Source organism: Acidovorax soli, assembly GCF_014207955.1.
Classification (GTDB): domain Bacteria; phylum Pseudomonadota; class Gammaproteobacteria; order Burkholderiales; family Burkholderiaceae_C; genus Acidovorax; species Acidovorax soli_A.
The window spans coordinates 57,672-392,171 of the sequence record NZ_JACHLK010000005.1 but is presented as its reverse complement, the minus strand read 5'-3'; the positions used below and the strand labels follow the sequence as shown (position 1 = coordinate 392,171).

At 68.1% G+C, this 334,500-nt stretch carries 304 protein-coding genes and 1 tRNA gene (1 of these 305 cut by a window edge); 136 read left to right on the top strand and 169 right to left on the bottom strand.

What is annotated here, in order from left to right; all coding sequences use genetic code 11:
* The first annotated feature begins 248 nt into the window (after positions 1-248).
* The 3 genes from HNP48_RS15805 to HNP48_RS15795 all read left to right on the top strand — a co-directional run bounded on the left by HNP48_RS15805 (position 249) and on the right by HNP48_RS15795 (position 4,372).
* Complete coding sequence (locus HNP48_RS15805; protein ID WP_184858591.1) at positions 249-749, top strand: sigma-70 family RNA polymerase sigma factor; 501 nt, start codon at positions 249-251, stop codon at positions 747-749.
* Positions 746-1,759, top strand: coding sequence for a FecR domain-containing protein (locus tag HNP48_RS15800; protein ID WP_184858589.1), 1,014 nt, complete (start codon positions 746-748; stop codon positions 1,757-1,759). The genes HNP48_RS15805 and HNP48_RS15800 overlap by 4 nt, the downstream gene beginning before the upstream one ends.
* Before the next feature lie 105 nt (positions 1,760-1,864).
* Positions 1,865-4,372 (top strand): TonB-dependent siderophore receptor, encoded by a 2,508-nt coding sequence (locus tag HNP48_RS15795; RefSeq protein WP_184858587.1) that lies wholly within the window; start codon positions 1,865-1,867, stop codon positions 4,370-4,372.
* Between the two features lie 191 nt (positions 4,373-4,563).
* Here HNP48_RS15795 and HNP48_RS15790 read toward each other — a convergent pair whose 3' ends face one another.
* From HNP48_RS15790 to HNP48_RS15780, 3 genes are all read right to left on the bottom strand, one after another.
* Entirely contained in the window at positions 4,564-5,544 is a 981-nt protein-coding gene (locus HNP48_RS15790) for a tripartite tricarboxylate transporter substrate binding protein (RefSeq protein WP_184858585.1), read from the bottom strand.
* A gap of 80 nt (positions 5,545-5,624) precedes the next feature.
* On the bottom strand, positions 5,625-6,845 hold the full coding sequence (locus HNP48_RS15785) for a CaiB/BaiF CoA-transferase family protein (RefSeq protein ID WP_184858583.1): 1,221 nt from the start codon (positions 6,843-6,845) through the stop codon (positions 5,625-5,627).
* 20 nt (positions 6,846-6,865) lie between these two features.
* Positions 6,866-7,789 (bottom strand): hydroxymethylglutaryl-CoA lyase, encoded by a 924-nt coding sequence (locus tag HNP48_RS15780; RefSeq protein ID WP_184858581.1) that lies wholly within the window; start codon positions 7,787-7,789, stop codon positions 6,866-6,868.
* Between the two features lie 111 nt (positions 7,790-7,900).
* Between HNP48_RS15780 and HNP48_RS15775 the strand changes: the two genes are divergently transcribed.
* Positions 7,901-8,797, top strand: a complete 897-nt coding sequence (locus tag HNP48_RS15775; RefSeq protein ID WP_184858579.1) for a LysR family transcriptional regulator — start codon at positions 7,901-7,903, stop codon at positions 8,795-8,797.
* Here HNP48_RS15775 and HNP48_RS15770 read toward each other — a convergent pair.
* Positions 8,794-9,660, bottom strand: coding sequence for a class I SAM-dependent methyltransferase (locus tag HNP48_RS15770; RefSeq protein ID WP_184858577.1), 867 nt, complete (start codon positions 9,658-9,660; stop codon positions 8,794-8,796). The two genes, HNP48_RS15775 and HNP48_RS15770, sit on opposite strands and share 4 nt — an antisense overlap.
* A gap of 243 nt (positions 9,661-9,903) precedes the next feature.
* Between HNP48_RS15770 and HNP48_RS15765 the strand changes: the two genes are divergently transcribed.
* Together HNP48_RS15765 and HNP48_RS15760 are read left to right on the top strand one after the other, a co-directional pair.
* Complete coding sequence (locus tag HNP48_RS15765) at positions 9,904-10,218, top strand: helix-turn-helix domain-containing protein (RefSeq protein WP_184858575.1); 315 nt, start codon at positions 9,904-9,906, stop codon at positions 10,216-10,218.
* Positions 10,219-10,287: 69 nt separating this feature from the next.
* On the top strand, positions 10,288-10,647 hold the full coding sequence (locus HNP48_RS15760) for an FKBP-type peptidyl-prolyl cis-trans isomerase (protein ID WP_184858573.1): 360 nt from the start codon (positions 10,288-10,290) through the stop codon (positions 10,645-10,647).
* A 64-nt stretch (positions 10,648-10,711) separates the two neighbouring features.
* Here HNP48_RS15760 and HNP48_RS15755 read toward each other — a convergent pair whose 3' ends face one another.
* From HNP48_RS15755 to ppsA, 4 genes are all read right to left on the bottom strand, one after another.
* A complete protein-coding gene (locus HNP48_RS15755) occupies positions 10,712-11,254 on the bottom strand; it encodes a hypothetical protein (RefSeq protein WP_184858571.1) in 543 nt (180 codons plus the stop codon).
* 172 nt (positions 11,255-11,426) lie between these two features.
* On the bottom strand, positions 11,427-13,547 hold the full coding sequence (locus tag HNP48_RS15750; protein WP_184858569.1) for a VC_2705 family sodium/solute symporter: 2,121 nt from the start codon (positions 13,545-13,547) through the stop codon (positions 11,427-11,429).
* Between the two features lie 4 nt (positions 13,548-13,551).
* Entirely contained in the window at positions 13,552-13,908 is a 357-nt protein-coding gene (locus HNP48_RS15745; protein ID WP_184858567.1) for a DUF4212 domain-containing protein, read from the bottom strand.
* 46 nt (positions 13,909-13,954) lie between these two features.
* Positions 13,955-16,348, bottom strand: coding sequence for a phosphoenolpyruvate synthase (ppsA, locus tag HNP48_RS15740; protein ID WP_184858565.1), 2,394 nt, complete (start codon positions 16,346-16,348; stop codon positions 13,955-13,957).
* Between the two features lie 220 nt (positions 16,349-16,568).
* Between ppsA and HNP48_RS15735 the strand changes: the two genes are divergently transcribed.
* Complete coding sequence (locus HNP48_RS15735; RefSeq protein WP_184858563.1) at positions 16,569-17,390, top strand: pyruvate, water dikinase regulatory protein; 822 nt, start codon at positions 16,569-16,571, stop codon at positions 17,388-17,390.
* On the opposite strand, the gene HNP48_RS15730 is transcribed toward HNP48_RS15735, so the two are convergent.
* From HNP48_RS15730 to HNP48_RS15665, 14 genes are all read right to left on the bottom strand, one after another.
* On the bottom strand, positions 17,387-17,953 hold the full coding sequence (locus tag HNP48_RS15730) for a DUF4303 domain-containing protein (RefSeq protein ID WP_184858561.1): 567 nt from the start codon (positions 17,951-17,953) through the stop codon (positions 17,387-17,389). The two genes, HNP48_RS15735 and HNP48_RS15730, sit on opposite strands and share 4 nt — an antisense overlap.
* Before the next feature lie 101 nt (positions 17,954-18,054).
* Positions 18,055-18,444: a hypothetical protein gene (locus tag HNP48_RS15725; protein ID WP_184858559.1), complete on the bottom strand. Its 390-nt coding sequence runs from the start codon at positions 18,442-18,444 to the stop codon at positions 18,055-18,057.
* A gap of 39 nt (positions 18,445-18,483) precedes the next feature.
* Positions 18,484-21,603: an efflux RND transporter permease subunit gene (locus HNP48_RS15720; protein ID WP_184858558.1), complete on the bottom strand. Its 3,120-nt coding sequence runs from the start codon at positions 21,601-21,603 to the stop codon at positions 18,484-18,486.
* Between the two features lie 13 nt (positions 21,604-21,616).
* Complete coding sequence (locus HNP48_RS15715) at positions 21,617-22,738, bottom strand: efflux RND transporter periplasmic adaptor subunit (protein ID WP_184858556.1); 1,122 nt, start codon at positions 22,736-22,738, stop codon at positions 21,617-21,619.
* Positions 22,735-23,277: a hypothetical protein gene (locus HNP48_RS15710; RefSeq protein WP_184858554.1), complete on the bottom strand. Its 543-nt coding sequence runs from the start codon at positions 23,275-23,277 to the stop codon at positions 22,735-22,737. Before HNP48_RS15710 ends, HNP48_RS15715 begins: the two co-directional genes overlap by 4 nt.
* 38 nt (positions 23,278-23,315) lie before the next feature.
* Entirely contained in the window at positions 23,316-24,572 is a 1,257-nt protein-coding gene (locus HNP48_RS15705) for a TolC family protein (protein WP_260420245.1), read from the bottom strand.
* A 141-nt stretch (positions 24,573-24,713) separates the two neighbouring features.
* Positions 24,714-25,094 (bottom strand): hypothetical protein, encoded by a 381-nt coding sequence (locus tag HNP48_RS15700; RefSeq protein ID WP_260420244.1) that lies wholly within the window; start codon positions 25,092-25,094, stop codon positions 24,714-24,716.
* Between the two features lie 112 nt (positions 25,095-25,206).
* Entirely contained in the window at positions 25,207-26,019 is an 813-nt protein-coding gene (locus tag HNP48_RS15695) for a heme ABC transporter ATP-binding protein (protein WP_184858550.1), read from the bottom strand.
* Positions 26,016-27,098 carry an iron ABC transporter permease gene (locus HNP48_RS15690; protein WP_184858548.1) on the bottom strand — a complete coding sequence of 361 codons (1,083 nt, stop codon included), beginning with the start codon at positions 27,096-27,098 and terminating at the stop codon, positions 26,016-26,018. The genes HNP48_RS15695 and HNP48_RS15690 overlap by 4 nt, the downstream gene beginning before the upstream one ends.
* Complete coding sequence (locus HNP48_RS15685; RefSeq protein WP_184858546.1) at positions 27,095-27,964, bottom strand: hemin ABC transporter substrate-binding protein; 870 nt, start codon at positions 27,962-27,964, stop codon at positions 27,095-27,097. Before HNP48_RS15685 ends, HNP48_RS15690 begins: the two co-directional genes overlap by 4 nt.
* Positions 27,954-29,081: a hemin-degrading factor gene (locus HNP48_RS15680; RefSeq protein WP_409362561.1), complete on the bottom strand. Its 1,128-nt coding sequence runs from the start codon at positions 29,079-29,081 to the stop codon at positions 27,954-27,956. The genes HNP48_RS15685 and HNP48_RS15680 overlap by 11 nt, the downstream gene beginning before the upstream one ends.
* A gap of 5 nt (positions 29,082-29,086) precedes the next feature.
* A complete protein-coding gene (locus HNP48_RS15675) occupies positions 29,087-29,434 on the bottom strand; it encodes a hypothetical protein (protein ID WP_184858542.1) in 348 nt (115 codons plus the stop codon).
* 47 nt (positions 29,435-29,481) lie between these two features.
* On the bottom strand, positions 29,482-31,725 hold the full coding sequence (locus HNP48_RS15670; RefSeq protein ID WP_184858540.1) for a TonB-dependent hemoglobin/transferrin/lactoferrin family receptor: 2,244 nt from the start codon (positions 31,723-31,725) through the stop codon (positions 29,482-29,484).
* 163 nt (positions 31,726-31,888) lie between these two features.
* Complete coding sequence (locus HNP48_RS15665; RefSeq protein WP_184858538.1) at positions 31,889-32,911, bottom strand: AraC family transcriptional regulator; 1,023 nt, start codon at positions 32,909-32,911, stop codon at positions 31,889-31,891.
* Between the two features lie 83 nt (positions 32,912-32,994).
* Here HNP48_RS15665 and HNP48_RS15660 point away from each other — a divergent pair, with 83 nt between their 5' ends.
* On the top strand, positions 32,995-35,019 hold the full coding sequence (locus HNP48_RS15660) for a TonB-dependent receptor domain-containing protein (protein ID WP_184858536.1): 2,025 nt from the start codon (positions 32,995-32,997) through the stop codon (positions 35,017-35,019).
* Between the two features lie 58 nt (positions 35,020-35,077).
* Here the strand turns inward: HNP48_RS15660 and ahpF are convergent, their stop codons facing one another.
* Together ahpF and ahpC are read right to left on the bottom strand one after the other, a co-directional pair.
* The gene (gene ahpF, locus HNP48_RS15655; protein WP_184858534.1) at positions 35,078-36,685 is read right to left on the bottom strand and encodes an alkyl hydroperoxide reductase subunit F; all 1,608 of its coding nucleotides are present in this window, start codon (positions 36,683-36,685) and stop codon (positions 35,078-35,080) included.
* Between the two features lie 183 nt (positions 36,686-36,868).
* A complete protein-coding gene (gene ahpC, locus HNP48_RS15650) occupies positions 36,869-37,444 on the bottom strand; it encodes an alkyl hydroperoxide reductase subunit C (protein WP_184858532.1) in 576 nt (191 codons plus the stop codon).
* Positions 37,445-37,801: 357 nt separating this feature from the next.
* Here ahpC and HNP48_RS15645 point away from each other — a divergent pair, with 357 nt between their 5' ends.
* The 14 genes from HNP48_RS15645 (at position 37,802) to HNP48_RS15580 (ending at position 58,289) form a co-directional block, all read left to right on the top strand.
* Complete coding sequence (locus HNP48_RS15645) at positions 37,802-38,596, top strand: FTR1 family protein (protein ID WP_184858530.1); 795 nt, start codon at positions 37,802-37,804, stop codon at positions 38,594-38,596.
* A 195-nt stretch (positions 38,597-38,791) separates the two neighbouring features.
* Complete coding sequence (bfr, locus tag HNP48_RS15640; RefSeq protein WP_184858528.1) at positions 38,792-39,268, top strand: bacterioferritin; 477 nt, start codon at positions 38,792-38,794, stop codon at positions 39,266-39,268.
* A 437-nt stretch (positions 39,269-39,705) separates the two neighbouring features.
* Entirely contained in the window at positions 39,706-40,014 is a 309-nt protein-coding gene (locus HNP48_RS15635; RefSeq protein ID WP_184858526.1) for a DUF3649 domain-containing protein, read from the top strand.
* On the top strand, positions 40,011-41,708 hold the full coding sequence (locus tag HNP48_RS15630) for a PepSY domain-containing protein (protein WP_184858524.1): 1,698 nt from the start codon (positions 40,011-40,013) through the stop codon (positions 41,706-41,708). The genes HNP48_RS15635 and HNP48_RS15630 overlap by 4 nt, the downstream gene beginning before the upstream one ends.
* A 14-nt stretch (positions 41,709-41,722) precedes the next feature.
* Positions 41,723-42,055 carry a DUF3325 domain-containing protein gene (locus HNP48_RS15625; protein WP_184858522.1) on the top strand — a complete coding sequence of 111 codons (333 nt, stop codon included), beginning with the start codon at positions 41,723-41,725 and terminating at the stop codon, positions 42,053-42,055.
* A 76-nt stretch (positions 42,056-42,131) separates the two neighbouring features.
* Positions 42,132-44,297, top strand: coding sequence for a TonB-dependent siderophore receptor (locus HNP48_RS15620; protein ID WP_184858519.1), 2,166 nt, complete (start codon positions 42,132-42,134; stop codon positions 44,295-44,297).
* Positions 44,298-44,332: 35 nt separating this feature from the next.
* Complete coding sequence (locus HNP48_RS15615; protein ID WP_184858517.1) at positions 44,333-46,480, top strand: TonB-dependent siderophore receptor; 2,148 nt, start codon at positions 44,333-44,335, stop codon at positions 46,478-46,480.
* A 217-nt stretch (positions 46,481-46,697) separates the two neighbouring features.
* A complete protein-coding gene (locus HNP48_RS15610) occupies positions 46,698-47,885 on the top strand; it encodes a PepSY domain-containing protein (RefSeq protein ID WP_184858515.1) in 1,188 nt (395 codons plus the stop codon).
* Positions 47,882-48,115, top strand: a complete 234-nt coding sequence (locus HNP48_RS15605) for a hypothetical protein (RefSeq protein WP_184858513.1) — start codon at positions 47,882-47,884, stop codon at positions 48,113-48,115. Before HNP48_RS15610 ends, HNP48_RS15605 begins: the two co-directional genes overlap by 4 nt.
* Positions 48,116-48,148: 33 nt before the next feature.
* On the top strand, positions 48,149-50,359 hold the full coding sequence (locus HNP48_RS15600; protein ID WP_184858511.1) for a TonB-dependent siderophore receptor: 2,211 nt from the start codon (positions 48,149-48,151) through the stop codon (positions 50,357-50,359).
* Between the two features lie 161 nt (positions 50,360-50,520).
* Positions 50,521-52,653: a TonB-dependent siderophore receptor gene (locus HNP48_RS15595; protein ID WP_184858509.1), complete on the top strand. Its 2,133-nt coding sequence runs from the start codon at positions 50,521-50,523 to the stop codon at positions 52,651-52,653.
* A 62-nt stretch (positions 52,654-52,715) separates the two neighbouring features.
* Complete coding sequence (locus HNP48_RS15590; RefSeq protein ID WP_184858507.1) at positions 52,716-53,435, top strand: TonB-dependent receptor; 720 nt, start codon at positions 52,716-52,718, stop codon at positions 53,433-53,435.
* A gap of 218 nt (positions 53,436-53,653) precedes the next feature.
* Complete coding sequence (locus tag HNP48_RS15585; protein ID WP_184858505.1) at positions 53,654-55,825, top strand: TonB-dependent siderophore receptor; 2,172 nt, start codon at positions 53,654-53,656, stop codon at positions 55,823-55,825.
* Positions 55,826-55,994: 169 nt separating this feature from the next.
* Positions 55,995-58,289 (top strand): bifunctional diguanylate cyclase/phosphodiesterase, encoded by a 2,295-nt coding sequence (locus HNP48_RS15580; RefSeq protein WP_184858503.1) that lies wholly within the window; start codon positions 55,995-55,997, stop codon positions 58,287-58,289.
* Positions 58,290-58,296: 7 nt separating this feature from the next.
* Here HNP48_RS15580 and HNP48_RS15575 read toward each other — a convergent pair whose 3' ends face one another.
* From HNP48_RS15575 to HNP48_RS15565, 3 genes are all read right to left on the bottom strand, one after another.
* On the bottom strand, positions 58,297-58,971 hold the full coding sequence (locus HNP48_RS15575; protein WP_184858496.1) for a GNAT family N-acetyltransferase: 675 nt from the start codon (positions 58,969-58,971) through the stop codon (positions 58,297-58,299).
* Entirely contained in the window at positions 58,968-59,492 is a 525-nt protein-coding gene (locus HNP48_RS15570) for a MarR family winged helix-turn-helix transcriptional regulator (protein ID WP_184858494.1), read from the bottom strand. The genes HNP48_RS15575 and HNP48_RS15570 overlap by 4 nt, the downstream gene beginning before the upstream one ends.
* 80 nt (positions 59,493-59,572) lie before the next feature.
* The gene (locus HNP48_RS15565) at positions 59,573-60,313 is read right to left on the bottom strand and encodes a LuxR family transcriptional regulator (RefSeq protein WP_184858492.1); all 741 of its coding nucleotides are present in this window, start codon (positions 60,311-60,313) and stop codon (positions 59,573-59,575) included.
* A gap of 152 nt (positions 60,314-60,465) precedes the next feature.
* Here HNP48_RS15565 and HNP48_RS15560 point away from each other — a divergent pair, with 152 nt between their 5' ends.
* Together HNP48_RS15560 and HNP48_RS15555 are read left to right on the top strand one after the other, a co-directional pair.
* Positions 60,466-61,596, top strand: coding sequence for a sensor histidine kinase (locus tag HNP48_RS15560; protein ID WP_184858490.1), 1,131 nt, complete (start codon positions 60,466-60,468; stop codon positions 61,594-61,596).
* Positions 61,593-62,378 (top strand): LytTR family DNA-binding domain-containing protein, encoded by a 786-nt coding sequence (locus tag HNP48_RS15555; protein ID WP_184858488.1) that lies wholly within the window; start codon positions 61,593-61,595, stop codon positions 62,376-62,378. Before HNP48_RS15560 ends, HNP48_RS15555 begins: the two co-directional genes overlap by 4 nt.
* Here HNP48_RS15555 and HNP48_RS15550 read toward each other — a convergent pair.
* The 6 genes from HNP48_RS15550 to HNP48_RS15525 form a co-directional block, all read right to left on the bottom strand.
* Positions 62,283-63,053 (bottom strand): hypothetical protein, encoded by a 771-nt coding sequence (locus HNP48_RS15550; RefSeq protein WP_184858486.1) that lies wholly within the window; start codon positions 63,051-63,053, stop codon positions 62,283-62,285. The two genes, HNP48_RS15555 and HNP48_RS15550, sit on opposite strands and share 96 nt — an antisense overlap.
* Before the next feature lie 74 nt (positions 63,054-63,127).
* Positions 63,128-64,564, bottom strand: a complete 1,437-nt coding sequence (locus HNP48_RS15545) for an NAD-dependent succinate-semialdehyde dehydrogenase (RefSeq protein WP_184858484.1) — start codon at positions 64,562-64,564, stop codon at positions 63,128-63,130.
* A 154-nt stretch (positions 64,565-64,718) separates the two neighbouring features.
* Entirely contained in the window at positions 64,719-66,203 is a 1,485-nt protein-coding gene (locus tag HNP48_RS15540) for an efflux transporter outer membrane subunit (protein ID WP_184858482.1), read from the bottom strand.
* A gap of 23 nt (positions 66,204-66,226) precedes the next feature.
* The gene (locus tag HNP48_RS15535; protein ID WP_184858480.1) at positions 66,227-69,460 is read right to left on the bottom strand and encodes an efflux RND transporter permease subunit; all 3,234 of its coding nucleotides are present in this window, start codon (positions 69,458-69,460) and stop codon (positions 66,227-66,229) included.
* Between the two features lie 33 nt (positions 69,461-69,493).
* Entirely contained in the window at positions 69,494-70,735 is a 1,242-nt protein-coding gene (locus HNP48_RS15530; protein WP_184858478.1) for an efflux RND transporter periplasmic adaptor subunit, read from the bottom strand.
* Between the two features lie 440 nt (positions 70,736-71,175).
* Complete coding sequence (locus tag HNP48_RS15525) at positions 71,176-72,057, bottom strand: alpha/beta hydrolase (protein ID WP_221480219.1); 882 nt, start codon at positions 72,055-72,057, stop codon at positions 71,176-71,178.
* Positions 72,058-72,228: 171 nt separating this feature from the next.
* Between HNP48_RS15525 and HNP48_RS15520 the strand changes: the two genes are divergently transcribed.
* Positions 72,229-73,146: a LysR family transcriptional regulator gene (locus tag HNP48_RS15520; RefSeq protein ID WP_184858477.1), complete on the top strand. Its 918-nt coding sequence runs from the start codon at positions 72,229-72,231 to the stop codon at positions 73,144-73,146.
* 22 nt (positions 73,147-73,168) lie between these two features.
* Entirely contained in the window at positions 73,169-73,447 is a 279-nt protein-coding gene (locus HNP48_RS15515; RefSeq protein WP_184858474.1) for a VF530 family DNA-binding protein, read from the top strand.
* Here HNP48_RS15515 and HNP48_RS15510 read toward each other — a convergent pair.
* Positions 73,444-74,061: a DJ-1/PfpI family protein gene (locus HNP48_RS15510; protein ID WP_184858472.1), complete on the bottom strand. Its 618-nt coding sequence runs from the start codon at positions 74,059-74,061 to the stop codon at positions 73,444-73,446. The genes HNP48_RS15515 and HNP48_RS15510 overlap by 4 nt on opposite strands.
* Positions 74,062-74,149: 88 nt before the next feature.
* On the opposite strand from HNP48_RS15510, the gene HNP48_RS15505 reads away from it, so the two are divergent.
* A complete protein-coding gene (locus HNP48_RS15505) occupies positions 74,150-75,481 on the top strand; it encodes a PLP-dependent aminotransferase family protein (protein ID WP_184858470.1) in 1,332 nt (443 codons plus the stop codon).
* Between the two features lie 3 nt (positions 75,482-75,484).
* Here HNP48_RS15505 and HNP48_RS15500 read toward each other — a convergent pair whose 3' ends face one another.
* Entirely contained in the window at positions 75,485-76,408 is a 924-nt protein-coding gene (locus HNP48_RS15500) for a carbon-nitrogen hydrolase family protein (protein WP_184858468.1), read from the bottom strand.
* A gap of 83 nt (positions 76,409-76,491) precedes the next feature.
* Between HNP48_RS15500 and HNP48_RS15495 the strand changes: the two genes are divergently transcribed.
* Positions 76,492-77,424, top strand: a complete 933-nt coding sequence (locus HNP48_RS15495) for a LysR family transcriptional regulator (RefSeq protein WP_184858466.1) — start codon at positions 76,492-76,494, stop codon at positions 77,422-77,424.
* 18 nt (positions 77,425-77,442) lie between these two features.
* Here HNP48_RS15495 and HNP48_RS15490 read toward each other — a convergent pair whose 3' ends face one another.
* The 3 genes from HNP48_RS15490 to HNP48_RS15480 form a co-directional block, all read right to left on the bottom strand.
* Positions 77,443-78,402, bottom strand: a complete 960-nt coding sequence (locus HNP48_RS15490) for an alpha-E domain-containing protein (protein WP_184858464.1) — start codon at positions 78,400-78,402, stop codon at positions 77,443-77,445.
* A complete protein-coding gene (locus tag HNP48_RS15485) occupies positions 78,402-79,859 on the bottom strand; it encodes a circularly permuted type 2 ATP-grasp protein (RefSeq protein ID WP_184858462.1) in 1,458 nt (485 codons plus the stop codon). The genes HNP48_RS15490 and HNP48_RS15485 overlap by 1 nt, the downstream gene beginning before the upstream one ends.
* Before the next feature lie 94 nt (positions 79,860-79,953).
* The gene (locus HNP48_RS15480; protein WP_184858460.1) at positions 79,954-82,521 is read right to left on the bottom strand and encodes a DNA internalization-related competence protein ComEC/Rec2; all 2,568 of its coding nucleotides are present in this window, start codon (positions 82,519-82,521) and stop codon (positions 79,954-79,956) included.
* A 145-nt stretch (positions 82,522-82,666) separates the two neighbouring features.
* Here HNP48_RS15480 and HNP48_RS15475 point away from each other — a divergent pair, with 145 nt between their 5' ends.
* Positions 82,667-83,125 (top strand): RidA family protein, encoded by a 459-nt coding sequence (locus HNP48_RS15475; RefSeq protein WP_184858458.1) that lies wholly within the window; start codon positions 82,667-82,669, stop codon positions 83,123-83,125.
* A gap of 30 nt (positions 83,126-83,155) precedes the next feature.
* On the opposite strand, the gene HNP48_RS15470 is transcribed toward HNP48_RS15475, so the two are convergent.
* The 4 genes from HNP48_RS15470 to HNP48_RS15455 form a co-directional block, all read right to left on the bottom strand.
* Complete coding sequence (locus HNP48_RS15470) at positions 83,156-84,904, bottom strand: methyl-accepting chemotaxis protein (protein WP_184858456.1); 1,749 nt, start codon at positions 84,902-84,904, stop codon at positions 83,156-83,158.
* Between the two features lie 233 nt (positions 84,905-85,137).
* Entirely contained in the window at positions 85,138-87,495 is a 2,358-nt protein-coding gene (parC, locus tag HNP48_RS15465; RefSeq protein WP_184858454.1) for a DNA topoisomerase IV subunit A, read from the bottom strand.
* The gene (locus tag HNP48_RS15460; protein ID WP_184858452.1) at positions 87,492-88,337 is read right to left on the bottom strand and encodes a lytic transglycosylase domain-containing protein; all 846 of its coding nucleotides are present in this window, start codon (positions 88,335-88,337) and stop codon (positions 87,492-87,494) included. The genes parC and HNP48_RS15460 overlap by 4 nt, the downstream gene beginning before the upstream one ends.
* The gene (locus HNP48_RS15455; protein WP_184858450.1) at positions 88,309-90,291 is read right to left on the bottom strand and encodes a DNA topoisomerase IV subunit B; all 1,983 of its coding nucleotides are present in this window, start codon (positions 90,289-90,291) and stop codon (positions 88,309-88,311) included. The genes HNP48_RS15460 and HNP48_RS15455 overlap by 29 nt, the downstream gene beginning before the upstream one ends.
* 131 nt (positions 90,292-90,422) lie before the next feature.
* On the opposite strand from HNP48_RS15455, the gene HNP48_RS15450 reads away from it, so the two are divergent.
* The 6 genes from HNP48_RS15450 to HNP48_RS15425 all read left to right on the top strand — a co-directional run bounded on the left by HNP48_RS15450 (position 90,423) and on the right by HNP48_RS15425 (position 95,427).
* Positions 90,423-91,640, top strand: a complete 1,218-nt coding sequence (locus HNP48_RS15450) for an MFS transporter (protein WP_184858448.1) — start codon at positions 90,423-90,425, stop codon at positions 91,638-91,640.
* Positions 91,641-91,665: 25 nt separating this feature from the next.
* On the top strand, positions 91,666-91,833 hold the full coding sequence (locus HNP48_RS15445; protein ID WP_184858446.1) for a hypothetical protein: 168 nt from the start codon (positions 91,666-91,668) through the stop codon (positions 91,831-91,833).
* A gap of 58 nt (positions 91,834-91,891) precedes the next feature.
* Entirely contained in the window at positions 91,892-92,446 is a 555-nt protein-coding gene (locus HNP48_RS15440; protein WP_184858444.1) for a bifunctional 2-polyprenyl-6-hydroxyphenol methylase/3-demethylubiquinol 3-O-methyltransferase UbiG, read from the top strand.
* A gap of 32 nt (positions 92,447-92,478) precedes the next feature.
* The gene (gene dapA / locus HNP48_RS15435) at positions 92,479-93,375 is read left to right on the top strand and encodes a 4-hydroxy-tetrahydrodipicolinate synthase (RefSeq protein WP_184858442.1); all 897 of its coding nucleotides are present in this window, start codon (positions 92,479-92,481) and stop codon (positions 93,373-93,375) included.
* 44 nt (positions 93,376-93,419) lie between these two features.
* The gene (gene bamC / locus HNP48_RS15430; RefSeq protein ID WP_184858440.1) at positions 93,420-94,517 is read left to right on the top strand and encodes an outer membrane protein assembly factor BamC; all 1,098 of its coding nucleotides are present in this window, start codon (positions 93,420-93,422) and stop codon (positions 94,515-94,517) included.
* A gap of 73 nt (positions 94,518-94,590) precedes the next feature.
* On the top strand, positions 94,591-95,427 hold the full coding sequence (locus HNP48_RS15425; protein WP_184858438.1) for an MBL fold metallo-hydrolase: 837 nt from the start codon (positions 94,591-94,593) through the stop codon (positions 95,425-95,427).
* A gap of 100 nt (positions 95,428-95,527) precedes the next feature.
* Here the strand turns inward: HNP48_RS15425 and HNP48_RS15420 are convergent, their stop codons facing one another.
* From HNP48_RS15420 to HNP48_RS15410, 3 genes are all read right to left on the bottom strand, one after another.
* Complete coding sequence (locus tag HNP48_RS15420; protein ID WP_184858436.1) at positions 95,528-95,776, bottom strand: hypothetical protein; 249 nt, start codon at positions 95,774-95,776, stop codon at positions 95,528-95,530.
* Positions 95,777-95,992: 216 nt separating this feature from the next.
* Positions 95,993-96,529 (bottom strand): hypothetical protein, encoded by a 537-nt coding sequence (locus tag HNP48_RS15415; RefSeq protein ID WP_184858434.1) that lies wholly within the window; start codon positions 96,527-96,529, stop codon positions 95,993-95,995.
* Between the two features lie 2 nt (positions 96,530-96,531).
* Positions 96,532-97,671 (bottom strand): cupin domain-containing protein, encoded by a 1,140-nt coding sequence (locus HNP48_RS15410; RefSeq protein WP_184858432.1) that lies wholly within the window; start codon positions 97,669-97,671, stop codon positions 96,532-96,534.
* Between the two features lie 53 nt (positions 97,672-97,724).
* Here HNP48_RS15410 and HNP48_RS15405 point away from each other — a divergent pair, with 53 nt between their 5' ends.
* Complete coding sequence (locus tag HNP48_RS15405; RefSeq protein WP_184858430.1) at positions 97,725-98,249, top strand: peptidylprolyl isomerase; 525 nt, start codon at positions 97,725-97,727, stop codon at positions 98,247-98,249.
* A 220-nt stretch (positions 98,250-98,469) separates the two neighbouring features.
* Here HNP48_RS15405 and HNP48_RS15400 read toward each other — a convergent pair whose 3' ends face one another.
* The 4 genes from HNP48_RS15400 to coaBC all read right to left on the bottom strand — a co-directional run bounded on the left by HNP48_RS15400 (position 98,470) and on the right by coaBC (position 101,395).
* Entirely contained in the window at positions 98,470-98,976 is a 507-nt protein-coding gene (locus HNP48_RS15400; protein WP_184858428.1) for a glycine zipper 2TM domain-containing protein, read from the bottom strand.
* Positions 98,977-99,195: 219 nt separating this feature from the next.
* The gene (gene dut, locus HNP48_RS15395; RefSeq protein WP_184858425.1) at positions 99,196-99,642 is read right to left on the bottom strand and encodes a dUTP diphosphatase; all 447 of its coding nucleotides are present in this window, start codon (positions 99,640-99,642) and stop codon (positions 99,196-99,198) included.
* The gene (locus HNP48_RS15390) at positions 99,639-100,133 is read right to left on the bottom strand and encodes a hypothetical protein (protein ID WP_184858423.1); all 495 of its coding nucleotides are present in this window, start codon (positions 100,131-100,133) and stop codon (positions 99,639-99,641) included. Before HNP48_RS15390 ends, dut begins: the two co-directional genes overlap by 4 nt.
* Before the next feature lie 38 nt (positions 100,134-100,171).
* Positions 100,172-101,395, bottom strand: coding sequence for a bifunctional phosphopantothenoylcysteine decarboxylase/phosphopantothenate--cysteine ligase CoaBC (gene coaBC / locus HNP48_RS15385; protein ID WP_184858421.1), 1,224 nt, complete (start codon positions 101,393-101,395; stop codon positions 100,172-100,174).
* A gap of 113 nt (positions 101,396-101,508) precedes the next feature.
* Between coaBC and HNP48_RS15380 the strand changes: the two genes are divergently transcribed.
* The 6 genes from HNP48_RS15380 (at position 101,509) to HNP48_RS15355 (ending at position 106,729) form a co-directional block, all read left to right on the top strand.
* Positions 101,509-103,179 (top strand): CTP synthase, encoded by a 1,671-nt coding sequence (locus HNP48_RS15380; protein ID WP_184858419.1) that lies wholly within the window; start codon positions 101,509-101,511, stop codon positions 103,177-103,179.
* Between the two features lie 34 nt (positions 103,180-103,213).
* Positions 103,214-104,071, top strand: coding sequence for a 3-deoxy-8-phosphooctulonate synthase (kdsA, locus tag HNP48_RS15375; RefSeq protein ID WP_184858417.1), 858 nt, complete (start codon positions 103,214-103,216; stop codon positions 104,069-104,071).
* 6 nt (positions 104,072-104,077) lie between these two features.
* A complete protein-coding gene (locus tag HNP48_RS15370) occupies positions 104,078-104,368 on the top strand; it encodes a DUF1330 domain-containing protein (protein ID WP_007859228.1) in 291 nt (96 codons plus the stop codon).
* Positions 104,369-104,515: 147 nt separating this feature from the next.
* Positions 104,516-105,802 (top strand): phosphopyruvate hydratase, encoded by a 1,287-nt coding sequence (eno, locus tag HNP48_RS15365; protein WP_184858415.1) that lies wholly within the window; start codon positions 104,516-104,518, stop codon positions 105,800-105,802.
* Positions 105,803-105,903: 101 nt separating this feature from the next.
* On the top strand, positions 105,904-106,182 hold the full coding sequence (locus HNP48_RS15360) for a septum formation initiator family protein (protein ID WP_184858412.1): 279 nt from the start codon (positions 105,904-105,906) through the stop codon (positions 106,180-106,182).
* A gap of 25 nt (positions 106,183-106,207) precedes the next feature.
* Complete coding sequence (locus HNP48_RS15355) at positions 106,208-106,729, top strand: hypothetical protein (protein WP_184858410.1); 522 nt, start codon at positions 106,208-106,210, stop codon at positions 106,727-106,729.
* Here the strand turns inward: HNP48_RS15355 and HNP48_RS15350 are convergent.
* From HNP48_RS15350 to HNP48_RS15340, 3 genes are all read right to left on the bottom strand, one after another.
* A complete protein-coding gene (locus HNP48_RS15350; RefSeq protein ID WP_184858408.1) occupies positions 106,689-107,180 on the bottom strand; it encodes a CZB domain-containing protein in 492 nt (163 codons plus the stop codon). The two genes, HNP48_RS15355 and HNP48_RS15350, sit on opposite strands and share 41 nt — an antisense overlap.
* A 116-nt stretch (positions 107,181-107,296) precedes the next feature.
* Positions 107,297-108,289 (bottom strand): Hsp33 family molecular chaperone HslO, encoded by a 993-nt coding sequence (locus tag HNP48_RS15345; protein WP_184858406.1) that lies wholly within the window; start codon positions 108,287-108,289, stop codon positions 107,297-107,299.
* 37 nt (positions 108,290-108,326) lie between these two features.
* Positions 108,327-108,851 (bottom strand): gamma carbonic anhydrase family protein, encoded by a 525-nt coding sequence (locus tag HNP48_RS15340; protein ID WP_184858404.1) that lies wholly within the window; start codon positions 108,849-108,851, stop codon positions 108,327-108,329.
* A gap of 106 nt (positions 108,852-108,957) precedes the next feature.
* On the opposite strand from HNP48_RS15340, the gene HNP48_RS15335 reads away from it, so the two are divergent.
* The 3 genes from HNP48_RS15335 (at position 108,958) to HNP48_RS15325 (ending at position 112,763) form a co-directional block, all read left to right on the top strand.
* Positions 108,958-109,761 carry a ferritin-like domain-containing protein gene (locus HNP48_RS15335; protein WP_184858402.1) on the top strand — a complete coding sequence of 268 codons (804 nt, stop codon included), beginning with the start codon at positions 108,958-108,960 and terminating at the stop codon, positions 109,759-109,761.
* A 341-nt stretch (positions 109,762-110,102) separates the two neighbouring features.
* The gene (locus HNP48_RS15330) at positions 110,103-111,374 is read left to right on the top strand and encodes an EAL and HDOD domain-containing protein (RefSeq protein WP_184858400.1); all 1,272 of its coding nucleotides are present in this window, start codon (positions 110,103-110,105) and stop codon (positions 111,372-111,374) included.
* A 108-nt stretch (positions 111,375-111,482) separates the two neighbouring features.
* Positions 111,483-112,763, top strand: a complete 1,281-nt coding sequence (locus tag HNP48_RS15325) for an EAL and HDOD domain-containing protein (RefSeq protein WP_184858398.1) — start codon at positions 111,483-111,485, stop codon at positions 112,761-112,763.
* A gap of 65 nt (positions 112,764-112,828) precedes the next feature.
* On the opposite strand, the gene HNP48_RS15320 is transcribed toward HNP48_RS15325, so the two are convergent.
* From HNP48_RS15320 to HNP48_RS15305, 4 genes are all read right to left on the bottom strand, one after another.
* On the bottom strand, positions 112,829-113,836 hold the full coding sequence (locus HNP48_RS15320; RefSeq protein WP_409362560.1) for a Bug family tripartite tricarboxylate transporter substrate binding protein: 1,008 nt from the start codon (positions 113,834-113,836) through the stop codon (positions 112,829-112,831).
* 290 nt (positions 113,837-114,126) lie between these two features.
* A complete protein-coding gene (locus HNP48_RS15315) occupies positions 114,127-115,089 on the bottom strand; it encodes a tripartite tricarboxylate transporter substrate binding protein (protein WP_184858397.1) in 963 nt (320 codons plus the stop codon).
* Between the two features lie 36 nt (positions 115,090-115,125).
* Positions 115,126-116,025, bottom strand: a complete 900-nt coding sequence (gene xerD, locus HNP48_RS15310) for a site-specific tyrosine recombinase XerD (RefSeq protein WP_184858395.1) — start codon at positions 116,023-116,025, stop codon at positions 115,126-115,128.
* Between the two features lie 70 nt (positions 116,026-116,095).
* Positions 116,096-117,058, bottom strand: a complete 963-nt coding sequence (locus tag HNP48_RS15305; protein ID WP_184858392.1) for a tripartite tricarboxylate transporter substrate binding protein BugE — start codon at positions 117,056-117,058, stop codon at positions 116,096-116,098.
* A 123-nt stretch (positions 117,059-117,181) separates the two neighbouring features.
* On the opposite strand from HNP48_RS15305, the gene HNP48_RS15300 reads away from it, so the two are divergent.
* Positions 117,182-118,090, top strand: a complete 909-nt coding sequence (locus tag HNP48_RS15300) for an AEC family transporter (RefSeq protein WP_184858390.1) — start codon at positions 117,182-117,184, stop codon at positions 118,088-118,090.
* Positions 118,087-118,734: a GDSL-type esterase/lipase family protein gene (locus tag HNP48_RS15295; RefSeq protein WP_409362559.1), complete on the top strand. Its 648-nt coding sequence runs from the start codon at positions 118,087-118,089 to the stop codon at positions 118,732-118,734. The genes HNP48_RS15300 and HNP48_RS15295 overlap by 4 nt, the downstream gene beginning before the upstream one ends.
* On the opposite strand, the gene queG is transcribed toward HNP48_RS15295, so the two are convergent.
* Entirely contained in the window at positions 118,686-119,765 is a 1,080-nt protein-coding gene (gene queG, locus HNP48_RS15290; RefSeq protein WP_184858389.1) for a tRNA epoxyqueuosine(34) reductase QueG, read from the bottom strand. The two genes, HNP48_RS15295 and queG, sit on opposite strands and share 49 nt — an antisense overlap.
* 12 nt (positions 119,766-119,777) lie before the next feature.
* Between queG and tsaE the strand changes: the two genes are divergently transcribed.
* From tsaE to HNP48_RS15275, 3 genes are all read left to right on the top strand, one after another.
* On the top strand, positions 119,778-120,317 hold the full coding sequence (gene tsaE / locus HNP48_RS15285) for a tRNA (adenosine(37)-N6)-threonylcarbamoyltransferase complex ATPase subunit type 1 TsaE (RefSeq protein ID WP_184858387.1): 540 nt from the start codon (positions 119,778-119,780) through the stop codon (positions 120,315-120,317).
* Positions 120,318-120,321: 4 nt separating this feature from the next.
* Positions 120,322-121,779, top strand: coding sequence for an N-acetylmuramoyl-L-alanine amidase (locus HNP48_RS15280; protein WP_184858377.1), 1,458 nt, complete (start codon positions 120,322-120,324; stop codon positions 121,777-121,779).
* 99 nt (positions 121,780-121,878) lie between these two features.
* Complete coding sequence (locus tag HNP48_RS15275; protein WP_184858375.1) at positions 121,879-122,211, top strand: cupin domain-containing protein; 333 nt, start codon at positions 121,879-121,881, stop codon at positions 122,209-122,211.
* Positions 122,212-122,343: 132 nt separating this feature from the next.
* Here HNP48_RS15275 and HNP48_RS15270 read toward each other — a convergent pair whose 3' ends face one another.
* The gene (locus tag HNP48_RS15270) at positions 122,344-123,930 is read right to left on the bottom strand and encodes a methyl-accepting chemotaxis protein (protein ID WP_184858373.1); all 1,587 of its coding nucleotides are present in this window, start codon (positions 123,928-123,930) and stop codon (positions 122,344-122,346) included.
* Positions 123,931-124,224: 294 nt separating this feature from the next.
* Between HNP48_RS15270 and HNP48_RS15265 the strand changes: the two genes are divergently transcribed.
* Positions 124,225-124,467 carry a glycine zipper 2TM domain-containing protein gene (locus HNP48_RS15265; RefSeq protein ID WP_007856567.1) on the top strand — a complete coding sequence of 81 codons (243 nt, stop codon included), beginning with the start codon at positions 124,225-124,227 and terminating at the stop codon, positions 124,465-124,467.
* A gap of 75 nt (positions 124,468-124,542) precedes the next feature.
* On the opposite strand, the gene HNP48_RS15260 is transcribed toward HNP48_RS15265, so the two are convergent.
* The gene (locus HNP48_RS15260; RefSeq protein WP_184858371.1) at positions 124,543-125,193 is read right to left on the bottom strand and encodes a DedA family protein; all 651 of its coding nucleotides are present in this window, start codon (positions 125,191-125,193) and stop codon (positions 124,543-124,545) included.
* Between the two features lie 92 nt (positions 125,194-125,285).
* On the opposite strand from HNP48_RS15260, the gene mutL reads away from it, so the two are divergent.
* Entirely contained in the window at positions 125,286-127,295 is a 2,010-nt protein-coding gene (gene mutL, locus HNP48_RS15255; protein ID WP_184858369.1) for a DNA mismatch repair endonuclease MutL, read from the top strand.
* Between the two features lie 70 nt (positions 127,296-127,365).
* On the top strand, positions 127,366-128,055 hold the full coding sequence (locus HNP48_RS15250) for a hypothetical protein (protein ID WP_184858367.1): 690 nt from the start codon (positions 127,366-127,368) through the stop codon (positions 128,053-128,055).
* Between the two features lie 64 nt (positions 128,056-128,119).
* Here HNP48_RS15250 and HNP48_RS15245 read toward each other — a convergent pair whose 3' ends face one another.
* On the bottom strand, positions 128,120-129,289 hold the full coding sequence (locus HNP48_RS15245) for a glycerophosphodiester phosphodiesterase (RefSeq protein ID WP_184858365.1): 1,170 nt from the start codon (positions 129,287-129,289) through the stop codon (positions 128,120-128,122).
* Positions 129,290-129,545: 256 nt separating this feature from the next.
* Between HNP48_RS15245 and gdhA the strand changes: the two genes are divergently transcribed.
* Together gdhA and HNP48_RS15235 are read left to right on the top strand one after the other, a co-directional pair.
* Positions 129,546-130,889, top strand: a complete 1,344-nt coding sequence (gene gdhA / locus HNP48_RS15240) for an NADP-specific glutamate dehydrogenase (RefSeq protein WP_184858363.1) — start codon at positions 129,546-129,548, stop codon at positions 130,887-130,889.
* Between the two features lie 139 nt (positions 130,890-131,028).
* On the top strand, positions 131,029-131,940 hold the full coding sequence (locus HNP48_RS15235) for an alpha/beta hydrolase (protein WP_184858361.1): 912 nt from the start codon (positions 131,029-131,031) through the stop codon (positions 131,938-131,940).
* Here HNP48_RS15235 and HNP48_RS15230 read toward each other — a convergent pair.
* On the bottom strand, positions 131,900-133,264 hold the full coding sequence (locus HNP48_RS15230) for a serine hydrolase (protein WP_184858359.1): 1,365 nt from the start codon (positions 133,262-133,264) through the stop codon (positions 131,900-131,902). The two genes, HNP48_RS15235 and HNP48_RS15230, sit on opposite strands and share 41 nt — an antisense overlap.
* A gap of 153 nt (positions 133,265-133,417) precedes the next feature.
* Between HNP48_RS15230 and HNP48_RS15225 the strand changes: the two genes are divergently transcribed.
* The 6 genes from HNP48_RS15225 to HNP48_RS15200 are packed head-to-tail and all read left to right on the top strand — an operon-like array spanning position 133,418 to position 141,118.
* The gene (locus HNP48_RS15225; RefSeq protein WP_184858357.1) at positions 133,418-134,659 is read left to right on the top strand and encodes a multidrug effflux MFS transporter; all 1,242 of its coding nucleotides are present in this window, start codon (positions 133,418-133,420) and stop codon (positions 134,657-134,659) included.
* Complete coding sequence (gene miaA / locus HNP48_RS15220) at positions 134,646-135,617, top strand: tRNA (adenosine(37)-N6)-dimethylallyltransferase MiaA (protein ID WP_184858355.1); 972 nt, start codon at positions 134,646-134,648, stop codon at positions 135,615-135,617. Before HNP48_RS15225 ends, miaA begins: the two co-directional genes overlap by 14 nt.
* Positions 135,614-136,270 (top strand): ABC transporter ATP-binding protein, encoded by a 657-nt coding sequence (locus tag HNP48_RS15215; protein WP_184858353.1) that lies wholly within the window; start codon positions 135,614-135,616, stop codon positions 136,268-136,270. Before miaA ends, HNP48_RS15215 begins: the two co-directional genes overlap by 4 nt.
* Before the next feature lie 15 nt (positions 136,271-136,285).
* Complete coding sequence (locus tag HNP48_RS15210; RefSeq protein ID WP_184858350.1) at positions 136,286-138,877, top strand: FtsX-like permease family protein; 2,592 nt, start codon at positions 136,286-136,288, stop codon at positions 138,875-138,877.
* A gap of 41 nt (positions 138,878-138,918) precedes the next feature.
* Positions 138,919-140,007, top strand: a complete 1,089-nt coding sequence (locus tag HNP48_RS15205; RefSeq protein WP_184858348.1) for a PLP-dependent cysteine synthase family protein — start codon at positions 138,919-138,921, stop codon at positions 140,005-140,007.
* 10 nt (positions 140,008-140,017) lie between these two features.
* Entirely contained in the window at positions 140,018-141,118 is a 1,101-nt protein-coding gene (locus tag HNP48_RS15200; protein ID WP_184858346.1) for a lipocalin-like domain-containing protein, read from the top strand.
* Positions 141,119-141,823: 705 nt separating this feature from the next.
* Here the strand turns inward: HNP48_RS15200 and HNP48_RS15195 are convergent.
* The 5 genes from HNP48_RS15195 to HNP48_RS15175 all read right to left on the bottom strand — a co-directional run bounded on the left by HNP48_RS15195 (position 141,824) and on the right by HNP48_RS15175 (position 146,542).
* Entirely contained in the window at positions 141,824-142,822 is a 999-nt protein-coding gene (locus HNP48_RS15195; RefSeq protein WP_184858344.1) for a branched-chain amino acid ABC transporter permease, read from the bottom strand.
* A gap of 15 nt (positions 142,823-142,837) precedes the next feature.
* Entirely contained in the window at positions 142,838-143,722 is an 885-nt protein-coding gene (locus HNP48_RS15190; RefSeq protein ID WP_184858342.1) for a branched-chain amino acid ABC transporter permease, read from the bottom strand.
* Between the two features lie 66 nt (positions 143,723-143,788).
* Entirely contained in the window at positions 143,789-144,985 is a 1,197-nt protein-coding gene (locus tag HNP48_RS15185; RefSeq protein WP_184858340.1) for an ABC transporter substrate-binding protein, read from the bottom strand.
* A gap of 73 nt (positions 144,986-145,058) precedes the next feature.
* On the bottom strand, positions 145,059-145,772 hold the full coding sequence (locus HNP48_RS15180; RefSeq protein WP_184858338.1) for an ABC transporter ATP-binding protein: 714 nt from the start codon (positions 145,770-145,772) through the stop codon (positions 145,059-145,061).
* Entirely contained in the window at positions 145,772-146,542 is a 771-nt protein-coding gene (locus HNP48_RS15175; protein ID WP_184858336.1) for an ABC transporter ATP-binding protein, read from the bottom strand. Before HNP48_RS15175 ends, HNP48_RS15180 begins: the two co-directional genes overlap by 1 nt.
* A gap of 396 nt (positions 146,543-146,938) precedes the next feature.
* Here HNP48_RS15175 and HNP48_RS15170 point away from each other — a divergent pair, with 396 nt between their 5' ends.
* Entirely contained in the window at positions 146,939-148,753 is a 1,815-nt protein-coding gene (locus HNP48_RS15170; protein ID WP_184858334.1) for an ABC transporter transmembrane domain-containing protein, read from the top strand.
* A gap of 36 nt (positions 148,754-148,789) precedes the next feature.
* On the opposite strand, the gene HNP48_RS15165 is transcribed toward HNP48_RS15170, so the two are convergent.
* The 22 genes from HNP48_RS15165 to rpsO all read right to left on the bottom strand — a co-directional run bounded on the left by HNP48_RS15165 (position 148,790) and on the right by rpsO (position 169,390).
* Positions 148,790-149,260 (bottom strand): DUF1178 family protein, encoded by a 471-nt coding sequence (locus HNP48_RS15165; RefSeq protein WP_184858331.1) that lies wholly within the window; start codon positions 149,258-149,260, stop codon positions 148,790-148,792.
* Positions 149,261-149,304: 44 nt separating this feature from the next.
* Positions 149,305-149,610, bottom strand: coding sequence for a DUF2818 family protein (locus tag HNP48_RS15160; protein WP_184858329.1), 306 nt, complete (start codon positions 149,608-149,610; stop codon positions 149,305-149,307).
* Positions 149,611-149,635: 25 nt separating this feature from the next.
* Entirely contained in the window at positions 149,636-151,129 is a 1,494-nt protein-coding gene (nuoN, locus tag HNP48_RS15155; RefSeq protein ID WP_184858327.1) for an NADH-quinone oxidoreductase subunit NuoN, read from the bottom strand.
* Positions 151,130-151,153: 24 nt separating this feature from the next.
* Positions 151,154-152,629 (bottom strand): NADH-quinone oxidoreductase subunit M, encoded by a 1,476-nt coding sequence (locus tag HNP48_RS15150; protein WP_184858325.1) that lies wholly within the window; start codon positions 152,627-152,629, stop codon positions 151,154-151,156.
* 13 nt (positions 152,630-152,642) lie between these two features.
* Positions 152,643-154,691, bottom strand: a complete 2,049-nt coding sequence (nuoL, locus tag HNP48_RS15145; RefSeq protein WP_184858323.1) for an NADH-quinone oxidoreductase subunit L — start codon at positions 154,689-154,691, stop codon at positions 152,643-152,645.
* Between the two features lie 31 nt (positions 154,692-154,722).
* On the bottom strand, positions 154,723-155,031 hold the full coding sequence (gene nuoK / locus HNP48_RS15140; RefSeq protein ID WP_005793248.1) for an NADH-quinone oxidoreductase subunit NuoK: 309 nt from the start codon (positions 155,029-155,031) through the stop codon (positions 154,723-154,725).
* Entirely contained in the window at positions 155,028-155,696 is a 669-nt protein-coding gene (locus tag HNP48_RS15135) for an NADH-quinone oxidoreductase subunit J (RefSeq protein ID WP_184858321.1), read from the bottom strand. Before HNP48_RS15135 ends, nuoK begins: the two co-directional genes overlap by 4 nt.
* Before the next feature lie 57 nt (positions 155,697-155,753).
* Complete coding sequence (nuoI, locus tag HNP48_RS15130; RefSeq protein WP_184858318.1) at positions 155,754-156,266, bottom strand: NADH-quinone oxidoreductase subunit NuoI; 513 nt, start codon at positions 156,264-156,266, stop codon at positions 155,754-155,756.
* A gap of 12 nt (positions 156,267-156,278) precedes the next feature.
* Positions 156,279-157,361, bottom strand: coding sequence for an NADH-quinone oxidoreductase subunit NuoH (gene nuoH, locus HNP48_RS15125; protein ID WP_184858316.1), 1,083 nt, complete (start codon positions 157,359-157,361; stop codon positions 156,279-156,281).
* A complete protein-coding gene (gene nuoG / locus HNP48_RS15120; protein ID WP_184858314.1) occupies positions 157,358-159,499 on the bottom strand; it encodes an NADH-quinone oxidoreductase subunit NuoG in 2,142 nt (713 codons plus the stop codon). The genes nuoH and nuoG overlap by 4 nt, the downstream gene beginning before the upstream one ends.
* Positions 159,500-159,514: 15 nt before the next feature.
* Positions 159,515-160,864, bottom strand: a complete 1,350-nt coding sequence (nuoF, locus tag HNP48_RS15115; RefSeq protein ID WP_184858312.1) for an NADH-quinone oxidoreductase subunit NuoF — start codon at positions 160,862-160,864, stop codon at positions 159,515-159,517.
* Positions 160,861-161,370, bottom strand: coding sequence for an NADH-quinone oxidoreductase subunit NuoE (gene nuoE, locus HNP48_RS15110; RefSeq protein ID WP_184858310.1), 510 nt, complete (start codon positions 161,368-161,370; stop codon positions 160,861-160,863). The genes nuoF and nuoE overlap by 4 nt, the downstream gene beginning before the upstream one ends.
* Positions 161,367-162,620 (bottom strand): NADH-quinone oxidoreductase subunit D, encoded by a 1,254-nt coding sequence (locus tag HNP48_RS15105; RefSeq protein ID WP_184858307.1) that lies wholly within the window; start codon positions 162,618-162,620, stop codon positions 161,367-161,369. Before HNP48_RS15105 ends, nuoE begins: the two co-directional genes overlap by 4 nt.
* Before the next feature lie 27 nt (positions 162,621-162,647).
* Positions 162,648-163,256 carry an NADH-quinone oxidoreductase subunit C gene (locus HNP48_RS15100; RefSeq protein WP_184858305.1) on the bottom strand — a complete coding sequence of 203 codons (609 nt, stop codon included), beginning with the start codon at positions 163,254-163,256 and terminating at the stop codon, positions 162,648-162,650.
* A 9-nt stretch (positions 163,257-163,265) separates the two neighbouring features.
* Positions 163,266-163,745 carry an NADH-quinone oxidoreductase subunit B family protein gene (locus HNP48_RS15095; RefSeq protein WP_007849129.1) on the bottom strand — a complete coding sequence of 160 codons (480 nt, stop codon included), beginning with the start codon at positions 163,743-163,745 and terminating at the stop codon, positions 163,266-163,268.
* A gap of 27 nt (positions 163,746-163,772) precedes the next feature.
* A complete protein-coding gene (locus HNP48_RS15090) occupies positions 163,773-164,132 on the bottom strand; it encodes an NADH-quinone oxidoreductase subunit A (RefSeq protein ID WP_007849128.1) in 360 nt (119 codons plus the stop codon).
* 73 nt (positions 164,133-164,205) lie between these two features.
* Positions 164,206-164,290: transfer RNA gene (locus HNP48_RS15085), tRNA-Leu, on the bottom strand.
* Positions 164,291-164,405: 115 nt separating this feature from the next.
* Entirely contained in the window at positions 164,406-164,780 is a 375-nt protein-coding gene (gene secG, locus HNP48_RS15080; RefSeq protein ID WP_184858304.1) for a preprotein translocase subunit SecG, read from the bottom strand.
* A 28-nt stretch (positions 164,781-164,808) separates the two neighbouring features.
* A complete protein-coding gene (gene tpiA, locus HNP48_RS15075) occupies positions 164,809-165,570 on the bottom strand; it encodes a triose-phosphate isomerase (RefSeq protein ID WP_184858302.1) in 762 nt (253 codons plus the stop codon).
* A 7-nt stretch (positions 165,571-165,577) separates the two neighbouring features.
* Positions 165,578-166,564, bottom strand: a complete 987-nt coding sequence (locus HNP48_RS15070; RefSeq protein WP_184858300.1) for an NAD(P)H-quinone oxidoreductase — start codon at positions 166,562-166,564, stop codon at positions 165,578-165,580.
* A gap of 129 nt (positions 166,565-166,693) precedes the next feature.
* Complete coding sequence (gene pnp, locus HNP48_RS15065; protein WP_184858298.1) at positions 166,694-168,916, bottom strand: polyribonucleotide nucleotidyltransferase; 2,223 nt, start codon at positions 168,914-168,916, stop codon at positions 166,694-166,696.
* A gap of 207 nt (positions 168,917-169,123) precedes the next feature.
* Complete coding sequence (gene rpsO / locus HNP48_RS15060) at positions 169,124-169,390, bottom strand: 30S ribosomal protein S15 (protein WP_005793232.1); 267 nt, start codon at positions 169,388-169,390, stop codon at positions 169,124-169,126.
* Positions 169,391-169,772: 382 nt separating this feature from the next.
* Here rpsO and HNP48_RS15055 point away from each other — a divergent pair, with 382 nt between their 5' ends.
* From HNP48_RS15055 to HNP48_RS15015, 9 genes are all read left to right on the top strand, one after another.
* The gene (locus HNP48_RS15055; protein WP_260420243.1) at positions 169,773-170,420 is read left to right on the top strand and encodes a GspH/FimT family pseudopilin; all 648 of its coding nucleotides are present in this window, start codon (positions 169,773-169,775) and stop codon (positions 170,418-170,420) included.
* Between the two features lie 59 nt (positions 170,421-170,479).
* The gene (gene pilV / locus HNP48_RS15050) at positions 170,480-171,127 is read left to right on the top strand and encodes a type IV pilus modification protein PilV (RefSeq protein ID WP_184858296.1); all 648 of its coding nucleotides are present in this window, start codon (positions 170,480-170,482) and stop codon (positions 171,125-171,127) included.
* 1 nt (position 171,128) lies between these two features.
* Positions 171,129-172,058, top strand: a complete 930-nt coding sequence (locus tag HNP48_RS15045; RefSeq protein WP_184858294.1) for a PilW family protein — start codon at positions 171,129-171,131, stop codon at positions 172,056-172,058.
* A 22-nt stretch (positions 172,059-172,080) separates the two neighbouring features.
* Entirely contained in the window at positions 172,081-172,866 is a 786-nt protein-coding gene (locus HNP48_RS15040; RefSeq protein WP_184858292.1) for a PilX N-terminal domain-containing pilus assembly protein, read from the top strand.
* A gap of 100 nt (positions 172,867-172,966) precedes the next feature.
* Positions 172,967-176,551, top strand: a complete 3,585-nt coding sequence (locus tag HNP48_RS15035) for a pilus assembly protein (protein WP_184858290.1) — start codon at positions 172,967-172,969, stop codon at positions 176,549-176,551.
* 29 nt (positions 176,552-176,580) lie between these two features.
* The gene (locus HNP48_RS15030) at positions 176,581-177,036 is read left to right on the top strand and encodes a type IV pilin protein (protein WP_184858288.1); all 456 of its coding nucleotides are present in this window, start codon (positions 176,581-176,583) and stop codon (positions 177,034-177,036) included.
* Positions 177,037-177,084: 48 nt separating this feature from the next.
* Positions 177,085-178,212, top strand: a complete 1,128-nt coding sequence (gene ribD, locus HNP48_RS15025; protein ID WP_260420242.1) for a bifunctional diaminohydroxyphosphoribosylaminopyrimidine deaminase/5-amino-6-(5-phosphoribosylamino)uracil reductase RibD — start codon at positions 177,085-177,087, stop codon at positions 178,210-178,212.
* Between the two features lie 139 nt (positions 178,213-178,351).
* Positions 178,352-179,554 carry an ammonium transporter gene (locus HNP48_RS15020; protein WP_184858284.1) on the top strand — a complete coding sequence of 401 codons (1,203 nt, stop codon included), beginning with the start codon at positions 178,352-178,354 and terminating at the stop codon, positions 179,552-179,554.
* Positions 179,555-179,666: 112 nt separating this feature from the next.
* Entirely contained in the window at positions 179,667-181,508 is a 1,842-nt protein-coding gene (locus tag HNP48_RS15015) for a phospholipase D family protein (RefSeq protein ID WP_184858282.1), read from the top strand.
* Here HNP48_RS15015 and HNP48_RS15010 read toward each other — a convergent pair.
* Complete coding sequence (locus tag HNP48_RS15010) at positions 181,456-182,469, bottom strand: tRNA-dihydrouridine synthase (RefSeq protein WP_184858280.1); 1,014 nt, start codon at positions 182,467-182,469, stop codon at positions 181,456-181,458. The genes HNP48_RS15015 and HNP48_RS15010 overlap by 53 nt on opposite strands.
* A gap of 144 nt (positions 182,470-182,613) precedes the next feature.
* On the opposite strand from HNP48_RS15010, the gene HNP48_RS15005 reads away from it, so the two are divergent.
* The gene (locus tag HNP48_RS15005) at positions 182,614-183,165 is read left to right on the top strand and encodes a hypothetical protein (RefSeq protein ID WP_184858278.1); all 552 of its coding nucleotides are present in this window, start codon (positions 182,614-182,616) and stop codon (positions 183,163-183,165) included.
* A gap of 21 nt (positions 183,166-183,186) precedes the next feature.
* Here HNP48_RS15005 and HNP48_RS15000 read toward each other — a convergent pair whose 3' ends face one another.
* From HNP48_RS15000 to HNP48_RS14990, 3 genes are all read right to left on the bottom strand, one after another.
* Positions 183,187-184,338 (bottom strand): methyltransferase, encoded by a 1,152-nt coding sequence (locus HNP48_RS15000; protein WP_184858276.1) that lies wholly within the window; start codon positions 184,336-184,338, stop codon positions 183,187-183,189.
* Between the two features lie 8 nt (positions 184,339-184,346).
* Positions 184,347-184,871, bottom strand: a complete 525-nt coding sequence (locus HNP48_RS14995) for a GNAT family N-acetyltransferase (protein ID WP_184858274.1) — start codon at positions 184,869-184,871, stop codon at positions 184,347-184,349.
* A gap of 144 nt (positions 184,872-185,015) precedes the next feature.
* Positions 185,016-185,543 carry a hypothetical protein gene (locus tag HNP48_RS14990; protein WP_260420241.1) on the bottom strand — a complete coding sequence of 176 codons (528 nt, stop codon included), beginning with the start codon at positions 185,541-185,543 and terminating at the stop codon, positions 185,016-185,018.
* Positions 185,544-185,755: 212 nt separating this feature from the next.
* On the opposite strand from HNP48_RS14990, the gene HNP48_RS14985 reads away from it, so the two are divergent.
* Both HNP48_RS14985 and HNP48_RS14980 read left to right on the top strand, forming a co-directional pair.
* The gene (locus HNP48_RS14985) at positions 185,756-186,391 is read left to right on the top strand and encodes a response regulator transcription factor (RefSeq protein WP_184858270.1); all 636 of its coding nucleotides are present in this window, start codon (positions 185,756-185,758) and stop codon (positions 186,389-186,391) included.
* Complete coding sequence (locus HNP48_RS14980; RefSeq protein WP_184858268.1) at positions 186,378-188,213, top strand: hybrid sensor histidine kinase/response regulator; 1,836 nt, start codon at positions 186,378-186,380, stop codon at positions 188,211-188,213. Before HNP48_RS14985 ends, HNP48_RS14980 begins: the two co-directional genes overlap by 14 nt.
* Here HNP48_RS14980 and HNP48_RS14975 read toward each other — a convergent pair.
* The 5 genes from HNP48_RS14975 to HNP48_RS14955 form a co-directional block, all read right to left on the bottom strand.
* Positions 188,185-189,624 (bottom strand): coniferyl aldehyde dehydrogenase, encoded by a 1,440-nt coding sequence (locus HNP48_RS14975; protein WP_184858266.1) that lies wholly within the window; start codon positions 189,622-189,624, stop codon positions 188,185-188,187. The genes HNP48_RS14980 and HNP48_RS14975 overlap by 29 nt on opposite strands.
* Before the next feature lie 86 nt (positions 189,625-189,710).
* A complete protein-coding gene (locus HNP48_RS14970; protein WP_184858264.1) occupies positions 189,711-190,052 on the bottom strand; it encodes a hypothetical protein in 342 nt (113 codons plus the stop codon).
* 54 nt (positions 190,053-190,106) lie between these two features.
* Positions 190,107-192,716: an ATP-dependent chaperone ClpB gene (gene clpB / locus HNP48_RS14965; RefSeq protein WP_184858262.1), complete on the bottom strand. Its 2,610-nt coding sequence runs from the start codon at positions 192,714-192,716 to the stop codon at positions 190,107-190,109.
* A 109-nt stretch (positions 192,717-192,825) separates the two neighbouring features.
* Complete coding sequence (locus HNP48_RS14960) at positions 192,826-193,311, bottom strand: molybdenum cofactor biosynthesis protein MoaE (protein WP_184858260.1); 486 nt, start codon at positions 193,309-193,311, stop codon at positions 192,826-192,828.
* Positions 193,308-193,538, bottom strand: a complete 231-nt coding sequence (locus tag HNP48_RS14955) for a hypothetical protein (RefSeq protein WP_184858258.1) — start codon at positions 193,536-193,538, stop codon at positions 193,308-193,310. Before HNP48_RS14955 ends, HNP48_RS14960 begins: the two co-directional genes overlap by 4 nt.
* A gap of 70 nt (positions 193,539-193,608) precedes the next feature.
* Here HNP48_RS14955 and HNP48_RS14950 point away from each other — a divergent pair, with 70 nt between their 5' ends.
* From HNP48_RS14950 to dapA (HNP48_RS14935), 4 genes are all read left to right on the top strand, one after another.
* Positions 193,609-193,863, top strand: a complete 255-nt coding sequence (locus tag HNP48_RS14950; RefSeq protein ID WP_184858256.1) for a hypothetical protein — start codon at positions 193,609-193,611, stop codon at positions 193,861-193,863.
* 66 nt (positions 193,864-193,929) lie between these two features.
* Positions 193,930-195,051 carry an acyltransferase gene (locus tag HNP48_RS14945; RefSeq protein ID WP_184858254.1) on the top strand — a complete coding sequence of 374 codons (1,122 nt, stop codon included), beginning with the start codon at positions 193,930-193,932 and terminating at the stop codon, positions 195,049-195,051.
* A 24-nt stretch (positions 195,052-195,075) separates the two neighbouring features.
* Complete coding sequence (locus tag HNP48_RS14940) at positions 195,076-195,417, top strand: hypothetical protein (RefSeq protein WP_184858252.1); 342 nt, start codon at positions 195,076-195,078, stop codon at positions 195,415-195,417.
* 265 nt (positions 195,418-195,682) lie between these two features.
* Entirely contained in the window at positions 195,683-196,561 is an 879-nt protein-coding gene (gene dapA, locus HNP48_RS14935) for a 4-hydroxy-tetrahydrodipicolinate synthase (RefSeq protein ID WP_184858250.1), read from the top strand.
* A 12-nt stretch (positions 196,562-196,573) separates the two neighbouring features.
* Here dapA (HNP48_RS14935) and HNP48_RS14930 read toward each other — a convergent pair whose 3' ends face one another.
* From HNP48_RS14930 to HNP48_RS14895, 8 genes are all read right to left on the bottom strand, one after another.
* Positions 196,574-196,825, bottom strand: coding sequence for a MoaD/ThiS family protein (locus HNP48_RS14930; RefSeq protein ID WP_184858248.1), 252 nt, complete (start codon positions 196,823-196,825; stop codon positions 196,574-196,576).
* Entirely contained in the window at positions 196,822-198,057 is a 1,236-nt protein-coding gene (gene glp / locus HNP48_RS14925; RefSeq protein ID WP_184858246.1) for a gephyrin-like molybdotransferase Glp, read from the bottom strand. Before glp ends, HNP48_RS14930 begins: the two co-directional genes overlap by 4 nt.
* Positions 198,054-198,599, bottom strand: a complete 546-nt coding sequence (gene mobB, locus HNP48_RS14920) for a molybdopterin-guanine dinucleotide biosynthesis protein B (RefSeq protein WP_184858243.1) — start codon at positions 198,597-198,599, stop codon at positions 198,054-198,056. Before mobB ends, glp begins: the two co-directional genes overlap by 4 nt.
* Before the next feature lie 121 nt (positions 198,600-198,720).
* On the bottom strand, positions 198,721-200,151 hold the full coding sequence (thrC, locus tag HNP48_RS14915; protein WP_184858241.1) for a threonine synthase: 1,431 nt from the start codon (positions 200,149-200,151) through the stop codon (positions 198,721-198,723).
* 19 nt (positions 200,152-200,170) lie between these two features.
* Entirely contained in the window at positions 200,171-200,485 is a 315-nt protein-coding gene (locus HNP48_RS14910) for a response regulator (protein ID WP_184858239.1), read from the bottom strand.
* 32 nt (positions 200,486-200,517) lie between these two features.
* Complete coding sequence (locus tag HNP48_RS14905; protein WP_184858237.1) at positions 200,518-201,852, bottom strand: homoserine dehydrogenase; 1,335 nt, start codon at positions 201,850-201,852, stop codon at positions 200,518-200,520.
* An 11-nt stretch (positions 201,853-201,863) separates the two neighbouring features.
* Positions 201,864-202,904 carry a DUF1176 domain-containing protein gene (locus tag HNP48_RS14900; RefSeq protein WP_184858234.1) on the bottom strand — a complete coding sequence of 347 codons (1,041 nt, stop codon included), beginning with the start codon at positions 202,902-202,904 and terminating at the stop codon, positions 201,864-201,866.
* A gap of 44 nt (positions 202,905-202,948) precedes the next feature.
* Positions 202,949-204,184: a pyridoxal phosphate-dependent aminotransferase gene (locus tag HNP48_RS14895; RefSeq protein ID WP_184858232.1), complete on the bottom strand. Its 1,236-nt coding sequence runs from the start codon at positions 204,182-204,184 to the stop codon at positions 202,949-202,951.
* 143 nt (positions 204,185-204,327) lie between these two features.
* On the opposite strand from HNP48_RS14895, the gene HNP48_RS14890 reads away from it, so the two are divergent.
* From HNP48_RS14890 to HNP48_RS14880, 3 genes are all read left to right on the top strand, one after another.
* Complete coding sequence (locus HNP48_RS14890; RefSeq protein WP_184858230.1) at positions 204,328-204,705, top strand: Mth938-like domain-containing protein; 378 nt, start codon at positions 204,328-204,330, stop codon at positions 204,703-204,705.
* A gap of 186 nt (positions 204,706-204,891) precedes the next feature.
* A complete protein-coding gene (locus HNP48_RS14885; RefSeq protein ID WP_184858228.1) occupies positions 204,892-205,377 on the top strand; it encodes a peroxiredoxin in 486 nt (161 codons plus the stop codon).
* Positions 205,378-205,558: 181 nt separating this feature from the next.
* Positions 205,559-207,316, top strand: coding sequence for a PhoH family protein (locus HNP48_RS14880; protein WP_184858226.1), 1,758 nt, complete (start codon positions 205,559-205,561; stop codon positions 207,314-207,316).
* A 166-nt stretch (positions 207,317-207,482) separates the two neighbouring features.
* On the opposite strand, the gene dnaB is transcribed toward HNP48_RS14880, so the two are convergent.
* The 5 genes from dnaB to rpsF all read right to left on the bottom strand — a co-directional run bounded on the left by dnaB (position 207,483) and on the right by rpsF (position 210,509).
* Positions 207,483-208,904, bottom strand: coding sequence for a replicative DNA helicase (gene dnaB / locus HNP48_RS14875; RefSeq protein ID WP_184858224.1), 1,422 nt, complete (start codon positions 208,902-208,904; stop codon positions 207,483-207,485).
* A gap of 151 nt (positions 208,905-209,055) precedes the next feature.
* Positions 209,056-209,508, bottom strand: a complete 453-nt coding sequence (gene rplI / locus HNP48_RS14870) for a 50S ribosomal protein L9 (protein ID WP_184858222.1) — start codon at positions 209,506-209,508, stop codon at positions 209,056-209,058.
* A gap of 12 nt (positions 209,509-209,520) precedes the next feature.
* On the bottom strand, positions 209,521-209,802 hold the full coding sequence (rpsR, locus tag HNP48_RS14865; RefSeq protein ID WP_005795932.1) for a 30S ribosomal protein S18: 282 nt from the start codon (positions 209,800-209,802) through the stop codon (positions 209,521-209,523).
* A 17-nt stretch (positions 209,803-209,819) separates the two neighbouring features.
* Positions 209,820-210,110, bottom strand: a complete 291-nt coding sequence (gene priB, locus HNP48_RS14860; RefSeq protein WP_184858220.1) for a primosomal replication protein N — start codon at positions 210,108-210,110, stop codon at positions 209,820-209,822.
* A gap of 21 nt (positions 210,111-210,131) precedes the next feature.
* The gene (gene rpsF / locus HNP48_RS14855) at positions 210,132-210,509 is read right to left on the bottom strand and encodes a 30S ribosomal protein S6 (RefSeq protein WP_015013245.1); all 378 of its coding nucleotides are present in this window, start codon (positions 210,507-210,509) and stop codon (positions 210,132-210,134) included.
* 239 nt (positions 210,510-210,748) lie between these two features.
* Between rpsF and grpE the strand changes: the two genes are divergently transcribed.
* The 15 genes from grpE to accD all read left to right on the top strand — a co-directional run bounded on the left by grpE (position 210,749) and on the right by accD (position 228,220).
* Complete coding sequence (gene grpE / locus HNP48_RS14850; protein ID WP_184858219.1) at positions 210,749-211,297, top strand: nucleotide exchange factor GrpE; 549 nt, start codon at positions 210,749-210,751, stop codon at positions 211,295-211,297.
* A gap of 88 nt (positions 211,298-211,385) precedes the next feature.
* Entirely contained in the window at positions 211,386-213,335 is a 1,950-nt protein-coding gene (gene dnaK / locus HNP48_RS14845) for a molecular chaperone DnaK (RefSeq protein WP_184858217.1), read from the top strand.
* Between the two features lie 89 nt (positions 213,336-213,424).
* On the top strand, positions 213,425-214,570 hold the full coding sequence (gene dnaJ / locus HNP48_RS14840) for a molecular chaperone DnaJ (RefSeq protein WP_184858208.1): 1,146 nt from the start codon (positions 213,425-213,427) through the stop codon (positions 214,568-214,570).
* Positions 214,571-214,760: 190 nt separating this feature from the next.
* On the top strand, positions 214,761-215,723 hold the full coding sequence (locus tag HNP48_RS14835; protein WP_184858206.1) for a LysR substrate-binding domain-containing protein: 963 nt from the start codon (positions 214,761-214,763) through the stop codon (positions 215,721-215,723).
* Between the two features lie 30 nt (positions 215,724-215,753).
* The gene (leuC, locus tag HNP48_RS14830) at positions 215,754-217,175 is read left to right on the top strand and encodes a 3-isopropylmalate dehydratase large subunit (protein WP_184858204.1); all 1,422 of its coding nucleotides are present in this window, start codon (positions 215,754-215,756) and stop codon (positions 217,173-217,175) included.
* Between the two features lie 65 nt (positions 217,176-217,240).
* Positions 217,241-217,369, top strand: a complete 129-nt coding sequence (locus HNP48_RS14825) for an entericidin A/B family lipoprotein (RefSeq protein WP_007850089.1) — start codon at positions 217,241-217,243, stop codon at positions 217,367-217,369.
* Between the two features lie 10 nt (positions 217,370-217,379).
* On the top strand, positions 217,380-218,030 hold the full coding sequence (gene leuD / locus HNP48_RS14820; RefSeq protein ID WP_184858202.1) for a 3-isopropylmalate dehydratase small subunit: 651 nt from the start codon (positions 217,380-217,382) through the stop codon (positions 218,028-218,030).
* A gap of 93 nt (positions 218,031-218,123) precedes the next feature.
* Positions 218,124-219,194 carry a 3-isopropylmalate dehydrogenase gene (leuB, locus tag HNP48_RS14815; RefSeq protein ID WP_184858200.1) on the top strand — a complete coding sequence of 357 codons (1,071 nt, stop codon included), beginning with the start codon at positions 218,124-218,126 and terminating at the stop codon, positions 219,192-219,194.
* A 313-nt stretch (positions 219,195-219,507) separates the two neighbouring features.
* Positions 219,508-220,638: an aspartate-semialdehyde dehydrogenase gene (asd, locus tag HNP48_RS14810; RefSeq protein ID WP_184858197.1), complete on the top strand. Its 1,131-nt coding sequence runs from the start codon at positions 219,508-219,510 to the stop codon at positions 220,636-220,638.
* Between the two features lie 304 nt (positions 220,639-220,942).
* Positions 220,943-223,576 (top strand): FimV/HubP family polar landmark protein, encoded by a 2,634-nt coding sequence (locus HNP48_RS14805; protein WP_409362558.1) that lies wholly within the window; start codon positions 220,943-220,945, stop codon positions 223,574-223,576.
* Positions 223,577-223,625: 49 nt separating this feature from the next.
* Positions 223,626-224,444, top strand: coding sequence for a tRNA pseudouridine(38-40) synthase TruA (gene truA / locus HNP48_RS14800; protein WP_184858193.1), 819 nt, complete (start codon positions 223,626-223,628; stop codon positions 224,442-224,444).
* The gene (locus tag HNP48_RS14795; protein WP_184858190.1) at positions 224,441-225,205 is read left to right on the top strand and encodes a phosphoribosylanthranilate isomerase; all 765 of its coding nucleotides are present in this window, start codon (positions 224,441-224,443) and stop codon (positions 225,203-225,205) included. The genes truA and HNP48_RS14795 overlap by 4 nt, the downstream gene beginning before the upstream one ends.
* On the top strand, positions 225,183-226,454 hold the full coding sequence (gene trpB, locus HNP48_RS14790) for a tryptophan synthase subunit beta (protein WP_184858188.1): 1,272 nt from the start codon (positions 225,183-225,185) through the stop codon (positions 226,452-226,454). The genes HNP48_RS14795 and trpB overlap by 23 nt, the downstream gene beginning before the upstream one ends.
* Entirely contained in the window at positions 226,451-227,260 is an 810-nt protein-coding gene (gene trpA, locus HNP48_RS14785; protein ID WP_184858186.1) for a tryptophan synthase subunit alpha, read from the top strand. The genes trpB and trpA overlap by 4 nt, the downstream gene beginning before the upstream one ends.
* An 87-nt stretch (positions 227,261-227,347) precedes the next feature.
* Positions 227,348-228,220 (top strand): acetyl-CoA carboxylase, carboxyltransferase subunit beta, encoded by an 873-nt coding sequence (gene accD / locus HNP48_RS14780; protein WP_184858185.1) that lies wholly within the window; start codon positions 227,348-227,350, stop codon positions 228,218-228,220.
* A gap of 216 nt (positions 228,221-228,436) precedes the next feature.
* Here the strand turns inward: accD and HNP48_RS14775 are convergent, their stop codons facing one another.
* Positions 228,437-228,985 carry a YggT family protein gene (locus tag HNP48_RS14775; RefSeq protein WP_184858183.1) on the bottom strand — a complete coding sequence of 183 codons (549 nt, stop codon included), beginning with the start codon at positions 228,983-228,985 and terminating at the stop codon, positions 228,437-228,439.
* Positions 228,986-229,066: 81 nt separating this feature from the next.
* On the opposite strand from HNP48_RS14775, the gene HNP48_RS14770 reads away from it, so the two are divergent.
* From HNP48_RS14770 to HNP48_RS14710, 13 genes are all read left to right on the top strand, one after another.
* Positions 229,067-229,702 carry an LON peptidase substrate-binding domain-containing protein gene (locus HNP48_RS14770; RefSeq protein ID WP_184858181.1) on the top strand — a complete coding sequence of 212 codons (636 nt, stop codon included), beginning with the start codon at positions 229,067-229,069 and terminating at the stop codon, positions 229,700-229,702.
* Positions 229,703-229,727: 25 nt separating this feature from the next.
* Entirely contained in the window at positions 229,728-231,626 is a 1,899-nt protein-coding gene (locus HNP48_RS14765; protein ID WP_184858179.1) for a nucleoside-diphosphate sugar epimerase/dehydratase, read from the top strand.
* A complete protein-coding gene (locus HNP48_RS14760; protein ID WP_184858177.1) occupies positions 231,623-232,855 on the top strand; it encodes a lipopolysaccharide biosynthesis protein in 1,233 nt (410 codons plus the stop codon). The genes HNP48_RS14765 and HNP48_RS14760 overlap by 4 nt, the downstream gene beginning before the upstream one ends.
* A complete protein-coding gene (locus tag HNP48_RS14755) occupies positions 232,839-233,450 on the top strand; it encodes an acyltransferase (protein ID WP_184858175.1) in 612 nt (203 codons plus the stop codon). Before HNP48_RS14760 ends, HNP48_RS14755 begins: the two co-directional genes overlap by 17 nt.
* Positions 233,443-234,507, top strand: coding sequence for a glycosyltransferase (locus tag HNP48_RS14750; RefSeq protein WP_184858173.1), 1,065 nt, complete (start codon positions 233,443-233,445; stop codon positions 234,505-234,507). Before HNP48_RS14755 ends, HNP48_RS14750 begins: the two co-directional genes overlap by 8 nt.
* Positions 234,504-235,535 carry a glycosyltransferase family 2 protein gene (locus tag HNP48_RS14745; RefSeq protein WP_184858171.1) on the top strand — a complete coding sequence of 344 codons (1,032 nt, stop codon included), beginning with the start codon at positions 234,504-234,506 and terminating at the stop codon, positions 235,533-235,535. Before HNP48_RS14750 ends, HNP48_RS14745 begins: the two co-directional genes overlap by 4 nt.
* On the top strand, positions 235,532-236,233 hold the full coding sequence (locus tag HNP48_RS14740) for a methyltransferase domain-containing protein (RefSeq protein WP_184858169.1): 702 nt from the start codon (positions 235,532-235,534) through the stop codon (positions 236,231-236,233). Before HNP48_RS14745 ends, HNP48_RS14740 begins: the two co-directional genes overlap by 4 nt.
* A 34-nt stretch (positions 236,234-236,267) precedes the next feature.
* Positions 236,268-237,632: a UDP-glucose/GDP-mannose dehydrogenase family protein gene (locus tag HNP48_RS14735; protein ID WP_184858167.1), complete on the top strand. Its 1,365-nt coding sequence runs from the start codon at positions 236,268-236,270 to the stop codon at positions 237,630-237,632.
* Positions 237,619-238,791: a DegT/DnrJ/EryC1/StrS aminotransferase family protein gene (locus HNP48_RS14730; protein WP_184858165.1), complete on the top strand. Its 1,173-nt coding sequence runs from the start codon at positions 237,619-237,621 to the stop codon at positions 238,789-238,791. Before HNP48_RS14735 ends, HNP48_RS14730 begins: the two co-directional genes overlap by 14 nt.
* 2 nt (positions 238,792-238,793) lie before the next feature.
* The gene (locus tag HNP48_RS14725; protein ID WP_184858622.1) at positions 238,794-239,414 is read left to right on the top strand and encodes a sugar transferase; all 621 of its coding nucleotides are present in this window, start codon (positions 238,794-238,796) and stop codon (positions 239,412-239,414) included.
* Positions 239,415-239,555: 141 nt separating this feature from the next.
* The gene (gene lysS / locus HNP48_RS14720) at positions 239,556-241,100 is read left to right on the top strand and encodes a lysine--tRNA ligase (RefSeq protein ID WP_184858163.1); all 1,545 of its coding nucleotides are present in this window, start codon (positions 239,556-239,558) and stop codon (positions 241,098-241,100) included.
* 48 nt (positions 241,101-241,148) lie between these two features.
* Complete coding sequence (locus tag HNP48_RS14715) at positions 241,149-242,177, top strand: diguanylate cyclase domain-containing protein (protein ID WP_184858161.1); 1,029 nt, start codon at positions 241,149-241,151, stop codon at positions 242,175-242,177.
* Between the two features lie 40 nt (positions 242,178-242,217).
* Entirely contained in the window at positions 242,218-242,886 is a 669-nt protein-coding gene (locus tag HNP48_RS14710; RefSeq protein WP_184858152.1) for a mechanosensitive ion channel family protein, read from the top strand.
* A gap of 30 nt (positions 242,887-242,916) precedes the next feature.
* On the opposite strand, the gene nagZ is transcribed toward HNP48_RS14710, so the two are convergent.
* From nagZ to lepA, 9 genes are all read right to left on the bottom strand, one after another.
* Positions 242,917-244,023: a beta-N-acetylhexosaminidase gene (nagZ, locus tag HNP48_RS14705; protein ID WP_184858150.1), complete on the bottom strand. Its 1,107-nt coding sequence runs from the start codon at positions 244,021-244,023 to the stop codon at positions 242,917-242,919.
* A gap of 62 nt (positions 244,024-244,085) precedes the next feature.
* Complete coding sequence (gene acpS / locus HNP48_RS14700) at positions 244,086-244,481, bottom strand: holo-ACP synthase (protein ID WP_184858148.1); 396 nt, start codon at positions 244,479-244,481, stop codon at positions 244,086-244,088.
* Between the two features lie 12 nt (positions 244,482-244,493).
* Positions 244,494-245,240: a pyridoxine 5'-phosphate synthase gene (locus HNP48_RS14695; protein WP_184858145.1), complete on the bottom strand. Its 747-nt coding sequence runs from the start codon at positions 245,238-245,240 to the stop codon at positions 244,494-244,496.
* Between the two features lie 14 nt (positions 245,241-245,254).
* Entirely contained in the window at positions 245,255-246,013 is a 759-nt protein-coding gene (gene recO / locus HNP48_RS14690) for a DNA repair protein RecO (RefSeq protein WP_184858143.1), read from the bottom strand.
* Positions 246,014-246,068: 55 nt separating this feature from the next.
* Positions 246,069-247,061, bottom strand: a complete 993-nt coding sequence (gene era, locus HNP48_RS14685; RefSeq protein ID WP_184858141.1) for a GTPase Era — start codon at positions 247,059-247,061, stop codon at positions 246,069-246,071.
* Complete coding sequence (gene rnc, locus HNP48_RS14680; RefSeq protein ID WP_184858139.1) at positions 247,058-247,741, bottom strand: ribonuclease III; 684 nt, start codon at positions 247,739-247,741, stop codon at positions 247,058-247,060. Before rnc ends, era begins: the two co-directional genes overlap by 4 nt.
* Positions 247,741-248,106, bottom strand: a complete 366-nt coding sequence (locus HNP48_RS14675; RefSeq protein WP_184858137.1) for a DUF4845 domain-containing protein — start codon at positions 248,104-248,106, stop codon at positions 247,741-247,743. Before HNP48_RS14675 ends, rnc begins: the two co-directional genes overlap by 1 nt.
* 38 nt (positions 248,107-248,144) lie before the next feature.
* Positions 248,145-249,122, bottom strand: a complete 978-nt coding sequence (lepB, locus tag HNP48_RS14670; RefSeq protein ID WP_184858135.1) for a signal peptidase I — start codon at positions 249,120-249,122, stop codon at positions 248,145-248,147.
* Complete coding sequence (gene lepA / locus HNP48_RS14665; protein ID WP_184858133.1) at positions 249,122-250,930, bottom strand: translation elongation factor 4; 1,809 nt, start codon at positions 250,928-250,930, stop codon at positions 249,122-249,124. The genes lepB and lepA overlap by 1 nt, the downstream gene beginning before the upstream one ends.
* On the opposite strand from lepA, the gene HNP48_RS14660 reads away from it, so the two are divergent.
* Positions 250,920-251,309, top strand: coding sequence for a hypothetical protein (locus HNP48_RS14660; RefSeq protein ID WP_184858131.1), 390 nt, complete (start codon positions 250,920-250,922; stop codon positions 251,307-251,309). The genes lepA and HNP48_RS14660 overlap by 11 nt on opposite strands.
* A gap of 112 nt (positions 251,310-251,421) precedes the next feature.
* Here the strand turns inward: HNP48_RS14660 and HNP48_RS14655 are convergent, their stop codons facing one another.
* From HNP48_RS14655 to HNP48_RS14595, 13 genes are all read right to left on the bottom strand, one after another.
* Positions 251,422-252,891 (bottom strand): Do family serine endopeptidase, encoded by a 1,470-nt coding sequence (locus tag HNP48_RS14655; RefSeq protein ID WP_184858129.1) that lies wholly within the window; start codon positions 252,889-252,891, stop codon positions 251,422-251,424.
* Between the two features lie 103 nt (positions 252,892-252,994).
* Positions 252,995-254,080 (bottom strand): MucB/RseB C-terminal domain-containing protein, encoded by a 1,086-nt coding sequence (locus HNP48_RS14650; protein ID WP_260420239.1) that lies wholly within the window; start codon positions 254,078-254,080, stop codon positions 252,995-252,997.
* Between the two features lie 29 nt (positions 254,081-254,109).
* Positions 254,110-254,763 (bottom strand): sigma-E factor negative regulatory protein, encoded by a 654-nt coding sequence (locus tag HNP48_RS14645; protein ID WP_184858127.1) that lies wholly within the window; start codon positions 254,761-254,763, stop codon positions 254,110-254,112.
* Positions 254,764-254,821: 58 nt separating this feature from the next.
* Positions 254,822-255,451, bottom strand: coding sequence for an RNA polymerase sigma factor RpoE (gene rpoE, locus HNP48_RS14640; protein ID WP_184858125.1), 630 nt, complete (start codon positions 255,449-255,451; stop codon positions 254,822-254,824).
* Between the two features lie 16 nt (positions 255,452-255,467).
* Positions 255,468-255,971, bottom strand: a complete 504-nt coding sequence (locus tag HNP48_RS14635) for a hypothetical protein (RefSeq protein WP_184858123.1) — start codon at positions 255,969-255,971, stop codon at positions 255,468-255,470.
* Between the two features lie 114 nt (positions 255,972-256,085).
* Entirely contained in the window at positions 256,086-257,330 is a 1,245-nt protein-coding gene (gene fabF, locus HNP48_RS14630) for a beta-ketoacyl-ACP synthase II (protein WP_184858120.1), read from the bottom strand.
* A gap of 48 nt (positions 257,331-257,378) precedes the next feature.
* Positions 257,379-257,618 (bottom strand): acyl carrier protein, encoded by a 240-nt coding sequence (gene acpP, locus HNP48_RS14625; RefSeq protein WP_003058049.1) that lies wholly within the window; start codon positions 257,616-257,618, stop codon positions 257,379-257,381.
* Between the two features lie 103 nt (positions 257,619-257,721).
* Positions 257,722-258,471, bottom strand: a complete 750-nt coding sequence (fabG, locus tag HNP48_RS14620) for a 3-oxoacyl-ACP reductase FabG (RefSeq protein ID WP_184858118.1) — start codon at positions 258,469-258,471, stop codon at positions 257,722-257,724.
* Positions 258,468-259,418: an ACP S-malonyltransferase gene (gene fabD, locus HNP48_RS14615; RefSeq protein WP_184858116.1), complete on the bottom strand. Its 951-nt coding sequence runs from the start codon at positions 259,416-259,418 to the stop codon at positions 258,468-258,470. The genes fabG and fabD overlap by 4 nt, the downstream gene beginning before the upstream one ends.
* A 55-nt stretch (positions 259,419-259,473) precedes the next feature.
* Positions 259,474-260,451, bottom strand: a complete 978-nt coding sequence (locus HNP48_RS14610; RefSeq protein ID WP_184858114.1) for a beta-ketoacyl-ACP synthase III — start codon at positions 260,449-260,451, stop codon at positions 259,474-259,476.
* The gene (plsX, locus tag HNP48_RS14605) at positions 260,451-261,500 is read right to left on the bottom strand and encodes a phosphate acyltransferase PlsX (protein ID WP_184858112.1); all 1,050 of its coding nucleotides are present in this window, start codon (positions 261,498-261,500) and stop codon (positions 260,451-260,453) included. Before plsX ends, HNP48_RS14610 begins: the two co-directional genes overlap by 1 nt.
* A gap of 108 nt (positions 261,501-261,608) precedes the next feature.
* A complete protein-coding gene (gene rpmF / locus HNP48_RS14600; RefSeq protein WP_011794326.1) occupies positions 261,609-261,791 on the bottom strand; it encodes a 50S ribosomal protein L32 in 183 nt (60 codons plus the stop codon).
* Positions 261,792-261,888: 97 nt separating this feature from the next.
* Positions 261,889-262,440: a DUF177 domain-containing protein gene (locus tag HNP48_RS14595; RefSeq protein ID WP_184858110.1), complete on the bottom strand. Its 552-nt coding sequence runs from the start codon at positions 262,438-262,440 to the stop codon at positions 261,889-261,891.
* A gap of 25 nt (positions 262,441-262,465) precedes the next feature.
* On the opposite strand from HNP48_RS14595, the gene HNP48_RS14590 reads away from it, so the two are divergent.
* Genes HNP48_RS14590 through HNP48_RS14580 form a run of 3 tightly spaced genes read left to right on the top strand, consistent with a single transcriptional unit; the run spans position 262,466 to position 265,040 of the window.
* The gene (locus tag HNP48_RS14590; protein ID WP_184858108.1) at positions 262,466-263,065 is read left to right on the top strand and encodes a Maf family nucleotide pyrophosphatase; all 600 of its coding nucleotides are present in this window, start codon (positions 262,466-262,468) and stop codon (positions 263,063-263,065) included.
* Positions 263,062-263,841, top strand: coding sequence for an SAM-dependent methyltransferase (locus HNP48_RS14585; protein ID WP_184858106.1), 780 nt, complete (start codon positions 263,062-263,064; stop codon positions 263,839-263,841). Before HNP48_RS14590 ends, HNP48_RS14585 begins: the two co-directional genes overlap by 4 nt.
* 14 nt (positions 263,842-263,855) lie before the next feature.
* Positions 263,856-265,040 (top strand): toxin-antitoxin system YwqK family antitoxin, encoded by a 1,185-nt coding sequence (locus HNP48_RS14580; RefSeq protein ID WP_184858104.1) that lies wholly within the window; start codon positions 263,856-263,858, stop codon positions 265,038-265,040.
* A gap of 6 nt (positions 265,041-265,046) precedes the next feature.
* Here HNP48_RS14580 and HNP48_RS14575 read toward each other — a convergent pair whose 3' ends face one another.
* From HNP48_RS14575 to HNP48_RS14560, 4 genes are all read right to left on the bottom strand, one after another.
* A complete protein-coding gene (locus tag HNP48_RS14575; protein WP_184858102.1) occupies positions 265,047-266,087 on the bottom strand; it encodes a S49 family peptidase in 1,041 nt (346 codons plus the stop codon).
* An 85-nt stretch (positions 266,088-266,172) separates the two neighbouring features.
* Positions 266,173-266,553 carry a Rieske 2Fe-2S domain-containing protein gene (locus tag HNP48_RS14570; RefSeq protein WP_184858100.1) on the bottom strand — a complete coding sequence of 127 codons (381 nt, stop codon included), beginning with the start codon at positions 266,551-266,553 and terminating at the stop codon, positions 266,173-266,175.
* An 8-nt stretch (positions 266,554-266,561) separates the two neighbouring features.
* Complete coding sequence (locus HNP48_RS14565) at positions 266,562-267,233, bottom strand: HAD family hydrolase (RefSeq protein WP_184858092.1); 672 nt, start codon at positions 267,231-267,233, stop codon at positions 266,562-266,564.
* A gap of 20 nt (positions 267,234-267,253) precedes the next feature.
* Positions 267,254-268,261, bottom strand: coding sequence for an RluA family pseudouridine synthase (locus HNP48_RS14560; protein ID WP_184858090.1), 1,008 nt, complete (start codon positions 268,259-268,261; stop codon positions 267,254-267,256).
* 591 nt (positions 268,262-268,852) lie between these two features.
* On the opposite strand from HNP48_RS14560, the gene HNP48_RS14555 reads away from it, so the two are divergent.
* From HNP48_RS14555 to queF, 4 genes are all read left to right on the top strand, one after another.
* Positions 268,853-271,954, top strand: a complete 3,102-nt coding sequence (locus HNP48_RS14555; protein ID WP_184858073.1) for an Rne/Rng family ribonuclease — start codon at positions 268,853-268,855, stop codon at positions 271,952-271,954.
* Between the two features lie 152 nt (positions 271,955-272,106).
* Positions 272,107-272,886, top strand: coding sequence for a peroxide stress protein YaaA (gene yaaA / locus HNP48_RS14550; protein ID WP_184858071.1), 780 nt, complete (start codon positions 272,107-272,109; stop codon positions 272,884-272,886).
* 8 nt (positions 272,887-272,894) lie between these two features.
* The gene (locus HNP48_RS14545) at positions 272,895-273,791 is read left to right on the top strand and encodes a 2OG-Fe(II) oxygenase (RefSeq protein WP_184858069.1); all 897 of its coding nucleotides are present in this window, start codon (positions 272,895-272,897) and stop codon (positions 273,789-273,791) included.
* Between the two features lie 31 nt (positions 273,792-273,822).
* A complete protein-coding gene (gene queF, locus HNP48_RS14540; RefSeq protein WP_184858067.1) occupies positions 273,823-274,674 on the top strand; it encodes an NADPH-dependent 7-cyano-7-deazaguanine reductase QueF in 852 nt (283 codons plus the stop codon).
* A 33-nt stretch (positions 274,675-274,707) separates the two neighbouring features.
* Here the strand turns inward: queF and HNP48_RS14535 are convergent, their stop codons facing one another.
* The 7 genes from HNP48_RS14535 to HNP48_RS14505 all read right to left on the bottom strand — a co-directional run bounded on the left by HNP48_RS14535 (position 274,708) and on the right by HNP48_RS14505 (position 283,094).
* Positions 274,708-274,968, bottom strand: a complete 261-nt coding sequence (locus HNP48_RS14535; protein WP_184858065.1) for a hypothetical protein — start codon at positions 274,966-274,968, stop codon at positions 274,708-274,710.
* A gap of 89 nt (positions 274,969-275,057) precedes the next feature.
* On the bottom strand, positions 275,058-276,326 hold the full coding sequence (locus HNP48_RS14530; RefSeq protein WP_184858063.1) for a DNA polymerase IV: 1,269 nt from the start codon (positions 276,324-276,326) through the stop codon (positions 275,058-275,060).
* Between the two features lie 67 nt (positions 276,327-276,393).
* Positions 276,394-278,091: a thiamine pyrophosphate-binding protein gene (locus tag HNP48_RS14525; RefSeq protein ID WP_184858061.1), complete on the bottom strand. Its 1,698-nt coding sequence runs from the start codon at positions 278,089-278,091 to the stop codon at positions 276,394-276,396.
* Between the two features lie 48 nt (positions 278,092-278,139).
* Positions 278,140-279,366 (bottom strand): pyridoxal phosphate-dependent aminotransferase, encoded by a 1,227-nt coding sequence (locus HNP48_RS14520; protein ID WP_184858059.1) that lies wholly within the window; start codon positions 279,364-279,366, stop codon positions 278,140-278,142.
* On the bottom strand, positions 279,363-280,283 hold the full coding sequence (locus HNP48_RS14515; RefSeq protein WP_184858057.1) for an amino acid ABC transporter substrate-binding protein: 921 nt from the start codon (positions 280,281-280,283) through the stop codon (positions 279,363-279,365). Before HNP48_RS14515 ends, HNP48_RS14520 begins: the two co-directional genes overlap by 4 nt.
* Before the next feature lie 59 nt (positions 280,284-280,342).
* A complete protein-coding gene (locus HNP48_RS14510) occupies positions 280,343-281,518 on the bottom strand; it encodes an FAD-binding oxidoreductase (protein ID WP_184858055.1) in 1,176 nt (391 codons plus the stop codon).
* A 34-nt stretch (positions 281,519-281,552) separates the two neighbouring features.
* Positions 281,553-283,094 (bottom strand): aldehyde dehydrogenase family protein, encoded by a 1,542-nt coding sequence (locus HNP48_RS14505; protein WP_184858053.1) that lies wholly within the window; start codon positions 283,092-283,094, stop codon positions 281,553-281,555.
* A gap of 248 nt (positions 283,095-283,342) precedes the next feature.
* Between HNP48_RS14505 and HNP48_RS14500 the strand changes: the two genes are divergently transcribed.
* Positions 283,343-284,251: a LysR family transcriptional regulator gene (locus tag HNP48_RS14500; RefSeq protein WP_184858618.1), complete on the top strand. Its 909-nt coding sequence runs from the start codon at positions 283,343-283,345 to the stop codon at positions 284,249-284,251.
* Positions 284,252-284,334: 83 nt separating this feature from the next.
* On the opposite strand, the gene HNP48_RS14495 is transcribed toward HNP48_RS14500, so the two are convergent.
* Both HNP48_RS14495 and HNP48_RS14490 read right to left on the bottom strand, forming a co-directional pair.
* The gene (locus tag HNP48_RS14495) at positions 284,335-284,745 is read right to left on the bottom strand and encodes a GNAT family N-acetyltransferase (protein ID WP_221480217.1); all 411 of its coding nucleotides are present in this window, start codon (positions 284,743-284,745) and stop codon (positions 284,335-284,337) included.
* 120 nt (positions 284,746-284,865) lie between these two features.
* Entirely contained in the window at positions 284,866-285,381 is a 516-nt protein-coding gene (locus HNP48_RS14490; protein WP_184858048.1) for a GNAT family N-acetyltransferase, read from the bottom strand.
* Positions 285,382-285,428: 47 nt separating this feature from the next.
* Between HNP48_RS14490 and HNP48_RS14485 the strand changes: the two genes are divergently transcribed.
* Complete coding sequence (locus HNP48_RS14485) at positions 285,429-286,403, top strand: LysR family transcriptional regulator (RefSeq protein WP_260420238.1); 975 nt, start codon at positions 285,429-285,431, stop codon at positions 286,401-286,403.
* 82 nt (positions 286,404-286,485) lie between these two features.
* On the opposite strand, the gene HNP48_RS14480 is transcribed toward HNP48_RS14485, so the two are convergent.
* The gene (locus HNP48_RS14480; protein WP_184858046.1) at positions 286,486-286,881 is read right to left on the bottom strand and encodes an MAPEG family protein; all 396 of its coding nucleotides are present in this window, start codon (positions 286,879-286,881) and stop codon (positions 286,486-286,488) included.
* A 91-nt stretch (positions 286,882-286,972) separates the two neighbouring features.
* Positions 286,973-287,836 (bottom strand): IclR family transcriptional regulator, encoded by an 864-nt coding sequence (locus HNP48_RS14475; RefSeq protein WP_184858044.1) that lies wholly within the window; start codon positions 287,834-287,836, stop codon positions 286,973-286,975.
* A 249-nt stretch (positions 287,837-288,085) separates the two neighbouring features.
* Here HNP48_RS14475 and HNP48_RS14470 point away from each other — a divergent pair, with 249 nt between their 5' ends.
* The 8 genes from HNP48_RS14470 to HNP48_RS14435 all read left to right on the top strand — a co-directional run bounded on the left by HNP48_RS14470 (position 288,086) and on the right by HNP48_RS14435 (position 296,086).
* Positions 288,086-289,174 (top strand): ABC transporter ATP-binding protein, encoded by a 1,089-nt coding sequence (locus tag HNP48_RS14470; RefSeq protein WP_184858041.1) that lies wholly within the window; start codon positions 288,086-288,088, stop codon positions 289,172-289,174.
* Complete coding sequence (locus HNP48_RS14465; RefSeq protein WP_184858039.1) at positions 289,171-290,031, top strand: ABC transporter permease; 861 nt, start codon at positions 289,171-289,173, stop codon at positions 290,029-290,031. The genes HNP48_RS14470 and HNP48_RS14465 overlap by 4 nt, the downstream gene beginning before the upstream one ends.
* Before the next feature lie 12 nt (positions 290,032-290,043).
* Positions 290,044-290,838, top strand: a complete 795-nt coding sequence (locus HNP48_RS14460; RefSeq protein ID WP_184858037.1) for an ABC transporter permease — start codon at positions 290,044-290,046, stop codon at positions 290,836-290,838.
* Between the two features lie 6 nt (positions 290,839-290,844).
* Positions 290,845-291,156 carry a (2Fe-2S)-binding protein gene (locus HNP48_RS14455; protein WP_184858035.1) on the top strand — a complete coding sequence of 104 codons (312 nt, stop codon included), beginning with the start codon at positions 290,845-290,847 and terminating at the stop codon, positions 291,154-291,156.
* On the top strand, positions 291,153-292,556 hold the full coding sequence (locus HNP48_RS14450) for an NAD(P)/FAD-dependent oxidoreductase (protein WP_184858033.1): 1,404 nt from the start codon (positions 291,153-291,155) through the stop codon (positions 292,554-292,556). The genes HNP48_RS14455 and HNP48_RS14450 overlap by 4 nt, the downstream gene beginning before the upstream one ends.
* A complete protein-coding gene (locus tag HNP48_RS14445) occupies positions 292,553-293,725 on the top strand; it encodes an FAD-binding oxidoreductase (protein ID WP_184858031.1) in 1,173 nt (390 codons plus the stop codon). The genes HNP48_RS14450 and HNP48_RS14445 overlap by 4 nt, the downstream gene beginning before the upstream one ends.
* 49 nt (positions 293,726-293,774) lie before the next feature.
* Positions 293,775-294,842: an ABC transporter substrate-binding protein gene (locus HNP48_RS14440; RefSeq protein ID WP_184858029.1), complete on the top strand. Its 1,068-nt coding sequence runs from the start codon at positions 293,775-293,777 to the stop codon at positions 294,840-294,842.
* Positions 294,843-295,156: 314 nt separating this feature from the next.
* The gene (locus HNP48_RS14435; RefSeq protein ID WP_184858027.1) at positions 295,157-296,086 is read left to right on the top strand and encodes a c-type cytochrome; all 930 of its coding nucleotides are present in this window, start codon (positions 295,157-295,159) and stop codon (positions 296,084-296,086) included.
* 26 nt (positions 296,087-296,112) lie between these two features.
* On the opposite strand, the gene HNP48_RS14430 is transcribed toward HNP48_RS14435, so the two are convergent.
* The 5 genes from HNP48_RS14430 to HNP48_RS14410 all read right to left on the bottom strand — a co-directional run bounded on the left by HNP48_RS14430 (position 296,113) and on the right by HNP48_RS14410 (position 300,136).
* Positions 296,113-296,853, bottom strand: a complete 741-nt coding sequence (locus tag HNP48_RS14430) for a plastocyanin (RefSeq protein ID WP_260420237.1) — start codon at positions 296,851-296,853, stop codon at positions 296,113-296,115.
* Positions 296,854-297,000: 147 nt separating this feature from the next.
* Positions 297,001-297,438, bottom strand: a complete 438-nt coding sequence (locus HNP48_RS14425) for a group 1 truncated hemoglobin (protein ID WP_184858025.1) — start codon at positions 297,436-297,438, stop codon at positions 297,001-297,003.
* A gap of 24 nt (positions 297,439-297,462) precedes the next feature.
* Complete coding sequence (locus HNP48_RS14420; protein ID WP_184858023.1) at positions 297,463-298,395, bottom strand: DUF3034 family protein; 933 nt, start codon at positions 298,393-298,395, stop codon at positions 297,463-297,465.
* Positions 298,396-298,740: 345 nt separating this feature from the next.
* On the bottom strand, positions 298,741-299,547 hold the full coding sequence (locus tag HNP48_RS14415; RefSeq protein WP_184858021.1) for an anti-sigma factor domain-containing protein: 807 nt from the start codon (positions 299,545-299,547) through the stop codon (positions 298,741-298,743).
* Positions 299,548-299,557: 10 nt separating this feature from the next.
* Positions 299,558-300,136 (bottom strand): RNA polymerase sigma factor, encoded by a 579-nt coding sequence (locus HNP48_RS14410; RefSeq protein WP_184858019.1) that lies wholly within the window; start codon positions 300,134-300,136, stop codon positions 299,558-299,560.
* A gap of 247 nt (positions 300,137-300,383) precedes the next feature.
* Here HNP48_RS14410 and HNP48_RS14405 point away from each other — a divergent pair, with 247 nt between their 5' ends.
* Positions 300,384-300,794, top strand: a complete 411-nt coding sequence (locus HNP48_RS14405) for a c-type cytochrome (protein WP_260420236.1) — start codon at positions 300,384-300,386, stop codon at positions 300,792-300,794.
* 11 nt (positions 300,795-300,805) lie between these two features.
* On the opposite strand, the gene HNP48_RS14400 is transcribed toward HNP48_RS14405, so the two are convergent.
* Entirely contained in the window at positions 300,806-301,735 is a 930-nt protein-coding gene (locus HNP48_RS14400) for a DMT family transporter (protein WP_184858017.1), read from the bottom strand.
* Between the two features lie 169 nt (positions 301,736-301,904).
* Between HNP48_RS14400 and HNP48_RS14395 the strand changes: the two genes are divergently transcribed.
* The 3 genes from HNP48_RS14395 to HNP48_RS14385 all read left to right on the top strand — a co-directional run bounded on the left by HNP48_RS14395 (position 301,905) and on the right by HNP48_RS14385 (position 305,915).
* Positions 301,905-302,441, top strand: a complete 537-nt coding sequence (locus HNP48_RS14395; RefSeq protein ID WP_184858015.1) for an RNA polymerase sigma factor — start codon at positions 301,905-301,907, stop codon at positions 302,439-302,441.
* On the top strand, positions 302,438-303,319 hold the full coding sequence (locus HNP48_RS14390; RefSeq protein WP_184858013.1) for a FecR family protein: 882 nt from the start codon (positions 302,438-302,440) through the stop codon (positions 303,317-303,319). The genes HNP48_RS14395 and HNP48_RS14390 overlap by 4 nt, the downstream gene beginning before the upstream one ends.
* A 118-nt stretch (positions 303,320-303,437) precedes the next feature.
* Positions 303,438-305,915, top strand: coding sequence for a TonB-dependent siderophore receptor (locus HNP48_RS14385; protein ID WP_184858011.1), 2,478 nt, complete (start codon positions 303,438-303,440; stop codon positions 305,913-305,915).
* A gap of 16 nt (positions 305,916-305,931) precedes the next feature.
* Here HNP48_RS14385 and HNP48_RS14380 read toward each other — a convergent pair whose 3' ends face one another.
* Positions 305,932-307,563 (bottom strand): alpha/beta hydrolase, encoded by a 1,632-nt coding sequence (locus HNP48_RS14380; RefSeq protein WP_184858009.1) that lies wholly within the window; start codon positions 307,561-307,563, stop codon positions 305,932-305,934.
* A 125-nt stretch (positions 307,564-307,688) separates the two neighbouring features.
* Here HNP48_RS14380 and HNP48_RS14375 point away from each other — a divergent pair, with 125 nt between their 5' ends.
* Positions 307,689-308,600, top strand: a complete 912-nt coding sequence (locus HNP48_RS14375; protein WP_184858007.1) for a helix-turn-helix domain-containing protein — start codon at positions 307,689-307,691, stop codon at positions 308,598-308,600.
* Between the two features lie 2 nt (positions 308,601-308,602).
* Here HNP48_RS14375 and HNP48_RS14370 read toward each other — a convergent pair whose 3' ends face one another.
* The 8 genes from HNP48_RS14370 to HNP48_RS14335 form a co-directional block, all read right to left on the bottom strand.
* Positions 308,603-309,766 carry an alpha-hydroxy acid oxidase gene (locus HNP48_RS14370; RefSeq protein WP_311773827.1) on the bottom strand — a complete coding sequence of 388 codons (1,164 nt, stop codon included), beginning with the start codon at positions 309,764-309,766 and terminating at the stop codon, positions 308,603-308,605.
* Between the two features lie 107 nt (positions 309,767-309,873).
* Positions 309,874-310,734, bottom strand: a complete 861-nt coding sequence (locus HNP48_RS14365) for a DMT family transporter (RefSeq protein ID WP_184858003.1) — start codon at positions 310,732-310,734, stop codon at positions 309,874-309,876.
* An 88-nt stretch (positions 310,735-310,822) separates the two neighbouring features.
* Positions 310,823-313,096, bottom strand: coding sequence for a diguanylate cyclase domain-containing protein (locus HNP48_RS14360; protein WP_184858609.1), 2,274 nt, complete (start codon positions 313,094-313,096; stop codon positions 310,823-310,825).
* Between the two features lie 111 nt (positions 313,097-313,207).
* The gene (gene pbpC, locus HNP48_RS14355; protein ID WP_409362557.1) at positions 313,208-315,532 is read right to left on the bottom strand and encodes a penicillin-binding protein 1C; all 2,325 of its coding nucleotides are present in this window, start codon (positions 315,530-315,532) and stop codon (positions 313,208-313,210) included.
* A gap of 8 nt (positions 315,533-315,540) precedes the next feature.
* Positions 315,541-316,173, bottom strand: a complete 633-nt coding sequence (locus HNP48_RS14350) for a hypothetical protein (protein WP_184858001.1) — start codon at positions 316,171-316,173, stop codon at positions 315,541-315,543.
* Between the two features lie 50 nt (positions 316,174-316,223).
* Positions 316,224-316,592 carry a hypothetical protein gene (locus HNP48_RS14345; RefSeq protein WP_184857999.1) on the bottom strand — a complete coding sequence of 123 codons (369 nt, stop codon included), beginning with the start codon at positions 316,590-316,592 and terminating at the stop codon, positions 316,224-316,226.
* 19 nt (positions 316,593-316,611) lie between these two features.
* Complete coding sequence (locus tag HNP48_RS14340; RefSeq protein WP_184857997.1) at positions 316,612-316,980, bottom strand: hypothetical protein; 369 nt, start codon at positions 316,978-316,980, stop codon at positions 316,612-316,614.
* A 37-nt stretch (positions 316,981-317,017) separates the two neighbouring features.
* A complete protein-coding gene (locus tag HNP48_RS14335) occupies positions 317,018-322,987 on the bottom strand; it encodes an MG2 domain-containing protein (RefSeq protein WP_184858599.1) in 5,970 nt (1,989 codons plus the stop codon).
* 234 nt (positions 322,988-323,221) lie between these two features.
* Here HNP48_RS14335 and HNP48_RS14330 point away from each other — a divergent pair, with 234 nt between their 5' ends.
* A complete protein-coding gene (locus HNP48_RS14330) occupies positions 323,222-325,330 on the top strand; it encodes a catalase (RefSeq protein ID WP_184857995.1) in 2,109 nt (702 codons plus the stop codon).
* Between the two features lie 12 nt (positions 325,331-325,342).
* The gene (opgC, locus tag HNP48_RS14325) at positions 325,343-326,611 is read left to right on the top strand and encodes an OpgC domain-containing protein (protein WP_184857993.1); all 1,269 of its coding nucleotides are present in this window, start codon (positions 325,343-325,345) and stop codon (positions 326,609-326,611) included.
* 8 nt (positions 326,612-326,619) lie between these two features.
* Here opgC and HNP48_RS14320 read toward each other — a convergent pair whose 3' ends face one another.
* The 4 genes from HNP48_RS14320 to argH all read right to left on the bottom strand — a co-directional run bounded on the left by HNP48_RS14320 (position 326,620) and on the right by argH (position 331,688).
* Positions 326,620-327,456, bottom strand: coding sequence for an SGNH/GDSL hydrolase family protein (locus tag HNP48_RS14320; protein ID WP_260420235.1), 837 nt, complete (start codon positions 327,454-327,456; stop codon positions 326,620-326,622).
* Positions 327,457-327,603: 147 nt separating this feature from the next.
* Complete coding sequence (locus HNP48_RS14315) at positions 327,604-329,067, bottom strand: diguanylate cyclase domain-containing protein (protein ID WP_184857991.1); 1,464 nt, start codon at positions 329,065-329,067, stop codon at positions 327,604-327,606.
* 43 nt (positions 329,068-329,110) lie between these two features.
* Positions 329,111-330,097 carry a Bug family tripartite tricarboxylate transporter substrate binding protein gene (locus HNP48_RS14310; protein ID WP_184857989.1) on the bottom strand — a complete coding sequence of 329 codons (987 nt, stop codon included), beginning with the start codon at positions 330,095-330,097 and terminating at the stop codon, positions 329,111-329,113.
* A gap of 121 nt (positions 330,098-330,218) precedes the next feature.
* Positions 330,219-331,688 carry an argininosuccinate lyase gene (gene argH / locus HNP48_RS14305; RefSeq protein ID WP_184857987.1) on the bottom strand — a complete coding sequence of 490 codons (1,470 nt, stop codon included), beginning with the start codon at positions 331,686-331,688 and terminating at the stop codon, positions 330,219-330,221.
* A gap of 51 nt (positions 331,689-331,739) precedes the next feature.
* Here argH and HNP48_RS14300 point away from each other — a divergent pair, with 51 nt between their 5' ends.
* Both HNP48_RS14300 and HNP48_RS14295 read left to right on the top strand, forming a co-directional pair.
* Entirely contained in the window at positions 331,740-332,921 is a 1,182-nt protein-coding gene (locus tag HNP48_RS14300) for a sensor histidine kinase (RefSeq protein ID WP_184857985.1), read from the top strand.
* Positions 332,918-333,667 carry a LytTR family DNA-binding domain-containing protein gene (locus HNP48_RS14295; protein WP_184857983.1) on the top strand — a complete coding sequence of 250 codons (750 nt, stop codon included), beginning with the start codon at positions 332,918-332,920 and terminating at the stop codon, positions 333,665-333,667. Before HNP48_RS14300 ends, HNP48_RS14295 begins: the two co-directional genes overlap by 4 nt.
* A 16-nt stretch (positions 333,668-333,683) precedes the next feature.
* On the opposite strand, the gene arsC is transcribed toward HNP48_RS14295, so the two are convergent.
* Together arsC and HNP48_RS14285 are read right to left on the bottom strand one after the other, a co-directional pair.
* The gene (gene arsC, locus HNP48_RS14290) at positions 333,684-334,043 is read right to left on the bottom strand and encodes an arsenate reductase (glutaredoxin) (protein ID WP_184857981.1); all 360 of its coding nucleotides are present in this window, start codon (positions 334,041-334,043) and stop codon (positions 333,684-333,686) included.
* A 174-nt stretch (positions 334,044-334,217) separates the two neighbouring features.
* Positions 334,218-334,500 carry the end of a ZIP family metal transporter gene (locus tag HNP48_RS14285; RefSeq protein WP_184857979.1) on the bottom strand. 563 nt of this gene lie beyond the right edge of the window, so the window shows 283 of its 846 coding nt (coding positions 564-846); the start codon falls outside the window, past its right edge; it ends in the stop codon at positions 334,218-334,220.

Here is a 334,500-nt window from a genome sequence, read left to right as displayed (position 1 = left end):
TGCCTGGTGATTGACCTGGCCAGCACGAACGCCGTCTAATGAAAAGTGTTCACCATGTCTCCGCACAGGTGTTCACCATGTCCCCGGTCTGTACACCTTGGGAACACTGGGGGAACCTCGGGTTGGCAGGGCTGCCGCCCCCTCCGAAAAGTCGTTGCGGCAGGAGTGTTGATAAGAATGGTTATCATTACCATGCTTTGCCTTCGACCCGCCCTGCGCAGCCCTCCCCTTCGCCGCGGCCTCCTCCCATGTCCCTTCCACACGCGCTGACCGATCTCTACGTACAGCACCACAGCTGGCTGCGCGGCTGGCTGCAGCGCCGGCTCGGCCATGCGGGGGATGCGGCCGACTTTGCCCAGGACACCTACCTGCGCGTGATCGAGTCGCGCACGGCCCTGGCCGAGATCCGCGAGCCGCGCGCCTTCCTGACCACCGTGGCCAAGCGCGTGGTGGCCAACCACCTGCGCCACCGCGAGATCGAACGCGCGTACCTGGAGACGCTGGCGCACATGCCCGAGCCCCTGGCCCCCTCGCCCGAGGACCGCGCCATCGTGCTGGAGGCACTTCTGGAGATCGATGCCATCCTCGATGGCCTGCCGCCCAAGGTGCGCACCGCCTTCCTCTGGGCGCAGCTCGACGGCATGCCCTATGCCGAGATCGCCGAGCGCATGGGCGTCTCGCTCAGCTCGGTCAAGCAGTACATGGCGCGCGCCATACGGCATTGCTATTTCCCAGGTGGGGCTGCATGAGCGCCCACCCTCCATCCCGCACAGACACCCCGCTGCCCGCCCCGGTGGTGGACGCCGCCGTGGAATGGCTGGTGCACCTGTGGTCCGGCACCGCCACGGTCGAAAGCCGCGGTGAATGGCAGCGCTGGCGCGCCGCCCATCCGGAGCACGAACGGGCCTGGCAGCACATCGAAGCCACCAACACGCGCCTGCGCGAACACACCGCTGCGGGCCGGCTCACGGCCGCCACCGCCGTGACCTCGCTGGCCAGCCCCGCATCGCCACGCCGCCGCCATGCGCTGCGCGGCATCGCCGGCCTGGCCGCCGGGGGCGCCGCTGCGTGGCTGGGGTACGAGCAACTGCCCTGGCGCGGCTGGGGCGCCGACCTGCGCACGGCCCGGGGCGAGCAGCGCAGCAGCACCCTGCCCGATGGCACACGCATCGTGCTCGACACCGCCAGCGCGCTGGACGTGCGCTACACCGACGGTCTGCGCCGCCTGCACCTGCGCGAGGGCGAGGTATTCATCAGCACCGCGCACGACAGCGCAGCCGCCGCGCCCCGCCCCTTTGTGGTGGACACCCCGGCCGGTCGTATCCGCGCGCTGGGCACCCGCTTCACCGTGCGCCACGAAGGCGGTGCCAGCGAAGTCGCCGTGTACGAGGGCGCGGTGGAGCTGAGCCCCGTGGACAGGCCGGACGCCACCGTGCGCGTCGATGCCGGCCAGTCGGCCCGGCTCACACCGGTCGCAGCGACGGCGCCCCACGCAGGCGCTGCCGAGCCACCGGCCTGGTCCGAAGGCGTGCTGGTGGCCTCCAACATGCGCCTGGCGGACTTCGTGGCCGAACTGCGGCGCTACCGCAGCGGGGTGATCACGCTGTCGCCCGAGGTGGCGCACCTGCGCCTGTCGGGCGTGTTCCCGCTGGCGGACACGGACCGCATCCTGCAGGCCGTGGCCCAGGTGCTGCCGGTGCACGTGCGCATCCCCGTGCGCTACTGGGTGCGCATAGGCCCTGTGAGCGAGCACGGCTGAAGAATCTTCGATTTTTTGCTGGCGGGTCTGTACCTTTTGCGCGCTCGCGTGACAAGGAAGGGAAACCTGTTCTTTCCTCCTCCTTCACCCCCTCTACCGACCACCATGTCCACCGCTTCCCGGCGCCTCGCATCCACCACCCGCCTCCCGGCACCCCGCTTCGCCTTGCGCCCCACCGCCGCGTTCACCGCTGCACTGGCCAGCGCGCTCTTTGCCGGGCTGGGTGCCACCGCCAGCCTGCCCGCGCAGGCCCAGGCCACCCAGGCGAGCCGCGCCACCGCCTACCGCATCCCCGCCGGCCCGCTGGAGCCCGCGCTCACCGCCTTCGCCAAAGCCTCGGGCGTGCTGCTGGCCTACACCCCCGATCTGGTGCAAGGCCGCAGCAGCCCGGGCCTGCAGGGCAGCCACACGCCGCCCCAGGCGCTGGCGGCACTGCTTGCCGGTACGGGCCTCGCAGCCGTGGTGGCGGAGAACGGCACCTACACCCTGCGGCGCGCACCGGCCCCGGCTGCGGGCACGCCCGCACCAGGCCCCGCCGCGGGCAGTGTCTCCCTGGGAGAGGTACGCGTCACCGCGCAGGCCCAGCCCAACGACGGCACCACCGAAGGCACGGGCAGCTACACCGCAGCCGGCCCCAGCGGCGCGGCGACCGGCCTGAACCTGAGCCTGCGCGAAACGCCACAGTCCCTCACCATCATGTCGCGCCAGCGCATGGACGACTTCCATGTGGAGACGCTGAGCGATGCGCTCGAACAGACGCCCGGCGTGACCGTGAGCCGCCAGAGCGACATGACCACCTTCAACGTGCGCGGCTCCAGCGTCAACCTGAAGATCGACGGCAACCGCCTGCTGTCCAGCGGCTGGGGCTGGAACAGCCACATCATGTATTCGCTCGACGACCTGGCGGAGATCGACCGCATCGAGGTGCTCAAGGGATCCTCGGGCCTGGTCAACGGCGACGGCGACTACGGCGGTACGGTGAACCTGGTGCGCAAGCGCCCCACGCGCGAGTTCCAGGCCAGTGCCCAGGCCGGCGTGGGCAGCTGGAACAGCTACCGGGGCGATGCCGACATCAGCGGCCCGCTGAATGCCGCCGGGACGCTGCGCGGCCGCCTCGTCGTCGCCGCCAAGGATGCCGACGCGTTTCGCGACCGGCAGCACAGCCGCAACACCACGCTGTACGGCACCGTGGAAGCCGACCTGGCCCCGGACACCGTGCTCGGCGCCGGCCTGACCTACAAGCAGCGCAGCCTGCAAGGGGCCACCGGCACCACGCCGATCCAGGCCTTCTCGGGCGACGGCGTCGCGGTGCCGCGCATGCCGCGCTCGTTCCGCATCGGTGCCACCTGGGCCGGCTACGACCAGGAATCCCTGGGCCTGTTCGCACGGCTGGAGCACCGCTTCACCGGCGGCTGGACGGCCAGACTCCAGGTGGCGCGCGACACCGTGGAAACCCCCGACATGCGCATCGGCTACCTGCGCTACGCCCTGCCCGGCCAGCTCCAGTACAACCGTTACACGGACATCGACGACCGCAACGACAGCATCAGCCTGGACGTGCAGGGCCCGTTCCAGTTGCTCGGCCGCACGCACGACCTGCTGCTGGGGGCGGGCAGCACACGCGCCCGCACCACGCTGCTGCGCGGCAGCGGCGGGAGCGCGACGCTGGCAGCCGCCGGCATCAGCTATGCGGGCGGCGGTGGCGCCATTGCCGAGCCCGACTGGAGCCGCATGGCCTACTCCAACGACCTGTTCAGCCGCAAGAACCGCTATGCCTACGCCGCCGGCCGCTTCCACCTGGCCGACCCGGTCAAGCTGATCGCGGGTGCACGCATGAGCGACTACGACCAGAAGGACGTGACCGACATCGGCTGGTACAACTACCGCATGCGCGAGCGCGGCGTGGTCACGCCCTATGCGGGGCTGGTGGTGGACGTGGCCCCGGACATCTCGGTCTACGGCAGCTATGCCAGCATCTTCCAGCCGCAAAGCGCCAAGGACGCGGCCGAGCGCACCCTGCCGCCCGAAGAGGGAACGACCTACGAGATCGGCGCCAAGGGCGAGTTCTTCCACAAGCGCCTGAACGCCAGCATCGCCTACTTCTGGATGCGTACCGAGAACACGGCCGAGGAAGTGGGCCTGAACGCCAACGGCGACAGCATCTACCGGGCCGTCAACAGCGCCACGCGCCGCGGCTATGAGCTGGAGCTCTCGGGCGAGTTGGCCCGTGGCTGGCAGGCACAGGGCAGCTATGTCATGAACAGCAGCAACCTGGGCAGCGCCAGCACCACACCCCGGCACCAGTTCAAGCTGGGCACCACCTACCGCATTGCCAGCGGCGCGGCCCAGGGCCTCACGGTGGGCGCCTCCACGCGCTGGCAAAGCGCCATCTCCACCAGCCGCGGCACGGCCGTGCTGGGCCAGAACGCCTACTGGCTGCTGGACCTGATGGCACGCTACGAGATCAACCGCCAGCTCAGCCTCACGGCCAACATCCACAACGTGCTGGACAAGCAGTACTTCTCGGGCGTGACCAACTTCGCCGCGCAAGGCCTGTTCTACACCTGGGGCGCGCCGCGCAGCTTCAACCTCAATATGCGCTACACGTTTTGAGAGGCACCCCCTGAGTCGCTTCGCGCCTTCACCCCTCTCTCGACTCGCTGCGCGAGTCGGGAGGGGGACGCCCCCAGTGCGGCGGGGCGGCCCTTGCACGGGGGCACTGGCCTTGGCTCCGCCAGTTTCATGCGCCTCGGGTAGCGCGTAGCGCGGTAAAAGCCGATATTGCACCTCGCACGACAGGCATCTCAATCCATCGTCACATGCGCGTTCTTCACCACCTGGGCCATGCGCGCCAGTTCACTGCGCATGAAGGCCGTGGAGGCCTCGGGCGCGCTGAGCTTGATCTCGTAGCCCTGGGCGATCAGTGCGTCGCGCGCCTCGGGCATGGCCAGGGCATTCTTGAAGCCGGCATGCAGGCGCGCCACTTCGGCCTTGGGGATGCCGGCGGGCGCGACGGCGGCGATCCATCCGTCGAGCTCGTAGCGCGGCAGGCCCTGCTCGGCGATGGTGGGTACGTCGGGCAGCGAGGGCACGCGGGCGGCCGTGCTCACGCCCAGGGCGCGCAGGGTGCCGGCCTTGATGTGCGCGGCGGCCGGTGCCACTGCCACCACACCGAGCTGCACCTGCCCGCCCAGAATGTCGTTCATCAGCGGGCCCATGCCCTTGTAGGGGATGTGCTTGATATCGAGCTGCGCCTGCTCCACGAACATGGCCGCGCCCAGGTGCAGGATGGTGCCGTTGCCCGAGGAGCCGTAGTTGAGCACACCCGGTTTTGCCTTGGCCAGCGCGATCAGTTCCTTCACGTTCTTCGCAGGTACCCCCGGGTGGGCCACCAGCACGAAGGGTGTGGCGCCGATGATGGTGATGGGCGTGATGTCCTCGATGGAGTCGAAGGGGATGTTCTTGTAGACACTGGGGTTGACCACATGGTTGTTGGAGACCACGCCGATCACCGAGCCATCCTTGGGCGCACGCACCAGTTGCGTGGTGCCGGTGATGCCGCCCGCCCCGGGCAGGTTCTCGATCACCACCGGCTGGCCCAGCGCCTTGGCCAGGCTGGTGCTGATGGCGCGGATGGCGCCATCGGCCCCCGAGCCGGCCGACAGCGGCAGGATGATGCGCAGCGGCTTGTCGCCGAGCTGGGCCAGTGCAAGGCCGGGGGCTGCGAGGGCGGTGGCGCCCCAGGCCAGTGCGCGGCGGCGGGAGTGCGTGGGTGTCGATGGCATGGTCTTGTCTCCTGAAGGGAAGGACCACCCAGGGCACGCAGACTGCCGCTGCGTTCAGGCCCGGGCGGGAGCGGGAAAAATCAGGCCACGGCGGCATTCTCGTGCAGGGCCTGCACCTGGGCCGGCGTATAGCCCAGGCCGGCCAGCAGCTCGGCCGTGTGCTGGCCCAGTTGCGGCGGGTCCATGCGCACAGGCATGCGCTGGCCATCCATGCGCAGCGGCATGAGGGCCACGCGCGCCGTGCTGCCGGCACGCTCGCCATCGGGCAGCGCGACCTCGGCCAGGCCGCCCGTGGCGTTCAGGTGCGGGTCGTCGAACAGTTGCTCAGGCCGCATGATGGGTGCGAACGGCAGGCCATGGCGCTCAAAGATGGCCGACAACTCCTCGGCCGTGTGCAACGCCAGGCGCTGGCGCAGCTCGGGCAGCAGCGTGGCGCGGGCGCGCACGCGGTCGTTGTTGCTGGCCAGGCCGGCGTCGGCCTTGAGGTCGGCATAACCCATGGCATCGCAGAAGCTGAGCCACTGCGCATCGCTCACCGCGGCCAGGAAGATCTGGCCGCCATCCTTCACGCTGAACACGTCGTACACGGCCCAGGAGGAAATGCGCTCGGGCATGGGCGCGGCGGGCTGGCCCGTGACGGCGTACTGCATCATGTGCTGGCCCACGAGGAAGACATTGTTCTCGAACAGGGCCGAGTCCACCTCCTGCCCGCGGCCGGTGGTGGTGCGCTGCATGAGCGCGGCCATGGCACCGATGGCGCCGAACATGCCGCCCATGATGTCGTTGACGCTGCTGCCCGCGCGCAGCGGGTCGCCCGGGCGCCCGGTCATGTAGGCCAGGCCACCCATCATCTGCACCACCTCGTCCAGAGCCGTGCGGTGCTCGTACGGCCCGGGCAGAAAGCCCGCATGGTTCACATAGACCAGGCGCTCGTTCAGGCGCGACAAAGCCGTGTAGTCGAGCCCATACTTGGCCATCACGCCGGGCTTGAAGTTCTGCGCCACCACGTCGGCCGACGAGGCCAGGCGGATCGCCACTTCCAGCCCCTCGCGTTTGCGCAGGTCGAGCGCAATGCTCTTCTTGTTGCGGTTGAACATGGGGAAAAAGCCGGCGCCCGCACCCAGCAGGTGGCGCGTGCGGTCGCCGTCCACCGGTTCGACCTTGATGACCTCGGCCCCCAGGTCGGCCAGCACCATGCCACAGGTGGGGCCCATGACCATGTGGGTGAACTCGACCACGCGGATGCCGGCCAGGGGCAGCGCTGCAGCAGGGACGGAAGCAGGATTCAAAGGAGCATTCATGGGGCAGGACGATAAACGGTTCAGGCCAGGGCGGGGGCCAGGGTACGCGGCAGCCCGGCCTGCCACAGCGTGCCGTGCAGGGTCTCGCCGACCAGCCAGCCCTGCACCCGCTGGCGCAGGGCCAGCAGCGCAGGCACGTCGAGGCCGGTGGCCACGCCCATGCGCTCCAGCATGAAGGCCAGGTCTTCGGTCGTGACATTGCCGCTGGCGCCCGGCGCGTGCGGGCAGCCGCCGATACCGGCCAGGCAGGCGTCGAAGCGCGTGATACCGGTCTGCCAGGCCGCATAGGCATTGGCCAGCCCCATGCCGCGCGTGTCGTGGAAATGCGCGCAGGCCAGGCGCTCGCCCACCAGGGCGCGGGCTTTCTCGAACAGGCGCTGCACGCCCACCGGGTCGGCATAGCCCACGGTGTCGGCCAGGCTCACGCGGTCGGCGCCGGCATCGAGCAGGGCCTGCATCAGGCGCAGCACCTCGCTCTCGGCGACCTCGCCCTGCAGCGTGCAGCCAAAGGCCGTGCCCACGCCGCCTTCGATCAGGGTGCGCGAGCCCGCGGCATCGCGCGCGGCGCGGATGCGCGCCACCTCGGCCACCACCTCGTCGGGCGTCTTGCGCAGATTGGCCAGGCTGTGGGCATGGCTGGCCGACAGGGGCACCACCATGAGGTGGGCGCCGCTGTCGATCGCGCGCTCAGCCCCCTGGAGGTTGGGCACCAGCACCGAGGCCGTGAGGCCCTGCAGCGTGAGCGCATGGGCCAGCACCTCGACCGTATCGGCCAGTTGGGGCAAGAGGCGCGCCGGCACGAAGGAACCGACCTCGATCTCGCGCTGGCCCGCGGCATAGGCGGCGTTGAGCCATTCGATCTTGTGTGCGGTGGAGACGATGGTGGCGATGCTTTGCAGGCCGTCGCGCAGGCCGACTTCGCGGATGACGGTGGCTGGGGACATGGGGTTCTGGGTGGGGATTCAGGAGATGGCTGGATTCTAGAAATTCCACGACACCATGTGATCTCAATTTTGGAACACTTAAAATTCCCAAACAGAATATCTGGTCACTCCATGCGCCCGCTCGATCTGCAAACCCTCAAGCTCTTCGTGGCCGTGTGCGAGCACCGCAACATCGCGCGCGCGGCCGAGCAGGAGTCCATCGTCGGCTCGGCCGTGAGCAAGCGGCTGGCGCAGCTCGAAGACACGGTGGGCACACCCCTGCTGGTGCGCAAGCGCCACGGCATGGCACCTACCCCTGCGGGCGAGACCCTGCTCGAGCATGCGCGCGCCATGCTGGCCAGCGTGGGCCGCATCGAGCGCGACATGGCGGCGTTTGCCACCGGCATCAAGGGCCATGTGCGCGTGCTGGCCACAGCCTCGGTGATGGCCGAGTCGCTGGCCGAAGACGTGGCCGCCTTCTTGCAGGACCCGGCGCACCGCGACATCCAGGTCAGCATGGAAGAGCGGGTGAGCCCCGACGTGGTGCGCGGCATCCGTGAGGGCAGCGCCTCCATCGGCATCTGCTGGGATGCGGCCGACCTCACGGGTCTTTCCACCTGCAGCTACCGGCACGACCACCTGGCCATCGTGGCCCATGCCAGCCACCCCGTGGCACAGCAGGCAAACGTGCGCTTTGCCGACGTGCTGGAGCACGAATTCGTGAGCATGCCGGCGCTGAGCGCCGTGCAGGTGCTGCTGACCCGGGCCGCCGCCGTGGAGGGCAAGGCCCTGGCGCACCGGGTGCAGGTGTCCAACTTCGACGCGGCACTGCGTGTGGTGCGCGCCAACCTGGCCATCAGCGTGGTGCCGCGCGAAGTGGCTGCGCCGTTTGCCGAGACCGCGCCGGTGCGCATCGTCGACCTGTCCGACCTCTGGGCCGACCGGCGCTTTGCCCTGTGCTGGCGCGGGCCCGACGCCCTCACCCCGGCGGCCCGCCTGCTGGTGGACCACCTGGCGGCGCGTGCCTAGGCGCTTTCCGGCCGGCGTGCCACCAGGGAGTACATCAGCGGCATGCGCGCCATGCCCGGCGGCATGCCCCAGCGCCGGCCGCCCAGGTCCTGCATGCCCTCGAAGGCGCACCAGCCGTTCATGTAGGGATACTCCTCGAGCGCCTCCAGCCGCAGGCCGGCCGCCAGCAGCGCCGCCACCACGCGGCCCAGGCCCCAAGCGAACTCATGGCTGGGGTGGGGGTTGGTGAATGCCTCCGATGCAGAGGCCTGCGGATCCTCCCGCGCATTCTGTGTTTCACCCACATAGTCGCCCACCCCAGCCTCGTGCACCGGGGCGTCGTTGAAGTAGTCGTAGCGGGGCTGCCACTGCGGGTCGAACACCAGGGCCGCGGGGTGGAACTCCACGAACACGAAGCGCCCGCCCGGGCGCAGCGCTGCCGCCACGCCGCGCGCCCAGCGCGCCAGGTCCGACAACCAGCAGAGGGTGCCGTAGGAGCTGAACACGGTGTCGAACGACCCGCCCTGCCCTCCCGCAGCCGCCAGCCCGTCGAAATAGTCGTACACATCCGAGCGCACGAACTCGGCGGCGATGCCGCTGGCGTCCGACAGCGCCCGGGCAAAGGTGATGGCCTCGTCCGAGATGTCCACGCCGGTCACCCGGGCGCCCAACCGGGCGATGCCCAGGCTGTCCTGCCCCGCATTGCACTGCAGGTGCAGCACGGCCTGGCCTTGCAGGTCACCCAGCAGCGCAAGCTCCTCCGGGAACAGCGGCGAGCCCCCGGCCCGGAAAAAGGCGGCCTGGTCGCCCTTGTGGCGGTTGTGGGCACGGGTGGCCGCGTTCCAGGACAGCCGGTTGGCCTCGTGCAAGTGCTTGTATTCCATGAATTCCTCCCAAGGCGGTGCGCCGCCAAGGCCGGAATGCTACCTGCCCCAGCCGGCCGTGGCAGTGCCGCAACACTTCGCAAAAAAGACCCCCAATTCACGGGGTTGGTGCATATCAGTGCTGCATTCAGAGCTATTAAACTTGTAGCAAAATCGTTTCCAAGCTATATTGGCAGCGTCTTGCGGGCAGTGTCCGGCGGGCCGCGACTGCTTTCCACACCCACCGCGCAAGGAGAAGCTTGCATGAGCTCCAAGGAAAATTTCGCCATCAACCAGCTGTTCGAGCGGCTGGAATGCCGCTATGCGCTGCGTGTGCTGTGGGCCCTGCGTGACGGACACCCCCAGACCTTCCGCCTGCTGCAGGACAGCGTGGGCGGCATCACCCCCAACACCCTGAACACCCGCATCAAGGAGCTGCGCGAGGCCGGTCTGGTCGACCACGGCAGCGACGGCTACACCGTGACCCCTTCGGGCACCGACCTGCTCAAGCGCCTGAGCGATGTGCAGGCCTTTGCCACGCGCTGGGTGGCCGGCCGCGTGAAGAAGCCGGTCGCCTAAGTAAAATCAGCCCTTTTCGGGCCGGACCCACCCCGCCCGGCTCCCCCCAACGACTCCCCGAGGATTTCCATGGCACTCACCACCACCGCATCCGGCCTGCAGTACGAAGACACCCAAGTGGGCGACGGCGCAGAAGCCACCAAGGGCCAGAACGTCTCGGTGCACTACACCGGCTGGCTCTACAACAACGGCGAGCAAGGCGCCAAGTTCGACTCCAGCCGCGACCGCAACGACCCCTTCGAGTTCTCGCTGGGCGCCGGCATGGTCATCAAGGGCTGGGACGAAGGCGTGCAAGGCATGAAGATCGGCGGCCAGCGCACGCTGATCATCCCCGCCTCCCTGGGCTACGGCGCGCGCGGTGCGGGCGGCGTGATTCCCCCGAACGCCACGCTCAAGTTCGACGTGGAACTGCTCAAGGTCGGCCGCTGATCGCAGCGGACCCAACAACAAAGCGGCCTGCGGGCCGCTTTTTCATGGCCGGGTGAAACCGGCCTCAGTCGAAGAGGGCTTTGTCGAGCCGGGCGAATTTGGCGTCGCCCACCGCCTCGCGGATCTTGGGCGCCAGCGCCGCCAGGTCGGAGAAGCTGCCCGCGCCCTCCACCGCCAGGTTCAGGCGAAAGCCCCGCAGGCCCAGGCCGGCCGTGAGCTCGGTGGCAATGGGGTAGGCATCCTTGTAACGCTGCTGGTCGGAGCGCCCGCTGCCCTGCACGGCTTCCATGGCCACCGTGGCCTCGAACGAGGTGCTGGACGCCTGGGCCGCCGCTGCGGCCACCACCGCCTGGCCACTGCCCTTGGCGGCTGCTGCGGCCGCCACCGCGGCCCCGGCGCCGCTGCTCGACAGGGGCTCCAGCAGGCCCTGGGCGATCATGGCCTGCACGTCGTCCTGCGTGATGCCCATGGCCGCCGTGGCGGCCAGCACCTCGCCCGTGGAACGCTTGCCATCGAACAGGATGAAGGCCGAACGCTGCCGTGAGGTCAAACCACCGTGGCGGTCCTTGAGCGCCTCCTGCCCCGCCTGTGTTTTGACAAGAACCATGTATCTCCCCCGAAATCTCTGAAACCAGCTACCGTGAACGGCTGCTGTCTTGCAGCCTGTTTACAGGGTGTCACGTTTGCGGCCCGTTGAACAGTCGGGTTTTTCCATGCCCCTTCGCGGGCGCGGCTTATTTGCCGGCCTCACGCAGGGACGCGCCGCGAAGGGAGGGCGCTCAGATTTCGATGCGCACGCGCGGCAACTCGGGCGCGGGCCGCGTGATGCGGCTGACCACCAGCGCCACGAGCAGGCCCACCGGCACCCCGAAGACCCCGGCCGAGATGGGCTGGATGCCGAACCACAGCCCGTCGGCCAGCAGCCAGGCGGGCAGCAGCGCCTTCAGGGCCACCACATGCGAGAGCATGTAGTACACCGCCACGCCCAGGCCCGCAAGCATGCCTGCCACCGCCCCCTGGCGCGTGGTGCCGCGCCAGAAGATCCCGAGCACCATCACCGGCACGAAGGCCGAGGCCGCCAGCGAGAACGAGGCCGAGACCATGGGCAGGATCTCGGCCGGCTTGAGCGCCGCCACAAAGGCCGCCGACAAGGCCACCGCCAGCAGCGCGAACTTGGTGAGGATCACGCGCTGCTCGGGCGAGGCCTGGCGGTCCGAGCCCTGGAAATACAGGTCACGCACCAGCGCATTGCTGATGGTGAGCAAAAGCCCGTCGGCCGTGGACAGCGCTGCCGCCAAGCCGCCGGCCGCCACCAGGCCCGAGACCACATAGGGCAGGCCCCCGAGTTCGGGCGTGGCCAGCATGATGAGGTCGGCCCCAAGCCGGATCTCGGCAAACTGCACGATGCCATCGCCATTGACATCCTCGATGGACAGCAGCGAGGCATCGACCCGCGCCCACTGCGCCATCCAGTTGGGCAGCGCCTCGAAGCTGCTGCCCACCAGGTTGTGCATGACCTCGAACTTCACGAGCACGGCGAGCGCCGGCGCGCTCAGGTACAAGAGGGCAATGAAGAACAGCGACCAGCCCACCGAGGCGCGCGCGCCCGAGACCGTGGGCGAGGTGTAGTAGCGCGTGAGCAGGTGCGGCAGGCCCGCCGTGCCCACCATGAGGCAGAACATCAGCGCCATGAAATTGCGCCGGCTCAGATCGAACTCGCGCTGCTCCTCGGGCGTGCCGTCGGGGTCGCCGGCAAAGGCTTGGCTGTGCTGAGGCAGGCCGCCCAAAGGGCGGGCGCGCTCGTAGTTCTCCTGCATCTCGCGCGTCCAGCGCTCGCGCGCGGCGGCGGGGTCGCGCGGCAGGGCTGCCAGGTCGCGGCTGGCCAGCACGATGAGCCCGACGTCGGCATTCTGCGCGCGCAGGGTGCGGATGCGCTCGCGCCCCTTCTCGCGCTCGCGCTCCAGGGCAGCCTCCACGTCCTTCAGGCGCTCCTCGAACTCCAGCGCGCGCTCGCGGTAGATCTGCACCACCTGGTTCTCGGCGGGCGAATCGAGCAGTTGCGCCTCCAGGTCGGCGATCTTGGTGATCTGCGCGCCGTAGGCCACCGGGGCCAGCGGGCTGCCCAGCTGCTTGTAGGCCAGCCAGGACACGGGGATCAGAAAGGCCAGCAGCAGCACCACGTACTGCGCGACCTGCGTCCAGGTAATGGCGCGCATGCCACCCAGGAAGGAGCACAGCAGCACCCCCCCCAGGCCGAGCATGATGCCGATCTCGAACTGCACGCCCGTCAGGCGCGAGGCGATCAGCCCCACACCGTAGATCTGTGCCACCACGTAGGTGAACGAGCACAGCACGGCCGCCAGCGCCGCGATCACGCGCGGCCAGCGACCGCCGAAGCGCACATGGAAGAAATCGGGCACGGTGTACAGGCCCATGGCGCGCAGGTGCGGCGCGATCAGCATGGCCACGAGGCAAAAGCCCCCCGTCCAGCCCAGCAGGTAGGCCAGGCCGCCGGGCTGGCCCGGCGTGCCGGCAAAGCCCTGCAGGTAGAGCGCGCCCGAGAGGCTGATGAACGAGGCCGCGCTCATCCAGTCGGCTGCGGCGGCCATGCCGTTGTACAGCGGCGGTATGCGCCGCCCGGCAACATAGTATTCCTCAGGGTCGGAGGTGCGGCCATAGACGCCGATGCCGGCGTAGACCATGACGGTGAGAAAGAGAAAGATGGGCCCGATCCAGTGGCGCGACAGGCCCTGGTGCTCGGCCCAGGTCATGAGGGCCAGAAAGCCCAGCACCCCGCAGACATACAGCGCCAGGATGCGGTGCAGGCGCCAGGAATAGGCATTTTCCACGGCGCTCTGGCCGGCTGCGGACGAAGCGCCCCCGGGGCTGCGCTGGCGCATGGTGTCAGGCCGCGTCGGCGGGGGGTTTGGCGCCCGCCAGGGGCTCGGCCTCCAGCGCCAGGCGGCGCTGTTCGTCCTGCCGCTCGAAGCGGTTCATGGCCCAGGCATAGACCACCACGATGCCGATGAACACCAGCACTGCACCCTGGGCCTCGATCCAGTAGCCCAGCGGCCAGCCGCCGGCCATGAGGAACTGCAGGTCGCGCGCGAAATAGGTGGCCACGAAGGACACCAGCACCCAGATCAGCAGCAGCCCGGCCTTGAGCCAGAGGTGGCGCACGTCGTGCAGGTCGGGCGGAAACGGTCCGGCGAGCTCGGGCTCGGCGGACTTCACGGGAGAGCGTGGCAGCAGCAGAGACATGGGGTCAGCCAGGGGGTGGCATCGGTCCAGGTCCCTGCACCCGGCCTCAGCCCGCAGCCAGTTGCTGCCAGGTGGCCATCACGCTGTCAGGGTTCAGCGAGATGGAGGAGATGCCCTCGGCGGCCAGCCACTGCGCAAAATCGGGGTGATCGCTGGGGCCCTGGCCGCAGATGCCGATGTACTTGCCCTGGGCCAGGCAGGCCTTGATGGCCTGGTGGATCAGCGCCAGCACGGCAGGGTCGCGTTCGTCGAAGTCCTGGGCCAGCAGTTCCAGGCCCGAGTCGCGGTCCAGGCCCAGCGAGAGCTGGGTCAGGTCGTTGGAGCCAATGGAGAAGCCGTCGAAGAATTCGAGGAAGCGCTCGGCCAGGATGGCGTTGCTCGGCACCTCGCACATCATGATGACCTTGAGATCGTCCTTGCCGCGCTGCAGGCCGTGCTGGGCCAGCAATTGCGTGACGCGCTCGGCCTGGCCCAGCGTGCGCACGAAGGGCACCATCACCTGCACATTGGTCAGGCCCATGTCGTTGCGCACGCGCTTCAAGGCCTCGCACTCCATGGCGAAGGCTTCGCCGAAGTCGGCACTCAGGTAGCGCGCCGCGCCGCGGAAGCCCAGCATCGGGTTCTCTTCCTCGGGCTCGTAGCGGCTGCCGCCGATGAGCTTTCGGTACTCGTTGCTCTTGAAGTCCGACAGGCGCACGATGACCGGCTTGGGGTAGAAGGCCGCGGCGATGGTGGCCACGCCCTCGGCGACCTTGTCCACGTAGAAGGCGCGCGGGCTGGCATGGCCGCGGGCCACCGATTCCACGGCCTTCTTGAGGTCGGCATCGATCTGCGGGTAGTCCAGGATGGCCTTGGGGTGCACGCCGATGTTGTTGTTGATGATGAACTCCAGCCGCGCCAGGCCCACGCCCTCGTTGGGCAACTGGCAGAAGTCGAAGGCGAGCTGGGGGTTGCCCACGTTCATCATGATCTTGGTCTTGATCGCGGGCATTTCGCCGCGCTGCACCTCGGTGACCTCGGTTTCCAGCAGGCCGTCGTAGATCTGGCCGGTGTCGCCCTCGGCGCAGCTCACGGTGACCAGGGTGCCGTCCTTCAGGCGCTCGGTCGCATCGCCGCAGCCCACCACGGCCGGAATGCCCAGCTCGCGCGCGATGATGGCGGCGTGGCAGGTGCGGCCGCCGCGGTTGGTGACGATGGCGCTGGCGCGCTTCATCACGGGCTCCCAGTTGGGGTCGGTCATGTCGGTCACGAGCACATCGCCGGGCTGGACCTTGTCCATCTCGGAAATGCTGTGCACCAGGCGCACGGGGCCGGTGCCGATCTTCTGGCCGATGGCGCGGCCCTCGGCCAGCACGGTGCCCTGGCCCTTGAGCTTGTAGCGCATCTCGGCCTGGCCCTTGGACTGGCTCTTCACGGTCTCGGGGCGGGCCTGCAGGATGTAGAGCAGGCCGTCGGTGCCGTCCTTGCCCCATTCGATGTCCATGGGGCGGCCATAGTGCTGCTCGATCACCAGCGCGTAGTGCGCCAGCTGCTGCACGTCGGCATCGCTCAGCGAGTAGCGGTTGCGCTGCTCGGTGGGCACATCGGTGGTCTTGACCAGCTTGCCCGACGCGGCCTTTTCCTCGGCCGAGGAGAACACCATCTGCACCAGCTTGCTGCCCAGGTTGCGGCGGATCACGGCCTTCTTGCCGGCCTTGAGCATGGGCTTGTGCACGTAGAACTCGTCGGGGTTCACGGCGCCCTGCACCACGGTCTCGCCCAGGCCGTAGCTGCTGGTGATGAAGACGACTTCCTCGAAGCCCGATTCGGTGTCGATGGTGAACATCACGCCCGCAGCGCCCAGGTCGGAGCGCACCATGCGCTGCACACCGGCCGACAGGGCCACCACGTCGTGGGCGAAGCCCTTGTGCACGCGGTAGGAGATGGCGCGGTCGTTGTACAGGGAGGCGAACACCTCCTTCATCTTGTGCAGCACGTCTTCGATGCCCACCACGTTCAGGAAGGTCTCCTGCTGGCCGGCGAACGAGGCGTCGGGCAGGTCCTCGGCCGTGGCGGACGAGCGCACGGCAAAGCTGGCCTGCGGATTGCCCGCGGACAGGGTGGCGAAGGCATCGCCAATGGCTTTTTGCAGGTCGGCCGGGAAGGGCTGGGCCTCGACCATGGCGCGGATTTCGGCACCCACGCGGGCCAGGGCACGCACGTCCTCCGTGTCCAGGCTGGCCAGCTTGGCGCTGATCTTGTCGGCCAGGCCATCGTGGGCCAGGAACTGGCGGAAGGCATGGGCCGTGGTGGCAAAGCCGGTCGGGACGCGCACGCCCTCGGGCAGTTGGGAGATCATCTCGCCGAGGGAGGCGTTTTTACCGCCCACCGACTCGACGTCGGTCATTCTCAGGTTTTCAAACGGTACGACCAGGGCGGTCGGGCTGAAAAGTGCAGACATGGGAAAGCTCCAGAAGTTGAAACCGGGTCGTCTGCGCGCCCGCCCCTTCCAAGGGGCACCGTGGGGCGAGCGGCCATGCACGGGCGCTTGGGGCTTTGTCGTTGTGGTTGTAGGCCGACGGCGTGCATGGTGGAGAAATTTGGATAATTGACACAATTGTAGGCCTGCCGCGCCCAAAGCAGGTTGACATCGTGTTGACACACCCAAAGGCCCCCCTCCCATGCACACGCGCACCGTATTTTTTGTCTCCGACGGCACCGGCATCACCGCAGAGACTTTTGGCAACGCCATCCTGGCCCAGTTCGAGATGAAGCCGCGCCATGTGCGCCTGCCCTTCATCGACAGCGTGGACAAGGCCCACCAGACCGTGCGGCAGATCAACCACACGGCCGAGATCGAGGGCAAGAAGCCCATCGTCTTCACCACCCTGGTGAACATGGAGGTGCTGCGCGTCATCCAGGAAGGCTGCAAGGGCATGCTGCTCGACATGTTCGGCACCTTCGTGCACCCGCTGGAAGACGAGCTGGGCATCAAGTCGCACCACCGCGTGGGCCGTTTCTCCGACGTGAGCCGCAGCAAGGAGTACACCGACCGCATCGAGGCCATCAACTTCAGCCTGGCGCACGACGACGGCCAGAGCAACCGCGATCTGGTGAACGCCGACGTGATCCTGGTCGGCGTGAGCCGCAGCGGCAAGACCCCCACCAGCCTCTACCTGGCCATGCAGTACGGCATGAAGGCCGCCAACTACCCGCTGATCCCCGAGGATTTCGAGCGCCGCCAGCTGCCGCCCGCGCTGGAGCCGCACCGCAAGAAGATCTTCGGCCTGACCATCCAGCCCGAGCGCCTGTCCGAGATCCGCAACGAGCGCCGGCCCAACTCCAAGTACGCCGATCTGGTCAACTGCCGCAACGAGGTGGCCGACGCCGAGGCCATGATGCGCCGCGCCGGCATCCGCTGGCTGTCGACCACCACCAAGTCGATCGAGGAGATCGCGACGACCATCCTGCAGGAAATCCGGCCTGAGCGCCTGGAGTACTAACCCCAGGTATCGGTCCAGGCCTTGAACCGCGCCGCCACGGCGGGCGGGTTCAGGCGGGCCACCCATTGGTTGAGGACTTCGGCAGGCTCGTCGCCGTCCGACACCGCCACCTGCAGCATCAGCGATTCCCGGGCAAAGGCCGGGTCGTCGCGGCGCAGCCGCTCCAGCACCTGGAGCAGGGTTTCGAGCAGTTGGGTGCGGAACGCGGTGAAGGCCGCATCACCGTCCCCGTCCGGCAGCGCCAGCACATGGTCCGCCACCCGGGTGCACAGCCCGTTGAAGGCGGCGTTGGCGCCCTCGCCCTCCAGGGGCCATTCCGCGGAACTGTAGCGGTAGTAGTCGGCATCGTCCGGGTGGCGCGTGGTGAGCGCTTGCACCTGGCCCTCGGTCACCATGGCCGGGCAGACGGTCATGGCGCCATCGTCGGTGTAGAGCGTGAAGGCGCACACGGGGTCGTGCGGGCCGCAGCGCTCGGAGATCTCGGCCAGGGCGGCGCGGCTGGCCCGGGCAATGCCCTCGGCCAGCGCGGCGAAGTCGAATGCGGAGGAAGAAGAAGCAGGCATGGGTGCATGGTAGGCGAACCCTGCGCCGCACGCACCCCGGCCCCTCCCGCCGGGCTCTGCTTTCCGTGACGGATTGCGCGCCGGCAGGTGTTGGTGCCCGCTTACTTCAGCGCAAAACGCACGTTCGCAGGCTTCTTGCCCGGCAGGGTCACCAGGGCCACGACCTTGGTGCCGGCCGCCACCTTGAACGCACCCTTGGCTTCGAGCTTGCCCTCGCCCGCCGGCACCAGCACCGCTTCGGACTTTTCCGTGCCGTTGAGCAGGGTGAGCTTGGCATTCACGCCCTGCGCGCTGGCCGGCTTGCCGTGGTCGCGCAGGTGCAGGGTGAGCACGTCGGGCCGCGCCACCAGTTCGTAGTCCATGTCGTGGGTGCCGGCCACGATGCCGCCGTGCTGCGGCTTGTGGTCGTCGCCATGGCTGTGGTCGCCGGCCGCGAAGGCGGCGCCCGAAACGGCCAGCGCCAGCGCGGCCAGGAGGTACTTGCTTGTCATGGATGTCCTTTCAGAGGGTTGTGGAACACAGGGAAAAAATCAGAAGGCCTCGGCGCTCTTGTCGTCCAGCAGGCGCTCGGCATCGCGGCGGCCGAACAGCCAGAACAGCGCCGGGGTCAGGAAGGTGTCGAGCAGGGTTGAACTGATCAGGCCCGAGAAGATGACCACCGCCACGGGGTGCAGGATCTCGGTGCCGGGGCGCTCGGCCTCCAGCAGCAGGGGAGCCAGCGCGAAGGCCGTGACCAAGGCCGTCATGAGCACGGGCGAGAGGCGCTCCAGCGAGCCGCGCACGATCATCGCGGTGTCGAAGTTCTCGCCCTCCACGCGCATCAGGTTCAGGTAGTGGCTGACCTTCAGGATGCCGTTGCGCACCGAGATGCCCGCCAGCGTGATGAAGCCGATCAGCGCCGCCACCGACAGCGGCTGCCCCGAGATCCACAGCCCCAGCACGGCACCCACCAGCGCCAATGGGATGTTGGCCATGATGAGCGCCGACAGCGTGGCCGAGCGGTAGCGCGTGTACAGCACCACGAACATCAGCACCAGCGAGACGATGGCCAGCATGCCCACCAGGCGGCTGGCCTCTTCCTGCGCCTGGAACTGGCCGCCCAGAGTGATGAAGTAGCCATCCGGCAGGCGCGTCTCGCCCACCACCTTGCGGATGTCGGCCACCACATCGGACAGCGCCCTGCCCTGCGCATTGGCCGAGAGCACGATGCGGCGCTTGCCATCGTCGCGGCTGATCTGGTTGGGGCCGTCGCCGTCCTCGATGCTCGCCAGGCGCGACAACGGCACGCGCCCGCGCGGCGTCTCGATCATGATCTGCGCCAGGCCATCCAGTGAGCGCGCACTCTCGGGCAGGCGCACCACCAGCGCAAAGCGCCGGCTGCCCTCCACGATCTGCGTGAGCTTCTCACCCTCCACCAGGCCCTGCAGCGTGGCCAGCACCTGCGCCGCGGGCACGCCGTACTGGGCGGCCGCAGCATGGTCCACGCGCACGGTGATCTGCGGCGCCAGCACCTGCTTTTCCACCTCCAGATCGGCCAGGCCGTCGATGCTGGCCAGGCGCGCGCGCAGCGCATCGGCCTGGCCGCGCAGGGTATCGAGGTCTTCGCCGAAGAGCTTGATCGCGATCTGCGAGCGCACACCCGAGAGCATGTGGTCGATGCGGTGCGAGATCGGCTGGCCGATGGCGATGGCAGCCGGCATCTGCGCCAGCCGGCTGCGGATGTCGGCCTGCACCTCGGCCATGCTGCGTTTCAGTTCGCCCGCGGGCAGCAGGCCCACGTCGAGCTCGCTCACGTGCACGCCCTCGGCATGCTCGTCGAGCTCGGCCCGCCCGCTGCGCCGGCCCACGTGCGTGACCTCGGGCACCTGGCGCACCAGCACCTCGGCCTGGCTGGCCAGTGCCGTGGACTCGGCCAGCGTCACGCCCGGGTTCAGGCGCATGCCGATGAGCAGGGTGCCCTCGTTGAAGGGTGGCAGGAAGGTGGTGGGAAAGAACGGCACCGCCGCCACCGACAGCACCACCGCCACCGCGCTCACCGCCATGGCGATGCGCGGGTGCGCCAGCACGCGGGTGAGCCCGCCGCGGTAGCGCGCCTTGAGCCAGGCCACCACGCGCGTGTCGCCATGGTCCAGGTTCTTCATGCGCGGCAGCAGGTAGAAGGCCAGCACCGGCGTGACCGTGACCGATACCAGCAGCGAGGCCAGCGTGGACACGATGAAGGCAATGCCCAGCGGCACGAACAGCCGCCCTTCGATGCCCGGCAGCGCGAACAGCGGCAAAAACACCAGCACGATGATGGCCGTGGCGTAGAGAATGCCCGAGCGCACCTCCATCGACGCGAGCTTGACCACCTCCAGCGGGTGCAGCCGGTGCTGGGGGTGCCGGGCGCGGTCCATCTTCAGGCGGCGCAGCACGTTCTCCACGTCCACCACCGCATCGTCCACCAGGCCGCCGATGGCAATCGCCAGGCCGCCCAGGGTCATGGTGTTGATCGACAGGCCGAAGTACTTGAAGACCAGCGCCGTGATGAAGATCGACACCGGGATGGCCGTGAGCGCGATCACCGTGGGCCGGAGCGTCCCGAGGAACACGAACAAAATCACCGCCACGAACACCGAGGCGCCGATGAGCTTGCCCTGCAGGGTGGTGACCGAGGCCTCGATGAAGCTGGCCTGGCGGAAGGTGACGCGCGGCGCCTCCATGCCGGCGGGCAGCGACTTCTTCAGATCGACCAGCGCCGCCTCGATGCTGCGCGTGAGCGCGATGGTGTCGGCGGTAGGCTGCTTCTGGATGCCCAGGATCACGGCCGGCTTGCCTTCGAAGCCCGCATCGCCGCGCTTGAGTGCGGCGGCAAAGCTCACCTCGGCCACCTGGCGCAGCAGCACGGGCTGGCCGTTCTTCGCCGTGAGGGCCAGGTTCTGCAGGTCTTCCAGCCGCGAGGTGCGGCCCAGGTGGCGGATCAGGTACTCGCGCCCGTTGAGCTCCAGAAAGCCCCCCGAGGTGTTGGCCGAAAACCCCTTGAGCGCGCCCGTGAGCTGGTCGTGCGTGATGCCCAGCTCGGCCATGCGCGCCGTCTGCGGCTGCACCTGGAACTGGCGCACCTCGCCGCCGATGGGAATCACCTGCGCCACGCCGGCAATCGCCAGCAGGCGCGGGCGCAGCACCCAGTCGGCGTACTCGCGCACGGCCATGGGCGTGGTGCGCTGCACGTCGATGGGAATCGCCACCTGCATGATCTCGCCCATGATGGAGCTGATGGGGCCCATGCGCGGCGTCACGCCCACGGGCAGGCCTTCCTCCATGGAGGACAGGCGCTCGGACACCATCTGCCGTGCGCGGAAGATGTCCACGCTCCAATCGAAGGTGACGTAGATGAAGGACAGGCCCGCGCTGGAGGTGGAGCGCACGCTCTCCACACCGGGCAGGCCGTTCATCGTCGTCTCCAGCGGAAAGGTGATGAGCTGCTCCACCTCTTCGGCGGCCATGCCGCCGGCCTCGGTCATCAGCGTGACCGTGGGCTTGTTGAGGTCGGGGAACACATCCACCGGGGTGCGCGAGAGCGTGAAGGCGCCATAGGCCATGAGCACGCCGGCCGCGATCAGCACCAGCAGCCGATTGACCAGGCTGCTTTCGAGTAGCCACTTGAACATGGTGGTGGCTCCCTCAGCGGACCTGGTTGATCAGCGTGGCGCCCTGCGTGGCCACGCGGTCACCGGCCTTGAGGCCCGAGGTCACGGCCACCGAGGTGCCGTCGAGCGGCACATGGGTGACCACACGCGGCACGAAGCGCTCGGGCGATTCCTTGACCCAGACGATGGTCTGGTTCGCGGGGTTGCGCAGCAGCGCGGCAACCGGCACCTGCACACCGGCCACCTGCTCGGTGGACTGCACGAACACGCGCACGGGCTGGCCCAGGGCCAGGGTGCCCAGCACCGCCGAGTCGCCGGCAAACTGCAGCGGCAGCGCCTGCTCGCGCAGGCTGCGCGCCGCGCCCAGAAAGCGCAGCGGCACGCGCTGCCCGCCCACGGCCAACGCGGCGCCGGCCACGCTGTGGGCCTGCGCCGTGTCATAGGCCAGGGCCTCGACGCGCAGGCGCGCGGGGTCCACCACCTCGAACACCAGCTCGCGCGCATCCACCACCTGGCCGGCCACGGCGTTGGCCGAAGCGATCACGCCCGAGACCGGCGCCAGCAGCGCATCGCGCGTGGACAGGCCGGCCCCCACCGCGCCCAGGCGCTGGGTGAAGCTCTGCAGCTCGCTCTCGGCCGCCTCGATCTCCTTGCGCGGCACGGTGTCGGCCAGCTCTTTGAGCCGCGCCACGCGCCGTGCCGCCAGATCGCGCGAGGCACGCAGCTCGGCCTGTTGGGCCAATTGGTTGGAGCGCTCGATGGCGCCCGCTGTGGGCACCACATAGGCCAGCACCTCGCCCTTGCGCACCGCTTGGCCCACGCCAGGCAGGCCCTTGGGCCCGGCCTCCAGCCGGCCGGCCAGCGCGGCCTGCACCTTGCCGCCGGCATTCGGGTCCATGACCACGGTGCCGGCCAGCTCGAAGGCCTTGGCGTGCCGGCCCTCGGCCGCCACCAGGGTGCGCACGCCCAGCTGGCGCTGCGCGGGCTTGGGCAAGAAGACGCTGCCATCGGGCTGGCGCTTGGGGCCGTTGCCGTCGGCTGCGGGCGGGGCGTCGCCATGGTCATGGCCTTCGCCGGCCCAGGCGGGCAGCGCCGCATTCAGGCTGACGGCGGCCACAAGGGCCGCCAGGGTGGGGGCAATGGCACGGCGGCTCATGCGGCACCTCCCACGCGGGCGGTGCGGCCACGGCGCAGGCCCCACACGGCGGCCAGCGCCGCCAGCACGGCGGCGACGGCACCTGCCACCCAGGCCTTGCGCGGGCCCGCCGGCCCGGCAGGGGCCTGCACGGCGGCATGCACGTCGATCTCGCCCGCCAGCAGGTCGGTCTCGTTGCCGGCGGCCACGGTGGCCGTGACCGGGCTCACGCCCTCGGCCAGGGGTGCGGACAGGGCGGCCTGGAATTCGCCATCGGCCACGCGGGTCACGGGCACGCGCGTGCCGGCGATGTCGAGTTCAAGCTGGGCCTCCTTCACGGGGCTGTTGTCGCCCGCGTGGTCGAGGTAGAGCGCAAGTTTTTGCCCCTCAAGAACGCCGACCAGCTCGAACAGGTCGGAGGTGGCGGCAAAGCGCGGCAGGGATGCGTCGGCCGCAGCGGCGGGGGCCGCGCCATGGTCGCCATGGGCATGGGCCCACAGGGGCGCCAGGCCCAGCACCAAGGCCAGGCCCAGGGCGGAGAAAAGAGAAGGGAGTTGCATGTGGGTCACCAAAAATGGGGGCGGAAAAGACCGGGTATTCACTGCGGCAGCAGGCCCAGGGCCTGGCGCAGGCTGGAGATGGCGGCGGCCGCATCGATGCGCGCGCGCGCCAGTTGGCGTTCGGCCTGCACGGCGTCGAGCTCCACGCGCAGGCGCGTGGGCCAGTCGGCCTCGCCCAGGCGGAAGGCCTTGTCGACAAAGCCGCGCGCATCGCGTGCCAGGGCCGCATGGCGCTCCATGGCCTCGCGCTGGCGCTTCATCGACTGGACACGGGCCGTGGCCGCAGCCACCTCGGCGGCCAGCCGGTCCTGCTCCACGCGCACGCGCGCCTCGGCATCCAGTGCGTCGGCGCGTGCAGCGGCCTCCTTGGCACGCGCGCGGTCGCCGCCGCCCAGGGGAATGCGCAAGCCCAGCGTGAAACTTTGCGCATAGCGTTCGCCCGACTGCTCGCGCGCCCGCGTGGCGGCCACGGTCAGCTCGGGGTTGGCCCGGGTCTGCACGGCCGCCAGGTCGGCGCTGCGGCGCGCCACCTCGGCCTGGTCCTGCCAATCCGCCACGGCGGGGTGGTCGGCGGGCAGTCCGGCGGCGGGCAAGGCCTCGGGCTCGGCGCCATCGGCCTGGACCACGGCACCGCCCCACACCGCCAGCGCGGCCTGCGCGGCATCGCGCGCGCCCGTGGCTTCGGCCACGGCGGCCTCGGCCTGGGCCACGGCACCATCGGCCTGGGTCTGGTCGGCGCGCGACATGTCACCGGCCTGGAAGCGCCGCGCCACGTCGGCCGCGAGCTGCTGCGCGCTGTGCAGCCGGTCCTGGGCCAGTCCCAGCTCCGCCTGGGCCCGCTGCAAGGCCCACCAGGCCTCGCGCACGGTGGCCGCCAACTGCAGCTGCGCGGCCCGGCGGCGGCTTTCCACGGCCTGGAGCTCGGCATCGCCCAGCGCCGCCTTGCGGGCGCGCTCACCGGGCAGCCACAGCGGCAGGGCCACGCCCACCTCGTATTCGCGGCTGCCCTGGTTGCTGCCGGGGCGGTCGCTCTTGCGCGACAGTTCCAGCGCGGCGGGCTCGGCCGTCCAGGCGTCGGCACCGCTGCGCGCGGCCTGCGCGGACTCGCGCCGCAGCGCGGCCGACTGCGCCTCAGGCTGGCGTTCCCAGGCCCTGTCGAACAAGGCTTTCAGCGTGAGCGGCGGCTGTGCCGGCGGCGACTGGGCCAGCGCGGCACTGCCGCCCAGTGCCCACGCCAGGGCCACGGCCGCCATGCGCAGCCGTGGGGTGTGGTTCGTTTCTCTCGTTCGTTGCATCCGATTCCTCTGCAGTGGCCGGGGGCCACGGGGTTGAAATCGGCAAGGCACGATGCCGGGCGCGCACGCGCGCACCGTGGCTGCCCATCCAGGCAGCGTGGAATCGTCAGGAAAGGGGCTGCCCGCAGCCCGCCTCGCCGCTCAGGCGAGGGAGAACCAATTGGGGCGTTCGGGGCGGGAAAGGGGGGGATGCACCCAGGCCGGCGCCATCTGCGGCGCAGGGCGGCCCACCGACACCACGATGGCCTGCGCACTGGCGCTCAGCGCCATGCCGCTGCCCGCGCCGTGGCAGGCGTGGCAGTCCATGTCCGCCGTGCCGGAGGTGGCCAGACCTTTGTGGTCCGGCGTCTCGCCCGCCTGGGAAGGGACGGCATGCCCGTCATCGGCCTGGTGCTCGTGCACATGGTGGCCGAAATGCGAGGCTTGCGGTGCTGCCTCGTGCCCGCAGTACGGCGATGCCGCGGCCCAGATGGACTGGAGCGGCATGAACAGCAGCAGAAAGACAAGCAGCAGGCGGCGCATGGTGTGCGCGCATTCTAGTGACAAGATGGCGCGGCGCAGCATGCGCCGGCACGCATATCCCCATGGCCCCAAGGGCAAGGCCCGGCAAGATGACGCAATCGTCATCTGCGCATCACCCGGCTGCCACCAGGAACTGCGCCACGCCATCGCTGGCGCGCACCTCGGAGCATTGCACGCCCCACACGCGCGCAATCGCGGCGGGGTTGAGTATCTCCGGTGCAGGGCCTACGTCGCAGCGCCCGGCCCCCATCAGCACCACGTCGTGCGCATAGCGCAGCGCCAGGTTCAAATCGTGCAGCACCGCCACCACGCCGATGCCCTGCTCCACCGCCCAGCGGCGCACCAGGGCCATGGCCTGGTGCTGGTGCGCCAGGTCGAGCGCCGCAGTAGGCTCGTCGAGCAGCAGCCAGCGTGTGGCGCCGTCGGGCAAGGGCTCCCAGATCTGCGCCAACGCGCGCGCCAGGTGGGCACGTGCACGCTCGCCACCCGAGAGGGTATTCACCCCTCGCGTCGCCAGGTGCGCCACGCCCGTGGCCTCCATGGCATCGTGGGCAATGCGCGCCTCCTGCCGGCTGGGAGATTGCCGGTGCGGAAAGCGGCCCATCTCCACCACCTCCTGCACCGTGAAATCGAAGGCCACGGCCGTCTCCTGCGGCAGCACGGCGCGCAGGCGCGCCAGTTCTGGTGCGCCGATGCGTGCCAGCGGGCGGCCCGACAGGCCCACGCTGCCCGAGCGCGGCGTGCGCTGGCCCGAGAGCATGGACAGCAACGTGGACTTGCCCGCCCCGTTGGGCCCGAGGATGGCCGTAAAGCGGCCGGGCTGCAGCTGCGCATGCACGGTGGCCAGCAAGGGCCGGCCAGGCAGGCCCACGCCCAATTGATCGCAGACCAATGGGTCGCCGGATGCTTGGGGCAAGGCACTCATACCTTGCTCCGAAACTGGCGCAGCATGGCCAGGAACAGCGGCACGCCGATGAAGGCCGTGAGCACCCCGAGCGGCAGCTCGGCGGGCTTGACGATGGTGCGTGCCACCACGTCGGCCACCAGCACCAGCGTGGCACCCAGCAGCGCCGAGCACGGCAGCACCACGCGGTGGTCCGGCCCGGCCACCAGGCGCACCCAGTGCGGCGCCACCAGGCCGATGAAACCGATGATGCCGGTGGCAGCCGTGACGGCCCCCACGGCCAGCGCCGTCACCAGCACGGCCAGGCGCTTGGTGCGCTCCACCGGCACGCCCAGCAGCGCAGCCTGCGCCTCGCCCAGGGCAATGGCATTGAGCGGCCGCGCCAGCGCCAGGCCCAGGCCGCAGGCCACGGTCACGATGGCCCCCACCAGGGCCACGGCGCTCCAGCGTGCTCCACCCAGGCTGCCCAAGAGCCACATCTGGATGTTGCGCAACTGCTCGTCGGTGGAGATGAAATTGAGGTAGCCCAGGCCTGCCAGCGCCAGCGCGTTGACTGCCACGCCCGCCAGCAGCATGAGCCCCATGCGCGTGCCACCATCGGCCTGCGCCAGGCCGTAGATCAGCGCCGTGACCACCATGCCACCGCCGAAGGCCATCGCCACCAGGGGCCAGCTGCCCAGGGTGCGCGGCAGATCGGGCAGCCAATGCATGCCCAGCACAATGGTCAGCGCCGCGGCCAGCGCGGCCCCGCTGCTCACGCCGATCAAGCCGGGGTCGGCCAGCGGGTTGCGGAACAGGCCCTGCATCAGCGCGCCGGCCAGGCCCAGGCCTGCGCCCGCGGCCACGCCCATCAGCAGGCGTGGCAGGCGGATATTGACGAACACCAGGTACTCGGGCGCATTCTCGGGTGCGGGCACGGCGCCCACGGCCTGCAGCAGCACCTGCCACAGCTGGTTGACCGTGATCGCATAGGCCCCCTGGGTGCTGGCCCAGACAAAGGCCGCAGCCACCAGCGCCAGGCCCAGGGCCAGTGCGCTGCGGGGGGTCAGGCGCCCCGGAACCCAGCGTGCGCCAGGCGCTGCCGCCACCAGTTCACTCACGCAGTGACCGCCTGCAGGCGCGCCTGGATCTCACGCACGGTGGCCGGCAGGCGCGGCCCGAAGCCGAGCAACTGGCTGGCCTCCATGGTCACCAGCGCCTTGCGGCGAAAGGCAGGGGTGAGCGCCAGCTCAGGCCGCTGCCAGAACGCGGCCTCGCCGCCCAGCGCCTCGATGCCCTGGGTGCTGTTGAGCAGCACCTCGGGCGCGGCGCTGGCCATGGCCTCGGCCGTGAGCGGGCGGTAGCCCGCGAACTGGGTGATGGCGTTGGTGCCGCCGGCAAAGCGGATCAGCGCGTCGGCCGCCGTGCCGGTGCCGGCCACCATGGGGCTGCCGCTGTGCGACAGGATGAAGATGGCACGCGGGCGCTTCGTGGAGGCCGCCACGGCCTTCTGCACTGCCGCCCACTGGGCATCGAGATCGGCCTGCAGAGCGGCGGCCTCGCGTTCGCGGCCCGCCACGCGGCCCACGGTGGCGACCTTGCGCTGCACCTCGTCCCAGGTGTGGTCGGCCTTGACCAGCTCCACGCGCACACCGGCGCTGCGCACCTGGTCCAGCACCGCGGGCGGGCCGGCCTCGGTGGTGCCCACCACGGCATCGGGCTTGAGCGACAGCAGCCCCTCGGCCGAGAGCTGGCGCATGTAGCCCACCTTGGCAGTCTTCTGCGCGGCCTCGGGGAACAGGCTGGTGGTGTCGGTGCCCACGAGCTGGGCTTGCGCACCCAGCAGGTAGACCACTTCGGTCAGCGCACCGCCGAGCGAAACGATGCGCGCAGCGCCCGCCGCATGGGCCTGGCTCAGGGAGAAGACCAGGGGCAGCGCTGCGGCGCCGCGAAGAACCTGGCGGCGATCAACCGTATCACGCAGCATGGGCCAGCTCCTGCTGCCGTGGCAGGCCCGCGACCAGGTCGCGCCAGCCCTGCAGCTCGGCCTGACCGGGCTTGCGTGCGCCGAAGAACATGGCCATCAGCTCGCCCGCATGGTCAAAGGCCTCGACCGAGGTCACCACGCCGTCGGCCGTGGGCTTTTCCACCAGCCACACGCTGGCCACCATGTCGGTGCGCAGGTGCAGGTTGAAGCCGGGGTCGAGCACATTGATCCACTGCGCGCCGCCCGGCGTATCGAGCGGCTTGATGTTGGTGACGGGCCCCGTGTGGATCTGGATGCAGCCGCCGCTGCCCACGAAGACCATGATGGGCAGGCCACCCGCGGCCGCCTGCTGCAGCACGGCGGTGACGGATTCCTTCGCCAGGCGCCAGGCAAACTGCCCCTCCACCAGGCGAAAGCTCTGCTGGCGCTCCACCGCGAACTTCCGGATCAGGCCGAAGAATTCGTGCGTGTCCTGCATCGCGGCCCAGCCTTCGCGCAGGCCCGCAGCGTCGATCTCGGCATCGGGCCGAGGCACTTCGGCCGCTGGCGGCGCACCGAAGACGTAGCCCGCACTGGGCTGGGCAAAGCGCTGCACCACCGCATCGAGTGCGGCCAGGTCGGTGGCCTCGCGCACAAAGACCTTGTGCACCGCACGCCCGTGGGCATTGAAGAACTGCAGGCTGCGCTGCGCCGGGCGCGCCGGGTCGGCGGCCGCCTCGGTGACGGCAAAGCCCGCATGCCACTGCGCGAAGAACAGGCGCAGGTCGATGTCTTCGCTCAGGGCGATGCCCACCGGCCCCGTGGCCGAAATGTTGGTATAGACCCCGGTCTTCTCGTGCACCACGCCCTCGTTGCGCGTGAGCGCCATCAGCGGGCCGCAGGCTTCGAGCGCCTGCAGCAGCTGCAGCCACGAGCCCTGCAGCGGCACGGCCTTGAGCGGGTATTCATGCTCGCCCGCATGCGCGGCGATGGCTGCGCCTTCGGACAGGCCCAGGGCTTCGGCGGCCTCTTTGGCACGCTTGCCCGTGGCGCGCACGGCAGCAAACTGTTCGCGGATGGCGGGCGCGGTCTGCAGGCGCACGCCGTTGGGGTCGGGGGTGAAGGAAGAAGAAGTCATGCGCGTCATTGAACGGTCTCGGGGGCGGCGATCCACAGCGCACGGCGCTGCTCGGCAGCCGACAGCGCGGCGCTGGCGGCATCGGCCGCGGGGCCCGCGCACTGCTGGGCCCAGCGGCCCTGCAGGCTCCACACCACGGTGCGAAAGTGCGGCGTGAAGCCCTCGGCATCGGCCAGCATCTGCAGGTTGGCAGTGATCTTGCGGCCCATGGCATCGCGGTGGCTGTCGCAGCAGGCCTGCACATAGCCCGTCATCAGCGCCAGGGTGCCGGCCAGCAGCGCCTCGGCGCAGGGCAGGCTGTATTCCTCGTCGCAGTGGCCGCTGGATGCGGGCGTATCGGGTGCATGGCTCATGTCTGTCTCCTTGCGCGATGGGATGGGTTCGAAGAAAGCTCGCCCGGTCAGAAGTCCGCGACCAGCGAGACGCGCACGGAGCGGCCGGGCTGGCTGTAGGCGTCGATGAAGCTGGCATTGGCGGCCAGGCCGCGCACGTCGGCCCAGCGCCAGTGCTTCTTGTCGGTCAGGTTGTAGATGCCGGCGTTCAGGCGCAGGTCCTTGCGGATGCGCCACTGGCCCGACAGGTCGAGCACCGTGTAGGACGGCGTGAGGAACTGCGTGCTGCCCGTGGCCAGGGTCACGTCCTCGGCCTTCTTGGCGGCGGCATGCGTCATGTCCAGGCGCACCATGAAGGCGCTGGTGTCGTAGCGCAGGCCGGCCGTCAGGCGCGAAGGGTCCACGGTGTTGACGGGCTTGCCGGTGGCGGTGTCGCGCCCGCGCGTCTGGCCGTAGGCGAAGGGCGTGCTCAGCTGGCCACCCGCCAGCTTGCCCCAGCGCACATCGCCCTTGACCTCGATGCCGTTGAGCTTGACGCGGCCGATGTTGACCGACTGGAACACCAGCGGGTTGCCCGGCGCGCCCGTGCCGCCCACCTGGCGCAGGTCTTCGATGAAGTCCTTGTAGCGGCCGGTGAAAGCGGCGGCCTCGATGGACAGCATGTCCATGCGGCCGCGCACGCCGAGCTCGAAGTTCTGGCTCTTCTCGGGCTTGAGGTTGCCGTTGGGCACCGTCTTGTAGTTGCTGACCGGGTTCTCGAAGAAGGCGTTGACCTGGCCGGCGTTGGGCGCGCGGAAGCCCGCCGCATAGTTGCCGAACACGCTCCAGGCCTCATTGGCGCGGTACAGCACGCCGAGCTTGGGCGAGGTGGCGTTGCCCGAGAGCGAGACCGCCTGTGCGCCAAAGCCGGTCTGGTCGGCCTTGATGCGGAAGCTGTCGAAGCGCACGCCGGGCGTCACGCTGAAGGGGCCGCTCACGATCTCGTCCTGCACGTACAGCGCGGCGCTGGTCTCGTTGGTGTCGGGGAAGCGCTTGAGCGGGAAGGTCTCGCCCACGGGCGGCGTCACGCCGTCCTGCAGGTTGGTGACCTTGGCGGCCGCGTAGTCCAGGCCGTAGGTGATCTTCTGCACCAGGCTGCCGCTGCCGCGCAGCACCTTGCTGCCCTGCAGGTTGGCCTGCCAGCTGCGCTCGTCGTAGGTCACGTCGCGCACGCGGTCGGCGGCAGTGTTGCGGTCCTCGAAGGCGTATTCGCGCGAATGCGCGTCCTGGTAGCTCAGCGTGGCCTTCACGTCGTCGGCAAAGCCGGTGTTCAGGTGCCAGCTGCCCTCCCAGGTGGCGCGCGTGCGCTGCATGTCGGTGGAGGAATTGGACGACAGCGTGGACGTGGCGGCCAGCGGCGGCTTGGAGCGCGCGGTGAGCAGCTCGTAGTCGGAGGTCTTGTCCACATGCTCCAGCGTGAAGGCGTGGCGCTGGCCGCCACCGGGGGTGAGCACCACCTTGGCCAGCAAGGCGCCGCCCTGGTCCTTCTGCGGGTTGGGCAGGGTGCGGTCGGCGTTGGCCGCATCGTTGGTGCCCATGTTGTCGAGCTCGCGCGAGCGGTTCACGCTGCCGGCCACCAGCCACTGCACCGCGTCGTTGACGCGGCCCGCCACCGTGGCGCCCAGGCGCTTGCCATGGTCATCCCCATCGTAGCCGGCGCTGACCTGGCCGCCCAGGGCCTTGCCGTCCTTGAGGAAGTTCTCGGGGTCCACGGTGATGAAGTTCACCAGGCCGGCCATGCCATCCGAGCCGTACAGCGCCGAGGTGGCGCCGCGCACCACCTCAATGCGCTGCAGCAGGCCCATGTCCAGGTAGTCGCGGCCGAAGGCGTTGGCGCTGAACACGTAGCTGCGCGGCAGGCGGATGCCGTCCACCATCATGAGCACGCGGTTGCCGTCCAGGCCGCGGATGTTGAAGCCCGCGTTCTGTTCGCGCCCTGTGGAGCCGCTGGCCAGCGAGAAGCGCGCGGGCGAGCGCGTGACCGACACGTTGGGAAGCTCGCGCGCCGCATCGCGGATGTCGCGCACCTGGCCCTCTTCGAGCGCACGCGCGTTGATCACGTCGATGCTCATGGGCAGCTCGTCGGGGTTCTGCTCGCTGCGCGAGCCGCTGATCACCACCTCCTTGAGCGCGGGGCCGGCCGCAACCAGCTGCACGGGCTCGCTGCCCGCGGTCTGCGCCTGGGCGCCCGTGAAAGAGGCACATGCCAGCGCGGCCAGCAGGGCCAGCGGGCGGAGTGCGAAACGGGGGGAGTTGTCGGTCGGGTGCGCCACAGGGGAAACCTTTTCTCTGAATCGGGGTTGGAACAGAGCTGGCTTCGGGCGCCGGAAATCCCCGGGAAAGTGGGGCTGGCAGTGGCTGGCTATCGGGTCATTATATGAGAATAATTATCAATACGTATTGACCTGTCTCCGTCTGTGCCCTTGCAGAACCCTTTTACAGCCGCTGGCGCGCCTGCCGCGGCGTGATGCCGAACACGCGGCGGAACGCGGTCGCAAAATTGGCCGCGCTGGCGTAGCCGGCCAGGGCGGCGGCGCCCGCCACATCGGCCTCGCCGCGCTCCAGCGCCTGGCGCGCGCGCAGCAGGCGGCGCTGGCGCAGGTAGTCCACCACCGAGGTACCACCGACCTTGGGAAAGTGGCGCTGCAGGTGGGCCGCGCTCATGCCCGCATGGCGCGCGATGGCGGCCAGGGGCATGGCATCGGCCTCCCCGCTGTCCAGGAAGTCGCGCAGCGCGCGCAGGCGGCGGTGGCTGCGCGCATCCAATGCGCCGTGCCGCGCGGGGGGCGCAGCCCCTTCTGCCGAGCCTGTGCCCTGGCGCGCGATCACGTCCAGCGCCTCGACCACGATGTCCAGGCAACGGCTCTCCAGCCACAAGCGGCGCAGGGCGGGATCCATCTCGGGCGGGCGGCCGATCTGGTCGGCCAGCGCCATGGCGCGCGCCGAGGGCTGCCAGGGCGCCACGGCCAGGTGCTGGCGGCAAAAGGCCTGCACGGCGCCATGGGCCACGCCGTTGGCCTCCAGCCACTCGGGCATCAGCGTGAGCGAGACCTTGCGTTCGGCGCGCCCGCTCTGCCAGTGGCGCGTGAAGCGGTCGGGCTCGGCCAGCGCGACCAGGGCGGCCGCGCTGCGCCCGCCCTGCGGGCCGAGCACAAAGCTGCGCCGCCCGTACGACAGCTCGGAGCTGCCCTGCACCAGCATGCACAGCTTGAGGCCAGGCAACAGCAGGTTGGAGGTGCGCAGCGTGCACAGGTCCTGCAGCTCGGTGCGGTAAAGCACCAGACCCGGGCGCAGCTCCAGGGTTTCCATGCGGCCGCGCAGCACCTCGCTCGGCGCCGCCTGCATGCCGGCGACCTGGTAGTCGCCCCCCAGCAGGTGCAGGTTGCGCGTGAGCTCGGGCAGCCCGAGCACGGGCATTTCTGGGCACAGCGCAAAGCTTTCTGGGTGGATATCCAACATGGCGGCAGCCCAAGGGGGCGTAAGCGTGAAATGATAAACGGGTTTCATTCTCATTTAGAACATACAACAGCACCGAGGACCGCATGCATTTCCGTACCACCCCTTTTCCCCTGGCGCTGAGCGCGCTGTGCGCCGCCCTCGCCGCCGCTGGCGTCCATGCGCAGACCACGCCGGACACTGCGGCCCCCGCCCTGTCCACCGTCGTGGTCACCGCCTCCGGCAACGAGCAGGAGCTGCGCGAGGCACCGGCCAGCGTCTCCGTGATCACGCGCGAAGACCTCGAACGCCGCCCCGTGCAGGAGCTGGCCGAACTGCTGGGCACGGTGGAGGGCGTGACGCTGAGCCGCAGCGGCAACCTGGTGCCCGGCGTGCAGCTGCGCGGCCTGGGCTCGGCCTACACGCTGATGCTGATCGACGGCAAGCGCGTGAACGCCACCTCGGCCATGTTCCGCGGCAACGACTACGACACGGGCTGGGTGGCCACCGACGAGATCGAGCGCATCGAGATCGTGCGCGGCCCGATGTCCTCGCTCTACGGCTCGGACGCCATCGGCGGCGTGGTCAACATCATCACGCGCCCGGTGGGCAAGCAGTGGCGCGGCTCGGCCCGTGTGGAGACCGTGCTGCAGCAGGACAAAGAGGCCGGCGACAGCCGTCTGGCCGGTTTTTCGCTGGCCGGCCCCATCGCCACCGACCTGCTGGGCCTGAAGCTCACGGGCGCCTACGACCAACGCGATGCCGACGGCGCCAACATCAACTCCCTGCCGGCCTCGGGCACACGCCAGACCGGGCTGCAGCACCTGCGCAACCGCCTGTTCGGCGCGCAGCTGGCCTTCACGCCCGACACGCGCCAGAGCATCACGGCCGATGTGGACACGAGCCGGCGCGACCATGCGGGATTTCTGATGGAGCGCGATGCCGTCGCGCTGCGCCACAAGGGGAAATGGGGATTCGGCAACACCGAGCTGACCTATGCCGCTGACGAGATCCGCAACCTCACCGGCATGGTCACGGGCCAGGTCAACCCCAACAAGGCCAGCACCAGCAACCTGAACGGCAAGCTCAACCTGCCCGTGGCCTGGGGCAACCAGTTCGTCACGGCAGGCTTTGAGGTGCGCCGTGAAAAGCTCAACGACCCGGCCAACCTGCGCGGCCTGCCCGGCACGGCGGGCTACAACGCCAGCCCCGAGACTTCGATCGGCCAATGGGCGCTGTTCGTGGAGGACGAGATCCGCGTCAACGACAAGCTCGCCATCACCCTGGGCAACCGCTTCGACCACCACGAGAACTTCGGCGGCCACAACAGCCCACGCGCCTATGCGGTCTACCACCTGAACGATGCCGTCACGCTCAAGGGCGGCGTGTCGCGCGCCTTCCGCGCGCCCACGCTGCTGCAGGGCAGCCCCAACTGGGGTTCGGTGTCCTGCGGCAGCGCCACCGTGGGCTGCTACATCGTGGGCAGCAACGCCATCCAACCCGAGACCGGCACCAGCCAGGAGCTGGGCCTGCAGTTCGCGCAGGGCATCCACAGCGGCGGCCTCACGTTCTTCAACACCGACCTGAAGAACATGATCGACATCACCAACCGCACGGCCGACCGCGCGCTGGCGCCGAGCTACGACAACTTCGTCGGCTACCTGCCCGATGGCCGCCCGATCTTCCGCTACCAGAACATCGCCAGCGTGCGCTCGCGCGGCGTGGAAGCCAACTGGGCGGCCCGCCCCTCGGCCGCCTGGAACCTGCGCGCCAACTACACCTACACCGACGCCAAGAACACCAGCGGCGCCATCGCCCTGCCGCTGACCTACCGGCCGCGCCATGTCGTGAACCTGGGTGCCGACTGGCGCGCCACGGCGCAGCTCACCATGAGCGGCAGCCTGCGCTACCACAGCGCCCAGTACATCAGCGTGCCGTCCAATGGCCAGAACAAGGTGGAGAAAGCCGGCTATGCGATCGCCGACCTCACTGCCGGCTGGCGCATCACCGAGGCGCTCACGCTGCGCGGCGGCATCCTGAACCTGACCAACAAAACCTTCGACCGCACGACCTCGGCCGACTTCAACGAGGACGGCCGCCGCTACTACCTCGCACTGCACGCCAGGTTCTGACGGAGCACGAAAAAAAGGGAGCCCGGAGGCTCCCTTTTTTTCGGAACGCAGGTTGGCCTTACGCAGCCACCGCCTCGGGAACGGCTTCGGCCGTGGCCTTGGCCACCACCGGCATGCGGATCAGGTGGTCGAAGGCGCTCAATGCGGCCTTGGATCCATCGCCTGCGGCGATCACGATCTGCTTGAACGGCACGGTGGTGCAGTCGCCCGCAGCGAACACGCCGGGCAGGTTGGTGCGGCCGTGCGCGTCGACGATGACCTCGCCGAACTTCGACAGCTCCACCGTGCCCTTGAGCCATTCGGTGTTGGGCACCAGGCCGATCTGCACAAACACGCCTTCGAGCGCCACCAGGTGCTCTTCGCCCGTCGCCCGGTCCTTGTACCTGAGGCCATTGACCTTGCCATCGGCGCCGGTGATCTCGGTGGTCTGCGCATTGGTGTGCACCACCACATTGGGCAGGCTCTTGAGCTTGTTGACCAGCACGGCGTCGGCCTTGAGCTGGTCGGCGAACTCGATCAGCGTGACATGGGCCACGATGCCGGCCAGGTCGATGGCCGCCTCGACACCCGAGTTGCCGCCGCCGATGACGGACACGCGCTTGCCCTTGAACAGCGGGCCATCGCAGTGCGGGCAATAGGCCACGCCCTTGTTCTTGTACTCGGCTTCGCCGGGCACATTGACATTGCGCCAGCGCGCGCCGGTGGACAGGATCACCGTCTTCGATTGCAGCGTGGCGCCGTTGGCCAGTTGCACACCGACCAGGCCACCGGGTTCCGAGGCCGGGATCAGCTTGTCAGCGCGCTGCAGGTTCATGATGTCCACGTCGTAGGCGCGGGTATGGGCTTCGAGTGCGGCGGCGAACTTGGGGCCGTCGGTCTCGAGCACCGAGATGTAGTTCTCGATGGCCAGTGTGTCGTTGACCTGGCCGCCAAAGCGCTCGGCCGCCACACCGGTGCGGATGCCCTTGCGAGCAGCGTACACCGCAGCTGCGGCACCGGCAGGGCCGCCGCCGACGATGAGCACGTCGTAGGGTGCCTTGGCCGACAGCTTGGCCGCATCACGGGCGGCAGCACCGGTATCGAGCTTGGCCACGATCTCTTCGACCGACATGCGGCCTGAGGCGAACACCTGGCCGTTCATGAACACCATGGGCACGGCCATGATCTCACGCTCGGTCACTTCCTTCTGGAAGGCGCCGCCTTCGATCACCGTGGTCTTGATCTTGGGGTTGACGATGGACATGAGCGACAGCGCCTGCACCACGTCCGGGCAGTTGTGGCAGGTCAGGCTCATGTAGACGTCGAAGCTGAAGTCGCCGTCCAGCGCGGCAATCTGCTCGATCACCTCGGGCTCGACCTTGGGCGGGTGGCCGCCGGTCCACAGCAGGGCCAGCACCAGCGAGGTGAACTCATGGCCCAGGGGCAGGCCGGCAAAGCGCAGCGAATTCGTGCTGCCCACGCGCTGCAGGCTGAACGAAGGCGTGCGGGCGTCCTGGCCATCGGTGCGCAGGCTGATCTTGTCGCTGCGCAGGGACTGGATGGTCCGGAGCAGCTCCAGCATGTCGCGGGAGGTCTCGCTCTCGTCCAGGGAAGCCACCAGTTCGAACGGCTGCGTCACGCGCTCCAGGTAGGCGGCAAGCTGGGTCTTGAGTTGGTCGTCGAGCATGGTGGTGTCCTTTCGATTTATAGGTACAGGTTGGGGGCTCGGGGCGCTTGTGGCAAGCCCCGTACCGCAACAGTGCGTAAGAAAAAATGGGCGAAAAAAAGCCGGACGGCATGGCGCACACGCGCCACGACGCTGTCCGGCTGGGGGCGGCCTTGAGGCCGCCGTGCCGATGCAATCAGCCGATCAGATCTTGCCGACCAGGTCCAGCGAAGGAGCCAGGGTCTTGGCGCCGTCGTTCCACTTGGCGGGGCAGACTTCGCCGGGGTGGGCGGCGGTGTACTGGGCAGCCTTGAGCTTGCGCACGGTTTCCTTGACGTCGCGGGCGATTTCGTTGGAGTGGATTTCAGCGGTCTTGATGATGCCGTCGGGGTTGATCACGAAGGTGCCGCGCAGTGCCAGGCCTTCTTCAGGGATGTGCACGCCGAAGGCGTTGGTCAGCTGGTGCGTTGGGTCGCCGACCAGGGGGAACTTGGCCTTGCCCACGGCAGGCGAGGTTTCGTGCCACACCTTGTGCGAGAAGTGCGTGTCGGTCGTGACGATGTAGACCTCGGTGCCAGCCTTCTGGAACTCGGGGTAGTTGTCGGCCGCGTCTTCGATTTCGGTGGGGCAGTTGAAGGTGAAGGCGGCAGGCATGAAGATCAGCACGGACCACTTGCCCTTCAGGTCGGCTTCGGTCAGGTCGATGAACTCGCCCTTGCCATTGCGGTTGACGAAGGCGGTGGTCTTGAAGGGTTGAACTTGCGTGTTGATCAGGGACATTGCTGTTTCCTTAAATAAAAGGTGGGTTGTGAACTGACTACGGAATGAAGTTTAGGCCCTGGAAGGCCATCAATCCAATTAATTGATTTGATTGAATCAATTGGCTGTGACTATATCAAGACAATGCCCTACCGTCGCCTTGGCCGCGTGGCGGCCGCCGACACGGCCCTTGTGCCATGTCAAATAATCCAAACGAGATTGATTCTCGTTAAGCGCATAATCCGCGGGCCGCGGGCGCTGCCAGTGCCCTGCGGCACCGCCTTGGCCACTGCTGCCAATTCCCTCCGAACCGGTCATAAGAGCCAGGTTTCGCCCCCGGGCGGATCGGCTCACCATCCATAGCAAAGACCTGAATCCATGTTCCAGACCCTGCTCATCTGTTTCCGCGAAGGGCTCGAAGCCCTTCTGGTCGTGGCCATCGCCACCCTGTACCTGCGCAAGACCGGGCGCCTGCACCTCCTGACGCCACTGCGTGCCGGCGTGGTGGTCGCCCTGCTGCTCTCGCTGGGCCTGGGCTGGGTGCTGTCGCGCGTGGGTGCGCTCTCGCCCGTGGCCGAAGGCGTGATGGCCCTGGTGGCCGCCGCCGCCGTGGCCTGGTGCGTGGTGCACATGCGCAGTGCCGGCAAGGGCATGGGGCAGGAGATTGCAGCCCGCATCGACCGCGCCAGCGTGCTCGAAGGCCCGCAGGCCTGGCTGGCCGTGTTCCTGTTCGCCCTGTTCATGGTGGGCCGTGAAGGGGTGGAAACCGCCACCATGCTGGCCTCGCTGGCCAGCAGCGCCGAACTCGGCTACATGGTCTGGGGCGGCCTCGGCGGCCTGGCGCTGGCCGCCGCCATCGCCTGGGCCTGGACACGCTATGGCCGCGCCGTGAACCTGGGCCGCTTCTTTCGCGTGACCTCCTGGTTCATGGCCGTGTTCGCCGTGCAACTCGTGGTCTATGCACTGCACGAGTTCACCGAAGGCAACCTCATCCCCGGCATCGACAACGCCTGGTGGCATGCCAACACCGAGGACCTGGCCGAAGGCTCGATCGCCCAGATGATCTCGCTGGCCCTGGTGCTGGTGCCCACCGTTTGGCTCGCCGCTGCCCACTGGCGCGACCGCCGGCAGGCCGGCAACACGCCCTCCGCACCGGGCGTGCAGGCACAGTAAACCCGCCTGCCGCATCCATCCCTGGCCACGGGCCGCTGTGCAACGCGCAGCGGCCCGTGCTGTCTTTTGCGGCCCCAAACGCGAACACAACTCAGCATCACACGCAGCCAATGCGCCACAGAGGGGTCTTGCCTTGCACGGGCCCTGCCGGGTCACGACAATCAGCGGCGAAACAACCATAAGAAGGAGTCTCCCATGCAAGGCGACGCACAGGTCATAGCCCATCTGCAGGCCCAGCTCAAGAACGAGCTCACAGCCATCAACCAGTACTTCCTGCACTACCGCATGCTCAAGCACTGGGGCTTCGACAAGCTGGCCAAGAAGGAGTACGAGGAGTCCATCGGCGAGATGAAGCACGCCGACGTGCTCATGGACCGCATCTTCATGCTCGACGGCCTGCCCAACCTGCAGGACCTGGCCAAGCTGCAGGTCGGCGAGGACGTGCCCGAGATCCTCAGCTGCGACCTGAGCTCCGAAAAGGGCGCCCAGGCCACGATCAAGGAAGGCATTGCCCACTGCGAGGCCGTGCGCGACTACGTTTCGCGCGACATCCTGCAAAAGATCCTCGACGATACCGAAGAGCACATCGACTTCCTGGAAACCCAGATCGAGCTGATCGCCAAGGTCGGCCTGCAGAACTACCTGCAGTCGCAGATGAGCGAAGAGGACTGAGCCAGCACCCCCTCCCCATTCACGAGTCGCCCCACGAAGCAAGCGAGCAGGCTCGACAAGAAGAAGACCGGACCATCGACGACGGCGGCAATACTGAGAAACACAAGCACCTCACGCATTCTCCAAACGGGCCCTGGCCCGTTTTTTTATGCCCGCCTGGCACAAACCGTTGCATTTGCACATCAAGCATTCACATTTGCAAATGCGAATGCTTCTCATAAATTACACTTTCGGCCCGAAGGCCTTTTGACCTGTGCGGGCGCTCCGGGCGCCGCAGTGCAGACCCACAGGCCCCGAAACCACCCGCCAGCCAAACGGGGCTCCGTGCCCTGCAGCCAGCATCCCGTGGTCGCCAACCCTGCGCTCACAACACCAGGGCCAGGCTGCCGCCCGCGTCGCAACGACGCGTCCTCTCCCATTCGGACGACCGATCGCCCATGAAAGCGACCCACCCTGCCTGGCGCTACCGCCTGGCCATCACCTCGCGCGCGCTGGCCGCCACCGCCGGCGGCTATGCGCTGGCCGCCGCCTTCACGGCCGCGCTGTCCCTCGCCCTGGCCCTCGCCATGCCGCGTGTCGAGGCGGTGCTCACCGCCACCATGCTGGCCTGGCTGGTCTACGCGGGCGCCGCGGGCTGGGCCTTCTATGCGCGCACGGCCTGGGGCGCCTGGGGCGGCACCCTGCTGCCCGCACTGCTGCTGGGCGCCGGCGCCATGGCCCCGCGCTGGCTGGAGCAACTGCAATGACCGCGACGACCCCACCCTCCGCCCCGGCACCGCGCGCAGCGCGCGAACAGGCACGCGAAGGTTTTCGCCAGGCCATGTCCTGGCTGCACACCTGGGCTGGGCTCGTGCTGGGCTGGCTGCTGTTCGCGATCTTCCTCACGGGCACGCTGTCCTTCTTCAAGACCGAGATCAACCTGTGGATGCGGCCCGAGCTGCATGGCATGCCCGCGCCCACGCGCGACGTGGCCGAGCGCGCCATCGCGGCGATGAACCACAAGCAGCCCGACGTCACGCAGTGGATCATGCGCATGCCCGACGAGCGGCAGAACGCCATCACGCTGCTGTGGCGCGACACGGGCAACGGCCGCTTCGAGACCCTGCTCATGAACCCGCAGACCGGCCAGACCGTGGACGCGCGCAAGACCATGGGCGGCGAGTTCTTCTACCGCTTCCACTTCGAGCTGCGCACCGCGCAGAAAGGCCGCTGGGCTATCGAGGGCCGCTGGGTGGTGGGCGTGGCCACCATGCTGATGTTCATCGCCCTGCTCACGGGCGTGGTCACGCACCGGCGCATCTTCAAGGACTTCTTCACCTTCCGCCCCACCAAGGGCGGGCAGCGCGCCTGGCTCGATGCGCACAACGTCACCGGCGTGCTGGTGCTGCCCTTCTACCTGATGATCACCTTCAGCGGGCTGATGATCTTCCACACCCTGTACATGCCCTCGGGCATCGCGGCCGCCTACCAGGGGCCCAAGGGCGTGGACTCGCAGACCTATTTTGCCGACCTGCAGGGCGAGAAGCCCGAGCGCCGCGTGCGCCGCAACCCGGGCGACAAGGTCGAGCCCCTGCCCGCGCTGGCACTCGGCCCCATCCTGGAGCAGGCACGCACGCGCTGGGAGGGCGGGCGCATCGGCGGCATCCAGGCGCGGCGCGATGCGCAGGGCACGCCGGTGGTCGAAGTCACGCGCCACGAGGGCGACCGCCTGCAGTACCGGCCCGAGCGCATGCTGTTCGACGGCACCACGGGCAAACTGCTGGAGCAGACCGATGCCACCACGCCCGCCGCCGTGACCTACGGCGTGCTCTACGGCCTGCACCTGGGGCGCTTTGCCGGCCCGGGCATGCGCTGGGTGCTGGTGGGCTTTGGCCTCCTGGGCAGCCTGATGATCGCCACCGGCATGGTGCTGTGGTCGGTCAAGCGCGCCGCGCAAGGCCAGCGCAAGGGCGCTGCGGCCGAAGCAACGGTGCGCCTGCCCTTGGGCCAGCGCCTGGTGGCAAGCCTCAACATCGCCTCGCTCGCCGGCCTGCCGCTGGCCTGCGCGGTGTACATGGCATCCAACCGGCTCATCCCCCTGGATGCGCCCGAGCGGCCCGATGCCGAGCTGTCGTACTTCTTTGGCGCCTGGGGCGTGGCCCTGCTCTGGGGGGTGCTGTTCCCCAACCGCCGGGGCTGGTCGCTGGTGCTGGCGCTCGCGGGGGCCACCTGGGCCGCGCTGCCGGTGCTCAATGTGCTGACCACGGCCACGCACCTGGGCGTGAGCCTGCCCGCAGGCGACTGGCTCTGGGCGGGCCTGGACCTCAGCTTCCTGGCCACCGGTGCATTGCTGGGCTGGCTGGCCTGGCGCCTGCGCCCGGGCCGGCCCTTGCCGAGCAAGGCCCCGCGCAGACCCGCAGCCATGGCTGCGCCCGATGCCCAGCCTGCGACCCAGGCCTGAGGGAGCCATTCACCATGTCCGCCTTTTTCTTCTGCTTTGCCGCCTGGTCCGCGATTGCCCTGGGCATGGACCGCCACCATGAAGACGCGATGGGCCGCGAGGCGGGCGCCCCGCGCCTGGCGCAGCTGCGCCGTGCGGGCTGGCTGCTGCTGGCGCTGTCGCTGTGGCTGGCCGCCCACCCGTCTGCGGGCACACCCGCAGCGCTGGGCGTGACGGCCTGGACGGTTGCGCTCTCGGTGGCCGCCGTGGCGGTCACCGCCGTGATGACCTGGCAGCCCCGGCGCGCGCCTTGGCTGGCCGGCGCCGCACTGGCCGCCGGCCTCGCGGCCTGGGCCGCCGGGCGCTGAAGAACCGCCCCCCCCGCGCAGCACCCATCGATTTCGTCTTTTCCCCTCCATCACCGTTTCCTCTTCAAGTCACCCCATGTCCCAGCATTCCCTGTTGCTCGCCGCACGCACGCCCCTGGCGGCGGCCCTGATTGCCGCCTTCAGCGCCCCCGCGCTGGCCCAGTCCACGCCAGCGCCACGCACTCCCCAGACCCTGGGCGAAGTCACCATCCAGTCGGGCACCGCGGACGACGCCTACTCGCCCGCCGCCAGCAGCACCGCCACCAAGGGCAGCGCGCCGCTGCGCGACGTGCCCCAGGCCGTCAACGTGGTCCCGGGCCAGTTGCTGCGCGACCAGGGCGCACGCTCCATGGAAGACGCGCTGCGCAACGTGCCGGGCGTGGCCATGAGCCATGGCGATGGCCAGCGCGACCAGGTGGTGATCCGCGGCTTCACGGCCATTGCCGACCAGTTCGTGGACGGCGTGCGCGACGATGCGCTGTACTTCCGCGACCTGGCCGACATCGAGCGCATCGAGGTGCTCAAGGGCCCGGCCGCCGTGCTCTACGGCCGCGGCTCGTCCGGCGGCCTGATCAACCGCGTGACCAAGAAACCGGTGTTCGGCACGACCAATGGCGAAGCCACGCTGGGCCTGGGCAGCCACGATTACCGCCGCGCCACGGCCGACGTGAACGTGGGCATCAGCGATGCCGCCGCCGCCCGCCTCAATGTGGCGGGCGAGGACTCGGGCAGCTACCGCGACCAGCAGTTCGTCAAGCGCCACAACTTCGCGCCCTCGCTGGCGCTCAAGCTCGCACCCCAAACCCAGCTGCTGCTGCAGTACACCGACGCGCGCGACCAGCGCCTCACGGACTTCGGCATCCCCGCGCTCAACGGCCGCCCGGTCAACGTGCCGGCCGGCACCTACTACGGCTCGGGCACGGCCGAGAAGGACGACACCAGCACCAGCCATGTGCAGTCGTTCACCGCCACGCTCAACCACCGCTTCAGCGACGACTGGTCGGTGCGCAACGTCACGCGCCTGTACGACTACACGCTGGACCGCTACAACACCCTGCCCGGCGGCACCACCGACCCGGTCACGATGACCGTGGGCCGCACGCGCAGCCTGGTGTTCCGCGACGAGAGCGGCGTGTTCAACCAGACCGACCTGACCTGGCGTAATACCCTGGGCGGCCTGCGCCAGGAATGGCTGATGGGCATGGAACTGGGCCGCCAGAAAAAGCGCGCCGAATCCATCTCGGCCGGCGTGGTCGACCGCGTGAACATCCTGAACCCGGGCAATGTGCCCGCGCCGACCATCCCCGCCAGCGCCTACACGGCCACCAGCGCCATCCCCAGCCACACCGAGCAGAGCACGGCAGCGCTCTACGTGCAGGACCAGATCACCCTGGCGCCGCAATGGAAGGCCCTGGTGGGCGCGCGCTACGACGTGTTCAAGCAGGAGACGAACTTCGACCGCACCCTGGCCAGCCTGGCGCGCACCGACAAGAAATTCAGCCCGCGCGCCGGCATCGTCTGGCAGCCGAGCGAGCAGGTGTCGTACTACCTGTCGTACAGCAAATCCTTCCAGCCCTCGGGAGAGACCTTTGCGCTGGCGGCCAACAACACCGCCAACGAGCCTGAGATCACGCAGAACAAGGAAATCGGCGTCAAGCTCGACCTGCTGGACGGCCGCCTCAACCTCACCGGTGCGCTGTTCAACCTCACGCGCAGCAACATCAAGAACACCGACCCCGTCAACCCCGCGCGCCAGATCAATGTGGGCACGCAGCGCACCAACGGGCTGGAGATCACCGGCAGCGGCCGCCTGTCCGGCGGCTGGGATGTGAGCGCCGGCTATGCCTACCTCGACGGTCGCATGACCAAATCCCTGGCCAGCGCCGCCAGCAGCCAGTTGCCCACGGTGAACGTGCCCTCGCAGGGCAAGGTGGCGGCGCTCACGCCGCGCAACTCGGCCTTCCTGTGGGCCATGAAGGACATGGGCCACGGCCTGCGCCTGGGCGGCGGTGTGAGCCACGTGGGCGAGCGCTACACCTCGCTCACCAACCTGGTCACCCTGCCCGCCTACACCACGGTGGACGCGGCCCTGCAGTACACGCTGGGCCAGTGGGGGCTGGACGTGAATGTCAAGAACCTCACCAACCGCAAGTTCTACGTATCGTCCCATGGCAGCAACGACAACCTGATCCTGCCCGGCTCGCCCCGCGCGCTGCAGGTCACGCTGCGCACCCGCTTCTGACCTCCTCCTGCACCATCTGCTTTCACGCCCGCACCATGCCCTCCATCCACGCCCCCTCCCGCAGCCGCACCGCGGCCCCGCGCTTTCCCCTGAGCACCCTGGCCCTGCTCGCCGCCTGCAGCTGCCTGGCCGCAGGCGCCGCCCACGCGCAGGATGCCGCCCTGCCCGAAGTGAAGGTGACCAACAGCAGCGACACCACCGAAGGCACAGGCCAGTACACGGCGCGCCAGCTCAGCGTGGGCAAGATGGACCAGGCCCCGCGTGAGATCCCCCAGTCCATCAGCGTCATCACGCGCCAGCAGCTCGACGACCGCAACGTCACCAAGGTGGAAGACGCCGTCAAGTACAGCACCGGCATCAACGTCACGCGCTTCGACGGCGCGGGCAACTACAACACCTTCCAGTCGCGCGGCTTCGACCTCGGCGCCATCCAGCTCGATGGTGTGCCGATTCCCCAGGGCAACTACAGCACGCTGGACACGGCCATGTACGACCGCATCGAGGTGCTGCGCGGCCCGGCCGGCCTGCTGCAGGGCGGCAGCGAGCCCGGCGGCACGGTGAACCTGGTGCGCAAGCGCGCGCCCGGTAAGCTCATGCTCAATGCCGATGCGGCCGTCGGCTCCTTCGGCCTGCGCCGCGGCACGGTGGACGTGGGCGGCGCGCTCAACGCCAGCGGCACGGTGCGCGCCCGCGCCGTGGCCGTGGCGGAAGACCGCGACAGCCATGTCGACACCGTGTTCAACAACAAGCGCCTGGGCTATGGCACGCTGGAGTGGGACATCGCCCCGTCCACCACCCTGTCCATCGGCGGCGCCCAACAGCGCGTGCGCGCCTCCATCGACCAGGGCCTGCCCACCTACGCCGACGGCCGCCTGGCCAGCCTGCCGCGCGGCGCCTTCTCGGGCCTGGCCGCCAACCGCCAGGACCTGGAGACCACCGACCTGTTCGCCGAGCTGGAGCACCGCCTGGCCGGTGGCGGCACGCTGCGCCTGTCGGCCCGCGACGTGGACCGCACCGCCTACTACCGCTCGGCGCGCGCCAACAGCGCCCTTAGCGCCAACGGCAACTTCACGATGGAGACGGTGGACGGCCTGACCCACGTGAAGACGCGCAACTACGACCTGTTCACCAGCCTGCCGGTGCAGGTGGCGGGCCGCACGCACCGCCTGCTGGTGGGCGCAAGCCACAGCGAGAACAAGAGCTACGACAACAACTACGGCTACGGCCCGAGCTACCAGGCCAACCTGCTCGCGCCCAACTACGCCCAGGCCTACCCCGACATCCAGCTGCCCGGCTACACGGCCATCACCACGCGCACAGAAAAGGCGCTGTACGGCCAGGCCCAGATCAGCGTGGCCGACTCCGTCAAGCTGCTGGCCGGTGGCCGCCTGAGCTGGGCCGATGCCGTGACGCGCAGCACCAGCACCGGCGCCGCCACCAGCGTGGCCGACCCGGGCCGCCAGTTCGTTCCGTCGGTGGCCGTGCTCTGGGACTTCCACCCGCAGTACACGGCCTACGCCGGCTATTCTGAAACCTTCGTGGTGCAGAGCCAGCTCGATGCCGCCAAGAAGCTGCTCGAGCCACGCACCGGCAAGCAGGTGGAAGTGGGCGTGAAGGGCGAGTTCCTGGACAAGCGCCTGCAGGCGCATGCCGCCATCTTCCGCATCATCGACGAGAACCGCGCCATGGCCGACCCGAACGTGGCCAACGCCTCCATCGCCGCCGGCAAGGTGCGCTCGCAGGGCTTCGAGGCCGAAGTCAGCGGCCAACCCCAGCCCGGCTGGGACGTGGTGGCCGGCTACGCCTACAACGACACGCTCTACCTCAAGGCGCCCGTGGCCCAGGTGGGCCAGATTTTCAGCCCCGTCACGCCGCGCCACAGCGTGAACCTGTTCACGCGCTACGCCTTCACCTCGCCCGCGCTGCGCGGCTTCAGCATCGGCGGCGGCCTCTCCTACCGCAGCGACTTCTTTGCCCAGAGCGGCGCGCTGCGCATCACCTCGGGCGACTACGTGCTGGCCAGCGCGCAGGTGGGCTACCAGATCAACGACCAGTTGGCGCTCAACCTGAGCGTCGACAACCTGTTCGACAAGACCTACTACGAGAAGGTGTCGATCGTCGCACGCCAGAACTTCTACGGCGAGCCACGCCGCGTGACGCTGGCGCTCAAGGCGCGCTACTGAGCGCCCGGAACGCCATGGGCAGGGCCCGGCGCACCCCAGGTGCCCCGGGCCTTTTTTGACATCAAAACAACAATACAAAAATAACGCAAAAGCAAATCATTCTTACTTGCATCGTAAAATCGAGGCACCAAGCCCCCCCGGCACGCCGCCGCGGGGGCTTCTTCCATCGCCCTGTTTCCAGGTTTCCACGCTTGTCCGGCCCGCGAAGCCCTGCACCATGCTGTCACCCACCGCCATCCGCCGCTGGTCCTGGACCCACAAGTGGTCCAGCCTCATCTGCACGGTCTTCATGCTGCTGCTGTGCCTCACCGGCCTGCCGCTGATCTTCCACCACGAGATCGGCCACCTGCTGGGCACCGAGGTCGAGGCCCCCGCCATGCCCGACAGCACACCGCGCGCCAGCCTGGACACGGTGATCGCCGCCGCCAAGGCCGTGCACCCCGAGCGCATGGTGCAGTTCGTCTCGCAGGCCGAGGACGACGACAAGGTCTGGTTCGTCACGCTCACCCACACGCCCGACCCGACGGAAGACTTCAAGTCCGTCGCAGTCGATGCGCGCACGGCCAAGGTGCTGTCCGACATCCCGACCAACCAGGGCTTCATGAACCTGATGTTCCGCCTGCACGTGGACCTGTTCGCGGGCCTGCCGGGCAAGCTGTTCCTGGGCTTCATGGGCCTGTTGCTGCTGGTGGCCATCGTCACCGGCGTGGTGCTGTACGCGCCCTTCATGCGCAAGCTGCGCTTCGGCGACGTGCGGCGCGACCGCTCCACGCGCGTGAAGTGGCTGGACCTGCACAACCTGCTGGGCATCGTCACCCTGGTCTGGGCCCTCGTGGTGGGTGCCACCGGCATGATCAACACCTGGGCCGACCTGATGATCAAGTACTGGCAGTACGACCAGTTGTCCACCCTGCTCGCGCCCTACAAGGGCAAGCCCGTGATCGCCATGGCAGAGCGCGGCCCGCTGCAGCAGGCGGTGGACGTGGCACGCGCGCACGCGCCGGGCACCAAGCTGTCGTTCATCGCCTTCCCGGGCACCGCGTTCTCCAGCCCGCACCACAACACCGTCTTCGTGCGCGGCGCCGAGCCGCTCACCTCGCGCCTGCTGCAACCCATCCTGGTCGACGCGCACAGCGGCCAGATCACGGCCGCGCCGCAACTGCCCTGGTACCTCACGGCGCTGCTGGTGTCGCAGCCGCTGCACTTCGGCGACTACGGCGGCATGCCCATGAAGATTCTCTGGGCGCTCCTGGACATCGCCACCATCATCGTACTGGGCAGCGGCCTGTACCTGTGGCTGCGCCGCAAGGCGCCCGCGCAGGCGGCGCAGCCAGCAGCAGCCTCCACGGCCCTGCCCGCCAACGCCACGGCCTCCCTGGCAGCCCACCCGGAGCGCGCGGCATGAGCAAGAACGCGTCCACGCCCTTTCGCACCCTCTGGGGCTGGCCCATCGTGCTCGGGCTGCTCACGGCCAGCGGCCTGGCCACTGCACTCATCTCGGACACCTGGGGCGACTGGTGGTCCTGGCTCGGGCTGGGCGTGCCTGTGGCCGTGATGGCCTGGTTCGCCTGGCGGCCCACCCACACCGCAACGGCCGGCGACGACAGCAGCGACGCCGACTCCACCCCTTCCTGATCTCCACCGCTCTTCGACTTGTTCCCAGCCACCATGCACGTCACCACCCGCACCCCTCTGTTTGCACCCACCCCGGCGGCCCTGGCCGCGGCCCTGCTGTGCATGTTTGCCCTGCCTGCCGCACTCGCGCAGAGCACTGCCGGCAACGACAAGACGCTCTCCACCGTCACCGTGAATGCCAGCGCCGACGCCTCGGCCCAAGGCCTGTCGCCCGCCTATGCCGGCGGCCAGGTGGCGCGCGGCGGCCGCGTCGGCATCCTGGGCACGCGCGATGCCATGGAGACGCCCTTCTCCACCATCAGCTACACCAACGAGCTGATCCAGGACCGCCATGCCCGCAGCGTGGGCGACGTGCTGCAGAACGACCCCACGGTGCGCGTGGCGCGCGGCTTCGGCAACTTCCAGGAGTCGTACTTCATCCGCGGCTTCATCCTGGGCTCGGACGACACGGCCTACAACGGCCTGTACGGCCTGCTGCCACGCCAGTACATCGCCACCGAGCTGTTCGAGCGCGTGGAAGTGCTGCGCGGCGCCTCGTCCTTCCTGAACGGTGCCAACCCCGGTGGTGGTGGCCTGGGCGGCGCCATCAACCTGCTGCCCAAGCGCGCGCCCAACGAGCCGCTGAACCGGGTCAGCCTGGGTGCCGGCAGCGGCGGCCACAGCGACGTGGCGGCCGACATCGCACGCCGCTTCGGGCCTGATGGCAATACCGGCATCCGCGTCAACGTGGCCTCGCACAACGGCGGCACCGCCATCGACGACGAGAAGGCCCGGCTCGGCCTGGCCGCCGTGGGCCTGGACTGGCGCAGCCGCGACGTGCGCCTGTCGGGCGACATCGGCTGGCAGGACCACAAGCTCAAGCGCACCCGCACCAACGTCACGCTGGGCGCCACGGCCACCTCGGTGCCCACCGCGCCGGACGGCGACACCAACTTCGCCCAGCCCTGGTCCTTCTCCAACGAGCGCGACACCTTCGGCACGCTGCGCGGCGAGTGGGACATCCATGCCAACATCACCGCCTGGGCCGCCGCCGGCGCGCGCAGTGGCACCGAGTCGAACTCGCTGGCCAACCTCTCGGTGGCCAACGGCAGCACCGGCGCGGGCACGACCTACCGCTTCGACAACAACCGCAAGGACAATGTGAACACCGGCGAGCTGGGCCTGCGCGGCACGCTGCAGACCGGCGGCGTGGGCCATGAGTGGGTGCTGGCGGCGTCCAGCTTCACGCTGGACAAGAAGAACGCCTACGTGATGGACTTCAACAACACCCAGGCCACCAACCTCTACAACCCGGTGTTCACAGCCCTGCCGGGCTACAGCGCCAGGGCCCTGTACGGCGGTGCCATGGGCAACCCGCTGACCACGGGCCGCATCAAGCTCAGCAGCGTGGCCTTGGGCGATACGCTGTCCATGCTGGACAAGCGCCTGCTGCTGACGCTGGGCCTGCGCCACCAGAAGTTCGACATCGCCAACTTCAACTACAACACCGGCATCCAGACCGACCGCTACGACCAGAGCCGCACCAGCCCGCTGCTGGGCGCCCTGTACAAGATCGACAAGAGCCTGTCGGTGTACGCCAACTACGCCGAGGGCCTGAGCCAGGGCGAGACGGCGCCCTCCACCGCAGCCAACCGCGGCACCATGCTGGCCCCCTATGTCTCCAAGCAAAAGGAAATCGGCGTCAAGTACGACGGCGGCCGCGTGGGCGGCAGCGTGGCACTGTTCTCCACCGACAAACCACGCTCCGTGGTCGATGCCGCCGGCATCTTCGGCGCCAATGGCAAGGACCGCCACCAGGGCCTGGAACTCGCCGTGCAGGGCGAAGCCGTGAGCGGCCTGCGCGTGCTCGGCGGCGCCACCTGGCTCGAAGCCAAGCAGCAGCGCACGGGCTCGGCACTCACCGAAGGCCAGCGCGTGATCGGCGTGCCCAAGCTGCAGGCCAACCTGGGCCTGGAGTGGGATGTGCCCGGTGTGCGCGGCCTGGCGCTGGACGGCCGCCTGGTGCACACCGGATCGAGCTACGCCAACGCCACCAACACCTTGCGCGTGGCCGGCTGGAACCGCCTGGACCTGGGCGCGCGCTACCTGACCGAAGTCGGCGGCAAACTGCTCACGCTGCGCGCGCGCATCGACAACGTGACCAACAAGAGCCACTGGGCCTCGGTGGGCGGCTACCCCGGCTCGGGTTACCTGGTGGTGGGGGCCCCGCGCGCCTTCACGCTGAGCGCCAGCGTCGATTTCTGACCGGCGCCCCCTGCCCGTCCGCGGGAGCGCATGCCGCTTCCGCGCATTTTTTCCAGCCACCAACGCGAACCACCACAGCGTTTCGCACAGGCAGCCATTTTTCGTGAGCCACGGCACGCGCCTTCGGGCCTGCGTGCCTTTTCCCAAGAGATGACACTGCCATGCCACGCACATTGACACCCTTGATGGCCGCGCTGCTGGGCCTGGCCGCCACGGCCCAGGCCCAGCAGGCCCTGCCCGAGGTCAAGATCCAGGAAGCCGCCAGCGAACGCGATGGCGCCGCGGCCCAGGGCTACCGCCCCAGCCAGGTACGGCAGCTCGGCCCCCTGGCCGACCTGCCCCTGCTCGATACGCCTTTCTCGGTCAATGTGACCACCAGCGAGTTGCTGCAGAACCTGCAGGCCAGCAAGCCCGACGACGCCTTCCGCTACAACCCCGTGGTGCAGTTGCAGGGGCCACAGTCGCGCTTTTTCACCAGCGTCGCCATGCGCGGCTTCAGCGTGGGCTCCACCAAGCGCATCGACGGCGTTCCCAGCACCACCACCTATGTGAACACGGACCTGGAGGACAAGGAGCGCATCGAGGTGCTGACCGGCCTGTCGGGCTTTCTCTATGGCAGCGGCAACGTGGGCGGCACCATCAACTACGTGCTCAAGCGCCCCGTCTACCAGCCGCTGGCGCGCGTGACCGCCGGCATCACCGAAGGAAGCAACCTGCGCGTGCATGGCGACTTCGGCGGCGCGCTGGACGCCGATGGCCGCCTGGCCTACCGCCTCAACGCCGTCGCGCAGGGCGGCGACCTGCGGCTCGATGGCCAGTCCCTGCGGCGCGGTCTGGTGAGCGGTGCGCTCGACTGGAACCTCAGCGACCGCTTGCAGCTCCAGTTCGATGCCTCGCGCAGCGTCTACCACATGCGCGGCACCGAGCCCTTCTGGGACGTGGACCCCGGGGCCGCGTTTCCCGCAGCGCCCGACCTGCACCGCGCCTACGGCCAGCCCTTCACGCGCACCGACACCACGCAGACCCAGTGGGGCGCACGCCTGACCTGGCGCGCCAGCGAGGCGCTGACCGTGCGCACCGGCCTCACGCAGCGCAAGAGCGACATCGACCTCATCGCCGCCAACAACCTCTTCGTGACCGGCGCCCCGGGCCGCTACCGCGTGCAGGCCAGCGCCTGGGACTACCCCGACGTCCAGGCGCTGGGCGGCTTTGCGCTGGTGGACGGCAAGCTGCAGACCGGCAGCCTGCGCCACAAGCTCACCGCGGGCTGGTACGGCGACCACGACGAGCGCACCCCCTTCCTGAGCTCGGCGGGCGGCTGGGCCACGCTGACCTCGGCGCCCATGGACATCGCGGCGCCCACGGCGCTCACCGCCCCGGCCTTCAGCATCGCGGGCCCCAAGTACATCGCCCAGCGCTCGCGCTACGGCAACTGGGTGCTGGGCGACCATGTGGAGTTCAACGCGCAGTGGTCGGCCCTGGTCGGCCTCACCCACGCCAGCATCACGGACACCAGCTACAACGCCGCGGGCGCCACCACGGCGCGCTACGGCGACAGCCGCACCACGCCCTCGCTGGCGCTGCTGTTCAAGCCACGCGAGCACATCACGCTCTACGCCAACTACATGGAGAGCCTGGAGAAGGGCGGCACGGCGCCGCTGACCGCTGGCGGCCGCGCCGTGGTCAACGCGGGCGCCGTCCTGCCGCCCCTGCTGTCCAAACAGGCGGAACTCGGGATCAAGGCCGCACTCGGCAATATGCTGCTGACCGGAGCCCTGTTCCAGATCGACAAGGGCCTGCAGTACACCGACACCACCACCAACCCCGCCGCGCCGGTGTACGTGCAGGACGGCCGCCAGGTGCACAAGGGCGTCGAATTCACCGCCAGCGGCCGCGCCCTGCCCGGGCTGACGCTGTGGGGCGGCGTCACCCTGCTGGACGCCCAGGTGACCAAGCAAACGGCCACCCCAGCCCTGCAGGGCAAGACGCCGGCCAACGTCGCCGAGGTCCAGGCCAAGCTCTATGCCGAGCAGGACATCGCCGCCGTGCCAGGCCTGGCGCTCACGGGCGGTGTGCTCTACACCGGCAAGCAGCAGCGCGATGCCCTCAACACCCAGCAGTTGCCCGCCTACACGCTGCTCGATGCCGGGCTGCGCTACGCCGCCAAGGTGGCGGGCAAGCCCATGGTCTGGCGCCTGTCGGTGGCCAACCTCACTGACAAGCAATACTGGCTCAACGGCACCTACCTGGGCCGCCCGCGCACCGTCTCCCTTTCGGCACAGGTAGATTTGTAAAGTACAACGATAATCACCATCGTTCTCATTTACCAACTCTCTCACTTCAAAGGCATCTCACCATGACCCTGACACTTCGCACCGCCGCCGCCTTCGCCCTGGTGGCGGCAGCCGCTACCACCGCCAACGCCCACCAGGTCTGGCTCGAAAACGCCGGCGGCGGCCAGGTCCGCCTGCATTTCGGCGAATTCAACGACAACCTGCGCGAAACCTCGCCGGGCGCCCTGGACAAGTTCAAGGGCGTGCCCGTGCTCGAGCAGCGCGCCGGCACTGCCAGCCAGAAGGTCGAAGGCAAGCTCACCAAGGACGCATTCGCCTACACCGTGACCGGCAATGCCGACACGCTGTTCGCCGCCGCCACCTACCCGCTGATCGACCGCAGCAAGCGCAACCTGCCCGCCATGTACTGGCAGCCCTCGGCGCGCTGGGTCGCCAGCCTCGCCCAGCCCGTGGCGCCCGGCCAGGCGCTGGACCTGGTGCCCACCGGCAAGCCCGGCCAGCTCAAGGTCGTGTTCAACGGCAAGCCGCTGCCCAAGGCCAAGGTGCAACTGGTCTCGCCCGCCGGCTGGAGCCGCGAAGCCCAGTCCGCTGACGACGGCACCGTGGAGTTCCTGACCCCCTGGAAGGGCCAGTACGTGGCCGAAGTGCACCACACCGACAAGACCCCCGGCGAAGCCCAGGGTGAGAAGTATGGTGAAGCCAGCTACGTGACCACGCTGAGCTTCGTGCAGGCCGAAGGCGCCGTATCGCCACCACTGCCACCCGCACCCGAAAAGCACTGACAGCAGCGCGCCCCAAGGGCGCTCCCTTGCAGGCGGCCGCAAGGCCATGCAGCCTGCAGGGGCCTCCCGGGCTGATGCCACTGCGCGCAGCCCGTTTCCCCCGCCACTGCCACCGGACCGCGCACACCCGCTGCTGCGGCCGTGCACTGCCCCCCTGTGCCAACCCGCCTTCGCTGCCGCCCCGGCCGCGGGCCGAACCTTTGCCATCGACGACGACCATGCCAACCCACCACCTCGCGCGGCTTCCGCGCACCGCCATTGCCCAGGCCGCCTTCCTGGTGGCCTGCAGCGCCTGTGCGCAGGCCCAGACCGCAGCGCCAGCGGCCGCTGAAGCCACGCTGGCCCCCGTGACCGTGCAGTCCGGCGCCGAGCGCGAAAACCCCACGGCCCCGGTTTCCGGCTTCGTGGCCAAGCGCGGCTTGAGCGCCACCAAGACCGACACGCCGCTGCTCGAGACCCCGCAGGCCATCAGTGTGGTGACGCGCGACCAGATGGAGGCCCAGGGCGTGCAGACCCTGCGCCAGGTCACGGCCTACACCGCGGGCGCAGTCTCCAACTACTTCGACAGCCGCGTCGACAGTTTCAGCGCGCGCGGTGCCACCGTCTCGCAGTACCAGGACGGCCTGCTGCGCACCTACGGCACCTACAACAGCAGCCGGCCCGACCCGTACACGCTGGAGCGCGTGGAGTTCCTGCGCGGCCCGACCTCGGTGCTGTACGGCCAGGGCAGCGTGGGCGGCGTGCTCAACCTCACGAGCAAGCGCCCCCAGGCCGAGACCGCGCGCGAAGTGCAGGTGCAGGTGGGCAGCCACGCGCGCAAGCAGATCGCCGCCGACCTGACCGGCGCGCTCGATGCCAACGGCCAGTGGCTGTACCGCCTGGTGGCCGTGGGCCGCGACAGCGGCACCCAGGTGAACCATGTGGACGACGACCGCGTGGTGCTCGCCCCCTCGCTGACCTGGCGCCCGAGCGCCGACACCTCGCTCACGCTGCAGGGCCTGCACCAGAAGGACAAGAGCGGTTCGCTGATCGGCTTCTTCCCTTGGCAAGGCACGCAGTTGCCCAACCAGTACGGCCAGATTCCGCGCTCGACCTTCATCAGCGAGCCGGGCTGGGACGCCTTCGACACCGAGAACAGCTCCTGGGGCTACCTGTTCAGCCACCGCCTGAACGATAGCTGGACCGTGCGCCAGAACCTGCGCCGCACGGTGACCGAGGTCGACTACCGCACCATCTACACCAGCTTCACGGCCAATGCCGCCACCGGCCGCCCTGCGCGCCCGGTGTTCAACAGCGACAACCGCACCGTGGTGCGCGACGCGGTGTGGAACCTCAACACCGGCCGCATGCTGCTCATCGACACGCAGCTCGAAGGCAAGCTCAACGCGGGCGCCACGCAGCACACGCTGCTGGCCGGCCTGGACGTGCAGCGCAACCACTCGGGCCAGTCGGCCTGGCGCGCCGTGGCCCCGTCCATCGACGTCTACAACCCGGTGTACGGCAACTTCACCGCGCCCAGTGCCTCGGCCCTGGTGCGCCAGCCCGGCGTGGCCCAGCGCCAGCTCGGCTTCTATGCCCAGGACCAGATCACCTGGGGCCGCTTCACGGCCACCCTGGGCCTGCGCCACGACAGCGCCAAGACCGACACCGAAGGCCGCCCCGCAGCCGCGGTGGACGACAAGGCCTGGACCAAGCGCGCCGGTGTCACCTACCAGATGGACGGCGGCTGGGCGCCCTATGTGGGCTACTCCGAATCCTTCCAGCCGCTGGGCGGCCTGGACGTCTACGGCACGCCCTACAAGCCCACGCGCGGCAAGCAGTGGGAGGCCGGTGTGAAGTGGCAGCCGCCAGGCCAGGGCATCTCGGCCTTCGTGGCAGCCTACCAGCTGCGCGAAACCAACCGCAAGACCAACGACCCGGCCAACCCGCTCAACAGCCTGCAGATCGGCGAGGTCAAGGTCAACGGCCTGGATGCCGAGCTCACCGCCAGCCTGGCCAGCCACTGGGACCTGACCCTGGCCTACGGCTACACCGACGCCAAGATCGCCCGCAGCAATGCCGGCGACCAGGGCCTGCCCGTGGCCAGCGTGCCCAAGCAGACGGGCTCGGCCTGGCTGTCGCACCGCTTTGCCACCGAAGGGCGTGGCGGCTGGACCGTGGGTGTCGGCGTGCGCCACACCGGCTCGCAGTGGAGTGGCAGCTCCGCCATCAGCACGCCTTCTGCCACGCTGGCCGATGCCCTGCTGGCCTACGACGCGGGCGACTGGCGCGTGGCCTTCAACGTGACCAACCTGGCCGACAAGGTGCACATCACCCAGTGCCTGGCGCGCGGCGACTGCTTCTATGGCCAGGGGCGCACCTATGCGCTGACCTCGACCTACCGGTTCTGAGGCACGGCGCCGGCCCCGGCGCCGGTGTGCAAAGCAAAGCTTTCAGACACCGCGGGGAACCGCTAGCATGGTTGCCCGACGAGGGTATCCCCGCGTTTCCCACGGGAGGTGTCAATGACGACTCTGCACATGCCTGCAGCGCCCCGCAGGGGCCGAACCCCGGCCCCCCATGCAGGGTAGCTACGACCCGGTCCTGGTCCTGCTCTCGGTCGCCACCGCGGTGGTGGCCTCGTTCGTGGCGCTGGACATGGCCTCGCGGGTGGCCGCGGCCGTCGGCAGCGCGCGCCGGGCGCCGCTGTGGCTGGGCTGCGGTGCCCTGGCCATGGGCACCGGCATCTGGTCCATGCACTTCGTCGGCATGCTGGCGTTCTCGCTGCCGGTGCCGCTGGCCTACGAGGCCGGCACCACGCTGGCCTCCTGGCTGGTCGCCGTGCTGTCCTCGGCCCTGGCCCTGTACACGGTCAGCCGGCCGCACCTGGGCGGGCAGCGCCTGCTGGGGGCGGGCGCTCTCATGGGCCTGGGCATTGCCGCCATGCACTACCTGGGCATGGAGGCGATGCAGATGCGCCCGCGCATCGCCTACGACCCCTGGCTGTTCGCCCTCTCCATCCTGTTTGCCATCGGCGCCTCGACGGCCGCGCTGCTGATCTGCTTTCGCCTGCGCCACGAGACCGTGCTCACGGGCTTTCGCAAGAAGACGGCCAGCGCCCTGGTCATGGGCAGCGCCATTGCCGGCATGCACTACACAGGCATGGCGGCCGCCAGTTTTGCCCCCGGCAGCGTCTGCGGGGCCGGGCCCGCCGGCATCGGCGGCAGCTGGCTGGGCTTCATCATCAGCGGGCTGGTCGCGCTGTTCCTGGTCACGACGCTGCTGATTTCGGTCTACGGCGCCATGCCACCGACCATCCGCTCGCGCCTGGTGTTCCTGGTCGTGGCGGCCAGCCTGCCCGTGTCCCTGATGGCCGTGGTGGTCATGGTCTACGACTACCAGCGGCTGCGCGAGCAACAGGCGCGGGCGCTGGTGGTCACGGCACGCGCCATCATCGCCACCGTCGACAGAGACCTCGCCGGCATCGAGTCAGGCCTGCGCGTGCTGTCCACGTCCCGGCTGCTGCTGGCCGACAACCTGCCCGCCTTCCAGTTGCAGGCCGAGGATGCACTGGGCCACCTGCATGTGGCCGCCCTCGTGCTGGAGGACCAGCATGGCAGCGTGCTGATGGACACCCGGCTGCCGCCGGGCACCCCGGCCGCGCCCCCCTCCCAAAGCCCACGCCCCGCCACTGCGCTCTCGAAAGCGGCTTTCCTGCAGGCCCGTTTCGAGAAGGAGACCACCGTCACCATCGCCGTGCCCGTGGCACGTGGCAGTGCCGGCAAGGCCCCTGTTGCGCAGCAGTTGCTCCGGGCCAGCCTGTGGCCGGAACGGCTGACCCAGTTGCTGAGCAACCAGCACCTGGCCCCGGACTGGATCGTCTCCATCTACGACGCGGAAGGCACCATCGTCGCGCGCAGCCACGAGATGCGGCGCTTCGTCGGGGCCAAGGGCGCCCCGCGGATACTGCAGCGGCTGGCCCAGGTGGACGAGGATTCGGTGGACGCCGTGACCCTGGAGGGCATCCCGGTGCTCTCGGCCTTCAGCCGCTCGCCGACCACGGGCTGGGCGGTCTCCATCGGTATCCCCAGCAGCAGCCTCAGCATCCCGCTGCTGCGCACCGTCGCCTGGCTGCTGGCGGGCCTGGTGCTGATGCTGGCCGCCAGCCTGCTCCTGGCCTGGCGCATCGGCGGATCCATCGCCAACGCCGTGCAGGCCCTGACCGAGCCGGCACTGGCCCTGGGGTCGGGCGCGCCCGTCCAGGTGCCGCCGCTCGGCCTGACGGAGGCCGACAAGGTCGGCCACGCACTGAGCCAGGCTGCGCAGCTGCTGGACACGGCCAAGCACGAGGCCCACCACGACATGCTGACCGGCCTGGCCAACCGCGCGCTGTTCCGCCAGATCGTGCAGCAGCAGCTCGCACAGGCCCACCGCAACGGCGGTGATGTCTCCATCCTGTTCGTCGATCTCGATGGCTTCAAGGGCATCAACGATGCCCATGGCCACGCGGTCGGCGATGCCTTGTTGCAGCAGGCGGCGCAGCGCCTGCTGCAGGGGGTGCGCGGCGGCGACCTGGTCGCTCGACTGGGGGGCGACGAATTCGCCGTGGCCCTGGTCCAGCCGGGCCTGCGCGGCACGGCCAAGGTGGCCGGCAAGCTGGTGGAAAGCCTGTCATCGCCGTTCCTGATCGGGGGTCTGACGCTGCAGATCTCCGCCAGCATCGGCGGTGCCAGCTACGGCCCGCACACCACCACGGGCCTGGCCAGCTGCGAGGCCCTGCTGCAGGAAGCCGACAATGCCATGTACCGGGCCAAGGAAGCCGGGAAGCGGCGCTTTGTCATGGCCGATTCCGTGCGCTCTCCGAAGTGGGTGTAAACCGGTTCTAGCGTCCGAGCACGGCCACCTGGATTTCCGTGCGCGTCTCGAAGCCCAGGCCCTCGTAGAGCGTGATCGCCGCGCGGTTGCTGACCCAGGCATGCAAAAAGGCCTGCTCGCCGCGCTGCTGGATGGCATGCGCCACCACGGAGGACAGCCGGCGCGCGAGGCCCCGGCCACGGAAGTCGGGATGGGTGCAGACCCCGCTGACCTCCGTGGCGCCCGCAAAGCGCATGCGCTCGCCTGCCATCGCGGCCAGGCGCCCATCGATCCGCACGCCGACAAAGCGGCCCATGCTGTGCGTGCGCGGCAGAAAGGGGCCGGGCTCGGTCAATTGCGCCAGGGCCAGCATCTCGGGCGCATCGGCCTCGCCGAGCACCACCACGTCCTGCGGGCCACCCACAGGTGCAACGGCACGCATCGCCAGCATCTGCACCCCCTGGGCACTGCGCACGAGCTGCAGGCCCGGCGGCACCTGGACCGGTGCCACCTGCGCCAGGTAGACCGACTCGCCCGCGCCCACCAGGGCGGCCAGCGCCGCCAGGCTGGCAGCGCCATCGTCGCGCGCAGACGCGAACAGGTTCACATCGCGCCGGTAGCGCCGGGCCAGGTCGCCGCCTTCGGCGAGGTGCGGCGCATGCAGCAGCGAAGCCCACACGGGGCGGTCAAGGAGGGTATTCATCGGTGTGCCTTTGGGGTCGAGGGTCGTGCGGGTTGGGCCGCGAAGGTGGCTGCTGCGCGCTGCAGCAGCGAGGTGTGTGCGAGGCCCGCTTCCAGGGCGGCGAGCTGGTCGAGCAGCGGCCCCTGCAGCGGCGCGCAGATCTGCGCGACGGAAGCCTCGATCACGGGCCAGACCTCGCGCCGGGCCCGCTCGACCAGGGCCAGCCCGGCCTCGCTGAGCTGCACCTTGCGGATGCGCCGGTCCTGCGCCAGCGAGCCCGACTCCACCAGGCCGCTGGCCTCCAGCCCGTGCAGCGAGCGCGTGACCACGGGCTGGCTGACGCCGACCGCGGTGCTCAGTTCGCCCACGCCCAGCGGGCCATGCCGGTCGAGTGCCGCGAGCAGCGGAAAGTGGGCCGCGGGCAGGTCGATGCCATGCTGCGCCATGAGGGCCTGGGTCTGCGCCTGCAGCGACTCTCCGATGCGCCGAAAGCGCGTGCCGAGGGTGAGGAAGCCGAGCTCCCTGACGGTGTCCTGGACCATGATTTTCCTTAGATATATATCATGCTATGTATTTGATTCAACAAAGTCAAGCCGCCTGCGCAGGACAGGCGAGCGGAGGCTCAGAAGGGACTGGGCTGGATGAGGCCGAGCAGCAGGGCGCGCGCAATGGCGTGCTGGCGGCTGAACACCCCGAGCTTCTGCGCAATGGCCTGGAGGTGGAAATTGGCCGTGCGCTCGGAGATGTGCAGCAGGCACGAAATCTCCCAGGAGGTCTTGCCGTCGGCGGCCCAGCGCAGGCACTGCTGCTCGCGCGGGCTCAGGGTCGGCCGCGTGAGCGGCATGGGCGCCAGGCGCCGCATGGCCTCGTGCACATGGCTGGCCAGCAGGTGCGCATGCGCCTGCACCTGGGCCATGTCGGCCCGGGCCCCGGCGCCCACGCGCGACACCGTGCCGCTCAGTATCCCGACTTCGCCATGGGGCGTGTGCAGGGGCACGCTCAGCCCGGTGCGCAGCCCGTGCTCGGCCGCCTCGCCCATGACCCGCGCGGCAGCAGGGCCCATGCCCTCGCCAGGCAACTGGTGCCACAGCACGGGCAGAATGCTGCGGCTGCAGTAACGCAGAACGGGGTCGTGCACGTGCAGGGCCTGGGCCATGTAGTGGCCCGTCCAGCCCGGGGGGTAGCCGTCCACCAGCAGCACGCTCGACTGCGCAAAGTGCTCGGGCACCCGCAAGGCGTAGATGAAGTGCTCGAACCCGAGCGCCTGCGCCAGCCGCTGCACCCCTGCATGCAGGCGGGGCAGGTCCGGGCTGTGCAGCAGTTGCTCCAGCGATTCACGAAAAGGCGCAAGCGTCAGATCCATGGCAGTGATGGGTAGGGCCGGGACGGACCAGAATCCATCGCCTGCAACAGGTTGTTGGCGGCCCCATTCCCGCAAGAAGAAGGACCGGGGAGAATTCTTGGCGAGGTTCCCCTGCCCGGAAATTCCAACGACTTGCCTTGCCCGACGAAGCCATGCCCATTTCGACGAATGGATCGAAACCGTCGACGAACGACACCACGGCCACCCAGAGCGATGCCGCCGCCTCGGCGCGCGGCCCGTGGGCGGGCCTGCCCGGCACGACCGCCAAGCTGGCCGCGGTGTTCTGGAGCGCCGTGCTGCTGAGCGACAGCATCCTGTGGGGGATCGCCGGGGTCGACCCGCTCGCATCCTTCCCGGGCAAGCTGGTGCTCAACAGCTTCGGCGCCCTGCTCACCGTAGGCATGTCCGCGCTGCTGTTCTGGATGCGGCGGCGCGGCATCCTGTTCAAGGCAGCCATGGCCTTCGTGCTGTCCATGGCCTGTGCGCCGCTGTACAGCCTGCTGGACTTCCAGGTCTACAGTCTCCATATGGCGCCCGAGGTGCCGGCCTTCGAATGGCGCAACTTCGGCTTCACCATGGTGTCGAGCATGGCGATGTTCTTCGGCTGGTCGTGCCTGTATGTGTCAATGGTCTACGCCTTCGAGGTGCGCGACCGCGAACGCAGCCTGGCCGCCGCTCGCGAGGAAGCCCTGCTCGCCCAGATGCGCGCGCTGCGCTACCAGGCCAACCCGCATTTCCTGTTCAACACGCTCAATTCCATCGCCGGCCTGGTGGAGGAAGGCGCCACCGCGCGCGCCGGCCGCATGCTGCTGTCGCTGTCGATGTTCCTGCGCACCACGCTGACCATCGATCCGCTGCAGGACGTCACGCTGGCGGACGAGCTGGTGCTGCAACAGGACTACCTGGAGATCGAGCAGGAGCGCTTCTCCGACCGCATGGACTTCCAGGTGGAGGCCACCGACGAAGTGCGGCAGGCGCTCGTGCCCAGCCTGATCCTGCAGCCGCTGATCGAGAATGCGGTGAAGCACGGCGTAGGCCAGTCGGCTGCCCACACGCGCATCCGCATCCGCGCGCTGCGCCAGCAGGAGGTGCTGCGGCTTGTCGTCGAGAACGACCTGGCGGCCGCGCGCTCGCCAGGCGGCGCGGTGGTCGGCCTGGGCATCGGCCTGCGCAATGTGGCCGACCGCCTGCGCATGCGCTTTGGCGAGGCGGGCCGTTTCAGCGCCAGCACCGTGGACGGCCGCTTTCGCGCCGAGATCGAACTGCCCTGGAGAACCGGATGAGCGCCATCATGAATGTACTGGTCGTGGACGACGAGCCCCTGGCCCGGCGCAGGGCCGTCCGGCAACTGCAGCGCCTGCAGTGGGTCGGCGCGGTCGAGGAGGCAGGTACGGTGCAGCAGGCCCTTGCCAGGCTGGCCGATTTCGACGCGCAGATCGTCCTGCTGGACATCCAGATGCCCGGGGGCAGCGGCTTCGACCTGGTGGCCCGCCTGCCCGCACCGGCGCCGGCCATCGTCTTCGTGACCGCCTTCGACGACCAGGCCTGCCGCGCCTTCGATGCGAACGCGGTGGACTACGTGACCAAGCCCATCGACCCGGTGCGCCTGCACCTGGCCCTGGAGCGGGCACGCCAGGCCGTGCTGTCGCACGGCCGCCAGGAGCGGATCACCGAACTGGAGGAAGTCGTCGCCAGCCTGCGCAGCGCCGCCGCACACCGCAGCGCAGGCAGCAGCGACCTGTGGGTGAAGTCGGGCCCCAACTACCTGCGCATCCCGTGCAGCAGCATCACCCACATCCAGGCCGAACGCGACTACGCGCGCATCCATGCCGAGGGCCGCGATTACCTGCACAACGAAAGCCTGTCAGAGCTGGAACGCAGCCTTCCCGCAGGGGAGTTCCTGCGCATCCACCGCAGCACGCTGGTGCGCCTGGGCGCCATCTCGCATGTGGCGGTCGGCCGCTACGCCTCACTGAGCGTCGTGTTCCCCGGGGGCACGAGCGCCAAGGTCGGGCGGACCTATGCGGCCGATGTCCGGGCCCGGCTGGCACCGCCCGCCCCCTGAAGGGAGGGCCGCCATCACCTGCGCCAACCAGTTGGGCGCAGGGCCGGTGGTGGCAGCGCTGCGGGCAAACAGGCGCGTGAAGTGCCGAAACTCCGTCAGATCACCCGGGGGCAGCGTCTGCGCGACGGCCGCAAAACGCTCCAGCAAACCGACGGCCTCGGGGTAAATGTCCGCCACCTGTTCGATGTAGGCAATGGCAAACACCAGATTGGACAGCACGGGCCTCTCGGGCTTGCGCTCCAGCTTGCGGATCAAGGGCGCGCTCCAGGCCTGCACGGCCGGCCAGGCGCGCGGATCGGCCACGGCCGCCAGGGCCCAGAGCACATAGCTCTTGAGCGTGCCCTTGCGCACCAGGCATTCGGTGAGCCAGTCCGTCGCGTCGGCTCCGCAGAGCCGGGCCACGGCCAGGACCGAGGTGGCCTTGACGTCCTGGATCGAGAAATCGGCCAGTGCCTTGAGGACCGGCAGGGCCTCGGTGGCCTGGAGGTCCGCCAGGGCGTGGCAGGCCAGTGGCATGGCCGATCGGGGCTTGTGGTCACGCAGTACGCCCAGCAGGCCCGGGACGTCGTAGGCAACCCCCAGCCGGCGGAAATAGGCCTGGTCTTGCAGCATGTCGCCCTCGCCGCGCACCAGGGCTGCGGCACAGGGGTGCAGTACGGGTACAGGTGTCGGCATGCCCTGGCTCACGCAGGATGGAAGAAGGCAGGCCCCTGGGATCCAGGGACCTGCCGGCAAGGATCAGACCGCCATCAGGCGTTCATGATCGAGACCAGGCGCGTGTTCAGGTGCGCCTCGACGGCTTCGGAGCCGCCTTCGGAGCCATAGCCCGAGTCCTTCAGGCCACCGAAGGGCAGTTCGGCCGCGGGGGCGGCAGCCTGGTTGATCCACAGCATGCCCACTTCCAGGCGCTGCGACAACAGGTGCGCATTCTTGAGCGAGCGCGTGAAGGCATAGCCGGCCAGGCCGAACGGCAGGCGGTTGGCTTCGGCGATCGCGTCCTCGATCTTCTCGAAGCCGCGCACGGCGGCCACGGGGCCGAAGGGCTCTTCGTTGAAGATGCGGGCCGACAGCGGCACGTCGTTGAGCACCGTGGGCTGGAAGAAGTTGCCTTCGCTGCCGATGCGCTCGCCACCGGCGGCCAGTTGGGCGCCCTGCTGCACGGCGTCGGCCAGCAGGTCGGCCATGGCGGTGACGCGGCGCGGGTTGGCCAGCGGGCCCATCTGCGTGCCCTGGACCAGGCCGTCACCGACCTTCAGGCCCTGGGCATGGCCCGTGAGCGCGGCCACGAACTCGGCGCGGATGCTCTCGTGCACCAGAAAGCGCGTGGGCGAGATGCAGACCTGGCCGGCGTTGCGGAACTTGGCACCGCCGGCGGCCTTGATGGCCAGGGCCACGTCGGCATCCTCGGCCACGATGACGGGGGCGTGGCCACCCAGTTCCATGGTCACGCGCTTCATGTGCTTGCCGGCCAGGGCCGCGAGCTGCTTGCCCACGGGCGTGGAGCCGGTGAAGGTGACCTTGCGGATCACGGGGTGGGGGATCAGGTAGTTGGAGATCTCGGCCGGGTCGCCATAGACCAGGCCCACGGTGCCTGCGGGCACGCCGGCATCGGCGAACGCGCGGATCAGTTCGGCCGGGCTGGCCGGGGTCTCTTCAGGGGCCTTGACCAGGATGGAGCAGCCGGCCGACAGCGCGGCCGCGAGCTTGCGCACCACCTGGTTGATCGGGAAGTTCCAGGGCGTGAAGGCCGCCACGGGGCCCACGGGGTCCTTGATGACCAGTTGCTGGGCCTTGAGGTTGCGCGACGGCACGATGCGGCCGTAGACGCGCATGGCTTCGTCGGCGAACCATTCGATGATGTCGGCGGACGCCATGGTCTCGACCTTGGCTTCGGCCAGGGGCTTGCCCTGCTCCTGCACCATGATGGCGGCGATCGCTTCGGCGCGCTCGCGCATCAGCGCGGCGGCGCGGCGCATGGTCTTGGCACGGTCCGCGGCGGGGATGTCGCGCCAGGCCTCGAAGCCCTTCTGGGCGGCTTCGAGCGCACGGTCCAGGTCGGCCTTGCCGGCGTGGGCCACGCGGCCGATTTCCTTGCCCGTGGCAGGGTTGTGCACGGCAATGGTCTTGCCGTCGGCGGCGTCCTGCCACTGGCCGGCGATGAAGAGGCGGGTATCGGGATAACTCATGCGGATGCTCCTGATTAGCAAGGGGTGTGAAGGGGACGGCCACAAAACCAACCCGTCGGTCGGATGGCAACACCCGGCACTATAGGCCCCTTGCCGCAGGCCGGGGCGTGCGCCCCGGAAAGCCCCTGTCAAGATCCCCAGGGACAGCCGCCGCTCAGCGGCCGGGCGCCTGCGCCAGGGTCGCGCCCTTGGCATCGCCCCAGCCGCCGCCCAGCGCGCGGATCAGGCCCACGGTGGCGGTGTACTGCGCGGTGCGCACCTGCAGCGCCTGGCGGCGGTTGCGCAACTCGCTGCGGCGCGCGTCCAGCAGTTCGAGCTGGCTCACCAGGCCGTTGCGGTAGCGCGAGTCCGACAGCTGCGTGGCACGCACGGCCGACTGCACGGCGCGGCCCTGGGCCTCGGCCTGGCCGGCCAGCAGGCGCAAGGCGCTCAGCTGGTCCTCGACCTCGCGGAAGGCCGTGAGCACCTGGCCGCGGTGGGCCGCCATGGCGGCTTCCAGCCGCGCGCGGGCGCCCTCTTCCTGGGCCTTGCGCTGGCCACCGTCGAAGATCGGCAGCGACAGCAGCGCGCCGATGCCCCAGGAGCGGGCCGACCACTTGAACAGGTCGCCGAGCTCGGGCGATGCCTGGCCGGCATTGCCCGTGAGCGTGATGGCCGGGAACCAGGCCGCTTCGGCCACGCCCACGCGCGCCTGGGCCGCCAGCACCGAGGCCTGGGCCGCCGACACATCGGGCCGGCGCGCCAGCACCGTGCCGGGCACGCCGGCCGGAATCACAGGCAGGGCCGCATCGCCGGTGGCCGGTGCCACGGCAAAGCCGGTGGCCACATCGCCCACCAGCACGGCCAGCGCGTTGGACAGCAGCGCCTGCTGGCGCTCCAGCGCCAGGGCCTCGGATTCGGTGGCGGCGACCTCGGTCTGCACGCGCGCCACGTCGAGCTCGGCCACGTCGCCCGCCTGGAAGCGCCGCTGCGTCAGGCGCAGCGTGTCGCGGTAGGCGGCCAGGCTTTCGCGCACCAGCACCTGCTCGGCCTGCACCGAGCGCAGTTGCAGGTAGGTCTGGGCCACGTCGGCCTGCACCAGGAGGCGCGTGCTCTGCAGCAGCGCATCCCGGGCCTGGGCATCCAGGCGCGCCGCGTCGCTGGCCTTGGACAGGCGGCCGAACAGGTCGACCTCGTAGGAGATATTGAGCCCCACCGTGGTCAGCGTGGACGCATCGGTGCTGCCCGTGGTGCCGGCACCGGCCTGGCGCGTCGCGCCGGCCGAGGCCCCCACCTGCGGGGCCCGCGCGGCGTCGGCCGAGCGCAGCAGCGAGCGCGCCTCGGCCAGGCGGGCCGCGGCCTCCTGCACCGTGGTGTTGCCGCTGGCGGCACGCTCCACCAGGCCGCTGAGCACCGCGTCCTGGAAGCCCAGCCACCATTCGCCGCGCGGCTGGGCCTCGGCAGGGGCGGCGGTGGTCCAGGCGGGCGCGCCATCGGCCACGCTGAAGCTGGCGGGCACGGCCACGCCGGCATGCGCGGGCTGCGGCGCAACGGGCGTGCCCATGCACCCGGCCAGCACCAGGGCCGCGGCCAGCGGCGCCAGGCGGGCCGCACGCCGCACGCTCAGGGAAGGTTCAGAAAACATCGTATGGACATTCATGGCAAAGACTCCTTTGCGCTCATTCATTCGTCATGGCCGCGCGGTGCAGCCAGGATGGGGTGGGCCACGGCGCCGGGGCCGGTGGCATCGGTCAGCGGTGCCGTGTGGCTGCCGTGGTTGGCCAGCGGACGGTTGCCTGCCATGCGGCGCAGCACCACATAGAACACCGGCGTGAGGAACAGGCCGAAGGCCGTGACCCCGATCATCCCGGCAAACACCGCCACGCCCATGGCGCTGCGCATCTCGGCGCCGGCACCGGTGGACAGCACCAGGGGCAGCACACCCATCACGAAGGCCAGCGAGGTCATCAGGATGGGGCGCAGGCGCAGGCGGCTGGCCTCGATGGCGGCCTGCACGGGGGTGCGGCCGACGAACTCCAGCTCGCGGGCGAACTCCACGATCAGGATGGCGTTCTTCGCCGACAGCCCCACCAGCACGATGAGCCCGATCTGCGTGAAGACGTTGTTGTCGCCCTTGCTGAGCCACACGCCCGTCATCGCGGCCAAGAGGCCCATGGGCACGATCAGGATGATGGCGATCGGCAGCGTGAGGCTTTCGTACTGCGCGGCCAGCACCAGGAACACCAGCAGGATGGCGATGGGGAACACCAGCACGGCGGAGTTGCCGGCCAGGATTTCCTGGTAGGTCAGCTCGGTCCACTCGAAGCTGATGCCCTTGGGCAGCGTTTCGGCGGCGATGCGCTCAATGGCGTCCTGCGCCTGGCCCGACGAGAAGCCGGGGCCGGGCTGGCCGTTCACGTCGGCCGCAAGGAAGCCGTTGTAGCGCATGGCGCGCTCGGGGCCGAAGCTCGGTTCGAGCTTCATCAGCGCCGACAGCGGCACCATCTCGCCCGTGGTGGAACGCACCTTGAGCAGACCCACATCGTCGCTGCGGGCGCGGAAGGCCGCGTCCGCCTGCACCCGCACGCTGTAGGTGCGGCCGAACTGGTTGAAGTCGTTGGCGTACAGGCTGCCCAGGTAGATCTGCAGCGTCTCGAAGATGTCCGTCACGGGCACACCGAGCTGGCGTGCCTTGGTGCGGTCGATGTTCGCGTACAGCTGCGGCACGTTGACCTGCCAGCTCGTGAACAGGCCAGCCAGTTCGGGCGTCTGGTAGGCCTTGGCCATGAAGGCCTTCACGGCGCCGTCCATGGCTTCGTAACCCAGCGATGCGCGGTCCTCGATCTGCAGCTTGAAGCCGCCCGTGGTGCCCAGGCCCGCCACCGGTGGCGGCGGGAACATGGCGATGAAGGCTTCCTGGATCTCGCCGAAGGCCTGGTTCAGCTGGCCCGCCACGGCGCCACCGCTCTGGTCGGCGCGCGTGCGCTCGGCAAAGGGCTTGAGCGTGGCGAACACGATGCCCGAGTTCGAGCTGTTGGTGAAGCCGTTGATCGACAGGCCCGGGAAGGCGATGGCGTCTTCCACATTGGGGTTCTTCTTCATGATGTCGCCCATGCGGCGGATCACATCCTCGGTGCGGTCCAGCGTGGCGCCGTCGGGCAGTTGCGCGAAGCCGATCAGGTACTGCTTGTCCTGGCCGGGCACGAAGCCGCTGGGCACGGCCTTGAACAGGCCGAAGGTCAGGCCCACCAGCGCCAGGTAGATCGCCAGCATCACCGCCTTGCGGCCGATGACGCGCTTGACGCCGCCGCTGTAGGCCTCGGAGCCGCGGTGGAACACGCGGTTGAAGCCGCGGAACACGCCGCCCAGCACCTTGTCCATGCCGCGCGTGAGTGCGTCCTTGGGCTCATGGTGGCCCTTGAGCAGCAGCGCGCTGAGCGCAGGCGACAGGGTCAGCGAGTTGATGGCCGAGATCACCGTGGAGATCGCGATGGTGACCGCGAACTGGCGGTAGAACTGGCCCGTGAGCCCGCTGATGAAGGCCAGCGGCACGAACACCGCGACCAGCACCAGCGCGATGGCGATGATGGGGCCGGAGACTTCGCGCATGGCGCGGTAGGTCGCCTCGCGCGGGGTCAGGCCGGCCTCGATGTTGCGCTCCACGTTCTCCACCACCACGATGGCGTCGTCCACCACGATGCCGATGGCCAGCACCAGGCCGAACAGGCTCAGCGCGTTGATCGAGAAGCCCAGCAGGTGCAGCACGGCAAAGGTGCCCACCACCGACACCGGCACGGCCAGCAGCGGGATGATGGAGGCGCGCCAGGTCTGCAGGAACAAAATCACCACGATCACCACCAGGGCGATGGCTTCGAGCAGGGTGTGGATCACCGACTTGATCGATGCGCGCACGAACTGCGTGGGGTCGTAGGCGATGCGGTATTCCACGCCCTCGGGCATGTTCTTCTGCAGCTCGTCCATGGTCTTGCGCACATTGGCCGAGATGTCGAGCGCGTTGGAGCCGGGTGCCTGGAACACGCCCATGCCCACGGCCGGGTCGTTGTTGAGCAGCGAGCGCAGCGAGTAGTCGGCCGCGCCCAGCTCCAGGCGGGCGATGTCGCGCAGGCGCGTCACCGCGCCGTCGGTGCCGGTCTTGACGATGATGTCGCCGAAGTCGTCTTCGGTCTGCAGGCGGCCCTGGGCGTTGATGGACAGCTGCAGGTCCACGCCGGGCAGGCCGGGCGATGCGCCCACCACGCCGGCCGCGGCCTGCACGTTCTGGCCGCGGATGGCGGCCACCACATCGCTGGCAGAGAGGCCGCGCTGCGCCACCTTCTGCGGGTCGAGCCAGACGCGCATCGAATAGTCGCCACCACCGAAGATCTGCACCTGGCCCACGCCCTGGATGCGCGCGAGGCGGTCCTTGACGTTGAGCACGGCGTAGTTGCGCAGGTAGTCGATGTCGTAGCGGCCGTTGGGCGAGACCATGTGCACGACCATGGTCAGGTCGGGCGCGCTCTTGACCGTGGTGACGCCCAGGCGGCGCACTTCCTCGGGCAGGCGCGGCTCGGCCTGCGAGACGCGGTTCTGCACCAGCTGCTGGGCCTTGTCAGGGTCGGTGCCCAGCGCGAAGGTCACGGTCAGCGTCATCACGCCGTCGGTCGTGGCCTGGCTGCCCATGTAGAGCATGCCTTCCACGCCGTTGATGGATTCCTCCAGCGGCGTGGCCACGGTCTCGGCAATGACCTTGGGGTTGGCGCCCGGGTACTGGGCGCGCACCACCACCGAGGGCGGGGCCACCTCGGGGTATTCGGAGATCGGCAGGCTGCGCAGCGCGATCAGCCCCCCGAGGAAGATGAGCACCGACAGCACCCCGGCGAAGATGGGGCGGTCGATGAAGAAGCGGGATAGATTCATGGCTGGGTGTCTTTCAACAGGCGCTCGGTGCCCTTATGCGGCAGGCGACTTGGCGGCGCGGGCTTCCTTGCGGTCGGCAGGAATCTCGGCCTTGGCGGTCATGGGGACGGACTGCGGAGCGACGACGGCGCCGGGGCGCACGCGCTGCAGGCCGTTGACGATGATGGTCTCGCCGGCCTTCAGGCCCGAGGTGACCACACGCAGGCCTTCGATGGGCGCGCCCAGCGTGACCTCGCGGTACTCGGCCTTGTTGCCCTCGCCCACCACGAGCACGAACTTCTTGTTCTGGTCCGTGCCCACGGCACGCTCGTTGATCAAAATGGCCTGCGAGCTGCGCGCCTGGCCCATGCGGATGCGCGCGAACTGGCCGGGGATGAGGTCGCCGTCTGCGTTGTCGAACACGGCGCGCACGCGCACGGTGCCGCTCTTGGCATCGACCTGGTTGTCGATGAGCTGCAGCTTGCCCGCGTGCGGCGTGCCGCCCGAGGTGCCGGTGCCCATCTGAACAGGGATGCGCTCGATCAAAGTGCGGGCGCTGGTGCCGGACTTGAGGTCCTGCAGCGCCTTTACCACGACCTGCTCGTCGGTGTCGAAGCTGGCGTAGATCGGGCTCACCGAGACCAGCGTGGTCAGCACCGGGGCGCCGGGGCCCGAGGCCACGAGGTTGCCCTGGGTGATCTCGATGCGGCCCACACGGCCGGCCACGGGGGCGCGCACCTGGGTGTAGCCGAGGTTCAGGCGCGCGGTCTGCAGCGCCGCCTGGGCGGCACGCAGGTTGGCGTCGGCCTCGCGCTGGGCGTTCTGGCGCTCGTCATGCTCGCGCTGGGCGATGGCGCTTTCCTGCAGCAGGCGCGTGGCACGCTCCAGCTCGCTGCGGGTGTAGGAGACGCGGGCCTGGGCTGCGGCCACCTGGGCTTCGGCGCGGTCGACTTCGGCGGCATAGGGCGCCGGGTCCACGGTGATCAGGAGGTCGCCCTGCTTGACCAGCGAGCCTTCGCGGAAGTGCACGGACTGCACCGCGCCGGAGACGCGGGCGCGGATGTCCACGCGCTGCACGGCTTCGAGCCGGCCCGAGAACTCGTCCCACAGGGAAATGTCCTGCTGCAGCACGGCGGCCACGGAGACGGGCACGGCCTGGGGCTGGGCCGCGCCGGCGGTGGCCTGGGCCGAGGGCGACTGGAACACCAGCACGGCAGAGGCCGCGACGGCAGCGGCGGCCGTGGCCAGGGTGGCGAGGCCCAGGGGGCGCTTGGGGAAAGGAAGATGGAAGTTCATGGTCACTTTCAGTGGCGGGGCCGTTCTCGTGGAACAGGTCCCGCAGCGGTTTTCAATAGCGGGTGGAGTGGAAGCGGACGAAGTCTGGGCACTGACACGGTGGCAAGGTCAACACTGGCTGCGCGCGGCGGCAGCGTGGGTGTCGGCAGTGGCAGTGCTCCTGGATGCAGCGGCCTGCAGGTCGATGGTGTTCATAGGCAATTCCTCCGTGTCGTTGATATGGGCAAAACAGATCGTCAAAAAGCGCGGGCAACAGCCGGTCCGTACCGATCTCGGTCGGCACTTGCACCGGCTCCTGGCCAGTCATGGGCAAAGCCCCTCCCCTCCGGCGCCAATGGCCGGAAATTGCAGGGTGAGCGCCTTGCTCGGAAGGTGGGGTGGCGGGAGTATCGAACCTCAACTTATGTTGAGGTCAATCACATCCTACAAACCCTGGGGTTTCAGGTGGGGGCCGGACATCGGGTGTCCTCGAAAAACTGCCGGATCTGCAGCAGCGCGCCTTCGGCGCAGGGGCATTCGCGCTGCTCGGCCTCCAGGGCCTCGGGCATCTCGCCGGCTTTGGGGAACACATGGCGCCGCACCAGCAGGCCGGCGGACTCGAGCCGCGCGGCATAGGCCAGCGCCTCGTCGTGCATGGGGTCGGTATCGCCCACCATCACCAGGGTGGAGGGCAGGCCCGCCAGGCGGTGTGCGGTGGCAGGCACGGCATAGGGGTGTTCGGCATCGCGCGGGCAGCGCAGGAAGTTGCGCCAGCCCTCGGTCCATTTGCAGCCGGTGGCATCGCCCGTGGCTTCGCGCACCGAAGCCGTTCCCACGCAGGGGTCGAGCATGGGCGACAGCAGGATCTGGCCCGCGAGCGGCGGGTGCGACTGGTCGCGCGCCATCACCGAGACGGCGGCCGCCAGGTTGCCGCCGGCCTCTTCGCCGGCCAGGTAGATCTGCGCGCCCTGGCCACCGAGCTTGACGCGGTTGCGAAAGGCCCACTGCAGCACACCGTAGCCGGTGTTCACGGGCTGGGGAAACGGGGTCAGCGGGTAGGCCACCGACACCACCACGGCGCCGGCCTGCTCGAACAGCCCGGCCACGGTGCAGCCGGTATCGAGGTCGCCCGTGGTGAAGGCGCCACCGTGGAAATGCACCACCAGCGGCGAGGGCTTGCCGGGCTGCTTGCGGCCATAGACGCGCACCGCCACCTCTTCGCCCTTGGCCACCTCAATGGTGGCATCGGTGCGCTGGGGAGCACCCGCGGCCTTGCCGGAGGCCTTGGAAGAGGCCCCGCTGCGGGAAGACGGCGATGTGGACGGCGAACGGTCGGGCGGCATGGCATGGACCCATTGGATTGACGATGGATGAAATGTAGTCCCTGTCGCCCGCCCGATAAACAGGCCAAAACACCACCGCACTGTTTCCAAAACCTCAACAATCGAACAAAGTCCGCATGTGAGAATTACCCTGCACCCACTGGTGGGTGCAACTACAAGGAGAGAACGCCCATGGACCAGATACAGGCCATGCGCATATTCGTGCGGGTGGTGGAGGCCGGCACGTTCACCCGGGCAGCCGATTCGCTGACCCTGCCCAAGGCCACGGTCACCAAGCATGTGCAGGCGCTGGAGGAGCGCCTGCGCGTGAAGCTGCTCAACCGCACCACGCGCCGCGTCACCGTCACGGCCGACGGCGCGGCCTACTACGAGCGCACGGTGCGCCTGCTGACCGACCTGGACGACATCGAGGCGAGCATGACCAATGCCCGCTCGAACCCGCGCGGGCGCCTGCGCGTGGACGTGGGCACGTCCATGGCGCAGTTGCTGATTTTGCCCAACCTGGCGGAGTTCCATGCGCGCTTTCCCGACATCCAGGTGGATCTGGGCGTGAGCGACCGCATGGTGGACCTGATCAGCGACAACGTGGACTGCGTGATCCGCGGTGGCGAGCTGACCGACCAGTCGCTGGTGGCGCGGCGCATCGGCAACCTCGAATTCATCACCGTGGCCTCGCCCGAGTACCTGGCGCAGAACGGCACGCCCGCACACCCGCTGGAGATCGAGGAAAAGCACTCCATCGTCGTCTACTTTTCGCCACAGTCGGGGCGCCACTACCCGCTGGAGTTCCGCAAGGGCGAAGAGTCGGTGGACATCACCGGCCCCTACAAGGTCAGCGTGAACGAGGCCAATGCCTATGTGACGGCCACCGCATCGGGCCTGGGCATCGGGCAGATCACCAGCTTCCAGGCCACGCGGCACCTGGAAAGCGGTGCGCTGGTGCGCATCCTGCCCGAATGGACGCAGCCGCTGCTGCCCATCTACGTGGTCTACCCACCCAACCGGCACCTGAGCGCCAAGGTGCGGGCCTTTGTGGACTGGACGGCCGAATTGGTGCAGCGCAACTCGCACTTGCAAAGGACGACCTGAGGCGCGCAGGTATGCTCGGGCCATGAGCACCCCAGAGACCCCGCCACCCACCCCGCCCTCCAAGCCCGCCCAACCGCGCAACCCGCTGCATGGCGTGACGCTGGAGGCCATGGTGGTGGCCCTGGCCGACTATTTCGGCTGGGCCGGGCTGGCCGAGCGCATTCCCGTGCGCTGCTTCCAGCACGAGCCGAGCGTGGGCTCCAGCCTCAAGTTCCTGCGCAAGACGCCCTGGGCGCGCGAAAAGGTGGAAAGCCTGTACCTCTTCATGCTGCGCGACCAGAAGCGCAACGGAGAAAGCTAGACCGTTTCGGCCGCGGGCATGTAGCGCTCGATGTGGCCCATGGCGCGGGCCACGTAGTCCTCTTTTTCGCCCACCGGGGCGAAGTAGTGCAGCGCGGCGGCCGCCTCTTCGGCACCCGCCAGGCGCGCAATCACCCAGCCCGCGAGGTAGGACGAGGACAGGCAGCCCCCGGCCGTGGCCACATTGCCGCGGGCAAACAGCGGCTGGTCCAGCACGGTCACGCCCGCGGCCTGCACCCAGGGCTTGGTGGTCAGGTCGGTACAGGCCGGCACACCTTCGAGCAGGCCCAGCTTGGCAAGAACCAGCGCGCCCGAGCACTGCGCGCCCAGCAGTTGGCGCGCGGGGTCGAAGCGCATCTGGGCCATCAGCGCGGCGTCTTCCACCACCTCACGGGTTTGGATGCCACTGCCGACCAGCACCGCATCGGCCTCCTGCGCCCAGGCCAGCGAGGCCTGGTGCGGCTCGACCACGATGCCGTTCATGGAGCGCACGCGCGCCGTGGGGCAGACCAGGGCCACCTCCCAGCCGGGGCGCTTGACCCGGTTGAGGATGCCCAGGGCAATCAGGGAATCGAGTTCGTTGAAGCCGTCAAAGGCCAGCAGGGCGATGCGCATGGTGTTCTCGCAGGGGTGGAAGGATGCGCCATCGTAGGCATTCGACTTAGTACAATCAAAGAATTGTCATAGATACGCTCAGCACCCCATGGGCCTGGTCCGCTACAAACAAGTGGTCGATGCGCTCGCGGCCGATATCCGCGCCGGCCGGCTGCGGCCCGCCACGCGCCTGCCCACGCACCGCGAACTGGCGGCGAAATACGGTTTGGCGCTGGGCACCGCCACCCGGGTGTATGCGGAGCTGGAAGCCACCGGCCTGGTGGTGGGCGAAACCGGGCGCGGCACCTTTGTGCGCGACCCCTCGTACCCGCACCCGGGGGCAGACCTCACCGCGCCGCAGGCCAGCGCCATCGACCTGTCGTTCAACAACCCCAGCGTGCCGGGCCAGACCGAGCAATTGCGCGAGGCGCTGCGCCAGTTGGCGGCCTCGGGCGACCTGGAGTCGCTGCTGCACTACCAGCCTTACGGCGGCCGGCCGCACGAGCGCGCCATCGTGGCGCGGCACCTGCAGTCGCGCTTGCTGAAGGTGCCTGGCGAGCAGGTGCTCATCGTCAACGGCGCCCAGCACGGCATGGCCATCGCGGCGCTGGGCCTGCTCCAGCCCGGCGACATCGTGGCCGTGGACGCCCTCACCTACCCGGGCTTTCGCGTGCTGGCCGAGCGCCTGCGGCTGGACCTGGCGCCCGTGCCCGTGGGGCCCGAGGGCACGGACCTCGACGCGCTGCAGCGCCTGTGCCATGCCCGGCCGGTACGCGCCATCTACACCATGCCCACGCTGCACAACCCGCTGGGCTGCGTGATGCCGGCGCGCGCGCGCGGGCGCCTGGCCATGATCGCGCGCCAGCACGATCTGCTGGTGATCGAGGACGCGCCCTATGCCTACCTGGCCGGCGATGCCCTGGTGCCCATTGCCGCGCTGGCGCCGGAGCGCACGGTGTATGTCTCCAGCCTGTCCAAGAACGTGGCCACCGGACTGCGCTTCGGCTTCGTCGCGGCGGCGCCGGCACTGGTCCCGGCGCTGGAGCGCGCGATCCGCGCCACCTCGTGGAACACGGCGGGCGTGCTCACCGCCATTGCCTGCGCCTGGATCGAGGACGGCACCGTGGCCCGGCTGGAGGCCGAGAAGCGGGCCGACACCGCCCGGCGCCAGGCCCTGGTGACCCAGGTGCTCGGGGGCCTGCCCTTGGTGCGCCACCCGCACTCGTACTTCGTCTGGCTGCCGCTCTCCGACGACCAGCGCGCCGACCGCATTGCCGCCACCCTGCTGCAGCGCGGCGTGACCGTCTCCACCGCCGAGGCCTTTGCCACCACCACGCACGTGCCCCAGGCGCTGCGCGTGGCGCTGGGCTCGGCGCCGCTGGAGGAGTTGCCCCGGGCGCTGGCGCTGGTGCGGCAGGCCGTGGAGCAGGATTCGTCCTGACGCTCAGTCGGTGAACGCCACCGTATGGCGCGCACGCCGGTCCACCTGCAGGGTAAAGATGTCGGGCCGCGCATAGTGGCCCACCACGTCGAAGTCGTAGCGGGCGCGCACCAGTTCCTCCACATCGATCTGCGCGGTGAGCAGGCCGGTGGTGTTCTGCAGCGGGCCCGCGAGCACATCGCCCAGCGGCCCCACGATCATGCTGTTGCCGCGGATCAGTGGGCGGTCGGCGTCCCAGCCGGGTGCGTCGATGCCCAGCGCGCGCGGCGAAGGCTGCACCTGGCAGGCGCTGATGACGAAGCAGCGCCCCTCGTGCGCGATGTGGCGCATGGAGCATTGCCAGATGTCGCGCTCGTCCACCGTGGGCGCACACCAGATCTGCACGCCCTGGGCGTACATGGCGGTGCGCAGCAGGGGCATGTGGTTCTCCCAGCAGATCACCCCGCCCACGCGGCCTGCGGCCGACTCGACCACCGGCAGGGTGGAGCCATCGCCCTGCCCCCAGATCAGGCGCTCGGTGCCCGTGGGCATGAGCTTGCGGTGCTTGGCCACCAGGCCCTGGTCGGGGTCGAAGTACAGCGCCGTGCAGTACAGCGTGCTGCCCGCACGCTCGATCACACCGAGCACCAGCATGGCGCCCGTGCGCTGGGCCAGGCCCGCCAGCGCCTCGGTCTCGGGCCCGGGCACGTCGATGGCGTTCGCGTAATAGCGCGCATAGGCCTCGCGCCCCTCGGGCAAGCGGTAGCCCAGGCGCGTGCCGAAGATCTCGCCCTTGGGGTAGCCGCCCAGCAGGGCCTCGGGCATGACGACCAGGCGCGCACCCGAGGCTTTGATCTCGCCCTCGAAGGCCAGTACGTCGGCCAGGGTCTGGGCCGTGCCCTCGGGGGAGGAACCGATCTGCAGGGCGGCGACAGTGGAAAGTGCCATGGAAGAACTCCGTTGAAAGATGAGGATGCGCCAGTGTTGCCCGCCCGCTAAGATGAATCAACGCACTTTCATTGCTGATGGATATGAATGACATTGATATCGGATTCGATCTCAACGGGCTGCGCGTGTTCGAGGCGCTCTACGAGGAAGGCGGCGCCACGCGCGCCGCGCTGCGCCTGTCGCTGACCCAGTCGGCCGTGAGCGCGGCGCTGGGGCGGCTGCGCAAGGTGTATGGCGACCCGCTGTTCACCCGCACCGGCCGGGGCCTGGCGCCCACGCTGCGCGCGCAGGAGCTGCGCCCGGTGATCGGCGAGGCGCTCAACAAATGCCGCGAAAGCCTGGCCCTGGGCACCTCGCCCGCGGCGCGCTACCAGGGCCGCTCGGTGGTGCTGGGCCTGTCGGACGATTTCGAGATCGCCATGGGTCCGTGGCTGGTGCGATTGCTGGCGCAGCATGCGCCGGGGCTGCGCCTGGCCTTTCGCCAGACGCACAGCCAGATCGTGGCCGAGATGCTGATGGCGCGCGAGATCGATCTGGCCATCACGGCCGGCGGCTTCGCCACGCGCTGGCTGAGCCACCAGGCACTGGGCGAAGGTGGCTATGCCTGCGTGGTCGATGCGCCGGCCGCTCGGCGCAGGAAGCCCGCACCGCTCACGGTGCAGGACTATGTGGCGCGCGACCACATCCTGATCTCATCGGGCGGCTTCATCGGTGTGGTGGACGAGGTGCTGGCCGCCCTGGGCCACCAGCGGCGCGTGGTGGCCTCGACCACGCACTTCGCGGCCCTGCCCTACCTGCTCAAGGGCACCCAGGCCGTGGCCACCGTGCCTGCCCACGCCGCCCACGCCATGGCGGGTCTGGCTGGCCTCACGGTGCTGCCCTGCCCCGTGGCCATGCCACGCTTTGCGGTGGAACTGGGTTGGCGCACCGATGCCCTGCGCGACTCGGCCGTGGCGCAGGTGCAGTCGGTGCTGGCAGCCCATTGGGGCGCGATGCCCCTGGCCCCGGGCGGCTGAGGCCGCCCGGGGCCGGCCTCAGTCGGTCGCCGCCACCAGGAAGTCGCGGCTGATGCGGCTGCCCAGCTCGTTCACACGGTCCAGGAACTGCGTGAGGAAGGCATGCAGGCCGGTGGCCAGGATTTCGTCGATGCGGCCGTACTGCAGGTCGGCCAGCAGGCGACCGGCGCGGCGCTGGGTCTCGGACGACTGGTCGTTGGCGAGCACGGCCAGGTTGTCCACCACCTCGCGCATGCTGGCATGCAGCGAGCGCGGCATGTCGCGGCGCAGGATCAACAGGTCGGCCACCCGGCCCGGGGTGATCACGTCGCGGTAGACCTTGCGGTAGACCTCGAAGGCCGAGACGCTGCGCAGGATGGCGCTCCAGTGGTAGAAGTCGTTCTCCTGGTTGCGCTCGCTGGCGCGGCCGAAGAAGTCCTTCTTCACGGCGTGGAACTTCACGTCCAGCAGGCGCGCGGTGTTGTCCGAGCGCTCCAGGAAGGTGCCCATGCGCAGGAAGTGGAAGGCCTCGTCCTGCAGCATGGTGCCCAGCGTGACGCCGCGCGAGAGGTGCGAGCGGTACTTGACCCACTCGAAGAACTGGCCCGGGTCGCGCTCGAAGGCATCGCCCTTGAGCAGGCGCTGCAACTCCAGCCAGGTCTGGTTCTGCGTTTCCCAGATCTCGGTGGTGAGCGCGCCGCGCACGGCACGCGCGTTCTCGCGCGCAGCGCGCAGGCAGGAGACGATGGACGAGGGGTTGTTGCCATCGCGCACCATGAAGTGCAGCACCCGGTCGGGCGTGACATCGCCATGCTTGGCGGTGTAGGCGGGGATCAGCTCGCTGATGGACAGCAGGCCCTCCCAGCCCTCCTGCGCCACGGCGGCGGACTGGGGCAAGAGCGAGGTCTCGTAGCTCACATTGAGCATCCGCGCCGTGTTCTCGGCGCGTTCGGTGTACCTGGACATCCAGAACAGGTGATCGGCTGTGCGGCTGAGCATTACGCGGTCCCTCCTTCTCCAAGCACCCAGGTGTCCTTGGTGCCACCGCCTTGTGATGAATTGACGACCAGCGAGCCCTCCTGCAGGGCCACACGGGTGAGACCACCGGCGACCATCTGCACCTCGCGCCCGCTGAGCACGAAGGGGCGCAGGTCGATGTGGCGCGGCGCGATGCCGGCGTCCACATAGGTCGGGCAGCTCGACAGGCTGAGCGTGGGCTGGCCGATGTAACCGGCCGGGTTGGCCAGCAGCGCGCCGCGGAATTCCTCGATCTCGGCCTTGGTCGCGGCCGGGCCGATGAGCATGCCGTAGCCGCCCGCGCCGTGCACCTCCTTGACCACCAGTTCATGCAGGTGGTCGAGCACGTACTGCAGGTCGTCCTGCTTGCGGCACATCCAGGTGGGCACGTTCTTCAGGATGGGCTCCTGGCCCAGGTAGAAGCGGATCATCTCGGGCACATAGGGGTAGACCGACTTGTCGTCGGCCACGCCCGTGCCCACGGCGTTGCAGATGCCGACGTTGCCCGCGCGGTAGGCCTCCATCAGGCCCGCACAGCCCAGCGTGGAGGTGCGGCGGAACACCTGCGGGTCGAGGAAGTCGTCGTCCACGCGGCGGTAGATCACGTCCACGCGCTGCAGGCCGCGCGTGGTGCGCATGTAGACGAAGCGGTCCTTGACCACCAGGTCCTGGCCCTCGACCAGCTCCACACCCATCTGCTGGGCCAGGAAGGCGTGCTCGAAATAGGCGCTGTTGTGCATGCCCGGCGTGAGCACCACCACGGTGGGTTCATCGGCCGTGGCGGGGGCACTGGCGCGCAGGGTTTCCAGCAGCATGTCGGGGTAGTGGGCCACGGGCGCCACCTTGTGCAGGCTGAACAGGTCGGGAAACAGCCGCATCATCATCTTGCGGTTTTCGAGCATGTAGCTCACGCCGCTGGGCACGCGCAGGTTGTCTTCGAGCACGTAGTACTCGCCCTCGCCCTGGGCATTGGGGGCGCGCACGATGTCGATGCCGGCGATGTGGGCATAGATGTTCTGCGGTACCTGCACGCCCGCCATCTCGGGCCGGTACTGGGCGTTGTGGAGCACCAGGTCGGCCGGCACGATGCCGGCGCGGATGATGTCCTGCCCGTGGTAGACGTCATGGATGAAGCGGTTGAGCGCCGTGACGCGCTGCACCAGGCCCTGCTGCATGCTGGACCATTCGTGCGCAGGGATGATGCGCGGGATCAGGTCGAAGGGAATGAGCCGCTCGTTGCCGGCGCCGTCCTCGTCCTTGGCGCCGTAGACGGCAAAGGTGATGCCCACGCGGCGGAAGATCATCTCCGCCTCGGCCCTGCGGGCCTGCATCACGTCGGGGGGCTGCTTGGACAACCATTGCGCATAGCGCTTGTAGTGTTCTCGCACGTCGCTGCCATCGAAAGGCAGCATGGCGTACATCTCGTCAAATTTCTGCATGAACAACAGGCCTCCTGCAGGCAGGATAGCAAGTTGTGCGCCCAGTTTCCGGAATCAGCCGACTGCGGCAGTACGCCATCAATGCCTTGCTGCACTAACGCGACAAAGCTGGCACCATGCTGTGCTGCCAATAGCGCCGGCCGGATTCGCGCTGGCAGGCCACGCCATCGGGCCGAACCGACGACCAGGTGGCCGCCCCGCAGCGCGCCGACTCGACCACCGCAATGCCACGCGCCTGGTAGCGGGCCAGCACCTCGGGAGCCGGGTGGCCGAAGCGGTTGCGGTAGCCGGCCTGCACCAAAGCGGTGCGCGGCGCCACGGCATCGAGGAAGCCCCCGGTGGACGAGGTCTTGCTGCCATGGTGGGGCACCAGCAGCACATCGGCCTTGAGCGGTGCCTTGCCGGCCACCAGGGCCTGCTCCTGCGCGGTCTCGATGTCGCCCGCCAGCAGCGCCACCGATGGCTGCGCCCCTGCCGCCACGATGCGCAGCACGCAGCTGGCATGGTTGGCGCGCACCACGGCCCCGGCACCGGGTGCAGGGTGCAGCACCTCGAAGGCCACGCCGTCCCATTCCCAGCGCTGGCCTGCCAGGCAGGGTGTGGCCGGGCGCAGGGCCTGCAGTTCGTGACCGGCCTCGATGGAGCCCGTGAGCCGCGCGCCGGGCTGCTGGGCCAGCACGGCCGCCGCGCCGCCCGTATGGTCGGCATCGCGGTGGCTGAGCATGAGCAGGTCCACCCGCTCGCCCAGCGCGCGCAGCAGGGGCACCAGCACGCGGTGGCCGGCATCGCTCTCCAGGCTGAAGCGCGGGCCTGCGTCGTACAGCAGGGTGTGGCTGGCCGTGCGCACCAGCACCGCATTGCCCTGGCCGATGTCGGCGGCCAGCAGCTCGAACTGGCCCGGCGCCGGCCGCCCGGGCTGCCACCACAGCACCGGCAGCACCAGCGGCAGGGCCAGCAGGCGCAAGCGCCAGGGCAGGCGCATGGCCAGCAGCAGGCCGCCGGCCAGGGCGGCCGCACCGGCCCACAGCGGCGCCACGGGCAGGTACAGCACGGCCATGGGCCAGGTGGCCAGCCACTGCAGCAAGGCGGCCAGTGGCTGCAGGCTCCACAGCGCCAGGTTCCACAGCGGCACGCAGAGCACACCGCCCAGCGCCAGCGGCGTGACCACCAGCGTCACCCAGGGGATGGCCACGAGGTTGGCCACAAAACCCACCAGCGAGACCTGGCCGAACAGCAGCAGGCTGAGCGGAGTGAGGGCCAAGGTGACCACCCACTGCTCGCGCAGCAGCGCCAGCACACGCGCCCGGCCCCGGGGCGGCGCGCCGCCCACGGCCCGGGTGTCGGTGGCAAACAGCACCGCCACCGCCACGAAGCTGAGCCAGAAACCCGCCTGGTGCAGTGCCCAGGGGTCCACCCAGACCACGGCCGCGCAGGCCAGCAGCCACACCTGCGGCCAGGGCCAGCGCCGGCCCGAGAGCTGCAGCAGGGCCACGGTGGCCAGCATGGTCACCGTGCGCTGCGCGGGCACACCCCAGCCGCTGAAAAGCGCATACGCGGCCGCCAGCAGCACCCCGGCCACCAGGGCGGCCGAGGGGGCCGGCACGGCCATGCACAGGCGCGGCGAGCGGCGCCACAGCGCGCCGACCGCCAGCGCCGCGAGCCAGGCGAACAAGGTGATGTGCAGGCCGGAAATGCTCATGAGATGCGCCACCCCGGTGGCGCGGAACACATCCCAGTCGGCCCGGTCGATCGCGCGCTGGTCGCCCGTGACCAGGGCCGCCACCACGCCGGCCATGCGCGCACGCCCCGGGTCATCGGGGTCCATGCCCGGTGCCAGGCGTGCCAGGATGGCATCGCGCACCGACTGGCGCGCCTGCTCCACGGGGTACTGCCAGGTGCTGGCCAAGCGCACCGGCGCCTGGTCCTTGGGGCCCGTGCGCACCGTTGCCGTCGCCTGCACGCCCTGCTCCCAGGCCCAGAGCTCGTAGTCGAAGCCATGCGGGTTGCTCAGGCCATGCGGCGCACGCGGGCGGATGGTCATCTCCCAGCGCTCGCCCGCATGCAGGGTGGGCGGGCGGCGCTGCGGCTCCAGCGGCCGCACCGTGGTGGTGGCGCTGGTGGCGCCGAAGAAGAAGCCTCCGTACCAGGAAACGTCCATGCGTTCGGGCAACTGCACGGCCTTGCGCGCGGCCCCCTCACCCTCGCCCGGCAGCCAGGCCGATTCCACATCCAGGCGCAGGCGCACGCCCGCCTCGTTGACCTGCGGCATGGCCGCGATGGTGGCAAGAACACGGATGTTCTGCCCCTCGAGCGCCGGGTCCAGCGCGCCCCGCTGGTAGGCCGTGGCGCGCAGGCCCGTGCTGGCAAACAGCAGACCGGCCCCGGCGCAGGCCACCAGCAGGCGGCACAGCCAGCGCCCTGCAGCCCCGGGCGATCGTGCCCACAGGCCCGACAGCACCCAGGCAGCGGCGGCGCACGCCAGCACCAGCCCATAGCCATGCCAGTGCCACAGCACCGGCTGCTGCAGCTGCAGCGCCGCCCCCACCAGGCTGCCGGCCAGCAGCGCGGGCAGGCGCCACAAGGCCGGCACGTGGCTGCGCAGCGCCGCGACCGCAACGCCGGCAGGGCGGGCTACCACGGCAGCAGCAACAGGGTCGGACATGCACGCATGCTAAACCGCGGGCGCAGCAGGCTTTCGCGGCCGGCCCGGGCACGCGGTGTGTAACACTCGCATGCTGACCGACCCGGCGCTGTCCGCAGCCCTGCGGCCCCGGCAAGTGAACCATCTCAACCGAAGGACGACGACCATGAGCGTTTACGACAAGCTTTCCGAACTGAACATCACCCTGCCTCCCGTCTCCGTGCCTGCGGCCGCCTACGTGCCCTACGTGCAGACCGGCAACCTGGTGTTCCTCTCCGGCCACATCGCACGCAAGGACGGCAAGCCCTGGGCGGCCCAGTTCGGTAACAACATCGGCACCGAGGAAGGCAAGACCGCCGCACGCGCCGTGGCCATCGACCTGCTGGGCACGCTGCATGCCGCCACCGGCGGGGACCTGAACCGCATCAAGCGCATCGTGAAGGTGATGAGCCTGGTGAACTCGACCGGCGACTTCACCGAGCAGCACCTGGTGACCAATGGTGCGAGCGAATTGTTCGGCCAGGTGTTCGGCGACAAAGGCGTGCATGCACGCAGCGCCTTCGGCGTGGCACAGATTCCGATGGGCGCCTGCGTCGAGATCGAACTCATCGCAGAACTGGCCTGACGCCTGCCGGGGGCGCATCGCGCCCCGGGTTCAGAACGACTCCCAGTCCTCCTCCGCGCCCTGGGCCAGGGCCGGTGAGCGTGCGGGCGCAGGCTTGGCAGGTGCGGCAGCCTTGGCCGCTGGCTTGCTGGCCGCCTGGGTGATGCGGGGCGCAGCGGTCTTGGTGGCCGGTGCCGCCGGCCGGGCCGCAGGCGTGTGCGCCGCGCGCATGGGCGGTGCCACGCCGCCATAGGCCGCGCCGTTGACCTTGAACACCGAGACCACCTGGGCCAGGTGTTCGGCCTGCTCGCGCAGGCTTTGCGCGGCGGCGGCGCTTTGTTCGACCAGGGCGGCGTTCTGCTGGGTCATCTGGTCGAGGTTGCCCACGGCCTGGTTGACCTGCGAGATGCCTGCGCTCTGCTCGGACGATGCAGCGGTGATCTCGCCAATCATGTCGGTCACGCTCTGCACCGAGCGCACGATGTCGGTCATGGTGCTGCCGGCATCGGCCACCAGGCGGCTGCCGGTCTCGACCTTTTCCACCGAGGCGCTGATCAGCGTCTTGATCTCCTTGGCGGCCTCGGCGCTGCGCTGCGCCAGGTTGCGCACCTCGCTGGCCACCACGGCAAAGCCGCGGCCCTGCTCGCCGGCGCGGGCCGCTTCCACGGCGGCATTGAGCGCCAGGATGTTGGTCTGGAAGGCGATGCCGTCGATCACACCGATGATGTCGTTGATCTTCTTGCTGCTGTGGTTGATGTCCTCCATGGTGGAGACCACCTGGGTCACCACCGCGCCACCGCGCTCGGCCACGCCCGTGGCGCCTGCCGCCAGGGTGCTGGCCTGGCGGGCGCTGCTGGCGCTTTGTGCAATGGTGCTGGTGAACTGCTCCATGGCCGCCGCCGTCTGCTGCAGGTTGCTCGAGGTCTGCTCGGTGCGCGCCGACAGGTCGTGGTTGCCGGTGGCGATCTCGGCGCTGGCGATGGCGATGCTGTCGGTGCTCTGGCGCACCTGGTGCACCATGCGCCCGAGCGAGTCGCTCATCGCGTACTGCGAGCGCAGCAGGTCGCCGAACTCGTCGCCGCGCGTGACCGAGCCCTGCTCGCTCAGGTCGCCCGCAGCGATCTTGGCCGCCAGGTCATTGGCCTGCGCCAGCGGGCGCTGGATGCTGCCGATCAGGTAGTAGGCGCCCGCAATGATGGCGGCCAGCAGCGCCGCCACGGCCACGGCCGCGATCTTCACCGTGAGCATGCGCGATGCGGACATCTCGGCCAGCCGGGTCTGTGCGGTGGTCTGCTGCAGGTCCACGAACTCGCGCAGCGCCGTGAGGTAGGCCGCCACCGCCGGGTTGTAGGTCTGCTTGACCAGGGTGACCGCCTCGTCGGCCTTGCCATCGGCCTTGAGCTGGCGCGCCTTGCCGCGCAGGTCGATCATGGTCTTGCGTGCATCGGCGATCTTGGCCATCTGGGCCTTGTCCACGTCGGACAGGGCCATGCCCTCGAGTGCCTTCTGCACCTCGGTGATCTGCGCCGAGGTGGCTGCGATCACGTCCTTGAATTCGGCCTCGACCGCCGCATCGCTGCTCACGATGAGCGCCTGCGTGCGGGCGGCATTGGTCTCGGTCAGGCCCGCCCAGCGGATGGCGGTGTTCACACGGGTCTGCATTTCGCGCGACACCGCATCGGCCTCGGCCTGCACCTTGGCCGAGCGGTAGGCCGAGAAGCCCACCACACTGGCCAGCATGACCACGATGAAAATGACGGCGAGCCACAGTTTCTGGGCAATCCGGATGCGTTGGAACATCATGGTCTCCTGTCGTTGTCGATGGTTTCAAGGTCAGCCGGCCAGCGCCGGGAGGGCTTTGCAGCATCGTCGCACAAACCGGCATCCACCCCTGCCCTGCGCCATGGCAGACACTTTTTTACACATATGGTGCGCCCGTTCCCGCCATTCGTCCAATCCGTAGCAACCCGTGGAATGCTGCAACGCACAAAAAAGCCACCCCGCAGGGTGGCTTGCAGGCGACGCGGAGTCGCTTATTCGACGCGCACCACCGCCGAAGGCTTGAAGCCCAGATCGGCCGCCTTGCCCTTGCGCCCGCGCGCCGCCCGGGCGTTGTTGAGCGAGCGGATCTCCAGCGTCTCCTCGCGCTCTTTGCCACCCCGGCCGATGCCATCGATGCGGATGCTGCGCGTGTAGGCCGCGGCACCTGCCAGCGTGTCCTTGGCCTCCAGGTCGATCAGCATCAGGCCGCGGCCGCCATTGGCCATGGTCTTGAGTTCGCTGATCTCGAAGGTCAGGATGCGCCCGCCCACCGAGGCGCAGGCCACGTGGGTGGCCGGGGCCAGCGGCTGCCCGCCGCTGCTGCCCGCGGCATGCGAGGGCGGGCAGACGGTCTCGCCCTCGCCCAGCGTGAGAAAGGCCTTGCCGCCCTTCTGGCGCGAGACCATGTTCTCCACCGAGGCGATGAAGCCATAGCCACCCGAGTTGGACAGCAGCAGGCTGGCGCTGGCCGGCCCGGCAAAGTAGTGCAGCAACTGCGTGCCCGATTCGAGTTCGATCAGCGTGGTCACGGGCTGGCCATCGCCACGCGCGCCCGGCAGCACCGACACCGGCACCGAGTACACGCGGCCATTGCTGCCAAACGCCAGCAGGGTGTCGACCGTGCGGCACTCGAAGGTGCGGTACAGGCCATCGCCCGCCTTGAAGGCAAAGCTCGCGGCCTCATGGCCATGGCCCGTGCGCGCGCGCACCCAGCCCTTTTGCGAGACCACCACGGTCACGGGCTCGTCCACCACCTTGACCTCGGCCACGGCCTTCTTCTCGGCCTGGATCAGCGTGCGGCGCGCATCGGCAAAGGTCTTGGCGTCGGCCTCGATCTCCCGGGCCATCAGGCGGCGCAGCGAGCCGGGGTTGTTCAAAATGTCTTCGAGCTTGCCCTGGCTTTCGCGCAGGTCCTTGAGGTCCTGCTCGATCTTGATCGCTTCGAGCCGCGCCAGCTGGCGCAGGCGGATTTCCAGGATGTCCTCGGCCTGGCGGTCCGACAGCGCAAAGCGCGCGATCAGCGAGGCCTTGGGGTCCTCGGCCTGGCGGATGATGGCGATCACCTCGTCGATGTTGAGCAGCACGAGCTGCCGCCCTTCGAGGATGTGGATGCGGTCCAGCACCTTGTCCAGGCGGTGCTGCGAGCGGCGGGTGATGGTGGTCTGGCGGAAGGAGATCCACTCCTCCAGCATCTGGCGCAGCGACTTCTGCACCGGGCGGCCGTCCAGGCCCACCATGGTCAGGTTGATCGGGGCCGAGGTTTCCAGGCTGGTGTGCGCCAGGAGGGCCGTGATCAGTTCCTGCTGCGGGATCTTGCCGGTCTTGGGCTCGAACACCAGGCGCACCGGGGCGTCCTTGCTCGACTCGTCGCGCACCACATCCAGCACGGCCAGCATGCTGGCCTTGAGCTGGGTCTGCTCCTGCGTGAGCGCCTTCTTGCCGGTCTTGACCTTGGGGTTGGTGATTTCCTCGATCTCTTCGAGCACCTTCTGCGTGCTCACGCCAGGCGGCAGCTCGTTGACCACCAGTTGCCACTGGCCGCGCGCCAACTCCTCGATCTTCCAGCGCGCGCGCACCTTGAGGCTGCCACGGCCCGTGCGGTAGGCATCGGCGATGTCGCTGGCGCTGCTGATGATCTGCCCACCGCCGGGGTAGTCGGGCCCCGGCACCAGGGCCATGAGGTCTTCCTGCGAGAGCGCGGGCGTCTTGATCAGCGCAATGCAGGCGTCGGCGATCTCGCGCAGGTTGTGGCTCGGGATTTCGGTGGCCAGGCCCACGGCAATGCCGCTGGCGCCATTGAGCAGCGCAAACGGCAGGCGCGCGGGCAACTGGCGCGGCTCGGAGGTAGAGCCGTCGTAGTTGGGCATGAAATCGACCGTGCCCTCGTCGATCTCGTCGAGCAGCAGGCTGGTGATGCGCGACAGGCGTGCCTCGGTGTAGCGCATGGCCGCGGCGCCGTCGCCGTCGCGGCTGCCGAAGTTGCCCTGGCCGTCGATCAGCGGGTAGCGCTGGGCAAAGTCCTGCGCCATGCGCACCAGCGCGTCGTAGGCCGACTGGTCGCCATGCGGGTGGAAGCGGCCCAGCACATCGCCCACCACGCGGGCGCTCTTGACCGGCTTGGCCGCCGTGTTGCGCGTGGGGCCGCTGTAGCCCAGGCCCATGCGGTCCATGGAGTACAGGATGCGCCGCTGCACGGGCTTCAAGCCATCGCAGACGTCGGGCAGGGCCCGGCCCTTCACGACCGAAAGCGCGTACTCCAGGTAGGCGCGCTGCGCGTAGCCGGCCAGGCCCAGGGAATCATCGCCGCCGTCGTCGGAGGCCGGGAAATCGAGAGTGGGTTGGTCGCTCATTCGTTCTTGTGGGATTCAGGTTCAGTCATTGCGGGCGTCTGCGCCACGCGGTCGGGCGGCAGGTTGCCCCGGTTCAGGGCGCCGCCCTGCAGTTCCATGCGCACGCGGCCCGTGGCGGTGCGCGGGTTCTTCACAGGTGCCGGCGGCTTGAGCTGGGCGTACAGGCCCAGCACGGTGCGCACGTAGTTCTGCGTTTCCTTGTAGGCCGGGATCTGGTTGCCGGCACGCTGCACGGCGCCCTCGCCCGCGTTGTAGGCGGCCAGCGCCAGGTCCAGGCGTTCGGGGAACAGGTCGAGCAGGTGGCGCAGGTAGCGCGTGCCCGTGGGCACGTTCACGGCCGGATCGGTGAGCTTCTTCTCTACCGAGCGCTTGGCGTCGGCGTTCACGCCGAAGCGCGCCGCCGTGGCCGGCATCACCTGCATGAGCCCCACCGCGCCCTTGGGCGAGACGGCATCGGCATCGAAGCCCGACTCCGTGGCAATCAGGGCCTGCAACAGTTCATAGTCCACGTCGTGCTTGGCCGCCGCAGCGCGCAGATGGTGCTTCACGCGCTTGTAGTCCGGCGCGATGTCGAAAAAGGCCAGCAGCCTTGCCCCCGCCGGTGGCAAGGCATGGGGCAGAGGCTGCGCGCCAGAGGGCCCGTCGCGCGTGGAGTCGAACTCGTTGCCCTTGAAGAACAGCTGGTAGTTGGCATCCACCTGCTCGGACGCGAAATGGGTCACGCCGCGCGGATCGACATAGGCCCAGAGGTCGGCCTGGGCGGCCGTCTGCGCCAGGCCCAGCACCAGGCCTGCGCACAGCAGTCGCAGCCGCTCAGATGTCGATCTCGACCGCATCACCATGCAGTTCCATCAGCTCGCGGCGCGAGGCCGCCTCGCCCTTGCCCATGAGCTTGGTGATCAGGCCCTCGGTCGCGGCGAAGTCCATGCCGCCCAGTTCCACGGGCAGCAGGCGGCGGGTGTCGGGGTTGAGCGTGGTTTCCCACAGCTGCTCGGCGTTCATCTCGCCCAGGCCCTTGAAGCGGCTGATCTGGCACTTCTCACGTGCCACGCCGTCCTTGGCGCATTTGTCGAGGATGGCGGTGAGCTCGCCGTCATCGAGCGCATACATCTTGGCCGCGGGCTTCTTGCCGCGCGCAGGCACGTCCACACGGAACAGCGGGGGGCGCGCCACGTAGATGTGGCCAGCCTCGATGAGCTTGGGGAAGTGGCGGAAGAACAGCGTGAGCAGCAGCACCTGGATGTGCGAGCCGTCCACGTCGGCGTCCGACAGGATGCAGACCTTGCCGTAGCGCAGGCCCGAGAGGTCGGGCGTGTCGTTCGGGCCGTGCGGGTCCACGCCGATGGCCACCGAGATGTCGTGGATCTCGTTGTTGGCAAACAGGCGGTCACGCTCCACCTCCCAGGTGTTGAGCACCTTGCCGCGCAGCGGCAGGATGGCCTGGCTTTCCTTGTCGCGGCCCATCTTGGCGCTGCCGCCGGCCGAGTCGCCCTCGACCAGGAAGACCTCGTTGTGCGCGATGTCGCGGCTTTCGCAGTCGGTGAGCTTGCCGGGCAGCACGGCCACGCCCGAGCCCTTGCGCTTTTCGACCTTCTGGCCGGCCTTCTGGCGCGTCTGCGCAGCCTTGATGGCCAGTTCGGCGAGCTTCTTGCCGTAGTCCACATGCTGGTTGAGCCACAGTTCGAGCGTGGGGCGCACGAAGCCCGAGACCAGGCGCACGGCGTCGCGCGAGTTCAGGCGCTCCTTGATCTGGCCCTGGAACTGCGGGTCCAGCACCTTGGCCGAGAGCACGTAGCTGGCGCGCGCGAACACGTCCTCGGGCAGCAGCTTGACGCCCTTGGGCAGCAGGCTGTGCAGCTCGATGAAGCTCTTGACGGCATTGAACAGGCCGTCGCGCAGGCCGCTTTCGTGCGTGCCGCCGGCGCTGGTGGGGATCAGGTTGACGTAGCTCTCGCGCATGGGCTGGCCGTCTTCGGTGAAGGCCACGCACCAGGCAGCGCCTTCGCCCTCGGCAAAGCTCTCGTTGTTGCGGTCGGCATAGCCCTCGCCCTCGAAGAGCGGGATCACCGGGTCGCCACTGAGCGTCTGCATCAGGTAGTCGCGCAGGCCGCCCTTGTACTGCCAGGTCTGGGTGTCGCGCGTCTTTTCGTTGACCAGGGTCACCGACACGCCGGGCATCAGCACGGCCTTGCTGCGCAGCAGGTGGGTGAGCTCGCCCATGGGCAGCGCGCTCGACTCGAAGTACTTGGCATCGGGCCAGGCGCGCACGGTCGTGCCCTGCTTGCGCTCGCCGGCCTCCAGCGCGCGCGCCACCAGGGGTTCGACCACGTCGCCGGCCGAGAACACCAGGCGCGCGACCTTGCCTTCGCGGTGGCTGCTCACTTCCAGCCGGGTGGCCAGGGCGTTGGTCACGCTCACGCCCACGCCGTGCAGGCCGCCCGAGAAGCTGTAGGCGCCGCCCTTGCCCTTGTCGAACTTGCCGCCCGCATGCAGGCGGGTGAACACCAGCTCGATCACCGGGGCCTTTTCCTCAGGGTGCATGCCGAAGGGGATGCCACGTCCGTCGTCCTCGATGCTGACCGAGCCGTCGGTGTGCAGCGTGACCTTGATCTTCTTGCCATGGCCGGCCAGCGCCTCGTCGGCGGCGTTGTCCAGCACCTCCTGGATGATGTGCAGGGGGTTGTCGGTGCGGGTGTACATGCCCGGGCGCTGCTTGACGGGCTCCAGGCCCTTGAGCACGCGGATCGAACCCTCGGAATATTCGCTGGCGGAAACGGAAGACGGTTTGGCAGACATGCGGCGGATTGTAGTGCGGCGACGCAGAAAAAACTGTATAAAAAAACAGGTATTTGCCTGTAGAAAGACCGGCAACTGTACTGCTTGGCCGTGTGCCGGCAGATCGCGGCCAATCTGGCTACATTCTGCGCATGTCTATGAATCCTCCGAAACTGTCCATGTTCCAGGTGCTCGCGTGTGGCGCAGCCATCGTGACCCTGTCCATGGGCACGCGCCACGGCTTCGGCCTGTGGCTGCAGCCCATCACCCAGGAAATGGGCTGGACGCGCCAGACCTTCGCGCTGGCCATCGCCATCCAGAACCTCTCCTGGGGCCTGATCGGCATCTTCGCCGGCATGGCGGCCGACCGCTTCGGTGCCTTCCGCGTGCTGCTGGCCGGCGCCGCGCTGTACGCTGCGGGCCTGGCCGGCATGGCCCTGTCGCCCACCCCGCTGCTGTTTGCACTGACCACGGGTGTACTGATCGGCGCCGCCCAGGCGGGCACGACCTACGCCGTGATCTACGGCGTCCTGGGCCGCCAGATCGCACCCGAGAAGCGCTCCTGGGCCATGGGTGTGGCCGCGGCGGCCGGCTCCTTCGGCCAGTTCCTCATGGTGCCCCTGGAAGGCTGGCTGATCGCCAGCTTCGGCTGGCAGCAGGCGCTGCTGACCTTGTCGCTGGCGGTGCTGCTCATCGTGCCCCTGGCCTTTGGCCTGCGCGAGCCAGGCTTCAAGGGCACGGCCCCGGTCAAGCGCGACCAGACCGTCGCCCAGGCGCTGCTGGAGGCCTTTCGCTACCCCAGTTTCACCCTGCTCATGGCGGGCTACTTCGTCTGCGGCTTCCAGGTGGTGTTCATCGGCGTGCACATGCCCAGCTACCTCAAGGACAACGGCCTCTCGCCCCAGGTGGCCAGCTACGCGCTGGCGCTGATCGGCCTGTTCAACGTGTTCGGCACCTACATCGCCGGTACCCTGGGCCAGCGCCTGCAAAAGCGCTACATCCTGGCCTTCATCTACTTTGCGCGGGCCGTGGCCATCGCCATCTTCCTGGTGGCGCCGCTGTCGCCGGCCTCGGTCTACATCTTCTCGGCCGTGATGGGCACGCTGTGGCTGTCCACCATCCCGCCGACCAATGCCACCATCGCCCAGATCTTCGGCGTGCAGCATCTGTCCATGCTGGGCGGCTTTGTGTTCTTCAGCCACCAGATCGGCAGCTTCCTGGGCGTCTGGCTGGGCGGCTACCTCTACGACGCCACGGGCAGCTACGACATCGTCTGGTACATCGCCATCGCCCTGGGCGTGTTCGCGGCCCTGGTGAACCTGCCGGTCAAGGAAAGCCCTATCCAGCGCAGGGCCCCGGTTCCTGCATGATGGCGGGTTGAAATACCTGATCTCCATGCCTGCCACGCCCGAACCGACACCCTCGCACGCCCCGGCCCTGCCGCTGGTGTGGCGGGTGCTGGCCTGGACGGCCTCCATCCTGGCCTGCCTGGCGGTGTTCGGCCTGTACACGGCCCCAGAATTCATGGTGCTGCTGGCCGACAAGGTATGGAGCTGCTTCTAGGGCTTCCCCTGTGGGCGCTGGGCGCTCCCATTTCAATAGCAAAATCAACCACCACCGGATGCGCGGATCTGAATTTCCCTCGGACTGGGTGCGCCGCTGGTCGCACCTGATCGCCCCGGGCAGCACGGTGCTTGATGTGGCCTGCGGTGCCGGGCGCCACCTGCGTTGGCTGCACGGCCTGGGCCATGCGGTGGTGGGCGTGGACCGATCCGCCGAGGCGGTGGCGGCATCGGCCCACCTGGGCGAAATGGTCTGCGCCGACATTGAAAACGGCCCCTGGCCCTTTGCCGGGCGCCAGTTCGGCGCGGTGGTGGTCACCAACTACCTCTGGCGGCCGCTGTTCCCCACCCTGGTGGCCAGCCTGGCCCCGGGCGGCGTACTGGTCTATGAAACCTTTGCACACGGTAACGAAACCGTGGGCCGCCCTGCGCGGCCCGAATTCCTACTGCAGCCCGGTGAATTGCTGGCCGCCTGCGCCAGCCTGCGCACGGTGGCCTACGAGGACGGCTTCCTCGAAGAACCCGCGCGTTTCGTGCAACGCATCACGGCGGTGCGGGAACTTGGGGGTACCGGGGAGCCACCAAGACATCGGCTGGCCAGCCGGCCTAGTTAGAATGCTCTTTTATCCCGTTCACCCCTGCGGACATGACATCTTCCTCCGTGCCTCTCACCGGCAGCATCGTCGCCCTCGTCACCCCCTTGCATGAGGACGGTAGCGTCGACTACCCGGCGCTGCGCAAACTGATCGACTGGCACATCGCCGAAGGCACCGACTGCATCGGCGTCGTGGGCACCACGGGCGAGTCGCCCACGGTGAACGTCGAAGAGCATTGCGAGATCATCCGCGTGTCCGTGGAGCAGGCCGCCAAGCGCGTGCCCATCATGGCCGGCTGCGGCGCCAATTCCACGGCCGAGGCCATCGAACTGGCGCGCTTCGCCAAGAAGGTGGGCGCCGACTCGCAGCTGCAGGTCGTGCCCTACTACAACAAGCCCACGCAAGAGGGCCAGTACCAGCATTTCAAGGCCATTGCCGAGGCCGTGGGCGACCTGCCCACCATTCTGTACAACGTGCCCGGCCGCTCGGTGGCCGACATGCAGCACGACACCGTGCTGCGCCTGGCCCAGGTGCCGGGCATCATCGGTATCAAGGAAGCCACAGGCAATATCGAGCGCGCGCAGTGGCTGATCCGCGAAGCCCCCAAGGGTTTTGGCATCTACTCGGGCGACGACCCGACCGCCGTGGCCCTGATGCTGTGCGGTGGCCATGGCAACGTGAGCGTGACGGCCAACGTGGCCCCGCGCCTGATGCACGAGCTGTGCGTGGCCGCGACGAGCGGCAACGTGCAGCGCGCGATGGAGATCCAGTTCCAGCTGATGCCCGTGCACAAGCAGCTCTTCGTCGAAGCCAATCCCATCCCCGTGAAGTGGGCCGTGGCCCGCATGGGGCTGTGCGGTGGCACCCTGCGCCTGCCCATGACCCCGCTCACCCAGGCCAATGAGGCCGTGGTCGAAGCGGCCCTGCGCTCGGCCGGCCTGATCTAACAACCCGGGCTGCGCCCGAACCCTGACACTCCAAGGAACTTCGCGTGAACGCTGTTACTACCCGTGCGGGCCTGCTGGCCCTGGCCGTGGCCCTGTCTGCCTGCTCCGTCCTCGAAGGCGACAAGATCGACTACAAGAGCGCTGCCAAGGGCTCCACGCTGGAGGTGCCTCCCGACCTCACGCAGCTCTCGCGCGATTCCCGCTACAACGTGCCCGGCGGCGCCGTCTCGGCCGCTGCCCTGCAGGCCAGCCAGGCGGCCCAGCCCTCGGGCACGGCCAACGCGGCCGCCACGCAGCTGGGTGATGTGCGCATCGAGCGCGAGGGCAACAAGCGCTGGCTGGTGATCGACCGCCCCGCCGACAAGCTGTGGGAGCCCGTGCGCGACTTCTGGCTGGAAAACGGCTTCACGCTGGACACCGACCAGGCCAACCTGGGCATCATGGAAACCGACTGGGCAGAAAACCGCGCCAAGCTGCCGCAGGACCTGATCCGCTCCACGCTGGGCAAGGTGATTGACTCGCTGTACTCCACGGGCGAGCGCGACCGCTTCCGCACGCGCCTGGAGCGCAATGCCAAGGGCGGCACCGAGATCTACATCACGCACCGCGGCATGGTCGAGGTCTACAGCAACACCAGCAAGGACCAGACCGTGTGGCAGCCGCGCGCAGCCGACCCCGAGCTGGAAACCGAATTCCTGCGCCGCCTGATGGTCCGTCTCGGCGTGAGCCAGGAGCAGTCCAAGGCCGTCGTGGCCGCCGCTGCCGCCCCCGCGGCGAAATCGGCCACCGTGAGCACGGTGAACAATGTGCCCGTGGTGCAGATCAGCGAAGGTTTTGACCGCGCATGGCGCCGTGTCGGCGTGGCCCTGGACCGCACCGGCTTCACCGTGGAAGACCGCAACCGCAACGAAGGCCTGTACTTCGTGCGCTATGTGGCCCCCAATGCCGACAAGAAGGAGACCGGCTTCTTCGGCAAGCTGTTCACCCGCACGCCGGCCGCCGTGCCGCCGCTCAAGTACCGCATCGTGGTGCGCAGCCAGGGCGAATCGACCACCGTGTCGGTGCTCAACGAAGCCGGCGCCCCCGAGTCCTCGGCCAATGCCGAGCGCATCGTGCGCGTGATCGCAGACGATCTCAAGTAAGCCCAACCACCACCCACTGATTGCGCCTGGTCGCCACCTTGCAGGGTGGGGCCCAGGCGCAATGCATTTCAAGATGCTGCGTTTGAAGAACCTGGCCAGCGGCAGCGCCGGCAATGCGACGGTGGTGGAGGCCAGCGACGGCCTGCACACGCGCCGCCTGCTGGTCGATTGCGGCATCGGCCCGCGCCAGCTGGAGACGCGCCTGGCGGCGGCAGGCCTGCAGATCGGGCAGATCGACGGCCTGTTCATCACCCACGAGCACTCCGACCACATCGGCTGCGCCCATGCGCTGGCCCTGCGCCACCGCATTCCGGTGTGGATGAGCCAGGGCACGCACATGGCCATCGGTGCCCCCGATTTCGATGGCCTGCTGACCCTGGCCCGCGACCTGCAGCCGATCGAGCTGGGCCCGCTGTCGTTTCGGCCCTTCACCGTGCCGCACGATGCACGCGAGCCTCTGCAGCTGCGCTGCACCGACGGTGCCCACGACCTGGCCCTGCTCACCGACCTGGGCCACGCCACGCCCCATGTGCTGCAGCAGGTGGCGGGCTGCCACGCGCTGTTCATCGAGGCCAACCACGACCCGGACCTGCTGGCCGCCTCGGCCTACCCGGCCTTTCTCAAACGCCGCGTGGGCGGCGCCTATGGCCACCTGGCCAACCAGGCCACGGCCGCCATCGTGCAGGCCGTGCGGCACGAAGGCCTCAAGTGGGTGGCCGCCGCCCACCTGAGCGCACGCAACAACACGCCCGACCTGGCCCGCCAGGCGCTGGCCGGCGCGCTGCAGTGGGCACCGGAGCTCATCGTGGTGGCCGACCAGGCCCTGGGCACGGGCTGGCTCACCGTGGGCGAGCAGCCCGCGCCGGCGGGCCCCTTGTCACCGCCGCCCCTGCCCACCTCCCTGTTCTGAGCCGAGCAGCCACCAACGGGCGAAAAAAAACCCGCACTCTGTCGAGGGCGGGTTCTTGAACCGGAGGCTGCGCCAGGGCGCGGCCAGGGTTCAGGCGTGCTTAGTTCGAAGCAGCGCTGGCAGCAGCGGTAGCGGCCGTGGCAGCAGCGTTGGCGGCAGCAGCGGCGTCCGAAGCGGCAGGAGCAGCGTCGGAAGCAGCAGGAGCGGCTTCGGAAGCGGCAGGAGCGGCTGCTGGAGCGGGGGCTTCCACGGGTGCTGGCGCAGGTGCTGGAGCGGGTTCTTCCTTCTTGCCGCAAGCGGCGAGGGCAGCAGCAGCGATCAGGGCGGCCAGAACGAGAGAGTTCTTCATTGGGTTTTTCCTAGTTGGACAGACAGAAATCTTGAAAAGCCACGGCGCCCGGCTCCAAAAAAGCCCTTGCGCATTGGCACAGTGCACTTGAGTAGCACCATTTCGGCGCAGCCGCCGATTATATTGGCATTTAGTCAATACTGACTAACACCGATGCAAGGTTTACCGTGCCTTCACATGGTGCAAGGTCTGGAAACACCAAGTCGGGCGGTTGTCCTACAGCCCGAGGGTCGAGGCAGGGAAGCCCGGCGCACTCTTTCCGTGCAGCCAGTCGTTGAGGGTTTCGCGCACCAGCACGCGGCGGTCGGGCTCGCTGCCCGTGACACCGACCGAGCGCTCAGGGTCCAGCCGGTGCATCACCCACTGCGGCGACCATAACACACTGGGAATGTCGAGCGGGTCGGCCGATCCCGCACGGCGGCAGGTGATGATGTGGTCCCAGGTGCCGCGCCAGCGCACGAAGCGCGCATGGCGCCGGATCACGTCGTCGTAGGAGCCGGCCAGCATGGTGAAGCGCCGGCCCGTCTTGGCCCAAGCCTGCAGCGACTCGGCCACGGCACGCTCGCCCAGCGGCCAGTCGTGGAAATTGGCATCGCTGACCACGATCTCCCCCCAACCCTCGCGCGCCGCCGTGGCCAGCGCATCGCGCACCAGCTGGATGAAGGTCTCGCGGCTGGCAAAGCGGCCGGACGGCAGCCCGGCCGGCGGCGCGGACGCACCGTCCGCGGCAGTGGTGGTGAGATCCTGGGTCACGGTCAGTCCCCTTCGGTATGGTCGGTGTCCGCGTGCGCCCAACCCGCATCGCACCAGGACGATATCAGTTCCAACGCATCGTCGCTGGCGCGCGCCATCTCGCGCCCGGACAGGCGCCGCTGGTCGGCCAGGCGGCGCATCAGCGTGGCGTCGCGCCCGCCGGCGCGGTAGCTCTCGCCGTTGATGAACACATGGTGGGCGTCATACATCATGCGCGTGCGGCGGTCCAGCACCACGCTCTCGATCATGGCGCCCGATGCATCGGGGTCGAACCAGACATTGGGCTTGGGTTCGGTCAGGTACTCGCCCAAGGCGCGCTCCAGCGCCAGCGGCTCTGCCAGGGCCTTGGCCAGGGCCTCGCGGGCAAAATCCTGCAGGCTGGCCGGAATGGCGGCGGGCTGCTCCACGGCCTCCTGGCGCGGATCGCGGTAGAGCACGGGCACATCGCCTTCCTGGGCCTCATCGGTCAGGCGCACCAGCAGCTCATTGGCGAGCTCGGCCCGCGCCGGGGCGCGAAAGCCGATGGAATAGGTCATGCACTCGCCCTCGGCGATGCCGTCATGCGCATAGCGCGGCGGCAGGTAGAGCATGTCGCCGGGCTCGAGCACGAACTCCTCCTCGGGCTCGAACTGCGCCAGCACCTTGAGCGGGATGCCCTCCTTGAGCGTGAGGTCCTTCTGCCGGCCGATGCGCCAGCGCCGCTTGCCATGGGCCTGCAGCAGGAACACGTCGTAGCTGTCAAAGTGCGGGCCCACGCCGCCGCCGTCGCTGGCATAGCTGATCATGAGGTCGTCCAGGCGTGCCTCGGGCACGAAGCGGAACTGCTGCATCAGCGCGTGCACCCCCGCGTCGTGCAGGTCCACGCCCTGCACCAGCAGCGTCCAGTCGGGCTGCTTGAGCGAGGGCAGCGCGCGGCGCGCGAAGGGCCCCTGGCGCAGCTTCCAGGCGCCGCGCAATTGCTGCACCAGGCGCGACTCCACCCCCTCCTGCCCGGCCAGGTCGAACAGGTCCGCGCGCGGCACCGGCGCCTGGAAGCCCGGGATGGCCTGGCGCACCAGGAGCGGCTTCTTGTGCCAGTGGCGGCGCATGAACTGGGCGGGCGTGAGGCCTCCCAGAAGGGTCAGGGGTTGGTGGGCGTCCATGGGTACTGTGCGGCCCTTTGCAGGGCGGTGGGTCAAACTGCGACAATTCTCCTATGGAAATTACCGAACAATGTGTGGTCGCTTTGACCTGGATCCTCAAGGACACCCTGGGCGAGGAACTCGACGTGCTCGACGAGCCGGTGGAGTTCCTGGTCGGCGGCGATGACCTGCTGCCCCGCATCGAGGAGGCCTTGCAGGGCCACAGCGCTGGCGCCTCGCTGGCCCTGCACCTGGAGCCCGAGGACGCCTTTGGCGACTTCAACGACCAATTGCTGTTCCTGGAGCCGCGCTCGCTGTTCCCGCCCGAGATCGAGGAAGGCATGACCTTCGACGGAGCCGCCCTGCCCGCAGGGGTGAACCCCGATGCGCCGCGCGATGCGCTCTACACCGTGGCCGAGATCTACCCCGAGCATGTGGTGCTGGACGGCAACCACCCGCTGGCCGGCATTGCCCTGCGCCTGCAACTGAAGGTGCAGGCCGTGCGCGAAGCCACCGAGGACGAGATCGGGCGCGGCACGGCGGGCACGGGCTTTTTCCGCATCCAGCCGCAGGCACCCGGCAACGACCTGCTGCACTGATTCTCACCCCCCCAAAAAACGGGCCCCTCAAGGGCCCGTTTTGCATGCAGAAGCGTTCAAGGCAACGCTGAACAAGTCCCTCGCGCGCCGCGCGCCCCGCTTTGGGCGGTCTGCAGCGTTGCAAATGCTCGCCATAGCACTGGCTATGGCTGCGCTTTGCGCCTGGCAGCCCATCCCAAACCAGGGCACGCGCCATCGCGAAGACTTATTCAGCGTCGCCTTAAATGCGCTGGATCTGACCGTCCATCATGCGCACGCGGTCGCCGATGCGCAGGTCGCCCGGCGAGGGCACGTCATAGGCGCGGTAGCCGCCCTGGTCCAGCTGGATGGACACGCGGTAGCCCACGTACTCGCCACTGTTGTTGCGGCGCTCCACGGCGTTGCCGGCCACGGCACCGCCCAGGACACCCACAGCAGTCGCAGCGGCACGGCCCGTACCACCGCCCACCGCATTGCCCAGCACACCACCAACCACCGCACCGATCACGGCTCCCGCACCCGAGGTGCGGCCCGAGCCCTGGGTATGGGTGGTCTCGATGTTGGCCACGCGGCCGAATTCGGTCACGACGGAACTCTGGTAGACCGGTGCGGGCCTCACCGTGGTGGTGGTGTAGCCGCCGCCGGCATAGTATTCCTCCGAGCGGGGGGGCGCGCCGCAGGCGGCAAGGCTGGCGATCAGCACGAGGGAGCCGGTCAGCGTGGCGATGCGGGTGATCTTGGTGGTCATGGCAAATCTCCTGGAATGAATCTCGCCAGGCAGGCCGCTGCGGGGTCCGCTGCGTGCACTGCCAGGCAATGGTGAGATTGAAGCACCGGGGATGCGCTCGCCACGCCATCTGGCAGCCGATGGCTGCGTCAGGCCGCGCACCCCGGTGGTGTCAGTGCTCACCTACAGGATAGAAATTCCAGGGACCGGCACGTAAGCGTTTGTGCCGGCAATTACACATCAGCTTTTGCCGGTGGAGCCGTAACCGCCTTCGCCGCGCTCGGAGGCCGGGAACTCGGTGACCACATGGAACTGCGCCTGCACCACGGGCACGATGACCAGTTGCGCCAGGCGCTCCATGGGCTCGAGTGTGAAGGCCGTGCTGCTGCGGTTCCAGGCGCTCACCATGAGCTGGCCCTGGTAGTCGCTGTCGATCAGGCCCACGAGGTTGCCCAGCACGATGCCGTGCTTGTGGCCCAGGCCCGAGCGCGGCAGGATCAGCGCGGCGTATCCGGGGTCCTTGAGGTAGATGGAAATGCCCGTGGGCACCAATTGCCAGGCATTGGGTTCGAGGGTGAGCGGCGCATCCAGGCAGGCCCGGAGGTCGAGCCCGGCACTGCCGGGGGTGGCGTAGGTGGGCAACTGGTCCGCCATGCGCGGATCGAGAATCTTGACGTCAATCTTCACTTCTTGTTTCCTGTCTTGCGCTGCGGGCCGGTCTGCCGCTGGCGCTCCTTCACGGCCGCGGGTTGGGGCACCACCACGGTGCCCGCCGACGCGGCATGGATCACGATGCCCATGAACCACCACAGGCCGGCCATCACCGCCAGCCCGAACCACGAGCCCTGGCCCGCCATCAGCAGCGTGAGCACATGCACCGCGGCCACCACGGCCAGCAGGGTGCGTGCAATGCGCAGCATGCCGATGAACGGCGCCGCCATCTGCAGCAGCTCGGGCGGCAAGGCCACGGCCGGCGACACGGGGCTGGCGCCCCCTCGGCGCGCAGCCGCCTGCGCAGACCCGGGGGCGGCACCGCCCGGATGCGCCACCTGGGCGGAGTGCGCGGCCTGCGTGCGCCCGGCCTGCAGGGCCTGCTGGGCGCTCAGGCGCTCCACATAGCTCGCGAAGTCACCGTTGGGCGGGGTGTCCCATTCGGGCTTGATCGAATGCATCGTCATGGGAACTCCTGCAGAGGATGGATAGGCCAAAAGAATGTTCAGGCCCGCCGCGCCGGCAGGCGTGCAGCGATCTCGGCGACCAGGCCCTGCGCCAGCGAACGCTTGGACGCCAGGGGCAGTTCGCGGTGGCCGTTCTCGTCCACCAGCAGCAGGGCATTGTCGTCCTGGCCGAAGGTGGCCGGGCCGATGTTGCCCACCAGCAGCGGAATCTTCTTGCGCAGGCGCTTGGCCGTGGCGTGGGCCAGCAGATCGTGGCTTTCGGCCGCAAAGCCCACGCAGTAGAGGGCGCCCGACTGTGCCTCGGGCAGCTGCGCCACGGTGGCCAGGATGTCGGGGTTCTCGACGAAGGTGAGCACCGGGGTCTGGCCCGAACCGTCCTTCTTGATCTTTTCACCGGCCTGGGTGGCCGGGCGCCAGTCGGCCACGGCGGCCGTGGCGACGAACACGGACGAGGCGGGCGCCAGCGCCATCACGGCCGCCAGCATCTGCTGGGCCGACTGCACGTTGACCCGCTGCACGCCGCGCGGCGTGGACAGATGCACCGGCCCGGCGACCAGGGTCACTTCGGCCCCGGCCTCGCGGGCGGCGCGGGCCACGGCAAAGCCCATCTTGCCGCTGGAGAGGTTGGTGATGCCGCGCACCGGGTCGATGGCCTCGAAGGTCGGGCCCGCCGTGATCAGTACCTTGCGCCCGGCCAGCGGCTTGGGTGCGAAGAAGGCGATCAGTTCGTCGAGCAGTTCCAGCGGTTCGAGCATGCGGCCGTCGCCGGTCTCGCCGCAGGCCTGGTCGCCGTTGCCCACGCCCAGCACGCGGGCGCCATCCTTGGCCACCTGGGCCAGGTTGCGCTGGGTGGCCGGGTGGGCCCACATCTCGCGGTTCATGGCCGGGGCCAGCAGCAGCGGAACGCGGTCCATGGGGCGCGCCAGGCACAGCAGGCTGAGCAGTTCGTCGGCCCGGCCCTGCACCAGGCGGGCGATGAAATCGGCGCTGCAGGGCGCGATCAGGATGGCGTCGGCCTCGCGGCTCAGGTTGATGTGGGGCATGTTGTTGGGCTCGCGCGCGTCCCACTGCGAGCCGTACACCGGCCGCCCCGACAGGGCCTGCATGGTCACCGGGGTGATGAACTGCTCTGCCGCCTCGGTCATCACCACCTGCACGGTGGCGCCCTCCTTGATGAGCTGGCGGCACAGGTCGGCCGCCTTGTAGCAGGCCACGCCGCCGCTCAACCCCAGAACAATGTGTTTGCCAGCAAGCTCATTCATGGGCGCGAATTTAGCAGACCGGAGCCCGCCTGCAGGGCAGCCGCAAAAGACCTTGGCGGGGGCCGGCGCCGGGCGGGCATCTATAATCCCAATTTCCCACCACCAAAAAAGACATGACCAAATTTGTCTTCGTCACCGGCGGTGTGGTGTCTTCCCTGGGCAAGGGAATCGCCTCAGCCTCCCTTGCCGCGATCCTCGAATCGCGGGGCCTCAAAGTCACCCTCATCAAGCTCGACCCGTACATCAACGTGGACCCGGGCACCATGTCCCCGTTCCAGCACGGCGAAGTGTTCGTGACGGACGACGGCGCCGAAACCGACCTCGACCTGGGCCACTATGAGCGTTTCATCGAAACGCGCATGAAAAAGACCAACAACTTCACCACTGGCCGCATCTACCAGAGCGTGCTGGAGAAGGAGCGCCGCGGCGACTACCTGGGCAAGACGGTGCAGGTGATCCCGCACGTCACCAACGAGATCCAGGAATACATCAAGCGCGGCGCCGGTGTCGGCACCGACGACGCGGTGGACGTGGCCATCGTGGAAGTGGGCGGCACCGTGGGCGACATCGAGTCCCTGCCCTTCCTGGAAGCCGTGCGCCAGCTGAGCTTGAAGCTCGGCCCGAACAACGCCGCCTTCGTGCACCTGACCTACGTGCCGTGGATCGCCGCGGCCGGCGAGCTCAAGACCAAGCCCACCCAGCACACCGTGCAGGAGCTGCGCAAGATCGGCATCCAGCCCGACGCGTTGCTGTGCCGCGCCGACCGCCGCATGCCCGAGGACGAGCGCAGCAAGATTTCGCTGTTCACCAACGTGCCCGAGTGGGGCGTGATCAGCATGTGGGACGTGGACACCATCTACAAGGTGCCGCGCATGCTGCATGAGCAGGGCCTCGATGGCCTGATCTGCGACAAGCTGCGCCTGAACACGCCGCCCACGAGCCTCAAGCGCTGGGACCAACTGGTGTACGAAACCGAGCACCCGCAGGGCGAAGTGACCATCGCCATGGTCGGCAAGTACGTGGACCTGTCGGACAGCTACAAGTCAGTGAACGAGGCCCTGCGCCACGCCGGCATGAAGAACCATGTGCGCGTGAAGATCGAGCATGTGGACTCCGAGACCATCAACGCCGACGACGCGGCCGAGAAGCTGGCCAAGTACGACGCCATCCTGGTGCCTGGCGGCTTCGGCGCGCGCGGCGTGGAAGGCAAGATCAGCACCGCCCGCTTCGCCCGCGAGCAGCAGGTGCCCTACCTGGGCATCTGCCTGGGCATGCAGGTCGCCACGATCGAGTACGCACGCCATGTGGCCGGCCTCAAGGACGCCAACAGCACCGAGTTCGAGCCCGCCACGCCCCACCCCGTGATCGCCCTGATCACCGAGTGGAAGGACGCCGACGGCACCATCAAGCAGCGCGACGAGAACTCCGACCTGGGCGGCACCATGCGCCTGGGCGCGCAGAGCTCGGACGTCTCGGCCGGCACGCTGGCACACGAGATCTACGGCAACATCGTGACCGAGCGCCACCGCCACCGCTACGAAGCCAACGTGAACTACCTGGACCAGCTGCGCAAGGCAGGCCTGGTGATCTCGGCACTGACGCAGCGCGAGCAGCTCACCGAGATCGTCGAGCTGCCCAAGAGCGTGCACCCCTGGTTCATCGGCGTGCAGTTCCACCCCGAGTTCAAGTCCACCCCCTGGAACGGCCACCCGCTGTTCAACGCCTTCATCAAGGCGGCGGTGGAGCACCAGAAAAGCCTGCAGCAGCCTGCCAAGGCGGCCTGACGGCACACACACCACGAAAAGAAGAGACCCTGCCATGAAACTCTGCGGCTTCGACGTTGGCCTTGACCAGCGCTTCTTCCTCATCGCAGGCCCCTGCGTGATCGAGTCCGAGCAACTGCAGATGGACGTGGCCGGGCAGCTCAAGGAGATCACGGGCAGCCTGGGCATCCCGTTCATCTTCAAGAGCAGCTTCGACAAGGCCAACCGCTCCTCGGGCACGAGCTTTCGTGGCCCGGGGCGTGAGAAGGGCCTGGAGATCCTGGCCAAGATCCGCAAGGACCTGGGTGTACCGGTGCTCACCGACGTGCACACCGAAGACGACATCACCGCGGCCGCCAAGGTGGTCGACGTGCTGCAGACGCCCGCCTTCCTGTGCCGCCAGACCGACTTCATCCGCGCCGTGGCGCAGTCGGGCAAGCCGGTGAACATCAAGAAGGGCCAGTTCCTCGCGCCCCATGACATGAAGAACGTGATCGACAAGGCCCGTGCAGCCGCCAAGGAAGCCGGCCTGCCCGAGGACAGCTTCATGGCCTGCGAGCGCGGCGCGAGCTTCGGCTACAACAACCTGGTGTCGGACATGCGCGGCCTGGCCATCATGCGCGAGACGGGTGCGCCCGTGGTGTTCGACGCCACGCACTCGGTGCAACTGCCCGGCGGCAACGGCACCAGCAGCGGCGGCCAGCGCGAGATGGTGCCGGTGCTGGCGCGCGCGGCCGTGGCCGTGGGCGTGGCCGGCCTGTTCATGGAAACCCACCCGGACCCGGCCAAGGCCCTGTCCGACGGCCCCAACGCCGTGCCGCTCAAGCACATGAAGGCGCTGCTGGAGACCCTGGTGGCCCTGGACGGCATCACCAAGAAGAACGGATTCCTCGAAAACAACTTTGGAGCCTGAGACATCATGAGCAGTGGTTACGTCATCGCATCCGTCACCGTCACCAACCCCACGCAGTACGAGGAGTACCGCAAGTGGAGCACCATCGCCATGCAGGCGCACGGCGCCGAAGTGTGCGTGCGCGGCGGCAAGGTCGAGGTGCTGGAAGGCGACTGGAACCCCGGCCGCACCGTGATCCTCAAGTTTCCGAGCTTCGAGGCGGCCCGCGCCTTCTACGACACGCCCGAATACCAGAAGGCCAAGGCCGCACGCGAAGGCGCCGCCATCATGCGCATGGTCTGCGTCGAGGGCGTCTGAGTCCGTACCCGGTTCGTACCTGGCCCCTCGATTACTATCAAATCGGTAGCATAGAATCGCGACCGAGCCGCGGCAGCGGCGGCCCTGGCATCCCGCCACCCGCACCCTGCCCGTCCTGCTGAATTTCAAAAACCCTCAAGGAAGATCATGAGTGCCATTGTTGACATCGTAGGCCGCGAAGTGCTGGACAGCCGCGGCAACCCCACCGTCGAATGCGACGTGCTGCTGGAATCGGGCGTGATGGGCCGTGCGGCCGTGCCCTCGGGCGCGTCCACCGGCAGCCGCGAAGCCATCGAGCTGCGCGACGGCGACAAGAGCCGCTACCTGGGCAAGGGCGTGCTCAAGGCGGTGGAGCACATCAACACCGAGATCTCCGAAGCCGTGCTGGGCCTGGATGCCTCCGAGCAGGCCTTCCTGGACAAGACGCTGATCGACCTCGATGGCACCGACAACAAGAGCCGCCTGGGTGCCAACGCCATGCTGGCCGTCTCCATGGCCGTGGCCCGCGCCGCTGCCGAAGAGTCCGGCCTGCCGCTGTACCGCTACCTGGGCGGCATGGGCAGCATGCAACTGCCCGTGCCCATGATGAACGTGATCAACGGCGGCGCGCACGCCAACAACAGCCTGGACCTGCAGGAGTTCATGATCATCCCCGTGGGCGCCCCCACCTTCCGCGAAGCCCTGCGCTGGGGCGCCGAGGTGTTCCATGCCTTGAAGAAGATCCTGCACGACAAGGGCATCAGCACCGCCGTGGGCGACGAGGGCGGCTTTGCCCCCAGCGTCGAGAACCATGAAGCCGCCATCGTGCTGATCCTGCAGGCCATCGAGGCCGCCGGCTACACGGCGGGCGAACAGATCGCCCTGGGCCTCGATTGCGCCGCCAGCGAGTTCTACAAGGACGGCCACTACGTGCTCGAAGGCGAAGGCGGCCTGAAGCTCACGGCCACGCAATGGACCGACATGCTGGCCAGCTGGTGCGACAAGTACCCCATCATCAGCATCGAAGACGGCATGCACGAAGGCGACTGGGACGGCTGGAAGATCCTGACCGAGCGCCTGGGCAAGAACGTGCAGCTGGTGGGTGACGACCTGTTCGTGACCAACACCAAGATCCTCAAGGAAGGCATCGACAAGCACATCGGCAACTCGATCCTGATCAAGATCAACCAGATCGGCACACTGACCGAGACCTTCGCCGCCATCGAGATGGCCAAGCGCGCCGGCTACACCGCCGTGATCTCGCACCGCTCGGGCGAAACCGAGGACAGCACCATCGCCGACATCGCCGTGGGCACCAATGCCGGCCAGATCAAGACCGGCTCGCTGTCGCGTTCGGACCGCATCGCCAAGTACAACCAGCTGCTGCGCATCGAGGAAGACCTGGGCGACATCGCACACTACCCCGGCCGCGCTGCGTTCTACAACCTGCGCTGAGCCCCGTCCGCATGCCGGCCCGGCCGCCCGCCCCGTTGCGCGCCGCCCGCCCCTGCCGGGGTGGTGCGGCGGCCCGGGGCGCACGGCTGGTAAGCTAAAGCATGGTCAACCGCCTTGTTCCCGTCGTGCTGCTGGCCCTGCTGGCGGCCGTGCACGCCCAGCTCTGGCTGGGGCGCGGCAGCCTGCCGCGCGTGAACGCCATGCAGCGCCAGATCGACGTGCAAAAGGCCGCCAATGCCCAGGCCCAGGCGGCCAACGAGCGCCTGACCTCCGAGGTGCACGACCTCAAGGAGGGCCTGGACATGGTCGAAGAGAAGGCACGCAGCGAGCTGGGCATGGTGCGGCCCAACGAGATCTACGTGCAGTTCACGCCGCGCTGAGCGGGTGCCCGCCACCGACTCCGCCGTGACGTCCCGGATCCTGCTGCTGGGAGCACCCGGCACCGGCGCCCACGCGCTTGCCGATGCCCTGGCTGCGCACCTGGCCACCACCCCCCTTGCCTTGCATGTCGCGCATTCCGCGCTCATGGACGCCCTGCAGGCCGGCGACGCGCAAGAACAATCCGCCGCGCTGGACGCACACCGCTCCGCAGCGATGACCCTGCTCATGGGGCTGGACCTGCCCTGCCCCACCCCGGACCAGAAGGCACAGCACGCCGCCGATGCGCAGCTGCGGGCGGCGCTCGGTGCCGCCGCCATCGGCTACCGGGTCGTGTATGGCCCACCAGGGCCGGCCCGCCTGCGCAGCGCGCTGCGAGCGCTCGGCTCGGTGCTGGGCGAAACATCCCCGGTGGATGAGGCCACGGCCCACCGCGAGATCCGCGCGGCCCGGCTGCGCGCCTACGGCTGTGAAAAATGCAGCGACCCGGTGTGCGAGCACCGGCTGTTCACTGCGCTGACCCGGCCTCCTGCGCCAGACCGCGCTTGAGCTCCTTGAGCAGCAGCACCACCTGGCTGGAGCCGTGGCGGTAGCCGCCATTGAGCACCTGCACCACACGGGGCCACTCGCCCTGCTGCGCCAGCTCGACGATGGTGGCGGCCTGCTCATGGAAGTACTCGTGGCGCGCCACCAGCAGGGTGAAGGCCGGGCGGTCACCCAGCAGTTCGGCGCCCACGCCATGCAGCCAGCGGCCCAGGGCGTCCTGGTCGGTGCGGCGCACCATGGCCGGGTCCAGCCCCTTGGCAGAGCGGCCTTCGAGGTAGTCCATCAGGCGCTCTTTCCAGCGCTCATGGGCATTGATGGCAGCATCCAGGTCGAGCACGGCAAGCAGCGTGTCGGGGCGCCGCGAGTCCGGCGCGAGCGAGCTCTCGTACAGCGCCAGCGGTGGCACTCCCCGGTTGCGGGCCGACAGGCCCATGACGCGACTTAGAAACCCCATGACAGACCTTTGGTACAGGCCTTCATGGTAGGCCCGCAGCGCACTGCGCGGCGGTCGCGATTGTCAACGATGGTCAGATGCCCAGCCACACCATGTGTGGCTGACCCGACCGCCGCCTACTGCATGCCCGTGGGGCCCTGCGGCTGGATGATGGCCGGCTCCACGAAGATCTGCGCCGCATCCACCGCATCGAAGCGGTATTGCTGGCCGCAGAATTCGCAGCCCACTTCGATCTCGCCACGCTCGGCCAGAATGCTCTCGGACTCGGCCGCACCCAGGTTGCGCAGCATGTTGCCCACGCGCTCGCGGCTGCAGGTGCAGGCGAAGCGTGGGCCCGTCTCGCCCTGCTGGGGCTCGAAGCGCACGAGCTTTTCCTCCCAGAACAGGCGGCGCAGGATGGTGTCCACGTCCAGGCCCAGCAGCTCTTCGCGCGTCAGGCTGGCGGCCAGGTGGGCAATGCGGTTGTAGTCCTCGTTGTGGCCGATCTGGTCCTCGTTCTCGCGGTGGCTCAGGCCCTCGGCCAGGTTGCCCTCGCCCTTGACGGGCATGCGCTGGATCAGCAGGCCGGCCGCCACCTGGTCATTGGCGCCCAGCACCAGCACGGTGTCGAGCTGCTCGGATTGCAGCATGTAGTGCTGCAGCACATCCGACAGGCGTTCGAGCTTCTCGTGGTGGTCGCCGTGCAGCGGCACCACGCCCTGGTAGGGCTGCTGGCCGGGGTGGCGGTTCTTGGGGTCCAGCGTGATGGCACAGCGCCCGCCGCCGCCCACGTTGACCATCTGGCTCAGGCGCGCATCGGCCGGCACCTCGCCCGTGAGAGTGGCCGTCGCCCGCAGCGAGAGGTCGGATTGCACCTCGGCCACGGCCAGCTTCACCGGCCCGTCGCCAAACACCTGCAGCACCAGCGCGCCATTGAACTTGATGTTCGATTGCATCAGCACGCCGGCCGCCGCCATCTCGCCGAGCAGTTCGGTGACGGGGGCGGGGTAGGAGCCGGTGGCCGAGTTGCCGGCGCGCCGGCGCAGTATCTCGGTCCAGGCATCGGTCAGGCGCACGAGCATGCCGCGCACGGGCAGGCCCTCGAAGAGGAATTTGTGGAGTTCAGACACGCAATGGGGTTCCGTTGAAAAAGTCGGGTGCGGCCGCTCAGCCGACCCGGTGCAGGCCGCGCTGGAAGCGGCGTGCGTTGTCGATGTAGTGCTGCGCGCTCTGGCGCAGGCCCTCGATCTGCTCGGGGCTCAGTTCGCGCACGGCCTTGGCGGGGCTGCCGATGATCATGGAGCCGTCGGGAAACTCCTTGCCTTCGGTCACCAGGGCGCCTGCACCCACCAGGCAGTGCTTGCCGATCTTGGCGCCGTTGAGCACGATGGCGCCGATGCCGATCAGCGACTCGTCACCGATGGTGCAGCCGTGCAGCATGACCTGGTGGCCCACGGTCACGCGCTCGCCCACCACCAGGGGCTTGCCGATGTCGGCGTGCAGCACGCTGGCGTCCTGGATGTTGGAGCCGGCTCCGATGGTGATGCTTTCCGTGTCGCCGCGCACCACGGTGCCGAACCAGACGCTCGCATCCTCGCCCAGCACCACGTTGCCCATGACCTGGGCGCTGTCGGCCACCCAGGCCGAAGCCGCCACCTGGGGCGTTGCACCATCGAGTTCGTAAATCGCCATACCGCAGTCTCCAGACAAATGAGTAGTAGTGTTCGCACCGGGGTGCCTGCCAATGGTTACAAAGCGTTTGCAGCGTTGCGCAAAGGCAGGGCCTAGAATTGTAAGGATGGAGCTACGCCAACGTGCACTGCAGGTCTTGTGCCTTGCAGACCCTGAGCAAAAAGCGGCGCAGTCGCTGAGCCTGCATGCGCAGGCAGCTCATCTTTCAATAGCAGAAAAAGCCCCTCTCGGCCCCTCGGATCCAGAGGCTCTGCCGGGCCGCCCCGAGCGCCCGGTGCTGTTGCGCCATACCGAAGTGGCACGCCGCTCCCCGGCCACACCCGAAGGCCGGGCGGTGCTGCTGCATGCGATTGCCCACATCGAGTTCAACGCCATCAACCTGGCGCTCGACGCCATCTGGCGCTTCGACGGCATGCCCGGCGCCTACTACCTCGACTGGCTGCGCGTGGCCGCCGAGGAAGCCACCCATTTCGGCCTGCTGCGCAACCACCTGCGCGCCCACGGCCACGACTACGGCGACTTCCCGGCCCACCAGGGCCTGTGGACCATGTGCGAGAAAACGCAGCACGATGTCGTGGCGCGCATGGCCCTGGTGCCGCGTACGCTGGAGGCGCGCGGCCTGGATGCCACGCCCCAGATCCAGCGCAAGCTGCGCCAGGTGGGCACGCCCGATGCCCTGGCGGCCGTGGACATCCTGGACGTGATCCTGCGCGACGAGGTCGGCCATGTGGCCATCGGCAACCACTGGTACCGCTGGCTGTGCACGCGCCAGGGGCTGGAGCCCGAGGCCCACTACGGCGTGCTGGTGCGCCAGTACGAGGCGCCGCGCCTGAAGCCCCCTTTCAACGACACAGCGCGCCGCGCGGCCGGTTTCACCGACACCGAACTGCAATGGCTCCAGCAGGGCTGACATGAAACACCCCCTGAGTCGCTTCGCGCCTCCATGCGTCCGCCAGAGCCGGCCGCTCTTCGGGCACGTCCAAGCCTGCGCAGGCAGGCTTGGAGCCGCGGCCCTCAGCCCCTCTCTCGACTCGCTGCGCGAGTCGGGAGGGGGACGCCCCCAGTGCACGCAAGCAAAGCGCCGCCTGCGCGGCAGGGCGGCCCTTGCACGGGGGCGCTGGCTTTGGCCGCGCCAGTTTCATGCCCTGCGGGTAGCACACAGCGCTGCGGACAACCGAGATGCCTGATGACTCGCTCTAGAATGACCCGAGCCCTTTCGTCCCCCATGTCCAGCCAACGCATCCACGATCCATGTCCACCCATCCTGCCAATGGAAGAACCTACCCCGCCAGCACAGCCGCTGGCCAGACGTCCGTGGCAATGATCGCGCGCCAGGCCATCGTCAATGGCCAGCAGGTCGTGGTCGGCTACGAGCTGTTCAACCGCTCGCGCACCGAGACCTCCCACACGGCGGCCAGCGACGTGATCCTGATCTTCAATGCCCTCTCGCATGCGGGCACCGAAGAGCTCGTGGGCAAGAAGCTGATCTTCGTGAACTGCACGCACGAAAGCCTCTCGGGCGGCCACCTGGAGCTGCTCGACCCGGACAAGGTGGTGCTGGAGATCCCGCCCCTGGGCCACGCGGCCGCCGACGAGGTGCAGGCGCGCCTGCCCATCCTTTCGGGGCTGCGCGAGCGCGGCTTTCACCTGGCGTTCAACCACACGGTGCTGCAGTCGACCTACGCCCCCTGGCTGCCGCTGGCCGACTACATCAAGCTCGACCTCTCGGTGCTGGCCGCGGACCAGCTGGCAGTGCTGATCAGCTACGCGGGACGCCATTCCCAGGCCGAACTCATCGCCGAGAAGGTGGAAACCGCCCAGCAGTACGACATGGTCTCCACCCAGGGCGTGCAGCTGTTCCAGGGCTACTGGTTCGCGCGCCCGGCCCTGGTCGAGGCCAAGCTGCTCACGCCGGCGCAAAGCAGCATCATCCAGCTCATCAACCTGGTGCGCCAGCAGGCCAGCACCGACGAGATCGAGGAAGTGCTCAAGAAGGATGCGGGCCTGGCCTTCAACCTCATGCGCCTGATCAACTCGGCCGGCTTTGGACTGAACCGCGAGATCACCTCCTTCCGCCAGGCCGTGATGCTCATGGGCCTGAAGAAGCTGTTCCGCTGGGCCGCCCTGCTGCTCACGGCCTCGCGCACCAGCGGCGCGCCCTCGTCCGTGGGCCAGACGGCCGTGGTGCGGGGCCGCCTGATGGAACTGCTGGCGCTGGAGACACTGCCGCCCGACGAGGCCGACCAGGCCTTCGTCGTGGGCATCTTCTCGCTGCTGGACGTGATGCTGTCCATCCCCATGGAGTCGGCCATCGGCCTGCTCAACGTGCCCGAGACCGCCGCGGCCGCGCTGCTGCGCCGTGAGGGCTTCCTCGGGGACCTGCTGACCCTGGCCGAAGCCTGCGAGTCGAGCGACGACGCCGTGTTCCACCGCGCCGCCGGCACCCTGCACCTGACCAGCCAGCAGATCAACCTGGCCCACCTGCAGGCCCTTGCCTGGGCCGATCAGCTGACCGAGGATTGAGATTGACCCCCACGCAGGAATGGCGTGCAATTTGCATACAGAAGGATTGTGGGAGCGGGTCTAGAATCTGACCCGTAGCCCCCATTGCCTATTCCTATCCAAGCGCCCATGTCGACCACCCCTGAACAAGCCGCCTCCGAAGTCGACCCGACCCAGGAGAACGTCGAAGACAGCAACCTGGCCATCATTGCGCGCCAGCCCATCGTGGACCAGCACCGTGCCGTGTATGGCTACGAGCTGTTCGACCGCTCCACCGCCAGCGCCTCGCACACGGCAGCCAGCGATGCCGCGCTGCTGTTCAACGCCCTGTCCTACGCGGGCACGGAAGCCCTGGTGGGCAAGAAGACCGTCTTCATCAACTGCACGCACGACAGCCTGGCCGGCGGCCACCTGGAGCTGATCCACCCCGAGAAGGTGGTGCTGGAAGTGCCCACGCTGCCCGACGGTGCCACGCAGGAAGAGATCGACGGCCGCGTGCCCGTGCTCGAGGCCCTGCGCGCCCGCGGCTTTCGCCTGGCATTCAACCAGAATGCGCTGCGCCGCGCCTACGGCAACTGGATGCCGCTGGCGGCCTACATCAAGCTCGACATGCAGGCCTTCAAGCCCGAGCTGGCCGCTCCTCTGGTCAAGTTCGCCGGCAACTACGCCAAGGCCACGCTGGTGGCCGAAAAGGTGGAGACGCCCGAGCAGTTCAAGATGATGTCCGACCTGGGCGTGAAGCTCTTCCAGGGCTTCTGGTTCGCCAAGCCCTCGCTGGTCAAGGCCACCACCATCCGGCCCTCGCAGGCCACCATCATCCAGCTCATCAACCTGGTGCGCAAGCAGGCCAGCACGGCCGAGATCGAGGACCTGCTCAAGAAGGACCCCACGCTGTCCTTCAACCTGCTGCGCTTCATCAACTCCTCGGGCTTCGGCCTGTCGTGCGAGATCACCTCGTTCCGCCACGCGGTGATGATCCTGGGCCTCAAGAAGCTGTTCCGCTGGGCCGCCCTGCTCATGACGACCTCGCGCGCCGATGGATCGCCGCCGGCCGTGGGCCAGACCGCCGTGGTGCGCGGCCGCCTGATGGAGCTGCTGGCCACCGAACTGCTGCCGCCCGAGGAATGCGACAACGCCTTCGTCGTGGGGGTGTTTTCGCTGCTGGACACCATGCTCAACGTGCCCATCGAGAAGGCCCTGGAGTCCGTGGCCCTGCCCCAACCCGTGACCGACGCGCTGCTGCACAACACCGGCGTGTTCGCCCCTTTCCTGGAGCTGACCAAGGCCTGCGAGAGCGGCGACGAAGTGGTGTTCGCGCGCACGGCCGAGGCCCTGCACCTGTCCAACCGCCAGGTCAACTGGGCCCACCTGCAGGCGCTGACCTGGGCCGAAAACCTCAACGCAGACTGAGCCTGCGCGGAGCACAAGAAAGGGGAGCCTCGGCTCCCCTTTGTCATTCCGGCGTGGTCAACTCTTCACTGCCCCTTGATGCCCGCAGCGCGGATGATGCGCAGGTTGGCCTCGGATTCCGCGGCGATGCGCTTGCCGAAGTCGGCTGCCGTGCCGCCCAGGGGCACGTTGTCGGAGGCATCGAGCTTGGCGCGCACCTCGGGCAGGGCCAGCACCTTGTTGATCTCGGCATTGAGCCGGGCCACCACGGCCGCCGGCATGCCAGCGGGTGCGAACACGCCGAACAGCGAGGACAGGTTGGCCGCGCCCTGGCCCAGCTCGGCCAGCGTGGGCACGTCGGGCAGGGTGTCGAGCCGGTCCGGCGCGCCCACGGCCAGGGCCTTGAGCTTGCCGGCCTTGATGTGCTGGAGCACGGCCGGCCCGGCATTGGTGGAGAGGATCTCGAACTGGCCGCTGAGCGCATCGTTCATCTGCTGGCCACCGCCCTTGTAGGGGATGTGGGTCATCTGCACGCCCGCGGTGTGCATGACCTGCTCGAGCATGATATGGCCGAGCGAGGCCTGGCCCGAGGTGGCCCAGCGGATGCTGCCCGGCTTGGCCTTGGCCTGGGCCAGCAGGTCACGGAAATCGCGCGCGCTGCTGGCCGGCGTGCCCAGCAGCAGCACGGGCGAGTACATCACCGTGGCCACGGGCACGATGTCCTTGGCCGGGTCGAAGGGCGAGGCACCGAGGTGCGGATTGAGCGCCAGCGGGCTGATGGCCGCAAAACCCAGGGTGTGGCCATCCGTGGCCTTGGCGACCGCATCCATGCCGATGCTGCCGCTGGCCCCGGCCTTGTTCTCGATCACCACGGGCTGGCCCAGCACGGGCGCCAGCTTGTCGGCCAGCAGGCGCGCCACCACGTCGCTCACGCCGCCCGCCGGGTAGGCCACCACGATGCGCACCGGCCGCGTGGGCCAGGCCGGCGCCTGCGCCCGCACCAGGCCAGGGGCCAGCGCTGCCGCCGCCACCCCGCATGCCGCCATGGCCAGCGCAGCGCGCCGGCCTCCATCCACCGTGTTCTCGATTGCCATTTTCATTGCCTGTTGTCGTTCATCAGTTGTTCATTGCCCGGTGCGCCACCCGCGACGCGTGAAACTGGCGCAGCCCACGCCAGCGCCCCCGTGCAAGGGCCGCCAAGCAGCATAGGCGGCGCTTCGCTTGCGTGCACTGGGGGCGTCCCCCTCCCAGATTGCGAAGCAATATGAAAGAGGGGCTGAGGGCCGCGGCTCCAAGCCTGCCTGCGCAGGCTTGGACATGCCCGAAGAGTGGCCGCCTCTGGCGGACACACCGAGGCGCGAAGCGACTCAGGGGGTGTTTCACTTCAGTCCAATTGCAGCTTGCGCTCGCGTATCAGCTTGGCCCATTTGTCATTTTCGCCCTTCACGAATGCCGTGAACTCCGCAGGGCCGAGCGGGTGCACCTGGGCCCCGGCAGCGGCGAACTTGGCCTGGATATCGGGCTGCGCCAGCACCTTGGCCAGTTCGGCCGAGAGCTTGTCCACCACCTCGCGCGGCATGCCGGCCGGGCCCACCAGGCCCTGGAAGCCCACGGACTCCATGGCCCCGAGGCCCAGCTCGCGCACCGTGGGCACGTCGGGCAATTGCGGGTCGCGCTGGGCGCCGGTGACGGCCAGGGCCTTGAGCTTGCCGCCCTTGATCTGCGGAAGCAGCACGGTGCCGGCGTCGATCAGCAGCTGCGTCTGCCCGCCGATCAGCTCCTGCAGGGCCGGCGCGCTGCCCTTGTAGGGCACGTGGGTGATGTCCATGCCGATGGCCTGGTTCATGAGTTCGCCATTGAGGTGGGTCGAAGTGCCCGCCCCGCCCGAGGCGAAGTTGACCTTGCCGGCATTGGCCCGCGCCCAGGCCACCCATTCCTTCAGGTCCTTGGCGGGGTGCGCCGGGTAGGTCACGGCGATGTAGCTGCCCTGGCTGATCTGGCCGATGTAGGTGAACTGCTTGAGCGGGTCGTAGGGCAGCTTGCGCTGCAGGTAGGGCGCGATGGCGAAGGGCCCGGTGTTGGCCAGCAGGATGGTGTAGCCATCGGGCTGCGCGCGCACCAGTTCGCCGGCCGCCAGCAGGCCGCCGGCGCCGGGCTTGTAGTCCACCACGATCTGCTGCTTGAGGGCTTCCTGCAGCGGCGTCTGGACGGTGCGCGCCGCAAAGTCGATGCCACCACCCGGCGGGTAGCCCACGATCAGGCGGATGGGTTTGGCCGCGGGCCAGGCCTGGGCCAGGGCCAGGCCGGTGCTGGCCAGGAGCAGCAGGGCAATCAAGGACTTTTTCATGGTTGTCTCCTTTTGGTGTTGTGGTGAACCTTGTCCCTATCCGCGCGGGTGGTGCTGCGCGTGCAGCGCCTTGAGCCGCTCGCGCGCCACGTGGGTATAGATGGTGGTGGTGGAGATGTCGGCATGCCCGAGCAGCAGCTGCACCACGCGCAGGTCGGCGCCGTGGTTGAGCAGGTGCGTGGCGAAGGCATGGCGCAGCGTGTGCGGCGACAGCGGCGTGGTGATGCCGGCCACGGCCGCCCATTTCTTCACGATGACCCAGAACATCACCCGCGTCATGCCGGCGCCGCGCTGGGTCACGAACAGGTCATCGGTCTGCTGCCCCCCGAGGATGGCACCGCGCGCCTCGGCCAGGTAGCGCTGCAGCCACTGGCGCGCCTCCTCGCCAAAGGGCACGAGGCGCTCCTTGCTGCCCTTGCCGGTGACGCGCAGCACGCCCTCGGCGAGCCCCAGTTGGAAGGTCTTGAGGGTGACCAGCTCGGTCACGCGCAGGCCGCTGGCGTACATCAGCTCCAGCATGGTGCGGTCGCGCAGGCCCAGCGGGTTGCCGATGTCGGGTGCGGCCAGCAGGGCCTCGACCTGGGCCTGCGACAGGGTCTTGGGCACGCGCAGGGGCTGGCGCGCCGCCTGCAGGCGCACCGTGGGGTCGGCATGGATGCGGCGCTCGCGCAGCGCCCAGTGGAAGTAGCGCCGCAGCACCGTGAGGCGCCGGTTGGCCGAGGTGGCACGGGTCTCGGCGTGGCGCGCCGCGAAGTAGTCCTGCAGGTGCTGCTCGGCCGTGCCATCGAGGGCCAGTTCGGCATGGTGCTCGGCCAGCCACTGCGCATACAGGGTCAGGTCGCGGCGGTAGGCGGCCAGGGTGTTGCGCGACAGGCCGTCCTCCAGCCACAGGGCATCCACGAAGGTGTCGATCGCATTCAGGCTGGTGGTGAGCATGGAAAACGATAGCACGTAAAAAAGCCGCCCGGACTCCGGGCGGCTCTCGTGCAGGACAGGTCCGCAGCGCTTATTCCAGCGACAGCTTCTGCTTGGCGACCACGTCCTTGTAGACAGCGAACTCGGCCTTGATCTGCTCGGCGAACTGCTCGGGCGTGTTGCCGATCACGATGGAGCCGGTGTCCTCGATGCGCTTCTTCACGGCCGGGTCTTCCAGGGCCTTGCGCACGGCGGCGTTGACCTTGTCCACCACTTCCTTGGGCAGGCCCTTGGGGCCCAGGATGCCGTAGTAGGCCATGCGGTTCACGGGCTCCAGGCCCATTTCCTTGAAGGTGGGCACATTGGGCAGGGCCGCCACGCGCTGGGGTGCCGCGACCACGATGGGCACCAGGCGGTTTTCCTTGATGAAGGGCAGGGCCGAGGGCAGGTTGTCGAAGATCATCGGCACCTGGCCGGCCACCGTGTCGTTGAGCGCCGGGCCTGCGCCGCGGTAGGGGATGTGCGTGACGAAAGTCCCCGAGAGGCTCTTGTACAGCTCCATCTGCAGGTGGCCGATGCCGCCCGTGCCGGAGGACGAGTACGAGTACTTGCCGGGCGCCTTCTTGAGCTCGGCCACATAGGCCTTGTAGTCCTTGGCCGGAAAGCTCGGGTGCACCGCGATGATGTTGGGCGTGGCCGCGATGTTGATGATGGGCGTGAAATCCGTGATCGGGTTGTACGGCGTCTTGGGGTTGATGGCCGGATTGGCCGCCGTGGTGGACACCGTGGCCACGCCCAGGGTGTAGCCATCGGGCGCCGAGCGCGCGGTCTCGCTGGCCCCCACGATGCCGCCGCCACCGGCCTTGTTCTCCACGATCACGCTCTGGCCCAGGGCCTTGCCCAGCGGGTCGGCGATCACGCGCGCGATGATGTCGGTGGTGCCGCCGGGGGCGAAAGGCACCTGCAGCTTGATGACCTTGTTGGGGTAGCCCTGGGCTGCGGCAGATCCTGCGGCAGCCACCAGCGTCAGCGCGAGCCATTGGCGACGTTGCATTGATTTCTCCTGATGGTGGTTTACTTGGTGGTAGGCAATGGTATGCGCAATGCCGGGCACGCTCCCCTATGGATTCCACATAGGGGCTTACCCGCAGGCAGCGACAGCTTGGTTTATCCTCGAATGGTGAACTATGCCCAGCTCCTGCTCCCCGATTTCTCCTTGATCCTGTGCGGTTATCTGGTGTGCCGCTTCACCCCGCTGAACCGCTCGGTGTGGCAGCCGGTCGAGAGCCTGGTGTACTACCTGCTGTTCCCGGTGCTGCTGTTCCAGTCCATCGTCAAGAGCCCGGTGGACATCGGTGCCGCCTCGGGACTGATCGCCGCGGGCATGCTCACCGGCGTGGCCGGCATCGCACTGGCCTACAGCCTGCCGCGCTGGCCGGTGCTGGGCAAGCACCTGGACGCGCGCGACCACGCGGCCAGCGCGCAGATCGCCTTTCGCTTCAACTCCTTCATCGGCCTGGCCATTGCCGAGCGGCTCGCAGGCGCCCAGGGCCTCTTAATGATCGCCGTGCTGATCGGCGTGTGCGTGCCGCTGTTCAACGTGGCGGCCGTCTGGCCCATGGCGCGCCAGGGTGAGCATGGCTTCTTGCGCGAGCTGGTGCGCAACCCGCTGATCGTGGCCACCGTCACGGGCCTGGTGGCCAACCTGCTGGGCTTTCGCATCCCGGGCTGGATCGAGCCCACCGTCACGCGCATCAGCGCCGCATCCCTGGCGCTGGGGCTGATGGCAGCGGGCGCGGGCATGCAGTTCGGCCTGCTCACGCGCGGCAAGGCGCTCAGTGTCTCGGTGCTGGCCATCCGCCACCTGGTGCTGCCCGTGATCGCCTTCGGCATGGGCCGGCTTTTCGGCCTCAACCCCGTGCAGACCACCGTGCTGCTGGCCTTCTCGGCCCTGCCCACGGCCAGCACCTGTTATGTGCTGGCCGCGCGCATGGGCTACAACGGCCCTTATGTGGCGGGGCTGGTGACCTTGTCGACCGTGCTCGGCGTGGTCAGCCTGCCCTTTGCACTCGGGGTGTTGCGGTGACTGCCGCCCCGGCCCTGGCGCGCAGGCGCCTGCTGGCAGCAGGTGCCCTGCTGGCACTGGCAGGCTGCGGGCGCAAGCCGCCGCGCGCCCAGGCCATTCCGTCCGGGTCCACCGTGCTCGCGCTCGGTGATTCGCTGACCGCGGGTGTGGGCGCATCGGCCGAGAACGCCTACCCCGCCGTGCTGCAGCGCCTGACTGGCTGGAAGGTGGTCAATGGCGGCATCTCGGGCGACACCTCGGCCCAGGCCCTGCAGCGGCTGCCGGACCTGCTGCGCAAGCACCAGCCCACACTGGTGATCGTGGGCATCGGCGGCAACGACTTCCTGCGGCGCCAGAGCGCCAGCGCCACGCGCGCCAACGTGCGCAGGATCTGCGAAGACGCGCGGGCCGCCGGTGCCCAGGTGCTGCTGGTGGCCGTGCCGGAGCTCACGGTCATGGCCACCCTGGGCCAGTTGAACGACCACGCGATGTACGAAGAGATCGCCAGCGCGCTCAAGATCCCCCTGCACCGCAAGGGATGGTCCCGCGTGCTGGCCGACGCGGCGCTGCGCTCCGACCAGATCCACGCGAATGCGGCGGGCTACGAGCGCTTCGCTCAGGGGCTGGTGGAGACGCTCCGGGAGACCGGACTGCTGGCGGCCTGAGCCAGCGCCCAGGCCACATGCTCGCGCACCAGCGGGCTGGCGTCCTCGGCCCGTGACTGCAGCGCCGCGCGCACGCCCTCGTCCTCGCTCAGGCGCAGTACGTTGCCCAGGGCCACGGCAACGTTGCGCAGCCAGCGCTCGTGCCCGATGCGGCGGATGGGCCCGCCCTCGGTCATGCGCAGGAAGGTGGCCTCGTCCCAGGCGAACAGGTGCACCAGCTGCTGGCCCGACAGGCCGGCGCGCTCGTCGAAATCGGGCAGGCGGCTCACCTGTGCGAACTTGTTCCAGGGACAGGCCAGCTGGCAGTCGTCGCAGCCATAGATGCGGTTGCCCATGGCCGCGCGGAACTCCAGCGGAATCGGGCCGCCATGCTCGATGGTCAGGTAGGAGATGCAGCGGCGTGCATCGACCCGGTGCGGCGCGACAATGGCCTGCGTGGGGCAGATATCGATGCAGGCGCTGCAGCTGCCGCAGTGTGCCGTGACGGGTGCGCTCTCGGGCAGGGGCATGTCCACATAGATCTCGCCCAGGAAGAACATCGAGCCGGCCTCGCGGTTGAGCACCAGCGTGTGCTTGCCACGCCAGCCCTGGCCGCTGCGCGAGGCCAGTTCGGCCTCGAGCACGGGGGCCGAGTCGGTGAACACGCGGTGGCCAAAGGGACCCACGGCCTCGGCGATGCGGTCGCTGAGTTTTTGCAGCCGCGCACGCAGCACCTTGTGGTAGTCGCGCCCCCGGGCGTAGACCGAGACGATGCCCTCGCCCGGGCGCGCAAGGCGCGACAGCTCCGCCTCCTGCCAGGCTTCCATGGCCTTGCCGCGCGGCAGATAATCCATGCGTGCCGTGATCACGCTCACGGTGCCGGGCACCAGCTCGGCCGGGCGGGCGCGGCGGGTGCCATGTGCGGCCATGTAGTGCATCTCGCCATGGAACCCCTGGGCCAGCCACTGCATCAGACCGTCTTCGGCGGCAGACAAATCCACCCCCGCCACGCCGATTTGGGAAAATCCCAGCTCGCGGGCCCACTCCTGCATTTGAGGAACGAGTTGACTGTTGCACCACATACCGGCCAGATTGTAGAAAGCCCCGCAGCACCGGCGGCGGTTCCCGCTGCACGCACCTGGCACTGGCACGGCGAGGACGACACCGCCGCCTTTGCGCAGCGGCTGGCCGCCCAGCCACCGCTGCTGGCCCATGCCTTCATCACCCTGCATGGCGACCTGGGCGCGGGCAAGACCACGCTGGTGCGCCACCTGCTGCGTGCCCTGGGTGTGCAGGGCCGCATCAAGAGCCCCACCTATGCCGTGGTGGAGCCCCACGAAGCCCCAGGCCTGGCGCCGCATGCCAGCACCGTCTGGCACTTCGACTTCTACCGCTTCGACGATCCGCGCGAATGGGAAGACGCCGGATTCAGGGACATTTTTGCCAACCCGGGCCTCAAGGTGGCAGAATGGCCGGAAAAGGCCGCAGCGCTGACCCCGCCTGCCGACCTTGCTATACACATTGAAGCAATTGACGACACCGAAAGGCAAGTGACCGTGCACGCCCCTACTGCCGCCGGCCAGCGGCTGCTGCAAGGACTCTGAACGAATGAAGCTGCCCCCCCGCCCGGCAACACGCCAGCCCTCCCGCCGCACGCTGCTGCAGACGGGCAGTTTGGTGCTTTTGCTGGGCATGCAGGAAATCGCCCGCGGCGCCACCATCCTGGCCGTGCGCGTCTGGCCCGCCCCCGAATACACGCGTGTGACCATCGAGTCCGACGGCAAGCTGGTCGCCAAGCAGTTCTTCGTGACCACGCCGCCACGCCTGGCCGTGGACATCGAGGGCATCGACCTGAGCCCCGAGCTGCGCGAGCTGGTGGCCAAGGTCAAGCCCGACGACCCGAACATCGCGGGCATCCGCGTCGGGCAGAACGCCCCCAACGTGGTGCGCCTGGTGGTGGACCTCAAGCAGGCCGCCCTGCCCCAGGTATTCACCCTGCCCCCCGTGGCCGCCTACCAGCACCGCCTGGTGTTCGATCTGTACCCGGCCGCGCCCGTGGACCCGCTGGAGGCCCTGATCGCCGAGCGCCTGCGCGAGACCTCGGGCGGCCGCAGCAGCGCTGCACCGGCGGTGGCGGCCGCGCCGGCACGCCCTCCCGTGCCCGCGCCCGCACCGCCTTCGGCCGAGAGCGACCCCCTGGGCGACCTGATCGCCCAGCACGCCAACCGCCCGCCCCCCCAGGCGCCGCTGGCGCCACCCGACCCGGTCCCTGCGCCGCCCGCGGTGGCGGTGGCACCGCCGGCCCGGGGCGGCGGCAACAACAAGGCCACGGCCACGCAGACCGACCGCATCATCATCGTGGCGCTGGACCCCGGCCATGGCGGCGAAGACCCCGGTGCCATCGGCCCCGGCGGCACGCGCGAGAAGGACGTGGTGCTGCGAGTGGCCCACCTGCTGCGCGACCGCATCAACGCCACCACCGTGGGCGGCAACCCCATGCGCGCCTTTCTCACGCGCGACGGCGACTTCTTCGTGCCCCTGGGCACGCGCGTGGAGAAAGCCCGCCGCGTGCAGGCCGACCTGTTCGTGAGCATCCATGCCGATGCCTTCACCACCCCGGCGGCGCGCGGCGCCAGCGTGTTCGCGCTGAGCCAGAGCGGCGCATCGAGCACGGCCGCGCGCTGGCTGGCCAACAAGGAGAACCAGGCCGACCTGGTGGGCGGCCTCAATGTGCAGAGCCAGGACCGCCATGTGCAGCGCATGCTGCTGGACATGAGCACCACGGCGCAGATCAATGACAGCCTCAAGCTGGGCAGCGTGCTGCTGGGCGAGATCGGCAACATGGCCAAGCTGCACAAGCCGCGCGTGGAGCAGGCCGGTTTTGCCGTGCTCAAGGCGCCCGACATTCCGAGCGTGCTGGTCGAGACCGCCTTCATCAGCAACCCCGAGGAAGAGGCCAAGCTGCGCAGCCCCGCCTACCAGGTGCAACTGGCCGATGCGCTGATGCGCGGCATCACGCGCTACTTCGCCAGGAACCCGCCGCTGGCACGCAGCCGCTCGGTGTAGGCCATCGCCGCCTTGGGGTGGGCACGGCTTGCTTCAAGCCGCCTTCGCAGGCACAGTGGGAGCCATCGCAGCCCCACGACAACGGTGAAGGAGAAGAGCATGGCACTGCCCCACGCACAATCCGGAGAAGTGGCCAGCGTGCGCCCCCTGGGCGCGCAATTGGCCCAGGCCACCACTTCGGCCATCCTCAAGGCCGGCCAATTGGAGGTGATGCGCGTGGTGCTGCCCACCGGCAAGTCCATGCGCGAGCACCAGACCCCGGGCGAAGCCACCGTGCAGTGCCTGGAAGGCGCGGTGGAATTCCACGCCGGCGATTCCGTTCAGCTGCTCCAGCCCGGTGACTTCGTGCACCTGGCGCCACGCTCGCCGCACGCGCTCAAGGCCATCAAGGATTCGTCGCTGCTGCTGACGATCTGCCTGCTGCCGGGTTAACCACCCGCCATTTTCGTCGCTGCCCTACGGGCTGCACACCGCCAGCAGCCGGCACAACTGGCACGCCCCAGGCCCAACCGCCCCGCCGAAGTGGGGACGGGGATGGTGCAGAAGGCGGCTCAGGGGGTCACCTCACAAACGGAAGACGCTGACGGTCTCGGCCAGGCGCGCCGCCTGGTGCTTGAGGCTGTCGGCCGCGGCAGCGCTCTGCTCCACCAGGGCCGCATTCTGCTGCGTCACCTGGTCGAGCTGGGCCACCGCTTCGCCCACCTGGCCGATGCCCAGGGTCTGCTCGCCCGTGGCGGTGGAGATCTCGCCGATCAGGGCGCTCACGCGCCTGACCTGGGTGACGATGTCTTCCATGCTGGAGCCCGCATCGGCCACCAGGCGCGTGCCGTTGTCCACGCGCTCGGCACTGGCACCGATCAGACCCTTGATTTCCTTGGCGGCCTCGGCACTGCGCTGGGCCAGGCTGCGCACCTCGCTGGCCACCACGGCAAAGCCCCGGCCCTGCTCGCCCGCACGCGCGGCCTCGACCGCGGCATTGAGCGCCAGGATGTTGGTCTGGAAGGCGATGCCGTCGATCACCGCGATGATGTCCGTGATCTTCTTCGACGCGGCCGAGATGTCCTGCATGGTGGCCACCACCTGGCCCACCACCTCGCCGCCGCGTTCAGCCGCCTGCGATGCGGTGCCGGCCAGCTCGGCCGCCTTGCGCGCGGTGTCGGCGTTGTTCTTCACGGTGCTGGTGATCTCCTCCATGGAGGCGGCCGTCTCCTCCAGGTTGCTGGCCTGCTCCTCGGTGCGCTGGCTCAGGTCCGCATTGCCCATGGCAATTTCGCTGGAGCCCGTGGCGATGGAATCGCTGCTCTGGCGCACGGAGCCCACGATGCGCACCAGCGAGGTCTGCATGTGCTGCATGGCCTGCATCATCTCGGCCACCTCGCCACGTCCCTGCACAGCGATGTGCTGCGACAGATCGCCCTCGCCGATGCTGCGCGCCACCACGGCCACCCCGTGCAGCGAAGCACGGATGCGCTGCACCACCACCCAGGACAGCAGCATCAGCAGCGCCAGGCCGGCCACACCCGCCACCAGCACCATGGTGCGGTAGGAGCGGATCAGCCCCGCCGCCTCGGCCGCCTGGTCGGCCGAGCGCTTGACCTGGTAGGCCACCATCTTGTCGGCCACGGCGTTGTACTGGTTGACCACCGGGACAAAGGTGGACAGGGCAAACGACTTGGCGGCCGCCATGTCGCCCCCCTTCTTCAGCGCCAGGGCCTTGTCGCGCGTCTCCAGGTAGGGCTTGCGCACCGCGGCCAGTTCCTCCTGGATGCGCAGCCCCTCGGGGCTGGTTTCCAGTTCGGTGTAGCGCTTTTGCACCGTCGACGTGTCGGCCGTGGTCGCGGCGATCAGGTCCTTGAAGAAGTTCTGCAGGTCGTCGCCGTCGGACTGCACGACCGAGAACACGCGCGTGGAGTTGACCGCGATGTTGCTGCGCCAGCGCAGCGCCAGCTGCAAGCGCTCCACCTGCTCGTTGGCCAGGTGCTCCACCGTGGCGCCCAGGTGCTGCACACGCACCAGGCTGAGCGCCAGCACCACGACCAGCACAGCCGCCGCCAACGCCACGACCAGGCCGATCTGCTGGGCCACGGTGAGCCGGCCGCCCCCCGTGCCGTTGGTGCTGTTGCCGGGGGATGGAAGTGCGAGTTGGCTCATGGTGTCTCCTTGTTTGTTATGGCCGCAGTGCGGCAGCGGGCCCGCGGCCCGAAGTGAACGCCGCATGATCCCTCGCCCTGCACCGCTTGGCAATCAAAACGCGCCTGGCGTGCGCCCCGCGCAACGCTGGTGGGGGACAGGGCGCCCGGCCAGGGTCCTACAGCCGCTGCCCCCGGGTACCTACACCACAAAAACGGCTGCCGCGGGACAGTAGAGGCACAGGTCGAAACCCTGTTGCCCCCTGGGCTCCAGCACTTCAAGGCCTGATTCCACCCACCGCAAAGGACTCCTGCCATGACTACCACCCTTCGAACCCTGCTCGTCGCCGCATCCGCCACTGCCGCCCTGGCCATGGGCGGTTGCGCCTCCAACCCCACCAACGCACAGGTCGGTACCGGCGTCGGCGCCGTGGTCGGCGGTGCTGCCGGCAATGCCATCTTCGGCGGCCCCGTGGGCACCATCGGTGGCGCCGCCGCCGGCGCCCTGGTGGGCCACGAAATCGGCGAGGACCGCGACCAACGCCGCTATCGCCGTTGAGCCACTGGAACCCCGCCATGAAAAAAGCGCCGCCATCTCGCGATGGCCGGCGCTTTGCCGTTCAGGCTGCGGGCATCAAGCCATGGCCTTGGCCTTGCGGCCGGCACGCCAGGCGCCAAAGATGGCAATGAGTCCGGGGATGAAGATCATGGCCCAGATGATCTTGTCCAGGTTCTCCTTGACCCAGGCGAAATTGCCGAAGAAGTAGCCCGCCGTGGCAATGCCCAGCACCCACAGCAGCGCGCCGCCCACGTTGTAGGCCGTGAACTTGCCGCGCGACATCTCGGCCACGCCCGCCACGAAGGGCGCAAAGGTGCGGATGAAGGGCATGAAACGCGCGATCACGATGGTGATGCCGCCATAGCGCTCGTAGAACTCATGGGCCTGGTTGAAGGCGCGGCGGTTGAACCAGCGCGAATCCTCCCACTGGAAGACCTTGGGCCCGAAATAGCGGCCAATCGAGTAGTTGCACTGGTCCCCGAGGATGGCGGCCACGATCAGCACCGCGCAGGCCAGCGGAAAGTTCATGAGCCCCGCGCCGCACAGCGCGCCCACGATGAAGAGCAGCGAGTCCCCGGGCAGAAAGGGCATGACCACCACGCCGGTCTCGACGAAGACGATGATGAACAGCAGCGCATAGACCCAGGGCCCGTAGTTCTGCACGAACATCTCGAGGTACTTGTCCACGTGCAGGATGAAGTCGATCAGGAAGGTGATGAGTTCCATGGGTCAGGGCGGTTGAAAGCAGCGCGCATTATCCCCATGGGCATTTGCCCGCCCGGCCAATCCCCCACGCGCGGGCGACCTAAAATGGTCTGGTGAGCTCCATCCCCCTTCCCACCTCCACCACCGACACCCCGGCCCGCCGCCCCATCCGCGACCTGCCCGATGAGCTGATCAGCCAGATCGCGGCCGGCGAAGTGGTCGAGCGCCCCGCCTCGGTGGTGCGCGAACTGGTGGACAACGCCCTCGATGCCGGCGCCAGCCAGATCACCGTGCGCCTGTCGGCCGGTGGGGTGCGCCTGATCACGGTGGAGGACGACGGCGGCGGCATCCCGCAGGACGAGTTGCCCGTGGCCCTGCGCCGCCATGCCACGAGCAAGATCACCAACCTCACGGACCTGGAGACCGTGGCCACCATGGGCTTTCGCGGCGAGGCCCTGGCTGCGGTGGCCTCGGTGTCCGAGATGTCGCTGCTCTCGCGCCCGGCCAGCCAGACCACGGCCTTTCTGCTCGACGCACGCAGCGGCGAGCTGCGCCCCGCGGCACGCGCCACGGGCACCACGGTGGAGGTCAAGGAACTGTTCTTCTCCACCCCGGCGCGGCGCAAGTTCCTGAAAACCGACGCCACCGAACTCGCACACTGCATCGAGTCCGTGCGCCGCCATGCGCTGGCGCGGCCCGACGTGGGCTTTGCCATCTGGCACGAGGGCAAGCTGGTGGAGCAGTGGCGCGCCACCTTCGTGCCCGGCCAGGGCGATGCGCAGGACGCGCTGGCGCGCCGCCTGTCCGACGTGCTGGGCGAGGATTTCGTCACCGAATCGGTCCCCGTGCACCACCGCGCAGGCCCCGTCACCGTGACTGGCCGCGCCGGCCTGCCCGACGCCGCGCGCTCGCGCGCCGACCACCAGTACTGCTATGTCAACGGCCGCTTCGTGCGCGACAAGGTGCTCACGCATGCCGCGCGCAGCGCCTATGAAGATGTGCTGCACGGCCACAAGCAGCCCGTGTATGCGCTCTACGTGGAGATCGACCCCGCGCGCGTGGACGTGAACGTGCACCCGACCAAGATCGAGGTGCGCTTTCGCGACAGCCGCGAGGTGCACCAAGCCGTGCGCCATGCGGTGGAGAACGCGCTGGCCGCGCCGCGTGCCGCAGCCTTGGCGGCTGCGGCCCTGGCCGCCGAGACCGCCCCGGCAGCCGCCGAAGCCGCCCCCTTCACGCTGTCCCGGACACCGCTGCCCGACTGGCGTGCCCAGTCGGCCATGCGCTTTGACGAGCCCGTGGGCAACAAGGTCTCGGACCTGCAGGCCCTCTGGGGCACGCCACCTGCCGCCGCACCCGCCCCCGGCACCGGCTTCACCCTCAATGGCACCGTGCCTGCGGCGCCGCAGACCGATGCCGTGGTCGCCGGGCGCCCGGCGCTGCCTGCCAGCAGCCCTGCACCCGCAGTGCCATGGGCCCCGCAGCGGCCGGCGGGCGATGCGCCCCTGCCCGTGGGCCGCGACGGCCAGGAAGCCACCTGGCCCCTGGGCCGCGCCGTGGCGCAACTGCACGGCGTGTACATCCTGGCCGAGAACGCGCAGGGCATGGTCATCGTGGACATGCATGCGGCGCACGAGCGCATCGTCTACGAGCGCCTGAAATCCCAGGTGGACAGCGGCGCGCGCATCGCCAGCCAGCCGCTGCTGATCCCCGCCACCTTCGCGGCCACGCCCGAAGAGGTGGCCACGGCCGAGGCCTCGGTCGAGGTACTGTCCATGCTGGGCCTGGAAGTGGCGCCCTTCTCGCCCAAGACCCTGGCCGTGCGCGCCGTGCCCACCACGCTGGCCCAGGGCGACCCCGTGGAGCTGGCGCGCAGCGTGCTGGCCGAGCTGGCCGCGCACGACGCCACCACGGTGGTGCAGCGCGCGCGCAACGAGATCCTGGGCACCATGGCCTGCCATGGTGCCGTGCGTGCCAACCGCCGCCTCACCATCGACGAGATGAACGCCCTGCTGCGCCAGATGGAGACCACCGACCGCTCCGACCAGTGCAACCATGGCCGCCCCACCTGGCGCCAGCTGTCCATGCGCGAGCTGGACGCGCTGTTCCTGCGCGGGCGCTAGCGAGCGGCCGGGTTCATAGCCAACGGGGCCGGCCGCAAGGGCGTGCTCCTCAGCCAACGACAAGACCACGATGCGCAGCAGCCACCCCCGACTCCCAGGCCCCACCCGCACAGGCCCCCGGCAGGCCCGCTGGTGGAGCACCGCGGCCGCAGCCCTGGCCATCTCACTGCCCGCAGAGGCAGGGCGCCCGCTCAGCGTGGACGATGCCGGCGTCGCCGAGACCGCCGGGGGCCAGCTGGAAGCCTGGTGGGAAGGCACCCGGGGTGCCAGGGGCAGCGCCTACCTGGCGCCGGCCTATGCGCCCTGGCAGGGCATCGAGCTGGGCGGCGTGCTGGCGCGCGACCGGGACGGCCACGCCACCCTGCACGGCCTGCAGGCCAAGTGGCTGTGGAGCCCGTCCCGGGATGAAGGCTGCAACGCGGCCAGCAGCTTCGGCGCGGTGCACACCCGCCACACGGCCCACAACACCCTGGCGCTGACCCTGATAGGCACCTGCGCCACCCCCTGGGGCGCCCTGCACGCCAACCTGGGCGCCCTGCGCATGCCCGAACGCCACTGGGCCCCCGCCTGGGGCTTTGCCGTCGAACGCACACTCGGCCCCGTCACCGTGCACGCCGAGGCCTTCGGCCAGCGCGGCAGCGCCCCCACCTTCCAGACCGGCGCCCGCTGGGAATGGGCGCCGCAATGGCAAATCGACGGCAGCATTGGCCGGCAAAGCGGCCGCACGCTGCTGAGCGCGGGTATCCGGCGCGGCTTCTGAGAGCCCCCAGGCCAAGAAAAAAGCCCGCACAGGGCGGGCTTGCGGGCTCAGGGCGAAGGCAACATCAGTTGTCGCGCGCCGCCTTGGCTTGGTCGGGGAAGTCGCTGAACAGGCCGTCCACCCCCAGGTTGAAGAACAGCTTGTACTCGGCCTTGGGATCGCCCTTGAAGTCCGAGGCCAGTTGCTTGGGCTCGCTGCGGAAGGTGTAGGGGTGCACGAACAGGCCTTCGGCGTGCGCGTTCTTCACCACGTCGGTCGGGGGCATCATCACGCGGTCGCGGTTGTCGATGATGCCGTCGCCGTTCAGGTCGTCGGGCTTGCCGTCGTTGTTGGCGTCGACCTGCTTGGAGGGGATCAGGTAGGGCTTCCAGGGGCCGATGCCGTCGGCGTAGGTCTTGACTTCCTTGAGGCCGGCCGGGGTCAGCAGGCTGGCGAAGGTGCGGGCATCGCCGGCCACGGCGAAGTCGTAGGGCTTGTCGTAAGGGGCGACCAGCGACATGCTGCCATCGGCCTTCACGTCGTCAGCGTCCACCAGCTGCACCAGGCGCACCTGGGTCTTGCTGCGCAGGTACTTGAGGTTGGCGACCTCGAAGGACTGGATGATGACCGGCGAGTTCTTGGCCGTGTAGCCGTTCTTGGCCAGGATGGACAACAGGCGGTCTTCCAGCGCCAGGTTCAGGCCCACATGGTAGGTGGGGTGCTTGGTCTCGGTGTACACGCCCACGGTGCGACCGGCCTTGGCGCCTTCGGTCTTGGCCAGCTCGATGATTTCTTCGTAGGTCGGGATCAGGAACTTGCCGTTGTTGGACTGGTCGCGGTCGGCCATGGGCTGCACGGCGCGCAGGGTCTTGATCTCGGCCAGCGTGAAGTCGCTGGCGAACCAGCCTTGTTCTTTCACGCCGTCCACAATCTTCTCGGTCTTGCGGCTGGCGAACTCGGGGCGCTGCGCGACGTCGGTGGTGGAGGTGATGTTGGGCTCGTGGCGCGCGATCAGCACACCGTCCTTGGTGGCCACGAGATCGGGCTCGATGAAGTCGGCGCCCAGCTCGATGGCGCGGCGGTAGCTTTCCAGGGTGTGCTCGGGCAGGTAGCCGCTGGCACCACGGTGGCCGACCACCAGGGGCGTCGCGCCATTGAGCGTGGGGTACTTGGAATCGTTGTCGCCACCGCAGGCCGTCAGGGCCAGGGCTGCGAGCACGGCCAGGGGAGCGGCTTTCAAACCGTTGTTGTGCATCGTCTTCTCCTCGTTCATGAATTGGAATCGCCGAACTGTGGGGTCGGCGTGTGACATCTGCATGACGCATCGCAGCACGGGGCCTTGGCACTGCAACACACAGGACCTTTGCATCAAATTGGTGCAATCAAAGCGTCATAATCCCCAAAATTGTGCATTGCCATGCATGATGTCATGTTTTTTTGACATAACCAAGCCACCCGGTCCTTTGCCGGGCATCTCCAACCCTCTCTTTCTGGAAAGACATTTTTCTGACATGAAGCACGAGTCCGCAGGCAGTTTCCTGGCCCAGGTTGCGCAGCGCAACCCCCACCAACCCGAGTTTTTGCAAGCCGTTACAGAAGTCACGGAAAGTCTCTGGCCCTTCATCGCCGAGCACCCGCGCTACGCCGAGCATGGCCTGCTGGAGCGCCTGGTGGAGCCCGAGCGCGTGGTGATGTTCCGCGTCTCCTGGGTGGACGACCATGGCAGCGTGCAGGTGAACCGCGGCTACCGCATCCAGCACAGCATGGCCATCGGCCCCTACAAGGGCGGGCTGCGCTTCCATCCCTCGGTGAACCTGTCGGTGCTCAAGTTCCTGGCCTTCGAGCAGACCTTCAAGAACGCGCTGACCACCCTGCCCATGGGCGGCGGCAAGGGCGGTTCGGACTTCGACCCCAAGGGCAAGAGCCCCGGCGAGGTGATGCGCTTTTGCCAGGCCTTCGTGACCGAGCTGTTCCGCCATGTGGGCGCGGACACGGACGTGCCGGCCGGCGACATCGGTGTGGGCGGGCGCGAGGTGGGCTTCATGGCCGGCATGATGAAAAAGCTCAGCAACCGCGCCGACTGCGTGTTCACGGGCAAGGGCCTGTCCTTCGGCGGCTCGCTGATCCGACCCGAGGCCACGGGCTACGGCACCGTGTACTTCGCGGCCGAAATGCTCAAGCAGAAAGGCCGCAGCTTCGATGGGCTGCGCGTGTCGGTCTCGGGCTCGGGCAACGTCGCGCAGTACGCGGTGGAAAAGGCCATGCAGCTGGGCGCCAAGGTGGTCACGGTGTCCGATTCCAGCGGCACCATCATCGATGAAGAAGGCTTCACGCCCGAGAAGCTGGCCATCCTGATGGATGTGAAGAACCACCACTATGGCCGCGTGGCCGACTACGCGGCGCGCACGGGCGCGCGGTTCGAGGCCGGCGTGCGCCCCTGGCATGTGCCGGTGGACGTGGCCCTGCCCTGCGCCACGCAGAACGAACTCGATGCCGACGATGCGGCCGTGCTGATCCGAAACGGCGTGGTCTGCGTGGCCGAAGGCGCCAACATGCCGTCCACCATCGAAGCCGCCAAGGCCTTCGAGGCGGCGGGCGTGCTGTACGCCCCCGGCAAGGCCAGCAACGCGGGCGGCGTGGCCACCTCGGGCCTGGAGATGAGCCAGAACGCGGCCCGCCTGTCCTGGCCGCGCGAAGAGGTCGACGCGCGCCTGCTGCAGATCATGCAGGGCATCCACGCCGCCTGCCTGCGCTACGGCAAGCGTGCCGACGGCAGCGTGAGCTATGTGGACGGCGCCAATGTGGCAGGCTTCGTGAAGGTGGCCGACGCCATGATCGCCCAAGGCGTGGTGTAACCCAAAACAGCGCTCAAAATCCCGCCAAAAGCGGGAAACAGGTAACAAAAGGCAGGCTTGGCCTCCCTTTTGCGTAACAGGCACGGTGCGTGCATGAAAAAGCAGAACTTTCCGGCCCGCACGCGAGTCTGCTCCACCCATGAAACGCACCGCCCTCCTGCTCTCCCTGGTGCTGGCCCTGGCGGTCAGTGCGGGTTGCTCCACCCTCGATGCCAAGCAGCGCGAATGGATCTTCCAGCCCAGCAACCGCAGCTGGGGCAGCACGGGGATCACCGAGGGCATGCAGGACGTGTGGATCCCCTTCGCGTCGCGCACCACGGCCAAGGCCGAGCGCCTGCACGGGCTGTGGATGCCGGCCGAGCGCGCCGATGCACCGGTGCTGCTCTACCTGCATGGTGCGCGCTGGAACGTGGCCGGCTCCTCGCCGCGGATCCGGCGCATGAATGCACTTGGTTTCTCGGTGCTGGCCGTGGACTACCGCGGCTTCGGCCAGAGCAGCGAAGGCCTGCCCTCGGAAGCCATGGCCGCCGAGGACGCACGCGCCGCCTGGGACTGGCTGGCCGAGCGCCACCCCACGGCCCCGCGTTACATCTTCGGCCACTCGCTGGGGGGCGCCATCGCCATCGACCTGGCGCGCGAGGTCCAGGACGAGAAGGGGGTGATGGTCGAGGGCACCTTCACCAGCATCGCCGAGGTGGTCAGCACCTTCAAGTGGGGCTGGCTGCCGGTGTCGGCCCTGATCACCCAGCGCTTCGAATCGGTGCGCAAGGTGGCCGAGATCGGCTCGCCCCTGCTGGTGGTGCATGGCAGCAGGGACAGCCTGATCCTGCCCGCGCTCGGACGCAAGCTCTACGACGCGGCCCAGGAGCCCAAGCGCTTCGTGCTGGTGGAGGGCGGCTCGCACCACAACACCAACGACGTGGGCATGGAGCTCTACCGCGAGGCCCTGGCCTCGTTGTTTAGGCTCACGCCGCCGGGCTACGAGGGCGACCCCGCGCCCCTCGTGGGCCTCAACGACGCACCGCCTGCGCCAGCGCCGACCACGCCTTGAGCGTGAGCGCCTGCGTGGCGGCCGCGCTGGCCACGGGGTGCGAGGAGAGCTTGACGACCACCATCTCGGCGGCCGGGTTCACATGGACCATCTGCCCGTGGATGCCGGAGGCTTCATAGGCGCCATCGGCGTTGTGCAGCACCCACCACTGGTTGCGGTAGCTGTAGCCAGGCCGCGCGGTCTGGATGCCGCGGAACTGGAACTTGCCGCGGTCGCCGCCCTTGGCGGTGTCGTCGATCACGGCCTTGTCGAAGACCTTCTGGCCATTGAACGTGCCCCCCAGGCGCAGCATTTCGCCAAAGCGCGCCAGGTCGCGCGCCGTGGCATTCAGGCCCGCGCCCTGCAGCGGGGTGCCCACGCTGTCCACCATCACATGGGCGTCTTCCTCCATGCCCAGCTTCTGCCAGATGTTCTCGCCCATGAGCTCGGCCCAGTGCCTGCCCGTGGCACGCGAGACGATCCAGCCCAGCACCTCGGAATGCACGGTGCGGTAGACGAAACCCTCGCCGTGCTCGCCCTCCTTCTTCAGGGTCTTGAGGAAGTCGTAGATGGTGGTCGTCCCCTGGTAGCCCGGCGGGCGCGGCAGCATGCCGCTGGCCCAGCTGTAGCCGAAGATCTCGGTCGTGGGGTCGGTGTAGACCTCGCGGAAGCGCACGGCCCCGGTCATGTCCATGACCTCGCGCACCTTCATGTCGCCCCAGGCTGAATCGGCCAGCTCGGGCACGTACTTCGTGACCAGCGCCGCGGGGTCGATCTTGCCCTCGTGAGCCAACTGCGCGGCCATCAGCCCGGTGAAGGACTTGGTGACCGAGAACAGCAGGTGCGGCGTCCAGGGCTTCATCTGGTTGTCGTAGCGCTCGAACACCACCTTGCCCTTGTGCAGCACCACGATGGCGTCCGTGTAGGTGCGCGTGAGCCACTGGTCCACGGTGATGGGCTGGCCCTTGTCGTCGTCGAACGAGACCGCGCCCAGCGGGCGCGGATCGGCCGGCAGCGCCGATACCGGGGCCGCGCCGCGGCGGATGTTGCGCGTGGGCTGCAGTTCGCGCAGGTGCTGCAGGGCCCAGCGCATCTGCGGGTACTTGTAGGAGTTGCTGAGGTCCACACGCTGGGCGCCTTCGGGCGGGAAGCTGGCCATGTAGCCCAGCTTGTCGAGCGTGACCGATTCGGGCGGCGGCAGGGCCGGCGCCGCGGGCGCCTGCGCCTGCACAGCGGTGGCGAGGAGGCTGCCCAGCGCCAGCGCGAGCACCGCGCGGGCCAGGGGGTTGGATGGGCTCGGTGAGCGAGGGAGGCGGCTGCGGGGGTCGCCTGGGTGGTGGTGCATGCGCTTGTCTCCTGTTGTTGTGGTGGGGGTGCTGGCGCCGCGCAAGGCGCCGCGATGCACTGTAGGGCGGCCCCTGGCGCACCGATGTCGTGCACGCGACCTGAAGCCCCCATCCCCGGGTTTCCCCGCACCTTCTGGTACGCTCAGACAGATATGTCTGCCCCCTTCGCCACCGCGGGCCATCCGGCCACGCCCGTTGCCATTCCTTCGGCCCTGGCCATCCTGGTCCTGGCCCTGCTGCTGAGCATCCAGCCCGTCACCACCGACCTGTACCTGCCGGCCCTGCCGGCGCTCACGCGCAGCCTGGGCTCGTCCGTGTCCGTGGCCCAGCTCACGCTCAGCGGCCTGCTGCTGGCCTTCGGCTGCTCGCAGCTGGTCTGGGGCCCGCTGTCGGACCGCTTCGGCCGCCGCCCCATCCTGCTGGCGGGCCTGTCCATCTACACCGTGGCCTCCATCGGCAGCGCGCTGGCGCCCAACATGTCGCTGCTGATCCTGTGGCGCGTGGCCCAGGGGGCGGCCATGGGCTCGGTGGTGATGTGCGCGCGCGCCATCGTACGCGACCTGTACACCCCGCTCGAAGGCGCGCGCGCCATGTCCAAGGCACTCACCGGCCTGGGCATCGTGGCCTGCGTCTGCGCGCCGCTGGGCGGCCTGCTGGCCGAGTGGCTGGGCTGGCGCGCCTCGCTCTCGGCCCTCACGGTGTATGCCGTGGCCACGCTGACCCTGGTGGCCCTGCGCCTGCCCGAGACCCTGGTGCACCGCAACCCGCGCGCCCTGCAGCCGCGGACCCTGGTGGCCACCTGGCTGCAGGTGCTGCGCACCCCGACCTTCTGGGCCTTTTCGCTGCAGACCACGGCCACCTATGGCGGGCTGTTCAGCTTTCTCGCCTCTTCGTCCTTCGTGTTCATCGATGTGCTGGGCCTGTCGCGCACGCAGTATGGCGGGGCGATGGCGTCGGTCTGTGTGGCCTATTTCGCGGGCACTTTCCTGTGCCGCAGGCTGCTGGCACGCTTCGGCCTCAAGCGCTCCGTGGCCATTGCGGGCGGCCTGAGCCTGGCCGGTGGCACGCTGATGGCCTTGGTCGCCTTCCTGGGCTGGCACCACCCGGTGGCGCTGCTGCTGCCGTTCGCGCTGTTCATGCTGGCCCATGGCGTCCACCAGCCCTGCGGGCAGAGCGGTGCGGTGGGGCCGTTTCCGCAGGCGGCCGGCGTGGCCTCGGCGCTCAATGGCTTCATGATGATGCTGGCGGCCTTCGGCATCGGCGCCTGGCTGGGGCTGCGCCTCGATGGCACGGTGTGGCCGCTGGTCAACGGCATCTGGTTCTGGTCGCTGGTGCTGGCCGTGATCTCCTGGACCCTGGTACAGAAATTCGGAGACCCGGTTGAGCGCGCCTGAAGCCCCCACGGCCATCGCCCTGGCCGGCCCCACCGCCTCGGGCAAGACCGCGGGCGCCCTGGCGCTGGCCGCCGTGCTGGCGCCGCGCATGCCGGTGGAGATCATCAGCGTGGACTCGGCCCTGGTCTACCGCGGCATGGACATCGGCACCGCCAAGCCCAGCCCGGACGAGCTGGCCGCCGTGCCGCACCACCTGATCGACATCCGCGACCCGCTGCAGGCCTACAGCGCGGCCGAGTTCGTGCAGGACGCCACGCGCCTCATCGCCGAGGTCCGCGCGCGCGGCGCACTGCCGCTGCTGGTGGGCGGCACCATGCTGTACTTCAAGGCGCTGTTCGATGGCATCGACGACATGCCCGCGGCCGACCCGGCCGTGCGCGAGCGCATCGAGGCCCAGGCCGCCGAACAGGGCTGGCCCGCGCTGCATGCCGAGCTGGCGCGCGTGGACCCGGCCACCGCGGCGCGCCTGGCACCGGCCGACAGCCAGCGCATCCAGCGCGCGCTGGAGGTCTGGCATGTCTCGGGCCGGCCGCTGTCGAGCTTCCACCAGGCCAAGGACCGTGCGCCCAGTGCAGCGGCAGCCAGCACCGCCCTGTTCAGCCTGGAGCCCGATGACCGCGCCTGGCTGCATGCACGCATCGCCCAGCGCTTCGACGCCATGCTGGCGGCCGGCTTCCTCGATGAGGTGAAGGCCCTGCACGCACGCGGCGACCTGCACCCGGACCTGCCCTCCATGCGCTGCGTGGGCTACCGCCAGGCCTGGGAAAGCCTGTACGGCCATTTCCCCCCGGACAGCCTGCGCGAGCGCGGCATCGCCGCCACGCGCCAGCTGGCCAAGCGCCAGATCACCTGGCTGCGCAGCATGCCCGCGCGCCAGGCCATCGCCTGCGACCAGCCCGACGCCACGGCCGCGCTGGTGCGGGCCGTGCTGGCCCGGCTGGATGCCCCGGCGCCATGACGGCCCCTCTCATAGTCCGCGGCCTGGGCAAGCACTATGGCGAGGCCCCGGTGTTCGCCGGCGTCGACTTTGCCGTGCAGCCCGGTGAGTTCGTGGCCATCGTGGGCGACTCGGGCGTGGGCAAGTCCACGCTGCTCAACTGCCTGGCGGGGCTCGATACCTGGGACGCCGGGCGCATCACGCATGGCGACACCGATCTGAGCACGCTGGACGACACGGCGCGCGCCCTGTGGCGGCGTGCGCAGGTGGGCTTCGTGTTCCAGGCCTTCCATGTGCTGCCGCACCTGGACGTGGCGCAGAACGTGGCCCTGCCGCTGATGCTGCTGGGCCAGAGCGATGCGGCGCGCGTGCAGCAGATGCTCGCTGCCGTGGGGCTCGAAGGCCTGGGCGAGCGCCTGCCCCAGCAGCTCAGCGGCGGGCAGCTGCAGCGCGTGGCGATTGCCCGCGCCCTGGTGCACCGCCCGGCCCTGCTGCTGGCCGACGAGCCCACGGGCAACCTGGACCCCAGCACCGCCGCACGCGTGATGGACCTGCTGCTCGCGCAGACGCGCGGGCATGGCGCCTCGCTGGTGCTGGTCACGCACTCGGACACGGCGGCCGCGCGTGCCGACCGGGTGCTGCGGCTGACCAGCGACGGCATCGGCGCGGGCTGACACCGTCTTAGCGCCATGTTCGCCCTGCTGCGCACCTTCTCCTGGCAGGACCTGCGCCACCATCCCTGGCGCAGCCTGGCGGCCATGGTGGCGGTGATGCTGGGCGTGGCGCTGGCCTTTGCGGTGCACGTGATCAATGCCTCGGCGCTGGACGAGTTCTCGCAGGCGGTGCGCGCCGTCAACGGCCAGCCCGACCTGGAGCTGCGCGCCATGCAGGGCCACCTGGACGAAGCCCTGTACGCGCGCCTGGCCACGCACCCGCAAGTAGCGCGCGCCAGCCCGGTGCTGGAGCTGTCGGCCGTGGCGGCGCCGGCCGGTGCCTCGGGCGCCCAGGCCGCGCGCGTGCCGCTGCGCGTGCTCGGGGCCGATGCCCTGCTGCTGCCCGCCGTGGCCCCGGCGCTCATGCCGCGCCCCTGGGCGCAGGCGGACCGGCTGGACCTGTTTGCACCGGCCACCGTGTTCCTGAACCCCTCGGCGCTGCAGGCGCTGGGGCTGTCCACGGCACCGGGCGGCGCCGATGCCCCGTTGCCGCAGATCACGCTGCACACCGGCCAGCAGCGCCTGGCCGTGCGCGTCGCCGGCACGGTGGGCGCGGGCGGCGCACCGCTGGCGGTGATGGACATCGGTGCCGCACAGGACCTGTTCGGCCGCGGCGGGCAGCTGACCCGCATCGACCTGCAGCTGCAGACCGGCACCGACCGCACGGCCTTTGCCCAGGGCCTGCGCGCCCTGCCCGGCTGGCCGGCCCAGGCCCTGCTGGCCGAGCCGGGCGATGCGGCGCAGCGCATCAGCAACCTGTCACGCGCCTACCGTGTCAACCTCACGGTGCTGGCGCTGGTGGCGCTGTTCACGGGGTCCTTCCTGGTGTTCTCGGTGCTGGCGCTCAGCGTGGCGCAGCGCGCGCCGCAATTCGCGCTGCTGGCCGTGCTGGGAGCCACGCCGCGCCAGCGCCTGGCGCTGGTGCTGGCCGAGTCGGCCGTGCTGGGCCTGGTGGGCAGCGTGGCCGGCATTGCGCTGGGCACGGGCCTGGCGGCAGCGGCGCTGCGCCTGCTGGGCGGTGACCTGGGCGGCGGCTATTTTGCGGGCGTGCAGCCAGCACTGCAGTGGAGCGCGCCGGCTGCCGCCATCTATGGTGCCCTGGGCATTGCCGCGGCCCTGGCCGGCGGCTGGTGGCCGGCACGCGCAGCACAGACCCTGCCCCCCGCGCAGACCTTGAAGGGCCTGGGCAGTGCCAGCGCCCGGGCCGAGCGGGGCACCGTAGGCCTGGCCCTGGTGGCCACAGGCGCGGTGCTGTCGTTCGCGCCTCCCGTGGCCGGCATTCCGCTGGCGGCCTATGGCGCCATTGCGCTGCTGCTGGTGGGCGGTATCGCCCTGCTGCCGCGCGGCATGGCGGCGCTGCTGGCGCGGCTGCAACCGCTGGCCGCGCGGCATGCCCTGCCCCTGCTGGCGCTGGAGCGCGCGCGCCGCATGCGCGGCAGCGCGGCGATTGCCGTGGGCGGCGTGGTGGCCAGCCTGAGCCTGGCCGTGGCGCTCACGGTGATGGTGTCGAGCTTTCGCGGCTCGGTCGCGCAATGGCTCGACGGGGTGCTGCCTTCGCCGCTCTACGTGCGCTCGGCCCTGGGCAGCCCGGGCAGCGAGGCAGCGCTGCTGCCCGCCGGTTTTGCCGAGGCCGTGGCGGCTTTGCCGGGCATCGAGCGGGTGCAGCCGCTGCGCGCCAGCCCGCTGCAGCTCGACCCCTCGCGCCCCGCGCTCATGCTCATCAGCCGGCCGCTGGGCGCGGACCCGGCACGCCAGCTGCCCTTGGTGGGTACGGCCCTGCCCGTGCCCGCCGGGAGCCTGGGCATCTACATCAGCGAGGCCGTGGTGGACCTCTATGGCCTGGCGCCCGGCATGCAGTGGGACGGCCTGTCGCGGGCCTTCGGCACCCAGGTAGAGGCGCCGCGCTTCTTCATCGCCGGGGTCTGGCGCGACTATGCGCGCCAATCGGGCGCGGTGGCGCTGGACCGGGCGGACTACCTGCGCCTGACGGGCGATGCACGCACCAGCGACCTGGCGCTGTGGCCGCGCGAGGGCGCCGACCTGGCCGCACTGCAGCAGGCCATACGCGCCCTGGCCGCCACGCAGGGGGCGGGTGAACTGCCGCTGGACTTCGCATCGGCCAGCGCGATCCGCGAGCGCTCGCTGCATATCTTTGACCGCAGCTTTGCCGTGACCTACTGGCTGCAGGCCGTGGCCATCGGCATCGGCCTGTTCGGCGTGGCCGCAAGCTTCAGTGCGCAGGTGCTGGCACGGCGCAAGGAGTTCGGCCTGCTCGCGCACCTGGGCCTCACGCGCCGCCAGATCCTGGCCGTGGTGGCCGCCGAAGGCGCGGCCTGGACGGGGGTGGGCGCGCTCGCCGGCGTGCTGCTGGGGCTGGCCGTGTCGGTGGTGCTGGTGCATGTGGTGAACCCGCAAAGCTTTCACTGGACCATGGACCTGCGCGTCCCGGGGTGGCGCCTGGCGGCACTGTGCGCGGCCGTGGTGGTTTCGGGCACGGTGACGGCTTGGCTGGCGGGCCGTGCCGCCGCAGGGCGCGACGCGGTGATGGCCGTCAAGGAAGACTGGTAAGTCCGCAGGGACGAGCGCAGGCACTGCGAGACAATCGCCCCATGACCGCGGCCCACCAGCAGACCCTTTCTTCGCCCGTGCCGGCCAGCGCCTGGCTGCACGATGCCATCGCGCGCATCGAAGCCGACTACCAGCGCAGCGCCGACACGCACCTGATTCCGCTGCACCTGCCCTCGTACAGGGCCCACGGCATCGACCTGTACCTCAAGGACGAATCCACCCACCCCACGGGCAGCCTGAAGCACCGGCTGGCGCGTTCGCTGTTTTTGTACGCCCTGTGCAATGGCTGGATCCGCGAGGGATCCACCGTGGTCGAGTCGTCGAGCGGCTCCACCGCCGTGAGCGAGGCCTATTTCGCACGCCTGCTAGGCCTGCCCTTCGTGGCCGTGGTGCCGCGCAGCACCTCGGCCGAGAAGATCGCGCAGATCGAATTCCACGGCGGGCGCTGCCACCTGGTGGACAGCGCAGGCCAGGTGTACGCCGAGGCCCGCGCCATTGCCGGGCAGACGGGCGGCCACTACATGGACCAGTTCACGTATGCCGAGCGCGCCACCGACTGGCGTGGCAACAACAATATCGCCGAGAGCATGTTCACGCAGATGGCGCGCGAGCCCCACCCCGTGCCGCGCTGGATCGTGGTGGGTGCGGGCACGGGTGGCACCAGCGCCACCATCGGCCGCTACCTGCGCTACATGCAGCATGCCACCGAGGTCTGCGTGGCGGACCCGGCGGGCTCAGTGTTCAGCGCCTACCACCGCACGGGCGATGCCACGCTGACCGCACCGGGCTCGCGCATCGAGGGCATCGGCCGCCCGCGCGTGGAGCCGAGCTTCATCCGCACGCTGGTGGAGCGCATGGAGGAAGTGGCCGACGTGGAGTCGGTGGCGGCCATGCAGGCCCTGTCGCAGTTGCTCGGGCGGCGCGTGGGCCCATCCACCGGCACCAACTTCGTGGCCATGCTCCGGCTGGCGCGCGGGATGCGCGAGCGCGGCGAGCAGGGCTCCATCCTCTCGCTGCTGTGCGATGCGGGCGAGCGCTATCTGCCCACCTATTTCAACGCGGAATGGGTGGCCGCGCATTTCGGCGACTGCACCGAGGCCCAGCGCCAGGTGCGGGCGCTGATGGACTGAGGTGACGCCCATGCCTTCGCGACGGCAGGCCCTGGTGCTGGCCATGGCCAGTGCCACCACTGCAGGCAGCGCGCTCTGGCCGGGCAGCGCGCACGCCCTGCCTGCACGTGCACTGGCCTTTCCACGCGACCACGGCAGCCACCCGGAGCTGCGCACCGAGTGGTGGTACATCACCGGCCATGCGCAGACAGGCAGCCGTTCATGGGGCTTCCAGGTCACCTTCTTCCGCTCGCGCGTGGATGCCGCGCAGGGCATCCAGTCGGCCTTTGCTGCCAAGCAACTGCTGTTCGCCCATGCCGCCTTGACCGACCTGCAGGGCCGCAAACTGCACCACGACCAGCGCATCGCGCGTGCAGGTTTTGGTGTGGCCCAGGCGAGCGAGGCCGACACGGCCATCCGCCTGCAGGACTGGAGCCTGGTGCGCAGCGATTCGACCTCTGGCCAGGGAGCCCGCTATGCCACGCGCATCCAGGGCGAACACTTCGGCCTGCAACTGCAGTTCGACGCCACCCAGCCCGTGCTGCTGCAGGGCCGCGAGGGCCTCTCACGCAAGGGGCCCGAGAGCACCCAGGCGAGCTACTACTACAGCCAGCCACAGCTGGCTGTGGACGGCACCATCGTGCTCGATGGCAAGCAGATGGCCATCGACCCAGGCAGCGGCCGAGCCTGGATGGACCACGAGTGGAGCGAGGCGCTGATGCACCCCGAGGCGCGGGGGTGGGACTGGATCGGCATGAACCTGCTCGACGGCAGTGCGCTCACGGCGTTTCGGCTGCGGCGTGCGGATGGGTCGGGGTTGTGGGCTGGTGGGTCGTTCCGTGCGCCAGGGCAGGCTGCTGCGCGCATCTTCGATGCCGCAGAGGTGGCTTTTACTCCGGAACGGGAGTGGAGCAGTCCGCACAGTGGGGCACGGTACCCGGTGCAGTGGCGGGTGCAGACGCCGGTGGGGGTGTTCGTGGTGCGCAGTCTGCTGGATGACCAGGAGCTCGATAGCAGTGGGTCGACGGGGGCGATCTACTGGGAGGGGCTGTCGGAGTTGGTGCGGGATGGGAAGGTGGTGGGGAAGGGGTATCTGGAAATGACGGGGTATGCGAAAGCGTTGAAGCTGTAATCGTTGCTCGTTGCTCGTTGCTCGTTGCTCGTTGCTCGTTGCTCGTTGCTCGTTGCTCGTTGCTCGCAGCATGCCTTGGTTGAGGGCGGAGGCCGGGATGTGCGCCCGGCGGCGCAGTAACTTTCTCTTGGGCCGCCAAGAGAAAGTCACCAAAGAGAAGGCGGCCCCGCTGCCCGTGTCCCCCATCGCCCTGTCGGGCGCTGGGGGCAGCCTGCGATGCTCGGTCAGAAGGGGGTGGATACCGACACGGGCCATTGCTTCGCTCGGCCCGATCTGCCTCGCTGCGCTTGGCCTGGGCAGGGCGATCGCTCCAGTTTCGCTGGCAGCGCGCAGCGCGTAACCAACACCCGGCGCAGCTGCGAGAGCAGCAGCCGGGTGGTACCCGCTCCCACCCCTTCTGGCTGCGCCGAGAAGCGCAGGAGCTGGGGTGGGTGCGTGTGCCGAAGGACACATGCACTTCGTCTTCTGGCTCGTCGATGCTGTTTGAGCGGAGTTCACCCGCAGGGGGAACGCAGCGAGTTCATCGACGCCCACCTCAGATCCGAGCATCGCAGGTTGCCCGCAGCGAAGCGGAGGGACGCAGACAGCAGGGCCGCCTTCTCTTTGGTGACTTTCTCTTGGCGGCCCAAGAGAAAGTTACTGCGCCGCCGGGCGCACATCCCGGCCTCCGCCCTCAAAACAGGCATGAGGCAAAAAAGAAGAACCTCAGTGCCGCGATCCAACCGCCCGACGGGCCGCCAGCCAGGCAATGATCTCCCCCATGATCCCGCGCCGGAACGCCAGCACGCAAATCACAAAGATCAGCCCCGTGACCATGGTGACCGACTCACCCAGCGTCTTGAACCACTCGACGCTGGTGAGAGCAGCCAGCAGGTTCCCGAACTCGCCGATCTTGTTCTCCAGCATCACCACCACCGCCGAGCCGATCAACGGACCCGAGAGCGTTCCCAGCCCGCCCACAAGCGTCATCAGGATCACCTGGCCCGATGCGGTCCAATGCACATCGGACAGCGTGGCAAAGCCCAGCACCACGGTCTTGAGCGAACCCGCCAGCCCGGCCAGGGCGGCGGACAGGACGAAGGCCAGCAGTTTGAAGCGGTGCGTGTCGTAGCCCAGCGAGATGGCGCGCGGCTCGTTCTCCTTGATGCCCTTGAGCACCTGTCCGAAGGGCGAATGGATGGTGCGCACGATGAGCAAGAAGGCCGCGACCACGATGACCAGGGCCACGTAGTACATGACCAGGTCGTTCTTGAGGTCGATGGCGCCGAACAGCTTGCCGCGCGGCACGCCCTGCAGGCCGTCTTCGCCGCCGGTGAACTTGGCCTGCAGGCAGGCGAAGAACAGCATTTGCGCCAGGGCCAGCGTGATCATGGAGAAATAGATGCCCTGGCGGCGGATGGCCAGCCAGCCGAACAGCAGGCCCAGCAGCGCGCCGCCGGCCGTGCCCAGCAGCAGGCCCACTTCGGGCGTGAGGCCCCAGACCTTGATGGCATGGCCGGCCACATAGGCCGCGCCGCCCAGGAAGGCCGCGTGCCCGAAGGACAGCAGGCCCGTGAACCCGAGCAGCAGGTTGAAGGCCGCGGCGAACAGTGCGAAGCACATGAGCTTCATCACGAAGACGGGATAGGCCCCGAGGAAGGGTGCGACCAGCAGGCCCAGCAGCAGCAGGCCATAGCCAAAGGGGGCGATGTTCTTGAGATTCATGCGTGCGGCCCCTGCTTACTTTTCCTTGCCGAACAGGCCGGCGGGGCGGATGAGGAGAACGATGACCATGATGACGAACACCACGGTGGACGATGCTTCGGGATAGAACACCTTGGTGAAGCCTTCGATGACGCCCAGGCCCAGCCCGGTGAGGATGGAGCCCATGATGGAGCCCATGCCCCCGATCACCACCACGGCAAACACCACGATGATGAGGTTCTGCCCCATGAGCGGCGTGACCTGGTAGACCGGTGCGGCGAGCACGCCTGCGAAGGCGGCCAACGCTGCACCGAAGGCATAGGTGAGGGTCACCATCACCGGCACGTTGATGCCGAAGGCCTCGACCAGGCGCGGGTTCTCGGTGCCGGCGCGCAGGTAGGCACCGAGCTTGGTCTTCTCGATCACGTACCAGGTGGCCAGGCACACCACCACCGAGGCCACCACCACCCAGGCACGGTAGTTGGGCAGGATCATGAAGCCCAGGTTGGTCGCGCCTTCGAGCAGCTCGGGCGTGTCGTAGCCCAGGCCCGACACGCCGTAGATGGAGCGAAACACCCCTTCGATCAGCAGTGTGAGGCCCAGCGTGAGCAGCAGCCCGTACAGGTGGTCGAGCTTGTAGATCCAGCGCAGCAGCAGGCGCTCGATCACCACCCCGAACACCCCCACCACCAGCGGTGCCAGCACCAGCATCCACCAGTAGTTGATGCCGAGGTAGTTCATGGCCATCCAGGTGATCAGTGCCCCCGTCATGAACAGCGCTCCATGCGCAAAGTTGATGACGTTGAGCAGGCCGAAGATCACGGCCAGCCCCAGGCTGAGGATTGCATAGAAGGATCCGTTGACCAGCCCCAGGAGGAGCTGGCTCAACAGGCCTGGCAATGAGACACCAAAGATTTCCATGGGCGAAGCAGCGGCAGGAGGTGCGAGGGGGTTTGTGGTTCGGTCAGGTCCGTGGACGCGTACTTACTACTTCCAGAGCGGGCACTTGCTCTCGGCCTTGGTGGTGAACACCGTGTCGCCAGGCAGCTTCTTCACGAGCTTGTAGTAGTCCCAGGGCTTGGTGGATTCCGAAGGCTTCTTCACTTCCATGAGGTACATGTCGTGCACGTAACGGCCGTCGGCACGCAGCTGGCCCGAGCCGAAGAAGTCGTTCATCTTCATGCCGCGCCAGGTGGCCATGACCTTGTCGGCATCGATGCTCTTGGCGGCTTCCACGGCCTTGAGGTAGTTCATGGTGGCCGAGTAGTCGGCGGCCTGGATTTCGGTGGGCATGCGCTTGGCCTTCTCGAAGAAGCGGGCCGAGAACTTGCGTGTCTCGTCATTCAGGTCCCAGTACCAGCTGGTGGTGAACTGCAGGCCTTCGGTGTTGCGCAGGCCCAGGCTGTGCACGTCGCTGATGAAGATCAGCAGGCCGGCGAGCTTCATGCTCTTGCCGATGCCGAACTCCTTGGCCGCCTTGATGGAGTTGATGGTGTCGCCACCGGCGTTGGCCAGGCCCAGGATCTGGGCCTTGGAGTTCTGTGCCTGCAGCAGGAAGGACGAGAAGTCCGAGGCATTGAGCGGGTGGCGCACGGCGCCGACCACGTTGCCGCCCTTGGCCTTGACCACGGTGGTGGTGTCGGCTTCGAGCGCATGGCCGAAGGCATAGTCGGCGGTCAGGAAGTACCAGCTCTTGCCACCGGTATCGACGATGGCCGAGCCCGTGCCCTTGGCCAGGGCCACGGTGTCATAGGCATAGTGCACGGTGTAGGGCGAGCACTGCTCATTGGTCAGCGCCGAGCTGGCGGCACCGTTGTTGATGTACACGCGCTTCTTCTCGGAGGCCACCTTGGCCGTGGCCAGGGCCGTGCCCGAGTTGGTGCCACCGAAGATCATGGTCAGGCCCTGGGTGTCGATCCACTCGCGCGCCTTGGAGGCGGCGATGTCGGCCTTGTTCTGGTGGTCGGCGCTCAGCAGCTCGATGGGCATGCCCAGCACCTTGCCGCCGAAGTCGTCGATGGCCATCTGGATGGCCAGCGCACCGTTCTTGCCCTCCACGTCGGCGTACAGGCTGGACATGTCGGTGATGAAACCGATCTTGACCTTGTCCTGCGCGTGTGCGGCCGAGGTCGCAAGACCTGCGGCGCCGAGCATCAGGGCCAGCACTTTGAGTTGGTTCTTCATGGTTTGTCTCCTGTAGGTGTGGTGGGGGTGAAGAATCGGGGGTGGGGTCTTCGCAAGGGGGCTGGAAGTCGGGTCAGACGCCCAGCAGCTCGGTGAGCACCGGCATCTTGGCGTCGAGCTCGGCGGCGCCGAACTGCTCGACGATGCGGCCATGCTCCATGACGTAGAAGCGGTCGGCCAGCGGTGCGGCAAAACGGAAGTTCTGCTCCACCATGACCACCGTGTAGCCCTTCTGGCGCAGCGTGGTGATCATGCGCGCCAGGGCCTGCACGATCACGGGCGCCAGGCCTTCGGAGATCTCGTCGAGCAGCAGCAGCTTGGCGCCGGTGCGCAGGATGCGGGCCACGGCCAGCATCTGCTGCTCGCCGCCGGACAGGCGCGTTCCCTGGCTGTTCTTGCGTTCGGCCAGGTTGGGGAACATGGCGTAGATCTCCTGCACCGACATGCCGGGCGTGCCGGTCTTGAGCGCGGGGGGCAAGAGCAGGTTCTCTTCGCACGAGAGGCTGGAGAAGATGCCGCGCTCTTCCGGGCAGTAGCCCACACCCAGGTGGGCAATGCGGTGCGTGGGCATGGCCACGGTCTCCACGCCGTTGATCCTGACCGAGCCCTTGCGTGCGCCCGTGAGGCCCATGATGGCGCGCATGGTCGTGGTGCGGCCAGCGCCATTGCGGCCCAGCAGGGTCACGACCTCGCCGGGCTGCACGACGATGTCCACGCCATGCAGTACATGGGACTCGCCGTACCAGGCTTCGAGGCCCTTGATTTCGAGTGCAGGTGCGCCAGCCATCAATGCGCTCCCTGGAGTTGGCCGTCGGTGGTGCCCATGTAGGCTTCCATCACTTGCGGGTTGTTCGATACCTCGGCGTACGGGCCTTCGGCCAGCACGGCGCCGCGCTGCAGCACCGTGATGCGGTCGGCAATGGTGGAGACCACCTTCATGTTGTGCTCCACCATCAGGATGGTGCGGCCGGCCGAGACCTTCTTGATGAGCTGGGTGACGCGGTCCACGTCCTCGTGGCCCATGCCCTGGGTGGGCTCGTCGAGCAGCATGAGTTCGGGCTCCATGGCCAGCGTGGTGGCGATCTCCAGCGCGCGCTTGCGGCCATAGGGCAGGTTCACGGTGACCTCGTCGGCCACATCGGCCAGGCCGACTTCGGTCAGGAGTTGCATGGCGCGCTCATCGAGCTGGTGCAGGCTGCGCTCGCTGCGCCAGAAGTGGAACGAGGTGCCGAGCTTGCGCTGCAGGCCCAGGCGCACGTTCTCCATCAGCGTGAGGTGCGGGAACACCGCCGAGATCTGGAACGAGCGGATGACACCGCGGCGCGCGATCTGCGCGGGCTGTTCGCGCGTGATGTCATGGCCGTTGAACCGGATGGCGCCCGATGTGGGCGTGAGGAACTTGGTCAGCAGGTTGAAACAGGTGGTCTTGCCCGCGCCATTGGGGCCGATCAGCGCATGGATGGAGCCCCGGCGCACGGCCAGGTTCACATCGCTGACGGCGGTGAAGCCCTTGAACTCTTTGGTCAGGCTGGTGGTTTCGAGGATGACGTCGCTCATGCGCCTTGGCTTGCTCCGTTGTGTGCGGGGTGGAGAAAGAAGCCGGGTGGCGGCACAGTCTCCATGCGTGCTTATCTTTTTTGGTGCAACGCATCGTATGCGGGGGGAGCGGTCAGCAGATACTGGGACTAATGCCTATGTATAAACGCCTAGGTGACAGTGCGGGGCTGCACGCGGGGTGCCGAAGGCATGCTCGTATACCCGGATACCTCCTCGGAAACCAGGCGCCACCAGCCCGCGCGGCACCGCCCAAGTGACCCGCCCCGGAAAGGTCCAAGGCTGACTTTTTACTGACTGGTAGATACGCCCTGCGCAGGTGCGAAAACCTGTAACGGCCTGCAAGAAGCCACTCGGTACGCGCCCACGCGCGGGCCGCCATCACCCTACACTGGGTGCATGGCGTCCACCCCCTCCTCCCCTGCCCGCGGCGCGCCGCGCTCCCTGACTGGCCTGCTGCCCTTTCTGCGCCCCTACAGCGGGCGCATTGCGCTGTCCCTGGTGTTTCTGGTGCTTGCGGCATTGGCCACGCTGGCCTTTCCCATCGCGCTGCGCACGCTGGTCGATGGCGGCCTGGTCAGCACCGACAAAGGCGCGCAGGCGATGGCGCTGCGCGACCATTTCGAGGCCCTGTTCGCCGTGGCCATTGCCCTGGGCGTGTTCTCGGCCGCGCGCTTTTACATGGTGAGCTGGCTGGGCGAGCGCGTGACAGCCGACCTGCGCAATGCCGTGTACAGCCATGTGCTGCAGCAAAGCCCGCAGTTCTTCGAGACCACGCAGACCGGAGAAGTGCTCTCGCGGCTGACGGCCGACACGACCCTGGTGCAGACCGTCGTGGGCTCATCGCTGTCGATGGGGCTGCGCAATGCCGTCATGGGCATCGGCGCACTGGCCATGCTGGTGTGGACCAACCCCTATGTGATGTCCTGGGTGTTGCTGGCCATCGTGCTCGTGGTCGTGCCCACGATGTGGATCGGGAGGCGTGTGCGGCGCCTGTCGCGCGACAGCCAGGACCGCGTGGCCGATTCGAGTGCCATTGCGGCCGAGGTGCTCAACGCCATTCCCGTGGTGCAGAGCTACACCGCCGAGCCGCGCGAAGCGCAGCGCTTCGCGCTGGCCACCGAGAACGCTTTCCAGGTGGCCGTGCGCCGAACCCTGTCGCGCGCGGTGCTGGTGGCCTTCATCATCATCGCCAACGCCGCCCTGCTGCTCTGGGGCCTGTACCAAGGCACGCAGGCGGTGCTGGCTGGTCAGATGACGGCCGGCCACCTGGGGCAGACCGTGGTCTATGTGATCCTGCTCGCGGGCGCCGTGGCCGTGCTCGGCGAGGTCTACGGGGACTTGCTGCGTGCAGCGGGTGCCACCGAGCGATTGATGGAACTGCTGGGCAGCCGTTCGCCCGTGGCCGAACCTGCCAGCCCGGCCGCCCTGCCCTCCACGGGCCGGGGCCTGGCGGTGCAGTTCGGCCAGGTGAACTTCCGCTACCCGTCGCGCCCGGACCAGCCGGCGCTGCAGGATTTCGACCTGCAACTGGCGGCTGGCGAAACCGTGGCCCTGGTGGGCGCGAGCGGCGCGGGCAAGACCACGGTGTTCCAATTGCTGCAGCGCTTCTATGACGTGGCGCAACCCGCTGCGGGCGGGCAGGATGGTGCCATCCGCCTGAATGGCACGGACATCCGCACCCTGCCGCTGGCCGAGCTGCGCTCGCACATCGGCGTGGTGCCGCAGGATGCGGTGATCTTCTCTTCCTCGGCGATGGAGAACATCCGCTATGGCCGTCCCGGTGCCACGGATGAAGAGGTGGTGGCCGCCGCACGCTCGGCTTTTGCGCACGACTTCCTGACGGCCCTGCCCGAAGGCTATGGCACCTTTCTGGGCGAGCGCGGCGTACGGCTGTCGGGCGGCCAGCGCCAGCGCATCGCCATCGCGCGCGCCATGCTCAAGAACCCGCCCTTGCTGCTGCTCGACGAGGCCACCAGCGCGCTGGATGCCGAGAGCGAGCGCATGGTGCAGGCCGCCCTGGACACGGCCATGCAGCGCCACACGGGCCAGCGCACCACGCTCGTGATCGCGCACCGCCTGGCCACGGTGCAGAACGCCGACCGCATCGTGGTGCTGGAGCATGGCCGCATCGTGGAGCAAGGCACGCATGCTGCCTTGATCGCCGCCAATGGGACCTATGCGCGCCTGGCGGCGCTGCAGTTCACGGCGTGATTGCGGCGCGGGGCGCGCGCATGCGCCCCGCTGCCGTTAGTGCAGGGTTTCCTTGGCAGCCACCGGCAGGGGCAGTGGCAGCACGGCGATGCCTTCGTCCAGCAGTTGCGCAGCCTCGTCGGGCGTGGCCTGGCCGCGGATGGCGCGCTCTTCGGTCTCACCATGGTGCATGCGGCGGGCTTCGTCGGCAAAGCGCACGCCCACGTCCTCGGTGTTGGCTGCGATCTTGCGCGCCAGCTCCATCCAGGCGGCCTGCAGGGCCGGAGGCAGGGCCACGGAGTCCTGGCCCGGAGAAGTCGCAGCCGCGGTCGGCTTGCCTGCGGGGGCTGCTGGCGGCTTGGCCCCCAGGTTCAGGCGCGGGGCGCTCAGGCCCTTGGAGATGCTCGAATCGCCACAGAACGGGCACTGCACCAGCCCGCGCTGGTTCTGGCTTTGGAAATCGTCTTCCGAGGCGAACCAGCCTTCAAAGACATGGCCCGCGTGGCAGTGCAGGTCGAGCACTTTCATGGTCGAAAGATCCGCAGTGGAAGAAAGGAGCAAAGCGTACCCGCTCAGCCGTGGCGGCGCAGCAGGTAGCGGTAGACAAAGCCAGGGAAGGCCAGGGTCAGGAACAGTGTGCCGGTGATGGCGTAGAACTCCCAGCCCTGGGGAGCGATCTGCCCGGCCCTGCGCTCAAGCAACAGGGCCAGCCCGCCGACCAGGAAATAGGCCAGCACCAGTTCGGCCAGGCGGAACGCCAGACCCTTCTTCGGCTGGGCCACCGGCCCCACCACCAGCCAGCGCTGGTTGGCGAAAGGCAGGTTGGCGGCGATGAAGGCCGCCACGATCACCAGCCAGATGGAGCCGGTCAGGGACATGGAAGCCGTCCTGCAGCTGCGGCGGTCAGGTCGCCAGGGCGCGCACCACGGCTTCGGCGCACAGGGCCATCAGGCCGCCGGGCAAGAGGCCGAGCACCAGCACCAGGGCGCCGTTGATGGTGAGCACCACGCGCACGTCCACGGGGGCCGAGACGCTGGTGGCCGTGAGCGGTGCATCGAAGTACATGACCTTGACGACGCGCAGGTAGTAGAAGGCGCCGATCAGCGACATGATGACCGCGAACACCGCCAGGGCGATGTAGGCTGCCTGGCCCGAGGCCACCAGGGCCTGCAGCACCGACAGCTTGGCGTAGAAGCCGACCATGGGCGGGATGCCGGCCATGGAGAACAGGCACACGGCCATCACGGCGGCGTACAGCGGGCTGCGCTGGTTCAGGCCGGCGAAGTCGGCGATCTCTTCGCTCTCGAAGCCTTCGCGGGCCAGCAGCAGGATCACGCCGAAGGCAGCCAGGGTGGTCAGCACATAGCTCACCACGTAGAACATGGAGGCGCTGTAGGCGTTCTCGACGGCGGCGGCTTCCACGTTGCCGTTGACCACGCCGGACATCAGGCCCAGCAGCACGAAGCCCATCTGCGAGATGGTCGAGTAGGCCAGCATGCGCTTGAGGTTGGTCTGGGCGATGGCCGCCAGGTTACCCACCAGCAGCGAGCCGATGGCCAGCACACCGAGCATCTGCTGCCAGTCGATGGCCAGGGGCAGCAGGCCGTCCACCAGCAGGCGGATGGTGATGGCGAACGCCGCCAGCTTGGGCGCGCCACCGATCATCAGCGTGATGGCCGTGGGAGCGCCTTGGTAGACGTCGGGGATCCACATGTGGAAAGGCACGACACCGAGCTTGAACGCCAGGCCGGCGACCACGAACACCAGGCCGAACACCAGCACCTGGTGGCGGATCTGGCCGGAGTTGACGGCCTTGAACACCTGGCCGATATCGAGCGAGCCCGTGGCGCCGTAGACCATGGACAGGCCGTACAGCAGGAAGCCGCTGGCCATGGCGCCGAGCACGAAGTACTTCATGGCGGCTTCGGTGGCGGTGGCATTGTCGCGGCGCAGGGCCACCAGGGCGTAGCTCGACAGGGTCAGCAGCTCCAGACCCAGGTAGAGCATGAGGAAGTTGTTGCCCGAGATCATGATGAACATGCCCAGGAGCGCAAACATCGACAGCGTGAAGATCTCGCCGCCGCGCATCATGTCGCGGTCGGCCGCGTAGGGGCGGCCATAGACCAGGGTGACCATCACGGCCACGGTGGCAAAGCACTTGAGCCAGTTGCCCATGGCGTCGCTGACCACCATATTGCCAAAGCCGTAGAAGGTGCTGCCGGTGCTGGCGTACATGGCCTGCAGGGCGGCCACCAGGGCCAGGGTGAGCATGGTCAGCACGTAGGTGGCCGTGCGGCGGGGGCTCTTGACGCCCAGGTCCACGAGCGCGATCACGCAGCCCATGACCAGGAGCACGATCTCGGGGTAAATCGCTAGCCAGCTGATGTTGTCAATCATCTCGAATCTCTCTGTTCAGTCTGGTCAGTTCAGCTTGGACAGCGCCACATGCTTGAGCAGTTCCGCGACCGAGGTGTCCATCACGTCCGTGAAGGGGCGTGGGTACAGGCCCATGGCCAGCACGGCGATCGCCAGCAGCGACATCACGAAGAACTCGCGGCTGTTGATGTCGGTCAGCTCTTTGACGTGGTCGTTGGCCACGGGGCCCAGGTACACGCGCTTGAACATCCACAGGGTGTAGGCAGCGCCGAAGATCAGGGCCGTGGCCGAGGCCAGGCCGATCCAGAAGTTGGCCTTGGTCGCGCCCAGGATCACCATCCACTCGCCCACGAAGCCAGCGGTGCCCGGCAGGCCGCAGTTGGCCATGGCGAACAGCAGCGCAAAGGCCGTGAAGTTGGGCATGGTGTTGACCACGCCGCCGTAGGCTGCGATTTCACGGGAGTGCACGCGGTCGTACAGCACGCCGATGGACAGGAACATCGCGCCCGAGACAAAGCCGTGGGCAATCATCTGCACCAGGCCGCCGGAGACGCCCAGGTCGTTGAAGATGAAGAAGCCCAGGGTCACGAAGCCCATGTGCGCCACGGACGAGTAGGCCACCAGTTTCTTCATGTCCTTCTGGACCATGGCCACCAGGCCCACATAGATCACGGCGATCAGCGACAGCGCGATCATCAGCCAGGCCCATTCGCGCGAAGCGTCGGGGGCGATGGGCATGGAGAAACGCAGGAAGCCGTAGGCACCGAGCTTCAGCATGATGGCTGCCAGCACGGCAGAGCCGCCGGTGGGCGCTTCCACGTGTACGTCGGGCAGCCAGGTGTGCACCGGCCACATCGGCACCTTCACCGCGAAGGCCGCGAAGAAGGCGAAGAACAGCAGGGTCTGGGCTGTGGCGCTCAGGGGCAGCTTGTGCCAGGTGGCGATGTCGAAGCTGCCGCCGGACTGGTTGTACAGGAAGATCAGCGCGATCAGCATCAGCAGCGAGCCGAGCAGCGTGTACAGGAAGAACTTGAACGCCGCGTAGATCTTGTTGGGACCGCCCCAGATACCGATGATCAGGTACATCGGGATCAGCGTGGCTTCGAAGAACACGTAGAACAGGATGCCGTCGAGCGCGCTGAACACGCCGATCATCAGGCCCGACAGGATCAGGAACGCGCCCATGTACTGGTTCACGCGCTCGGTGATGGCCTCCCACGAGGCGATCACCACGATCACGGTGATGAAGGCCGTGAGCGGCACGAACCAGAAGGAGATGCCGTCCACGCCCAGGTGGTAGTGCACGTTGAAGCGTTCGATCCACTCGAACTTCTCGACGAACTGCATGGCCGCGGTACCGAGCTTGAAGCCCTGGTAGAGCGGGATCGTGACGATGAAGCCGATGACCGACCCCAGCAGCGCCAGCCAGCGCACGGCCGGAGCATGCTCGTCGCGGCCGAGCGCGAGCAGCACCGCGCCGAAGGCGATCGGCACCCAGATGGCAAGACTCAACAGACCCATTTTGTTGTTTTCCTTATTTCTTGATGAGCTGCATGAAGACATCGCCCCAGACGAACCAGGTCATCAGAGCAAACACACCGAGGATCATCACCAGGGCATAGTGGAAGATGAAGCCGGTCTGCACCCAGCGCACCACGCCAGCGACGCCGCGCACGAGCTTCCAGGAGCCGTTGACCAGCGCGCCATCGATGATGGCCTGGTCGCCGCCCTTCCACAGGCCAGTACCCAGGGCACGCGCACCGCGCGCCAGGATGTTCTCGTTGATCCAGTCGAGGTAGTACTTGTTCTCGAACAGGGTGTAGATCGGCATGCACATGCGCTTGATGGCCGCCGGCAGGGCCGGGTTCACCATGTACATGTAGTACGACAGGGCCACGCCGGCGGCGGCCAGCCAGAACGGCGCGGTCTGCAGGCCGTGCAGGGCCATGCCCACGGGGCCGTGGAAGATCTCGGCCAGCTTGGCCATGGCGGGGTGCTTGGCCGCGTCGACGAAGATCACGTCCTTGAAGAAGTCGCCGAACAGCATGGGCTGGATGAACAGGAAGCCCACCACCACCGAAGGGATCGCCAGCAGCACCAGCGGCACCGTCACCACCCAGGGCGACTCGTGCGGATCGTGGCTGTGGTGGTCGTCATGGCCGTGGCCATGGTGGTCGTCATGGTGTGCATCGGGGTTCTGGTCGAAGCGCTCCTTGCCGTGGAAGACCAGGAAGTACATGCGGAACGAGTAGAACGCGGTGACGAACACGCCGGCGAGCACGGCGAAGTGCGCGAAGTGCGCCGCCGGCAGGTGGCTGAAGTGCACGGCCTCGATGATGCTGTCCTTGGAGTAGAAGCCCGAGAACAGGGGCGTACCGATCAGCGCCAGCGAGCCCAGCAGCGAGGTGATCCAGGTGATGGGCATGTACTTGCGCACGCCGCCCATCCAGCGGATGTCCTGGTTGTGGTGCATGCCCATGATGACCGAGCCGGCACCGAGGAACAGCAGGGCCTTGAAGAAGGCGTGGGTCATCAGGTGGAACACGGCGACCGAGTAGGCCGAGGCGCCCAGCGCAACGGTCATGTAACCGAGCTGCGACAGCGTGGAGTAGGCCACCACGCGCTTGATGTCGTTCTGGATGATGCCCAGGAAACCCATGAACAGCGCCGTGATGGAGCCGACGATCAGGATGAGGTTGAGGGCCGTGTCCGACAGCTCGAACAGCGGCGACATGCGCGACACCATGAAGATGCCGGCGGTCACCATGGTGGCCGCGTGGATCAGCGCCGAGATGGGGGTCGGGCCTTCCATCGAGTCGGGCAGCCAGACGTGCAGCGGGAACTGGGCGGACTTGCCCATGGCGCCGATGAACAGGCAGATGCAGATCACGGTGATCAGCATCCAGTCGGTGCCGGGGAACGGCAGGCCGCCGAGCTCGCCCGACTTGGCGAAGATCTCGCTGTAGTTCAGGGTGCCGGTGTAGGCGGCGATCAGGCCGATGCCCAGGATGAAGCCGAAGTCACCCACGCGGTTGACCAGGAAGGCCTTCATGTTGGCGAAGATCGCCGTGGGCTTGTTGAACCAGAAGCCGATCAGCAGGTAGGACACCAGGCCCACGGCTTCCCAGCCGAAGAACAGCTGCAGCAGGTTGTTGCTCATGACCAGCATGAGCATGGAGAAGGTGAACAGCGAGATGTAGGCAAAGAAGCGGTTGTAGCCCTCGTCCTCTTCCATGTAGCCGATGGTGTAGATGTGCACCATCAGCGACACGAAGGTCACCACCACCATCATCATGGCGGTGAGGCTGTCGATCAGGAAGCCCACTTCCATCTTCAGGCCGCCCACCACCATCCAGGTGTAGAGCGTCTCGTTGAAGCGCGCGCCATCGACCGCCACGCTCTTGAGCGTCATGGCCGACAGGATGAACGCCACCAGCACGCCCAGGATGGTCAAGGTGTGGCTCAGCCGGCGGCCGATCCAGTTGCCGCCGAAGGTCGTGCCGAAGATGCCGGCCAGCAGTGCGCCCGCCAGCGGTGCCAGCGGCACGGCCAGGAGCGTTGAAGCAGAGAGGGTTTGACTCATTCTTGAGAACCTTGGGAATTCGGGTGGCTCATCAACCCTTGAGGGTGTTGAGGTCTTCCGCGTTGATGCTGGACTTGTTGCGGAACAGCAGCACCAGAATGGCCAGGCCGATGGCCGACTCGGCCGCGGCCACCGTCAGGATGAAGAACACGAACACCTGTCCGTGCATGTCACCCAGGTAGTGCGAGAACGCCACGAAGTTCATGTTCACGGCCAGCAACATCAGCTCGATGGCCATGAGCAGCACGATCAGGTTCTTGCGGTTCAGGAAGATGCCGATCACCGCGAGCGCGAACAGCATCGCGCCCAGCGAAAGAAAATGTCCCAGGGTCAATGTCATGGCTTCTTCTCCTCGGCGGCGGGCTCGGCCGGTACTTCGGCGGCCGGCTTTTGCGTGGCGGCGACCTTGACCACTTCGAGGCGGTCGGCGGCACGCACGCGGATCTGCTCGGATGGGCTGATGGCCTTGCTGTCCTTGCGCTGGCGCAGGGTCAGGGCGATGGCGGCGATCATGGCCACCAGCAGGATCACGGCAGCGATTTCAACGGGGTACAGGTACTGGGTGTACAGCAGCTTGCCCAGTTCCTTGGTATTGGAGTACTGCACGACCTTGCCGGCCGCGTCGACCACGACCGCTGCGGCCTTGGGTTCTTCCATGCCGCGGAAGCCGCCCATCAGCACGGCAGCCATTTCCAGCGCGATCAGCGCGCCCACGAAGGCCGCGAGCGGGAAATGCTTCCAGAAGCCCTTGCGCACGGAGTCGATGTGGATGTCCAGCATCATCACCACGAACAGGAACAGCACCATCACCGCGCCCAGGTACACCAGCACCAGGGCAATGGCCAGGAACTCGGCCTTGAGCAGCAGCCACACGGCCGCGGCCTGCGAGAAAGCCAGGATGAGGTAGAGCACCGCATGCACGGGGTTGCGCGCGGTGATCACCCGGAAGGCTGCAAACAGCAGCACGACCGAGAAGAGGTAGAAGAAACCAGTCTTGGCGTCCATGAATCAGGTCTTTATAGAAAGTCTGGCGACGGGATGGATGGGATCGCGACCGCTCACTCAGCGGTACTTGGCGTCCGCAGCCTTGGCTGCGGCAATCTCACCCTCGTACTTGTCACCGACGGCCAGAAGCATGTCCTTGGTGAAATACAGGTCGCCACGCTTTTCGCCGTGGTATTCGAAGATGTGCGTCTCGACGATGGAGTCGACCGGGCAGCTCTCTTCGCAGAAGCCGCAGAAGATGCACTTGGTCAGGTCGATGTCGTAGCGCGTGGTGCGGCGCGAGCCGTCGCTGCGCACATCGGATTCGATGGTGATGGCCATGGCGGGGCACACGGCCTCGCACAGCTTGCAGGCAATGCAGCGCTCTTCGCCGTTGTCGTAACGGCGCAGCGCATGCAGGCCGCGGAAACGCGGCGACAAAGGTGTCTTCTCTTCAGGGAACTGCACGGTCACCTTGCGGCGAAACGCGTAGCGGCCCGTCAGGGCCATGCCCTTGAAGAGCTCCACGAGCAGAAAGCTCTTGAAGAAATCCTTGAACGAAAAAGGTGCGGCAGCAACAGCAGCAGTCATGTGTGTCCCCGCTTACTTCCAGATATTCCATGGCGAGAGCAACCACCCGCCGACGATGAGCAGCCACACCAGGGTGACCGGAATGAAGATCTTCCAACCCAGGCGCATGATCTGGTCATAGCGGAAGCGGGGGAAGGTGGCGCGGATCCAGATGAACATGGACACCACAAGGAAGGTCTTGATGCCCAGCCAGATCCAGCCCGGGATCCAGTTGAACAGCGCGCTGTCGATGGGCGACAGCCAGCCGCCCAGGAACATCAGCGCCGCCAGGATGGACACCAGCCACATGCTGGCGTATTCGGCCAGGAAGAAGATGGCAAAGCCCATGCCCGAGTACTCGACCATGTGGCCGGCCACGATTTCGGCTTCGCCTTCGACCACGTCGAAGGGGTGGCGGTTGGTTTCGGCCACGCCGGAGATCAGGTACACCAGGAAGATGGGCAGCAGCGGCAGCCAGTTCCAGGACAGGAAGACCAGGCCCTTGTCGGCAGCCATGCCCTTGCCCTGCGACATCACGATCTCGGTCAGGTTCATGCTGCCCGAAACCATGATCACCACCAGGAAGCAAAAGCCCATGGCGATTTCATAGCTCACCATCTGCGCCGAGGCGCGCAGCGCGCCCAGGAAGGCGTACTTGGAGTTCGATGCCCAGCCGGCGATGATCACGCCATAGACTTCGATGGAGGTAATCGCCATCACCAGCAGCAGGCCGGCGTTGACGTTGGCCAGGGCCACATCGGGGCCGAAGGGAATCGCCACCCAGGCAGCCAGCGCCGGCATGATGGCCATCAGCGGGCCCAGCACGAACAGGCCCTTGCTCGCGGCCGCGGGCTGGATGATTTCCTTGGTCATCAGCTTCAGGCCGTCGGCCAGAGGCTGCAGCAGGCCCATGGGACCCACCCGGTTGGGGCCATGGCGCACTTGCATGAAACCGAGGAGCTTGCGCTCCCACAGCGTGAGGTAGGCCACCGCGCCCATCAGGGGCGCGACGATCACGACGATCTTGAGCAGGATCCAGAGCACCGGCCAGGCCGCAGCCGTCCACCAGCCGAACGGCAGGAGGTTGAGCCCCCCGTTGTACAGCGCGTCAATCATGCGGGCACTCCTTCAGCGGCTGTGGCGGTGTTGCGGGCGTCGGCGGTCAGTTGCAGCGAGGTGGCGCGGCGCACCAGGCCATCGAGCTGGTAGATCGCGGCCACGGCAGGCTCACCCACGCTCGCAGCAGCCTGGGGCACCTGGCCCACGGCATTGGACAGCTGGTCCGCAGGCAGCATGGTCAGTTGGCCGGCAGGGGCGTTGGTGGCACGGGCCAGCACGTCCTGCGAGGTCTCGAAATCGAAGCCCGGCACGCCCAGCACGTTGGCCAGTACGCGCAGCACCTTCCAGGCGGGGCGCGTGTCGCCCAGCGGGCGCACCACGGCGTGGAAGCTCTGCAGGCGGCCTTCGGCGTTGACGAAACTGCCCGAGGTTTCGGTGAACGGGGCGATGGGCAGCAGCACGTCGCTGATGTCCATGTTGGCCTTGAACGGGCTCAGGGTCACGACCATCTGGGCCTGGCCGATGGCGGCAGCCGCCTGGGCGCCGTTGGCGGCGTCGAAGGCCGGCTCGGTGTTGAGCAGCAGCACGGCCTTGAGGCCGCCGGCCAGCATCTGGCCTGCGTTCAGGCCGTTGCCCACAGGGCGTGCACCCGCGAACTGGGCACCCACGGTGTTGGCGGCTTCGGTGAGGTAGCCCACGGTGGCGCCGGTCTGCTCCCCGATCCAGTTGGCCAGGGCCAGCAGTTGCGTGGCCTGGCCATGGTGCGCGGCGGCATTGCCCAACAGCACGGCCTTGCGCTCACCACCCAGCAGCGAGCGGGCGATGGCCAGCGCGGCTTCAGTGGCGGTGCCGGCCTGTGCCGGTGCGGCCACACCCTTTTCCTGGGCCACGGCGGCAGCGATGCTGCCCAGGGCCTGCAGCCATTGGCCTGCGCCCTGCAGCAGCGAGTGCTTCACGGGCAGGGCCCAGTCGGCCAGGGCCGAGTCGACCACGCTGACCTGGCAGCCATGGCGCGCGGCCTGGCGGATGCGCTGTGCGAACAGCGGATGGTCCTTGCGCAGGTTGGAGCCCACGACCAGCACGCGCTGCAGCGTGGACAGCGAGGCGATGGACGTGCCCAGCCAGCGGGCACCTTCGTAGGTGGCGAATTCGGCGTTGCGCAGGCGGTAGTCGATGCTGTCGCTGCCCAGGCCGCGCACCAGCGCGGAGGCCAGGTACAGCTCTTCCAGCGTGCTGTGCGGGCTCACCAGGGCGCCGATGCTGTTGGCGCCATGGTCGTTCTTGATGTTCTTGAGGCCGTTGGCCACGTACTCGAGCGCGGTCTGCCAGTCGACGGTCTTCCAGACGCCGCCCTGCTTGAGCATGGGCTGGGTTAGGCGCTCGTCGCTGTTGAGCGATTCGTACGAGAAACGGTCGCGGTCGGCGATCCAGCACTCGTTGACGGCTTCGTTCTCGAACGGAACGACGCGCATGACCTTGTGGTTCTTGACCTGGACGATCAGGTTGGCACCGGTGGAGTCGTGCGGGCTGACCGAGCGGCGGCGCGACAGTTCCCAGGTGCGGGCGCTGTAGCGGAATGGCTTGCTCGTGAGCGCGCCCACGGGGCAGATGTCGATCATGTTGCCCGACAGCTCGGAGTCCACGGTATCACCCACCACGGTGGTGATCTCGGAGTGCTCGCCGCGGTGGATCATCCCCAGCTCCATCACGCCGGCCACTTCCTGGCCGAAGCGCACGCAGCGGGTGCAGTGGATGCAGCGGCTCATCTCTTCCATGGAGATCAGCGGGCCCACGTCCTTGTGGAAGACCACGCGCTTTTCTTCCTCGTAGCGCGAGGAGGAGCCGCCGTAGCCCACGGCCAGGTCCTGCAGCTGGCACTCACCGCCCTGGTCGCAGATGGGGCAATCCAGCGGGTGGTTGATGAGCAGGAATTCCATGACCGACTGCTGGGCCTTGATGGCCTTGTCGCTCTTGGTGCGCACGATCATGCCCTGCGTCACGGGCGTGGCGCAGGCTGGCATGGGCTTGGGGGCTTTTTCCACGTCCACCAGGCACATGCGGCAGTTGGCGGCGATGGAAAGCTTCTTGTGGTAGCAGAAGTGGGGGATGTAGGTGCCGGCCTTCTCGGCTGCATGCATCACCATGCAGCCTTCGGCGACTTCTACCTTCTGCCCGTCGAGTTCGATTTCAACCATATGCGTTTCTCGCGATCAGGCGGCAGCCTGAGGGGTCTCTTTGCGGATCAGCGCTTCGAATTCCGGACGGAAGTGCTTGATCATGGCGCGCACCGGCATGGCCGCTGCGTCACCCAGCGCGCAGATGGTGCGGCCCTGGATGTTGTCCGCCACCGAATTGAGCAGGTTCAGGTCGCCATCGCGTCCCTGGCCATGCTGGATCCGGTCGATCACGCGCCACATCCAGCCCGTGCCTTCGCGGCACGGCGTGCACTGGCCGCAGGACTCGTGCGAGTAGAAATAAGACAGGCGCAGCAGGCTCTCGACCATGCTGCGGGAATCGTCCATCACGATCACGGCACCCGAGCCCAGCATGGAGCCGGCCTTGGCGATGGAGTCGTAGTCCAGCGTGCATTCCATGATGATGGAAGCGGGCAGCACCGGGGAGGACGAGCCGCCCGGGATCACGGCCTTGAGCTGGCGGCCCTTGCGCACGCCACCGGCCAGTTCGAGCAGCTTGGCAAACGGCGTGCCCATGGGCACTTCGTAGTTGCCGGGCTTTTCCACGTCGCCCGAGACCGAGAAGATCTTGGTGCCGCCGTTGTTGGGCTTGCCGCACTCCAGGTAGGCCTGGCCACCGTTGCGGATGATCCACGGCACGGCCGCGAAGGTCTCGGTGTTGTTGATGGTGGTGGGCTTGCCGTACAGGCCGAAGCTCGCTGGGAACGGCGGCTTGAAGCGCGGCTGGCCCTTCTTGCCTTCGAGCGATTCGAGCAGCGCGGTTTCTTCGCCGCAGATGTAGGCGCCGAAGCCGTGCGCGGCATGCAGCTGGAAGCTGAAGTTGCTGCCCAGGATCTTGTCGCCCAGGTAGCCGGCGGCACGCGCCTCTTCGAGCGCTTCCTCGAAGCGGTCGTAGGTCTGGAAGATTTCGCCGTGGATGTAGTTGTAGCCCACGGAGATGCCCATCGCGTAGGCCGCGATGATCATGCCTTCGATGACGATGTGCGGGTTGAACTGCAGGATGTCGCGGTCCTTGCAGGTTCCTGGCTCGCCTTCGTCGGAGTTGCACACCAGGTACTTCTGGCCGGGGAACGAGCGGGGCATGAAGCTCCACTTGAGGCCGGTGGGGAAGCCCGCACCGCCGCGGCCGCGCAGGCCCGATTCCTTGACGGTGGCGATCACCTGGTCCTGGGTCAGGCCTTCGCCTTCGCCCGTGGCCAGGATCTTGCGCAGCGCCTGGTAGCCGCCGCGCGCCTCGTAGTCCTTGATGCTCCAGTTCGTGCCATCCAGGCCCGCGTAGATCTGCGGGTTGATGTGGCGGTCGTGGAAGCAGGTCTGGACGCCGGTGGCCTGGAACTGCGAGAGGATCTGTGCGGCGGTGGTCATGCTTGTCCTTCCGCAGCGCGCAGGCCGTCCACCAACTGGTCAAGCTTGTCGTTGTCCATGAAGCTGCACATGGTGCGGTCGTTGACCAGCATCACGGGCGCATCGGCGCAGGCGCCCAGGCACTCGCACTGCTGCAGCGTGAACAGGCCATCGGCCGTGGTCTCGCCCATGGCCACGCCGAGCTTCTTCTCGAGGTGGTGCAGCGCCTTCTGGCCGTCGCGCAGTTGGCAAGGCAGGTTGGTGCAGACGTTGAGCTTGTACTTGCCCGTCGGCTGCTGGTTGTACATGTTGTAGAACGTGGTGACTTCGTGCACCGCGATCTGGGCCATGCCCAGGTAGTCGGCGATCACGGCCTCGCTCTCGGCGCTGACCCAGCCCTGCTCCTGCTGAACGATGGACAGGCAGGCCATCACGGCCGATTGCTTTTGCTCGGGCGGGTACTTGGCCACTTCGCGCGCGAAGCGCGCCAGCGTGGCCTCGGTGATCTTGGTATTGCTGCTGCTCATCGGTCGATCTCCCCGAACACGATATCCATGGTGCCGATGATGGCCACGGCGTCGGCGATCATGTGGCCGCGGGCCATCTCGTCCAGCGTGGCCAGGTGCGCGAAGCCCGGGGCACGGATCTTCAGGCGGTAGGGCTTGTTGGCGCCATCGCTCACCAGGTAGATGCCGAACTCGCCCTTGGGGTGCTCGACGGCGGCATAGGCCTCGCCTTCGGGCACGTGAAAACCTTCGGTGAAGAGCTTGAAATGGTGGATCAGCTCCTCCATGTTCGACTTCATGGATTCACGATCGGGCGCAGCCACCTTGTGGTTGTCGGTAATGACAGGACCGGGATTGGCGCGCAGCCAGTCCACGCACTGCTTGATGATGCGGTTGGACTCGCGCATCTCCTGCACACGCACGAGGTAGCGGTCATAGCAGTCGCCCGTCTTGCCCACCGGGATGTCGAAGTCCATGCGGTCGTAGACATCGTAGGGCTGGGTCTTGCGCAGGTCCCAGGCGATGCCGGAGCCGCGGATCATGGGGCCGGTCATGCCCAGGTTGAGCGCGCGCTCGGGTGGCACCACGCCGATGCCCACGGTGCGCTGCTTCCAGATGCGGTTCTCGGTGAGCAGGGTCTCGTACTCGTCCACGCAGCCCGGGAAGCGCTTGGTGAAGTCGTCGATGAAGTCCAGCAGCGAACCCTGGCGGTTCTGGTTCATGGCCTCCAGGGCCTTGGCGTTCTTGATCTTGCTGACCTTGTACTGCGGCATGCTGTCCGGCAGGTCGCGGTAGACGCCACCCGGACGGAAGTAGGCCGCATGCATGCGCGCGCCGGAGACGGCTTCGTACATGTCGAACAGGTCTTCGCGCTCGCGGAAGGTGTAGATCAGGATGGTGGAGCTGCCGCAGTCGTTGCCGTGCGAACCCAGCCACATCAGGTGGTTGAGCAGGCGCGTGATCTCGGAGAACATCACGCGGATGTACTGCGCACGCACGGGCACTTCCAGGCCCAGCAGCTTCTCGATGGCCAAGCAGTAGGCGTGCTCGTTGGACATCATGGACACGTAGTCCAGACGATCCATATAAGGCAGCGACTGGATGTAGGTCTTGTGCTCGGCCAGCTTTTCAGTGGCGCGGTGCAAGAGGCCGATGTGCGGGTCGGCGCGCTGGACGACTTCGCCGTCGAGTTCGAGCACCAGGCGCAGCACGCCGTGCGCTGCCGGGTGCTGCGGTCCGAAGTTCAGGGAGTAGTTCTTGATTTCAGCCATGGTGGTTCACGTGGGGCGCGCGGCGCCTCAGTGCAGGCCTCCGTACTTGTCTTCGCGGATGATGCGCGGCGTGATCTCGCGCGGCTCGATCGAGACGGGCTCGTAGACCACCCGGCGCTGCTCGGTGTCGTAGCGCATCTCGACATGGCCGGACAGCGGGAAGTCCTTGCGGAAGGGGTGGCCGATGAAGCCGTAGTCGGTCAGGATGCGGCGCAGGTCGTTGTGGCCGTCGAACACGATGCCGAACAGATCGAAGGCCTCGCGCTCGTACCAGTTGGCGGAGTTCCAGAGCTCGGAGACCGAGGCCACGACCGGGAAATCGTCGTCGGCGCAGAACACCTTGACGCGCAGGCGCTGGTTCAGGCTGACCGACAGCAGGTGCGAGACCACGCAGTAGCGCGCGCCTTCGTTGACCTCGTCGGCATAGGCCGAGTAGTCCACGCCGCACAGGTCGACCAGCTGCTCGAACTGGCAGCCGGGCGCATCGCGCAACTGCTGCATGGCAGCCAAGTAGTCGGCAGCGGAGACGGTGACGGTGACCTCACCGAGGGCCACCTGGATCTTGCGAACCTTGTCGCCCAGCACGGCAGCAACGGTTTCCTGGATTTTTTCAGGGCGAATGGCAACAGATGTCATCGTCAACCCTCAGACGCGCGCAATGGTGTTGGTGCGGCGGATCTTCTGCTGCAGCTGGATGATGCCGTAGATCAGCGCTTCGGCCGTGGGCGGGCAGCCTGGCACGTAGACATCCACGGGCACGATGCGGTCGCAGCCGCGCACCACGGAGTAGCTGTAGTGGTAGTAGCCGCCGCCGTTGGCGCACGAACCCATGGACAGTACCCAGCGGGGCTCGGACATCTGGTCGTACACCTTGCGCAGCGCGGGCGCCATCTTGTTGCACAGCGTGCCGGCCACGATCATCAGATCGGACTGGCGGGGGCTGGCGCGAAACACTTCGGCGCCGAAGCGGCCGATGTCGTAGCGGGCAGCCGCCGCGTGCATCATTTCGACAGCGCAGCAGGCCAGACCGAAGGTCATGGGCCAGAGCGAGCCGGTCTTGGCCCAATTCACCACGGAGTCATAGCTCGTGGTGATGAAGCCTTCCTTCATCACGCCTTCAATCATTGCATCAGTCCTTGTTGAAGCCCGCTGTCATTCCCAGTCGAGGGCGCCCTTTTTCCACTCGTAGGCAAAGCCCACGACGAGGATCGTCAGGAAGATCACCACGGCAACGAAACCGGCAGCGCCCACCTCGTGCAGCGTGACCGCCCACGGGAAAAGGAACGCGATTTCGAGGTCGAACAGGATGAAGAGAATGGCGACGAGGTAGTAGCGCACGTCGAACTTCATGCGCGCATCCTCGAAGGCTTCGAAGCCACACTCGTAGGGAGAATTCTTGGCGTCGTCCGGGCGGTTGGGACCGAGGACATATCCGATGACCAGGGGCACGACGCCAACGGCGATGCCGACCAGGATGAACAAGAGGACGGGGAGGTACTGATCGAGGTTCATCTGGAGGATGTGCTCACCGCTGTGGCCTGGCCCGACTTGACCCTGGGCAGGTCAAGCGGGGAGGCCTTTGTTTTGGTGCCGTCGGCGAGACTCGAACTCGCACAGCTTTCGCCACTACCCCCTCAAGATAGCGTGTCTACCAATTTCACCACGACGGCTGGATGTATGTGCCTGGATGGCATGAGGAACCTTGCGGTTTTGGCTTTCCAGACAATCCAGGATTCTACTCCGTAAAAACCCTGCTTCGCGGAACAGGGCCCAAATTAGTGCAGATTATTTGGTCGGGATCTGCGCCGCACCGGAAGCCGGCACCACAGGCACAGGAATCGCTGCAGGGGCTGCACCCGACGCCGCAGGCGCAGGCGAAGCCGCTGCAGGCGCTTCGAGCACGCTGCCAGAACTGGCGGGGCGCGCATTGCCGAAGTATGCCAGAGCCAGCGTGGCGGCGAAGAACACGGCGGCCAGAACCGCCGTGGTGCGCGACAGGAAGTTGGCACTGCCGCTGGCGCCGAACAGGCTGCCCGAACTGCCACTGCCAAAGGCCGCCCCCATGTCGGCGCCCTTGCCGTGCTGGATCAGGATCAAGCCGATCATTCCCAGCGCGGTCAGCATCTGCACCGCCAGAATCACATTCACGATCACATTCATTCTCTGTTCACTCCTGATTTGGATAACTTCAGGCGCGGCCCACAGAGGCCGCCCCCATGATCTGCAAGAAATCGGCCGCCTTGAGCGAGGCGCCGCCCACCAGGCCACCATCGATGTCCGGCTGCGCCAGCAGTTCGGCCGCGTTCGCGGCATTCATGCTGCCGCCATAGAGCAGGTGCACACGCTCGGCATGCCCGCTGGCCAGGGCCAGCTGTGCGCGCAGCACGGCGTGCACCGCCTGGGCCTGCGCGGGCGTGGCCGTGCGGCCCGTGCCGATGGCCCAGACCGGCTCATAGGCCACCACGATCTCGCTGATGCAGTGGCCATTGAGGTGGATCACCGCAGCCAGCTGGCGCTTGACGACTGCCTCGGTCTCGCCGGCATCGCGCTCGGCCAGGGTTTCACCCACACAGACGATGGGCGTGACGCCCAGCGCCAGCGCGCGCTGCGCCTTGATGGCGACCACGGCATCGGTCTCGCCATGGTACTGGCGGCGCTCGGAATGCCCCACCAGCACATAGCGCGCACCGAACTCCTTGAGCATGGCGGCCGACACCTCGCCGGTGTAGGCACCCTGCTCATGGGCCGATACATCTTGAGCCGCCAGTGCAATGCCCGAGCCAGCGACCAGGGCCTGCACCTGCGCCAGGTAAGGCGCCGGCACGGCCACCGCCACGTCGCATGGCGATGCAATGGCCGCCATGCCGTCGCGCAAGGCCTTGAGCAAGGCCTCGTTGGCAGCCAAGCCGCCGTTCATCTTCCAGTTGCCTGCGATGAGCTTCTTTTTCATGTTCCGTTCACCACGTCAAAACAATCTTGCCAATGTGCTGGTTGGACTCCATCAGCGCATGCGCCTGGGCCGCATCGGCCGCCACGAACGTGCTGTGGATGACCGGGCGCACGGTACCCGCCACCAGCAGGGGCCACACCCGCTCGCGCAGCGCGCGGGCGATGGCCCCCTTGAAGGCCACGGAGCGTGGACGCAGCGTGGAACCGGTGATGGTGAGCCGGCGGCGCAACACCAGGCCGGCATTGAGCTCGCTCTTGACCCCGCCCTGCACGGCGATGATGACAAGGCGGCCATCCTCGGCCAGGCACTCGACTTCGCGCGCGACATAGCCACCCGCGACCATGTCCAGCACCACATCCACCCCCTTGCCATCGGTGATGCGCTTCGCCTCGGCCACGAAGTCCTGGGACTTGTAGTTGATGGCGTGGTGCGCACCCAGGCCCAGGCAGGCCTGGCACTTGTCATCGCTGCCAGCGGTCGCGATCACGGTGGCACCCACGGCGCGCGCCAGCTGGATGGCCGTGACGCCAATGCCACTGGTGCCACCCTGGATCAGCAGGGTTTCACCGGCCTGCAGGCGGCCGCGGTCAAAGACATTGCTCCACACCGTGAAGAAGGTCTCAGGCAGCGAGGCCGCCTCGATGTCGCTGAAACCCGCCGGCACGGGCAGGCACTGCTCCACGGGCGCCACGCACCACTGGGCATAGCCGCCACCCGCCACCAGCGCACAGACGCGGTCGCCAATGGCCAGGCCCGCCTGGGCCATGGCCGCCGCATCACCCGCCTCCACCACGCCTGCCACTTCCAGACCCGGCAGGTCGGAGGTGCCAGGCGGGGGCGCGTAGTGGCCCATGCGCTGCAGCACATCGGGCCGATTGATGCCGCTGGCACCCACGCGTATCAGCAGCTCGCCGGCACCTGGAACGGGCACAGGACGCTCGCCCAGGCGCAGCACGTCCGGCGCGCCGAACGCGGAAATTTCCACCGCTTGCATAGGAGGGATTGTGGTCATCGGGGGACACCGGAGCTGCCGCCATCCTGCACACCTGCAGTGGCAGAAAAAGACGGCGGATCAGCCATTGAGCGGCCAATCACGCCATCCGCCGGCAGCATGCACTCCAGGTTATTGCTGCTGCTGTTGTTGCTGCTGTTGCTGATCCACAGGCTGGCGGTCACGGCCATGCTCGCGGTCGCGGCGGGGCTCGCGGTCACCGCGCTCTGCGGGCGCGGGACGGTCACTGAAGCCGCCTGCAGGGCGCTCGGCCAAGGCCTTCATGGACAGCTTGATGCGGCCCTTCTCGTCGGTTTCCATGACCTTGACCTTCACGATCTGGCCTTCGGTCAGGTAGTCGCCCACGCGCTCGACGCGCTCGTGCGCGATCTGGCTGATGTGCAGCAGGCCGTCCTTGCCGGGCAGCAGGTTGATCAGGGCACCGAAGTCCAGGATCTTGGTCACAGGGCCTTCGTAGACCTTGCCGATCTCGACTTCGGCCGTGATCTGCTCGATGCGGCGCTTGGCTTCGTCGGCCTTGGCAGCGTCGGTGGCGGCGATGGTGATGGTGCCGTCTTCCTCGATGTTGATCTGGCAGCCGGTCTCTTCGGTCAGCGCACGGATGACGGCGCCGCCCTTGCCGATCACGTCACGGATCTTCTCGGGGTTGATCTTCATGGTGTAGAGCTTGGGCGCGAAGTTCGAGACTTCGGCCTTGGCCTCACCCATGGCCTCCTGCATCTTGCCCAGGATGTGGATGCGGGCTTCCTTGGCCTGGGCCAGGGCGACCTGCATGATTTCCTTGGTGATGCCCTGGATCTTGATGTCCATCTGCAGGGCGGTGATGCCGGCGGTGGTACCGGCCACCTTGAAGTCCATGTCGCCCAGGTGGTCCTCATCGCCCAGGATGTCGGTCAGCACGGCAAAGCGGTTGGCGTCCTTGATCAGGCCCATGGCGATACCGGCCACATGCGCCTTCATGGGCACGCCGGCGTCCATCATCGACAGGCAGCCGCCGCAGACCGAAGCCATGGACGAGGAGCCGTTGGATTCGGTGATCTCCGAGACCACACGCACGGTGTAGGGGAACTCTTCCTTGGTCGGCAGCACGGCGACCAGCGCGCGCTTGGCCAGGCGGCCGTGGCCGATTTCGCGGCGCTTGGTGGAGCCCATGCGACCCACTTCGCCGGTGGCGAAGGGAGGCATGTTGTAGTGCATCATGAAGCGGTCTTCGTACTCGCCAGCCAGGGCGTCGATGCGCTGGGCATCGCGCTCGGTACCGAGCGTGGTCACGACCAGCGCCTGGGTTTCACCGCGCGTGAACAGGGCCGAGCCGTGGGCACGGGGCAGCACGCTGTTGCGGATCTCGATGGGGCGCACAGTGCGCGTGTCGCGGCCGTCAATGCGGGGCTCGCCGGCCAGGATCTGGCTGCGCACGATGCGCGCTTCGATGTCAAACAGCATGCCTTCGACCTTGACGGCGTCGAATTCCACACCTTCGGCCTTGAGGCCCGCCATCACGGCAGCGTAGGCTTCGCGGCAGGCTTGCGTGCGGCTTTGCTTGTTGCGGATCTGGTAGGCGGCAGACAGCTTGGCATCGGCCAGGGCGCCGACCTTGGCGATCAGGGCGTCGTCCTTGGCAGGAGGCTGCCAGTCCCACGCGGGCTTGCCAGCATCGCGCACCAGGTCATGGATGGCGTTGATGGCGATGTTGCCCTGCTGGTGGCCGAAGACCACGGCACCGAGCATGATTTCTTCGGACAGCTGCTGGGCTTCGGACTCCACCATCAGCACGGCGGCTTCGGTACCGGCCACGACCAGGTCCATCTGCGAGCTCTTGCGCGCGGTCTGACCGGGGTTGAGCACGTATTCGCCATTGATGTAGCCCACGCGGGCGGCACCGATGGGGCCGTTGAACGGGATGCCGGAGATGGCCAACGCAGCGCTGGTGGCGATCAGGGCAGCGATGTCAGCGTCCACTTCGGGGTTGAGCGACACGGTGTGGATCACCACGTGCACTTCGTTGAAGAAGCCTTCGGGGAACAGCGGGCGGATCGGGCGGTCGATCAGGCGGCTGGTCAGCGTCTCATGCTCGCTGGGCTTGGCTTCGCGCTTGAAAAAGCTGCCGGGGATCTTGCCGGCGGCATAGGTTTTCTCGATGTAGTCGACGGTCAGGGGGAAGAAGTCCTGGCCGGGCTTGGCCGACTTGGAACCCACCACGGTGGCCAGCACCACGGTGTCGTCGATGTTCACCAGCACGGCACCGGAGGCCTGGCGGGCGACTTCACCCGTTTCCATGACGACGGTCTTGTCGCCCCATTGGAAGGTCTTGGTGACTTTGTTGAAAATGCTCATGTTCAGCTCCTTTTGTTGTAGCTGGCAATGCAATGCCAGCGCGGCTTGGAGTGCAATTCAGAACACGATGCCATTCCAGCGGGCCTGACCCTGCAGCGGCGGCGGCAGGCCCGCTGGAATGACACAGCTTCGCTCTGTTTTGCGGCTCCGAAGTAAAAAACGCCTGAGCTAGCGGACTAACCCAGGCGTTTTTGCATGCGATGCAGCTTACTTGCGCAGACCCAGCTTGGCGATCAGCGCGGTGTAACGGTCGGCGTCCTTGGCCTTGAGGTAGTCCAGCAGCTTGCGACGACGGCTCACCATGCGCAGCAGGCCGCGGCGACCGTGGTGGTCCTTGGCATGCGTCTTGAAGTGGGGGGTCAGTTCGTTGATGCGGGCCGTCAGCAGGGCCACTTGCACTTCTGGGCTGCCGGTATCGTTGGCAGCACGGGCGTTGGCCTTGACGACTTCGGCCTTGATGGAGGATGCGATCATTTGGTTTTTTCCTTGGATGAGGCCTACGGCAGAGCGCCAAAGACCCCGGTTTTTACTTGCGCCACCCGCTGGAAAGGCCGATGGCGTGCGTCTTGCACCATGCAAAACCATCGGATTATAACCCGCACCCTGGAAGATGGGTCTTTTTGGCTTGCCGAAGCCCGCGGGGGCGCCCAGAATGCATCCAGAAACGCCCTCGGACGCAAGCGGCAAAATAGTCTCAATTGCAACGAAAAACACGAACAGCACGCACCGACAACCCGTAGCCATGTGGCGCCATGAAGGCGGCACCACCCCTCTGAGACACTGCTTTCGGCCGCTCGTCCCGGCTTCCATGCCACTGGTCAGCACGCCATGGTCACATCACATCCGGTCACCTAATATGAAAATCATGCAAGTACCGAGCCTTTACCGTCGATCAGCCACCCGCACACCCGGCGGAGCTGCGCATCCCAATGGCGGGTTTACGGCCATCGAGCTCATGGTCGTCGTGGCCATTGTGGCGATATTGAGCGCCCTGGTAGGGCCCAGCTTCAGACCCCTGATTGAACGCTGGCGGGTCCGCGATACGGCAGAAAGCATGACATCCACCATGTATCTGGCGCGATCGGAGGCCATCAAACGAGGTGGGAACGTCATCATCCAGAAGAAAGACAACAATGCCTCATTGACCTGCAACAACGGCGCCGGACCAACCCAATGGGGTTGCGGCTGGGAGGTGTTCTTCGACGCGAACAGCAATGGCTTGAAAGATCCCTGCAACCCGGCAATCCAGCCCAACGAATGCCCCCTGCAAGAAGTGCCCGAGCCTACCCGGGTGACAGTGAGCCTGGCAGGCAGTACGAGCAAAATCGTTGTAGACCGCTGGGGAATGGCCTCGCATTCGACGGGAGCCGGAGCAGGTGTTCCCACCAACCTGTTCTTTGCCATCACACCCGAAACCAAAACCATGACCGACATCAGTGCAGCCCGCCTGTGTGTCGGCACGGGGGGACGCATCATCCGCAAAAAAGGCAGCGAGGCATGCTGAACCTGCACCCACTTCCTGAATTCGTGAGAACCACCCGCTCCGGCCAAAGAGGATTTCCCATGCGCTCCGCCAACCTCCAACACCCTGATTCGCAGCGCGGCGTCAGCCTGATCGAGTCTCTGGTCGCCATCGCCATCATGTCCCTGGGCATCCTGGGCATCCTGGGCATCCAGATGCGCACCCTCACCGACACGTCGACCACGCTGCGCCGGGCGCAGGCGATCCGCTTGATTGAGGATTTGGGCGAACGCATGAAGACCAATCCGAATGCCCTGGCGGACTTGGGCACCTATGTCACGACATTCGCAGCAACCCCCACCGTAGGTACATGTGCCACCGGTTGTACCCATACGCAGTTGGCGACGTATGACTTGGCTGTCTGGAAAAAGGCCGTCCGCGACAACCTTCCCCTGGGCCAGGCCAGCATCTTCGTCCCCCCGGCCGAGACCGCCGTGGCAGCCGGGCAAAGGCGCCAATTGGGCGTGATGATCGCATGGCGCGAGAACGAGAGCGACCTCACTGCCGCCTACAAGGACAACATTGATGCCACCAAGGTTCGAGCAGCCGATGGCACCCTGAGCAATGGCGCAGGCTTTCAGTGCCCCGCCAACTTCACTTGCCACCTCCAGTACATCCCGGTCGCCGCCCGCTGCGCACCGTACGCGCCCGGCGGCAACACCACCATGTACTACTGCCCAGGGGTTTGACATGCTTTCGAAAAACACCCCCTCCCCAGCCGGCGCGGCAAATCGCCATCTGGGCAAGAATCAGCGTAAAGCCCTGCTGACCACCTCCGGCAAACAGCGCGGGTTCACCTTGATCGAGTTGATGGTGGGTATCACCATCGGCCTGCTGACCATTGCCGTCGCCATGGGTGCACTCACCGTCTCCCGCAACGTATCAGGCACGGTGACCGACACCAGCGGCATCCAGCAGCAGGCCGCCTACGCCATGCGCGTCATTGGCCTGCAAATGCGCCAGGCGGGCTCTGTGCGCCTGAACATGAATCCCAAAAGTCTCATTGCCCAGGATCTGTACTTCGCCCCTGTGGGCTTCGAAACCATCTCCATCGCCTCAGGCAGCGCCAAAGGATTCAATCCCTCGACGGACACGATCACCGGCACAAATACCCCTGCCACCGTCACGCTGGGCTACCGCCGCTTTACAGAGCCCGTATTCGGCAATGCCGCCGAACAAACACTGGCACGTAATTGCTTGGGCGGCCCCGACAGCGCCAATGCAGATATGCGGCTGGAAAGCATCTTTCAACTCACGGGCAGCGAATTGCAATGCAGCGGCAACGGTGCAGCAGCCCAGTCCATCGCGCAGAACGTGGCGAATTTCCAGGTGCGCTATCTGCTGCAAGACACCGTGAGCACGCTGGGAGACCCCAACATACGCGCTGTCGACGCTGCCGGGGTGGGTACCAACTGGGGCCGCGTGCAGGCAGTTGAAGTGTGTCTAGTGCTTTATGGCATCGAGTCGATCAGCATGCCCGCCGGCAGCACCTACACCGATTGCAATGGAACTGCCGTGGACATGACCACCTTGCCCAGTCCACGCAACCGCCGCATGCATTCCGTGTTTCGCAACGTCTTCCAGATGCGCAGCCAGGGGCTGACTGGCGCCGCCATATAACCCTTGACGAGAAAAATTCCCCATGCCAAGGCTCCCCCACCCCACCCACCGGCCCCTGCGCCCACAGCAGCGAGGCGTGGCACTGTTTATCGTCATCGTTTTCGTCATGCTGTCCATGCTGTTGGCACTGTGGGCCTCCCGCACCTCGCTTTTCAACGAAATGGTGGTGGGCAACGACGCCGACTACCAGCGAGCCTTCGAGGCCGCCCAGGCACTACTGCAGGATGCCGAACTCGACATCCGGCGCGAATTTCCAGACGGCACCCCCTGCACAGCCGCCACGTGCCGCGACTTTGTTGGATCTGCCGACAAAATTCCTCTGGACCCTCAAGAGGTTAACCCTCTTTTGGCCACGCTGGACACCCAAGCCACCAAATGCCGCTCAGGTTTGTGCACAAAACGCACGGGACGGCAGGATTTTTGGAATTACACGAGCGCGACAAATCCCCCCCCCCCCGATTTGAAGTCGGGAGAGGTCCGGCTGGAAGACATGACCCAACCCACCGTTGGCGCGCGCTATGGGCAGTACTCGGGGGCTGCACAGGGCAGCGTAGCCTCTCCCGCCAATCCAATTTTGCAGTGGAATGCAGCCACACCCAACAACCAGGGGGGCTGGTACTGGATCGAAATCCTGAACTATGCCGATGCGAAGCGCGGCGTGATCTACCAACCCGACGAGCCCGAATTGTTGCGCCTGAGCCTCAGGCCCAACGTGGCGTACCGCATCACGGCACTGGCCTACGGGCGCAAGCCCAACACCATGGCAGTGCTGCAACAGACTTATGTCCGGCAACTCCGCCCCAATTGAAGCGACCTCCACCATCCATCCAACACAACAGAAGCGCCTGGACAATTGACTGACAGGTCCTAGCGCAACGCCTACCACCAACCTCTCCAAGGAGCGCGCCATGCACCGCACCGCTGCCCCCCGTTTTCGCAAACACCTTATCGCTCTGGCGGCTGGCGCCGCGCTGGCGCCGCATGGCGCCTGGGCCCTTGATTTGGCACAGTCCCCGCCAGGCACGGTGGAACCTTATGTATCCCCCAACGTCATCATCTCGATCGACGATTCGGGGAGTATGGAATACCGCCTCGACAGCGAAGCGAGCACCAGTAACAACCAGACCACGCCGAATGCCGATGGCACCTGGCCTGCCAGTTCCAAGCGGATCAATGTGCTGAAGTACACGATGGTCGGCAGCGGCGGAACAGGCGGCATCTTCCGCGACACCACCCTATTGCCCGACAAGAAGATCCGACTGTCGTGGCAGGCCATGTGGAACAACGGTGGTTCGCCCGATGCCATCAACGTCAACAGCTCGACCATGAAGACCAACTCCATGCGCCGACTGAACACGAGCCACCGCAACAACTTCATCAGCTTCATTAGCAATCTGAAGGCGACCAACGGCACGCCTTCCCACACGATGTTCAAGCAGGCGGATGAGTACATGCGCCAGGGCCTGGGCACCAGCAGCGCATGGGCATCCGACCCCGGCACGACAGGAGCTCCCTACCTGGCCTGCCGTCGCTCGTACCACATCATGATGACGGACGGCCGCTGGAACGGCACGGCTTATGCCATTCCGGACACCACAAAACGCGACAACGCAACCAATCTGACGCTACCCGACAGCAATGTGTATGGAGGAAGCACCGCCACGGAACGCGCCAAGACGGCGCTCTACCGGGATACCGTTGACAACACGCTGGCCGACTGGGCCTTCTACAGCTGGGCCACGCCCATGCAGACCTCGGGCATGACCGGCGCTTTGCAGCCCGCCGCGGACTATCGCAAGGCCCCAGCAACCGAAAATTTTGGCAAGGACACGGCCAACAAAGATGCCATCCTTGAGCGCTACTGGAACCCCCGCTACAACCCGGCGACGTGGCCACACATGGTGACCTACACCATCGGCTTCAGCAACGTCTCCACCACCTGGCCAGGCGCCCCCACCATTGCAGCCCCCACGGAAATGACCCCGTTTGGGTATGACGGCAGCTTCCGCGATCTGGTGACAGGCACCAAGACCTGGCCCACCATGGACAACGAGAACAAGCGCTCGCTGGACCTGTGGCATGCAGCCCTGAACGGCCGCGGCCGCTTCTACGCCGTGACCAAGGGAGAGGACCTGGAGAAAGCCTTCCGCGAAATCTTTGGCCAGATCAACACCGCGACCGACCCCGACCTGAGCGCCAGCGCCACCAGCGGCTCCAACGTTTCACGCAGCGAGGTGGGCAAATACACAGCAGCCTACGAACCCACCAAAGCCTGGAAGGGTTTCGTGACCGCTGAACGAGTCAAGCCTGATGGCACCGCTGTCAGCGACCCGGGATGGTCAGGCAAGAACACCGCCGACAAGCTGGATGCGCTGGCCACCATCAGCACCCGCCTTATCCTGAGCTGGAGCGACAAGTGGGACGCCAGCAAGTACCGCGGCGGCGTGCCTTTCAAGTGGGCGTCGGATGAAACCAACCTCAGTACCGCGCAAAAGACCTGGCTGCAAACGAATGTCAGTGGAACCGTCGAAACCGCGACCAAAGGCCAGGAACGGCTTGAGTACATACGCGGTGAGCGCAGCAAAGAAGGATCCGAAGACACCGGATACACCACAGCCAAGCCCTATCGCGAGCGCGATAGCCGGCAGGGCGACATCATCAATTCCGATGTCTGGTACACCGGTGCGCCAGCGGGGGACTCGCTGCTCAAGGGCTATGCGAATTTCGTACGCAGCGAGAAGTCACGCCCACCCATGCTCTATGTGGGCGGCAACGACGGCATGCTGCATGGTTTTGCGGCTGTCGATGGCCAGGAAAAGCTGGCCTATGTGCCCCGGGGCGTGATTCCCAACCTGCCTCTGCTGACCGACCCGCAGTACAACACCAAGCACCGCTACTTTGTCGACGGCTCGCCCATGACCGGGGACATCGACGCCAACGGGGGCATACAGGACCCGACCGACCCCAACTATGCAGCCTTTGTTCCCGACTGGCGCACCTATCTGGTCGGAACCTTGGGCCAGGGCGGCAAAGGTTATTTCGTGCTGGATGTGACCAACCCCACGGCCACTGCTTCGCCGACTGGCGTGCCTGGCTTTACCGAAGGCAATGCGCAGCAACTTGTCAAGCTCGACCGCACACGCGGCTCCACCGAAGCCGCCCCTGTCTGCGGCTCTATGACTGGTCTTGAAAAGACGACGTGCGAGAAAGTCGTGGATGAAGACAAGGATATCGGCCACATCACATCCCGACCAGTGCGCAACGATGCCGACGCCATGCGCACCACCCAAATCACGCGCATGAACAACAACCGCTGGGCGGTGGTGCTCGGCAATGGCTACAACAGCGCCAACCAGCGCCCGGTGCTGTTGATCCAGTACCTGGATGGCCTGCGCGAACTGGTGCGCATCCCTACCACAACCCAGGCAGCGGGCACCGGCAATGCCAACGACAACGGCCTGGGCGCCCCACGCGTGGTGGACCTGGATGACGATGGTCGCGTCGACGTGGTCTACGCAGGAGACAACCGCGGCAATATGTGGAAGTTTGACCTGACCAGCGCAACCCCTGGCAACTGGAAGGTCGCCTTTGGCGGCAGCCCCCTGTTCACGGCCCAGGGCCCCGCCGCATTGGGCAACCCCTCGCGCACCAAGATCCAGCCGATCTCCACGGCGCCGACTGTGCGCGCCAATGACCGCAACAAGCAAACCGGCAGTGGCCCTACAGCGAAGACCTCGCGCGTGGGCGGCATGATGGTGGCCTTCGGCACCGGCCGCAATGTGGATGTCACCGACCCATCGAATGTGGATGTGCAATCCCTGTACTCGGTACTGGACAACACCCGCTACCGTTATGTGGGCACGGGAGCAAGCAAGCGTCTGGAAGTCCATCCTGGCGGTGGCAGCTGCCCCAATGGTGCCGACTGCGTACCTGCCCCTGCAGCCCTGGGCACTGGGATCGCGACGGCCAAGCTGGCGCAGCAAAAGTTCACCGATGTCAGCGCTGACTATGCCACGGTCGATATCGTGGATGAACTCAAGCTGGAGACCTGGGGCAACTACAACGGCTGGTACATGGACTTGCCGGCTGTGGGCGAGCGGCTGCTCAAGCCCCTGGAGTTCTACGACGCCACCAACCTGCTGACAGTCTGGTCGCAAGTGCCCGCCAAGGGCTCCAATGTGGATCCCAACATCGAAAGCTGCGATTCGACCTCTGTGGATGCAGAACGCCAGTACCGAACCTTCGTCAACATCATGGATGGCAAGCGCCCCACGTTCCAGATCGTGGATATGAATGCTGACAAGAAGTACACGGCAGCCGACCAAGGCGTCTCCAGAGCGCAGGTTGCCAAGGGCCCTCACAGCATCATCAAGAAGAACCAGTTCGAAAATATTGATGTGAGTGCCAAGGGTGGCAGCAACGGCAAAGCAGGCGAGGATATTGCGTCCCCGCCCGAGGAATCCATGCGTCCGAGCTGGCGTCAGATTCGATAATCTGGACTAAGGACTGTACGATGCACAGAATGAACACCAACATATCCATGCGACAACGGGGCTTCACCCTCATTGAACTCATGACGGTGGTGGCCACCGTTGGTATCCTTGCGGCGGTCGCGATCCCCAGCTACACCGAGTACATCCGGCGCGGGCACCGTGCCGATGCACGCGGTGGCCTGCAGCAGGCGGCTCAGTACCTGGAGCGCGCCTCAACCGCCACGGGGGTGTACCCCCTTGTACTGCCCGCCAACCTAACCTGGGCCGGTGACCCTACCAAGCGCTACACGATTTCCATCGGCAACGGCGCGGGGGGGCCCTCCACCAACGCCGCCTTCACCCTGACCGCCACACGCAGGGCAGGCACGCCGCAATCAGGCGATAAGTGCGGCAACCTGACTCTGACCAATACGGGCACGCGAGGCATGGCAGCGGGAACGTACACCCCGGCAACCCTTCTCCCGGCCGACTGCTGGAACAAGTGACCCCGCCAACATCCGACCAGCCCCGCATGCGCTAGCATGCACGCCACCATGGCGACCTCTTCGGAACAACAACACACCACGAAAGCGCTTGAGCTGGCCACTCAGGCGCTTTTTCTTTCCAACCCCAATCCGCGCGTCGGCTGCGTGATCACCAGCCCCGATGGGCAGGTGGTGCTGGGCCAGGGGTTCACCCAGCAGGCCGGCGGACCGCATGCCGAGGTCATGGCGCTGCGTGATGCGGCCGCCCGGGGCAACAACTCCTTGCAGGGCGCAACGGCCTACGTCACGCTGGAGCCCTGTTCGCACCAGGGTCGAACGGGGCCCTGCTGCGATGCGCTGATCGGGGCCGGCATCGGCAAGGTCGTGGCCTCGCTGGCCGATCCCAACCCCCTGGTCGCGGGCCAGGGCTTTGCGCGCCTGCGCGCCGCGGGGGTGGAGGTGGTCGTGGGGCCGGGGGCCACGGAATCGCGCGAGCTCAACATCGGCTTCTTCAGCCGCATGGTGCGCGGCACGCCCTGGGTGCGCATGAAGACCGCGGCCTCACTGGACGGCACCACCGCACTCGCCAACGGGCAAAGCCAGTGGATCACCTCGCCCGCGGCCCGGGCCGATGGCCATGCCTGGCGCGCCCGGGCCTGTGCCGTGCTCACGGGCATCGGCACCGTGCTCGATGACGATCCGCAGCTGGATGTGCGCGATGTCGCCACGCCGCGCCAGCCCCACCTGGTGATCGTCGACAGCCAGCTGCAAACGCCGCTCCAGGCCCGCCTCTGGTCCGTGCCGGGCCGCAGCACCTGCCTGATCTACACCGCCGTGCGCGACGAGGCCAAGAAGGCGGCGCTGGAAAGCCGTGGCGCCACGGTGATCCACTTGCCCAATGCCCAGGGCAAGGTCGACCTGGGCGCCATGCTCCAGGACCTGGGCCGGCAGCGCGCCATCAACGAGTTGCATGTGGAGGCCGGCCACAAGCTCAATGGCTCCTTCCTGCGCGAAGGTCTGGTGGACGAGTTGCTGCTCTACCAGGCCCCCCGGCTGCTCGGGCCGGGCCTGGGGATGGCCCAGACGGCACCGTTGCAATCTCTCGCGGATGGCACTGCGCTCGACTACATCTCGGTCGACCGCATCGGCCCCGACCTGCGCATCGTGGCGCGGGTGCAAGGGCGCGACCGCTTCTGAGCCAACGCACCAAAACAGCACAGCACCACCTCGGTGAGCTATGCCACATGCTGGCGCATTTTTTGCTTGAAATTGGTGCACTCATTGCGGAATGCAGTGAAACGCACCAAAACAGATCAAACAATCGCGTGGAGATGGTATGGAAGCACTCAAACAGGGCACGGACGCCTTGTTCATTCTGCTCGGGGCAATCATGGTGCTGGCCATGCATGCCGGGTTCGCCTTTCTGGAGCTGGGCACGGTCCGCAAAAAGAACCAGGTGAATGCCCTGGTCAAGATCCTCGTGGACTTCTCCGTGTCCACGGTGGTGTACTTCGCCGTGGGCTATAGCGTGGCCTATGGCACGCATTTCTTTGTGGGCGCCGACACCCTGGTGCAGCAAAGCGGCTACTCGCTGGTCAAGTTCTTCTTCCTCCTGACCTTCGCGGCGGCCATTCCGGCCATCATTTCCGGGGGCATTGCCGAGCGCGCCAAATTTTGGCCGCAGCTGATCGCCACGGCCGTCATCGTGGGCTTCGTTTACCCTTTCTTCGAGGGCATTGCCTGGAACCAGCATTTCGGTGTGCAGGCCTGGATCAAGTCGCTCACGGGCGAAGAATTCCATGACTTTGCCGGCTCGGTCGTGGTACATGCCGTGGGCGGCTGGATCGCCCTGCCCGCCGTGGTTCTGCTCGGCTCGCGCGCCAACCGCTACCGCAAGGACGGCGCCATCTCGGCCCACCCGCCATCGAACATCCCGTTCCTGGCCCTGGGAGCGTGGATCCTGGTGGTGGGCTGGTTCGGCTTCAATGTGATGAGCGCGCAGACCGTGGACAAGCTCTCGGGCCTGGTCGCCGTCAACTCGCTGATGGCCATGGTCGGCGGCACCCTGGCCGCCCTGGTGCTGGGCAAGAACGACCCCGGCTTCGTGCACAACGGCCCGCTGGCGGGCCTGGTGGCCGTCTGCGCGGGCTCCGACCTCATGCACCCGCTGGGCGCCCTGGTCACGGGCGCCATCGCCGGCACCATCTTCGTGCTGCTGTTCACGCTGACCCAGAACAAGTGGAAGATCGACGACGTGCTCGGCGTGTGGCCCCTGCACGGCCTGTGCGGCACCTGGGGCGGCCTGGCCGCCGGCATCTTCGGCAGCAAGGCCCTGGGCGGCCTGGGCGGGGTGGCTTTCTCGGCGCAGCTGATCGGCACCACCCTGGGCGTCGCCTGGGCCGCGCTGGGCGGCTTCGTCGTCTATGCGGCCCTGAAGGCCACCGTGGGCCTCAGGCTGTCACAGGAAGAGGAATTCGACGGCGCCGATCTCTCGATCCACAAGATCAGCGCCACGCCGGACCGCGAAGTCAGCTGGTAACCCCGGACCGTGGCGCCGTTCACACGGCGTTACGTTTCGGCGCCCCGTCCGACAGCGTGCGCCGGAGCGGCAGGCTATATCTTGCGCAGTGCCCAAACGCTTGACCCGCCCCATGCCTGCCTCCACTGCCACCAAAGACCTTGCTGCCGCCGTCCGCCACGGCTGGATGGCCCTGGTCACCGTGGTCGCCGTGGCGCTGTTCACCGGGTGTGCGGGCCTGCCCCAAGATGTGGCCCGGCCCGAGTCCACCGCGCTCGCCTCCCCCGCCGGCACACCGCTGGGGCAGTTGGTGGAGACCCACCGCCAGGCCGCAGGCGCCCGGGCACCCTCCGGCTTTCTGCTGCTGGGCGGCCCCCAGGCGGCCTACAGCAGCCGCCTGGCGCTGGTGGAGGCCGCGCAGAAGACGCTGGACCTGCAGTACTACGCCATCCATGCCGACGCCAGCACCGAGCGCCTGCTCAAGAGCGTGGTGTCTGCCGCCGGGCGCGGGGTGCGGGTGCGGGCGCTGCTCGACGACTTCCACAGCGCCGGGCGCGATGCGCAGGTGATGCGCCTGGCCTTCGTGCCCAACATCGAGATGCGCATGTTCAACCCGCTGACCGGTGCGCGCAGCTCCACGCTGGGCCGCATGTTCGGCGCCCTCACGGACTTCTCGCGGGCCCAGCAGCGCATGCACAACAAGCTCTTCATCGCCGACAACGCCATGGGCGTCACCGGCGGGCGCAACCTGGGCGACGCGTACTTCGGCACCTCCGATGCCGGCAATTTCGTCGATCTGGACGTGCTCGCCGCCGGCCCCATCGTGCAGGACCTGTCGCGCAGCTTCGACCACTACTGGAACAACCAGCGCGCCTACCCCGTGCAATCGCTGGTCACGCGCGAAGAGCTCGACACCCTGCGCAGCCAGTACGAGGCCGCCGATGCCTCCGAGCGGGAGCGCCGGGTGGCCTTGCCAGCCCCACAGCCCCTCGCCAGTGGGCCGGCCCTGGCCCAGGGTGTCCACGGCACGGCAGAAGCCCCGCGCAGCCGCATCTGGGACTACCAGCCCATGGACCTGGCAGCGGCATCCTTTGTCTGGGCGCCCGCCGTGGTGCTGGTCGACCAGCCCGCCAAGATCCCGGCAGAAGGCCCGACCGTCCCACCCCCTGCAGCAGCAACGGCACCTGCTACCGCCTCCAATGCCCGGCAGGCCGCACGCATCGCCCCTGGCGCAAGGGACCCCGCCGCAACAGGCAGCGCAGCAGCAGTCCCCTCCAGCGACCTGCACGATGCCGGCGACGGGGATACGGTGGTCGACGGCCTGCTGCACCTGATGGGCCAGGCCCGGCGCGAGCTGCTCATCGTCTCGCCCTACTTCGTGCCCGGCCCTGACATGAAGCAGGCCTTTGCCCAGGCGCGCGAGCGCGGCGTACGGGTGCGGGTGCTCACCAACTCGCTGGCCTCCAACGACGCGCCCATCGCCCACGCCGGTTATGCCCGGCACCGGCCCGACCTGCTGGCCATGGGGGTCGAACTCTACGAAATGCGCAGCGAACTCACCGGCCTGGGCACGGCCCTGGGCCTGCCCGGTGGCTCTTCGGGGGGCAGCAACAACCCGCCCACGGGCTCGGTGGGCGGCTCGCGCGCCATGCTGCACTCCAAGGTGCTGGTGATGGACGGCCGCCTGGTCGCCATCGGCTCCATGAACCTGGACATGCGCTCGCAAAAGCAGAACACCGAGATCGCCCTGCTGATCCGCAGCACCGACCTGGCGCGCCGCATCACCACCCGGCTGGAGCCGGCCCTGGGCGAGTTGGCCTGGCGCGTGGAACTGCAGCAGCCAGGCAGCAGGCTGCTGTGGCATGCCCCCCAAGGCAGTGGCTTGCCGGACAGCACCACCGAGCCCGACGCCAGCGCTGCACTCAGGCTGCTGCTGCAGCTGATCGGCCCGCTGGCACCGGACCACCTGCTGTAGTGGCCTGGCCCTCCTGCAGGGCCGCTACCCAGGCGCTGATGGCCCGCTGGTCGGTCATGGTGCGCACATGCTGGTAGGCGGCCTCGCCCTCGGGGAAGCGCCGGCGCATCAGGTTCAGCCACTGCTTGAGGCGGCCGGCACGCTGGCGCGGCTCCAGGTCATCGCAGACCAGTTGCCAGAAGGCCGCGATATGGGGCAGCAGATCGGACCATTGCACGGGATCCGAGCCCGGCAGCCCCGCGTCCACGGCCCGGATGGCCCGCGCAAGGCCTGGGTCGGCCACCATGCCGCGCCCCAGCATCAGGGCATCGCAGCCTGACACCTCACGGCAGCGCAGGGCATCGGCCACTGTCCAGATCTCACCGTTGGCCACCACGGGCAGTGCCACCGCCGCCCGGATGGCCGGGATCTGCTCCCAGTAGGCCGGCGGCCGGTAGCCATCGACCTTGGTGCGCGCATGCACCACCAGTTCGCAGGCACCGCCCGCCTCCATGGCCTGCGCGCATTCGCGCATCAGCCCCGTGTCATGGAAGCCCAGGCGCATCTTGGCCGACACGGGCAGGTGCGCCGGCACGGCACGCCGCACGGCCGCCACCACGGTGGCAATGCGCTCGGGCTCCTGCAGCAGGGCCGCACCGCCGCCATGGCGGTTCACCACCTTGGCCGGGCAGCCGAAGTTCAGGTCGATCCCCTCTGGCCCCAGCGCGGCCAGGCGCGCCGCGTTCTCGGCCATGCTCACGGGATCGGAGCCCAGCAGCTGGGCGCGCACCGGCACACCAGCCAGCGTGCGGCTGCCGTTGCGCAGCTCGGGGATGTAGCGCAGAAAAACCTTGTCCGGCAGCAGCGTCCCGGTGATGCGGATGAATTCGGACACGCAGCGGTCCACCCCACCCACCCGGGTGAGCACGTCGCGCAGCACAAAATCAAGAAGCCCCTCCATCGGGGCCAGCAGCAGGGTCATCGCTCGTCAGAAGTCACACACAGGCCCCTCGCAGGGGCAAGCCGGTATTGTCCCGCAAGAGGGTCATCACAGCGTCACACCCGGGTGCTGCAATGGCAGGCGCTCCGTCCCGTGCCCGCCAGCCTGCCTGCCTGCGCCTTCACCATGCTGCTCCAAAAAACCGACAAAGCCCGCCTGGAACTTTCCCCCGGCGTCCGCACGCTGAGCCTGCGTGAGCGCTCACTGCTGCTGCTGGCCGACGGCAAGTCGCTGTCGGACCTGCAGGCCATGTACAACGGCATCGGCGCGCAGATCGTGGACAACCTCATGCGCCAGGGCTACCTCACCGGCCCGGCCGTACTGCCCGATGCACCGGCTCCGGTCGCCCAGGCGCCGGCGGCCCTGCCCAGCGCCGCGCCAGCGGCTCCCCAGGCCGCCAGCCAGCCGCAAGACCCCAGCGACGCACTGCGCTCGCTGGCAGGCACCCGCATGTACCTGTTCGACATCTGCGAGCGCATGTTCGCGCGCCGCGACCCGGCCCTGGCCAAACAATTCCATGAAGCCCTGCGGGCAGCCCGCGACCGCGCCAGCATGCTGGACGTAGGGGAAGCCTTGCTGGAGGAAGTGGCCCAGATGGCCGGGCCCGAGCGCGCCCAGACCATCCGCGACCGCATGGAGCAGCTGCTGCCCCGGGACGCGGCAGACACCGTGTCCTGAGCCCCACGGGCCCTGGGGCCTTCAGCCGATGGCTGCGAGGCGCCAGAGCGAGGTGACCTCGGCCATGCGCGCGGCGTGCAAGGCATCCCCGGCCTCTGTGGCCTTGGCATGGCGCGGCTTCATGTCGTGCCGGCCCAGCACCCGCAGGCCACCCTCGGCGATCCAGGCCAGCAGTTGCTCGCGCGGACGCAACTCCAGGTGCTCGGCCAGGTCCGACAGGATCAGCCAGCCCTCGCCGCCCGGCTCCAGGTGGGCCGCCAGGCCCGCCAAAAAGCCGCGCAGCATGCGGCTGCCCTCGTCGTACACCGCGTGCTCGATGGGGGAACTCGGGCGTGCCGGCACCCACGGGGGGTTGCACACCACCAGTGGCGCGCGCCCGGGCGGAAACAGGTCGGCCTGCAGCAGCTCCACCCGGTCCAGCACGCCCAGGCGCTTGAGGTTGTCGCGTGCGCAGGCCATGGCACGTGGGTCCTGGTCGGTGGCGACCACACGCTGCACGCCTCGGCGCACCAGCACCGCGGACAGTACGCCCGTGCCCACGCCGACGTCGAACGCCAGCGTGGTCGAAGGCAGCGAGGTGTCGGCCACCAGGTCCACATACTCGCCGCGCACGGGCGAGAACACGCCATAGTGCGGGTGGATGCGGTTGTGCGCCCCTGCGCCGAGCGCGGGCACGTCCACCCCCTTCTTGCGCCATTCGAAGGCACCCACCAGGCCCAGCAGCTCGCGCAGCGTGGCCACCGAGGCCTCGCCGTCGGCAGGTCCCCAGGCCTCGGTACAGGCCTGGCGCCAGTCCGGCGCGCGGCGCAGATCGATGCCGTAATCGGCCTCCAGGGGGATCAGGATCGACGAGAGCACACGGGCCCGCTGCGCCTGTGCCTGCCGGTGCAGGTGGAACAGCTGCGCCGGCGTGGCCGCAGCGGCCTTTTCGGCCGCCCTGGCCGCAGCCTTGCGCGGCTTGCGCTCCACGCGGCGCATCAGCGCCTGCAGCAGCATGCGGGCGTTCTGGAAGTCACCTTGCCAGAGCAGGCCCGTGCCCTCGCAGGCCAGGCGGTAGGCGGTGTCGGCAGACAGGGTGTCATCGGCGGTCACCACCCGGCGCGGGGCCGGGGCGCCGCTCTCGGAGCGCCACCGGGCACTGTGGGCCTGGCCCAGGTGGTTCCACGCGATCATGGGTTGGATCAGTTGGTGATGGGGCGCTTCAAGCGCACTTCCTCGATCTTGACGCCGCCGATCACATTGGTCTTGGCGGTGGAGAGCTCCTGCTTGAAGCCTGCGAGCTCATGGAAGCGGATGGCGCGCTCATTGCGCAGCGGCACCCAGGCGGTGACATTGGTGCAACCTTCTTCCTGGAGGCCATCGCGGGCCGCATCCCACAGGGCCAGGCCGACGCCTTGGTTCCAGTGGGTGGGGGCCGCATAGATGGCCCAGATTTCGCCCGTGGTGGGGCGGGACTTCTCATCGCGCGAGCGGTCGTAGCCGACAAAACCGACGATCTTCTCGCCATCGATGGCCACCTGCACCTGGGGCTCGCAATACTCGATGGCTTCGCGCCAGTAGGCCTGGCGCTTGTCGACGGAGGACATGGACTTCAATTGCTCGTCTGGCACCAGCCCCTTGTAGGCCGCCTGGGCAGAGGCGGTGTGGATCTGGGCGATGGCTTTGGCATCGCGAAGCGTAGCGGGACGAACCTGGATACTGGACATGAAAAAACCGAACGAAAACAGGGTGTGAAAAAACGAAAGGACCGGCATTGTCGCCGCAAACGGTTTTTCACCCTGCGCCGGTAGGGTACCCGGGCCCGCAGCCCCCTGCAGTCAGGCCCCGAAAATGCGCTTCAAAAAGCCCTGTCAGGCCACGGCCAGCGGGCCTCCGAGCCCACCCTCGGCACGCTCGCGGGCCGATTGGGCCAGCGCGCGCTTGTTGCGCGGACGCGGGACCTTCACCTCGGGCGGCATGCCGTTGACCGCATTCAGGCCCACCACCAGCGTGACGCTGCGCGACCCCCCATCCCGCTCGTCGGGAGCGTAGGCCCTGTAGCTGCCGCTGCCCTGGCCGTGGCTGCGCTGCACGGTGTGGAACACAATGCGCACGCCGCTCACCCGGTGGCCGCTGAAGGGCAGCACGCGCAGGCGCGCATCGCGGTCCAGCGCCAGGCCCATGCAGCCCGGGCGGTTGATGAGGTCGGTGCGGGCACTGCGCCAGGTCAGGCCGTTGTCGATGGAGAACTGCCAGTTACCCGCCTGCGCATCCAGGTGTTCAATGATCACGCCCGCCGATGCCAGCAGGTCCGGGCAGTTGTCATGCACGATCTGTGCAATGCAATTGCCGCCCACCCCCACGCCGGCAGAGGGCTTGTGCTCGGGCGATGAAGGCATTGGGTTCGAAAGAGCGCTGGCAGCCATGTTGTGTTCCCCTGGTCGTTGGAAAAAGGTTGGTCTTTGCCAACCGCCACAGTACGCTGGTCCCGTAAGGTACCAGGGTCACTGCATGGAGGAAAGTCTAAAAACGGGCCGCCCTTGCGTCCATCGCACAAATGGACTAGTTCGCGCCAGTTCCCTCGCGCGGTGTTGTGCGCAATACTCACGGCATGCCTGCCAGCCTGTTGCTCATTGACGACCACACCTTGTTCCGTACCGGGCTGCGCCTGATCGTCCAGGACCACCCTTCCGTGGGTTCGATTGCCGAGGCCGGCTCCATTGCCGAAGCCTGCGCCCTGCCCCCAGCCCCGGTGGACCTGGTGCTGCTGGACATCCAGCTGCCAGGCATGAGCGGCCTGGATGGCCTGCGACTGTTGCGCCAAAGCTACCCAAATGCACGCATCGTGCTGGTATCTGCCAGCATTGCACCCGATGCAGTCTATGAAGCCCGCTCGCGCGGTGCCGATGGCTTCCTACCCAAGTCGGCCAGCGGCGAGGACATCCTGGAGGCGATCAGCGTCTCCCTCTCGGGCGAACCCTGTTTTCCGGCAAACAGCGGCAATGCCGCCACCCAGCGCGCGCCCTCCGCGCCCAGCCTGACGGCGCGCCAGCTCGAAGTGCTGTCGCTGCTGTGCACCGGCAAGCCCAACAAGGTCATTGCGCGCAACTTGGGGCTGAGCGAGAACACGGTGCGCGTGCATGTGGCGGCCATCTTTGCGCAGCTGGGCGTGAACAGCCGCAGCGCCGCGCTGCTGGCAGCCCAGCGCCTGGGCCTGTCCATGCCGCCGCTCCATGACCTTGTCTGAAGCCCTGCCACTGATTCCCCGCTGGCCCTGGGCGCGCAGACGCTGGGAGCACGATGAGGTCCTGCGCGAGCAGGTCACCCTGCTGCGGCAGAACTTCCCGATGACCTTGCTGGCGTCCCTGGCCACGGCCCTGGGCACGCTGTGGGTGATGGCGCGCGTGGCCGACACCCAGGTGGTGAGCATCTGGCTGGTCTCGCACGCGCTGGTGGTCATCGGGGTGTATGCCACGCTGCGCGGCATGGCACCGCAGCGCGACCCGGTGCTGCGCTCGGCACGCAAGCTCATGGCCTGCATGGCCGCCATGGGCCTGAGCTGGGGCAGCCTGGGCTTCGTGGTGCTGTACTGGGGCTCGCCCGAGAGCGTCATCTACGCCATCGGCATCGTCAGCACCGTCTCCTCCGGCGCGCTCGGCCTGGGGGCCCCGCTGTACCGGGCCTACATCACCTACCTCACCTGCGCCGTGGGGGGCATCTTCGCCGCCGTGGCCATGAGCGGCGGCCCCGCCATGTGGCCCGCCCTGTTCCTGGTACTGGTCTACTACGCGCTCACCGGCCTGCAGGCCAGCACGGGCGACACGGCCACGCGCCGCAGCATCGCCCTCAAGCTCGAGAATGAGCGCCTGGTGGCCGAACTGCGCGCCGAATCTCAGCGCGCCCTGGCCGCGCAGGAAGAGGCCGAACGCGCCGACCGCGACAAATCGCGCTTCCTCGCCGCCGCCAGCCACGACCTGCGCCAGCCGCTGCATGCCATGGGCCTGTTCCTGGAGACCCTGCAGCGCAGCCCCATGAGCCCGCACCAGATCACCGTGCTGGGCCATGCCCAGGCGGCATCCAGCGCGGCCGTGGAAATGCTCACCACGCTGCTCGACTATTCGCGGCTGGAAGCCGGCGTCGTGAAGGTGCGGCCCTCCGCCTTCGCCGTGCAGCCCCTGCTCACGGCGCTGGAGCAGGAATTCGGCGTGCAGGCCGACAACGCCGGCCTGGTCTACCGTACGCACGAGACCTCGACCGCCGCCTATGCCGACCGCTCCCTGGTGATGCTGGTCATGCACAACTTCATCTCCAACGCCCTGCGCTACACGCAACGCGGCGGCGTGCTCATCGCCTGCCGCCGCCGGGGCCGGCGCATTGCCCTGGAAGTCTGGGACACGGGTGCCGGGATTCCACGCAGCCAGTGGGACAACGTGTTCAAGGAGTTCCACCAGTTGGGCAACCCCGAGCGCGACCGCCGCAAAGGCCTGGGCCTGGGCCTGGCCATCGTGCGGCGCCTGGTGCGCGAGATGGGCACGGCGGTGGAGCTCAATTCGCGCCCCGGCAAGGGCTCGGTGTTCCGGCTCTGGCTCGACGCCTGGCAGGGGGCGCTGGAGGACGAAGCCCCGCCCTCCTTCAACCATTTCGATCTCACGGGCCTGCATGTGCTGGCCATCGACGACGACGAATCGGTGCGCCTGGGCATGCAGGCCCTGCTGCAAAGCTGGGGCTGCCTGTGCACCACGGCCGAATCCAGCGCGGATGCACTCGACCACATCGAGGACAGCACGCCCGACCTGATCATCACCGACTTCCGCCTGCGCCACGAAGAAACCGGCAAGCAGGTGCTGCAGGCCCTGCGCGCCTACCTGGGCGTGCCGGTGCCGGCCATCATCATGACCGGCGACACCTCGCCCCAGCGCCTGCGCGATGCGCAGACCACCTCGGCCCTGCTGCTGCACAAGCCGGTCTCCACCGGGCAGCTTCGCGATGCCATTGTGCAGCTGATCAGCGGCGCGGTACCCGCGCCACCCGATGCGCTGGCTACAGCCAACGGCGAAGAAGCCCCATGACCTGGTCGAAGCGCGCCCCGTAGGGCGGGTAGAACAGCGAGCCCATGGCCCAGCGCGACTGCACCAGCACCGACTTCTGGTGGCAAAAGCGCAGAAAGCCCTGCTCCCCATGGTAGGCGCCCCAGCCACTGTCGCCCACGCCGCCAAAGGGCAGGTTGTCGTGCGCGATGTGCATGAGGGTGTCGTTGACCGTGACGCCACCGCTCACGGTGCGGCGCAGCACATCGTCGCGCACCGCCTCGCTCTGGCCGAACCAGTACAGCGCCAGCGGACGCGGGCCCGCATTGATGTGGGCCACGGCATCGTCCAGGCGCTCGTACGAGATCACCGGCAGCACCGGCCCGAAGATCTCCTCCTGCATGATCTGCATGTCCGAGGTGACGCCGAACACCAGCGTGGGCAGCATCTGGCGGCTCACACCGTCACCCAGCGTGCCCACGGTGTTCACCGCGGGCTTGCCCGCCGTGGGGTCGATGGGCTGCACATCGGCGCCCTGTGTCTGCGCCTGCTGCAGCATGGTGCGCAGCCGCGCATGGTGGCGCGGCGTGATGATGGAGGCGTAGTCGGGGTTGCCCTCGATGGTGGGAAACAGGCGCGCCACGGCAGCCCGGTAGGCATTGGCGAATTCGGTCTCGCGCCCGCGCGGCACCAGCACATAGTCCGGCGCGATGCAGGTCTGCCCGGCATTGAGCAGCTTGCCATGGGCGATCTTGAGCGCCGCATCCTGCATGTCGCAATGGCCGTCGATGATGCAGGGCGACTTGCCGCCCAGCTCCAGCGTGGTGGGCGTGAGGTTCTGCGCGGCCGCCAGGGCCACCTTGCGGCCCACGGGCGTCGAGCCCGTGAACACCAGGTGGTCGAACGGCAGCGAGGCAAACAGGGCAGCCAGATTGGCATCGCCCTGCACCACGCAGAATTCGTCGGGTGCAAAGAACTGTGCCACCAGCAGCGCCAGCTGGGCCGATGTGTGCGGGGTCAGCTCGCTGGGTTTGAGCATCACACGGTTGCCCGCCGCCAGCGCCGTGATGGCCGGCGCCAGGGCCAACTGGACCGGGTAGTTCCAGGGTGACACCACGCCCACCACGCCCAGGGGCTGGCGCTGGATGTGGGCGCTGGCCGGTTGCAGGTAGATCGGCGTGCGCACCTTCTGCGGCTTCATCCAGCGTGCCAGGTGCGACAGGGTGTGCGACAGCAGGGTGCGCAGCACGAAGAAATCGGCCACCTCGGTGAGCCGCGGCGAGCGCATGCCGAAATCGGCCTGCACGGCTGCCGCCAGCACGGCGCCGTTCTCATCGAGCAGCTTGCGCATGCGCAGCAGGCGCTCACGGCGCACGAGCAGAGGCACCTCGACCTGCGTGCGGCTGGCCTGCCGCTGGGTTTCGAAAAGGGCGTGGATATCGGCTGGAGTCATGGCACGCATGATAGAGCGCCCGATTCCCGTGAAAGGTCCATGCCGGCACCTCTAGAGGGGCATGCCGAACCCTCTTGCAGGCATCCTCAGCGCAGCTCGCGCGGCTCCACGTCGGTCACCTCGACGGCCCCGGGCAGCACCCCACCGCGCCGCGATGGCGCCGCCGGCTCGGCAGCGCCATCGTGCTGGCGCGCGCTCCCCCATTGCGCCCTGGAGCGCATGGCGGCGTTGAATCCCGTGCGTGGATCGATCCGCATGACCCAGGGGCTCATGGGCCGGCCCGTGAGCCGGGCCCAGGCAGCGCGCAGGGCCCACACCAGGCCCAGCACCGCGGCCGCCGCCAGCAGGCTCAGGAACACCACCAGCCCCATGGCCAGCACCAGGGCACGCAGCACAAAGCGCACCAAACCCGAAACAAGATCGTTCAAACGACACCTTTCCTTTCAATGCAGGGCGGCCCGGGCCGCCCTTTTCTTTCTGCCTCAGGCGGGCTCGGTGGCTCCACCGAACTGGAACACCCCCGGGTCCTGCACCGGATCCACCGTCACCGGGATCACGCTCTTGGGCGGGAAGCGGCCCTCCAGCAGCAGCCTGGACAGCGGATTTTCTATCCGCTGCTGGATGGCCCTCTTGAGCGGACGGGCACCGAACACCGGATCAAAGCCCACCTTGGCCAGTTCCTCGAGCGCCGGGCCCGAGATCTGCAGCTGCAGGTCCATCTTGGCCAGGCGCGCCTCGAGCAACTGCAGCTGGATGCGCGCGATCGCCTCGATGTTCTTCGCGTCCAGCGCGTGGAACACCACCGTCTCGTCGATGCGGTTCAGGAATTCGGGTCGGAAATGGTTCTTGAGTTCCCCCCAGACCGCTTCCTTGATGTCGTCCGAATCCTGCCCCACCATGGCCTGGATCAGGTGCGAGCCGATGTTGCTGGTCATCACGATCACCGTGTTCTTGAAGTCCACGGTGCGGCCCTGTCCATCGGTCAGGCGGCCATCGTCAAGCACCTGCAGCAGCACATTGAACACGTCGGGGTGGGCTTTTTCCACCTCGTCGAGCAACAGCACGCTGTAGGGCTTGCGGCGCACGGCCTCTGTCAGGTAGCCGCCCTCTTCATAGCCCACATAGCCGGGCGGCGCGCCGATCAGGCGGGCCACGGAGTGCTTTTCCATGAACTCGCTCATGTCGATGCGGATCAGGTGGTCTTCGCTGTCGAACAAAAAGCCCGCCAGCGCCTTGCACAGCTCGGTCTTGCCCACGCCCGTGGGACCCAGGAACAGGAAGGAGCCCGTGGGGCGGTTCGGGTCCGACAGCCCCGAGCGCGAACGGCGGATGGCATTGGCCACGGCGGCAATGGCCTCGTCCTGCCCCACCACGCGCTCGTGCAGCTTGGCTTCCATCTGCAAGAGCTTGTCCTTCTCGCCCTGCATCATCTTGGCCACAGGGATGCCTGTGGCGCGGCTCACCACCTCGGCGATCTCCTCGGCGCCGACCTGGGTGCGCAAGAGGCGCGGCGCACTCGCCACACCGTCCTTGCCGTCTTCCTTGGCCTGGGCTTCCTTGAGCTGGCGCTCCAGCTCGGGCAGCTTGCCGTACTGCAACTCGGCCACCTTGTTGAAGTCGCCCTTGCGCGTGAATTCCTCGATCTGGAACTTGAGTTTGTCGATGGCCTCGCGCACATGCGCGCTGCCCTGGGCCTGGGCCTTCTCGGACTGCCAGATCTCGTCGTAGTCGGCGATCTCCTTTTGCAGGCGCTCGATCTCTTCCTCGATCAGGCCGAAGCGCTTGAGCGAGGATTCATCCTTCTCACGCCGCACAGCCTCGCGCTCGATCTGCAGCTGGATCAGCCGGCGGTCGAGCTTGTCCATCACCTCGGGCTTGGAGTCCATCTCGATCTTGATCTTGGAGGCCGCCTCGTCGATCAGATCGATGGCCTTGTCGGGCAGGAAGCGGTCGGTGATGTAGCGGTGCGAGAGCTCCGCCGCGGCCACGATGGCCGGGTCGGTGATGTCCACGCCGTGGTGCACCTCGTACTTTTCCTGCAGGCCGCGCAGGATGGCGATGGTCGCCTCCACCGTGGGCTCGCCCACGAGGATCTTCTGGAAGCGGCGCTCCAGCGCGGCGTCCTTCTCGATGTACTTGCGGTATTCGTCGAGCGTGGTGGCGCCCACACAGTGCAGCTCGCCGCGCGCCAGGGCCGGCTTGAGCATGTTGCCCGCGTCCATGGCGCCCTCGCCCTTGCCAGCGCCCACCATGGTGTGCAGCTCGTCGATGAAGACGATGGTCTGGCCCTCGTCCTTGGCCAACTCGTTGAGCACGGCCTTCAGGCGCTCCTCGAACTCGCCACGGTACTTGGCGCCGGCCAAGAGGGCCGCCATGTCCAGGCTGAGCACGCGCTTGCCCTTGAGCGACTCGGGCACCTCGCCGGCCACGATGCGCTGGGCCAGGCCTTCCACAATGGCGGTCTTGCCCACGCCGGGTTCGCCGATGAGCACGGGGTTGTTCTTGGTGCGCCGTTGCAGCACCTGGATGGCGCGGCGGATCTCGTCGTCACGGCCGATCACCGGGTCGAGCTTGCCGATGCGCGCGCGCTCGGTCAGGTCCAGGCAGTATTTGGCCAGCGCACCGCGCTGGCCCTCGGCCTCGGCGCTGTCCATCTTCTGGCCGCCGCGCACCGCCTCGATGGCCGCCTCCAGGCTCTTGCGCGTGAGGCCGTTGTCCTTGGCGATGGTCGCGGCCTCGCCCTTGCTGTCGATCAGGGCCAGCAGGAACAGTTCGCTCGCGATGAACTGGTCACCGCGTTTGATGGCCTCCTTCTCGGTGGCCTGCAGTACGCGGCCGAGCTCGGGCCCGCCCTGCACCTGCTCCTGGCCGTGCACCGTGGGCAGGCGCTTGACGGCGCCTTCCGCAGCCGCGAGCAGCCCCTGCACATTGACGCCGGCGCGCTGCAGCAGGGCACGCGGGCCGTCCTCCTGGCGCAGCATGGCCACGAGCACGTGCACGGGCTCGATGTAGGCGTTGTCGCTGCCCAGTGCCAGGCTCTGGGCGTCGCCCAGGGCTTCCTGGAACTTGGTGGTGAATTTGTCGAGACGCATGGGTGAAATGTCCTCCGAATTGCGTCACACATGGGGACTTTCGGCGTGCATTTCAAGCGCTGCCAGGCCCTGGCGGCCCGCAGCGCGGCATTTACCAACGCTTACACACTCAGCGGTTGTCGCTCGCGATACCCCAGCGGGCCAGGGCCGCGTCGTCGCTCACGCGCGCGTCCACCCAGCGGGCGCCGGCAGGGGTGACCTCCTTCTTCCAGAACGGCGCCTGGGTCTTGAGGTAGTCCATGAGGAATTCGCAGGCCTGAAAGCTCTGGCCCCGGTGCGCGCTGGTCACGGCCACCAGCACGATCTGGTCGAGCGGCGCCAGCAGGCCCACGCGGTGGATCACCCGGGCCCCAAAGAGGTCAAAGCGCGCAAACGCGGTCTCCACCATGGCTTCGATGGATTTCTCGGTCATGCCCGGGTAGTGCTCGAGTTCAAGCGAGGCCACGTCGTCGCCATCGTTGCGGTCGCGCACCGTGCCCACGAAAGCGCAGACCGCGCCCACACGCCGGTCTTCGTGGCGCAGCGCCGCCACTTCGGCGGACAGGTCGAAGTCCGCCGTCTGGATGGAAACGCTGGAGGGGCTGCGGGAGGTCATGGTGCGCGGTGCAGGCGGGGGGCGGCCAGCAGGGCACGCTCCTCCTCCAGCACCTTTTCCAGCTGGACGATGGCCGGCGAACGCGGCAGCTTGGCCACCAGGGCCTGCAAACGCGTGATGTCGGTCACGGTGGGTGCCACTTTGATCTGCGCAACGGCCGCAGGGTGGTTGCCTGATTGGACCAAGGCCAGTACCTTGGCGGGCCATTCACTTTTGGGTTTTGCCATGGGCTTGTTTCTTGACGAAGGTCGATTGTCGGTACGATTCACGGAACTGTAACCCCAGAGCCTGCCGTCCATGGCCACACAAACCATCACCACCGACAAGTACAAGCTCTACCCTTCGCCGCGCAACCGCACCAAGGACGTCTTCGCGCACGAGGTCTTCGTGCCCTACCCTTATGCGATCATCGACCTGGACATCATGGAACTGGCCGGCAAGACCACCCTGTTCGCGGCCTGCCGGCTGTCGGACATGAAGATGGGCCAGGTGGTGACCTTCGAGCTGGAAGCCGACCGCGCGAAATTCGAGCGCCTGTTCACCCCGGACTGATCCGGGCCTTGCAATGGACGCCCCGGCCCGGGGCGTCCCCGCCCCCATGGGCGGACCTGCCTTCTCATGAAAATTTCAGACATCACGCAGCGCTTCTCGTCGGTCGAGCATGACAACAACATCGACATCCTGCGCGCCATGGCCATCCTCTCGGTGGCGCTGCACCACTTCTCCGTGTACTCGGGCATCCCCGTGCCGCTGTTCGGGCCGGACGGCGGCGGCATCGGCGTACAGCTGTTCTTCCTGATCTCGGGCTACCTCATCATCCAGAGCGCCGAGCGCAACAGCCTGGGCGACTACGCCAAGGCCCGGTTCTTCCGCATCTTCCCGGTGTACTGGGTCACGCTGGTGGGCATCGTGCTGATCGAAGCGGCGCTGCAACCGGGCTTTCGGGCCCTGCTGGCAGACGGTTACCCGCACTTCCTGCTCAACCTGCTGAACCTGCAGCAGCTGTCGGTGCGCAGCAGCCTGTATTTCGACCGCGTGCACGTGGGCTGGACGCTCACGGTGGAGCTGTTCTGGTATGCCATCGTGCTGGTACTCGCCCTGGTCGCCCACCGCCTGCGCTGGCGGCATTTCTGGCTGGCGGTGCTGCTGCTGTCCACGCTGCTGTCCATCGCCTGGATCAAGACGGCCAACACCGGTGCGCTCGACTTCCTGTACGCAGCCCAGGCGCGCAACGCCGGCATCGAGTTTTCGCCCTTGCTGCAGCATGCCTTGATCAAGTCGAACATCGTGGGCTACCTGTACTTCTTCGTGCTGGGCACGGTGATCTACCGCTACGAGCCGGTGCTGCGCCGCATCTCCAGCAGCCTCCTGTGGCCGCTGGCGCTGGTGCTGATCGTGCTGTGGTCGCAATGGCAGGTGGTCCTGGGGCTTGCACCGCAGCCGCTGGCGGCCGTGGGCCTGGGCTGCGTCTTCCTGCTGTTCCTCAAGCTGCCGCCGCTGCAGGATGTGCTGTCGCGCTACATCGGCAAGATCTCGTACTCGCTGTACCTGGTGCATGCCAAGGTCATGCTGGTGGTCTACGTCCACCTGAAATGGTCTGGCGCCGGCGCACATGCCGCCGTCGTCGTCGCAACGCTGTTGCTGGCCTCGGCCCTGTACTACGCCGTGGAGCAACCCATGATCGAGTACGGCAAGCGGTTTCGCAGCGCACGGCGCGGCAACCGCCCCGCCACGGCCTGACTCTTTCCTTTGCCTCCTCGACCCATGTACGAAGACGACAACCAGATCCATGTTCCCCCCTCCTTCATGGCCGTTTACAGCGATGCGCGCCAGCGCCTGCGCGAGCCCGCCAGCGTGGTGCGCAGCCGCTACGAGCTGTGCGAAGACCTGGCCGGCCACCTGGTGGAACATGCGCAGACGCTCTACCACGTGCAAGCCCCTTCCGAGGCCGAGATCCTGCGGCGCATCCATGCCGGGCTGTGCACGGGCGAGTCCGGCGTCTCGGTGCCCGAGGCCACCTGGATCGTGACGCGCCTGGCCGAGCTGCTGGTCTGGCAATGCCCCGAGCTGCTGCCCCCTGCCGAGCCCGCGCCGCTGGCCGGCTGACGACCCCGCGGCGCTTGCCGCTATACTGCGCACCATGACCACCTGCAGCACCCTGGCCCTGAACACCGCACCCGCGGTGGCCGTGCAGCACGTGGCCAAAGCCAAAAAACCAGAGCTCGTCTGACCGGAGCTGTGGTTCCGTCCGGATGAGCGACGGAACCACCTGGCAGAGAAGCTAACTTCCTTCTTTTTCCCTCCCCGGCATTCCGCGCGCATTCCCTCCGGACGGTTCTTCCCCTGGTCGAACCCTGAAAGGATGTTTCGCATGCCCTCCCTGACAACCGCCCCCGCCCGCTGCTCCGTCTTCAGCGGGCTCTGGATCGCCCTGGTCACGCCGTTCAAGGACGGCGCGGTGGACCACCTGGCCCTCGCGGCCCTGACCGCCCGGCTGCGCGACGAAGGTGTCTCGGGCTTCGTCGCCTGCGGTTCCACCGGGGAGGCCGCGGCCCTGGACAAGGCCGAGCAGCTGCAGGTGCTGGACACCGTGCTCGAGGCCGCCCGGGGCCGGCCCGTGGTGATGGGTGTCTCGGGCTACCACCAGGGCCAGGTGCTGGACCAGGTGCGCACCCTCGCGCGCTACCCGCTGGCGGGGCTGCTGGTGTCCGCCCCGCACTACATCCGCCCCTCGCAGCAGGGCCTGCTGCACTGGTTCCGCGCCATCGCCGATGCCAGCACCGTGCCCGTGGTGCTCTACGACATTCCCTACCGCACGGGCGCCACGCTCGCCACCGAGACCCTGCTGGAACTGGCGGCACACCCCCGCATCCAGGCCATCAAGGACTGTGGGGGCAACCTTGCCAAGACGCAGGCCCTGATCGCCGATGGCCGCCTGCAGGTACTCACCGGCGAAGACGCACAGATCTTCAACACGCTGGCACTGGGCGGCGCTGGCGCCATCTCGGCCTGCGCGCACTGGCAGACGCCCCGGTTCGTGGAACTGATGGGCTTGCTGCACGCAGGCGACCTGCCCGGGGCCCGCCACATCTGGCAGGCCTTGCAGCCCTGGATCGAGGCCTGCTTTGCCGAACCCAACCCCGCCCCGCTCAAGGCCATGCTCGCGCACGCCGGCGCGATCTGCAATGAACTGCGCGCACCGATGATGGCAGCCTCACCCGCCCTGGTGCAACGCCTGCGGACCCTGTAGCCGGCGAAAGGCTCAGCCGCCCGTGACGGGCGGGAAGAACGCCACCTCGGCGCCCTCGCGCAAGGCCGCGTCTTCGGCGCTCATCACCTGGTCCAGCGCCATGCGCACGGCCCGGCCCCGGGCCAGGCTGGCCGCGTGGGCGCCGCCGCGCGCGATCAGCTCGTCGCGCAGCCCGCCCAGGGTCGCAGCAGCGGTCTCCACCGCTTCGCTGCCCTGGCCGATGGCCTCGCGGATGGAGGCGAAGTAGCGCACGGTGACTTTCATCCCAACAGCTCCGCAAACGCAATGAACTGCACCGTATCACCCGGTGCGATGGTCTGCCCGGCGGGGTTGTCGACCACGCCGTCACCCCAGGCGGCGGAGGTGAGCACGCCCGAGCTCTGGTTGGAGAACAGCTCCAGCCCGCCCGCTGCGTTGTGCCGCACGCGCAGGAACTCACGGCGCTTGTCGGCCCGGGCCCAGGTGAAATGGGCCGTGGCAGGCAGTGCGCGCGGGGCCACGGCCTGAACGCCCTGCAGGCGCAGCAGGAAGGGCCGCACCAGCAGCGCAAAGGTCAGAAAGCTCGACACCGGGTTGCCTGGCAAGCCCATGAAATGGGCCTTGCCGACCCGCCCGTAGGCAAAGGGCTTGCCCGGCTTCATGGCGATCTGCCAGAGGTCCAGCGTTCCCAGCGATTCCACGGCAGGCTTGATGTGGTCCTCTTCGCCGACGGACACGCCTCCACTGGTCAGGATCAGATCGTGGGCTTCGCTGGCACGCTGCAGTGCCTCGATGGTCGCATCGCGCCGGTCGGGGACGATGCCCAGGTCGGTCACCTCGCAGCCCAGGCGCAGCAGCATGGCCCGCAGGAAGAAGCGGTTGCTGTTGTAGATGGCCCCCGGGCGCATCTGCTCGGGCGGCACGTCCCCCGGCATGACCAGTTCATCGCCGGTGGAAAACAGCGCCACACGCGGGCGGCGCGCCACCTGCAGCTGGTGCAGGCCGATGCTCGCGGCCAGGCCCAGTTCCGCAGGCGCCAGGCGGGTGCCGACGGACAGCACCACGGCGCCCCGGGTGATGTCCTCGCCAGCCCGGCGTATCCACTGGCCGGCATTGGGCACCAGGTTGATGCGCACGCTGCCATCGTCCAGGGCTTCGCAGTCTTCCTGCATCAGCACCGCGTCGGCGCCCTCGGGAACCGGCGCCCCCGTGAAGATGCGCGCAGCCGTGCCAGGCTGCAGGGGCGCGCCCGCGCTGCCCGCGGCAATGCGCTGTGACACAGGCAGCACCACGCCCGCGGCCACCACGTCGGCCCTGCGCACGGCATAGCCATCCATGGAGCTGTTGTCGTTGGGAGGCACCTGCAGGGACGAGACGGCGTCCCGGGCCAACACCCGGCCATCGGCCTCGAAGGTGGTGACGGTTTCGGTGCCGGCCAGCGGGGTCGCGCGGTCGAGCAGTTCGCCCAGGGCCTCGGCCAGGGCTTTGAGGGGCTTGAAGGCGGCTTGGGGCTTCATTGGTGCAGATCCCAGTCGTATTCGAAACGCTCGGCGTAGTGCAGCAACCAGTCCACGACCTGGGCCGGGTTGTTCAGGTCGAGCAGGGGCAGGCCCGTGGGCACGGGCAGCTGCTCCGGCGCATCGGTGGCGACGGCCGCCACGAAATCGTCCTCGGCGTAGCGCACCGGCCTCGGGGCCTGGCCGGCCTCGGGGGCGCGCCAGACCTCGACCTTGAGCAGGTCGCTGTCCTTGAAGCCCTCCACCAGCACCCAGTCGACACCCTGGTACAGCTCGGCCAGCAGGTGGTGCACGGTGAGCTCGGCCGGCCGTTCGAACTCACGCACCAGCGCCAGGCGCCGGTCGGATGCCGCCACGACCTCGAAGGCACCGGCCTCGCGGTGGCGCCAGGTGTCCTTGCCCACATGGTCGATGTCAAAGCTGTGGTGCGCGTGCTTGACCACCGAGACCCGCAGGCCGCGCAGCCGCATCTCGGGGATGAGCTGCTCGACCAGCGTGGTCTTGCCGCTGCCGGAGAACCCTGCAAAACCTACCACCTTCATCCCATGCTCCTGCACTAGGCCATGCCACCCATGGTCCACCAAGCTCCGTCACGGAGCGACAGGGACGCCCAGGGCGCCCCGATACAAGCGGCGCGGACTGCCCTGGCGGGCAGGCGGCGCCTCACTGGCAGTGGCGCTCGATATAGGCCTGCACCTGGCGCACATCGGCAGGCATCACCTGCACGCGCTTGGGCAGGTCTTCGATGCCGGCAAACTTCGCCGGGCGCTCCGGCGGCTGGCCCAGGGCTTCGACGATGGTCTCGGCAAACTTGATGGGCAGGGCCGTCTCCAGCACGATCATGGGCACGGCGGGGTCGCTGTGGTGCTCCAGGGCCACCTTCACGCCGTCGGCGGTGTGGGTGTCGATGGTCACGCCGTGGCGCTGGAAGTTGTCCTTGATGGTGGCCAGGCGGTCGGCATGCGTGCTCTTGCCGCTCTCAAAGCCATAGCGCACTGCGGCGTCGGCAAACTTCGGATCACGGCTCAGGTCGAACTGGCCCTCCTTGGCCAGTGCGTCGCCGAACAAGGCCTTGGTGCGCGCGCCGTCGCGCCCCAGCAGGTCGAACACGAAGCGCTCGAAGTTGCTGGCCTTGCTGATGTCCATCGAGGGGCTCGACGTCTCGTGCGTATCGGCGCTGCCGCGCACGCGGTACACGCCGGTGCGGAAGAACTCGTCGAGCACATCGTTCTCGTTGGTGGCGACCACCAGCTTGGCGATGGGCAGGCCCATCATGCGCGCCACATGGCCGGCGCAGATGTTGCCGAAGTTGCCGCTGGGCACGGTGAAGCTGACCTTCTGGTCGTTGGTCTCGGTGGCCTGCACGTAGCCGGCAAAGTAGTAGACCACCTGGGCCAGCAGGCGCGCCCAGTTGATGGAGTTGACGGTGCCGATCTTGTACTTGCGCTTGAACGCGAGGTCGTTGCTCACGGCCTTGACGATGTCCTGGCAGTCGTCGAACACGCCTTCGATGGCGAGGTTGTGGATGTTCTCGTCCTGCAGGCTGAACATCTGCGCCTGCTGGAAGGCGCTCATGCGCCCGTGCGGGCTGGTCATGAAGACGCGCACGCCCTTCTTGCCGCGCATGGCGTATTCGGCCGCACTGCCGGTGTCGCCGCTGGTGGCGCCCAGGATGTTGAGCTCTTCGCCGCGGCGGCCCAGTTCGTACTCGAACAGGTTGCCCAAGAGCTGCATGGCCATGTCCTTGAAGGCCAGCGTGGGGCCGTTGGACAGGGCTTCGAGCCACAGGCTGTTTTCGAGGTGGCGCAGGGGCACGATCTCGCCGGTGCCGAAGACCTCGGCGGTGTACGTCTTCTCGCACAGGGCCTTGAGGTCGGCCGCAGGGATGTCGTCGATGTACAGCGACAGGATCTGGAAGGCCAGTTCGGCGTAGCCCTGCTCATGGTAGGCCTTGCGCAGGCGCGTGAGCATGGCATCGTCGACCTCTGGGTAGTGCTCGGGCAGGTAGAGGCCGCCATCGGGGGCCAGGCCTTCGAGCAGGATGTCGCAGAACTGCTTGCGGTCTGCATGGCCGCGGGTGCTGAGGTATTTCATGGGAAAGTCCCGTCTGTGTTCAAAAGCTGATGCCGTACACACGGATGTCGATAAAGAGGCGCGACGCGATCAGCAGAAAGAAGCCGCCGACCAGGATGAGCCAGTGCAGTACCCGGTCGGCCCGGTTGTCGGTGCGGTCGAGCAGCACGAAGTACAGCCAGGCCGCCAGAAAGCTGCCTGCGGCGTTGAGCACCGCATCCCACCGCGGCATGGACTGCACAAGCGCCAGCCCGACCAGCACCGCGAACCAGAAAGCCAGGTGCCAACGCGGCAACTCCACCAGTGACAGCCGCAGCAGTGCCGCGAGCGTGAGCGCAGCAACCAGGGTGGGCATGGCAGTGGCAGGGCTGCATCGCAGGCGCGCTATCAGTTGAGCTCTTCCTTGCGGATGCGCGTGATCGGGGCAAGCACGGTGGGCAGGGCCTGCATCTGGGCGATCACGGCGTCCATGGTGCCTTCGCGCGTGTCGTGCGTGAGGATGATGAGGTCGGTCTGGGTGGAGCCTTCGCCGCCCACTTCATCGGCCTCACGCTGCAGCACAGCGTCGATGCTGACGCCGGCTTCGGCCAGCAGGCCGGTGACCTTGGCCAGCACGCCGGCCTGGTCGGCCACGCGCAGGCGCAGGTAGTAGCTGGTGACCACTTCGCTCATGGGCAGCAGCGGCAGCGTGCCCATGGCGTCGGCGAGCGTGTTCGCCTGGAAAGCCAGGTGCGGCACGCGGTGCTCGGGGTCGGCCGTGTGCAGGCGGGCAATGTCCACCAGGTCGGCGATCACGGCGCTGGCCGTGGGTTCGCTGCCCGCGCCCTTGCCGTAGTACAGCGTGGAGCCCACGGCATCGCCCTGCACCACCACGGCGTTCATGGCACCCTCGACGTTGGCGATGAGGCGCTTGGCGGGCACCAGGCTCGGGTGCACGCGCAGCTCGACGCCCTTGTCCGCGCGCTTGGTGATGCCCAAGAGCTTGATGCGGTAGCCCAGTTGCTCGGCGTACTTGATGTCGGCCGCGCCCAGCTTGGTGATGCCTTCGACGTAGGCCTTGTCGAACTGCACCGGGATGCCGAAGGCGATGGCGCTCATCAGTGTGACCTTGTGGGCAGCGTCCACGCCTTCGATGTCGAAGGTGGGGTCGGCCTCGGCATAGCCCAGGCGCTGGGCCTCCTTGAGCACCACGTCGAAATCCAGGCCCTTGTCGCGCATCTCGGACAGGATGAAGTTGGTGGTGCCGTTGATGATGCCGGCAATCCACTGGATGCGGTTGGCCGTGAGGCCTTCGCGCAGCGCCTTGATGATGGGAATGCCACCGGCGACGGCGGCCTCGAAGGCCACCATCACGCCCTTGGCCGATGCGGCCGCGAAGATCTCGGTGCCGTGCACGGCCAGCAGCGCCTTGTTGGCGGTGACCACATGCTTGCCGGCCGCAATCGCTTCGAGCACCAGGGCGCGCGCGATGCCGTAGCCGCCGATGAGCTCGATCACGATGTCGATATCAGGGTTGGCGATGATGGCGCGGGCGTCGTTGACGACCTGGATGCCCTCACCCACGACCGCGCGGGCGCGTGCCACATCGAGATCGGCCACCATGGTGATCTCGATGCCGCGGCCCGCGCGGCGGCGGATTTCTTCCTGGTTGCGCTGCAGCACGTTGAACACGCCGCTGCCGACGGTGCCGATGCCCAGCAGGCCTACTTGGATGGGTTTCATGGTCATAAAAATCAGGGTTTCTTGGAAGCGGGGTTGGTGGGCAGGACCACCTTGGCGGTATAGGAGGGCAGTTGCCAGGCGCCACCGGCAAAGCCGCGGCACATGCTGTCGCCGGATTCGCCGGTCAGCACGAAGCCTTTGCCGTCGAAGTGCCATTCCTGCATGGACCAGCAGTCACCGATGCCGCGTCCCTTCATGGAGGAGCGGATCGAACCATCGGCCGCATCGAATTCGCCTTCGGCGTCGAGTGGCTGCGGCTGGTAGGGCGGGCGGTCGTTGGCCAGCCAGTTGAGTCCACCGAAATTGTAGGCGCCCATGGCGCAGGGGATGGACAGCAGCACCTTGCGCTCGGTCAGGCGGTGCACCTGCACGTCGGCAGGCTTGGGCGGATCGCCATTGCAGCGCTCATCCACCTCCTTGAGGTTGATGGCCGCCAGCAGCGGCTTGGCGAGGGCGGCGTCGCCCTTGCGCTCTGGCAGGGGCAGCACGGCGTTGACCACCGGCGCCGGCACGGCGGCCGGCACTGAGGACTCGGGCTTGGCACCGCGCCGCACCAGGGCTCCGGGCGTGCCGATGCGGCCCTGCGCCTCGTCCATCTTGAGCAGCACGGCGCTGGCACCCGCCAGCGACAGCACCCACTGCTCCTTGCCCGCCGTGACGGTGGCCTCGTCGTTCTTCTGCAGCTCCTGCAGCAGTGCAGCCACCTGGCCGGCAGGCACACGGGGCATCTCGCCCTTGAGGCCGGTCAGGGCCAGCTTGCCCACCTTGAGGTTGAGCGCCGCCGGGGTGGCGTTGTCGCTGGACACCTGCAGGTCCACCAGCACCGGCGTGCCCGGCCCGGCCTCGCGTGCCAGGCGGATGGAGACGGGGCCGGAGTCGCCGGCCTCCGCCTGGTAGCCCACGGCCCGGCAGGCCCGGGTGTTGTCGCACTGCAGGCCCCAGTCCTTGTGCCGAAAGCCCACGGGGTCCTTGTCGGCGGCCTGCACCGGCAGCGCCAGCACAGCCAGGCAGACGGGCAGTGCCAGGGATCGGGCGGCATGGCGGTGGCGCATGGGCAGGTCTCCTGTCTGTCTGTCGGTCAGCGGGCCCGGCCGCCTCAGGCGACGGCGGTCTGCTGGCGCTTGCGGTACTGCTCAAGGAAGCGCGCCACGCGGCCGATGGCATCGCGCAGGTCGTCCTCATGGGGCAGGAACACGATGCGGAAATGGTCGGGTGCGGCCCAGTTGAAGCCCGTGCCCTGCACCAGCATGACCTTGGTCTCCTGCAGCAGCTCCAGGAAGAACTGCTGGTCGTCCTGGATCGGGTAGATGGCCGGGTCCAGGCGCGGGAACATGTACAGCGCGGCGCGCGGCTTCACGCAGGTGACGCCCGGGATGGCGGTGATCAGCTCATAGGCCAGGTCGCGCTGCTTGCGCAGGCGGCCGCCCTCGCACACCAGTTCGTTGATGCTCTGGTAGCCGCCCAGCGCCGTCTGCACGGCCCACTGGCCGGGCACGTTGGCGCACAAGCGCATGTTGGAGAGCATGTTCAGGCCCTCGATGTAGTCCTTCGCGGGCTTCTTGTCGCCCGAGACCACCAGCCAGCCCGCGCGGTAACCGCAGGAGCGGTAGCTCTTGGACAGGGAGTTGAAGGTGAGGGTGAGCACGTCCTCGCTGAGCGAACCGATGGCGGTGTGCGTGGCGCCGTCGTACAGCACCTTGTCGTAGACCTCGTCGGCAAAGATCACGAGACCATGCTCGCGCGCGATGGCGACGATGCCCTTGAGCAATTCGTCCGAGTACAGCGCACCCGTGGGGTTGTTGGGGTTGATGACCACGATGCCCTTGGTGCGCGGCGTGATCTTGGCGCGGATGTCGGCCAGGTCGGGCATCCAGCCATTGGCCTCTTCGCACAGGTAGTGCACGGGCGTGCCGCCCGAGAGGCTGGCCGCAGCCGTCCACAGCGGGTAGTCGGGCGAGGGCAGCAACAGCTCATCGCCATCGTCCAGCAGGGCGTTGGTGGCCATCACGATGAGTTCGCTGGCGCCGTTGCCCAGGTAGATGTCATCGAGGGCCACGCCCTTGATGCCCTGCTTCTGGGTCTCGTGCATCACGGCCTTGCGGGCCGCGAAGATGCCCTTGCTGTCCGAATAGCCGGCCGAGTTGGGCAGGTTGCGGATCATGTCCTGCTGGATCTCTTCGGGCGCATCGAAACCGAACACCGCCAGGTTGCCGATGTTGAGCTTGATGATCTTGTGGCCGTCCTCTTCCATCTTCTTGGCCGCGTCCATGATCGGGCCCCGGATGTCGTAGCAGACGTTGGCAAGCTTGGCGGATTTCTGGACGGTTTTCATGCGCTGGAAGATGCGGTGGACAAAAAGTGCGGCTCGCACCAGGGTCAGCCAACGGGGCCAGCCAATGGGCGAAACCTATAATTTGACCACAGATCACCAGCGAGGCGGGCCCCCGGGCCCGCGCCGCGCACCCGACGCACACCATGAAATTCCAGCCGGACAAAGCCAACGTACAAACCGTCACGGGCTATGGCCCGGGCTGGATCGGGGTGGATGGCGAGAAGATCACACACAGCGTGATCGTGGGCTCGGACGGTTTGCGCCGGGCCTGGCCCTGCGCGCGCTATGAGGACCTCACGGCCGAGCACTTTGCCGAACTGGCACAGCTGGAGACCGAGCTGGTCATCTTCGGCAGCGGCCAGCGCAACCGTTTTCCGCCCCCGGCCTGGCTGCAGCCGCTGATGGCGCGCCGCCTGGGCCTGGAAACCATGGACACGGCGGCTGCCTGCCGCACCTACAACATCCTGGCTGGCGAGGGGCGCAATGTGGTTGCGGCACTGCTGCTGGAGGCGGCGTCCTGACCCTCGCCCCAGGGCGGTGGAGGTACCGAACAGGTTCCGGCCTGTGTACTTTGGTTACAGAATGCGATTCGCGAAAGAGTCCGTTTCAGGGTAAAATCTCCGGTTGCGGTCAGGGGCCCTCCAAAAGCAAAAACACCCCCACTCCCCTGGCTTATCAACGACTACATCCTGAGAGATTGAAGTGATATGGCGATCGTTGTCAACAAACCCCTCCCTGAATTTGAAGCCAACGCAACCGGTGGAATCAAGGTCTCCAACACCTCCCACCTCGGCCAGATTCTGGTGCTGTACTTCTATCCCAAGGACAACACCCCGGGCTGCACGACGGAGGCCATGCAGTTCCGCGACAAGTACAAGGACTTCGTGAAGGCCGGTGCTGCCGTGTTCGGCGTGTCGCGCGACAACATGAAGTCGCACGACGACTTCAAGGAAAAGCTGGAACTGCCGTTCGAGCTGATCGCCGACACCGAAGAGAAGATGTGCCACATGTTCGGCGTGGTCAAGAACAAGATCATGTACGGCAAGAAGGTCAAGGGCATCGAGCGCAGCACCTTCCTGATCGGTCCCGACGGCCTGCTGGTGCAGGAATGGCGCGGCCTGAAGGTCCCCGGCCACGTGGACGAAGTGCTCAAGGCCGTCAAAAGCATCAAGGCCCTGAAGAAAGCCGCCTGAAGCCGCCCGGCGGGCATCCACGCAACAGGCGCATCCACCCACTTCGGAAGCGCCACCGGGAATGGGCATAATGGGGTCGATGCTTCCGGATTTTGCAACGCCAGCCTTCCCCGACAAAGCCGCCTTGGCCTCCAGGCGGCTTTTTGCTTTCTGATCCCTACCAGACCGAGGCCCGTACACCATGCCCCTTCCTCCCGCCCCCAGCCGCCGCGCCGCCCTGCTCTCCCCCGATGCCTATGACGTGGTGGCCAAACCCGGCCGCGCCACAGCGCAGCCTGCGGCCACAGAGGCCCCGGAACTCTCTGCACCCCGTACGCCCGCCCGCAAGACGACCGCCGGCCGCACCACCCTGCAGGCCGTGCCTGCCCCGGTGGCGAGCGTGACCCCCCTCCCCGCAGGGGAGCCCGCCGCCGCGCCCAGCCGTGCCAAGGCGCCGGCCACCCCCGCCAGCCCGCGCAGCACCGCCAAGAAGACAGCCAGCCGCGCCGCCACGGCCGCGCCGGCCGCCGCCCCCGCCAGCCGTACCACCAAGCGCGCGCGCCCCAGCGGTCCGACCAAGCTGTTCGTGCTGGACACCAATGTGCTGCTGCACGACCCGACCAGCCTGTTCCGCTTCGAAGAGCACGACATCTTCCTGCCGATGATCGTGCTGGAGGAGCTCGACGGCCACAAGAAGGGCATGACCGAGGTGGCCCGCAACGGCCGCCAGACCAGCCGCACGCTCGACGCCCTGGCCGGGGTGCAGGGTGCCGACATCGCCCACGGCCTCAAGCTCGACTCCACCGGCCAGCGCGCAGCCGGCGGCCACCTGTTCTTCCAGACCGCGCCGCTGGATTACAGCCTGCCCACCAGCCTGCCGCAGGGCAAGGCGGACAACCAGATCCTGGGCGTGGTGGAGGCCCTGCGCAAGCTGCATGCGCCACGCGAGGTGGTGCTGGTGTCCAAGGACATCAACATGCGCGTCAAGGCACGCGCCCTGGGCCTGGCCGCCGAGGACTACCAGAACGACAAGACCCTGGAAGACGGCGACCTGCTGTACTCGGGTGTGCTCGCCCTGCCGCCCGACTTCTGGGTCAAGAGCGGCAAGAACGTGGAGAGCTGGCAAAGCGGAGTGCACACTTACTACCGCATTGGCGGCCCCATCGTGCCGCAGCTGATGATCAATCAGTTCGTGTACTTCGAGGCGCCCGGCGAGCCCAGCCTGTTCGCGCGCGTGAGCGAGATCCGCGAGAAGACGGCCGTGCTGCAGACCCTCAAGGACTATGGCTCGGCCAAGCATGCGGTCTGGGGCGTGACCACGCGCAACCGCGAGCAGAACTACGCCATGAACCTGCTCATGGACCCCGAGATCGACTTCGTGACCCTGACCGGCACGGCCGGCACCGGCAAGACCCTGCTGGCCCTGGCCGCGGGCCTGACCCAGGTGCTGGACGATCGCCGCTACACCGAGATCATCATGACCCGCGCCACCGTGAGCGTGGGCGAGGACATCGGCTTCCTGCCCGGCACGGAAGAAGAGAAGATGGGCCCCTGGATGGGCGCCCTCGACGACAACCTCGAATTCCTGGCCAAGGGCGATGGTGGCAATGCCGGCGAGTGGGGCCGTGCCGCCACCAACGAGCTGATCCGCAGCCGCATCAAGATCAAGAGCATGAACTTCATGCGCGGGCGCACCTTCCTGAACAAGTACGTGATCATCGACGAGGCGCAGAACCTGACGCCCAAGCAGATGAAGACGCTGATCACGCGCGCCGGCCCGGGCACCAAGATCATCTGCATGGGCAACCTGGCGCAGATCGACACCCCCTACCTGACCGAAGGCTCCTCGGGCCTGACCTATGCGGTGGACCGCTTCAAGGGCTGGCCACACAGCGGCCATATCACGCTGGCGCGGGGCGAGCGCTCACGTCTGGCGGACTTTGCCAGCGAGGTACTCTGATCGCGTAGAAAACTCAAAAGCCCCTGCCAACGATGGCAGGGGCTTTTTTCATTGGTGACCCGCCCTTTGAAATCGGCGCGGCCCCGCCAGCGCTCCCGTGCAAGGGCCGCCCCGCCGCACCGGGAGCGTCCCCCTGGGGGGATGGCGCGCAGCGCCTCAGGGGGGGTTAATAATCATCCCCACCGCCCATGGCCAGGTTTTCGAAGCGGGTCTGGTTCTTCTGGAAGAACAGCTTCACGGTGCCCGTGGGACCGTTACGTTGCTTGCCGATGATGACCTCGGCCACGTTGGGCTCCTTGCTGTCCTTGTTGTAGTAGTCATCGCGGTAGATGAACATGATGATGTCCGCGTCCTGCTCGATGGCGCCCGATTCGCGCAGGTCGGACATCATGGGGCGCTTGTCGGTGCGCTGCTCCACCGAGCGGTTGAGCTGAGACAGCGCGATCACCGGGCATTGCAGCTCCTTGGCCAGCATCTTCAGGCCCCGGGAGATCTCGCCGAGTTCGGTGGCGCGGTTGTCGGCGCTGCCGGCACCCGAGCCACTCATGAGCTGCAGGTAGTCGACCACGATGAGGCCGAGCTTGCCGCACTGGCGCGCCAGGCGCCGCGCATTGGCGCGCAGCTCGCCCGGCGACAGGCCCGGGGTTTCGTCGATGTGCAGCGAGACGGTGCGCAGCCGCTCGATGGCCTCGGTCAGGCGCGGCCACTCGTCGTCGGTGAGCTTGCCGGTGCGCAGGTTGCCCTGGTTGACGCGGCCGATGGAGCCCACGATACGCACCGCGAGCTGGGCGGCGCCCATTTCCATGGAGAAGATGGCGACCGGCAGGCCCTCGTTGAGCGCCACGTGTTCGGCGATGTTCACCGCGAACGAGGTCTTGCCCATGGAGGGGCGGGCCGCCAGCACGATCATGTCGCCCGCCTGCAGCCCCGAGGTCATGCGATCGAGGTCGGCAAAGCCCGTGGGCACACCCGTCACGTCGGCCGGGTTGTCGGCCATCTCCTGCACCTTGTCGAGCAGGTCGATCACCAGGTTGTCGAGCGACTGAAAACCCTGCTTGTTGCGCGAACCCTCTTCGCCGATGGCGAAGATCTTGGCCTCGGCTTCGTCCAGGATGCGCTCCACCGTCTTGCCCTGCGGGTTGAAGGCATTGGTGGAGATCTCGTCGCTGGCCGTGACCAGCTTGCGCAGGATGGCGCGCTCGCGCACGATCTCGGCGTAGCGGCGGATGTTGGTGGCGCTCGGAACGTACTGCGCCAGGTTGTTCAGGTAGGCCAGCCCGCCCACCTCCTGGCCCTTGCCCTGGTTCTGCAGCTGCTCGAACACCGTGATCACGTCGGCCGGCTTGCTGGCGTTGATCAGGGCACCGATGGCCGCAAAGATCGCCTGGTGCTCGTAGCGGTAGAAATCCCCCTCCTTGAGCAGGTCGCCCACACGGTCCCAGGCGTTGTTGTCCAGCAGCAGGCCGCCAAGCACGCTGGATTCGGCCTCGATGGAGTGCGGCGGCGTGCGCAGCTTGGCGATCTCCTGGTCGTCACTGGAGGATGGCAGCGCTCCCTGGTCTTCGAGCGGGGGAAAGACAGCGGACATGGATTTCTCCGGACGGCCGGGACAAGCCTTTGGGCAACCTGTGGAATACCGGTGGGCAATCCTGTACAGATGGATGGTCGGATCAAAAACACGAAAGCCGCCCGAAGGCGGCTTCCAGCGAATCGCGCAGACAGAGTCTACGCGATGGCGATCAGGCGGTTTCGCCGTAGACCGAGACGTTGACGTCCACCACCACGTCGGTGTGCAGGGCCACGCTCACGACGCTGTCGCTCACGACCTTGATCGGGCCGTTGGGCAGGCGCACTTGCGACTTGGCAACCTTGTAGCCTTGCTTGTTCAGCTCTTCGGCGATGTCGTGGTTGGTGACGGAACCGAACAGGCGGCCATCCACGCCAGCCTTTTGCGTCAGCTTGACCGTGGTGCCGGCCAGCTTTTCGCCTTCAGCCTGGGCTTGTGCCAGCTTGGCGGCAGCAGCCTTTTCCAGTTCGGCGCGCTTGGCTTCGAACTCGGCCTTGGCGGCTTCGGTGGCGCGGCGGGCGCGGCCCGAAGGGATCAGGAAGTTGCGAGCGTAACCGTCCTTGACCTTGACGATTTCACCCAGGTTGCCGAGGTTCACAACCTTGTCGAGCAGAATGATTTGCATGGGTTGTGCTCCTTAGATCTTGTGCTGGTCGCTGTAAGGCACCAGGGCCAGGAAGCGGGCGCGCTTGATGGCGGTGTTCAGCTGGCGCTGGAAGATGGCGCGCGTGCCGGTCAGGCGCGCGGGGATGATCTTGCCGTTTTCGGCGATGAAATCGCGCAGCGTGTCGACATCCTTGTAGTCGATTTCTTCAACACCGGTCACCGTGAAGCGGCAGAAGCGCTTGCGCTTGAACAGCAGGGACTGGGTGTTGCGCTTTGGGCGCTTGTCTTTGTTGAACTTCTTGAACGTGGCCATTGCGGACCTCTTGAAAATTAATTTTGTTGAATATCCTGGATGTGGAGCACGGCGTTGCGGCCATTGCGCGGCGTGGCGAGAAAGCCGTTGAAAGTCCATCGACTCCCAATCTGCTGCCTTGCCAGCCGCTCGGCCATCGCACCGAATGCAACGGCCTTCATGGCTGCCTTGACGTCCCGGGGTTCCCCTGCCTCGTTTTGCCTGGACTCGTGTTCGAGCCGCAGGGTGATGGCAGGCAGACCGGCGGGGGTGTAGCGCAGGGCTTCAGCCTCGGCGATACAGGCCGTCAAGACGACGCGGTTCTCCACTCCCGAAAGGGCGGTGGGCGATCAGCGCTCGCCGGCAGCGGCGTATTCCGCCTGGCTGGCCTTGCGGGCTTCTTCGCGCTCGACGGTCTTCATCATCGAGGAAGGACCGGTCTCGGCCTTCTTCTTCTGAACCGTCAGGTGGCGCAGCACGGCGTCGTTGAACTTGAAGGCGTGCTCCAGCTCAGCCATCACAGCCTGGTCGGCTTCGATGTTCACGCACAGGTAGTGGGCCTTGGCCAGCTTGTTGATCAGGTACGCCAGTTGACGGCGGCCCCAGTCTTCCACGCGGTGCACCTTGCCACCGCCAGCGGTGATCATGCCCTTGTAGCGCTCCAGCATGGCTGGAACTTGTTCGCTTTGATCCGGGTGGATCAACAAAATGATTTCGTAATGACGCATGCAGACTCCTTTTGGATGAGACCACCCGCTGCGTCCAGAAGCGGTGTGGCAAGGGCAAAGCCGTAGATTATAGCCCGCATCTTTGACCTTGTACACTCTCCCCTGCCAGAAACGGGCTGCCGCCCTGCCCATTCCCCTCGCTTCGCTGCCGCCAATGCCCCTGCATGGCGCACGAACTTGAAATACCACACACACGCCCAACCTTGTGCGCGTACTGTTTTATTTACGAAGACCCTGACATGTCCGACAACAGCCAGCCCACCACCTCCCAAGACGCCTCCCCCGAAGAAATTGAAGCCGCCATGGCCGCCAATGCCTCTGACGAGCTGTCGCGCCTGCAAGGCGAGCTGGCCGAGCTCAAGGCCAAGAGCGCCGACCTGGCCGACCAGTTCCTGCGCGCCAAGGCCGAGGCCGAGAACGCCCGCCGCCGCGCCGAGGACGAAGTGGCCAAGGCCCGCAAGTTCGGCATCGAGAGCTTTGCCGAGAGCCTGCTGCCCGTGGCCGACAGCCTGGATGCAGCCCTGGCCATCAAAGAGGCCACGCCCCAGCAGCTGCGCGAGGGCGCCGACGCCACCCTGCGCCAGCTGACCTCGGCGCTGGAGCGCAACAAGGTGCTGGCCATCAACCCACCGGCCGGCGAGAAGTTCGACCCCCACCAGCACCAGGCCATCAGCGTGGCGCCCGCCGACCAGGAACCCAACACCGTGGTGGCTGTGCTGCAAAAGGGCTACAAGATCGCCGACCGCGTGCTGCGCCCGGCGCTCGTGACCGTCACAGCCCCGAAATAAATAAATATGGTGGACAACGGCTTGAAGCCAGCCAAGTTATCCACAAGTTACCAATCATCCAAATCACTCAAACATCGCGGAGAAGAAAATGGGAAAAATCATCGGTATTGACCTGGGCACCACGAACAGCTGCGTCTCCATCATGGAGGGCAACACGACCCGCGTGATCGAGAACAGCGAAGGCGCCCGCACCACGCCCTCGATCGTGGCCTACCAGGAAGACGGCGAGATCCTCGTCGGCGCCTCGGCCAAGCGCCAGGCCGTGACCAACCCCAAGAACACGCTGTACGCCGTGAAGCGCCTGATCGGCCGCAAGTTCACGGAAAAGGAAGTGCAAAAGGACATCGACCTGATGCCCTACAAGATCGTGGCCGCCGACAACGGCGACGCCTGGATCGAAGTGCGCGGCAACAAGCTGTCGGCCCAGCAGGTGTCGGCCGACATCCTGCGCAAGATGAAGAAGACGGCCGAGGACTACCTGGGCGAGCCGGTCACGGAAGCCGTGATCACGGTGCCCGCGTACTTCAACGACGCCCAGCGCCAGGCCACCAAGGACGCCGGCCGCATCGCGGGCCTGGACGTCAAGCGCATCATCAACGAACCCACCGCTGCAGCCCTGGCCTTCGGCCTGGACAAACAGGAAAAGGGCGACCGCAAGATCGCCGTGTATGACCTGGGCGGCGGCACGTTCGACGTGTCCATCATCGAGATCGCCGACGTGGACGGCGAAAAGCAGTTCGAAGTGCTGTCGACCAACGGCGACACCTTCCTGGGTGGCGAAGACTTCGACCAGCGCATCATCGACTACATCATCACCGAGTTCAAGAAAGAGCAAGGTGTGGACCTGTCCAAGGACGTGCTGGCCCTGCAGCGCCTGAAGGAAGCGGCCGAGAAGTCCAAGATCGAGCTGTCCAACTCGGCTGCGACCGACATCAACCTGCCCTACATCACGGCCGACGCCTCGGGCCCCAAGCACCTGAACATCAAGCTGACCCGCGCCAAGCTGGAAGCCCTGGTGGAAGAGCTGATCGAGCGCACCATCGCGCCCTGCCGCACGGCCATCAAGGACGCCGGCGTGTCGGTGTCCGACATCCACGACGTGATCCTGGTGGGCGGCATGACCCGCATGCCCAAGGTGCAGGAGAAGGTCAAGGAATTCTTCGGCAAGGAACCCCGCAAGGACGTGAACCCTGACGAAGCCGTGGCCGTGGGCGCCGCCATCCAGGGCCAGGTGCTCTCGGGCGACCGCAAGGACGTGCTGCTGCTGGACGTGACCCCCCTGTCCCTGGGCATCGAGACCCTGGGCGGCGTCATGACCAAGATGATCACCAAGAACACCACGATCCCGACGAAGTTCGCCCAGACCTTCTCGACCGCCGACGACAACCAGCCGGCCGTGACGATCAAGGTGTTCCAGGGTGAGCGCGAAATGGCCTCGGGCAACAAGCTGCTGGGCGAGTTCAACCTGGAAGGCATTCCACCCGCATCGCGCGGCGTGCCGCAGATCGAGGTGTCCTTCGACATCGACGCCAACGGCATCCTGCACGTGGGCGCCAAGGACAAGGGCACGGGCAAGGAAAACAAGATCACCATCAAGGCCAGCTCGGGCCTGTCGGAAGAAGAAATCCAGAAGATGGTGAAGGACGCCGAACTGAACGCGGCCGACGACAAGAAGAAGCTGGAGCTGATCCAGGCGCGCAACCAGGGCGAAGCCGCCGTGCACAGCGTGAACAAGAGCCTGGCCGAGCATGGCGACAAGCTCGACGCCGGCGAGAAGGACGCGATCACCTCGGCCGTGAAGGCCCTGGAAGACGCGCTCAAGGGCGAGGACAAGGCTGCCATCGAGGAAAAGACGACGGCCCTGATGGCCGCCAGCCAGAAGCTGGGCGAGAAGATGTACGCCGACGCGCAAGCCGCCCAGGCAGCCGCAGGCGCCGGCGCAGCCGATGCATCGGCCCAGCAGGCTGCTGCCGGCGGTGCCAAGCCCGACGACGACAATGTGGTCGATGCCGAGGTGAAGGAAGTCAAGAAGGGCTGAGCACGCCCCGTTTGATCCGAGCCGCCGCGCGAGTTTCCTGACAAGGGGGCTTGCGCGGCGTTCCTGTTCCAACCGGGCCCAGAAAGACCATGTCCAAACGCGATTTTTACGAAGTCCTGGGCGTTCCCAAGAACGCTTCGGACGAAGAGATCAAGAAGGCTTATCGCAAGCTGGCGATGAAGCACCACCCTGACCGCAACCAGGGCGATGCCGCCAAGCCTGCCGAAGAGAAGTTCAAGGAGGCCAAGGAGGCCTACGAAATGCTCTCGGACCCGCAAAAGCGGGCCGCCTACGACCAGTACGGCCACGCCGGGGTGGACCCCAACATGCGTGGCCCGGGTGGCGCAGGCGCCGAGGGCTTCGGCGGCTTTGCCGAGGCGTTCGGCGACATCTTCGGCGACATGTTCGGCCAGCAGGGCGGGCGGGGCCGCGGCGCCGGTGGCCGCCAGGTCTACCGCGGCAGCGACCTGAGCTACGCCATGGAGATCACCCTGGAGGAAGCCGCACGCGGCAAGGATGCGCAGATCCGCATCCCCTCGTGGGAGAGCTGCGACACCTGCCACGGCAGCGGCGCCAAGCCTGGCACCAGCGCCAAGACCTGCTCGACCTGCTCGGGCAGCGGCACGGTGCAGATGCGCCAGGGCTTCTTCAGCGTGCAGCAGACCTGCCCGCACTGCCGCGGCACGGGCAAGATCATCCCCGAGCCCTGCACCACCTGCCATGGCCAGGGCAAGCTCAAGAAGCAAAAGACGCTGGAAGTGAAGATTCCTTCGGGCATCGACGACGGCATGCGCATCCGCAGCACGGGCAATGGCGAGCCGGGCACCAACGGTGGCCCGCCGGGCGACCTGTACATCGAGATCCGCCTGAAGAAGCACGACATCTTCGAGCGCGATGGCGACGATCTGCACTGCCAGGTGCCCGTGAGCTTCATCACGGCCGCGCTGGGCGGTGAGATCGAGGTGCCCACCCTGGCCGGCAAGGCAGCCATCGACATCCCCGAAGGCACCCAGGCCGGCAAGCAGTTCCGCCTGCGCGGCAAGGGCATCAAGGGCGTGCGCGCCAGCTACCCGGGCGATCTGTACTGCCACATCGCGGTCGAGACGCCCGTGAAGCTGACCGAGCACCAGCGCAAGCTGCTGCGCGAACTGGAGGAATCGCTCAAGAAGGGCGGCTCGCGCCACTCGCCCAGCGGCGAGAGCTGGACGGACCGGCTGAAGAATTTCTTCAGCTGATCGCCTCCCTCCCCCAGAAAGCCGCACGGCGCCACCAGGCCCGTGCGGTTTTTTCATGGGCCAGCGCACACCGAGAAGGCCGCAGACGCGATGGACGACATCGCCGTTCGCGATGGCAACAGGCATTCTTTTAGAGGAAAATAGCAGTTCGCCTTCTCCAAACGAGAAGCACAAAGAATTCCGAGACCCGATGAAAAGCTCTGAGCGCAGTTTTGCGCGCCGCATAGACCTCACCTCGCTGCAGTTGTTCGTGGCGGTGTGCGAGCTCGGCAGCATCGGCCGCGCGGCGGAGCGTGAATTCATCGCCGCCTCGGCCGTGAGCAAGCGCCTGTCGGACCTGGAAACCGCTGTGGACACGGCCCTGCTCTACCGCCACAGCCGGGGCGTCACGCTCACGCCAGCCGGCGAAAGCCTGCTGCACCATGCGCGCACCGTGCTCTTCGGCCTGGAGCGCATGCAGGGTGAGCTCAGCGAGTACGCCGACGGCGTGCGCGGCCATGTGCGCATGCACGCCAACATCTCGGCCATCTTCCAGTTCCTGCCCGAGGACCTGGGCGCCTTTGCACGCGAGCACAGCCAGATCAAGATCGACCTGCAGGAACACCTGAGCAGCGACGTGCTGAGCGCCGTGCACGAAGGCGCCGCCGACCTGGGCATCTGCAATGTCGCCATGGCTGCGGGCAACGGCGCCGCCGAACTGCAAAGCCGCCCCTACCGCGCCGACCACCTGGTGCTGGTGGTGCCCGAGGTGCACGCACTGGCCCAGCACACCGCCATCGGTTTCGAGGAGGTGCTGGACTGGGACATCGTCGGCCTGCACGCCAACAGCAGCATCAGCCTGGCCATGCGGGCCGCAGCCGCCGCGGCCGGGCGCCCGCTGCGCCAGCGCATCCAGGTCACGGGCCTGGATGCCATGTGCCGCATGATCGACAACGGCCTGGGCGTAGGCCTGCTGCCGGACCGCGCCTTCGAGCTGATGCGCGGCGTGGGCAGCCTGCGCGCCGTCCCCCTCACCGATGCCTGGGCCCACCGCGAACTGCAGGTGGTGGCCCGCGACTTCAACGCCCTGCCCGTCACCGCCCGGTTGCTGGCAGAGCACCTGGCCCCCCCGCCGCCCGCCAGCGCAGCTGCGCCTGCGGGCATGCCCCACTAAAATCACACACCCACCTGAAAGAGACGCACCATGGGACGCACCCTGTACGACAAGATCTGGGACGAGCACGTCGTCCACACGGAAGAGGACGGCACCTCCATCCTCTACATCGACCGGCACCTGGTGCACGAGGTGACCAGCCCCCAGGCCTTCGAAGGCCTGCGCGAGGCCGGCCGCAAGGTGTGGCGCACCAGCTCCATCGTGGCCACGGCCGACCACAACACGCCCACCACGGGCTGGGAGGCCGGGTATGACGGCATCACCGACCCCATCAGCAAGGAACAGATCACCACGCTGAACGACAACATGGCGCAGATCCACCCTGCGGCCTTCTTCCCGTTCATGCACAAGCGCCAGGGCATCGTGCACGTGATCGGCCCCGAAAACGGCGCCACCCTGCCCGGCATGACCGTGGTGTGCGGCGACAGCCACACCAGCACGCACGGCGCCTTCGGCGCGCTGGCGCACGGCATCGGCACCTCCGAGGTGGAGCACGTGATGGCCACCCAGACCCTCTTGGCCAAGAAGGCCAAGAACATGCTGGTGCAGGTGGACGGCCAGCTCGCCAAGGGCATCACGGCCAAGGACATCGTGCTGGCCATCATCGGCAAGATCGGCACGGCCGGCGGCACGGGCTACACCATCGAGTTCGCGGGCTCGGCCATCCGCAGCCTGTCCATGGAAGGCCGCATGACGGTCTGCAACATGGCCATCGAAGGCGGCGCGCGCGCCGGCCTGGTGGCCGTGGACGAGAAGACCATCGAGTACGTGCGCGGCCGCCCCCTGTCGCCCACGGGCGTGGAATGGGACCAGGCCGTCGCCTACTGGAAGACCCTGCACTCCGACGCCGATGCGCAGTTCGACACCGTGGTCAAGCTCGACGCCGCGCAGATCCAGCCGCAGGTCACCTGGGGCACCTCGCCCGAGATGGTGCTGGGCATCGACGCCCGCGTGCCCGACCCCGACAAGGAAAAGGACGCCAACAAGCGCGGCGCCATCGAGCGTGCGCTGACCTACATGGGCCTCACGCCGGGCAAGCCGATCAACGACATCACCATCGACAAGGTCTTCATCGGCTCGTGCACCAACAGCCGCATCGAGGACATGCGCGAAGCCGCCGCCGTGGTCAAGAACCTGGGCCGCAAGGTGGCCAGCAACGTGAAGCTGGCCATGGTGGTGCCGGGCTCGGGCCTGGTCAAGGAACAGGCCGAACGCGAAGGCCTGCACGAGATCTTCAAGGCCGCGGGCTTCGAGTGGCGCGAGCCCGGCTGTTCCATGTGCCTGGCCATGAACGCCGACCGCCTGGAGCCGGGCGAGCGCTGCGCCAGCACCAGCAACCGCAACTTCGAAGGGCGCCAGGGCGCCGGCGGCCGCACCCACCTGGTGAGCCCGGCCATGGCCGCAGCCGCTGCGGTGCACGGCCACTTCGTGGACATCCGCCAGTTCGCCTGAACTTCACCTCCATTCCATCCCTCCAACACCCGTTGGCCCATCCACTGTCCCCAAGGAACACCGTCATGAAGAAGACCGCCACTTTCATCGCCCTTTCGCTGGCCTTCCTGCTGGCCGGCTGCAACACCGTCAAGGGCGTGGGCCAGGACGTCCAGCGGGCTGGCGGCGCCCTTGAGCGCGCCGCCAACAAGTAAGGCATCCCACATGCAGAAATTCACCGTGCACAAGGGCCTCGTGGCCCCGATGGACCGCGAGAACGTCGACACCGACGCCATCATCCCCAAGCAGTTCCTCAAGTCGATCAAGAAGACCGGTTTCGGCGTGAACCTGTTCGACGAATGGCGCTACCTGGACCATGGCGAGCCTGGCGTTCCCGAGTCCTCGCGCAAGCCCAACCCCGACTTCGTGCTCAACCAGCCGCGCTACAAGGGCGCCAGCGTGCTCATCGCGCGCAAGAACTTCGGCTGCGGATCGAGCCGCGAGCACGCGCCCTGGGCGCTGGACCAGTTCGGCTTCCGTGCCGTGATCGCGCCGAGCTTTGCCGACATCTTCTTCAACAACTGCTTCAAGAACGGCCTCTTGCCCATCGTGCTGCCCGAGGCCACCGTGGCCCAGCTGTTCGACGAAGTGGCCGCCTTCCCCGGCTACCAGCTCACCATCGACCTGGAACGCCAGGTCATCGTGCGCCCCCAGGGCGAGGAGATCCCGTTCGAGGTACAGGCCTTCCGCAAGTACTGCCTGCTCAACGGCTTCGACGACATCGGCCTGACGCTGCGCCAGTCCGACAAGATCCGCGCCTTCGAAGCCCAGCGCCTGGCCACCAAGCCCTGGCTGGCGCACAGCATGGTCTCCTGACCAGGCACCCCTACCCCGGTTCACCACCAGCGGCCGACGCCGCCCGGCAGACCTGCCAGGGCGCTCGGCCCTTCCTTTGAAAAGAAGTCGTTCATGAAAATTGCAGTTCTGCCGGGAGACGGCATCGGCACCGAAATCGTCGCAGAGGCCGTCAAGGTCCTCGAAGTGCTGGACCTGAAGTTCGAGATGGAGTCGGCCCTGGTGGGCGGCGCCGCCTACGAGGCGCACGGCCATCCCCTGCCCGAGGCCACGCTCAAGCTGGCCAAGGAAGCCGACGCCGTGCTGTTCGGCGCCGTGGGCGACTGGAAGTACGACAAGCTCGACCGCCCCCTGCGCCCCGAGCAGGCCATCCTGGGCCTGCGCAAGAACCTGGGCCTGTTCGCCAACTTCCGCCCCGCGATCTGCTACGAGCAACTCGTGGGCGCATCGAGCCTCAAGCCCGAGCTGATCTCGGGCCTCGACATCCTCATCATCCGCGAGCTCACGGGCGATATCTACTTCGGCCAGCCGCGCGGCCGTCGCGTGGCCACCGATGGCCACTTCCCCGGCGCCGAGGAAGCCTTCGACACCATGCGCTACAGCCGCCCTGAAGTGGAACGCATCGCCCACGTGGCCTTCCAGGCCGCGCGCAAGCGCAGCAAGCGTGTGACCAGCGTGGACAAGGCCAACGTGCTCGAAACCTTCCAGTTCTGGAAAGACATCGTGACCGAAGTCGGCAAGGAATACCCCGACGTGGAGCTGGACCACATGTACGTGGACAACGCCGCCATGCAGCTGGTGCGCGCGCCCAAGAAGTTCGACGTGGTGGTCACCGGCAACATGTTCGGCGACATCCTCTCGGACGAAGCCTCGATGCTCACCGGCTCCATCGGCATGCTGCCCTCGGCCTCGCTCAACAGCAGCAACCAGGGCCTGTACGAGCCCAGCCACGGCAGCGCCCCCGACATCGCCGGCAAGGGCGTGGCCAACCCGCTGGCCACCATCCTGTCGGCCGCGATGATGCTGCGCTTCTCGCTGAACCAGGAGGCCGCCGCCCAGCGCATCGAAGCCGCCGTGCAGAAGGTGCTGGCCCAGGGCCTGCGCACCCCCGACATCTGGAGCGAAGGCACGACCAAGGTCGGCACGGCGCAGATGGGCGATGCGGTTGTACAGGCGCTGAAATAAGGCGCGCAGCCATCGGCATGGCGCACAGGGCGGCCCTCGGGCCGCCCTTTTTCGTTGCAGCAGGCCATCAATCCCCCTTGAGCGCTCCGGCGGGCTTGCGATATACTTGACGTCCTATGTTTGCCGCCCACACGTTCGCCCTGAACATTGCACCCGCCGCCACGGCCGGTGTGGCTGCGCGCGCAACCATCACCAAAACCACGACCATTAAGGGCTGATCCAGCCTGGTTCGTCGTGCGCCCTTCCTGGCCTGACGAGCCAGGCGAGCAGTCCCGGTCTGGCACTGTTTCTTAATCTGAAAAGGGGCGTTGAAATGAGCAAGTTGGTAGGTTTGGTCGGCTGGCGCGGCATGGTCGGCTCGGTGTTGATGGATCGCATGGCCGAAGAAAAGGACTTCGACCTGATCGAGCCATTGTTCTTCTCCACCTCCAATGCGGGCGGCAAGGCCCCGGCGTTCGCCAAGAACGAGACCACGCTGCAGAACGCGTTCGACATCGAAGCCCTCAAGCGCTGCGACATCATCATCACCGCCCAGGGCGGCGACTACACCACCGAAGTGTTCCCCAAGCTGCGCGCCGCAGGCTGGAACGGCCACTGGATTGATGCCGCCTCCACGCTGCGCATGCAGCAGGACGCCGTGATCATCCTGGACCCCGTGAACATGCCCGTCATCAAGGACGCGCTGGCCAAGGGCGGCAAGAACTGGGTGGGCGGCAACTGCACCGTGAGCTGCATGCTGATGGGCGTGGGCGCGCTGTACAAGGCCGGCCTCGTCGAGTGGATGAGCACCCAGACCTACCAGGCCGCCAGCGGCGGCGGCGCCCAGCACATGCGCGAGCTGCTCACGCAGTACGGCACGCTGAACGCCGAAGTGAAGTCCCTGCTGGACGATCCCAAGAGCGCCATCCTGGAAATCGACCGCAAGGTCATCGCCAAGCAGCGCGCCCTCTCCGGCGCCGAGACGGCCAACTTCGGCGTGCCGCTGGGCGGCTCGCTGATCCCCTGGATCGACAAGGACCTGGGCAATGGCATGTCCAAGGAAGAGTGGAAGGGCATGGCCGAGACCAACAAGATCCTGGGCATGGGCGAAGGCTTCGGCTCGGCCGCCATCCCGGTGGATGGCTTCTGCGTGCGCGTGGGCGCCATGCGCTGCCACAGCCAGGCGCTGACCTTCAAGCTCAAGAAGGACGTGCCCGTGGCCGATCTGGAAGCCATGATCGCCGCCGACAACGAGTGGGTGAAGGTGGTGCCCAACACGCGCGAGGCCACCATCAAGGACCTGACGCCCGTGGCCGTGACCGGCACCATGACCATCCCCGTGGGCCGCGTGCGCAAGCTGGCCATGGGCCCCGAGTACGTGGGCGCCTTCACCATCGGTGACCAGCTGCTGTGGGGCGCTGCCGAGCCGCTGCGCCGCATGCTGCGCATCCTGCTGGCCGCTTAAAATCCCCCGCCGGGCTCGCAGGAGCCCCGGCCTCCAGCGCGCGCAACGCCTGTTGCGCGCGCTTTTTTGCGCCCAAACGCTTGACACACCCGGTTACGTGACGTTGGCAATTGGCAACATCTAAATGCCCCAAGTTGGGGCATGACCACCGGGGGCAAAGCTTCTGCGCCACCTCAGCTTGTCAGTGCAAAACATTGATGCTATGGTGCTTTTTACATATTTTCACGCGCCGGGGCGGGACCAGACCATGAGAAAAACAGCACCGCTCGACCGAGCCGCACAACCCAATCAGTTGATGGCAAACATGCATCGTTGGAAATTTTCTGTGCTGGCGGCTGCGGCCGTGGCAACTGCCGGGCTCTACGCCACCGATGCGTCCGCGCTTGCGCTGGGCCGCATCACCGTGCAATCTGCGCTGGGCGAGCCCCTGCGGGCCGAAATCGACCTGCCGCAGATCACCCCGGCAGAGGCCGAGACCCTGAAAGCCACCACGGCCACGCCCGAGGTGTTCCGCTCGCAGGGCATGGAGTACTCGCCCACCATGAACAACCTGCAGGTGCAACTGCAACGCCGCGCCGATGGCACGGCCGTGCTGCGCCTGTCCAGCGACCGCCCGGTGAACGACCCCTTCGTCGATCTGGTGCTCGATGCCTCCTGGGGCTCCGGCCGCCTGGTGCGCAGCTACACCATGCTGTTCGACCCGCCAGCGATGCGCCGCCCGGCGCCATCGGTCACGGCAGCTCCTCAGATCACGCCCCCCGCTGCGCGCGGCGAGACCCCTCCCGCGGTTGCGGGACGCCCTTCCGCAGCGGCACCAGCCCCTGCAACGCCCCGCGCACCCGCACCCGCAGCAGCCCCGCGCCCTGCCGCCACCGAAGGTTCGGTGACCGTGCAGGCCGGTGACACGGCAGGCCGCATTGCCAATGCCAACCGCCCCAGCGGTGTGTCGCTCGACCAGATGCTGGTCGCCATGCAGCGCGCCAACCCCGATGCCTTCATCGGCGGCAACATCAACCGCATCAAGGCGGGCGCCGTGCTGCAGATGCCGGACCAGGCCACGGCCCAGTCCACGCCAGCCCCCGAGGCGCGCCAGATCCTGGCCGCCCAGAGCCGCGATTTCGGCGCGTTCCGCCGCAAGCTCGCCGAATCGGCCCCGTCCACCACCGTGGCATCGGCCGAGCGTTCGGCCAAGGGCTCGGTGCAGACCCGCGTGGAAGACAGCAAGCCGGCCACCACGGCGCCCGACAAGCTCACCCTGTCCAAGGGCTCGGTCAAGGGCCAGAAGGCGGCCGAGGACCAGTTGGCCAAGGACAAGCAGGCCAGCGACGCATCGGCCCGCATGGCCGAGCTGTCCAAGAACATCAGCGACCTGAACAAGCTGGGTGCTGCATCGGCGGCAGCCCCGTCGACGCCGGCCGCACCGGCCCCTGCAGCCGCACCGGCGCCTGCTCCCGCAGCCCCGGCCGCCAGCGCACCGGCCCAGGTGGCGGTTCCTGGCGTACCTGCCACGCCGGCCGCCCCCGAAGCCCCGCCGGCCATGGCCGCCTCCGAGCCCACCAGCGGCGCTTCGGCCGAAGCCAGCGCTGCACCCGCGTCGGACGCTGCAGCGGCCACGCCGCCTGCCGCTCCGGCTTCCAAACCCGTCGTGCGGCCACCCGCCCCCCCCGTGGCAGAGCCTGGCTTCTTTGACGGCCTGCTCGACGACCCGCTGATCCCCCTGGCCGGTGGCGGCCTGCTGGCCCTGCTGCTGGGCTACGGCGCCTACCGCGTGATCCAGCGCCGCCGCAACAATGCGGGCGTGGACAGCTCGTTCCTGGAAAGCCGCATCCAGCCCGATTCCTTCTTCGGCGCCAGCGGCGGCCAGCGCGTGGACACCGCCAACAGCGAGATGACCACGGGCTCGTCCATGGCCTACTCGCCCAGCCAGCTCGATGCCGGCGGCGACGTGGACCCCGTGGCCGAAGCCGACGTGTACCTGGCCTATGGCCGGGACCTGCAGGCCGAGGAAATCCTCAAGGAAGCCGTGCGCCACAACCCGGCCCGCGTGTCCGTGCATGTGAAGCTGGCCGAGATCTACGCCAAGCGCCAGGACCGCAAGGCCCTGGAATCCGTGGCGGGTGAAGTCTTTAAGCTGACGCAGGGCGAAGGCCCCGACTGGGCCCGCATCGTGGACCTGGGCCGTGGCATCGACCCCGAGAACCCGCTGTACCAGCCCGGCGGCCGTCCCGGCCAGCAGGCGGAAGACGAGAGCCCCTCGATCCCCGGTGCCTTCGTGAGCACCTTCTCGGGCGCACCGGCACCCTCGGCCGCGCTGCCACCCGACCTGGATCTGGACCTGGACCTCGATCTGCCCGACGACGCGTTGACCGATGCGCCCCCGGCAGCCCCCGGCGGATTTGCCGCTGCAGCCGCAGCGGCGAGCGCCGCCGCCGTTGCAGCACCGGCCCCACGCGAACCACAGCGCATGGAGCCCGTGGTCTCCAACGACGATTTCGCACTGCCCGACCTGACGGCCGATGCCGCCTGGAATGCACCGGCCCCGGCCCCCGCACCGGCGGCCCGCGCGGCCGCTCCCAGGGACGAGCTGACCATGGCGCCCACCGGCCCCATGCCGCTGGCCGAAGCGCAGGACTCCAGCCCCATGGATTTCGACCTGGGCGAGCTGTCGCTGGACCTGACGGCCCCCTCCAAGCCCATGGCCGCACCGGCCTCGTCGCGCGAAACGGAGATTCCCACGGCAGCCGTGCCCATTTCGCCGGAAGACGACGGATCGGACGCCGCCCAGGATGACCCGCTGGCCACCAAGCTGGCACTGGCCGAGGAATTCAACGCCATCGGCGACACCGACGGTGCGCGCACGCTGATCGAGGAAGTCGTGGCCGAATCGAGCGGCGCCCTGAAGACCCGCGCCCAGCGCATGCTGGTCGAACTGGGCTGATGCGGTCGGCTCCGGCAACCCGCTCCCCCACCCTCTCCCAGGCCCGCCCATGAGGGTGGCCCTGGGTGTCAGTTACAACGGCCAGGCCTACAGCGGCTGGCAGAGCCAGCTGTCGGGCAACACCATCCAGGACAAGCTGGAGGCGGCCCTCGCGCGCTTTGCCACGCACCCCGTGAGCACCCTGTGCGCCGGCCGCACCGATGCCGGGGTGCACGGCCTGATGCAGGTGGTGCATTTCGACACCCCGCTCAACCGCCCCCCTTCGTCCTGGGTGCGCGGCACCAACACCTTCCTGCCTGCGGACATTGCGGTGCAATGGGCCAGCCATGTGCCCGACGGCTTCCACTCGCGCGCCAGCGCCGTGGCGCGGCGCTACGCCTATGTGCTGCTGCAGTCGCCCGTGCGCCCGAGCGTGGACGCCGGGCGCGTGGGCTGGGTCTACCACCCGCTGGACCATGCGGCCATGCGCCAGGCGGCGGACTACCTGCTGGGCGAGCACGATTTCACCTCGTTCCGCGCATCGGCCTGCCAGGCCAAGTCGCCGGTCAAGACGCTCACGCGCATCGACATCACGCGGCGCGGCCTGGGCGAGCCCCACGCCGAGCTGGGCTGGAGCCCCTGCTACTGGCGTTTCGAGTTCGAGGCCAACGCCTTTTTGCACCACATGATCCGCAACCTCATGGGCTGCCTGGTGGCGATCGGCCGGGGCGACCAGCCGCCCGAATGGATGCAGCAGGTGCTGCAGGCACGCTCGCGCGATGCGGCGGCGCCCACCTTCTCGCCCGACGGGCTGTACTTCCAGGGACCGGTCTACGACGCCGCGTGGGGGCTACCCCAGCGCACGGCTGCGTATGATTGGCTCCCATGAGCCCGATCATCCCATCCCCCAGCGCCCCCCTGCCCGCCAGCCGCACCCGCATCAAGATCTGCGGCCTGACCCGCGAGCAGGACGTCGATGCCGCCGTGGCCGCCGGGGCCGATGCCGTCGGCTTCGTGCTCTATGCCAAGAGCAGCGGCCGTGCCGTGACGGCCGAGCGCGCGGCCGAGCTGGCGCGGCGCCTGCCCCCCTTCGTCACGCCGGTGCTGTTGTTCGTGAACGCCAGCGCCCAGGAGGTGATGGCCGCGACGGCGCTGATCGCGGGCGCCACGGTGCAATTCCATGGCGACGAGACGCCCGAAGACTGCCTGGCCGCCACGGGCGGCGGCGCCCGGCCCTGGCTGCGCGCCGCCCGTATACCCCTGGGCCCGGATGCGGCACAATTCGACCTCGTAAAATACGCACACGATTTTTCAAACGCCCAGGCCATCCTGCTCGACGCCCATGTCGAGGGGTACGGCGGCGGCGGCAAGGCATTCAATTGGTCACTCCTTCCACCAAGCGTCGGCTCTCACCTCGTTTTGTCTGGTGGACTCACGCCTGCAAACGTGACCGATGGCATTTTGCAAGTGCGCCCGCGTTGCACCACGCTGGCGGTTGATGTCAGTTCCGGCGTCGAGGCCCTGGGGCCCGATGGCAAGCCCCTGCGGGGCACCAAGGACGCCGACAAGATCCAACGCTTCGTTGCCGCCGTGCGTGCGGCCGATGCACAACTTGCAAAGAATCCCCATGAATTCCTATCAGCAACCTGATCCCTCGGGCCATTTCGGCTCCTATGGCGGCAGCTTCGTCAGCGAGACGCTGACCCACGCCATCAACGAACTGCGCGAGGCCTACGCGCGCTACCAGCACGACCCCGAGTTCCTGGCCGAATTCCAGTACGAGCTCAAGCACTTCGTGGGCCGGCCCTCGCCCGTCTACCACGCCGCGCGCACCAGCCGCGAGCTGGGCGGCGCGCAGATCTACCTCAAGCGCGAGGACCTCAACCACACCGGCGCGCACAAGATCAACAACGTGATCGGCCAGGCCATGCTGGCCCGGCGCATGGGCAAGCCGCGCATCATCGCCGAGACCGGCGCCGGCCAGCACGGCGTGGCCACGGCCACCATCTGCGCGCGCTATGGCCTCGAATGCGTGGTCTACATGGGCTCGGAGGACGTCAAGCGCCAGAGCCCCAACGTCTACCGCATGAAGCTGCTGGGGGCCACCGTGGTGCCCGTGGAGTCGGGCAGCAAGACCCTCAAGGATGCGCTCAACGAAGCCATGCGCGACTGGGTGGCCAATGTGGACAACACCTTCTACATCATCGGCACGGTGGCGGGTCCGCACCCCTACCCCATGATGGTGCGCGACTTCCAGAGCGTGATCGGCAACGAGTGCCTGGAACAGATGCCCGCGCTGCTGGTGGAGCAGAAGGTGCCCGCCGAGCAGCCCGACGCCGTGGTCGCCTGCGTGGGCGGCGGCAGCAATGCCATGGGCATCTTCTACCCCTACATCCCGTTCGAGAAGACGCGCCTGATCGGCGTGGAAGCCGCTGGCGAGGGCCTCGACAGCGGCAAGCACTCGGCCTCGCTGCAGCGCGGCAGCTCAGGCGTGCTGCACGGCAACCGAACCTTCATCCTGCAGGACGCCAACGGCCAGATCACCGAGACGCACAGCATCAGTGCCGGCCTGGACTACCCCGGCGTGGGCCCCGAGCATGCCTGGCTGCAGGAGATCGGCCGGGCCGAGTACGTCGGCATCACCGACAAGGAGGCGCTCGAAGCCTTCCACCACCTGTGCCGCGCCGAGGGCATCATCCCCGCGCTCGAATCCAGCCATGCCGTGGCCTATGCCATGAAGCTTGCCAAGACCATGCGCCCCGACCAGTCCATCCTGGTCAACCTGTCGGGCCGCGGCGACAAGGACATCGGCACCGTGGCCGACCTGTCGGGCGAGGATTTCTACGACCGCCCCTCCATGCGCGGACTGACCGTGAAAGGCGCAGAGGCCAAGCCATGAACCGCATCAGCACCACTTTTGACCAATTGAAGGCACAGGGCCGCAAGGCCCTGGTGCCCTATGTCACCGCCGGCTTCCCGTTCGCCGACATCACCCCCGCTCTCATGCATGGCATGGTGGAGGCGGGTGCCGACGTGATCGAGCTGGGCGTGCCCTTCTCCGACCCCATGGCCGACGGCCCGGTGATCCAGAAGGCGGGCGAAAAAGCCCTGTCCCTGGGCATCGGCATGGCCCAGGTGCTGGACCATGTGCGCGAGTTCAGAAAGCGCAACAGCACCACCCCCGTGGTGCTCATGGGCTATGCCAACCCCGTGGAACGCTACGACCAGGTGCACGGCGCGGGCGCCTTTGTGCGCGACGCGGCGGCGGCCGGCGTGGACGGCGTGCTCGTGGTGGACTACCCGCCCGAGGAATGCGAGGCCTTTGCCGCCAGCCTGCGCGCGCATGGCATGGACCTGATCTTCCTCTTGGCCCCCACCAGCACGGACGAGCGCATGGCCCAGGTGGCGCGCGTGGCCAGCGGCTATGTGTACTACGTATCGCTCAAGGGCGTGACGGGCTCGGGCGCGCTCGATACCTCGGCCGTGGAGCAGATGCTGCCGCGCATTCGCCAGCATGTGCAGATCCCCGTGGGCGTGGGCTTCGGCATCCGCGATGCGGCGACCGCCCAGGCCATCGGCAAGGTCGCCGATGCCGTGGTGATCGGCACACGCATCATCCAGCTGATCGAGGACCAGCCGCACGAGAAGGTCGTGGCGATCACGGTCGACTTCCTGCGCGGGGTGCGCAAGGCGCTCGACGCATAATAGGGGTTTGGCGGCGCCCTCCCTGCCGGGGGCGCCCGCCGCTGCTTCACACACGGTCTTTGACCCTGTCATTGACGAGGAAACACCATGTCCTGGCTCGAAAAACTTCTGCCCGCCAAAATCCAGCAAACCGACCCGACCGAGCGCCGCCAGGTGCCCGAAGGCCTGTGGATCAAGTGCCCGAGCTGCGAAACGGTGCTCTACAAGTCCGACCTGGAACACAACCAGAACGTCTGCCCGCACTGCAGCCACCACCACCGCATTGGCGCGCGCGCGCGCCTGGACGCCTTCCTGGACCCCGAAGGCCGCTACGAGATCGGCCAGGAAGTGCTGCCCGTGGACGCCCTGAAGTTCAAGGACAGCCGCAAGTACCCCGAGCGCCTCAAGGAAGCCCTGGAGAACACGGGCGAGACCGATGCCCTGATCGTGATGGGCGGTGCGGTCAAGAGCGTCAACGTGGTGGTCGCCTGCTTCGAGTTCGACTTCATGGGTGGATCCATGGGCTCCGTGGTGGGTGAGCGCTTCGTGCGCGGCGTGGAAACCGCCATCGAGCAGAAGGTGCCTTTCATCTGCTTCACCGCCACGGGCGGCGCGCGCATGCAGGAAGGCCTGCTGTCGCTGATGCAGATGGCCAAGACGAATGCCGCGCTGACGCGCCTGGCCAAGAAGGGCCTGCCCTACATCAGCGTGCTGACCGACCCGACCATGGGCGGTGTGAGCGCCGGCTTCGCCTTCGTGGGCGACATCGTGATCGCCGAGCCCAAGGCCCTGATCGGCTTTGCCGGCCCGCGCGTGATCGAATCGACCGTGCGCGTGACCCTGCCCGAGGGCTTCCAGCGTGCCGAATTCCTCCAGACCAAGGGCGCCGTGGACTTCATCTGCGACCGCCGCGAACTGCGCAACACCGTGGCCAGCAGCCTGGCCATGCTGCAGCGCCTGCCAGCCGACGCGGTGCTGTAACCGTCCCTCGTCTGCCCAGAAAAAAAGCGCCTTGTCTCTCGACAGGCGCTTTTTTGCTTTCTTTGGGTGGTATAGCCAGCATCGCTGGGGACTGGCACGATCAAGGCCAGCGCCCCCGCGCAAGGGCCGCCCCGCCGCGCTGGGGGCGTCCCCCTCCCGACTCGCGCAGCGAGTCGAGAGAGGGGTGAAGGCGCGAAGCGACTCAGGGGGTGCTTCTCACCTCATGACGCCAGCCTGGAGGTTGGCCAGCACGATCATCAGCACCTGCAGCAGCACCAGCACGACCAGCGGCGACAGGTCCACCCCGCCCAGCAGAGGAATCACCTTTTGGAAGGGCCGCAGCACGGGCGCGCACAGGCGCCACACCACGTCGGCCAAGGGGGAACGGGCCGATATCCACGACATCACGGCATGCACGATGAGCAGGCCCATGAGCCCCGACACCGCCACCTTGGCCAGGCCGAACAGCGCCAGCCAGGGCAGCCAGGCCCACGCGGCGGCCGCGCCGACGAGCAGCAGGAACAGCACGTACTGCAGCACCTGGAACAGGATGGCGGCCAGCAGGCTGGAGATGTCCCATTTGCCCACTGGCGGGATCAGCTTGCGCAGGGGCAGGATGACCCAGTCGGTCAGCGCAAAGACCAGCCCGCCGATGGGGTTGCCGAACGGCACCCGCTGCCATTGCATGTACAGGCGCAGCAGACAGGCCCCCGTGAGCAGGCCACCGACGACATCAAGCAGGAACGAAGCGATCTGGAAGAACATGGGAGCGAGCGGCAAAAAGGAAAGCGGGCGGTGCGAAAGCAGGCCGCGCCATGGGATGATAGCGGGCGAAGGTCTTGCTCAATGACACAACCCCTTTCCCTGTCGTCCCTGCCCCTGTTTCCGCTGGGTTCCGTGCTCTTCCCCGAGGGGCTGCTGGCGCTGCGCGTGTTCGAGGTGCGTTACCTGGACATGGTGCGCAAATGCCACCAGATGGGCGCGCCCTTCGGTGTGGTGGCACTCACCCAGGGCCATGAGGTGCGCCAGGCCGGCGCGCCCGAGGAGCAGTTCTGCGAGATCGGCACCCTGGCCGTCATCGAGCAGCTGGAAATGCCGCAGGCCGGGCTCATCACCCTGCAGTGCCGCGGCAGCCAGCGTTTTCGCATCGTGCAACGCAGCCACCTGGTGCACGGGCTGTGGATTGCCGATGTGACGCACATCGACCCCGACCTGCCCGTGCCCGTACCCGATGACCTGAAGAAGGCGTCCCAGGCCTTGGCGCAGGTGCTCAACACCTTGCAGCAGCGCGACCCCGAAAGCCCATCGGCCCTGGTGCCCACGGCCGCCCAGCTCGACGACTGCGGCTGGGTTGCCAACCGCTGGTGCGAACTGCTGCCCGTGCCGCTGGAGCTCAAGCAGCGCCTCATGGAGCTGGACAACCCGCTCGTGCGGCTGGAGCTGGTGGGCGACGTGCTCGAACGCACGGGCATCGCGCAGTGAGCGCCCTGCCGACGCCGGGGGCTGCGTGCTGAGCAATGTCCTGGAGTGGCCCCGGCCGGTCAAGCGGCTGGTGGTGGTGGTGCTGGACATCGCCATGGGCCTGTTCGCCATGTGGCTGGCCTTCACCCTGCGCCTGGATACCCTGCACTGGCCCGACGAGGGCATGCAATGGCTGGCCTATGTGCTGGCACCGGCGCTGGCCTTTCCCATCTTCGTGAACCTGGGGCTGTACCGCGCCATCTTCCGCTACACCGGCATCAACGCGCTCATCACCACGGGCAAGGCCGTTGCCATCTACGGCGCACTGCTGTTCGCCATCTTGCTGATCGGCAAGTGGAACGGGATCCCACGCAGCGTGGGCGTGCTGCAGCCGGTGATCTTTCTGCTGCTGGTGGGTGCCAGCCGTTCGCTGGGCTGGCTGTGGCTGGCGGGGCAGAACACGCGGGCCCCGCACCGCCTGCTGATCTACGGCGCCGGCTCGGCCGGCGCCCAGACGGCCGCCGGCCTGGTGAGCGCGCGCAACTATGTGCTCGAGGCCTTTGCCGATGACGACCGGGCCAAGGTGGGCCGCAGCATCAACGGCGTGCGCGTGTACGCGCCCATTGCCCTGGCCGAGGTGGTGCAGCGCTTTGGCATCACCGACGTGCTGCTGGCCCTGCCCAGCGTGCCGCGCCAGCGCCGCAACCAGATCATCCAGAACCTGCGCGATCTGCCCGTGCGCATACGCACCATCCCGGGCCTCACCGACCTGGCCAGCGGCCGCGTCACGGTGACCGACTTCCAGGACCTGGAGCTCGAAGACCTGCTGGGCCGCGACCCCGTGGCCCCCGATCCTGCGCTGCTGGGCCGCCATATCCGCGGCCAGGCGGTGATGGTCACGGGCGCGGGCGGCAGCATCGGCAGCGAGCTGTGCCGCCAGATCGCACGCCAGGGCGCGGCGCGCCTGCTGCTGGTGGACCACAGCGAGTTCGCGCTCTACAGCATCCACCAGGAGCTGCAGGCCATCGTGCAGCAGGAAGCCATGGCCTGCGAGCTGGTGCCGCTGCTGGCCAGCGTGGCCAACGCGCAGCACATGCGGGACCTGTGCCAGGCACAACGGCCCCACACCATCTACCACGCGGCGGCCTACAAGCATGTGCCCATGGTGGAGGCCAACGCGGGCGAGGGCATCCGCAACAATGCCTTTGGCACGCTGAACATGGTGCGCGCCGCCACGGCCAGTGGCGTGGAGAACTTCGTGCTCGTCTCGACCGACAAGGCCGTGCGCCCCACCAATGTGATGGGCGCGAGCAAGCGTGTGGCCGAGCTGGTGCTGCAGGCCGTCGCCTCCTGTGCAAGCCAGCCACGCACAGGTGACGGCACCCCGCGCACCCGCTTCTCCATGGTGCGCTTCGGCAATGTGCTGGGCTCCAGCGGCAGCGTGATCCCGCTGTTCCGCAGCCAGATCGCCGCGGGCGGCCCCGTCACCGTGACGCACCCGGAGGTGACCCGCTACTTCATGACCATCCCCGAAGCCGCGCAACTGGTGCTGCAGGCCGGCGCCATGGCCCAGGGCGGTGAGGTCTTCGTGCTCGACATGGGCGAGCCGATTCTCATCCTGGACCTGGCACAGCGCATGGTCGCCCTGTCGGGCCTGAGCGTGCGTGCACCGGGCCACCCCGGGGGCGACATCGAGATCGTCTTCACCGGCCTGCGCCCCGGCGAGAAGCTCTACGAGGAGCTGCTGATCGGCGACGGCGCCCTGCCCACCTCGCACCCGCGCATCCTGCGCGCGCATGAGGAGCACCTGGCCTGGGAGCTGCTGCATGGCCGCCTGCAGGCGCTGGAGCAGGCCATCGAACAGGGCGACCGCGGCGCGATGATGGTCCTGCTGCATGAACTGGTGCCGGGCTTCCACCAGGAGCCCCAACAGTCCCTGTCATGAGCGCCACCCTGCTGCGCGCCACGGCCACCTTGCTGACTGGCAGTGTGGCGGCCCATGCGCTGCCCCTGCTGCTGGGGCCGGCCCTCACGCGCCTGTACTCTCCCACTGAGTTCGGCCAGTTCGCGCTGCTCTGGGCCCTTGCCACCAACCTGGCCGTGGTTGGCTGTGCGCGCTACGAATTCGCGCTACCGCTGGAAAAAGCCGAAGTGGGTGCGGCCGAGCTGATGGCTCTGTGCGCACGGGTGCTGCTGGCGGTCACGGCCTGCGCGGTGGTAACGGGTGGCGCCGTTGCAGCCGTGCAGGGCCTGCCACTGGCCTGGGCCTTGCCGCTGGCCGTGCTGGCCATCGCGGCCACGCAGTGGCTCACGCTGTGGGCCACGCGCTCGCAGCGCTTTGGCCTGTTGTCGCTGGCGCGCCTGGTACAGCACGGCGGCGGCGCTGTGCTGCAGCTGGCGCTGGGCCTGCTCAAGATCGGCGCTGCCGGCCTGCTGGCCGGCGCCGTGGCCGCGGGCCTGGTGGCCGCCGCCGCCCTGGCGCGGCCGGCCCCTGCCGGGGGCTGGGCGGTGTTGTGGCGCACGCCCTGGGCATCGCTGCGGGCCATGGCCACGAAGCACCGCGACTTCCCGCTGCTCAACACGCCGCACGCCTTCATGGGGGCGCTGCAGGACACGCTGACCCTCATCGCGGTGGCGGCCTGGGCGGGCGGCGCCGCGGCCGGCCTGTGGGCGCTGTCGCTGCGCTACCTCAAGGCCCCGGCCACGCTGCTGGGCGGGGCCCTGTCGCAAGCGCTGTACCCCCAGCTGCTGCAGGCCCGCACCGCGGGCGAGGCCCGCGCCCTGGTGCGCAAGAGCATGCTGGCGCTGGCCACCATCGCTCTGCCGATGATGGCGGTGCTCATGCTCTGGGGGCCATGGCTGTTCACCACCGCATTCGGCGCACAGTGGAGCGAGGCCGGACCGCTGGTGCGCGCGATCGCGCCCTATATCGCGCTGCACTTCATCGCCTCGCCGCTGTCGGTGACCACGCTGGCCTGGCGCGCACAGGCCTGGGCACTCAAGCTCGCGCTGGTGGGACAATTGGCCTTCTTTGCCGGGCTACTGGCCGGCCTGGCCCTGGGTGGCCTCACAGGCGCGGCCTGGGGCATCTCGGCCTCCATGCTGCCCTACTTCGCCTACTACTTCCTCACCCTTGCCCACTGGAAAAACATTCCCGATGAAAGCCTGGCTTAACCGCGCACGGCGCCGGATCTGGCAGGCGCTGATGTACCGCATGGTGTTTGGCGAGCGCACGCCCGGCGGTGTGCTGCTGGCGCACACGCGCATCGCACCCAGCACCTGCATCGAAGGCGAGGAAGGCCTGCAGCTGGCGGACCATGTCTTCATCGGCCAGTTCAATTTCCTCGATGCCGGGGCAGGCCTCACGATCGGCGAGGGCGTGCAGATCACCAACTTCGTGAGCATCGTGACCCACAGCTCGCACCGCTCCATCCGCCTGCTCGGGCGTGGCTATGCCACCCATGCGGGCGGCGAAGTGCCCGGCTACGTGAAGGGCGCTGTGCACATCGGCGCCTACACCTTCGTGGGGCCGCACAGCCTGATCGAGGCCGGCACGCGCATCGGGCGCGGCGCCCTCATCTGCGCGTATTCGCAGGTGCGCGGCGAGGTGCCCGACTTTGCGGTGATGGCCGGCACCCCCGCACGCCAGGTGGGCGATGTGCGCACGGCCGATGCGGCCTTGCTGGCGCAACACCCCGAATGGGCCGAACACTACCGCGCCTGGGCGGGCGAGCTGCCCCAGGCCACGGAGCCCGACGCCCATGGCTGAAGCCCCCACGCACCTGTGCCTGCTGGGCGATGCCACGAGCCCGCACATCCAGCGCTGGGCCGCGGAAATGCGCGCGCGCGGCTACCGCGTGTCGCTGGTCACGGCGCACCCGGCCCCCATCGAAGGCGTAGAGCAGAAGGTGCTGGCACCCGTGCGCCGATCCACCGACTGGCTGCTGCGCGCCGGCCAGGCGCGGCGCTACGTGCAGGCCCTGGCGCCCGACATCGTGCATGCGCACTACACCACCTCCTATGGCTACCTGGGGGCGCGCTGCGGCCGCCACCCGCTGGTGATGACGGCCTGGGGCAGCGACCTGCTGGTAACCCCGCATCAGAGCGCGCTGATGCGCTGGCTCACGGGCTGGACCCTGCGGCGTGCCGACCTGATCACCGGCGATTCGGAAAGCCTGCTCGACGCCGCGCGCAGCTACGGCCCTGCCTGCCCCGTGCAGGAGATCCACTGGGGCGTGGACCTGGCGCGCTTTGCGCCTGCGCCCTGGGGAGCCAAGGCCGGGCTGCAGATCGTGAGCCTGCGCTCGTGGGAGCCCAACTACAACATCGACACCATCATCGAGGCCATCGCCACGCTGGTGGCACGCCATCCCGAAGCGGGGGTGCAACTGCACCTGCTGGGCGGCGGCTCGATGGAGGGCGCGCTGCGCGCACTGGTAGGCGCCAGGGGGCTGGAGCAGCATGTGCTGTTCCACGGCCGGCTGGACGATGCGGGCATGGCGCGGGTGCTCGCGCAGTGCAAGATCTCGGTGTCGGTGCCCACGAGCGACGCGACCTCGGTCTCGGTGCTCGAAAGCATGGCCTGCGGCCTCACGGTGGTGGCCAGCGACCTCGATGCCAACCGCGCCTGGCTGAACGCCGGACTGCTGGTACCCCCACGCGATGCGGCGGCACTGGCGCATTGCCTGGAAGCCCTGGCCGCCGACGATGCACGCATGCAGCGCCATGGAAGCGAGAACGTGCAGCGCATTGCACGCGATGGCGATCGGGCTGTACAGATGGACAGAATGGACCAACTTTACCGAGAACGGATGGGCACCCCATGAGCGCACCCCAGAGCGACCTGCGCTGGGTCAGCGTGATCGCCCCCTGCCGCAACGAGGCCGGGCATATCGCCGCCTTCTGCGACAGCGCGCTGGCGCAGGTGCTGCCGCCCGGCTGGCAGATGGAAGTGCTGGTGGCCGACGGCTGCAGTGACGACGGCACGCGCGAGCTGCTGGTCGCGCGCAGCACAGCGGACGCGCGGCTGCAGTGGGTCGACAACCCCGGGCGCATCGTCTCCACCGGGCTCAATGCCTGCATCGCCCGCGCACGCGGCGAGGTCATCGTGCGGCTCGATATCCACACCCGCTTTGCCCCCGACTATGTGGCGCGCTGCATCGAGACCCTGGCACGCACCAGCGCCGACAATGTGGGCGGCCCCTGGGTGGCCGAGGGCACGGGCCCCATGGGCCGGGCCGTGGCCGCCGCCTTCCAGTGCCGCTGGGTGGTGGGTGGCGCGCGCTCGCGCGACACCCGGTACGACGGCGCGGTGGACACGGTCTACCTGGGCTGCTGGCCGCGCGCCGTGTTCGAGCGCATCGGCGGCTTCGACGAGGCCCTGGTGCGCAACCAGGACGACGAGCACAACCTGCGCCTGCGCCTGGCGGGCGGGCGCATCTGGCAGAGCCCGCAGATCCATTCGCTCTACCACCCACGCAACTCGCTGCGCCACCTGTTCGCGCAGCAGCGCCAGTACGGCTACTGGCGCCCCTTCGTGATGCGCAAGCACGGGCAACCCGGCTCGGCGCGCCAGCTGGTGCCGGCGGCCTTCGTGGCAGCGCTCGCGCTGTTCGCGCTGTGTGTGCCCTGGACGGTGCTGCCCCTGGCGGCCCTGCTGGCCCTCTATGCTGTCTATGTGGGCTGGGCCTCTGTGTCGGCGGCACACGGCGCGGGCCAGTGGGGCCTGCTGGCACGCCTGCCGGTGGTGATTGCCGCCTACCACCTGGCCTATGGCCTGGGCACCTGGCGTGGCCTGTGGGATGTGCTGCGCGACCGCGCTCCGTCGACCCAATTCGCCCGCATCACGCGATGAATGGCAGCACCGAACCCCAGGCCGTGCAGGCGCGCTATGCGCGCCGCGATGGCGCGCAGGATGCCCTGCGCTACCAGCTGATGGCCAGCCCCTCGGCCCTGCAGGCCCAGCAGGAACGCCTGCGCGCCCTGGTGAAGCTGTGGAACGCCCATGGCTGGAGCAGCCTGGCGGACCTGGCCATCACCGAAGTGGGCTGCGGCGCGGGCGGCAACCTGCAGGACCTGCTGCGCCTGGGCGCCAGCCCCGCACGCCTGCAGGGGCTGGAGCTGATCGCCGAGCGTGCCGCACAGGCACGCGCCGCACTGCCTGCAGCCGTGCAGATCACCGAGGGCGACGCCACGCAGGCCCTCCTGGCCGAAGGCAGCCAGCAGGCAGTGCTGGCCTTCACCCTGTTCAGCTCGCTGCTCGACCCGGCCTTCCAGCGCCACATGGCAGAGACCTTGTGGCGCTGGGCGGCACCCGGCGGCGGCGTGCTGGTCTATGACTTCGTGGTGGACAATCCGAACAACCCGGATGTGCGTGGCGTACCGCTGGCAGAACTGCGACAGCTGTTTCCCAAGGCGCAGGTGCAGTCGCGGCGAATCACGCTGGCGCCACCGATTGCGCGCAGGCTGCCTGCCGCCTGCCTGGCGCCCGCATCCGCACTGCTGTACCCGCTGCGCACCCACCGCCTGACCTGGCTGGCCAAGCCAGCCTGAGTGCAGCCTTGTTGTATTTGGAACGTTTTCCCCCATGAAGATCACCGTCATCGGCACCGGCTATGTGGGCCTTGTCACCGGGGCCTGTCTCGCGGAGATGGGCAACCACGTGGTGTGCCTGGACCTCGATGCGCGCCGCATCGCATCGCTGAACCAGGGGCAACTGCCCATCCACGAGCCCGGACTGCTCGACGTGGTGCTGCGCAATGCGCGCGCCGGCCGCCTGGAGTTCACCACCGACACCGACCACGCCGTGGCGCACGGCCTGCTGCAGTTCATCGCCGTGGGCACCCCACCGAGCGAGGATGGCTCGGCCGACCTGCAGCATGTGCTGGCGGCGGCCCGCGCGATCGCCGAGCGCATGGCGGGCTACAAGCTCATCGTCAACAAGAGCACGGTGCCCGTGGGCACGGCCGACCGCGTGCGCGACACGGTGGCCGGCGTGCTGGCAGCGCGTGGCCTGGCGGCGGACTTCACCGTGGTGTCCAACCCCGAATTCCTCAAGGAAGGCAGCGCGGTGCAGGACTTCATGCGGCCGGACCGCGTGATCGTGGGCAGCGAGGACCACCGCGCCACCGAGCTCATGCGCGCCGTGTACGCGCCCTTCATGCGCAACCGCGACCGCCTGGTGCTGATGGACGTGCGCAGTGCGGAGTTCACCAAGTACGCGGCCAATGCCATGCTGGCCACGCGCATCAGCTTCATGAACGAGCTGGCGCTGCTGGCCGAGACGCTGGGCGCCGACATCGAGCACGTGCGCACCGGCATCGGCATGGACCCGCGCATCGGCACGCATTTCCTGTACGCGGGCACGGGCTATGGCGGATCGTGCTTTCCCAAGGATGTGCGCGCGCTCATCAAGACCGCGCAGGACGCGGGGCAGGCATTCCACATCCTGCCCGCCGTGCAGGCCGTGAACGAGCGCCAGAAACAGGTGCTCGTGGACAAGATCTGCGCGCGCTTCGGCCCCGACCTGTCAGGCCGACGCTTTGCCCTGTGGGGCCTGGCCTTCAAGCCCGGCACCGACGACATGCGCGAGGCGCCGAGCCTGGCCATCATCGAACGCCTGCTGGCCCTGGGCGCCGAGGTGGTGGCCTACGACCCGCAGGCCATGGACCAGGCGCGCCAGGCGCTGGGTCCGCGCGCCGGTCTGTCGTTCGCGGTGCTGGCCGATGCAGCGCTCACAGGCGCCGACGCGCTGGTCATTGCCACCGAGTGGAAGGAGTTCCGCAGCCCGGACTTCGCCCACCTGGCCGCCACGCTGCACGAACGCGTGGTGTTCGATGGCCGCAACCTCTTCGAACCCGCCGAACTGCAGGCCGCAGGGCTGGAATACCACGCCATCGGCCGTGGTACGGCCTCTGCGCCTCCCTTTGACACCGCCCATGCCCAACGCTGACACTCCCGCCCTGCCCTTCCTGCCCTTTGCGCGCCCCGACATCGGTGACGCCGAGGTGAACGCCGTCGCCGAGGCCATGCGCTCAGGCTGGGTCACGACGGGGCCGCAGACCAGGACCTTCGAGCAGGCCTTCACCGACTACCTGGGGGGTGGCGTGGACAGCCTGGCCGTGAACTCGGCCACAGCCGGCCTGCACCTGGCCCTGGAAGCGCTGGGCATCGGCCCGGGCGACGAAGTGATCGCCCCCACGCTGACCTTCACGGCCACGACCGAAGTGGTGCGCTACCTGGGCGCCGACCCGGTGCTGGTGGACGTGGACCCGGTGACGCTGAACATGGACCCGGCGCTGGTGCGCGCCGCGATCACGCCGCGCACCAAAGCCATCATGCCGGTGCACTATGGCGGCCTGGCCTGTGACATGGATGCCATTTTGGCCATTGCGAAGGAGCACGGCCTCAAGGTGGTGGAGGATGCAGCCCACGCCCTGCCCACGACCTGGAAGGGCACGCTGGTGGGGCAACTGGCGTCGGATGTCACGGTGTTCAGCTTCTACGCCAACAAGACCATCACCACCGGCGAAGGCGGCATGGCCGTGACGCGCGACCCCGAGCTGGCCAAGCGCATGCGCGTGATGCGCCTGCACGGCATGAACCGCGATGCCTTCGACCGCTTCACCTCCAAGACACCGGCCTGGTACTACGAGGTGGTGGCGCCGGGCTTCAAGTACAACATGACCGACGTGGCCGCGGCCATGGGCGTGCAGCAACTGGCGCGCCTGCCGGCTTTCGTGGAGCGGCGCCAGTACCTCGCGCAGCGCTACCACGCGGGCCTGAAACACCTGCCCCTGGTACTGCCGGCCGAGGCACCCGCGGGCGATGTGCATGCCTGGCACCTGTACGTCATTCGCCTGGCGCCCGGTGCACGCCTGTCGCGCGATGCGCTGGTGCAGGGACTGTCGGACCGGGGGATCGGCACCAGCGTGCACTATGTGCCGCTGCACCGCCACCCCTACTGGCGCGACCGCTACGCACTCACGCCCGCGATGTTCCCCGAGGCGGATGCGGCCTACCAGGCCATGGTGAGCATTCCGCTGTTCACGGCCATGGCCGATGCCGACCAGGACCGCGTGATCGCGGCCCTGGACCAGTTGCTGGGATGACCGTGCTCAAGCGCCTGATGGACATCGTGGTGGCGGGCAGCGCTTTGCTGCTGCTCGGCCCGCTGCTGCTGGCGATTGCCCTGTGGGTCCGCTGCGATTCGGCCGGGGGGGCGCTGTTCCGCCAGGAACGGGTGGGCCGGCACGGGCGGCATTTCACGATCTACAAGTTCCGCACCATGCGCACGGGGGCCGACAAGGCAGGCCCGGCCATCACGGTGGGCGAGGACGCACGCATCACGCGCGCGGGCCACTGGCTGCGCCACAGCAAGCTTGACGAGCTGCCGCAGCTGTTCAATGTGCTCACCGGCGACATGAGCCTGGTGGGCCCGCGGCCCGAAGTGCCACGCTATGTGGCGATGTACCCGGCGGACCTGCACGACCTGGTGCTCAGCGTGCGCCCGGGCATCACCGACCTGGCCTCCATCGCGTTTCGCAACGAGAGTGCGCTCCTGGCGCAAAGCGCCGACCCCGAGCGCACCTATGTGGAAGACATCCTGCCCGTGAAGCTGGACTATGCCGCCCGCTATGCCCAGCATCCCAGCCTGTGGCAGGACGTGGTGATCCTTGTGCGCACGGCCCATGCCGTACTGAAACCGTCCCAGGCCCCCAGCCAGCCCCGCTGAGCGACCGAAAACCCGGGCAGCGGGGGCAAAAAGCGTGCAACGCGCGCCAAGCCGATAAAATGGCGGGTTCGCCGCCGTGAACCGCCACGGCAGCCCCTTACCACGACGCACCACGCGCGCAGCGCATTGACAGCAGCACCTATGTCTGAACAGAACACCCCTCCAGTGCCCCCGGACGACAACAAGCTCATGGCCGAACGCCGTGAGAAGCTCCGCGCCTTGCGCGAAGTGCAGGCCCAGGGCGGCGGCGTGGCCTTCCCCAACAACTTCAAGCCCGCCAACAAGGCAGCCGAGCTGCATGCCACCTATGGCACGGTGGACGCCGAAGCGCTGGAAGCCAACCCCGCCACGGTGAGCGTGGCCGGCCGCATGATGCTCAAGCGCGTGATGGGCAAGGCCAGCTTCGCCACGGTGCAGGACGGATCGCTGGGCGACACCGGCGGCCAGATCCAGCTGTACGTGACGCGCGATGCGCTGGGCGAGGAAGCCTATGCCGCCTTCAAGCACTGGGACCTGGGCGACATCGTGGGCGCTGAGGGCACGACCTTCAAGACCAAGACCGGCGAGCTGTCGATCAAGGTCACGCGCCTGCGCCTGTTGACCAAGAGCCTGCGCCCGTTGCCCGACAAGTTTCACGGCATGGCCGACCAGGAGCAGAAGTACCGCCAGCGCTATGTGGACCTGATCACCGACGAGCAGGCGCGCAAGCGCTTCATCGCGCGCAGCAAGGCCGTGAGCGGCCTGCGCGAGTTCATGGTGGAGCATGGCTTCCTCGAGGTCGAGACGCCCATGCTGCACCCGATCCCGGGCGGCGCCAATGCCAAGCCCTTCGTGACGCACCACAACGCGCTGGAGCAGGAGATGTACCTGCGCATCGCGCCGGAGCTGTACCTCAAGCGCCTGATCGTGGGCGGTTTCGAGCGCGTGTTCGAGATCAACCGCAGCTACCGCAACGAAGGCATCTCGGTGCGCCACAACCCCGAGTTCACCATGATGGAGTTCTACGCGGCGTACTGGAACTACCTGGACCTGATGGATTTCACCGAGACGCTGATCCGCGAGGTGGCCCTGAAGGCCACGGGCTCGCTGCAGCTGACCTACCAGGGCCGCGCGGTGGACCTGTCGCAGCCGTTCGCGCGCCTGACCATCCGCGAAGCCATCTTCCAGTACACCGAAGCCGGCGCCCACGTGGACGATGCCGCCTGGCTCATCAGCGCCCTCAAGAAGCTGGGCCTGAACGAGGAGAAGGACAAGCTGTCCACCCGTTCGCTGGCCAGCCTGCAGGTGCTGTACTTCGAGGAGACGGTGGAAGACAAGCTGTGGCTGCCCACCTTCATCATGGAGCACCCGACCGAGATCTCGCCGCTGGCACGCGCCAACGACACGCGCCCCGAGGTGACCGAGCGCTTCGAGCTGTACATCACCGGGCGCGAGTTCGGCAACGGCTTCAGCGAGCTCAACGACGCCGAGGACCAGGCCGCACGCTTCCACGCCCAGGTGGCGGCCAAGGACAGCGGTGACGACGAGGCCATGTTCTACGACCACGACTTCGTGCGTGCCCTGGAATACGGCATGCCCCCCACGGGCGGCTGCGGCATCGGCATCGACCGCCTGATGATGCTATTGACCGATAGCCCCAGCATCCGCGACGTGATACTGTTCCCTGCGCTGCGCCGGGAGTCCTGAGCAACCGGCTGCCGCCTGCTTTTTGGAAAGCCGCCCCAAGGAGTCACCGTGCCATTCACTCCCAGCAGCGCCCCCTACCCCGGCGAGGGTGCATCGCGCAACAGCTTCTCGGTGCTGGTGGTCGAGGACCAGAACTCGGTGCGCGCGGCCCTGGTGGCCGAGTTGCGGCAGGCCGGGGTGGCGAAGATCTTCGAGGCCCCCGAGGGCACGGCGGCGCTGCACCTGTTCAAGGCCCAGCGCCCGGACCTGGTGCTGCTCGATATCAAGCTGCCTGGCAAGGATGGCTACTGGGTGGCCCAGCAGATGCGCGAAAGTGAGGCCGGCGACTGGACGCCCATCATCTTCCTGTCGGGACTGGACAACGAACTCGACGTCTGGCGCGGCATCGAGGTCGGGGGAGACGACTACCTGGTCAAGCCCGTGCGGCCCATCGTGCTGATGGCCAAGCTGCGCGCCATGCAGCGCCTGCTGGACATGCGCCGGCGGCTGGTGTCGGTGTCGGCCGAGCTGCATGTGGCCAACCAGCGCCTCAACGAGATGGTGGAGGTGGATTCCCTCACGGGCCTGGTGAACCGCCGCGGCTTTGACCGCATGCTGCACAACGAGATCCTGTCGGCCCGGCGCGACGGCACGCCGCTGACGCTGATGCTCTGCGACCTGGACCATTTCAAGCGCTTCAACGACGCCAGCGGGCATGTGCAAGGGGACTCTTGCCTCAAGGACGTGGGCCGGCTGCTGCGCGAGGTGTGCGTGCGGCCGCGCGACGTGGCCTCGCGCTATGGTGGCGAGGAGTTCGCGCTGATCCTGCCCAACACCCCGCGCTCCGGCGCCATGACCTTTGCGCGCGCGCTGGGGCAACTGCTCAAGGTGCGTGGCGTGGCCCACCCGGACTCACCGCTGGGCGATACGCTGACCCTCTCGGGCGGCATCACCACCTGCGTGCCCGATGACAGCACCAATGCCGAGAGCATGATCATGCGGGCCGACCAGGCGCTGTACGCGGCCAAGGCCCAGGGCCGCAACCGCTTCTTCAGCTTCGAGATGCAGATGGACACCGTGGAGCAGTTGCGCGGCTGATGGCGATTCTTGTTGTTCCGGAGCCTCGCGCTCTTTTCCCATGGCCACCACTGGTCTGCATGCTTTGAAGACACGTCTGCCCGACTGGGTGCAGGACTGGCTGGAGGTCATCGTGCCCGGCCTGCAGATCCTGCTGATCATTTTCGTCGCCTGGATGCTGCAGCGCCTGCTGCGCCGCCTGGTTGCACGCGCCGCCGCCCACTACCAGTTGCCCGATGAGCTGCTGGTGCCCATCAAGGGCTTGATCCGCTGGATCCTCGTGGCCAGCGCCTTCCTGCTGGTGCTCGAGCGCATGGGGGTGTCGGCCACCGTGCTGTGGACCGCCCTCACCGGCTTTGCCACGGTGGGTGCGGTGGCCTTCTTTGCGGCCTGGAGCGTGCTCTCCAACCTGTTCTGTGCGCTGCTGATCTTCACCGTGCGGCCATTCCGTGTGGGCGACTACATCGAAGTGCTGGACACGGCCGAGAAGCCCGGCGCCAAGGGCCGGGTGGCGGACATCAACCTGCTGTACACCACGCTCGAAGACCACCTGCACACGGGTCCCGAGGGCACCTGGCTGCAGATCCCCAATGCCCTGATCTTCCAGCGCGTGATCCGGCGCTGGCGCGGGCCGCCACCCGCCCCGGTGGAAGCTGCGGTGCCGGCGGTGCCCACTCTGCCTGCCGCCGCCCCGGTGCAGGACTCTCCACCCGCCACGCCTGCGCCCTGAACCGAACCAGGGCCGCGGCGCAGAGCATCCTCAGGGAAGCAGGTCCAGCGCCTGCAGGTAGGCGGGCTGGTACATGAGGTCATCCCAGGCCTGGGGGATGGTTTCGGGCAGCAGCGCGATGCGGCGCGATTCGCTGTCCACGCTGGGCTGCCAGCGGCCCTGGGCCCGGGCCTCGGCCAGGCCGTCGAGCAGTTCGTCCACGGCCTTGCCATCGCCCACGCTCTGGTTGCACAGCAGCACCAGGTCGCAACCGGCCTCCAGCGCCGCGAGCGCACCCTCGGTGTAGCTGACCAGCTGGCCGTCCAGGCGGCGCGCGCCCTCCATGCTCAGGTCGTCGCTGAAGATCGCGCCATCAAAGCGCATCTCGCGGCGCAGGATGTCCTGCAGCCAGCGTTTCGAGAAGCCTGCGGGACGGCTGTCCACCTTGGGGTAGATCACATGGGCCGGCATGACGCTGGTGAGCGTGGTGCTGAGCCAGGGGTACGGGGCGGCATCGTCGGCCAGGATGGCCTTCTTGCTGCGCGTGTCCACGGGCACCTCGGTGTGCGAGTCGGCCTTGACGAAGCCATGGCCGGGAAAGTGCTTGCCGCAATTGGCCATGCCGGCCTGCAGCAGGCCGTGCATGAGGCTCTTGGCCAGCAGGGCCACCACGCGCGGATCGCGGTGGAAGGCACGGTCGCCGATCACGCCGCTGCGCGAGGTGGCTTCGTCCTGCCAGTCGAGGTCGAGCACCGGGGTGAAGGAGAAGTCCACGCCGCAGGCACGCAGTTCGGTGCCGAGCACGTAGCCGGCGGCCGTGGCGGCATTGGTGGCGCGCAGGGCACCGCTGCCGGGCTGGGCCTTGGCGCCTTTGCCATCATCCATCCACAGCTCGCCCAGGGCGCGCATGGGCGGCAGGTGGGTGAAGCCATCGGTGCGAAAGCGTTGCACGCGGCCACCCTCGTGGTCCACGCAGATCAGCAGGTCGTCGCGCACGGCCTTGATCGCGCTGGTCAGGCCCAAGAGCTGGGCGCGGTTCTCCCAGTTGCGAGCAAACAGGATGACACCGCCGGTGAGCGGGTGGGCCAAGCGGCGGCGGTCGTCGGCGCTCAGGGAGGTGCCGGCCACATCGAGGATGACGGGTGCGTGTTCGGTCATGCGTTGCTGGAAAGAAAGAGGATGGGGAAGGTGGGCGCGCCAGGGCGGGCCGCCCGCCGGGATCAGGGCGCCTTTTCGACGACGCAGAAGCTGGCCGCGTAGTCGGTCTCGTCGGTCACGCTCAGATGGGCCGTGAGGCCGCGCGATTCGAACCACTCCTTGAGCGCGCCGTGCAGCACGATCACGGGCTGGCCCGAGGCGAGCTTGGCTACCTCGCAGTGGCGCCAGGTCATGGGCATGCGCATGCCCAGGCCGATGGCTTTGCTGAAGGCCTCCTTGGCAGAAAAGCGCGTGGCCAGGTAGCGCAGGCCGCGGTCAGGCCAGCGGGCCGTGCGGGCACGCCAGGTGGCGAGCTCGCCTTCGGACAGCACCTTCTCGGCAAAGCGGTCGCCGTGGCGCTCCAGGCTGGCCTTGATGCGGCGCACGTCGCAGATGTCGGTGCCGATACCGTAGATCATCGGTAGCAGCGCTCAGGCGGCGTCGATGCAGGCGTTGTAGGCCTGCACCGTGGCGGCGTAGCCCAGCTCCAGCGCATCGGCGATCAGGGCGTGGCCGATGGAGACTTCCAGCACGCCAGGCACGCCGCGCACAAAGGCGGTGAGGTTGTCGCGGTTGAGGTCGTGGCCGGCATTGACGCCCAGCCCGGCATCCAGGGCAGCCTGGGCGGCGGCACGGTAGCGCTCGAGCTGCGCAGCCTGGTCCGGGGTGCCCCAGGCGGCGGCGTAGGGTTCGGTGTAGAGCTCGATGCGGTCGGCGCCCACGGCCTTGGCAGCGGCCATGGCTTCGGGCGTGGGGTCCATGAACAGGCTCACGCGCACACCGAGGGCCTTGCATTCGGCGACCAGGGGTGCCAGGCGCTCGGCGTCCTGCGGAAAGCTCCAGCCGTGGTCGCTGGTGAACTGGTCTTCGCTGTCGGGCACGAAGGTGGCCTGGTGTGGACGCACCTGGCGGATGAAATCCATCAGGTTCTGCGAGGGGTTGCCCTCGATGTTGTACTCCCGGTCCGGCCAGGCCTTCATGAACTCGGCCAGCTCGTACACGTCGTGGCTGCGGATGTGGCGCTCGTCCGGACGGGGGTGCACGGTAATGCCCCTGGCACCGGCCTCAAGGCACAGCTCGGCTGCACGCGTGACACTGGGAATGCCCAGGTGGCGTGTGTTGCGCACCAGGGCGACCTTGTTGACATTGACGGACAGGGCGGTGCGGTGTTGTGCCATGGAGGAAATGGAAGTCAAAGGGACTGCAGGTCCATCATGAGCTGGCGGGTGCGCAGCGTGGGACTGCCGCAATGGTATTGCAAGAGCGCCCTGAGCTGGGGCTTGAGTTCGGCAGCCACAGGTGCGCAGGCGCGCAGGGTGGCGGTGTAGCCGGTGTCCAGCGCGGCCTGCAGCGCCATCCACTGGCCTGCGGGCAATGCGACGCGGTCGCCCGCCGAGGCCCTGCGCAGGCCGCCTTCTGCTACCAGGGTATAGCGCGCGGCCGCCTGCAGGGGCTCGAAGGTCATGGTTTCCGCATCCAGGCTGGGCAAGAGGCCGATCTCGCGCAACAGCAGCAGCTCGAAGCTGCGCAGCACGGGCTCCAGTGCATCGCCATGCTCGCTGGCCAGCACGCGCACCACCCCGGCGTAGGCATCGAACAGCGCCGTGTGCGCGTCGGCCCGCGCCAGCAGGCGCAGCAGCAATTCGTTGAGGTACATGCCCGACAGCAGGGCATCGCCCGTGGGCATGACATGCCCACCCACCCATTCCGCTCCTTTGAGGGTATGGATGTCGGCCGTACCGTCGCCCGAGAGCGTGTAGGTGAGCAACAGCGGCTGCAGGGGCAGCAGCACCGGACGGAAGTTGGAGGTCGGCTTCTTGGCGCCCTTGGCGACCAGGGCCACGCGCCCCTGGCGGCGGCAGAAGACTTCCAGGATCAGGCTCGATTCGCTCCAGTCGTAGCTGTGCAGCACGAAGGCGGGCTCATCGGAGACGCGCTTGGCAACGGCCATGGCAACGCCTCAGCCGATCAGGCACGGCAGCACGGACACACCGGCGTCCATGCCCTCACTCGTAGCCAAAGGAGCGCACGCGCGCTTCGTCATCGGCCCAGCCCGAGCGCACCTTGACCCAGAGCTCCAGGAAGACCTTGGCGTCCATGAGCTTTTCGAGCTCCTGGCGCGCCTCGGTGCCGATGCGCTTCAAGCGCTCACCCTTGTCGCCGATGACCATCATCTTGTGGTTGTCGCGCTCGACCACGATGGTGGCCGCGATCTTGACCAGGCGCTTGTGCTGCTTGCTGGCCTCTTCCTCGAATTTGTCCACCACCACGGTGGAGGTGTAGGGCAACTCGTCGCCAGTGAAGCGGAACAGCTTTTCGCGCACAGTCTCGCTGGCGAGGAATTTCTCGCTGCGGTCGGTGAGCTCATCCTCGCCATACCACCAGCCCTGCTCGGGCAGGTACTTGGCGCAGATGTCGAACAGGCGCTCGATATCGCCCTTGTTCTTGGCCGACATGGGCACGAACTCGGCAAACGGGTGGCGCTCCTGCATGCTCTTGAGCCAGGGGGCCAGCTCGGCGCGGCGGTTGACCATGTCGAGCTTGTTGGCCACCAGCAGGGTGGGAATGCCCGGCTTGAACAGGGACAGCACCTTGGCGTCGGCCAGGGTGAAGTTGCCGGCCTCCACGACAAAAAGGATCAGGTCCACGTCGCCAATGGCCCCCATCACGGTCTTGTTGAGCGACTTGTTGAGCGCCGTGGCATGCCGGGTCTGGAAACCCGGCGTGTCGACGAAGACGAACTGCGTCAGGTCGCGGGTGCGGATGCCAGTGATGCGGTGGCGCGTGGTCTGCGCCTTGCGCGAAGTGATGCTGATCTTCTGGCCCACCAGGGCATTGAGCAGGGTGGATTTGCCCACGTTGGGCTTGCCCACGATGGCGATCACACCACAGCGCTGGCCTTCCACCGCAGCGGGCACGCGCGCCGCGGCCAGCATGGCCTCGAGATCGTCGGGCGACTGGCCAGGGGTGCCAGCCGGATCGTTGGTGGCTTGGTTCATAACTTCTTTGCTTTCAGTGTGGCCAGCATGGCGGCCGCCGCGGCCTGCTCGCCAGCGCGGCGGGAGCCGCCAATGCCGCGTTCAGTCAGGCCCAGCTCGGGAATTTCGCACTCGACGTCGAAAGTCTGGCGGTGCGCCGCCCCCACAGTGGCCACGACGGCATACTGCGGAAGCTTCATTTTGCGGCCCTGCAGCCACTCCTGCAACGCGGTCTTGGCATCCTTGGAGGCCGCCTGCATCTGCGGGTTGATCTCGATGCCCTCATAGAGCCGGTGCACCAGCGCCTCGGCCGGGCCATAGCCGGCATCGAGGAAGACGGCACCGATCAACGCCTCCACGGCATCGGCCAGGATGGAGGGGCGCTGGTGCCCCCCCGACTTGGACTCCCCTTCGCCAAGGCGCAGCACCTCGGAGACGCGCAAGCGCAAGGCCAGCTGGTGCAGGGTGTCCTGCTTGACCAGATTGGCCCGCACCCGGGAGAGATCGCCTTCGGGCAGCGAGCCCAAGCGCTGGTACAGCAGGCTGGCGACTGCCAGGTTCAGGACGGAATCGCCGAGAAATTCCAGCCGCTCATTGTGGTCGGCCGAAAAGCTGCGGTGCGTGGTTGCACGCTGCAGCAGAGAAGCATCGGAGAACGGGTGCTGCAGGCGGTCCTGCAGTGCTTGGAGACTGGGAGGCACTACTTGGTCTGTCCCTCGAAGCGGTAGACCAGGAACGCCGGGCCGGCCAGGGGGATCTCGCGTGAGTACTTGAAGCTGACCACGTTCTTGTCGCCACGCTTCGTAATATCCAGATCTTTGCCCTGGATAGAATTGATGTTGTCGATGGCCGCAGCGCGATCAAAGGCACCACGTATGTTGGGAACCGTCGTCTCTTCCCTGGCGGCCTTGTTGGCCGCCTTGTTGATGGCTTGGTACTCCAGGAATATCGGCAACGATTGCCCACCGATGGCAAATGCGGCGACGCAAAACAGGCCGATGAAAATCACGCCGATGAAGGACAGGCCACGCTGGCGCGAACGGCTGGCAAAACGTTGGGTATGCATGCTCTCCCCTCTCAATGTTGGTGGAAATGAGCGATCGGTCAATGGAAGGGCCCGATGCGCTTGAGATTACCGAAATTCATCCAGACAAAAAAGGCCTTGCCCACGATGTTGGCGTCCGGCACAAAACCCCAGTAGCGGGAATCCAGCGAATTGTCGCGGTTGTCCCCCATCATGAAGTAGTGGCCTTCGGGCACCTTGCAGACGACGCCTTCGACACTGTAGCGGCAGTTGTCGCGGTAGGCAAAATTCGTCGCGCCCTGAATGAATGCGGGAACCTCGGGATTGTTCAGCAGGCGGTGGGGCTTGCCGTCGACCTGCTCCTCCAATTGCTTGAAATAGCGCATGGTGTCTTCCTCGAAGAAGTCCGGGGCATTGGTCGTCGGCACCGCCTGGCCATTGATCGTGAGGCGCTTGTTCAAGTAGGCCACCTCATCCCCGGGCACACCGATCACGCGTTTGATGTAGTCGAGGTTGGGCTGGGGCGGGTAGCGGAACACCATCACATCGCCGCGCACCGGCTTGTTGCCCTCGATGATCTTGGTGTTGATCACCGGCAGGCGCACGCCATAGGTGAACTTGTTGACCAGGATCAGGTCGCCCACCAGCAGGGTCGGGATCATCGAGCCCGAGGGGATCTTGAAGGGCTCGAACAGAAAGGAGCGCAGCACGAAGACGGCGGCGATCACCGGAAACAGGCCGGCGGTCCAGTCCAGCCACCAGGGCTGCATGAGCAGGCGCCCCTGGGCTTCCTGCACGTCCACATCTACCTTCTGGATGCCCATGCGGTCCAGCTCGGCCCGGCGCTGAACGGCCGCGTCCTCGATCGCCTGGGCCGCGCGGCGGCGCTGGGGCAGGAAGTACAGGCGTTCAGCCAGCCAGAAAGCGCCCGTGACCACCGTGGCCAGGAACAGCAGCAGCGCAAAATTGCCCTCGATGAGGCCAAAGTACCAGGAGCCCATGTAGCCGACGAAGGCCGCCAGGATGGCCGCCGTGAGAATTTGCATGAACTGCTGCATCAATCTTCCACCTGCAAAATGGCGAGGAAGGCCTCCTGGGGCACCTCGACCGAACCGATCTGCTTCATCCGCTTCTTGCCCGCCTTCTGCTTTTCCAGCAGCTTGCGTTTGCGGGTGATGTCACCGCCATAACACTTGGCCAGCACGTTCTTGCGCAGCGCCTTGATGGTCTCGCGCGCAATGATGTTGGCACCGATGGCGGCCTGGATGGCCACGTCGTACATCTGGCGGCTGATGATCTCGCGCATCTTGCCGACCACGGCCCGGCCGCGGTACTGCGACTGCGAGCGGTGCACGATGATGGACAGGGCGTCGACCTTGTCGCCGTTGAGCAGGATGTCCACCTTGACCACGTCGGACGGGCGGTACTCCTTGAACTCGTAGTCCATGGACGCATAGCCGCGCGAGACGGACTTGAGCTTGTCGAAGAAGTCCAGCACGATCTCGCCCAGCGGCATGTCGTAGGTCAGCATGACCTGGCGGCCGTGGTAGGCCATGTTGATCTGCACGCCGCGCTTCTGGTTGGCCAGCGTCATCACCGGGCCCACGTAGTCCTGGGGCATGTACAGATGCACCGTGACGATGGGTTCGCGGATCTCCTCCAGCCGGCCCTGGTCGGGCATCTTGGACGGGTTCTCGACCATGATGATCTCGCCGTCGGCCTTCACCACCTGGTAGACCACGCTGGGCGCGGTGGTGATCAGGTCCTGGTCGAACTCACGCTCCAGGCGCTCCTGCACGATCTCCATGTGCAGCAGGCCCAGGAAGCCGCAGCGGAAACCGAAGCCGAGCGCCTGGCTGACCTCGGGCTCGTAGTGCAGCGAAGCGTCGTTGAGCTTGAGCTTTTCCAGCGCATCGCGCAGCGAGTCGTACTCGCTGGCCTCGGTCGGGTACAGGCCGGCGAACACCTGGGGCTGGATTTCCTTGAAGCCCGGCAGCGCCTCCTCGGCAGGACCTGCGTTGTTGGGCAGCTTCTTTTCGAGCGTGATGGTGTCACCCACCTTGGCGGCCTGCAGCTCCTTGATGCCGGCAATGATGTAGCCCACCTGGCCTGCATCGAGCGAATTGCGCGGCTCGTTGGCAGGCGTGAACACACCCAGGTTGTCCGCGTTATACACAGCCCCCGTGGCCATCATCTTGATGCGCTCGCCCTTGAGCAGGCGGCCATCGACCACGCGCACCAGCATCACCACGCCGACGTAGCTGTCGAACCAGCTGTCGATGATCATCGCGCGCAGCGGGCCATCGGCATTGCCGCGCGGCGCGGGCACCTTGGCCACGATGGCTTCGAGAATCTCTTCGATGCCCATGCCGGTCTTGGCCGAGCAAGGAATGGCATCGGTCGCATCGATGCCGATCACGTCCTCGACCTCGGCCTTGGCGTTGTCGGGATCGGCGTTGGGCAGGTCCATCTTGTTGAGCACCGGCAGCACTTCGACACCGAGGTCCAGCGCGGTGTAGCAGTTGGCAACGGTCTGCGCTTCCACACCCTGCGAGGCATCGACGACGAGCAGCGCGCCCTCGCATGCAGACAGCGAGCGGCTCACCTCGTACGAGAAGTCCACATGGCCCGGCGTGTCGATCAGATTGAGGTTGTAGACCTGCCCATCACGCGCCTTGTACTGCAGCGCAGCGGTCTGCGCCTTGATGGTTATCCCACGCTCTTTTTCGATGTCCATCGAGTCCAGGACCTGGGCCTCCATCTCGCGTTCCGCAAGCCCTCCGCAGCGCTGGATCAAGCGATCGGCCAGCGTCGACTTGCCATGGTCGATGTGCGCAATGATGGAAAAATTTCTGATGTGGTTCATCAACGGGAAGCGTCAAGTAATTGAATTAAAACGGCGCGCGCAAGAAAAAAGGGCGCGTCGAGTGGCGACGCGCCCTGAACCAACAATCATTGGCAACTGCGATAGTTGGATCTTCATTGTAGGCAAAAAGCGTGTCGAGAGCAGCCCGGCACTGGCAGGAAAAGGGTCGTTGCCTGACTGCAACAGGGATTTTATACACAGTTTATTCACAGATCCAGACCCCATGCTGATGAACAACTTGTGGGTGAGCTGTGGATCAGCTGTGCATGAACCCGGAGCATCCCGCATGGTGGAGCAGAAGCTGTTCAATATGCACATAACAGTTGAACAGATCCCTGCATTCTATCGAAACTGGTTGATGCCTCACCTCAAAAGTTAGCGAGAACTAACCTCTCAATTTTTTTTCAGGCTGCAGCAGGGCACCGGCTACAGGGTGGTTTTTCCGGAAAGCCCCACCGCAGCCAGAGGGAATACCCCGGGGGACGCCGTACTCAGCGCAGCGCGCGGATCACCGCATACTGGGTCCACTCGCCGCGCCGATAGAGCACGCTCAAGGGCTTGCTCTTGTCCGCCTTGGACACCACCGCCTCGAAGTCCTTGAGACCCGTGATCTCCGCATTGGCCACCGACAGGATCACATCCCCCTCGCGCAGGCCGGCGCGCGCAGCGGCCTCCGTGGCGGACGCCACAGCCACCCCGCCCTTGAGCTTGAGTTCCTTCTTCTGGGCGTCGGTGAGCTCGAGCACGGACAGACCGAGTTGCTGGGCGGCTGCCGAGGCCTTGGGCTTTTCTTCGCGCTCCACCGCCTTGGCCACCGGCTTGTCGGGCTCGATCTCGGCAACCGTCACCTGGAGGTCCCGCGCACTGCCGCGACGGAACACCGTGATGGAGCTCTTGGTGCCAGGCTTGGTGTTGCCCACCAGGCGCGGCAGGTCGGCCACCTTCTCGATGGGCTTGCCGTCGAAGCGCGTGATGATGTCACCGGCCTCGATGCCCGCCTTGTCCGCTGGCGAACCCGTCTCCACGCCCGTCACCACCGCGCCCTGCGCCTTGCCCAGGCCGATCGAGTCGGCCACGTCCTTGCTCACATTGCCGATCTGCACGCCGATGCGGCCGCGCGTCACGCGCCCCGAGGTGCGCAGCTGTTCACTCACGCGGATGGCCTCGTCCATGGGAATCGCGAACGAGATGCCCATGAAGCCGCCCGAACGGGAATAGATCTGGCTGTTGATACCCACCACCTCGCCACGCATGTTGATCAGCGGGCCGCCGGAGTTGCCAGGGTTGATCGCCACATCGGTCTGGATGAAGGGCAGGTAGTCACCGGTATCGCGCGCCTTGGCGCTCACGATGCCGGCCGTCACGCTGTTTTCCAGGCCGAAAGGCGAACCAATGGCCATGACCCATTCCCCGACCTTGAGGCGACTCACATCGCCCACCTTCACGGCCGGCAGGCCGGTGGCCTCGATCTTCACCACGGCCACATCGGTGCGCTTGTCGGCCCCCACGACGCGGGCCTTGAATTCGCGCTTGTCGGTCAGCGTCACGATGACCTCGTCGGCGCCATCGATCACATGGGCATTGGTCATCACAAAGCCGTCGGCCGTGAGGATGAAGCCGGAGCCCACGCCGCGCGGCTGCGCCTCCTCGTCCTGCTGGGGCCGCTGGGGACGCTGCTGGCGCGGCATGTTGGGGATGGGCACGCCGAAGCGGCGGAAGAACTCCAGCATCTCCTCATCCATGCCGTTCGCGCCCGAGCGGTCCGATGCCTTCTCGCGCGTGCGGATGTTCACGACCGAAGGGCCGACCTGGTCCACCAGGTCCGTGAAGTCCGGCAGGCCCCGCACCACCGCGGATTGCGCCATCGCCACGCCCTGGGGCAGCACGGCCACGCTGGCCACCGTTGCCACCATGCCCGACATGGCCAGGGCGCGCAACATACTCCAATCAAACTTGGACATCATCGACCTTTCATGAAATGTGGGGAATGCCAAAAATCTGTCACTGCATGGGAAAGCAGGGGCGGCAAATGGTTCCCGAAACCCACCGGTCCACAGGACGGGCTCAGCGCACGCGCTCCAGCGCCCCCACGAACAGGCGCAGCGTCTGCATGGGGACCTCACCCACCGCAGTCACCCAGGCATCGGACGCCATGCGCTGGCCCAGCATCTGCGTGGCGCCCACACTGGCCAACTGGCCTTGCGCGCCGTGCCGTTTCAGATCAAAGGGCTCGATGAACAGCGACACCGTTGCCAGGCCATCGGAATACAGGCACTGCAGCACCGGCGACGCCTCGGAAGCACCCGCAGCCGCCAACCGGCGGTGGCAGCTCTGGGGCACGAAGCCGGCCACTGGCTGCTTCAGGCGCCAGCCCTCCTCCAGCGCCGTGGTCTTGGCCGCGGCCGGGGCAATCACCTTGTAGCCCGACACATCGTCCATCATGCGCGCGAGCTTGTCCATGGACACGGCGGCGTTGAGATCGAGCTCGGAGAACGCGGCCTGCTCCAGCACCCTGCCGTCCGCGGCCAGGGTCTGCATCTTGACCACCAGGCCCGACTCCCTTTCGCTCCAGATGCGGTAGCCGAATCGCAGGGGATCGAGCGGCTTGAACCAGACCACGTCCGCATCCAGACCGGCAACGCGCTCCTGGCCAAGCACCTGGGCCTCGTAGTGCCTGGCCAGCGAGGTGCCCTGCACCGAGGGCAACTGCGGGAACAGCCCGCGCGCATCCCCCCGCTCTGTGCGCACGGTGCGCTCCTCAGGCAAAAAGGTGCGCACCTCGTCATTGCGCCGAAAGACCTTGCGCGGCGTACCACTCAGGCCATCCACGCGCTCCAGCTGCTGCTTGCCATCGCAGGCATTCCAGATGCGCGAACTGAACATGGCGCCCGAGGACGACAGCACCACGAAAGTCCCGACATAGGAGCGCTTGCGCGGCGCCTGGTGCATGCGCTCGATCCACTGGGCGACATCCCTGGCTGGGGTCACCACCGACATCGGCGGCAGCGCGGATGCCTGCGGCGCCTGCACGGACTGGGCCTGCGCCCCTGCCACACCCCAAAGAGCCGCACACACCCAGCAGGCCACGCCTGCAATCCAGCGGCGCCACCGCATACGTTCCACGGCCCCCACAAGGGCAAGATCAGGCATCAATCCCATTCCCAGGCAACCGGCAGTTCTCAGCGGTTGGGCGCAGCAAAGGTGGCGTTGCGCAGAAAGCCCGCAGGCATCTGCAGCGCAGATGTACTGCCGAACTGCTTGTGGGCGGCCAGCAGCTCGTCCAGGCGCGGGTCGCGGATCATGACCTGCTGCCCCTCGTTATCGGCCACGGCCACCAGGGGAGCGGATGGCGCCACGCCCTGGGGTGCCTGCGAAGCCTGGATCACCGGCGCCCCAGCGGACGCCAGCTGTGCACCAGGCGCTCCACGCCCTCCCTGCAGCGCGCCGACGGACGACCATCCAATGGCCGCCACAGCCGCCAGGGACGCCACGCCGGCCACCATCTTCCAGCGGAAAACCGACGCATTGGCGGCTGGCGACTCGGCCTGGGCCACCACCGCCAGCGCTGGCTCCGGCACCAGGGCCACAGGGCGCTGCACCGGCGCCTCCTGGGCCATCTGCTCGCGCAGGCGCGACAGCAGCAGGCTGCTGCCATCGGCACGCGCCAGCTCGTTCGAGCGCAGGACATCTCCCACCAGGTGGTAGAGCTGCCAGGTGGCCAGGCCTTCGTCGTCATCCGTGCAGGCCACGGCATCCGCAAAGGCATCGCCATGCAGCTGGCCATCGGCCAGCGCCGAAATCTGTTCGCGCTTCGTCGTCACATCATTGTTCATGGTTTCACCTGCATATCTGCCGCCAGACACTGCCTCGCCCTTGCCATCCACCGCACCATCACCACCGTTTGCCCGTCTGGTTTTCCAGCATCGGGCGCACGCGGGCCGAAATTGCCTCCCGCGCGCGGAAAATACGCGACCGCACCGTGCCGATGGGACAGCCCATGGCCGCAGCGATCTCTTCGTAACTGAGCCCCTCGATCTCGCGCAGCGTCACGGCCTGGCGCAAATCCTCGGGCAGCGCCTCCATGGCGGCGTTCACCGCCTGGGCGATTTCATTGGCCGCCAGCACCGTTTCAGGGGTCTCGTCGCTGGTTAGTTCGTGTCCGACACGAGAAGTTTCATCTTCGTCATCCGCCCCCCTGAGGGCGTTTTCGGTCACCACCGGGTTGCGCTTCATGTCCATCAGCGCTTTCTTGGCCGTGTTCACGGCGATCCGGTAAAGCCAGGTGTAGAACTGGGCATCCCCGCGGAACTGGTGCAGGGCCCGGTAAGCGCGGATGAAGGTTTCCTGCGCAATGTCCTGGATGATGTCCGTATCGCGCACCATGCGGCCGATCAGGCGCTCGATGCGGCGCTGGTACTTGACGACCAGCAGCTCGAACGCCCGCTGGTCGCCCGCCACCGTGCGCTCCACCAGTTGGAGGTCACTGTTGTCGGGTGTGGGAGGCGGCGTTTGGGCGGTCATCAAATTGGGGGGTTCTTCACGCCAGTCGGCTGTGGATCGGTGCGGGCGCTGCAGCACCCGCGGCGCCCGTTCCGGCGCGCGAATATACCGCACGGCGCAGATCAGGCCAGCGCTCGGGCTGCTGGCGGCACTCCAGCCACAGCCAGGTGCGCCCCCGACCTGCGGCGGCCTGGGCACAGACCCACAGGTGGCCCTGCAGGTCCCACTGCCCCTCGGGCGCATTGCGCAAGGGCATCGGCGAGCCGCCCGGCAACCGGCCATCCAGCCACCATTGCTGGCCATCCCAGTACAGCTCTCCGCACCACTGGTGGTACCACCAATGCCAGGCAGCCGCCGCGGCGGCCAACCAGGAGGCGGCACCCGCAAGGGCGGGCACCGCGCCCCGCCCCGTACCCAGCAGCCACCAGGCCAGCAGCACAACCCCAGCGAACAGCGCCACGGCAGCCAGCACGCCCCCGACAGCACGGCTGCGCCGCACCGGAAAGCGCACCGCAGGAGCCTGGCGTGCCATGGAGTTCATGGAAGAAAAGGGAAAGGCCGGGGCATCATCGCCCCGCAGTTTGCCGCAAACCGCCTGCTGGCATGCGCTGCAAACCCCAAGACAGGGGCCCGGCGCACAGACAGGGGCCGGTCATCAGACCCGCTTGAACACCAGGGAGCCGTTGGTCCCGCCGAAGCCGAAGTTGTTCTTGAGCGCATAGTCCATCTTCAGATCACGGGCCGTGTTGGCGCAGTAATCGAGATCGCACTCGGGATCCTGGTTGAACAGGTTGATGGTCGGCGGCACCTTCTGGTGGTGCAGCGCCAGCACGGTGAACACGCTTTCGATGCCGCCCGCGCCACCCAGCAAGTGGCCCGTCATCGACTTGGTGGAACTGACCACCGTCTTGTAGGCGGCATCGCCCAATGCCGCCTTGATGGCATTGGTTTCATTGAGGTCGCCCAAGGGCGTGGACGTACCGTGTGCATTCAGGTAGCCCACATCCCCGGGGTTGATGCCGGCGTTGCGCATGGCGCTGATCATGGCGCGGCGCGGACCGTCCATGTTCGGCGCCGTCATGTGGCCGGCATCGGCGCTCATGCCAAAGCCGCTGAGCTCGGCATAGATCTTGGCACCGCGGGCCTTGGCATGTTCGTATTCTTCCAGCACCAGCACGCCTGCGCCCTCGCCGAGCACGAAGCCGTCGCGGTCCTTGTCCCAGGGGCGCGAGGCCGTCTTGGGGTCGTCGTTGCGGGTGGACAGTGCACGCATCGCGGCAAAGCCGCCAATGCCCAGGGGAGACACCGTGGATTCCGCACCACCGGCAATCACCACATCGGCATCGCCGTACTCGATCATGCGACCACCTTCGCCGATGCAGTGCAGGCCCGTCGTACAGGCCGTCACCACCGACAGGTTCGGCCCCTTGAAGCCAAAGCGCATGGACACGTGGCCCGCCACCATGTTGATGATGGATGCTGGCACGAAGAACGGCGTGATGCGCCGTGGTCCGCGGTTGGTCAGCTCGGCATGGGTGTCCTCGATCAGCGGCAGGCCCCCGATTCCGGAACCGATCACGCAGGCAATGCGCGTGGCGAACTCGTCGTCCAGCGCCTCGCCGGTGGGCAGGCCCGCATCCTGCACGGCCTGCGCCGCCGCGGCGATGCCGAAATGGATGAAGGTGTCCATCGAGCGCGCATCCTTGGCGCTGATGTACGACTCCAGGTCAAGCCCCTTGACCTCCCCTGCAATCTTGCAGGCAAAGTTCGACGCATCGAACTTGGTGATGAGGTCAATGCCGGAATTTCCGGCCAGGACATTGGCCCAGGCATCGGCCACCGTGTTGCCCACGGGGCTGACGCAACCCAGGCCGGTCACGACAACGCGACGACGGCTCATGCGTAAAAACCTTCTGCTGATCGCTCAAGTCAGGCGCAGTGCGCCGACTCAGGCCTTCTGGTGGGTGTTGGCGTAATCGATGGCGTTTTGCACCGTCGTGATCTTCTCGGCGTCTTCGTCAGGGATCTCGATGCCGAACTCGTCTTCCAAGGCCATCACCAGTTCCACCGTGTCGAGCGAGTCGGCACCGAGGTCTGCCACGAAGGCCTTTTCATTGGTGACTTGGGACTCTTCCACACCGAGTTGTTCGGCAATGATTTTTTTGACGCGTGCTTCGATATCGCTCATGGTTTCCCTCTGGGGGTTGTGAATGAATCCGCGATTCTAGCCGCTTAAGGTAAAGCCCCTCAGCAGCCCGCCGTCCGGATGAACCGGCGTTATCTTTCAACAATTACATGTACATGCCGCCATTGACATGCAACTCCTGGCCGGTCACATAGCCCGCTTCGCGCGAAGCGAGGTAGGCGACCGCGTGCGCGATGTCCGAAGGCTTGCCCAGATGGCCCAGCGCGATCTGCGTCTGCAGGGCCTTTTGCTGCTCTTCGGGCAGGCCGGCGGTCATGTCGGTCTCGATGAAGCCAGGGGCCACGCAGTTCACCGTGATGCTGCGGCTGCCCAGCTCGCGCGCCAGTGCGCGCGTCATGCCGGCCACACCAGCCTTGGCCGCAGCGTAGTTGGCCTGGCCCGGGTTGCCCGAGGCCCCCACCACGCTGGTGATGCTGATGATGCGGCCAAAGCGCTGCTTCATCATGGGCCGGATGGCCGCACGGCTGACACGAAAGACCGCCTTGAGATTGGTGTCCAGCACGGCATCCCAGTCGTCGTCCTTCATGCGCATGGCCAGGGTGTCCCGCGTGATGCCGGCATTGTTCACCAACACGTGCAGGCCCCCTTGCTGCTTGACGATGGCGTCGATGGTAGCCTCGATGGCCGCACCATCGTTCACATTCAGGTTGACCCCCTTCGAGCCAGGGTAGGCCGACAGCGCGGCCGAGATGCGCGCAGCACCATCGTCCGTGGTGGCCGTGCCGATGACCTGGTAGCCGCGCACGGCCAGCTCCAGCGCGATCGCCGCACCAATGCCGCGCGATGCCCCGGTGACCAGGGCCACCTGGGCGGCTTGTTGAACAGATTCCGTCATGCCAGCAACTCCCGTGCTTCGGCCAGCGAGGCCGTGTCAAATACTGCCGCACCGACCAGCTCGGGATCGATGCGCTTGGTCAGGCCCGCCAGCACCTTGCCGGGACCACATTCCACGATGTGCGTCACACCGCGTGCCTTGAGTGCCTGCACGCACTCCACCCAGCGCACGGCACCGAAGGCCTGGCGGTACAGGGCCTCGCGGATGGCATCGGCATCGCTGCACACGGCCACATCCACGTTGTTGACCACCGGGATGGCCGGGGCCGCCAGGGACACACCGGCCAGCGCCTCGCGCAGCTTCTCGGCCGCGGGCTTCATCAGGCTCGAATGGAAAGGCGCCGAGACCGGCAGCGGCAGCGCACGCTTGGCGCCGCTGGCCTTGAGCACCTCGCAGGCCTTGTCGACGGCCGCCTTGGTGCCCGCAATCACGGTCTGGATGGGATCGTTGAAATTCACCGCCTCCACCACCTCGGAGGTACCAGGCCCGAAAGAAGCCGCAGCTTCAGCGCAACCCGCGATGACCTTGGATGCCTCCATGCCCAGGATGGCCGCCATGGCACCCGTGCCCACAGGCACGGCCTCCTGCATGGCGGCCGCACGCAGGCGCACCAGGGGCGCGGCCTGCGCCAGCGTGAGCACGCCCGAGGCGACCAGCGCCGAGTACTCGCCCAGCGAATGGCCCGCCAGGGCCACCGGCGCCGCGCCACCTTCGGCATTCCAGACGCGCCAGGCAGCCACACCGGCCACCAGCATCACCGGTTGCGTGTTGGTGGTCAGGGCCAGCGCCTCCTTGGGGCCTTCTTGGATCAGCTGGGCGACGTTCTCGCCCAGCGCGTCGGATGCCTCGCGCAGGGTCTCGGCCACCACGGGGTGGTCACCCCAGCCATCGAGCATGCCGACCGACTGCGAGCCCTGCCCGGGAAAAACAAATGCAAATGACTTCATGCCAGCACAAATAGAGAGAGGGAATGGAATTCTGCCAAGCGCCCAACGCGGCCGGCTAGAACTTCAGGAGCACGGCACCCCAGGTGAAGCCGCCGCCCACACCTTCGAGCAGCAGCGTCTGGCCTTTTTTGACCTGGCCACTGCGCACGCCATGGTCCAGCGCCAGGGGAATGGAGGCCGCAGAGGTATTGCCATGCTGGTCCACGGTGACCACCACCTTGTCCATGGGCAGCTTGAGCTTGCGCGCCGTGCCCTGCATGATGCGGATGTTGGCCTGGTGGGGAATGAGCCAGTCCACGTCGGCTTCGGCCAGACCCGCCTTGGCCAGCACGGCATGGGCCGCCTTCTCCAGCACCCCCACGGCCAGCTTGAACACCGCCTGCCCATCCATCTTGAGCAACGGGTCACCCAGCACATTGCCGCCCGAGACATTGCCCGGCACGCACAGGATGCCGACATGCTTGCCATCGGCATGCAGATCGCTCGACAGAATGCCCGGCGTGTCGGACGCCTCCAGCACCACGGCACCAGCGCCGTCGCCGAACAGCACGCAGGTGGTGCGGTCCTTGAAATCCAGGATGCGGCTGAACACTTCGGCACCGACCACCAGGGCGCGGTTCGCGGCACCCGTCTGGATCATGGAGTCGGCCACCGACAGCGCATAGACAAAGCCGCTGCACACCGCCTGCACATCGAACGCCGGGCAGCCATTGGCGCCCAGTTTGTTCTGCAGGATGCAGGCCGTCGAGGGGAACACCATGTCCGGCGTGGACGTGGCCACGATGATCAGATCGATGTCCTGGGCCTGCAGACCGGCGGCCTGCAAGGCATTGCGGGCAGCCTCGAGACCCAGATCGCTGGCCGCCACGTCGGGCGCAGCGAAATGGCGCGCCCGGATCCCTGTGCGCTCGACGATCCACTCGTCCGAAGTTTCGATGCCGTCACGGGCCAGCAGGTCCACGAAGTCGGCATTCGTGAGCCGGCGCGGCGGCAGATAGCTGCCAGTGCCGGTGATGCGGGAATAGCGTCTCATTAATGTGTCGTCGCCGCCGCGGGCCTAGGCTGGGCATCGGCAGGGGCCAGGAGAGGCGCCGCGTGCGCAATCCGGGTCCGGACACGGTCGAGCAGGTTGTTGCGGGCTGCATCATACGCCCGGTTCAAGGCCTGCTCGAAGGCCATGGCATCGGCCGAGCCATGGCTCTTGAACACCAGCCCGCGCAGCCCGAGCAGGGCCGCGCCGTTGTAACGCCGGTAATCCATACGCGTCATGAGCGCTTTTAGCACCGGATAGGCAATGATAGCGGCAGCTTTAGTGAAGATATTGCGAGAAAACTCATTCTTGAGCCCTCCGATCACCATGGCAGCAACACCCTCGCTGGCCTTGAGCGCCACATTGCCGACAAATCCGTCACAGACCACGATGTCCACCGTGCCCTTGAAGATGTCATTGCCCTCGACGTTGCCATAGAAATTGAGATCGCCCGCCTCGGCAGCAGATCGCAGCAGTTCGCCGGCTTTCTTGATGACTTCGCTGCCTTTGATGATTTCTTCACCAATATTGAGCAAGCCGACAGTGGGCTCGCCGCCATCGCGCAGAGCCGATACCAGGGCCGAGCCCATGACGGCAAATTGCAGCAGATGCTCGGCCGAGCAATCCACATTGGCCCCCAGGTCCAGCACCGTGGTGGCACGCCCTTCGTTGTTGGGCAACTGGGTGGCAATGGCAGGCCGGTCGATGCCGTCCAGCGTCTTGAGCAGGTAGCGCGCAATGGCCATCAGGGCGCCGGTATTGCCTGCCGAGACGGCCGCTGCCGCCGTGCCATCCTTGACCTGCTGGATGGCCACACGCATGGAAGAGTCTTTTTTGCGGCGCAGGGCCACCTCGACCGGATCATCCATGGTCACCACCTCGGTGGCGGGAACGATGGTGGCACGGTCGTGCGAAAAATCGTGCAGGCTGTCCGCCAGACCAACCAGCAGCAAGCGGGCGTCCGGGTGATTGCCAAGGAACTGACGGCACGCCGCGAGCGTGACGCGGGGGCCATGGTCGCCCCCCATGCAGTCAACAGCCAGTGTGATCATGGGCGACTTGTCCAGCCCACTGACAGGGCCGGAAGATGGATACAACGGTCAAAACAAAGGCCCGCGCTACAAACTCAGTAGCAACGGGCCTTTGAGGGGTACTGAAGATCAGGCTTCAGACTTGTTCTTGAGCACCTGGCGGCCACGGTAGAAACCGTTGGGGCTGATGTGGTGGCGCAGATGGGTTTCGCCGGTGGTGGGTTCCACAGCAATGCCCGGCACGGTCAGGGCATTGTGCGAACGGTGCATACCGCGCTTGGAGGGGGACTTTTTGTTTTGCTGAACGGCCATGATGGCTCCTGGTCTTAAATAGGTTGGTAAATACGCGATGGGCCCATAGAAGACACGAGGGGATTCGCGCGAAGCCCTCGATTATAGCCCAAACGGTTCAGTGCTTCCTAGCGTCCTTTTTGAGGCCTGCCAGCGCCGCAAAAGGATTGGGCTTGTCCGCGTTCGCTTCCTCGAAGTCCTCGTCCGACGATGCCAGCGGCACGGCCGTGGGGCACTCTTCATGCTTGGGCACCACGGGCAGCGCCATGAGCAGCTCGTCCTCGATCAGCTCGTGCAGGTCGAACTCGCGGCTCAGGGCCAGCAGGTCTTCCTCGCTCTCGTCGTCCAGGGCCTCGGCCGTGGCCTCGTCGGCCACGAAACGGAAGGAACGGTCCACTTCCAGCAACACGTCCACGGGGGTGAGGCAGCGCTGGCATTCCATGGGAAAGGTGGCACGCACCTTGAGCACCAGCCACACCTGGCTGGCGCCACCGAGCGCCGTGCGCACTTCACCCTGCGCCTGCCAGTCCACCAGCAGGTCGGGATGCAGCCCCCGTGCCTCCTGTGCCAGGCGCTCGTACTTCAAAAGGGAATCATGGCCGGCCAGGCGCGCGCCTGCCAAAGCAAAGGCCTTGACGTCGAGCCGGTCCACGGAGAATTCCTTGGTCATGGCGGCAGTGTAAGAGAATCAGCGAATGCATCAATCCCCCGCCCCGCAACGCCCTGTGGTATTGGGCTCCACCTCGCGCTACCGCCGTGAGCTGCTGTCCCGCCTGAACCTCCCGTTCGAGGTCGCCTCGCCCGACGTGGACGAAACCCCCGCCCCCGGCGAAGCACCCCGCGATCTGGCCCTGCGCCTGGCCCTGGCCAAGGCCCGCGCGGTGGCAAAACTGCACCCCGAAGCCGTGGTCATCGGCTCCGACCAGGTTGCGGACCTGTCCGGCCAGCCCCTGGGCAAGCCCGGCACCCACGAGCGCGCCGTGCAGCAGTTGCGCCAGATGCGCGGGCAGACCGTGATTTTCCAGACCGCCGTGGCCACCGTGTGCCAGGCCAGCGGCTTCGAACAAGTGGACATCGCCCCGGTGGAAGTGCGCTTTCGTGATCTGTCGGACGAAGAGATCGAACGCTACCTGCGCGCCGAGCAGCCCTACGACTGCGCCGGCAGCGCCAAGAGCGAGGGCCTGGGCATCGCCCTGCTCGACGCCATCCACAGCGACGACCCCACGGCCCTCATCGGCCTGCCGCTGATCCGCACCTGCCGCATGCTGCGCGCCGCCGGGGTGGTGCTGCCATGAGCACAGCCACCCCCGGCACGCTGTACCTGGTCCCCGCGCCGCTCGACTTCGGCTGCGAGACCGAGGTGCCCCTGCAGGAAGCCCTGCCCGACGGCACCTTGCGGCAGGCGGCCCGGCTCACCCACTGGGTCTGCGAAAACGCCAAGAGCACCCGCGCCTACCTCAAGCGCATCGACGCCCTGCACCCGCTGGCCGTGCCGCTGCAGCAGCAACAGATCACCGAGTTGCCGCGCGAGGTGCACAAGAAAGGCGACCATGGCGACAAGGGCTCGGCCAGCTTCGACGCCAAGCCCCTGCTGGCCCCCGCACTGCTCGGCCACTCCCTGGGCCTGGTCAGCGAGGCCGGCATGCCCGCCGTGGCCGACCCGGGCTCGTCGGTGGTACGCGCCGCGCACGACCTGGGCATCCCCGTCGTCCCGCTCGTGGGCCCGGTCTCGCTGCTGCTGGCCCTGGCGGCCAGCGGCCTGAACGGCCAGGGCTTTGCCTTTGCCGGTTACCTGCCCCAGGACGGACAGGAGCGCACACAGCGCATCCGCGAACTCGAGTCGCTGGCCCTCAAGACCGGCCAGACCCAACTGTTCATCGAGACGCCCTACCGCAACCCCGCCCTGTGGCAGGCCCTGGTGCAGACCCTGCAGCCCCACACCCGCCTGGCCCTGGCCAGCGGCTTGACGCTGCCCAGCGCCCAGATCCGCAGCCAGCTGGTGCGCCAGTGGCGCGCCCAGCCCCTGGTGCCCAACAACCGCACCCCCATCGTGTTTGCCCTGGGCCGCTGAGCCCACTCCACGCCATGCAACGCCTCCCTGCCCTCCTGCTCCTGGCCCTGGGCACCTATGCCGCAGGCGCCCACGCCATCATCCGCTGCGAATTCAATGGCAAGCCCGTGAACCCCAGCAATGGCGCCGAAACCGCGGGCCTGACCGGCCTGCTGCGCTGCCGCGACGAGAACACGGGCCAATTGCAGCGCGAGCAGGAGCTCCAGGACGGCAAATACCTGGGCAAGGAGCGCTTTTTCGACCGCGAGGGCAAGCTGCAGCGCGAGCGCAGCGTGAACGAACGCGGCAACAGCCAGGGCCGGGTGGCCGAGTTCTGGCCCAACGGCCAGCTCAAGCGCGAGGAATTCGCCGAGAACGGGCGCACCACCGGCGCCGTTCGCCGTTTCGACGCGAACGGCCGGCCCGAGCGCCTGTCCTTCCACACCGAAGGGCAGGAACAGTTCGTGGTGGAGTACAACAGCGCCGGCCAGCCCACACGGCTGCAGTGCCCGCGCGCCAGCGTACTGCCCGAAGACCGCAAGCCCTGCGGCTTCGAGGGCGCCACGGACACCCCGCTGTTCACCAGCGCGGGCGCCAAGGCCGGCCAGGTGCGCTACGAGCAGGGCCGGCTGCTGCTGTCCACCGAATGGACCAGCGACGGCCTGGTCGCCCAGCAGATGCAGTTCGAGGAAGGCCGGCGCGTGCACCGCAGCTTTTTCACCGAAGGCGGCAAGAGCGTGCTGCGCGAGGAGCGCATCTTCGCGCCCGACGAGCAGCGCTTCCTGCGCGACACACGCGGTCCGCTGCACAGCCTGCGCCGCTTTGGCAGCAACGGCCAAATGACCGAACAGCACGCCTATGCCGACGGGCGCGAGGTGCTGCTCGAACGCTGGTACCTCAATGGCGCTCCACGCGAACGCTCCACCAGGAGCGGCACCGGCGATGCCACCCGCATCCAGCGTGAGCTGCGCGACGACGAAGGCAAGCTCACCCGGCGCGAACTCCTCACGGCCGAACAGCAGCCCACGGGCGTGCAGCAGTACTTTCACCCCAACGGCCGGCTGGGCCGCGAGGACCGCTACACCGCGCCCGATGCCCGGGGCCGCACCCGGCTGGAAGCACGCAAGCAGTGGGATGAATCCGGCAAGCTCACGGCCGACGACACCATCCTTGAAGACGGCTCACGCCAGCGCAAGGCCGCGAGCGGCCTGGACAGCTGACAGCCCTCAGCGCAGCTGAGGGCCGGCCGAGGTCAGCGCCTTGGCCGCGCCGATGCCCATGGCCGCGCCAAAGCGCTTGGCCAGGCGCTCGGCCACGTTGTCGCGGCGGGTGTAGTCGATGATCTCTTCGGCCTTGACCACCTCTCGCGCCACGAAATCGAGGTTTCCGAGCTTGTCGGCCAGGCCCATCTCCACTGCCTGCTGGCCGGTCCAGAACAGGCCGCTGAAGGTCTCGGGCGTGGTCTTGAGCCGGTCACCCCGGCCCGCCTTCACCACGGCGATGAACTGCTGGTGGATCTGGTTGAGCATGGCCTGCGCGTACTCGCGCTGCTTTTCGGTCTGGGGGCTGAACGGGTCCAGAAAGCCCTTGTTCTCGCCCGCCGTGAGCAGGCGGCGCTCCACGCCCAGCTTGTCCATGATGCCGGTGAAGCCGAAACCATCCATGAGCACGCCGATGCTGCCCACGATGCTGGCCTTGTCGACAAAGATCTCGTCGGCCGCTGCGGCGATGTAGTAGGCGGCCGAGGCACAGGTCTCCTCGACCACGGCATACACCGGCTTGTTGTACTTGGCCTTCAGGCGCACGATCTCGTCGTTGATGATGCCGGCCTGCACCGGGCTGCCACCTGGCGAGTTGATCAGCAGCACCACGGCCTGCGAGCCCTCGTCCTCGAAGGCGCTGCGCATGGCGGCGACCACGAATTCGGCACTGGCTTCGGCACCCGAGGCGATCTCGCCCTTGACATCCACCACGGCCGTGTGCGGCGTGCTCTTGCTGGCGCCGGTCGAGGCCTGGCGCATGGCGCCAAACACCAGGGCTGCGATCAGCAGCAGCCAGGCAAAGCGGAAAAATATCTTCCAGCGGCGGGCCGAACGCTGCTCGTTCAAGGCTGCAAAGGCCAGCTTCTCCAGCGTGGCGCGCTCCCAGCCGGGCTCCTGCGCAGCGGAGCGGGGGCCCGAGGGCGCAGCCGACTGCGACCACAGGTCCTGCGACGGGGGGAAACTCTTGTCGGAACCCGGGCTTCCGGGCTGTTGGGGTTCGGTCATTTCAGGCCTTTGGGGACACCGGGCCATCCATGGCAGGCATGGATGCCGGAAAACAGGGCACGCCAGGGCGGATCATCATCGTCATCTAGAACTCGACCGGCTGCAGGTTGTACGCAGTATGCCAGTGCACCACGCCACCGGACTCCGACAGGGTGATCTTCACCAGGCCACCCCGGCAGGGCCCGCCCGCGCACTGGCCCGTGTCGGGCAGGTAGGCCGCGCCATGCGTGGCACACAGCAGCCAGTTGCCGCTGTCGTCGAAAAAGCGGCCCGGCTGGTAATCCATCTCCATCGCCACATGGGTGCAGCGGTTCAGGTAGGCATGCGGCGCGCCGCGGTAGCGGATAGCAAAGGCCCGGCAGGTCTGGCCGGCATAGACCAGGTCGAAGGGCACGGCCAACCCGCCATCGACCAGCTCGACGCTGTTGCACAAGGGAATGGCGTGGGACTCGACCGGGGTCGTCATGGTGGCGCTCAAGCGTTGGCCAGCAGCCAGTCGTGCAACTCGCGCACGGAATGGGCCACGGCGAGCGGCTGCAGTGCATGGAATGCATCGGGCTCGTGCGCCCCGTAGCTCACGCCCACGCTGGGACAGCCGGCGTTCAGCGCCATCTGCAGGTCGTGCGTGGTGTCGCCGATCATGAGCACGCGCTCGGGCGGCACATCGAACTCGGCCATCAGCTCCTGCAGCATCAGCGGGTGGGGCTTGCCGGCCGTCTGGTCGGCCGTGCGCGAGCCATCGAACACGCCCTTGAGGTCCTTGGAGTGCAGCACCTCGTCCAGGCCGCGCCGGCTCTTGCCGGTGGCCACCGTGAGCAGGTGCCCGGCATCGCGCAGGTCGGCCAGCATGGGCAGCACGCCCTCGAACAGGCTCAGATCGCCCTGGTGCTGCAGGTAGTGGAAACGGTAGCGGTTGCCCAGCTCGGGGTATTTCTCGGGCGGCACGTCGGGCGCCGCGTGGGCCAGCGCCTGCATCAGCGCCATGCCGATCACGTACGAGGCCGCCTCGTCCGTGGGCACCTTGCCGCCCACGTCCTTCACGGCCGCCTGGATGCAGCGCACGATGATCTGGGTGGAATCGAACAAGGTGCCATCCCAGTCGAAGGCAATCAGGTCGAAACGGCGGGGGCGGGACGTGGGGCGCATGCAGGCAGTCGATCGGTCGGTCAGGAAGGGACAAATTCGGCCAGTTCGGGCGGCAATTCGGCATTCAGTGCCACGCGCTCGCCGCTGGCCGGGTGGTTGAACTGTAACCTCCAGGCGTGCAGGAACATGCGCCGCATGCCCAGCTTCTGCAAGCGTTTGTTCAGCTCGAAGTCGCCGTACTTGTCATCCCCCACGATGGCGTGCCCCTGGCTGGCCAGGTGCACCCGGATCTGGTGGGTGCGCCCGGTCTTGATGGTCACCTCCAGCAAGCTCATGGCCGGCAGGCCCTGTTCCTGGCGCGCCGGCACCTTCTGACGCACCTTGACCAGGGTGATGGAGCGCATGCCCTCGGGGTCGTCGGCCGTGGTCACGCGCACGCGGCGCTCGCCATCGGCCTGCAGGTACTTGTGCAGCGGCAGGTCGATGACCTTGTTGTTGGCAGCCCACACCCCCGTGACCAGGGCCAGGTAGGTCTTGCCGGTTTCGCGCTCGCGGAACTGGTCCTGCAGGTGCGTGAGCGCCGAGCGCTTCTTGGCCACTAGCAGGATCCCCGAGGTGTCGCGGTCCAGCCGGTGCACCAGCTCCAGGAACTTCGTGCCGGGCCGGGCCTGGCGCAATTGCTCGATCACGCCGAAGCTCACCCCGCTGCCGCCATGCACGGCCACGCCGGCCGGCTTGTCCAGGGCGATCAGGTGCTCGTCTTCGAGCAGGATGGGAAATTCGCGCGCGGGCGCGGGGCGCTCGGCCTTCTCCGCCACCTTGTCGGAGACGCGCACGGGCGGCAGGCGCACCACATCCCCCGCCTCCACCCGGGTGTCGGCGCTGGCACGGCCCTTATTGATGCGCACCTCGCCGCTGCGGATGATGCGGTAGACATGCGTCTTGGGCACACCCTTGAGGTGGCGTATCAAAAAGTTATCGAGGCGCTGGCCCGCCGAGTCCTCGTCGACCTCGACGAGCCGGGCGGCCGGCGGGTTGGAAGCCGGGGCAGGGCCGGACGGCGGTTTGCCCCCTATAATGTGTTTCACCTGCGCGTTGCTGTGTAAGTGGTTGATTTGTCTGGAGTTTAGTCCACACGACCGCCACACGTGCGCAGGCCGGTCGATGCCAGCGGGTGTCGCCCACGCAGATTGCAGGCCAGATGCCTGCAATGGCCTGGGTGCCAGCCGGCGGGCTGACAGATTGAAACACTGATACGGAATCCCCCAAGCTGGCAGATGCGCCCCACCAGGGCAAGGTCTGCCAGCGGATCGAAGCGAGCATGTGGTTGTTGATGGCCTGGATTGTGACCTTGTGGCGGTGGCGCATGCCCCTGGCCATGCGCGCGCAATGGCAAGGGCCTGTGGCAGCCACCCGGCAAGCGCAACCAGCCGCCTTGTTCGTGGCAAAACTGCGCCTCTCCCACTCGCCCCCTTCCACGCGCCCCTGCCTTTTGCTGCCGCGCTAACGCGCGGCAGGCTTTCGGCATCCCCGGCAATTCCCTTCGTTTCGACGCGTCAGTCCAGGCATTCACGGCTCCTGTAGAGCTTGTTCAATGGTTTGGAACTGCGGGTGGCAGCCCGCGCAAGGCCTGATGGCTGCGCCGCTGCCCACCGCGAAACACAAGAAGGAATCGCATCATGAAGCGGATGCTCATCAACGCCACGCAGCCCGAAGAACGGCGCCTGGCCATCGTCGACGGACAAAAGCTCCTCGACTATGAGATCGAGATCGAGGGGCGCGAGCAGCGCAAGGGCAACATCTACAAGGCCGTCGTCACGCGCGTCGAGCCCTCGCTGGAAGCCTGCTTCGTCGACTACGGCGAAGACCGCCACGGCTTCCTGCCATTCAAGGAAATCTCGCGCAGCTACTTCGCCCCGGGTGTCTCGCCCAGCCAGGCGCGCATCAACGAAGTGATCCGCGAAGGCCAGGAACTGCTGGTCCAGGTCGAAAAGGAAGAGCGCGGCAACAAGGGCGCTGCCCTGACCACCTTCGTCTCGCTGGCCGGCCGCTATGTGGTGCTGATGCCCAACAACCCCCGTGGTGGTGGCGTATCGCGCCGCATCGAGGGCGAAGACCGCGCCGAGCTCAAGGAGGCGATGGACCAGCTGGAATACCCCAACGGCATGTCCATCATCGCGCGCACCGCCGGCATCGGCCGCACCGCGCCCGAACTGCAGTGGGACCTGAACTACCTGCTCAAGCTGTGGAACGCCATCGACGGCGCCGCCAAGGGTGGCAAGGGCGCCTTCCTGATCTACCAGGAATCGAGCCTGGTGATCCGCGCGATCCGCGACTACTTCAACAGCGACATCGGTGACATCCTCATCGACACCGACGACATCTACGAACAGGCGCAGCAGTTCATGGCGCACGTCATGCCCGAGCATGCCGCCCGCGTGAAGCGCTACCGCGACGACGCCGCCCTGTTCAGCCGCTTCCAGATCGAGCACCAGATCGAATCGGCCTACGCCCGCACCGTGCAGCTGCCCTCGGGCGGCGCCATCGTGATCGACCACACCGAAGCGCTGGTCAGCGTGGACGTGAACTCGGCCCGCGCCATCAAGGGCGGCGACATCGAGGAAACCGCCACCCGCACCAACCTGGAAGCCGCCGACGAAGTGGCGCGCCAGATGCGCCTGCGCGACCTGGGCGGCCTGATCGTGATCGACTTCATCGACATGGAGGAGAGCAAGAACCGCCGCGAAGTGGAAAACCGCCTGCGCGACGCGCTGCGCCAGGACCGCGCCCGCGTGCAGTTCGGCACCATCAGCAAGTTCGGCCTCATGGAGATGAGCCGCCAGCGCCTGAAGCCCGCGCTGTCCGAAGGTTCGTCCATCCCCTGCCCCCGCTGCGGCGGCTCGGGCCACATCCGCGACACCGAATCCTCGGCCCTGCAGATCCTGCGCATCATCCAGGAAGAGTCGATGAAGGACAACACGGCCGCCGTGCACTGCCAGGTGCCGGTGGAAGTGGCCTCGTTCCTGCTCAACGAAAAGCGCACCGAGATCGCCAAGATCGAGCTCAAGCAGCGCGTGGCCGTGCTGATGGTGCCCAACAAGACGCTGGAAACCCCCAACTACCGCCTGGAACGCCTCAAGCACGACGACCCGCGCCTGGACCACATCGAGGCCAGCTACAAGCTTGCCGAAGACGTGGAAGACCCCACCTCGGTGACGCGCCGCTCGCAGGAACCCACCAACAAGCAGACCCCGGTGATCAAGGGTGTGCTGCCCGACGCCCCGGCCCCGCAGGTCGAGCCCCGCCCCGAAGGCGCGGCACGCCCACCGCGCGCAGGCCAGCAAGGCCAGCGCCCTGCCGCCACGCCTGCCGCAGCCCCCACGCCCGCACCGGCACCGGCTGCTGCCGCCCCGGCCGCACCGCAGGAGCAAGGCTTTTTTGCCTGGCTCAAGAGCAGCATCGGAAGCCTGTTCGGTGGCGCTGCCCCCGCGCCAGCGCCGGTGGCAGCACCGGCCCCCGCGCCCGCACCTGCTGCAGAGGCGGCCCCGGCCCGTGAACCCCGCCGCGATGGCCGTGGCGAAAACCGTGGCGGACGCCGCAGCAACCGCGACGCGCCTGGCCGCAGCGAAGGCCAGCGCGAAGGCGGCGGCCGTGACGGTGGCAACCGCGAAGGCGCCGCAGAAGGCCGTGGCCGCCGCGGCGAGCGCCCGGCCGAAGGCCGTGCACCGCGCGACGCCGAAGGCCAGGGCAATCGCCCACCGCGTGAAGGTGGCGAAGGCCGCGAGGGCCGTGAAGGACGCGGTGGCCGCAATGGCCGTGGCCGCAACGATGGCGACAACCGCAACCAGGCCAACGCCAACGCACTGAATGGCGAGCAGGCTGCCGCCGTGGCCGGCGCCCAGGTGGAAGGCCCGATCGGCAGTGGCAACGATGCCAACGCCGGCCAGCCCCCCCGTGGTGAGCGCGGCCCCCGCCGCGAGCGCGGTGACGGCTCCGGCCGCCGCGAACGTGGCGAGCGCGGTGAGCGCACGCCCCGCAATGCTGAGGGCGCCGAGCAGGCCGCACCGGCAGGCGATTTCGCCGACACCTCGCCGCTGGCACTGCTGCCCGACCTGGACCTGACCGGCAACGAGTCGGCCAACAGCGCAGCGGGCAGCGAAGAGCAGCGCCGCGAGCGCCGTTCGCGCGACCGCTATGGCCGCGACCGCCGCGAACGCGGCGAGCGCGGTCCGCGCGAGAACGCCGAGGGCGCAGCCGCACCGGCAGCCGCCCCGCTGCTGGACTTCGACACCTCGGCGGCTGCGGCCCCTGCGCCTCAGGAGGAAGCCCCCCGCCGCAGCTACTTCAGCGCCCCCGCCGAAGCCGCAGCACCCGTGGCAGCAGCCCCGGTCGCGGCACCAGTGGCTGAGAGCGCTCCAGCCCCGGTTGCCGCCGCGCCCGCACCCGTGGCAGCGCCTGTGGCCGCCCCCGTGCCGGCAGCCGCCGCGCCCGTGGTGGCTGCGCCAGCCCCCGCCACCGGCCTGCCCCGCGTGCAGGCCTTCACCCTGCCGCTCGCCGAGCTGCACCAGGTCGCCGAATCGTCGGGCCTGCAGTGGGTGAACTCCGATGCCGCCAAGATCGCTGCCGCACAGGCCGCGATCGCGGCAGAGCCCAAGCCCATCCATGTGCCGCGCGAGCGTCCACCCGTGGTGGTGATCGACGAAGGCCCGCTGGTGCTGGTGGAAACCCGCCGCGACCTCTCGGCGATGAAGCTCCCGTTCGAGCAACCCCCAGCGGCGTGATGCGCTGAGCACACAAGAAGGCGGCCTCGGCCGCCTTCTTGCTTTGGGGTCCGGTCTTTGTGCAGGCGTGCCGCCGATGCCGGTATCCTTGCGCCCACGTCCACGTTGCCCTGCCTGCTGTTTTTCCGGGCCTTACGAACCACCACGCCACCATGCTGTTCCTGCTGTCCCCCGCCAAGTCGCTGGACTATGAAACCCCGCTGCCGCCCGACCTGCCGCACACGCTGCCGCAGTTCGTGCCGCAATCCAAAGACCTGATCCGGGTGCTGCGCGAAAAGTCGCCCCAGGACATCGCCACGCTGATGTCGCTGAGCGACAAGCTCGCTGCCCTGAACGTGGCGCGCTACCAGGCCTGGAAACCGCGCTTTTCCACCGCCAATGCGCGCCAGGCGCTGCTGGCCTTCAATGGCGACGTCTACGAGGGCCTGGACGCGCGCACCCTGGGCCCCGAAGAACTGCAGTGGGCGCAGGACCATGTGTGCATCCTGAGCGGCCTGTACGGCATGCTGCGCCCCCTCGACCTGATGCAGCCCTACCGCCTGGAGATGGGCACGCGCCTGGCCACCGAGGCCGGCAGCAACCTGTACCAGTACTGGGGCGACCGCATCGCCAAACACCTGAACACCCGGCTGCGCGCCGACACCACGCCCGTGGTGGTGAACCTGGCCTCGCAGGAATACTTCAAGGCCGTGGACACCAAGGCCCTCAAGGCCCGCGTGATCGAATGCGTGTTCGAGGACTGGAAGGGCGGCGCCTACAAGATCATCAGCTTCCACGCCAAGCGCGCGCGCGGGCTGATGGCACGCTACGCCATCGGCCACCGCCTGGCGACCCCGCACGCGCTCCAGGGCTTTGACCTGGAAGGCTACACTTTTGCTCCCGCCGCCTCCCAACCTGAGCGCCTGGTGTTCCGGCGCAAGACCAACGTGTGAGATCTGCCATGGCATCGTCTTCCGAACAGTCGCCTTCCAACGCCACCGCCGCTGCTGCGCGCCAGGCCATCACGCCCGAGCTGCGCCGCTGGATCATCGAACAGGCCGAGGCCGGCTTTGCCGCACCCGTGGTGCTGCAGTCCATGCGCGATGCGGGCTGGAACGAGGACGTGGCCGCCGAAGCCCTCGAAATCACGCTGCAGGACCACCTCAATGCCCTGGCCGAGCAGCAGGGCCAGCCGCCCGCCGTGAAGGTGCCCGAGCCCCTGCTGGACGAATCGCCCGCCGAGGTCGATGCCGGCGACCGCGTAGTGAAGGTGCTGCTGGCCATCGCCAAGCCGCGCGTCGTGGTGTTCGGCAACCTGCTCTCCGACGAGGAATGCGATGCCTTGATCGCGGCGGCCGAGCCGCGCATGGCGCGCTCGCTCACCGTGGCCACCAAGACCGGCGGCGAGGAGATCAATGCCGACCGCACCAGCGATGGCATGTTCTTCCAGCGCGGCGAGAACGCCGTGGTGCAGCGCATCGAAGAACGCATCGCGCGCCTGCTGGACTGGCCCATCGAGAACGGCGAGGGCCTGCAGGTGCTGCACTACCGCCCCGGCGCCGAATACAAACCGCACTACGACTATTTCGACCCCGGCGAGCCGGGCACGCCCACCATCCTGAAGCGCGGCGGGCAGCGTGTGGGCACCCTCGTCATGTACCTCAACACGCCCGAAAAGGGCGGCGGCACCACCTTCCCCGACGTGCATGTCGAAGTCGGCCCGCAGCGCGGCAACGCCGTGTTCTTCAGCTACGAGCGCGCCCACCCCTCCACCAAGACCTTGCACGGTGGCGCACCGGTGATTGCCGGCGAGAAGTGGATCGCCACCAAGTGGTTGCGCGAGCGCGAATTCAAATAAGGCCTGTGCCCGGCAACAGGAGGACCCCGCCATGAACGACAACACCCCCGAACAATCCCAGCTGGGCAAGGCCTCGGCCTATGTGGACCAGTACGATGCCTCGCTGCTGTTCCCCATCCCGCGTGCGGGCAAGCGCGCCGAGATCGGCATCACCGCGGCCCCGCCCTTCTTCGGCGCGGACCTGTGGACGGCGTTCGAGCTGTCCTGGCTCAACCAGCGCGGCAAGCCGCAGGTGGCGCTGCTGCACATCACCATCCCGTGCGAGACGCCCAACATCGTCGAGAGCAAGTCCTTCAAGCTCTACCTCAACAGCTTCAACAACACGCGCTTTGCCGACCCCTCCGAGGTACAGGCGCGCATCCGCGCCGATGTGAGCGAAGCCGTCTGGCGCGGTGCCGAGCACCCGGCCACGGTGGGCGTGAAGCTGCTGCTGCCCGAGATGTTCGACCAGGAGCCCGTGCACGAACTCGACGGCCTGAGCCTGGACCGCCTGGATGTGGAATGCACACACTACCAGCCCGCCCCCGAGCTGCTGCATGCCGTGCACGACGAGCCCCCGGTGACCGAGGTGCTCACCAGCAACCTGCTCAAGAGCAACTGCCTGGTGACCGGCCAGCCCGACTGGGGCAGCGTGCAGATCCGCTACACGGGCGCGCCCATCGACCAGGAAGGGCTGCTGCAGTACCTGGTGAGCTTTCGCAACCACAACGAGTTCCACGAGCAGTGCGTGGAGCGCATCTTCATGGACCTGTGGACGCGCTGCAAGCCGCTCAAGCTCACGGTCTACGCGCGCTACACGCGCCGCGGCGGCCTGGACATCAACCCGCTGCGCACCAGCCACCCCCAGGCCCTGCCCGGCAACGTGCGCACGGCACGGCAGTGAGCGCCTGAGCCGGCGCAGCCGCTCAGGGGGCGTTCATTGCTTCAACCAGTCGCATCGCAAACGGTGCAAGCGGTGCGCCCGGGCGCGCCAGGCCACATAGAGGCTGGGCAGCAAGGTCCCGGCAAAACACAGGGGCGCCGCCCAGGCGTCACCCAGCACGCAAGTGGGCACCCAGCCCACCCAGCCCATGAGCCAGAGCGTGAGCACCAGGTCCCACAGGTGGTATTCCAGCGGGTGTTCGACCCGGTGGTCCACATGCCATTGCTTGATGCGTTGGAGCTCGTTGAGCGTCATGACCATCTCCGCCAGAGGGCACTCCAATGTAAGTCTGGCGTAAGAATTCGTCAAGATCGCGCGCCCCGTTGCAGCGGCCGCGATGTGGCTCAGAACAGCGGACGGGTGTAGGGGTCGGCCTCGCGCGACCGGGGCGGGCGCGGCTCGGGCGGGCCGTCGGGCACATCGCCCTCGCGCTCCAGCGTGCCCACGCGCACGCCCAGCAAGCGCAGCTTGCGGTCCAGCGGCACGCGCTTGAGGCACAGGCCCGCCGCGCGGCGGATGGTGGCCGCGTCCTGGGTGTAGCGGTCCAGCGTCTGGTCGCGCGTGGCGATCTTGAAGTCGTCGTAGCGCAGCTTGATGCCGATGGTCTTGCCCACATAGCCCTTGCGTTGCAGGTCGGCAGCGACACGCTCGCACAGGTCGGTGAAGATACGGCCCAGCTCCGCCCTGTCGCGCACGGCGTGCAGGTCGCGGTCGAAGGTGGTCTCGCGGCTCATGCCCACGGGCTCGCTCTCGGTGACCACGGGGCTGTCGTCGCGGCCCCAGGCCACGCGGTGCATCCAGGCGCCGCTCGACTTGCCGAAGCGTTCGATGAGCCATTGCGGGTCTTGCGCCGCCAGCTGGCCAATGGTCGTGATGCCCAGGCTCGCCAGCTTCTCGCCCGCCTTGGGGCCGATGCCGTTGATCTTGCGCACGTTGAGCGGCCAGATCCTGTCCTTCAGATCCTCTTCATGGACGATGGAAATGCCATTGGGCTTGTTGAACTCGCTGGCCATCTTGGCCAGCAGCCGGTTGGGCGCCACACCGATGGAGCAGGTCAGGCCCGTCACGTCGAAGATGCTCTTCTGGATCAGCCGTGCCAGCACCCGGCCTCCTTCGCGCTGGCCGCCGGGCACATCGGTGAAGTCGATGTAGACCTCGTCCACGCCGCGGTCCTGCATCACCGGAGCGATCTCGGTGATGGTGCTCTTGAACAGGCGCGAGAAGCGGCGCACCTCCTCGAAATCCACGGGCAGCACGATGGCATGGGGGCAGAGCTTGGCTGCCTTCATCATGCCCATGGCCGAGCCCACGCCGAACTGCCGCGCCGCATAGGTGGCCGTGGTGATGACACCGCGGCCCACATAGTCCTTGAGCAGGGGAAAGTCGGCCACCGGGATGAAGTGCGGCTCGCGCAGTCCCTGGCCGTCGGGGCTTTGGTGCAGCAACTCGTCCACCTTGCGCCGCCCGCCGCCGATGACCACGGCCAGGCCCTTGAGCTGGGGATAGCGCAGCAGCTCGACGGAGGCGAAGAAGGCATCCATGTCGAGGTGCGCAATGCGGCGCAGGCGCGGTGCGGCGGGCTCGTCGGGCGGGGCGGAGGTCACGGCCTCCATTGTGCGCAAAAGCAGCGCCACCCTGCTGCCAGCCGCCTGGCCGAAAGCAGGGTTGGATGCGGTACGACTACTTCTTGGCCAGGGCCGCGTTGCGCAGGCCCTGCAGCGTTCCCGTGGGCGTGATGGCCTCGGGGTCGATCAGGCAGTGCAGCACGCTGGGCAGGCCGCTGGCGCGTGCGCGGGCGAGGGCCGGGCCGAATTCCTCGGTGCGGGTCACGCGCTCACCATGGCCGCCAAAGGCCTGGGCGTAGGCCTTGAAGTCGGGGTTCTTGAGCGCGGTGGCGCTGATGCGGCCCGGGTACTCGCGCTCCTGGTGCATGCGGATGGTGCCGTACATGGCGTTGTCCAGCAGCACCACGATGATGGGCAGGCCGTACTGCACGGCGGTGGCGAACTCCTGGCCGTGCATGAGGAAGTCGCCGTCACCGGCGAAGATCACCACCTCGCGCTGCGGCCACAGGCGCTTGCCGCCCACGCCGGCCGGCAGGCCGTAGCCCATGGAGCCGCTGGTGGGCGCCAGCTGGCTGGCATAGGTCGTGAAGGGCCAGAAGCGGTGGATCCAGGTGGCGAAGTTGCCTGCACCGTTGCAGAAGATGGTGTCGGCGGGCAGCACTTCCTTGAGGTGCTGCATCACCTGGCCCATCTGCAGATCGCCCGGGATGCGGATGGGCGCCGTATCGCTCCAGGCCAGGTACTCGGCATGGGCGGCCTCTGCATGGGCCTGCCATGGCACGGCGGCCGCTGGGCGCACGCCGGCCAGCGCAGCGGCGAAGGCCTGCGGCGTGGCATGGATGGCCTGCGCGGGGCGGTACAGCCGGCCCAGTTCGTCGGCGTCAGCATGCACGTGCACCAGGGGCTGCACAGGGTTGGGAATGGCGAACAGCTCGTAGCCCTGCGAGGGCACTTCGGACAGGCGGCCACCGACCACCAGCACCAGGTCCGACGCGCGGATGCGCGCCAGCAGCTTGGGGTTCACGCCCAGGCCCAGGTCGCCGCCGTAGCAGGCGTGCGTGGCCGGGAACAGCATCTGCCGGCGGAACGAGCAGTACACGGGCAGCGACCAAGCCTCGGCAAAGGCCGTGAACTCGCGCACGGCCTGCTCGGACCAGCGGCTGCCGCCCAGGATGGCCACGGGCTGCTTCGCCTTGCCCAGGCGCTCGGCCAGCTCGGCCATCTGCGCGGCACCGGGGTGGGTCTCGGCCACCTGGTAGGGCAGCGCGTCGGCCACGCTGGCGGCCTCGGTCAGCATGTCCTCGGGCAGGGCCACCACCACCGGGCCGGGGCGGCCCGAGGTGGCGACGTGGAAGGCGCGCGAGATAAGCTCGGGCACGCGCGCCGGGTCGTCGATCTCCACCACCCACTTGGCCATGGTGCCGAACACGGCGCTGTAGTCCAGCTCCTGGAAGGCCTCGCGCCCCAGCGCGCCGCGCGCGACCTGGCCCACGAAGAGGATCATGGGCGTGGAGTCCTGGTGCGCGATGTGCACGCCCGCCGAGGCATTGGTGGCCCCCGGGCCGCGCGTGACGAAGCAGATGCCCGGCCGGCCCGTGAGCTTGCCCTGGGCCTCGGCCATCATGGCGGCGCCGCCTTCCTGGCGGCACACGGTGACGGCGATGCTCGCGTCGTGCAGCGCGTCCAACACGGCCAGGTAGCTCTCGCCCGGCACGCAGAACAGTTGCTGCACGCCATGGGTGATGAGCTGCTGCACCAGGATCTGGCCGCCCGTGCGGCTGGCGGTGGTGCTGGAAGGGGAAGGCGTGGTCATGTCAAAGGTCCGGAACGAGAGAAACAGAAAAAGGAAATTGCAGGGGCTTCAGCGCAGCGCCTCGCACGCACGGCGAATGCGCGCGCAGGCTTCCTGCAGGTCGGCCATGGACGCAGCGTACGAGATACGGAAGTACGGCGCCAGCCCCAGCACGCTGCCGGGCACCACCGCCACGTGGAACTCGCGCAGCAGGTAGTCGCAGAAATCGGCATCGCTGCGCAGCGTGGCGCCGCCCGGCGTGGTGCGGCCCAGCACGCCTTCGCAACTGGCAAAGGTGTAGAACGCACCTTCGGGCACGCGGCATCGCAGCCCCGGCGAGGCGTTGAGCGAGGCCACCACCAGGTCGCGCCGCGCCTGGAACTCGCGGCAGCGCTCGGCCACGATGTCCTGTGGGCCGGTGAGCGCGGCCACGGCCGCCGCCTGGCTGATGGACGAGGCGCACGAGGTGGCCTGGCTCTGCACCACGGCCATGGCCGCGATGAGTGCGCGCGGGCCCGCGCCGTAGCCGATGCGCCAGCCCGTCATGGCATACGACTTGGAGACGCCGTTCACGGTGAGCGTGCGCTCGCGCAGCGCAGGCATCACCGCCGCGGGTGTGGCGAAGGCATGGCCGTCGTACAGGATGTGCTCGTAGATGTCGTCCGCCAGCACCCAGACCTGCGGGTGGTGCAGCACCACCTCCAGGATGGGTTTCAACTGCTCTGCGCTGTAGGCCGTGCCGCTGGGATTGGAAGGCGAATTGATGAACACCCAGCGCGTGCGCGGCGTGATCGCGACGTCGAGCTGTTCGGGCGTGATGCGAAAGCCGTTGGCCTCGCTGCACGGCACGACCACGGGCACGCCGCCCGCGATCAGCACCATGTCGGCGTACGAGGTCCAGTACGGTGCGGGCAGGATCACTTCGTCGCCGGGGTTCAGGCTGGCCATCAGCGCGTTGTAGATGACCTGCTTGGCACCTGCCCCCACCGTGATCTCGTGGGTGGCGAACTCCAGCCCGTTGTCCTTGCGGAACTTGTGCTGGATGGCGGCCTTGAGCTCGGGCGTGCCGTCCAGCACGGTGTAGTGCGTCTCACCCCGCGCCATGGCCTGCTGCGCGGCTTCCAGGATGTGGGCCGGCGTGTCGAAGTCCGGCTCGCCCAGGCCCAGCACGATCACGGGCTGGCCCTGGCGCTTGAGCTCGTTGGCGGCCTGGGTGATGCGCACGATGTCGGAGACACCGATGGCGCTGATGCGGTCGGCCGCGCGAAAGGCCGTGGCGGGGATGGCGGCGTTCATTGCTGGTAGGTCTCCAGGGGCTTGTCGTTGGGGGCCGCGAACAGCTGGCGCAGCGTGGTGCCCAGCGGCAGGTTCAGGCCCACGTTCTTGGGCGGAATGGGGGCGACGAACCACTTGGTGTAGATCTTCTCCATCTCGCCGCTCTGCATGAGCCTGGTGAGCACGCCGTCCACGGCCGCCTTGAAGGTCGGGTCGTCCTTGCGGAACAGCAGCGCGATGGGCTCGGCGCCCAGCGGCTCGCCCACGATGCGGTAGGCCGAAGGGTCCTTGGAGTTGGCGATCATGCCGGCCAGCAGGTTGTCGTCGAGCACGAAGGCGTCGGCACGGCCGGATTCGAGCAGCAGGAAGCTCTCGTGGTGGTCCTTGCCCAGCACGGTCTTGATGGGCGCACCGCCCAGGGCACGCTCCTGCTTGCGCAGCAGTTGCACGGCCGTGGTGCCGGTGGACGCCGCGATGGTGCGGCCCGCGAGTTGGCTGATGGACTTCAGGTCCGAGTCCGTGCGCACCGCCATGCGCACTTCGCTCACATAGGTGGTCACGGCGAAGGCCACCTGCTGCTGGCGCGCGGTGTTGTTGGTGGTGGGGCCGCAGCCGATGTCGAGCGTGCCGTTCTGCACCAGGGGCAGCGTGTTCTGCGCCGTCACGGCCATGTACTCGAGCTTGGCGGCGGGCACGATTTCCTTGAGCACACGCTCGCACAGCTCGACGTGGTAGCCCACGTACTTGTCATTGGCGCCCAGCGCATAGGCCATTGGCGGCGAGGTCTCGCGCACGCCGAGCACCACCTTGCCCGAGGCCTTGATCTTGTCGAGCGTGTTGGTGGCCGCTGTTTGCGCATGCGCAGGCGCGAAGGCCATGCAGGCGATTGCCAGCCCTGCGGCAAGCGCGGTGAAGGTGGCCTTGTGGAAAGATGCCATGTCGTCGTCTCCTTGTGGTTATGGTTGGGGAAAGGGTGAAGCGTGTCTTGCGCCGGCGCTCAGATCACGTTCTTTTCGAGCAGCGGCGCGTTGCGCGCGATGCGCGTGATGGACAGCGGCGAGAGGTCCAGGCTCTGGTAGCCGCCCGTGAGCAGCAGCTCGGCCACGCCCCGGCCCACGGCCGGGCACTGCTGCAGGCCATGGCCCGAGAAGCCGTTGGCAAAAACCAGGTTGTCGCAATCGGGGGACAGGCCCACGATGGCGTTGTGGTCGAAGGTGTTCATCTCGTAGTAGCCGGCCCAGGCGCCCTGCATGCGCAGCGCCTCGAAACCCGGGATGCGCTCGGCCAGCAGGGGCCAGACATGCTCCTCGAAGGCGTGGTACTCCGGGTCGAGCGGCGCGAAATCGGCATCCTGGTCGGCCGGTGGCGCAAAGCCGGCGATGAAGCCGCTGCCCTCGGGCCGCAGCCAGATGCCGCTGGTGTCGATGAGCAGAGGACAGCGTGGCAGTTGGGCCGGGCTGGCCAGGTGGAACACGGTACGGCGCCTGCCCACCACGGGCAGTGCAATACCGGCCCAGGCTGCGATGGCCCCGGCCCAGGGGCCGCCGGCGTTCACCACCTGGCTGCAAGGCAGTGTGGCCCCGCTTTTCAAGCGCACGGCGGCCACGTGCTGCACGCCATCGCTGGCAGCCAGATCGAAGCCCATGGCCTCGTCAGCCACATAGCACACGCCCTGGCTCTGCGCCTTCTTGCGCAGGGCCGTGAGCAGCAGGTACCCATCGAACCAGCCCTCGCCCGACAGGCCAAGCGAGCCCAGGGTCACATCCTGCAGCGCCAGCCAGGGGAAGCGCGCGGCCAGCTCGGCCGGCGTGAGCAGCGCCACGTCGGCCCCATGGCGCTTTTGCAGCCCATGGTTGTCGCGCAGCGTGGCCTCGCCCGCGGCGGTGGCCAGGTAGAGGTAGCCGCCCTCGTGCAGGCCGATGTCAGGCACGTCGCCATTGCAGGCCAGCAAGCTGCCCACATTGCGCAGAAAGCCGATGCCGTAGGCCGAGATCTGCACGTTGATGTCGGTGGAGAACTGCTGGCGGATGGAACTGGCCGACAGGGCCGACGAGGCCTGCGCGTAGCTCGGGTCGCGCTCCACCACCACGACCTCGCAGCCCGGCCGCTGGCGCGTGAGTTCGTAGGCGATGGCGCTGCCAATGACGCCGCCGCCGATGATCACGATGGACATGCTGGTGGTGCTCCCGGACGGTGGCGGATGGTGCTTAGACGTCGAACTTCACGCCCTGCGCGAGTGGCAGTGCCGTGGAGTAGTTGATGGTGTTGGTGGCGCGGCGCATGTAGGCCTTCCAGCTGTCGGAGCCGGCCTCGCGGCCACCACCGGTTTCCTTCTCGCCGCCGAAGGCGCCGCCGATCTCGGCACCGCTCGGACCGATGTTGACGTTGGCGATGCCGCAGTCCGAGCCCGCGGCAGACATGAACTGCTCGGCCTCGCGCACGTTGAGCGTGAAGATCGAGGACGAGAGCCCGGCGCCCACGGCGTTGTTCCAGGCGATGGCCTCGTCGAGCGTGCTGTAGCGCACCACATAGAGGATGGGAGCAAAGGTCTCGTGCAGGGCCGGGCCTTCGTGCTTTTGCAGTTCCACCAGTGCGGGGCGCACGTAGTAGGCATCGCTGCCGCCCAGGCCCGGCACGCGCTCGCCGCCGTGCACCTTGGCGTCCAGGGCGCGGGCCTGGTCCAGCGCCTTTTGCATGCCGTCGTAGGCGCCGCGGTCGATCAGCGGGCCCACCAGGGTGCCGGCGGTGCGCGGGTCACCCACCTGCACGTTGCTGTACACCTTGCGCAGCTGGGGCACCAGGCTGTCGTAGATGCTGTCGTGCACGAACAAACGGCGCAGCGTGGTGCAGCGCTGGCCGGCCGTGCCCATGGCTGCGAAGGCGATGCCGCGCAGGGCCAGGTCCAGGTCGGCCGTGGGGGCGACGATGGCGGCGTTGTTGCCGCCCAGCTCCAGGATGGCGCGGGCGAAGCGGGCCGCCAGGCGCGGGCCGACGGCGCGGCCCATGGCCGTGGAGCCGGTGGCCGAGAGCACGGCCACGCGGGCATCGTCCACCAGCACCTCGCCGATGCCGCGCTGGCCGATCAGCAGTTCGAGCAGGCCTTCGGGCGCATCGCCGAAGCGGGCCAGGGCGCGCTGGGCAATGGCATGGGTGGCCAGGGCTGTGAGCGGCGTCTTCTCGGACGGCTTCCACACCACCGAATCACCACAGACCAGGGCCAGCGCCGCATTCCAGGACCACACCGCCACGGGGAAGTTGAAGGCCGAGATCACACCGCACACGCCCAGCGGGTGCCAGGTTTCCATCATGCGGTGGCCGGGGCGCTCGGTGGCGATGGTCAGGCCGTAGAGCTGGCGCGACAGGCCAACCGCGAAATCGCAGATGTCGATCATCTCCTGCACCTCGCCCAGGCCTTCGGACGGGATCTTGCCGGCCTCGATGGTCACGAGCAGGCCCAGGTCGTCCTTGGCGGCACGCAACTCTTCGCCCAGCAGGCGCACGAGTTCGCCGCGGCGCGGTGCGGGCACATTGCGCCAGGCCTGGAAGGCGGCCTGTGCACGGGCGATGGCGGCGCTCGCATCGGCCGCGGAGACCTCGCGCACGGCGCCGATGGCCTCGCCCGTGATGGGCGAGCGCACCGGCAGATCGCCGCCGGTGTAGGCCGTGCGCGGCACGCCCAGGCGCTGCAGCAGTTGATCGACTTCGGTCACAAGGGAGGACGAGGGGGTGGCGGCAGAAGTGGCGGACATGGCGGCTCGCAAGGGTCGGGTCGGGAAGAAGGGGGACAAAGGAACAAAGCGCAGGAGAACCACACGCAATGAATGCGCCAATATCCGCCAAAGCCGCCGCGCTGGATAGCAAAAAAAAGGAACTACTTGATCACAAATCAGAATGAAGTCCCTGAAAATCGCAGCACAGCTTGAGCCTGTCCATTCAGCGGCAACTACCCAAACGACATGTACTTCGCCATCGCGCATCATTCCCCCTTTGCATGACCATGCTGCGCCGCGCCTTCTTGCCCTCCACCGCCGACCTGCTGGCCTTCGAGGCCGCAGCCCGCCACCAGAGCGTGTCGCGCGCGGCCGAGGAACTGCACCTCACGCAAAGCGCGGTGTCGCGCCAGATCCGCCAGTTGGAGGAGCAGTTGGGTACCGCGCTTTTCCACCGCGTGCGCCAGCGTGTGGTGCTGACGGACGCCGGCCGCATCTACGCCGCGGACGTGCTGGCCGTGCTGCAGCAGCTGTCGGCCAGCACCCAGAAGACCATGGCCTTTGCCAGCACCGATGGCCTGCTCAACCTGGCCGTGCTGCCCACGCTGGGCACGCGCTGGCTCATCCCGCGCCTGGGGCGCTTCATGGCGCTCCACCCCGAGGCCATGGTCAACTTCTCGGCCCGCACCGAACCCTTTGACTTTATCGGCACGCCATTCGACGCCGCCATCCACTTCGGCGCGCCCCACTGGGCCGGCGCCGTGTGCGAATACCTGATGCACGAAGAAGCCGTGCCCGTGTGCAGCCCCGCCTACCGCGACCGCCACCAGATCCGTACCCCGCAGGACCTGGCCCGCGTGGTGCTGCTGCAGCAAAGCACCCGCCCCACCCAATGGGCCGAATGGTTCGAACTGGTGGGCGCCCCCACGGCGCTCGCGCTGCGCGGCCCCCAGTCCGAGCACTTCGCGATGATCGCCCAGGCTGCCGTCTCCCACCTGGGCGCGGCGCTGCTGCCACGTTTCCTGATCGAGCAGGAACTGGCTGCGGGCAGCCTGGTGGAGCTGTCGGACCAGGTGCTGACCAGCACCGACGCGTACTACCTCGTCTATCCCGAGGCACGCGCGCAGACGCCGCTGGTGAAGGCGTTCAGGGACTGGGTGGTGGCAGAGTGCGCTCGGGGTACGGGCAGTGACTGAGGGAGGTACCGCCAGAGCCCTTCACGCCTCCCCGACGGGCGGGCACCCGAGGGGCCACACCAGGCGGGGGATGCGCGGCAGGTTCAGCCGGGTGTGAGCACCATGTCCACGCGGTGCAAGCCGGGGCCGTAATAGTCCTGGGTGCGGGCCACGGCCCTGAATCCCAGGAGGCCATAGAAGTCCTGGGTGTGCTGGCTGGTCTCCAGGCGGATGGGGGCGCCGGGATGGGCTTGCAGGATCCTCTGGACACGCTGGTGGACCAGGTCCTTTCCCAGGCCCTGTCGGTGCAGGTCCCGGCGCACCATGCCCCAAACCAGCAGCATGCCACCTTGCGCGTCCTCGCAGTATCCGCCGCAGGCCACCACGGCCTGCGCCTGTTCCAGGACGAAGTAGGGGCAAGGGTTCTCCTCCAGGAACTTCACGAAGTAGGCCCGTTCGGACGGATCGAAAAACGGAGGGGTGTTGCTGTCAAAAATTTCAAGACAGCCCGGCATGTCTCCGGGGGAACAGGGTCGAAAAACTGGGTGCATGGGAAAAGGCTGGTTTCAAATCTCTGGACCATCAGGCCGCCGCACGCCTGCCCAGCGGCAATCGTCGGTGGCTTGCACTTGCTCTCACACCGCCAGTGGCTCCATCACCATCTCGTGCCACGCCAGTCCCGCATGGCCCGAGGCCGACGGCCTGGCATAGCGGTAGCCCATGCGTTCGTAAAGACCGACATGGCGCTCCCTGCACATCAGATGGATGCTGCTCTTGCCCCGCTCGGCCATCCCACGGACAAACCGCTCCATCATGCGGAGAGAGTAGCCCTTGCCCTGGTGTGCGGGATCCACCGCGACCGACATGATGACCACGTGCGGCGCAGCAGGGTCATGGCCCACCAACTGCTTGAATGCATCGTCTGCCATGGCCACCTCGTCTGCGCAGCCGCTGTTGATGAAGCCCACCACCTGCCCCTCCCGCTCCATCACCAGAAAGCCTTCGGGATAGTCGGCGATGCGCTTCGCTATCTTCTCCAGCGTCGCCGCCTCGTCACCGCTGTAGGCAGCCGATTCGATCTGGAAGCAGCGCTGCGCGTCGCTGGCAACGGCATTGCGAAAAGGGGGGCAGGCAGGGGAGGCAGCAGACATGGCGGAGGAAGGGCTTGAAAACGGGCCCATGGTACGCACACCTGTCAATGCATGTACTGCATTTTCTTCAGGCTATAGTGCATGGTATGCACGATGCCCTGCGCCAGTTGGACCTGAACCTGCTGTTGGTATTCGATGCCCTGCTGCGGCACCGCAGCGTGGCGATGGCGGCTGACGAGCTGGCGATCAGTCCTTCGGCGTGCAGCCATGCGCTGGCGCGCCTTCGCTCCGCCTTGCTGGACGAGTTGTTCGTGCGCGAAGGGGCGGCCATGGAGCCCACGGCAAAGGCCAGGCGGCTGGCGGACGGCGTGCAGGATGGATTGCGCCTGCTCTCGACAAGCCTGGGCGAAGGCCGCTCGTTCAACCCCGCAAGCAGCCGGCAGACCTTCGTGTTCGCGGCCACGGACTTCACCACCTTCGCACTGCTGCCTCCCCTGGTTGCGGCCGTGGCGGCCGTGGCACCCCGGATACGCATCAAGGTGGAGCATTCGCGCCGCCGTGATTCCGTGGAAGCACTGGCCTGTGGCCGCGCGCATTTCGCCCTGGGGTTCGCGGACGAAAGCGCCACCATCCACAAGGGCCTGGATTCCATCACCTTCATGGAAGGCGACTATGTGGTGCTCGCACGGGCCGGACATCCGCGCATCCAGGGCCAGCTCACGCTGGCCCAGTACCTGAAGGAGCGGCATGTTGCCGTTCTTCCCTGGGAGGATGAAGCCAGTGTGATCGACGGAGCGCTGCTGCAGATGAAGCAAGCGCGCGATGTGGCGCTGGAGCTTCCCAGCATGCTGGCTGCGACCTGCATCGTTGCAGCCACCGATCTCCTTCTGACACTTCCGCACAGTGCGGCGGTCCATGCGGCGGCGAGCCTGCCGCTCGCCATCCACCCCGCACCCCTGCGCACGCCACCGTACACGCTCAAGGCGTTCTTCCATCCCCGGCACGCAAGCACCCCGGGCCATCGGTGGATGCTGGCGCAAATGTCCCAGGTGCTGGGCTCCGCGACCCCCACGCAGCGCTGACGCCGGCCCACCGCCCCACCGGGCAGGACGCACTGGCCTGGGCGCGGCCACGAGCGCCTGAGCGAGCCGCTGCCCGCGGTGCCTACAGCAGGGCCGCGGCCATCATCCCCAGCCCGGCAATGCTGACGGCCCAGGTGGCCGTGCGCACATACGGAATGCCGATGTAGTACACGGGGATGTAGACCATGCGCGCCCAGAAGAACACCTGGGCGCCCAGCACCACCAGGCTGCCGGTGCGGTTGCTGGCCGTGGCCGCCAGGCCCAGGATGGCAAAGAACACCAGGTTCTCGAAGCTGTTGCGGGCCGTGCGCTCGGCGCGGCCGGCAAAGGCCCCCGGGTCATCCAGATGGTCGCGGTTGCCGAAGGCCAGCAGCAGGCCCGAGGGCGTCCATGCGCGCGCACGGATCAGGCTGGCCACCACAACCAGCAGCCAGGTGATGATGGCAAAGTACACGACGAGGGTGAGGATGGGGGTCATGGCAGCCTGGGTCTGAGGGGGTGAAGAAAGCCGCATCCCTGGCACCGGGACGGGGCAGGAACCCGCAGCATACGCAGCCTGCCGGGGGCTCTCAGTCGGCCGTCGACACCGGCGTGCTGCCCGGCACCAGGCGCTGCTCGGGCTGCTGCCCCGCCAGGCTTTGCGCGGGGCGGCGCAGCGTGGCGTCGAAGGGGTGGATGCGCGGGCCGATGGCGGCGGCCTCGCGCTTGAGCAACTCCACCACGGTGGGCAGGCGGTCCTCGTTGAGGCGCGCCGAGATGGTACCCACGCTGAGCGCGGCCACGGCGCGGCCCTCGCGGTCGAGTACGGGCACGCCCACGCCGGCCATGCCTTCGAGCAGGCCGGTGTTGCGCGCCGCGTAGCCGCTCTGGCGCACGCGCTCGATCTCGGTGCGCAGGTAGACCTCGTCGTACACGCCGTACTCGCGCACGCGCGAGAGGTTGAAGCGGATCACCTCCTCGCGCTCGGCCTCGGGCAAAAACGCCAGGATGGCCAGCGCCCCCTGCCCCACGCCCAGCGCCACCCGGCCGCCGATGTCACCGGTGAAGGAGCGGATGGGGAACGGCCCCTCGCTGCGGTCCAGGCAGATCGCGTCGAAGCCGCTGCGCACCAACAGGAAGATGCTGTCACCCAGGCTCGCGCTCAGGCGCAGCAGCGCGGGCCGGCACAGCGTGCGCAGGTCGCCCGGGTTGCCGGCCTTGGCCGCGAGCGCAAAGAAATCGGTGGACAGGCGGTAGAGCTTGCTGCGCTCGTCCTGCTCGGCCATGCCCTCGGCCACCAGCGATTGCAGCAAACGGTGCGTCGTGCCCTGGGTCAGGCCCACGGCGCGCGCCAATTGGGTGACTCGGCCGCCCTCGGCCTGCACCTCGGCGAGGGCGCGGATGACGGCAAACATGCGGGGCACTCCGCCCGTGGAGGTGGACGTTGGTTCCATGCACTGCTCCTGTGGAATAGATGGCATTTTCTGTGTGCATCATATTCCATTAAACGGAATAAATTCAATAAATATTCTGATTAATGGAATACCCGATGCGATCTGGCCTGATTACTGCAATACATTGAATCGAAAGCGCAAGACAGTCCACGGAACGCCATTTTCTGCACCGAGCCGGTGCAGGCAGGCAAATGCACTGCAGGACTGCCACCGCGCAGCGATGGAACCCCCGACCAGAAAGGCCCCTGCATGTCCTTCCTTCAACTCACCGACGTGACCAAGTTCTATGGCAGCACCTGCGCGGTGCAGGCCATGAACCTGGCGGTGGAAAAAGGCGAATTCGTGTCGCTGCTGGGCCCTTCGGGCTGCGGCAAGACCACCACCTTGCAGATGGTGGCGGGCTTCGAGGCCGTGAGCAGTGGCCGCATCGAACTGGCGGGCCGCGACATCACGCATGCCAAGGCCAACACGCGCGGCCTCGGGATCGTGTTCCAGAGCTACGCCCTGTTCCCGCACATGACGGTGGCCGACAACGTGAGCTTTGGCCTGGAGATGCGCAAGGTGGCCAAGGCCGAACGCAAGGAGCGTGTGGCCCAAGCCCTCGCGCTGGTGCACCTGGACCAGCACGCCACGCGCTACCCGCGCGAGCTCTCGGGCGGCCAGCGCCAGCGCGTGGCGCTGGCGCGCGCCCTGGTGATCGAGCCACCCGTGCTGCTGCTCGACGAGCCCCTGTCCAACCTGGACGCCAAGCTGCGCGAGGAGATGCAGTTCGAGCTGCGCCAGATCCAGCGCAAGGTGGGCACGACCACGGTGATGGTGACGCACGACCAGAGCGAGGCCATGTCCATCAGCGACCGCGTGGTGGTGATGGAGGCCGGCCGCGCCACGCAGATCGACCACCCGCACCGCGTCTACGAGCACCCGCGCACGCGCTTCATCTCCACCTTCGTGGGCAAGGCCAACCTGCTGCCCGGCCTGGTCACGGCCAGCAGCGCGGCACGCACCCATGTGAGTGTGGGATCGCTGGCGGTGCAGGTCGAGGGCCCGGCCTTCCGCCCCGGTGCGGCCGTGCTGCTCAGTGTGCGGCCCGAGAAGCTGCAGCTGGTACCGGCCGTGCAGGGCCGGCTCGACGGCGAGGTGGGCGAGCGCTTCTTCCTGGGCAGCCAGTGGCTGTACCGCGTGATGACCCCCGTGGGCGACCTGATGGTGCTGGCCCCCAACGATGGCCGCAACGCGCTGGCCGAAGGTGAGCGCACGGGTGTGGACTGGCCCGACCACTGCATGCGCCTGCTGCCCGCCGACGAGAGCGCCCTGGCCGAGCTGGAGGCCACCCCATGAGCGGCGCCCTCCGCAAGGCCGTGCCCTGGTGGCTTTCGGGCCCGGCGCTGCTGCTGTTCACCGCGCTGCTGCTGGTGCCGCTGGGCCTCACGGCGGTGCTGTCGTTCAACGCCTTCGACCCGGCCACGGGCGTGAAGGCCGGCGAGTTCACGCTGGAGCACTACGGCCATGTGTTCATGGACTCGTACTACCACGCCATCTTCTGGCGCACCTTCTGGGTCTCGGCCCTGGTCACGCTGATCTGCGTCGCCATCGGCGCGCCCGAGGCCTACATCCTGAGCCGCATGGCCAACCCCTGGCGCTCGGTGCTGCTGCTGGTGGTGCTGGCGCCCCTCTTGGTCTCGGTGGTGGTGCGGGCCTTCGGCTGGAGCATGCTGCTCGGCCCCGAGGGCCTGGTCAACGGCCTGTTCAAGCTGGTTGGCATCGGGCCGGTGAAGATGCTCTACACCGAGGTCGCCGTCATCATCGCCCTGGTGCATGTGATGCTGCCCTTCATGGTGATTCCGGTCTGGACCTCGCTGCAGAAGCTCGACCCCGGCGTGCAGAACGCGGCACTCTCGCTCAAGGCCTCGCCCTTCACCACCTTGCGGCGCATCGTGCTGCCGCAGGTGCTGCCCGGCATCCTCTCGGGCAGCCTGATCGTGTTCGGCCTGGCGGCCAGCTCCTTCGCCATCCCCGGCCTCTTGGGCGGGCGGCGCCTGAAGATGGTGGCCACCATCGTCTACGACGAGTACCTGCACGAGCTCAACTGGCCCCTGGGCGCCGCCGTGGCCCTGACCCTGCTGGTGGCCAACCTGGTGGTGATGCTGAGCTACAACCGCCTGGTTGAAGGCCGCTACAAAAAAGCCCTTGGATAAGGAGCGCCGAAGATGCACAAAAACGGCCCCATCGCCCTGGCGTTCAACGCCCTGGTCATCGCCTTCATGCTCGCGCCCCTGGTGGTCGTGTGCGTGGTGGCCTTCACGCCCGAGAACACGCTGCCCCTGCCGACCGCGGAGTTCTCGCTGCGCTGGTTCAAGGCGGTGTTCGAGCACCCCGACTTCGTGCAGTCGTTCTGGAACAGCCTGTGGCTGGCCCTGGCCTCGGCCACGCTGGCCACGGTGCTGGCCGTGCCCGCGGGTATCGCGATCACGCGCTACGAGTTTCCGGGGCGCGGCTTTCTCAACGGCCTGTTCCTCTCGCCGCTGATCATTCCGCACCTGGTGCTGGGCGTGGCCCTGCTGCGCCTGTTCGCGCTGGTCGGTGGCAGCGGCAGCTTCGGCTGGCTGGTGCTGGCCCATGCGCTCATCGTCACGCCCTACACGCTGCGCCTGGTGGTGGCGGCGCTGGTGGGCTTCGATCGCAGCGCCGAGCATGCGGCCCTGTCGCTGGGCGCGAGCCAGGCCACGGTGTTCACGCGCATCACGCTGCCCATGATCCTGCCGGGCGTCACGGGCGGGTGGATGCTGGCCTTCATCAACAGTTTTGACGAGGTGACCATGTCGATCTTCGTCACCTCGCCCAGCACCGTGACCCTGCCGGTGCGCATGTACATGTATGCCACCGAGTCCATCGACCCGTTGATGGCCGCTGTGTCGGCCCTGATGGTGGGCGTGACCGCCCTGGCCATGGTGCTGCTGGACCGCGTCTACGGCCTGGACCGCGTGCTGGTGGGGCGCAAGTAAACCGTGATGACCATGACCCCTTCTTTATCATCGCCGCTGCTGCACCGTGTGGCCGAGACCGCGCGCCAGGCCGTGCCCTTCGTGCTCGATGGCCAGCCGGCCAGCGCGCTCGCAGGCGATACCGTGCTCACCGCCATCCTCACCCAGAAGGCGCAGCTGCGCCGCAACGAATTCAGCCACGAGCCGCGCGCCGGCTTCTGCATGATGGGCGCCTGCCAGGACTGCTGGGTGCAGACCGAGGGCGGCGAGCGCCTGCGCGCCTGCTCGACCTTCATCCAGCCGGGCATGGCCCTGTGTACCGGGGAAGGCGCGGCATGAGCGGCACCCGCAAGACCTTGCAGGCCGTCATCGTGGGCGCAGGCCCGGCCGGCATCCGCGCGGCGCAAACCTTGGCCGCCCATGGCGTGCGCCCCGTGCTGCTCGACGAAGCAGCGCGCGGCGGCGGCCAGATCTACCGGCGCCCGCCCGCGCACTTTGAGCGCCCGGCCTCGGCGCTGTACGGCACCGAGGCGGCACGCGCCACCGCCGTGCATGCGGCGCTCGACAGCATCGCCGAGCGCATCGACTACCAGCCCGACAGCCTGGTCTGGAACGCCCAGGGCGGCCTGCTCGATGTGCTGCACGGCCCCACGCAGACCACGCGCAGCCTGCCCTACGGCCAGCTCATCGTGGCCAGCGGCGCGGCCGACCGCGTGCTGCCCGTGCCGGGCTGGACGCTGCCCGGCGTCTACAGCCTGGGCGGCGCCCAGGTGGCGCTCAAGTTCCAGGGCTGCACCATCGGCAGCCGCGTGGTGCTGATGGGCACCGGCCCGCTGCTGTACCTGGTGGCCTACCAGTACGCGCGCGCCGGCACCCGCGTGGCCGCCGTGCTCGACACCGCACGCCTGGCCGACCAGGTGGCCGCCGTGCCCGCCATGCTGACCCAGCCCGCCACCTTTGCCAAGGGCGTGTACTACGTGGGCTGGCTGCGCGCGCAGGGCGTGCCCATCCACACCGGCGTGCGCCCCGTGCGCGTGCTCGGCAGCGAGCGCGTGGAGGGCGTGGTGTGGAGTGACGGGGCCAAGGAACACGCCCTGGCCTGCGATGCCGTGGGCCTGGGCTACGCCCTGCGCTCCGAAACCCAGCTGGCCGACCTGCTGGGCTGCCGCTTTGCCTGGGCGCCCCTGCACCGCGCCCACCTGCCCGAACGCGATGCCGCAGGCCGCACCAGCGTGGCCAGCGTCTACCTCGCCGGCGATGGCGCGGGCATCATGGGTGCCGATGCGGCCGAATGGGCGGGTGAGCGTGCGGCCCTGGCGCTGCTGGCCGACCAGGGTGTGGCGGTGGACGCCGCGCGCGCCCAGGCACTGGAAGGCAAGCTCGCCCACCTGCAGCGCTTTCGCCAGGGGCTGGAGCGCGCCTTCCCCTTCCCCACCGACTGGGCGGCCCACGCACCCGACGAGCTGGTGGTGTGCCGCTGCGAGCACATCACCGCAGGCCAGTTGCGCGAGACCGTGCGCGAGTCCGGCGCCGACGAGATGAACCGCCTGAAGGCCCTGACCCGCGTGGGCATGGGCCGCTGCCAGGGCCGCAGCTGCGGCGTGGCCGCGGCCGAGATCCTGGCGCAGGCCACCGGCCAGCCCGTGGAGCGGGTGGGCCGGCTGCGCGGGCAGGCGCCGATCAAGCCCATCCCCATCCACCTGCAGGCCGCCAGCCAGGCCACCGGAGGTGCCTCATGAGTGCCGCCACCCCCCACCTGACCAGCGCCGCACGCCTGGTGGATACCGAAGTGGCCATCGTCGGTGGCGGCATCGTGGGTGCCTCGGCGGCACTGGCGCTGCGCCGCCGCGGCGTGGACGTGGTGCTGCTCGAACGCGACCTGTGCGGCTCGCGCTCCAGCGGCGTGAACTACGGCGGCGTGCGCCGCCAGGGCCGGCCGCTGAGCCAGCTGCCACTCGCGCAGCGCGCCCACGAGATCTGGGGCCGGCTGCCCGCACTGCTGGGCACCGACGGCGAGTACCAGCGCACGGGCCATTTCAAGATCGCACGCAGCGAAGCCGACCTGGCCTCGCTGGAGAAGTACCAGGCGATGAGCCGCGACTTCGACCTGGGGATCGCGCTGCTCTCGGGCGCCCGCCTGCGCGAGCGCTGCCCCTGGCTCGGTGGCCGCGCCGTGGGCGGGTCGCTGTGCCCCGACGACGGCCAGGCCAACCCGCGCCTGGTGTCGCCCGCCTTCGCGCTGGCGGCACGGCGCGCCGGTGCGCAGATCTTCGAGCGCACACCGCTGACCGCGGTGGAGCACGATGGCCGGCAGTTCACGCTGCATTCCGGGCCGGCGCTGCAGGTGCGCGCGCCCGTGCTGATCAACTGCGCGGGGGCCTGGGCCGGCCCGCTGGCCGCGCAGTTCGGCGAGGCCGTGCCCCTGCGCTCGGGCCACCCGGCGATGGCCGTGACCGAGCCCCTGCCTTATTTCATGCAGTGGAGCCTGGGCGTGGAGGGCGGCGGCATCTACTGCCGCCAGGTGGCGCGCGGCAACCTGGTGCTGGGCGGCGGCTCGGGCGTGGCGCTGGATGCCGACCGCGCCCGCTCGGAGCGCAGCGCCCTTGCCGCGCTGGCCGTGCAGGCCATCGAGCTGCTGCCGGCCCTGAAGAACGCCCATTTCATCCGCACCTGGAGCGGTACCGAGGGCTACCTGCCCGACCGCCAGCCGGTGCTCGACACCAGCCGCACCACGCCCGGGCTCATCCACGGCTTCGGCTTTGCCGGCGCGGGCTTCCAGATCGGCCCCGCGGTGGGCGAGGTGCTGGCCGAACTGGCGCGCGATGGCCGCAGCAGCACGCCCACCGATGCCTTTGCCATTGACCGATTCGCCCTTGCAGATGCGCCGGCGGCCGCAACTGCCCATTGATTCCCTTTGCATTGACCGCTACCGTTCAACCCCCAGAAAGGAAAGACCCATGACCTCTTCTCGCCAGACTTCATTCCTGCGCCGTGCCCTGTTCACGGCCGCCGCAACGGCGGCGCTGGCCGCCAGCGGCGTGGCCGGGGCGCAGACGAAAACGATCTACATCGGCATGAACGGCGGCACGATGGAGAAGGCGTACACCCAGTACGTCTTCCCGGCGTTCGAGAAGCTGCATGGCGCCAAGGTGGTGGTGGTGCCGGGCACGTCTTCGGACATCCTGGCCAAGGCCCAGGCCAACAAGGACAAGCCGCAGATGCACGTGATGTTCCTCGACGACGGCATCATGGTGCGCGCCATGGGCATGGGCCTGTGCCAGAAGCAGCGCCCCAACCCGCACCTGGCCGAGATCTACCCGGCCGCGCGCTTCAAGGACGACCTGGCCAGCGGCGTGAGCCTGGGCATGACGGGCATTGCCTACAACACCAAGATGTTCACCGAGAAGGGCTGGGCACCGCCCACTTCGTGGATGGACTTTGCCGACCCCAAGTACAAGGGCAAGGTGGTGTTCCAGTCCATGCCCTCGTCGTCCTTCGGGCTGCACGGCTTTCTGATGTTCAACCGCATCCAGGGCGGCAACGACAAGAACGTGGAGCCGGGCTTCAACAACTGGGCCAAGACCATCGGCCCGAACGTGCTCGAGTACATCCCGAGCTCGGCCAAGATCTCCGAGATGGTGCAGACCGGCGAGGCCGCGATGTTCCCGCTGACCCCCACGGCCGTGGCCGCGCTCAAGACCAAGGGCATCCCCGTGGAGTACGCCCAGCCCAAGGAAGGTTCGGTCGTGCTCATGGTCGGCCAGTGCGTGATCGCCAACAACAGCGAGCCCGAGCTGGCGCAAAAGCTCGCCGAGTTCCTGCTGAGCCCGCTGGCCCAGGCCAATGTGCTGCAGTTCGGCGCACAGATCCCCACCAACCCAAAGACCCCGGCCGTGGGCGAAGGCGCGGCCCAGGTGGCCCAGATCAGCCAGTGGATGAAGAACGCCGTGACGCTGGACTGGGACGCCGTGAACGCCAACCGCCCCGCCTGGAACACGCGCTGGAACAAGACCATCGAGCGCTGAGCGAACACGAAAGTTGGTAAGGGGCCTCCAAGCATGCCCCGCTACCTGCCTTTGCGACTGGCGCGATCGAAGCCAGTGCTCCCGTGCAAGGGCCGCCCCGCCGCACCGGGAGCGTCCCCCTCCCGCATTGCGCAGCAATGCGAGAGAGGGGGAAGACGCGAAGCGGCTCAGGGGGATCTCACTTTACGGGATCTGCGTGACATATGTCACCAGGGCTGCCGGAGCCTGGCGCACGCCCTGCGCCAAACCGCCTTCCGGACTTCAGAATCCGCCCCATCGAGATTCCGAAGACATTCCTACAAGGCTTTCCCACCATGAAACGCTGGATCCAATGGACCGCCGGCAGCGCCCTCATCCTGGGTGTGCTGGTCGCCGCCACGGCCGCCACCGGCCTGTACCTGGCCGAGCAAAAGCGCAACCGCTACATCGACATCAAGCCCCGGCCCGTGGCCTACACGACCGAGGCGCAGACCGTCGAGCGCGGGCGCTACCTGTTCGCCTCTCGCGGCTGCACCGACTGCCATGGCGCCAGCGGCACGGGCCGCGAGTTCGTCAACGACGGCAAGGGCACGCGCCTGGCCGGCCCCAACATCACGGCGGCCGGCGTGGTGGCCCGCTACCAGCCCGAGGACTGGAACAGCGCCATCCGCCACGGCGTCAAGCCCAATGGCCGCCCGCTGCTGGTGATGCCCAGCGAAGACTACAACCGCCTGACCAACGACGACCTGAACGCCCTGGTCTCCTACATCCGCCAGTTGCCCGCCAAGGAAGGCGGCACGCCCGCCGCCATCGAGCTGCCGCGCCCGGCCTGGGTGCTGTACGGCCTGGGCGTGATTCCCGACGCGGCCGGGCGCATCGACCACCAGCTGGCGCCCTCGCGCCCCGTGCCGGCCGGCGTGACGGTGGCCAACGGCCAGTACGTGGCCAACATGTGCATCGGCTGCCATGGCGCCAACCTGGCGGGCGGCAAGATTCCTGGCGGCCCGCCGGACTGGCCGGCGGCCGCCGACATCCGCCCCGGCAAGGACAGCTCCATGGCGCGCTACCCCACGGCGGACAGCTTCGTGGCCATGCTGCGCAACGGCAAGCGGCCCGATGGCACGCCCATCCAGGTCATGCCCTTCGAGTCCCTGGGCCAGTTGAGCGATGTGGATGCGCGCGCCCTGTACGCCTACCTGCAGGCCCTGCCCACCGACGGCAGCATGCCCCCGCCCGCCGCGGCCGAGGTGGCACTGAACCGCTGACGCAGCCCGCACCCCGCGCCCGCGCGTCAGTGGGTGTGCTGGTGGGCCGGTTGCACCAGGCTGTACGAGCCCATGGGGCCGCCTGGCGCGGTGGAAGGCGGCGGTGCACGGCGCACGCGCGGCACCACGCTCAGTTGCACCGTATCGAGCACCGGGCTGGCCACCACCTGCAAGGCCTTGCGCGGCAGGTCCACGAGCTGCTCGGCATGCCACACACGCACCTGTGCAGCCCCCTCGGGCACAGCGGCAAAGCGGGCAATGCCGTTGTCGTCGGTCTTGAGCGTCCAGGCCGAGTCGGTCACGAACACGTGGCCGCGCATGGAGCCATGCAGGTGGCAGCCCAGCAGCACCACACCCGCGGTGTCGAGCTTCACGTCGGCGAAATTCGAGGGCTTGCCGTCGGTCTTGCCGGCCAGGCGCAGTTCAAAGCCACCGGTGCCGGGCGAGGCGCTGGCAGCGGGCGTGGCGGCGTTGCCGCGCACATGGTGGTCCCAGCGGTCCTGGTTGGTGAAGCGCACCGTGGTGCCGGGCACCACCACCGTCACCGCGGGCACGAAGCGCATCTTCTCCTGCTCGATCACCGGGCTCGCGGGCACCAGGGTGGGCGCAGCAGCGCTGCCGGCGGTCGGGTAGACCACCACCACGGCATCGGGCACGGGCTTGCCGTCCTTGTCCAGCACCTGGATCTGGACGTTGCCGGCCAGGGCGCCGGTGGCAACGGCGCAGGCAGCGAAGGCAAAGAGTGCGTTTTTTGTCACCTTGATCATAGAAGTCCCTCTTGGTTGATCATCACATTGCCCCGCCCACATCGCATGAAACTGGCGCGCCCAAGGCCAGTGCCCCCGCGCAAGGGCCGCCCCGCCGCGCTGGGGGCGTCCCCCTTAGGGGGGAAGGCGCGAAGCGACTCAGGGGGTTCACTTGACTGTGATTACGTCGCGGTGCATGGGCGCCAGCAGGGCCAGCAGGCGGTTCTGCTGCGCAAAGGGAATGCCCTGCGCGTCCATGGCGCTTTGCAGCACCTCGACGAGCGCATGGAAGTGGCCCTTGTTGATCTGCATGTCGGCATGGGCCGATTTCATATCGGCGCCCTCGTATTTGCAAGGCCCGCCGCTGAGCTGGCAGAACTGGTCGGCCAGGCTTTCCTTGAGCGCGGCGGGCTTGGTGTCCTTGAAGTGCGCGCCGATGCGCGGGTCCTTCACGGCGCGGTTGACGAAGTCGTCCACCAGGCGGTCGATGCCGGCCTTCTCGCCCAGCGCCTGGTACAGGCCGGCAGGGGCTGCGGATTGGGCCAGCGCGGGCAGCGCCAGCAGGCTGGCGCAGGCGAGGCCCAAGGCCATCAGGGTCTTTTTCATGGCTGTCTCCAGAAATGCCGGGGGTCAGAAGGCGGCCTGTGCCGAGAGGTAGTAGCCGGTCTGGCGGCGGCCCTGGGTCACGCCGGGCGCGATGCGGCCCAGGTCCACATAGGCCAGCGTGAGCGAGAAATGCTTGCTCGGGGCCCAGGCGATGAAAATGTCTTTCCAGTCGTCCTCGCGCAGCCCGGCGCCCAGGCCGGCCGCAGCGCCCAGGGCCTGCAGGTTGTTGGGCTTGAAGCGGTATTCGGCCCCCACGGCCAGGTCGCGGCGCAGCAGGTAGGCCAGAGAGAATTCGGGCTGCAGGCTGCGCCCGTTCTTGCCGGGCGCGGCCGAGCCAAAGCCCAGCAGGCCGTTCTGGTTGGCGTTGGTGGAGCGCAAAGTGGCATTGACCAGCAGGCTCTGGGCCAGGAAGAGCTTGGTGGCACTGACATAGACGTCCGTGCCGTTGTTCTTCACCCCGAGGAAGTTGTAGACCGACTGGATGGAGCCCGGGTGGGCGCGCTTGTGCTCGATGCCCACGGCGATCTGCGGCATGAAGCTGTCGGCATCGAGCACCGCGTCGCCGGCCACCTTGAACTTGAGCCCGACCACGTCCATCTTGATGTGCTGGCCCGGGGTGACCCCGAAAGCCGCCACCCCGTTGAGCGCCAGGGCGGGCGATGCATCGAAATCCTGCCGCGCCAGGGACAGCTCGGCCCGGTCGAACAGCCCCACGGCCACACCGTAGCCGGTGAGGCCGTAGTCCCGCGTACCGGCCCGCGTGGCGTAGCCGCTGAAACCGACCTCGCCCTCGGTGGCGTTGCTGCCGATCACGGCCCAGGGCGTGAGCCCCCCACCGGCCGACCCGGCAATGGTGTTCACGCCACCGGTGAGCCGCAGCTTGCCGGTATCGGCATGGGCCAGCCCGGCCGCCATGGCCAGGGCCGCGAACGCGAAAAATGGACGCCTGTGTTTCATCGAGGGCTCCAGCACAAAAAGTGATGTAAGGGGATGTTGCTCCCTACTTACGCAATCTGGTGCGCCACGGATTCAAAAACCACAGATATTTTTGTTCGACCCTTTGTCGAGGGGCAGCTGCCGCCAGCCCACAGGCCTGCGAAACTGGCGCGGCCAAAGCCAGTGCCCCCGTGCAAGGGCCGCCCCGCCGCACTGGGGGCGTCCCCCTCCCGACTCGCGCAGCGAGTCGAGAGAGGGGCTGAGGGCCGCGGCTCCAAGCCTGCCTGCGCAGGCTTGGACGTGCCCGAAGAGCGGCCGCCTCCGGCGGACGCACCGAGGCGCGAAGCGCCTCAGGAGGTGCTTCGTTTACAGCATGCGCTGAATCAACTCGCCCTTGAACAGCACCGGCCCGGTGGGCCCGCCCGCGCTGGGCACGCCGCCCTTGGGCTCCAGGCTGATGGCCAGGGCCGGTACCTGGCGCACGTCGGCCTCGCCGGCCGTGAGGTTGAGCAGCCGCTCCTGGCCCAGCACCCCCAGGGAGCGCGGGCCGCCTGCGGGCGGCAGCGCCCACAGCTGGAGTGACTTGTCCGCCCCTTCCTGGAAGCCGCCCACGCGCTGCAGTTCGAGCCGGTTGTTCTTGGGGTCGAAGGTCACCAGCATCGAGGCCGCGGCCTTGTCGTCGGCCAGCACGGCCACGTACTGGATCTGTGGCGCGGCCTGCAGTTGCTGGCGCAGTTCGGCGATCTGGGCGCCGCTGCTGGCACGCAGCCCGCCGTTGACCTGCAGGCCCACCACCACGGCCACCACGGTGGCCAGGGCGCCCGCGGCCGCCGCGCCGCGCCACAGCAGCAGGCTGCGCAGCCAGCCTCCGGCCCCTGCGGACACCGGCAGGGCCGGCTCGCCCGCCTGGCGTGCCGCCTGCAGGGCCTGGGCCTGGCGCTCGGCCTGCACCAGGTTGTGGATACGCGTCCAGACGGCGGCGTCGGGCTTTGCCAGTTCCTGCAGCTCGGCCAGGCCCGACCAGTGGGTCTGCCAGACCAGAGCCGCCGCACGCACGGCGGCGTGCTCGCGGGCCAGGGTTTCAAAACGGCGGCGTGCGCCGCCGCGCAGGGTGCCCAGCGCATAGCTGGCCGCCAGGCGGTCGAGCAATTCGGGGTGTTGGGTGAGGTTCATGCTGCCCTCGTCAAACGTAGCGGGCCATGCACTGGCGCAACTGCTCCAGGCCGCGCCGGATCCAGCTCTTCACCGTGCCCAGAGGCAGCCGCAGTTGTTCGGCCAGTTCGCTGTGGCTCTGGTCGCGCAGGTAGGCCAGGCTCACCACCTCGCGCTGCTTGTGGTCCAGCTTGCCCAGGCACTGGTGCAGGGCAAAGGCCTGTTCGCTGGCCTGGGTGATGTCCATGGGGTTGGGCGAATCGCCCTCCAGGGTCTGGGCCAGCTCCTCGTCGAACTCGTTGGTGACGTCGCTGCGGTCCGAGGCACGCTTGCGCAGCGCATCCAGGGCGCGGCTGCGCACGATGAGCCCCATCCAGGCCATGGGCGGGCTGAGCGAGGCACGGTAGCTGCCCGCCCCGCGCCAGATGCTGAGGAACGCCTCCTGCAGCACGTCCTCGGCCAGGTCGCGGTGACGCACGATGCGCAGCGCCAGGCCGAACAGCTTGGACGAGGTGCTCTCGTACAAGGCTTTCAGCGCGGAGTCGTCCTGTGCGGCGATGCGGTCGAGGAGGTACATCAGTTCACTGTCTGGGGTGAGGGTGCTGCTCATGCGCCCATTGTCTGGGATTGGCCAGAGGTCACGGTGGGGGTCAAGGTGTATGCGGTGAATACGCCACAAACCGCCGACTGGATGCACCGGCGCATTGCCCGCCACGGCGGCTCCCGGTCGCTGCATCCAGCGGGCTCGGCGCTGCGTATAGCCACCGGCCCCACTCCGAATCCCAATCCGAATCGCATGCCCATGAACCAGCGCACCCCACCCCACGCCAGCGCAACGCCACCGCGGCCCCCCCACCATGGCGTCCGGTGAGATGAGAGGGTTGTGGACTGCGGCACTGGCGGCCAGCCTGCTGGGCGTCGCCTGCTCCCACGCATCCGCCCAATCGGTGGAGCGCGGCCGCGCCGTGTACCAGGAGCACTGCGCCGGCTGCCACAGCGTCGACGCCCACCGCGAAGGCCCGGCCCACCGGGGCGTGGTGGGTCGCCGCGCGGGCGCCCTCAAGGACTTTGACTACTCACCCGCGCTGCGCGACAGCAAGCTGCTGTGGACCCGCGCCACGCTCCGGGCCTGGCTGACCGACCCCGAGGCGCTGATCCCGGGCCAGGCCATGGACTACCACCTGGACGATGCACAGGAGCGCGAAGATGTGGTGGCCTACCTGGCCACACTGCGGCGGCTGGCCGCCGTGCCCCCTCCGGCTCCCTGATCGGCAGCTCGCTACCACTGGGCACAGATGCCCACCAGCCCCGCCAGCACCAGGGCCAGGCCGATGCCTTCGGTGCGCGACAGGCTCTCGCGGAACATGCGGCGCGACACCAGGTAGCTGAACAGCACCTCGACCAGCCCCAGGGTGCGCACATCGGACGCCGGCCGCATGGCATAGGCCGTGAACCAGGCGATGGAGGCCAGCGCCCCCATGGAGCCGGCCACCACCGACAGGCGCCAGGCGCGTGCAATCGCGCCCGCCACCCCAGGCTGGCGCGCCAGCAGCCAGCCGCCCAGCACCAGGGTCTGCAGCAACTGGGCCCAGAACACGCCCCAAGCCCCCGCCACCCAGGGCGCCACGCCCTCGCCCAGGGCCAGCGAAGCCCCGCGAAAGCCCACGCTGGCCAGCGCAAAGCAGGCCCCCGAGGCCAGACCGTAGACCACCAGCTTGCCGCTGCCGCCCTCCCCCGCGCGCAGCGCGCGCCAGCCGCCCGCCGGCAGCGAGAGCAGCACCACGCCCACGGTGGCCAGCGCCATGGCGCCAAAGGCCAGCGGGCCCGGCAGCTCCTGCAGCAGCACGGCCGAGAACAGCGCCACCTGCAGCACCTCGGTCTTGGAATAGGCCACGGCCAGCACGAAGTTGCGCTCCTTCATCGCCAGCAGCAAGAAGGCCGTGGCCCCCACCTGCGTGAGCGCGCCCATGGCCAGCCAGGCGGCGTAGGGCAGCGAGAAATGCGGGACACCATAGCCCACGCCGACGAAGGTCAGCCCCGCCACCCAGGCCGAGGCCAGCGGCAGGCCGTAGAGAAAACGCACCAGCGTGGCCGCCAGCGTGCCCAGCTCGGCCGTGACGGAGCGCTGGGCCGCATTGCGCGCCGTCTGCGCAAGCGCGGCCCAGAGGGTGAGGGGAATCCAGGCCCAGGCCATCCATGCAAGTGTCATGTACCGGTTATAGCGCCGTGGCGCAGTCGCCAGCCCACACCAACGGGCAAGGCAGCCGTGCAGGGCGGCGACGGCGTCCTCCTCCGCAAGCCCTTCTCAAAAGAGAATTGTTCTCATTCATATAATCCAGACCTCCCTCCACCCGCCCCCGATCCATTTCCACCCTCCCGTGCTGCGCGACGCCCCTTTGTCCCTGCTGGGTGCGCTGACGCACCACTACGAAGAGCTGGTCGCCCATGTGCGCCGCCGCTTTGGCGACGCCGGCTTTGCGCGCGAGGTGGTGCACGACGTCTGCCTGCAGGTCATGGAAAAGCCGCCGGCCACGCCGGTGCGCGTGCCGCTGGCGCTGCTGCGCCGCATCTCGCACGACCTGGCGGTGGACCGCTGCCGCAGCGAGGACGCCTACCGCGCCCGGATCGAGGCTGCCGCTCTGCTGCCCGACCCGCACAGCGATGCCCCCGATGCCGCACGCGTGCTCGATGCCCAGCGCGAACTGCGCTGGCTCGAAGAAGCGATCGCCGCCCTGCCGCCGCGCTGCCAGACGGTGTTCGTGATGCACAAGATCCACGGCATGCCGCATGCCGAGGTCGCGCTGCGCCTGGGCATCTCGCGCAAGGCGGTGGAAAAGCACCTGCATGCCGGCATGGCCGCCTGCCGCGCCCACCTGGCCCGGGCGCGCGCGCCGCAGTGGCGGGAGGCCGCATGAACCGCCCTTCGGCTCCCGCCACGCCCCTGCCCACGGCGCCTGCCACGGATCTGGACGGCACGGCGCAGGCCGCCATCGAGCGCCACCGCAGCGCCCTGCAGGAGCGCTTTCCCCTGCCGCCCGAGGCGCTGGGCCCCCTGCCTTCGGCCCGCCCCACCCGCATCGCGCGCCCCCTGGCCGCCGCCTTGCTGGTGACCGCCACGGCCCTGCTCGCCTGGCAGGACCCGGCCTGGCGCACCGAAGAGGTGGCCACCCCGACGGACCGCCGCAGCACCGTGGAGCTGGCCGACGGCAGCCGGGTGGAGCTGGACACCGGTACCCGCCTCACGGTATCGCGCCACCTGCGCTCGCGCCGGGTGGCGCTGCACGCGGGCCGGGCCTTGTTCGATGTGCAGCCCTCCACCTGGCGGCCGTTCACCGTGGACGCGGGCGCCACCCAGGTGCGCGTGCTGGGCACGGCCTTCGACGTGCGCCGCCAGGCCGACGAGGTGACCGTGACCGTGCTGCGGGGCCGCGTGGCCGTCGCCGGCACCGATGGGCTGGCCGCCACCCTCGCGGCCGACGACCAGGTGCGCGCGCATGCAGGCCAGCTCGATGGCACGGCCCGTGTGAACAGCGCCCATGCCACGGCCTGGCGCCAGGGCCAACTGGTGTTCCAGCGCACGCCCCTGCCCGAGGTGCTGGACGAGATCGCGCGCTACAGCGGCCAGCCCGTGCGGCTGGGCGATGCCGCGCTGGCGCGGCTGGAGGTCTCGGGCGTGTACCGCACGGCCAATGCCGAGGCGCTGCTGGCCCTGCTGCCGGGCTTTCTGCCGGTGCGCGTGGAGTCAGGCCCGAGCGGGGAGCGGGTGGTGCAGCCCCGCGCCACCCGGCCCTGATCGCCGGTAGCAAAAAATTTTTTGTCCTGGGAGGTAGGGTCGGCAGGCCCCAGGAACGGCATCCCCCGTGAACGTCTGTTTTTTTTGTTGGAACCAGCGAACCACCGAGGAGATTTCCGTGCCCCTGCACACCCTGCCCCCGCGGCATTCCGCCTTTCGCCGCCCTGCCCCCTTGCGCCGGAGTGCGCTGGCGCTCGCCAGCCTGCTTGCCCTGGCCGTGCATGCACAGCAGCCCGCGCCGGCCTCTGCGGCGGCCGCCGCCCCCACCGTGGTGCTGGACCTGCCGGCCGCACCGCTGGACCAGGCCCTGAACGCCCTGGCCCAGCGCTCGGGCGTGCAGGTGGTGTTCGCCAGCAGCCTGGCCGCGGGCCGCACCGCGCCCGCCGTGCGCGGCAGTTTCACGCCCCAGCGCGCGCTGGAGCAGTTGCTGGCCGGCACCGGCCTGGCCGCACGCATCGCCGATGGCGGCAAGACCTTTGTAGTGGAACCTGCCCCCGCTGCGCCGGCCCGTGCCCCGGCGGCCTCGCTGGGCGAAGTCAAAGTGACGGCCCAGACCGAGCGCGAGGGCCCGACCGAGGGCAGCGGCTCCTACACCACCCCGATCACGCGCACGGCCACGGGCCTCACCCTGTCGCCGCGCGACACGCCCCAATCGATCTCGGTGGTCACGCGCGAGCGCATGGACGAACAGGCCATGGCCACCGTGGCCGATGCGCTGCGCAACACGGCGGGCGTGTCGGTGAACGCGCTGGACCGCGGGCGCAACAACCTCTCGGTGCGCGGCTTCACGGTCTCCAAGTTCCAGTTCGACGGCGTCCCCGTGGACACCGGCAACATCGGCATCGAGACGGCCAACACCGTGCTCTACGACCGCGTGGACGTGCTGCGCGGCGCCACCGGCCTGCTCACCGGCACAGGCGATGCGTCGGCCACCATCAACCTGGTGCGCAAGCGGGCCGCAAGCAAGGTGTTCACGGGCTCGGCCGCGGTGCAGGTGGGCTCCTGGGGCCAGCGCTCGGGCACGGTGGACCTGTCCACGCCCTTGAACGCCGACGCCTCGGTGCGCGCGCGCCTGGTGGCCCATGCCAATGAGCAGGACGCCTTCATCGACTGGGAGCACACGCGCAACACCACGCTGTACGGCACGGTGGAGGCCGACCTGGGCCTGCAGACGCGCCTGAACGTGGGCCTGAGCGAGCAGCGCGACCGACGCGACGGCCTGACCTGGGTGGGCATGCCCTACTGGTTCTCGGACGGCACGCGCACGCACTGGGACCGCTCCAAGTCCATCGCCACCCACTGGAACTTCTGGAACACCACCGAGCAGACGGCCTTCGCCACGCTGCAGCACCGCTTCGACAACCGCTGGGTGGTGAACGCCGTGCTCGACTACCACCGCCAGGAAGAAGAGTCCAAGCTGCTGTGGAACACCGGCAACACGGTGCACCCCGTCACGGGCCTGGGCCAGACCGGTCGGCCCTACCACTACCTGACCCTGCCCACCCAGCGCACCGTGGGCATGACGGCCACGGGCCCGTTCACGCTGCTGGGGCGCACGCACGAGGCCACCTTCGGCCTGACGCACAGCCGCAGCGACAGCGCCTGGAGCAACCGCGCCGTGCTCTCGGGCCAAAGCCAGGCCATGCCCAGCCTGATCACCTGGGACGGCAACTTCCCCGAGCAGGCCATGGGCGAGCGCATCTGGGGCCAGGGCACGCACACCACGCAGACGGGGGTGTACGGTGCCGCACGGCTGCAGGTGGCCGACCCGCTCAAGCTCATTCTCGGCGGGCGCGCCACCTACTGGCGGCGCGACCTGGCCGGCGGCGGCGTGCCCGAGGTGCACCTGCGCGAGAGCGGCGTCTTCACGCCCTATGCCGGGCTGGTGTTCGACCTGAACGAGCACACCTCGGCCTATGCCAGCTACACCGACGTGTTCAAGCCGCAGACGCAGCGCGACAGGAGTGGCAACTACCTCGATCCGCTCAAGGGCAAGAACTACGAGCTGGGCGTGAAGGGCGAGTTCATGGACGGCCAGCTCAACGCCTCGGCCGCGCTGTTCCAGGTCCGGCAGGACAACTTCGCCGTGCGCGATGGCGACTTCTTCGTGCCCGGCACCACGACGGCGGCCTACTACGCGGCCAAGGGCGTGACCGCCAAGGGCTACGAGATGGAGATTGCAGGCCGCATCGCACCGGGCTGGAACCTGAGCGCCAGCTGGACCCACTACTCCGCCCGGGATGCCGCCCGCGCCGACGTGGCCCTGGACCACCCGCGCAAGCTGCTGCGGCTGTTCTCCAGCTACACCCTGCCGGGCGCGTGGAACAAGCTCACGCTGGGCGGCGGCGTGAACTGGCAAAGCACCCTGCTGACCACGGCCGTGAACCCCGGCACGGGGCTGCGCGAGCGCGTCGGCCAGCCGGCCTATGCCCTGGTGAACCTGATGGCGCGCTACGCGATCAGCGAGCAACTGGCGCTGCAACTGAACGTGAGCAATGCGCTGGACAAGAAGTACTACTCCAGCGCCAGCGTCTCGGGCGGCTACCTCTGGGGCGAGCCACGCCGCGTGACGGCCGCGCTGAACTACAAGTTCTAAGGCCGCCGCACGAAGCTCAGCGGATTCCGCCGCTGGGCGTCACCGGCAGCCACACTTGGCCGCTCACGCGCACGGCATTGCCGGGCAGCACGCCGCCCACGGGCACGGCCTCGACCACGCTTTTCATGTGCTGGAACTGCGGGTGCGTGGGCCAGAGCATCACGCCCAGCTCATCGCCGGGCTGCAGCGCCTGGGCCACGGCGGGCAGTGCCAGCTCGCGCCCCTGGCCGGGCCGCACGGCCGTGACCTGGCCAGAGACCAGGACGGGTGGCTGGCCCGTGCGGCGCAGGCCCAGGCCGAGCAGGGCCACACTGCCAGGCGCGCCCGCCACATCGAGCCGTGCGCGCGGCACGCCCAGCAGCACCTGCCCTGCGGGCACGGGGGTGGACAGCGGCACGAACACCGGTGCCGCGCCAGCCACCTCCACGGCAGCGATATTGACCCGTGGCGACGCGGGATCGGCATCGGGCGGCAGGTCGGCGCGCCACTCGGCGCTGCGCTCGCCCGTGGCAAAACACAGCGTGCCGACCGGCAGGCCCTTGCGCGGGGCGTTGCGCAGCTTTTCGTCGAGAAAGTCGAGCATGGTGTCGAAGGCATCGGGCACGGCCTGGCCGCACACGGGGGCCTGGTTCTTCTGGCCCGCCAGGCTGTGGACATGGCCGGCGCGCACGGTGATGAGGCGCACATCGCCGCCCAGGGCCTTCAGGCTGCGGTAGTTCTCGAACGCATCGTTCAGCGGAAACAGCACGTCCTCGTCGGCCTGCACCAGCAGGGCGTCCACGGGCCGGGCCCGGCCGGGTGCCTGCTGGCGCAGCCAGGGCTGCCAGCCGCTGCCGGCCAGGTAGTCGACGTAACCGCGCGCATCGGCCGGCGGCACGGCATCGAGCGTGGCCGGCTGGGGCGGCTTGGCCAGGCCGCAGAGCTTCACGAAGCGGCCATCGTCGCGCACCTTGCCGCGCTGGCCGAGAAAGCATTCGAGCTGCAGCCAGCCGCTCTTGACCACACCATCGGGCAGCAGGTCGTGGTCGAGCCGGCTCCAGGTCATGGTGGGCACGATGGCGTCGATGCGCGGATCGAGCTGGGCCAGCAGCAGCTGGTAGGCACCGCCGTAGCTGCCGCCCATGGTGGCCACCAGCGGGTCGTCGGCACGCGTGCTGCTGGCGCGGCGTGCCAGGTGCAGGTGGCGCTCGGCCCAGTCGATGATGGCGCGCAGGTCCTGCATGTCGGCCGCGGGGTCCAGCATGCGCAGGTCGCCGCCGCTGTCGCCATGGCCGCGGTAGTCGAAGGAGATCACCGCGTGGCCGCGCGCCATGAGCTTGGGGATCTGGCGCTGCATGCGGCGCCAGTAGCTGGCCGCAGGTTCGTTGTCGGGGCCCGGCAGGGCTGCGGTGCGGGGCTCGCCAAAGCCGCCGCCGATCAGCACCAGGGTGTGCGGGCCCGGCGTTTCAGGCACAAAGACCGTGAAGGCCACGCGCGTGCTGGCTGTGCCGGCCACCGGGTCGGCCACCGGCGACTGCGTGGATTGCTGGTGCACGCCCGGCGCCAGCAGAGAGGTCGCAGGCGCGGTGGGTGGGCTGCTGCTGCAAGCCGCTAGCAAGGCGGTGGCCAGCACGATGCCGGCCCAGAGGGCAGGACGGAAAGAGGGCATGGACGGTGTCTCCAGAAAGAAGGGGGCGCGCCTCGACCGGCGCTGTGCCCCCGAGCCTAGGGCGTGGCGCCCGGCTTGCACAGGACACGGCACGCCCTGTTGCGCCTGCTCCTAGAATCTTCGGCATGAGCGCCACCACCGCCCCCGCCCAAGGCCTGCAGACCTTTGCGTCCCTGGGCGAGCTGCTGCGCAGTTGCCGCCAGGCCATGGGGCTGACCCAGGCGGCCTTCGGCGCGCTGCTCGACATGGACGAGCGCGCCTACCGGCGCTGGGAAGGCCGGGGCGCGAGCATCTCCGAAGGGGGCTTGCACCGCCTGGCCGAGGTGCTGCAGTTGCCCCTGCCTGTGCTGGCAGCCGCCAACCTGGGGCTGCCCTCGCGCTTCCATGCAGGCTTCTGGTATGCGGGCGAGAGCCCGCTGGACGCGGCCCTGTTCGAGCCCGAGCGCATGCTGCGCGACACCGGTGCCGGCCAGGGACTGGCGCGCAACCTCGCGTCGCCGCAGTTCGAGAACGAGGTGATCGCCTTCCAGCAGCGCGTGTTCGCCACGGGCAAGTACCCCGCGCCTGCGCTGCTGCGCGAGGCAGCCGGGCGCTTCCCCGACCTGAACTGGCGCCTGACGGACCGCTTCGGCCATGCCTGCGGCCATGCGGCGAGCTATGTGATCGCACCGGGCGACTACCAGGCGCTGCGCGACACGGGCTGGGACGAGCGGGCCATCACCACCGCGCACCTGCTGCCAGCCGACCATGCCGAGAGCGCGCCCGTGGTCTATGTGCATTCGCTGTTCAGCAACACGCCCAGCGTGGCAGCCGCCAACCTGCGCCAGCTGCTGCAGGCCCTGCATGCGCGCCGGGCCACGGGCTGGCATGGTGCCCTGCTCGCGGGCCTGACCATCACGCACGACCTGGCGGGCGCCTGCCGCTGGCTGGGCCTGCGCGAGGTGCGCAGCTACCCGGATGACCAGGCACGCTACGCCACGCCCGATGTGCCGCGCCTGTTCGAGGGCCGGCTGGCGGACCTGCCGCTGCCCACCTGAGCTCAGGCGGGATAAGTGCCCGGCAACAGGATCGAGCGGTCCACGTTGTTGATGTTGGTGTGGCCGCAGAAGGCCATGGTGATATCGAGTTCCTTCTGGATGATCTGCAGCGCACGGGTCACGCCCGCCTCACCGAAGGCGCCCAGGCCGTAGAGGAAACTGCGCCCGATCAGCGTGCCCTGCGCGCCCAGGGCGCGGGCCTTGAGCACGTCCTGCCCGCTGCGGATGCCGCCATCCATCCAGACCTCGATGTCCTTGCCCACTGCCTGGGCGATGCCCGGCAGCGCCGCGATGGACGAGGGCGCACCGTCAAGCTGGCGCCCGCCATGGTTGCTCACGATCAGCGCATCGGCCCCGCTGTCCACGGCCAGGCGTGCGTCCTCGGCGTCCATGATGCCCTTGAGCACCAGCTTGCCGCCCCAGCGCTTCTTGATCCACTCCACGTCGCCCCAGTTGAGCTGCGGGTCAAACTGCTCGGCCGTCCACGAGGACAGCGAGGACAGGTCGCCCACGCCCTTGGCATGGCCGACGATGTTGCCGAAAGTGCGGCGCTTCGTGCCCAGCATGCCCATGCACCACTGCGGCTTGGTCGCCAGGTTGATCAGGTTTCTGATCGTGGGCTTGGGCGGGGTGGACAGGCCGTTCTTGATGTCCTTGTGGCGCTGGCCCAGGATCTGCAGATCGAGCGTGAGCTGCAGGGCCGAGCAATTGGCGGCCTTGGCGCGGTCGATCAGGCGCTCGATGAAGTCGCGGTCGCGCATCACGTAGACCTGGAACCAGAAGGGGTGGCGGCCGGTGTTCTCGGCGATGTCCTCGATGGAGCAGATGCTCATGGTCGACAGCGTGAACGGGATGCCGAAGGCCTTGGCCGCGCGTGCGCCCAGGATCTCGCCGTCGGCATGCTGCATGCCCGTGAGGCCCGTGGGTGCAATGGCCACGGGCATGGCCACGTCCTGGCCCAGCATGGTGGTGCGGGTGCTGCGCCCTTCCATGTTGACGGCCACGCGCTGGCGCAGCTTGATGGACTGGAACTCGGCCGTGTTGGCGCGGTAGGTGCCCTCGGTGTACGAGCCTGAATCGGCATAGTCGTAGAACATGCGCGGCACGCGGCGCTGGGCGACCACGCGCAGGTCTTCGATGCAGGTGATTTTGGACAGATCGGGCACGGGCTTCCTCGGTTCAGGCGTTGTCAGGACGGCGCCCATCGTAGCCGCGCACCCGGTGCAGCGGCATGAAGGCTTTTACGGAGGCCTTGAAATTTTTGCACGGGGGCTCACCTGCGCGCCAGCGCCACGCCGGCGATGGCGACGACAAAGCCCACGAGCTGGATGGCCGAGAGCGTCTCGCCGAAGATGAACCAGGCCTGCAGCGCCGACAGCGGCGGCACCGCCAGCAGCAGGGCCGTGGTGCGCGTGGCCTCGCCCTGGCGCATGAGCCAGATCAGCAGCGTGGCCCCACCGATGGACAGCACCAGCACCGAGAAGGCCAGGTAGCCCCAGAGCGCGGCCGAGTTGTCCCAGTGCGGCTGGCCGACCACGCCCGCCATGGCCAGCAGCACGAGCACCGCGCCGATGTTCTGCACGGCACTGGCACTGCGCAGGTCATCGCCCGCGGCCAGCGGCGACTTCTGCACCATGGAGCCCACGGTGAGCGAGAAGATGCTGCCCGCCGCGACCAGCACCACGGGCAGCGAAAGCGCGCTGGCATCGGCCGCCTGCAGGCGCGGCAGCAGCACCAGGCCCACGCCGCCAAAGCCCAGCGCCAGGCCGGCCCAGGTGCCGGGCGACAGGCGCCGCCCCAGCACCACCACCGCCAGCAGCGCCGTGAACAAGGGCTGCAGCGCACCGATGAGCGACATGATGCCCGCCGCCAGCCCCTTGGACATGGCCCACCAGCTCGGCCCCAGGTACAGCCCGCTCATGAGCGCGCCGGCCAGCAGGTGCATGGCGATGCGCCGCACGCCCCGGGGCCAGGCCGCGCGCACCCACAGCGCCGCGCCGATGAAGGCGGCCGCCACGCAGGCAAACCGCAGGGCCAGGAACCAGAACGGGTCGGCATGGCTGGCCACGCCGCGCCCCGCCAGAAAGCCCGTGGACCAGATCAGGACGAACAACACCGGGGCGAGCGCATGCATGGGAAACAAAGAAAAAAGCGGACGGAACCGCCGAGCATAGACGCATGCCGCCGGCCGCGCTGGGCAGGCCCGGGAAGATGGTGGCGCGTTACTCGGACTCTGGCGGGCCGATCGGCTGCGGTGCGGTATCCGGGCCCGCATACAGCATGAACTGCAGCCGACCCGCGCGCTTGGCGGCGTACATGGCGGCATCGGCATGCTGCGTGAGCTCTTCGAAGCTGGCGCCATGCCCGGGGAACATGGCGATGCCGCCGCTCAGGCCGATGCGCAGCGCCTCGCCCCCGAGCTCGAAGGGGCTGGCCGCAGCGGCCAGGATCTTGCGCGCCACGCTGCAGGCGCCCTCCGCGCCATCCAGGCCCGGCAGCAGCACCACGAACTCGTCGCCGCCCTGGCGGCACACGGTGTCCGACCCGCGCACGGCGGCCTTGAGGCGCTGCGCGAACTGCACCAGCAGCCGGTCGCCCAGGTCGTGCCCGAGCCGGTCGTTGACGGCCTTGAAGCCATCCAGGTCCAGGTACATCACGGCCAGGCAACGGCCATCGCGCCGCGCATGGGCCACGGCCAGATGGGCGCGGTCCTGCAGCAGCAGGCGGTTGGGCAGGTCGGTCAGCGCATCGTACTGGGCCAGATGGGCCATGCGCGCCTGCATGGCCACGGCCTCGGTGACGTCGCGCAGCACGGCCACGGCACCGGTCACCGTGCCATGCCGGTCGGTGATGGTGCGGGCCGTTTCCTCGACCTCGAAGCGCTGGCCCGAGGTGCGGTGCTGCACCACGCCGCGCACCGGCGTCTCGGGCGCGTGGCCCTGGATGGCACTGTGCAGGGCGCTGGGCAGGGGCTTGTCGGTGCCCGGCTCCTGCAACCGGACCACGGCCTCGACGCGGCTGCCCGCGGCATCGAAGGCCTGCCAGCCGGTCAGGCGCTCGGCCACCGGGTTGAGGTAGGTGATCTGGCCCTGTGCATCGGTGCAGAGCACGGCATCGCCGATGGCCTGCAACGTGAGGCGGATGCGCTCCTTCTCCTCGAACAGCTGCTCCTCCATGCGCTTGCGGTCGCTGATGTCGATGGTCTGCGAGAACACGCCGCGCACGGCACCCCCTTCCACGTCGGGCACATAGGACACCAGGGCATGGCGCTGCACCCCGGCCTTGTCGACCACGGTGCACTCGAAGAGCTGGCGCTCGCCGCGCAGCGCGCTGCGCACGAAGGGCTCGCACATCGCGTACTGGGCGGGGCCCAGCAGGTCGCGGCAATGCCGGCCGCGCAATTGCTCGGGCGACACGCCGAACCAGGTGCCGTAGGCGCTGTTGGCAAAGCGGTTGTGGAGGTCCGCATCCCAGTAGCTCACCAGCGAGGGCAGGTTGTCGAGGATGGTCTGGCGGTCGCGCTCGGCCACGCGCAACTCGGCACTCACGGCCTGGCGCCGCCGCAGTTCGCGCACGAACAGCATGGCCAGGCCCACGCAGCCGGCCATCAGCAGCAGCGAGAACAGCCCGAGCACCCAGGCGCTGCGGTACCACTTGGCCAGCACCGTGTCGCCGGACTGCGCCACGTTCACGACCAGGGGGTAGCTGCCCACATGCTTCCAGGCCTGGAGGTGGCGCGCGCCACCAGCGCCTTCGGGCTCTGCGCCATGGGTGCCTGCGGGGGCAGACTGCAGCCGGGCCAGGGCCGCCGTGCCGGCGATGTTGGCGTAGGCGTCGTCCGCGGCGCGGGGAAAGCGCGAGATGGGCAGCCCATCCGTGCGGTACAGGTCCACGCTGCTGCCGGCCCCCAGGTCCAGCGAGCCGAACAACCCATCGAAGTAGCTCAGGCGGATGGCACCCACCACGACGCCGGCAAACGAACCGTCGCGGTGGTGGTAGGCCCGCGTCAGCGGCAGGATGGCGCGCCCGCTCATGCGCGAAGGCACGGGGCGCCCGACATGCAGGCCGAGTTGCGGGTCCTTCGAGAGCGCCAGGAAGTAGTCGCGGTCGGCGAAGTTGGCCTGCTGCGGTGTCAGCGTGGAAGAGTGCAGCACCACGTTGCCCTGGGCATCGACCACCAGCACCGCACCCGCTCCCGGCACCTGCAGGGAGCTGTCGAACAGCACGCCGCTGCGGATCTCGGGCGGCAGGGCCATGACCTCGGGGCGCTCCAGCCCAGCGACCACACCCTTGAGCGACTCATCGAGCGAGCGGATCGAATCGCCAATGCTGCGCTCCAGCGTGCTGGCCAGGTTGGCATTGGTGCGGCTCGCATAGTCCCAGCCATCGGCCCGCATGGTCCAGACCGTGCGCGCCGACAGCAGGCCGATGCCCAGCGACACCAGCAGGGCCAGCCAGATCAGCCTGTGCGAGAAAAACTGGCGCGAGAAGTGCATGGACATGCGTGCGTTGCGGGGCAGGCGTCATGCAGACCCGGTTATTTGCAACACAGTGTAACGTTGCCTGGATTCCAGGCATAGCACGAAAAGGCCGGGTTTTCGCGGCGCTTATCGGCGCGCTGGCGGGCTGGCGCCAGCCGCCCGCACGCCCGCGCCCCGCACTTCGAACTGCAGCGTGTCGTGCACCTTGCCGCGCCCGTCCACCAGCTCCAGCTGGTGCCGCCCAGGCCAGGGCAGCCAGGCCGCGCGCGTGCCGCGGCCCTGTTCGCGCCCGTCGATGCGCCAGCGCAGGTCGCGCCCGCCGCTGGCTACGAACTGCAGGCGCTGGCGCTCGGGCGGAATGTCGGGGTCGAGCGCGATGATGGTGCCTGGCACCGGGGCCAGGATGCGCGCCAGGGGCTGCTCGTCGGCCGCATCCGCCGCCTTCGCTGCGGCACGGGAGGGCCTGGCGCCACGCGGGATGGCCACGGATTCGCCGGGCGGTCCCGCGTCGATGGCAAAGCGGGCCTGCTGGGTGCCGGGCACGAACCACTCTTCGCGCGCCGCTTCCAGCGGCAGCGATGGCGCCACCCCTTCCTGCGCCGCCGGCAAGGCGCCAAACTGCACGGCCTGGCGCACCAGGCCCTTGGGGGCTGCGGGGGCCCGGCTAGGCTCGCGCGCATGCAAAAAGCCCATCACCGCGGCCCAGATGGGCGCCGCGCCGCTGGTGCCGCTCACGTCGTGCATGGCCGCGCCGCTGGCGTTGCCCACCCACACGCCCACGGTGTAGCGCTCGGACCAGCCCACCGCCCAGTTGTCGCGCATGTCCTTGCTGGTGCCGGTCTTCACAGCCGACCAGAAGCGCGTGGCGAGCACGCTGTCGGTGCCGAAGGTGCGCGAGCGCGCATTGCCGTCGGACAGGATGTCGCCCACGATGAAGGCCGCACCGGCATCGATAGCCCGCACCGGCGCCGTCCCCGGCTGGCCCGGCCACAGGCGCACCGGACCGCGGTTGCCGCCGTTGGCCAGGCTGCGGAAGGCATTGGTCAGGTGCAAGAGCGGCACCTCGGGGCTGCCCAGGGCCAGGCTGTAGCCAAAGTAATCGCCGCTTTCGCGCAGCGGCAGGCCCAGAGCACCGAGCTGGCGGTGGAAGGCATCGGGCGTGACCATGACCAGGGTGCGCACGGCCGGCACATTGAGCGAGGCCGCCAGCGCGGTGCGTGCCGAGACCCAGCCCTTGAACTGGCGGTCGTAGTTCTGCGGGATGTAGAGGCCGCCGGCCGTGGCGATGTGCGCGGGCGAATCGTCCACCAGCGATGCGGCGGTCAGGCGCCGCTCGGCAATCGCCTGGGCATACAGGAAGGGCTTGAGCGTGGAGCCCGGCTGGCGCAGCGCGAGCACGCCATCGACCTCGCCGGCCTGGCTGAGCTGGCCCGAGGAGCCCACCCAGGCGAGCACGGCGCCCGTGGCGTTGTCGAGCACCAGCACGGCGCCGTCCTCGACATTGCGGCCCTGCAGCTCGCGCAGGTGCTGGCCCAGGGTCTGCACGGCAAAACGCTGTAAGGGCGCGCGCAAGGTGCTGGCCACCTGTTCGGGCACGGGCGCCGCGCCCGGCACGGCCTGCTGCTGGCGCAGCAGGTAGCGCGCGAAGTGCGGGGCGATGCCTTCGCTGGCGTCGAAGGCCCGGCGCTGCAGGGCCGCGGTGACGAACAGGTCCAGCGCATCGCAGTCCACACGCGCCGCGGCCTGGCCGGGGCGCTGCTGCAGCTCGCGCAGCACGCCACAGGCGCGCTGCGACACCAGCGCCGGCCGGGCATTGGGCGCGCGCACCAGCGCGGCGGCCACGGCGGCCTCGCGGTCGTCCAGGCCGTGGGCGGCCTTGCCGAACAGCGTGCGGCTCAGCGCGTCGATGCCCACCAGCTCGCTGCGGAACGGCACCAGGTTGAGATACGCCTCCAGCACCTGGTCCTTGCGCCAGCGCCGGTCCAGCACCTGGGCGGCCACGGTCTGGCCGAGCTTTTGCACCACGCTGCGCCCCCCGGGGCCCTGGCGCCAGTCGCCGTCGAGCAGGCCGGCCAGCTGCATGGTGATGGTGCTCGCACCGCGCGTGCGCTGGTTCCACAGGTTGCCCCAGGCCGCGGCCGAGGCGGCGCGCCAGTCCACGCCGCTGTGTTCGTAGAAGCGCTTGTCCTCGCTGAGCACCAGGGCCGCACGCAGCGCGGGCGAGACGTCGGCCAGCGCCACCCACTGGCCGCGGCGCACCGTGGCATCGGTGCGCAGGCGCTGCACCACCTCGCCCTCGCGCGAGAGGATGAGGGTGTCGGAGGGCCGGAAGTCCTGGCGCACCTCGGCGTAGGTGGGCAGGGCATGCGCCCGCTGCGGCATGCCCGCCCCCAGGCCTGCGGCCAGCAAGGCGCCAGCGGTCCACGCCAGGCGGCGTCCCAACAACAGCATGGCCCGCCTCAATTCTGGACGGTGATCCACACCGCCCGCGGATCGCAGCGTGCGCTGCACGCGAAGATGTACACCTCGTTGCCCAGGAACAGCACATAGCCGTCTGCGTACGGGCCATCGGGCTGCTCGGGCGCCTCGGGGGTCTGCGCAAAGCGGTAGGAGTCGCTGACCTGGGCCACGAAATGCATGGGCGCGCCACAGGCACAGGTGAATGCCTCGGGGTCCTGCAGCCATTGCGGCTCGCCGCCCACCGCGATGCAGCCGTCTGCATCGGCTGCGGGTTCGGCCGTCCATGCCATCGGCTGGCGCTGCAAGCAGGCAGGCCCCTCGCTCTCGTGGCCCGTGCCGGCCTCGACCAGGTAGGCACGCCAATGGCCTTCGGCCTGGTCCCAGTACGCAGGGGGCAGTTGGCGCCAAGGCTCGAAGCACGGGATCTCGTTGTGCCCGGCGCACATCAGCACCGACAGCACCTGGGCCGGGGCCTGCGCGCTCTTGGGAAGTTCGAGCCTCAGGAAGGGCCGCAACGGCGCATCGCAATGCGCGCAGCCAGGGTGCGCCTGGCCCCTGGGCAAATAGGCGGGGCCACCGAGTTCACCGGAACCGGAGACGGACGAGGTGGGGGACAGGTACTGGCGGCGCATGGATGGAAGTCGTTTTTGGGGCGGTCGGGCAGACGTACGGGACGCAGGGCTCAGGAGGGGGGCCCGCCTGCGCGCATCCGCCGCGTCCAGGCAAGACGCAGACCCACCACGCCCATGCCCCCGATGAAGGGGCTGAACGCCGCGGCAACCAGGATCAGCCCCTTGTGGGCCTGGAAAGGCAGGTCCATGGTGGACCCGACGGCCAGCACCACCCCCGCTGCACACCCGGCAGCCCCCCACCAACGGTGGCGCCGCAGGAACGGCAGCCACCAGAGCGCCAGCAGGCATGCGGCGGCAGAGCCGAGGTGTGCATACACCACCGGCAGGACATCCGCGCCATGGGCACTGGCAGACAGGGGCATACCCAGGAGCAGGATCAGCAGCCCACGCTGGTGCGCAATCTGGCCTGTGCCGCTCATGGCGCTGCTCGCCTGGCGTTCACTCACCGGGATGCTCCCGCTCGAAGCGCCTCTCGGCCTGGGTCAGGTGGTGCAGCAGCACATGCGAGATGAGGTTGACACCGATGCCGCCAAAGACCGCCGGCAGCACGTAGAGCGCGATCGACACCTCGGAGGCGAACACCGCGTCATCGGCCGCCGAGAGCGTCTGCCGCGCCAGCGCCGCCATGCTCTGCAGCAGGTAGACGTCGACCCCGGCAATCAGCACCAGCGCGATGCCGAAGCACAGCACCGCCTTGCGCGAGATGGCGCGGATGCGCAGCAGTGCCGCATAGATGCCCGCAGGCAGCACCAGCGAGAAGATCACCAGCAGCCAGAACCGCAGCTCCACGAAGACGCTGGCATTCATGGCCGGCGCCTCCGGGGGCTCACTGCGGTGCGCGCTGTCACTTGGCGGCCTCGACCTTGATGCGGGCGTTGGGGATCTCGCCGAACATCTCGGGCGCGTACATGGCCTCCACGCGGCTCGGCGGCAGCGCGAAGTCGCCCACGTTGTTCAGGCGCACGGTGTACTCCATCTTCACCGTGCCCTTGGGCAGGTAGTGGTAGTAGCTGCGGAAGGACTCGAAGCTGCGCTCCTCGAACGCCGGCCAGCCGCTGCCGCTGCGCTTCTCGCCCTGGGTGGCGATCTCGGAGTCGCGGCCCAGGCCGCTGCCCAGGATGGTGGCGCCGCCGGGCACCGGGTCGGTGATGGCGACCCAGGTCATGTCGGCACTGGCGTTGACCTCCAGCGTCACGCGCAGCACGTCACCGCGCGTGTACTGGCCTGCGGGCAGCGACTTGTTGGCCTGCTCCACGGGGGTGATGGTCTTCTTGATGGCATAGCCGGCCGCGAACGGCGCTTTCAGCTGGATGGCAGCCACCGATTGCAGCGTGAGCCAGGGCTTGCCCGTGCCCTGGTGGGCCACGGACAGGTTCTCCTTGCCGCCCGCAGCCGCCCAGGGCAGGAACATGCCGCTGTTGCGCAGGTTGCCCGGTGCGGCCGGGGCGCCGAACCAGGTGGTCTGGTGCGCTGCGCCCGTGGCATCGCTGGTCTTGATGCGCTCGACCTTGCTCCAGTCCACGCTGGCGCTATTGGCGCCCATGGTGGCCTTGGTGCTGCCCGCGACTGGTGTGGCCTCGAACTTGGCCGAGAACTTCTCCAGCGCCAGGCCGCCCCAGAGGTTGGCCGTGGTGGTGTGCCATGCGCCGGCCTGCTGGCGGCTGATGAAGCCGTTGGCCAGGCGACCCATGTCGTCCTTCCAGCTGGGGTCGTCCATCACGGCCAGCATCAGGCGCGCTGTGTTCACGTCGCCGTTCTGCATCAGCCACCACCAGTAGTCGTCCTGCTCGGTGCTGAAGATGGCCTTGGTGCCCTGGAAGGACAGGCGGCTGCGCAGGATCTGCATGGCCTCGGCCAGGCGCTTGTCACGCTCGGGCACGTCGGCCACGCGGCGCAGCACATTGACCCAATCGATCACCGAGTGCGTGGGCCACTGGTTGGGCGCCACGGTGATGCTGCTGAGCATGCGGCCCTGGGCCTTGCCGTAGCGCGACAGGGCCTCGATGGCGGCGAGCTTGCGCATGTCCAGATCCTTGCGCGGGCTCCAGAACTCGCGCTGGATGCGGCCCTCGACGAAGGCGATGAGGCCGCGCTCCATGGGCGCGCGCGCTTCGTCAGGCAGAGAGAAGGCCGGGTCGATGCTGCTGGCTTCGTGCGTGGCCGCGAGCAGGTAGGCCGTGAGCGTGTCGCTGCCGCGGTTGGCGTCGCCGTCGCGCGGCGGGAAGTAGTTGGCCAGGCCATCGCTGTCCAGGTAGGTGGGCAGTTGGGCCAGCACGGTCTGCCAGAGCTTGCCGTCGCGCAGGCCCACGGACTTACTGGTCTTCTGCTCCAGGCAGATGAAGGGGTAGTTGGCCCACCAGTCGCGCACACCGGGCAGGCCTTCGGCCAGCTTGGGCTGCAGCGACATCTTGAGGCCGCCGCGGCCGGGCAGCGCATCGGCCGGCGGGTTCACGTCCAGGTTGAAGCTACCGTCCACCTGCACCAGTGTGGCCTGCTGCACCGTGAGCGGAATCGCCGGGATGATGCGCTGGCGCGCCTTGAGTGCATCGCGCGCGCCGCTCACCGTGTCCTTGGCCTCGATCTCCCAGAGGATGGCCTCGGCACGCGTCTGCGCCAGCTGGGCCGGGGCCGTCACGTTCCAGGCCACCTCGCGCGACTCGCCCGCGGGGATGTCGATGGTCTGGGGCTTGAGGTCGAGCAGCGTGGCGCGCGGTGCCACTTCGACCTTCATGGCCGCCTTGGTGGTGTTGCGCAGCGTGAGCTGGGCGCGGAACTGGTCGTCCTCGCGCACCAGCGGCGGCAGGCCGCTGATGATCTGCAGGTCCTGCGTGGCGCGGATGCTGGTGCTGCCGGTGCCGAACAGGCCCACCGAGGCATCGGCCACGGCCACGATCTTGAAGGTGGTGAGCGCGTCGTTGAGCGGCACCGTCACCTTGGCCTGGCCATTGGCGTCGAGCTTGAGCGCGGGCTCCCACAAGAGCAGGGTCTCGAGCAGCTCGCGCGTCTGCGCACGGCCGCCGCCGCCGCCCGCGGGCACGGCCTTCTTGCCGTAGTGGCGCCGGCCGATGATCTCCATCTGCGCGGTGGAGGTCTGCACGCCCCAGCTGCGCCGCTGCAGCATGGATTCGAGCAGGTTCCAGCTGGTGTTGGGCATCAGCTCCAGGAGGGCCTGGTCCACGGCGGCCAGGGCCACCTCGGCATTGGCCGCGGGTTTGCCATTGGGCAGGGTGGCGGTGATGGTGACCTGCGCCTTGCCGCGCACGGCATAGCTTTCCTTGTCGGCCACGACCTTCACGTCGATCTGGTGGGCCTTGGTGCCCACGCGGATCTCGGCCAGGCCCAGGCGGAAGGCGGGCTTGGACAGGTCGACCAGGGCCGTGGGGGCCTGGTATTCCTTGCCCTCGTACCAGAACGAGTTCCACCACTCGCGCGGCGACTTGAAGCCCCAGGTGAAGAAGCTGTACCAGGGCACGTCGCGCAGGCGGCCGCGCAGGGCCAGTACGCTCACGTAGACGTTGGGGCCCCAGCCGTCCTCGATCTTGAGCTCGATGGTCGGGTCCTGGCCGTTGAGCTGCACCACACGCGTGTCGATGATGCCTTCGCGCTCCACCGCCACCAGGGCGGTGGCGAAGCGGAAGGGCATGCGCACCTGGAACTTGGCGGTGTCGCCCGGCTGGTAGCTCTTCTTCTCGGGCAGCAGGTCGATGCGGTCGTGGTCCTCGCCGCCAAACCAGAGTTCGCCCTGGCGCGTGACCCAGACCGAGGACGCGGCCTCGCTGGTGTTGCCGTCGCGGTCACTGGCAATGGCCACGAGTTCCACCTCGCCGGCCTCGTCGAGCTTGGACTCGCACAGCAGCAGGCCGCGGCTGTCGCTCTTGCCGCTGCACACGGTGCCCAGGTCCTTGGTCTCGGTCTGGTTGTCGTAGCTGTAAAAGCCGCCCACCATGCGCTTGCGCGTGGTGGTGGTGATGCGCGCCACGGCCTTGACCTGCAGGGGCACGTCGGCCGCAATGGAGCCGTTGTGCTGCAGCGCCAGCGCCTGGAAGCGGATCTTCTGCTGGGCCGAGACCCAGCCCTCGGTCTTGATGCCGGCCACCACGCCCGCAGGCCACACGGTCAGGGTGCTGCGCAGGGTCTGCACCTCGCCATTGGGATCTGCGTAGGTGGCTTCCATCACCAGGTCCTGGGGCTGGCGCACCTGGGGCACGTTGTCGATGGTGACCTTGCCCGCGCCATTGCGGTCCAGGGTCACGGCCAGCTTGTCGGCGATGACGCGGCTGTCCTGGCTGGAGGCGGCCTCTTCATCGTCGCTGTTGCCGCTGCCGCCCTGGCCACGCTTGCGCGGCGGGTTGAAGCTGAAGGCGTCGAAATCGTTGAACTGCAGGGACTTGCTGCGCACCATGGCCGACACGCGCACCGGCAGGTTGGCCGCGCCGCCGCCGGCCACATAGTTGATCTGCACGTCGGTGGGCACGGAACGCACGCGCACCAGGGCCTTCTTGTCGGCGGGCGCGATGCGGCCTTCGAGCACGGGCAGGCGGAACTCCTCCACGCGGAACATGCCCGAGCTGAAACTGCGCTCGCTGTCGCCGGCATTGCGCAGTTCCACCGAGTACATGCCGAGCTTGGCCGCGGGCGGCACGGCAAAGCTGCTCTGCGCGCTGAAGCCGCCCGTGGCCGTGCTACGCCAGGCCAGGGGCTGGGTGTACTGCTGCCCGCTGCCGGTGTGGGTGATCACCAGCGTGGTGGGCCGGCTCTCGGGAATGTCGAAGCCCTTGCGCGTCTCGGTGCGCAGCAGGTGCTTCATCGACACCGTCTCGCCCGCACGGAACAGGGTGCGGTCGAAGATGGTGTGGGCACGCTCGTTGGGATTGGGCTCGCTGCTGGTGGGCACGTTGAAGCGCCAGGGCTCGATGCCGCGCTGCCAGTCGGTCCAGGTGAAGGCCATGTCCTCCACCCCGTCGGCGCCCTTGCTGCGCGCGCTGACGAAGTAGGAGCGCTCGCCCTCCTCGCCGCAGGCCTCGGGCTCGGGCGACAGGCCTTCGAGGTTGGCCACGCCCTGGGCGTTGGTGGTGCCGGTGGCCAGCTCGCGACCGCTGCAGTCAGAGACGCGCACCGTGGCGTTCGCCACGGGCTGGCCCTTGTCCAGCGTGGTCACCCAGGCCGCCGCGTTCTCGCGGCCGAGCTTGAAGTGCACGCCCAGGTTGGTCACCAGGGCCGAAGTGCGCACGTACATGGTGCGGGCATTGCCATGGCGCTCGTCCAGCAGCGAGGCGCCGAGCAGTTGCGAGGCGATTTCCACCACGTGGAAGCCGGGCGCCAGCGGAATGCCCACCACCTCGAAGGGGCGCGGGTCGTTGTTCGCGGGCTTGGGCAGCTCCAGCGTCTTGACGCCGTTCTGCCCGCCGAGCAGCGAGACCATGCGCGACTGCACATAGTCGCGCTCGTTGTCGAGCACCTTGGGCAGTGGGACCTTGCTGTCGCGGCGCGCGTCCTTGCGGTCCACGTTGTAGTTGTCGTAGCGCTTGACCTTGCGGAACCAGGCGATGATGTCCGAATCGCTGGTCGGGCGCAGGGTGCTCACCTTGCCCGCGGGGGCCGCGGGCGTGCCCGTTCCCGCCTGCAGGCCCTGCACCTTGAGGGCCGCCTCGACATTGCGCAGCGTCACGGGGAGCAGCGCCGGGCCCTCGGGGCCTTCGGCGAAGCGCTCGACGATGCCGAAGGGCGCTGCGGCAAACTTGGCCAGCGGCGGCCGGCCACCCGTGGCCACCTTGAGCGGGAAGCTGTCTGCATTGCGAAGCGTGCGGCCCGAGGCGTCCTTGAAGTCCTTGGGCAGCTCGATCGTGAACTGCGTGTTCTCGGCCAGGGGCGCCGCGAACTGCAGGCTGGTGACCACGGAGTCAGGGTTCTTGTCCTCGTCGGCACCGCCTTCGAGCTGCGGCTTGATGGTTTCCTTGCCCGACTTCAGGCGGATGCCGGCCGCCAGCTTGCGCGCCAGCGGCGCGTTGAAGGACAGGCTCATCGGGCGGATGGGCAGGCAGGCGGCCTGGGCGTTTTCGCGTTCGCAATTGAACTCGGCCGAGAAGGGCTCGCGCACCTTGTAGGCAAAGCGCTTTTCCACCGCATTGGCCACGCCGCTCGGCGTGGCCACGCCCTTGCCGAAGACGAACTGCATGCGCGAGCCCGAGGTCAGGCGGCGGTTGCAGGCCAACGTCGCGAACTGCAGGGGCTGCTGGGCGGCCCGCTTGTCCAGCCCCTGGGACTTGAGGATCTCGTCGCGCTGGCTGCCTTCGATCAGGCGCACGGGCACCTTCTCGCCCACGCCCTCGAGCGCGCACCAGGTATTGGCCTTGATGCTGTCCAGCGTGGCCGGACCGTTGAGCTGCAGCACGAAGACCTGCTCTTCGTCGATCTCCTGGTAGGTGCCGGGGCGCATGTTCTGCACGAACGGCCCGCCGGTGTTGAACTGGAAGCTGGTGGTGCCCGTGAGCGCCGTACCCGATGCCGACTTGAACCCGGCCTTGGCCGTGGCCGTGCAGCGCACGCCAGGCGGCAGGTCGTTCTCGAAGTCGAAGACCCATTCCTTCTCACTGGTCCAGCGGCCATTGCCCTTGGTGGCGGCGGCATCGCTGCAGCTGAGTGTCAGTGGCGGCGGCGCCTTGGGATCGCCGAAATTGACGGCGGCCGCATCGAATTTGGCCACCACCTGGCGCACGCGCGCCACCTCGCCCTGGGGGGACAGGCTCGTGATCTGCAGGGCGTGGGCCGACTCCATGGCCCCCAGGGTCGCCAGCGACAGGCCGGCGGCAAACATCCAGTTCTTGGCTTTCACACGACTCCCCTCCAAAGGAACCTGCAAGCGTAACAAAACGGCATGGCAAGCCGACCTGCGTTGCAAGCACTTACGTGTCCGTTGCGTGCACCAGTTCACGCCCACGGCGCATTTTGCGCCGCCGACAGCAGAACGGCCCATGGTCCTACCCGCCTGCGGCCCAGGCCGCTGAAAGATGCCAGGAGCCCCCACCCCACCCCCATCTCTGGAGCATCCATGGCCAAGTCCCCCGCCAGCCGCCCTTCTGCGGCCAAGCCACGCCCATCCCGAACCGCCGCGGAGCAGCGCGGAAGTGGTGACGAATTGCAACAGCAAGCCGGCGGCGACCACCCGGTCATGACGACCCAGCTGGGCATACCGATCGCCGACAACCAGAACTCGCTGCGCGGCACGCCGCGCGGCCCCACGCTGCTCGAAGACTTCATCCTGCGCGAGAAGATCACCCACTTCGACCACGAGCGCATTCCCGAGCGCATCGTGCATGCGCGCGGCACGGCGGCGCACGGCCATTTCGAGCTGACCGAGTCGCTGGCCAAATACACCACGGCCCGCGTGCTCACCGAGGTGGGCGTGAAGACGCCGGTGTTCACGCGCTTTTCCACCGTGGCCGGCGGCGCCGGCTCGGTGGACACGCCGCGCGACGTGCGCGGTTTTGCCGTGAAGCTCTACACGCAGGAAGGCAACTGGGACATCGTGGGCAACAACATCCCGGTGTTCTTCATCCAGGACGCGATGAAGTTCCCCGACCTCGTGCACGCCGTGAAGATGGAGCCCGACCGCGGCTACCCGCAGGCCGGCAGCGCGCACGACACCTTCTGGGACTTCGTCTCGCTGATGCCCGAAACCCTGCACATGGTGATGTGGGCCATGAGCGACCGCACCATCCCGCGCAGCCTGCGCACCATGGAGGGCTTTGGCGTGCACTCCTTCCGGCTCATCAACGCCAAGGGCCAGAGCACCTTCGTGAAGTTCCACTGGCGGCCCCGGCTGGGCATCCAGTCCACCGTGTGGGACGAGGCCGTGAAGCTGCAGGCGGCCGACAACGACTTCCACCGGCGCGACCTGTTCGAGGCCATCGAGGCAGGCAATTACCCCGAGTGGGACTTCGCCGTGCAGCTGTTCACCGAGGACGACGCGGCGAAGTTCCCCTTCGACCACCTGGACCCGACCAAGCTCATCCCCGAAGAGCTGGTGCCGCTCAGGACCATCGGCCGCATGGTGCTCGACCGCTGGCCCGACAACTTCTTTGCCGAAACCGAGCAGGTGGCCTACTGCCCGGCCAATGTGCCGCCGGGCATCGACTTCTCGAACGACCCGCTGCTGCAGGGCCGGCTGTTCTCGTACCTCGATACGCAGCTGTCGCGCCTGGGCGGGCCCAACTTCGCGCAGATCCCGGTGAATGCCCCCCAATGCCCCTTCCACAACATGCAGCGCGACGGCCACATGCAGATGGGAATTCCCAAGGGCCGCGTGAACTACGAGCCCAGCAGCCTGCAGGGCGATACACCCTGCGCCTCGCAGGCACAAGGGTTCCGACATTTCGCCGAACCAGCCGATGAAGGCGCCAAAGGCCGCGTACGGCCCGAGAGCTTTGCCGACCACTACAGCCAGGCGCGCATGTTCTTTCGCAGCCAGAGCGAGCTGGAGCAGTCGCACATTGCCTCGGCCCTGGTGTTCGAGCTCTCCAAGGTGGCCACGGAGCATGTGCGCACGGCCGTGGTGGGCCACCTGCAGCATGTGGACTCGGCCCTGGCGCAGCGCGTGGCGGACGGCCTGGGCATGGAGGCCATGCCGCCCAAGCCGCCGGCGGCCGTGAAACCACAGGACCTGCCGTTGTCGCCTGCACTGCGCATCATCGACCGCATGCTGCCCACGCTGCAGGGCCGATGCGTTGGGCTGCTGGTGGACGATGGCTCCAGCGCCAAATCGGTGGCGGCCTTGCGCAAGGCCGTCGAGAAGGCCGGCGCCACGGTGAAGATCGTGGCCCCCAAGGTCGGCGGCGTGGTGCTCGACGATGGCAGCCGCTTGCCGGCCGATGGGCAACTGGCCGGCACGCCCTCCACGGTGTTCGATGCCGTGGCCTCCATCCTGGCACCGGCCATGGGGCAGAAGCTCGCGCGCGAGGCCGCCGCCGTGGACTGGTTCCGCGATGCCTTCGGCCACCTCAAGGCCATTGCCGCCTGCCAGGGCACGCGGGCCATCCTGCAGGCGGGCGGCGTGGAGCCCGATGCCGGGGTGCTGGACCCCAAGGACACCAAGGCCTTCATCGCCGCAGCGCAGACGCGGCAGTGGGACAGAGAGCCCAAGGTGCGCACCCTCGCCTGAGGCACGACGGCCATGCCCCCTGCCCCCGCCAGCGCCCGCAGTTGGGAGATCGATGCAGCCCGGGGGCTGATGCTGCTGTTGATGACGGTCACGCACCTGCCCACGCGGCTGACCTCGCCGCTGGGCCAGCCCTTCGGCTACGTCTCGGCGGCCGAGGGCTTTGTGCTGCTCTCGGCCTACATGGCGGGCATGGTGTACGGCCGCGTGGCTTGGCGCAAGAGCGTGGCCGAGATGCACCATGCCTTCTGGCGCCGCGCCCTCAAGATCTACGCCTGCCATGCGGCGCTGCTGCTCTTCCTGTTCACGGTGATCGCCTTCATCGGCATCCGCATCGAACAGCCGGCCGTGGTGGACCTGCTGAACTTCTACGTCAAGCAGCCTTTCACGGCCCTGGCTGGCGGCCTGCTGCTGCTCTACGAGCCGCCGCTGCTCGACATCCTGCCGCTGTACGTGCTGTTCATGCTGGCCAGCCCCTGGGTGATGGTCATCGCCTTCGTCTGGGGCTGGCGGCCGGTGATGGCCGTGAGCGGCCTGGTGTGGCTGCTCGCGCAGTTCGGGCTGTCCCGGGCGGTCTACGACGCGGCCCACGCCATCGTGCCCTTGCCCGTGCCGTTCAACGAAACCGGCGCCTTCGTGATGTGGAGCTGGCAGTTCCTGTGGATGCTGGGGCTGTGGATGGGTGCCACGCGCAACGACCCGAATGCGCCGGCGTTCGCCTTCCCGCGCTGGTCCGTGCTGCTGGCCATTGCACTGGCGCTCTTCCTGATGGGCTGGCGCCACCTGGTCGGGCAGATCCCTTTCCATCCCGATGGGCCGTACGCTGCCTTCAACCCCTGGTTCGACAAGTGGGCCCTGGGGCCCCTGCGCATGCTCAACCTGTTCGCCCTGGTGGTGCTCGCCATCCACTACGGCCCGCGGCTGGCCGCCCGCATGCCGCGCCAGCGCTGGCTGGAGACACTGGGCTCGGCCTCGCTGCCCGTGTTCTGCGCCCACCTGGTGCTGGTGCTGGTGGTGCTGGTTGGCCTGGGCGCGAAGTACGACCGGCCCTGGGTGCAGGACATCGCCCTGCTCGCCGCCTCCTTTGGCGTTCTCTATGCGGTGGCGCGAGCGACCCTGTGGCTGGAACGGCACCACCCGGAAGACACGACGCCCCCTGCCGTGCTGGCGCCGGGCCAGAAGCGGCCCCCGATGTATGCGCCCGCACCGCCCAAGGCGCAGGCCCCCTCAAGCCCGCAAACCGGCCCGGGCAAGCGCCGACTGACCCTCAGCGCCCGGCGCTGACTTGCGCCTCAGCGCCCGGCGCTGACCTGCGCCGCAGCGGGCTCGGCGCCCGGCTGCACCGCCCTGCCCGAACCGGCCTGCAGGGTGGCGGGCAGGCCGCGCCCCACATAGTCGGCGATCACCGAGCGCCACAGCCGGTAGCCAGCATCGCTCAGGTGCAGCCGGTCCGGCCCGAACAGTTCGGCGCGCGGGGCGCCATCCATGCCCAGCATGGGCGTGAAGATGTCGATGTAGTCGCTGTTGGGCAAGGTGCGCACATACTCCGCCAGCAGGGCATTGGCCTCGCGCGCCCGGGGCATCAGCTCGGCGCGCAGGGGGCTGGGCTTGATGGAGATGTAGGCGATGCGTGTGCCCGGCAACTCGGCCCGCACGGCAGCGACGAAACCCTCGAAGCTTTCGAGCACCTGCTGCGGCGTGCGCCCCTCGGCCAGGTCGTTGTCGCCCGCGTAGACGAACACCTGGCGCGGCCGGTACTGCAGCACCAGTTGCTTCACGAAGTACTGGCAGTCGGCCATGGTGGAGCCGCCGAAGCCGCGGTTGATGAGCACCGGCACGTCGCGAAAGTCCTGCGGCAACTGCGTCCAGAAGCGGATGGTGGAGCTGCCCACGAAGAGCACGCCGTTCTCGGCTGGCGCCTGCGCCTTGTCGGCGGCGGCAAACGCATCCATGCTGGCCTGCCAGCGCGCGTAGTGGGAGGCAGAAGACGACGACTGCGCCGTCTTGGACCCGGGCGCAGAGCCCGGCCCCCCTACGGGCGCAGGGTGCACCGCGGCCGTGCTCGACACCAGCACCCCCGACAGCGCAAGGCGCCGGGCGAGCCGGGAAAGGCGGGGAAATCGCTTCATGGCAGGGCTTCCAGGAAGTGGCACATCATTGCCAGATGGGGCCATTGTCGGCAATTTCACCGCAGCCGCCCGATGTGTTACACCTTCGGCGGCTGCGCCCTGCCAAGCCAGCCCCGCGCACTGCGCAGGCCATCCGGGCAGATGGTTTCAGCGCGACGTGGGGCCGTTCATCGGCTGGGTTGCGTAGGTGTGCAGTTCGGCCGGCGCGGCCAGCGTGGCCTGGCCCTTGCCCGCGCGCTTGCTTGCATACAGCGCCTGGTCGGCCCGGTCGATCAGGGCTGGCAGGGCCTCGGCCGCATCGCCCTGGAACACCGCCACGCCGATGCTGACACCGACGCGCACATGCTCGCCATTGTCCAGGCCGATGGGCGCCACCATGTCCTGGATGATGCGCTGCGCCACCTCCATCGCGGCCTGCGGCGAGCTCACCGCATTCAACACCAGCGCGAACTCGTCGCCCCCCAGCCGTGCCGCGGTGTCGTTGGCGCGGGCCAGGCCCGCCAGGCGCTGGCCCACGCGCACCAGCACCTGGTCGCCGCTGCCGTGGCCCATGCTGTCGTTGACGGCCTTGAAACCATCGAGGTCCACCAGCAGCAGCGCGCCCGCTCGGCGGTCGCGGTGGGCAGCCAGCACGGCCTGGGACAGCCGGTCCTCGAACAGGCGGCGGTTGGGCAGGCCGGTGAGCCGGTCGTGGCTGGCCAGGGCCAGCACCTGCTGGTGCGCCCGCACCAGCCAGGCGCTGAGCAGCCCCAGCAGCAACGCAAACACATAGGACAGCATGACCACCAGCGCCGGCGCACTGCCCGCAGCCTTCCAGCCGCCCACGGGCACGGCGCCCAGGATCCAGCTGCCGCCTCCGGGCAGGGGCACGTCGAGCGTGACCGGCTTCTCATCGAACAGGCTGGCCCGGCCCACGAACACGGCCCCCTGGGCGCCCAGGGCATCGAGGCCGCGCGCGGCCACCTGGAAGCCCGCCTGCTCGGTGTTGAGCCCCACGTCGGCGAACAAGGTGTCGGCATTCACCGCCAGCGAGACGATGCCCCAGTAGCGCGGCTCGGCCACCACGGCCGCGCCCGGCACGCCCACCAGGAACACCGGCGTGCGGCTCACGATGCCCAGCCCGCCCTGCACCAGCTGGATGGGGCCGGCCACCACGGTGCGCCGGGTCTGGATGGCACGCTCCACCGCACCCCGCTGCTGCGGGTTGTCGAGGTAGCGCAGGCCCAGGGCCTTCTCGTTGCCCAGGCGCGGGTAGATGTCGGTGATCACGTTGTCCGGCGCCAGCGCCAGGTTGCGGATGTTGCGCTGGCTCTCCAGCAGCCGCCCCACCACCGAGGCGAAGATCTCGGGCGGCATATGGCCCTGCGCGGCCACGAAGGCCGCCACGGTTTCGGGCACCGACAGCGTGCTCTGCAACTGGCGGTCCAGCCGGTCGCGGATTTCGAGCAGATGGGACTGCGCGCGGGCCACGATCTCGGTGCGCGCCTTGGTGTGCGAGATGTCGATCACCACCCAGGCCAGCAGCATGGCCAGCGCAGCAGTGCACAGCCCCACCAGCAAGGGCAGGTGTCGCGACTGCTGCCAGTGCGTTGGCAAGCGGGTGGTGGGCATGGCGAGGGGCCGCCGCCGGCCGGGGCCGGCGGCAGGGGAAGGGTTACTGGGCGACGAAGCCCGTGTCCTTGATGATCTTGGTCCAGGCCGCGGTGTAGGCCTTCTCGCGCGCAGCGAACTGCGCAGGCGGCATGTGGCCCACGGTCAGGCCCATGGCGGTGAGGTGGTCACGCACCTCGGGCATGGCGATGACCTTGGCCACGGCGTTGGAAAAGTCGGTCACGAACTTCTGCGGCGTGCCGGTGGGGGCGTAGATGCCGTAGTAGGGCAGGTCCTCGAAGCCTTTGAGGCCCAGCTCGTCGAAGGTGGGCACGTCGGGCATGGCGGCCTGGCGGTTCTTGCCCAGCACGGCCACCACGCGCACCTTGCCGGCCTTGTGGTTCTCGATGAAGTCGGGAATGGAGGCCACGCCGGCGCCGATCTGGTTGCCCAGCATGTCGGCCATCATGGGCGCGCTGCCGCGGTAGGGGGCCGACACCAGGTCGATGCCGAACTTGCCGCCCACCAGCTTCACGAGGAATTCGGGCGTGGATGCCGGTGCCGGGATGCCCACGGCGCCCTTGCCGCCGCCGGCCGACTTGACCCAGCTGACGTACTCGTTGAACGACTTGGCGGGCGTGCCGCCCGAGACCGCGAAGGCGTTCACGAAGGTCGCGAGGCCGACCACGGGAATGAAGTCGCGCGCGGGCTCGTAGCCCGGGTTCTTCACGACCTGGGGCAGGATGGAGATGGTGTGGTCGTGGGTGAGAAACAACACCGTGCCATCGGCCGGGCCGGCCTTGAGCGTCTGGGCCGCGATCTGGCCCCCGGCGCCAGGCTTGTTCTCCACCACCACCGAGGTACCGAGCTCGTCCTTGAGCTTGTCGGCCAGGGTGCGGGCGATGGCATCGGTACCGCCACCGGCGGGAAAGCCCACCAGCAGCCGGATCGGCTTGGGCTGGGCCGACGCCAGGCCCACGGCCGCAAGGCCCAGCAGCAGCGCACCGGTGCGCAGGGTGTTCACGAAAAGGCGGCGGCGGGGCGAGGTCATGCGAGGGCTCCAACAGGTAATCAGATGCAACAGGCGAGGATCGTAGCCGCACGCCGCTGCGCTGTCATGCGCCGCCGGTGGGCGGCACCCTCATCATGCAAGAAGCAGGCCCAGCCGGGGCTCAGCCCAGGCGCGCGCGGTGGCGTGCCAGCTGGGCACGCACCTGGGCCGGCGCCGTGCCGCCCAGGGTGTTGCGCGCATTGAGCGAGCCGCGCAGGCTCAGCGCGTCGAACACGTCCTTCTCGATCTGCGGGTGGAAGCCCTGCAGCACGGCCAGGGGCAGCTCCGACAGGTCCACCTGGTGCGAGACGGCGGCCTTGACCGCATGGGCCACGGTTTCGTGCGCATCGCGGAAGGGCAGGCCCTTCTTGACCAGGTAGTCGGCCAGGTCGGTGGCGGTGGCGTAGCCCTTGAGCGCGGCCTGCTCCATGGCCGGCGCGTTGACGGTGATGCCGCCTTCCTTCTGGCCCGTGGCGGGGTTCAGCTGGCCGCCCACCATCTCGGCGAAGATGCGCAGCGTGTCCTTGAGCGTGTCCACGGTGTCGAACAGCGGCTCCTTGTCTTCCTGGTTGTCCTTGTTGTAGGCCAGGGGCTGGCCCTTCATCAGCGTGATCAGGCCCATCAGGTGGCCGACCACGCGGCCGGTCTTGCCGCGCGCCAGCTCGGGCACGTCGGGGTTCTTCTTCTGCGGCATGATGGAGCTGCCGGTGGTGAAGCGGTCGGCGATGCGGATGAAGCCGAAGTTCTGGCTCATCCAGATGATGAGCTCTTCGCTCAGGCGGCTCACGTGCACCATGCACAGGCTGGCGGCGGCGGTGAATTCGATGGCGAAGTCGCGGTCGCTCACGGCGTCCAGGCTGTTCTGGCACACGCCGTCCATGCCCAGGCTGCGGGCCACGCGCTCGCGGTCCAGCGGGTAGGTGGTGCCGGCCAGCGCGGCCGAGCCCAGGGGCAGCACATTGACGCGGCGGCGCACGTCGGCCATGCGCTCGGCGTCGCGCGCGAACATCTCCACATAGGCCAGCATGTGGTGGCCAAAGCTCACAGGCTGGGCCACCTGCAGGTGGGTGAAGCCCGGCAGGATGACTTCGACGTTCTGCTCGGCCACATCCACCAGCGACACCTGCAGCTCCTTGAGCAGGTCGGCGATCAGGTCGATCTCGCTGCGCAGCCACAGGCGCACGTCGGTGGCGACCTGGTCGTTGCGGCTGCGGCCGGTGTGCAGGCGCTTGCCGGCATCGCCCACGAGCTGGGTCAGGCGCGCCTCGATGTTCAGGTGCACGTCTTCCAGGTCGAGCTTCCACTCGAAGCCGCCGGACTCGATCTCCGACGTGATCTGCGCCATGCCGCGCTGGATGTCGGCATGGTCGCTGGCGCTGATGATGCCCTGGGCCGCCAGCATCTCGGCATGGGCCAGGCTGCCGGCGATGTCGGCCTGCCACAGGCGCTTGTCGAAGAACACGCTGGAGGTGTAGCGCTTGACCAGGTCGCTCATGGGCTCGGAGAAGAGCGCCGACCAGGCCTGGGCCTTGGTGTCGAGCTGGTTGTGGGAAGGCGCGGACGGTGCGCTATTGGCTTGGCTGTTGGACATGGGAGGGCAATAATCCGGTAGTTCTGACACCCGGAACATCCGGATGCCGCAATGCAAAACACGCAAATTTTATCGACCCAGCCTCCCGAGGCCGAATCGGCCCCGTCCAGAGGCCCTTCGCGCGGTGGCGCGCCGGCTGCCGGCAGGGCCCTGGTGTTCGACGCCTGCCAGGTCGGCGTGGTGCTGCGGGCGGTGCTGTTCGTCGAGGTGGTGGTGGGTGTGGGCACCCTGTTCGGCGCCCGCAATCCCGCCGAGTGGCTGGCCAGCATGGCCCTGGTGACGGGCGGCGCCCTGCCGGCCACGCTGGCCTGGCTGATCACGGCCTGCAGCCTGAAGACCGTGCTGCAAGGCCTGGGCACGGGCCAGCAGTATGCGGCCGGGGTGACCCTGGGCGCCCTGGCGGGCCTGTATGCCTGTGCCATGCTGACGCTGGCCGGCGTGGCCGAGCGCTCGCCCTGGCTGGCCAGCGCGGCCAGCGGCGCCCTGCTCGCGGCCCTGCTGGTCGCGGCCCTGGTGCTGCGCGCGCGCGGGCGCACGCCGGCCGCCACCACGGCACGGCTGACCGAGCTGCAGTCGCGCATCCGCCCGCACTTTCTGTTCAACACGCTCAACAGCGCGATCGCGCTGGTGCGCAAGGAGCCGGCCAAGGCCGAGTCGCTGCTCGAAGACCTGAGCGACCTGTTCCGCGTGGCGCTGGTCGAGCAGGGCGAATCGACCACCCTGGGCGAGGAGATCACCCTCGCGCGCCGCTACCTGGGCATCGAGGAGGTGCGCTTCGGCAAGCGCCTGCAGGTGCAGTGGAGCCTGGACCCGCGCACCGACAGCGCCCGCCTGCCGCCCCTGCTGCTGCAGCCGCTGGTGGAGAACGCCGTCAAGCATGGCGTGGAGCCCAGCCCGCGCGGCGGCAAGCTCAAGGTGATGACCGAGCTGCGCGGCAACCGCGTGGTGGTGCGCATCACCAACACCTTGCCGGCCAGCGACATCCGCTACCACGACGTGCCGCGCGGCCATGGCATCGCCCTGGGCAACGTGCGCGCACGCCTGGCCCTGCTGCACGATGTGCAGGGCGAATTCACGGCCGGGGTGCTCGACGGCCTCTACCAGGTGCGCATCACCCTGCCCGTGCAGGACCGGCCGGCCCGCGTGCCCAGCCGCCCCCGCCGCCCTGGCCGCCCGGCCCCACCGGCCGCGTCGCCTCCCCCTTCTGCCCCCACCCGCAATGCCGCGCCATGAACATCCTGATCGTTGACGACGAAGCCCTGGCCCGCAGCCGCCTGCGCACCCTGCTGGGCGACTGCGCCGAGACCCTGCACACCACCGTGTCCGAGGCCGGCAATGCCGGCGAAGCCATGGCCCTGCTCGGCCCCACCGGGGGCAGCGCCTTCGACCTGGTGCTGCTCGATATCCACATGCCCGGCCAGGACGGCCTGGGCCTGGCGCATGCGCTGCAGGCCCTGGCGCGCCCGCCGGCCGTGGTCTTCGTGACGGCCCATGCCGACCATGCGGTGAATGCCTTCGAACTCGATGCCGTGGACTACCTCACCAAGCCCGTGCGGCGCGAGCGCCTGCAGCAGGCCCTGGCCAAGGTGCAGCGCTCCGCCCGCCCCACGCACACCCCGGCCGCCCCTTCGGCCGCCGATGGCGAGGCCCTGGTGATCCAGGACCGGGGCCGCACCGAGCGCCTGCCCCTGGCCGAGGTGTTGTATTTCAAGGCGGAGCAGAAGTACGTGACAGTGCGCACCGCCACGCGCAGCTACATCATGGACGGGGCCCTGAGCGAGCTGGAGGCGCGCTACCCCACGCGCTTTCTGCGCATCCACCGCAATGCGCTGGTGGCGCGGCGCGCCGTGCGCGCGCTCGAAAAGCACTACGACCCGGAGGAAGGCGATGGCTGGGCCGTGCGCCTGCAGGGCATGACGGAGCTGCTCACCGTCTCGCGCCGCCAGGTGGCGGCCGTGCGCGAAGAGCTGGCGCGCTGACCTGTCCTTCCCGCCCTCAGGGCTGTGGAGGCAGGATCTCCAGCACCGTCTCCGCGGGCCGGCACAGCCGGGCGCCCAGCGGCGTGACCACGATGGGCCGGTTCATGAGGATGGGGTGGGCCACCATGGCGTCGATGAGCTGCTCATCGCTCACCCCTGGCTCGCCCAGCTGGAGCTCGGCAAACGCCGCCTCCTTGGCGCGCACCACGTCCATGACCGGCACGCCCATGGCGCCGATCAGCGCCCGCAGCGCAGCCCGGTCCAGCGGGGTCTTGAGGTATTCGACGACCTCGGGCTGCACGCCGCGCTCCTGCAGCAGGGCCAGGGTGTTGCGCGAGGTGCCGCAGCGGGGGTTGTGGTAGATCGTAGTAGTCATCGATTCTTGTCTTTCAGCTCTTCGCGAGCCACCGTTGGCAGCCGTTGAATTGCCATGGCTTAGGCCAGTGCTCCCGCGCAAGGGCCGCCCCGCCGCGCTGGGAGCGTCCCCCTCCCGACTCGCGCAGCGAGGAGAGAGAGGGGAAAGGCGCGAAGCGCCTCAGGGGGTGCCACTCTAATGCCCATGGGCCGCGCCGCTGACCAAGGTGACGATCACCATGCCCGCGATCAGCCAGGCGACCTGGGCCACGGTCTCGCGCGCGGACAGGCGTTTTTGCAGTTGGGGAATCAGGTCGGCCAGGGCCACGTAGACAAAACTGCTCGATGCCACCGCCAGGAAGTACGGCAGCAGGTCCTGCAGCTGCCCCACGAGGAAGTAGCCCACGATGCCGCCCAGGGCCGTGACGGCGCCTGCCAGCGACACCTTGACCAGGGCCATGCGCCGGTTCGGGCTGGTC

What these genes read in the sequence shown, in the direction of transcription:
- HNP48_RS15200 (WP_184858346.1), top strand. Translation starts at nt 140,018, where the DNA reads ATGCCTTCGCGACGGCAGGCCCTGGTGCTGGCCATGGCCAGTGCCACC.
- era (WP_184858141.1), bottom strand. Translation starts at nt 247,061, where the DNA reads ATGAACCAAGCCACCAACGATCCGGCTGGCACCCCTGGCCAGTCGCCC.
- nagZ (WP_184858150.1), bottom strand. Translation starts at nt 244,023, where the DNA reads ATGACCGAACACGCACCCGTCATCCTCGATGTGGCCGGCACCTCCCTG.
- HNP48_RS14590 (WP_184858108.1), top strand. Translation starts at nt 262,466, where the DNA reads ATGCATCAATCCCCCGCCCCGCAACGCCCTGTGGTATTGGGCTCCACC.
- HNP48_RS15460 (WP_184858452.1), bottom strand. Translation starts at nt 88,337, where the DNA reads ATGGTGATGCGGTCGAGATCGACATCTGAGCGGCTGCGACTGCTGTGC.
- rpmF (WP_011794326.1), bottom strand. Translation starts at nt 261,791, where the DNA reads ATGGCCGTTCAGCAAAACAAAAAGTCCCCCTCCAAGCGCGGTATGCAC.
- dapA (WP_184858442.1), top strand. Translation starts at nt 92,479, where the DNA reads ATGACATCTTCCTCCGTGCCTCTCACCGGCAGCATCGTCGCCCTCGTC.
- HNP48_RS15675 (WP_184858542.1), bottom strand. Translation starts at nt 29,434, where the DNA reads ATGAGCCATGCACCCGATACGCCCGCATCCAGCGGCCACTGCGACGAG.
- HNP48_RS15380 (WP_184858419.1), top strand. Translation starts at nt 101,509, where the DNA reads ATGACCAAATTTGTCTTCGTCACCGGCGGTGTGGTGTCTTCCCTGGGC.
- gdhA (WP_184858363.1), top strand. Translation starts at nt 129,546, where the DNA reads ATGAAGCACGAGTCCGCAGGCAGTTTCCTGGCCCAGGTTGCGCAGCGC.
- pnp (WP_184858298.1), bottom strand. Translation starts at nt 168,916, where the DNA reads ATGAGCATTTTCAACAAAGTCACCAAGACCTTCCAATGGGGCGACAAG.
- HNP48_RS14405 (WP_260420236.1), top strand. Translation starts at nt 300,384, where the DNA reads ATGGCGTCCGGTGAGATGAGAGGGTTGTGGACTGCGGCACTGGCGGCC.
- HNP48_RS15400 (WP_184858428.1), bottom strand. Translation starts at nt 98,976, where the DNA reads ATGACCACCAAGATCACCCGCATCGCCACGCTGACCGGCTCCCTCGTG.
- HNP48_RS15320 (WP_409362560.1), bottom strand. Translation starts at nt 113,836, where the DNA reads ATGGCAATCGAGAACACGGTGGATGGAGGCCGGCGCGCTGCGCTGGCC.
- ribD (WP_260420242.1), top strand. Translation starts at nt 177,085, where the DNA reads ATGGCGACCTCTTCGGAACAACAACACACCACGAAAGCGCTTGAGCTG.
- ppsA (WP_184858565.1), bottom strand. Translation starts at nt 16,348, where the DNA reads ATGTCTGCACTTTTCAGCCCGACCGCCCTGGTCGTACCGTTTGAAAAC.
- HNP48_RS15735 (WP_184858563.1), top strand. Translation starts at nt 16,569, where the DNA reads ATGCACACGCGCACCGTATTTTTTGTCTCCGACGGCACCGGCATCACC.
- lepA (WP_184858133.1), bottom strand. Translation starts at nt 250,930, where the DNA reads ATGAACCACATCAGAAATTTTTCCATCATTGCGCACATCGACCATGGC.
- HNP48_RS15135 (WP_184858321.1), bottom strand. Translation starts at nt 155,696, where the DNA reads ATGGACGCCAAGACTGGTTTCTTCTACCTCTTCTCGGTCGTGCTGCTG.
- HNP48_RS15565 (WP_184858492.1), bottom strand. Translation starts at nt 60,313, where the DNA reads ATGGATCTGACGCTTGCGCCTTTTCGTGAATCGCTGGAGCAACTGCTG.
- HNP48_RS15035 (WP_184858290.1), top strand. Translation starts at nt 172,967, where the DNA reads ATGCACCGCACCGCTGCCCCCCGTTTTCGCAAACACCTTATCGCTCTG.
- mobB (WP_184858243.1), bottom strand. Translation starts at nt 198,599, where the DNA reads ATGAAGGTGGTAGGTTTTGCAGGGTTCTCCGGCAGCGGCAAGACCACG.
- HNP48_RS14415 (WP_184858021.1), bottom strand. Translation starts at nt 299,547, where the DNA reads ATGAACCTCACCCAACACCCCGAATTGCTCGACCGCCTGGCGGCCAGC.
- HNP48_RS14580 (WP_184858104.1), top strand. Translation starts at nt 263,856, where the DNA reads ATGCAACGCCTCCCTGCCCTCCTGCTCCTGGCCCTGGGCACCTATGCC.
- HNP48_RS15525 (WP_221480219.1), bottom strand. Translation starts at nt 72,057, where the DNA reads ATGCCGCCCGACCGTTCGCCGTCCACATCGCCGTCTTCCCGCAGCGGG.
- HNP48_RS15090 (WP_007849128.1), bottom strand. Translation starts at nt 164,132, where the DNA reads ATGAACCTCGATCAGTACCTCCCCGTCCTCTTGTTCATCCTGGTCGGC.
- HNP48_RS14530 (WP_184858063.1), bottom strand. Translation starts at nt 276,326, where the DNA reads ATGGAGGCCGTGACCTCCGCCCCGCCCGACGAGCCCGCCGCACCGCGC.
- HNP48_RS15315 (WP_184858397.1), bottom strand. Translation starts at nt 115,089, where the DNA reads ATGAAAAAGTCCTTGATTGCCCTGCTGCTCCTGGCCAGCACCGGCCTG.
- parC (WP_184858454.1), bottom strand. Translation starts at nt 87,495, where the DNA reads ATGAGCGACCAACCCACTCTCGATTTCCCGGCCTCCGACGACGGCGGC.
- HNP48_RS15595 (WP_184858509.1), top strand. Translation starts at nt 50,521, where the DNA reads ATGCCACGCACATTGACACCCTTGATGGCCGCGCTGCTGGGCCTGGCC.
- HNP48_RS15775 (WP_184858579.1), top strand. Translation starts at nt 7,901, where the DNA reads ATGCGCCCGCTCGATCTGCAAACCCTCAAGCTCTTCGTGGCCGTGTGC.
- HNP48_RS14880 (WP_184858226.1), top strand. Translation starts at nt 205,559, where the DNA reads ATGCCCCTTCCTCCCGCCCCCAGCCGCCGCGCCGCCCTGCTCTCCCCC.
- HNP48_RS15770 (WP_184858577.1), bottom strand. Translation starts at nt 9,660, where the DNA reads ATGGAATACAAGCACTTGCACGAGGCCAACCGGCTGTCCTGGAACGCG.
- recO (WP_184858143.1), bottom strand. Translation starts at nt 246,013, where the DNA reads ATGGCCGTTGCCAAGCGCGTCTCCGATGAGCCCGCCTTCGTGCTGCAC.
- HNP48_RS14360 (WP_184858609.1), bottom strand. Translation starts at nt 313,096, where the DNA reads ATGCACTTCTCGCGCCAGTTTTTCTCGCACAGGCTGATCTGGCTGGCC.
- HNP48_RS14655 (WP_184858129.1), bottom strand. Translation starts at nt 252,891, where the DNA reads ATGTCCAAGTTTGATTGGAGTATGTTGCGCGCCCTGGCCATGTCGGGC.
- HNP48_RS15275 (WP_184858375.1), top strand. Translation starts at nt 121,879, where the DNA reads ATGGCACTGCCCCACGCACAATCCGGAGAAGTGGCCAGCGTGCGCCCC.
- HNP48_RS15605 (WP_184858513.1), top strand. Translation starts at nt 47,882, where the DNA reads ATGAGCAAGAACGCGTCCACGCCCTTTCGCACCCTCTGGGGCTGGCCC.
- HNP48_RS14470 (WP_184858041.1), top strand. Translation starts at nt 288,086, where the DNA reads ATGTCCTTCCTTCAACTCACCGACGTGACCAAGTTCTATGGCAGCACC.
- HNP48_RS14520 (WP_184858059.1), bottom strand. Translation starts at nt 279,366, where the DNA reads ATGAACGCCGCCATCCCCGCCACGGCCTTTCGCGCGGCCGACCGCATC.
- HNP48_RS14515 (WP_184858057.1), bottom strand. Translation starts at nt 280,283, where the DNA reads ATGGCATCTTTCCACAAGGCCACCTTCACCGCGCTTGCCGCAGGGCTG.
- HNP48_RS15760 (WP_184858573.1), top strand. Translation starts at nt 10,288, where the DNA reads ATGGCACTCACCACCACCGCATCCGGCCTGCAGTACGAAGACACCCAA.
- HNP48_RS15700 (WP_260420244.1), bottom strand. Translation starts at nt 25,094, where the DNA reads ATGCGCCGCCTGCTGCTTGTCTTTCTGCTGCTGTTCATGCCGCTCCAG.
- nuoF (WP_184858312.1), bottom strand. Translation starts at nt 160,864, where the DNA reads ATGACCACCGCCGCACAGATCCTCTCGCAGTTCCAGGCCACCGGCGTC.
- rpsF (WP_015013245.1), bottom strand. Translation starts at nt 210,509, where the DNA reads ATGCGTCATTACGAAATCATTTTGTTGATCCACCCGGATCAAAGCGAA.
- HNP48_RS15665 (WP_184858538.1), bottom strand. Translation starts at nt 32,911, where the DNA reads ATGTTGGATATCCACCCAGAAAGCTTTGCGCTGTGCCCAGAAATGCCC.
- HNP48_RS14980 (WP_184858268.1), top strand. Translation starts at nt 186,378, where the DNA reads ATGACCTTGTCTGAAGCCCTGCCACTGATTCCCCGCTGGCCCTGGGCG.
- HNP48_RS15055 (WP_260420243.1), top strand. Translation starts at nt 169,773, where the DNA reads ATGAAAATCATGCAAGTACCGAGCCTTTACCGTCGATCAGCCACCCGC.
- HNP48_RS15750 (WP_184858569.1), bottom strand. Translation starts at nt 13,547, where the DNA reads ATGCGCCAGCGCAGCCCCGGGGGCGCTTCGTCCGCAGCCGGCCAGAGC.
- leuB (WP_184858200.1), top strand. Translation starts at nt 218,124, where the DNA reads ATGAAAATTGCAGTTCTGCCGGGAGACGGCATCGGCACCGAAATCGTC.
- HNP48_RS14430 (WP_260420237.1), bottom strand. Translation starts at nt 296,853, where the DNA reads ATGATCAAGGTGACAAAAAACGCACTCTTTGCCTTCGCTGCCTGCGCC.
- HNP48_RS15790 (WP_184858585.1), bottom strand. Translation starts at nt 5,544, where the DNA reads ATGCCATCGACACCCACGCACTCCCGCCGCCGCGCACTGGCCTGGGGC.
- HNP48_RS14575 (WP_184858102.1), bottom strand. Translation starts at nt 266,087, where the DNA reads ATGACCGAACCCCAACAGCCCGGAAGCCCGGGTTCCGACAAGAGTTTC.
- HNP48_RS14755 (WP_184858175.1), top strand. Translation starts at nt 232,839, where the DNA reads ATGAAAGCCTGGCTTAACCGCGCACGGCGCCGGATCTGGCAGGCGCTG.
- HNP48_RS14795 (WP_184858190.1), top strand. Translation starts at nt 224,441, where the DNA reads ATGAGCCCGATCATCCCATCCCCCAGCGCCCCCCTGCCCGCCAGCCGC.
- HNP48_RS15555 (WP_184858488.1), top strand. Translation starts at nt 61,593, where the DNA reads ATGAGCGCCATCATGAATGTACTGGTCGTGGACGACGAGCCCCTGGCC.
- rpsR (WP_005795932.1), bottom strand. Translation starts at nt 209,802, where the DNA reads ATGGCCACGTTCAAGAAGTTCAACAAAGACAAGCGCCCAAAGCGCAAC.
- HNP48_RS14505 (WP_184858053.1), bottom strand. Translation starts at nt 283,094, where the DNA reads ATGTCCGCCACTTCTGCCGCCACCCCCTCGTCCTCCCTTGTGACCGAA.
- HNP48_RS15680 (WP_409362561.1), bottom strand. Translation starts at nt 29,081, where the DNA reads ATGACTTCTTCTTCCTTCACCCCCGACCCCAACGGCGTGCGCCTGCAG.
- HNP48_RS14350 (WP_184858001.1), bottom strand. Translation starts at nt 316,173, where the DNA reads ATGCGCCGCCAGTACCTGTCCCCCACCTCGTCCGTCTCCGGTTCCGGT.
- HNP48_RS15485 (WP_184858462.1), bottom strand. Translation starts at nt 79,859, where the DNA reads ATGCAGAAATTTGACGAGATGTACGCCATGCTGCCTTTCGATGGCAGC.
- HNP48_RS15635 (WP_184858526.1), top strand. Translation starts at nt 39,706, where the DNA reads ATGAAAGCGACCCACCCTGCCTGGCGCTACCGCCTGGCCATCACCTCG.
- truA (WP_184858193.1), top strand. Translation starts at nt 223,626, where the DNA reads ATGAGGGTGGCCCTGGGTGTCAGTTACAACGGCCAGGCCTACAGCGGC.
- HNP48_RS14570 (WP_184858100.1), bottom strand. Translation starts at nt 266,553, where the DNA reads ATGACGACCCCGGTCGAGTCCCACGCCATTCCCTTGTGCAACAGCGTC.
- nuoG (WP_184858314.1), bottom strand. Translation starts at nt 159,499, where the DNA reads ATGGTTGAAATCGAACTCGACGGGCAGAAGGTAGAAGTCGCCGAAGGC.
- HNP48_RS14480 (WP_184858046.1), bottom strand. Translation starts at nt 286,881, where the DNA reads ATGACCCCCATCCTCACCCTCGTCGTGTACTTTGCCATCATCACCTGG.
- xerD (WP_184858395.1), bottom strand. Translation starts at nt 116,025, where the DNA reads ATGCTCACCACCAGCCTGAATGCGATCGACACCTTCGTGGATGCCCTG.
- HNP48_RS14650 (WP_260420239.1), bottom strand. Translation starts at nt 254,080, where the DNA reads ATGCCTGATCTTGCCCTTGTGGGGGCCGTGGAACGTATGCGGTGGCGC.
- HNP48_RS14535 (WP_184858065.1), bottom strand. Translation starts at nt 274,968, where the DNA reads ATGACGCTCAACGAGCTCCAACGCATCAAGCAATGGCATGTGGACCAC.
- HNP48_RS14905 (WP_184858237.1), bottom strand. Translation starts at nt 201,852, where the DNA reads ATGAAACCCATCCAAGTAGGCCTGCTGGGCATCGGCACCGTCGGCAGC.
- rpsO (WP_005793232.1), bottom strand. Translation starts at nt 169,390, where the DNA reads ATGATCGCATCCTCCATCAAGGCCGAAGTCGTCAAGGCCAACGCCCGT.
- HNP48_RS15325 (WP_184858398.1), top strand. Translation starts at nt 111,483, where the DNA reads ATGTCGACCACCCCTGAACAAGCCGCCTCCGAAGTCGACCCGACCCAG.
- fabD (WP_184858116.1), bottom strand. Translation starts at nt 259,418, where the DNA reads ATGAAGTCATTTGCATTTGTTTTTCCCGGGCAGGGCTCGCAGTCGGTC.
- HNP48_RS14990 (WP_260420241.1), bottom strand. Translation starts at nt 185,543, where the DNA reads ATGCCTTCATCGCCCGAGCACAAGCCCTCTGCCGGCGTGGGGGTGGGC.
- HNP48_RS14435 (WP_184858027.1), top strand. Translation starts at nt 295,157, where the DNA reads ATGAAACGCTGGATCCAATGGACCGCCGGCAGCGCCCTCATCCTGGGT.
- leuD (WP_184858202.1), top strand. Translation starts at nt 217,380, where the DNA reads ATGCAGAAATTCACCGTGCACAAGGGCCTCGTGGCCCCGATGGACCGC.
- HNP48_RS15785 (WP_184858583.1), bottom strand. Translation starts at nt 6,845, where the DNA reads ATGAATGCTCCTTTGAATCCTGCTTCCGTCCCTGCTGCAGCGCTGCCC.
- grpE (WP_184858219.1), top strand. Translation starts at nt 210,749, where the DNA reads ATGTCCGACAACAGCCAGCCCACCACCTCCCAAGACGCCTCCCCCGAA.
- HNP48_RS14400 (WP_184858017.1), bottom strand. Translation starts at nt 301,735, where the DNA reads ATGACACTTGCATGGATGGCCTGGGCCTGGATTCCCCTCACCCTCTGG.
- HNP48_RS14425 (WP_184858025.1), bottom strand. Translation starts at nt 297,438, where the DNA reads ATGAAAAAGACCCTGATGGCCTTGGGCCTCGCCTGCGCCAGCCTGCTG.
- HNP48_RS15010 (WP_184858280.1), bottom strand. Translation starts at nt 182,469, where the DNA reads ATGACCCTGCTGCTGGCCCCGATGGAGGGGCTTCTTGATTTTGTGCTG.
- HNP48_RS15350 (WP_184858408.1), bottom strand. Translation starts at nt 107,180, where the DNA reads ATGGGGTTTCTAAGTCGCGTCATGGGCCTGTCGGCCCGCAACCGGGGA.
- HNP48_RS15585 (WP_184858505.1), top strand. Translation starts at nt 53,654, where the DNA reads ATGCCAACCCACCACCTCGCGCGGCTTCCGCGCACCGCCATTGCCCAG.
- HNP48_RS14500 (WP_184858618.1), top strand. Translation starts at nt 283,343, where the DNA reads ATGCTGCGCCGCGCCTTCTTGCCCTCCACCGCCGACCTGCTGGCCTTC.
- HNP48_RS15480 (WP_184858460.1), bottom strand. Translation starts at nt 82,521, where the DNA reads ATGTCCGACCCTGTTGCTGCTGCCGTGGTAGCCCGCCCTGCCGGCGTT.
- HNP48_RS15230 (WP_184858359.1), bottom strand. Translation starts at nt 133,264, where the DNA reads ATGCACCACCACCCAGGCGACCCCCGCAGCCGCCTCCCTCGCTCACCG.
- HNP48_RS14420 (WP_184858023.1), bottom strand. Translation starts at nt 298,395, where the DNA reads ATGAAACACAGGCGTCCATTTTTCGCGTTCGCGGCCCTGGCCATGGCG.
- HNP48_RS15455 (WP_184858450.1), bottom strand. Translation starts at nt 90,291, where the DNA reads ATGTCTGCCAAACCGTCTTCCGTTTCCGCCAGCGAATATTCCGAGGGT.
- HNP48_RS14315 (WP_184857991.1), bottom strand. Translation starts at nt 329,067, where the DNA reads ATGCCCACCACCCGCTTGCCAACGCACTGGCAGCAGTCGCGACACCTG.
- HNP48_RS15195 (WP_184858344.1), bottom strand. Translation starts at nt 142,822, where the DNA reads ATGAATCTCAAGAACATCGCCCCCTTTGGCTATGGCCTGCTGCTGCTG.
- thrC (WP_184858241.1), bottom strand. Translation starts at nt 200,151, where the DNA reads ATGAAATACCTCAGCACCCGCGGCCATGCAGACCGCAAGCAGTTCTGC.
- queF (WP_184858067.1), top strand. Translation starts at nt 273,823, where the DNA reads ATGAACGACAACACCCCCGAACAATCCCAGCTGGGCAAGGCCTCGGCC.
- trpB (WP_184858188.1), top strand. Translation starts at nt 225,183, where the DNA reads ATGAATTCCTATCAGCAACCTGATCCCTCGGGCCATTTCGGCTCCTAT.
- HNP48_RS14610 (WP_184858114.1), bottom strand. Translation starts at nt 260,451, where the DNA reads ATGAGACGCTATTCCCGCATCACCGGCACTGGCAGCTATCTGCCGCCG.
- HNP48_RS15625 (WP_184858522.1), top strand. Translation starts at nt 41,723, where the DNA reads ATGTCCGCCTTTTTCTTCTGCTTTGCCGCCTGGTCCGCGATTGCCCTG.
- HNP48_RS15305 (WP_184858392.1), bottom strand. Translation starts at nt 117,058, where the DNA reads ATGCAACGTCGCCAATGGCTCGCGCTGACGCTGGTGGCTGCCGCAGGA.
- HNP48_RS14660 (WP_184858131.1), top strand. Translation starts at nt 250,920, where the DNA reads ATGTGGTTCATCAACGGGAAGCGTCAAGTAATTGAATTAAAACGGCGC.
- HNP48_RS15235 (WP_184858361.1), top strand. Translation starts at nt 131,029, where the DNA reads ATGAAACGCACCGCCCTCCTGCTCTCCCTGGTGCTGGCCCTGGCGGTC.
- HNP48_RS15535 (WP_184858480.1), bottom strand. Translation starts at nt 69,460, where the DNA reads ATGAATCTATCCCGCTTCTTCATCGACCGCCCCATCTTCGCCGGGGTG.
- HNP48_RS15330 (WP_184858400.1), top strand. Translation starts at nt 110,103, where the DNA reads ATGTCCACCCATCCTGCCAATGGAAGAACCTACCCCGCCAGCACAGCC.
- coaBC (WP_184858421.1), bottom strand. Translation starts at nt 101,395, where the DNA reads ATGAATGAGCTTGCTGGCAAACACATTGTTCTGGGGTTGAGCGGCGGC.
- nuoN (WP_184858327.1), bottom strand. Translation starts at nt 151,129, where the DNA reads ATGATTGACAACATCAGCTGGCTAGCGATTTACCCCGAGATCGTGCTC.
- nuoL (WP_184858323.1), bottom strand. Translation starts at nt 154,691, where the DNA reads ATGAGTCAAACCCTCTCTGCTTCAACGCTCCTGGCCGTGCCGCTGGCA.
- HNP48_RS15260 (WP_184858371.1), bottom strand. Translation starts at nt 125,193, where the DNA reads ATGGAACTCATCACCTTCCTGATCGACTTCATCCTGCACGTGGACAAG.
- HNP48_RS15715 (WP_184858556.1), bottom strand. Translation starts at nt 22,738, where the DNA reads ATGAGCCGCCGTGCCATTGCCCCCACCCTGGCGGCCCTTGTGGCCGCC.
- HNP48_RS15095 (WP_007849129.1), bottom strand. Translation starts at nt 163,745, where the DNA reads ATGATTGAAGGCGTGATGAAGGAAGGCTTCATCACCACGAGCTATGAC.
- HNP48_RS15205 (WP_184858348.1), top strand. Translation starts at nt 138,919, where the DNA reads ATGACCGCGGCCCACCAGCAGACCCTTTCTTCGCCCGTGCCGGCCAGC.
- HNP48_RS14345 (WP_184857999.1), bottom strand. Translation starts at nt 316,592, where the DNA reads ATGAGCGGCACAGGCCAGATTGCGCACCAGCGTGGGCTGCTGATCCTG.
- eno (WP_184858415.1), top strand. Translation starts at nt 104,516, where the DNA reads ATGAGTGCCATTGTTGACATCGTAGGCCGCGAAGTGCTGGACAGCCGC.
- lepB (WP_184858135.1), bottom strand. Translation starts at nt 249,122, where the DNA reads ATGCAGCAGTTCATGCAAATTCTCACGGCGGCCATCCTGGCGGCCTTC.
- HNP48_RS14485 (WP_260420238.1), top strand. Translation starts at nt 285,429, where the DNA reads ATGCATGTACTGCATTTTCTTCAGGCTATAGTGCATGGTATGCACGAT.
- HNP48_RS14525 (WP_184858061.1), bottom strand. Translation starts at nt 278,091, where the DNA reads ATGACCACGCCTTCCCCTTCCAGCACCACCGCCAGCCGCACGGGCGGC.
- HNP48_RS15250 (WP_184858367.1), top strand. Translation starts at nt 127,366, where the DNA reads ATGCGCAGCAGCCACCCCCGACTCCCAGGCCCCACCCGCACAGGCCCC.
- HNP48_RS14745 (WP_184858171.1), top strand. Translation starts at nt 234,504, where the DNA reads ATGAGCGCACCCCAGAGCGACCTGCGCTGGGTCAGCGTGATCGCCCCC.
- HNP48_RS15440 (WP_184858444.1), top strand. Translation starts at nt 91,892, where the DNA reads ATGCGCGGATCTGAATTTCCCTCGGACTGGGTGCGCCGCTGGTCGCAC.
- HNP48_RS14675 (WP_184858137.1), bottom strand. Translation starts at nt 248,106, where the DNA reads ATGCATACCCAACGTTTTGCCAGCCGTTCGCGCCAGCGTGGCCTGTCC.
- HNP48_RS15695 (WP_184858550.1), bottom strand. Translation starts at nt 26,019, where the DNA reads ATGAGTGCCTTGCCCCAAGCATCCGGCGACCCATTGGTCTGCGATCAA.
- ahpC (WP_184858532.1), bottom strand. Translation starts at nt 37,444, where the DNA reads ATGTCCCTGATCAACACGCAAGTTCAACCCTTCAAGACCACCGCCTTC.
- HNP48_RS15725 (WP_184858559.1), bottom strand. Translation starts at nt 18,444, where the DNA reads ATGACAAGCAAGTACCTCCTGGCCGCGCTGGCGCTGGCCGTTTCGGGC.
- HNP48_RS15105 (WP_184858307.1), bottom strand. Translation starts at nt 162,620, where the DNA reads ATGGCTGAAATCAAGAACTACTCCCTGAACTTCGGACCGCAGCACCCG.
- HNP48_RS15070 (WP_184858300.1), bottom strand. Translation starts at nt 166,564, where the DNA reads ATGCAAGCGGTGGAAATTTCCGCGTTCGGCGCGCCGGACGTGCTGCGC.
- HNP48_RS15470 (WP_184858456.1), bottom strand. Translation starts at nt 84,904, where the DNA reads ATGTTCCAACGCATCCGGATTGCCCAGAAACTGTGGCTCGCCGTCATT.
- HNP48_RS14490 (WP_184858048.1), bottom strand. Translation starts at nt 285,381, where the DNA reads ATGTCTGCTGCCTCCCCTGCCTGCCCCCCTTTTCGCAATGCCGTTGCC.
- HNP48_RS14330 (WP_184857995.1), top strand. Translation starts at nt 323,222, where the DNA reads ATGGCCAAGTCCCCCGCCAGCCGCCCTTCTGCGGCCAAGCCACGCCCA.
- HNP48_RS15630 (WP_184858524.1), top strand. Translation starts at nt 40,011, where the DNA reads ATGACCGCGACGACCCCACCCTCCGCCCCGGCACCGCGCGCAGCGCGC.
- HNP48_RS15425 (WP_184858438.1), top strand. Translation starts at nt 94,591, where the DNA reads ATGCTGCGTTTGAAGAACCTGGCCAGCGGCAGCGCCGGCAATGCGACG.
- queG (WP_184858389.1), bottom strand. Translation starts at nt 119,765, where the DNA reads ATGCAGGAGTGGGCCCGCGAGCTGGGATTTTCCCAAATCGGCGTGGCG.
- HNP48_RS14410 (WP_184858019.1), bottom strand. Translation starts at nt 300,136, where the DNA reads ATGAGCAGCACCCTCACCCCAGACAGTGAACTGATGTACCTCCTCGAC.
- HNP48_RS15040 (WP_184858292.1), top strand. Translation starts at nt 172,081, where the DNA reads ATGCCAAGGCTCCCCCACCCCACCCACCGGCCCCTGCGCCCACAGCAG.
- HNP48_RS14475 (WP_184858044.1), bottom strand. Translation starts at nt 287,836, where the DNA reads ATGGAACCAACGTCCACCTCCACGGGCGGAGTGCCCCGCATGTTTGCC.
- HNP48_RS15335 (WP_184858402.1), top strand. Translation starts at nt 108,958, where the DNA reads ATGGAGCTACGCCAACGTGCACTGCAGGTCTTGTGCCTTGCAGACCCT.
- HNP48_RS15490 (WP_184858464.1), bottom strand. Translation starts at nt 78,402, where the DNA reads ATGCTCAGCCGCACAGCCGATCACCTGTTCTGGATGTCCAGGTACACC.
- argH (WP_184857987.1), bottom strand. Translation starts at nt 331,688, where the DNA reads ATGTCCAACAGCCAAGCCAATAGCGCACCGTCCGCGCCTTCCCACAAC.
- HNP48_RS15390 (WP_184858423.1), bottom strand. Translation starts at nt 100,133, where the DNA reads ATGACGATGCATTCGATCAAGCCCGAATGGGACACCCCGCCCAACGGT.
- HNP48_RS15540 (WP_184858482.1), bottom strand. Translation starts at nt 66,203, where the DNA reads ATGAATGTCCATACGATGTTTTCTGAACCTTCCCTGAGCGTGCGGCGT.
- HNP48_RS15210 (WP_184858350.1), top strand. Translation starts at nt 136,286, where the DNA reads ATGTTCGCCCTGCTGCGCACCTTCTCCTGGCAGGACCTGCGCCACCAT.
- HNP48_RS14805 (WP_409362558.1), top strand. Translation starts at nt 220,943, where the DNA reads ATGCATCGTTGGAAATTTTCTGTGCTGGCGGCTGCGGCCGTGGCAACT.
- HNP48_RS15410 (WP_184858432.1), bottom strand. Translation starts at nt 97,671, where the DNA reads ATGGACGCCCACCAACCCCTGACCCTTCTGGGAGGCCTCACGCCCGCC.
- HNP48_RS14310 (WP_184857989.1), bottom strand. Translation starts at nt 330,097, where the DNA reads ATGACCTCGCCCCGCCGCCGCCTTTTCGTGAACACCCTGCGCACCGGT.
- HNP48_RS15755 (WP_184858571.1), bottom strand. Translation starts at nt 11,254, where the DNA reads ATGGTTCTTGTCAAAACACAGGCGGGGCAGGAGGCGCTCAAGGACCGC.
- HNP48_RS14950 (WP_184858256.1), top strand. Translation starts at nt 193,609, where the DNA reads ATGGCCACACAAACCATCACCACCGACAAGTACAAGCTCTACCCTTCG.
- HNP48_RS14455 (WP_184858035.1), top strand. Translation starts at nt 290,845, where the DNA reads ATGACCATGACCCCTTCTTTATCATCGCCGCTGCTGCACCGTGTGGCC.
- lysS (WP_184858163.1), top strand. Translation starts at nt 239,556, where the DNA reads ATGTCTGAACAGAACACCCCTCCAGTGCCCCCGGACGACAACAAGCTC.
- HNP48_RS15185 (WP_184858340.1), bottom strand. Translation starts at nt 144,985, where the DNA reads ATGAAGAACCAACTCAAAGTGCTGGCCCTGATGCTCGGCGCCGCAGGT.
- HNP48_RS15805 (WP_184858591.1), top strand. Translation starts at nt 249, where the DNA reads ATGTCCCTTCCACACGCGCTGACCGATCTCTACGTACAGCACCACAGC.
- asd (WP_184858197.1), top strand. Translation starts at nt 219,508, where the DNA reads ATGAGCAAGTTGGTAGGTTTGGTCGGCTGGCGCGGCATGGTCGGCTCG.
- HNP48_RS15265 (WP_007856567.1), top strand. Translation starts at nt 124,225, where the DNA reads ATGACTACCACCCTTCGAACCCTGCTCGTCGCCGCATCCGCCACTGCC.
- HNP48_RS14335 (WP_184858599.1), bottom strand. Translation starts at nt 322,987, where the DNA reads ATGTTTGCCGCCGGCCTGTCGCTGGCGACCCTGGGGGCCATGGAGTCG.
- HNP48_RS15730 (WP_184858561.1), bottom strand. Translation starts at nt 17,953, where the DNA reads ATGCCTGCTTCTTCTTCCTCCGCATTCGACTTCGCCGCGCTGGCCGAG.
- yaaA (WP_184858071.1), top strand. Translation starts at nt 272,107, where the DNA reads ATGCTGTTCCTGCTGTCCCCCGCCAAGTCGCTGGACTATGAAACCCCG.
- nuoI (WP_184858318.1), bottom strand. Translation starts at nt 156,266, where the DNA reads ATGACTGCTGCTGTTGCTGCCGCACCTTTTTCGTTCAAGGATTTCTTC.
- pilV (WP_184858296.1), top strand. Translation starts at nt 170,480, where the DNA reads ATGCGCTCCGCCAACCTCCAACACCCTGATTCGCAGCGCGGCGTCAGC.
- HNP48_RS15800 (WP_184858589.1), top strand. Translation starts at nt 746, where the DNA reads ATGAGCGCCCACCCTCCATCCCGCACAGACACCCCGCTGCCCGCCCCG.
- HNP48_RS14960 (WP_184858260.1), bottom strand. Translation starts at nt 193,311, where the DNA reads ATGACCTCCCGCAGCCCCTCCAGCGTTTCCATCCAGACGGCGGACTTC.
- HNP48_RS15160 (WP_184858329.1), bottom strand. Translation starts at nt 149,610, where the DNA reads ATGTCCCTGACCGGCTCCATCTGGCTGGTGATCGTGGCGGCCTTCATC.
- HNP48_RS14445 (WP_184858031.1), top strand. Translation starts at nt 292,553, where the DNA reads ATGAGTGCCGCCACCCCCCACCTGACCAGCGCCGCACGCCTGGTGGAT.
- HNP48_RS15280 (WP_184858377.1), top strand. Translation starts at nt 120,322, where the DNA reads ATGAAGCTGCCCCCCCGCCCGGCAACACGCCAGCCCTCCCGCCGCACG.
- nuoE (WP_184858310.1), bottom strand. Translation starts at nt 161,370, where the DNA reads ATGAGCAGCAGCAATACCAAGATCACCGAGGCCACGCTGGCGCGCTTC.
- HNP48_RS14300 (WP_184857985.1), top strand. Translation starts at nt 331,740, where the DNA reads ATGCAAAACACGCAAATTTTATCGACCCAGCCTCCCGAGGCCGAATCG.
- rplI (WP_184858222.1), bottom strand. Translation starts at nt 209,508, where the DNA reads ATGCAAATCATTCTGCTCGACAAGGTTGTGAACCTCGGCAACCTGGGT.
- fabG (WP_184858118.1), bottom strand. Translation starts at nt 258,471, where the DNA reads ATGACGGAATCTGTTCAACAAGCCGCCCAGGTGGCCCTGGTCACCGGG.
- HNP48_RS15180 (WP_184858338.1), bottom strand. Translation starts at nt 145,772, where the DNA reads ATGGCTGGCGCACCTGCACTCGAAATCAAGGGCCTCGAAGCCTGGTAC.
- HNP48_RS15710 (WP_184858554.1), bottom strand. Translation starts at nt 23,277, where the DNA reads ATGCAACTCCCTTCTCTTTTCTCCGCCCTGGGCCTGGCCTTGGTGCTG.
- HNP48_RS14710 (WP_184858152.1), top strand. Translation starts at nt 242,218, where the DNA reads ATGGCCACCACTGGTCTGCATGCTTTGAAGACACGTCTGCCCGACTGG.
- dnaB (WP_184858224.1), bottom strand. Translation starts at nt 208,904, where the DNA reads ATGTCCGCTGTCTTTCCCCCGCTCGAAGACCAGGGAGCGCTGCCATCC.
- HNP48_RS15660 (WP_184858536.1), top strand. Translation starts at nt 32,995, where the DNA reads ATGCATTTCCGTACCACCCCTTTTCCCCTGGCGCTGAGCGCGCTGTGC.
- HNP48_RS15445 (WP_184858446.1), top strand. Translation starts at nt 91,666, where the DNA reads ATGCCTGCCACGCCCGAACCGACACCCTCGCACGCCCCGGCCCTGCCG.
- HNP48_RS14295 (WP_184857983.1), top strand. Translation starts at nt 332,918, where the DNA reads ATGAACATCCTGATCGTTGACGACGAAGCCCTGGCCCGCAGCCGCCTG.
- HNP48_RS15215 (WP_184858353.1), top strand. Translation starts at nt 135,614, where the DNA reads ATGACGGCCCCTCTCATAGTCCGCGGCCTGGGCAAGCACTATGGCGAG.
- HNP48_RS15510 (WP_184858472.1), bottom strand. Translation starts at nt 74,061, where the DNA reads ATGCGCATCGCCCTGCTGGCCTTTGACGGCTTCAACGAACTCGATTCC.
- rpoE (WP_184858125.1), bottom strand. Translation starts at nt 255,451, where the DNA reads ATGACCGCCCAAACGCCGCCTCCCACACCCGACAACAGTGACCTCCAA.
- HNP48_RS15505 (WP_184858470.1), top strand. Translation starts at nt 74,150, where the DNA reads ATGGGCCTGGTCCGCTACAAACAAGTGGTCGATGCGCTCGCGGCCGAT.
- acpS (WP_184858148.1), bottom strand. Translation starts at nt 244,481, where the DNA reads ATGATCTACGGTATCGGCACCGACATCTGCGACGTGCGCCGCATCAAG.
- nuoK (WP_005793248.1), bottom strand. Translation starts at nt 155,031, where the DNA reads ATGACATTGACCCTGGGACATTTTCTTTCGCTGGGCGCGATGCTGTTC.
- HNP48_RS15620 (WP_184858519.1), top strand. Translation starts at nt 42,132, where the DNA reads ATGTCCCAGCATTCCCTGTTGCTCGCCGCACGCACGCCCCTGGCGGCG.
- HNP48_RS14910 (WP_184858239.1), bottom strand. Translation starts at nt 200,485, where the DNA reads ATGCCCACCCTGGTTGCTGCGCTCACGCTCGCGGCACTGCTGCGGCTG.
- HNP48_RS15615 (WP_184858517.1), top strand. Translation starts at nt 44,333, where the DNA reads ATGCCCTCCATCCACGCCCCCTCCCGCAGCCGCACCGCGGCCCCGCGC.
- plsX (WP_184858112.1), bottom strand. Translation starts at nt 261,500, where the DNA reads ATGATCACACTGGCTGTTGACTGCATGGGGGGCGACCATGGCCCCCGC.
- HNP48_RS14695 (WP_184858145.1), bottom strand. Translation starts at nt 245,240, where the DNA reads ATGGCACAACACCGCACCGCCCTGTCCGTCAATGTCAACAAGGTCGCC.
- HNP48_RS14565 (WP_184858092.1), bottom strand. Translation starts at nt 267,233, where the DNA reads ATGCGCCCCACGTCCCGCCCCCGCCGTTTCGACCTGATTGCCTTCGAC.
- HNP48_RS14465 (WP_184858039.1), top strand. Translation starts at nt 289,171, where the DNA reads ATGAGCGGCGCCCTCCGCAAGGCCGTGCCCTGGTGGCTTTCGGGCCCG.
- HNP48_RS15370 (WP_007859228.1), top strand. Translation starts at nt 104,078, where the DNA reads ATGAGCAGTGGTTACGTCATCGCATCCGTCACCGTCACCAACCCCACG.
- HNP48_RS14750 (WP_184858173.1), top strand. Translation starts at nt 233,443, where the DNA reads ATGGCTGAAGCCCCCACGCACCTGTGCCTGCTGGGCGATGCCACGAGC.
- HNP48_RS15645 (WP_184858530.1), top strand. Translation starts at nt 37,802, where the DNA reads ATGTTCCAGACCCTGCTCATCTGTTTCCGCGAAGGGCTCGAAGCCCTT.
- arsC (WP_184857981.1), bottom strand. Translation starts at nt 334,043, where the DNA reads ATGACTACTACGATCTACCACAACCCCCGCTGCGGCACCTCGCGCAAC.
- HNP48_RS15765 (WP_184858575.1), top strand. Translation starts at nt 9,904, where the DNA reads ATGAGCTCCAAGGAAAATTTCGCCATCAACCAGCTGTTCGAGCGGCTG.
- HNP48_RS15405 (WP_184858430.1), top strand. Translation starts at nt 97,725, where the DNA reads ATGGAAATTACCGAACAATGTGTGGTCGCTTTGACCTGGATCCTCAAG.
- HNP48_RS14365 (WP_184858003.1), bottom strand. Translation starts at nt 310,734, where the DNA reads ATGCATGCGCTCGCCCCGGTGTTGTTCGTCCTGATCTGGTCCACGGGC.
- HNP48_RS14380 (WP_184858009.1), bottom strand. Translation starts at nt 307,563, where the DNA reads ATGCCCTCTTTCCGTCCTGCCCTCTGGGCCGGCATCGTGCTGGCCACC.
- dnaJ (WP_184858208.1), top strand. Translation starts at nt 213,425, where the DNA reads ATGTCCAAACGCGATTTTTACGAAGTCCTGGGCGTTCCCAAGAACGCT.
- HNP48_RS14545 (WP_184858069.1), top strand. Translation starts at nt 272,895, where the DNA reads ATGGCATCGTCTTCCGAACAGTCGCCTTCCAACGCCACCGCCGCTGCT.
- HNP48_RS15780 (WP_184858581.1), bottom strand. Translation starts at nt 7,789, where the DNA reads ATGTCCCCAGCCACCGTCATCCGCGAAGTCGGCCTGCGCGACGGCCTG.
- HNP48_RS14460 (WP_184858037.1), top strand. Translation starts at nt 290,044, where the DNA reads ATGCACAAAAACGGCCCCATCGCCCTGGCGTTCAACGCCCTGGTCATC.
- HNP48_RS15245 (WP_184858365.1), bottom strand. Translation starts at nt 129,289, where the DNA reads ATGCACAACAACGGTTTGAAAGCCGCTCCCCTGGCCGTGCTCGCAGCC.
- nuoH (WP_184858316.1), bottom strand. Translation starts at nt 157,361, where the DNA reads ATGATTGACGCGCTGTACAACGGGGGGCTCAACCTCCTGCCGTTCGGC.
- HNP48_RS15520 (WP_184858477.1), top strand. Translation starts at nt 72,229, where the DNA reads ATGGACCAGATACAGGCCATGCGCATATTCGTGCGGGTGGTGGAGGCC.
- HNP48_RS14760 (WP_184858177.1), top strand. Translation starts at nt 231,623, where the DNA reads ATGAGCGCCACCCTGCTGCGCGCCACGGCCACCTTGCTGACTGGCAGT.
- HNP48_RS15685 (WP_184858546.1), bottom strand. Translation starts at nt 27,964, where the DNA reads ATGCTGCGTGATACGGTTGATCGCCGCCAGGTTCTTCGCGGCGCCGCA.
- ahpF (WP_184858534.1), bottom strand. Translation starts at nt 36,685, where the DNA reads ATGCTCGACGACCAACTCAAGACCCAGCTTGCCGCCTACCTGGAGCGC.
- HNP48_RS15165 (WP_184858331.1), bottom strand. Translation starts at nt 149,260, where the DNA reads ATGAAAGTGCTCGACCTGCACTGCCACGCGGGCCATGTCTTTGAAGGC.
- HNP48_RS15475 (WP_184858458.1), top strand. Translation starts at nt 82,667, where the DNA reads ATGAGCGTTTACGACAAGCTTTCCGAACTGAACATCACCCTGCCTCCC.
- HNP48_RS15270 (WP_184858373.1), bottom strand. Translation starts at nt 123,930, where the DNA reads ATGAGCCAACTCGCACTTCCATCCCCCGGCAACAGCACCAACGGCACG.
- tpiA (WP_184858302.1), bottom strand. Translation starts at nt 165,570, where the DNA reads ATGAAAAAGAAGCTCATCGCAGGCAACTGGAAGATGAACGGCGGCTTG.
- HNP48_RS14740 (WP_184858169.1), top strand. Translation starts at nt 235,532, where the DNA reads ATGAATGGCAGCACCGAACCCCAGGCCGTGCAGGCGCGCTATGCGCGC.
- HNP48_RS15340 (WP_184858404.1), bottom strand. Translation starts at nt 108,851, where the DNA reads ATGGCGATTTACGAACTCGATGGTGCAACGCCCCAGGTGGCGGCTTCG.
- HNP48_RS15795 (WP_184858587.1), top strand. Translation starts at nt 1,865, where the DNA reads ATGTCCACCGCTTCCCGGCGCCTCGCATCCACCACCCGCCTCCCGGCA.
- clpB (WP_184858262.1), bottom strand. Translation starts at nt 192,716, where the DNA reads ATGCGTCTCGACAAATTCACCACCAAGTTCCAGGAAGCCCTGGGCGAC.
- HNP48_RS15600 (WP_184858511.1), top strand. Translation starts at nt 48,149, where the DNA reads ATGCACGTCACCACCCGCACCCCTCTGTTTGCACCCACCCCGGCGGCC.
- HNP48_RS15150 (WP_184858325.1), bottom strand. Translation starts at nt 152,629, where the DNA reads ATGGGTCTGTTGAGTCTTGCCATCTGGGTGCCGATCGCCTTCGGCGCG.
- HNP48_RS14635 (WP_184858123.1), bottom strand. Translation starts at nt 255,971, where the DNA reads ATGAACTCCATGGCACGCCAGGCTCCTGCGGTGCGCTTTCCGGTGCGG.
- dapA (WP_184858250.1), top strand. Translation starts at nt 195,683, where the DNA reads ATGCCCTCCCTGACAACCGCCCCCGCCCGCTGCTCCGTCTTCAGCGGG.
- HNP48_RS15745 (WP_184858567.1), bottom strand. Translation starts at nt 13,908, where the DNA reads ATGTCTCTGCTGCTGCCACGCTCTCCCGTGAAGTCCGCCGAGCCCGAG.
- HNP48_RS15575 (WP_184858496.1), bottom strand. Translation starts at nt 58,971, where the DNA reads ATGAATACCCTCCTTGACCGCCCCGTGTGGGCTTCGCTGCTGCATGCG.
- HNP48_RS14940 (WP_184858252.1), top strand. Translation starts at nt 195,076, where the DNA reads ATGTACGAAGACGACAACCAGATCCATGTTCCCCCCTCCTTCATGGCC.
- HNP48_RS14835 (WP_184858206.1), top strand. Translation starts at nt 214,761, where the DNA reads ATGAAAAGCTCTGAGCGCAGTTTTGCGCGCCGCATAGACCTCACCTCG.
- HNP48_RS15030 (WP_184858288.1), top strand. Translation starts at nt 176,581, where the DNA reads ATGAACACCAACATATCCATGCGACAACGGGGCTTCACCCTCATTGAA.
- HNP48_RS14885 (WP_184858228.1), top strand. Translation starts at nt 204,892, where the DNA reads ATGGCGATCGTTGTCAACAAACCCCTCCCTGAATTTGAAGCCAACGCA.
- HNP48_RS15175 (WP_184858336.1), bottom strand. Translation starts at nt 146,542, where the DNA reads ATGAGCGACGTCATCCTCGAAACCACCAGCCTGACCAAAGAGTTCAAG.
- HNP48_RS15570 (WP_184858494.1), bottom strand. Translation starts at nt 59,492, where the DNA reads ATGGTCCAGGACACCGTCAGGGAGCTCGGCTTCCTCACCCTCGGCACG.
- accD (WP_184858185.1), top strand. Translation starts at nt 227,348, where the DNA reads ATGTCCTGGCTCGAAAAACTTCTGCCCGCCAAAATCCAGCAAACCGAC.
- HNP48_RS14645 (WP_184858127.1), bottom strand. Translation starts at nt 254,763, where the DNA reads ATGAACAATGATGTGACGACGAAGCGCGAACAGATTTCGGCGCTGGCC.
- HNP48_RS15100 (WP_184858305.1), bottom strand. Translation starts at nt 163,256, where the DNA reads ATGACATCTGTTGCCATTCGCCCTGAAAAAATCCAGGAAACCGTTGCT.
- acpP (WP_003058049.1), bottom strand. Translation starts at nt 257,618, where the DNA reads ATGAGCGATATCGAAGCACGCGTCAAAAAAATCATTGCCGAACAACTC.
- HNP48_RS14375 (WP_184858007.1), top strand. Translation starts at nt 307,689, where the DNA reads ATGAGCGCCACCACCGCCCCCGCCCAAGGCCTGCAGACCTTTGCGTCC.
- HNP48_RS15000 (WP_184858276.1), bottom strand. Translation starts at nt 184,338, where the DNA reads ATGATCGCGTGGAACCACCTGGGCCAGGCCCACAGTGCCCGGTGGCGC.
- HNP48_RS15360 (WP_184858412.1), top strand. Translation starts at nt 105,904, where the DNA reads ATGGTCAACCGCCTTGTTCCCGTCGTGCTGCTGGCCCTGCTGGCGGCC.
- HNP48_RS15580 (WP_184858503.1), top strand. Translation starts at nt 55,995, where the DNA reads ATGCAGGGTAGCTACGACCCGGTCCTGGTCCTGCTCTCGGTCGCCACC.
- HNP48_RS15515 (WP_184858474.1), top strand. Translation starts at nt 73,169, where the DNA reads ATGAGCACCCCAGAGACCCCGCCACCCACCCCGCCCTCCAAGCCCGCC.
- HNP48_RS14985 (WP_184858270.1), top strand. Translation starts at nt 185,756, where the DNA reads ATGCCTGCCAGCCTGTTGCTCATTGACGACCACACCTTGTTCCGTACC.
- HNP48_RS15170 (WP_184858334.1), top strand. Translation starts at nt 146,939, where the DNA reads ATGGCGTCCACCCCCTCCTCCCCTGCCCGCGGCGCGCCGCGCTCCCTG.
- bfr (WP_184858528.1), top strand. Translation starts at nt 38,792, where the DNA reads ATGCAAGGCGACGCACAGGTCATAGCCCATCTGCAGGCCCAGCTCAAG.
- dnaK (WP_184858217.1), top strand. Translation starts at nt 211,386, where the DNA reads ATGGGAAAAATCATCGGTATTGACCTGGGCACCACGAACAGCTGCGTC.
- HNP48_RS14770 (WP_184858181.1), top strand. Translation starts at nt 229,067, where the DNA reads ATGACACAACCCCTTTCCCTGTCGTCCCTGCCCCTGTTTCCGCTGGGT.
- HNP48_RS14735 (WP_184858167.1), top strand. Translation starts at nt 236,268, where the DNA reads ATGAAGATCACCGTCATCGGCACCGGCTATGTGGGCCTTGTCACCGGG.
- HNP48_RS14895 (WP_184858232.1), bottom strand. Translation starts at nt 204,184, where the DNA reads ATGAAAACCGTCCAGAAATCCGCCAAGCTTGCCAACGTCTGCTACGAC.
- leuC (WP_184858204.1), top strand. Translation starts at nt 215,754, where the DNA reads ATGGGACGCACCCTGTACGACAAGATCTGGGACGAGCACGTCGTCCAC.
- HNP48_RS15560 (WP_184858490.1), top strand. Translation starts at nt 60,466, where the DNA reads ATGCCCATTTCGACGAATGGATCGAAACCGTCGACGAACGACACCACG.
- HNP48_RS14900 (WP_184858234.1), bottom strand. Translation starts at nt 202,904, where the DNA reads ATGCGCCACCGCCATGCCGCCCGATCCCTGGCACTGCCCGTCTGCCTG.
- glp (WP_184858246.1), bottom strand. Translation starts at nt 198,057, where the DNA reads ATGAAGCCCCAAGCCGCCTTCAAGCCCCTCAAAGCCCTGGCCGAGGCC.
- HNP48_RS15610 (WP_184858515.1), top strand. Translation starts at nt 46,698, where the DNA reads ATGCTGTCACCCACCGCCATCCGCCGCTGGTCCTGGACCCACAAGTGG.
- HNP48_RS15530 (WP_184858478.1), bottom strand. Translation starts at nt 70,735, where the DNA reads ATGAACTTCCATCTTCCTTTCCCCAAGCGCCCCCTGGGCCTCGCCACC.
- HNP48_RS15190 (WP_184858342.1), bottom strand. Translation starts at nt 143,722, where the DNA reads ATGGAAATCTTTGGTGTCTCATTGCCAGGCCTGTTGAGCCAGCTCCTC.
- HNP48_RS14955 (WP_184858258.1), bottom strand. Translation starts at nt 193,538, where the DNA reads ATGGCAAAACCCAAAAGTGAATGGCCCGCCAAGGTACTGGCCTTGGTC.
- trpA (WP_184858186.1), top strand. Translation starts at nt 226,451, where the DNA reads ATGAACCGCATCAGCACCACTTTTGACCAATTGAAGGCACAGGGCCGC.
- HNP48_RS14930 (WP_184858248.1), bottom strand. Translation starts at nt 196,825, where the DNA reads ATGAAAGTCACCGTGCGCTACTTCGCCTCCATCCGCGAGGCCATCGGC.
- HNP48_RS14825 (WP_007850089.1), top strand. Translation starts at nt 217,241, where the DNA reads ATGAAGAAGACCGCCACTTTCATCGCCCTTTCGCTGGCCTTCCTGCTG.
- HNP48_RS15495 (WP_184858466.1), top strand. Translation starts at nt 76,492, where the DNA reads ATGAATGACATTGATATCGGATTCGATCTCAACGGGCTGCGCGTGTTC.
- HNP48_RS14975 (WP_184858266.1), bottom strand. Translation starts at nt 189,624, where the DNA reads ATGACTCCAGCCGATATCCACGCCCTTTTCGAAACCCAGCGGCAGGCC.
- secG (WP_184858304.1), bottom strand. Translation starts at nt 164,780, where the DNA reads ATGAATGTGATCGTGAATGTGATTCTGGCGGTGCAGATGCTGACCGCG.
- HNP48_RS14775 (WP_184858183.1), bottom strand. Translation starts at nt 228,985, where the DNA reads ATGTTCTTCCAGATCGCTTCGTTCCTGCTTGATGTCGTCGGTGGCCTG.
- opgC (WP_184857993.1), top strand. Translation starts at nt 325,343, where the DNA reads ATGCCCCCTGCCCCCGCCAGCGCCCGCAGTTGGGAGATCGATGCAGCC.
- HNP48_RS14495 (WP_221480217.1), bottom strand. Translation starts at nt 284,745, where the DNA reads ATGCCGGGCTGTCTTGAAATTTTTGACAGCAACACCCCTCCGTTTTTC.
- HNP48_RS14340 (WP_184857997.1), bottom strand. Translation starts at nt 316,980, where the DNA reads ATGAATGCCAGCGTCTTCGTGGAGCTGCGGTTCTGGCTGCTGGTGATC.
- HNP48_RS15705 (WP_260420245.1), bottom strand. Translation starts at nt 24,572, where the DNA reads ATGCAACGAACGAGAGAAACGAACCACACCCCACGGCTGCGCATGGCG.
- HNP48_RS14390 (WP_184858013.1), top strand. Translation starts at nt 302,438, where the DNA reads ATGAACCGCCCTTCGGCTCCCGCCACGCCCCTGCCCACGGCGCCTGCC.
- HNP48_RS15225 (WP_184858357.1), top strand. Translation starts at nt 133,418, where the DNA reads ATGTCTGCCCCCTTCGCCACCGCGGGCCATCCGGCCACGCCCGTTGCC.
- HNP48_RS15020 (WP_184858284.1), top strand. Translation starts at nt 178,352, where the DNA reads ATGGAAGCACTCAAACAGGGCACGGACGCCTTGTTCATTCTGCTCGGG.
- HNP48_RS15590 (WP_184858507.1), top strand. Translation starts at nt 52,716, where the DNA reads ATGACCCTGACACTTCGCACCGCCGCCGCCTTCGCCCTGGTGGCGGCA.
- HNP48_RS15450 (WP_184858448.1), top strand. Translation starts at nt 90,423, where the DNA reads ATGTCTATGAATCCTCCGAAACTGTCCATGTTCCAGGTGCTCGCGTGT.
- HNP48_RS15500 (WP_184858468.1), bottom strand. Translation starts at nt 76,408, where the DNA reads ATGGCACTTTCCACTGTCGCCGCCCTGCAGATCGGTTCCTCCCCCGAG.
- fabF (WP_184858120.1), bottom strand. Translation starts at nt 257,330, where the DNA reads ATGAGCCGTCGTCGCGTTGTCGTGACCGGCCTGGGTTGCGTCAGCCCC.
- HNP48_RS14555 (WP_184858073.1), top strand. Translation starts at nt 268,853, where the DNA reads ATGAAGCGGATGCTCATCAACGCCACGCAGCCCGAAGAACGGCGCCTG.
- HNP48_RS14945 (WP_184858254.1), top strand. Translation starts at nt 193,930, where the DNA reads ATGAAAATTTCAGACATCACGCAGCGCTTCTCGTCGGTCGAGCATGAC.
- HNP48_RS15545 (WP_184858484.1), bottom strand. Translation starts at nt 64,564, where the DNA reads ATGAGTTATCCCGATACCCGCCTCTTCATCGCCGGCCAGTGGCAGGAC.
- HNP48_RS14510 (WP_184858055.1), bottom strand. Translation starts at nt 281,518, where the DNA reads ATGTCCATCGTGATCATCGGCGGCGGCGTCATTGGCAGCGCCATCGCC.
- HNP48_RS15550 (WP_184858486.1), bottom strand. Translation starts at nt 63,053, where the DNA reads ATGCCGACACCTGTACCCGTACTGCACCCCTGTGCCGCAGCCCTGGTG.
- kdsA (WP_184858417.1), top strand. Translation starts at nt 103,214, where the DNA reads ATGAAACTCTGCGGCTTCGACGTTGGCCTTGACCAGCGCTTCTTCCTC.
- HNP48_RS14440 (WP_184858029.1), top strand. Translation starts at nt 293,775, where the DNA reads ATGACCTCTTCTCGCCAGACTTCATTCCTGCGCCGTGCCCTGTTCACG.
- HNP48_RS14595 (WP_184858110.1), bottom strand. Translation starts at nt 262,440, where the DNA reads ATGACCAAGGAATTCTCCGTGGACCGGCTCGACGTCAAGGCCTTTGCT.
- HNP48_RS15045 (WP_184858294.1), top strand. Translation starts at nt 171,129, where the DNA reads ATGCTTTCGAAAAACACCCCCTCCCCAGCCGGCGCGGCAAATCGCCAT.
- HNP48_RS15300 (WP_184858390.1), top strand. Translation starts at nt 117,182, where the DNA reads ATGGTGAACTATGCCCAGCTCCTGCTCCCCGATTTCTCCTTGATCCTG.
- HNP48_RS14585 (WP_184858106.1), top strand. Translation starts at nt 263,062, where the DNA reads ATGAGCACAGCCACCCCCGGCACGCTGTACCTGGTCCCCGCGCCGCTC.
- HNP48_RS14995 (WP_184858274.1), bottom strand. Translation starts at nt 184,871, where the DNA reads ATGTCCAGTATCCAGGTTCGTCCCGCTACGCTTCGCGATGCCAAAGCC.
- HNP48_RS15015 (WP_184858282.1), top strand. Translation starts at nt 179,667, where the DNA reads ATGCCTGCCTCCACTGCCACCAAAGACCTTGCTGCCGCCGTCCGCCAC.
- pbpC (WP_409362557.1), bottom strand. Translation starts at nt 315,532, where the DNA reads ATGCTGTTGTTGGGACGCCGCCTGGCGTGGACCGCTGGCGCCTTGCTG.
- HNP48_RS14320 (WP_260420235.1), bottom strand. Translation starts at nt 327,456, where the DNA reads ATGAAGCGATTTCCCCGCCTTTCCCGGCTCGCCCGGCGCCTTGCGCTG.
- HNP48_RS14890 (WP_184858230.1), top strand. Translation starts at nt 204,328, where the DNA reads ATGAAATTCCAGCCGGACAAAGCCAACGTACAAACCGTCACGGGCTAT.
- HNP48_RS14730 (WP_184858165.1), top strand. Translation starts at nt 237,619, where the DNA reads ATGCCCAACGCTGACACTCCCGCCCTGCCCTTCCTGCCCTTTGCGCGC.
- HNP48_RS15720 (WP_184858558.1), bottom strand. Translation starts at nt 21,603, where the DNA reads ATGTTCAAGTGGCTACTCGAAAGCAGCCTGGTCAATCGGCTGCTGGTG.
- HNP48_RS15420 (WP_184858436.1), bottom strand. Translation starts at nt 95,776, where the DNA reads ATGAAGAACTCTCTCGTTCTGGCCGCCCTGATCGCTGCTGCTGCCCTC.
- HNP48_RS14450 (WP_184858033.1), top strand. Translation starts at nt 291,153, where the DNA reads ATGAGCGGCACCCGCAAGACCTTGCAGGCCGTCATCGTGGGCGCAGGC.
- HNP48_RS15005 (WP_184858278.1), top strand. Translation starts at nt 182,614, where the DNA reads ATGCTGCTCCAAAAAACCGACAAAGCCCGCCTGGAACTTTCCCCCGGC.